This window comes from Bacillus sp. GW823-FHT06A10 (assembly GCF_058795375.1).
Window position 1 is genome coordinate 733,646 of sequence record NZ_JBXAHT010000002.1, and the last position, 420,866, is coordinate 1,154,511.

The 420,866-nt window shown below is 35.5% G+C and carries 425 protein-coding genes, 3 pseudogenes, 4 riboswitches and 1 other annotated feature (1 of these 433 cut by a window edge); of the genes and pseudogenes, 344 read left to right on the forward strand and 84 right to left on the reverse strand.

Annotated features, from left to right (window positions below):
- The 4 genes in view from AC1Q8M_RS18680 to AC1Q8M_RS18695 are tightly spaced (at most 12 nt apart) and all read right to left on the reverse strand, a layout consistent with a single transcriptional unit that may run on beyond the window.
- Positions 1-265 carry the 5' end (the start) of an ABC-2 transporter permease gene (locus AC1Q8M_RS18680; RefSeq protein ID WP_000486538.1) on the reverse strand. 800 nt of this gene lie to the left of the window's left edge, so 265 of the gene's 1,065 nt are visible here — the first part of the coding sequence; it begins with the start codon at positions 263-265; its stop codon lies beyond the left edge, outside the window.
- A 12-nt stretch (positions 266-277) separates the two neighbouring features.
- Positions 278-1,342: an ABC transporter permease gene (locus AC1Q8M_RS18685; protein ID WP_088065674.1), complete on the reverse strand. Its 1,065-nt coding sequence runs from the start codon at positions 1,340-1,342 to the stop codon at positions 278-280.
- Entirely contained in the window at positions 1,332-2,213 is an 882-nt protein-coding gene (locus AC1Q8M_RS18690; RefSeq protein WP_098365734.1) for an ABC transporter ATP-binding protein, read from the reverse strand. The genes AC1Q8M_RS18685 and AC1Q8M_RS18690 overlap by 11 nt, the downstream gene beginning before the upstream one ends.
- Positions 2,179-2,598, reverse strand: a complete 420-nt coding sequence (locus tag AC1Q8M_RS18695; RefSeq protein WP_000548028.1) for a GntR family transcriptional regulator — start codon at positions 2,596-2,598, stop codon at positions 2,179-2,181. Before AC1Q8M_RS18695 ends, AC1Q8M_RS18690 begins: the two co-directional genes overlap by 35 nt.
- 166 nt (positions 2,599-2,764) lie before the next feature.
- Here AC1Q8M_RS18695 and dacF point away from each other — a divergent pair, with 166 nt between their 5' ends.
- The 14 genes from dacF (at position 2,765) to AC1Q8M_RS18765 (ending at position 13,384) form a co-directional block, all read left to right on the forward strand.
- On the forward strand, positions 2,765-3,955 hold the full coding sequence (gene dacF, locus AC1Q8M_RS18700; protein WP_000831976.1) for a serine-type D-Ala-D-Ala carboxypeptidase DacF: 1,191 nt from the start codon (positions 2,765-2,767) through the stop codon (positions 3,953-3,955).
- A gap of 169 nt (positions 3,956-4,124) precedes the next feature.
- Positions 4,125-4,475 carry an anti-sigma F factor antagonist gene (spoIIAA, locus tag AC1Q8M_RS18705; protein ID WP_000059135.1) on the forward strand — a complete coding sequence of 117 codons (351 nt, stop codon included), beginning with the start codon at positions 4,125-4,127 and terminating at the stop codon, positions 4,473-4,475.
- Positions 4,476-4,916 (forward strand): anti-sigma F factor, encoded by a 441-nt coding sequence (gene spoIIAB, locus AC1Q8M_RS18710; protein ID WP_001243398.1) that lies wholly within the window; start codon positions 4,476-4,478, stop codon positions 4,914-4,916.
- Between the two features lie 12 nt (positions 4,917-4,928).
- Positions 4,929-5,687, forward strand: coding sequence for an RNA polymerase sporulation sigma factor SigF (gene sigF / locus AC1Q8M_RS18715; RefSeq protein ID WP_000350729.1), 759 nt, complete (start codon positions 4,929-4,931; stop codon positions 5,685-5,687).
- Positions 5,688-5,822: 135 nt separating this feature from the next.
- Positions 5,823-7,349, forward strand: a complete 1,527-nt coding sequence (locus tag AC1Q8M_RS18720; RefSeq protein ID WP_000450088.1) for a sodium-dependent transporter — start codon at positions 5,823-5,825, stop codon at positions 7,347-7,349.
- The gene (locus tag AC1Q8M_RS18725) at positions 7,349-7,447 is read left to right on the forward strand and encodes a methionine/alanine import family NSS transporter small subunit (protein WP_000016826.1); all 99 of its coding nucleotides are present in this window, start codon (positions 7,349-7,351) and stop codon (positions 7,445-7,447) included. The genes AC1Q8M_RS18720 and AC1Q8M_RS18725 overlap by 1 nt, the downstream gene beginning before the upstream one ends.
- A 115-nt stretch (positions 7,448-7,562) precedes the next feature.
- Positions 7,563-8,183 (forward strand): stage V sporulation protein AA, encoded by a 621-nt coding sequence (locus AC1Q8M_RS18730; RefSeq protein ID WP_000438367.1) that lies wholly within the window; start codon positions 7,563-7,565, stop codon positions 8,181-8,183.
- Positions 8,176-8,592 (forward strand): stage V sporulation protein SpoVAB, encoded by a 417-nt coding sequence (spoVAB, locus tag AC1Q8M_RS18735; protein ID WP_043352414.1) that lies wholly within the window; start codon positions 8,176-8,178, stop codon positions 8,590-8,592. Before AC1Q8M_RS18730 ends, spoVAB begins: the two co-directional genes overlap by 8 nt.
- Before the next feature lie 14 nt (positions 8,593-8,606).
- On the forward strand, positions 8,607-9,065 hold the full coding sequence (gene spoVAC / locus AC1Q8M_RS18740; protein WP_098365733.1) for a stage V sporulation protein AC: 459 nt from the start codon (positions 8,607-8,609) through the stop codon (positions 9,063-9,065).
- 13 nt (positions 9,066-9,078) lie between these two features.
- Positions 9,079-10,095, forward strand: coding sequence for a stage V sporulation protein AD (spoVAD, locus tag AC1Q8M_RS18745; protein WP_001241138.1), 1,017 nt, complete (start codon positions 9,079-9,081; stop codon positions 10,093-10,095).
- Between the two features lie 3 nt (positions 10,096-10,098).
- On the forward strand, positions 10,099-10,449 hold the full coding sequence (gene spoVAE / locus AC1Q8M_RS18750) for a stage V sporulation protein AE (protein ID WP_000345907.1): 351 nt from the start codon (positions 10,099-10,101) through the stop codon (positions 10,447-10,449).
- A gap of 5 nt (positions 10,450-10,454) precedes the next feature.
- On the forward strand, positions 10,455-11,024 hold the full coding sequence (spoVAEA, locus tag AC1Q8M_RS18755; protein WP_001254416.1) for a stage V sporulation protein SpoVABEA: 570 nt from the start codon (positions 10,455-10,457) through the stop codon (positions 11,022-11,024).
- On the forward strand, positions 11,011-12,483 hold the full coding sequence (gene spoVAF, locus AC1Q8M_RS18760; RefSeq protein ID WP_000165595.1) for a spore germination protein SpoVAF: 1,473 nt from the start codon (positions 11,011-11,013) through the stop codon (positions 12,481-12,483). Before spoVAEA ends, spoVAF begins: the two co-directional genes overlap by 14 nt.
- A gap of 97 nt (positions 12,484-12,580) precedes the next feature.
- Positions 12,581-13,384: a Cof-type HAD-IIB family hydrolase gene (locus AC1Q8M_RS18765; protein ID WP_141505587.1), complete on the forward strand. Its 804-nt coding sequence runs from the start codon at positions 12,581-12,583 to the stop codon at positions 13,382-13,384.
- Between the two features lie 31 nt (positions 13,385-13,415).
- Here AC1Q8M_RS18765 and AC1Q8M_RS18770 read toward each other — a convergent pair whose 3' ends face one another.
- Positions 13,416-14,282 carry a DUF1002 domain-containing protein gene (locus tag AC1Q8M_RS18770; protein WP_000850506.1) on the reverse strand — a complete coding sequence of 289 codons (867 nt, stop codon included), beginning with the start codon at positions 14,280-14,282 and terminating at the stop codon, positions 13,416-13,418.
- 187 nt (positions 14,283-14,469) lie between these two features.
- Between AC1Q8M_RS18770 and AC1Q8M_RS18775 the strand changes: the two genes are divergently transcribed.
- Complete coding sequence (locus AC1Q8M_RS18775) at positions 14,470-14,907, forward strand: peptidylprolyl isomerase (RefSeq protein WP_016080395.1); 438 nt, start codon at positions 14,470-14,472, stop codon at positions 14,905-14,907.
- Positions 14,908-15,365: 458 nt separating this feature from the next.
- Positions 15,366-15,734: a GNAT family N-acetyltransferase RibT gene (ribT, locus tag AC1Q8M_RS18780; RefSeq protein WP_025118450.1), complete on the forward strand. Its 369-nt coding sequence runs from the start codon at positions 15,366-15,368 to the stop codon at positions 15,732-15,734.
- A 20-nt stretch (positions 15,735-15,754) separates the two neighbouring features.
- Here the strand turns inward: ribT and AC1Q8M_RS18785 are convergent, their stop codons facing one another.
- Together AC1Q8M_RS18785 and AC1Q8M_RS18790 are read right to left on the reverse strand one after the other, a co-directional pair.
- Complete coding sequence (locus tag AC1Q8M_RS18785) at positions 15,755-16,273, reverse strand: DUF309 domain-containing protein (RefSeq protein WP_000283610.1); 519 nt, start codon at positions 16,271-16,273, stop codon at positions 15,755-15,757.
- Between the two features lie 99 nt (positions 16,274-16,372).
- Entirely contained in the window at positions 16,373-16,468 is a 96-nt protein-coding gene (locus AC1Q8M_RS18790; RefSeq protein WP_000510194.1) for a YjcZ family sporulation protein, read from the reverse strand.
- 169 nt (positions 16,469-16,637) lie between these two features.
- On the opposite strand from AC1Q8M_RS18790, the gene AC1Q8M_RS18795 reads away from it, so the two are divergent.
- The 6 genes from AC1Q8M_RS18795 to AC1Q8M_RS18820 all read left to right on the forward strand — a co-directional run bounded on the left by AC1Q8M_RS18795 (position 16,638) and on the right by AC1Q8M_RS18820 (position 21,901).
- Positions 16,638-17,381 carry a segregation/condensation protein A gene (locus AC1Q8M_RS18795; RefSeq protein WP_001199751.1) on the forward strand — a complete coding sequence of 248 codons (744 nt, stop codon included), beginning with the start codon at positions 16,638-16,640 and terminating at the stop codon, positions 17,379-17,381.
- A gap of 158 nt (positions 17,382-17,539) precedes the next feature.
- Positions 17,540-18,112, forward strand: coding sequence for a segregation/condensation protein ScpB (gene scpB / locus AC1Q8M_RS18800; RefSeq protein WP_025118451.1), 573 nt, complete (start codon positions 17,540-17,542; stop codon positions 18,110-18,112).
- A 78-nt stretch (positions 18,113-18,190) separates the two neighbouring features.
- The gene (locus AC1Q8M_RS18805; RefSeq protein ID WP_001214828.1) at positions 18,191-19,093 is read left to right on the forward strand and encodes a ComEC/Rec2 family competence protein; all 903 of its coding nucleotides are present in this window, start codon (positions 18,191-18,193) and stop codon (positions 19,091-19,093) included.
- Between the two features lie 211 nt (positions 19,094-19,304).
- Positions 19,305-20,447, forward strand: a complete 1,143-nt coding sequence (gene nagA, locus AC1Q8M_RS18810; protein ID WP_001987227.1) for an N-acetylglucosamine-6-phosphate deacetylase — start codon at positions 19,305-19,307, stop codon at positions 20,445-20,447.
- Positions 20,448-20,451: 4 nt separating this feature from the next.
- Complete coding sequence (nagB, locus tag AC1Q8M_RS18815; RefSeq protein ID WP_001024208.1) at positions 20,452-21,240, forward strand: glucosamine-6-phosphate deaminase; 789 nt, start codon at positions 20,452-20,454, stop codon at positions 21,238-21,240.
- Entirely contained in the window at positions 21,170-21,901 is a 732-nt protein-coding gene (locus tag AC1Q8M_RS18820) for a GntR family transcriptional regulator (protein ID WP_014894892.1), read from the forward strand. Before nagB ends, AC1Q8M_RS18820 begins: the two co-directional genes overlap by 71 nt.
- 73 nt (positions 21,902-21,974) lie before the next feature.
- Here the strand turns inward: AC1Q8M_RS18820 and AC1Q8M_RS18825 are convergent, their stop codons facing one another.
- Positions 21,975-22,781: a Cof-type HAD-IIB family hydrolase gene (locus AC1Q8M_RS18825; protein WP_000594250.1), complete on the reverse strand. Its 807-nt coding sequence runs from the start codon at positions 22,779-22,781 to the stop codon at positions 21,975-21,977.
- A gap of 165 nt (positions 22,782-22,946) precedes the next feature.
- On the opposite strand from AC1Q8M_RS18825, the gene glcT reads away from it, so the two are divergent.
- The 4 genes from glcT (at position 22,947) to ptsP (ending at position 28,309) form a co-directional block, all read left to right on the forward strand.
- Complete coding sequence (glcT, locus tag AC1Q8M_RS18830; RefSeq protein WP_001067322.1) at positions 22,947-23,795, forward strand: glucose PTS transporter transcription antiterminator GlcT; 849 nt, start codon at positions 22,947-22,949, stop codon at positions 23,793-23,795.
- A gap of 339 nt (positions 23,796-24,134) precedes the next feature.
- Positions 24,135-26,198, forward strand: a complete 2,064-nt coding sequence (gene ptsG, locus AC1Q8M_RS18835) for a PTS glucose transporter subunit IIABC (RefSeq protein WP_061659903.1) — start codon at positions 24,135-24,137, stop codon at positions 26,196-26,198.
- Between the two features lie 135 nt (positions 26,199-26,333).
- A complete protein-coding gene (gene ptsH / locus AC1Q8M_RS18840) occupies positions 26,334-26,597 on the forward strand; it encodes a phosphocarrier protein HPr (protein ID WP_000411080.1) in 264 nt (87 codons plus the stop codon).
- Positions 26,597-28,309, forward strand: a complete 1,713-nt coding sequence (gene ptsP, locus AC1Q8M_RS18845; RefSeq protein WP_000174216.1) for a phosphoenolpyruvate--protein phosphotransferase — start codon at positions 26,597-26,599, stop codon at positions 28,307-28,309. Before ptsH ends, ptsP begins: the two co-directional genes overlap by 1 nt.
- A 97-nt stretch (positions 28,310-28,406) precedes the next feature.
- Here the strand turns inward: ptsP and AC1Q8M_RS18850 are convergent, their stop codons facing one another.
- From AC1Q8M_RS18850 to AC1Q8M_RS18860, 3 genes are all read right to left on the reverse strand, one after another.
- Positions 28,407-28,772: a DUF3915 domain-containing protein gene (locus AC1Q8M_RS18850; protein ID WP_000468017.1), complete on the reverse strand. Its 366-nt coding sequence runs from the start codon at positions 28,770-28,772 to the stop codon at positions 28,407-28,409.
- 195 nt (positions 28,773-28,967) lie between these two features.
- Positions 28,968-29,186, reverse strand: a complete 219-nt coding sequence (locus tag AC1Q8M_RS18855) for a hypothetical protein (protein ID WP_000100485.1) — start codon at positions 29,184-29,186, stop codon at positions 28,968-28,970.
- A gap of 234 nt (positions 29,187-29,420) precedes the next feature.
- Complete coding sequence (locus tag AC1Q8M_RS18860) at positions 29,421-30,038, reverse strand: nitroreductase family protein (RefSeq protein ID WP_000180387.1); 618 nt, start codon at positions 30,036-30,038, stop codon at positions 29,421-29,423.
- Positions 30,039-30,365: 327 nt separating this feature from the next.
- Here AC1Q8M_RS18860 and AC1Q8M_RS18865 point away from each other — a divergent pair, with 327 nt between their 5' ends.
- The 4 genes from AC1Q8M_RS18865 to AC1Q8M_RS18880 all read left to right on the forward strand — a co-directional run bounded on the left by AC1Q8M_RS18865 (position 30,366) and on the right by AC1Q8M_RS18880 (position 34,106).
- Positions 30,366-31,658, forward strand: coding sequence for a GGDEF domain-containing protein (locus AC1Q8M_RS18865; protein WP_001023187.1), 1,293 nt, complete (start codon positions 30,366-30,368; stop codon positions 31,656-31,658).
- Positions 31,659-31,748: 90 nt separating this feature from the next.
- On the forward strand, positions 31,749-32,885 hold the full coding sequence (locus AC1Q8M_RS18870) for a serine hydrolase (RefSeq protein WP_000592902.1): 1,137 nt from the start codon (positions 31,749-31,751) through the stop codon (positions 32,883-32,885).
- A 4-nt stretch (positions 32,886-32,889) separates the two neighbouring features.
- A complete protein-coding gene (locus AC1Q8M_RS18875; RefSeq protein WP_000400437.1) occupies positions 32,890-33,768 on the forward strand; it encodes an NAD(P)-dependent oxidoreductase in 879 nt (292 codons plus the stop codon).
- Positions 33,769-33,773: 5 nt separating this feature from the next.
- Positions 33,774-34,106, forward strand: coding sequence for a DUF3909 family protein (locus AC1Q8M_RS18880; protein WP_000365617.1), 333 nt, complete (start codon positions 33,774-33,776; stop codon positions 34,104-34,106).
- 35 nt (positions 34,107-34,141) lie between these two features.
- Here AC1Q8M_RS18880 and AC1Q8M_RS18885 read toward each other — a convergent pair whose 3' ends face one another.
- From AC1Q8M_RS18885 to AC1Q8M_RS18910, 6 genes are all read right to left on the reverse strand, one after another.
- Positions 34,142-34,417: a hypothetical protein gene (locus tag AC1Q8M_RS18885; RefSeq protein ID WP_000054659.1), complete on the reverse strand. Its 276-nt coding sequence runs from the start codon at positions 34,415-34,417 to the stop codon at positions 34,142-34,144.
- Positions 34,418-34,705: 288 nt separating this feature from the next.
- Positions 34,706-35,218 carry a 1,2-dihydroxy-3-keto-5-methylthiopentene dioxygenase gene (locus AC1Q8M_RS18890; protein WP_000057317.1) on the reverse strand — a complete coding sequence of 171 codons (513 nt, stop codon included), beginning with the start codon at positions 35,216-35,218 and terminating at the stop codon, positions 34,706-34,708.
- Complete coding sequence (locus AC1Q8M_RS18895; RefSeq protein WP_000811341.1) at positions 35,196-35,834, reverse strand: methylthioribulose 1-phosphate dehydratase; 639 nt, start codon at positions 35,832-35,834, stop codon at positions 35,196-35,198. Before AC1Q8M_RS18895 ends, AC1Q8M_RS18890 begins: the two co-directional genes overlap by 23 nt.
- Complete coding sequence (gene mtnX / locus AC1Q8M_RS18900) at positions 35,831-36,490, reverse strand: 2-hydroxy-3-keto-5-methylthiopentenyl-1-phosphate phosphatase (RefSeq protein WP_000027487.1); 660 nt, start codon at positions 36,488-36,490, stop codon at positions 35,831-35,833. The genes AC1Q8M_RS18895 and mtnX overlap by 4 nt, the downstream gene beginning before the upstream one ends.
- A complete protein-coding gene (gene mtnW, locus AC1Q8M_RS18905; protein WP_061659899.1) occupies positions 36,487-37,731 on the reverse strand; it encodes a 2,3-diketo-5-methylthiopentyl-1-phosphate enolase in 1,245 nt (414 codons plus the stop codon). Before mtnW ends, mtnX begins: the two co-directional genes overlap by 4 nt.
- Positions 37,732-37,795: 64 nt before the next feature.
- A riboswitch (SAM riboswitch) is annotated at positions 37,796-37,901 on the reverse strand.
- Between the two features lie 64 nt (positions 37,902-37,965).
- A complete protein-coding gene (locus tag AC1Q8M_RS18910) occupies positions 37,966-39,144 on the reverse strand; it encodes a pyridoxal phosphate-dependent aminotransferase (RefSeq protein ID WP_072940328.1) in 1,179 nt (392 codons plus the stop codon).
- A 14-nt stretch (positions 39,145-39,158) separates the two neighbouring features.
- Here AC1Q8M_RS18910 and AC1Q8M_RS18915 point away from each other — a divergent pair, with 14 nt between their 5' ends.
- The 4 genes from AC1Q8M_RS18915 (at position 39,159) to AC1Q8M_RS18930 (ending at position 42,794) form a co-directional block, all read left to right on the forward strand.
- Positions 39,159-40,022 carry a carbon-nitrogen family hydrolase gene (locus AC1Q8M_RS18915; RefSeq protein ID WP_016512349.1) on the forward strand — a complete coding sequence of 288 codons (864 nt, stop codon included), beginning with the start codon at positions 39,159-39,161 and terminating at the stop codon, positions 40,020-40,022.
- Positions 40,023-40,093: 71 nt separating this feature from the next.
- Positions 40,094-40,235, forward strand: a riboswitch (SAM riboswitch).
- A gap of 90 nt (positions 40,236-40,325) precedes the next feature.
- Positions 40,326-41,507, forward strand: coding sequence for an S-methyl-5-thioribose kinase (mtnK, locus tag AC1Q8M_RS18920; protein ID WP_000542679.1), 1,182 nt, complete (start codon positions 40,326-40,328; stop codon positions 41,505-41,507).
- The gene (mtnA, locus tag AC1Q8M_RS18925) at positions 41,504-42,565 is read left to right on the forward strand and encodes an S-methyl-5-thioribose-1-phosphate isomerase (protein WP_000104616.1); all 1,062 of its coding nucleotides are present in this window, start codon (positions 41,504-41,506) and stop codon (positions 42,563-42,565) included. The genes mtnK and mtnA overlap by 4 nt, the downstream gene beginning before the upstream one ends.
- Before the next feature lie 67 nt (positions 42,566-42,632).
- A complete protein-coding gene (locus tag AC1Q8M_RS18930) occupies positions 42,633-42,794 on the forward strand; it encodes a YvrJ family protein (protein WP_000393338.1) in 162 nt (53 codons plus the stop codon).
- Between the two features lie 30 nt (positions 42,795-42,824).
- Here the strand turns inward: AC1Q8M_RS18930 and AC1Q8M_RS18935 are convergent, their stop codons facing one another.
- Positions 42,825-43,601, reverse strand: coding sequence for a 3-hydroxybutyrate dehydrogenase (locus tag AC1Q8M_RS18935; RefSeq protein WP_000258450.1), 777 nt, complete (start codon positions 43,599-43,601; stop codon positions 42,825-42,827).
- A 196-nt stretch (positions 43,602-43,797) separates the two neighbouring features.
- On the opposite strand from AC1Q8M_RS18935, the gene AC1Q8M_RS18940 reads away from it, so the two are divergent.
- The 4 genes and pseudogenes from AC1Q8M_RS18940 to AC1Q8M_RS18955 all read left to right on the forward strand — a co-directional run.
- The gene (locus AC1Q8M_RS18940; RefSeq protein WP_000107977.1) at positions 43,798-44,130 is read left to right on the forward strand and encodes a PadR family transcriptional regulator; all 333 of its coding nucleotides are present in this window, start codon (positions 43,798-43,800) and stop codon (positions 44,128-44,130) included.
- Complete coding sequence (locus AC1Q8M_RS18945) at positions 44,130-44,897, forward strand: DUF1129 domain-containing protein (RefSeq protein ID WP_000952892.1); 768 nt, start codon at positions 44,130-44,132, stop codon at positions 44,895-44,897. The genes AC1Q8M_RS18940 and AC1Q8M_RS18945 overlap by 1 nt, the downstream gene beginning before the upstream one ends.
- A gap of 13 nt (positions 44,898-44,910) precedes the next feature.
- On the forward strand, positions 44,911-45,672 hold the full coding sequence (locus tag AC1Q8M_RS18950) for a DUF1129 domain-containing protein (protein WP_001103075.1): 762 nt from the start codon (positions 44,911-44,913) through the stop codon (positions 45,670-45,672).
- Between the two features lie 12 nt (positions 45,673-45,684).
- Positions 45,685-45,828, forward strand: a pseudogene (locus AC1Q8M_RS18955) (DNA-binding protein); the annotation flags it as partial.
- Between the two features lie 15 nt (positions 45,829-45,843).
- On the opposite strand, the gene AC1Q8M_RS18960 reads toward AC1Q8M_RS18955, so the two are convergent.
- Positions 45,844-46,461, reverse strand: a complete 618-nt coding sequence (locus AC1Q8M_RS18960) for an ImmA/IrrE family metallo-endopeptidase (RefSeq protein WP_000371606.1) — start codon at positions 46,459-46,461, stop codon at positions 45,844-45,846.
- A gap of 174 nt (positions 46,462-46,635) precedes the next feature.
- Here AC1Q8M_RS18960 and AC1Q8M_RS18965 point away from each other — a divergent pair, with 174 nt between their 5' ends.
- The 3 genes from AC1Q8M_RS18965 to AC1Q8M_RS18975 all read left to right on the forward strand — a co-directional run bounded on the left by AC1Q8M_RS18965 (position 46,636) and on the right by AC1Q8M_RS18975 (position 48,802).
- Complete coding sequence (locus AC1Q8M_RS18965; RefSeq protein WP_098855707.1) at positions 46,636-46,929, forward strand: DUF3928 family protein; 294 nt, start codon at positions 46,636-46,638, stop codon at positions 46,927-46,929.
- Positions 46,930-47,037: 108 nt separating this feature from the next.
- Positions 47,038-47,487 carry an NUDIX hydrolase gene (locus tag AC1Q8M_RS18970; RefSeq protein WP_002005651.1) on the forward strand — a complete coding sequence of 150 codons (450 nt, stop codon included), beginning with the start codon at positions 47,038-47,040 and terminating at the stop codon, positions 47,485-47,487.
- 139 nt (positions 47,488-47,626) lie between these two features.
- Complete coding sequence (locus AC1Q8M_RS18975) at positions 47,627-48,802, forward strand: acetyl-CoA C-acetyltransferase (protein ID WP_000552075.1); 1,176 nt, start codon at positions 47,627-47,629, stop codon at positions 48,800-48,802.
- 29 nt (positions 48,803-48,831) lie between these two features.
- Here AC1Q8M_RS18975 and AC1Q8M_RS18980 read toward each other — a convergent pair whose 3' ends face one another.
- Positions 48,832-49,557 carry an AAA family ATPase gene (locus AC1Q8M_RS18980; RefSeq protein WP_000568009.1) on the reverse strand — a complete coding sequence of 242 codons (726 nt, stop codon included), beginning with the start codon at positions 49,555-49,557 and terminating at the stop codon, positions 48,832-48,834.
- A 216-nt stretch (positions 49,558-49,773) separates the two neighbouring features.
- Here AC1Q8M_RS18980 and AC1Q8M_RS18985 point away from each other — a divergent pair, with 216 nt between their 5' ends.
- Together AC1Q8M_RS18985 and AC1Q8M_RS18990 are read left to right on the forward strand one after the other, a co-directional pair.
- Entirely contained in the window at positions 49,774-50,502 is a 729-nt protein-coding gene (locus AC1Q8M_RS18985; RefSeq protein WP_061659896.1) for a DUF4184 family protein, read from the forward strand.
- A 37-nt stretch (positions 50,503-50,539) separates the two neighbouring features.
- On the forward strand, positions 50,540-51,304 hold the full coding sequence (locus AC1Q8M_RS18990) for a hypothetical protein (RefSeq protein ID WP_000973896.1): 765 nt from the start codon (positions 50,540-50,542) through the stop codon (positions 51,302-51,304).
- A 46-nt stretch (positions 51,305-51,350) separates the two neighbouring features.
- Here the strand turns inward: AC1Q8M_RS18990 and AC1Q8M_RS18995 are convergent, their stop codons facing one another.
- Complete coding sequence (locus AC1Q8M_RS18995; protein ID WP_000758786.1) at positions 51,351-51,782, reverse strand: DUF3997 domain-containing protein; 432 nt, start codon at positions 51,780-51,782, stop codon at positions 51,351-51,353.
- 131 nt (positions 51,783-51,913) lie between these two features.
- Between AC1Q8M_RS18995 and AC1Q8M_RS19000 the strand changes: the two genes are divergently transcribed.
- The 3 genes from AC1Q8M_RS19000 to AC1Q8M_RS19010 all read left to right on the forward strand — a co-directional run bounded on the left by AC1Q8M_RS19000 (position 51,914) and on the right by AC1Q8M_RS19010 (position 53,258).
- Positions 51,914-52,369: an RDD family protein gene (locus AC1Q8M_RS19000; protein ID WP_000769096.1), complete on the forward strand. Its 456-nt coding sequence runs from the start codon at positions 51,914-51,916 to the stop codon at positions 52,367-52,369.
- A gap of 218 nt (positions 52,370-52,587) precedes the next feature.
- Positions 52,588-52,677: a hypothetical protein gene (locus tag AC1Q8M_RS19005; RefSeq protein WP_000145638.1), complete on the forward strand. Its 90-nt coding sequence runs from the start codon at positions 52,588-52,590 to the stop codon at positions 52,675-52,677.
- Positions 52,678-52,748: 71 nt separating this feature from the next.
- Positions 52,749-53,258, forward strand: coding sequence for an SDR family NAD(P)-dependent oxidoreductase (locus AC1Q8M_RS19010; RefSeq protein WP_000218406.1), 510 nt, complete (start codon positions 52,749-52,751; stop codon positions 53,256-53,258).
- Between the two features lie 64 nt (positions 53,259-53,322).
- On the opposite strand, the gene AC1Q8M_RS19015 is transcribed toward AC1Q8M_RS19010, so the two are convergent.
- The gene (locus AC1Q8M_RS19015) at positions 53,323-54,423 is read right to left on the reverse strand and encodes an ABC transporter ATP-binding protein (protein WP_098311698.1); all 1,101 of its coding nucleotides are present in this window, start codon (positions 54,421-54,423) and stop codon (positions 53,323-53,325) included.
- Between the two features lie 262 nt (positions 54,424-54,685).
- Between AC1Q8M_RS19015 and malL the strand changes: the two genes are divergently transcribed.
- Entirely contained in the window at positions 54,686-56,362 is a 1,677-nt protein-coding gene (gene malL, locus AC1Q8M_RS19020) for an oligo-1,6-glucosidase (RefSeq protein WP_000415172.1), read from the forward strand.
- Between the two features lie 39 nt (positions 56,363-56,401).
- Here malL and AC1Q8M_RS19025 read toward each other — a convergent pair whose 3' ends face one another.
- On the reverse strand, positions 56,402-58,162 hold the full coding sequence (locus AC1Q8M_RS19025; RefSeq protein ID WP_061659894.1) for an alpha-glycosidase: 1,761 nt from the start codon (positions 58,160-58,162) through the stop codon (positions 56,402-56,404).
- Between the two features lie 324 nt (positions 58,163-58,486).
- Between AC1Q8M_RS19025 and AC1Q8M_RS19030 the strand changes: the two genes are divergently transcribed.
- The 4 genes from AC1Q8M_RS19030 to malR all read left to right on the forward strand — a co-directional run bounded on the left by AC1Q8M_RS19030 (position 58,487) and on the right by malR (position 63,268).
- Entirely contained in the window at positions 58,487-59,746 is a 1,260-nt protein-coding gene (locus tag AC1Q8M_RS19030) for an extracellular solute-binding protein (RefSeq protein ID WP_000709931.1), read from the forward strand.
- A 76-nt stretch (positions 59,747-59,822) separates the two neighbouring features.
- Positions 59,823-61,124, forward strand: coding sequence for a maltosaccharide ABC transporter permease MalC (gene malC / locus AC1Q8M_RS19035; protein WP_001194982.1), 1,302 nt, complete (start codon positions 59,823-59,825; stop codon positions 61,122-61,124).
- A complete protein-coding gene (gene malD, locus AC1Q8M_RS19040; RefSeq protein WP_001022603.1) occupies positions 61,125-61,967 on the forward strand; it encodes a maltosaccharide ABC transporter permease MalD in 843 nt (280 codons plus the stop codon).
- Positions 61,968-62,236: 269 nt separating this feature from the next.
- A complete protein-coding gene (gene malR / locus AC1Q8M_RS19045) occupies positions 62,237-63,268 on the forward strand; it encodes a maltose operon transcriptional repressor MalR (RefSeq protein WP_000219057.1) in 1,032 nt (343 codons plus the stop codon).
- Positions 63,269-63,272: 4 nt separating this feature from the next.
- Here the strand turns inward: malR and AC1Q8M_RS19050 are convergent, their stop codons facing one another.
- Together AC1Q8M_RS19050 and AC1Q8M_RS19055 are read right to left on the reverse strand one after the other, a co-directional pair.
- A complete protein-coding gene (locus tag AC1Q8M_RS19050) occupies positions 63,273-64,436 on the reverse strand; it encodes an aminotransferase A (RefSeq protein WP_000434552.1) in 1,164 nt (387 codons plus the stop codon).
- A gap of 157 nt (positions 64,437-64,593) precedes the next feature.
- Positions 64,594-64,794, reverse strand: a complete 201-nt coding sequence (locus AC1Q8M_RS19055) for a hypothetical protein (RefSeq protein WP_000929276.1) — start codon at positions 64,792-64,794, stop codon at positions 64,594-64,596.
- A gap of 310 nt (positions 64,795-65,104) precedes the next feature.
- On the opposite strand from AC1Q8M_RS19055, the gene kinB reads away from it, so the two are divergent.
- Positions 65,105-66,379 carry a sporulation sensor histidine kinase KinB gene (kinB, locus tag AC1Q8M_RS19060; protein WP_000420372.1) on the forward strand — a complete coding sequence of 425 codons (1,275 nt, stop codon included), beginning with the start codon at positions 65,105-65,107 and terminating at the stop codon, positions 66,377-66,379.
- A gap of 38 nt (positions 66,380-66,417) precedes the next feature.
- Here kinB and AC1Q8M_RS19065 read toward each other — a convergent pair whose 3' ends face one another.
- Positions 66,418-67,167: a DUF3967 domain-containing protein gene (locus AC1Q8M_RS19065; protein ID WP_000388467.1), complete on the reverse strand. Its 750-nt coding sequence runs from the start codon at positions 67,165-67,167 to the stop codon at positions 66,418-66,420.
- 226 nt (positions 67,168-67,393) lie between these two features.
- Between AC1Q8M_RS19065 and nucA the strand changes: the two genes are divergently transcribed.
- Both nucA and AC1Q8M_RS19075 read left to right on the forward strand, forming a co-directional pair.
- Positions 67,394-67,828, forward strand: a complete 435-nt coding sequence (gene nucA / locus AC1Q8M_RS19070) for a DNA-entry nuclease (RefSeq protein WP_000811494.1) — start codon at positions 67,394-67,396, stop codon at positions 67,826-67,828.
- Between the two features lie 36 nt (positions 67,829-67,864).
- Complete coding sequence (locus tag AC1Q8M_RS19075; RefSeq protein WP_000424024.1) at positions 67,865-68,254, forward strand: competence protein ComJ; 390 nt, start codon at positions 67,865-67,867, stop codon at positions 68,252-68,254.
- Between the two features lie 38 nt (positions 68,255-68,292).
- Here AC1Q8M_RS19075 and metE read toward each other — a convergent pair whose 3' ends face one another.
- The 3 genes from metE to AC1Q8M_RS19090 all read right to left on the reverse strand — a co-directional run bounded on the left by metE (position 68,293) and on the right by AC1Q8M_RS19090 (position 73,281).
- Positions 68,293-70,581, reverse strand: coding sequence for a 5-methyltetrahydropteroyltriglutamate--homocysteine S-methyltransferase (gene metE / locus AC1Q8M_RS19080; RefSeq protein ID WP_061659893.1), 2,289 nt, complete (start codon positions 70,579-70,581; stop codon positions 68,293-68,295).
- Between the two features lie 128 nt (positions 70,582-70,709).
- Positions 70,710-70,897, reverse strand: a riboswitch (cobalamin riboswitch).
- A gap of 195 nt (positions 70,898-71,092) precedes the next feature.
- Positions 71,093-71,650: a PadR family transcriptional regulator gene (locus AC1Q8M_RS19085; RefSeq protein WP_000062063.1), complete on the reverse strand. Its 558-nt coding sequence runs from the start codon at positions 71,648-71,650 to the stop codon at positions 71,093-71,095.
- A gap of 89 nt (positions 71,651-71,739) precedes the next feature.
- A complete protein-coding gene (locus AC1Q8M_RS19090; protein WP_061659892.1) occupies positions 71,740-73,281 on the reverse strand; it encodes an MDR family MFS transporter in 1,542 nt (513 codons plus the stop codon).
- Positions 73,282-73,692: 411 nt separating this feature from the next.
- On the opposite strand from AC1Q8M_RS19090, the gene AC1Q8M_RS19095 reads away from it, so the two are divergent.
- A complete protein-coding gene (locus AC1Q8M_RS19095) occupies positions 73,693-74,193 on the forward strand; it encodes a hypothetical protein (protein WP_000708119.1) in 501 nt (166 codons plus the stop codon).
- A gap of 31 nt (positions 74,194-74,224) precedes the next feature.
- Here the strand turns inward: AC1Q8M_RS19095 and AC1Q8M_RS19100 are convergent, their stop codons facing one another.
- The gene (locus AC1Q8M_RS19100; RefSeq protein ID WP_000939446.1) at positions 74,225-74,458 is read right to left on the reverse strand and encodes an SPP1 phage holin family protein; all 234 of its coding nucleotides are present in this window, start codon (positions 74,456-74,458) and stop codon (positions 74,225-74,227) included.
- Between the two features lie 163 nt (positions 74,459-74,621).
- On the opposite strand from AC1Q8M_RS19100, the gene AC1Q8M_RS19105 reads away from it, so the two are divergent.
- Complete coding sequence (locus AC1Q8M_RS19105; protein WP_000680816.1) at positions 74,622-75,275, forward strand: diguanylate cyclase domain-containing protein; 654 nt, start codon at positions 74,622-74,624, stop codon at positions 75,273-75,275.
- A 612-nt stretch (positions 75,276-75,887) separates the two neighbouring features.
- Complete coding sequence (locus tag AC1Q8M_RS19110; protein ID WP_025118093.1) at positions 75,888-76,550, forward strand: YkyA family protein; 663 nt, start codon at positions 75,888-75,890, stop codon at positions 76,548-76,550.
- A gap of 31 nt (positions 76,551-76,581) precedes the next feature.
- Here the strand turns inward: AC1Q8M_RS19110 and AC1Q8M_RS19115 are convergent, their stop codons facing one another.
- On the reverse strand, positions 76,582-77,040 hold the full coding sequence (locus AC1Q8M_RS19115) for a YkyB family protein (protein WP_000804864.1): 459 nt from the start codon (positions 77,038-77,040) through the stop codon (positions 76,582-76,584).
- A gap of 141 nt (positions 77,041-77,181) precedes the next feature.
- Here AC1Q8M_RS19115 and AC1Q8M_RS19120 point away from each other — a divergent pair, with 141 nt between their 5' ends.
- Both AC1Q8M_RS19120 and AC1Q8M_RS19125 read left to right on the forward strand, forming a co-directional pair.
- A complete protein-coding gene (locus AC1Q8M_RS19120; protein WP_029948876.1) occupies positions 77,182-78,756 on the forward strand; it encodes a Ppx/GppA family phosphatase in 1,575 nt (524 codons plus the stop codon).
- Between the two features lie 108 nt (positions 78,757-78,864).
- A complete protein-coding gene (locus AC1Q8M_RS19125; RefSeq protein ID WP_025118759.1) occupies positions 78,865-80,973 on the forward strand; it encodes a polyphosphate kinase in 2,109 nt (702 codons plus the stop codon).
- Between the two features lie 160 nt (positions 80,974-81,133).
- On the opposite strand, the gene AC1Q8M_RS19130 is transcribed toward AC1Q8M_RS19125, so the two are convergent.
- Both AC1Q8M_RS19130 and AC1Q8M_RS19135 read right to left on the reverse strand, forming a co-directional pair.
- Positions 81,134-81,370, reverse strand: a complete 237-nt coding sequence (locus AC1Q8M_RS19130; protein ID WP_000283738.1) for a hypothetical protein — start codon at positions 81,368-81,370, stop codon at positions 81,134-81,136.
- Between the two features lie 97 nt (positions 81,371-81,467).
- The gene (locus tag AC1Q8M_RS19135; RefSeq protein ID WP_025118419.1) at positions 81,468-82,325 is read right to left on the reverse strand and encodes a metallophosphoesterase; all 858 of its coding nucleotides are present in this window, start codon (positions 82,323-82,325) and stop codon (positions 81,468-81,470) included.
- A gap of 231 nt (positions 82,326-82,556) precedes the next feature.
- On the opposite strand from AC1Q8M_RS19135, the gene fadH reads away from it, so the two are divergent.
- From fadH to AC1Q8M_RS19150, 3 genes are all read left to right on the forward strand, one after another.
- Entirely contained in the window at positions 82,557-83,321 is a 765-nt protein-coding gene (gene fadH / locus AC1Q8M_RS19140; RefSeq protein WP_000660913.1) for a 2,4-dienoyl-CoA reductase, read from the forward strand.
- A gap of 254 nt (positions 83,322-83,575) precedes the next feature.
- Entirely contained in the window at positions 83,576-84,793 is a 1,218-nt protein-coding gene (locus AC1Q8M_RS19145) for an EAL domain-containing protein (RefSeq protein WP_000564307.1), read from the forward strand.
- A gap of 182 nt (positions 84,794-84,975) precedes the next feature.
- Positions 84,976-85,464: a DUF3993 domain-containing protein gene (locus AC1Q8M_RS19150; RefSeq protein ID WP_001233805.1), complete on the forward strand. Its 489-nt coding sequence runs from the start codon at positions 84,976-84,978 to the stop codon at positions 85,462-85,464.
- 77 nt (positions 85,465-85,541) lie between these two features.
- On the opposite strand, the gene AC1Q8M_RS19155 is transcribed toward AC1Q8M_RS19150, so the two are convergent.
- Entirely contained in the window at positions 85,542-85,778 is a 237-nt protein-coding gene (locus tag AC1Q8M_RS19155; RefSeq protein WP_000717873.1) for a glutaredoxin family protein, read from the reverse strand.
- 232 nt (positions 85,779-86,010) lie between these two features.
- Here AC1Q8M_RS19155 and AC1Q8M_RS19160 point away from each other — a divergent pair, with 232 nt between their 5' ends.
- From AC1Q8M_RS19160 to AC1Q8M_RS19205, 10 genes are all read left to right on the forward strand, one after another.
- Positions 86,011-86,247 (forward strand): YkuJ family protein, encoded by a 237-nt coding sequence (locus AC1Q8M_RS19160; protein WP_000055151.1) that lies wholly within the window; start codon positions 86,011-86,013, stop codon positions 86,245-86,247.
- A gap of 241 nt (positions 86,248-86,488) precedes the next feature.
- A complete protein-coding gene (locus tag AC1Q8M_RS19165; RefSeq protein ID WP_000440540.1) occupies positions 86,489-86,638 on the forward strand; it encodes a hypothetical protein in 150 nt (49 codons plus the stop codon).
- Between the two features lie 74 nt (positions 86,639-86,712).
- Positions 86,713-87,231, forward strand: a complete 519-nt coding sequence (locus AC1Q8M_RS19170; protein WP_000348490.1) for a ribonuclease H-like YkuK family protein — start codon at positions 86,713-86,715, stop codon at positions 87,229-87,231.
- Between the two features lie 123 nt (positions 87,232-87,354).
- Positions 87,355-87,546, forward strand: a complete 192-nt coding sequence (gene abbA / locus AC1Q8M_RS19175; RefSeq protein WP_001188692.1) for an antirepressor AbbA — start codon at positions 87,355-87,357, stop codon at positions 87,544-87,546.
- 168 nt (positions 87,547-87,714) lie between these two features.
- Positions 87,715-88,158 carry a cyclic-di-AMP-binding protein CbpB gene (cbpB, locus tag AC1Q8M_RS19180; protein WP_000623573.1) on the forward strand — a complete coding sequence of 148 codons (444 nt, stop codon included), beginning with the start codon at positions 87,715-87,717 and terminating at the stop codon, positions 88,156-88,158.
- A 153-nt stretch (positions 88,159-88,311) separates the two neighbouring features.
- Positions 88,312-89,196: a transcriptional regulator CcpC gene (gene ccpC, locus AC1Q8M_RS19185; RefSeq protein ID WP_098400363.1), complete on the forward strand. Its 885-nt coding sequence runs from the start codon at positions 88,312-88,314 to the stop codon at positions 89,194-89,196.
- A 71-nt stretch (positions 89,197-89,267) separates the two neighbouring features.
- Complete coding sequence (dapD, locus tag AC1Q8M_RS19190; RefSeq protein WP_000783241.1) at positions 89,268-89,990, forward strand: 2,3,4,5-tetrahydropyridine-2,6-dicarboxylate N-acetyltransferase; 723 nt, start codon at positions 89,268-89,270, stop codon at positions 89,988-89,990.
- A 63-nt stretch (positions 89,991-90,053) separates the two neighbouring features.
- Positions 90,054-91,184: an N-acetyldiaminopimelate deacetylase gene (locus tag AC1Q8M_RS19195; RefSeq protein ID WP_000218677.1), complete on the forward strand. Its 1,131-nt coding sequence runs from the start codon at positions 90,054-90,056 to the stop codon at positions 91,182-91,184.
- Between the two features lie 247 nt (positions 91,185-91,431).
- Positions 91,432-92,298, forward strand: a complete 867-nt coding sequence (locus tag AC1Q8M_RS19200; RefSeq protein WP_001167322.1) for a hypothetical protein — start codon at positions 91,432-91,434, stop codon at positions 92,296-92,298.
- 82 nt (positions 92,299-92,380) lie between these two features.
- Positions 92,381-93,046, forward strand: a complete 666-nt coding sequence (locus tag AC1Q8M_RS19205) for a potassium channel family protein (RefSeq protein WP_000504032.1) — start codon at positions 92,381-92,383, stop codon at positions 93,044-93,046.
- A gap of 38 nt (positions 93,047-93,084) precedes the next feature.
- Here the strand turns inward: AC1Q8M_RS19205 and rnjA are convergent, their stop codons facing one another.
- Positions 93,085-94,752, reverse strand: coding sequence for a ribonuclease J1 (rnjA, locus tag AC1Q8M_RS19210; RefSeq protein ID WP_000670375.1), 1,668 nt, complete (start codon positions 94,750-94,752; stop codon positions 93,085-93,087).
- Between the two features lie 4 nt (positions 94,753-94,756).
- Positions 94,757-94,969 (reverse strand): DNA-dependent RNA polymerase subunit epsilon, encoded by a 213-nt coding sequence (locus AC1Q8M_RS19215; protein WP_000576435.1) that lies wholly within the window; start codon positions 94,967-94,969, stop codon positions 94,757-94,759.
- Between the two features lie 547 nt (positions 94,970-95,516).
- On the opposite strand from AC1Q8M_RS19215, the gene AC1Q8M_RS19220 reads away from it, so the two are divergent.
- Positions 95,517-96,290: a Cof-type HAD-IIB family hydrolase gene (locus AC1Q8M_RS19220; protein ID WP_061659891.1), complete on the forward strand. Its 774-nt coding sequence runs from the start codon at positions 95,517-95,519 to the stop codon at positions 96,288-96,290.
- 60 nt (positions 96,291-96,350) lie between these two features.
- Here AC1Q8M_RS19220 and def (AC1Q8M_RS19225) read toward each other — a convergent pair whose 3' ends face one another.
- Both def (AC1Q8M_RS19225) and AC1Q8M_RS19230 read right to left on the reverse strand, forming a co-directional pair.
- On the reverse strand, positions 96,351-96,905 hold the full coding sequence (gene def, locus AC1Q8M_RS19225) for a peptide deformylase (protein WP_000957039.1): 555 nt from the start codon (positions 96,903-96,905) through the stop codon (positions 96,351-96,353).
- Between the two features lie 168 nt (positions 96,906-97,073).
- Complete coding sequence (locus AC1Q8M_RS19230; protein ID WP_000274562.1) at positions 97,074-97,220, reverse strand: YjcZ family sporulation protein; 147 nt, start codon at positions 97,218-97,220, stop codon at positions 97,074-97,076.
- Between the two features lie 514 nt (positions 97,221-97,734).
- On the opposite strand from AC1Q8M_RS19230, the gene pdhA reads away from it, so the two are divergent.
- From pdhA to AC1Q8M_RS19255, 5 genes are all read left to right on the forward strand, one after another.
- A complete protein-coding gene (gene pdhA, locus AC1Q8M_RS19235; RefSeq protein WP_000536895.1) occupies positions 97,735-98,850 on the forward strand; it encodes a pyruvate dehydrogenase E1 component subunit alpha in 1,116 nt (371 codons plus the stop codon).
- Between the two features lie 3 nt (positions 98,851-98,853).
- Positions 98,854-99,831 carry a pyruvate dehydrogenase complex E1 component subunit beta gene (pdhB, locus tag AC1Q8M_RS19240; RefSeq protein ID WP_000068163.1) on the forward strand — a complete coding sequence of 326 codons (978 nt, stop codon included), beginning with the start codon at positions 98,854-98,856 and terminating at the stop codon, positions 99,829-99,831.
- Between the two features lie 93 nt (positions 99,832-99,924).
- Complete coding sequence (gene pdhC / locus AC1Q8M_RS19245; RefSeq protein ID WP_000863420.1) at positions 99,925-101,214, forward strand: pyruvate dehydrogenase complex dihydrolipoyllysine-residue acetyltransferase; 1,290 nt, start codon at positions 99,925-99,927, stop codon at positions 101,212-101,214.
- 5 nt (positions 101,215-101,219) lie between these two features.
- Positions 101,220-102,632 (forward strand): dihydrolipoyl dehydrogenase, encoded by a 1,413-nt coding sequence (gene lpdA / locus AC1Q8M_RS19250; RefSeq protein ID WP_000260104.1) that lies wholly within the window; start codon positions 101,220-101,222, stop codon positions 102,630-102,632.
- Between the two features lie 232 nt (positions 102,633-102,864).
- A complete protein-coding gene (locus AC1Q8M_RS19255; protein ID WP_000697470.1) occupies positions 102,865-103,092 on the forward strand; it encodes a hypothetical protein in 228 nt (75 codons plus the stop codon).
- Between the two features lies 1 nt (position 103,093).
- Here AC1Q8M_RS19255 and AC1Q8M_RS19260 read toward each other — a convergent pair whose 3' ends face one another.
- On the reverse strand, positions 103,094-103,486 hold the full coding sequence (locus AC1Q8M_RS19260) for a DUF1885 family protein (RefSeq protein WP_001163297.1): 393 nt from the start codon (positions 103,484-103,486) through the stop codon (positions 103,094-103,096).
- 130 nt (positions 103,487-103,616) lie between these two features.
- Here AC1Q8M_RS19260 and AC1Q8M_RS19265 point away from each other — a divergent pair, with 130 nt between their 5' ends.
- From AC1Q8M_RS19265 to AC1Q8M_RS19280, 4 genes are all read left to right on the forward strand, one after another.
- Positions 103,617-103,913: a DUF3055 domain-containing protein gene (locus tag AC1Q8M_RS19265; protein WP_000462038.1), complete on the forward strand. Its 297-nt coding sequence runs from the start codon at positions 103,617-103,619 to the stop codon at positions 103,911-103,913.
- A 195-nt stretch (positions 103,914-104,108) separates the two neighbouring features.
- Positions 104,109-104,237, forward strand: a complete 129-nt coding sequence (locus AC1Q8M_RS19270) for a GapA-binding peptide SR1P (protein WP_000536778.1) — start codon at positions 104,109-104,111, stop codon at positions 104,235-104,237.
- 59 nt (positions 104,238-104,296) lie between these two features.
- Positions 104,297-104,425, forward strand: coding sequence for a GapA-binding peptide SR1P (locus AC1Q8M_RS19275; RefSeq protein WP_000536803.1), 129 nt, complete (start codon positions 104,297-104,299; stop codon positions 104,423-104,425).
- Between the two features lie 44 nt (positions 104,426-104,469).
- Positions 104,470-104,598 (forward strand): GapA-binding peptide SR1P, encoded by a 129-nt coding sequence (locus AC1Q8M_RS19280; protein ID WP_098855705.1) that lies wholly within the window; start codon positions 104,470-104,472, stop codon positions 104,596-104,598.
- Between the two features lie 36 nt (positions 104,599-104,634).
- On the opposite strand, the gene AC1Q8M_RS19285 is transcribed toward AC1Q8M_RS19280, so the two are convergent.
- Together AC1Q8M_RS19285 and speA are read right to left on the reverse strand one after the other, a co-directional pair.
- A complete protein-coding gene (locus tag AC1Q8M_RS19285; RefSeq protein WP_000635337.1) occupies positions 104,635-105,465 on the reverse strand; it encodes a protein-glutamine gamma-glutamyltransferase in 831 nt (276 codons plus the stop codon).
- A 75-nt stretch (positions 105,466-105,540) separates the two neighbouring features.
- Entirely contained in the window at positions 105,541-107,013 is a 1,473-nt protein-coding gene (speA, locus tag AC1Q8M_RS19290; RefSeq protein WP_000084899.1) for an arginine decarboxylase, read from the reverse strand.
- A gap of 369 nt (positions 107,014-107,382) precedes the next feature.
- On the opposite strand from speA, the gene AC1Q8M_RS19295 reads away from it, so the two are divergent.
- Positions 107,383-107,652 carry a UPF0223 family protein gene (locus AC1Q8M_RS19295; protein WP_000456546.1) on the forward strand — a complete coding sequence of 90 codons (270 nt, stop codon included), beginning with the start codon at positions 107,383-107,385 and terminating at the stop codon, positions 107,650-107,652.
- Positions 107,653-107,733: 81 nt separating this feature from the next.
- Here the strand turns inward: AC1Q8M_RS19295 and AC1Q8M_RS19300 are convergent, their stop codons facing one another.
- Positions 107,734-108,360 (reverse strand): YktB family protein, encoded by a 627-nt coding sequence (locus AC1Q8M_RS19300; RefSeq protein WP_000155318.1) that lies wholly within the window; start codon positions 108,358-108,360, stop codon positions 107,734-107,736.
- A gap of 206 nt (positions 108,361-108,566) precedes the next feature.
- Between AC1Q8M_RS19300 and AC1Q8M_RS19305 the strand changes: the two genes are divergently transcribed.
- Both AC1Q8M_RS19305 and AC1Q8M_RS19310 read left to right on the forward strand, forming a co-directional pair.
- Positions 108,567-108,755 carry a YkzI domain-containing protein gene (locus AC1Q8M_RS19305; RefSeq protein WP_001250164.1) on the forward strand — a complete coding sequence of 63 codons (189 nt, stop codon included), beginning with the start codon at positions 108,567-108,569 and terminating at the stop codon, positions 108,753-108,755.
- Between the two features lie 88 nt (positions 108,756-108,843).
- On the forward strand, positions 108,844-109,647 hold the full coding sequence (locus tag AC1Q8M_RS19310; protein WP_001158700.1) for an inositol monophosphatase family protein: 804 nt from the start codon (positions 108,844-108,846) through the stop codon (positions 109,645-109,647).
- A 32-nt stretch (positions 109,648-109,679) separates the two neighbouring features.
- On the opposite strand, the gene AC1Q8M_RS19315 is transcribed toward AC1Q8M_RS19310, so the two are convergent.
- Positions 109,680-109,859, reverse strand: coding sequence for a DUF5325 family protein (locus AC1Q8M_RS19315; RefSeq protein WP_000400123.1), 180 nt, complete (start codon positions 109,857-109,859; stop codon positions 109,680-109,682).
- Positions 109,860-109,999: 140 nt separating this feature from the next.
- On the opposite strand from AC1Q8M_RS19315, the gene typA reads away from it, so the two are divergent.
- The 3 genes from typA (at position 110,000) to AC1Q8M_RS19330 (ending at position 112,589) form a co-directional block, all read left to right on the forward strand.
- Positions 110,000-111,844, forward strand: coding sequence for a translational GTPase TypA (gene typA / locus AC1Q8M_RS19320; RefSeq protein WP_000914752.1), 1,845 nt, complete (start codon positions 110,000-110,002; stop codon positions 111,842-111,844).
- A gap of 152 nt (positions 111,845-111,996) precedes the next feature.
- Entirely contained in the window at positions 111,997-112,299 is a 303-nt protein-coding gene (locus AC1Q8M_RS19325; protein WP_000893662.1) for a YlaH-like family protein, read from the forward strand.
- A 14-nt stretch (positions 112,300-112,313) separates the two neighbouring features.
- The gene (locus AC1Q8M_RS19330; RefSeq protein ID WP_001258136.1) at positions 112,314-112,589 is read left to right on the forward strand and encodes a hypothetical protein; all 276 of its coding nucleotides are present in this window, start codon (positions 112,314-112,316) and stop codon (positions 112,587-112,589) included.
- 35 nt (positions 112,590-112,624) lie between these two features.
- On the opposite strand, the gene AC1Q8M_RS19335 is transcribed toward AC1Q8M_RS19330, so the two are convergent.
- Complete coding sequence (locus AC1Q8M_RS19335; RefSeq protein ID WP_002093346.1) at positions 112,625-112,825, reverse strand: YlaI family protein; 201 nt, start codon at positions 112,823-112,825, stop codon at positions 112,625-112,627.
- A gap of 145 nt (positions 112,826-112,970) precedes the next feature.
- Here AC1Q8M_RS19335 and AC1Q8M_RS19340 point away from each other — a divergent pair, with 145 nt between their 5' ends.
- Positions 112,971-113,426 carry a pyridoxamine 5'-phosphate oxidase family protein gene (locus tag AC1Q8M_RS19340; RefSeq protein ID WP_000024600.1) on the forward strand — a complete coding sequence of 152 codons (456 nt, stop codon included), beginning with the start codon at positions 112,971-112,973 and terminating at the stop codon, positions 113,424-113,426.
- 246 nt (positions 113,427-113,672) lie between these two features.
- Complete coding sequence (locus AC1Q8M_RS19345) at positions 113,673-115,001, forward strand: PhoH family protein (RefSeq protein WP_000358083.1); 1,329 nt, start codon at positions 113,673-113,675, stop codon at positions 114,999-115,001.
- Between the two features lie 31 nt (positions 115,002-115,032).
- Here AC1Q8M_RS19345 and AC1Q8M_RS19350 read toward each other — a convergent pair whose 3' ends face one another.
- Positions 115,033-115,530 (reverse strand): molybdopterin-binding protein, encoded by a 498-nt coding sequence (locus AC1Q8M_RS19350; protein ID WP_001289810.1) that lies wholly within the window; start codon positions 115,528-115,530, stop codon positions 115,033-115,035.
- Between the two features lie 155 nt (positions 115,531-115,685).
- Between AC1Q8M_RS19350 and AC1Q8M_RS19355 the strand changes: the two genes are divergently transcribed.
- From AC1Q8M_RS19355 to AC1Q8M_RS19395, 9 genes are all read left to right on the forward strand, one after another.
- Positions 115,686-115,973: an Fpa/YlaN family protein gene (locus AC1Q8M_RS19355; RefSeq protein ID WP_000135694.1), complete on the forward strand. Its 288-nt coding sequence runs from the start codon at positions 115,686-115,688 to the stop codon at positions 115,971-115,973.
- A 125-nt stretch (positions 115,974-116,098) separates the two neighbouring features.
- Positions 116,099-117,277 carry an FtsW/RodA/SpoVE family cell cycle protein gene (locus AC1Q8M_RS19360; protein ID WP_098662033.1) on the forward strand — a complete coding sequence of 393 codons (1,179 nt, stop codon included), beginning with the start codon at positions 116,099-116,101 and terminating at the stop codon, positions 117,275-117,277.
- 333 nt (positions 117,278-117,610) lie between these two features.
- Complete coding sequence (gene pyc / locus AC1Q8M_RS19365; protein WP_000164055.1) at positions 117,611-121,057, forward strand: pyruvate carboxylase; 3,447 nt, start codon at positions 117,611-117,613, stop codon at positions 121,055-121,057.
- 998 nt (positions 121,058-122,055) lie between these two features.
- On the forward strand, positions 122,056-122,460 hold the full coding sequence (locus tag AC1Q8M_RS19370) for a hypothetical protein (RefSeq protein ID WP_016512363.1): 405 nt from the start codon (positions 122,056-122,058) through the stop codon (positions 122,458-122,460).
- Positions 122,461-122,541: 81 nt separating this feature from the next.
- Positions 122,542-123,351, forward strand: a complete 810-nt coding sequence (locus AC1Q8M_RS19375) for a hypothetical protein (protein ID WP_016512364.1) — start codon at positions 122,542-122,544, stop codon at positions 123,349-123,351.
- Complete coding sequence (locus AC1Q8M_RS19380) at positions 123,344-124,039, forward strand: hypothetical protein (RefSeq protein WP_016512365.1); 696 nt, start codon at positions 123,344-123,346, stop codon at positions 124,037-124,039. The genes AC1Q8M_RS19375 and AC1Q8M_RS19380 overlap by 8 nt, the downstream gene beginning before the upstream one ends.
- A complete protein-coding gene (locus tag AC1Q8M_RS19385) occupies positions 124,039-124,707 on the forward strand; it encodes a hypothetical protein (RefSeq protein WP_016512366.1) in 669 nt (222 codons plus the stop codon). The genes AC1Q8M_RS19380 and AC1Q8M_RS19385 overlap by 1 nt, the downstream gene beginning before the upstream one ends.
- Entirely contained in the window at positions 124,704-125,351 is a 648-nt protein-coding gene (locus AC1Q8M_RS19390; RefSeq protein WP_016512367.1) for an ATP-binding cassette domain-containing protein, read from the forward strand. Before AC1Q8M_RS19385 ends, AC1Q8M_RS19390 begins: the two co-directional genes overlap by 4 nt.
- On the forward strand, positions 125,348-125,878 hold the full coding sequence (locus tag AC1Q8M_RS19395; RefSeq protein WP_016512368.1) for a hypothetical protein: 531 nt from the start codon (positions 125,348-125,350) through the stop codon (positions 125,876-125,878). The genes AC1Q8M_RS19390 and AC1Q8M_RS19395 overlap by 4 nt, the downstream gene beginning before the upstream one ends.
- Before the next feature lie 1,208 nt (positions 125,879-127,086).
- On the opposite strand, the gene ctaA is transcribed toward AC1Q8M_RS19395, so the two are convergent.
- Positions 127,087-128,022 carry a heme A synthase gene (gene ctaA, locus AC1Q8M_RS19400; protein ID WP_001188744.1) on the reverse strand — a complete coding sequence of 312 codons (936 nt, stop codon included), beginning with the start codon at positions 128,020-128,022 and terminating at the stop codon, positions 127,087-127,089.
- Positions 128,023-128,519: 497 nt separating this feature from the next.
- On the opposite strand from ctaA, the gene ctaB reads away from it, so the two are divergent.
- The 7 genes from ctaB to AC1Q8M_RS19435 all read left to right on the forward strand — a co-directional run bounded on the left by ctaB (position 128,520) and on the right by AC1Q8M_RS19435 (position 135,659).
- On the forward strand, positions 128,520-129,443 hold the full coding sequence (ctaB, locus tag AC1Q8M_RS19405; protein WP_001015053.1) for a protoheme IX farnesyltransferase: 924 nt from the start codon (positions 128,520-128,522) through the stop codon (positions 129,441-129,443).
- A 93-nt stretch (positions 129,444-129,536) separates the two neighbouring features.
- The gene (gene coxB, locus AC1Q8M_RS19410) at positions 129,537-130,586 is read left to right on the forward strand and encodes a cytochrome c oxidase subunit II (protein ID WP_000745273.1); all 1,050 of its coding nucleotides are present in this window, start codon (positions 129,537-129,539) and stop codon (positions 130,584-130,586) included.
- A gap of 60 nt (positions 130,587-130,646) precedes the next feature.
- The gene (gene ctaD / locus AC1Q8M_RS19415; RefSeq protein WP_153587159.1) at positions 130,647-132,482 is read left to right on the forward strand and encodes a cytochrome c oxidase subunit I; all 1,836 of its coding nucleotides are present in this window, start codon (positions 130,647-130,649) and stop codon (positions 132,480-132,482) included.
- Positions 132,482-133,105, forward strand: coding sequence for a cytochrome c oxidase subunit III (gene ctaE / locus AC1Q8M_RS19420; RefSeq protein WP_000557861.1), 624 nt, complete (start codon positions 132,482-132,484; stop codon positions 133,103-133,105). Before ctaD ends, ctaE begins: the two co-directional genes overlap by 1 nt.
- Positions 133,106-133,108: 3 nt before the next feature.
- Positions 133,109-133,441 (forward strand): cytochrome c oxidase subunit IVB, encoded by a 333-nt coding sequence (gene ctaF / locus AC1Q8M_RS19425; protein WP_000985703.1) that lies wholly within the window; start codon positions 133,109-133,111, stop codon positions 133,439-133,441.
- A gap of 80 nt (positions 133,442-133,521) precedes the next feature.
- Positions 133,522-134,427 (forward strand): cytochrome c oxidase assembly factor CtaG, encoded by a 906-nt coding sequence (gene ctaG / locus AC1Q8M_RS19430; protein WP_000069031.1) that lies wholly within the window; start codon positions 133,522-133,524, stop codon positions 134,425-134,427.
- Positions 134,428-134,660: 233 nt separating this feature from the next.
- On the forward strand, positions 134,661-135,659 hold the full coding sequence (locus AC1Q8M_RS19435) for a formamidase (protein ID WP_000535802.1): 999 nt from the start codon (positions 134,661-134,663) through the stop codon (positions 135,657-135,659).
- 44 nt (positions 135,660-135,703) lie between these two features.
- Here the strand turns inward: AC1Q8M_RS19435 and AC1Q8M_RS19440 are convergent, their stop codons facing one another.
- Complete coding sequence (locus AC1Q8M_RS19440; protein WP_001160948.1) at positions 135,704-136,069, reverse strand: YugN family protein; 366 nt, start codon at positions 136,067-136,069, stop codon at positions 135,704-135,706.
- Positions 136,070-136,273: 204 nt separating this feature from the next.
- Here AC1Q8M_RS19440 and AC1Q8M_RS19445 point away from each other — a divergent pair, with 204 nt between their 5' ends.
- The 6 genes from AC1Q8M_RS19445 to AC1Q8M_RS19470 all read left to right on the forward strand — a co-directional run bounded on the left by AC1Q8M_RS19445 (position 136,274) and on the right by AC1Q8M_RS19470 (position 139,798).
- On the forward strand, positions 136,274-137,308 hold the full coding sequence (locus AC1Q8M_RS19445; RefSeq protein ID WP_000735387.1) for a CAP domain-containing protein: 1,035 nt from the start codon (positions 136,274-136,276) through the stop codon (positions 137,306-137,308).
- A gap of 186 nt (positions 137,309-137,494) precedes the next feature.
- Positions 137,495-137,932, forward strand: coding sequence for a YlbD family protein (locus AC1Q8M_RS19450; protein WP_001143333.1), 438 nt, complete (start codon positions 137,495-137,497; stop codon positions 137,930-137,932).
- Between the two features lie 11 nt (positions 137,933-137,943).
- Entirely contained in the window at positions 137,944-138,189 is a 246-nt protein-coding gene (locus AC1Q8M_RS19455; RefSeq protein ID WP_001200990.1) for a YlbE-like family protein, read from the forward strand.
- A gap of 76 nt (positions 138,190-138,265) precedes the next feature.
- On the forward strand, positions 138,266-138,838 hold the full coding sequence (locus tag AC1Q8M_RS19460) for a histidine phosphatase family protein (RefSeq protein ID WP_000134944.1): 573 nt from the start codon (positions 138,266-138,268) through the stop codon (positions 138,836-138,838).
- 114 nt (positions 138,839-138,952) lie between these two features.
- Positions 138,953-139,405, forward strand: a complete 453-nt coding sequence (locus tag AC1Q8M_RS19465; RefSeq protein WP_000634361.1) for a YlbF/YmcA family competence regulator — start codon at positions 138,953-138,955, stop codon at positions 139,403-139,405.
- Between the two features lie 126 nt (positions 139,406-139,531).
- On the forward strand, positions 139,532-139,798 hold the full coding sequence (locus AC1Q8M_RS19470) for a YlbG family protein (protein WP_002082261.1): 267 nt from the start codon (positions 139,532-139,534) through the stop codon (positions 139,796-139,798).
- Positions 139,799-139,852: 54 nt separating this feature from the next.
- On the opposite strand, the gene AC1Q8M_RS19475 is transcribed toward AC1Q8M_RS19470, so the two are convergent.
- Positions 139,853-140,242 carry a DUF7147 family protein gene (locus AC1Q8M_RS19475; protein WP_000616017.1) on the reverse strand — a complete coding sequence of 130 codons (390 nt, stop codon included), beginning with the start codon at positions 140,240-140,242 and terminating at the stop codon, positions 139,853-139,855.
- Between the two features lie 498 nt (positions 140,243-140,740).
- On the opposite strand from AC1Q8M_RS19475, the gene rsmD reads away from it, so the two are divergent.
- Positions 140,741-141,307, forward strand: coding sequence for a 16S rRNA (guanine(966)-N(2))-methyltransferase RsmD (gene rsmD, locus AC1Q8M_RS19480; RefSeq protein ID WP_001266976.1), 567 nt, complete (start codon positions 140,741-140,743; stop codon positions 141,305-141,307).
- A complete protein-coding gene (gene coaD, locus AC1Q8M_RS19485; RefSeq protein WP_000200601.1) occupies positions 141,304-141,795 on the forward strand; it encodes a pantetheine-phosphate adenylyltransferase in 492 nt (163 codons plus the stop codon). The genes rsmD and coaD overlap by 4 nt, the downstream gene beginning before the upstream one ends.
- Here coaD and ylbJ read toward each other — a convergent pair.
- A complete protein-coding gene (ylbJ, locus tag AC1Q8M_RS19490) occupies positions 141,787-143,016 on the reverse strand; it encodes a sporulation integral membrane protein YlbJ (protein ID WP_000273089.1) in 1,230 nt (409 codons plus the stop codon). The two genes, coaD and ylbJ, sit on opposite strands and share 9 nt — an antisense overlap.
- A 113-nt stretch (positions 143,017-143,129) precedes the next feature.
- On the opposite strand from ylbJ, the gene AC1Q8M_RS19495 reads away from it, so the two are divergent.
- Positions 143,130-143,921, forward strand: coding sequence for a patatin-like phospholipase family protein (locus AC1Q8M_RS19495; protein ID WP_000662590.1), 792 nt, complete (start codon positions 143,130-143,132; stop codon positions 143,919-143,921).
- On the forward strand, positions 143,914-144,951 hold the full coding sequence (locus AC1Q8M_RS19500) for a SepM family pheromone-processing serine protease (protein ID WP_000476299.1): 1,038 nt from the start codon (positions 143,914-143,916) through the stop codon (positions 144,949-144,951). The genes AC1Q8M_RS19495 and AC1Q8M_RS19500 overlap by 8 nt, the downstream gene beginning before the upstream one ends.
- Positions 144,952-144,961: 10 nt before the next feature.
- On the opposite strand, the gene AC1Q8M_RS19505 is transcribed toward AC1Q8M_RS19500, so the two are convergent.
- Positions 144,962-146,143 carry a nucleotidyltransferase gene (locus AC1Q8M_RS19505; RefSeq protein ID WP_255262970.1) on the reverse strand — a complete coding sequence of 394 codons (1,182 nt, stop codon included), beginning with the start codon at positions 146,141-146,143 and terminating at the stop codon, positions 144,962-144,964.
- A gap of 213 nt (positions 146,144-146,356) precedes the next feature.
- On the opposite strand from AC1Q8M_RS19505, the gene AC1Q8M_RS19510 reads away from it, so the two are divergent.
- From AC1Q8M_RS19510 to AC1Q8M_RS19520, 3 genes are all read left to right on the forward strand, one after another.
- A complete protein-coding gene (locus AC1Q8M_RS19510) occupies positions 146,357-146,857 on the forward strand; it encodes a YceD family protein (RefSeq protein WP_000872146.1) in 501 nt (166 codons plus the stop codon).
- A gap of 61 nt (positions 146,858-146,918) precedes the next feature.
- Positions 146,919-147,092: a 50S ribosomal protein L32 gene (gene rpmF, locus AC1Q8M_RS19515; protein WP_001984764.1), complete on the forward strand. Its 174-nt coding sequence runs from the start codon at positions 146,919-146,921 to the stop codon at positions 147,090-147,092.
- Between the two features lie 129 nt (positions 147,093-147,221).
- Entirely contained in the window at positions 147,222-147,728 is a 507-nt protein-coding gene (locus AC1Q8M_RS19520; protein WP_000246469.1) for an RsfA family transcriptional regulator, read from the forward strand.
- A 35-nt stretch (positions 147,729-147,763) separates the two neighbouring features.
- Here AC1Q8M_RS19520 and AC1Q8M_RS19525 read toward each other — a convergent pair whose 3' ends face one another.
- The gene (locus tag AC1Q8M_RS19525) at positions 147,764-148,237 is read right to left on the reverse strand and encodes an N-acetyltransferase (RefSeq protein WP_000506690.1); all 474 of its coding nucleotides are present in this window, start codon (positions 148,235-148,237) and stop codon (positions 147,764-147,766) included.
- 296 nt (positions 148,238-148,533) lie between these two features.
- On the opposite strand from AC1Q8M_RS19525, the gene panE reads away from it, so the two are divergent.
- The 39 genes from panE (at position 148,534) to pyrE (ending at position 192,237) form a co-directional block, all read left to right on the forward strand.
- Positions 148,534-149,418 (forward strand): 2-dehydropantoate 2-reductase, encoded by an 885-nt coding sequence (gene panE / locus AC1Q8M_RS19530; protein WP_002094123.1) that lies wholly within the window; start codon positions 148,534-148,536, stop codon positions 149,416-149,418.
- Positions 149,419-149,497: 79 nt separating this feature from the next.
- The gene (bshC, locus tag AC1Q8M_RS19535; protein ID WP_000403041.1) at positions 149,498-151,114 is read left to right on the forward strand and encodes a bacillithiol biosynthesis cysteine-adding enzyme BshC; all 1,617 of its coding nucleotides are present in this window, start codon (positions 149,498-149,500) and stop codon (positions 151,112-151,114) included.
- A 369-nt stretch (positions 151,115-151,483) separates the two neighbouring features.
- The gene (gene rsmH, locus AC1Q8M_RS19540; protein ID WP_000472508.1) at positions 151,484-152,416 is read left to right on the forward strand and encodes a 16S rRNA (cytosine(1402)-N(4))-methyltransferase RsmH; all 933 of its coding nucleotides are present in this window, start codon (positions 151,484-151,486) and stop codon (positions 152,414-152,416) included.
- Positions 152,417-152,431: 15 nt separating this feature from the next.
- Positions 152,432-152,794 carry a cell division protein FtsL gene (gene ftsL / locus AC1Q8M_RS19545; protein WP_000182804.1) on the forward strand — a complete coding sequence of 121 codons (363 nt, stop codon included), beginning with the start codon at positions 152,432-152,434 and terminating at the stop codon, positions 152,792-152,794.
- A gap of 21 nt (positions 152,795-152,815) precedes the next feature.
- Positions 152,816-154,966: a penicillin-binding protein gene (locus tag AC1Q8M_RS19550; protein WP_000739955.1), complete on the forward strand. Its 2,151-nt coding sequence runs from the start codon at positions 152,816-152,818 to the stop codon at positions 154,964-154,966.
- A gap of 81 nt (positions 154,967-155,047) precedes the next feature.
- Entirely contained in the window at positions 155,048-156,964 is a 1,917-nt protein-coding gene (locus tag AC1Q8M_RS19555) for a stage V sporulation protein D (protein ID WP_001266235.1), read from the forward strand.
- 185 nt (positions 156,965-157,149) lie between these two features.
- A complete protein-coding gene (gene murE / locus AC1Q8M_RS19560; RefSeq protein WP_000766289.1) occupies positions 157,150-158,625 on the forward strand; it encodes a UDP-N-acetylmuramoyl-L-alanyl-D-glutamate--2,6-diaminopimelate ligase in 1,476 nt (491 codons plus the stop codon).
- Positions 158,626-158,647: 22 nt separating this feature from the next.
- Positions 158,648-159,622, forward strand: coding sequence for a phospho-N-acetylmuramoyl-pentapeptide-transferase (gene mraY, locus AC1Q8M_RS19565; protein ID WP_000893060.1), 975 nt, complete (start codon positions 158,648-158,650; stop codon positions 159,620-159,622).
- A complete protein-coding gene (murD, locus tag AC1Q8M_RS19570) occupies positions 159,623-160,975 on the forward strand; it encodes a UDP-N-acetylmuramoyl-L-alanine--D-glutamate ligase (protein ID WP_000860103.1) in 1,353 nt (450 codons plus the stop codon).
- A gap of 90 nt (positions 160,976-161,065) precedes the next feature.
- Positions 161,066-162,157: a stage V sporulation protein E gene (gene spoVE / locus AC1Q8M_RS19575; protein ID WP_000753524.1), complete on the forward strand. Its 1,092-nt coding sequence runs from the start codon at positions 161,066-161,068 to the stop codon at positions 162,155-162,157.
- Between the two features lie 103 nt (positions 162,158-162,260).
- On the forward strand, positions 162,261-163,355 hold the full coding sequence (gene murG, locus AC1Q8M_RS19580) for an undecaprenyldiphospho-muramoylpentapeptide beta-N-acetylglucosaminyltransferase (protein WP_024927913.1): 1,095 nt from the start codon (positions 162,261-162,263) through the stop codon (positions 163,353-163,355).
- A 213-nt stretch (positions 163,356-163,568) separates the two neighbouring features.
- The gene (gene murB / locus AC1Q8M_RS19585) at positions 163,569-164,474 is read left to right on the forward strand and encodes a UDP-N-acetylmuramate dehydrogenase (RefSeq protein ID WP_000437027.1); all 906 of its coding nucleotides are present in this window, start codon (positions 163,569-163,571) and stop codon (positions 164,472-164,474) included.
- A gap of 98 nt (positions 164,475-164,572) precedes the next feature.
- Positions 164,573-165,343, forward strand: a complete 771-nt coding sequence (gene divIB / locus AC1Q8M_RS19590) for a cell division protein DivIB (RefSeq protein ID WP_001065789.1) — start codon at positions 164,573-164,575, stop codon at positions 165,341-165,343.
- A 399-nt stretch (positions 165,344-165,742) separates the two neighbouring features.
- A complete protein-coding gene (gene ftsA, locus AC1Q8M_RS19595) occupies positions 165,743-167,050 on the forward strand; it encodes a cell division protein FtsA (RefSeq protein WP_098361292.1) in 1,308 nt (435 codons plus the stop codon).
- Between the two features lie 39 nt (positions 167,051-167,089).
- Positions 167,090-168,244 carry a cell division protein FtsZ gene (ftsZ, locus tag AC1Q8M_RS19600; RefSeq protein ID WP_000888984.1) on the forward strand — a complete coding sequence of 385 codons (1,155 nt, stop codon included), beginning with the start codon at positions 167,090-167,092 and terminating at the stop codon, positions 168,242-168,244.
- 260 nt (positions 168,245-168,504) lie between these two features.
- Positions 168,505-169,422, forward strand: a complete 918-nt coding sequence (spoIIGA, locus tag AC1Q8M_RS19605) for a sigma-E processing peptidase SpoIIGA (RefSeq protein WP_025117948.1) — start codon at positions 168,505-168,507, stop codon at positions 169,420-169,422.
- Positions 169,423-169,441: 19 nt separating this feature from the next.
- Positions 169,442-170,161, forward strand: coding sequence for an RNA polymerase sporulation sigma factor SigE (gene sigE, locus AC1Q8M_RS19610; RefSeq protein WP_000976948.1), 720 nt, complete (start codon positions 169,442-169,444; stop codon positions 170,159-170,161).
- Between the two features lie 157 nt (positions 170,162-170,318).
- The gene (gene sigG / locus AC1Q8M_RS19615) at positions 170,319-171,098 is read left to right on the forward strand and encodes an RNA polymerase sporulation sigma factor SigG (RefSeq protein ID WP_000197755.1); all 780 of its coding nucleotides are present in this window, start codon (positions 170,319-170,321) and stop codon (positions 171,096-171,098) included.
- A 165-nt stretch (positions 171,099-171,263) separates the two neighbouring features.
- Positions 171,264-171,545, forward strand: coding sequence for a YlmC/YmxH family sporulation protein (locus tag AC1Q8M_RS19620; RefSeq protein WP_000236749.1), 282 nt, complete (start codon positions 171,264-171,266; stop codon positions 171,543-171,545).
- A 120-nt stretch (positions 171,546-171,665) separates the two neighbouring features.
- A complete protein-coding gene (pgeF, locus tag AC1Q8M_RS19625; RefSeq protein ID WP_001209012.1) occupies positions 171,666-172,484 on the forward strand; it encodes a peptidoglycan editing factor PgeF in 819 nt (272 codons plus the stop codon).
- Positions 172,481-173,155, forward strand: a complete 675-nt coding sequence (locus AC1Q8M_RS19630) for a YggS family pyridoxal phosphate-dependent enzyme (protein ID WP_097924691.1) — start codon at positions 172,481-172,483, stop codon at positions 173,153-173,155. The genes pgeF and AC1Q8M_RS19630 overlap by 4 nt, the downstream gene beginning before the upstream one ends.
- A gap of 19 nt (positions 173,156-173,174) precedes the next feature.
- Positions 173,175-173,645: a cell division protein SepF gene (locus AC1Q8M_RS19635; RefSeq protein WP_000119129.1), complete on the forward strand. Its 471-nt coding sequence runs from the start codon at positions 173,175-173,177 to the stop codon at positions 173,643-173,645.
- Between the two features lie 6 nt (positions 173,646-173,651).
- The gene (locus AC1Q8M_RS19640; RefSeq protein WP_000214324.1) at positions 173,652-173,915 is read left to right on the forward strand and encodes a YggT family protein; all 264 of its coding nucleotides are present in this window, start codon (positions 173,652-173,654) and stop codon (positions 173,913-173,915) included.
- 15 nt (positions 173,916-173,930) lie between these two features.
- Complete coding sequence (locus tag AC1Q8M_RS19645; RefSeq protein WP_098365729.1) at positions 173,931-174,698, forward strand: YlmH family RNA-binding protein; 768 nt, start codon at positions 173,931-173,933, stop codon at positions 174,696-174,698.
- An 89-nt stretch (positions 174,699-174,787) separates the two neighbouring features.
- A complete protein-coding gene (gene divIVA, locus AC1Q8M_RS19650; protein ID WP_001131611.1) occupies positions 174,788-175,294 on the forward strand; it encodes a septum site-determining protein DivIVA in 507 nt (168 codons plus the stop codon).
- A 51-nt stretch (positions 175,295-175,345) separates the two neighbouring features.
- Positions 175,346-175,569: a binding site (T-box leader), on the forward strand.
- Between the two features lie 71 nt (positions 175,570-175,640).
- Positions 175,641-178,406 carry an isoleucine--tRNA ligase gene (ileS2, locus tag AC1Q8M_RS19655; RefSeq protein ID WP_000455947.1) on the forward strand — a complete coding sequence of 922 codons (2,766 nt, stop codon included), beginning with the start codon at positions 175,641-175,643 and terminating at the stop codon, positions 178,404-178,406.
- A gap of 157 nt (positions 178,407-178,563) precedes the next feature.
- Positions 178,564-178,893 (forward strand): TraR/DksA C4-type zinc finger protein, encoded by a 330-nt coding sequence (locus tag AC1Q8M_RS19660; protein ID WP_001002956.1) that lies wholly within the window; start codon positions 178,564-178,566, stop codon positions 178,891-178,893.
- A gap of 124 nt (positions 178,894-179,017) precedes the next feature.
- A complete protein-coding gene (lspA, locus tag AC1Q8M_RS19665) occupies positions 179,018-179,476 on the forward strand; it encodes a lipoprotein signal peptidase LspA (RefSeq protein ID WP_000642180.1) in 459 nt (152 codons plus the stop codon).
- A 4-nt stretch (positions 179,477-179,480) separates the two neighbouring features.
- On the forward strand, positions 179,481-180,389 hold the full coding sequence (locus tag AC1Q8M_RS19670) for an RluA family pseudouridine synthase (RefSeq protein WP_000005832.1): 909 nt from the start codon (positions 179,481-179,483) through the stop codon (positions 180,387-180,389).
- A 204-nt stretch (positions 180,390-180,593) separates the two neighbouring features.
- The gene (gene pyrR / locus AC1Q8M_RS19675) at positions 180,594-181,136 is read left to right on the forward strand and encodes a bifunctional pyrimidine operon transcriptional regulator/uracil phosphoribosyltransferase (protein ID WP_001156491.1); all 543 of its coding nucleotides are present in this window, start codon (positions 180,594-180,596) and stop codon (positions 181,134-181,136) included.
- A 146-nt stretch (positions 181,137-181,282) separates the two neighbouring features.
- Positions 181,283-182,575: a uracil permease gene (uraA, locus tag AC1Q8M_RS19680; RefSeq protein WP_000435927.1), complete on the forward strand. Its 1,293-nt coding sequence runs from the start codon at positions 181,283-181,285 to the stop codon at positions 182,573-182,575.
- A 148-nt stretch (positions 182,576-182,723) separates the two neighbouring features.
- Positions 182,724-183,638: an aspartate carbamoyltransferase gene (gene pyrB / locus AC1Q8M_RS19685; RefSeq protein ID WP_000018860.1), complete on the forward strand. Its 915-nt coding sequence runs from the start codon at positions 182,724-182,726 to the stop codon at positions 183,636-183,638.
- A complete protein-coding gene (gene pyrC, locus AC1Q8M_RS19690; RefSeq protein WP_001108371.1) occupies positions 183,622-184,908 on the forward strand; it encodes a dihydroorotase in 1,287 nt (428 codons plus the stop codon). The genes pyrB and pyrC overlap by 17 nt, the downstream gene beginning before the upstream one ends.
- Positions 184,905-186,002: a carbamoyl phosphate synthase small subunit gene (locus AC1Q8M_RS19695; protein WP_000828670.1), complete on the forward strand. Its 1,098-nt coding sequence runs from the start codon at positions 184,905-184,907 to the stop codon at positions 186,000-186,002. Before pyrC ends, AC1Q8M_RS19695 begins: the two co-directional genes overlap by 4 nt.
- Complete coding sequence (carB, locus tag AC1Q8M_RS19700) at positions 185,987-189,205, forward strand: carbamoyl-phosphate synthase large subunit (protein WP_001126128.1); 3,219 nt, start codon at positions 185,987-185,989, stop codon at positions 189,203-189,205. Before AC1Q8M_RS19695 ends, carB begins: the two co-directional genes overlap by 16 nt.
- Positions 189,202-189,981, forward strand: a complete 780-nt coding sequence (gene pyrK / locus AC1Q8M_RS19705) for a dihydroorotate oxidase B electron transfer subunit (RefSeq protein ID WP_071713510.1) — start codon at positions 189,202-189,204, stop codon at positions 189,979-189,981. The genes carB and pyrK overlap by 4 nt, the downstream gene beginning before the upstream one ends.
- Complete coding sequence (pyrD, locus tag AC1Q8M_RS19710; RefSeq protein ID WP_001081057.1) at positions 189,978-190,907, forward strand: dihydroorotate oxidase B catalytic subunit; 930 nt, start codon at positions 189,978-189,980, stop codon at positions 190,905-190,907. The genes pyrK and pyrD overlap by 4 nt, the downstream gene beginning before the upstream one ends.
- On the forward strand, positions 190,892-191,608 hold the full coding sequence (pyrF, locus tag AC1Q8M_RS19715; protein ID WP_000083496.1) for an orotidine-5'-phosphate decarboxylase: 717 nt from the start codon (positions 190,892-190,894) through the stop codon (positions 191,606-191,608). Before pyrD ends, pyrF begins: the two co-directional genes overlap by 16 nt.
- Entirely contained in the window at positions 191,605-192,237 is a 633-nt protein-coding gene (gene pyrE, locus AC1Q8M_RS19720) for an orotate phosphoribosyltransferase (RefSeq protein WP_000711449.1), read from the forward strand. Before pyrF ends, pyrE begins: the two co-directional genes overlap by 4 nt.
- Positions 192,238-192,275: 38 nt before the next feature.
- On the opposite strand, the gene AC1Q8M_RS19725 is transcribed toward pyrE, so the two are convergent.
- From AC1Q8M_RS19725 to AC1Q8M_RS19735, 3 genes are all read right to left on the reverse strand, one after another.
- Positions 192,276-192,953: an HAD family hydrolase gene (locus tag AC1Q8M_RS19725; protein WP_098361296.1), complete on the reverse strand. Its 678-nt coding sequence runs from the start codon at positions 192,951-192,953 to the stop codon at positions 192,276-192,278.
- Positions 192,954-192,975: 22 nt separating this feature from the next.
- Positions 192,976-193,230, reverse strand: a complete 255-nt coding sequence (locus AC1Q8M_RS19730; RefSeq protein WP_001003915.1) for a YbeF family protein — start codon at positions 193,228-193,230, stop codon at positions 192,976-192,978.
- 167 nt (positions 193,231-193,397) lie between these two features.
- Positions 193,398-194,783, reverse strand: coding sequence for a hypothetical protein (locus tag AC1Q8M_RS19735; protein WP_098361297.1), 1,386 nt, complete (start codon positions 194,781-194,783; stop codon positions 193,398-193,400).
- 101 nt (positions 194,784-194,884) lie between these two features.
- Here AC1Q8M_RS19735 and AC1Q8M_RS19740 point away from each other — a divergent pair, with 101 nt between their 5' ends.
- The gene (locus tag AC1Q8M_RS19740) at positions 194,885-195,316 is read left to right on the forward strand and encodes a YoqO family protein (RefSeq protein ID WP_141532454.1); all 432 of its coding nucleotides are present in this window, start codon (positions 194,885-194,887) and stop codon (positions 195,314-195,316) included.
- 15 nt (positions 195,317-195,331) lie between these two features.
- Positions 195,332-195,700 (forward strand): YoqO family protein, encoded by a 369-nt coding sequence (locus AC1Q8M_RS19745; RefSeq protein WP_002181188.1) that lies wholly within the window; start codon positions 195,332-195,334, stop codon positions 195,698-195,700.
- A 32-nt stretch (positions 195,701-195,732) separates the two neighbouring features.
- On the opposite strand, the gene AC1Q8M_RS19750 is transcribed toward AC1Q8M_RS19745, so the two are convergent.
- Both AC1Q8M_RS19750 and AC1Q8M_RS19755 read right to left on the reverse strand, forming a co-directional pair.
- Positions 195,733-196,257 (reverse strand): DinB family protein, encoded by a 525-nt coding sequence (locus tag AC1Q8M_RS19750; protein WP_065229275.1) that lies wholly within the window; start codon positions 196,255-196,257, stop codon positions 195,733-195,735.
- A gap of 81 nt (positions 196,258-196,338) precedes the next feature.
- On the reverse strand, positions 196,339-197,409 hold the full coding sequence (locus tag AC1Q8M_RS19755) for a M24 family metallopeptidase (protein ID WP_001102865.1): 1,071 nt from the start codon (positions 197,407-197,409) through the stop codon (positions 196,339-196,341).
- A gap of 306 nt (positions 197,410-197,715) precedes the next feature.
- Here AC1Q8M_RS19755 and AC1Q8M_RS19760 point away from each other — a divergent pair, with 306 nt between their 5' ends.
- Positions 197,716-198,897, forward strand: a complete 1,182-nt coding sequence (locus AC1Q8M_RS19760; RefSeq protein ID WP_098361298.1) for a lysozyme inhibitor LprI family protein — start codon at positions 197,716-197,718, stop codon at positions 198,895-198,897.
- A gap of 50 nt (positions 198,898-198,947) precedes the next feature.
- On the opposite strand, the gene AC1Q8M_RS19765 is transcribed toward AC1Q8M_RS19760, so the two are convergent.
- Positions 198,948-200,657, reverse strand: coding sequence for an Rqc2 family fibronectin-binding protein (locus AC1Q8M_RS19765; RefSeq protein ID WP_000863271.1), 1,710 nt, complete (start codon positions 200,655-200,657; stop codon positions 198,948-198,950).
- 105 nt (positions 200,658-200,762) lie between these two features.
- Here AC1Q8M_RS19765 and AC1Q8M_RS19770 point away from each other — a divergent pair, with 105 nt between their 5' ends.
- The 17 genes from AC1Q8M_RS19770 to spoVM all read left to right on the forward strand — a co-directional run bounded on the left by AC1Q8M_RS19770 (position 200,763) and on the right by spoVM (position 218,704).
- Positions 200,763-203,486, forward strand: coding sequence for a calcium-translocating P-type ATPase, SERCA-type (locus tag AC1Q8M_RS19770; protein ID WP_001104774.1), 2,724 nt, complete (start codon positions 200,763-200,765; stop codon positions 203,484-203,486).
- A 99-nt stretch (positions 203,487-203,585) separates the two neighbouring features.
- Positions 203,586-204,461 (forward strand): YicC/YloC family endoribonuclease, encoded by an 876-nt coding sequence (locus tag AC1Q8M_RS19775; RefSeq protein WP_000625865.1) that lies wholly within the window; start codon positions 203,586-203,588, stop codon positions 204,459-204,461.
- Positions 204,462-204,528: 67 nt separating this feature from the next.
- The gene (remA, locus tag AC1Q8M_RS19780; RefSeq protein ID WP_001251456.1) at positions 204,529-204,792 is read left to right on the forward strand and encodes an extracellular matrix/biofilm regulator RemA; all 264 of its coding nucleotides are present in this window, start codon (positions 204,529-204,531) and stop codon (positions 204,790-204,792) included.
- A gap of 13 nt (positions 204,793-204,805) precedes the next feature.
- Positions 204,806-205,423 (forward strand): guanylate kinase, encoded by a 618-nt coding sequence (gene gmk, locus AC1Q8M_RS19785; protein WP_001257742.1) that lies wholly within the window; start codon positions 204,806-204,808, stop codon positions 205,421-205,423.
- Positions 205,424-205,425: 2 nt separating this feature from the next.
- A complete protein-coding gene (gene rpoZ / locus AC1Q8M_RS19790; protein ID WP_000933961.1) occupies positions 205,426-205,638 on the forward strand; it encodes a DNA-directed RNA polymerase subunit omega in 213 nt (70 codons plus the stop codon).
- 172 nt (positions 205,639-205,810) lie between these two features.
- Positions 205,811-207,016, forward strand: coding sequence for a bifunctional phosphopantothenoylcysteine decarboxylase/phosphopantothenate--cysteine ligase CoaBC (coaBC, locus tag AC1Q8M_RS19795; protein ID WP_000911748.1), 1,206 nt, complete (start codon positions 205,811-205,813; stop codon positions 207,014-207,016).
- Positions 207,013-209,418: a primosomal protein N' gene (priA, locus tag AC1Q8M_RS19800; protein ID WP_000666697.1), complete on the forward strand. Its 2,406-nt coding sequence runs from the start codon at positions 207,013-207,015 to the stop codon at positions 209,416-209,418. Before coaBC ends, priA begins: the two co-directional genes overlap by 4 nt.
- 11 nt (positions 209,419-209,429) lie before the next feature.
- Positions 209,430-209,900 (forward strand): peptide deformylase, encoded by a 471-nt coding sequence (def, locus tag AC1Q8M_RS19805; protein WP_000279455.1) that lies wholly within the window; start codon positions 209,430-209,432, stop codon positions 209,898-209,900.
- Positions 209,901-209,923: 23 nt separating this feature from the next.
- Positions 209,924-210,868: a methionyl-tRNA formyltransferase gene (gene fmt, locus AC1Q8M_RS19810; RefSeq protein WP_098361299.1), complete on the forward strand. Its 945-nt coding sequence runs from the start codon at positions 209,924-209,926 to the stop codon at positions 210,866-210,868.
- On the forward strand, positions 210,865-212,199 hold the full coding sequence (gene rsmB, locus AC1Q8M_RS19815; RefSeq protein ID WP_001249664.1) for a 16S rRNA (cytosine(967)-C(5))-methyltransferase RsmB: 1,335 nt from the start codon (positions 210,865-210,867) through the stop codon (positions 212,197-212,199). The genes fmt and rsmB overlap by 4 nt, the downstream gene beginning before the upstream one ends.
- A gap of 4 nt (positions 212,200-212,203) precedes the next feature.
- Positions 212,204-213,292 (forward strand): dual-specificity RNA methyltransferase RlmN, encoded by a 1,089-nt coding sequence (gene rlmN, locus AC1Q8M_RS19820; protein WP_000450550.1) that lies wholly within the window; start codon positions 212,204-212,206, stop codon positions 213,290-213,292.
- A gap of 4 nt (positions 213,293-213,296) precedes the next feature.
- Complete coding sequence (locus AC1Q8M_RS19825; RefSeq protein ID WP_000648708.1) at positions 213,297-214,049, forward strand: Stp1/IreP family PP2C-type Ser/Thr phosphatase; 753 nt, start codon at positions 213,297-213,299, stop codon at positions 214,047-214,049.
- A gap of 8 nt (positions 214,050-214,057) precedes the next feature.
- Positions 214,058-216,031 (forward strand): Stk1 family PASTA domain-containing Ser/Thr kinase, encoded by a 1,974-nt coding sequence (gene pknB / locus AC1Q8M_RS19830; RefSeq protein WP_000904744.1) that lies wholly within the window; start codon positions 214,058-214,060, stop codon positions 216,029-216,031.
- A gap of 247 nt (positions 216,032-216,278) precedes the next feature.
- The gene (gene rsgA / locus AC1Q8M_RS19835) at positions 216,279-217,160 is read left to right on the forward strand and encodes a ribosome small subunit-dependent GTPase A (RefSeq protein WP_001113932.1); all 882 of its coding nucleotides are present in this window, start codon (positions 216,279-216,281) and stop codon (positions 217,158-217,160) included.
- A 2-nt stretch (positions 217,161-217,162) separates the two neighbouring features.
- Complete coding sequence (gene rpe / locus AC1Q8M_RS19840; RefSeq protein WP_000589974.1) at positions 217,163-217,807, forward strand: ribulose-phosphate 3-epimerase; 645 nt, start codon at positions 217,163-217,165, stop codon at positions 217,805-217,807.
- 69 nt (positions 217,808-217,876) lie between these two features.
- Positions 217,877-218,557, forward strand: coding sequence for a thiamine diphosphokinase (locus AC1Q8M_RS19845; protein ID WP_000752665.1), 681 nt, complete (start codon positions 217,877-217,879; stop codon positions 218,555-218,557).
- Between the two features lie 66 nt (positions 218,558-218,623).
- A complete protein-coding gene (spoVM, locus tag AC1Q8M_RS19850) occupies positions 218,624-218,704 on the forward strand; it encodes a stage V sporulation protein SpoVM (RefSeq protein WP_001213599.1) in 81 nt (26 codons plus the stop codon).
- Between the two features lie 73 nt (positions 218,705-218,777).
- Here spoVM and rpmB read toward each other — a convergent pair whose 3' ends face one another.
- The gene (gene rpmB / locus AC1Q8M_RS19855) at positions 218,778-218,966 is read right to left on the reverse strand and encodes a 50S ribosomal protein L28 (RefSeq protein ID WP_000124776.1); all 189 of its coding nucleotides are present in this window, start codon (positions 218,964-218,966) and stop codon (positions 218,778-218,780) included.
- Between the two features lie 376 nt (positions 218,967-219,342).
- Between rpmB and AC1Q8M_RS19860 the strand changes: the two genes are divergently transcribed.
- From AC1Q8M_RS19860 to dpaB, 56 genes and pseudogenes are all read left to right on the forward strand, one after another.
- Positions 219,343-219,705 (forward strand): Asp23/Gls24 family envelope stress response protein, encoded by a 363-nt coding sequence (locus AC1Q8M_RS19860; RefSeq protein WP_000021109.1) that lies wholly within the window; start codon positions 219,343-219,345, stop codon positions 219,703-219,705.
- Positions 219,706-219,727: 22 nt separating this feature from the next.
- Positions 219,728-221,404 carry a DAK2 domain-containing protein gene (locus tag AC1Q8M_RS19865; protein ID WP_000027131.1) on the forward strand — a complete coding sequence of 559 codons (1,677 nt, stop codon included), beginning with the start codon at positions 219,728-219,730 and terminating at the stop codon, positions 221,402-221,404.
- Between the two features lie 290 nt (positions 221,405-221,694).
- Complete coding sequence (recG, locus tag AC1Q8M_RS19870; protein WP_001000823.1) at positions 221,695-223,743, forward strand: ATP-dependent DNA helicase RecG; 2,049 nt, start codon at positions 221,695-221,697, stop codon at positions 223,741-223,743.
- 88 nt (positions 223,744-223,831) lie between these two features.
- Positions 223,832-224,425 carry a transcription factor FapR gene (fapR, locus tag AC1Q8M_RS19875; RefSeq protein WP_000747349.1) on the forward strand — a complete coding sequence of 198 codons (594 nt, stop codon included), beginning with the start codon at positions 223,832-223,834 and terminating at the stop codon, positions 224,423-224,425.
- On the forward strand, positions 224,422-225,414 hold the full coding sequence (plsX, locus tag AC1Q8M_RS19880; RefSeq protein WP_000684099.1) for a phosphate acyltransferase PlsX: 993 nt from the start codon (positions 224,422-224,424) through the stop codon (positions 225,412-225,414). Before fapR ends, plsX begins: the two co-directional genes overlap by 4 nt.
- A 14-nt stretch (positions 225,415-225,428) precedes the next feature.
- Positions 225,429-226,373, forward strand: a complete 945-nt coding sequence (gene fabD, locus AC1Q8M_RS19885; RefSeq protein ID WP_000515902.1) for an ACP S-malonyltransferase — start codon at positions 225,429-225,431, stop codon at positions 226,371-226,373.
- The gene (gene fabG, locus AC1Q8M_RS19890; RefSeq protein ID WP_000911769.1) at positions 226,373-227,113 is read left to right on the forward strand and encodes a 3-oxoacyl-[acyl-carrier-protein] reductase; all 741 of its coding nucleotides are present in this window, start codon (positions 226,373-226,375) and stop codon (positions 227,111-227,113) included. The genes fabD and fabG overlap by 1 nt, the downstream gene beginning before the upstream one ends.
- A 69-nt stretch (positions 227,114-227,182) precedes the next feature.
- Positions 227,183-227,416, forward strand: coding sequence for an acyl carrier protein (gene acpP, locus AC1Q8M_RS19895; RefSeq protein WP_000786062.1), 234 nt, complete (start codon positions 227,183-227,185; stop codon positions 227,414-227,416).
- Positions 227,417-227,474: 58 nt separating this feature from the next.
- Positions 227,475-228,212: a ribonuclease III gene (gene rncS / locus AC1Q8M_RS19900; protein ID WP_001146875.1), complete on the forward strand. Its 738-nt coding sequence runs from the start codon at positions 227,475-227,477 to the stop codon at positions 228,210-228,212.
- A gap of 147 nt (positions 228,213-228,359) precedes the next feature.
- A complete protein-coding gene (gene smc / locus AC1Q8M_RS19905; protein ID WP_098855702.1) occupies positions 228,360-231,929 on the forward strand; it encodes a chromosome segregation protein SMC in 3,570 nt (1,189 codons plus the stop codon).
- Between the two features lie 15 nt (positions 231,930-231,944).
- Complete coding sequence (gene ftsY / locus AC1Q8M_RS19910) at positions 231,945-232,934, forward strand: signal recognition particle-docking protein FtsY (RefSeq protein WP_000007642.1); 990 nt, start codon at positions 231,945-231,947, stop codon at positions 232,932-232,934.
- 132 nt (positions 232,935-233,066) lie between these two features.
- Positions 233,067-233,399 (forward strand): putative DNA-binding protein, encoded by a 333-nt coding sequence (locus tag AC1Q8M_RS19915; protein WP_000891062.1) that lies wholly within the window; start codon positions 233,067-233,069, stop codon positions 233,397-233,399.
- Between the two features lie 12 nt (positions 233,400-233,411).
- On the forward strand, positions 233,412-234,761 hold the full coding sequence (ffh, locus tag AC1Q8M_RS19920; RefSeq protein WP_000863460.1) for a signal recognition particle protein: 1,350 nt from the start codon (positions 233,412-233,414) through the stop codon (positions 234,759-234,761).
- Positions 234,762-234,862: 101 nt separating this feature from the next.
- Positions 234,863-235,135 carry a 30S ribosomal protein S16 gene (rpsP, locus tag AC1Q8M_RS19925; RefSeq protein WP_000268750.1) on the forward strand — a complete coding sequence of 91 codons (273 nt, stop codon included), beginning with the start codon at positions 234,863-234,865 and terminating at the stop codon, positions 235,133-235,135.
- Positions 235,136-235,149: 14 nt separating this feature from the next.
- On the forward strand, positions 235,150-235,377 hold the full coding sequence (locus AC1Q8M_RS19930; protein WP_000737399.1) for a KH domain-containing protein: 228 nt from the start codon (positions 235,150-235,152) through the stop codon (positions 235,375-235,377).
- 120 nt (positions 235,378-235,497) lie between these two features.
- Positions 235,498-236,013: a ribosome maturation factor RimM gene (rimM, locus tag AC1Q8M_RS19935; RefSeq protein ID WP_000170272.1), complete on the forward strand. Its 516-nt coding sequence runs from the start codon at positions 235,498-235,500 to the stop codon at positions 236,011-236,013.
- Complete coding sequence (gene trmD, locus AC1Q8M_RS19940; protein ID WP_000686899.1) at positions 236,013-236,747, forward strand: tRNA (guanosine(37)-N1)-methyltransferase TrmD; 735 nt, start codon at positions 236,013-236,015, stop codon at positions 236,745-236,747. Before rimM ends, trmD begins: the two co-directional genes overlap by 1 nt.
- A 146-nt stretch (positions 236,748-236,893) precedes the next feature.
- Positions 236,894-237,238, forward strand: coding sequence for a 50S ribosomal protein L19 (gene rplS, locus AC1Q8M_RS19945; protein WP_001186516.1), 345 nt, complete (start codon positions 236,894-236,896; stop codon positions 237,236-237,238).
- Between the two features lie 101 nt (positions 237,239-237,339).
- Positions 237,340-237,891 (forward strand): signal peptidase I, encoded by a 552-nt coding sequence (lepB, locus tag AC1Q8M_RS19950; protein WP_000711852.1) that lies wholly within the window; start codon positions 237,340-237,342, stop codon positions 237,889-237,891.
- 20 nt (positions 237,892-237,911) lie between these two features.
- Positions 237,912-238,802 carry a ribosome biogenesis GTPase YlqF gene (ylqF, locus tag AC1Q8M_RS19955; RefSeq protein WP_098361300.1) on the forward strand — a complete coding sequence of 297 codons (891 nt, stop codon included), beginning with the start codon at positions 237,912-237,914 and terminating at the stop codon, positions 238,800-238,802.
- A gap of 56 nt (positions 238,803-238,858) precedes the next feature.
- Positions 238,859-239,632, forward strand: coding sequence for a ribonuclease HII (rnhB, locus tag AC1Q8M_RS19960; RefSeq protein WP_001194259.1), 774 nt, complete (start codon positions 238,859-238,861; stop codon positions 239,630-239,632).
- Between the two features lie 193 nt (positions 239,633-239,825).
- Positions 239,826-240,986 (forward strand): ADP-forming succinate--CoA ligase subunit beta, encoded by a 1,161-nt coding sequence (sucC, locus tag AC1Q8M_RS19965; protein WP_001020790.1) that lies wholly within the window; start codon positions 239,826-239,828, stop codon positions 240,984-240,986.
- A 19-nt stretch (positions 240,987-241,005) separates the two neighbouring features.
- Positions 241,006-241,908, forward strand: a complete 903-nt coding sequence (gene sucD, locus AC1Q8M_RS19970; RefSeq protein ID WP_000115178.1) for a succinate--CoA ligase subunit alpha — start codon at positions 241,006-241,008, stop codon at positions 241,906-241,908.
- An 88-nt stretch (positions 241,909-241,996) separates the two neighbouring features.
- Complete coding sequence (gene dprA / locus AC1Q8M_RS19975) at positions 241,997-242,866, forward strand: DNA-processing protein DprA (RefSeq protein WP_098855701.1); 870 nt, start codon at positions 241,997-241,999, stop codon at positions 242,864-242,866.
- Between the two features lie 144 nt (positions 242,867-243,010).
- On the forward strand, positions 243,011-245,089 hold the full coding sequence (gene topA / locus AC1Q8M_RS19980; protein ID WP_001286955.1) for a type I DNA topoisomerase: 2,079 nt from the start codon (positions 243,011-243,013) through the stop codon (positions 245,087-245,089).
- 48 nt (positions 245,090-245,137) lie between these two features.
- Positions 245,138-246,442, forward strand: a complete 1,305-nt coding sequence (gene trmFO / locus AC1Q8M_RS19985) for an FADH(2)-oxidizing methylenetetrahydrofolate--tRNA-(uracil(54)-C(5))-methyltransferase TrmFO (protein ID WP_000213006.1) — start codon at positions 245,138-245,140, stop codon at positions 246,440-246,442.
- 65 nt (positions 246,443-246,507) lie between these two features.
- A complete protein-coding gene (gene xerC, locus AC1Q8M_RS19990) occupies positions 246,508-247,407 on the forward strand; it encodes a tyrosine recombinase XerC (RefSeq protein WP_001101245.1) in 900 nt (299 codons plus the stop codon).
- A gap of 42 nt (positions 247,408-247,449) precedes the next feature.
- Complete coding sequence (gene hslV / locus AC1Q8M_RS19995) at positions 247,450-247,992, forward strand: ATP-dependent protease proteolytic subunit HslV (RefSeq protein ID WP_000526274.1); 543 nt, start codon at positions 247,450-247,452, stop codon at positions 247,990-247,992.
- Positions 247,993-248,014: 22 nt separating this feature from the next.
- The gene (gene hslU, locus AC1Q8M_RS20000; RefSeq protein ID WP_000550085.1) at positions 248,015-249,406 is read left to right on the forward strand and encodes an ATP-dependent protease ATPase subunit HslU; all 1,392 of its coding nucleotides are present in this window, start codon (positions 248,015-248,017) and stop codon (positions 249,404-249,406) included.
- Positions 249,407-249,483: 77 nt separating this feature from the next.
- Positions 249,484-250,263 (forward strand): GTP-sensing pleiotropic transcriptional regulator CodY, encoded by a 780-nt coding sequence (gene codY / locus AC1Q8M_RS20005; RefSeq protein WP_000421290.1) that lies wholly within the window; start codon positions 249,484-249,486, stop codon positions 250,261-250,263.
- Between the two features lie 349 nt (positions 250,264-250,612).
- A complete protein-coding gene (rpsB, locus tag AC1Q8M_RS20010; protein WP_000111485.1) occupies positions 250,613-251,314 on the forward strand; it encodes a 30S ribosomal protein S2 in 702 nt (233 codons plus the stop codon).
- Positions 251,315-251,417: 103 nt separating this feature from the next.
- A complete protein-coding gene (tsf, locus tag AC1Q8M_RS20015) occupies positions 251,418-252,305 on the forward strand; it encodes a translation elongation factor Ts (RefSeq protein ID WP_001018577.1) in 888 nt (295 codons plus the stop codon).
- Positions 252,306-252,371: 66 nt separating this feature from the next.
- Complete coding sequence (gene pyrH, locus AC1Q8M_RS20020) at positions 252,372-253,094, forward strand: UMP kinase (protein ID WP_000042669.1); 723 nt, start codon at positions 252,372-252,374, stop codon at positions 253,092-253,094.
- Between the two features lie 2 nt (positions 253,095-253,096).
- A complete protein-coding gene (frr, locus tag AC1Q8M_RS20025; RefSeq protein ID WP_098511875.1) occupies positions 253,097-253,654 on the forward strand; it encodes a ribosome recycling factor in 558 nt (185 codons plus the stop codon).
- 85 nt (positions 253,655-253,739) lie between these two features.
- The gene (gene uppS / locus AC1Q8M_RS20030; protein WP_000971296.1) at positions 253,740-254,516 is read left to right on the forward strand and encodes an undecaprenyl pyrophosphate synthase; all 777 of its coding nucleotides are present in this window, start codon (positions 253,740-253,742) and stop codon (positions 254,514-254,516) included.
- A gap of 17 nt (positions 254,517-254,533) precedes the next feature.
- On the forward strand, positions 254,534-255,325 hold the full coding sequence (gene cdsA, locus AC1Q8M_RS20035) for a phosphatidate cytidylyltransferase (RefSeq protein WP_000813592.1): 792 nt from the start codon (positions 254,534-254,536) through the stop codon (positions 255,323-255,325).
- A 23-nt stretch (positions 255,326-255,348) separates the two neighbouring features.
- Positions 255,349-256,491: a 1-deoxy-D-xylulose-5-phosphate reductoisomerase gene (gene dxr / locus AC1Q8M_RS20040; protein ID WP_000790380.1), complete on the forward strand. Its 1,143-nt coding sequence runs from the start codon at positions 255,349-255,351 to the stop codon at positions 256,489-256,491.
- Between the two features lie 17 nt (positions 256,492-256,508).
- Positions 256,509-257,765 carry an RIP metalloprotease RseP gene (gene rseP, locus AC1Q8M_RS20045; protein ID WP_141532449.1) on the forward strand — a complete coding sequence of 419 codons (1,257 nt, stop codon included), beginning with the start codon at positions 256,509-256,511 and terminating at the stop codon, positions 257,763-257,765.
- A gap of 109 nt (positions 257,766-257,874) precedes the next feature.
- Positions 257,875-259,575 (forward strand): proline--tRNA ligase, encoded by a 1,701-nt coding sequence (locus tag AC1Q8M_RS20050; RefSeq protein ID WP_016080534.1) that lies wholly within the window; start codon positions 257,875-257,877, stop codon positions 259,573-259,575.
- 124 nt (positions 259,576-259,699) lie between these two features.
- Positions 259,700-264,001: a PolC-type DNA polymerase III gene (locus tag AC1Q8M_RS20055; protein WP_053563760.1), complete on the forward strand. Its 4,302-nt coding sequence runs from the start codon at positions 259,700-259,702 to the stop codon at positions 263,999-264,001.
- Between the two features lie 333 nt (positions 264,002-264,334).
- Positions 264,335-264,805 (forward strand): ribosome maturation factor RimP, encoded by a 471-nt coding sequence (gene rimP / locus AC1Q8M_RS20060; RefSeq protein WP_000359095.1) that lies wholly within the window; start codon positions 264,335-264,337, stop codon positions 264,803-264,805.
- A 17-nt stretch (positions 264,806-264,822) separates the two neighbouring features.
- The gene (gene nusA, locus AC1Q8M_RS20065) at positions 264,823-265,929 is read left to right on the forward strand and encodes a transcription termination factor NusA (protein WP_000102598.1); all 1,107 of its coding nucleotides are present in this window, start codon (positions 264,823-264,825) and stop codon (positions 265,927-265,929) included.
- A gap of 11 nt (positions 265,930-265,940) precedes the next feature.
- A complete protein-coding gene (gene rnpM, locus AC1Q8M_RS20070) occupies positions 265,941-266,213 on the forward strand; it encodes an RNase P modulator RnpM (RefSeq protein ID WP_000071125.1) in 273 nt (90 codons plus the stop codon).
- Positions 266,214-266,525, forward strand: coding sequence for a YlxQ family RNA-binding protein (locus tag AC1Q8M_RS20075; protein ID WP_098855700.1), 312 nt, complete (start codon positions 266,214-266,216; stop codon positions 266,523-266,525).
- Between the two features lie 4 nt (positions 266,526-266,529).
- On the forward strand, positions 266,530-268,596 hold the full coding sequence (gene infB / locus AC1Q8M_RS20080) for a translation initiation factor IF-2 (RefSeq protein WP_000036347.1): 2,067 nt from the start codon (positions 266,530-266,532) through the stop codon (positions 268,594-268,596).
- On the forward strand, positions 268,593-268,874 hold the full coding sequence (locus tag AC1Q8M_RS20085; RefSeq protein WP_000634350.1) for a DUF503 domain-containing protein: 282 nt from the start codon (positions 268,593-268,595) through the stop codon (positions 268,872-268,874). Before infB ends, AC1Q8M_RS20085 begins: the two co-directional genes overlap by 4 nt.
- 15 nt (positions 268,875-268,889) lie before the next feature.
- Positions 268,890-269,246, forward strand: a complete 357-nt coding sequence (gene rbfA, locus AC1Q8M_RS20090; RefSeq protein WP_000776437.1) for a 30S ribosome-binding factor RbfA — start codon at positions 268,890-268,892, stop codon at positions 269,244-269,246.
- An 86-nt stretch (positions 269,247-269,332) separates the two neighbouring features.
- Positions 269,333-270,256: a tRNA pseudouridine(55) synthase TruB gene (gene truB / locus AC1Q8M_RS20095; RefSeq protein WP_000399362.1), complete on the forward strand. Its 924-nt coding sequence runs from the start codon at positions 269,333-269,335 to the stop codon at positions 270,254-270,256.
- 43 nt (positions 270,257-270,299) lie between these two features.
- Entirely contained in the window at positions 270,300-271,271 is a 972-nt protein-coding gene (gene ribF / locus AC1Q8M_RS20100; protein WP_000766705.1) for a bifunctional riboflavin kinase/FAD synthetase, read from the forward strand.
- A gap of 100 nt (positions 271,272-271,371) precedes the next feature.
- Positions 271,372-271,641 carry a 30S ribosomal protein S15 gene (gene rpsO, locus AC1Q8M_RS20105; RefSeq protein ID WP_001229392.1) on the forward strand — a complete coding sequence of 90 codons (270 nt, stop codon included), beginning with the start codon at positions 271,372-271,374 and terminating at the stop codon, positions 271,639-271,641.
- A gap of 160 nt (positions 271,642-271,801) precedes the next feature.
- Complete coding sequence (pnp, locus tag AC1Q8M_RS20110) at positions 271,802-273,940, forward strand: polyribonucleotide nucleotidyltransferase (RefSeq protein WP_000076745.1); 2,139 nt, start codon at positions 271,802-271,804, stop codon at positions 273,938-273,940.
- A gap of 152 nt (positions 273,941-274,092) precedes the next feature.
- Positions 274,093-274,992 carry a polysaccharide deacetylase family protein gene (locus tag AC1Q8M_RS20115; RefSeq protein WP_000868221.1) on the forward strand — a complete coding sequence of 300 codons (900 nt, stop codon included), beginning with the start codon at positions 274,093-274,095 and terminating at the stop codon, positions 274,990-274,992.
- An 87-nt stretch (positions 274,993-275,079) separates the two neighbouring features.
- Entirely contained in the window at positions 275,080-276,321 is a 1,242-nt protein-coding gene (locus AC1Q8M_RS20120) for a M16 family metallopeptidase (RefSeq protein ID WP_000593001.1), read from the forward strand.
- 134 nt (positions 276,322-276,455) lie between these two features.
- The gene (locus AC1Q8M_RS20125; protein WP_098361302.1) at positions 276,456-276,707 is read left to right on the forward strand and encodes a YlmC/YmxH family sporulation protein; all 252 of its coding nucleotides are present in this window, start codon (positions 276,456-276,458) and stop codon (positions 276,705-276,707) included.
- Positions 276,708-276,877: 170 nt separating this feature from the next.
- The gene (dpaA, locus tag AC1Q8M_RS20130) at positions 276,878-277,780 is read left to right on the forward strand and encodes a dipicolinic acid synthetase subunit A (protein ID WP_000954735.1); all 903 of its coding nucleotides are present in this window, start codon (positions 276,878-276,880) and stop codon (positions 277,778-277,780) included.
- Positions 277,777-278,202 (forward strand): annotated as a pseudogene (gene dpaB, locus AC1Q8M_RS20135) (dipicolinate synthase subunit B); the annotation flags it as partial. The gene dpaA and the pseudogene dpaB, both read left to right, overlap by 4 nt.
- A 32-nt stretch (positions 278,203-278,234) precedes the next feature.
- On the opposite strand, the gene AC1Q8M_RS20140 reads toward dpaB, so the two are convergent.
- The 5 genes from AC1Q8M_RS20140 to AC1Q8M_RS20160 form a co-directional block, all read right to left on the reverse strand.
- On the reverse strand, positions 278,235-279,782 hold the full coding sequence (locus AC1Q8M_RS20140) for a recombinase family protein (protein WP_242294614.1): 1,548 nt from the start codon (positions 279,780-279,782) through the stop codon (positions 278,235-278,237).
- An 89-nt stretch (positions 279,783-279,871) separates the two neighbouring features.
- Complete coding sequence (locus tag AC1Q8M_RS20145; protein ID WP_098058438.1) at positions 279,872-280,717, reverse strand: hypothetical protein; 846 nt, start codon at positions 280,715-280,717, stop codon at positions 279,872-279,874.
- Between the two features lie 73 nt (positions 280,718-280,790).
- Positions 280,791-281,786 carry a hypothetical protein gene (locus AC1Q8M_RS20150; protein WP_492334171.1) on the reverse strand — a complete coding sequence of 332 codons (996 nt, stop codon included), beginning with the start codon at positions 281,784-281,786 and terminating at the stop codon, positions 280,791-280,793.
- Between the two features lie 42 nt (positions 281,787-281,828).
- Positions 281,829-282,257 (reverse strand): ImmA/IrrE family metallo-endopeptidase, encoded by a 429-nt coding sequence (locus AC1Q8M_RS20155; protein WP_492334172.1) that lies wholly within the window; start codon positions 282,255-282,257, stop codon positions 281,829-281,831.
- 12 nt (positions 282,258-282,269) lie between these two features.
- Positions 282,270-282,680: a helix-turn-helix domain-containing protein gene (locus AC1Q8M_RS20160; protein WP_000172329.1), complete on the reverse strand. Its 411-nt coding sequence runs from the start codon at positions 282,678-282,680 to the stop codon at positions 282,270-282,272.
- Positions 282,681-282,848: 168 nt separating this feature from the next.
- Here AC1Q8M_RS20160 and AC1Q8M_RS20165 point away from each other — a divergent pair, with 168 nt between their 5' ends.
- From AC1Q8M_RS20165 to AC1Q8M_RS20210, 10 genes are all read left to right on the forward strand, one after another.
- Complete coding sequence (locus tag AC1Q8M_RS20165) at positions 282,849-283,040, forward strand: helix-turn-helix domain-containing protein (RefSeq protein ID WP_097826050.1); 192 nt, start codon at positions 282,849-282,851, stop codon at positions 283,038-283,040.
- Positions 283,041-283,095: 55 nt separating this feature from the next.
- The gene (locus tag AC1Q8M_RS20170; RefSeq protein ID WP_097879685.1) at positions 283,096-283,344 is read left to right on the forward strand and encodes a hypothetical protein; all 249 of its coding nucleotides are present in this window, start codon (positions 283,096-283,098) and stop codon (positions 283,342-283,344) included.
- Positions 283,345-283,434: 90 nt separating this feature from the next.
- The gene (locus AC1Q8M_RS20175; RefSeq protein WP_000537277.1) at positions 283,435-284,022 is read left to right on the forward strand and encodes a hypothetical protein; all 588 of its coding nucleotides are present in this window, start codon (positions 283,435-283,437) and stop codon (positions 284,020-284,022) included.
- 13 nt (positions 284,023-284,035) lie between these two features.
- Entirely contained in the window at positions 284,036-284,257 is a 222-nt protein-coding gene (locus AC1Q8M_RS20180) for a hypothetical protein (RefSeq protein ID WP_000215311.1), read from the forward strand.
- A 180-nt stretch (positions 284,258-284,437) separates the two neighbouring features.
- Entirely contained in the window at positions 284,438-284,722 is a 285-nt protein-coding gene (locus AC1Q8M_RS20185; protein WP_088311735.1) for a hypothetical protein, read from the forward strand.
- 278 nt (positions 284,723-285,000) lie between these two features.
- A complete protein-coding gene (locus tag AC1Q8M_RS20190; protein ID WP_277472508.1) occupies positions 285,001-285,951 on the forward strand; it encodes a DnaD domain-containing protein in 951 nt (316 codons plus the stop codon).
- Complete coding sequence (gene dnaB, locus AC1Q8M_RS20195) at positions 285,948-287,270, forward strand: replicative DNA helicase (protein WP_277472509.1); 1,323 nt, start codon at positions 285,948-285,950, stop codon at positions 287,268-287,270. Before AC1Q8M_RS20190 ends, dnaB begins: the two co-directional genes overlap by 4 nt.
- A 2-nt stretch (positions 287,271-287,272) precedes the next feature.
- On the forward strand, positions 287,273-287,461 hold the full coding sequence (locus AC1Q8M_RS20200) for a hypothetical protein (RefSeq protein WP_277472511.1): 189 nt from the start codon (positions 287,273-287,275) through the stop codon (positions 287,459-287,461).
- Entirely contained in the window at positions 287,436-287,798 is a 363-nt protein-coding gene (locus AC1Q8M_RS20205; protein ID WP_492334173.1) for a cell division protein SepF, read from the forward strand. Before AC1Q8M_RS20200 ends, AC1Q8M_RS20205 begins: the two co-directional genes overlap by 26 nt.
- A gap of 75 nt (positions 287,799-287,873) precedes the next feature.
- Positions 287,874-288,065 (forward strand): DUF3954 domain-containing protein, encoded by a 192-nt coding sequence (locus tag AC1Q8M_RS20210; protein WP_277472514.1) that lies wholly within the window; start codon positions 287,874-287,876, stop codon positions 288,063-288,065.
- Positions 288,066-288,209: 144 nt separating this feature from the next.
- Here AC1Q8M_RS20210 and AC1Q8M_RS20215 read toward each other — a convergent pair whose 3' ends face one another.
- Positions 288,210-289,565: an AlbA family DNA-binding domain-containing protein gene (locus AC1Q8M_RS20215; protein ID WP_277472515.1), complete on the reverse strand. Its 1,356-nt coding sequence runs from the start codon at positions 289,563-289,565 to the stop codon at positions 288,210-288,212.
- A gap of 233 nt (positions 289,566-289,798) precedes the next feature.
- On the opposite strand from AC1Q8M_RS20215, the gene AC1Q8M_RS20220 reads away from it, so the two are divergent.
- The 4 genes from AC1Q8M_RS20220 to AC1Q8M_RS20235 all read left to right on the forward strand — a co-directional run bounded on the left by AC1Q8M_RS20220 (position 289,799) and on the right by AC1Q8M_RS20235 (position 293,467).
- Positions 289,799-290,263, forward strand: a complete 465-nt coding sequence (locus AC1Q8M_RS20220) for an ArpU family phage packaging/lysis transcriptional regulator (protein ID WP_277472517.1) — start codon at positions 289,799-289,801, stop codon at positions 290,261-290,263.
- On the forward strand, positions 290,263-290,805 hold the full coding sequence (locus tag AC1Q8M_RS20225) for a site-specific integrase (protein WP_098534077.1): 543 nt from the start codon (positions 290,263-290,265) through the stop codon (positions 290,803-290,805). The genes AC1Q8M_RS20220 and AC1Q8M_RS20225 overlap by 1 nt, the downstream gene beginning before the upstream one ends.
- Before the next feature lie 237 nt (positions 290,806-291,042).
- On the forward strand, positions 291,043-292,260 hold the full coding sequence (locus tag AC1Q8M_RS20230) for a M23 family metallopeptidase (RefSeq protein WP_492334174.1): 1,218 nt from the start codon (positions 291,043-291,045) through the stop codon (positions 292,258-292,260).
- Positions 292,261-292,333: 73 nt separating this feature from the next.
- Positions 292,334-293,467 carry a 3D domain-containing protein gene (locus tag AC1Q8M_RS20235; protein ID WP_277472525.1) on the forward strand — a complete coding sequence of 378 codons (1,134 nt, stop codon included), beginning with the start codon at positions 292,334-292,336 and terminating at the stop codon, positions 293,465-293,467.
- A 202-nt stretch (positions 293,468-293,669) separates the two neighbouring features.
- Here the strand turns inward: AC1Q8M_RS20235 and AC1Q8M_RS20240 are convergent, their stop codons facing one another.
- Positions 293,670-294,866 carry a C40 family peptidase gene (locus AC1Q8M_RS20240; protein ID WP_492334175.1) on the reverse strand — a complete coding sequence of 399 codons (1,197 nt, stop codon included), beginning with the start codon at positions 294,864-294,866 and terminating at the stop codon, positions 293,670-293,672.
- Between the two features lie 390 nt (positions 294,867-295,256).
- Between AC1Q8M_RS20240 and AC1Q8M_RS20245 the strand changes: the two genes are divergently transcribed.
- The 23 genes from AC1Q8M_RS20245 to AC1Q8M_RS20355 all read left to right on the forward strand — a co-directional run bounded on the left by AC1Q8M_RS20245 (position 295,257) and on the right by AC1Q8M_RS20355 (position 318,287).
- Positions 295,257-296,033, forward strand: coding sequence for a hypothetical protein (locus AC1Q8M_RS20245; RefSeq protein ID WP_335390680.1), 777 nt, complete (start codon positions 295,257-295,259; stop codon positions 296,031-296,033).
- A 558-nt stretch (positions 296,034-296,591) separates the two neighbouring features.
- Positions 296,592-297,323 carry a hypothetical protein gene (locus tag AC1Q8M_RS20250; protein WP_335390679.1) on the forward strand — a complete coding sequence of 244 codons (732 nt, stop codon included), beginning with the start codon at positions 296,592-296,594 and terminating at the stop codon, positions 297,321-297,323.
- 75 nt (positions 297,324-297,398) lie between these two features.
- Positions 297,399-297,602 (forward strand): hypothetical protein, encoded by a 204-nt coding sequence (locus AC1Q8M_RS20255; RefSeq protein ID WP_335390678.1) that lies wholly within the window; start codon positions 297,399-297,401, stop codon positions 297,600-297,602.
- Positions 297,589-297,810 carry a hypothetical protein gene (locus AC1Q8M_RS20260; RefSeq protein ID WP_335390676.1) on the forward strand — a complete coding sequence of 74 codons (222 nt, stop codon included), beginning with the start codon at positions 297,589-297,591 and terminating at the stop codon, positions 297,808-297,810. Before AC1Q8M_RS20255 ends, AC1Q8M_RS20260 begins: the two co-directional genes overlap by 14 nt.
- Before the next feature lie 6 nt (positions 297,811-297,816).
- A complete protein-coding gene (locus AC1Q8M_RS20265; RefSeq protein WP_335390675.1) occupies positions 297,817-298,035 on the forward strand; it encodes a hypothetical protein in 219 nt (72 codons plus the stop codon).
- Between the two features lie 6 nt (positions 298,036-298,041).
- On the forward strand, positions 298,042-298,257 hold the full coding sequence (locus AC1Q8M_RS20270; RefSeq protein ID WP_335390674.1) for a hypothetical protein: 216 nt from the start codon (positions 298,042-298,044) through the stop codon (positions 298,255-298,257).
- Positions 298,254-298,589: an HNH endonuclease gene (locus tag AC1Q8M_RS20275; RefSeq protein ID WP_335390672.1), complete on the forward strand. Its 336-nt coding sequence runs from the start codon at positions 298,254-298,256 to the stop codon at positions 298,587-298,589. Before AC1Q8M_RS20270 ends, AC1Q8M_RS20275 begins: the two co-directional genes overlap by 4 nt.
- A gap of 122 nt (positions 298,590-298,711) precedes the next feature.
- The gene (locus AC1Q8M_RS20280) at positions 298,712-299,023 is read left to right on the forward strand and encodes a P27 family phage terminase small subunit (RefSeq protein ID WP_069355644.1); all 312 of its coding nucleotides are present in this window, start codon (positions 298,712-298,714) and stop codon (positions 299,021-299,023) included.
- The gene (locus tag AC1Q8M_RS20285; RefSeq protein ID WP_492334176.1) at positions 299,020-300,687 is read left to right on the forward strand and encodes a terminase TerL endonuclease subunit; all 1,668 of its coding nucleotides are present in this window, start codon (positions 299,020-299,022) and stop codon (positions 300,685-300,687) included. The genes AC1Q8M_RS20280 and AC1Q8M_RS20285 overlap by 4 nt, the downstream gene beginning before the upstream one ends.
- An 8-nt stretch (positions 300,688-300,695) precedes the next feature.
- On the forward strand, positions 300,696-301,859 hold the full coding sequence (locus AC1Q8M_RS20290; protein WP_492334177.1) for a phage portal protein: 1,164 nt from the start codon (positions 300,696-300,698) through the stop codon (positions 301,857-301,859).
- Positions 301,843-302,625: a head maturation protease, ClpP-related gene (locus AC1Q8M_RS20295; RefSeq protein ID WP_492334178.1), complete on the forward strand. Its 783-nt coding sequence runs from the start codon at positions 301,843-301,845 to the stop codon at positions 302,623-302,625. The genes AC1Q8M_RS20290 and AC1Q8M_RS20295 overlap by 17 nt, the downstream gene beginning before the upstream one ends.
- Before the next feature lie 3 nt (positions 302,626-302,628).
- Positions 302,629-303,783 (forward strand): phage major capsid protein, encoded by a 1,155-nt coding sequence (locus AC1Q8M_RS20300; protein WP_492334179.1) that lies wholly within the window; start codon positions 302,629-302,631, stop codon positions 303,781-303,783.
- A 5-nt stretch (positions 303,784-303,788) separates the two neighbouring features.
- On the forward strand, positions 303,789-304,082 hold the full coding sequence (locus AC1Q8M_RS20305; RefSeq protein ID WP_001098850.1) for a hypothetical protein: 294 nt from the start codon (positions 303,789-303,791) through the stop codon (positions 304,080-304,082).
- 1 nt (position 304,083) lies between these two features.
- On the forward strand, positions 304,084-304,437 hold the full coding sequence (locus AC1Q8M_RS20310; RefSeq protein ID WP_492334180.1) for a phage head closure protein: 354 nt from the start codon (positions 304,084-304,086) through the stop codon (positions 304,435-304,437).
- Position 304,438: 1 nt separating this feature from the next.
- The gene (locus tag AC1Q8M_RS20315) at positions 304,439-304,780 is read left to right on the forward strand and encodes an HK97 gp10 family phage protein (protein WP_341065994.1); all 342 of its coding nucleotides are present in this window, start codon (positions 304,439-304,441) and stop codon (positions 304,778-304,780) included.
- On the forward strand, positions 304,780-305,109 hold the full coding sequence (locus AC1Q8M_RS20320; RefSeq protein WP_492334181.1) for a hypothetical protein: 330 nt from the start codon (positions 304,780-304,782) through the stop codon (positions 305,107-305,109). Before AC1Q8M_RS20315 ends, AC1Q8M_RS20320 begins: the two co-directional genes overlap by 1 nt.
- Positions 305,110-305,697, forward strand: coding sequence for a major tail protein (locus tag AC1Q8M_RS20325; protein ID WP_098570344.1), 588 nt, complete (start codon positions 305,110-305,112; stop codon positions 305,695-305,697).
- Positions 305,698-305,703: 6 nt separating this feature from the next.
- A complete protein-coding gene (locus AC1Q8M_RS20330) occupies positions 305,704-306,066 on the forward strand; it encodes a hypothetical protein (protein ID WP_492334182.1) in 363 nt (120 codons plus the stop codon).
- A gap of 227 nt (positions 306,067-306,293) precedes the next feature.
- Positions 306,294-309,932 (forward strand): phage tail protein, encoded by a 3,639-nt coding sequence (locus AC1Q8M_RS20335; protein WP_492334183.1) that lies wholly within the window; start codon positions 306,294-306,296, stop codon positions 309,930-309,932.
- Between the two features lie 41 nt (positions 309,933-309,973).
- The gene (locus AC1Q8M_RS20340; protein ID WP_492334184.1) at positions 309,974-311,449 is read left to right on the forward strand and encodes a distal tail protein Dit; all 1,476 of its coding nucleotides are present in this window, start codon (positions 309,974-309,976) and stop codon (positions 311,447-311,449) included.
- Positions 311,446-316,887 (forward strand): phage tail spike protein, encoded by a 5,442-nt coding sequence (locus AC1Q8M_RS20345; protein ID WP_492334185.1) that lies wholly within the window; start codon positions 311,446-311,448, stop codon positions 316,885-316,887. The genes AC1Q8M_RS20340 and AC1Q8M_RS20345 overlap by 4 nt, the downstream gene beginning before the upstream one ends.
- 39 nt (positions 316,888-316,926) lie before the next feature.
- The gene (locus tag AC1Q8M_RS20350) at positions 316,927-317,352 is read left to right on the forward strand and encodes a phage holin family protein (RefSeq protein ID WP_098292245.1); all 426 of its coding nucleotides are present in this window, start codon (positions 316,927-316,929) and stop codon (positions 317,350-317,352) included.
- Complete coding sequence (locus AC1Q8M_RS20355) at positions 317,352-318,287, forward strand: N-acetylmuramoyl-L-alanine amidase (protein ID WP_492334186.1); 936 nt, start codon at positions 317,352-317,354, stop codon at positions 318,285-318,287. The genes AC1Q8M_RS20350 and AC1Q8M_RS20355 overlap by 1 nt, the downstream gene beginning before the upstream one ends.
- A gap of 344 nt (positions 318,288-318,631) precedes the next feature.
- Here the strand turns inward: AC1Q8M_RS20355 and AC1Q8M_RS20360 are convergent, their stop codons facing one another.
- From AC1Q8M_RS20360 to AC1Q8M_RS20370, 3 genes are all read right to left on the reverse strand, one after another.
- On the reverse strand, positions 318,632-319,309 hold the full coding sequence (locus AC1Q8M_RS20360; RefSeq protein WP_098289973.1) for a DUF7018 domain-containing (lipo)protein: 678 nt from the start codon (positions 319,307-319,309) through the stop codon (positions 318,632-318,634).
- A gap of 81 nt (positions 319,310-319,390) precedes the next feature.
- Positions 319,391-320,575, reverse strand: a complete 1,185-nt coding sequence (locus tag AC1Q8M_RS20365) for a DUF3994 domain-containing protein (protein ID WP_492334187.1) — start codon at positions 320,573-320,575, stop codon at positions 319,391-319,393.
- 30 nt (positions 320,576-320,605) lie between these two features.
- Positions 320,606-321,133 (reverse strand): hypothetical protein, encoded by a 528-nt coding sequence (locus AC1Q8M_RS20370; protein WP_000612422.1) that lies wholly within the window; start codon positions 321,131-321,133, stop codon positions 320,606-320,608.
- 396 nt (positions 321,134-321,529) lie between these two features.
- Here AC1Q8M_RS20370 and spoVFB point away from each other — a divergent pair.
- The 33 genes and pseudogenes from spoVFB to mutL all read left to right on the forward strand — a co-directional run.
- Positions 321,530-321,718: pseudogene (spoVFB, locus tag AC1Q8M_RS20375) on the forward strand (dipicolinate synthase subunit B); the annotation flags it as partial.
- 150 nt (positions 321,719-321,868) lie between these two features.
- On the forward strand, positions 321,869-322,915 hold the full coding sequence (locus tag AC1Q8M_RS20380) for an aspartate-semialdehyde dehydrogenase (RefSeq protein ID WP_098855699.1): 1,047 nt from the start codon (positions 321,869-321,871) through the stop codon (positions 322,913-322,915).
- Positions 322,916-322,938: 23 nt separating this feature from the next.
- A complete protein-coding gene (dapG, locus tag AC1Q8M_RS20385; RefSeq protein WP_000692450.1) occupies positions 322,939-324,171 on the forward strand; it encodes an aspartate kinase in 1,233 nt (410 codons plus the stop codon).
- Positions 324,172-324,182: 11 nt separating this feature from the next.
- On the forward strand, positions 324,183-325,061 hold the full coding sequence (dapA, locus tag AC1Q8M_RS20390; protein ID WP_000564763.1) for a 4-hydroxy-tetrahydrodipicolinate synthase: 879 nt from the start codon (positions 324,183-324,185) through the stop codon (positions 325,059-325,061).
- Between the two features lie 926 nt (positions 325,062-325,987).
- Positions 325,988-327,658 (forward strand): ribonuclease J, encoded by a 1,671-nt coding sequence (locus AC1Q8M_RS20395; RefSeq protein WP_000823089.1) that lies wholly within the window; start codon positions 325,988-325,990, stop codon positions 327,656-327,658.
- Between the two features lie 103 nt (positions 327,659-327,761).
- Positions 327,762-328,511: a translocation-enhancing protein TepA gene (gene tepA / locus AC1Q8M_RS20400; RefSeq protein ID WP_000139807.1), complete on the forward strand. Its 750-nt coding sequence runs from the start codon at positions 327,762-327,764 to the stop codon at positions 328,509-328,511.
- Positions 328,508-328,711: a YlzJ-like family protein gene (locus AC1Q8M_RS20405; RefSeq protein WP_000605020.1), complete on the forward strand. Its 204-nt coding sequence runs from the start codon at positions 328,508-328,510 to the stop codon at positions 328,709-328,711. Before tepA ends, AC1Q8M_RS20405 begins: the two co-directional genes overlap by 4 nt.
- Before the next feature lie 212 nt (positions 328,712-328,923).
- Entirely contained in the window at positions 328,924-331,305 is a 2,382-nt protein-coding gene (locus AC1Q8M_RS20410) for a DNA translocase FtsK (RefSeq protein ID WP_090977222.1), read from the forward strand.
- A gap of 203 nt (positions 331,306-331,508) precedes the next feature.
- Positions 331,509-331,610, forward strand: a riboswitch (purine riboswitch).
- A gap of 233 nt (positions 331,611-331,843) precedes the next feature.
- Complete coding sequence (locus AC1Q8M_RS20415) at positions 331,844-332,569, forward strand: GntR family transcriptional regulator (protein ID WP_000114182.1); 726 nt, start codon at positions 331,844-331,846, stop codon at positions 332,567-332,569.
- 92 nt (positions 332,570-332,661) lie between these two features.
- Complete coding sequence (locus tag AC1Q8M_RS20420) at positions 332,662-333,738, forward strand: BMP family lipoprotein (protein ID WP_000725773.1); 1,077 nt, start codon at positions 332,662-332,664, stop codon at positions 333,736-333,738.
- 117 nt (positions 333,739-333,855) lie between these two features.
- Positions 333,856-335,388: an ABC transporter ATP-binding protein gene (locus AC1Q8M_RS20425; RefSeq protein WP_000456925.1), complete on the forward strand. Its 1,533-nt coding sequence runs from the start codon at positions 333,856-333,858 to the stop codon at positions 335,386-335,388.
- A complete protein-coding gene (locus tag AC1Q8M_RS20430; RefSeq protein ID WP_001085255.1) occupies positions 335,381-336,439 on the forward strand; it encodes an ABC transporter permease in 1,059 nt (352 codons plus the stop codon). Before AC1Q8M_RS20425 ends, AC1Q8M_RS20430 begins: the two co-directional genes overlap by 8 nt.
- Positions 336,440-337,399 carry an ABC transporter permease gene (locus tag AC1Q8M_RS20435; protein ID WP_000008857.1) on the forward strand — a complete coding sequence of 320 codons (960 nt, stop codon included), beginning with the start codon at positions 336,440-336,442 and terminating at the stop codon, positions 337,397-337,399.
- A 209-nt stretch (positions 337,400-337,608) separates the two neighbouring features.
- Positions 337,609-338,883: an EF-P 5-aminopentanol modification-associated protein YfmF gene (gene yfmF / locus AC1Q8M_RS20440; RefSeq protein ID WP_000772413.1), complete on the forward strand. Its 1,275-nt coding sequence runs from the start codon at positions 337,609-337,611 to the stop codon at positions 338,881-338,883.
- A complete protein-coding gene (gene yfmH, locus AC1Q8M_RS20445) occupies positions 338,884-340,170 on the forward strand; it encodes an EF-P 5-aminopentanol modification-associated protein YfmH (protein ID WP_098361305.1) in 1,287 nt (428 codons plus the stop codon).
- 103 nt (positions 340,171-340,273) lie between these two features.
- Positions 340,274-340,987, forward strand: a complete 714-nt coding sequence (ymfI, locus tag AC1Q8M_RS20450; RefSeq protein ID WP_098361306.1) for an elongation factor P 5-aminopentanone reductase — start codon at positions 340,274-340,276, stop codon at positions 340,985-340,987.
- A gap of 75 nt (positions 340,988-341,062) precedes the next feature.
- On the forward strand, positions 341,063-341,311 hold the full coding sequence (locus AC1Q8M_RS20455) for a DUF3243 domain-containing protein (RefSeq protein WP_000114455.1): 249 nt from the start codon (positions 341,063-341,065) through the stop codon (positions 341,309-341,311).
- 138 nt (positions 341,312-341,449) lie between these two features.
- Complete coding sequence (locus AC1Q8M_RS20460) at positions 341,450-342,235, forward strand: DUF3388 domain-containing protein (protein ID WP_000574107.1); 786 nt, start codon at positions 341,450-341,452, stop codon at positions 342,233-342,235.
- Positions 342,236-342,256: 21 nt separating this feature from the next.
- Positions 342,257-343,168, forward strand: a complete 912-nt coding sequence (locus AC1Q8M_RS20465) for a helix-turn-helix domain-containing protein (RefSeq protein WP_000137474.1) — start codon at positions 342,257-342,259, stop codon at positions 343,166-343,168.
- A 63-nt stretch (positions 343,169-343,231) separates the two neighbouring features.
- A complete protein-coding gene (gene pgsA / locus AC1Q8M_RS20470) occupies positions 343,232-343,810 on the forward strand; it encodes a CDP-diacylglycerol--glycerol-3-phosphate 3-phosphatidyltransferase (RefSeq protein ID WP_001052977.1) in 579 nt (192 codons plus the stop codon).
- Positions 343,811-343,830: 20 nt separating this feature from the next.
- A complete protein-coding gene (locus tag AC1Q8M_RS20475) occupies positions 343,831-345,069 on the forward strand; it encodes a competence/damage-inducible protein A (RefSeq protein WP_065229238.1) in 1,239 nt (412 codons plus the stop codon).
- Between the two features lie 144 nt (positions 345,070-345,213).
- Positions 345,214-346,245, forward strand: coding sequence for a recombinase RecA (recA, locus tag AC1Q8M_RS20480; RefSeq protein ID WP_001283854.1), 1,032 nt, complete (start codon positions 345,214-345,216; stop codon positions 346,243-346,245).
- A gap of 482 nt (positions 346,246-346,727) precedes the next feature.
- The gene (gene rny, locus AC1Q8M_RS20485) at positions 346,728-348,293 is read left to right on the forward strand and encodes a ribonuclease Y (protein WP_000099769.1); all 1,566 of its coding nucleotides are present in this window, start codon (positions 346,728-346,730) and stop codon (positions 348,291-348,293) included.
- A gap of 162 nt (positions 348,294-348,455) precedes the next feature.
- Positions 348,456-349,250 (forward strand): TIGR00282 family metallophosphoesterase, encoded by a 795-nt coding sequence (locus AC1Q8M_RS20490; protein WP_001221097.1) that lies wholly within the window; start codon positions 348,456-348,458, stop codon positions 349,248-349,250.
- Positions 349,251-349,399: 149 nt separating this feature from the next.
- Positions 349,400-349,660, forward strand: coding sequence for a stage V sporulation protein SpoVS (spoVS, locus tag AC1Q8M_RS20495; protein WP_000404341.1), 261 nt, complete (start codon positions 349,400-349,402; stop codon positions 349,658-349,660).
- A gap of 59 nt (positions 349,661-349,719) precedes the next feature.
- A complete protein-coding gene (locus AC1Q8M_RS20500; RefSeq protein WP_000688047.1) occupies positions 349,720-350,643 on the forward strand; it encodes a dipeptidase in 924 nt (307 codons plus the stop codon).
- 225 nt (positions 350,644-350,868) lie between these two features.
- Positions 350,869-352,626, forward strand: coding sequence for a 2-oxoacid:acceptor oxidoreductase subunit alpha (locus AC1Q8M_RS20505; RefSeq protein WP_000625417.1), 1,758 nt, complete (start codon positions 350,869-350,871; stop codon positions 352,624-352,626).
- Positions 352,613-353,479 (forward strand): 2-oxoacid:ferredoxin oxidoreductase subunit beta, encoded by an 867-nt coding sequence (locus AC1Q8M_RS20510; protein ID WP_000190155.1) that lies wholly within the window; start codon positions 352,613-352,615, stop codon positions 353,477-353,479. Before AC1Q8M_RS20505 ends, AC1Q8M_RS20510 begins: the two co-directional genes overlap by 14 nt.
- A gap of 430 nt (positions 353,480-353,909) precedes the next feature.
- Entirely contained in the window at positions 353,910-355,439 is a 1,530-nt protein-coding gene (gene miaB, locus AC1Q8M_RS20515; protein ID WP_001005391.1) for a tRNA (N6-isopentenyl adenosine(37)-C2)-methylthiotransferase MiaB, read from the forward strand.
- Between the two features lie 3 nt (positions 355,440-355,442).
- Complete coding sequence (locus AC1Q8M_RS20520) at positions 355,443-355,874, forward strand: YlbF/YmcA family competence regulator (RefSeq protein ID WP_000870460.1); 432 nt, start codon at positions 355,443-355,445, stop codon at positions 355,872-355,874.
- Positions 355,875-356,000: 126 nt separating this feature from the next.
- Positions 356,001-356,543 carry an outer spore coat protein CotE gene (cotE, locus tag AC1Q8M_RS20525; protein ID WP_001288799.1) on the forward strand — a complete coding sequence of 181 codons (543 nt, stop codon included), beginning with the start codon at positions 356,001-356,003 and terminating at the stop codon, positions 356,541-356,543.
- 180 nt (positions 356,544-356,723) lie between these two features.
- Positions 356,724-359,396, forward strand: coding sequence for a DNA mismatch repair protein MutS (mutS, locus tag AC1Q8M_RS20530; RefSeq protein WP_098361308.1), 2,673 nt, complete (start codon positions 356,724-356,726; stop codon positions 359,394-359,396).
- 8 nt (positions 359,397-359,404) lie between these two features.
- A complete protein-coding gene (mutL, locus tag AC1Q8M_RS20535; protein ID WP_098361309.1) occupies positions 359,405-361,348 on the forward strand; it encodes a DNA mismatch repair endonuclease MutL in 1,944 nt (647 codons plus the stop codon).
- A 278-nt stretch (positions 361,349-361,626) separates the two neighbouring features.
- Here mutL and AC1Q8M_RS20540 read toward each other — a convergent pair whose 3' ends face one another.
- Positions 361,627-361,812, reverse strand: a complete 186-nt coding sequence (locus AC1Q8M_RS20540; protein ID WP_000461138.1) for a hypothetical protein — start codon at positions 361,810-361,812, stop codon at positions 361,627-361,629.
- A 504-nt stretch (positions 361,813-362,316) separates the two neighbouring features.
- On the opposite strand from AC1Q8M_RS20540, the gene AC1Q8M_RS20545 reads away from it, so the two are divergent.
- On the forward strand, positions 362,317-365,100 hold the full coding sequence (locus AC1Q8M_RS20545) for a dynamin family protein (RefSeq protein ID WP_098361310.1): 2,784 nt from the start codon (positions 362,317-362,319) through the stop codon (positions 365,098-365,100).
- Between the two features lie 48 nt (positions 365,101-365,148).
- Here the strand turns inward: AC1Q8M_RS20545 and AC1Q8M_RS20550 are convergent, their stop codons facing one another.
- From AC1Q8M_RS20550 to AC1Q8M_RS20560, 3 genes are all read right to left on the reverse strand, one after another.
- Entirely contained in the window at positions 365,149-367,068 is a 1,920-nt protein-coding gene (locus AC1Q8M_RS20550; RefSeq protein WP_098361311.1) for an LTA synthase family protein, read from the reverse strand.
- Between the two features lie 501 nt (positions 367,069-367,569).
- Positions 367,570-368,907: an NAD(P)/FAD-dependent oxidoreductase gene (locus tag AC1Q8M_RS20555; RefSeq protein ID WP_000272120.1), complete on the reverse strand. Its 1,338-nt coding sequence runs from the start codon at positions 368,905-368,907 to the stop codon at positions 367,570-367,572.
- 265 nt (positions 368,908-369,172) lie between these two features.
- Positions 369,173-369,970 carry a cell wall hydrolase gene (locus AC1Q8M_RS20560; protein WP_098400357.1) on the reverse strand — a complete coding sequence of 266 codons (798 nt, stop codon included), beginning with the start codon at positions 369,968-369,970 and terminating at the stop codon, positions 369,173-369,175.
- A 292-nt stretch (positions 369,971-370,262) separates the two neighbouring features.
- On the opposite strand from AC1Q8M_RS20560, the gene AC1Q8M_RS20565 reads away from it, so the two are divergent.
- The 9 genes from AC1Q8M_RS20565 to AC1Q8M_RS20605 all read left to right on the forward strand — a co-directional run bounded on the left by AC1Q8M_RS20565 (position 370,263) and on the right by AC1Q8M_RS20605 (position 379,175).
- Positions 370,263-372,104: a S8 family peptidase gene (locus AC1Q8M_RS20565; RefSeq protein ID WP_098855698.1), complete on the forward strand. Its 1,842-nt coding sequence runs from the start codon at positions 370,263-370,265 to the stop codon at positions 372,102-372,104.
- A gap of 179 nt (positions 372,105-372,283) precedes the next feature.
- Complete coding sequence (gene plcA, locus AC1Q8M_RS20570; protein ID WP_016512421.1) at positions 372,284-373,273, forward strand: phosphatidylinositol diacylglycerol-lyase; 990 nt, start codon at positions 372,284-372,286, stop codon at positions 373,271-373,273.
- Between the two features lie 192 nt (positions 373,274-373,465).
- On the forward strand, positions 373,466-374,875 hold the full coding sequence (locus AC1Q8M_RS20575) for a glycoside hydrolase family 1 protein (RefSeq protein WP_000671628.1): 1,410 nt from the start codon (positions 373,466-373,468) through the stop codon (positions 374,873-374,875).
- A 30-nt stretch (positions 374,876-374,905) separates the two neighbouring features.
- On the forward strand, positions 374,906-375,613 hold the full coding sequence (locus AC1Q8M_RS20580; RefSeq protein ID WP_001274912.1) for a GntR family transcriptional regulator: 708 nt from the start codon (positions 374,906-374,908) through the stop codon (positions 375,611-375,613).
- A gap of 219 nt (positions 375,614-375,832) precedes the next feature.
- Positions 375,833-376,024: a hypothetical protein gene (locus AC1Q8M_RS20585; protein WP_000006458.1), complete on the forward strand. Its 192-nt coding sequence runs from the start codon at positions 375,833-375,835 to the stop codon at positions 376,022-376,024.
- Between the two features lie 186 nt (positions 376,025-376,210).
- Complete coding sequence (gene pdxR, locus AC1Q8M_RS20590) at positions 376,211-377,644, forward strand: MocR-like pyridoxine biosynthesis transcription factor PdxR (RefSeq protein WP_000454956.1); 1,434 nt, start codon at positions 376,211-376,213, stop codon at positions 377,642-377,644.
- Positions 377,645-377,677: 33 nt separating this feature from the next.
- The gene (locus AC1Q8M_RS20595; RefSeq protein ID WP_000878380.1) at positions 377,678-378,034 is read left to right on the forward strand and encodes a CidA/LrgA family holin-like protein; all 357 of its coding nucleotides are present in this window, start codon (positions 377,678-377,680) and stop codon (positions 378,032-378,034) included.
- Between the two features lie 23 nt (positions 378,035-378,057).
- On the forward strand, positions 378,058-378,729 hold the full coding sequence (locus AC1Q8M_RS20600) for an LrgB family protein (RefSeq protein WP_098210981.1): 672 nt from the start codon (positions 378,058-378,060) through the stop codon (positions 378,727-378,729).
- A gap of 20 nt (positions 378,730-378,749) precedes the next feature.
- The gene (locus AC1Q8M_RS20605; RefSeq protein ID WP_000214633.1) at positions 378,750-379,175 is read left to right on the forward strand and encodes a YfmQ family protein; all 426 of its coding nucleotides are present in this window, start codon (positions 378,750-378,752) and stop codon (positions 379,173-379,175) included.
- Positions 379,176-379,197: 22 nt separating this feature from the next.
- Here AC1Q8M_RS20605 and AC1Q8M_RS20610 read toward each other — a convergent pair whose 3' ends face one another.
- Complete coding sequence (locus AC1Q8M_RS20610; protein ID WP_141549520.1) at positions 379,198-379,599, reverse strand: CBO0543 family protein; 402 nt, start codon at positions 379,597-379,599, stop codon at positions 379,198-379,200.
- Positions 379,574-380,752 (reverse strand): DUF2515 domain-containing protein, encoded by a 1,179-nt coding sequence (locus AC1Q8M_RS20615; protein WP_098361314.1) that lies wholly within the window; start codon positions 380,750-380,752, stop codon positions 379,574-379,576. The genes AC1Q8M_RS20610 and AC1Q8M_RS20615 overlap by 26 nt, the downstream gene beginning before the upstream one ends.
- A 301-nt stretch (positions 380,753-381,053) precedes the next feature.
- On the opposite strand from AC1Q8M_RS20615, the gene AC1Q8M_RS20620 reads away from it, so the two are divergent.
- From AC1Q8M_RS20620 to murG (AC1Q8M_RS20635), 4 genes are read left to right on the forward strand one after another with little or no spacing between them, the layout of a single operon-like run.
- A complete protein-coding gene (locus AC1Q8M_RS20620; protein WP_098361315.1) occupies positions 381,054-382,040 on the forward strand; it encodes a UDP-N-acetylglucosamine 4,6-dehydratase family protein in 987 nt (328 codons plus the stop codon).
- The gene (locus AC1Q8M_RS20625) at positions 382,037-382,948 is read left to right on the forward strand and encodes an SDR family oxidoreductase (protein ID WP_000739091.1); all 912 of its coding nucleotides are present in this window, start codon (positions 382,037-382,039) and stop codon (positions 382,946-382,948) included. Before AC1Q8M_RS20620 ends, AC1Q8M_RS20625 begins: the two co-directional genes overlap by 4 nt.
- Positions 382,945-383,295: a DUF6572 domain-containing protein gene (locus AC1Q8M_RS20630; RefSeq protein ID WP_002094117.1), complete on the forward strand. Its 351-nt coding sequence runs from the start codon at positions 382,945-382,947 to the stop codon at positions 383,293-383,295. Before AC1Q8M_RS20625 ends, AC1Q8M_RS20630 begins: the two co-directional genes overlap by 4 nt.
- A 48-nt stretch (positions 383,296-383,343) precedes the next feature.
- Positions 383,344-384,408, forward strand: a complete 1,065-nt coding sequence (gene murG / locus AC1Q8M_RS20635; protein ID WP_098398735.1) for an undecaprenyldiphospho-muramoylpentapeptide beta-N-acetylglucosaminyltransferase — start codon at positions 383,344-383,346, stop codon at positions 384,406-384,408.
- A gap of 99 nt (positions 384,409-384,507) precedes the next feature.
- Here murG (AC1Q8M_RS20635) and AC1Q8M_RS20640 read toward each other — a convergent pair whose 3' ends face one another.
- The gene (locus AC1Q8M_RS20640; RefSeq protein WP_140155485.1) at positions 384,508-387,228 is read right to left on the reverse strand and encodes a sensor domain-containing protein; all 2,721 of its coding nucleotides are present in this window, start codon (positions 387,226-387,228) and stop codon (positions 384,508-384,510) included.
- A gap of 390 nt (positions 387,229-387,618) precedes the next feature.
- Between AC1Q8M_RS20640 and AC1Q8M_RS20645 the strand changes: the two genes are divergently transcribed.
- The 3 genes from AC1Q8M_RS20645 (at position 387,619) to AC1Q8M_RS20655 (ending at position 389,787) form a co-directional block, all read left to right on the forward strand.
- Positions 387,619-388,422 (forward strand): alpha/beta fold hydrolase, encoded by an 804-nt coding sequence (locus AC1Q8M_RS20645; protein WP_098855697.1) that lies wholly within the window; start codon positions 387,619-387,621, stop codon positions 388,420-388,422.
- A 150-nt stretch (positions 388,423-388,572) separates the two neighbouring features.
- The gene (locus AC1Q8M_RS20650) at positions 388,573-389,148 is read left to right on the forward strand and encodes a histidine phosphatase family protein (protein WP_098855696.1); all 576 of its coding nucleotides are present in this window, start codon (positions 388,573-388,575) and stop codon (positions 389,146-389,148) included.
- Between the two features lie 321 nt (positions 389,149-389,469).
- The gene (locus AC1Q8M_RS20655) at positions 389,470-389,787 is read left to right on the forward strand and encodes a hypothetical protein (protein ID WP_053563781.1); all 318 of its coding nucleotides are present in this window, start codon (positions 389,470-389,472) and stop codon (positions 389,785-389,787) included.
- A 92-nt stretch (positions 389,788-389,879) separates the two neighbouring features.
- On the opposite strand, the gene AC1Q8M_RS20660 is transcribed toward AC1Q8M_RS20655, so the two are convergent.
- Entirely contained in the window at positions 389,880-390,518 is a 639-nt protein-coding gene (locus AC1Q8M_RS20660; protein WP_098400354.1) for a YczE/YyaS/YitT family protein, read from the reverse strand.
- A gap of 196 nt (positions 390,519-390,714) precedes the next feature.
- On the opposite strand from AC1Q8M_RS20660, the gene pepT reads away from it, so the two are divergent.
- Positions 390,715-391,947 (forward strand): peptidase T, encoded by a 1,233-nt coding sequence (gene pepT / locus AC1Q8M_RS20665; RefSeq protein ID WP_098361317.1) that lies wholly within the window; start codon positions 390,715-390,717, stop codon positions 391,945-391,947.
- 38 nt (positions 391,948-391,985) lie between these two features.
- Here the strand turns inward: pepT and AC1Q8M_RS20670 are convergent, their stop codons facing one another.
- Genes AC1Q8M_RS20670 through AC1Q8M_RS20680 form a run of 3 tightly spaced genes read right to left on the reverse strand, consistent with a single transcriptional unit; the run spans position 391,986 to position 394,001 of the window.
- The gene (locus AC1Q8M_RS20670) at positions 391,986-392,897 is read right to left on the reverse strand and encodes a DNA-3-methyladenine glycosylase 2 (protein ID WP_098361318.1); all 912 of its coding nucleotides are present in this window, start codon (positions 392,895-392,897) and stop codon (positions 391,986-391,988) included.
- A complete protein-coding gene (locus tag AC1Q8M_RS20675; RefSeq protein ID WP_098361319.1) occupies positions 392,894-393,424 on the reverse strand; it encodes a methylated-DNA--[protein]-cysteine S-methyltransferase in 531 nt (176 codons plus the stop codon). Before AC1Q8M_RS20675 ends, AC1Q8M_RS20670 begins: the two co-directional genes overlap by 4 nt.
- Positions 393,405-394,001 (reverse strand): bifunctional transcriptional activator/DNA repair enzyme AdaA, encoded by a 597-nt coding sequence (locus AC1Q8M_RS20680; protein ID WP_065222997.1) that lies wholly within the window; start codon positions 393,999-394,001, stop codon positions 393,405-393,407. Before AC1Q8M_RS20680 ends, AC1Q8M_RS20675 begins: the two co-directional genes overlap by 20 nt.
- A gap of 153 nt (positions 394,002-394,154) precedes the next feature.
- On the opposite strand from AC1Q8M_RS20680, the gene AC1Q8M_RS20685 reads away from it, so the two are divergent.
- From AC1Q8M_RS20685 to AC1Q8M_RS20735, 11 genes are all read left to right on the forward strand, one after another.
- Entirely contained in the window at positions 394,155-394,913 is a 759-nt protein-coding gene (locus AC1Q8M_RS20685) for an exodeoxyribonuclease III (RefSeq protein ID WP_098361320.1), read from the forward strand.
- Positions 394,914-395,213: 300 nt separating this feature from the next.
- On the forward strand, positions 395,214-396,179 hold the full coding sequence (locus tag AC1Q8M_RS20690) for an iron-hydroxamate ABC transporter substrate-binding protein (RefSeq protein WP_001035498.1): 966 nt from the start codon (positions 395,214-395,216) through the stop codon (positions 396,177-396,179).
- 27 nt (positions 396,180-396,206) lie between these two features.
- Complete coding sequence (locus AC1Q8M_RS20695) at positions 396,207-397,214, forward strand: FecCD family ABC transporter permease (protein WP_001173064.1); 1,008 nt, start codon at positions 396,207-396,209, stop codon at positions 397,212-397,214.
- Positions 397,207-398,229, forward strand: a complete 1,023-nt coding sequence (locus tag AC1Q8M_RS20700) for a FecCD family ABC transporter permease (RefSeq protein WP_023522806.1) — start codon at positions 397,207-397,209, stop codon at positions 398,227-398,229. Before AC1Q8M_RS20695 ends, AC1Q8M_RS20700 begins: the two co-directional genes overlap by 8 nt.
- A 14-nt stretch (positions 398,230-398,243) precedes the next feature.
- A complete protein-coding gene (locus AC1Q8M_RS20705; RefSeq protein ID WP_000025764.1) occupies positions 398,244-399,065 on the forward strand; it encodes an ABC transporter ATP-binding protein in 822 nt (273 codons plus the stop codon).
- 15 nt (positions 399,066-399,080) lie between these two features.
- A complete protein-coding gene (locus AC1Q8M_RS20710; protein WP_001098701.1) occupies positions 399,081-399,899 on the forward strand; it encodes an alpha/beta hydrolase in 819 nt (272 codons plus the stop codon).
- Positions 399,900-400,147: 248 nt separating this feature from the next.
- Positions 400,148-400,375, forward strand: coding sequence for a hypothetical protein (locus tag AC1Q8M_RS20715; RefSeq protein ID WP_000849103.1), 228 nt, complete (start codon positions 400,148-400,150; stop codon positions 400,373-400,375).
- A 328-nt stretch (positions 400,376-400,703) separates the two neighbouring features.
- Positions 400,704-401,006 (forward strand): metal-sensing transcriptional repressor, encoded by a 303-nt coding sequence (locus AC1Q8M_RS20720; protein WP_000349637.1) that lies wholly within the window; start codon positions 400,704-400,706, stop codon positions 401,004-401,006.
- A gap of 203 nt (positions 401,007-401,209) precedes the next feature.
- The gene (gene copZ, locus AC1Q8M_RS20725) at positions 401,210-401,416 is read left to right on the forward strand and encodes a copper chaperone CopZ (protein ID WP_000436973.1); all 207 of its coding nucleotides are present in this window, start codon (positions 401,210-401,212) and stop codon (positions 401,414-401,416) included.
- Between the two features lie 95 nt (positions 401,417-401,511).
- On the forward strand, positions 401,512-403,932 hold the full coding sequence (locus AC1Q8M_RS20730) for a heavy metal translocating P-type ATPase (RefSeq protein WP_097822614.1): 2,421 nt from the start codon (positions 401,512-401,514) through the stop codon (positions 403,930-403,932).
- A 157-nt stretch (positions 403,933-404,089) separates the two neighbouring features.
- Positions 404,090-404,569, forward strand: a complete 480-nt coding sequence (locus AC1Q8M_RS20735) for a GNAT family N-acetyltransferase (RefSeq protein ID WP_097822613.1) — start codon at positions 404,090-404,092, stop codon at positions 404,567-404,569.
- A gap of 19 nt (positions 404,570-404,588) precedes the next feature.
- Here AC1Q8M_RS20735 and AC1Q8M_RS20740 read toward each other — a convergent pair whose 3' ends face one another.
- Both AC1Q8M_RS20740 and AC1Q8M_RS20745 read right to left on the reverse strand, forming a co-directional pair.
- The gene (locus tag AC1Q8M_RS20740; protein WP_001043904.1) at positions 404,589-404,861 is read right to left on the reverse strand and encodes an HU family DNA-binding protein; all 273 of its coding nucleotides are present in this window, start codon (positions 404,859-404,861) and stop codon (positions 404,589-404,591) included.
- A 140-nt stretch (positions 404,862-405,001) separates the two neighbouring features.
- Positions 405,002-405,817, reverse strand: a complete 816-nt coding sequence (locus AC1Q8M_RS20745; protein ID WP_000110542.1) for a formate/nitrite transporter family protein — start codon at positions 405,815-405,817, stop codon at positions 405,002-405,004.
- Between the two features lie 193 nt (positions 405,818-406,010).
- On the opposite strand from AC1Q8M_RS20745, the gene AC1Q8M_RS20750 reads away from it, so the two are divergent.
- Entirely contained in the window at positions 406,011-406,904 is an 894-nt protein-coding gene (locus AC1Q8M_RS20750) for a metallophosphoesterase (RefSeq protein WP_075718845.1), read from the forward strand.
- A 111-nt stretch (positions 406,905-407,015) separates the two neighbouring features.
- On the opposite strand, the gene AC1Q8M_RS20755 is transcribed toward AC1Q8M_RS20750, so the two are convergent.
- Positions 407,016-408,098, reverse strand: a complete 1,083-nt coding sequence (locus AC1Q8M_RS20755; protein WP_002094116.1) for a chitinase — start codon at positions 408,096-408,098, stop codon at positions 407,016-407,018.
- Between the two features lie 270 nt (positions 408,099-408,368).
- On the opposite strand from AC1Q8M_RS20755, the gene gabP reads away from it, so the two are divergent.
- The 8 genes from gabP (at position 408,369) to entD (ending at position 417,348) form a co-directional block, all read left to right on the forward strand.
- Entirely contained in the window at positions 408,369-409,763 is a 1,395-nt protein-coding gene (gene gabP / locus AC1Q8M_RS20760; RefSeq protein ID WP_065229220.1) for a GABA permease, read from the forward strand.
- 134 nt (positions 409,764-409,897) lie between these two features.
- A complete protein-coding gene (locus tag AC1Q8M_RS20765; RefSeq protein WP_003271231.1) occupies positions 409,898-410,236 on the forward strand; it encodes a hypothetical protein in 339 nt (112 codons plus the stop codon).
- 318 nt (positions 410,237-410,554) lie between these two features.
- Positions 410,555-411,097 carry a DUF420 domain-containing protein gene (locus AC1Q8M_RS20770; RefSeq protein ID WP_000228315.1) on the forward strand — a complete coding sequence of 181 codons (543 nt, stop codon included), beginning with the start codon at positions 410,555-410,557 and terminating at the stop codon, positions 411,095-411,097.
- 115 nt (positions 411,098-411,212) lie between these two features.
- Positions 411,213-412,376 carry an iron-containing alcohol dehydrogenase gene (locus AC1Q8M_RS20775; protein ID WP_098361322.1) on the forward strand — a complete coding sequence of 388 codons (1,164 nt, stop codon included), beginning with the start codon at positions 411,213-411,215 and terminating at the stop codon, positions 412,374-412,376.
- Positions 412,377-412,535: 159 nt separating this feature from the next.
- Positions 412,536-413,288 carry a DeoR/GlpR family DNA-binding transcription regulator gene (locus AC1Q8M_RS20780; RefSeq protein ID WP_000957288.1) on the forward strand — a complete coding sequence of 251 codons (753 nt, stop codon included), beginning with the start codon at positions 412,536-412,538 and terminating at the stop codon, positions 413,286-413,288.
- Positions 413,285-414,196 (forward strand): 1-phosphofructokinase, encoded by a 912-nt coding sequence (gene pfkB, locus AC1Q8M_RS20785; protein WP_016512431.1) that lies wholly within the window; start codon positions 413,285-413,287, stop codon positions 414,194-414,196. Before AC1Q8M_RS20780 ends, pfkB begins: the two co-directional genes overlap by 4 nt.
- 13 nt (positions 414,197-414,209) lie before the next feature.
- Positions 414,210-416,066, forward strand: a complete 1,857-nt coding sequence (locus AC1Q8M_RS20790) for a PTS fructose transporter subunit IIABC (RefSeq protein WP_098366154.1) — start codon at positions 414,210-414,212, stop codon at positions 416,064-416,066.
- A 349-nt stretch (positions 416,067-416,415) separates the two neighbouring features.
- Positions 416,416-417,348, forward strand: a complete 933-nt coding sequence (gene entD / locus AC1Q8M_RS20795) for a cell wall-binding protein EntD (protein WP_016512433.1) — start codon at positions 416,416-416,418, stop codon at positions 417,346-417,348.
- Positions 417,349-417,410: 62 nt separating this feature from the next.
- Here the strand turns inward: entD and AC1Q8M_RS20800 are convergent, their stop codons facing one another.
- Positions 417,411-417,656: a hypothetical protein gene (locus AC1Q8M_RS20800; protein WP_000814431.1), complete on the reverse strand. Its 246-nt coding sequence runs from the start codon at positions 417,654-417,656 to the stop codon at positions 417,411-417,413.
- 180 nt (positions 417,657-417,836) lie between these two features.
- Between AC1Q8M_RS20800 and miaA the strand changes: the two genes are divergently transcribed.
- Positions 417,837-418,790, forward strand: coding sequence for a tRNA (adenosine(37)-N6)-dimethylallyltransferase MiaA (gene miaA, locus AC1Q8M_RS20805; RefSeq protein WP_000504953.1), 954 nt, complete (start codon positions 417,837-417,839; stop codon positions 418,788-418,790).
- Between the two features lie 21 nt (positions 418,791-418,811).
- Positions 418,812-419,036 (forward strand): RNA chaperone Hfq, encoded by a 225-nt coding sequence (gene hfq, locus AC1Q8M_RS20810; protein WP_000813896.1) that lies wholly within the window; start codon positions 418,812-418,814, stop codon positions 419,034-419,036.
- 81 nt (positions 419,037-419,117) lie between these two features.
- Here hfq and AC1Q8M_RS20815 read toward each other — a convergent pair.
- Positions 419,118-420,866, reverse strand: a 1,749-nt coding sequence (locus AC1Q8M_RS20815) for a Gly-Xaa-Xaa repeat protein (protein WP_492334188.1), incomplete at its 5' end; no start/stop codon positions are given.

The following is a 420,866-nucleotide window of genomic DNA, read 5'->3' on the forward strand; positions in this document are numbered from 1 at the left end:
CGTTATTTTGTCTTTCCCATCCAATTAACGTACAAGCTAGAATGGTCAGTATGCTACCTAACAGCATGATAGGATCTAAAAGTGTTAAATCAAAGTGATAATGATATACATAGTTCCATTTTTTATTGTCATTTAGAAAGTGTTGCTGTTGAATAGAAGTCATATAGTATTTATATGACAAACTATAGAAGCTGACGAGCCAAAATAACCATACAACATATTTACTTTGTTGATACGTTCTTAGCCATAGTGCTTTTTGAAACATAGGATCTCTCCTTTAAAAAACTTTATAATTTGTTAGGCGTGATAATACAACATAAGTAATGATTCCAGCGAGAAACAAACTGATATAGTAGTTAGGTAAGAAATAAAATTGATTGATTTTATAGCCACCTAGTAATGAAAAGTAAATGGTTGTCCCCCATATACATATTTTTAAATGTTTTTGGAAAATAAATATCCTTTGACTATTTTCATTTGGTGAACGCACATATAAATATGTCCCAAGTAGTAAATAAAATATTGTATAGAAAATAGGGACTAACATTGATTTGGCTGAATAATATACGTGAGATGCTGGATTTCTTAAAGTAGTTGGATCGTTGTCCCTCTTCCGAGAATCTGGCTGATAGTTATAATCAATAGAAAAGCGATATATTGGTACAACTATATTTGTTTTTTGATTGATTTCATATAGTTGTTGATCTAATTTATTATTTTTAGTATCGGTAGCCTCTAAATGGTTTAGTGTAAAAGTGTACACTAGTGGAATAAATGTAAGGCCCATTAGTAGCCATGGAATGCAAAAAATGATCTGTGAAACAATACTTCCAGTAAAAGTACCGATACATAGAGCAGCTGTATAGACTGCAACATAAGAAACTATCGCATAAAGAAAGTATCGGTGAAGTGGACTAAATGATTGATAATCAAAATGGATAGTTGTTCTATAAATAACATACATAATAATCCAATTTATAAGTAACGAGCTCACAATACAGAAGGAACCGAAAGCCCATTTAGATAAGAAAACATGTTTTCTTTTAAATGGCATCGTCATAAGTAGTGTATTAGATTGGTTGCTACGTTCCCATCCTATCAATAAGCAGGCTAAAGCAATGATAAGAACAGTTAACCAAAAACTATTACCATCTCGTGCAGAAAAGGTATAAAAATAATAATACTGTTCCCCTTTTTCTTGTAATTCGTAATATTTATCGAGTTCCATCTGAGCACTTCTATAGTATCCGAGAGATAGAAGATAAAGCGAACTAAAGAAGAAGAGTAACACAGCATATTTCCCGCGCTTCCAATTCCACATCCACAACGCTTTATGAAACATACCCATCCTCCTCCAGTGTCGTGACGAAGACATCTTCAAGTGACATTGTTAATTCTTCAATGAGTATAGGTTGCTCTTTATAAAACTTCTCAAGCGTTACAGCTACATTTCCTTCAATTAAAATCGTATATACTTTTCCTGTTTGATTTAATATTTTAATATTGCTTAAGTTTTCTAGTTTTTGAGGTAATGATCGTTCATAAGCAACTTGAATTTTAGCAAATTGTGATTTTGCATCGTCTAGTGATGTAATAGAAGATACGGTATGTCCTTTTAATATGATGATTGTATCTGCAATTTGTTCAACTTCATCTAAATGATGGGTAGATATGAAAATGGTAATCTCTTTTTCTGCAACTTCTCCAACGAGAAACTGTAAAATCTGTCTTTTAACGATAGGATCAAGTCCGTTTGTTGGTTCATCTAAAATAATATATTCTGCCTGTGCAGCAACAGCTAAAATGATGGCAAGCAGTGCCTTCATTCCTTTTGAATAACTACGAATTCGTTTGTTTGGTAAGTTGAAACGTTCTAGTAGTTCGTAGAAATATGGTTTATCAAATGCGGTATAAACTGCTTTATAAAACTTCACGATTTCTTTTACTGTATAACCGTTCAGTATGTTAGTAGAATCCGGGACATATACGATTTTTTGTTTCGTTTCAGGATTCTTATGAATGTCGATATCCTCATATGTAACAGTTCCCTCATCGGGGTCTAAAATGCCGACTATCGTTCGTAATAAAGTTGTTTTCCCCGCACCATTTCTTCCAAGTAATCCGACGATACTACCTTTTTGTAATGTGAAAGAAACATCGTCTAAAATTGTTTGATTATCAATTGTTTTCTTCAAGCTTGTCACTTTCAACATTCGTATTCCCTCCAATCTCTTTATAGTATGAATCTATCCAATCATGAATTTTATCTTTCGTAATACCAAGATAAGAGGCTTCTAATAGTAATTGATGAAATTGCTTTTCAACCATAGCGATTTTCCTTTCGTCTAATGTTGGGGTAATCGATTGGGATACAAATGTTCCTTTTCCTCGTAACGTTTCAATAATTCCTTGTCGCTCTAACTCTTGATACGCTTTACTCACTGTATTTGGATTTATAACGAGTAAAGAAGCGAGTTCGCGTACAGAAGGAAGTTTATCACTTGGAGCCAACATGTTTTTCAATACGAGTTCTTTTATATTTTGAACAATTTGTTCCCATATCGGAGTGTTGCTTCTTGGGTCAAGTTGAATATGCAAGAGCAATGTCTCCTTCCTCATATGTATTAAGTGTACTACTATGTGTAATACACTTAATACAATATAGGGGACGAATGTATTTGTCAACTGAAAATAATAGAAAAAATTGGTATTAAAAAAAGGAGAATTGGAAAAAATAGGTCTGATATAGAATGGAGGGTTAGTCATGAAGCGAGTTTTTGGAATACTTGTTTGTTTCATATTATTGCTTTCTGGAACTTCAGTGAGTTTTGCGCAATCTGAAAAAACGAAGCAGGAGAAAACAGAAGAAACAACGCCGAAGTTAGCGGAACAAGCGTCGTCAGCAATCGTAATTGAGCAAGATACAGGTAAAGTTTTATTTGATAAAAACCCAAATGAAAAATTACCACCTGCTAGTATGACAAAGATTATGACAATGCTTTTAATTATGGAACAAGTTGAAAAAGGAAAACTAAAACTGACCGATAAAGTTAGAGCAAGCGAACATGCAGCTTCAATGGGTGGATCGCAAATCTTTTTAGAACCTGGGGAAGAGATGACTGTAAATGAGATGTTAAAGGGTATTGCAATTGCATCTGGAAATGACGCATCTGTTGCAGTAGCCGAGCACATCGCAGGTTCAGAAGAAGGATTTGTAAATATGATGAACAAAAAGGCGAAAGATTTAGGGCTGAAAAATACACATTTTCAAAATCCAACAGGTCTTCCGGCCAAAGACCATTATTCGACAGCAAATGATATGGCTATAATGGCGAGAGAATTGATGAAGTATCCACTTATTCGTAAATACACAGGTAAGTACGAAGATTATTTACGTGAAGATACGGATAAAAAGTTTTGGCTCGTTAATACGAATAAACTAGTACGTTTTTATCCTGGCGTAGATGGAGTAAAAACAGGTTTTACGACAGAAGCGAAATATTGTTTAACAGCATCGGCTGAAAAAAATGGTATGCGTGTCATTTCAGTTGTCATGGGAGCACCAACATCAAAAGAACGGAACAACCAAGTGACAAAGCTTCTTGACTATGCATTTGGACAATATATGACAAAGAAATTGTATACGCGCGGCGAAAAAATTAAGACAGTTCAAGTAGGAAAAGGGAAAAAAGAAAAAGTAGATTTAGTTGCGTCAGATAATGTTTCTCTTCTTATGAAGAAGGGCGAGAATATGGACAAGGTAAAACAAGAAGTAATTGCTGAAAAGAAAGTAAAAGCACCGATTAAAAAAGGTGACGCGCTTGGCACCCTTGTTATAAAAAAAGATAAAGATGTTTTATTAAAACAAACAATTATAGCAAAAGAAGATGTTGCTGCAGCGAGCTGGTGGGAGTTATTTAAAAGAAGTTTTGGGATGTTTTCAACATCAAAATAGCGGCAAATATTTTGCCGCTTTTCTATTCGTATGTAAGTGAATAATGCTGAAAGGTTTCACTTTATGACGAAATAGTTCTTCTTTTGTCAGCAGGAAGGATTCTTATTTTATATCACGAAAATCTTTATGTATGTGAATAAGTAAAGTTTGAGCATAAGGAGGAAATCGTGTGAGTCTTTCCATGCAATTAGAAGTAAAACGTGACGTCCTATGTGTGAGACTAGAGGGTGAATTAGATCATCATACGGCTGAAGAGTTGCGAACGAAAGTAACAGATATGATTGAGACACATGGTGTTCATCATATTGTTTTGAGCCTAGAGAACTTATCGTTTATGGATAGTTCTGGTCTAGGTGTTATATTAGGCCGATATAAACACGTAAAGGGATTAGGTGGAGAAATGGTTGTTTGTGCAATTTCACCGCCTGTTAAGCGTTTATTTGAAATGTCTGGCTTATTCAAAATCGTTCGCTTAGAAGAAAGTGAAGCGCACGCGCTCGCGACGTTGGGGGTGGCATAGATGAGAAATGAAATGAACCTTCAATTTTCAGCATTAAGTCAAAATGAATCATTCGCTCGCGTTACAGTGGCGGCTTTCATTGCACAACTAGATCCAACGATGGAAGAATTAACGGAGATTAAAACAGTTGTGTCAGAAGCGGTTACAAATGCAATTATTCATGGATACGAAGGAAATGCAGAAGGTATTGTTTATATTTCTGTAATTTTGGAAGAAGCAATGGTGAAACTCACGATTCGAGATGAAGGGATTGGAATCTTTAACTTAGATGAAGCGAGACAACCCCTTTTTACAACTAAACCTGAATTAGAGCGTTCCGGAATGGGATTTACTATCATGGAAAATTTTATGGATGAAGTAGAAGTTATTTCAAACGAATCTTTCGGGACAACAATCCATTTGACAAAATACTTATCAAATAGTAACGCTCTATGCAATTAAGGAGAATAGCCTATGGACATAGAGGTCAAAAATGAGAAGAAGAAACCTCAGTTAAAGGACCACGAGCTAAAAGCGTTAATTCAAAAAAGTCAAGATGGAGATCAACAAGCGAGAGATACAATCGTTCAAAGTAATATGCGCCTCGTTTGGTCGGTTGTACAGCGGTTTCTTAATCGAGGATACGAACCAGACGACCTATTTCAAATTGGATGTATTGGGCTCTTGAAATCGGTAGATAAATTTGATTTATCTTTCGACGTGAAATTTTCAACATATGCAGTTCCAATGATTATTGGTGAAATACAACGTTTCTTACGCGATGATGGATCAGTGAAAGTTAGTAGGTCTTTAAAAGAAACAGGAAACAAAATTCGAAAGATGAGAGATGAGCTTTCGAAAGAATTCGGAAGGGCTCCAACGATTAATGAAGTGGCAGAGGCACTAGAACTAACGCCAGAGGAAGTTGTTCTAGCACAAGAAGCGAGCCGGGCCCCTTCATCTATACATGAAACTGTATATGAAAACGATGGAGATCCAATCACTATTTTAGATCAAATTGCAGATCAATCTGAAACGAAATGGTTCGATAAAATTGCTTTAAAAGAAGCGATCAGAGAACTAGATGAACGAGAGCGCTTAATTGTATACTTGCGTTACTATAAAGATCAAACACAGTCAGAAGTAGCCGAGCGCATAGGCATTTCGCAAGTACAAGTTTCAAGACTTGAAAAGAAAATATTAAAACAGATGAAAGATCGAATAGACGAATAATTGTCTATTCGATCTTTTTATGCCGTTAATAGGAGAGAGATGTTAATTTTTGCAAAAATTAACAGAATTTATTGATAATTTAGTCAATTTAAAATATAATCCAAGTATGAACTTGTCATAAAGGGGGAAGGAAACATGGAAACGAGGCAACAATGGGGAACGAGGGCTGGATTTATTTTCGCAGCGGTCGGATCTGCCGTTGGATTAGGAAACATATGGCGTTTTCCTTATACAGCGTATGAAAATGGAGGAGGAGCATTCTTTTTACCGTATTTATTTGCATTATTAACGACTGGTATTTCATTGTTAGCGTTTGAGTTTGCCCTTGGTCATCGTCATCGTGGCTCAGCACCACTTACATTTTTCCGTATTAGCCCGCGTGCAGAATTTATTGGATGGTGGCAAATGTGCGTAACATTTATCGTTTCAACATATTATGCAGTGATTATTGCTTGGTCTATATCGTATACATACTTTGCAATTACTGGAGCATGGGGAAAAGACACGCAATCATTTTTATTTAAAGAGTACTTACATGTTGCAGATAAGCCAGGACAATTTGGAGGACTTGTACCAGAAGTATTAATTCCGTTAGCTCTCGTTTGGATTATTGTGCTTGGCGTTGCATTTAAAGGAGTTAAAAAAGGAATCGAAGTTGTTAACCGTATATTTATTCCTTTATTAGTTGTTATGTTCCTTATTATCGTTGTTCGTGCAGTGACGATGGAAGGTGCTATGCAAGGACTAGATGCATTCTTTAAACCAGATTGGAGTCGTATTTTTGATGGGAAAGTATGGCTTGCTGCTTACGGTCAAATATTCTTTAGTTTATCTTTAGCATTTGGAATTATGATTACGTATTCTAGTTATTTACCGAAAAACTCGGATACAACAAATAATGCCTTTATTACTGGATTTGCAAACTCAGGATTTGAATTATTAGCAGGTATTGGGGTCTTTGCAGCTCTTGGATTTATGGCAAATAATATGGGAGTACCGGTTGATAAAGTAGCAAGTGCTGGCGTTGGGCTTGCGTTCGTAGTATTTCCCCAAATTATTAATGAATTGCCGATGTCACCGTTGTTTGGTGTTTTATTTTTCTTATCGTTAACGGTTGCTGGAATTACATCACTTATTTCACTCGCGGAAGTATGCTTTGCCGCTGTATCTGAAAAATTCAGTTTAAGTCGGGAAAAAACTATTGGAATTATGGGAACCCTTCTCGTGTTAGTTTCTCTTGTTTTTGCAACACGTGGTGGACTTATGTTCTTAGATGTTGTCGACTATTTCGCTAATAATTTCGGATTAATTACAATTGCACTTGCGGAAGTAGTTACGATAGGGCTCATTTTACGCCGTTTACCAGTTTATCAAAATCATGCAAACTTTGTATCTGATATTAAATTAGGAACGTTTTGGAGAGTGAGTTTACTCGTTATTACTCCGCTTATGTTAGGCTATATGCTAATTGATGGTACAATCCAAAATATTAAAAAGAACTACGGAGATTATCCGACTGAGTTTGTTGTAACGTATGGTTGGTCGATAGCAGCAGCATTCCTCATAGTTGCAATAATCATTGGCCTGAAAAAATGGGATGCACAAATTCATTCGGATTCTGCCAAGCTTGAAAAAGAATGGAAAGATCGAGGTGTTTCATAATGAGTGGATCAGCGATTATGATGATGGTTATTGGAATAGTAGTCATTTGGGGAGGGCTTGCATTAAGTATTGCAAACTTATTTAAGAAAAAGGCATAAGTAAAAAACATCTGTACCAAAATGGTGCAGATGTTTTTTTATGAAAAAATTGTATTAGAAAAAAATTCAATAACCATACTACAACTACGAGGAAGAGTGAAGGGGTGAATGAAAGTTGGAACAAACGATTTATATTAAAATGCGCAATCGTTTAAAAGTTTCTCCTACTTATGAAGTAAAGCTGGGCGATGTTGCTCAACTTGCCGGAGATTCTTCCGTAGTTGAGTTGTTACAAAATGAGATAGTTTACAAAATAACAGCGCATGATAAGACGCATGTTGTAATTGATGTTATGAAAGTAATTGAGATTATTCAACAGAAAGCATCTCACGTACAAATTAATTTACTCGGTTCCGGACAAACTCTTGTTGAAATTATATACGAAAAAAAGAAGGCACACCCAATTTTTTTCGGGCTTGTATGGCTTTTACTTTTCATTGGAGCAGCTCTTGCAATCATTTATTTCCATGAGGATGTAAGTATGCAACAAGTACATCAACGGTTATATTACATGATTACTGGAGAATTCAATGCACAACCACTTTTATTTCAAATTCCTTATTCTTTAGGTCTTGGTTTAGGGATGGTTCTATTCTTTAATCATGTATTTCAAAAACGAATTAATGAAGAGCCGAGTCCGTTAGAAGTTGAGATGTTTCAATACCAACAGTCGCTTGATCAATATGTAATCGTTAATGAAAACAAGGATAATATGAAACAACTTGCCGATGATTGAGTCTGGATTTGTTATTTTAATTGGTTTAGCTGGAGGGATAGCGGTAGGTAGCGGATATGTCGCATTTTTAGCTGTACTTGGTATAATCCCCCGTTTAGCTCAATTAACGAGAAGTGGAAAGCATATTCAATATTTTGAGTGGGCAGTCATTGCAGGTACTTTAACAGGGGCTTGGTGCAGTTTGAAAAACATTACATTTCAAACGTCGCAATATTGGCTCGTTATATTAGGGCTATTTTGTGGTACGTTCATTGGAATGCTCGCTGCGGCATTAACAGAGGTGTTAAATGTTCTACCTATTTTAGCGAAACGAGTAGGGATAGAGGGGAAGATTATTGTTTTACTCGTTGCTCTTGTACTTGGGAAAGTAATAGGCTCGTTGTTTCACTGGATTTATTTCGTAAAGTAGGAGGCAGTATATAAATGACAAGTCAGAAATTGAAGGATGATTACATAAATAAAGTGAAGGAGTATCATCCAAAGCCAAACTATTTACTAAATTGTATCAAAGCATTTCTTGTAGGTGGACTCATTTGTACAGTTGGAGAAGTATTGATGAAATTTTATATACATTATTTTCACTTCAGTGAACAAGAGGCAGGAAACCCAACTGTTGCAACGCTTGTTTTATTATCCGCGATTTTAACAGGATGTGGTATATATGATAAAATCGGTCAATTTGCTGGAGCAGGATCAGCGGTACCGGTAACAGGATTTGCAAATTCTATGGCGAGCGCTGCCTTAGAACATAAGAGTGAAGGGATTGTTCTAGGGATTGCGACAAATATGTTTAAACTGGCAGGAAGTGTGATTGTATTTGGGGTTGTTGGTGCATATATCATTGGGTTAATAAGGTATACCTTTAAAATTTTTATGTCTTAAAGGAGGGGCTAGTATGAGGTTGACCGGAAAACAAACGTGGGTATTTCAAAACGATATATATGTGAATGCAACGGGTACTGCTGTCGGTCCGAAAGAAGCTGAGGGCCCTCTTGGAAAAGATTTTGATATTTCATATGATGACTTGCATTGTGGAGAGGAAAATTGGGAGCTCGCCGAACGAAGATTAATGTCAGACTCAATTCAACAAGCAGTGCAAAAAGGGAATATAAAAACATCGCAAATTGATTTCTTTTTAGCGGGAGATTTATTAAATCAAACAGTGACAGCAAATTATGTTGCGCGTAAGTGGGGCATTCCTTTTTTAGGAATGTTTAGCGCCTGTGCGACGTCTATGGAGACTTTAGCAGTTGGATCAGCTTTTATAGACGGTGGATTTGCAAATCGTGTCTTAGCTACAGTAAGTAGTCATAATGCAACGGCTGAAAGACAATTTCGCTATCCAACAGAGTACGGTGGGCAAAAACCAGGGACAGCAAATTCAACTGTGACTGGTGCAGGATCTATATTAATTAGTAATGAAAAAAGTGCAATTAAAATTACGGCGGCTACAATCGGAAAAGTGCAAGATTTAGGAATCACAAATCCTTTGGATATGGGGGCAGCGATGGCTCCAGCAGCAGCTCATACAATTCAACAGCATTTTGAAGATTTAAGAAGAAGTGCCGATGACTATGATTTGATTGTTACGGGTGATTTATCAGCTGTTGGGACACCGATTGCAAAACAACTTTTACTTGAGGAAGGTTACGATCTTGGACATATATACAATGATTGCGGATTAATGATTTATGAATCAAGTCAAGAAGAAGTGTTTGCAGGTGGTAGTGGTTGCGCTTGTTCAGCAGTTGTCACATATGGCCATTTATTACACGAGATGCAAAAAGGGAATTTACAACGAATTTTTGTCGTTGCCACTGGCGCATTATTAAGCCCGATAATGATGCAACAGAAAGAAACGATCCCAACAATTGCACATGGTGTCGTATTTGAGAGAGTTAAAGGAGAGTGAATTGTGGATTTTATATATGCATTTCTTGTAGGTGGAGCTATTTGTGTAATTGGGCAACTATTGTTAGATTTCGCAAAGTTAACACCAGCTCATTTAATGGCAACTTTTGTAGTCATCGGAGCAATTTTAGATGGATTTGGATTGTACGATAAACTAATAAAGTTTGCAGGTGCTGGAGCAACAGTCCCTATTACAAGTTTTGGACATTCACTATTGCACGGAGCAATGCATGCAGCAGAAAAACATGGATATTTAGGAATTGGTATTGGCATGTTTAGTTTAACGTCTGCGGGCATTTCCGCAGCGATATTGTTTTCGTTTTTTATAGCACTTATATGTAAACCGAAAGGATAAATCAAATGAGACGAAGGGTTGTTTTGGTCACAGATGGAGATGAATATGCAAAGCGGACAATTGAGCTTTTAACAAAGGAATTTGGGGGAAGGTGTATTTCAGCATCACAAAGTAATCCAACCAAATTGACAGGGAAAAAAGTTGTTGAGCTTATTATGCAAACGCCATATGACCCTGTATTTGTCATGTTTGATGACAGTGGATTTATTGGAGAAGGATCTGGTGAAAAGGCTTTAAAATATGTAGCTACCCATAAACAAATTGATGTGCTCGGTATTTTAGCGGTAGCGTCTAATACGCATCATTGGGAATGGGCACGTGTAGATGTAAGTGTAGATCGGAACGGAAATTTAACCGAGTACGGTGTTGATAAATTTGGACTTCCAGATGGTGAAATTGGCAGAATTAGCGGAGATACAATTTATTGTTTAGATGACTTGAATGTTCCTGTCATCGTTGGAGTCGGTGACATTGGTAAGATGTGCGGGAATGATGAATGGGAGAGGGGATCACCTATTACTAGAAAAGCGATTCAATTAATTTTGGAAAGGAGTGGTTTTTATGACGAAGCCTAAAAAAGTGGATATCCCTATATCAACTTTCATAAGTGATAATGAAAATTATTTAAAGCAGACAGTTGGACTAGGCGTTACATACGATGTTGGCATTCGTAAATTTCAAATTTTGAATAAAGAAATCGGTGTGTTATTTGTAAACGGACTTTGTGATACAAATTATATTATCCCTATTTTAGAAGAAGCGGTGGATACAAATGAGATAAGGGATGTAGAAGAAGATACAGTGAAGCTTTTAGAGAATCGCTTAATCCATCAACAAGTAAGCAAAGTGAAAACGATGGATGAGGTAATGCTCCAAGTATTATCAGGGCTCATTGTGATATTTGTGGAAGGGGAAACGGAAGCGTTCGCGATCGATGTTCGTAGTTATCCAGGGCGAACACCGACAGAACCAGATACCGAAAAGGTAGTACGCGGTGCGAGGGATGGATTTGTTGAAAATATCGTTGTAAATACAGCGTTAATTCGTAGGAGAATTCGAGATCCACGACTTCGAAATGAAATGGTTCGAGTAGGAGATAGATCACAAACGGATATTTGTATTACATACGTTCAAGATGTTGCAAATCCAGATTTAGTAAAGATTATAAAACAAGAATTAAATAACATCGATGTAGATGGAATTACGATGGCGGATAAAACAGTAGAAGAATTTGTTGTAAAGCAAAGTTATAACCCATTCCCGCTTATTCGATATACAGAAAGGCCAGATGTAGCAGCAAATCATCTACTAGAAGGACATGTGTTAGTACTCGTTGACACATCACCAAGTGCTATGATTACACCGACAACATATTTTCATCATTTACAGCACGCAGAAGAGTTTAGACAAAATCCAGCTGTCGGTACATTTTTACGCTGGGTGCGCTTTTTAGGTGTTATATTCTCGTTATTTTTATTACCATTTTGGTTAGTGTTTGTATTTGATCCAACTCTTTTACCAGCAAATCTTGCTTTTATTGGACCGACTAAGATGACGCATTTACCAATCCTATTACAGGTGTTAATGGCAGAGGTCGGACTTGAGTTTTTAAGGATGGCTGCTATTCATACTCCAACCCCATTATCGTCTGCGGCAGGGTTGATTTCCGCCATATTAATTGGTCAAATTGCAATTGATGTAGGTTTGTTTGTGCCAGAAGTAATTTTGTATGTAGCGGTTTCGATGATTGGTGCATATGCAACACCGAGTTATGAATTAGGATTAGGGAATAAGGTTGGGAAATTGTTTGTTATTATTTTAACAGGTCTCTTCCATGAGATGGGATTTGTAATTGGTATGACGATATTAATTTTATTTTTAACGTCTATAAAAAGTTTACAAACACCTTATTTATGGCCGTTTTTACCATTTGATTGGGGCGCGTTAACAAAAATTTTACTCCGTCCAACGATGTCTAGTTTAAAAGTACGACCAAGTATTGTAAGACCTCAAAATGTAAAAAGACAAAAATAAACGGGATTATACACCCGTTTATTTTTTTTAGTAAAAATTTATTGTTTTTTAACAAAAATCAAACATTTTTTGTGTACACTTAGAGTAGATATTGTGTATGGAAGGGGAAGAGTACATGATTAAATTATTTGTAAGTGATTTAGATGACACGCTCGTTTACGATGTGAATCATATGCAAAAAGAAGATGAACGTGCGCTGTGTTGGTTAGCTGAGAAAGGGACAAATATTTGTTTTGCCTCTGGCCGCTTTACACACAGAATTGATGAAGTTGTAAAAAGGTTTTCATTCCCATATTACATAACTGGCTTAAATGGAGCGACAATGTTACTTCCAGATGGGAATTTATTTCATGAATCGAGTTTTGAAAATACGGTTGCCCAGGAAATATATCGATATATACATAAAAAAGGACTAGCGGATATTGTTTGTGCAAATGAGCAACGATATACAAAAAGGAAAAATGAACATCACCATAATTTTGAAGCGTATATGGGCGTGCATATCGCCGAAATTGAAGCGTTAGAAGAAGAGTTTGGTAAGACTGTACACCCTGCAAAATTGTTTGTTTTTGGAGAAGAAGAGAAAATTGTGACATTAGATCAAGAGCTACGAGATACGTTTCAAGGCGAAGCGGAAGTTTTTATATCAGGTAAACGCTATGTTGATATTATGCCAAGAGGCGTGAGTAAGGGGAGTGCTCTAAAACGACTAATGGACCATTTGCAAATTGAAGCAAATGAAGTTGCTTGTATTGGAGATTCTTTCAATGATATTTCTATGTTTGAAGTAACCCCGCATTCATTTACTCTTCATCATGCCCATCCATATGTAAAGGAGAAAGCAAATCATATAGTGCGTTCGGTTGAAGAGGCTGTTATGAAATTACCGTTACTTGTATAAAAAAGAAGCCCATCACTGGCGGGCTTCTTTTTTACTTGAATAAAGATTTAACAAAATCAATGATACTTGAGAAGAAATCTTTCACTTTATCTAGAAAACTTTGTCCTTCTTCAGATCCTAAAAAGGCAGAAACGTGTTCTTTTGCTTTGTTTAATTGACTACCAACTTGATTCCAATCGATATTAAGATTCTTCATTTTATCAAATAACGCTACTAGGTTATCTAATTGTTCATCTGTTAATGTAATGCCGAGTTGATCAGCAATTTTTTTAATTAATGAACGTAAATCTTCTGTTGTTTTTGGCTGTTCTTTTGCAATTTCTTCTTTAATTTTTGCAACAAGTTGAACTGCTTTTTCTTCACCAATTTTATCACCAAGCTGGGCTGTTTGTACCATTTCTTCATTCGCTACTTTTTTAACTTCTTCCGGAATTGGTTTATTGGACGCAGTTTCATATGCTTTCATTAATCCAGTTAAAGCTGCAGTTCCTGAAACTTTAAAAGGTGCAGTAATTTGAATTTCTGCATCTTTTACACCTGCTGTAATCAAAGCGTTAGTGTACATTGCATCTGTTACCCAGTTAATGTTCTTTGATCGTACAATAAGACCAGATCCTGGTTTTGTGTATGTAATCATAGAAGAAGAAATTGCTCTCGTACCAATTTGTGCTTTTGGAACAATGCCTTCTAGAAATTTATGTTCTTCCGCATTAGATACAGTGATAATTGTAGCATCTTTCGGTGCTTTCATTTCTTTTAACAGATCTTGTTTTTGTTGTTCGGATAAGTTCTCTCCTAGTGTAACAATTGATTCTCCCTCGATGATGTCTGCAAATGAAGCTGTTGGCATTATAAATACCGTTACAGCTAATAGCAGAGCTAATAATTTCGTTTTCACGAAAAACCGCTCCCTTTCTCTTTCTAAAATTTTCGGGCAACAAAGTTATTATAGTATATATTTCTTATTTGTCACCTAGCTTTTTCCACATTTCAAAAAAGAAGTATCTAGATTGTCGGATTCTTTTTGTTTCTAGTCATGAATGTGGTAATATAGTGCTGAGATAGTTGAAAGGAGACATATACATATGAAAACTTTAGGATACATATTAATGGAAAACGGTGAAAAAATCGAATTGGAATTTTTCCCAGAAGAAGCGCCAAAAACAGTAGAAAATTTTAAAAAATTAGCAGAGCAAGGATTTTATGACGGTGTTACATTCCACCGTGTTATTCCTGGCTTCGTAAGCCAAGGTGGAGACCCAACAGGTACAGGTGCTGGTGGTCCAGGTTACTCTATTCCATGTGAAACTGATGGAAACCCTCATAGACACCTTGTAGGATCACTTTCTATGGCTCACGCTGGCCGTAACACAGGAGGTAGCCAATTCTTTGTTGTTCATGAGCCACAGCCACATTTAGATGGCGTTCATACTGTATTTGGTAAAGCAACAAGCGGTATTGAAACAGTATTAAAAATGCGTCAAGGCGATGTAATGAAAGAAGTTAAAGTTTGGGAAGAATAAGATAAGGGAAAAGAGAGCTTTTGCTCTCTTTTTTATTTTTAATGAGATTGAGTACTTCTTCTACAGCATCATACAAGTAGTATTGTTGCTAAAATATATTGCTTGTGAGAACAAACCTTTAACAAATTACATAGAATACATTACATTATATGTTTCAACAAATATTTTTTGTTATATTAATTTTGCTAGAATTGTGCTGCTTTAGGGTAACTATGAATGAAGTGATGTTGAATGATATGTTTCTTTTCATTCTATATAAAATTTTCTTTTTTTCACTCTATTTATTAAAGGAATAGTGCTGAAACATAGATTTGACTTTCTTCTTTTCGCTTTGTATGATTATCAAGTTGTTTTAGACTCTTCTCACTCTGTTGAAAATATTGTAAAATGAATGTGATATGAAAAGAGTGATTGAGGGGATTACTAGTTTGTAACTTTTGTGAGAAGGGATAAGGGTTATGTTAATTCGTTTTAAAAAAAGTTATGAAAAAATCGCAATGGGGCTTCTTTCGTTTATGCCAACTGAAAAAGATTTGAAAACATTACAATTGACAATGAAAGAATATGAAGCAAAAGATGATTGGCAATTGTACTTGTGGAAAGAAAATGAAGATTTTGTTGGAATAATGGGGATTGTAAAAAAAGAGAATCAAGTATTAGAAATTCAGCATTTAAGTGTAAATCCGTCTCACCGTCATGTGGGGATTGGAACGAAGATGGTTCAAGAGTTAAAGAGTAAATTTCTTGAGTTTACAATTTGCGGAAATGAGCAAACAGCAAGTTTTTGCGAAAAATGTAAAGGGCTAGAACAAAATATACATTCGTGAAAGCAGGGATAAGTAGTTTATTATCTCTGCTTTCTTTTTTGTAATTGTTCGTTTCGTTCAGTAATGACCTCTGTGCGATCACGCAAAGTGTGCTTGTGTATAATATATTCACTTGGAATAGCATTCAAGTCTTTCCAAGAGAGGTTTTGTTTTTTGCATAACTCTATGCACTGCTTCTCTAACAATGGATCTGATAAGGGTAAAAATAAAGGTACAAAACGTTCTTTTTTATGGATAGATTGCAATCTTTCATTGAGCAAGGAAAGAAGTTGTACTTGATTAATTCCTAAACGTTGTAAAGACACACCGCTTTTTTCTAAAATTGTGATTGCGCTTTTCATCATTTTTGTGGAACCATTCCAGTTAGCACGTCTTTGGTGGTATAAAGAAACTGCAATTTGAATGAGACCAACTAAGTAATGATCACGATTTCCTCTTGGTTTTGTCTTCCAGTACTCTTCTAGTATTTCGTGGCATTCAAAATAGTCGTAATCTCCTTGGAAATGAATTAAAAATTGTATGTATTCGGTAGGATACATGTTTTCTCGCCCCTATCTAACGGTTATACATATAAGTGTATCATAGAAATATGAACAATAAACGACTAGGAGATTTCCCCCTAGCCGTTATTGTTCATATTAGCAGAAGCAAGCTGCTCCTACAATAATTAGCAAAATAAACAGTACAACAAGTAATGCGAACCCACCGCTAAAACCACAATCAACGTGACCCATAGTTTTTTGACCTCCTACATTGTTCTTACTACACTGTTATCATATGAAGTGGTGGGCATGATGACATAGGCATCGGTCTATTTTTAATTAAATTTCTTAAAAAGGTTGGATAGAACATGAGTATGCTCTATACTTATGTTGTTATAGAAAAAATGTGGTGGGATGCTTTGTGCAATATAATTTTAAAGTAGAGGCTTTTGAAGGGCCTTTAGATCTATTGTTACATTTAATACATCGTTATGAAATTGATATATATAATATTCCTGTAGCAGATATTACAGAGCAATATTTATCTTATGTGCATACGATGAAAGAACTGCAATTAGATGTTGCAAGTGAGTATTTAGTAATGGCCGCAACGTTATTACAAATTAAAAGTAAAATGTTGTTGCCGAAACATGAAGAAGATGTACTTGATAACGGTGATGATTTTATAGATGATCCTCGTCAAGAATTGATGGAGAGGTTAATTGAATATAAGAAATATAAGCAAGTTGCTACTGAGTTAAAAGAAAGAGAACAAGAAAGAGCACAGCTATATACACGTCCACCAATTGACTTTACATCGTTGCAACAAGAAGAAGAGACAAGCTTGCCTCTTGATGTTACGTTATATGATATGCTAGCGGCATTTCAAAAATTAATGCGCCGTAAAAAGGCAAAAAAACCTGTAACAACACGTATTACTCGTCAAGAAATACCAATTGAACAGCGAATGACTGATATTTTAAAGCAGTTAAAAATAAAGGGTGGTCGCCAAAGTTTTCATGATTTGTTTGTTGATGATGAACGTGAAATAATGGTTGTAACATTTTTAGCAGTTCTGGAACTTATGAAAAATCAACAAATCATAATTGAGCAAGAACATAATTTTGATGAAATTTTCGTATCAAGCTCTAATAAATCTGCATAGAGCAAGTATATGAAATTGGGATAGAAACACTTTATCTCATGTTATGTTTTAATGTATCGTTTGGAACAAGAGAAGAAATATTGAACCGAACGCATTGATTGTGATTCGGTTTTTTGATGTGTATTTTTATGGGAAAATAGAAGGAAGGAGCTCGTGAAATGGATAGGAAAGAACAAAAGTCAATTATTGAAGGCCTTTTATTTGTTTCTGGTGATGAAGGGATTTATCCAGAACAAATAGCGAAAGTTCTTGAAATTGAAATGAATGAAGTAATTAATATTTTAGAAGAAATGCAACAAGAATGTGAAGGTACAAACCGTGGTTTGCAAATTGTACAGTATGCAAAAGTATATCGTTTTGCTACAAAGAAAGAACATGCTTCATATTATCAAAAATTAATAGATACACCAACAGCTGCTTCACTCTCACAAGCTGCCCTTGAAACGTTAGCGATTGTTGCATATCGTCAACCAATCACAAGGACTGAAATGGAAGAGATTAGAGGAGTTAAAACCGATAAGGCGTTACAAACGTTGGTTTCACATTTACTTATAAAAGAAATGGGAAGAGCAGAAGGACCAGGGCGTCCTATTTTATACGGAACAACAAAAGAATTTTTGGACACATTTGGATTGAAAACATTAGATGATTTACCGCCGCTTTCTGAAGAGAATGAACAAATGAATGAAGCGGATTTATTCTTCGGTTCCTTACAAGAGATATCGAAATAAAAGCTTAGCATTTTGCTAAGCTTTTTTTGTATATCAATTATTTACAGTGCCATACTAAATGAAAAAAGGAGACGAGTTATGAGAGGTATGCGGATTATTCTATTATTAGTTTCTGTTTTATTATGTTTTTCTTTAAATAGCGCATCAGCTAAAAGGTATATGATGTCTATTCATACTACGTCTCCTTTACATATGCATCGGCAACATCTTAGTAAAATGAAAGTGAGCTTTTTAAAAGTGGGGCAAGGTGATGCAACACTTATCATAATGCCAAACGGACAAACAATGTTAATTGATGGAGGACCTTATGAAGCAGGAGAGGTTATTATTCAGAAATTAATTGAGAAAGGGATTAATCATTTAGATGTCATTGTCAGTACCCATCCTGATATGGATCATATAGGGGGGCTAATTCCAATTGTAGAGCAAATGCCGGTATCGCTTATATTAGATAGCGGAAAAACATATAGTTCTCTTACTTATCATACATATCGGAATAATATTAAAAAAAGAGGGATACCTTTCGTTTCAGTAAAGGAAGGGCAATATATACCGCTGGATCCACATGTTTCTATACAAGTATTAAACAATGGGAAATCAAAAGATGAAAATAATGAATCCTCAATTGTTTTAAAGGTGCGATATGGAAAAGCGGATTTTTTATTAATGGGTGACGCGGATGTACGGACAGAACATGAAATATTAAAACAATTTGATGTACATGCAGATGTTTTAAAAGTGGGGCATCACGGCTCGTATACTTCAACAAGTGAAACGTTTATAAAAAAAGTGGAACCGCAGTTTGCTATTCTGTCTTACGGGAGTAGTAATCCGTATGGACATCCTCATCAAAGTGTAGTAAAACGCTTAAAAAGGCACGGTATAATGGTATATAGAACGAATAAACGTACAGTAGAAATAGAAACAGATGGTGAACATGTTATGTTAGAGTCTAGCGGGTTAATGCCATTGTTGAAGTGATTTCTATATTAGGGGTGGATACTGTCCCTTTTTGGAAAAATGAATAATATATATTATAATTATAAGGGACGTAAGAAATTTCCTTTTTTGTTGAATAAAAAGGAAATTTCATTAGAATGTATAGACAACTACTCGTGCATATATTAAGATGGAACTAGGCGAATAAGGTAATAATAACAAGTAGGTATTTCATGGGAAAGGATCGATGAAAATGAAAACGCAAATTGTCATCAATGCCAAAATTTACACAGGTCAAGAAATAGTGGAAAACGGATTTATCCGTTACGCAGAAACCATTAAAGAAATTGGTTTGATGGCTCAATATGTACCACAAGAAAATGAAACTGTTTTTGATGCTACAGGGAAGATTGTAATTCCAGGTATGATCGATGTTCATATTCATGGTGGATACGATATTGATGCGATGGATGCAAATAGCGATGGGTTAGTAACTCTAGGTAAAGAAATGTTAAAAGAAGGGGTTACAACTTACTTCCCGACAACAATGACACAAGCTCCAGAGGCAATTGAAGCAGCGCTAACTGCTGCGAAAGAAGCAAAAGAAAAAGGAGCGCATTTCGAATATATTCACTTAGAAGGACCTTATGTTTCAAAGAAACGTGCAGGTGCACAACCACTTGAACATATCGTTCCTGCAAATATTGAGCAATTTAAACAATGGCAAGAAGCAAGTGGGAATTTAATTAAATTAGTAACATATGCACCAGAAGAAGAGGGAGCATTAGAGTTTGAACAATATCTTGCTGAAACTGGTGTAGTGGGCACAATGGGGCATACAGATGCAATTGATGCGCAACTAAAAAATAGAAAGATTACACATGCGACACATTTATACAATCAAATGCGTGGATTACATCACCGTGAACCAGGAGTTGTTGGTCATGTGTTATTAAATCCAGATGTAATGGTTGAAGTAATTACAGATGGTATTCATATTCACCCTGATATGGTGAAATTAGCATATAAGTTAAAAGGACCGAAAAAAGTAAGTGTTATTACTGACGCAATGCGCGCAAAAGGTCTTGAAGATGGATTATATGAGCTTGGCGGACAGCCAGTACATGTAAAAGATGGTAGTGCTCGATTAGAAGATGGAACGTTAGCTGGTAGTATTCTAAAAATGGATCAAGCTTTCCGAAATGTAATTGAATTTACGGGTTGTTCAATCGAAGATGCAGTACTGATGACATCAGTTAACCAAGCAGAAGAGTTTGGATTAAATAATAAAGGTGCATTAGCAGTAGGAAAAGATGCAGACTTTGTTGTGATGAATGAAGATTTACATGTATATGATACGGTTCGTTTAGGAATTCATATGAAGGAAGGGAAGTAATTAAATGAATATTCTTGTTGTAAAAACTCCAGAAGAACTAGCCGAAGCAGGTTATAAATTAATTGAAGAAGTTGTAAAAACAAAAGAAAATCCAACATTAGGAATGGCTACAGGAAGCTCTCCATTAGGTATTTATGCAGAAATGCGAAAAAATAAACTTGATACAAGCCGTGTAACCACTGTAAACTTAGATGAGTACGTAAATTTACCACATGAAGATAAAAACAGCTATCACTATTTCATGCAAGAACAGTTGTTTGATCATCTTCCATTTAAACAAACTTATGTACCAAACGGGATGGCAAGTGATTTAGAGGAAGAGTGCAAACGTTACGAGGGCATTCTAACTGCTAACCCAGTTGACCTACAGATTCTTGGAATCGGTGAAAACGGTCACATCGGATTTAATGAGCCAGGAACACCGTTTAATTCTCCAACGAACATTGTTGAATTAACAGAATCTACACGCCAAGCAAACCTTCGCTTCTTCGAAAAAGAAGAAGATGTGCCAACTCATGCGATTACAATGGGAATTGGAAGCATTATGAAAGCGAAACAAGTTCTACTTGTTGCTATGGGTTCTAAAAAGGCAGAAGCTGTTAAAGAATTATTGCAAGGTGAATATAGTGAAGAGTGTCCGGCTACAGTTTTACAACGTCATCCGAATGTAACCGTAATCGCAGATCAAGAAGCTCTATCTTTATGCAGTGAGGCGATTGCTGATGAACATCGACAAGTATTCACCATTTCCGATCTATTATCAGATTCAAGAGTGGGTGAAACAGCTAATTGAGGACGGCGAATGGAAGCCGGGAGATAAAATCCCATCTGAGAATGAACTTTGTGATAAGTTCGAAGTGAGTCGTATGACAATCAGACAGGCGATTAATAATTTAGTGGAACAAGGCTATTTATATCGGAAGCGTGGAATTGGAACATTTGTCCAACTTCCGAAAGTGGAACAAAAATTGCAAGGAATGACGGGATTCACAGAAGATATGATTTCTCGTGGAATGAACCCAAGTAGTCAATTACTTAGTTTCCGCCTAGTTCCAGCTACTGCTAAAATAGCAGACCGGTTGAGAATACAGGAGGGGGAATCGGTTTATGAAGTGAGGCGTATTCGCTTAGCTGATGATGAACCGATTGCTTTTGAGACGACATATTTGTCGCCAGCTCTTGTAAAAGATATTAACGAAGAGATATTGCAACAATCTTTATATGAACATTTAGAGAAAAAACTGGGCTTTAAACTTGTTAGCGCTACTCAGTCAATTGAAGCTTCTGTTGCGACGGAAAATGAAGCTGAACATCTGCATATTCCTAAAAAGGCGCCTGTACTTGTAATGCGTCAATGGTCATATTCAGAAGGTGAGATACCGCTAGAGTACGTGAAATGTATTTATCGTGGAGATCGTTATAAATTTATTACGAATATCGCACGTAACAAATAGTATATTTCAGTTTGTGAAGTACAGTCGAAATGAAAATGGATAACATGTAAAGAAATAAAAATACGACTCATCCTTATAAGGAATGAGTCGTATTTTTATTATGAGCAATTACGTGGTTAACAGCATCTTTGACGTGATTTACTACATAGTGAGCGTGTTTTTTTACTGCATCATCTGCTTGCGACATAGCAAAACTGTGAGGAGTTAAAGAAAACATAGGAATATCATTGTAAGAATCCCCTATACAAGCAATTTCCTCAGGTTTTATTTGAAACTCATTTAATAAAACAGAAATGGCAGAGCCTTTACTAACATTCGGTGGCATTACATCTAAACATTGTTCTGCTGAGATGAAAGTACTAACTTTCCCGTGGAATTTTTCATCAATTTTTTTTTGAAGGAGTTGTAAGCTCTCCTTTGTTCCACCGACAGAAATTTTATTTGGGAAAATTGTATCATCAATCTTCTGTAGTAAGTTTGGTTCTTCAACAGAAGTCATTGTTACTTGTTGTTCAAGTTCTTGAATAAAAGGTGTTTTCTCTTCAATGTAATAATTATGCTCATCACTTACATAACGGAAATAAGGATTTTCATTCGTCATAGCTAACAAATCGGGAAGTATGCTGGAATCAAAAGTTGCAGATAATAGTTGTTTATTTTCATGTGTATATACAAAAACACCATTTACACTAATACGATGAAAATTTGTATTTACAGCTTTCATTAAGTCTGCAATTTCATTATCAAGTCTTCCGGAAGCGAAGCAAAGAATAACATTTTGCTCGGCGAGGCTGCGTAGTGCCGCAACATCTTGTTCATCAATAAGACCTCCGTGTTGCATCATTGTACCATCGATATCACTTACAAACATTTTAATCATGCTGTTATCTCCTTTCTATGTACAGTTGCTCTTACATTATACGCATCATATATAAACATGTCTAAAAAATGAATTTTTATTAAATGGCAGATGTTTTACATTGACGACAAAGAAGAATATTCTGTAACATAAAAGTAGGCTATTTAAGTACGAGGGTGGTGTTATATGAATAATTATCTAGAAATTAAAAAAGTTTTAAATAATAATGTCATCATTGCTAGCCATCCTGAACACGAGGAAGTAGTAGTGATTGGTAAAGGAATTGGATTTGGGAAAAAAGCGAAAGATGTATTGGAGCAAGAACAAATCGAAAAAATGTTTGTCTTAAAAAATGAACGTGATCGTGAACAATATAAATTATTAGTGCCGCATGTTAGTGAAAAATTAATTGAATTGATGAACGATATTATGCTGTACATTCAAGAAAAAGCGAAATCTCCACTAAATGAACATATTCATATTGCGTTAACAGATCATATTTCATTTGCAATTAAAAGGTTAAAACAAGGACTTACAATTGATAATCCTTTTTTAGTTGAAACAAAAATGCTCTATCCAGAGGAATATGAAATTGCGGAAGGTGTTGTAGAACTTTTAAATTCTCGTTTGCAAATTACATTGCCAGAAGGAGAAATTGGTTTTATTGCACTTCACATTTACAGTTCGCTTACAAATTCTGATTTATCTTCAGTTAATCAAAACTCCCGTCTCATTGCACAACTTGTATCTTTAATTGAGACAAACTTAGAAATTACATTAGATCAAGAGAGCATTCATTATTTACGCCTTATTCGTCATCTTCAATATGCTATTGAGAGGGTGAAAAAAGGAGAAAAAGTAGAAGAATCGCAAAGTTTTGCTGATTTATTAAAGGCGGAGTATCCAGTTTGCTATAACGTAGCTTGGAAGCTAGTTAAAGTCATGCAAAAAGAGTTGCAACTACCTGTATATGAAGCTGAAAGTATTTATTTAACGATGCACTTGCAACGCTTAGTCAAGGCAGAGCATGTGTAATAAGTCATATATTTTTGTCTAAAATGAAAACGTTAAAAAAAATGATTGAATCGCTTACAATAGTTATGTATAATAACTATTGCAAAGTTATACAAATTTCGACAAACACATTAAGGTGAGTAACGAAAACGTTTGCCTTAATTATAGTGAACTTATACGTAAACCTATTTTTGACACGTGTTACTGATTCGATCAGGCATGAGTGGAGAAAAGTAAGGAATGTAAGCTAGAGAAAGGGATATACTACCCTTTGTATAGCTATCGTTCTATCTTTTTTTCCTCATGTCTTTTTGGCGTTTGTCGGAAGGTATCAATATAGATAAGAGAGGAAGGGTTTCCATGTTTAAGAAGATCTTTGGTGTTCTTCAAAAAGTCGGAAAGGCGTTAATGCTTCCAGTAGCGATTTTACCGGCAGCAGGTATTTTACTTGGATTTGGTAATGCATTTCAAAATCCACAGTTAACAAATGTTATTCCTGCTTTAAAAGCAGATTGGTTCGTAATGGTTGCAAAAATTATGGAACAATCTGGTGATATTATTTTCGCTAACCTTGCATTATTATTCGCAGTTGGGGTAGCAATTGGTTTAGCTGGTGGAGATGGAGTAGCTGGTTTAGCAGCATTCGTCGGCTACTTAATTATGAACAAAACGATGAGTGTGTTCTTAGAAGTAGATAAGCTAGTGAAAGTAACAAGTTCTGGAGCAGACCCAGTAAAAATTGGATTTGCAGATCCAGCGTATGCAAACGTATTAGGTATTCCAACGCTACAAACAGGGGTATTTGGTGGTATTATCGTCGGTATAGTAGCGGCATATTGCTATAATAAATACTTCAACATTGAATTACCATCATACTTAGGTTTCTTTGCAGGTAAGCGTTTCGTACCGATCGCAACTGCAACATTCTCTTTAATCGTAGGTATTATCATGTGCTTCGTTTGGCCATACATTCAAGGTGGCTTAAACACGTTCTCACATCAAATGATTGATGCAAATAGAACAATCGCAGCATTTATATTCGGTTTAATTGAACGTTCATTAATTCCATTTGGACTACATCACATTTTCTATTCACCGTTCTGGTTCGAATTCGGTCAGTATACAAATGCAGCTGGCGAATTAATCCGTGGTGACCAAAAAATCTTTATGGCACAGTTAAAAGACGGTGTAGAATTAACAGCAGGTACATTTACAACTGGTAAGTATCCGTTCATGATGTTCGGTCTTCCAGCAGCAGCTTTAGCAATGTACCATGAAGCACGTCCAGAAAATAAAAAATTAGCAGCAGGTATTTTAGGTTCTGCAGCATTAACATCTTTCTTAACAGGTATTACAGAGCCACTTGAATTTTCATTCTTATTCGTAGCGCCAGTATTATTCGGAATTCACGCTGTATTTGCTGGTCTATCATTTATGACAATGCAAATTTTAGGTGTTAAAATTGGTATGACATTCTCTGGTGGTTTAATTGACTTCCTATTATTCGGTGTATTACCAGGCCGTACAGCATGGTGGTGGGTAATTATTGTTGGTCTTGTACTAGCAGTTATTTACTACTTCGGATTCCGCTTTGCAATCCGTAAATGGAATCTAAAAACACCTGGTCGTGAAGAGGCAAATGCGAATGACGGTGCAGGAAAAACAGAAGCAGGCGAACTTCCTCGTGAAGTATTAGTAGCACTTGGTGGTAAAGAAAACATTGCTTCTTTAGATGCTTGTATTACTCGTTTACGTGTTCAAGTTAACGAACAAAAGAATGTAAACAAAGACCGCTTAAAAGAACTTGGAGCAGCTGGTGTACTGGAAGTTGGAAATAACATTCAAGCTATTTTCGGACCGAAATCTGACACGTTAAAATCACAAATTCATGATATAATGTCAGGTCGTACACCTCATGTTGAAAAAGAAGAACCTGTAAAAGTGGAAGAAACTCCTCAAAAAGTTGATGAAAATGAAACAATTGTATCACCAATCGAAGGGAAAATCTTACCAATTACAGAAGTACCTGACCAAGTATTCTCAGGAAAAATGATGGGAGACGGATTTGCAATTGAGCCAACTGAAGGAACAGTAGTTTCTCCAGTTAACGGTGAAATTGTCAATGTATTCCCTACAAAACATGCGATTGGTATTCAATCTGAAGGCGGAAAAGAAATTTTAATCCACTTTGGTATTGATACTGTAAAATTAAATGGTGAAGGATTCGAGGCACTTGTAGCACAAGGTGATAAAGTGAAGCAAGGCCAACCATTATTAAAAGTAGATCTTGCATTTGTAAAAGAAAATGCACCATCTATCATTACACCAATTGTATTTACAAACTTACAACAAGGGCAACAAGTCGAATTGAAAAAAGATGGAAATGTTAAGAAGGGCGAAACCGCTATTATTGACATTCAGTAGGAATTTGACGCAAAATGTTTATAATTATAATAGGCGATGTGGTTGACCGAACATCGCCTATTATATACAATAGATGATGTAGTACTCACGTCTATACAACTAAAAAAAACTGTAATTTAAAGGAGATAAATAATCATGGAAAAAATCTTTAAAGTAACTAGCGACTCAGGAATTCATGCTCGTCCAGCAACTCTACTTGTAAACACTGCAAGCAAATTCGGTTCTGACATTAACTTAGAGTATAACGGAAAGAACGTTAACTTAAAATCAATCATGGGCGTTATGTCTTTAGGCATTCAACAAAACGCAGAAATTAAAATCACTGCAAATGGTGATGATGCAGCTCAAGCACTAGCAGCTATCGAAGAAACTATGAAAAACGAAGGATTAGGAGAATAATGACTCTTAACATTCAAGGGATCGCTGCATCAAGTGGGATTGCTATTGCAAAGGCTTTCAGACTTGAAAATCCTGAATTTAACATCGAAAAGAAATCAATTACAAACGAAGCTGCAGAAATTGCACGCTTAGACGCTGCGCTTGAGAAAGCAAAAACTGAATTAGAAGCTATTAAGGACCACGCATTTGCTGAGCTAGGTGCTGACAAAGCTGCGATCTTTGAAGCACATTTATTAGTGTTAAATGATCCAGAACTAGTAAACCCAGTAAAAGATAAAGTAAATAGCGAAAAAGTAAATGCTGAATTTGCAATGGATGAAGTTGCATCAATGTTTATTTCTATGTTTGAAAACATGGATAATGAATATATGAAAGAACGTGCTGCGGACATTCGTGACGTAACAAAACGCGTTCTTGCACATTTACTAGGAATTAACTTCTCAAATCCTGGTACAATTTCTGAAGAGGTAATCATTATTGCTGAAGATTTAACACCATCTGATACAGCTCAGTTAAACCGTAAGTATGCAAAAGGTTTCACTACTGATATCGGTGGACGTACATCTCACTCTGCAATTATGGCTCGTTCTATGGAAATTCCAGCTGTTGTTGGTACGAAAGTTGTTATGGAGAAAATCCAAAACGGCGATATCGTTATCATTGACGGTTTAGATGGAGAAGTAATTGTAAACCCATCAGAAGAAACTCTTCGTTCGTTTGAAGAAAAGAAAGCGAAATTTGAAGAGCAAAAAACTGAATGGGCAAAATTAAAAGACCAAGCTACTGTAACAAGTGATGGACATCACGTTGAGCTTGTTGCAAATATCGGAACACCAAATGATGTACAAGGTATTATCGATAATGGCGGAGAAGGCGTTGGCTTATACCGTACAGAATTCTTATATATGGGTCGTGACAATCTTCCAACAGAAGAAGAGCAGTTCGAAGCGTATAAAGCAGTTCTTGAAGGTGTAAAAGAAGGTCAACCAGTCGTTGTTCGTACACTTGACATCGGTGGAGATAAAGAGCTTCCATACTTACATTTACCAAAAGAAATGAACCCATTCTTAGGATACCGTGCAATTCGCTTATGTCTTGATGAGCAAGATGTGTTCCGTACACAACTTCGTGCATTACTTCGTGCTAGCGTATACGGTAACTTAAAAATTATGTTCCCAATGATTGCAACTCTTGATGAGTTCCGTCAAGCAAAAGCAATTTTATTAGAAGAGAAAGCGAAACTTGTAGAAGCGGGTACAACTGTTTCTGATTCTATTGAAGTTGGTATGATGGTTGAAATCCCAGCTTCAGCTGTATTAGCAGATCAATTCGCGAAAGAAGTTGACTTCTTCTCTATCGGAACAAATGATTTAATCCAATACACAATGGCTGCAGACCGTATGAACGAACAAGTATCATACTTATACCAACCATATAACCCATCTATTTTACGTCTTGTAAAAATGGTTATCGATGCTGCTCATAAAGAAGGCAAATGGGCTGGTATGTGTGGTGAGATGGCAGGCGATTCACTTGCTATCCCATTATTATTAGGATTAGGTTTAGATGAGTTCAGTATGAGTGCAACATCTATTCTTCCTGCAAGAACACAACTAAGCAAGTTGTCAAAAGCAGAAATGGAAACATTAGCAGAAAAAGCATTAATGATGTCAACTGCTGAAGAAGTTGTTGAACTAGTTAAAAGCATATAACCAATAAAAAAACCTGAGTCGATTTGAAATCGGTCTCAGGTTTTTTCTATGAGAAAAATAAATCTTATTTTCTTACTATAGAGGATAAGGAACGGAATTAGATAGCGATAGCAACGATATCAGTTGGGCATACACGTAAAATACCAGTAAAAGTATTTCGATTTTGATTGTTCTTATCGTCTTTATTGTTATCTTTGTCGTCTTTGTTATTACGAGCTAAAGCAGAGAAAAGAGCAACACCGTTAGCGAAACCTTCAAAAATTACATTGTTGAAAGTGCCATTACCTCTAATGCTTAAAAGAGAAAGTTCTGTTCCAACTGAAATGCTAGCAAGTACGTTACATACAGCTGGTTGTTGTGGTCTAACTACTTCTCTCTCTTTCTCTTTCTCATGATGTCTGCACTCTCTTTCATGATGATGACAGTCTCTAAAGTTATCACAGCATCCAAATGATCCAAACATAATCCTCATCACCCCCTTCACACTTATAATCTATGTAAGTTCGGTAGTGAGTGACTGGACAGAGAGTGGAATTTTTTCTAGGGGATTTTCTCATTTTAAATGACTAGCTGGGTGTTTAGTATGGAATGATGTTTAAAATAGGGGAAATATAACAAAAAATGTAAAAACCGCCGAAATAAATGAAATAGGTAGCCTTTACACTTTTTTACTTTTATATAAAACGATGATATATACAGGAAGAGCTAGGAGTAGTGGTACAATGGATCGTGCAGTATGTTTTTCTGATTCTAATTGGAATGCTTCTTCTTTTGGGAATTGTAAAATGGAGATGTTTGCGGCATCACCAATAAAATATAGAAGCAGTACAGTTACTATGTAACATAAAAGTGCGATAAAGCTTCCGTATGAACTCAATGAAAATCCCTCTCTTGTTATCTATTTGTTATCATTGTATCATAATTGTAACAAAAATACACGGGTATATTTCAACACCTAAACAAAATTCGACACAAAACGTCAAGTTTATTTATGATAAGGGAATAGAATATACTTTTCCATAAGTATAAATGTCGAATGATTTGTAGTAATATTACAAAAGTATGACAGGAAATAAAAAAACGAAGGCAATGTAGTTACCTTCGTTTTTTATTATTTTGCCCACTCACTCACTTGCTCTACGCTCATACGAGGTGCAGGGTGGCCTTTTAAAGTTGATTCACCAATTGTAATAAGCATAATTGGAACGTAACGAGATGAAACGTTAAATTCGTCTGTCAGTGCTTGTGGATTGAAGCCACCAATAGCACAAGTATCCCAACCAGTTGCTTTAGCTGCAAGCATAAGTTGCATTGCTGCTAAAGATGCATTTGAAAAGGCAGCATCTCTTGGGAATTGTTCACGAGCATATGCAGATTCAATATTTTTAGCTAAGCGTTCTTTTGCTTCTTCTTTCATAAATCCTTGTTCTACAATTGGACCATATACTGGCTCAACATTTTTATAAGCTTCTAAATCACCTAAAATAGCGACTACTGCAGAAGCATCAAGAATTTGTTGTTGGTTATAAGCTATTGGGTGTAATCGTTTTTGTACATCTTCACCTTGAAAAACGAGGAATTTCCAGTGTTGCAAGTTCCAAGCGGAAGGTGCTTGTGCTGCGGCTTTTAAAATCTCATGTAATTCTGTAGATGAGATTTCTTTATTTGGGTTGAATGCACGTGTAGATGTGCGTTCATATAGAACGTTAAAAAAGTTGTCGTTTGTCATTGTATATCCTCCAAATTGTATATCGAATTATTTTCAAAAAAATAATATACACTACTTACATTTTGTAAGTTATCGAATTTAAGAATATAATATCTTTATTTTAATTGTCAAGTTTTAAAAATAAGCTAGGGCATTCATACAAACGATACAATTCCTACAATCATACACTAAAAAAGGAATTTATAGAGTGAAAAGCGAAGATAACATTCTCAATTAGCTTGTTAATATGTATCTCTCACAAATTAAAGTTTATTGGAGAACAGTCTTTTAAAAAAGTTTGTGAGGAATTCAGTAGAACAAGATATATGAAGTGAGTGAAGACTAGTGATGAACATACTACATTTTTTATTAGAGAATACGGTTTTCCAAAATGTGTTACAAGATCTGCAGTTAAATGTCCTTTATATAGAAAATGGATGTAAGCATCAACAAACGGTAGAAAATATCCATCCAAAATGTATGTTTATAGCAAATAGTTTTGAAGAGGGCGAACTATTATTTCAAAGAACGAAACCACACATTATCATTACGTATGTAACAGATTATTCTCAAATAAAATATATAAAGAATATGTATACTCCGCACAGTACATTCATTGTCATTTGGGATCAACAAATAACAAAAGAATTCACAGATGTACTTGCATTAGGAATACGTAATATTGTAATAGCTCCTGTAACTCCGCAAGCAGTGTTAGAGGAAGTGAATAAGAGTTTGTATCAACTTTCTTTAGTAAGGCAAGTCGGTTTGCAGCAGGAATTGCTTCAAACGATGTTTGATTTTCAAAATGATCTATTATTTATAGTAGAAGATGATGAGATTGTTGATTGTAATACAAATTTTTTAGCTTTTTTTGGATATGAAAATCTGTTTGCCTATCGTGAGCAACATTTAGTATTTGCTGAACATTTTATTAGAGAAAGTGGATACTATTCGACGACGCATGATATAACATGGTTAGACGATACTTTATCAAGTGGTAGAAGAATTAAGATGCTAAATTATGAAGGGGTAGTATCCACTTTTTTATTACGTGCGACACCATTGCCAGAAGATTTATCAAGATTTATTGTAAAGTGCACGGAAATTACAGAATTAGATGAAATCTATCAAGAGCAAGAAAGACTTGCTATGGTAGATTCATTGACAGAGATTTATAATCGTTTAAAGTTTCAACAAATACTAGAGGTAGAGTGGGAAAAGGTAATACGTAGTGATGAGAAAATAGCTATCATTTTATTTGATATAGATAATTTTAAAACGGTTAATGACACATATGGTCATGATTTTGGTGATTTGGCATTAATACAACTTGCAGAGCTTATGAAATCTAAAGTGGAGCAACAACATGTATTTGCAAGATGGGGAGGAGAAGAATTCATTATATTAGTGACAAATACAGTAGAAAAGGAAGCATTTCAAGTTGCGGAGTCATTACGATTCTTCATTGAAACAAAGCAATTCACTGGAATTTCGAAGCTAACAGCTAGCTTTGGAGTTGCGTTATATGAACAAGGAACTACAAGAGAAGAATTAATGCAACGAGCGGACATTGCATTATATGAAGCGAAAAAAAATGGGAAGAATCAAGTATGTGTGTATAGAAAAGAAAAAATGTAATTTTTCGCAACAAATTGTTGCGATTTTTTTTTATTGTTTGATAATAGAATAGGGGGACAATTTTTAGCGAAGGAATTATGGAGGATCAATATGATAAAAAAAGTAATGGTGATGGCTTCACTGTCTGCTATAGTTGGCGGCGGAGTATACTATTTTCTTGTTAGCCCCAATATAAAGGAAAACACTGTATTAACAACTAAAGTGAATCCTACTATTGAATCAGAAGTACAAGGGAATATAGAAGAAAAAGAAGAGCAACAAATTGATTATGCTAGCATATCTCAAAAATTAGATCAATATTTAGTCGGAAAGCAATTTAATGGAACAGTTTTGGTAACAGATAAAGAGCGTGTTATATTGAATAAAGGATATGGGTATGCTGATGTTCAAAATAAAATAGAAAATACGCCTCAAACAAAATATCGTATTGGTTCTATTACGAAAACAGTTGTTGCCACATCTATTTTACAGTTGCAAGAACAAGGTAAATTGAATATTCAAGATAATGTAAATAAATATATTCCTTCATTTCCGGAGAATAAAAATATTACGCTATATCATTTATTAACCCATACCTCTGGTTTACCTGAACATGCGAAAGGAAATGTGAATGCTGCTTCCCGTTTACAGTTAATTAATTGGATTGGACGTCAAAATTTAGAATTTCCTGCAGGAACAGGTTGGAGATATACAGATTATAATTATATGGTTCTTGCTTATATAATAGAACATATCTCGAAAAAACCTTTAGGAGATTACATAAAAGAAAACATATTTGTAAAAGCAGATATGCATGAATCCGGTATGGGAAATATGGTACCTGGAGATAAAAATTTTACAAAGGGTTATGTGAAAAAAAATCAAGAGCTTGTACCAGCGCAGAAGTTAGGCATGGATTGGCTATATGGTTGTGGTGAGATGTATACGACAGTTGGAGATATGAAGAAGTTAGACGAAGCAATTATAAATGGAAAACTTCTTTCTGAACAAAGTATACAAGCAATGTTTTCGCCTTCAGCAGAACGGAAATATGCATTTAGTTTTTATATATATCCAGATTATTTTCATAATCATGGTGTATTATCTGGTTGGAACACTTTCAATAATTTTAATAAAGAAAAAGGAATTTTTGTTATGTTATTTTCAAATGTAAAAAATAGTATGGATGATGACTTTAATAAAGAGTTCCGAAAGATGGTAAATGATTTATTAGAACAAAGGGGATGAGAAAATGGAACATAAAACTTTATCAATAGGTTTCATTGGTATTGGCGTAATGGGAAAAAGTATGGTTTATCACTTAATGCAAGATGGTCATAAAGTATATGTATATAATAGAACGAAAGCAAAAACAGATTCTTTAGTGCAAGATGGTGCACAATGGTGTGATACGCCAAAAGAGTTAGTGAAGCAAGTTGATATTGTAATGACAATGGTTGGATATCCACATGATGTAGAAGAAGTGTATTTTGGTATAGAAGGAATTATAGAACATGCAAAAGAAGGTACGATAGCAATTGACTTTACGACATCTACACCTACTTTAGCAAAACGTATTAATGAAGTTGCAAAAAGCAAAAATATATATACGTTAGATGCACCTGTCTCAGGAGGAGATGTTGGCGCGAAAGAAGCAAAACTCGCAATTATGGTAGGTGGAGAGAAAGAAATATATGATAGATGCTTACCTTTACTTGAAAAGTTAGGAACAAACATTCAATTACAAGGACCAGCTGGGAGTGGACAACATACAAAAATGTGCAATCAAATTGCGATTGCTTCCAATATGATTGGAGTATGTGAGGCTGTTGCTTACGCGAAGAAGGCTGGATTGAATCCAGATAAAGTGTTAGAGAGTATTTCAACAGGGGCAGCAGGTAGTTGGTCATTAAGTAATTTAGCTCCTCGAATGTTAAAAGGAGACTTTGAGCCAGGATTTTATGTAAAGCATTTTATGAAAGATATGAAAATTGCTTTAGAGGAAGCAGAGAAATTACAATTACCAGTCCCAGGCTTAAGTTTGGCGAAAGAATTGTATGAAGAGTTAATTAAGGATGGCGAAGAAAATAGTGGAACACAAGTATTATATAAAAAATATATAAGGGGGTAAACGAGGTGGACCTTCAAAAGTTTGATGAGATGATTGATACTGTACAGCGAGCTACTTGTATGCAAATTAATGAAAAACAAAAAGAAGCTTTTAAACAAAAATATGATTTTGAACCAGACTTTGAATATGGAAGAGATGAGAAGGGGCATTATGTAATTCGAACCTCTAAAAAGATGTTAGAAGAAATGGAGTTTTATTTGGCATTGAAATATGATCGTGATGGAGTGGATCTTTATATGCAAGCTGAGATTGACGGTATATTTCATGTATCTGTTAGCTATGGTGAAGATGCCCTACATCTACAAGAATTGTTTCAATTTCTAGAAGAAAATAAATAAAAGTCCTCATTTGAGGACTTTTATTTATTTAGTCATTATAAGTTAGAAGCGCGGCGACATCGTTCAACCGGGAATGGGATAATTTGTGCGATGTGATTAGGACCAAATTGTTTTGTACGAGCATGGCGTATTATATAAAAAGCACACAGAATTGAAACAGGAATAGCGCCGAATAAACCAAATAATAAAGCGCTTACACAAGATGCGACAAATCCTAAAACACCAATTTCTAACTCTTCCATAATAGCTCCTAAAATAACAGGAAATGCTCCACATGTAACTCCAAGTATAAGTGCGATAAGTAAGCTCATGATTATCCCCCTCTGTTTGCGATATTATTTTCCTTCTTAGTTAATTGTAGTATATCACATTTAAAACAGAATTTTCAGAAAGATTTCAATAAATGTTCAATAAATGTTCAAAAAATACACTTGAAAAATCAAGGCGTTAAATTTGTGATGAAATGGTACTTTTGAGTAAATAAAAAATCAGGCTTATTTCAAAAGTGAAATAAGCCTGTTCCATAGGAGGATGTATATATGTAGAGTGAATAAAAGTTTGGAAAAGGGGATCCAAGTCCTTTTATTCAACTAACTACCTTAATAGATTGGAACCCAGCCTTCAGTTGTTACAAAAATACGAATAGCTACAACTTGACGATCATCTTGCAAGGTAAAATAATGTCTTGCATTTTCTGGAACAGATATTAGATCGCCTGGCTCAAGTTCAACATCAAAGAATTTCCCATCTTTGCCTTCAATAGCGAAAATGCCATGACCACTGACGATAAAGCGGACTTCGTCGTCTGTATGATGATGTTCTTTTTGGAAATTAATTAATAATTCGTCAAGGTTAGGTGTGCTATTTGAAAGTGAAATTACATCATGTGCTTTATAACCTCGACGTGCTGAAACATCAGCGATTTCTTTTGAAAAAACAGCTAATATTTCAGCTTTGTTTTCATCTGTTAAAGAATAATTTTCATTTAAATGAGTAGGAAGTTTAGAAATATTCCATTTCTCATATAAAACGCCTTCCTCTTGTAGAAATTTAGATACTTCCACTTCATTTTCAATACGAGTATTTACTTCATGAATACGAATTTGCGCCATTAGAAACGCCTCCTTGAATTGATAATAGTTTTATATGAAATTGGAATAAAAACTCATAAGCTTCTAATCTCTTCTTTGCATCAAAGCTATCTCGGCCCCATACGGTAATACCGTGGTTACGGATTAATACCGCTCCCGAATCACCTTGTATATGCTTTCGGAAGTTTTCTCCAAGCGTTGGGATATGGGCATGGTTTTCGATAATAGGAATGTGAATTGTTGCCCCTTCTTCCCAAATATCGAGAGCTTTAATAATTTCTTGATTTTGAAGGGTAACTGCATCACTATATAAATTTGTGATGACATTATTATCAGTTGTATGAACATGAAGTACGCACCCGGCATTCGTATTGTTATAAATATGTGTATGCAATATTGTTTCTGCTGAAGGGCGTAATTCAGTCTCTAAAACGGGAACTCCTACATGATCTACTAATAGAAAATCATCTGGAGTGGTTTTTGTTTTATCTTTACCGCTTGCTGTAATGAGAAAAGTAAGTGGCTCATGACTAACTTTTATAGAAATATTACCACTTGTTGCTGGGAACCAATTTCGAGTTGTTAATTCTTTTTTTATCTCGCTTAAGTCATACCATTGACGAAAAAGTTGTTTCATGATTTCACCTCCAACAAATGTTTTAATTCATTTTGAATATCATGGAATGTTTCAAACGGTGTATAAGCAATATAATTCTCTTCACACTTTGTAATAAGGAAGTCACGAGCAAATACTTTATCTGCTTGTTTCGCAGCTTGTAAATCAGTAATTGAATCTCCAATCACAATATGGAAGTCATTCGTATCACTCAATTTACGGATGAGTGATGATTTACATAATCCGCAATGATTTTGACAATGATGATCACAAGGATGAGGCCAATTCACCGTAATGTATTCATTTGAAAAATCTGTTTCATTACAGTAAATTTGCTCTTTTGGAATGAGTCCTTGTAAGAGTGGATAGACGAAGAAATCCATTCCACCTGATATAACGTAAAAAGAAATGTTATTTTCATTTACAAATTGTATAAATTCATGAAAACCATTACGAATTTCAGCAGTTTCTATTAAAAATTGAATAATTTCATCGTGCAGATGAGTAGGTATTAATCGAAATAATTGAGAAACACCTTCTTGAATAGATAGCTCTTGTGATAAAATTCTATTCTTTACTTCTTCAGCTTCTGGTGGTGCGAATTTTTCCATAATGGACATAATGTTATCATTATTTGTAATCGTGCCATCGAAATCACAAAATACTTGAATACTCATAATTTCACCTCATGAGAGGGATTTCCCCATATTTGTAGTGCACTATGCAAATTTATGTCATCTACTTCATGGAGTGGTTTATTTTGCAAAGTAGCATCAATTGCAGTACGGAAAGCTTTACCACCGCCTTGCGCTCCATTTGGATGTCCATGTATCCCGCCGCCAGCATTAATAACAACATCTTTACCGAAATCTCGTACAATAAAGGGAACGAAACCAGGGTGAATACCAGCAGATGGAACAGAAAAGCTCTTCTTGAAAAATGCATCGTCTTCAGTTAAATATTTTGAGATAGCAAGAGCTTCCTCTTTTTCTAGCGCAACACTTCCGTATGGAGATGGGAATAATGAAAAGTCAGCCCCAGCATAGCGTAGTAGCTTTCCGAGTAATAATGGAGATGAAATTCCATATAACTTAGATGCTGAATAAGCACCACTTACAGCAGGGTGTGCCATAATAGGAACTGGGATTTCATCATCTTCTGCAAGTGATTGCAGTACATCTAGTCCGTAAGCAAATACGTTAAATAATAGAATATCAGCTCCAGCTTGCACTGCACGTTTCGCATTTTCTTTTAAATCAAAAGTTCGTCCTGTTAAATTTACGGCATATAACGTTTTATGTCCGTATGTTTCATATACGGATTGTAAAACTTCTTTTCCAGATACAATGCGTTTCGTAAGTGGTGTTAATGCATTTTCAAATAATATTTCATCATCTTTTACTATATCTACACCACCACTTGCTTGATCACGTAATTGCGTTTTTAAATACCCAATATTTCGTCCAATCATTCCTTTAAAAATACTCATTAAAAGGGGACGATCATGCACTTGTAAAAGGTTTCGAATCCCATCTATCCCGAATTTTGGACCAGGAAAATGTTCTTTCAATTCTTCTGAAAAAGTTAAGTCAATTAATTTTACTTCGCCATCAAGGGATAGCTTTCCAAATGTAGTAGTTAAAATTGCTGGTAAATCTGGACTGAAGTTTAATAACGGATATTCGATTTTAATAATTCCGCGTTCTACTTTTTTACGTAAATACGAATTCGTATGTTCATGTTCAGCTAATTCCTCAATATGAATGACGTTGCCTTTATGTTGCTTTAATTGTTCTTGCAATAATTGTGGCAAATGAGTCCAAGAGCCAATTGTTAAACCAAGAGCAATTTGCTCAGCTTTTTTTTCTAAGTTATGTGAATCATCATGGATTAAATACGTCGCTATAATTCCGCTCATTGTTATAACCTCCTAGTTAAATAAAAAAACCTCTCAGCTAAGGAGAGGTTTTTTTACAACCAGCTCCTTATCTGTCAGCATAATGCTGCGAGAATTAGCACCGTGTCTACGATTGTAGATCGGTTGCCGGGTTTCGTCGGGCTCGTCCCTCCACCTGCTCTTGATAAGAAGTATTTAGAAATGTTTAAATTTTTAAGATAACTGAATTTTGTCAGATATTTTTCATGTTGTCAATTACTTTTTGAAAAAATTTAATTTATCAATTCGATTAATGGCTTCTCGTAATCTATCTTCTGTATGCAAGAGACCAACACGGACATACCCTTCGCCATGTTCACCAAATCCAACACCAGGAGCAACTGCAACGTGTGCTTTTTCTAGTAAAATATCAGAAAATTGCTCGGATGTATAACCTTCTGGTACAGGAAGCCATGCAAAGAATGATCCGGTTGGAATGTCTACATTCCAACCAATTGAGTGACAAGCTGAAATAAGAGCGTTTCTCCGAGATTCGTAACTATTTACAAGATCTACTACACAAGACTGTGAACTTAATAGTGCTTCGCGAGCAGCATCTTGAATTGCACCAAAAATACTAACATACATATGATCTTGCAATAGGTTAATGGTTTCGATGACACTTTCATTTCCAACTGCAAAAGCAATACGCCAGCCAGCCATATTGAAAGTTTTTGATAACGTGTAAATTTCAATTCCTATATCTTTCGAACCATCTGCTTGCAAGAAACTAACAGGTTTTTGACCATCAAATCCGATAGCACCGTAAGCGAAATCGTGAACAACTAATATATTATGTTTATTAGCAAAATGAATGGTTGTATCAAAAAAATCTTTTGATGCAGTAGCACCTGTAGGGTTATTTGGATAGTTTAAAAACATTAACTTTGCCCGTTCAGCGATAGAGTCGTCAATTTTTTTATAATCCGGTAAAAAATGATTTTCTGCAATAAGCGGCATGGTTTCAAAGTGTGCCTTTGCTAAGGCAACCCCAGATAAATAATCTGGATAGCCTGGATCCGGAACGAGAATTGTATCACCAGGATTTGTAAAACAAATTGGTAATTCTACTAGTCCAGCCTTCCCACCAAACAAAATAGCAACTTCAGTTTTTGGGTTTAATTCGACGCCGTATTCACGTTTATAGAATGTAGTCACGGCTTCCTTTAAGCTTTCATGTCCGCGAAATGGCGGATATTTATGATGAATGGTCTTTTCGGCAGCATCTTGTAAAGCTTTTACGATATGCTGCGGTGTTGGTTGATCTGGATTACCTTGACCTAGATTAATAACATCGTGACCAGCTGCAACGACTTTGTTAACTTTTGCAACAAGTGAAGCGAAAAATTGTGTTGGCAATGATGTTACTATCTCAGAAGGTTGAAATAATTTCATACTTTCCACCTCTTTTGAAAGTTGTTACAATTCTAGTGACAAATGATATAATCTTTCCAGTATTTTGTAAAGAAAAAAATAAGAATGGGGCTGAAAAAATGAAAGTCGCATGTATTCAAATGGATATTGTTTTTGGAGATGTAGAAAAAAATATTGAGAATGCTAAAAATAAAATAAGCGAAGCTATGAAGGAAAGGCCAGATGTTATCGTCTTACCAGAACTATGGACAACAGGATATGATTTAACGAGACTTTCTGAAATTGCAGATAGGGATGGAGTGGAAACGAAAGAAAAGTTAATAGAATGGGCGAAGCAATATGATGTACATATTGTTGGTGGTTCTATAGCAAAGCAAACAGAGCAAGGCGTTACAAATACGATGTATGTTGTAAATAATGAAGGACAGCTAGTCAACGAATATAGTAAAGTACATTTATTTCAGCTTATGGATGAACATAAATATTTAATAGCCGGTAATGGTACGGGCGAATTTAAGCTGGATGATGTTGAATGCGCTGGAACAATTTGTTATGATATTCGTTTTCCAGAGTGGATGCGTGTCCATACTGCTAAAGGGGCAAAAGTATTATTTGTTGTAGCTGAATGGCCATTAGTTCGTTTAGCACATTGGCGTTTGCTATTGCAAGCAAGAGCAGTTGAAAATCAGTGTTATGTTGTTGCATGTAATAGAGCGGGAAAGGATCCAAATAATGTATTTGCGGGTCATTCTTTAATTGTGGACCCTTGGGGTGAAGTTGTAGTAGAGGCGAATGAAGAGGAATCAATTTTATTTGGAGAGCTTGAATTCGAGAAAATTAAAGAAGTACGTAAAGGAATTCCAGTTTTTGCGGATCGCCGTCCAGAATTATACAAATAAAATGTTGACAAGTGATTTTTATTCTTGGTATAGTCTTCAACATAAAGTTAAAAATTCAAAAAATTATACAACTCTTATCAAGAGCAGGTGGAGGGATTTGGCCCGATGAAGCCCAGCAACCGACCGTAATACCATTGTGAAATGGGGCGTTTATTACGCCAAAAGGCACGGTGCTAATTCCAGCAGAAAGTAAAACTTTCTGGCAGATAAGAGGGGAGAAGATAAACTTCAAACCTCTTTCTTAGTGGAAAGAGGTTTTTCTATGTTAGAAAAACCTCTGAATTTAAAAAGGGGGAGAAGACGATGGGATATTATTCATTAACAGAAATAACAGCTGTACAATATGCGAAAGATCATGGCTATTTTGAAGCAAAGGCAAATGTCGTTTGTCATGAAATTGGAGACGGAAACTTAAATTACGTGTTCAAATTAGATGATGGAGAGAAATCAATTATAATAAAACAAGCACTGCCTTATGCGAAAGTAGTTGGTGAAAGCTGGCCATTGTCTATAAAAAGAGCAACGATTGAAAGCAAGGCATTACAAATTTTTGCACAGTATGTACCGGATTATGTTCCAGTAGTGTACAGTCATGATGAAGAGTTAGCGATAACGGTAATAGAAGACTTATCAAGACTAACAATTACAAGAAAAGGATTAATAGACGGAGAAGAATATCCGCTTTTATCCCAGCATATCGGCCGTTTTCTAGCACATGTTTTATTTTACACTTCAGATTTTGGTTTACAGTCAGAAGAGAAGAGGGTACTAGAAGGTACCTTTGTAAATCCGGACCTTTGTAAAATTACAGAGGAATTAGTGTTTACAGATCCGTTTGGACATTATGATACAAATGATTATGAGCCAGATTTACAGCTAGTGGTTGATGAACTTTGGAGTGATAAAACTTTAAAACTAAAAGTAGCACAATATAAATATAAGTTCTTAACAAGAAAAGAAACTCTTATTCATGGTGATTTACATACTGGTAGTATTTTTTCGTCACCTTCTGAAACGAAAGTGATTGATCCAGAATTTGCGACATATGGCCCATTTGGATTTGACATAGGTCAATTTATTGCAAATCTATTACTAAATGCTTTATCTAGAGAAGAAGAAAAAAGAAGTGTACTATTTTTCCATATAGAAAAGACGTGGAGTTATTTTGTAGAAAATTTTACAAAATTATGGATTGGAGAAGGTGTAGAAGCATATACGAAAGAAAAACAATGGTTACCAATTATTTTGCAAAATATCTTTACTGATGCAGTTGGATTTGCCGGATGTGAACTGATTCGTAGAACAATTGGTTTAGCTCATGTAGCAGATTTAGATGAAATAGAAAATAAAGAAACAAGAATTCAAGCTAAGAAACAAGCGCTATCCTTAGGTAAAGAACTAATAAAATATGAATCTAAAAGTGCTGATATTCAACTGTTTCGAACATTATTTCAACAGACAGTTTCAGGGGGCGTAAAAGCGTGAGTACAATTGTTACTGTTCCGAGATCTGTAAGCTGGAAAGGTGATGCAATTGCGGTATTAAATCAAACGAAATTGCCGCATAGCACAGAATACAAAACATTGACGACTATTGAAGAGGTTTGGAAAAGTATCGTAATGTTAGAAGTACGAGGAGCGCCTGCAATTGGAATTGTAGCTGCATTTGGCTTGGCGCTTGCATCAAAAAAATATAACACTGTACATATTGAAGAATTTCAAAAGAAGTTTAATAGAGATTGTAATTATTTAGGAACGTCACGCCCGACAGCAGTAAATTTATTTTGGGCAATTGATCGTATGAGAGAATCTATTCGAGAGATTACTACAATAAAAGAAGCACAAAAAACATTAGAAGAAGAAGCGCTTCGCATTCAGCAGGAAGATGAAGAGGTGTGCCGAAATATTGGGGAATATGCGTTAACATGTTTTAAAGATGGCGATAATATTTTAACAATCTGTAACGCTGGAAGTATCGCAACTGCCAGATATGGAACTGCATTAGCTCCCTTTTATATTGGAAAAGAGAAAGGTGTGCGTCTACATGTATATGCGTGTGAAACGAGACCAGTTTTACAAGGTGGTCGCTTAACGACCTGGGAATTGAAGCAAGCAAATATTGATGTGACCCTTATTACAGATAATACTGCAGCTCATGCTATTCAAACGAAAGAAATAAATGCAATTATTGTAGGGGCGGATCGAATTGTCGCAAATGGAGATACGGCAAATAAAATAGGGACAATGAATTTAGCTATTTTAGCAAAGCACTTTGATATCCCATTTTATGTTGCTGCGCCACTGTCAACATTTGATGTTACGAAAGAAACTGGAGCCGAAATAATTATTGAAGAAAGAGATGAAACAGAAGTTACGAAAATCTTTGGAAAACAAGTAGCACCAATTGGAACGAATGTTTATAACCCTGCATTTGACGTAACACCGAACGAATTAATTACAGGAATTATTACTGAGAAAGGTATTATAAGCGGGGATTATAAACGAGAAATTGCATCATTATTTGAAAAACAGGCTAATACATAATAGCTTGTTTTTTTATGCCTAAATGCATTGTTTTCTCTTACTTATATAATGAAAGGAGGAGAAGAGGATGGAAGAGTGGATCAAGATGATAGGTAATGTAGGGTTTCCAATTGTTGTAACATTATATTTACTCCACCGTATTGAAAGTAAATTAGAGGGGGTAATTGTTGCAATTGAGAAGCTCCCGCGGCAATTACTAAAGTACGAAGATCCTCGCAATAAAAAATAAAGTTTGCTCTTCTTGAGCAAACTTTATTTTTTATTGAGCAGTATAGCCACCATCGATAACGACAGCTTGACCAGTAATACCTTTAGCTTTTTCACTCGCTAAAAACATAGCATAATCAGCGATTTCTTGTACTTGTAATAAGCGCTTTTGTGGGACGAGTGGATAAATAACATCTTCTAAAACATTTTCAAGTGGTACATTTCGTGTAGTAGCTAAGTCTTGTAGTTGATTACGTACAAGAGGGGTATCGACATAACCAGGGCAAAGGGCATTAACAGTAATACCATGCGTAGCACCTTCTAAAGCGGCAACTTTTGTTAATCCAATTACGCCATGTTTTGCACTATTGTAGGCAGCTTTTCCAGCAAACCCGACAAGGCCGTTAATAGAAGCGACATTAATAATACGACCATATTTTTGTTGTTTCATAATCGGAAAGGCATGCTTAATTGCGATAAACGGAGCAATTTGCATAATTTGAATTAGTAGCTCAAACTTTTCCGTTGGAAAGTCTTCAATGGGTGAAACGTGTTGCATTCCTGCGTTGTTAATTAATATATCTAATGAACCGAAATGACTAACTGTTTGAGAAATTGATGCTGTAATTTCCTCTTCAGATGTAACGTCACATTTTAAACCGATAGCTTGAAAACCTTCACTTTGTAATTGCTCAGCAGCTTCTTTCGCACGTTCTTCAAGACGATCAGTAATCACAACTTTTGCACCTTCTTTTGCAAAAGCACTTCCCATTTCATATCCAATACCACTCGCAGCACCTGTTAAAAAGACAACTCGATTTGTAACCATGATGAAAAACATCCCTTCATAATAAAGTTTTCATAGTGCTCTATTTAGAGAGGTTATAATGAAAATCCTGCAAACATTTGGAAAAAATATCGTTAGCTATCTTGTTTTGCAAAATAGTCTTTGCTATACTATTTTGTAAAGCAAGATACTTACGTTTATCTATCTTGTAAAACAAGATAGTAGGAGGATTTGAATTATGTCGACAAGTCAAATGCTGAAAGGGATCTTAGAAGGATGCTTACTTGCTATTATTTCTGAAGGCGAAATATACGGTTATGAAATGAGTGAGAAGCTAGCAAAGTATGGTTTTACAATGGCGAGTGAGGGAAGTATTTATCCGTTATTAATACGAATGCAAAAAGAAGGACTAATAACAAGCGTAATGAAGGAATCTCCATCTGGTCCAAAGAGAAAATATTACACATTAACAGAAAAAGGCGAGGAAGCACTTGATGAATTTATGGATCGCTGGGAAGCGATGCAAAGTAGTGTAGAACGTCTACTTGAAGGGAAGGGAAGGAGAAAATAATGTTATCAAGTGAAGCACGAAAGTTTTTGTTAGATATGAGATTATTTTTGACGGCAAAGAGTGTGAAAGAAAGTGATATTGAAAACTTTTTAGAAGACGCAGAACTTCATTTAATAGAAGGTGAGAGTGAGGGGAAGAGTGTAGAAGATATTTTCGGAAGCTCACCGAAAGAATATGCAAATGAACTTGTAAAAGTGATGGAAAGAGATAGACAGGAAACGTGGAAGCAAATTGGTTTTACAGTAATGAATATCGTATCTTTTTGGATTATTGCTTCTATCTTAATAGTGAATAATGGAATGTTACAGATTTCACTTATTCAGTGTATCGGTTACAGTTTTTCATTGATTTTAGTTGTTATAGGTCCTAATTTTCTACTTCGCAAAATGACCTTCGTCACAAGCTTTACAAAAACATGGTTTTCCATGTGGTCTTTAGTTATGATTGCTCCATTGTTTTTATTAGGAGCTGTTACGATATTAGATGTGATATATCCTACAAAAATGCTCACATTCACCGAAGTCCAAAGTTATATAGTAGCTGGTGGGATTTTTATGATAACAGTAGCTATAAATATATATTTTGAAGGATGGTTTAAAAACTTATATTTAATCATTCCGCTTTCTATTATGTTAATGTTTAAAACATTTACATCTGAAGATCTCATGCCAATGTTATTTCAAATTATATGTTTATATGGAAGTTTGTTTATTTTAATTTTCCTTGAAATTATGATGAAGACGAATAGAAGAGAAATGGTTAAATAAGGGAGGGGTTATAATGAATGTTTCTAAAGAAGGAGAAAAGTTTTTAATTGATACGAAAGTATATTTAATAACAAAAGGGATTAAAGAAGAAGAGGTGGACGCCTTTCTAGAAGATGCAGAGCTTCATTTAATAGAAGGTGAAAAAAAGGGGAAGACGGTAAGGGACATATTTGGTGACTCACCAAAAGAGTATGCGGAAGAATTAGCGAAAGAGATGGAGAAGGATAAAAGCGGGAGTATAAAGACTATTTTAGGAATGATAATTGGAATAGGAGGATATTGGTTACTTACAAATATTTTATTTGGAAATCCGAATCAACAATTTACGTTAACGAATGTACAGTTAATCGGTTATCCTATCGTTTTAATCATTACGATTATTGGAACGATTGTTGCGTTTAGAATGTCTTCTTTTAAAAGTAAATTAGTAGAGTTTGGAATTATTTATGTAGTAGTGATGATACCTATTTTATTATTAGTGTTATTAATATTTATGAATAAATGGTATGGGACACCAATTTTACAATTGTCGACAATACAGACATATATATTAGCAGTAACTATATTTTTATTACTTCTTATTGGTGAAGTATATGTTCTTGGTTGGATGGGTGTTGTGGTACTAATTGTTCCTCTTGCGATTATGTTCTTATTTAAAGACTTAGAAGAAAGAAATGTATTTTGGGGAATTGCAAAGATCTTACTTATGTATGGAAGTATATATGGATTAATGAGATGGTCTTTAAAAATTGAAGAAAGAAAAATTGGGAACTAGAAATTCAATAAAAAGCGGCTGCTCTGGATATGCAAAAAATTATTTCCAAAGAAATATTATATAGGGATTTTTAGAGGGATTACATTTACATTTAGTTGTCTATTTTTATTTCTAGCAGCCGGAATTTGGTTTGTTGATTGGAACAAGTTGTTTTAAACAGTAACATGAGGGTTACTGTTTTTTTCTTTGTAGTAAAGAGCTTTGTAAAGAGAGCGCTTTTTGTTCTGTTGTTAATAAGGAATGAATATGAACGTTTTCTGGACGAGGGACTATCGGATACATAAGATTTGTTGGAGAAGGGTGGTGCTCCGAGCCGGTTGGAGAATGAGGATCTGCATGAGTAAGTTTTCCATGAATACGTCTTGTAAATAAAATATGACCGATTTCGTGAGCGAGCGTATATATATTTTTCATAGGGGCAGCCGAATTTGTTAAAACGATATAGCCAGTAAGTTGCTGTTGTTTTGCTAAAGAATAAGCGCAGGCAATTACTGCTGTTTCTTTGAAATAATCACTGCCAATATAACAAATATAAAGGTCGCATTCAGGAGCTTCATTTACACATGTTTGGAAAAAGGATGCCAACTTTTCTTGACTTTGAATGGAATTTTTATAACTGATTTCACGGTCAAAAAAACGGAAAAGTTCATTTAATACAATTACTTCTTGAATTTGAAATGTAATGGGGTGCCAAATTGATTCTGCAACAGCTAAATCTTTTGCGATGCGGTCATCAGAAATATCGGCACCGGGAGTAATACAAATACATATATTGACGTATGGATCCATAAGGAACACCTCAAATGAAAAAAGTTCTTCCTATAATATATGTGGGAAAAAGATGTCATGTATGGATAAACGCCTTCTTTATTGAATATATAGATGACAAGTCGAAAAAATTTCATAGTTCTATAACATTGTGTGGTCGTCTTTTTGATATAGTAAAGGAAAGGGGGAGAATATATGTATACATTAAAAATCATTTCAGACAGAGAAGCACTTTATCAATTTGCGAGTTATGTAAGAGTTGTACAAGGGGTTGAAGATGTATATGTAGAGGTGGGAGAACCTTTATATGAACATCCTTTAATGAAGTTTTATGTACATATTAAGCTGAAAGAAACATATGAGCAGCATAAAGCGTTACAGGAAATAGCAAGATTAGTAGAATTGGGTCGTTTTACATATGTCCATTATCGTAATGATGAAATTGAGGAAGCTTTTGAAGCTGTAAAATATGAAAGTTTTAAGAAATAAAGATGAAAAAACGGAGGCGAAAGCTTCCTTTTTTTCTTTAAAATTACATGAACAAAAAGAGAGAAATTTTGTTATGATAAGGGAGGTTAGGGAAAGGGGAATTTACATATGGGGTATATTGAAGAGTTACGAAAAGTCGTTGGTACAAGACCGCTTATTCTCGTAGGATCAGCAATCATTATATTAAATGATAAACAAGAAGTATTGCTTCAATATCGTTCAGATACATATGATTGGGGTGTACCTGGCGGGGCGATGGAACTGGGTGAAACGACAGAAGAAACGGCACGTAGAGAGTTATTTGAGGAAACGGGGTTAACTGCAAAAATAATGCAATTTCTTGGTGTTCTATCAGGAAAAGAAGTATATTTCCGTTATCCGAATGGCGATGAAATTTTCAATGTCATTCATCTGTATCAGGCACATCATGTGAGCGGGGAATTAAAGCTCGATCATGAAGGGTTGAAACTTCAATATTTTCCAGTAGATAAGTTGCCAAAATTGAATGAAACGACAGAGAAAATTTTGCAAAAGTTTTTATATGCACTGACAGAATAGAAGGTTAATTCCTTCTATTTTTATTATATTAAATATTTTGATTTTTTAGTATGTTTATAGTATGATAGTTATAGATATACATCTTATGGAATTTCACCTAAAAACTTACTAGGGTACATAAGAGAGGGGCAAGTACAAAATGCATAATGTTGTTATTACAGCTGCAGTTCGTTCGCCAATTGGAACTTTTGGAGGAGCGCTAAAAAATGTAACGCCAGTAGAATTAGCTGTTCCTGTACTTCAGGAAGCTGTAAAACGAGGCGGGGTAGAACCACATGAAGTTGATGAAGTAATTTTAGGTCATTGTATTCAAAGAACTGATGAAGCAAATACAGCGAGAACAGCTGCATTAGCGGCAGGATTTCCTGACACAGTTACGGGATATACAATCCAACGTCAATGTTCTTCAGGTATGCAAGCAATTATGTCAGCTGCAATGCAAATCCAATTAGGTGTAAGTGATGTTGTTGTTGCAGGTGGAGTAGAAGCGATGAGTTCGAGCCCTTATGCATTGAAACAGCACCGCTGGGGACAACGTCTACAGCACGGAGAAATTCGTGATACGGTGTGGGAAGTGTTAGAAGATCCGATTCACCATATTATGATGGGTGAAACAGCGGAAAATTTAGTTGAACAATATGAAATTACAAGAGAGGAACAAGATGAAGTTGCTCTTCGCAGTCATACATTGGCACTGAAGGCAATCGAGTCTGGACACTTTGACGATCAAATTGTTCCTATTACAATAAAAGAACGTAGAAAAGAAGTAGTATTTTCGAAGGATGAGCATCCACGTGCAGATATTACAGCGGAAAAATTAGCAGGGTTAAAACCAGCATTCCGTAAAGATGGGTCTGTAACTGCAGGTAATGCATCTGGCCTGAATGACGGAAGTGCAGTTCTAGTATTAATGAGCGAAGAAAAAGCGAAAGAAAAAGGCTTACAACCGTTAGCTAGAATTGTTGGATATTCAGTAGCTGGAGTAGACCCGAAAATTATGGGTATTGGACCAGCACCAGCAATTCGTAAAGGTTTAGAAAAAGTGGATTGGTCATTAGAAGATGCAGATTTACTTGAAATTAATGAAGCTTTCGCGGCTCAATATTTAGCTGTAGAGAAAGAGTTAGGTTTAGACCGTGAAAAAGTGAACGTAAACGGTAGTGGCGTAGGACTTGGGCATCCAATTGGTTGTACAGGGGCTCGTATTACGGTAAGTTTAATTCACGAATTAAAAAGACGTGGGTTAGAAAAAGGAATTGCCTCTTTATGCGTCGGTGGCGGTATCGGGGTTGCCTTATTTATAGAAGCACTATAAAAAAGAAGCAGCTATTGCTGCTTCTTTTTTTATGACTCAAATAGATGATGGAATAATCGATCGCGATTTTCAAAGAAAAGTTTCGTCGTTTGATAATGCTCAGTTTCTTCTAATGTGGATTCGTGAATCCCTTCTTGTGTTAAAGAATATATAGTGGATTCAGGGTAGGCCATTAAAATAGGAGAATGCGTCGCAATAACAAATTGTGAACCTTGTTCCGCTAGCTCATGCATTCGAATAAGCATGGAAAGTTGTCTCATTGGTGATAAAGCTGCCTCAGGCTCATCTAAAATGTATAAACCTTGTCCTGAAAAACGGTTCATAAATAAGGAAAAGAATGATTCGCCGTGAGATTGTTCGTGTAGTGAAACGCCGCCGTAAGATTTTATAGCATCTATTTCATCAATATAAGAAGCAACGTTATAAAATGATTCAGCGCGAAGAAAGAAACCGTCGTTTGGTGTATTGAAACTTTTGGAAATTCGAAGGTATTCATGTAAAGATGAATGTGAATCGTTAGTGCTAAAGCGGAAATTCTTCGTTCCACCTTCTGCATTAAAGCCTAACGCAATTGCAATTCCTTCAAGTAATGTTGATTTACCCGTTCCATTTTCTCCAATAATGAATGTTACATTTGGATGAAAAACTAGTGATTGTAATGTTCGGATAGCAGGTAAGCAGTAAGGATATGCGGAAAAACTAGGGATATTTTCTTTTTTTAATGTGACATTTTGTAAAAAGGGTACGTCAATCAATATATAAACCTCAATTCATAACGGATTTTGATTCTAAAAAGGCGGCAAATACAAGTGTTAATGACACCTGAATCCCTTCCTTATTTTCTGAATATTTTATGTGGATTATATCATTTAAACTATCATATTCCAATGTGAAAATAAATATTGCATGAAGATCCATTCTCTCGTTATGATATATGGTATTCTATTGAAAATGTGAGAAGGAGTTAAAGTATGCCGTTTACATTTGCACATCCAGCAGCAGTTCTTCCTTTTGCGAAAAAGCATTCTAAACATATTTCAGTAACGGCTCTTATATTAGGTAGTATGGCGCCTGACTTTGAATATTTTTTACACTTTAGACCGTATGGTGTAATTGGGCATACGTGGCTTGGATTCTTATATTTGAATTTACCACTGGTCTTCTTGTTAGCATACATATATCATTACATTTTAAAAAAGCCTTTTATAACGCATTTACCTAAACCGTTTGCTGGGTATTATACATATGTAGTAGACAAGCGGTGGGAGCTTCATAGATGGAAGAATCTTTTTGTATTTTGTTATTCAGCATTATTCGGTATGTTAACGCATGTTGTTTGGGATGCATTCACTCATAAGACAGGCTATTTTGTTATGAAAATACCATTATTACAAAGAGAATGGTACGGTATCTCTGTTTATAAATATATGCAACATGGAAGTACATGTATTGGTTTTCTATTATTAGTATACGTTTTATGGAAGTATAGAAATGAAATGGGTAAAGATCTTATTTTAGCTTCGGAAAAAAGAAAGTATTGGGTTTCAGTAATTGTTGTAGCAACTATTATATTTATCGTGCACGCGTTCCTAGATCCCTATTTTCATATTTTCCAAATTGGAGGTATAATAGTATCTGGACTGACAAGTTCATTTTGTGGACTTGTCATTGTTTCTATAGTTTACAAAGCCAGGGACTAATTTTATATTCATGAATGATAGCGTTAGGAGAAATGAAATGATGAAAGCATGGAAAAGTATTTTTGTTTTATGTAGTTTTCTTCTTATGTTAAGTGGTTGCTTCCATCAAGAAGAAAAGAAAGCTGAACCGAAGAAGAAAGAATCTATTCCTGAAACAAAAGAATATGGTGGGCGTGAGCTGAAAAAAGTAGGACAAAAAGTGAAAGAAACAGGATGGGGTACTTTCAAGTTAGAGCAGATGCATTCTGTGAATCAAACATTTGAAGTAGCACCAATGAAAATTCACGTACAAGATGTGAAAGTAATTTCTTTATCACAGATGAGTGAAAAGGCAAAAAAAACATTGAAAGTATACACGGCACTAACTCCTGAAGAAGTAAAACGGAGATTAGGGGATAAAGTAAGCCAAGAAGATGCAGAATTATATGCATCGCTAAGTGGAACAGAGATTAGTAATACAATTCGTTACGTTGAGATTACATATAAAGTGGAGAATACCGGAAATAAAAATATGCAATTTTTCTCTATGAATGATGTTATGATTAATGGTAAGCAACATTTTAAAGTAGCCACTCAAAACTTTTTATATGACGAAGATACGTTAGTTGGTACAAAAAATGTATCAAGAGAAGACTATAAGCCTGGTGAAACAAGAGATGGTATTATTGGTTTAATACTTGACGATGGAAAAGACAAGGTAAAGGATATTCAGTTTACAACTGATGATTTACTTGCAGGAGATTCAGAAACACAAGATGTTGTAAAAGAGCCACAAACGTTTAACATCTCACTTTCGGAGTAATGTGTTTTTAAAATAATGTAAGAAAAAACAGTCAGCACTCAAAAGATTATGTTGACTGTTTTTTTATTTCTTTTATGTATGAATCTACATTTTGAAAAGGCACCTTAATTTTAAACGCATCTTTTTGTTCATTAAATTGCTTTTCATTGTAGGGACCGAAACGTTTATTGTGCTTTACGTCAATAATCCAATAATGTTCACTTTTTTTATTTGCAATTGCTGCGTCAGGGTTATTCGGATCTGATTTTTCCTCGGTTTGTTTTGCAATAATGTATTTATCATCCCAAGCAATGTCTGTAATTTTTGCAGGGATGTATTGTGTGGCATATACAGCATCTTGCGAGGGGAAAAGTTCAAATGCATTTCCAGAAGTACGTATGAGTTCGTATTCATCGTTAACCGTATAAGTTAAGTGACCTGTGTTTCCTGCACAACCAGTTAATAGGAAGGCGACGAATAGGATTATCCATTTTTTCAATATGGGAACCTCCTTTATAATGCTATTGTAACAAATTGTACAAGAAAAGTAAGAGAAACGCTAGTTTACAATGTTTTTTAGAAGTGGTACGATGAGACGGGTAAAGAAGGATATGAAGGAGTCGACATAAAATGAAGTTAAAGATGCATCGTCCAGCGCTTGTAATGAATCGCATAGGTGCTTCCCTAATTGACATGTTTTTAATCTCGGTTATGTATGGTGCAGTAGTAGCTGTTATGACCGGAAACTATAGTGCTATGTTTAAGCGCTTTAATATAAGTTTAGGTGATTTTAGATATGATTTCGCAGTAGTTTTTATATTAATGGCGATATATTTTATTGTGTTACCCTTTATCTGGAACGGTGTTACACTTGGAAAAAAGGTAACGAGAATAAAATTAATTTCATTGAAGAGTGAAAAGCTAACGTTGCAAACATTAATTATAAGATTTTTTGTAGTGTTATTACCGAACGTATTGCTATTAGGAATTCCATTAATATGTAACGTATATATGATGTTGTTCCGCAAAGACAATTGCGGTTTTCAGGACTTAATTACAAAGACGAAAATAATAAGTCTTGTATAATAAAATAAAAAAAGACCCTTTTTATATATAAAAAGGGTCTTTTTTTTATTTTATAAGTATATTGTGAATATTTACAGTAAGGAAAAGCTAAAATGTGTCATTTCTATTTATAATAGATTGAAAATTAAGATAATGGCATAATAATTAAAAATAATATCTTTATCTCACCATTCGGGGCTGATTAAAGTTTTACTTTATATAATAAGGGGGAAGTTGAGATGACAGGAGGTAGCATAATTTTTTGGGGCATTCTCATTTTTATCGGTCTAGTTCTTGATCAGCGTAAGAGTAAGAAAAAAGAAGGATAAAAAGTAAACGTTTACAAATCGAATAGCAATTTTTCTTGCTTGCAGAATAATCTCATAAAGGAGTATACTGAATGACGGTAAGACTTATAGAAGGGGTAATGAAAATGAAGCTTGCAGGAAAAGTTGCTATCGTAACTGGCGGTGGCATCGGTATTGCACGTAATACAGCTCTTTTGTTGGCTAAACAAGGCGCAAAAGTAATTGTGACGGACATTGATCAAGAAAGTGGACAAGCAACAGTGGAGGAAATTACGAATCTAGGCGGAGAAGCCCTTTTTGTATTCTATGATATGGAAAAGCAAGGAGATTGGCAACGCGTTATTAGCATTACTTTGAATGCATTCAGTCGCATTGACATGCTTTTTCAAAATGCTGGTTTATATAAAATAGATTCGATTTTTTCTCGCCAACAAGAGAACGATTCCAATGTACTTTGTATTAATGACGTTTGGATAGAGATAAAACAATTAACGTCATCTTTTATGAAACAGCAAGAAGAAGTGGTGCTTAGTGATTTACCGATTTTCGGTATTATTGGCACGAAAGGACAATCATTTCATACAGTAGAAGCCCTAGTATAATAATGAAAACCGCCCTCGATATATGTGGACGGTTTTTTTGTATGTTATATAGAAGGAAATTTTTTTAGCGAATACGTTGTTCTGTTTGGCTGTCAAAGAAATGCGCTTTATTTAAATCAAATGCCAATTTAATTTGGTCTCCAGGTGAGAATATATGTCTTGCATCAACACGTGCTGCAAAATCTTGATTTCCAAGTTTCATATATAAAATAGATTCAGCACCTAACAATTCAGCAACTTCAATTTTTGTTGTGAAAGTAGTAGATTCTGAAGCTTCTAAAAATAGTAGTTCATCATGAATGTCCTCCGGGCGAATACCTAAAACAATTTCCTTATTTACATAGCCTTGTTCACGTAGCATCTTCATTTTTCCTTCAGATACTTTGATTTTTATAGTATTATCTATAACGAAATCGGTTTCAGTCAATTTACCACGGAAGAAGTTCATCGCTGGTGACCCGATAAATCCACCCACGAAAATGTTTTCTGGTGTTTCATATACTTCTTTTGGTGTTCCAATTTGTTGAATCTTTCCATCCTTCATAACGACAAGACGCGAAGCCATAGTCATTGCTTCTGTTTGGTCGTGTGTTACATAAATTGTTGTTGTTCCAAGGCGATGATGTAGCTTAGAAATTTCTGAGCGCATTGCAACACGGAGTTTAGCATCTAAGTTTGATAATGGCTCGTCCATTAAGAAAACTTTTGCATCTCGAACGATTGCTCTACCTAACGCAACACGTTGGCGCTGTCCACCTGATAATGCTTTCGGTTTTCTATCTAAATATTGTTCAAGTCCTAAAATTTTTGCTGCATCTTTTACACGACGATCGATTTCATCTTTTGGTATTTTTCGAAGTTTTAATCCAAATGCCATATTATCATATACACTCATATGTGGATAAAGAGCGTAGTTTTGGAAGACCATTGCGATATCTCGATCTTTTGGAGGAACATCATTCATTAGTTTACCATCAATTGAAAACTCGCCTTTTGAAATATCTTCGAGTCCAGCTACCATTCGTAATGTTGTAGATTTTCCGCATCCAGAAGGACCGACAAATACGATAAATTCTTTATCTTGAATGTGTAAATTAAAATCAGTTACAGCTGTTACGTTATTATCATATATCTTATAAATGTTTTCTAATTTAAGTTCTGCCATGGTATTTCCCCCTAGAAATAATTATGCAAACGTTTTCTTTGAGTTCATTATAAACGAATAGATTCAAAAAATAAATAAAAAAATAAAACGTTTTCATATATTGGAGAATTATTAGTGATTTTCGCATGTTTTCTTAGAAAAAGAACAATAAAAATTGTAAGCGCTATTTTAAATTGAGATAGAATCTGTTATCATTCATTAATGAAAACGTTTGCGCCTTAAAAAAGAGAAAAATGAATTATGAATGAAATGGGGTAGCATAATGGAAAAACAATGGTGGAAAGAAAGCGTAGTATATCAAATTTATCCTCGTAGCTTTATGGATAGTAATGGTGATGGTATAGGAGATCTTCAAGGGATTATTTCAAAGCTAGATTACTTAAAAGAGTTAGGGATTGATGTGATTTGGTTATCACCAGTCTATGAATCTCCAAATGATGATAATGGTTACGATATAAGTGATTATTGTAAAATTATGAACGAGTTCGGAACAATGGAAGATTGGGATGAACTATTACATGAAATGCATGAACGTAATATGAAATTGATGATGGATTTAGTTGTTAATCATACATCTGATGAACATAATTGGTTTATTGAATCACGTAAATCAAAAGATAATAAATATAGAGATTACTATATATGGCGTCCTGGAAAAGAAGGGAAAGAACCAAACAACTGGGGAGCTGCTTTTAGTGGATCTGCATGGAAGTATGATGAAATGACGGATGAATATTATTTACATCTGTTTTCTAAAAAACAACCGGATTTAAACTGGGATAATGAAAAGGTAAGACAAGATGTTTATGAGATGATGAAGTTTTGGTTAGAAAAAGGAATTGATGGATTCCGCATGGATGTTATCAATTTTATTTCTAAAGAAGAAGGGTTACCAACAGTTGAAACAGATGAAGATGGTTATGTTTCAGGTCATAAACATTTTATGAACGGTCCAAACATTCATAAATATTTGCATGAAATGAATGAGGAAGTATTATCGAATTATGATATTATGACGGTTGGTGAAATGCCAGGTGTAACGACAGAAGAAGCCAAATTGTATACTGGAGAAGAACGAAAAGAGTTGCAAATGGTATTCCAATTTGAACATATGGATTTAGATTCAGGAGAAGGTGGAAAGTGGGATGTAAAACCATGCTCACTTCTTACTTTAAAAGAGAATTTAACAAAGTGGCAAAAAGCATTAGAGCATACCGGATGGAATAGCCTTTATTGGAATAACCATGATCAGCCTCGCGTTGTATCTCGTTTTGGTAACGATGGAATGTATCGCATTGAATCTGCAAAAATGTTAGCGACAGTTCTTCATATGATGAAGGGGACGCCATATATTTATCAAGGTGAAGAAATCGGAATGACGAACGTTCGATTCCAATCAATTGATGAATATAGAGATATTGAAACGTTAAATATGTATAAAGAAAAAGTGATAGACCATGGTGAAAATATAGAAAAAGTAATGGAATCTATTTATATAAAGGGTCGTGATAATGCTAGAACTCCAATGCAGTGGGATGATCAGAATCACGCTGGATTTACAACGGGTGAGCCTTGGATTACTGTAAATCCTAACTATAAAGAGATTAATGTGAAACAAGCAATCCAAGATGAAGGTTCAATTTTTTATTACTATAAGAAATTAATTGAGCTACGCAAAAATAATGAAATAGTTGTATATGGATCATATGATTTAATATTAGAGAATAATCCTTCTATTTTTGCTTATGTAAGAACATATGGAGACGAAAAACTACTTGTTATTGCAAACTTTACTGCGGATGAAAGTGTATTTGAAATGCCTGAGGATATTAGTTATAGTGAATCAGAATTATTCATACACAATTACGATGTAGAAATCGGATCGATAGATAACATTACATTACGTCCGTATGAAGCGATGGTATTCAAATTGAAATAAGAAAAAGCCTTATGCCACCTTGGCATAAGGCTTTTTTGATTACCATTTTAATATGGAGAATCCATATGGAGGAAGTGTAACTTGTAATACACTTGCTTCTGCTGAAAATTCTTCATTTGTATAAATGTTAATTATTTTCTTACCAGTAACATGAAGAGGGAGTGAAACTGTAACTTCACTATTAGTAGGGTTTAAAACGAAAAAGATAGTTTCATCCTCATATGTTTTCGTATAAGAAATATAATTATGTTCATCATTTGCTTCGATGAATTGAAAAGTACCATGTCCTCCAAAAGCTGCATGTTGTTTTCGTAATGAAATCAATGTTTGTATATGTGTAAATAATGCATGATCTTGTTCTTTAGTATCCCAAATCATACATTTACGGCAATTGGGGTCCATACCACCATCCATGCCGATTTCATCTCCGTAATAAATACATGGAGAGCCGATGAAAGAAAGATGGAATACATAGAGCAATTTCAACTTATTTTTATCTCCATTGCATGTTGTTAAAATTCTTGGAGTATCATGGCTATCTAATAAATGAAAGGCTGCTTCATTTACATTCATAGAGTAGGAATGTAGAGATTCTGTAATTTGCTTCATGAATTCACTTGCTTTAATGGAATCGTTAGCAAAGTAAGAAAGTAGAGCGTTTGTAACAGGATAGCTCATGACAGCATCAAATTGATCACCTTGTAGCCACGGAAGGGCATCGTGCCAAATTTCTCCCAAAATATATACTTCAGGATTTAATGTTTTTATTTCAGTTCGGAATTCTCTCCAAAAGTTGTGATCGACTTCATTTGCGACATCAAGGCGCCAGCCATCTATATTGAATTCTCGTACCCAATAACGTCCTACTTCAAGTAAGTACTCTTTTACATCTGGATGAGCTGTATTTAATTTAGGCATATACGGTGTAAAGGCGAAAGTATCATAATTTGGAAGTGGTTCGGTTATAATCGGGAAATCATGAATGTGGAACCACTCTTTATATGCGGACTTCTCACCATTCTCTAGTACGTCTTGAAATTTCTCGAAAAAGTATCCACTATGATTAAACACAGCATCGAGCATGACTTTTATACCGTGCTTATGACATTCTTCAACGAGCTCTTTAAAAGTTTCTTTCGTCCCAAATTGTGGATCAATTTCCATATAGTCAATTGTGTCATATTTATGGTTTGAATGAGCTTTGAAAATAGGTGTGAAATATATTCCGGAAATGCCAAGCTTAACAAGGTAATCAAGGTTTTGAATAACACCAGCAAAATCCCCACCGAAAAAATTAGTTGGAGTAGGATTCGCACTTCCCCAAGGAAGGGTGTTTTCTGGATTCAGCGTACTATCGCCATTAGCGAATCGTTCAGGGAAAATCTGATACCAAATGGTGTCTTTAATCCAAGATGGTGCTTTGAATACATCATCTGCATGAATAAATGGAAAACAAAAAAAGTTACCAACATCATTATTTGGAATGTTAGAAAAGAATCCTCGCTCTGTATAAATAAGAGTGTCTGTTTCAGATTTTAATTCAAACCCATAACGTAAGCGCTTAAATTTTGGTTCGATTGCAATGGACCAATAATCAAATAATGCAGTAGAACCCGTTTTTTTCATTGGTGTACTTGCTGATATCCATTTCCCATCTTTCCATTCGTAAGGATCACCGTAAATAAGATCGGCGCTTTGAACATCATCTCTCTTAGTACGTATTCGGATGTGAATTGTTTGTTCATCGTAAGCGTATGCATAATTATCTTTCGGCCTATGATAAATGGCTTCTTTAAACATATAGAAAATCCCCCTTCAATATCTCTATACATAGTATTCCCTTAAGTGTAATAATAAAGCCTATATTGCAAACGATTGCCTTTCTTATAGCTTTAATATTGCTTATAAGAGTAGTATTCATTTAATATAAAGTCAATGTATAAAGAGTATAATGACATAATTTTTAAATTAATATTTGCAAAATGAATAAAAGAATGTATAATGATAGACAAATAGCGCAAACGTTTTCATAGACTTGAGATATTGTTTGCGCTTCAATTAAACTATTAAATGCAAACGTTTTCAGTTACTAAGGTACATAGACAATTTAGGGAGGTTTTTGGGATGAAGAAAGCATTATCATTATTAACGGTTTCAGCATTATCTATTGGTATGTTATCTGCATGTGGACCGAAAGATTCAGGGAAAAAAGAGGAAAGTAAAGCGAAAAAAGATTATGATCTTCTTGTTTGGGAAGATGAGAAAAAAGGTGTGGGTCTAGAGCCAGCGGTGAAAAGTTTTGAAAAGAAATATAATGTGAAAGTAAAAGTTGAAGAGGTTCAGATGACGAAACAAATAGAAAAACTTCGTCTCGACGGTCCAGCTGGCACAGGGCCAGATGTTGTAACATTGCCACATGATCATATTGGTAATGCGGTAACAGAAGGGCTACTTTCAGAAGTGAAAGTAGATGATACAGTAAAAAGTAAATTTACAGATTTATCAATAGAAGCACAAACATATAACGGAAAAATATATGGTTTACCAAAAGCGATTGAAACACCAATCTTTATTTATAATAAAAAAATGATGCAAAAAGCGCCGGAAACGATGGATGAACTGTTTAACTTCTCAAAAGACTTTACGAAAGATGGAAAATACGGATTTTTAGCACTAGGAGATAACTTCTACTTTGCTAATGCATTTATGGCAGGTATGGGTGGTTATGTATTTGGTGAAAAAGATGGAAAGCCGAATGCAAATGATATTGGATTAAATAATAGCGGTGCGGTACAAGGTGCTGAATATATTCAAAAATGGTATAAAGAAAAGTTATTCCCGAAAGGTATTATCGGTGAATCTGGTGGTTCAGCTGCAGATGGATTATTTAATGAAGGAAAAGCAGCATCTATTATGAATGGTCCATGGGCATTCCAAGCGATGGAAAAGGCTGGAATAGACTATGGTGTTGCTCCAATGCCGAAATTACCAAATGGTCAACCGATGAAAACGTTCGTTGGCGTAAAAGGATGGCATGTAACAAGCTTCTCTAAACAAAATGATTTAGCTACAAAATTTACTGAGTGGGTTACAAATGAAGAAAATGCTAAAATTCGCTTTGAGAAAACGAAAGAAATTCCACCAGTAAAATCAGTAATGGAAGATCCAATCATTAAAGAAAATGAGGCTGCAAAAGCGGTTGCGACACAATCTGAAAATGGAATTCCAATGCCAAACATTCCAGAAATGCAAGAAGTTTGGAAACCAGCTGGAGATGCGCTTCAATTAGTTGTATCAGATAAAGAAGCACCAAAATCCGCACTTGATAGTGCAGTGAAACAAATTAAAGGTAATATTGAGGCAAATCATAGTAAGAAAAAATAAGGTGAAATTCGTGCCTCTAATATGAGGGGCACGAATTCTCTCCCTTCCATGTAGGAAGAAAAAAGGGGGAAGGAACATGCAAACATCTATGGAACCTGCAAAGGGGTTAAATGATTCAAAGCATAGGAAAGTGGCAACCATGTTATCAATCATTCCAGGCGTGGGCCAAATGTATAATAAACAATTTGTAAAAGGTCTTATTTTTCTAGTATTAACAGGTTCATTTATTGTAGCCTTTGCTGATTTATTAAATATGGGATTATGGGGCATTGTAACGCTCGGTACAGAAGTTCCACGTGACCATTCCGTCTTTCTATTAGTAGAAGGGATCTTGGCACTTATCGTTATCGCTTTTGGGCTTGGCATATATGCATTTAACTTATATGATGCATATCAAAATGGGAAGAAACGTGATATTGGAACACCGTTAAATTCTGTAAAAGAGCAATACCGTAATTTGTTAGATCAAGGCTTTCCTTATTTAATGGTTTCACCAGGTTTTCTACTACTTATCTTTGTTGTCGTATTTCCAATCATCTTCGTAATTTTAATTGGATTTACAAACTATGATTTATATCATTCTCCTCCAGCTAAATTAGTAGATTGGGTGGGCTTTAAAAACTTTATTGATATTTTCACATTACCGATGTGGAGAGATACATTTTTAAGTGTATTTTCTTGGACTGTCATTTGGACATTCGTTGCAACAACATTACAAGTTGCACTTGGTATTTTTTTAGCGATTATCGTAAATCAGCCTGGTATTAAAGGTAAGGCAATTATTCGAACAATCTTTATTTTACCGTGGGCTGTTCCAGCATTCGTATCTATTCTTGTATTTGCTGGTATGTTTAATGAAACATTTGGAGCAATTAATAACCAAGTATTAGCTTTATTCGGGATTGAAAAGATTGCTTGGATGACAGACCCGTTTTGGTCAAAGATTGCTTTAATTATGATTCAAACGTGGCTTGGTTTCCCGTTCGTCTTTGCGATGACAACAGGTATACTGCAATCGATTCCAGGAGAATTATATGAAGCGGCTACAGTAGACGGAGCAACTGCTTGGCAACAGTTCCGCAAAATTACATTGCCACTTGTGTTATATGCAACAGCGCCAATATTAATTACGCAATATACGTTTAACTTTAATAATTTTAGTATTATTTATCTATTTAATAACGGGGGACCTGCTGTGTCTGGACAAAATGCAGGTGGAACGGATATTTTAATTTCATGGATCTATAAGTTAACGATGACTTCGGCTCAATACGGCAAAGCAGCAGCTCTTACAATGATTTTATCGTTAATCGTTATTACAGTTGCGTTATGGCAATTTAAGAGAACAAAATCATTCCAAGAAGAGGATATGATGTAAATGAATATTAAACGACAAAAGATGCTACGTCTTTCATTAAGTTATTTAGTTATCTTCATAATGTGTGCGATTGTTTTCTATCCATTACTATGGATAATTGGCTCATCGTTTAATCCAGGTGATAGTTTATCTGGGTCAAGTATTATTCCGAAAAATGCCACATTAGATCATTATCGCAAGCTACTTGATCTCGATTCAAGTAATTACTTACTTTGGTATAAAAATACTTTGAAAGTTAGCGTAATGACGATGATTTTCTCTGTACTAGCCATTAGTTTTACTGCTTATGCATTTTCGAGATATCGTTTTGTTGGAAGAAAGAATGGTTTATTAACATTTTTAATTCTGCAAATGATCCCGAATTTTGCAGCGTTAATCGCACTATATATATTAGCTCAGTTAACAGGATTACTTGATACACACCTTGCATTAATTTTAATTTATGTGGGCGGAGCAATTCCGATGAATACATGGCTTATGAAAGGGTATTTTGATACGATTCCGAAAGAGTTGGATGAATCAGCTCGAATGGATGGAGCAGGGCATTTCCGTATTTTCTGGCAAATCATTATGCCACTTGCAAAGCCAATCGTAGCGGTTGTAGCATTATTTACTTTCATTGGTCCATTTACAGATTTCATTTTAGCGAGTATTATTTTGCGAACACCAGAAAATTATACTTTAGCAGTTGGATTATATGAAATGGTTGCGAAAAAATTCGGTAATGAATTTACAACGTTTGCAGCGGGTTCAGTGTTAATTGCGATCCCGATTTCAATTTTATTCCTATCACTACAAAAATATTTTGTTTCCGGTTTAACAGCTGGAGGTACAAAAGGATGAAAAATGGGACATTATGTCCCATTTTTCTTTTCATCTCCCTATAAATAACTTTATAGGGAGATGAAAAGAGATTTGACATCACATGTGAAAAGAAGTGAAATAAATAGTATATTATAGTATAGGAAAAAATAGCTATATCCCTTACAATACATGAAGAGGGAGAATAGGATTAGTTTTGCAAGATATAAGAAATGAAAGTTTATGACTTGCAATGAATGCGAGATAAAATATATGAAAAATGACAGAGAAATGAGAGGAGGGGGATTTTTATGACAGTTACAATTAAAGATGTGGCGAAGCAAGCGAATGTTGCACCATCAACAGTTTCTCGTGTAATTGCTGATAATCCAAGTATAAGTGAAAAGACAAAGCGCCGTGTTAGGAAAGTGATGAGTGAATTAGGGTATCATCCCAATTTAAATGCGAGAAATCTTGCGAACCAAACGACGAAAACACTTGGTCTTGTTATGCCAAGTTCTGCAAGTAAAGCTTTTCAAAATCCATTTTTCCCAGAAGTTATAAGAGGGATTAGTTCATTTGCACACGTAGAAGGTTATGCGCTTTACATGTCGACAGGTGAAACGGAAGAAGAAATTTTTAATGGTGTCGTAAAGATGGTACAGGGACGCCAAATTGGTGGCATTGTTCTTTTATATTCAAGGGAGAATGATCGGATTATTCAATATTTACATGAACAGAATTTCCCGTTTGTTTTAATAGGAAAACCATATGATCGAAAAGATGAAATTACATATGTAGATAATGACAATTATACAGCTGCAAGAGAAGTGGCAGAATATTTAATTTCATTAGGGCATAAGCAAATCGCGTTCATTGGTGGTGGATCAGATTTACTTGTAACGAGAGATCGTTTAGCTGGTATGAGTGATGCCTTGAAATTAGCAGACATTGTATTACCAAAAGAATATATTTTACATTTTGATTTTTCGAGGGAAAGTGGTCAACAAGCCGTTGAGGAATTAATGGGACTGCAGCAACCGCCGACGGCAATTATGGCAACGGATGACTTAATTGGACTTGGTGTGTTAAGTGCTCTTTCTAAAAAAGGATTCGTTGTACCGAAGGATGTTTCTATTGTAAGCTTTAATAATGCTTTATTATCAGAAATTGCGAGCCCTCCACTTTCGACAGTTGATGTGAATATTTATCAGCTAGGATATGAGGCAGCGAAAGCTTTAGTTGATAAAGTAGAGAATGCAGAATCCACTGCAAAGTGTATCATTATTCCTCATAAATTACTAAAACGTCAAACTTGTGATCATTATGCAGAAAAAAGCTAAGAGTTTAACTCTTAGCTTTTTTCTTTAGAAAGGCTTCTAATCGGTCGCAGCCTTCTTTTAAAGTTTCGATACTATACGCATAGGACAAGCGAAGGTAGCCTTCACCGTATTCAGAGAATGCTGTTCCAGGAACTACAGCTAGTCCAGCTTCTTTGACAAGATCAAGTGCAAAATCAAATGATGAAGATGTCAAATGACCAACATATGGGAATAAGTAAAATGCACCTGTTGGCTTTTCAACTGCTAATCCCATTTGAGTGAGTCTATTATATACGTAATCACGGCGTTTTTTATATTGGTGGCGCATCATTTTGGGTGCGTCTTTAGCAGCTGTTAATGCTTCAATCGCAGCGTATTGAGCGATTGAAGTAGCACACGTTACATTGTATTGATGAACTTTTAATATGTGTCCTGCTAAATAGCTTGGTGCGAATAAAAGTCCAACACGCCAGCCAGTCATAGAATGTGATTTAGATAAACCGTTAATGACAATTGTCTTTTCACGCATTTCTGGGAAATGAGCGATAGATGTATGCTTTTGTTCATACACAAGCTCGCTATAAATTTCATCTGAAAGGACGAAAATATTTTTATCTTTTAAAACATCTACAATATCTTTTAATTCTTCTGTGGATAAAGTTACACCAGTTGGGTTAGAAGGATATGGTAGTACGATACATCTTGTTTTTTCTGTAATAGCATTTTTTAGCGCGTCAGCTGTTAAACGGAATCCAGTTTCACGAACATCTACAAAAATGGGCGTTGCACCGCATAATCGAATAATAGGTTCGTAACCTGGATAAATAGGAGCAGGTAAAATTACTTCTGTTCCTGGCTCTAAAATCGTTCGGAATGCAACATCAATTGCTTCGCTAGCACCAATTGTAACGATGGTTTCGTTTTCAGGTGAGTAATGTAAATCGTAGTTATCTTTTACGAAGTTACAAGCTGCCTTACGTAATTCTAGTAAACCAGCGTTATGTGTATAGCTTGTATAGTTTTCTGTAATAGCCCGTTTTGCCGCTTCTTTTACGAGAGAAGGTGTAGGGAAATCGGGTTGTCCGATTGTTAAAGAAATCAAATTATCATAGTGTTGAATCATGTTAGAGAATTGACGGATTCCAGAAATTTGGATATCCTTCACTCTAGGGTTAATGAATTGTTCCATTGTATCTCCCTTTCTTCCGTTTGAAAATTAAGTTCATTTTATCATATTTTCTATGATTGCGCTTTGTATATGTAATTTAGAAAGAGAGAGAAAAGAGAAAAGAGAAAAGAGAAAAGAGAAAAGAGAAAAGAGAAAAAAAGCCGCTATAAGCGACTTTTTAATATCCGTATTCCCAATCTATTTCATCTTCATTCCAGAGTACAGAGGATACCTTGCCAAGGTGAACAACTGATTCGTTCACAGCACATGTGCAATCTTCATCTCCTGCTTTATGCTGTAACTCTTCATATACTGATTTTTCAACATTTTCTAGAACAACCAAATTTTCTTCTTTTAAAACAAGCGTAGTACCCGCCATATTTATCTTCCTCCTACTAAAGTAATGATCACTTATTTGTAAACATAGATAGTATGGATTATATGCTGTATTTTGCTATAGTTGTCCGTCTAAAAAAGTATTTTTACATTTTCTTTGTAATCCGTATTCATTGTATACTGCACGAAGGAAATTTGGTACAGGGTTTACAATCATTTCGAAAATCTGTAACAATTATTATGAGTTGTTAACAAAGAATTAACAAATATGTTAAGAAAAATCAAAATTTTAAAACAAATAAACCTATAAAATGATATAATCATATCAAAATACATATAGGGGATGAGAGGTTATGGAGCTTATCCGTGATTTGTTGATTCAAATTGCCATCATAATTTTACCACTATTTTTATATGAAGCGATTCGTTTAAATCGCTATCAAGAAATGCCTCCGAAGCCAAATCGTTACTTTATTATGTTTTTATCTAGCGTTACGCTCGTTCTCTCCATGACATACTCTATTTGTTTTGGCAATGTGTGTGGGTATAACTTTCACCCAATTCCAATTGTCAGTGGTTTTTTATATGGTGGGATTGTTGGTTTAATCCCAGCGGTTATTTTTGTTGCATATGAATGGTTACTAAAGGGAATGAGCTTTCTTCCAGTTTTAGAAGTAACATTTCTATTGATAGTTCCGCTATTTTTATCAAAGAAATGGTCTCTTTTTTCAAGAGATAAGAAATTAATTTTAGCATTTATGATTTCATCATTTTATGTGCTTGTTTCTTTAGTATTAGGCATGATTAATGTTCTTTTGGAAACAGGATTTACACCGTATATTTCGCAAATATATAGCGGATTTATATTTGCCTCGCTTATCATGGTCATGACAATGGTATTTCAGGTGTATTTAACTGAATATTTAAACGAAAATGCATTGCTACGTACAGAGATGCAAAAATCAGAAAAGCTTAATATTGTAAGTGAGTTAGCAGCAAGTGTGGCACATGAAGTTCGAAATCCACTTACTGTTGTTCGTGGATTTATCCAATTGCTAGAAAGTACGGAAGATGTGAAGAATAAGGATTATATGCGTCTCGTATTAGCTGAATTGGATCGGGCGGAACAAATTATTTCAGATTACTTGAATTTAGCAAGGCCGCAAATTGAGAAAAAAGAACACATTTGTTTATCAGCCCAATTAATAGAAATGACCACTCTTATGTCGTCATTTGCAGCGATGCAAGGTGTATATTTACAAGTTGAAATTTCAGAAAGTCTTTATACGATTGGTGATAAGACAAAATTGAAGCAAGCTATTATGAATGTTGTTAAAAATGGTATTGAAGCAATTCAAGGAAATAAAGGATATTTAAAAGTAACAGCTATTCAAAAAGACGAAACAATCATAATAAGAGTTAAAGATAGTGGTGTTGGTATGACGAAAGAACAGTTAGCAAGGCTGGGGCAACCATATTATTCTTTAAAAGAAAAAGGGACAGGATTAGGGCTTATGGTAACATTTAGTATTTTACAAGCGCATAATGGTACATTGGAATATAAGAGTGAAAGTGGAAAAGGCACTGAAGCAATTATTATATTACCAGCTGTACAAAATAAGGAATAAAAGTTACCGATGGAAGGTAACTTTTTATTTTATATTGTTTATTCATTTGTTTTTTCTTGTTTTGCTCGGCTAAATAAACTTTTAAATGATTGAAAGAAGCTTTGCTCTTTTGAGGCAGCGACCATTCTTTTTGTTTCTTGAATTTCTCGAATAACTTGCATAAGCTGTGCATCACGATTACTGTCCTTGTTATAAATTTGACTAACAAGTTTATTCATTTTTTCTTCTTGTTTGGATTCTCGTTTATACATATGATTCATTAATAAGTCCATTTTTTCTTTTTGCAATGCATCTGTTTGAGCGGCGTGCTCGACTAATTCTTGAAGCATTTTTTCTTGAGAGCCTTCTTTTACATACACTTGTTGCATCAATTCATCTAGTTTTTCATCCTTTAAACGATTTTGTGTAATTAGAGTAGAATTTTGATGAATAATTGCTTCATTTAATTGAGCTAGCATTTCAAGTTTCAACATGAACTCCTCAAAGTTACGCCCATCTTCTTTTTCTTTCGGTTGTATCTCTTGCTTATCTTGTATAACTGGTACAGGTGGGGCCTCTTTTTCTTTTAAAATAATCGGTATCGTTTCTGAAATATCTTCTTGTAATGTGGCAGCTCTTTCATGTATAGATTTCAATAGTTTTAAATCATCAAGTTTATAAATACGAGCATCAGCTGTTTTAGAAATCATATAACCATGTTCCTCTAACAGTTGACTATATTTGCGGACTATATGTTTTGGGATGCCTGTTTTATTCGTGACATCTTTCGTTTTATAGGTAGCTTCCATGATATTTCCTCCCCAAAAAGTATCGTATATATCATTTCAATCTTTTATGAGGACTTCCTTTGAAAAAGAATGTCGGAAGGCTATTAGTTTTCTACAGCATTAGTGAAAAAATGAAATTTTTTGGCGGAATGGCAAGGAATAACTAAAATAATGTCTGAAAACATATACAGGAGAAGTTTGTTATAATAACTGAGGAAAAGAAACTGGTAGAAACATGGAGGTATACATGAAGCAATTAAAAGGTATTATCATTTCAATTATTGCAATTCTGTCTATTTTAGTAGCAGTTTATGAAGTACTTGTGCCAGAGGAAACAAGTGTAAAGAAAACGAATACGTATGATCAAGTGTTAGAATTTCCGAAAGAACGTTATCCAGAGACAGGAAAACATATTACGGATGCTATAAAAGAAGGGCATTCAGAAGTTTGTACAATCGATCGTGGTGGTGCTGCAGATAGAAGGAAATTGTCGTTAGCACCGTATCCATCAAAAAAAGGGTATGATCGTGATGAATGGCCAATGGCGATGTGCAAGGAAGGCGGAAAAGGAGCACATATTGAATATATAAGTCCGGCGGATAACCGGGGAGCAGGCTCTTGGGTAGGGAATAAGTTAGATAAATATCCAGATGGTACGCGTGTGAAATTTGAAGTGAAGTAGTATTTGTACATTTCATAATGAAGGAGAAGAGGAACTATGGAGTTAACAATTTCTTATTCGCAATTAATGTTGATGAACTATGACGGTGAGCAGCCTTATGTAGACTGGACGGATGAAGATTTTGAAAGAGGTTATGCTGAGGCAGAGGGAACTGTTATTTTTGAAGCACTTTCTGATTATACTTGTGAAGTGAAAGTGACCCCAGGGAAACATATTGAAAAAGAAGAAGTGGTTAGAACGATTACGGTTCCTTTTACGGTTGAAAATGAAAGTATCGTTATAACGAGTATTCTTTCAAACAAATTTCAAATATCTATTCCAAATGGTGAGTATACAGTTGTCTTACAAGCAATTCCTCTTGAAGAGCCAACGGATGATGAATTATATAAAATACAATACGAATTCTTCTTTGAAAGTAAAGAATAAAAAATGGGTTATCCTGAGAAAAGGATAACCCATTTTTGTTATGCGTTTGTTTTTAAAAGGGAACGAGCATCTTTCGCTGCTTGAACCATATGTTCTAAAGCTGGAATAACTTCTTCTGTTCTTCTCGTTTTTAAACCACAATCAGGATTAATCCAGAAATATTTAGGATCGCATACTTCTAAAGATTGTTCTACGATTTTATACATTTCATCTTTACTCGGTACACGTGGGCTATGAATATCATATACACCTAGACCGATGCCTTTTTCATATGTTGTATGTTTTAATGTATCAATAAATTCTCCGTGACTTCTTGATGTTTCGATAGAAATTACATCTGCATCTAATGCGCGAATCGCGTCAACAATATCTTCGAAGTTACTGTAACACATATGAGTATGAATTTGTGTTTCATTTGCTACAGAAGAAGTTGCTAAAAGGAAGGATTGTACTGCCCATGTAATATAAGCATCCCAATCTTTTTCTTTTAGTGGCATTCCTTCACGAAGTGCTGGTTCATCGACTTGGATTACTCTAATTCCGGAAGATTCAAGTAGTTCAATTTCGTGACGAAGAGCTAGTGCAATTTGATACGAAACTTCTTTTCTTGGAATGTCATTTCGAACGAAGGACCAATTTAAAATCGTAACAGGTCCAGTTAACATTCCTTTTACAACTTTCTCCGTTAAGCTTTGTGCATAAATTGTTTCCTTAATAGTCATTCCGTTAATAAAGGCTACATCACCATAAATAACAGGCGGTTTTACGCAGCGGGAACCGTATGATTGTACCCAACCGTTTTTAGTGAATGAGAAACCAGCAAGGCGCTCACCAAAATATTCGACCATGTCAGTTCTTTCAAATTCACCATGTACAAGGACATCAAGCCCAATTTCTTCTTGGTAACGAATCCATTTTTCTGTCTCTTTTTCAATAAATTGTTCATATTGTTCATTTGAAATAACACCGTTACGCCATTCTTTTCGCGTTTGACGAACTTCAGTTGTTTGCGGGAAGCTACCAATAGTCGTTGTTGGTAATAGTGGTAACTCCAGGGCAACTTGTTGCAATTCGTATCGTTTTTCAAATGGAAGAGGACGTGAAAAATCTTCTTCTTTTAGTGCTGTTCGTGCTGCTTTGACATCTTCTCGGTTACGTGCAGCAGATGAGCGAATTGTATGATGTACGTTTCGATATGTTTCCAGCTCAGTACTAATGCTTTCTGTACCTTGAGTGAGAGCGGAATGAATAAGAACTAACTCTTCTAATTTTTGATTTGCAAATGCTAATGCATCAAATAGCTCAGTCGATAAGTGAGTTTCTTCTGTTTTATCGATCGGTGTATGCAATAAGCTACAAGAAGGCTGAACGATGAAATCTTTCGTTTGGACTTGTTTTTGTAACGTTGTAAATAACTCAAGAACTTCATCAAGGTCAGCTCTCCAAATGTTACGGCCATCTATACAACCGACAGCTAAAGTTTTATCAGCTGGGAATCCATATTTTGAAATAGCATTTAAATTACCTTCTTTACCATGAATGAAATCTAATCCAATACCGGATACCGGGAATGTAATAATTTCTTCATAGTTTTCTTCCACGCTATCAAAATATGTTTGTAAAAGAAGAGTCGCATTTGGAACTTCTTTACGAATAGCTTCATAAATTTCTTTTGCTTGTTGAACTTCTTCTTTCGTTAAAGAAGCGAAAATTGGTTCATCAACTTGAATGGCTTGTGCACCAGCTGCATGTAGTTCTGAAAGCAGTTGTACGTAAGGTGCAACTAACTGTTTTAAAATGGAAGGAAATTGTTCTTGTGTATAGCCTTTAGCTAATTTTAAGAAAGTATATGGACCTAAAATAACAGGCTTTCCATCTACTCCTAATTCTTGTTTTGCCTCTTCGTATAAGCGAAGTGGACGATTATCTTTTAAAGAGATTTGTAATCCCTCTTCATATTCAGGAACGATATAGTGATAGTTTGTGTTAAACCATTTTGTCATTTCGGAAGCTACGTGATTTTTAGAGCCACGCGCCATTGCGAAATATACATCAAGGTAAGATGTAAACTCAGAAAAACGTGATGGGATAAATCCTAGCATATAGGCAGTATCCAAAACGTGATCATAATATGTAAAGTCGCCAATTGGAATGAGTTCAATCCCTTTTTCTTGCTGTACTTTTACGTGTTGAAGGCGAATTTCTTTCATTGTTGTTAAAAATTGTTCTTCATCAATTTTATTGGACCAAAAAGCTTCCAATGTTTTTTTCCACTCTCGTTGTAGTCCGATACGTGGATAACCTAAGTTACTTGTTTGAATTGCCATTTTAAATTCCTCCCTAATTGAAAGTAAGCATTTCCGTTTACTAGGAAATACTTATAACAAAAAGTGCAAAGACATAGAAAATAAGCCTTCCTTTTTGTTTTAACACCTCATCATCATCCGTGAATCTATCAGTGTTGTTAAAACAGGCAGGTCTCCTGACTTATGCTTCATATAATTTCTTTCACCTTCCCGTTTTCACAGTGGCACCAAAAAGAAATCTCAGCATTTACAGTGGCGGGACCGTGTTGGAGTTTCACCAAGCTTCCCTTTTAAACACGAAACGAAATGTTCGTGTACCTATTTTCCTTTTGAAAGGAATTTAACAAGCGATATGATATTGAAACAAATTCTAACACAATTTTTGGAATTTTGTCTACTGTTTTAAAATAAGAAAATTCCAAAGTTTTTATTTCTTATTATTCTGACTTTTTATTCTGAAGTAACTAATAATATTACAGTATAAAAAGAGAAATTGAGCTATGAAAGAAGTAGGGATGTCTTCTTTCATAGCTCAATTTTCATCTATAGCAACTTCTGAAAGTCGGCCTGCTATAGCATCTTTAAGGAGGGTGTTTAGCCATTGTAATTCAACTGTAATATGCTCAATTACACTTTGCAAGATATATAGTTGTGCACGTGGAACCTTTCCTTTATTACAATCATATATCGTTTGCATAGTATGTAAATATTGAAGAGTATCATTTTTCTTTTTTTCTAAAATAGGAACTAATTCATGATCATTGCTAAAGTGAGCGAAAGATAGGGCTGAATAAATAGGTTTATATATTTGGTTTTTTGCTTCGAATTGTTTTAATAGTAAAGTGTGGAATAGTTTTTTGCCTTCTTCTGTTATATGAAAAATCGTTTTGTCAGGTCGGTTTGTATCTCTAATTACATTTGTAATGTGAATTGCGCCTTGCTTTTCTAATTGCTCGAAAGCGTAATAAAGTGATCCTTTAGCATATTTAATATAACAATCCATTTGTCGTTCTTTCATAATATGCTGCACTTCATATGGATGTTTATCTCCTTCGAGTAGCAAGCCGAGAATGACTAATTTCATGCTCATGCTGTCTCAACTCCTGTATATAAAAACTTTATACATATTATAAACGGCATATCCTTTTTCATAAAGGGATATGCCGCTTCTTTTTTATATTAACTGACTTGCTTTTGTTTTTCTTTCTTTTTAGGGCCTGTAAAGAGGCGTTCATTTCCCATTAGTAAAATACAAATAACACTTAGTACAGCCGGGATGAGTGCCCAGAAGAATGTGTTCGCAATAGATGTAGCGAGAGCTTCTTTAATACCCGCTAATATTTCAACAGGAATTTTTGCGGTAGCGCCTGGTGATAATAAGAAACTTGTGTCTCCGCCTTTTGGAGCTAATTTTGCTAGTTCAGGGGAGAACACAGAGTTTAGTTTATCTGTAAAAATATGATTTTGAATTGTACCGAAAATCGTTACACCAAGAGTCATACCGAGTGATCGGAAGAATGAGTTTGTTGATGTCGCCGAACCGCGGTCTCGCATTTCTAACTTGTGAATAGAAGACATACTTAATACTGAGAATGAGAAGCCAACACCAAGCCCAGCGAGAATCATAAATAGTGTTACGAGTAAACGAGGTGTGTCCATTGTTAAAGTACTTAATGAATAAATACCAAGAACGAAGAAGACACCAGATACCATCATAATGTTACGATAGCTTGTTCGAGAAGCTAATTGTCCTCCTGTTTGACTTCCAATTACAGAACCAACCATCATTGGTGTTAAAATTAATCCAGCATTAGAGGCCGAACCTCCAAGAACGCCTTGAATGAAGATTGGAATATAAACTGTACAGATAATAAAAGCAGCACCATAGAAAAAGGCAACTCCTTGACTAGCTGCGAATAAAGGTTTTTTAAATAGATGGAACGAAATAATAGGCTCGGTTGCTTTTCTTTCTACAAAGAAGAAAATAATAAGCGCAATAACTACTGTTGTAAATAAGCCAATAATTACAGTGGAATTCCAGGCATATTCCTTACCACCAAGTTCTAATGCGAACATTAAGCAAACGATACTTATGACAAGTGTAATAGCACCAGCCCAATCAATTTTTTGTTTTCTAAATTCTAGAGACTCACTGTAGTATTTAGTAATGAAGAAAAAGGAGATAAGTCCTAATGGAATATTGATATAGAAGACCCAATGCCAACTTATATAGTCTGTAATATAAGCACCTAATAAAGGACCGAATACACTAGATGTCCCGAAAACAGCACCGAATAGCCCTGTCATCTTCCCGCGTTTTTCTGGTGGGAAGATATCATACATAATTGTAAAGGCGATAGGCATAAGGGCACCACCACCGATACCTTGAATAGCTCTATAAATACTTAATTGCTCAATACTTGAAGCTGTTCCGCAAAGCGCAGAACCGAATAAGAAAAGAATGAGGCCCCCAATATAAAAACGTTTCCGCCCGTACATATCAGAAAGTTTCCCAAAGATAGGCATCCCTGCCATTGTTGCTACCATATAAGCTGATGTGACCCAAACAAACTTATCAAAGCCTCCTAGGTCTCCAACGATTGTTGCCATTGCGGTTGCAACGATTGTATTATCCATTGCGGCCATTAATATACCAAGCAGCAAACCAGCAACAACAAATTTTGTCTTGTTGGTGTCTTTTTTTAATGGTTGAATTTCCAAATATAACCCTCCTTTAGAAATAAGTAAACTATATTAAGTTTTGAGTGCAGTGGATAAAAAATTTAAATGTATAGTTGATTTTAATTTCTTTTCCATAAGTGCACTAATATGCCATAAAGAATATTATAGTCAAATTTGACTATAAGGCAAATTTTTTCTTCCGTCAAAATATTCTTTCATATGAGTAGAGAACGAGTGAGCGATACGAATATTGCTATAAAGGAAATGAAGTAAATTGTAAAAAAATTTCATAAAGAACACCTTCTGTTAATAGATGAAAAATGGTTTTTTCTTCATATTGTCGAATAGGATAAAAGGAAGAGAAATATTAAACATTACTTGTAGCAAGCTTTAGTAAGTTGGGGAATTCATTGTGTGTATGGTACATCTGAAATGAGGTGAATATATATTATGAAAATATGGGGACGAATTTCGGATACAGGAAAGTATTCAATACCGCTACAACCAGTATTGTGGATTGACGGATCGAAAAAGGAAAATGAATTTCCTCAAGTAGCCGTTACATTGCAAATTGGTAGTATGTATACAGAACAATTTTCGTATGAATTGACCTACGATGTAAACGACATACTTATTATGCGAATTGAAGTGGAAAATAAAGGGGTAGAAATGATTTCGAGAGTTGTTGTAAGTCATATGATTCGAGATTACTTTGCTTATATTCCTAATTCTTTAAAAGTTGATAAGGGGATAAGTGAGTTTTTATTCCAGCTTGTAAGGTGGCGAATTGATGATTTGTTACCGAATGAAAAGGTGGAACTACGTTGCAAAATAAAAGCTAATAAAGATAAAGCTCTTAAACAAGCATTCTTTCAGGCTACATATACATTTCAAGATAAAGAGATATCATATGGTCCACTGCAAACAAATGAAGTTGTTGTGCGGCAATGATAAAAAGGAACCTGTACAAAAGGTTCCTTTTTTAGTGAAGGTTGTGTTTTTTGAGTATTTTCTTTTGCTCTATTCCTTTTTTTCCTACATAGTTATTTTTGTAGCCAAAGTATAGAATAAATAAAAATGAAACAACATTAACAATAGCGTCGATTTGATCGTTTGTAATAAAGTGTATGCCGAAAGAGGTAAATAATAATTTTAATGATAATAGAAAACCAGCTAGTAAACGCATAGCATCTGATAGATTCTCTTTTTGTAGCATATAGATTACTCCTTTCTATAAAAGTTATATATTATATATATGAAATAGAGTAGGAAAGGTATACAAGCTTAAGCAGAAATGTACATTGCATATGTACATTTTTTATTTTGTAGAAAAACATTATTGATATAGAAACATATATTGGTATAAAAGGGGGAGAAGTATGAAACATAAAGGGAAAATTAGTGGATTATTACTTGGAAATACAGTGGCAGTTACAGAATGGATTGCACTTCAGGATGTAATTGCAAAACTGGATTCACGATCATTTTATACCGTCTTTATTATTTATATATTGCAAATGATACTAAGTTATTATTTTGGACATTGGTATGATAAAAGAGCGAACAAGCGTATGAATGTGGAAGGAGGAGGAATGGCAAGCAACGATTTTGTTGTTGATTTTTTTGGGAAAGTAGCCGCTTTATCTGAAAGAGATTCCCGTAATATTACGGTTTACATTCTTTCTGTAAAAGAATGGGAAGGATTAAAAGACACGTTACAAGAAAAAAAATTGGGAGTGCTAGTACAAAAATTAGAGAGTACCATTGTAAAGACAATTCGGAAGGGAGATGTTGTTACAAAGTGGGATGAAAATAAGTATGTTATTGTAGCAATTGATAATGGTCATGAAACATCAACAATAACAAACAGATTAATGAAAAATATTGAAAGTGAAATAGAAGGTGATTTACTCAGTGTCACTCTTTTATTTGGAGCAGCTAGCTATCCAGTAGAAGGAAAAACGTTTGAAGAACTGTTGAGAAAGTCGCAAAATCAATTGTATCAGTATAGAAATTTGCAAGAAAATGAGTGAAGCTTTGATTTGAAGATATATGATAGGAAGAAGTTTTATTTGTAACATTTTTTTGACTTTTATTACAAAAAACGTTGCGTTTGTAATAAAAGTCTTTAAAAATATATGAAATAAGCATATAATTATGATGGTAGTGCCAATACAATTTGCACAATGTGTTTTATTTTAAAAGTGTAGAGGAAAGCAAGCTCTACACTTTTCCTTTTTAGGAAATGAAAAGAATATTTGTAAGTTGTTGCAAGATATCGATTGTACTGTGTAAAATGAACAAAGAGATTATTTGATAGAAAGCTGGAAAGGGAATGATAGACGTGAGAGCGGAACGATCACCTTTTATCAGGTGAACTATTATAGTCTTATTAAGACTGAGGTGAAATTCTGTGGCCATTAAGGTAATACATAGTGTGAACAGGTTTTAAAAAACACGAAGAACTATACTTAAAGATGGATATGGAACTGCTAAATACTTCAAAAAGAATAATGTAATATTAAGTAATAATTCGTACAAACAATATTAATGATCTTCGTAAAAAAGATGCGAGTGTATAGAACAATTACATATTTTATAACTTTTTTTATTACACGATGGTCGTTTATAAATAGGAGGAAGAGATGTTGAAATATAGTAAATTAGCAATTATAACTGCATTATCAATGACTTTATTAGCCGGTTGTTTTGGACCGAAACCAGAAGAAGAATTATATGTAGCGTTTGAAAACGCTGCTAAACAAGAAAAAACAATGTTTGAAGATGCAAAAAAACTTGAGGCTTTAGAGAAAGAAGGACAAGAATTATATAACCAGATTGTGCAAGAAGGAAAAGATAATAATCAAACTGTTAAAGAAAAATTGAATCAAGCAGCAAAGAATACAACTGAACGAGAAAAAGTACTTACAAAAGAAAAAGAGGCTTTAAATAAAGCGCAAGAAGAAGTGAAGTCAGCTGATAAGTATGTGAAGAAAATTGAAGATAATAAGTTGAAAGATCAAGCTGATAAAGTGAAAAGAACCTATGAGAAACGACACGATTCATTTAATAAAATGTATGACAGCTATAATAAATCTTTAAAACAAGAAAAAGAGTTATACACAATGTTACAAGATAAAGGTACTAAATTAAAAGATATTAGTGAAAAAGTAAAAGTAGTAAATCAATCTTATAAGGATATTGAGTCAGAAAAAGATAAATTTAATGAATTCACAAAGTCTTATAATACAGAAAAAGTAGCTTTTTATAAACAAGCAAATATTAAAATTAAGGAAGAGAAAAAATAAAACAGTTTGGCCTACACTTGGCCAAACTGTTTTATTTTTTTGTATAAGTACGACTATACCATGGAACAGGTTCACTTAATTTTTTTTCTTGTTTCAATGCTTCAGGACCAATATAATCTTGAAGTGTTTTTTTTGCTACTGTTAAAGATAAGGTTGTTTTCGGATTTCGATAGGAGGATTCAAGATGACCAAGATGCGGTAGAATTCGAAAATCTTCTTTCGTAGGAGGGATGTGGAAAAAATAATCGCCTAAACGTATAAGGACATCAGATTGTTGTTGGCTAAAACGTGGGTTTCTAGAAAAATGTAATCCTTCTTTAATTGCTTTTTTTTCAGCAATCAAACGTTCTAAAGCTGTCTTTTTTAACCAGTATAAATATTTAGGATTAGTAGCTGCTTTAGCATGACGATTCACAACGAAAATAGATTGAGCTAGTCGATTAATAGAATGTTGGTTTTGTAATTGAGATTGTGGTTGTGAAGGTTTCATATTGAATCTCCTTTCAATTTTTCATTATTATACCATAAATAAAAGAGGTTTTTATTATATGCAAAAAGTGATTGTATATATTTTCAATATTAAAGCAATATTGTTACAAAAAACAACTATTTTGTATAATAGTAATAGAATATGTTTTTGAAATTTGATAATGAAAGAGTGAGAAGTTTGAAAGAAATATTAAAACAACAGTATGCCATTATAGATATTGGATCTAATACAATGCGTTTAGTTATTTATGAAAAGAAAAATGGAGGTTTTTATAAAGAGATTGAAAATACGAAAGTGGTTGCTAGGTTAAGGAATTACTTAATTGATGGTGTGTTGAATGAAGAGGGACTAGAAGTATTATTACAGACATTATTTCAATTTCAAGAAAGTACAAGGTTCCATCAGTTGCATCATGTACTTTGTGTTGCAACAGCAACAATTAGACAGTCTGAGAATCAAGAGGAAATTAAAAAGCTTATTGAAGGACAAACGGACTTTACTCTTAGGGTATTATCAGAGTATGAGGAAGCGCGTTACGGATACTTGGCGGTTATGAATTCTACATCGTTTTCAGAAGGAATAACGGTAGATATTGGTGGGGGAAGTACGGAAGTTACATACTTTAGAAATAGAGAGATTTTAGAGTACCATAGTTTTCCTTTTGGGGCACTTTCTTTAAAGCAACAATTTATTAAAGGTGATATTCCTACTAAAGATGAGTTAGAAGGAATGCAACGGTATTTAGAGTTTCAATTTCGAACGTTACCATGGTTAAGCAATAAGAAATTGCCTCTTATTGCAATTGGTGGTAGTGCGAGGAACTTAGTAAAAATCCATCAAAATTTAATATGTTATCCTATAGCAGGATTACATTTATACAAGATGAAAGAAGAAGATATTGAAAATGTAAAAGATGAATTAGAAAAATTGTCGTTCATAGAACTTCAGAAATTGGAAGGATTGGCAAAAGATCGAGCGGATACGATTATTCCAGCGGTTGAAGTATTTCATACACTTGTTCATGTTATAGAGGCACCGGCATTTGTATTAAGTAGAAAAGGGTTAAGAGAAGGTGTTTTCTATGAAGAGTTGACAAAAGATTTGGGGGTTTCATATTATCCGAACGTAGTTGAAGAAAGTTTGCATTTACTATCACATGAATACGAAATGGATATGGAATTTGTAATTCAACTTATTAAACATGGAAGACTAATTTGCAAACAACTTGAGGAAATAGGGCTTATTTCTATGTCAATAAAAGACTGGGAAGTGTTCCATCAAGCAGCGAAAGTATTTAATATAGGCAAATATATAGACGAAGAAGCGAGCCGTTTACATACGTTTTATTTATTAGCGAATAAGACAATTGATGGCATGATGCATAAAGATCGAGTAAGGCTAGCACTTATTGCATCGTATAAATCAAAAATGTTATTTAAACAACATTTATCACCATTTGAAGGTTGGTTTGATAAAAGCGAACAAAAAAAAATCCGCCTGTTAGGAGCTGTTTTACAATTTTCAGCTACTTTAAATGTAAGGCAACGATCGCTTGTTGATACCATATCTATAACAGAAAACGAAGAAGGGTTAACGTTTAAAGTTTTATGCGAACAATCAGCATTAGCGGAAAAAGTGCAAGCTGAAAAACAAAAAAAACAGTTAGAAAGAGTATTAAAAACGAATATTAACTTGTTATTTGAACTAAAACATTAGGTTGTACGGATGTCTTTACAAAAAATTTACACTTTATAATATTGTAATTTGCTAAAATAAAAGTAACTAAATTATAGTAAAAAAGTTTCAAGGGGAAGTGTGAAGAGAATGGAATTATTGAAGGGGAATGCAGTAAATTTAAATGATACAGCTTATTACAATAATCGAGAGTTAAGTTGGTTAGCATTTAATGAACGTGTCTTACAAGAAGCGCAAGATGCAAATAATCCACTTTTGGAAAGATTGAAATTTATTAGTATTTTTAGTTCGAATTTAGATGAATTTTTTATGGTACGTGTAGCGGGATTAAAGGATCAAGTGAGTGCTGGATTTAACCAGCCAGAAAATAAAGCTGGCTTAACACCAAAAAAGCAATTAAATAAAATTGCGATAAAAGCACATGCACTAATGACAGTACAATATGATACATTTAAAAATTATGTATTACCAGCGCTTGAGTTAGAGGGAATTGAACGTTTAACATTCAATGATTTGACGAAAGAGCAGCGAGAATTTATAGAAGAGTATTTTGATGAGCAAATTTTTCCGGTGTTAACTCCTGTAGCTATTGATGCATATCGCCCATTTCCAATGTTATTAAATAAAAGTTTGAATTTGGCTACTCTTTTATATGATGAGAAGCAAGCGGAAGAAGAAAACAGGACGAAGTTAGGAATTGTGCAAGTTCCTTCATTACTTGAGCGCTTCATAATTTTACCGAGCGAAGGGCAAAAGCATAAATTTATTTTATTAGAAGACGTAATTAGTAGCTTTACTCATAAATTATTTACGGGATATACAGTATCATCTGTTACTCGTTTCCGTATTACACGCAATGCAGATTTAACGATTCATGAAGAAGGTGCGAGAGATTTATTAAAGGTAATTGAAAAAGAATTAAAAAAGCGTAAGTGGGGGGCTGCTGTTCGTTTAGAAGTTGGGAAAGAACACATTGATGAAAGAGTATTAGCGTTATTATATGAGGTTCTGGAAGTAAAAGATGAAGATGTATACATAATGGATGGTCCATTAGATTTAACATGTTTGTTTTCTTTATATAAAAAACTAGCTCCTTTATATGAACATCTTGTATATCCGGCTCTTATTCCGCAACCACCTCAAGATTTAGGTGATGAAGAAGATGTATTTGAAAAAGCAATTGAGCATGATATTTTATTACATCATCCTTTTGAATCATTTCAGCCGGTAGTTGATTTTGTTCGTGATGCGGCAGACGATCCGAATGTACTTGCGATTAAACAAACGTTATATCGTGTAAGTGGTGATTCACCAATTATTCAGGCGTTAAAGATAGCGGCTGAAAAGGGAAAACAAGTGACGGTATTAGTTGAATTAAAGGCAAGGTTTGATGAAGAAAACAACGTTCATTGGGCTAAAGAATTGGAACAGGCAGGCTGTCATGTTATTTACGGTGTAAGTCACTTGAAAACACATAGTAAAATTACGTTAGTTGTAAGAAGAAAAAACGGAAAAATTGAAAGGTTCGTACATCTTGGAACTGGAAACTATAATGATGCAACAGCGAAGTTATATACTGATTTTGGATATATTACATCAAGAAAAGACTTTGGGGTTGATGCAACCAATTTCTTTAATTATTTAAGTGGTTATACAACAAAGCCACAGTTTCATCATTTATCGGTTGCACCATTTGATATAAGAGAGCAATTTATAGATTTAATAGATGAAGAAATCCGTTATCATAGGCAATATGGCAATGGATATATTATCGCTAAGATGAATTCATTAACAGATAAACCATTAATAAAAAAAATGTACGAAGCATCACAAGCTGGAGTAAAGGTAGAGCTCATTGTTCGAGGGACATGTTGCCTACGACCTGGTATTCCAAATGTAAGTGAAAATATTCGTGTAGTTAGTGTTGTTGGAAGATATTTAGAACATAGCCGTATTTATTATTTCCATCATAATGGGGAGGAGAAAATATATTTATCTTCAGCTGATTTGATGACGCGAAATATGGAGAAGCGAGTGGAAATATCTTTCCCGATATTAGATATTGAAATGAAGGCACGAATTAAGGCGATTTTACAGCTTACATTAGCTGATAATGTGAAAACACGTGAACAAAATAAAGATGGTGATTACTATTATGTTATTAATGGTAGTACAGAAGAAATTGATAGCCAAGTGAAGTTGTTTAAGATGGCGTATCAAAATACAGACGCTGAATAATAAAAAAAGTAAAAACCTCTTATGTCAATAAGAGGTTTTTACTTTTTTCTACTCATATGCTCCAAAAATGGAAGGATGAGTAGAAACAATAGTTTTATTATAAGCGTGTAATGAGATGGCTCGTTGAGAGAATAATATTTGAAAGAATCTTTATTTTAACTTAGTAATAGTATGGTTGCTGACATGGTCCACCGTAACAAGGATAAGGTGCTGGCGGCGGAAAAGGTGGTGGATAAGGTGGATAAAATGGTCGAGGGCCGAAAGCTAATGCTCCGCCGAGCAATCCACCAGCAATTCCAGCTAGAAAGGGAACGCCAAAAAACGGGAAGAAGCGTGAGTCGCCTACTGGACCAATAGGTGCTGAACGGACTGGAATTGGTTGATAATATGGATACATGAACATACCTCCTTTATTGGACTCATTTTTATCATATGGTAAACGAAACATGGATGAGCGCGTACAAGAAAGGATATGTAAGAAAATAGGCGAATTATTACGAATGTTGGAGTGTAAAAATTGTGATTTCAGGTTTTGACATAAAACGAAATGGGACACGTGTTCTTCCCAGGCCTCGATTGACATAGAGAGTTAAATCCTGAATTGTATAGAAGCCTTCAATATAGTCTTTGGCGAGTGAAGGTGTAATAATAGCTCCTAAAAAAGGAATTTGTACTTGTCCGCCGTGACTATGGCCAGAAAGTTGCAAGTTGATTGGATATCTAGAAACTTGGGGCGCGATATCTGGTTCGTGAACAAGAACAATGTTATAAGTACTTTGCCGTGCATGCGCTAATGTTTTCTCTATTTTTGGTTTGCCTAGTAGTATATCATCGAGACCGAAAATAGAAATTTCACTATTATCCATTAGACGAATTCTTTTTTCACTATTTAGCAATAGCTCAAATCCTGATTCACGCATGATGTGCTCATAGTATTCAGTTCCATATCCACCGTGATCATGGTTACCATAAATAGCGAATTTACCGAAGGGGGCTTGTATATTTTTTAAAATGGATGCAACGAAAGGAGTGTCAGTATACGTTTGATAATTATCAATGAGATCTCCGGTAAAAAGGACAATATCTGGATTTACAGCATTAATTTTAGAAACAACTTTAGATAAATGTTGAAGCGAGAAATAGTATCCGAGATGTAAATCGCTGAATTGAAGAATTTTCATACCATGAAAACTTTTTGGGATGAGTTGTGATTTTAATGTGTGCTGTGTAAAAGAAATGAAATGGGGCTCTATATATTTAGCATAGTAGTATCCGATGTTGCTGGTTATAAATGAATAGAGACAAGTACGCATACCAATTTTTAAAAAATTTCTTCTTGTAATGTGCTTCATAAAAATATGAGTATACCTCAATGTTTTTATTCCATTTATAGGCTACTCAAATCTCCTTTCAGTTTATTTAAAATATACTTTACATAATAAAAAAGTAGTATAGATTACGAAAAAAAATGAATAAAAAGAAAGTTCTTTACGTTAAAATATCAGAAAAGTTTAAAAATATAAAGATTTCTATTAAATAAAGTGATAAAATGAATATGTATTCATTTTTTGGAGGGGATGTATGTGAAAGAAAAGGTAGTTATTATAACAGGTGGATCGAGTGGAATGGGAAAAGGAATGGCGACTCGTTTTGCAAAAGAAGGGGCACGAGTTGTTATTACAGGACGTACAAAGGAAAAACTAGAGGAAACAAAGTTGGAAATTGAACAATTTCCAGGGCAAGTGTTACCTGTACAAATGGATGTAAGAAATACGGATGACATTCAGAAAATGATTGAACAGATTGATGAGAAGTTTGGTAGAATTGATGTTTTAATAAATAATGCAGCTGGAAACTTTATTTGTCCAGCAGAAGATTTATCTGTGAATGGCTGGAATTCAGTCATTAATATTGTGTTAAACGGTACGTTTTACTGTAGTCATGCTGTCGGAAAATATTGGATTGAAAAAGGTATAAAAGGGAATATCATTAACATGGTAGCAACATATGCATGGGATGCTGGTCCAGGAGTTATTCATTCGGCTGCAGCGAAGGCAGGAGTATTAGCGATGACGAAGACGCTCGCTGTTGAGTGGGGACGTAAATATGGAATACGAGTTAACGCTATCGCGCCAGGACCAATTGAACGTACGGGCGGTGCTGATAAATTATGGATTTCAGAAGAAATGGCTAAACGTACGATACAAAGTGTTCCGCTTGGAAGGCTGGGTACGCCAGAAGAAATCGCTGGTCTAGCTTATTATTTATGTTCAGATGAAGCTGCGTACATAAATGGAACTTGCATGACAATGGATGGAGGCCAACATTTACATCAATATCCATTTTAAAAGGGATAAAAAAATGAATGTTTGATTCATTTTTTATGGTTAAATGTGACGGAATTGTGACGTATGAAAGAAAAGTGTTTACAAGAGGTCATATATACGTTATATTTAAGACCTCTTTTTTCTTCATAGTAGAATTGCTAATTCCCCTTAGCATTTTACCCCTCTAATCCCTTCAGGAAAACTGAAGGGATTTTTTATTATTTTTCCGTAAATATCATGTTATAATTTTTGAAAAGTAAAGGGAGGGAAGCACGTTGATAGATGCATTAGATGTAATGAGTAACTTGGATAAAGTCCTTCCTTATTATCAAGCTATTTTTAGTGCTGATGAGCATACTGTAATTGGATACGAAGTAGTAGGACGTATTCAAACAGAAGAGGGCATACAAAGTTTAGCTTCTTTCTTTCACGATGATTCGATTCCAAGTGAATTTCAACTGGAAGCGGATAATATTATAGTAGAAAAAGCTTTAAATCGTTATTTAGAAAGCGATCAAAAATTATTATTATTTATACATCGGAATGCTAATGTATTAATGAATGATGATGATGAAAGCTTGCTTCAACTTTTATTGAGGTATGAAGAACAAGGTTTAAATTTAAAACAAATTGTTTTAGAGATTACAGAGCATGAATGTAAAGAAGATATAGAGCAATTTAATCATTTGCTTATGTATTATCGTACATATGGTATTCAAATTTCGATTAATAAAGTCGGAACGGGCACAAGTAATTTAGAGCGTATTAGCGTGTTAGCACCTGATATTTTAAAAGTAGATTTAACGAACTTAAGGCAAACAGCACTTTTACAATCTTATCAAGATATTTTATATTCTTTATCATTACTTGCTAGAAGAATTGGTGCAACTTTGTTATATGAAGAAATAGATGCTTTTTATCAACTGCAATATGCTTGGAAGAACGGCGGAAGATATTATCAAGGTAATTATTTGAAAGAATGTTTACCTGATTTTATTGAAACGAATGTTTTGAAAGAGCGACTTGGTAATGAATGTCATCAGTTTATTCAACATGAAAAGAAGAAGTTACAAAAAATTTATAATTTAACAGAGATGTTACGCGATCGCATTGGCGATGTTTTATCAAAACAAAAAAAGAATGAAGATATCAATGATTGGTTATTACAATTTAGTCAAAGTGTATCACAGTATAGTTTTCGCATATTTATTTGTAATGAAGATGGTTTCCAACAATCAGGAAATGTTATGAAAAAAGATGGAGAATGGATTGTGATGCCGGATTATTATATGAAGAACTGGAGTTGGCGCCCGTATTTTCTCGAGAATATCATGAAAATGCGTTTTGAGAATAAGGCAAGGCTTTCAGATTTATATGCAGATATCGAAACGGGCGAAATGGTACGAACATTTTCTTTCCCAATAGATGATGACAACTTTTTATTTATAGATTTATCATATGAATATTTATATGAAGAAGATGTTTTATTTTAATGCACGAAGAGATTCGTGCATTTTTTGTTTGTTTTTATCATAAATTGGTAATAGTGAAAATGGTGATGAAAATGCTGTCTATCGTTGTAAAGATTTTACGAACGAAATCTGTCCTTTCTTTGCATAATCATTGTTACAATGAATACTACAAAGACAAGTTCTTTTAAAAGGAAGGTGAAAAAATGAGGAAATATGGAATATGGCTTGTTCTATTTGTATGTGTTGCCTTTCTAGTTGGTTATAGTGTTACGACTGTTTTAGGGAAAGAGGAAGTGGAAGTGGATCGGAAAGAAGTATTTACAACGATACAAAAAGGCTATGAAACCCAGTTTTCAATTCGTGGGAAGCATTTGCCGATGAATAAGATGATAGAGACGTTATCACCGTATTTTACAGATAATTTCCTTCAAGTATTTACAGATGAAAATAGCAGAAGTGATAAACAAAGTGGTGAATATTTACTTCCGGCAAAAGAAGCACCGTTTTCTTTTAATTCAGAAACGAAAATGTCGTATGATCAAGAGCATAAAAATTTATATGTATATGAGCGGACAAAAAGTGGACAATATCAAATTGTAACATTGAAAAGGGATCAAGATAAATGGAAGTTAGCAGGATATCATGAAAGTCAGGAACTTTTAACTGAAATAAAAAGGTTGCAACAATTATAAAGTGAAACTTTTAATTAGTGGGAGTTTTACTACCTACAAACAGCGGGATAAGAATAGGAATAGGTATTTACCTATTCCTATTCTATATTGAGTAGTTGTTGTAACTTTTCAATTTGAAAACCTGCAACTACTTCGCCATCAATTACGACTGTTGGAGTTGAATAGGAATCATAGTCGTTTAAAAGACGGTTGCGAGCAGCAGCGTCTTTTTTTACGTCAAATTCTTCATATGCAACGTTATTATGCTTCAAAAATTCTTTCACAATAACACATGGCGGACAATCAGGTTGTGTATAAACCTCAATTTTTTTCATTGTAATTCCTCCCTTTTTCTGTTTTTTATTATATTCTTCCAGTATGAAAACCGCAATAAAGAAGAGGAAATATGTTCTTTCTGTTTTTTCCTTCGCATTTCGACAAATTTTAGTTGAGTTTCTGGCTAATAACCTTTATCCTAGAGTGTGGAACATTTTTTCTGTTATGACGGATAGAATGAGTATAGCTGTAAAACCTATTGGTAGGAAGATCAGAGAAAGGAGAGATTTCATGTCTCTACTCCAAGGAATTTTAACTCGACTTGTTAGTCTACAAGAACAAGCTGAAAGCGGTGAAGTAGCACAACGCTATTTTGAAGTGAACGGTGAGCGCAAATGTAGCGTGAAATTTTTCGATAAAAGTGAAATGTATGAGTTAGAAGTGTATCAACAAGGTGAAAAACCTCAAGTGTACCAATTCGATAATATCGACATGGTTGCAATTGAGATTTACGATATCATTTCTTGATACATATAAAAAAGGTACTGCCATATGGCAGTACCTTTTTTAGTTCTATTACTTTCCAGCGTAATGTATAGAAGTTTTTGATTTTTCCTACAATGGTATTAAAATGAAAATTTAATCCGTGCAAGTTTGCTTATCCATGTGGATAAGTAGTCCCGTCAACCGGGTGAATATGTGAAGCTAAACTTCTCACAATTGCTGGGTTCTGCAAATAGCGGGAGAAATATAACTAGGAGGTTATCGTATGGAACGTTTACCAGTTGTGATTTGTCCTAATTGTCAAAGTTCTGCTGAGATTATTCATGTATTAACGGCTCAATCTAATCAAAATGTAATTTATACGTGTCAAGTTTGTCACTTTGTAATTCGAAATATTGAAACGAATAAAGGATAGGAAGTTATAATTTTAGTTTTTGTCCCATACAATGAGAATACGAAAAGTCTGTCTAATTGAAAGGACGTGACTCTGTGGACGGTGCACATAAATTTTACAATGTTTCAGAGAGACATTTAAATTTTGATATGGTCTTTAACCGTATTTGTAGTTTCATTGAAAAGGATCCGCGAAATTTGTATCGATTATCCATTGGGACAGACTCGCAAGCGCATCAAAAGGATACGAGGTTTATTACAGCAATCCATATTCATCGTGTTGGAAAAGGTGCCTGGGGTTGTTTACACCATAGATCAGTAAAAGATAAGCCAGCGACCTTACGTGAGAAAATATATTTAGAAACGCAGTTTAGTCAAGAAATCGCATGTCTATTTACGCCTACTCATATACAAACAATATGGGAGTTATTGCATCCTTATGCTCAAGATGGGGCTGGATTCATAATGGAAATTCATTTAGACATTGGGAATGATGGTTTAACAAGAGAATTTATTTTAGATATGACAGAAAAAATTCGAGCGATGGGATTAACTGCAAAAATTAAGCCGGATGCTTATGCGGCGTTTAGTTATGCAAATCGATATACGAAATGATTTTTTGTATGTTTATAATTGCTACATATCTTTTGGTAAAAACTGAATATTACATCTATTAAATAGGTTAAATTTTTTATATAATAAGAGTGAGTAACGATGCGAGTGTAAGGAGAGGGGTATATGCAAAGGGAAGTTGTTTTAACGAAGGAAGAAGAAAGTTTACTACTAGATATTTTATTTCAGCAAAATTATGCAAGTGAAATTTTAGCTGTGGAACTTACGGACATTGAGAATGGTTTGAAACAGACAGATGTGATGCAATATAAAAAAATCACAAGGTTATTTTACAGATTAAAAAATAAAGGGTATTAAGCGCTACCGGAATGGTAGTCTTTTTTTTGTGCTGTATGCTAAAATAGCTGTGTGATTGTATTTTTATTGAAATAAATTTAGGACAAAATAATAATATGAAAACGCTGTCATAAAATGTGAATAGAGTTATGAACATAAGCAGGAAAAAGGGAAAATGGGGGATGTAATATGATTAGTATTCCGAAAGACGAATTTCAACAAATTCTTGTGAAGGATTTAATGATTTCATCGGAAAAAGTAGCTCATGTCCAAATTGGAAATGGTTTAGAACATGCTTTACTCGTTCTTGTGAAATCTGGATATTCGGCGATACCTGTCTTAGATCCAATGTATAAATTACATGGTTTGATTAGTACGGCCATGATATTAGATGGTATGTTAGGATTAGAGCGTATTGAGTTTGAAAGACTTGATGATATGAAAGTAGAGCAGGTGATGAAGGAAGATATACCTTTTCTTAAATTAGAAGATTCATTTGCAAAAGCTTTAGAAATGACAATTGATCATCCTTTTATTTGCGCTGTTAATGAAGAAGGCTATTTTGAGGGGATTTTAACACGTCGGGCTATTTTAAAATTGTTGAATAAGAAAGTAAGGCAACATAATCGATAACGTGAGAAAAGTGACTTCATAGAAACGAAGAAGTCACTTTTTTTTCGTGCATATCACTTGTGTATGTATTATATTAAAAAAGACATAAAACATAAGGGAAGTTTGCGCTGAAAAATTGTATTTTCTGAATGAAAGCTTAATGAAATAAGGTGTATGGAAGCTAAGGAAAGAGGGAGAAAGTTGCAAATTGATGATTTTCAAATGATGGTTGTGTTAGCTCAGGAATCAAATATGAGAAAAGCGGCGGAACGTTTATTTGTTTCACAACCTGCGCTGAGTCAACGATTACAATCTATGGAGAAACAATGGGGAATGAAGTTTTTTATTCGCTCACAAAAAGGATTGACAATTACACCTGAAGGGGAAAAAGTTGCAAATTATGCCAAAGAAATGTTGCAAAAGGAAGAGGATATAAAAAGTGAGCTAGCTGTTTTTAGAACGGAAACTCATGGAACTTTAAAAATAGCTGTTGCATCAGTTATTGGTCAATATTGGCTCCCTCCTGTTTTGAAAAAGTTTGTGCATAAATATCCTTCTGTAAAGATATCGCTGTTTACTGGATGGAGTAGTGAAGTGCAAAAGCAGTTTTATGAAGGAGACGTTCATGTTGCTATACTAAGGGGAACACAAGAATATAAAGGTCAAAAGCAACAATTATTTGAAGATGAACTGTATTTAGTTGATAAAGAAATAAAAGATATTTCGATGCTAAAAGAAACAAATAGACCGTTCATTCAATTTAAAAGTGACTCAACTTATTATGGACAAATACAAAATTGGTGGTATGGTTTATTTTCTAATCCGCCTAAGCGAACGATTGTAGTTGACCAAATTGAAACATGCAAACAACTTGTTTTAAATGGTATAGGTTACGCCCTTTTACCTTCTACTGTTTTAAAGGAAGTACAGGGAAATATGTATAAAACACCTGTTCAACTGACGAGAGAAACATGGTTGTTAACAAGTGACTCGGCAAGGCAGTTGAAGCAAGTACAAGCATTTTTAGAAATTATAGAAGAAATTCAAAGGGAAAAATAAGATTATTATCTTGCTACTCGCTCTTTCGTTTGGTAGAGTAACATTATAAATGGATTTAGGAGGCAACAAGAATGAAAATGATGGACGCTAACGAAATTATTTCGTTTATTCAAAAAAGTGAAAAGAAAACTCCTGTAAAGGTATACATAAAAGGGGATTTAAAAGAAGTAACATTCCCTGAAACAGTACAAGCATTTGTGAATAAAAAATCAGGTGTATTATTCGGAGAATGGTCTGAAATTAAGACAATTCTTGATGAGAATAATAAGCACATCGTTGACTACGTTGTAGAAAACGATCGTCGTAATTCTGCAATTCCAATGCTTGATTTAAAAGGTATTAAAGCTCGCATCGAGCCAGGTGCTATTATTCGTGACCATGTTGAAATTGGTGACAACGCTGTAATTATGATGAATGCAACAATTAACATTGGTGCTGTAATTGGTGAAGGTTCTATGATCGACATGAACGCAGTACTTGGTGGACGTGCAACAGTCGGTAAAAACTGTCACGTAGGTGCAGGTGCTGTACTTGCAGGTGTTATTGAGCCACCTTCTGCAAAACCAGTTATCGTTGAAGATGATGTAGTAATCGGTGCAAACGTAGTTGTTTTAGAGGGTGTTACAGTAGGTAAAGGTGCAGTTGTAGCAGCAGGAGCTGTTGTAACAGAAGATGTGCCTCCATACACAGTTGTTGCAGGTACTCCAGCACGTGTAATTAAAGAAATTGATGAGAAGACAAAAGCAAAAACAGAAATTAAACAAGAGCTTCGTCAATTAAACCCAGAGAAATAAAAAGTAAAAAAAGCGTAAGAGCGTAAATGGGCTCTTACGCTTTTTATAGATAGAGGTGCAAAAATGACAGTAAGCAAATTTGTCCAAATTCGTAGAGATCTACATAGAATTCCGGAAATTGGATTTAAGGAATGGAAAACACAACAGTATATTTTAGATTATATAGGAACACTTTCTCTTGAATTTGTGGAAGTGAAGACATGGAAAACGGGTGTAATCGTTAAAGTAAATGGAAAAAATCCAGAAAAAATAATAGGTTATCGTGCAGATATAGATGGTCTGCCAATTACAGAGGAAACTGGATATGAGTTTGCTTCTATTCATGAAGGAATGATGCATGCATGTGGCCACGATGTACATACAACAATCGGTTTAGGCCTTCTAACGAAAGCTGTGAGCGAAAGAATAGATGATGACCTTGTATTTCTATTCCAGCCAGCAGAAGAAGGACCAGGCGGTGCTCTTCCTATGTTAGAAAGTGAAGAGTTAAAAGAATGGAAACCAAATATAATTCTTGGTCTTCATATTGCACCAGAATACGCTGTAGGGACAATTGCAACGAAAGAAGGACTGTTATTTGCTAATACTTCAGAATTATATATTGATTTAAAAGGGAAAGGTGGCCATGCTGCCTATCCGCATACTGCAAATGATATGATTGTTGCAGCGAGTCATCTTGTTACACAGCTTCAATCCGTTATTAGTCGCAATGTAAATCCTCTTGATAGTGCAGTAATTACAATCGGGAAAATTACAGGTGGTACGGTTCAAAATATTATTGCAGAAAAATCTCGTTTAGAAGGAACGATTCGAACATTATCAGTGGAATCAATGAAGCGTGTGAAAAGCAGAATTGAGGCAATTGTTGCAGGTATCGAAGCTTCTTTCCAGTGTGAGGCGATTATAGATTACGGAGCAATGTATCATCAAGTATATAACCATGAAGAGTTAACAAGAGAGTTTATGCAATTTGTACATAAACAAACAGATATGAATGTTATTACATGTACTGAGGCAATGACAGGTGAAGATTTTGGTTATATGCTTCGAGAAATCCCTGGATTTATGTTTTGGCTTGGAGTAAATTCAGAATATGGTTTACATCATGCAAAATTAAAACCAGACGAAGAAGTGATTGAAAAGGCAATTACATTTTTAAGCCAATATGTAAAGTGGAAAGGGAATAGAAAATAAAACTTCCGCTTTATTGAAGGTTCCAAAAAACTTTTTGTTATGAGGTGTAAGTAACGCTCGTATAGAGTGATTTTAGACATTTACATACAAATGAAAGAATAAAGTTAATTGGACTGTTTTAATAATGAGCAGGGGGTTTTTAGCCACTGCTCATTATTAATTATTTGACTAACTTATATATGTTTACTTTTAGTATGAAAAGTGTGTAAAATCAATGTGAAACATAGAAAAAAGGGTGGGGAATTACGTGCAAATTAGCAGTGCGATTTTATGTTTCGTCTTATATGCGTATGTTATTATTGCGGCGGTTTATTTTGGGATAAGTTTTTATGCCTATCGTTTAGTCGATAATAATGAATATGACGAAACATACAAATGGGTGAAGAGATATTTATCACCTGTACTAGAAATTATGAATGGGTTTGTGCTCTTTTTATTTATTGGATTAATTGCTTTCTCAACGAGTTTAGTAGGGAATAAAACTACGTTATTTGTATTAGGTATCATTATTTTTATGTTGTTAGGAATAAGGATTGGTAATACGGTCTTTTGGAATGAAAGAAAAGTAGATGGTTGGACGGGAATGTTAATTCCATGCATGTTAGCTGCAATCGTGACAAATATAGAACATGAATATTATCAATTACATTTTTGGCTTATTATCGTTTTAACAATTCTTTCTGTTTTGTATATAAGCACAGTAGTACTAACATATATTGCACATGAAAAAGGTGATGTTAAAGGCACTCGTTTCTTTAGAGGACGGGCATTATTTTGGAGTGTGCCGACGATGGCAGTTATCGCGCTTATTGCGATATTAGTAAATGGATATCAATTTTCTAGTTGGCAACTATTTTTAGAAAATTGGTGGATCTTTATCTTTTCGTTTATTGCTTTTTTAGGTGCAACGCATTATTTATTCCATCAACATCATTACATATGGGCGTTGTTATTTGCATTCATACAGCTTCTATTTGCCTTTTTTGGTCAAGAAACATTATTATTCGTTTTTGAAACATTTAGTTCGTTTGGAAATATATTTGTATTTGCTATGTTACTTGTTGGTATCGCTTTTTACTTGCAACAATATTTTTATATACAAAAACAAAAATAAGAGCTAATTACAGTTTTTGTGACGCATATAAAGTGTGTTACACTGAAAATAAATAGTACTTGAAGTTATTGGAGGAATTCCTGTGGGTGAGAAAGAAAAAGAATTTGCTGTCATTGGACTTGGTCGCTTTGGTGGAAGTATTTGCCGAGAACTAGCTCAATTAGGTATGGAAGTAATGGCAATCGACTCAGATGAGGATAAAATTAATGAATTTGCAAATATAGCTTCGCATGCTGTAATTGCAGATTCAACAGATGAGATGGTATTAAAAAGCCTTGGTATTCGAAATTTTGATCACGTAGTCGTTGCTATTGGAGATAATTTAAATTCAAGTATTCTAACTACTTTGATTTTGAAAGAATTGGGTGTAAAAAATATTACTGTAAAAGCTCAAAATGATTATCATGAAAAAGTGTTAAGTAAAATAGGTGCAGATCATATTGTGCATCCAGAACGTGATATGGGAAAAAGGATTGCTAATAATATTGCATCAAGCAATGTGTTAGACTACCTTGAGCTTTCAGATGAGCATAGTATTGTAGAGATTATTGCGAATAAAAAAATTGATGGGCACTCTTTAATTGAATTAGATATTCGTGCGAAGTTTGGATTGAATATTGTAGCAATTAAACGAGGTAAAGAAGTTATCGTATCCCCTCGGGCTACGGAGAATATTCAAGCAGGAGATATATTAATTGTCATTGGTCATGACGATGAAGTGGATCGATTTAAACACTTTTTAAGATAAGAGAAAAGGACAATGCCTTCATAGCATTGTCCTTTTTCTTATATTTCCATAATGATTGGTAAAATCATTGGACGGCGTTTCGTTTTCTCATATAGGAATGGAGCTAATGTGTCTGTAATTTCATTTTTAATTTCAGACCATTGTGTTGTTTTACGCTCCATTACTTTTTCTAAATGAGTTGTAATTAATGTTTGTGCATCATTGATTAAATCGCTGCTTTCACGCATGTAAACGAAACCGCGTGAGATGATATCAGGTCCTGCTGCAACTTTAAATTCTTTCATATCAATGCTTACAACTACAATTACAAGTCCTTCTTCAGAAAGGATACGACGATCTCGTAATACGATATTGCCGATATCCCCAATACCGTTTCCATCAATGTAGACCGAACCAGATGGGATTTTTCCAGCTACGCTAGCTTCATCAGAACGTAAAGCAAGAACATCGCCATTATCCATAATGAAGCAATTTTCTTCAGGGATACCACAATCATTTGCTATGTTCATGTGCATACGCTGCATACGATATTCACCATGAATTGGCATGAAGTACTTCGGTTTAATTAGACGTAACATTAACTTTTGTTCTTCTTGTCCACCGTGTCCACTTGTATGGATATTTGAAAGTTTCCCGTGAATTACATCAGCGCCAGCGCGGTACAACATGTTAATTGTACGACTTACGCTAATTGTATTTCCTGGAATTGGTGAAGAAGAGAAAACAACTGTATCTCCAGGAATAATTTGAATTTGGCGGTGTGTACCGTTTGCAATACGTGAAAGTGCTGCCATCGGTTCACCTTGACTACCTGTACATAAAATAACAACTTTATTAGCTGGTAAGCGGTTTAGTTGAGATGCATCTATGAATGTATCTTTCGGGCAACGAATATAACCAAGGTTTTGTCCGATTTCAATCGCTGCTTCCATACTTCGACCAAACACAGCTACTTTACGGTTGTTTTCAACAGCAGCTTCAATAACTTGTTGTAAGCGGTGAATATTTGATGCAAAGGTTGCGAATATAATCCGTCCGTCTACTTTACGGAAAATGTCTTGAATGCTATCACCAACGCGACGCTCAGACATAGTAAAGTTTGGAACTTCACTGTTCGTACTATCAGATAATAGACATAGCACGCCATCTTTACCGATTTCAGCCATTTTTGTTAAATCAGCTGGTTCACCAACTGGTGTGAAATCAAATTTGAAATCACCTGTATGAACAACTTGACCTTGAGGTGTTTTCACAACAACGCCGTACGAATCTGGAATACTGTGAGTTGTACGGAAGAAGGATACAGACGTTTTTTTGAATTTAATAACGTCATCTTCTTGAATTTCGTAAAGTTTTGCTTTACGAAGTAAGCCGTGTTCTTCCAATTTGTTTTTGATGAGTGCAATTGCTAATTTTCCGCCGTAAATCGGGATGTTCACTTGACGTAATAGGTAAGGGATTCCGCCGATATGATCTTCGTGACCATGTGTAATGAATAACCCTTTAATTTTATCTTCGTTTCGCACAAAATAAGTGTAGTCTGGTATTACATAATCGATTCCGAGAAGTTCGTCCTCTGGAAATTTAATTCCAGCATCAATTATAATAATTTCATCTTGAAATTGAACAGCGTATGTATTTTTACCGATTTCACCAAGCCCACCGAGAGCAAATACAGCAACTTGGTCGTTTTTTAGAAATTTCATATCGCTATACGATTTCCGCTAATGTTAAATCAGCGTTTTCTTTTTCATATTCAAGATGAGCGCCAGTAACAGACTGAACAAACTCGATATTATATGCGAACTTATTTAATTTTGTACGAACATCCTTTTCAGACGTAGCCTCTAAATATAAAACTTTTGTATTTTCACGTACTGGAACCTCAGTTAATTTTTCTTGATAAAATACTTTAAAAATCATTTGGAAAACCTCTCCTTGTCTATGTTTTGCATTATCTGTTACTTATTATAAAGCAAACAGTCACGATTTTCATGTTTTTTCGAATGAGAATGAAGAAAAAGCCCGAAATGGGCACAATTTAAGCGATTGTCTTTTTACGGACTAGACCGTTTAAATAACGCTTGAGCTTTTTCTTCAGCTTCTTCAGCATGATTACTCCTTCCTTTCCTTATTTTAAACATGCATATTACTAGTGAGAATTCTATCTCTGATATAAGAGATAGGACAAAAGTGAATGGTGAGTCTTGTCCTTTCCCATACAGTGAAAGTTATTCTATAGTAACGATTAGTAGCCGTTAGTTATAGGTATAGTATGAGGAAGAATGGAAAAGAAAATTCATCCGAACAAGTATCCACATGTTTTACTAATATATATATGCAAAGTTTACAAATAAGGTCAGAAAGGGAACGCTTTCTTCACAGATGTTTAATATGTTATACTTTTTTTTAGAATTTGAAAAGTGATATTCAAAATAGGAATATAGAGTGCCAGAAAGGATTTTGACAAATGAATGATAAAATTGTCTTTTTTGATATTGATGGAACATTATTAGATCATGATAAAAAAATTCCACAATCTACACGAGATGCAGTAAAACAGTTACAAGAAAAAGGTGTACATGTAGCAATTGCGACAGGGCGCGCGCCATTTATGTTCGAAGATATTCGTAAGGAACTTGATATACATAATTATGTTAGTTTTAATGGACAATACGTTGTCTTTGAAGATGAGGTAATATTTAATAATCCGTTACATCCAGATGCTTTACATAAGTTTACTCAGTTTGCAAAACAAGAAGGATATCCACTTGTATATCTTGACCATCAAGATATGAGAGCATCAGTGGAATATCATAATTATGTGAAAGAAGGCTTTGGAAGCTTAAACTTTGAGCATCCAGCATATGAGCCTAATTTTTATGAGGAACGTAATATTTATCAAACACTACTTTTTTGTGAAGTAAATGAAGAGGAAAAGTTTATTAATCATTATCCAGATTTTCATTTTATTCGTTGGCATGCATATTCAATGGATATCATTCCGAATGGTGGTTCTAAGGCAAAAGGAATTGAGAAATACATTGAAAAGTTAGGTTTTAATCGTGATCAAGTGTATGCATTTGGAGATGGTTTAAATGATTTAGAAATGATTGAAGCCGTTGGCACAGGTATTGTGATGGGAAATGGCCATGAAGACTTGAAAAAACTTGCAAATCATGTGACAAAGGATGTTAGTGAAGACGGTATATATCATGGACTAAAGTGGGCTGGATTGCTATAAGTGAATATGGAACCCATTTCATAATAAAGAGGCGGAAGTTAATCTTCCGCCTCTTTATTATTATCGCTCTAGAGGTTTGGAATCATCAGGAGCGGCAAAAGGATTTTCTTTATTGATATGGTCATAGAACATAACGCCATTTAAATGGTCAATCTCGTGTTGGAATACGATTGCTGGTAAACCTTTTAAACGCAATTTTACTTCTTCGCCGTTAATAGAAGTTGCTTTTACTGTAATTCTTGTATAACGAGGAACATAACCAGGTACTTCGCGGTCTACAGATAGACAGCCTTCACCACCCTGTAAATATGTACGTTCAACAGAATGGCTAATGATTTTTGGATTGAATAATGCATGGCTATATAATGTACCATCCGCATCGGTTACATGAACTGCAATCATTTTTTTGGAAACACCGATTTGCGGAGCCGCTAATCCGATTCCAGGGCGTAAACTATATTTTTCAGCCATTTCAGGATCTTGGCTATTTATTACGAATTCAATCATTTCTTTTAAGGTAGTTGTATCTTCTTCGCTTGCCGGTAATGACACCTCTTCTGCAACGTCGCGCAAAATAGGATCTCCTTCGCGAATAACATCTTTCATTGTAAGCATATGTAATCTCTCCTTTCCTCTTTAGTCTACCAAAGGAGAGGGAAAAAGTCATCGGCAAGAAAGGGTAGGCATTTTGGAAATCGTTCTATTATAGAGTAGTTATGTATGTGATAAACAGAAAAAGACGGCAAAGCCGTCTTTTTCTTTCCATAGTTGTTTCGTTTTACATTAGCGAATGCAAGCAGCACCAACGATAATTAAAAGAATAAACAACACAACGATTAAGGCGAAGCCGCGTCCAGACCCGCCACAAGAACCGCCATAACCGTAGGAAGGATATGAACAAGTTGGATAGCAATATGAGTATCCGTACATGAGATGACCTCCTTTATCATTTCCCGCTAATACTGCGGTTACTATAATGTATGGAAGAGGGGGTGGAAATGTATAGGTATTTACCTAAAAAAGGAAGAGTAGTTTGTATATTTTTGTTACGAAGAGAGAAAAACTAAAGAGAATTAAATCGTTTACATATTATTCTAAGAGAAAAAATAAGTGAAAAAGGGAATAATATAACAGTAGGTCAATGCTTACTAATACAGATGTAAAAAATAAAAACACGTTTGTGTAGTAGAAACCTGCATATTATTTATAAAAAAACGTATTCAAAGTAATTGACATCGTAATTAGAATAGTTGTAAACTAAAAAACGTGATCAAGATTGTATTAATATGTTTCTGAAAAAACATTAGTACAGATTGTTAGGTACACAAAATTATTCTCAACCGACAGACAAACATGTTGGTTTACATCGTTGCGCTTTTTAAACTGGAAAATAGCCAGTGAAAGCGTTTCAGAATATGGTTCAAGAGAGGAAGAGGTGAACGGAATGGGTACTAAAACAAAAAAGACCCTATTTAATGTTGATGAGCAAATGAAAGCTATCGCAGCTCAATTTGAAACATTACAAATTTTAAATGAAAACGGTGAAGTTGTGAATGAAGCAGCTATGCCTGAATTATCTGATGATCAATTAAAAGAATTAATGCGTCGTATGGTGTATACACGCGTATTAGATCAACGTTCTATTTCTTTAAACCGTCAAGGACGTTTAGGTTTCTACGCACCTACAGCTGGACAAGAAGCTTCTCAATTAGCGAGTCATTTCGCACTTGAAGCAGAAGACTTCATCTTACCAGGGTACCGTGATGTACCACAATTAGTATGGCACGGATTACCATTATACCAAGCATTCTTATTCTCTCGTGGACACTTTATGGGTAACCAAATGCCTGAGAATGTAAATGCATTAGCTCCACAAATCATTATCGGTGCGCAAATCATCCAAACTGCTGGTGTTGCGTTAGGTATGAAACTACGTGGTAAAAAATCTGTTGCAATTACTTACACTGGTGACGGTGGTGCTTCACAAGGTGACTTCTACGAAGGTATGAACTTTGCAGGTGCATTCAAAGCTCCAGCAATCTTCGTTGTTCAAAACAACCGTTATGCAATTTCTACTCCAGTAGAAAAGCAATCTGCAGCTAAAACTGTAGCACAAAAAGCAGTAGCAGCGGGTATTTACGGAATTCAAGTAGACGGTATGGATCCATTAGCTGTATACGCAGCAACTGCTTTCGCTCGTGAGCGCGCAGTAAATGGCGAAGGCCCTACTTTAATCGAGACTTTAACATTCCGTTACGGTCCACATACAATGGCTGGTGATGACCCAACTCGTTACCGTACAAAAGATATCGAAAACGAATGGGAACAAAAAGACCCAATCGTACGCTTCCGTAAGTTCTTAGAAGCTAAAGGCCTATGGTCTCAAGAAGTTGAAGAGACAGTAATCGAAGAAGCAAAAGAAGATATCAAACAAGCAATTGCTAAGGCTGACCAAGCTCCAAAACAAAAAGTAACTGATTTAATGGAAATCATGTACGAAAAAATGCCTTACAACTTAGCTGAACAATATGAAATTTACAAAGAAAAGGAGTCGAAGTAAGCCATGGCTCAAATGACAATGATTCAAGCAATCACTGATGCTTTACGCGTTGAAATGAAAAATGATCCTAACGTACTTGTATTTGGTGAAGACGTTGGTGTAAACGGTGGTGTATTCCGTGCTACTGAAGGTTTACAAGCTGAATTTGGTGAAGATCGTGTAATGGATACTCCACTTGCAGAGTCTGGTATTGGTGGACTTGCAGTTGGTCTTGCACTTGAAGGATTCCGTCCAGTTCCAGAAATCCAATTCTTCGGTTTCGTTTTTGAAGTAATGGATTCAATTTCTGGTCAATTGGCTCGTATGCGTTACCGTTCTGGTGGACGTTGGACTGCTCCAGTAACAGTTCGTTCTCCATTCGGTGGTGGTGTTCATACTCCTGAACTACATGCTGATAGCTTAGAAGGATTAGTGGCTCAACAACCTGGTCTAAAAGTTGTTATTCCATCTACTCCATACGATGCTAAAGGTCTTTTAATCTCTGCGATTCGTGACAACGATCCAGTTATCTACTTAGAGCATATGAAATTGTACCGTTCATTCCGTCAAGATGTACCAGAAGGCGAATACACAATTGATTTAGGTAAAGCTGATATCAAACGTGAAGGTACAGATGTATCTGTTATCGCTTACGGTGCTATGGTTCACGCTGCATTAAAAGCTGCTGAAGAACTTGAAAAAGAAGGTATCTCTTTAGAGGTTGTTGACTTACGTACAGTTCAACCATTAGATATCGAAACAATCATCGCTTCTGTTGAAAAAACAGGTCGCGTAGTTGTAGTTCAAGAAGCTCAAAAACAAGCTGGTATTGCAGCTAACGTTGTAGCGGAAATTAACGACCGTGCAATCTTAAACTTAGAAGCTCCAGTTGTACGTGTTGCAGCTGCTGATACAGTATTCCCATTCTCTCAAGCAGAGAGCGTATGGTTACCAAACCACAAGGATATTGTTGAAGCTGTAAACAAAGTAATGAACTTCTAATTTTTAGTTTTTCATGTGCAAAAGAAATCAGCACATGCTGGTTTCTTTTGTACATATTCCATAATAATGAAATGAATCAGGGGGCTGAATTCCGTGGCATTTGAATTTAAACTACCAGATATCGGTGAAGGTATCCACGAAGGTGAAATCGTAAAATGGTTTATTAAACCAGGCGATGAAGTAAATGAAGACGATGTACTTCTTGAAGTACAAAATGATAAAGCAGTAGTAGAAATCCCTTCTCCTGTTAAAGGTAAAGTACTTGAAGTACTTGTAGAAGAAGGAACAGTTGCAATCGTAGGAGATACATTAATTAAATTTGATGCTCCTGGATACGAAAACCTTAAATTTAAAGGTGACGATCATGATGAAGCTCCAAAAGCTGAAGAAGCAGCAGTAGAAGCTCCAGCAGCGGAAGCTACTCCAGCAGCAACTGCAGAAGTAGTAAATGAGCGCGTAATCGCTATGCCATCTGTTCGTAAATACGCTCGTGAAAAAGGTGTAGACATTCATAAAGTAGCTGGTACTGGTAAGAACGGCCGTATCGTAAAAGCTGACATCGATGCATTTGCAAATGGTGGACAAACTGTAGCAGCAACTGAGGCTCCAGCAGCAGTAGAAGCTACTCCAGCAGCAGCGAAAGAAGAAGCACCAAAAGCACAACCAATTCCAGCTGGTGAATATCCAGAAACTCGTGAGAAAATGAGTGGTATCCGTAAAGCGATTGCGAAAGCAATGGTTAACTCTAAGCATACAGCTCCTCACGTAACATTAATGGATGAAGTTGATGTAACTGAGCTTGTTGCTCACCGTAAGAAGTTCAAAGCAGTAGCAGCTGACAAAGGTATTAAATTAACTTACCTTCCATACGTTGTTAAAGCTTTAACATCTGCATTACGTGAATACCCAATGTTAAACACTTCTTTAGACGATGCATCTCAAGAAGTAGTTCATAAACATTACTTCAACATCGGTATCGCAGCTGATACAGACAAAGGTCTATTAGTACCAGTTGTTAAAGATACAGATCGTAAGTCTATCTTCACTATTTCTAACGAGATCAATGATCTTGCTGGTAAAGCACGTGAAGGTCGTCTAGCTCCAACTGAAATGAAAGGTGCTTCTTGCACAATTACAAACATTGGTTCTGCAGGTGGACAATGGTTCACTCCAGTTATCAATCACCCAGAAGTAGCAATCCTTGGTATCGGCCGTATCGCTGAAAAACCAGTTGTGAAAAATGGTGAGATCGTTGCAGCTCCAGTATTAGCATTATCTCTAAGCTTTGACCATCGTTTAATTGACGGCGCAACTGCTCAAAAAGCGTTAAACCAAATTAAACGTCTATTGAATGACCCACAATTATTAGTAATGGAGGCGTAATAACAATGGTAGTAGGAGATTTCCCAATTGAATTAGATACAGTCGTTGTTGGTGCAGGTCCTGGTGGATACGTTGCGGCAATTCGTGCAGCACAATTAGGTCAAAAGGTAGCAATCATTGAAAAAGCTAACCTTGGTGGCGTATGCTTAAACGTTGGATGTATTCCTTCAAAAGCGTTAATCAATGCAGGTCATCGTTATGAGAATGCAATGCATTCTGATGACATGGGTATCACTGCAGAGAACGTAAAAGTTGACTTTACAAAAGTTCAAGAATGGAAAAACGGCGTAGTTAAGAAATTAACTGGCGGTGTTGAAGGCCTTCTTAAAGGTAACAAAGTTGAAATCATTCGCGGTGAAGCTTACTTCGTAGATGCTAATACATTACGCGTTATGACTGAAGATGCAGCTCAAACTTATACGTTTAAAAATGCTGTTCTTGCAACTGGTTCTACACCAATCGAAATTCCAGGATTCAAATACTCTAAACGTGTTATCAACTCTACAGGTGCTTTAAGCTTACCTGAAATTCCTAAAAAACTTGTTGTAATCGGCGGCGGTTACATCGGTATGGAATTAGGTACTGCATATGCTAACTTCGGTACAGAAGTTACTGTAGTAGAAGCTGGCGACGAAATCTTAGCTGGTTTCGAAAAAGCTATGAGCTCTGTTGTTAAACGTGCTCTACAGAAAAAAGGTAACGTAAATATCCATACAAAAGCTATGGCTAAAGGCGTTGAAGAAACAGAAACTGGCGTAAAAGTTAGCTTTGAAGTTAAAGGTGAAATCCAAACTGTAGAAGCAGATTACGTATTAGTAACTGTAGGTCGTCGTCCAAACACTCAAGAAATCGGTCTTGAGCAAGTTGGAGTTAAAATGACTGACCGCGGCATCATCGAAATCGATGAGCAATGTCGTACAAATGTACCAAACATCTATGCAATCGGTGATATCGTTCCTGGACCACCATTAGCTCACAAAGCTTCTTACGAAGGTAAAGTAGCTGTAGAAGCAATTAGTGGCCATGCATCAGCTATCGATTACATCGGAATTCCTGCAGTATGCTTCACTGATCCAGAATTAGCATCTGTTGGTTACACTAAAAAACAAGCTGAAGAAGCTGGAATGACTGTAACTGTATCTAAGTTCCCATTCGCTGCTAACGGTCGTGCATTATCATTAAACAGCACTGACGGTTTCCTACAACTTGTAACACGTAAAGAAGATGGTCTTCTTGTAGGTGCTCAAGTTGCAGGTGCAGGTGCTTCTGATATTATCTCTGAGATTGGTTTAGCTATCGAAGCTGGAATGACAGCTGAAGATATCGCTCAAACAATCCATGCTCACCCAACATTAGGTGAAATCACAATGGAAGCAGCTGAAGTTGCTCTTGGAATGCCAATTCACATTGTAAAATAATTTAAGTAATGTAAATAGCCCCTCTCTTATTGTAAGAGAGGGGCTATTTTTATTTTCATCAAATGACTTGCAAGGTCTTTAAACGTACTTGTCGAATGAATATATAATACTTTAACAAATGATTTAGGCGTAACTTACTTCAAAGGTAATATATATCATCCTATAATATGTAATTGATTCAAACTTAACCCCATATATTAATAAAATAGAGCATGTCAAAGGAGAAGGTTCCATGAAAATATTACATGTTATATTTTATCATTTACTACTATGGAGTGGCTTTTCCACTGTATTAACATTATCGAATGGTGATAAGTTTCATTATAAAGTTATTCTTTTTTTCGTATTCCTGTATTTAGCCTATGTAATAGCGTATTTTGTATTACACGTAAGAAAGCAAGCGTTATTTCTTACATGTTCGAATTGTATACTATTTTTAATCGTATTATTTATTTTTTAAATTAACGTTTATAAAAATACATTGTTCTTCCATTAAATAATTGTAACTCTCCTTCTAATTTCTTCGCTAAAAAACGGCAAAATTCATTTGCTTTCCCTTTGTCACCATATGTTGCATTAGGTGGTAAAGAAACTTGGATGAAAAATTGTTCATTTTCTATACCAACACCAATATAAATTGAGTCATACCGGTCGTGATTAGATTGAAGTTTTAATGTTGTTGTAGATGTATCTAAAATTTCATAAGGAAAAGCGGTATTTGTATACGTGTAATTAATTTGGGCACCAGTTTTAGAAGTAACTGTTTTATAATAATGAAAAAGTTGTTTTATATCATCTATTGAAACAGATTGTTGGTTGGATTTTGGTACAAGCGTAATAAAGGCGTGTTGCATATAAGTTCCCCCTAACTTAGTAGAATACTATCATTCTACATCCTACTGAATTTTTTGACAATTAAAAGGAGTATTACATGTTTTGTTTAATATACTATTAATGAAACGTGATGTAGAAAGGTGGAAACCAATGTTTGAAAAATTGTATGATGAGCATGAAAGTGTGAAGGTACGATTTTTAGGGTTTATGACACATGATACACGTTATGATTTTGGTGTTATTTATACAAATATGTTTTTTGGAAAACCGCTCATTGTTTGTATGCAAACAGGAAGGTCTACTTTACTCGGAAGAGATGATGTAGAGAATGTTCAATATATACAGGAGATTTTTAAATTAGGATCAGAAGAGGAAGCGAAGGAGTTAGCTCAGTTTTTCAAATTTCTAGTTCCGTCAACTTCTTTACATGCGGAATATGAAGAATAATTAATGTGAAACAGTCGTACTTATAAATATGGCTGTTTTTTATTTGAATATCGCATACTAATTAAAATTTAAAATATTTAATGTGTTATACTAAAAACCTATTGACGTAAAAAGTATAACATATTAAAATAAAGACAGAAAGTTAAGCGGTTACAAAAAAGTTTTTGGGATTATAAACTTAGGGGGAAATGAAAAATGGGAACAATCGTATGTCAAGATTGTGAAGGTACAATTGCACACTTCGAAGATGAGAAAGTAACGGTACTTTACGGGAAATGTGGATCTTGCGGATGTGATCACACAGAGCATACAAAAGCCCAATAATTGATAGGAAATGGACAGCTAAAAGTTTTTAGGACCATAAACTTAGGGGGAAATGAAAAATGGGAACAATCGTATGCCAAGTATGTGAAGGAACAATCGGACATTTTGAAGATGAGAAAACGACAGTACTTTACGGAAAATGTGGAACAAATTGTGACTGTGCTAGAAAAGATAATGCGAAAGCTTAATGATAGATAAATAGATTACTATTAAAACTCAGGGGGAAATGAAAATGGGAATAATCGTATGCCAAGTATGTGAAGGAACAATTGGACATTTTGAAGATGAAAAATCAACAGTACTATACGGGAAATGTGGATCTCATTGCGAATGTGACCATAAAGAACATACAAAAGCTTAATACTAAGAAAAAGCGCCTACATGTGTAGGCGCTTTTTTAATAAATTGTAGTTGTATGGCCAACTGTTGCAACGATTGCATCATCTCTAATTGGAATAAAGCTTATGGATGTCTGTGGTGTACTAGAAGAAGCGTATTGGCTCATTATACGGCTATCTATACGGGTAATAGTATCGGTCAAGAAAGCTGAAATAAAAGCGTAAGGGACTCGTCGTTCATTTAATGAATAAATAATTTCTTCTTTTGTTTTTACACCTACGCCATGTCCGTAAAAAAAGAAATTTCCTAAATAGATTGTGTTTTCTCCTTGCCACTCAATCGTAGCTGGATTCACTTGTGGGTTTTTAAAGTAAACGAGGTCACCTGGAACAAGATCGCCACCGTTTTTTGTTATGAGTCTTAGATCTTGATCGTAGTCCCATGTATAAAGTAAAAGGTTTGCAAATAGACGATTGAAAGTTTCTTCCTCATACAATGATAATAAAGCTTTATAAAAAATAATGATCATAGCGGTTGCGCATTCAGTTCCATATAGTTTTCCGTTTTTGAAAATATCTTGTATGGCAATAGAAGGTGGTATGTTTGGAAGAAGCTCGAATCCTCCAAGGGATGTTCTTTTCCAATACTGGGGGTTGCAAAAGGATTGTTGAAATGTACGAAACTGAAATCCACTTTGAAAAAGTTCTAGTGCAGAGATAATAATATTAACTCGTAAATTGAGATCAAAGCTGAGTTCATCAGCTGTTCGGAAGGAATAAACTTCTTGATTTCCTGCCATTATTGATAAAATTTGTTGTTTCTCTGCTGCAAATGGCTCATATTCATTTGTAATATAAGGATGTACAATAGAACGGCCTATTACAATCATAATAGTATCCCCACCTATACGTTACATTCTTTAGTATCGTATGAAGAAAAGGAAAAAATGTGAAAAAAAAGCCTATCAACTGATAGGCTTGTACTCTTTAATAACACGTAATGTTTGTAATGTCATATCTTCAGGACCTTGTACAGGTAAACCTGCTTCTAAGTTTTTACGAATATACTCTAAGTTTTCTTGTGTAATAATTTCCCCCGGAGTAAAGATTGGAATCCCTGGCGGATAAACCATAACAAAATCAGCTATAATACGACCCGCTGCATTTTCAAATGGAATGACTTCTGTTTCCGAATAAAAAGCATCTCGAGGAGAAAGTGCTAGCACTGGAATTTCTGGAATCTCTACTTGTACTTGAACACCTTTATCTGCCCTATTTCTAAATGTTGCTGCTAAATCTTGTAATGCTGCAATAAGTGTATTTGTATCACTTTCTGTGTCTCCTAAAGTGATAAGACATAGTATGTTGTATAGATCTGAGAGTTCTACTTCAATGTTATATTGCTCTCTAAGCCATACTTCAGCTTGGTGGCCGGTAATACCTAAATCTTTTACAGATACAATTATCTTTGTAGGATCATAGTTAAAGGTAGCATCTGTACCTAACATTTCTTTTCCAGGACAGTAAAGATGCTCAATAGAATTTATAGCATCACGAACATGTTCAGCTAATTGTATTGTTTGTTCTATGAGTGCTGTTCCTTCTGTAGCAAGACGTTTTCTCGCAACATCAAGTGATGCTAACAAGATGTAAGAAGTTGATGTAGTTGTAAGCATGCTAATAATAGATTGGACATGTTTTACATTCACCAAGCCTTCTTTCACATTAAGAATAGAACTTTGAGTTAAAGAGCCTCCTAATTTGTGAACACTTGTTGCTGCCATGTCTGCACCAGCTTGCATCGCTGACATCGGCAATTCATCGTGAAAATGAATATGAACACCATGAGCCTCGTCGACTAGTACAGGGATGTCATAAGAATGTGCTAATTGTACAATCTGTTCTAAGTCTGCAGCAAATCCAAAGTACGTTGGGTTAATAACAAGTAAGCCCTTTGCATCTGAGTGCTCTTCAAGTGCTTTTTTGACAGATTGAATTGTGATTCCATGAGAAATACCGAGTTTCGGATCGATTTCAGGATGCATGAAAATCGGTTTTGCACCTGAGAAAATAATAGCTGACATTACTGATTTATGCACGTTTCGTGGTACTAGGATTTTGTCACCAGGACCGCAAACGCTCATCACCATTGTCATAATAGCGCCACTTGTACCTTGAATAGAAAAGAAAGTATGATCTGCACCGAATGCAGCGGCTGCTAAATCCTGTGCTTCTTTAATCATACCTTTTGGATGATGTAAATCATCGAGTGGCGCAATATTAATTAAATCAATTGCTAATGCATTATGCCCAATAAATTCGCGAAATGTAGGATCCATGCCCTGTCCTTTTTTATGACCAGGAATATGGAATTGAATTGGATTTCGCTTACTGTGCTCAACTAAAGCGGTAAACAATGGTGTTTCGTATTGGGACAATCTATACACCCCTTCTTCTTCATAATATTTAGTATAATTTGTTTTATATAATCCTGCTCTAAAAAAGGTAAGTTCTTTTTTTAGAATGAGGCTTGTTTTTCTGCCATTCAAAAAATCGGTTTTGAGATGGTAGCTTCACTTTATTTTCTATAAAACAAAAGCATTATATCACCAATAATTATAGATGTATAGAAAAAAATATTTTTAAGGTGAGTATGTTTAATAGTTAGCCTCAACTAATGAATAGAGGAAGACAATTCCATTAAAATGAATAAATAGTGTATAATGCAGAGTGGCTATAATGAAGAATAAAATATTCTCTTTAAGATAGCATAATGAAACAAGAAGAAATGATAAATGAGGTGCGAAATGGAATATCAATATCCGTTAGATTATGATTGGTCAAATGAGGAAATGGTTATTATTGTGAAGTTTTATGAAGCAATTGAGAAAGCTTATGAAAAAGGAATTATAAGAGAAGAATTAATGGGTTTATATCGTCGTTTTAAAGAGATTGTTCCATCGAAAGCAGAAGAAAAGAAAATTGATAAAGAGTTTCAAGAAGTAAGTGGATACTCTATATATCGTGCTATTCAAAGAGCAAAGGAAGTCGAAGAACAAAAGCTTGTAAAAATGTAAAAAATATTTTGAAAAATAAAAACTGAAGTGATATAATGTGATAACAACTAAAAACGGACAATATAAATTGTCCGTTTTCTACTATCGATTACAAAGTGCATATAAAGGAAGGAGTGATTGCATCGTAGATTCAATCTTAGCAAGGAATTGTTCGTTGGTCATTGCTGAAAACTCCTCTGGTGATATATGAATACCAACTAATAATTCTGCTTTTTTTACAGTAGCTAGTCGTTCAATCATCTTTTGTAAGTCTTCGGTTTCAAGTGTTTTATGTAATTTCACACTTGGTTTAGTATGGTCAATGGACCAAACGAAGTCATTTGGAATATTTGTTTTTAAATCATTTAAATGTTCTAAGAAGGCATGAGCCGTCTCAACTTTTTGTGGACACTCATAGATTAAACCAAAGTATATGAAGGCATGAGTACCCCATAAGCCGATTTGGAAATGCGGTAGCATTTTATATCCTCGTTTATTTGTTGAAAAAGCAACCCAAGTATCGTTTGGTGGATTGACTTTGCGACGTGCGTGTTTTGCAACATGATAAAAAAAGTTCTCATCAGTGTGTTGGGATAAGTATTCTGCAAATTGTTCCCCTAAAGCTTCTAGCTTAGGATGAATGTTCGTTTTAATTGCACTCATTCGTTCTTCGAGACCATCAACTGTAAAGACATCAAAATCAGTTGACTTGAATGTTTGTATTGTCATGATTGTTCCTCCAACTCCTATTTTGCTTTTATTTTAGCATAGCTTGTACTATTCATAAAAAAAACAGCACAAAAAAATTTAAATAAAAAAATATAATTTTGTTGCATAGATGATTTATCCAACATAGTATAGTATAAAACAAAAAATCAGAAAATTTAATTAATTCTAGTCCGAGGGCAGACGAATATTGGGAGGAGGCAAATAATATGAGACAGGTGATTAATGCGTTAAAGAGAACAGATGCCGAAAAGAGAATACCGGTGCTACGTTTGGAGCTAGATTATGAATTAGCAACTTTATATGATGCGATGATGGAAGATGATAAACAGAAAAAAGAAGAGTGTGTACAAAAGTTAGAAGTGTTAAGACTTGAAATGATTCGTTTAGAAGCGTAATAATAGTATATGTATAAAAAATTAGTTGGTGCGAACCTTATAAAGGGTTCGTTTTTTCTGTGAACAGTAAAGATCGGAGTGTTTAAACATGCAAGAAGTATGGAAAGACATCGATGCACACGCCAAACGGTGGATTCGGGATGCAGGAGAGCATTTAATAGCATCCATGAAAAAAGCACTTATTATAGAAACAAAATCCAATGCAGCTGACTTAGTTACAAATATGGACCGAGAGATAGAACAGTTTTTAATTGGGAAAATTAAAGAAACATTCCCGAATCATAATATTTTAGGAGAAGAAGGTTATGGAGACGAGATAACGTCTTCTGACGGGGTTGTTTGGTTAATTGATCCAATTGACGGCACGATGAACTTTGTTCATCAAAAAAGAAATTTTGCAATTTCAATTGGGATTTATGAGAACGGTATCGGAAAGATTGGACTTATTTATGATCCAGTACATGATGAACTATATCATGCAGTCAAGGGATCTGGAGCTTTTTGTAATGATATATCAATTCCTCCATTGGAAAAAGGAACTGTAGAGCAAGGTATTGTAGCTTTAAATGCGATATGGCTTACAGATAATCCATTGCTTAATATGGAAAGTATGATGGCACTTGTTAAGAAAGCAAGGGGCACGAGATCGTATGGTTGTGCAGCGTTAGAGATGGTGTACGTTGCAACAGGAAGAATAGATGCATATGTAACGCCGAGATTATCACCATGGGATTTTGGCGGAGGACAGATAATTGTAGAAGAAGTTGGAGGGAAGGTAACGACATTCTCTGGAGCGTCACTTTCTATCATAGAGAAGAGCAGTGTGCTAGTTGCAAAACCAGGAGTGTATGAAGAAGTGTTATCTTTTATATCAGAGCCACAAAAAAAGTAAGAGGCTATGTATAAGCTTCTTACTTTTTAGCGTTATTGTGATTTGCGCATTTTTCTTTTTGTTACAAAACCGTATCCAACTGCAACAAATGTACCGATAATGCAAATAATAATACCGATTGGACTATTTTCAGCAATCATAATGCCGATACCGATTAAGAAAATAACACCGATAATTGCGGTTAATAAAAAGCGATATTGAATGTGTTCCATTTCTTCACCCTCCAATCTCATTTTACTTTCACAAAAGTAAGAATACAACTATATTTTCATTCTTGCTTTTATTTTAATTGCTATTGTATCCCCTTCGCTCTTATAATAGAGAAGGATTAAAAAGACATTAGGAGTTGGACATGTTGAAAAAACGACAAGATTTACGTAATATAGCAATTATTGCCCACGTTGACCATGGTAAAACAACACTTGTTGACCAGTTATTACGTCAAGCGGGGACATTCCGTGCGAATGAACATATTGAAGAACGCGCAATGGATTCAAATGATCTAGAAAGAGAACGCGGTATTACAATTTTAGCGAAGAATACAGCGATTCACTATGAAGATAAAAGAATTAACATTTTAGATACACCAGGTCACGCTGACTTCGGTGGAGAAGTAGAACGTATCATGAAAATGGTTGATGGTGTTCTACTTGTTGTTGATGCATATGAAGGTTGTATGCCACAAACACGATTTGTTTTAAAGAAAGCTCTTGAGCAAAACTTAACTCCAATCGTTGTTGTAAACAAAATTGACCGTGACTTCGCTCGTCCTGATGAAGTAGTTGATGAAGTAGTTGACTTATTCATCGAACTTGGTGCAAACGAAGATCAATTAGAGTTCCCAGTTGTATTTGCATCAGCAATGAACGGAACAGCAAGCTTGGATTCAAATCCGGCAAATCAAGAAGAGAATATGAAATCATTATTCGATACAATTATCGAACATATTCCAGCACCAGTTGATAACAGCGAAGAGCCACTTCAATTCCAAGTAGCACTTCTTGATTACAACGACTACGTTGGACGTATTGGAGTTGGACGCGTATTCCGCGGCACAATGAAGGTTGGACAACAAGTTGCTTTAATGAAAGTTGACGGAAGTGTAAAACAATTCCGCGTAACGAAATTATTCGGTTACATTGGATTAAAACGTCAAGAAATTGAAGAAGCAAAAGCTGGAGATTTAGTAGCTGTTTCAGGTATGGAAGACATCAACGTAGGTGAAACGGTATGTCCGGTTGAGCATGAAGAGGCTTTACCATTATTACGTATTGATGAGCCAACGCTACAAATGACATTCCTTGTAAATAACAGCCCATTTGCAGGTCGTGAAGGTAAATTTATTACATCTCGTAAAATTGAAGAGCGTCTTCGTTCACAATTAGAAACAGATGTAAGTTTACGTGTAGATAATACAGATTCTCCTGATGCATGGATCGTATCTGGACGCGGGGAATTGCATTTATCTATCTTAATTGAAAACATGCGTCGTGAAGGTTATGAACTACAAGTATCTAAGCCTGAAGTAATTATTAAAGATATCGATGGCGTAAGATGTGAACCTGTAGAGCGCGTACAAATCGATGTTCCTGAAGAATACACTGGTTCTATTATGGAATCAATGGGTGCACGTAAAGGTGAAATGTTAGATATGGTGAATAACGGAAACGGTCAAGTTCGCCTTACTTTCATGGTTCCGGCACGTGGTTTAATTGGTTACACAACAGAATTCCTAACATTAACTCGTGGTTACGGTATTTTAAACCATACATTCGATTGCTACCAACCAGTACATGCTGGACAAGTGGGTGGACGTCGCCAAGGTGTTCTAGTTTCACTTGAAACAGGAAAAGCATCACAATACGGCATTATGCAAGTTGAAGACCGTGGTGTAATCTTCGTTGAACCAGGTACAGAAGTATATGCTGGTATGATCGTAGGAGAACATACTCGTGAGAACGACTTAACAGTTAACGTTGTGAAAATGAAACAACAAACTAACATTCGTTCTGCAACGAAAGATCAAACTTCAACAATGAAAAAACCACGCTTAATGACTCTAGAAGAGTCATTAGAGTACTTAAACGATGACGAGTTCTGTGAAGTAACTCCAGAATCAATTCGTTTACGTAAAAAGATTCTTGATAAGAGCGAACGTGAAAGAGCTGCTAAGAAAAAGAAATCTGTAGAAGCATAAAAAATAAAACAGCTACCTTTAAGGTAGCTGTTTTTTTATGTTTATTTTTTTAGAATATTTACTCTTTTTAGTGGACAGTATTTTTTTCGCAGGTTACTCTTGTATTAAGTACATAAAGAAATTTTGTTTTTTATGAGAAGGGGGGATAAATAGTGTTAGAAAGAATGTCTTTTTTTGCGAAATTATGTAAAGTTGATGAAAATCCAGAGTTAGGAATGTGGTTACTTTATGGGACGATTATTATATTAAGTGCTCTCGTCTATAATTTAGGATTTGCTAGAAAGTTGTCTGTACTAAAAAATATAGTAATATACATATCATTAGCAATTGGATGTACAGTATTAACCTTTTTTGCTGTATTTTTACCTGTTGGAGAAGGGCTTGTTGTAGCGGCAATTGTACTTGGAATTTATAGATTGCGTTTGCGTCAAGCGAAACAACAAAAAGCAGGGTGAGGGGGCGAAGTTTTATGCGTTCAGTACAAGATGCACTATATAATTGGTTAACAATTAAAACAGTTGCGGAAGCACGTCCGGATGATAGTGCTGCAAAAGAAACGTATTTGTTATTTCAAAATATGATATATGAAGAACATAAATTAAAAGATGTGGAAGTTAAAAAGAACGAGGAAATGTATTTAATTACATATGAAATGAATGGGGAAAGGAAATCTGCAAGGTTTCCGCTAGAAGCCATTGATTGTTTCTTGGATCAGATGAACCGCGAGCCAGAAAAATATAAATAAGTCCTTATCTATATGAGTAAGGACTTATTTACATTTTACCAATCGTCTTCGACTTTTTTATCACGATATAATCGGAAATTACCACTTGCATGACGTTCCATTGTACGCTCTGCAATTCGTTCCGAACATTCCATGCACATATATGTATGAATAGGGCGATTACGCAGTTTTTTTGCCGTAGGATTTTCATCATCTAACATATCTTTTTTATCACAAATCATACATTTGACTCTCATTTCGTCACCTCAATACGAATTCTATCAGTATAAGTATATCATGGAAGTATAATGTTTTTGAATAATAGTGGGAAAAAATAATATTTTCGCAATTCGAAAAATAAGTTATGATAAGGATATACCAAGTATGTTTGGAGGTGAAAATATGGCGAATGTAGTAGAGCCTACTTTAACAGAGGGTTTAGTACAAACGTTGCGTAAAGAGTGTATTGTGATGATAGCAACGACAGATTTCGAAAAACAAGTTCCTAACGTAAGTGCTATTTCTTGGGTGTATGCAGTGAGCAAAACTAGTATTCGATTTGCAGTAGATCAACGTTCACGTATTGTGGAAAATATAAGGCATAATACAGGTGTAGTATTGACTATAATGGCGAATGAATCCGTATTTTCCATAAGTGGTGCAGGTGAAATTTTGACAGATAGAATGGAAGGTATTTCTTTGAAATTAACTGTAATAGAAGTTAATGTGCAAGAAGTACGTGATGTTATGTTTTATGGAGCGAAACTTGCAATTGAACCAACATATGAAAAAACATACGATCTTCGGGCGGCCAAAAAGCTGGATAACGAAGTACTAGTAGGAATAAGAGAATTATAAATGTGCTAAATAAGAAATTCGTTTATTCACTTTTGTAATCGGTTATTGTGATTTAACGTTAATAATTATAATAAAAAGTAATATATTGAATAGAAATGAATAAAGAATAAATAAAAGGTTTAATGACTATGATTTTCGATTCTACCTCGTTTACACGGTACATATAATTATAACAATGGTTCGTCCATATTTTATGGATGAAACCCTTGTTCTACAAATTTAAAAGTGGAGTCAGGGGGTAACAGGTTGGATAAAATTTATGTGTTAGATACGAATGTACTTTTGCAGGATCCTTTATCTATTTTTTCATTTGAAACCAATGAAGTAGTGATTCCAGCAGTTGTATTAGAAGAGGTTGATTCGAAAAAACGTTATATGGATGAAGTAGGACGAAATGCTCGTTATGTATCTAAGTTAATAGATAAATTTCGTGAAATAGGAAAGCTGCATGAAAGTATCCCGCTAGAAAATGGCGGAACATTTCGTATTGAATTAAACCATCGTTCATTTGTGCAACTACAAGATATTTTTGTAGAAAAAACAAATGATAATCGAATTTTAGCTGTAGCAAAAAATCTATCTTTAGAAGAACAGGAAAAAGAGGACGGGAAGTCTGTTATTTTAGTAAGTAAAGATGTACTCGTAAGGGTAAAAGCTGATGCAATTGGTTTGAAGGCTGAAGATTATTTAAGTGATCGCGTAATTGAAGTAGAAAATATATATTCTGGCTTTTTAGAAGGATATATATCAAAAGAACAATTGGATTATTTTTATGAGAAAGGTGAATTGCCTCTATCTGAAATTGCGAATCATCCTTTTTACCCAAATCAATTTGTAGTAATGAAAGATGCATTAGGGGGCTCTAGTTCGGCGCTTGGCATTGTGGATCACTTAGGTAAGAAGGTAAAGAAACTTATTTTTCACAATGAACAAGTATGGGGGATACGACCACGAAACGTGCAGCAAATTATGGGATTAGAATTGTTACTTCGTGAAGATATTCCGCTTGTAACATTAACGGGGAAAGCCGGCACAGGAAAAACGTTACTTGCGTTAGCTTCGGGACTTATGCAAACAGAAGATTTAGGGTTATATAAAAAATTACTCGTTGCAAGACCAATTGTCCCAGTCGGAAAAGATATCGGTTATTTACCAGGAGAAAAAGAAGAAAAGTTAAGACCATGGATGCAACCAATTTTTGATAACCTAGAGTATTTATTTAATACGAAAAAGCCAGGAGAGTTAGATGCTATTTTAGCTGGAATGGGTTCGATTGAAGTAGAAGCCCTTACTTATATACGCGGGAGAAGTATTCCAGATCAGTTCATTATCATTGACGAAGCACAAAATTTAACAAAGCATGAAGTGAAAACGATACTAACTAGGGTAGGGGAAAAGAGTAAGATTGTATTGATGGGAGATCCTCAGCAAATTGATCACCCATATTTAGATGAATATAATAATGGCCTAACGTATGTTGTAGAGAAGTTTAAAGAACAGCGCATTAGTGGTCATGTGAAGTTTGTTAAAGGGGAGCGATCTAATTTAGCTCAACTAGCAGCAGATTTATTGTAAAAAGGAGTGAGCTTAAGCTCACTCCTTTTCTTTAAATAATTGTAAATTTACGGATGTTCCGGATTGGATTTTGTCGATTAGATCCATCATTGAAATAGAGATGAACAGGTCCGTCTTCTTTTAATGGCTTTCCTTCTTTTGAAAAGCCTAGTATAGCATTTTTGACAGTTTCTAATGGAAGTGTCATTGTATGATCTACCGTTTCAATTTCAACTTGCGTAGCGTCCTCTAAAATTTCAGCGTTAGCAAGGAATGGATGGAATGGTATACCAAATGTTCCAGTAATTAGTTGTTCTTTTTTATATTTCTTTACACTTTGTTGTATCGGCGGGAAGGCAGCACCATCACGAATTTCACGATCCCAATGTTCTGAAGTGTTTTTTAAATAAGTTTCTAGTTCAGACGTGTTTTCTCTAGTTTCATCAAAGTAAGTTGTCAAATCTACTTTTCGATCATCAAAGATCCAAACAGTTGGATCAATAGTGATTGGAAAACGTACTTTTCCGTTAATAAATAAAATTTCGCTCATTGTTGTTCCCCCATTTGTGTTATACTCCCACTTTTCAGTATAATAGCATTAGACACTGTTGTCACAAAAAATGTTTCTATTGCAATTTATTAAAACTATCGCTAATATTAATAGATAGGATAGAGGAGAGTAGGACGGAAACGGAGGGAATCAATTTGGCGTCTGAGACAGTAGCAAATCATCAGGAAAAGGCACTAGCCCTTCTACAAGCGGATGCAGAGAAGATTTTAAGACTTATTAAGGTGCAAATGGACCATCTTACAATGCCGCAATGTCCATTATATGAAGAAGTGTTAGACACACAAATGTTTGGACTATCCCGCGAGGTCGATTTTGCAGTTCGCCTTGGTCTTATTGCAGAAGAACAAGGGAAAGCAATGTTAGGTGAGCTCGAACGTGAGTTATCTGCACTTCATGAAGCGTTTACAAACAAACAACAATAACGGGTTCAAATAAGGGGGCTCAAACTAAATTAGTTTGAGCTTTTTATTTGTATAATAAAGCAGGAAGAATCAATGTACATATGGAATACAACAATAATTAAATTGAAACAGAAAGAGGAAATGAAATGAAAAAAGTATGGAAATCAATGGATTATTCATTGTTACTTCCTCTTGTTATCTTATGTGTGCTGGGGGTAATAATGGTATATAGTTCTAGTTCCATTGTTGCGATTTCGCGATTTGATAAACCAGCAAATTTCTTTTTTAAAAGACAATTAATTACTTTAGTTGTTGGGACAATAGTATTAATAATTATTGCTACTATCCCATATAAAGTTTGGAGAAAACGAATTTTTTTGTTGGGGAGTTACGGTGCTAGTGTTGCTTTATTAGCTGCAGCTGCCTTTTTCACTAAGTCAGTAAACGGTGCAAACGGATGGATATTTGGAATACAGCCTGCGGAATTTGTAAAGATAACGGTTATCCTCATATTAGCTCATTTTTTTGCGAAAAGACAAGAAACGAATACACCTGTTTTCAAAGGGTCAGGTCCAGTACTCATTGGTGTTGGTATAATCATGTTTTTAATATTAAAGCAAAATGATTTAGGTACTGATTTGTTAATTGCAGGAACAGTAGGGATTATGTTTCTTTGTTCAGGAGTAAGGATTAATTTATGGATTAAACGAATTGTTTTAACTTCTATAGTATGGATTCCGGCACTATATCTTCTTGGCAATTATGCATTAAATCCATATCAAAAGGCACGTTTTTCTGTTTTCCTTGATCCGTTTAATGATCCTCAAAAGGATGGATTCCAATTGGTAAATTCATTTATTGGAATTGCTTCTGGAGGGCTTAATGGTAGGGGATTAGGAAATAGTGTGCAAAAGTATGGTTATTTACCAGAACCACAAACGGATTTTATTATGGCAATTATATCGGAAGAACTTGGTTTTATAGGCGTAGCAATCATTTTGATTTGTTTATTGCTTATAATTATTCGATCATTTAGAGTCGCACAAAAGTGTACAGATCCATTTGGAAGTTTAATAGCTATCGGAATTGCAAGCTTGTTTGGAGTTCAAACGTTTATTAATGTTGGTGGTATGTCTGGAGTAATACCACTTACCGGAGTACCATTACCGTTTGTCAGTTACGGTGGTAGTTCTTTATTAGCTAATCTACTTGCGATGGGGATACTACTCAATATTGCTAGTCACGTGAAACGACAAGAGAAACAACAGAATGGATTAATGAAAGAAAAAGAACAAAATGGACCACATCTTGTAGTTGTAAAATAAAAAACACATCGTGCTTTAGAGCAGGATGTGTTTTTTATTTTCAAGTAGTTTTAAATATGATGCATTAATTTCTCTTTCAGTTAAAAGATATATCACATTTGTTTAAATGTGATATACAATTGAGTTGTTAGAAAAGGAAGAGGTATGCTATACTATTTTTGTGAAACAAATTGCACAGAAAACTTATCATTTGTTAAAAAATAAGGTATGATGGATAAAAATAAAGTGAAGCTTTCTAAGTATAATATAATGTGGAAAGTGAAGAACTTCACGCTTTTTAAGGTGTGTATATATTTTATCTCTAGAGTGGTAGGAAAGTAGAGGGGGAAAATCATGACAAAGCTGCAACGTATTCAAAAAGTATTGGTAGCTAACCGTGGAGAGATTGCAATTCGTGTGTTTCGAGCTTGTTCGGAACTTGGATTAAAAACAGTTGCAATCTATTCGAAAGAGGATAGTGGTTCTTATCATCGCTATAAAGCCGATGAGTCCTATTTAGTTGGGGAAGGAAAAAAACCAATTGATGCTTATCTAGATATTGAAGGCATTATTGAGATTGCAAAAAGTAATCATGTAGATGCAATCCACCCTGGATATGGTTTCTTGTCAGAAAATATTCAATTCGCGAAACGTTGCGAAGAAGAAGGAATTATCTTTATCGGTCCGAAAAGTAAGCATTTAGATATGTTTGGAGATAAAGTGAAAGCAAGAACACAAGCGCAGCTAGCACAAATTCCAGTTATACCTGGTAGTGATGGTCCAGTAGATTCATTAGAAGAAGTCGAAAAATTTGCTGAAAAGTATGATTACCCGATTATTATTAAAGCGTCCCTTGGTGGTGGCGGTCGTGGTATGCGTATTGTGCGTACTAGTGAGGAATTAGGAGAATCATATAATCGAGCAAAATCAGAAGCGAAAGCAGCCTTTGGTAATGATGAAGTTTACGTCGAAAAATTCGTTGAAAAACCTAAACATATAGAAGTACAAATTTTAGCAGATGAAGAAGGCAATGTTGTTCATTTATACGAGCGTGACTGTTCTGTACAACGTCGTCATCAAAAAGTTGTAGAAATAGCACCGAGTGTATCACTTTCAGATGATCTGCGTCAGCGTATTTGTGATGCTGCTGTGAAGTTAACGAAAAATGTAAACTATTTAAATGCAGGAACAGTAGAATTCCTTGTAAAAGATGATGAGTTTTACTTTATTGAAGTAAATCCACGTGTTCAAGTAGAACATACGATTACAGAGATGATCACAGGAGTCGATATCGTTCAATCGCAAATTTTAATAGCTGATGGACATGCATTACATAGTAAAATAGTAGGTGTTCCGAAGCAAGAGGAAGTGGTTGTACACGGATTTGCAATCCAATCTCGTGTAACAACTGAAGACCCACTAAATAATTTTATGCCGGATACAGGAAAAATTATGGCGTATCGATCAGGCGGTGGCTTTGGTGTGCGTCTTGATACAGGAAATAGCTTCCAAGGTGCAGTTATTACACCATACTACGATTCTTTACTTGTAAAAGTTACAACTTGGGCACTTACTTTTGAGCAAGCTGCTGCAAAAATGGAACGTAACTTAAAAGAATTCCGTATTCGTGGTATTAAAACAAATATTCCATTCCTAGAGAATGTAGTAAAACATAAAAACTTCTTATCAGGAGAATATGATACTTCGTTTATTGATGTGTCACCTGAACTATTCTTATTCCCGAAACGTAAAGACCGCGGAACGAAAATGTTAAATTATATTGGTTCAGTAACAGTAAATGGCTTCCCAGGAGTAGGGAAAAAAGAAAAGCCAATATTCCCAGATGCTCGTATTCCATGTTTAAAACATTCAGAGCCAATCCAAAATGGAACGAAACAAATTTTGGACGAGCGTGGAGCAGATGGATTAGTAAAATGGGTACAGGATCAAAACCGTGTACTTTTAACGGATACAACATTCCGTGATGCACATCAGTCATTACTTGCAACTCGTATTCGTACAAAAGATTTACATCAAATTGCAGAGCCAACAGCGAGAATGTTACCAAACCTATTCTCAGCTGAAATGTGGGGCGGTGCAACGTTTGATGTCGCGTATCGTTTCTTAAAAGAAGATCCATGGGAACGATTACTAGATCTTCGTGAAAAAATGCCGAACGTTTTATTTCAAATGTTACTACGTTCGTCAAACGCAGTTGGCTACAAAAACTATCCAGATAATTTAATTCAAAAATTTGTGGAGTGTTCTGCTCAAGCAGGCATTGATGTGTTCCGTATTTTTGATAGTTTAAACTGGGTAGAAGGTATGAGAGTTGCAATTGATGCTGTACGAGATACTGGTAAAATTGCAGAAGCAACAATGTGCTACACAGGAGATATTCATGATCCATTACGTAGTAAATATGATTTGAATTATTATAAAAACTTAGCAAAAGAGTTGGAAGCATCGGGAGCTCACATTTTAGGTATTAAAGATATGGCTGGCTTACTAAAACCAAACGCAGCATATGATTTAGTTTCAGCATTAAAAGAGACGGTATCGATTCCGATTCACCTGCATACGCACGATACGAGTGGAAATGGTATATTAACGTATACGAAGGCAATTGAAGCAGGTGTTGATATTGTCGATGTAGCAGTGAGTTCTATGGCTGGTCAAACGTCACAACCGAGTGCGAACACATTATTCTATGCACTAGGTGGAAATGAAAGACAACCAGATGTTAATATCGATTCTTTAGAAAAGCTATCTCATTATTGGGAAGATGTACGCAAATACTATGCACCGTTTGAAAGTGGTATGAATGCACCTCACACAGAGGTATATATGCATGAAATGCCAGGTGGACAGTATAGTAATCTTCAGCAACAAGCGAAGGCGGTTGGTTTAGGAGATCGCTTTGATGAAGTGAAAGTAATGTACCGTCGTGTGAATGACATGTTTGGAGATATTGTAAAAGTAACACCATCATCAAAAGTTGTTGGCGATATGGCGTTATTTATGGTTCAAAACCACCTGACAGAACAAGATGTTTTAGAGCGTGGACATGCTTTGGACTTCCCTGGATCTGTTGTTGAAATGTTCTCTGGTGATTTAGGTCAACCGTACGGTGGTTTCCCGAAAGAATTGCAAAAGATTATTTTAAAAGGGAAAGAGCCGTTAACAGTAAGACCAGGTGAACTACTAGAGCCAGTAGATTTCGACGCGTTAAAAGAAGAATTATTCCATAAACTTGGACGCGAAGTAACAATTTTTGATGTAGTTGCATATGCATTATATCCAAAAGTATTTATGGACTATGAAAAAGTTGCTGAGCTTTATGGAAATGTATCTGTACTTGATACACCGACATTCTTCTATGGTATGAGACTAGGTGAAGAAATTGATGTGGAAATTGAACAAGGTAAGACATTGATGGTTAAACTTGTATCAATTGGAGAACCACAGCCGGATGGAAATCGTGTCCTTTACTTGGAATTTAATGGTCAACCACGTGAAATTGTCGTGAAAGACGAGAGTGTGAAAGCAACAGTTGCACAACGTGTGAAAGGAAACCGTGAAAATCCAAATCACATTAGTGCAACAATGCCAGGAACGGTAATTAAAGTAGTTGTAAAAGAAGGCGATGAAGTGAAAAAAGGCGATTCTATGGCAATTACAGAAGCGATGAAAATGGAAACGACAGTTCAAGCGCCGTTCAATGGTAAAGTGAAGAAAGTATATGTTAACGATGGTGATGCAATTCAAACGGGTGATTTACTTATTGAATTAGATCACTAAAATAAAGAGAAGTAACTGTGTGAATTAATATGATCCCCTTATTGTGGATAGAAAAAAATACGTAGTAATCATTTTATTTATAGAGAGGGGATTATGAAAGTAGGCGAGTATTGCTGAAAGTCACATATAACCTTCGTTTGATTTGCAAGGCCATATACAAAAAATAGGGATTAAAACCGTAATTAAGAAAAAACGACCTTATTGTGAAAAAGAGACACATGTGATTTTAGATAATCATGTAAATAAGGGATCTTCAACTTTAAAACCGAAAGATAAATGTGTTACATACACTTAACTTTTACGTTAAGTGTATGTAACACTCTTTCTGTGATGATAAAGCTGTATAATAACTTAAATAAAGGTTATCAAGTAGTTGGAAATAATAATTTTAAATTAGGCACAGATATTGGATTTGAGGCAATAATTTGGATGTGAAAAAATTAAATCTAAGCGGTTTTTTGCAGATTTTCTATTGAGAGATTTTATAACCGATGCTACTATGGATTCGCTTGCGATTATAAAATCTCTCAATAGATTGAAATAGTGCTAAACTTGCTACTTCAAAAGAGACATATTTTGTATGATATAATTCTTTTTTCTTTAAACTAGCAGGAAGTGACTCGATACATACGTTATCATAAAGAAAGCCTTTTTCACTGGAAGAAGGCTTTGTTCTATTATTTGTTAGTGAATTTTAGAACCCCTGACTTATAGAGGGGTTCCAAGTTATTATACAAAATGGATCCTTTTGTGGTTGTTATATATAGTAAAAGTTTTTTGTTTTTATCACAAGATTCAATGTTATGTTTCGTGAGTTCCTAAAATATGTTGCATCCTAGAAATAATTAATTTGATTCAAAATAAATTATTTCTAGGATGATATGGATGGAAAACATATTTTTTGAAATTATTTAAATTTAAAAAAACTAAAAAAATAACATTTCACCCTTTACATATTATTTTATTATGATATTATGAATAGGAAGGAGGTGGATAAAATGAGAAAAATTACATTATGCGCGAGCTTATTACTTGTTTTATTTTCTATAGGTGCTATAAAATCAGAGGCATACCAAGTTAACTTCAGCAATGTTTATTATTATAGTAGTCCAATCGATTTTACACCAAAGGCTAAAAAGTATACGGACTCTTCTTATGGAATATATACAGAGACATTAAATGTAACTGGAGAGGTTATAATGACCCCAAGAGCCAATGGGGCGTTAGTTGGTACAAAAGCGGTATACAGTTTAGCACAAAAAAAGGGTAAACAAACGCTTCCTAACTGGGCTATCGAAAGTTATGGACCTGGTGTTACAACAGATATTCGATTTAAATTGGATTCTTGGCCTTGGCAGACAGGTAGATCTACATCAACAGGAACATGGCAACCGGATATTTAATAAAATGTTAAATTGCTAGCATAACCATCCCGCTTGAAATGGGGTGGTTATGCTAGTATTTAATTATAAAGGTGGGAAACTATGAAAAACTATATGATGTCATTTGTTAAGAGTCCATATTTATATATATCTTTATTATTAATATATATATTTCCTATTATAAATATAATTCATAATATACAAACGACTTTACAAATGCCATTTAAGATAAACACATTTGATTTTTATATTGGCCCTTATACAATGTGGATAGGGATAGATAATGGTGGGGGACATACTTCCTTTATGTATATGTTACTTCCCATTTTAGTAGCAATTCCGTGTGTTTTTATATATTTCGATAATAAACAATCAGGATATCATTACTTTGCACGCTATAAATTGCAAAGTAATAAGTATAAAAATTTATTTTTTTTATCTGCACTAGTAATTGGTTTTTTACTAACATTTGTGACCTTACTTACTAATTTTCTTACTATGTTTTTAATATGGCCTAATTTCCATATTGATTACACAGCTTTGGATAATGCTGGTAGAGGTGTTTCAACATTTATGTTTCCTTCATTATTTTTTGAGCACCCTTTTTTATTCACTATTATCAATATTATTTTGGTTAGTATGTATGGAAGTATGTTCGCAGTTATATCAATAACATGCTGTGTCTATATTTCTAAAAAATTCATCTGTTTAATTATCCCATTTATATTACAGATATTAATTGGTTTTCTGTCCACCGTTTATAAATCAAAAATTTCATGGACGCCTGCACAGTTTTTAGATATGTCTATTACAACTTCACGTCTCCCTTCTTTTTGGATATTTATTATCCCAATTACGGTCATAATGGCAGCGTATATTATTTATAGAATAAAGGATGTTAACTATGAATAACTTTAAACCTTTTATTGTAACTTATTTTAAGTTAAAGAAGAAATGGCTTATGGCAGTAGGATTTATCCTTTTTCTATTAGCTTTTTCTAATAGTTTTATTGTGTATGACAAAAGTATAGATAAAGGATTTGAACTTTTTTTTAGCAAAAGATATATTGTATTTTTTTTCTTTCCTTTTATCTATTTAAGTTGGTGTGGTATCAATGTTAATAATTTTCTTTTTTTGCAGATCCGATTTAAGTCGAGTAATTATTTGACTGCAATTAATTTAATTATCTACTTTGTAGTGAGTTTATACATAGTGGTAATTGAATCAATTGTTTGTAGCGTGATTACTTTACAAAATGGAACAATTAATATTGATATACTGTTTTTTAGTTTGAATACATTTTTCTATACACTTTTTCTATTCATTTTATTAGATTTTTTTTGTAAGCTTTTCCGTAATTCATTTTTTTCTTTCATGTTAATTTTCGCGTACTTATTTTTTGAGAATAATCTTATTAGTAGCTATAATTGGACGCCTTTATTTGAAGAGGGGTGGATTTTCTTTGAACGACCGTATACACAACAAATCTTTCCACCGCCTAATATTTTCTTATTTATAGGAGCTTTTGGAATTCTAATAGTTTTATATAGTTATCAAAACTCTTTTAGAAAAGTTTTTGTTAAAAAAGGAGATCGGTAATGCTAGTTTTGATAAAAAGAAACTTTTCGTTATTAAGAAACAAAAACTATCTTGCAGTGTGTGTGTTATTAATATCATTTCTTCTTCTTTTAAAAATCAATGGTTATGGATACGTTGATATTTTTAAAGGAATGCCAGTGTTAGATAATATTTCTTTTTTTGATATGCCTTTTTCTTGGTTATTGTTTCAATGGATTCCTTATCTTTTATTTTTGGAACTATTTGCAGGTATTATTTTTACTTTAGACAAATATTTATTGGGGCGTGTGAAAGCAAATAGAATTCTTTTTATAGCTAATTATTTAAGTTTTTTCTTATTATTTTTGCTGTATCACTTACTTGTTTTTTTCTGTACTAGCACATTTACAAAACTGGAATTTTATTTAATACTATTTAATTTAATAACCACAAGTTTATTATCCCTTTTTTCATTTTGCTTACTCTTTTTTTTACGAAGTATATATGTTTTTGTTTGTATTAGTTGTATTTATTTTTTTGCAGTTATACAATATAGGTTTTTCCCTGTTATTAATCATACTATGTTCGAAAGAATGGGGTTTTTATGGAAAATGGAAGATACACTTATTGTGACTGCGTTTGTTGTTTTTCTTATTCTATTATCTGTACGTATTAGCAAATTTTATTTTAGGGAGAGGCGCTTTTTATGACAAGAAGAATTTGTGTTAACAATATTAGTAAAACTTTGAAGAAAAGGAGGATTATATCTGACTTTTCGTGTGAAATGATTAGTGGAAGAATTTATGGATTTCAGGGAGCTAATGGATCTGGAAAAACGGTCTTATTTAAAATGTTATTAGGTTTCTTAAGACCAGATAGTGGAACTATTGAAATTGATAATAAACTATTATATGAAGAGGTTGAGTTTCCAAGTGATACTGGTTTTATTATTGAATATCCTGGATTCGTTAAATATTATACGGGTAAGGAAAATTTAAGGCTATTATCATCAGTTCAAAATTTAATACATGATAAGGAAATTAATATAGCCATGAATCGAGTAGGATTAGATCCAGAAAATAAGATGAAGGTAAAAAATTATTCCTTGGGAATGAAACAAAGATTGGGTATTGCGCAAGCATTTATGGAAAATCCCTCTTTAATTATTCTTGATGAGCCCACAAATGCTTTAGACAAAGAGGGAATTAAATTATTAATTAGTCTTATTAAGGAATGGAAAGAAGGTGGGAAATGTGTTCTTCTTACTAGTCATAATGAATCTTTTCTAACAGAGGTTTGTACTGATTTGTTTATATTTGAAGAAAACAAAATTAGAAAAGAGGTTATTTCGTGACTATGAAAAAGAAGAGAATTATTTTTCTATGCATTTGTTTACTTGCTATATGTTTGATTATATTCAGGTATAATCAAGTGAACAAACCAGCTAAAGTAGTTTCTTTTCAGACGATTAAAATTGATAAAGAACAAGAAATTAAAGCGAAAAATGGTATAAATCTACATGTTGAAAAAGTAAGTAGATTTAAAAATAAAGAGGATGGATTGAATTACTACAAAATATTAATTTCTGTTTTAAATGAATCGAATAATGAAGTGGAGATAAATACTAATCATTTTTATTTGTCAAATGATTATTTTTCTACCAGTCTGATTACTGGAGTCAATCCTTTACAAGAGAACGAAGAAATAAAATTTGGCACACGTATATATGTAGAACCTCAAAAAACGGGGAAATATGAAATCGTTGTTCCAATATTTTCGGAATTTTATAGTGGTAAAGAAAAATCAAAAGATATTTACTTTAACTATAAGGTTATAGATATAAAAAGTAATACTATATCGGAGTATAAAATTAAACTTTAAAAGAAGAGAGCTAATTGAGCTTTCTGCAAAAAAAGTAAATTCTTCATCACTCCTTATGTAGATTTAATGATTGACTAGGATTGAGATTTTTAGACATATTTCTTTCCTGTATATTACTATATAGTTAAATATTTTAGGAGTGCAATAACTAAGGTGATTTTTGTAGTTATTTAGATAAGAAAGCTCCTTCTTTTAATCCTGTATATTATTATGTATCTTTTGAAAAGGAAAATTGGAAAATGTTGAGTAACATTAAGGGAATCATTTCTACTTCTGCATCCTGGTATTATCTATCCCTCTATAGTAGACAGTTGAAGGGAAGTTACGATACTGTTTATTATGAGGTTTTTTTTGAGGGAATTAGGAGAAGTTTGTTAATTGAATTTAAAAATGAAAGTTATTGAACTGTACTGACAGTTTGTTAATCTAAGTGCGATATCTCCTTTTGAAACACTTCGTGGGCAGTCTTTTAAACTAAACATTTTCTCGGTTTTTGATTAATAAATGCAATATATGATTTAATAACATTTGTGAAACAGGTCTTAAATCTGTTCTTTTTGGGAAATTCTCGTGGTAACCCATTTTCGTTACTGCCTCATTTTCATAAAGAGTAAGGATTGGAAAATAACACTGCTATTTCTAAGTCTTTTCCACCCTCTGATAACACGAAAATTCTTTTTCTATCAATAGTGGCTGCTTGAAACACAGTTGATGGATACATGGCAGATCTCTGTTTTATAACTTTCGTGAAACAGCCTTTACTTTTCCTGTGATTTAAAATAATCGTATCTAATCCCCAACGTCCAAATACTTCTCTTTTTTACTTAAGATGGTTGCTTTTGAATAGAAATTCCTATATTGAAACGTGCATGTGTTTCAATATAGGAATTTCTGTGTTTTCTTTTCGATCTCAATAAAGGGATAATTAGCTGTAGACGTACATGTTAAATTGGAGTGTTGAATTTTTGTAGTTTGTGAAGAAGTATCGTTGTAAATTGCAACAGTTAATCATCCTGGGGAAAATAGGTTTTTGCAGGTTGCTATGGTTAAAATTGTAGACAAAATCTTGCTTACTATGAAGGAATATCCTATAGAATGGCTTTTTTTGTATCCCCTTCAACGGATACATTTTAGAAATTATTTTTTTACAAATAATAACTGGTTCTCGGAAAATAAATAAGAACCAGTTATTGAAGTTTTAAGTTACTTTATTTTGTTTGTTTAGAAGTTGATTCGGCTTCTTTTGCATTCACTTTACTTCTTGTTCCTAACATAACTAAATAGCATAGTACGGCAAACAAGCAAGAAATAAATAGAGAATGTAACAATGCCATTGCTAAACTAGCGTTTGTAAATACAACTAAAACTCCTACTACAGCTTGAAGTGTAACAAGGATAAATGAAATGATCCATCCCCAATATACGACAGGTTGCTGTTTGTAATGGCGAATAGCGAGAATCATCGCGTATAGTATCCAAGCGAAAATTAACATCGCTGCAACTCTATGGCCCATTTGAACCCATTCATGTAGTTGAGTTGGCATAGGTCTGTTTTTGCTACATAAAGGAAAGTCTGGACAGGCTAAGCTAGCTCGTTCGTGACGTACTAAAGCACCTGTGTAGACAACGATATAACTGTAAATTGTTACACCATAAATATGAAATTTCATTTTTTTGTCCATAATAAGAGAACGTGCATCAAATTTTTGGTCAATTTCAAAGATAAGACACGTTAATAAAATGACAGAAGCAAATGAAATTAAGGAAATACCGAAATGGATAGCAAGTACAGCTGGCATTTGTCCCCAAACAACTGCTGCTGCTCCCATTAATGCTTGTGCAACTAAAAATACGAAGGATAAAATTGCTAACGTTTTTGTTTCACGCACATGTTTATAATATTTCCAGGACAAAATACAAAGGAGAGTGACAAGAATTCCAGCTGATCCTGATGTTAATCGGTGGCTAAGTTCAATAATAGTTTCCATTGATAAATTAGATGGAACAAATTCACCGTTACAAAGTGGCCATGATTTACCACAACCTTGACCAGAACCTGTTTTTGTAACTAAAGCGCCTCCTAATAAAACTATTAATAAATCAAGGCTTGTAATGACTGCTAACCATTTAATAAAGCGTTGCAATCTCTTTCACCATCTTTCTGCTATGAAGTTATTGCGAAATATTTTCATTCCATTATGTATAGAATAAAACGCGCTAGTTCCTATGATATATAAAAAATAATAAAATAGCAAAGAAATGGAGGGGAAAGGAAAGGGGGAGAAAATAGGTGTAAAAACAGGGTTCCTAAGGAAAAATTTAGGTGAAAAATAGGCTATTTTGAAAAGAAATGGGGAGAATACGTGTTAAATAGGATAAAATAGTTTATTATAGAAGGTAACATCATGTTATGATAAGGACAAGTCAGAATGAAGTTTTTTATATTCGACACAAAAAGTTCATGTTTTCTTCACAAAATGTTCGGGAAATATGATTTAATATATTGGAGTATGGGCGTAGATTAGTAGTAGAATGGGTTAACAATGTTTCTACTGTAATAATATTGCTATATAGAAGCGAATTATTTCATTTGAAATAGGCGCAAAAAGAAAGATGAAAGTTTTAAGAGGGGGTTAGAGTGATGAACCATGCAACAAGTGAGCTGCATGATGAGTCCGCTGTTACAAGTGTACCGGAAACAACTCGGATACAAGATTTAAAAGCACTCGTTAAAATGGGGATTGTAAACTCAAATACACTTACTGTATTTACAGGATTTTGGTTGGCATTACACTTTAATGGATTAAGTGTAATGGACAATCTGGATAAGTTATTCTTTACAATCGTTGGTTCTGGATTAGTTATGGCAGGGGTATGTTGTTTAAACAACTACATTGATCGAGACATCGATCCATTAATGGAAAGAACAAAGACCCGTCCAACGGTTACTGGAAAGTATAAACCAGGATTTGCACTTACATTTGGACTAGTCATATTACTTCTTGGTTTTGTATTTTTATTATTAACAACACCAATGGCAGTCTTAATGGGATTTATTGGTGCTTTCACATATGTTGTTCTATATAGTTTATGGACAAAGAGAAAGTATACACTAAATACTGTTGTAGGTAGTATATCTGGTGCAGTTCCACCTTTAATTGGATGGGCAGCAATCGATCCATCTTTAGGTCATCCAATTGCTTGGATGTTATTTTTAATTATGTTTATTTGGCAAATCCCACATTTCCTTGCATTAGCGATGAAACGTGTTGATGAATATCGAAATGCAGGAATTCCAATGCTTCCTGTAGTTCATGGATTTGAAATTACGAAACGCCAAATTATGATTTGGACAGTATGTTTATTACCACTACCATTTTATATGAGTGGACTAGGGATAACATTTATGGTAATTGCAACACTGCTTAACATCGGATGGATCGCTTTAGGATTTTATGGATTCCGTAAGAAAGATGACATAAAATGGTCCGTGCAAATGTTTGTTTATTCCCTAAATTATTTAACAATCTTATTTGTATCAATGATTGTAGTTACATTCTTCTAAGACAACGACATAATTGGATTTCTTTACGTTGAGATTTACTTTACTTAACTATAAAGTACAATCTAATTCACAAGGAAAGTGGGGGTTGTTTGTATGAAGAAACAGTGGCGACTGCTTTCGTTCGTTTCACTGCTGGCTTTACTGTTAGGGGGATGCGGTAAAGCCTTTCAATCTACTTTAATTCCGCAAGGAGAAGTAGCAAAAATGCAATATGATTTACTTCTACTGGCGAGTGCAATCATGGTAGGAGTAGTACTAGTAGTTACTATTATTTTCTTGTATGTAATTGTGCGTTTCCGACAAAAGAAAGGTCAGGAAGATTATATTCCAGAGCAAGTTGAAGGAAATCACAAGCTAGAAATTATATGGACAGTTATTCCGATTATTCTTTTACTAATCTTAGCTGTTCCAACGGTTACATATACATTCAAACTTGCTGATGTAAGTGCGATGGAGAAAAAGAATATTGATAAAGATACTATCGTTGTTGATGTAACAGCGAATCTTTATTGGTGGGAATTTTCTTATAAATCAGAAAAGATAGTAACTTCGCAAGATTTAGTCATCCCCACAGGTAAGAAAGTGTATTTAAATTTGAAGGGTGCCGATATTAAACACTCATTTTGGGTTCCATCTTTAGCTGGGAAAATGGATACAAATACAGACAATGTGAACAAAATGTGGTTAAAGGCAGATAAATCGGGCACTTATAATGGTTTTTGTACAGAATTTTGCGGCCCATCACATTCTTTAATGCAATTTAAAGTGAAAGCTTTAGATGAAAGCGAGTACAAAAATTGGCTTGCTGATATGAAGAAGATTGATGGGAAGAAAGAAGTAGCTTCAACAAAGGCGCAAGAGGGCCAAGAAATATTTAATAAAAGCTGTATTGGTTGTCACGCAGTTGGATCTAATGATAGTAGACCACCTTCCGCTCGTATCGCACCAAACTTAGCAAACTTTGCGGATCGCGATATGGTTGCCGGTATTGCCGAAAACAATGAAGAAAACTTAAAAAAATGGCTGAAAGATCCTGAAAATATGAAGCCAGGAAACAAAATGACTGGCAAATATGGCAACTTAACGGATGATCAAATTGATGCATTAAATGCATACTTACAAACGTTAAAAGTTGAAAAGTAAAGAGGGATTATTCGCGAAGGGGAGGTTGAAAACGTGAGTTCTGTAGCAAAAAAACAGGGGATGGGTGCTGTCATATGGGATTATTTAACGACAGTAGACCATAAAAAGATTGCCATTCTCTATTTAATTGCAGGTGGATTGTTTTTTGTAATAGGCGGAATAGAAGCTCTATTTATTCGCCTTCAATTAGCGATTCCTAACAACGCTTTTCTTGTTGGGGATGCTTATAATCAAGTATTGACGATGCACGGTACAACAATGATTTTCCTCGCAGCTATGCCACTCGTGTTTGCATTTATGAACGCCGCTGTACCACTTCAAATTGGTGCACGTGATGTAGCGTTCCCGTTTTTGAATTCACTCGGATTTTGGTTATTTTTCTTTGGTGGAGTATTTTTAAATTTAAGTTGGTTTTTAGGTGGAGCACCTGATGCAGGATGGACATCTTATGCATCTTTAGCTTTAGCTTCTAAAGGTCATGGTGTTGATTTCTATGTACTCGGTTTGCAAATCTCAGGTATTGGTACATTAATTGGAGGGATTAACTTCCTTGTCACCATTATTAATATGCGTGCGCCAGGAATGACGTATATGCGTATGCCGATGTTTACATGGACGACATTTGTAACATCTTCGCTTATATTATTCGCTTTTCCACCGTTAACGGTAGGATTAGGACTTTTAATGTTAGATCGTTTATTTGGAACAAGTTTCTTTAATCCAGCATTGGGTGGGAATACAATTATATGGGAGCATTTATTCTGGATTTTCGGTCATCCAGAAGTATACATTCTTATACTCCCAGCTTTCGGAATATTCTCAGAAATCTTCGCGACATTTTCGAAAAAACGATTGTTTGGTTATTCATCGATGGTGTTTGCGACTGTATTAATTGGATTTTTAGGATTTATGGTATGGGCGCATCATATGTTTACTGTTGGACTTGGTCCAGTTGCTAATGCTATTTTCTCAGTTGCAACAATGGCGATTGCGGTTCCGACTGGTATCAAAATATTCAACTGGCTCTTTACAATGTGGGGCGGAAGTATTCGTTTTACGACACCAATGATGTGGGCAGTAGCTTTCATTCCATCATTCGTAATGGGTGGAGTTACAGGGGTTATGCTAGCATCTGCACCAGCTGATTATCAATTTCATGATAATTATTTCGTAGTAGCACATTTTCATTATGTAATCGTTGGCGGTGTTGTATTTGGTTTACTTGCAGGAGCTCATTATTATTGGCCACTGATGTTTAATAAAGTATTAAATGAAACATTAGGAAAGATAACGTTTTGGCTATTCTTTATCGGTTTCCATTTAACGTTCTTTATTCAGCATTTCCTTGGCTTGATTGGTATGCCACGCCGTTACTACACATATCTTGAAGGGCAAGGGTTGGAAATGGGGAATATGATTAGTTCTATCGGAGCGGTGTTTATGGCTCTTGGGACGATTGTTCTTCTATTCAATGTAATTAAAACGACAGTATCAAAAGAAAAAGCTGGTCGTGATCCGTGGGATGCACGTACATTAGAATGGACGATGCCAGCACCGACACCAGAATATAACTTTAAACAACTACCATTTGTTCGCGGATTAGATCCGTTTTGGATTGAAAAACGTGAAGGTAATAAAGAGATGACAGCAGCGGAACCAATTGGTGATATTCATATGCCAAATCCTTCGTTTTCACCATTTGTCATTTCTTTCGGATTGTTTATAGCGGCATTTGGTGCAATGTATATGCAGGGCGGAAAAGATAAGTTCTGGTTATTAGTAGCAATTATTGGTTTAATCATTACATTTGGCGCAATGTTCCTACGTTCAGTAATCGATGATCATGGATACCATATTCATAAGGAAGATTTAGATGATAAGGGGGGCAAGGCATAATGCATGTAGATGAAAAATTAACGAATGAAACATTTCCAGCAGAGCCTGAAAAAGCAACCCTTGAAGGGAAAAATAAGTTTGTCGGTTTTTGGTTATTTCTTGGAGGCGAAACAGTGTTGTTCGCTTCCTTATTCGGAACATATTTAGCATTAAAGAATTCTACAAATGGTGGACCAACATCTCAAGAAATGTTCCAAATGCCACTCGTTTTCATTATGACGATGCTTTTATTAACGAGTAGCTTAACAAGTGTATATGCGATGTATCACATGAAAAACTTTAACTTTAAGAAAATGCAACTTTGGTTACTAGTAACTGTATTGCTAGGTTTAGGATTTTTAGGGTTTGAGATATATGAGTTTTATCATTATACACATGAATTTAAGCATACTATGAGAAGTAGTGCGTTTGGCTCTGCATTTTATGCTCTTGTTGGTACACATGGACTCCACGTATTGTTTGGGTTGTGTTGGATTTTAACATTAATCTTTAGAAATGCGAAGAGAGGTCTAAATTTATACAATGCACCGAAGTTTTATGTTGCATCAATTTATTGGCACTTTATTGACGTAGTTTGGGTGTTTATTTTCACTGTAGTATATTTAATGGGAATGGTGGGATAAACAATGGCGATAAAGCAAACAAATAATCCTAAAGTTGATCTTGTTTATCGGAAGAGAAAAAGTGCGGAGGAAATGAAGCATCAAGTTATTACGTTTGCATTAATGATTTTTTTAACATTAGTTGCATTTGTAGCAGTGGCGTATCCAAAAACTTTTAGTCCGACTTTCTCTGTGCCATTTATTTTACTATTAGCAGTGGTACAAGTAATTTTTCAATTGTATTATTTTATGCATATGAGCCATAAAGGACATGAAGCAGCAAGTTTCTTTCTTTACTCTGGCCTGCTAATAGGGTTAATTACAATTTTAGCTTTTATGACAATTGTGTGGATTTGAAAAGTGAAATATAAGGGAGCTTGTGTTGTCACAGCTCCCTCTTCATATTATGGGATAACCTTACGAAGGTAGGTGTGAAAATGAGTAACTTGTGGATATTTGGTTTTCAGGCTTTATGGAGTCCAATTTTTTTATTATTTATGCTTTCGATTCTTATTGGGTACTTCTTAATTATTGGACCTTATAGAATGCGATTTGAAAATGCGACGAAGGTAAGTAAGAAGCAAATTTTTTATTTTACGACTGGTATTGTTCTTTTGTATTTTGTAAAGGGAGGGCCTATTGATTTAATTGGCCATATTATATTTAGTGCTCATATGTTTGAAATGGCAGTCATGTATATTGCAGTTCCACCGTTACTGTTGCTTGGTATACCAACTTGGTTATATCGTTACATTACTTCTTTTAAGTTCGTTCAAATTATATTAAAGGTATTTGCTAAACCACTTATTGCGTTGTTTGTATTTAACGGCCTGTTTTCTTTTTATCATTTACCAGTTGTTTTTGATACGGTAAAACAAAGTCAAATTGCTCATCCTATTTGTCTCGCTATATTGTTTTTTACAGCAATCATGATGTGGTGGCCGATGTTAAATCCATTACCAGAATATCAAACGTTAAGTGATATAAAGAAACTTGGTTACATGTTTGCTAATGGTATATTATTAACGCCAGCTTGTGCGTTAATAATTTTTGCGACAGCCCCGTTATTTGCAACGTATACGGATCCGGCTGCTTGGATGAAAGCGATGGAACTATGTGTACCAGCGGGCACTTTATCAGATTTAAATATAACGGGACCGGAATTTTTGCACTGGATGCCAGTAGTACAAGACCAGCAAACTGGTGGTATCATAATGAAAATTGTCCAGGAAATAGTGTACGGTACAATTATAGGCTATGTATTCTTTAGATGGGCACGTAGAGAACGTGAAAAGGATAAGGAGCAGTTGCAACAATTGCCGCCGTATTTACAAACTAAGTAAAAAAAGTGTATGGGATTCCATACGCTTTTTTTACTTAGTTTTAGTTTTTTATGAAAGATTGAATTTTCTAATTATTTATGTTAAGTTAGTGTAGGCGTGTACTAAAAGTGGATATAAAATTTACTACTAGCTTTCATGCGTAATAATTCCATATGTGGTGCAAGTTTTTTAGAGAGTTACAAAAATATATTGTTATCTTTAATAAACACGAACTATTTTAAGGGGGAATTTAAATGGGTAGTAGTGGAAGTATGGTAAAGCCGATTAGTGGTTTTTTGACAGCGCTAATTCAATATCCAGTACCAGTAGTAGAGTCACGTGCAGACATTGATAAACAAATTCAACAAATCATAAAAACAATTCATTCGACCAAATCAGGTTACCCTGGATTAGAATTGATAGTATTTCCTGAGTATAGTACACAAGGGCTCAATACAAAAAAATGGACTACAGAAGAATTTTTATGTACAGTGCCTGGGCCAGAAACAGACTTATTTGCTGAGGCATGTAAGGAATCTAAAGTATATGGTGTTTTTTCAATAATGGAAAAAAACCCTGATGGTGGAGAGCCATATAATACAGCAGTTATTATTGATCCACAAGGTGAAATGATTTTGAAGTATCGTAAGCTAAATCCTTGGGTGCCAGTCGAGCCTTGGAAAGCTGGAGATTTAGGCTTACCTGTTTGTGATGGACCTGGAGGAAGTAAATTAGCTGTTTGTATTTGTCATGATGGCATGTTCCCTGAAGTAGCTCGTGAAGCAGCCTATAAAGGTGCAAATGTCTTGATTCGTATTTCTGGGTATAGCACACAAGTTAGTGAACAATGGATGCTAACCAATCGTTCAAATGCATGGCAGAATTTAATGTATACATTGTCGGTAAACTTAGCGGGTTATGATGGTGTATTTTATTACTTTGGTGAAGGACAAGTATGTAATTTTGATGGGACTACTTTAGTACAGGGGCATCGAAATCCTTGGGAGATTGTTACTGCTGAAGTATATCCAGAACTAGCAGATCAGGCTAGATTAGGATGGGGATTAGAAAATAATATATATAATCTAGGTTCAAGAGGATATGTAGCAACTCCTGGTGGGGTGAAAGAAAATCCATATACGTTTGTAAAAGATTTAGCTGAAGGTAAATATAAGGTTCCTTGGGAAGATGAGATTAAAGTAAAAGATGGATCTATTTATGGATATCCAGTAAAAAAAACGATTCATTCTTAGGGGAGGGAAAAAACAAGCGCATCATATTGATGCGCTTGTTTTTGTTAATCAATAATTTGAAGTTCCTTTAACTCTTTTTCGACATTTTGTAGGAGTTGTTCACTTTTTTGAAGTACATTCGTTGGAAAAGTCTCATCATCGCCATATTCAACGCCGTGAGGATAATAATGTTTTCCTAATAAGGGAGGGAGTAGTTTTACTTCAGCGTGTCTACTGCCAATGTCACCTTCAACAGCAACGCCTTGCACTCGCAAATAATAAACATCCTTTAATATTTCAAATTTATAATCGTATGTAACCCGTTCATAATCCCACTGTCCAGCAAGTACGAAGTGGTTGTTTTCCATGATTTCAGTTAAAAGAGTTAATTCAACGACGGCTCCATTAAATTTCGTATTTGTAAATTGCATATAATACCTCCTTTTTTAATGTTACACCATTATTTTTATAATAGTATGAATAATAAGAAAGTGCAATTCATATTGAGAGAAAAGGGATAATCCAGACTTTTTTCACAAAAATATGATATAGTGAAAAGAGTACGGTACACACAAAAAGAAAGAAAAGGATTTGTGTATATCTCAATTTTATGTTTTGTTCAGGAGGTATATCGTTTGAAGAAATTATTGCGTATCGTAATGATTACAATTTTAATTTTAGCTGTTGATTTATACGGGAAATTACTCGTTTCACAATATATATTAACCCCATCTCAATCAAAGCAAGAAAATAAAATTGTGAAAAAGAAAAAGCAAATTAAGGAAGACTCCTCAGACACTGTTTTAAATATGATTGGTGAAGACTCTGAAAATTTATTAGCGAAGTGGGGAGAACCCTCTCGAATAGAGCCATCTGCATACGGATATGAATGGTGGGTATACAATCAGGATTTAACTCAGTATGTTCAATTCGGAGTTTCTGAACGTAAAGTTATAACGGCGTACGCTGCTGGTGAACAAGTTAAGGTTCCACCTTATTATATAAATGAAAAATATGAAGAAGTATATAAAAAAAGTCCGCTTTCGCATGAAATTTCATTAAAAAGAGGGAAAAATAGTTATCAATTTGAACTATCTGATACCGAAGTCATGGAACAACCGTTAATACCTGTAGAAGATGGATGGGCGCAATTGTATTTTGATCAATTTACACATGAGCTTGTGGGTGTTCGTTATATGGATGATGAAACTTTATTACGCCAAAGACCATATCAGCTCGTTTATTCAGGTGAATTAATAGCAGAACAACCATTGACTCCAGAAAAGATAAAACAAGTAGAAAATGGGAATATGCAACAAATTTTTGATTTAACAAATATCATTCGAAGTCGTCATAAATTACCATTATTAACATGGGATCAGGAAACGGCAGATGTTGCTGTTGGTCACAGTAAAGATATGAAAGACAATAATTATTTTTCTCATGACTCACCTACATTAGGTACGCTAGGAGATCGTTTGCAGCGCGGGAAAGTAGGATTTCAACTTGCTGGTGAGAACATAGCGGCGCAACATAGTGATGGAATTGCGGCAGTGCAAGGTTGGTTAAATAGTGAGGGGCATAGAAAGAATTTATTAAATGAACAATTTACAGGATTAGGTGTTGGTGTATACGATAAATTTTATACACAAAACTTTATTCGAAAATAAAGCGAAACTGTAAGCGGTGGGGTGTTACATCACCTAATTAGTTACTTCGTATTCACTGAATTGTAGGTGGGAATCTGACCGTATGCAAATAGCAGAAAAAAAGGTGCATGAATCGTCTAAAAATAGGCGAACCATGCGCCTTTTTTTTCTTACTATATAGTAGATATACATGGAGAGGTGAGGATTATGCCAACAACAAAAGGGCCGTTACATCCATCGGTTCAACAGTTTAAAGAATTTGTAAACCATCACCCTAAAATGGTTCATGAGGTTAGAAATGGTCACAAAACTTGGCAACAATTTTATGAAGAATGGTACTTACTTGGTGAAGAAGATCCAATATGGGCAACTTATAGACCGGATGGAGCGCCTGCGTTTTCTTCGGTAAAAGAAAATAAAAAAGAAAAAGATAATCGAACTGAAGAGGAAAAAACTGCTGATGTGATGGGGCAAATGCTTTCTTTTTTTAAAAAGTTGGACGTGGAACAAATGCAGAACCATTTAGCTAATGTGACGAGTGCTATTGGGAGCGTGCAACAAGTTATTCAGCAATTTCAAGGTAACCGTACGCAGCAAGAACAAAGTACTTCAGAAAATAACCCGTTTTTCTTTCAAAAGGATTAGGGGGAAAGATGATGAGAGCAGAAATTATGGAGTTTATAAAGGCTGATGAGGATTTATCTCGCTATATTAGAGAGCAACCGTACTGGTATAGAAAATTAACACGAAATCCTGAAGAAAAAGAGGCTTTTGAGTTAGCGGCGATGCAACATTTCAAAAAAACAATACCAGATAAAGTGGAAAAATTTCAAAATCAATTGGCTGTTGCTTCGATCATGATTGATATGTTTCAGTATATGAAGCAACAAAATGCAACCTAATTACAAGTGAAAAATATGTCCGTCATGCAGAACTTTTGTTACAATAGAGATTGATTATTTAAAAAGGAGTTGCAGCATGACGGAAATTTGTTTAGTACGACATGGACAAACTGATTGGAATTTTCAAGAAATTATTCAGGGGCGAGAAGATATTCCGCTTAATGAAGTTGGTAAGAAGCAAGCGAGTCAAAGTGCAGCTGCTTTACAAGAAGAAACGTGGGATATCATTATAAGTAGCCCGTTAATTAGAGCGCAAGAAACGGCTAATGAAATCGCAAAGGCGGCTGGATTACAATCGATTTTATTAGATGATCGATTTGTTGAACGGAATTTTGGAGAAGCTTCAGGGAAGCCAGTTGCGACTGTTAGAGAGTTGATTGCTGAGGGTAAAGTAGAAGGTATGGAGCAAGATGAAGAGATTGTAGCTCGTTGCTTTGCTGCTTTAGAAGATGTTGCAACAACTCATTTTGGCAAACGTATTATTATTGTTGCTCACTCACACGCGATAAAAGCAATTTTACATGCCATTGAACCAGATGAAATTACATTTAAGACACCATTAAAAAATGCGTGTATTAGTTATGTGAAACAAAATAGTGGGAAATGGGATGTTCTTAAATATAATATAGCGGAACATATTAATGTATAAGTGTGTACGGATATAGTGTGAAAATAGTTTCATTATATCTTTCTTTTGAGTAAGTCACTTCAATTAGTAGTTCTAATCTAAATGTGGTATGATGGATACTCGGAGGTGTCTCTCATGATTGTAGCGACGCTAGAAAGCGTATTAATATTAGATAAGGCAGAGCAGCTTGCAAAAGCGATTATCTGTTCAGATATAGCAGAAGATTATCGTAAGTATTATAGAGAATTACATGAAGATATAGAACTTCAGACGTTAATTCAGCAATTTACAGCGATGAAAGAACGGTATGAGGAAGTACAGCGCTTTGGAAAATACCATCCTGACTACACTACCGTATCGATGAAAATGAGAGAATTAAAGCGTTCTGTGGACTTACATGATAAGGTTGCAGCTTTTAAAAGAGCAGAAACTGCTTTGCAGAAGTTATTAGATGAAGTTAGTGTAGCAATCGGTTCGGAAGTGTCTTCTTCCATTAAAGTACCAACAGGAAATCCATTCTTTGATGCTGGTGGCTGTGGTGGAGGTTGTGGTACTGGCGGAGGTTGTGGTTGTAAAAAAACGGGGTGATGTACCCCGTTTTTTAGAAGTTGGAAGAAAACGTATACAGAGTTTGTCCTGTAATGTTATAAATTTCTGATTGGTTTTCATAGAATATAAAATATATGTTTTTAAAAGGAGAAGATGGAGAAGATTATGTTCGGGCAACGACAAAGTATGATTGTTTATTTACATTCATTGAAACATGCCAAGATTTTAAGGAAATATGGTAATATACATTACATATCAAAACGATTAAAATATGCTGTAGTATATTGTGACATGGAACAAATTGAGCATATGATGCATAAGTTGAACAAACTTCCTTTTGTGAAAAAGATAGAACAGTCGTATCGCCCGTATTTAAAAACGGAATTTGAAAATTCCCGTCCTGATCGAGCAAAAGAATACGATTATAGCTAATAGAAAAAATCCCCTGCTAAATTTAGCGGGGGATTTTTTAATTGAAATAAAGTGTTATTTCATCGGAGGAATGAAATTGTTCATTCGTAAAATACCAATTAAATGATTAAAAAATAGTTCTTTTTCTGGGAAAGTTGTAGATGGCTTTACAGTAAAAGTAGCCACTTTTTTTCCGAGTTGCTCTGCCGTTTCTTCAAATAAAATGACACGTTTACTTTTTTTATTTTCAAATACAGGAATGCCTTCACGACATATGTATAATGGTTGGAAATCACCAGTAGTAGTTGGTTTTAATATTACAACAAGCGAACACACTTTTTTATCGTTTTTTATCGTTTCAAATTGTAACATATGTGCTATACGTTCTTGATTTGTTTTGGCAATTTCAAGTAATTCATATAAATCAGAGTAGCCTTCTCCGAGTTCTATAAAGCGTTGAATCATATTTTTTCCTCCTCTTTCTTTTACTGTACCATTTCACTTTTTAAATGAAAAGCACACAAAGAAAAAAAACCCTGCATAGCAGGGCCCTTCTTATACTAGCATGTACTAGTAAGAAGGCAAAGGGAGAGGAGAAACCGGAGGAAGAACTTATGGGGAAACGTAAGTCTTCTCCGCGGTTGGCAACAACATCGAAGGTGATGTTGTTATAATTATTTATGTCCAATCTAAATGAAGATATACATAATGAAATTAAATTTTATGTCAGGCTTTTTATTTTTCTTTTTTTTATTTTGTGATAGGATAAAAAAGATAAAGTGGAACTAATATACATATTGGATTCATATTAGTGAATGATGAGATGAATACATAAAAATAATGAGTGGTTATTTGATGCTGAGTTTTCTAATATTTTGGTGAATGTAATTTGTTAACGGTTACCAAAGTGGGAATGGCTTTCTATAATCGCTCGATAGATTGAAATAAAGGTAGTGACAACAGATGAGAGTAGTTTCAGGAAAATGTAAAGGACACCCACTTAAAGCGGTTCCTGGTAATACAACACGTCCAACGACAGATAAAGTAAAAGAATCTATTTTTAATATGATAGGTCCTTATTTTGATGGTGGTATCGCCCTTGATTTATTTGGTGGTAGTGGTGGCCTTGGAATTGAGGCTTTGAGCAGAGGGATCGATAAAGCGATTTTTGTTGATAGGGATAGTAAAGCGATAAAAGTAATTCATCAAAATTTAGAAAGTTGTAGAATACAGGAACAAGCTGAAGTATATCGAAATGATGCGGAACGTGCAGTAAAGGCGCTTATAAAACGTGAAATGTCATTCGATCTTATATTAATAGACCCACCATATAAAGAGCAAAAAATTGTATCTTTAATTAGTGTAATGGATCAACATGGATTGCTACATAGTGATGGATTAATTATGGCAGAGCATGGTAATGATGTAGTTTTACCTGATTCAATAGGAAAGCTTGTAAAAGTACGAGCTGAGAATTATGGGATTACTGCAATATCGATTTATAAGTATGAAGGTGAGGGGACAGAATGACAAGTATAGCTATTTCTTCAGGAAGTTTTGATCCAATTACCCTTGGGCATCTGGATATTATTAAAAGGGGAGCAAAAGTATTTGATGAGGTGTACGTAGTCGTTTTAAACAATTCATCTAAAAAACCATTCTTTTCAGTTGAAGAGCGATTAGAACTAATTCGAGAAGCGACAAAGGATATCCCGAATGTAAAAGTAGATTCGCATAGTGGGCTGTTAGTAGAGTATGCAAAAATGCGTAATGCAAATGCAATATTACGTGGTTTACGAGCAGTTTCTGATTTTGAATATGAGATGCAAATTACTTCTATGAATCGAAAATTAGATGAAAATATTGAAACATTTTTTATTATGACAAACAACCAATATTCATTTTTAAGCTCGAGTATTGTGAAAGAAGTTGCGAGGTATGGAGGGAGTGTAGTAGATCTTGTGCCTCCTATTGTAGAGCGTGCTTTAAAAGAAAAGTTTCAAACCCCGTTAAAGTGAACGGGGTTTTTCTTTATACGTGCGAAAAAATAATAAAATAACATATAAATATAGACAAAATAATGTGAAAATTGGTCCGTAATGTATAAAAGATGTCCAAATTTCATGTAGTATAGAAGGATGCTTGGATAAAAATACAGGAATATCTTTTTGCATAGGTGAGAAAGAACTTACTTTCTCATAAAATGGTGTCCAAAATATAAATGTAAAAATAGGGGCAAGAATACTTTGAATAATTCGTGCGAAAAAATAGGGTTTAAATCGGATGTCTGTTTCAGCTAATATGCTAGCAACTTGTGCCTGAATAGAAAGACCGCTAAATGCTAAAATGAAGCTTGTTACCATAGCTTGTTGTAAGAGGGGTGTTTCATTTATTTGACTAATCATTTGGCTTCCGAGTGTCATTTCGAAAACACCTGATAATATAGGTATACTAAAATCTGTACTTAGTTGGAAGAATGATAAAATATGTTGCATAATAAAAGAAAGAGCTGCTGTAATGTGGAATACAGTAATCATTTTATTTAACACAGAGAATAAAATAATAAATCCGCCAATCATAAGTAATGTTTGAATAGAAGAAACGATAGCATCCCCAAGTAATTTACCGATTGGTCTTTTTTCTTGTAAGCGTGTCTCGTGAAGAATTAAAAAAGGGTTTTGAAAGCGGCGTTTTTTTGTAGTGTGTGTATTATTTTTGTAAGCGGTATTATGGCCGTAAAAACGCATAATTAATCCGACAGCAAAGTTACTTAAATAATGGGCAGCCGCTAATATAATCCCTAATTTTGGATTATTAAAAAAACCGATAGACACAGCACCGAAAATAAAAAGTGGATTAGAAGAATTTGTGAAAGAAACGAGGCGCTCCGCTTCAATCTGAGTTAAAAGGTTGCTTTTTCGTAGTCTAGCGCTTAGTTTGGCGCCTGCAGGGAAACCTGAAGCCATTCCCATTGCCCAAACGAATCCACCTATCCCTGGAACGCGAAAAAGTGGGCGCATGAGTGGTTCTAATATAACGCCAATAAATTTTACAACACCGATACTAATTAGAAGTTCCGCAATGATGAAAAACGGTAGTAGTGAAGGGAATACAACTTCCCACCATATATTTAACCCGCGAATAGAAGCTTGTAAAGCGGCTTGGGGGTGGAGTACAAGAGAAAAGGTTAAAAAAAGCGTTGATATGGTAAGGAAAGCGGTTTTCCATTTTTCATACATGTAAGTAAATCCCCCTTTGTCCCAAAAAACGTTCATTTCAGTATACGTGGATACGTAGTGAATTTAGACCATAAGTATGAAAAAGGAATGAAAAAAATTAAAGGGTGAGAAAAATGAAAGAACCAAAGATTGGTTTAGCACTTGGGTCTGGAGGAGCGAAAGGGTTTGCTCATATTGGTGTAATAAAGGTTTTAAGGGAAGCTGGTATCCCTATTCATATGATTGCAGGAAGTAGTATGGGGGCGCTAATAGGTACGTTTTATGCGGCAAGTAGTAACGTTGAAAGATTGTATAAATTGGCATCTGTTTTCAAGCGGAAGTATTATTTAGATTTCACGGTACCGAAAATGGGATTTATTGCTGGAAAACGTGTCAAAGATATGATTAAAATGTTTACATATAATAAAAATTTAGAAGAGTTAGATATCCCGACGGCTGTTGTGGCTACTGACATATTGAAGGGGGAAAAAGTGGTTTTTACAAGTGGACCAGTTGCAGATGCGGTGAGGGCTAGCATATCTGTTCCTGGAGTGTTTGTACCAGAAAAAATAGATGGACGATTATTAGTGGATGGTGGGGTTATTGATCGCATCCCAGTATCGGTTGTGAAAGAATTAGGGGCCGATATTGTTATCGCTGTTGATGTGTCTCCAATTAAGGTGAATGGCGATGTTACGTCCATTTATGACGTAATCATGCAAAGTATAGAAATTATGCAGCATGAGCTTGTAATGAATCGGCAAATTGCATCGGATTTAATGATGCGACCAGCTGTAGAGCAATTTAGTTCACGTGCTTTTACAAACATTGAAGACATTATTCGAGTTGGAGAAGTAGAAGCGGAAAAACATGTTTCAAATATTTATTTATTAATTGAGCAGTGGAAGGAGAAACATAATGTTTAAGCGTTTTCGGTTTATATATGCAATCTTAATAGGGGTTATATTGGCGATGTTACTTGTTTACGTGCGTTTACCGTATTATGTAACAAAACCAGGAATGGCTGCCAAATTAGAGCCTTACGTTCAAGTTGAGGGTGGAACGAAAGAATCTGGTGATTTTATGCTTGTTACGGTTTCAATGGGACCAGCAAATGTGGTGAATTTAATAGCGGCACAGTTTAATAAATATACACATATTTCAAAAGCGGAAGAAATATTGCAAAAAGGTGAGAGTGATGAAGAATATCAATTTCGCCAAAATTATGCGATGAAAGATTCACAAAATGCAGCAATTTATAATGCATATAAACGTGCAAATCGCTCCGTTTCTTTTGAAAATAAAGGTGTATTAGTTGCTGGTGTGGCAAAAGGAATGCCGTCAGAAGGAAAGCTTAAGCTTGGTGATGTTATTATAGCTGTTGATGGAAAAACATTTGAAAAGACGGAGCAATTTATTGAATATATGACTGGGAAAAAAGAAAGCGATGCTGTAAGTATTGAGTACATGAGAAATGGAAAACAATTGAAAGAAAATTTAAATGTAAAGACGATTCCTAATGGGAATGGACGTGTCGGTATAGGTGTTTCTATCGTTACGGAAAGAGAATTAGTGGTCGATCCGAAAGTGAAAATTAATTCTCATGAAATTGGTGGACCATCCGCAGGTTTAATGTTCACATTAGAAATATATAATCAACTTGTGGAAGAAGACTTAACAAAAGGACATGAAATAGCTGGAACAGGTACAATTAATGAAAAAGGAGAAGTTGGCCCGATTGGTGGTATAAATCAAAAAGTGGTGGCTGCTAGCGATGCTGGGGCTGAGGTGTTCTTTGCGCCAAATGAAAAAGGAGCGGAGAAATCGAACTATAAAAATGCACTTGAGACTGCAAAGGACATTAAAACAAAAATGAAAATTGTACCAGTGGATACGCTGGATGATGCGTTAACATATTTAGAAAAGATGGATAAGGAAAAAACCTCTCTGAAATAGAGAGGTTTTTTTATAGGAATTTTGTAGTTGTTTCATCATAGCGAATAGGATGGTGTGTTATATCCTGTTTTAATAGTTGCGTGCGTAACGGTTCGTGCATGATGGAGAAATATACAGAGTTTGCTTTTTTCTCTATATCTAAAGCAGCATGGTCAAATGTTTTTGTATGAGTAAGGATTGGAAGTTCGATTTTTTTCTTGTTTTTTGAAAGATAAGTTTGTCCTTTTTGTGACATGCCTAGCAGGCGGATATATGGTGCATGTTGTTCTATATTTGCGCTACGTATTTCCTCTTTTGTTGTGTTTGTTAAAATGTGTGTACAAGCTCTTTGTAGTCTAGTCCATGTATAACGTTTTGTTTTTAATGCTTCCATGAATGAATAGAAGGAGGAACTGTTTTGTATTTTTGATAAAATACGATGCTCTAAACCTTCTTCTATTTCATATATATGTCGTAAGTCTCCTGAAGACATTGTCATGAGTTTATATTTAAAAAATGAAAAGTATTGTTCCCAATTATGTAATATCCCGTAGTTTTGTTTGTAATTTGCTAAAAGCGAAGTGGTTGCCTGTGGGAGAAAAGGTTCAATTGTTGTAAATGATCCTTCTTCGCTAAAGAGTTGTTTCCGAATGCTTGTCGCGCTTGCAATATGTTGGTCATTAAATGTTTCATCATGATAATGAGAGGCGAATCTTTTTATAGTTTGAGCTTGTATAGAGCTATTTTGTGACAGAATTGCTTTAATGTATTGGAAGCCTAAAATATTATTTGGTTGTGACATATCTATGTTTTTTTCGGATGTTAAAATGTGTGAAAAAGCATCCGATGTTGCTTTTGCATAACTATTTCCAGCGTCCATGAATTGTTTTACAAGGCAGTTAAAAGTCTCTTCTTCGTTTTTTTGTACGGAGATGGTATTATAAAAATTTTCGATTTGTCCATCCTCACTACCGAAACAAATTTCAGAAACATGTAGGGCATTTAAAATGGAAATAGCACCATTTGCGAAGGTTTCAGCCTTTTGTGTTGCAAAGACGTATGGAAGCTCTACAACAAGGTCTACGCCGTTTGCTAAGGCCATTTTAGTGCGATACCATTTGGAAATGAGTGCGGGCTCACCACGCTGTAAAAAAGGACCACTCATAACGGCAATTATTATATCGGATTGTGTTAACTTTTTTGTCTCTTGCACATGATAAAGGTGACCGTTATGAAAAGGGTTATATTCAACAACAATACCACCAGCTTTTATGGTAATCTCTCCTTTCGATGTAGCATCTTTTTGAAAAACGTGATACTCTATATATTATTTACTATGATGACTTCATTATAGTGTAAAGAAAAAACATTGACAAATATAAAATGGCTAGCTATAATTTTGTTTGTTGCCTTGAGGTGATATGATATGAAATGGTCCATCCATCAATTGAATAAATTGAGAAATAAAGGATTGACATTGGATGAGATGGTAGATGTAAGTGAGCTAAAAGAGGTCGAGAAAGATATTCGTGAAATTAATCCTGTTCATGTAACGGGAAGAGTTGATTTTGGCTCCGGTAAGTTTACGTTTCATCTACATATAACTGGAAGCATGGTTTTACCATGTTCTCGCTCTTTAGTAGATGTGACATTACCATTTGACATTAAAACAACTGAGGTGTTCCAAACTTCACAAGAAGAATTTGAAACTGAAGCTGAAATTCATTGTTTAGAAGGAGAAGTACTTGACTTACTGCCCGTAATCAAGGAAAATATACTTTTGGAGATTCCAATGCAAATTTTCAGTGATGATGTTTCTGGTGGAGCACCGACGCAAGGTCAAGACTGGCAAGTGATTTCGGAAGAAGACAAAGAAAAGACTGTCGATCCAAGATTGGCAGGACTTGCAAAGTTTTTTGACAAATAATCGGAAGACTGGTTCAGGCCTTCATATGAAAATAACTATTTCTTTTAAGGAGGTGGGAAGAATGGCTGTACCTTTTAGAAGAACTTCTAAAACAGTAAAAAGAAAGCGTCGTACGCATTTCAAATTATCAGTACCTGGTATGGTAGAGTGCCCAAGCTGTGGTGAAGCGAAATTAGCTCACCGTGTATGTAAAGCATGCGGTACTTACAAAGGTAAAGAAGTAATCAGCAAGTAATTGCGGGAAAATAAACGCAGAAGATATCTTCTGCGTTTATTTTTTTTGTCTTAATCTTTAGTTGTTGTATTCTATCTTTTCTAGTAACTGCATATGCTTAATAAAAAATGCATAGGGAGGACTAGAGAAATGGCGACAACAAGACAAGATGCTTGGACTGATGATGAAGATTTGCTTCTGGCAGAAGTAGTACTCCGGCATATTCGAGAAGGTGGAACACAACTTTCTGCCTTTAAGGAAGTGGGGAAAAATTTATCTCGTACACCAGCAGCATGTGGATTTAGATGGAATTCTTACGTAAGAAAGCAATATAAAGAACGTATTGAGGAAGCGAAGCAACTTCGTAAAGTAGAAAATTATGAAGTGAAAGAGACAAAAGTGTTAGAACCTACGTCAATTACGTTGAATGATGTTATTGATTTCTTGCAAAATTATAAAGATGAAAACTCTTTAACGGTGTTGCAACAACAAGTTGAATCATTACAAACAGAAAGAGAGCGTCTTCTGGAGCGATTATCAGTATATGAGGAAGAGTATAGAACATTGCTTGATTATATCGATCAAAAAAGAAGTGTAATGGTAGCGGAAAGAAACAATGCTCGCTCGACTGAGAAGTTAGAGAAGCTTAAGAAATAAAAAAACAGCTGTTATACAGCTGTTTTTTTTATTTCTTAAGCCGATTCTTCATTTGTAACCGCATTCAAATTTGTTTCTGGATGCCAAATATAAAAATCTCCATCAGTTACTGATACGGGGCTGAAATTTAATTTATCCCAAAAACCAGCTGAATGAATACGCGCTATCGTTTTAATAGGAAATTGGAGTTGTTTCGCATGATTTACAAGCATTTGTCCGAATCCTTGTTTTTGAAAAGTTGGTAATACTTCAAGTTTATAAAGTTCTAGGTAAGGACCTGTAATTTCGAATGGTTCTCCGCCGTTTCTTTTCATATATAGACTCATACGTGCGATTAGTGATCCGCCATAATAAATACCGTAAAATGGAGATTCACTGTCGTTTTCAATAATGTTTGCTTGCAATTCTTCCAGCATAGATAGTTCCTGGGCTCCGCACCCTTTAAATTTTTTGAATTCATCTAACGTTTTATAATTGATGAGCAAGCGCTCAACTTTTGGGAATCCCATTACATCACATCCTTTTCTTATCTCGTTGAATGCAGAAAAGTAAAAATATTTATAATAATAGTATAACTCATTTTTTTATTTTTATGAAGAAGATAGTATATTTCTTTTATTATTTTTTTGAGGATTTGCTAAACTAAGAGTATAAGCGTATTAATAGGCAGTATATACATAGTGAAAAGTGAGAGTGTATTTGTTTGGCAGAGGACAACGAAATTATAGGGTGTGCTTATGTACTTTAAAAAGATATAAAAAAGGGGGGGAGGCAAGGGCGCTTAATGTGAATCCCTTGTGTGAAAATGAAAATTGGAATTGTCGGACCAGGTGCTATTGGTCTATTGTATACATTTTATTTACAAAAAAGTAACCAAGATGTTACGTTGTTTACAAGAACAGCTAAGCAAGCTGAAGAGTTAAATGAAACAGGTGTAACTTGTATTAGAGATGGAAGATGTGAAACAGTATATCCAGCTGTTTTACCGATAGAAAGTATGGTAGCGCAAAATTTAGATTATATATTTATTGCTGTGAAGCAATATCATATAGATGACATACTACCGTTTGTGGAAGGTGCATCATCATTAATCTTTTTGCAAAACGGAATGTCGCATCTTCCAAAGATGCTGCAAATAGGGAGTGAAAATATAGCTGTTGGTATTGTAGAACATGGTGCGAAAAAAGAGGGAGGGCACATCGTTCATCATACTGGAGTAGGTGTAACGAGATTTGGAGTGGTTTGTGGCCAATCTATACATTTTAAAAAAATATTTCATTCTTTTCCGGTTGCTTATTTTCCAGTTCAAATAGAAACAGATTGGGAAGAGATTATGCGCAAAAAATTAGTAGTAAATGTATGTATCAATCCGTTGACAGCGTTATTGGGAGTTAAGAATGGTGAATTAATCACGAATCGTTTTTTTTATCAAATGATGGAGCAAGTGTTTCAGGAGGTCGCATTTCTTATTAGAGGAGAAAAAGAAATGGTATGGCAAATGGTACGAAATGTGTGTGAAGGAACGTCTCGTAATACATCCTCTATGTTAGCGGATGTAAGAGCGAATAGACAGACGGAAATTAATGCGATTGTTGGGTATGTATTAGAAGAGGCTAAGAAACAGCAACGACCAGTTCCGATACTTCAATTTTTGTTCGATGCAATAAAGGGGTTAGAAACAAGAGTATAAGTGTTATTCTTTGCTTTTAAGTGAAACATTGACTACAATGTGGATTGGTGAGAGAACTGGATACGAAAGGAAGAATTATATGGAGATAAAAGAAATCTCTGTTCCGCAACAAGGTGTTGTAGCGGACTATATGAACGGTAAAAAAGAGATACAGTCATGTTTTGATTATATGTTAACAGAAGATGCTTTTAAACAACGTTTACATGATTTGCGTGAAAGGGAGTTTTTCCGCCAAGATTTAGTAGCGCATTTATTAGAATATAATACAAAATTACAAGCGGGAGAATCTACACTTCAAAATGTAAAAGCGCTTGGAGATGAAAATACATATGTTGTTATAGCTGGACAACAAGCGGGGTTATTAACTGGACCGCTTTATACAATTCATAAAGTTATTTCAATTTTACAGCTTGCAAAGGAAAAGGAAGAAAGTTTAGGAGTTAAAGTTGTCCCTGTCTTCTGGATTGCGGGTGAAGATCATGATATGGATGAGATTAACCATACTTTTGTAGCGAAAAATAAAAAGATGAAAAAAACTATTTTTTATGATCGTAATCCGAAAAAGGCGAGTGCTTCTGAGTCTGAACTTTCTGTTGAAGATTGTAGAAGTTGGATTGAAGAGATTTTTAAAACATACCCAGAAACAAATTTTACAAAGGATGTATTAAAATTTGTTGATGATGCTTTGAAAAAATCGAATACGTATGTAGATTTCTTTGCTCATCTTATTACGAAAATCTTTGCTAATTCTGGTTTAATCCTTGTTGATTCACATCATCCTGAATTAAGAAAGTTAGAAATTCCATTTTTTAAGCGAATTATAAGTAAGTATAAAGAGGTGCAAGAGGGGCTTCGTAATCAGCAGGAAGTAATTAAAGAACTAGGATACAAACCGATTATTGAAACGAAGTCTCATGCAGTGCATATATTCATGGAAATAGATAATGAACGAGTATTGCTTGAAGAGCATCAAGGTAAGTTTGTTGGAAAGGATGGGGCGCATTCCTTTTCATATGAAGAGTTGATTGAAGAAATGGAGAGAAATCCGGCACGTTTTAGTAATAATGTTGTAACGCGTCCTCTTATGCAAGAGTATGTATTTCCTACGCTCGCATTTATTGGAGGTCCAGGGGAATTAGCTTATTGGAGTGAATTACAACAAGTATTCCATACTGTCGGTTTTCAAATGCCACCTGTCGTTCCTCGTCTTACAATTACTTATGTGGAGAGAGATATAGCGACAGATTTATTCGATCTGCAATTGAGAGAAAGTGATCCGTTTTTAAATGATGTCGATAAACTGCGTGAAAACTGGTTGTCTAATCGAGTAGAGGAACCGATTGATGATCATTTTGAAAAGGCGAAAAAAGAAATTGCCGATATTCATATATCTTTACAGCAATTTGTAAAGAAAATAGAGCCAGGATTAGGTGCGTTTGCAGGGAAAAACGAATTGAAAATTAATGAACAAATTGAACTGCTGGAAAGAATGTTGAAAAGAAATGTTGAGAAAAAGTATGAGGTTGAGCTAAATAAATTCCGCCGTATACAATTCGCACTTCGTCCATTAGGTGCGCCGCAAGAACGTGTGTGGAATGTATGTTATTATTTAAATCAGTTTGGTTTGGATTTCGTTGATCGTGTAATGGAAAACCCTTTTTCTTGGGACGGAAAACATCATGTTATAAAACTATAAAATCTTGCTCTTTGGAGCAGGATTTTATTTTTATTCCGTTGAATTTACTGTGAAGTGATTTTTTTCTGAATTATCAATCAAAAAAGTGTTGGATATGGTAATTGTGTTGGATACTTAAATATATGACAAAATAGCACAAAATGTAAACGTATTATTCGCTTTTTCGACAGTTTTTTATTTAAATTCCCGCAAAAGATGATAAAATTTAGTATATAATAAAAGAAAATAGCGATTTGTATAGTATGTTGCCTTTGTTGGTAAGTTAAATGAGTCGTTCTTTCGTATTATTTCATTCTCTAAGCGTGAAATATGTGCTTAGAGGAAGGGATACATTCAACATAATTAATTGGAAAAAGAGTAGGTGCAACAATGTTTAAACACGTAACAGTGCTTTTAAAGGAAACAGTAGACGGCTTAGATATAAAGCCAGATGGTACATATGTAGATTGTACACTGGGGGGAGGAGGACATAGTTCTTATTTATTATCCCAATTAACTGAAGGTGGAAAATTAATAGCGTTTGATCAAGATGAGATAGCGATTCAAAACGCGAAAGAAAAGTTCTCTTCATACGGTGAACAGTTTATAACAGTAAAGAGTAACTTCCGTTATTTAGCTGAAAAACTGCAAGAAATAGGTATAACAGAAGTAGACGGTATTTTATTTGATTTAGGTGTTTCATCCCCACAATTAGATACACCAGAGCGAGGCTTTAGTTATCATCATGATGCACCGTTAGATATGCGGATGGATCAAGATGCCCCATTAACGGCATATGATGTTGTAAATAGCTGGTCATATGAACAACTTGTAAGGATTTTCTTCCAATACGGTGAAGAGAAATTTTCAAAACAAATTGCAAGAAAAATTGAAGCTTATCGTGAGAATAAAGCTATTGAAACGACAGGAGAATTAGTAGAGCTAATTAAAGAAGGTATTCCGGCTCCTGCTCGTAGAACTGGTGGGCATCCTGCTAAGCGGGTGTTTCAGGCAATTCGTATAGCTGTAAATGATGAATTAAAAGTATTTGAAGAAGCATTGGAATCTGCTATTGAGATGGTTAAGCCAGGTGGAAGGGTTAGTGTTATAACATTCCATTCATTGGAAGATCGTATTTGTAAAACAACGTTTAAGCGAAATAGTACAACGCCACAATTGCCACCAGGATTACCGATTATTCCTGATGAATTTAAGCCGAAATTAAAGCTTATTACAAGAAAACCGATTTTACCTTCTGATATAGAGCTAGAAGAAAATAATCGTGCGCGTTCTGCGAAGTTGAGAATCGCTGAAAAACGATAAAAGGGAGAGAGAGGTATGACTAATTTAGCTGTAAAGTACAAACAACAAGCGCAAGAAGAGGTGCAAATTCAAACGCCCCCACAGCAGATGGCTAAGCCGAAGGTTAAAGCGAAAATTACAAGAATCGAAAAACTGTTGTATGTAGCGTTTATTGGCTTTTTATTGTATGCCTGTGTCGCGTTTATTGGAAATAAAGCAGGCCTTTATCAAGTTAATGTAGAAGCAGCGACGATAGAAGAAAAAATTGTACAGCAGCAAAAAGAAAATCAAGAATTACAAGCTGAAGTAGAGAAGTTAAGTCGCTATGAACGAATCGCTGAAGTTGCAAAAAAACATGGGCTAGAAATTAATGCGAATAATGTGAAAGGCCTCAAATAAGGCAATAGGTGTGAAGGAACGATGAAGAAGAATATGACTAAATTTCATACCAATAAGGGAGCAGGTTATTTTATGATATTTTTCCTCCTGCTCTTTTTGCTGTTATTAGCCCGATTTTTTTACATACAATCAACAGGAACAGTTCATAATCAGGATTTAGATGCACTTGCTAAACAAAAGCATAGTAAAAAAGGAGTTCTTGAAGCGAACCGAGGAACCATTTATGATCAAAACGGTCATGTGTTAGCACAAGACGCAAACTCTTATAAAATAGTAGCTGCGCTAAAAGGTGCTAACTCTGTTGAGAATAAAGAAGATACTGCAAAGAAAATTGCAGGAGTACTTGGAAAAGGCGAAGAGGATATTTTAGCTTCTTTAAATAAGGAAGGTAGAAGTCAAGTCGAATTTGGAACGTTAGGCAAGGATTTGACGAAAGAAAAGAAGGAACAAATAGAAGCGTTGAAATTGCCGGGAATATCTTTTATTACAGAAAATGCAAGGGTGTATCCAAACGGTGATTTTGCATCTTACGTTATAGGTCATGCAAAACCAAATGAGAATGGAACCTCGGTAGGTCAATTTGGCATAGAAAAAAGCTTGGATAAATACTTAAGTGCTTCTAATGGAGAAGTAGCGTATACAGGTGATCGTAAAGGTGTATCCCTTGATGGTGGAAAAGTTAATGTAAAGGCACCTAAAAATGGAGATAACGCTTATTTAACAATTGATCAACGTGTCCAAAGTTATTTAGAAGACGCGATGAAAGCAGCAAGTAAGCAATATGAGCCAGAAAGTTTAATAGGGATTGTTGCAGATCCGAAAACCGGAAAAATATTAGCGATGTCTACTAAACCTAGTTATGACCCTAATGATCGTCAAATTAAATATTTCTTCAATGACGCAATTGCCAATGCATTTGAACCTGGATCAACAATGAAAATTTTCACGTTAGCGGCAGCTATTAATGAAGGTGTGTACAAAGGGCAAGATTATTATCAGTCCGGGACATATCAAGTCGGAAATAGGAAAATAAAAGATCATAACGGTGGTGCTGGTTGGGGCTCTATCACGTTTGATGAAGGGGTAGAGCGTTCTTCAAACGTAGCGTTTGCAATTTTAGGAGATCAAAAACTTGGTCCAGAACGTTTCCGAAAATATATTCATAGTTTTGGATTAGATGAAAAAACGAACATTGATTTATCAGGTGAAGGATCGAATACAATTTTATTTGATCAGCAAATACAACAAGTGACAACAGCTTTTGGACAAGGTTCCACTGTAACACCAATTCAGCTTGTACAAGCTGCAACGGCCATTGCAAATGATGGGAAAATGATGAAACCTTATGCAATTGATAAAATTGTAGATCCAATAACAGACAAAGTAAAATTAGAACATAAGCCAGAAGAAGTAGGAAAACCTGTTACAAAGGAAACAGCAGCGCAAGTAAGACAGTTATTAGAACGTGTTGTTACATCTCCGAAAGGTACAGGGACAGCTTATAAAATTGATGGATATTCAGTTGGTGGTAAAACAGGGACAGCGCAAATTCCGGATGGAAAAGGCGGCTATATGACAGGAAGACAGAATTATATATTCTCATTCTTAGGTATGGCACCAATGGACGACCCACAACTTGTTGTGTATGTAGCTGTTAAACAGCCGAAATTAAAAGATGATGAGAACGGTGCACAGCCTTTAGCTGATATTTTTAAATATGTAACAAAAAATAGTTTAGAGTATTTAAAGATTAAGCCAAATGAAGTGAAAGATCCGAAAAAACATCTGAAAGAACAACAAACTACTGTTCCAGATGTAACTGGTAAAACGATGGCTGAAGCGGGGAAAGCAATTGATAAAGCAAAACTTCGTCCAATCGTACTAGGTGAAGGGAAAGTACAGCAACAAGTACCAAAAGCAACTGAACAAACATTGAAAGGCGACCGAGTCTTCTTGGTAGGAGATAAGCCTACAATGCCAAATATACAAGGATGGGCACTGCGTGATGTTATGAATTTAGCGAAGACATTACAGCTTAACTTGAAGCCTTCTGGTACAGGATACGTAACAGAGCAAAGTGTGGCGGAAGGAACATTATTACAACCTGGTACAGAATTAGGTGTCACACTCGTACCGCCACTCGAACCACAACAAGAAGCAGAAAAGCCGTAATGGTAAAAGAGAAGAAGTTCTAATTAAATAAGTACAAGCATATATTGGAACAAGCTAGGCGTAAGGGAGGCTTGTTCCGATATGCGTGTATCAAATGTAACAGTTAGAAAACGACTTATTTTTATACTTATATCAGGTATACTTATTTTCACTATTATCGATATTCGTCTTGGATATGTGCAATTTTTTCTTGGGAATATGTTAACGGATCGTGCGAAAGATTCATGGAGTCGTAATATTACTTTTGAACCCGAACGTGGGAAAATTTTAGACCGAAATGGTGTGGAACTTGCCACGAATAAAAGTGCTCCAACTGTCTTTGTTGTACCGAGGCAAATTGAAAAACCAGCAGAGACTGCAGAGAAGTTAGCTGCAGTATTAGGTGTGGAAAAAGATGAGATTTATAAAAGAATTACAAAAAAAGAATCGATTGTAAGGTTAGATAAAGGCGGAAGGAAAATATCACATGACAAAGCGAAAGAAGTACGAGGATTAAGTTTGAAGGGCGTGTATATCGCAGAGGATTCTATCCGGTACTATCCATTTGGAAACTTTTTATCACATGTATTAGGTTTTGCAGGTAGCGATAACCAAGGTCTTATGGGGCTAGAAAAATATTATGATAAAGAGCTAAATGGGGACAAAGGTCATGTTCGTTTTTTTGCAGATGCGAAAGGACAAAGGATGCCTAATGTTGGTGATGATTTCAAAAAGCCAGAAGCCGGTTTGAATTTAGGATTAACAATCGATGCGCGTATTACAAGGATTATGGAAAGAGAAATGAATATTGCGGAGTCAACTTATAATCCAGACGGTATGATTGCAATTGCAATGAATCCTAAAAATGGTGAAATTTTAGGTATGTCTAGTCGGCCGAGTTTTGATCCAGCGGATTTTCAAAGTGTCTCTCCAGAAGTGTATAACAGAAATCTACCTGTGTGGAGTACGTATGAGCCTGGTTCAACATTTAAGATCATTACACTAGCTGCAGCATTGAATGAAAATTTAGTAGACTTAGAGAAGGATACGTTTTATGATGATGGAGCAGCTGAAGTCGGTGGAGCTAGATTGAAATGCTGGAAAGCAGGAGGTCATGGCAGTCAAACGTTTTTAGAAGTCGTTCAAAACTCATGTAACCCGGGATTTATTGAACTTGGTGATCGCCTTGGTAAAGACCGATTATTTAAATACATTCGTAATTTTGGTTTTGGGCAGAAAACTGGGATTGACTTGCAAGGTGAAGGCAGTGGGATTTTATTTAATTTAGATAAAGTTGGTCCAGTAGAGCAAGCGACAACTTCATTCGGCCAAGGGGTTTCTGTTACACCAATTCAACAAGTAGCAGCTGTAGCGGCGGCTGTAAATGGTGGAACATTGTATCAGCCGTATATAGCTAAGGAGTTTATTGATCCGAAAAATAATCAAGTTGTTAGTAAAAAGACACCTGTTGAGAAAAGAAAAGTTATTTCCAAGGAAACTTCAGAAAAAGTTCGTTATGCATTAGAGAATGTTGTAGCGAAAGGTTCTGGTAAAGGTGCTTATATTGATGGATATCGTGTAGGTGGAAAAACGGGTACTGCTCAAAAGGTGAAAGATGGTAAATATTTAGAGAATAATTATATTGTATCTTTTATCGGATTTGCTCCAGCGGATGATCCAGAGATTGTTGTGTATGTTGCTGTTGATAATCCAAAAGGGGTTACACAGTTTGGTGGAGTGGTAGCAGCTCCAATTGTCGGGAATATCCTTCGAGATGCGCTTCCTGTTATGGGAGTGAAACCGAGAAAAGAACAAGTTGAAAAAGAATATAAATGGGGCGATACACCAACTGTGGAAGTTCCGAATTTAATTGGAATGAAAAAGAAAGATTTACAAACACAACTCGTCGATTTGCAGCTTGATATAAGTGGAGATGGAGAGAAAGTAATTAAGCAATCACCAGAAGCGGGAGCTAAAGTAAAAGAAGGCTCAAAAATTAGAATTTACTTCGGGAATTAAAGGTAACATAGTACGTTTTATGGTACAATTGGTGGAAGTGAGTTCTTTATAGAACAGTTACTTAACTTGAGACAATAAGTGTCTCAGTCATAAATAGGCCAGTAGCACTTACCTCCTTATATAGGAGGTAATGTGTTGCTTACTGAAAAAAAGATAAATAAACAATGTAGAGAGGGTTTAGTGAAATGAAGTTGCATACACTTTTATCATGTTTGCATGATTTTCCAGTTGTTCCAAAAGAAAATCCAGAAATCACATCTATAGAAGCTGATTCACGTAAAGTGAAAGAAGGAAGCTTATTTGTATGTATGAAAGGATATACGGTTGATAGCCATGATTTTGCTAAGCAAGCAGCGGCACAAGGAGCGGCTGCTATTGTTGCGGAAAGACCAATTGATGTTGACGTTCCAGTTGTACTTGTGAAAAATACTTTTCGTTCGTTAGCGGTTTTAGCTGATTATTTTTATGGTCAACCGACACACAAGTTACATTTAATTGGAATTACAGGTACAAATGGAAAGACAACAACATCGCATATTATGGATGAGATTATGCGAGCACATGGTCATAAAACAGGGCTAATTGGAACGATTAATATGAAAATCGGTGATGAAACATTTGAGGTGAAAAATACAACACCAGATGCACTAACACTTCAACAGACGTTTTCAAAAATGGTTGAACAAGGTGTGGACAGCACGGTAATGGAAGTTTCGTCACATGCGTTAGATCTTGGTCGTGTACACGGATGTGATTACGATGTAGCGGTGTTTACGAACTTAACACAAGATCATTTAGACTATCATAAAACGATGGAAGAATATAAACATGCAAAAGGGTTACTATTTGCACAGCTTGGCAATAGTTATAATCATAATCGTGAAAAGTACGCTGTGCTGAATAGCGATGATAATGTAACAGAAGAGTATATGAGAAGTACTGCAGCAACTGTTGTAACATATGGTATTGATACAACAAGTGACATTATGGCAAAAAATATCGTTATGACGAGTGGTGGAACTACATTTACCCTTGTCACACCGTATGAAAGTGTAAATGTTACGATGAAATTAATAGGTAAATTTAATGTATATAACGTACTTGCAGCAACAGCAGCAGGGCTTGTTTCGGGTGTGAAATTAGAAACAATCATTGCTGTTATAAAGGAACTAGCTGGGGTTCCAGGGCGTTTTGAAGTTGTTGATGGAGGACAAAATTATACAGTTATTGTTGATTACGCACATACGCCGGATAGTTTAGAAAATGTATTAAAAACTGCAAAACAATTTGCAAAAGGTGATGTGTATTGTATCGTTGGTTGTGGTGGCGATAGGGACCGAACGAAGAGACCGATAATGGCAAGTGTTGCAACAAAATATGCAACTCATGCAATTTACACATCAGATAATCCAAGAAGTGAAGATCCAGCGGCTATTTTAGATGATATGGTACATGGTGCAAGTGGAAATAATTATGAAGTGATTATTGATAGAAAAGAAGCGATACACCATGCAATCACTAAAGTGAAAGCAGATGATATCATTATTATTGCTGGTAAGGGTCATGAAACGTATCAAATTATTGGTAAAGAAGTTCATCATTTTGATGATCGAGAAGTTGCGAAAGAAGCAATTACAGGGCGTTTAAACAACGAAGAGTAACAACGTGAGAGGAGGACTACATGTGCTTGAGCAAGGTTTATTAGTAACGGCTGGGGTAGCATTCTTAATTTCTGTTGCCCTTTCGCCATTGTTTATTCCATTTTTAAGAAAATTAAAGTTCGGACAGAGTATTCGTGATGAGGGACCAAAGTCACATCAAAAAAAATCAGGGACACCGACAATGGGTGGTATCGTCATATACGTATCTATGATGGTAACTTCACTTATTATGGCGATTAAGTTTAATTATTTAGGTGCAGAGGTTTCGTTATTACTATTAGTGACGTTTGGTTACGGATTAATCGGATTTTTAGATGACTACATAAAGGTAGTTAAGAAGAGAAATCTTGGTTTAACATCAAAACAAAAATTAGTAGGGCAGCTTGTTATTGCTATTGCATTCTTTTTAATTGGAAAAGGGCAAGCGTTCCACACATACATCATGATTCCGGGAACGGATGTTAAGTTTGAATTAGGTTGGGCGTATTTTGTACTTGTACTATTTATGCTTATTGGTGGATCAAATGCAGTTAACTTAACTGACGGTTTAGATGGTTTATTATCAGGAACAGCTGCTATTGCATTTGGAGCATTTAGTATTATTGCTGTGGCACAAGAGCAATTTGGAGTAGCGATATTCTGTATGGCAGTGGTAGGAGCTGTACTTGGATTTTTAGTATTCAATGCGAATCCAGCAAAAGTGTTTATGGGAGATACAGGTTCATTAGCTTTAGGTGGAGCCATTGCAGCTGTAGCGATTTTATTAAAACAAGAATTGCTACTTGTAATTATTGGCGGAGTATTCGTCATGGAAACTTTATCGGTTATTATTCAGGTCATTTCATTTAAAACAACAGGAAAACGTGTCTTTAAAATGAGTCCATTACACCATCATTATGAATTATGTGGTTGGTCAGAGTGGCGTGTTGTTGTGACGTTTTGGTCTGCAGGATTTTTATTAGCTGTGTTAGGAATTTATATCGGGGTGTGGATGTAATTGAAAACTGTAACTGAATTTCAAAATAAGAATATTCTTGTATTAGGCATTGCAAAAAGTGGTTATGCAGCAGCTACATTGTTACAAAAGTTAGGGGCGAATGTCATTGTAAATGACGGAAAGCCTTTAGCAGACAATGTACTTGCTGCAGAATTACAAGCAAAAGGAATGGACGTTGTATGCGGTGGCCATCCTTTAGAATTATTAGAGAGAAATATTTCTCTTGTCGTTAAAAATCCAGGAATCCCGTATTCTAATCCAATATTAGTTGCTGCGAAAGAAAAGCAAATTCCAATTGTTACGGAAGTTGAATTAGCATATCGTATTTCAAAAGCGCCATTTGTTGGAATTACAGGATCTAATGGTAAAACGACGACAACAATGCTGACATTTGAAATGTTAAAAGAAGGACAAAAGCATCCTGTTATTGCAGGGAATATAGGAACTGTAGCTTGTGAAGTAGCACAGGATGCAAAAGAAAATGAAGTTGTAGTTACAGAACTTTCATCGTTCCAATTGATGGGAGTAGAATCGTTCCAACCTAAAATTGCAGCGTTCTTAAACTTATTTGAAGCCCACTTAGATTATCATGGGACGAAGAAGGAATATGGTTTAGCAAAAGCAAATGTTTTTAAAAACCAAACAGAAAACGATTATAGTGTAATAAACGCGGATGATGCAGATGTAATGGCTTTATCTGCGGATACTAAAGGTCAAAAAATCTTGTTTTCGACAACGAAAGAAATTGAAGATGGCGCGTGTATAAAAGATAACGCTCTTTATTTCAAAGGTGAAAAAGTTGTTGAAGTAAGCGATATCGTTTTACCTGGTCAACATAATCTAGAAAATATTTTAGCTGCGATGAGTATTGCGAAATTATTAGGTACTTCTAATGAAGCAATTACGGTCGTGTTAAAACGTTTTACGGGTGTAAAACATCGTTTAGAATATGTAACAACGATTAACAACCGTAAGTTTTATAATGACTCAAAAGCAACGAATATGTTAGCGACTGAGAAAGCACTATCTGCGTTTACACAACCGATTGTGTTACTAGCAGGTGGGCTTGACCGCGGAAATGAATTCGATGATTTAATTCCGTATTTCAAAAATGTAAAAGCGATTGTAACATTTGGACAAACAGCTCCCAAACTAGTAAGAGCGGCAGAAAAAGCGGGATTAGATATAATTGAAAGTGTCGATACTTTAGATGAAGCAGTGGTGAAAGCTTATGCTCATTCTAAAGAAGGTGATGTTGTTCTTCTTTCTCCAGCGTGTGCAAGCTGGGATCAATTTAAAACATTTGAAGAAAGAGGAGACATTTTTATACAAGCTGTGCATAAACTTATATAAAGTAAATCAAAACATCAGTAGGCTAACACCTACTGATGTTTTGTTACATAGGGCAAAAGGTTCTGCCTAAAGAGGTGGTGTTTGTGGGTAATGAAGAAAACGCCTGATTTTATGCTCATCATCGTAACACTTTCATTGTTGACAATCGGAATGATTATGGTTTATAGTGCGAGTGCAGTTTGGGCCTCTTATAAAATGGGGGACTCATTCTTTTTTGCAAAAAGACAATTACTGTTTGCGGGTCTTGGTGTAGTAGCTATGTTTTTTATTATGAAAATTGATTATTGGGTGTGGCGTACGTATTCAAAAGTAATTTTGCTAGTTTGCTTCATTCTTCTTATTCTCGTTCTTATTCCTGGAGTAGGTCTTGTTCGAGGAGGAGCACGAAGTTGGATTGGGATCGGAGCATTTTCGATTCAACCGTCAGAATTTATGAAGTTTGCGATGATTATTTTCTTGGCAAAGTTTTTAGCGGAACGGCAAAAATTGATTACATCTTTTAAACGTGGTTTATTACCGGCTCTTAGTTTTGTGTTTCTTGCTTTTGGGATGATTATGTTACAGCCAGACCTTGGGACAGGAACGGTAATGGTTGGGACATGTATCATTATGATATTTATTTCGGGAGCGAGGGTCTTTCACTTTGCAATGTTTGGTTTGATTGGTGTAGCAGGATTTGTAGGGTTAATTGCATCAGCACCGTATCGAATGAAACGCATTACATCATATTTAGATCCGTGGTCAGATCCGCTTGGAAGTGGATTTCAAATTATCCAATCATTACTCGCAATTGGACCTGGTGGATTATTTGGGCTTGGACTTGGACAAAGTAGACAAAAATTTCTTTATTTACCTGAACCACAAACTGACTTTATATTTGCGATCTTATCCGAGGAATTAGGTTTTATTGGTGGTTCATTTGTGTTATTATTATTTAGTCTATTATTATGGCGCGGGATTCGTATCGCATTAGGAGCGCCAGATTTATATGGTACGTTTTTAGCAGTAGGTATTGTGGCGATGATTGCGATTCAAGTAATGATTAATGTTGGTGTTGTAACAGGACTGATGCCTGTTACGGGTATTACCTTGCCGTTTTTAAGTTATGGTGGATCAAGTTTGACATTAATGTTAATGGCAGTAGGTGTATTATTAAATATAAGTCGCCATTCTCGCTACTAAACCCTGTTTATAAGACAGGGTTTTTCGTATGTGTGTAAAAATGCAATATGTATATAGAAATAAATATAATGGAAATAAGAAAAGAGAAGCGGAGGAGTTAGTAGTGCGTGTATTAGTGAGTGGTGGGGGTACTGGTGGTCATATTTATCCAGCTCTTGCTTTAATTAGAGAAATAAAAAAGTTAAATCCAGAAGCAAGATTTTTATATATTGGTACGGAAAATGGACTAGAGAGTACAATCGTTCCAAAAGCAGGTATACCATTTCAATCTATTGTTATAAGTGGATTTAAACGAAAAATATCATTAGATAATGTGAAAACAGTAATGCGTTTTCTAAAAGGTGTACAGGATAGTAAACGATATATTCGTCGTTTTAATCCGGATATCGTAATTGGAACGGGTGGATATGTATGTGGACCAGTTGTATACGCTGCAGCCAAATTAGGTATTCCAACTATTGTACATGAACAAAATAGTGTACCAGGTGTAACGAACAAATTTTTAAGTCGTTATGTTGATAAAGTTGCTGTTTGTTTTGAAGCAGCTACAGAGCATTTTCCAGAGTCAAAAGTGGTAATGACAGGTAATCCGCGAGCATCAGAGGTAATGGATCAAAATGGAATGAAAGGGAAACGTTCAGTTGGGCTTTCTCTTCCTAAAAAGTCTGTACTTATATTTGGTGGAAGTCGTGGAGCTAGACCGATTAACGATGCCTTCGTTGAAGCAATTGAACAGTTTGGGAACAAAAGCTACGAAATACTATATGTAACAGGTGAAGTACATTATGACAAAGTGATGGAAGCCGTGAAGCAAAAAGGGAACCCGAACAATGTTATTATTAAGCCGTTCATTCATAATATGCCAGAGGTACTAACTGGTGTAGACCTTGTTGTTTCAAGGGCTGGGGCAACAACACTTGCAGAATTAACAGCGTTAGGAAAACCAAGTGTGTTAATACCGAGTCCGTACGTAACAAATAATCATCAGGAAAAGAATGCACGTTCAGTTGTTGATAAAGGAGCGGCAAAAATGTTACTTGAAAAAGATTTAACAGCTGAAACGCTTATTCGTGATATTGATGAGATTTTATTGGATGCACAAACATTACAAAATATGAAGCTAGCTGCTAAGCAACTAGGTATTCCAGATGCAGCAAATAAGCTGTATGAAGTAATGAATAAGCTTGTAAAAAAATAAAGTGAGGCTTTAATCAGTGGGGAGTGATTCTTTCTCGTTGATTATTACCTTTCACTAATCGGATGTTTACTGGCATCCCGATTCTCGCCTAACTTCTTTGTTACCGCCGAATTTTGATTTAGGAGCTGTACTGCCCGTAAATAGAGGGATAACGTTAGGTGAACGCCCTGCATATTATTGTCATAAGGAGACTTAATATGGGGGAGATTGTCTATGGAACAATTAGTAAATGAGCTTATAGAAGCAGACGTTGGTCGTGTTTTAGTTAATGAGTCGTTAGCACGTTATACAACTATGAAAATAGGTGGACCAGCGGATATTTTAATTGTGCCAAAGCATGTAGCCGGTATTGAAAAAACATTACAGTTAGTAAAGCAATACAAAACGAAGTGGACTGTAATTGGGCGCGGTTCAAACCTTCTTGTATCTGATCAAGGCATAGAAGGTGTTGTTATTCGTTTAGGAGAAGGATTAGATCACTTAGAGGTCGAAAAACATAAGGTAAGGGTTGGTAGTGGATATCCTCTTATTAAATTGTCAACTTTACTTAGTCGTCAAGGGTTAGCTGGATTGGAGTTTGCAAGCGGTATTCCAGGAAGTGTCGGTGGTGCAGTATATATGAATGCAGGTGCACATAAATCGGATATATCGAGTGTATTATCGAAGGCTCTCATTCTGTTTGAAGACGGTACAATTGACTGGTTAATGAATAAAGAACTGGAGTTTTCTTATCGGGCATCTGTATTGCAAACGAAACGTCCTGGTATTGTTTTAGAGGCGGAGTTTCAATTACAGGCGGGAAAACGTGAAGAAATTGTACGTAGCATGCAAAATAATAAAGATTACCGCCGTGAAACGCAACCATGGAATCACCCGTGTGCAGGAAGTGTATTTCGGAATCCAATCCCACATTTTGCAGGAGATTTAGTAGAAAAAGCAGGGCTTCGTGGTTATAGGATTGGTGGAGCTCAAATTTCTGAAATGCATGGCAATTTTATTGTTAATACAGGGGGAGCTTCAGCGCAAGATGTATTGTCCTTAATTGAATTAATAAAACATACAATTAAGGATAAATTTGATGTAGATATGCATACAGAAGTAGAAATCATTGGAAGATAACGGTTATTCGTTCCGCTCATTATCATTTATGTTATAATAAGAAGATAAGAACGGCATGAGGAACATGCCGTTCTTTATGTTACATAGGGGGATCGTACATGAATAATAGTAAAGTGATTAAACTACAAGATCGTGTACCAAAATTGAAAAATCAAAAGAAAAAAAACAAAAAAAATGTTAATCATCGATTGATTTTATACATATCAATTTTATTTTTATTAGTGCTCTTTTTAATTTATTTTCGGTCTCCGCTTAGTAATATAAAAAAGATTAGTGTGTTTGGAAATCACTATATGACGGATGAGCAAGTAATGAAGGATTCAGGCGTGACATATGATACAAGTTATTTCCGAGTGACAGCACATAAAGCTGAAGAAAACTTAACGAAGAGAAAAGAAATTAAAGCAGTAAATGTAAAAAAACGTTTTCCAAACAAGATTGATATTCATATCGAAGAATATTTAACGATTGGTTATATAAATAAAGAGGGAAAATTACAACCGTTATTAGAAAATGGAAAAACGCTTGATGTACTACCTAATGGAAAACTTCCTGTTGCAGCACCGATTTTCGAACCTTTTAAAGAAGAGAAAATGAAGGAGTTAATCGCTGAACTAGAAAAATTAACACCAGCTATTTTAAAATCTATTTCGGAGATTCGCTATTCACCAACGAATGCGAATGAAGATCATCTTACTTTATATATGAATGAAGGTTATGAAGTGAGCACTACGATTCAAAATTTTGCAAAACGTATGGAAGCCTATCCGCTTATTTTAAAAACAATTGAGCCAGGTAAGAAGGTATTAATTGACTTAGAAGTAGGTGCATATACGAAAGAATTAGGTGCGGAAGAAAAAAAAGAATAGAATGGTAGTTTTCGTTGCTTATAGCAGAAAAAACGAAACGAATGTTCTATTATATGTATACGAATTTAGAAGAATGGTTCATTTGATGAAAAATATGTAAAAATTCTTAGATTCATACTAGTATTGGTACAAGTTTCACTTTTCTATGAGTACATCTTAGTGTAGACTTATACTTGGCGGTAAACTTTACACTCGAAATAGAATTATTTCAAGATAAGCAGTTATTCATAGTTTACTGCGATATTCTTAATTGAATGCTAAATAAAAATAAGAAAAATATAGGGTTAAAAAAGGGAAACGTATAAAGACGTTGAATATTTTTCTTATAAATAGTAAAGTTGCGATTGTTGTTCCATATATTGAGTTGTATGGTATAAATAAAGAAGGAGGTGCCAAAGAATGAACAGCAATGAAATATATGTTAGTCTTGACATCGGTACATCCAATGTTAAAGTCATCATTGGTGAAATGGTTAATGACAGCTTAAACATTATTGGTGTTGGAAATGTAAAATCAAATGGTTTAAAGAAGGGATCGATAGTTGATATAGACGAGACTGTTCGATCAATTAAAAAAGCAATTGAACAAGCTGAGCGCATGGTGGGAATCCACATTGAGCAAGTTGTAGTAGGTGTCAATGCAAACCAGGTACAGCTACTTCCTTGTCACGGAGTAGTCGCTGTTTCAAATGAAGATCGTGAAATCGGGAATGAAGATGTCTTACGCGTTCTAGATGCAGCACAAGTTGTGTCAATTGCTCCAGAACGTGAGTTTATTGATGTGGTACCTCGACAGTTCATCGTAGACGGTCTTGACGAGATTAACGATCCACGCGGGATGATCGGTGTAAGATTAGAAATGGAAGGTACACTTATTACAGGCTCGAGAACTTTACTACATAACCTACTTCGTTGTGTAGAAAAAGCAGGTCTTGAAATTGTTGATATTTGTCTTCAACCTTTAGCGGCTGCAACAGTTGCTATATCTTCAGATGAAAAAAATAGAGGAGTAGCCCTTGTTGATATGGGGGGAGGATCTACAACTTTATCTATTTTTAAAGATGGAGAGTTACAAGCGACGAGCGTATTACCATTAGGTGGAGACCATATAACGAAGGATATTGCGATTGGGTTGAAAACTTCAACAGAAAATGCAGATCAAATTAAGTTGAAATATGGACATGCTTTTTATGATACAGCATCTGAAGAAGAGATGTTTACGGTTTCTATTATGGGAAGTGATCAAACAGAACAATATTCTCAGTTGGAATTATCGGATATAATAGAGGCTCGTGTAGAGGAAATTTTAATGTTTGTTCAAGATGAAGTGCGTAAGTTAGGAGTAAAGCAAGTGGCTTCTGGTTATGTACTAACTGGTGGAATTGCTTCTATGCCAGGTGTTCTTGACCTTGCATATGATATTTTACATGAAAATGTTCGTGTAGCAACTCCTGATTATATTGGTGTGCGTGAGCCCCAATATACAAGTGGAGTTGGATTAATTAAACATTCTTATCAAAAAGCTAAATTACGTGGGAAAAATGTGCAGGAAAAGCAAGAGCATTTTGAACCAGTACCAGCACCAGCACCAACGCCGGTACAACAGCAACCTGCAAAACAAAAAACTCGTAATCAAAACAATAATAATCAAAATGATGACCGCATGATGTCAAAAGTAAAACGTGTATTCCGTTATTTATGGGATTAAAATTGGACACGAAAAATGAGGTTCTAGGGGGATTTCGACATGTTAGAGTTTGATACTACTCAAGATCAATTAGCGAATATAAAAGTTATCGGTGTCGGCGGTGGCGGAAACAATGCTGTAAACCGTATGATTGAACACGGTGTACAAGGTGTAGACTTTATCGCTGTGAACACTGATGCACAAGCATTAAATCTATCAAAAGCTGAAACGAAAATGCAAATTGGTGGAAAATTAACGCGTGGACTTGGTGCAGGCGCAAACCCTGAAGTAGGGAAAAAAGCTGCAGAAGAAAGTAAAGAACAGATCCAAGAAGCACTTCGTGGTGCGGATATGGTCTTCGTAACTGCCGGTATGGGCGGTGGAACTGGAACTGGTGCAGCTCCAGTTGTTGCTCAAGTTGCAAAAGAATTAGGTGCTTTAACAGTTGGTGTTGTAACACGTCCATTTACTTTTGAAGGACGTAAGCGTGCGACGCAAGCAGCATCTGGTATTGCAGCATTTAAAGAAAATGTAGATACTCTTATTGTAATTCCAAATGATCGCTTATTAGAGATTGTTGATAAAAATACGCCAATGTTAGAAGCATTCCGTGAAGCTGATAACGTATTACGTCAAGGTGTTCAAGGTATTTCGGATTTAATTGCAACACCAGGTTTAATTAACTTAGACTTTGCAGACGTAAAGACAATTATGTCTAATAGAGGTTCTGCTTTAATGGGTATTGGTTCTGGTAACGGGGAAAATCGTGCTGCAGAAGCTGCGAAAAAAGCGATTTCTAGTCCATTACTAGAAACATCTATTGATGGAGCTCAAGGTGTTATCATGAACATTACGGGTGGCGCTAACTTAAGCTTATATGAAGTACAAGAAGCGGCAGATATCGTAGCTTCAGCTTCAGATCCAGAAGTAAATATGATCTTCGGTTCTGTTATTAACGAAGGATTAAAAGATGATATCGTTGTAACTGTAATTGCAACTGGTTTTGATGATAGCATTGCAACTCAACCACCAAAACCAATTATTCGTCCGAATGCGAACCACACGCAACAACAGCAACAACCAGTAGCTCAACCTTCAAAACAACGTGAAGTAAAGCGTGAAATGAAGCGTGAAGAGCCAGTTGTACATGAGCGTCATTCAGATTCAGATGATATCGATATTCCAGCATTTTTACGTAACCGTCGTAGACGATAAAAAAAGGAGCTTTCATGCTCCTTTTTTGTTTTTTAAATGGAAAAGACCTGCTAAGCAGGTCTTTTTTTATTTCGTATATTTCAATATATTTTGTTGGTGAAAATAAGAGTATATCATTCTATGAATTTGTACTTTTATTTTTTACCGACAGATTATGTCTAGAAATCACAAAATAACAAAAAAACACCTCCGCAAATTGACACACTTTCCTATTGGATATGCATTATACTAGTCTCAACTTGAAAAAAGAGGTGAATTGTTTGGTTGTTTACGCCGACGTTGTTTGGTTGTTAAACGCCTGCATTGATTTTCTTTTGCTTTTATTAACAGCTACCGTGTTAAAAAAGAAGATCAAAAGATGGAGGCTTGTGTTAGGGGCATTTATAGGTTCAACTATTGTTATTTTTGCCTTTACTCCTTTTGCTTCTATGATGACACATCCAATTATGAAACTACTGTACTCGTTACTTATTGTGTATACAGCATTTGGGTTTACAACATTTAGAAATTATGCACAAACTGTTTTTACTTTTTACTTTGTAACCTTTATGGTTGGCGGAGGATTAATTGGAACTCATTTCTTTTTGCAAACGAATGAAATGGTAAATGGATTGGTTCAATCTCAGTCAATTTCTTACGGCGATCCAATTAGTTGGTTATTTGTTATTTTTGGTTTTCCGGTAATTTATTATTTTTCTAAAAAGCGTATTGAAAGCGTAGAGGTCACGAAAATACACTATGACCAAATTGTAAAAGTAAAAATTCAATTAGCCGAAGAAGAACTAGAACTGGCAGGTCTTATTGACAATGGGAACCAACTTTACGACCCATTAACAAAAACACCCGTTATGATTATGCATGTTTCATCATTAGAACATTGCTTACCATCTTGGTTAACAGAACAAATTTATTCCAAAACAGAAATTCCTCAAATACCAGAAAATGATTCTGGTTGGGCGACAAAATTACGTTTAATTCCTTTCCGTGCAGTAGGAGTAGAAAGTCAATTTTTGTGGGCAATTAAGCCTGACAGTGTGCAAGTTGATCATGAAGGTAGTTCTATTGTTGTAAACAAAGTATTAATTGGATTAAATACACAACAACTGTCTACTAATGGGGAGTATCAATGTATTGTGCATCCAAAAATGTTGATTTCACAAAAAATGGTGATCGCTTAATAATGAGAGGCGGGATAATATGATGAAATTAAAATTTTATTTAGTATACCTTTGGTATAAAGTATTGCTGAAATTAGGAATTAAGACCGATGAAATTTATTATATTGGTGGAAGTGAAGCGTTGCCACCACCGTTAACGAAAGAAGAAGAGGAAGTTCTTTTGAATAAATTGCCAAAAGGAGATCAGGCAGCAAGGTCATTACTTATTGAACGCAACTTAAGGCTCGTTGTATATATAGCAAGAAAGTTTGAAAATACAGGGATAAATATTGAAGATTTAATTAGTATAGGAACAATCGGCCTTATTAAAGCGGTAAATACATTTAATCCAGAAAAGAAAATAAAATTAGCAACATATGCATCGCGTTGTATAGAAAATGAAATTTTAATGCATTTACGTCGGAATAACAAAAATCGTTCGGAAGTTTCTTTTGATGAACCGCTAAACATTGATTGGGATGGGAATGAACTATTGTTGTCTGACGTGTTAGGTACAGATGATGATATTATTACAAAAGATTTAGAAGCTACTGTAGATCGTCACCTTTTAATGAAAGCATTACACCAATTAAATGATCGTGAAAAACAAATTATGGAACTTCGGTTTGGGCTTGCTGGAGGAGAGGAAAAGACGCAAAAAGATGTGGCGGATATGCTTGGGATTTCACAGTCATACATTTCGCGTTTAGAAAAAAGAATTATAAAAAGATTACGAAAAGAATTTAATAAAATGGTGTGAAGAATAAGACCAGCCGTTATGTAGGCTGGTCTTATTCTATTTAGTTGTATTAGGAAAGATAATTTAAATGAAAAATAGTGAAAAAACCATATGCATAAAATCCCCTTCAAAGGAAATACTTTACACTGTACAGCAACTCCCGATAGGAGGGAACACTTTGACGAGAAACAAAGTAGAAATTTGCGGTGTTGATACAGCTAAACTTCCAGTATTAAAAAATGAAGAGATGCGTAAATTATTTCGTGAAATGCAAAGTGGAGAGATAAGCGCAAGAGAAAAATTAGTGAATGGAAACTTACGTCTTGTACTGAGCGTCATCCAAAGATTTAATAACAGAGGAGAATATGTTGACGATTTATTCCAAGTTGGTTGCATCGGACTTATGAAATCAATTGATAATTTTGATTTAGGCCAAAATGTAAAATTTTCAACGTATGCTGTGCCGATGATTATTGGGGAAATACGCAGATATTTGCGTGATAATAATCCGATTCGCGTATCGCGCTCATTGCGAGATATTGCGTATAAAGCTTTGCAAGTAAGAGAGAAGTTAATTGCAGAAAATTCAAAAGAACCAACAGCAATGGATATTGCAAAAGTGCTAGAAGTAACTCATGAAGAGATAGTATTTGCTTTAGATGCGATTCAAGATCCAGTTTCATTATTTGAACCGATTTATAATGATGGAGGAGATCCTATCTTTGTTATGGATCAGTTAAGTGATGAAAAACAAAAGGACGAGCAGTGGGTTGAAGAACTAGCATTGAAAGAAGGAATGAAGCGTTTAAATGATCGAGAGAAAATGATTATTAGAAAACGTTTCTTCCAAGGAAAGACACAGATGGAAGTTGCAGAAGAAATTGGGATTTCCCAAGCGCAAGTATCACGTTTAGAGAAGTCAGCCATTAAACAAATGAATAAAACGATTCAAGGATAAGGTCTCACCAATTATGGTGAGACCTTTTTATATGTAATATGGTTTGTGCTCATAGTAGGGGATTAGTGTTCATATAATGAAACTAGCATGGTGTTTCGTATAGGTGGCTTCCTGTAAATATGAGAAACAGCTTCCAATTCGTCATATAAGGGGGAGAGGGTAAAAATGGTGATACGAATTTCAGAGTTACAGATGAAGGATGTTATAAATATTTCAGATGGAAAAAGGATTGGGAATATTGGAGATATTGAAATTGATATGAACACAGGGCAAGTTTGTTCTGTTATTATTTCCAAACAGACACGTATGCTAGGTATTTTTGGAAAAGATGTTGAGATTGTAATTCCTTGGAAGGAAATTGTGAAAATTGGGGAGGATGTCATACTTGTAAGAGTAGATCCTGTTAATACTGTAACAGAATCAATACAAACACCGACAATTTCATAAAGAATATTACAAATTCCTCTTTTTTTTCTGTTAGGATTATGAAAAAATAAAAGTATGGTAAAATAGACAGGAAGTACCATGCTTTTTTCTGTTATTTTAATTAAAAGGAGCCGCTTTATTATGAGAGAACCATTTAAATATGTGGACGGTATACTGTATTTACAAGCGTGGAAAGAACTTGGAAACATTACTGCTGGATTTACGACAAAAGATGGTGGGATAAGTACGGGCTCCTTTCATGCGATGAATTTAGGATTACATGTGAATGATATCGTGGAGAACGTTCATGAAAACAGACGCATTTTAGCAAATAAGTTACAAAAACCATTAGAAAACTGGATTTGCTCTGAACAAGTTCATGATCATCATGTTGAAAAAGTAGGGCAACAGGAAAAAGGAAGTGGCGTTTATTCATATGAGGACGGCATTTCAAAAACAGATGGCATTTATACGAGTAATGAAGATGTTCTGTTAACGTCTTGTTACGCGGATTGTGTTCCGCTCTATTTTTATGCACCATCACATGGTATGATAGGACTTGCGCATGCTGGATGGAAAGGCACTGTACAAGAGATTGCAAAGGAAATGATTCAAAAGTGGAATGCAGAAGGTATTTCAAGTGATGAAATTCATGTTGCAATTGGACCGTCGATTGGATCTTGTTGTTATGTTGTGGATGATCGTGTATTAACAGCAGCACAGAAAGTAATTAACGGTGCTGTTCCTCATCAAAAAATTTCTGACGGGCAGTACGCAATTAATTTAAAAGAAATTAATCGTATATTATGTGTACAAGCAGGCATAAAAGAAGAGCATATTGTAATGTCATCTCTTTGTACAAGCTGTGAAGAGCAACTATTTTTCTCTCATCGTCGTGATCAAGGTAAGACAGGAAGAATGTTGAGTTTCATAGGTTTTAAGGAGGAAGGAAGCAAGTGACAGTACAAGAAAATTTAGTAATTGTAAACGAAGCTATTAAAGAATCTTGCGTTCGAGCTGGACGTTCGTTGCAAGATATTAAACTTGTTGCAGTGACAAAAACTGTAGGGATTGAAAAAACAAACGAAGTAATTGAAACTGGAATTATCGATTTAGGTGAAAATAGAAATGAAGGTTTCTTACAGAAATATGAGCATTTCGGTTCAAAAGTTAATTGGCACTTTATTGGCTCATTACAAACGAGAAAAGTAAAAGAAATCATTAATGAAATTGATTATTTACATTCGTTAGATCGTCTTTCCCTGGCGAAAGAAATTCAGAAACGTGCTGATAAGAAAGTGAAATGCTTTATTCAAGTGAAAACCTCATCTGAAGAATCGAAGCAAGGATTAGCAATAGAAGAGATTGTTTCTTTTATTCAAAGTTTGCAAGAATTCGATAAAATTGAAGTGGTTGGACTAATGACGATGGCTCCATTTACAGAAGAAGAGGAAGAAATCAGACGCTGTTTTAAGGAATTACGTATGTTGCAAACAAAGGTGCAGGAGCTAGAGTTATTACATGCGCCATGTAAAGAATTATCAATGGGAATGTCCAACGATTACACGATTGCAATTGAAGAAGGGGCTACATATATTCGTTTGGGAACGATTTTAGTAGGAAAAGCGTAAAAGGAAGGAGAATCTTATTATGAGTTGGTCAAAAGTAAAATACTTCTTTTTTGATACACCGGAAGAAAAAGAAGCAGCTCAATATGGTTATGAAAAGGAGCAAACAGACATGAAAAAGCAGCAAGATCCACCAGAACAACAAGATGTTACGTTTCCAAAAGCGCAACCGAAGCAAAATGTTGTGAGTATTGAAACAGCAAAACAATCTTCAAAAGTTGTTTTATTAGAACCACGCACATATTCGGAAGCACAAGGGATTGCGGACCACTTAAAAGGTAGACGAGCTGTTGTAATTAATTTGCAGAGAATGTCTACTGATCAAGCGGTACGTATCGTTGACTTTTTAAGTGGTACTGTATACGCTATAGGCGGGGACATTCAAAAAATAGGACCGAAAACATTTATGTGTACACCTGAAAATGTTGATATTGTTGGTGCAATTTCAGAGTTATTCGGTGAAGAAGAAGAAACAAATATAAAGAGGTGGTAATACGCCATGACAACAGTTTTAATGGTGTTAAGTTCTGCTATCGAGATTTACTCGTGGGCACTGATTATTTACATTCTCCTATCATGGTTTCCTGGTGCAAAGGAATCATCTTTTGGAGAGTTCTTGGCGCGAATTTGTGAACCGTATTTAGAACCATTCCGCAGATTTATTCCGCCGCTTGGTATGATTGATATTTCTCCACTCGTTGCGATTTTTGCGTTAAAACTTGCTAAAAGTGGTTTGTTCAGTTTGTTCAGCTATTTCTTATAGTAAGAGGTTAAATACATGAGCATTTACGAACATTTTAGGCCTGATGAAGAGGTCTTTGTAGATAAAGTGCTGGAGTGGAAGCGAACAGCAGAGTACCATCAAGTGAAATTAACAGATTTCCTTGATCCAAGACAGCAACAAATTGTTTCTATGGTAATTGGACAAGGAGATGTCGCTGTGCAATTTGGTGGTGCAACGCCTAATGCAGAGCGTAAAAGAGCACTCATTTATCCAGACTATCTAGAATTAAATGAAGAAGAATTTCAAGTAGAAGTATTAGAAATTGACTATCCTTCCAAGTTTTATACGCTAGAACATAGGCAAATATTAGGTACATTTATGTCTCTTGGTTTAACGAGAGAAAAATGTGGTGATATTTTGCTGCAAGAAAATCGTGCCCAAATTGTAGTTGCGAAAGAAATCGTATCGTACATTGAGATGAACTTACAAGCAATAGGAAAAGTAAAAGTCTCCTTATCAGCAGTACAAGGAGAACAAATTCTACAAATACATGAAACGTGGGGGGAGAAATCTGGAACGGTTTCTTCACTTCGTTTAGATGTTATATTAGCTGAAATGTTACATTTATCTAGACAGAAAGTACAACCTTTCATAAAAAATGGTTTAGTAAAAGTCAATTGGAAAACAGTGGAGCAAACTTCTTATGAATGTTATCCAGGAGATGTTTTTTCTGTTAGAGGATATGGCCGAAGTAAATTATTTTCTGTAGAAGGTAGAACAAAACGCGACAAATGGAGAATTTTGTATGGTATACTAAAATGATTGGTTTTTTAGAAGGAAATCCTCCTATTTTGTCGAAGAAAAGATATAATTGAAAGAGGAAATTTAGATAACTACTTGGAGGTGGCGTTGTGCCGTTAACACCATTAGATATTCATAACAAAGAATTTGGTCGCGGATTCCGTGGCTATGATGAAGATCAAGTAAATGAGTTTCTTGATCAAATTATCAAAGATTATGAATTGGTCATTCGTGAGAAAAAAGCTTTAGAAGAAAAAGTTGCGCAGTTAGAAGGGAAGTTAGATCATTTCTCTAATATTGAAGATACGTTAAACAAATCTATCGTTGTTGCGCAAGAAGCAGCGGAAGAAGTAAAACGTAATGCGCAAAAAGAAGCGAAATTAATTGTGCGTGAAGCTGAAAAGAATGCTGATCGTATTATTAACGAAGCATTAGTAAAATCAAGAAAAGTTGCTTTTGATATTGAAGAGCTAAAGAAACAAGCGAAAGTATTCCGAACTCGTTTCCGTATGTTATTAGAAACACAGCTTGAAATGTTAAACAACGATGATTGGGATAAACTAATTGAGTTAGAAGACGAAGTAGATGAACTGTTGAAAAAAGAAGAAACAGTGTAAGCTTGACGTTTTTCTCATTATTACATATAATTTTAAACAACATATTTATTAAGAAAAACGAAGATAGGGATAAGTACCTTTTCAAACCTTATATAGCGAACTGAGGATGGTGTAAGCTCAGGATAAGGAGATAGTGGGAATATCACCCTGGAGTTCCGCGCTGAATAAATAGAGTAAGCGTAGGCGTGTATTCGCGTTAAGAATATAAAGAGGATTCTATACATATGTATATGATCTACTAGGGTGGTACCGCGGGAGACTTTCTCGTCCCTTTTTGGGATGAGAAAGTCTCTTTTTTATTCCGTTTTTTAAGTATTTCTTTTATACATGTAAGGAGGAATTGAGCATGGAGTACAAAAATACATTACTGATGCCGAAAACAGAGTTCCCAATGCGTGGGAACTTACCAAAACGTGAGCCTGCAATGCAAGAAAAATGGGCTGAAATGAATATTTACGAAAAAGTACAAGAACATACAAAAGGTCGTCCTTTATTTGTATTGCATGATGGACCTCCATATGCGAATGGTGACATTCATATGGGACATGCATTAAATAAAGTATTAAAAGACTTTATTGTTCGTTATAAATCAATGACTGGTTTTAGTGCGCCATATGTTCCAGGATGGGATACGCACGGTTTACCAATTGAACAAGCTTTAACAAATAAAGGCGTAAAACGTAAAGAAATGACAGTTGCTGAGTTCCGTAAGTTATGTGCAGAGTATGCATATGAACAAGTAGAACGTCAACGTGAACAATTTAAGCGTTTAGGTGTACGTGCAGATTGGGATAATCCATATATTACTTTAGAGCCAGCTTATGAAGCACAACAAATTAAAGTGTTTGGTGACATGGCGAAAAAAGGTTATATCTATAAAGGTCAAAAACCAGTTTACTGGTCTCCAACGAGTGAATCTGCTTTAGCAGAAGCTGAAATTGAATATCAAGATAAAAAATCAGCATCTATTTACGTAGCATTCCCTGTAAAAGATGGAAAGAATGTATTAGAAGGTGATGAAAAGTACATCATTTGGACAACAACACCTTGGACATTACCTGCAAACTTAGGTATTTCTGTTCACCCAGAGCTTGAATATAGTATTGTAAAAGTAAATGATGAGAAATTTATCATTGCTTCTGAGCTGTTTGAGACAGTTGCAAAAACGTTAGAGTGGGAAAATGCTGAAGTTGTGAAAACAGTAAAAGGTAGCGAACTTGAGTACACAGTTGCAAAACATCCATTCTACGATCGTGATTCATTAGTTATGCTAGGAGATCACGTAACAACAGATGCAGGTACAGGTTGTGTTCATACAGCACCAGGACACGGGGAAGATGACTTCGTTGTTGGTAAAAAGTATGGATTAGAAGTACTTTGCCCAGTCGATGATAAAGGTGTATTAACAAATGAAGCACCTGGATTTGAAGGCTTATTCTATGATAAAGCTAACAAGCCAATTACAGAAAAATTAGAAGAAGTAGGCGCGTTACTGAAACTAACATTCATTACACATTCATACCCACATGATTGGAGAACGAAAAAACCAATTATTTTCCGTGCGACAGCACAGTGGTTTGCATCTATTGAAGCATTCCGTAAAGAATTAATAGAAGCTGTAGCGGAAACGAAATGGGTACCAGCATGGGGAGAAACTCGTCTTCATAATATGGTTCGTGACCGTGGTGACTGGTGTATTTCTCGTCAGCGTGCATGGGGTGTGCCAATTCCGGTATTCTATGCTGAGAATGGTGATCCAATTATTACGGATGAAACAATTAACCATGTAGCAGATTTATTCCGTGAACACGGTTCTAACGTATGGTTCGAGCGTGAAGCGAAAGATCTATTACCAGAAGGATTTACACATCCGGGTAGCCCAAATGGCGAATTCCGTAAAGAAACAGACATCATGGATGTATGGTTCGATTCAGGTTCTTCTCACCAAGCGGTATTAGAAGAGCGCGAAGATTTACAGCGTCCAGCTGATTTATATTTAGAAGGATCTGACCAGTATCGTGGTTGGTTTAACTCTTCATTATCAACAGCAGTTGCTGTAACAGGTAAAGCTCCATATAAAGGCGTATTAAGTCACGGTTTCGTATTAGATGGTGAAGGACGTAAAATGAGTAAGTCGATTGGAAACATCGTCGTACCGAAGAAAATTATGGATCAATTAGGCGGAGACATTTTACGCTTATGGGTATCTTCTGTTGACTATCAATCTGACGTACGTATTTCAGATGATATTTTAAAACAAGTAGCAGAAGTGTATCGTAAAATCCGTAACACATTCCGTTTCTTATTAGGAAACTTAGACGACTTTAAGCCAAGTGAAAATGCAGTAGCTGTAGCTGAACTTCGTGAAGTAGATCGTTACATGTTAGTGAAATTAAATGACTTAATTACAAAAGTTAAAGAAGCATATGAGACATACGACTTCGCTGCTGTGTATCATGCAATTCATAACTTCTGTACAATTGATTTAAGTTCATTCTACTTAGACTTTGCAAAAGACATTTTATACATTGAAGGTGCAAATCACGAAGATCGTCGTGCAATTCAAACTGTATTATATGATGTTCTTGTTGCGTTAACAAAACTTGTAACACCAATCTTACCGCATACAGCTGATGAAGTATGGCCATACATTCCAGGCGTAACAGAAGAAAGTGTACAATTAACTGATATGCCAGAAGCTGTACAATTAGATGACGCGGAAGCGTTAAAAACAAAATGGGATGCATTTATGACATTACGTGATGACGTGTTAAAAGCACTAGAAGTAGCTCGTAATGAAAAAGTAATCGGTAAGTCATTAAATGCAAGCATTACGCTATATCCAACTGCAGAAATGAAAGCTATGTTAGAGTCTATTAGCGAAGACTTAAAGCAATTATTCATCGTTTCTGAGTATAAACTTGGTGGTATGATGGATGAAGCGCCAGCAGATGCACCGAAGTATGAACATACAGCGGTTGTTGTTGCGCAAGCAACTGGTGAAACATGTGAACGTTGTTGGGTAGTTTCAGAAACAATTGGTAAAGATGCTGAACATGAAACATTATGTGAGCGTTGTGCAACAGTTGTTAAAGAAAACTATGTAAAATAATAAAAAACTGACTGCTATTCATGCAGTCAGTTTTTTTTGTTGATGGCATATCAAAAAAACTTTTCAGACTCTTTCCTGTGAAGGAAAAATGTGTGTGAGGTAAGCAAATAAATTTCGGACACACTAACTGTACATTACAGCTAGGAGGAATGTACACGTGAATGAAATTTACATGGAAATAAAAGAAGAATTGCAATTGATGAGAAAAGAGTTGCAAGAGAGACTAGCTAAAGAAGTAATGCACAAATATGATGTCGAGTTCAGCCAAGAGCTTGGATATGAAATTAAGGAAGAGATAAAGAAAAAATTGCTATTACATGATATAAAAGAGGATTTAAAGGATGTAGAACGCGCATTATTTAAAATGGAAATAGACATGTACGGTATTTGTGAAGAGACGGGGAGATTAATTTCGACAAAGCAAATGAAGACAATGCCGACTGCTCGTACGATTCATGAATTCTTCTATGAAAAGGTAAATGTATGAATACGCACAACGATATCATATTACCTTTTTTTAATTTATTTTATTCTTCTATAAAGGTTCATTGTGAAAAGGTAGCAGCTATGCTAAAATTTTGAGGTACACTGTCTTTGTGGGGGAAATGAAAATGATATATTATGTAATAGCGTTATTTGTCATTGCTATCGATCAAATATCGAAGTGGTTAATTGTAAAGAACATGGAATTGGGTACGAGTATTCCGATTATCGACAATGTATTATACATAACATCACATCGAAATAGAGGCGCTGCTTGGGGTATTTTAGAAAATAAAATGTGGTTCTTCTACATTATTACAGTTGTTTTTGTAGTGTTTATCGTATTTTATATGAAAAAGTATGCGAAAACAGACAAGCTTCTAGGTATTTCGTTAGGTCTAATTTTGGGCGGGGCAATTGGTAACTTTATTGATCGTGTATTTAGACAAGAAGTAGTGGATTTCATTCACGTGTATATTTTCTCGTACAACTATCCAGTATTCAATATAGCTGATTCAGCATTATGTATTGGTGTTGTATTAATTATTATTCAAACATTATTAGAAGGCAAGAAAGCGAAGGAGTAATTGAATGAGTGAAGTAGTACAAGTAACAGTTGCAGCAGAGCAAAAAAACGAACGAATTGATAAATTCGTTACAGGGATAAATAACGAATGGTCACGTTCACAAGTACAGCAATGGATTAAAGATGATGTTGTGACAGTGAACGGGAAAGCAGTAAAAGTGAATTATAAAGTAAAAGAAGAAGATGAAATTACAGTAACGATTCCTGAGCCAGAAGCGCTAGATATTCAACCAGAGGATTTAAATTTAGAAATTTATTATGAAGATGCAGATGTGCTTGTTGTAAATAAGCCACGTGGCATGGTTGTACATCCAGCACCAGGGCATACAAGTGGTACACTTGTAAACGGCCTTATGCACCATTGTACAGACTTATCAGGCATTAACGGTGTAATGCGTCCAGGTATCGTGCATCGTATTGATAAAGATACATCTGGACTATTAATGGTTGCTAAAAATGATATGGCACATGAATCGCTTGTAAATCAGCTTGTAGCCAAAACAGTAACGAGACGTTACAAAGCGATTGTACACGGTGTGATTCCGCATGATAAGGGAACTATCGATGCACCAATTGGTCGTGATAAGAAAGAGCGTCAAAGTATGACAGTTGATGAAAATGGTAAGAACGCTGTTACGCACTTCCAAGTGTTAGAACGTTTTAAAGACTTTACACTTGTAGAATGTCGCTTAGAAACGGGACGTACGCACCAAATTCGTGTTCATATGAAATATATTGGCTATCCACTTGCAGGAGATCCGAAGTATGGTCCGAAGAAAACATTAGATATGAATGGACAAGCACTTCATGCGGGTATTTTAGGCTTTGATCATCCTCGTACTGGTGAATATATTCAGTTTGAGGCACCGATTCCAGAAGTGTTTGAAGACGCATTAAATATTTTACGAAAATAGTATTGACAAATCATAAGAAAACTGAGATACTGACAACAGTTAAATAATGATCCTTTAACACAGCCCCGTGAGGTTGAGAAGGTAACGGTTTGAAATACTTAGGGTATGTTGTACCCTTTTTTCAAAAGTCCTCTCGCACACGCTGAGAGGACTTTTTTTATACCATTACTCTCACGCAAGAAAAAAAGCTTGGAGGTGTAGAGCATGCAAGAGAAAGCTGTCGTTTTAGATGACCAAATGATTCGCCGCGCTTTAACACGAATTAGTCATGAAATCGTGGAACGAAATAAAGGTGTCGATAATTGTGTTCTTGTCGGAATTAAAACTCGTGGAATTTTTATTGCACAACGTTTGGCAGAACGAATTGGTCAAATTGAAGGAAAAGAAATGGAAGTTGGAGAGTTAGACATTACGTTATATCGTGATGATTTAACACTACAATCCAAAAATAAAGAACCACTTGTAAAAGGTTCTGATATCCCTGTAGATATTACGAAGAAAAAAGTTATCCTCGTTGATGACGTATTATATACAGGAAGAACAGTTCGAGCAGCAATGGATGCTCTTATGGATTTAGGTAGACCATCTCAAATTCAATTGGCGGTTCTTGTTGATAGAGGTCATCGTGAATTACCAATTCGCGCTGATTATGTAGGAAAGAACATTCCAACATCAAGTGAAGAGCGTATCGAAGTTGATTTGCAAGAGACAGATCAACAAGATCGAGTAAGCATATACGATAAGTAAAGCCCTTTTAAATGTAGTCCTGTGAGGCTGCCAAAGGGTCTTGGCTTTCATATGTCAAATTTGGCATACGAAAGTATAGGACTCTTTGTGCACAGGCACAAAGAGTTTTTTTATTGCAAAGATTTAAACTGAAGGAGGATGTAACAATGGAACAAAAGCCAGTGTTAGACGTTAATGAAGTACCGAAACCGGGAAAATGGTTATTTTTAAGTATACAACATTTGTTCGCGATGTTTGGATCAACAGTGCTTGTTCCGTTTTTAACAGGATTGAACCCATCAGTAGCATTAATATCAAGTGGATTAGGAACGCTAGCGTTTCTTCTTATAACGAAAGGTCAAGTACCAGCATATTTAGGATCATCATTCGCCTTTATCGCACCGATTATAACAGCGAAAACGGCAGGTGGGCCGGGAGCAGCAATGCTTGGTGGTTTGCTAGCAGGGCTTGTGTACATCTTAATCTCACTCGGAATTAAGAAATCAGGATCAGAGTGGATTATGAAACTACTACCACCAATCGTAGTTGGTCCAGTAGTAATGGTAATCGGTCTAGCTTTAGCACATACAGCAGTTAACATGGCGATGAACGGTGCGGATGGCAAATACAGCTTTACACATTTTTCAGTAGCATTAGTAACATTAGCAATTACAATCATTTGCTCGATATTCGGAAGAGGATTTTTCAGTATCATACCAGTGTTACTTGGCATTATCGGCGGATATATCTTCGCTTACTTCCAAGGGCTAGTAGACTTAAAGCCGGTAGCTGAGGCAAAATGGTTTGTTGTACCAGATTTCACAGTACCATTTGTAACATATACACCAGAGTTTTCATGGAAGATTGTACTCTTGATGGTACCAGTTGCACTAGTAACAATATCAGAACATATCGGACATCAAATTGTACTTGGAAATGTTATTAAAAGAGATTTAATTGAAAAACCAGGTTTACACCGTTCGATCTTCGGTGACGGAGTAGCAACATTAATTGCATCACTAATCGGTGGGCCACCGAATACAACGTATGGTGAAAACATCGGTGTGCTAGCAATTACGAGAGCATACAGTGTATACTTATTCATCGGTTCAGCAGTATTCGCAATCATGTTCGGATTTATCGGTAAGATTTCTGCACTGATTCATTCGATCCCAACACCAGTTATGGGCGGGGTATCAATCTTACTATTCGGTGTAATCGCATCAAGCGGATTACGCATGATGGTAGATGATAAAACAGATTTAAGTGACAAACGAAACTTAATGATTGCATCAGTAATACTAGTAATCGGTATTGGTGGAGCGGTACTTCACGTAGGGGATTCATTCCAAGTCGAAGGAATGGCGCTTGCAGCAATTGTAGGTGTACTGTTAAATCTACTACTACCAGAATCAAAACAAGAAAAACATACAAAACAATCTAAGCAGATTGCTTCATAAAAATAACCTTTTAATTCAGTCCTGTGAGACGGAAAAGGGTGGCTTCTTCCTTGCACCCTAGTCTTACATGACTAGGGTATTTTTATGCAAAGGTTGTTATAAAAATACAAAAGTGGTAACATAAAAATCAGAAAGATGAGGGATGACGATGAGCCATTTGTTAACGATGAGTGAATTATCGGAAGTAGAAATTTCAGAAATCCTAAAAGACGCAGAAGATTTTGCGAATGGAAAAGAGAGCAAAACGACAGAGCAAACTTTTGTTGCAAACTTGTTCTTTGAGAATAGTACGAGAACGAGATTTAGCTTTGAAGTTGCTGAGAAGAGATTAGGACTAGATGTTTTAAACTTTTCAGCTGATGCATCTAGCGTACAAAAAGGAGAAACTTTATACGATACGATAAGAACACTAGAATCAATCGGAACAAAAGCAGTGGTCATCCGCCATGAGCAAGATCGCTACTTCGATGAACTAAAAGATCAGGTGAATATCCCGATCTTAAACGCTGGAGATGGATGTGGAAACCACCCAACGCAGTGCCTACTCGACCTTCTTACAATTAAACAAGAGTTTGGAAGATTTGAAGGTTTGAAGATTGCAATAGTAGGAGATGTTCGTCATAGCCGAGTAGCACGTTCTAATGCAGAAGCATTAACGAAGCTTGGTGCAACAATTTACTTTGCAAGTCCAGAAGAGTGGAAAGGTGAAGACAACACATTTGGAACATACAAACCATTAGATGAACTTGTTCCAGAAGTGGATGTAATGATGTTACTCCGTGTACAACATGAGCGTCATGATCATTATGAAACAGACATTATGAAAGAATATCATGAGAAACACGGATTAACAGTAGAAAGAGAAAAGCGTATGAAAGAAGGAAGCATTATTATGCATCCAGCTCCCGTAAACCGTGATGTTGAAATTGCAAGTGAACTTGTTGAGTGTGAGCGTTCACGCATATTTAAACAAATGGAAAATGGAGTTTACGTAAGAATGGCTGTACTAAAACGCGCCTTACCAAATGTATTAGGAGGAATGAAACATGAATTACTTGTTTAAAAATGGTCGTTATATGAATGAAGAAGGAAAAATTGTAGCAACAGATCTTCTCGTACAAGACGGTAAAATCGCTAAGGTAGCAGAAAATATTACGGCAGATAATGCTGAAGTAATCGATGTGAACGGAAAGTTAATCGCACCTGGATTAGTAGATGTACACGTACATCTTCGTGAACCAGGTGGTGAACATAAAGAAACAATTGAAACAGGTACACTAGCAGCGGCAAAAGGTGGATTCACTACAATTTGTGCAATGCCAAATACACGTCCGGTACCAGATTGCAGAGAACATATGGAAGACTTGCAAAATCGTATTAAAGAAAAAGCACATGTCAACGTACTACCATACGGAGCAATTACAGTACGTCAAGCTGGTTCTGAAATGACAGATTTCGAAACATTAAAAGAACTTGGAGCATTTGCTTTCACAGATGACGGCGTAGGCGTACAAGATGCGAGCATGATGTTAGCGGCTATGAAACGTGCAGCAAAATTAGATATGGCAGTAGTTGCGCACTGTGAAGAGAATACGCTTATTAATAAAGGTTGTGTACATGAAGGGAAGTTTTCTGAGAAACACGGATTAAACGGTATCCCATCAGTATGTGAATCTGTACATATTGCAAGGGATATATTGCTTGCGGAAGCAGCAGATTGTCACTATCACGTATGTCACGTAAGTACGAAAGGTTCAGTACGTGTAATCCGTGATGCGAAACGCGCTGGAATTAAAGTAACAGCAGAAGTAACACCACATCACCTAGTGTTATGTGAAGATGATATCCCATCAGCTGATCCTAATTTTAAAATGAACCCACCGCTTCGTGGAAAAGAAGACCATGCAGCATTAATTGAAGGTTTATTAGATGGAACGATCGATATGATCGCAACTGACCATGCACCGCATACAGCGGAAGAGAAAGCACAAGGAATTGAAAGAGCACCATTCGGAATTACTGGTTTTGAAACAGCATTCCCGCTTCTATACACAAACCTTGTGAAAAAAGGAGTCATTACGCTAGAACAGTTAATTCAATATTTAACAGAAAAGCCAGCTGATACATTTGGCTTAGAAGCAGGTCGCCTGAAAGAAGGTAGAACAGCTGATATTACAATCATTGATTTAGAACAAGAAGAAGAGATTGATCCAACAACATTCTTATCAAAAGGAAAAAATACACCATTCGCAGGTTGGAAATGCCAAGGATGGCCGGTAATGACAATCGTTGGTGGTAAGATCGCATGGCAAAAGGAGAGTGCATTAGTATGAAAAGACAACTTATCTTAGAAGATGGAACAGTATTAATTGGAAAAGGTTTCGGAGGAGAAATCGAAAAGTCAGGTGAGGTTGTATTTACAACAGGAATGACTGGATATCAAGAAACATTATCTGATCCATCATATTGCGGTCAAATCGTAACATTCACGTACCCATTAATCGGAAACTACGGCATTAACCGTGACGATTTCGAATCGATTCACCCATCTGTAAATGGTTTAATCGTAAACGAAATTTGTGATCATCCATCAAACTTCCGTAATGAAATTTCGTTAAATGATTACTTAAAAGAAAGAAACATCCCGGGATTAGCAGGAATTGATACGAGAAAATTAACGAGAAAAATTCGTCAATACGGTACATTACGCGGACGCCTTTGTAACATGGATGCAGATGTAGAATACATCGTGAGCCAATTAAAAGCGACAGTATTTACAGATCACGTGAAACGCGTATCGACGAAAGATCCATACCCAAGTCCAGGACGCGGACACCGAGTTGTACTTGTAGACTTCGGAATGAAACATGGTATTTTACGAGAATTAAATAAGCGTGACTGTGATGTAATTGTAGTTCCTTACAACACAACAGCAGAAGAAATTTTACGCCTTAGCCCAGATGGAATTATGTTAAGTAACGGACCTGGGGATCCAAAAGATGTACCAGAAGCAATTGAAATGTTAAAAGACATTATCGGTAAAGTTCCTTTATTCGGAATTTGCCTAGGACATCAATTGTTCGCTCTAGCATCTGGTGCAAATACAAGTAAGTTGAAATTCGGTCACCGTGGTTTAAACCATCCAGTAAAAAATCTTGCAACTGGAAAAGTAGCAATTACATCTCAAAACCATGGTTACGCAGTAGAAGAAGAATCAGTTGAAAATACAGAGCTTGAAATTACACATGTTGCTTTAAATGATGGAACAGTAGAAGGTCTTCGTCATAAGAAGTTCCCAGCATTTACAGTACAATACCATCCAGAAGCTTCAGCAGGACCTGAAGATGCAAATGATTTATTCGAAGATTTCTTAGCAATGATTGAAAACTTCAAGAAAGAAGGGGAAGAGTTATGCCAAAACGCCTAGACATTAACACAATTTTAGTAATCGGATCAGGACCAATTGTAATTGGGCAAGCAGCGGAGTTTGACTACTCTGGTACACAAGCTTGTCAATCTCTAAGAGAAGAAGGTTACAAAGTAATCCTTGTTAACTCTAACCCAGCAACAATTATGACAGATACTGCAACAGCAGATAAAGTATATATCGAACCATTAACATTAGAATTCGTAAGCCGTATTATTCGTAAAGAACGTCCAGATGCAATCTTACCAACATTAGGTGGTCAAACAGGGTTAAATATGGCTGTTGAACTTGCGAAATCAGGCATACTTGAAGAATGCGGAGTTGAAATTTTAGGAACGAAATTATCAGCTATCGAGCAAGCGGAGGATCGCGATTTATTCCGTACATTAATGCAGGATTTAAATGAACCAATTCCATCTAGTACGATTATTCATACGCTGGAAGAAGCACATGAATTTGTAAAAGAAATTGGTTATCCAGTTATTGTTCGCCCAGCATTTACAATGGGAGGAACAGGTGGCGGAATTTGTAGTAATGAAGAAGAACTAATTGAAATCGTATCCGGTGGATTAAAACATAGTCCAGTAACACAATGTTTATTAGAAAAGAGCATTGCTGGTTGTAAGGAAATTGAATATGAAGTAATGCGTGATTCGAATGATAACGCGATTGTAGTATGTAACATGGAAAACATCGATCCAGTTGGGGTTCACACAGGTGATTCTATCGTAGTAGCACCAAGCCAAACATTAAGCGACCGTGAATATCAAATGTTACGAAACACTTCATTACGAATTATTCGTGCATTAGGAATTGAAGGTGGATGTAACGTTCAGCTTGCACTAGATCCACATAGCTTCCAATACTATGTAATCGAAGTAAACCCACGTGTAAGTCGTTCATCTGCACTAGCATCTAAAGCGACTGGATATCCAATTGCAAAATTAGCAGCGAAAATTGCAGTCGGCTTAACATTAGATGAAATCATAAACCCAGTAACACAAAAAACTTACGCTTGCTTCGAGCCAGCATTAGACTATGTTGTTTCAAAAATTCCACGCTGGCCATTTGATAAGTTTGAATCAGCAAACAGAACACTTGGTACACAAATGAAGGCAACTGGTGAAGTTATGTCAATCGGACGTAACTTAGAGCAATCATTATTAAAAGCGGTTCGTTCTTTAGAGCTTGGCATTTATCACTTAGAATTAGACCACTTAAAAGAACTTGATAAAGAAACAATGAAAAAACGCATTATTAAAGCAGACGATGAGCGACTGTTTATTGTAGCAGAAGCAATTCGTCAAGGTGTAACGAAAGAAGAAATCAACGAATGGTGTGAAATGGACTTCTTCTTCTTACAAAAAATTGAAAACATCGTAAATATGGAACGCGAAGTAAAAGCGAATGTAGGAAATATGGAAGTACTACAAGCTGCGAAAGAAATGGGCTTCAGTGATCACTACATTGCAGCTGCTTGGAACAAAACGGAGCGTGAAATTTACGATATGCGTAAAGAAAGCAATATAACTCCTGTTTATAAAATGGTAGATACTTGTGCGGCAGAGTTTGAATCTGCAACACCATACTACTACAGCACATATGGTGATGAGAATGAATCGGTGATAACAGATCGTAAGAGTGTTGTTGTACTAGGGTCTGGTCCAATCCGTATCGGTCAAGGGGTTGAGTTTGACTATGCAACAGTTCACTCTGTATGGGCAATTAAAGAAGCTGGATATGAGGCAATCATTGTTAATAACAATCCAGAAACAGTTTCAACAGATTTCAGTATTTCTGACAAATTATACTTTGAACCATTAACAATCGAAGATGTAATGCACATCATTGATTTAGAAAAACCAGAAGGCGTTATTGTTCAGTTCGGTGGACAAACGGCAATTAACTTAGCGGCGAAATTAGAGGCTCACGGTGTGAAAATCTTAGGAACATCACTTGAAGACTTAGACCGTGCAGAAGATCGTGATAAATTTGAAGCTGCTTTAACAAAACTTGGTATCCCGCAACCAGTTGGTAAAACAGCAACGACTGTAGAACAAGCGGTAGCAATCGCAGAAGAAATTGGTTATCCAGTATTAGTAAGACCATCTTACGTACTAGGTGGACGTGCGATGGAAATCGTATATCGTCAAGAAGAACTGTTGCACTACATGAAAAATGCAGTTAAAGTTCATGCAGATCACCCAGTATTAATCGACCGTTACATGGTTGGTAAAGAAATTGAAGTAGATGCAATTTCAGATGGTGAGAATGTATTCATTCCAGGTATTATGGAACATATTGAACGCGCTGGAGTTCACTCTGGTGACTCAATTGGAGTATATCCACCACAAAGTTTATCTGAAAAACTAAAAGAACAAATCATTGAACATACAATTGCACTTGGAAAAGGATTAAACATTGTTGGATTACTAAATATCCAGTTTGTAGTATTCAAAGATCAAGTGTACGTAATTGAAGTAAACCCACGTGCAAGCCGTACAGTACCGTTCTTAAGTAAAATTACAGGCGTACCGATGGCGAATGTTGCAACGAAAGTTATTTTAGGGCAAGACCTAGTAGAGCAAGGATACGGAACGGGCTATCACCCAGAAGAGAAAGAAGTATATGTAAAAGCTCCGGTATTCTCATTCGCGAAACTACGTTCAGTTGATACAACATTAGGACCTGAAATGAAATCAACAGGGGAAGTAATGGGTAAAGACTTAACGCTTGAAAAAGCATTATATAAAGGATTAGTTGCTTCAGGAATTAACATCCCAACGCACGGATCAGTAATCATTACTGTAGCGGATAAAGATAAAGAAGAGGCGATGGAAATTGCAAAACGTTTCCACGAAATCGGCTATAACTTATTAGCAACAGCTGGAACAGCACAATCATTAGAAGAGCAAAATATCCCAGTACAAGTTGTAAACAAAATTGATTCTGAAGACTACAACTTACTAGATATTATCCGTCAAGGAAAAGCACAGTTTGTAATTAACACATTAACAAAAGGTAAACAACCAGCGCGTGATGGTTTCCGCATTCGCCGTGAATCAGTAGAAAATGGTGTGGCTTGCTTAACATCACTTGATACAACAAGAGCAATCTTACGAGTATTAGAATCTATGACATTCTCAGCTCATTCAATGAAAGAAATTACGCAAACAAAGCGTCACGAGGTGGTACATGCATGATGCAAAAGCAAAATATGATCGTCGTTAATCAAAAAGAAATCGCAAAAAACATTTACGAGTTAGTGCTTCAAGGAACTTTAGTACAGCAAATGAACGAACCAGGGCAGTTTGTACACATTAAGGTAGCAGAGGGCATTGCGCCCCTTCTGCGCCGCCCGATTAGTATTTGTAATGTAGATCAAGAGAAGAACGAATTTACAATGCTATATCGTGCGGAAGGACAAGGGACAAAAACATTAGCAACTAGAAAACAAGGTGAAATGGTAGACGTACTAGGACCACTAGGACACGGTTTTCCTGTAGAAGAAGCAGAAGCTGGTCAAACAGCTTTACTAGTAGGCGGGGGGATTGGTGTACCACCACTTTATGAACTATCACAGTGCCTCGTTGCAAAAGGTGTACGTGTAATTCACATCTTAGGTTTTCAAACGAAAGATGTAGTTTTCTATGAAGAAAAATTTGCAGAACTTGGTGATACGTACGTTGCGACAGTAGATGGTACACACGGTACAAAAGGATTTGTCACAGATGTAATTGATAATTACGGAATTGACTTTGATATTCTTTACTCATGTGGTCCGTTAGCGATGCTTCGTGCATTAGAAGGACGTTACAAAGAGAAAAAAGCCTATATTTCATTAGAAGAACGTATGGGCTGCGGTATTGGAGCTTGTTTCGCATGTGTATGCCACTTACAAGAAGATCCAAGTGGACATTCTTACAAGAAGGTGTGTAGCGACGGACCAGTATTTCCAATCGGGGAGGTTGTACTATGAACAGATTGCAAGTTGAATTACCAGGATTATCATTAAAAAATCCAATTATACCGGCATCTGGATGCTTTGGATTTGGTCGTGAATATGCACAGTTTTACGATTTAAGTGTACTAGGATCAATCATGATTAAAGCGACGACAGAACAACCACGCTATGGAAATCCAACACCTCGTGTTGCTGAAACACCGGGCGGCATGTTAAATGCGATCGGACTTCAAAACCCAGGGTTAGAAAAAGTAATGAATTCTGAATTACCATGGTTAGAACAATTTGACCTTCCAATCATTGCTAACGTTGCAGGCTCACAAGCTGAGGATTATGTAGCGGTTGCAAAGGAAATTTCTAAAGCGCCTAATGTCCATGCACTAGAATTAAATATTTCTTGTCCGAACGTAAAAACAGGTGGTATCGCCTTTGGTACAAATCCTGAAATTGCTGCTGATTTAACGAAGCGAGTAAAAGAGGTTTCTGAAGTACCTGTATACGTGAAGTTGTCACCAAACGTGGCAAACATAGTGGAAATTGCAAAAGCGATTGAAAATGCAGGTGCAGATGGTTTAACGATGATTAATACATTGCTTGGTATGCGTTTAGATTTAAAAACAGCTAAACCAATTTTAGCAAACCGTACAGGCGGATTATCAGGTCCTGCGATTAAGCCAGTAGCAATTCGTATGGTACATGAAGTAAGCCAAGCGGTTAACATTCCAATTATCGGAATGGGTGGTATTGAAACAGCGGAAGATGTAATTGAATTCTTCTACGCTGGCGCAAGCGCAGTTGCAGTAGGTACAGCGAACTTTATCGATCCGTTCGTATGTCCGACAATTATTGAAGAGTTACCAGCATTACTAGATGAATTAGGATTTGATCACATTTCGGAATGTCAAGGAAGGAGCTGGAAGCAAACATGTCACAGTCGTTAATCGTTGCACTAGATTTTCCAGGGAAACAAGATGTAGAACAATTCTTGCGCCACTTTGAAGGGGAAGAGTTATTTGTCAAAGTTGGTATGGAGTTATTTTACAAAGAAGGCCCTGCAATTATTACGTACTTAAAAGAAAAAGGACATAAGATTTTTCTAGATTTAAAACTTCATGATATTCCGAATACAGTAAAAAGCGCTATGCGTAGCCTAGCTAGTCTAGATGTTGATATGGTAAATGTTCATGCTGCTGGGGGAAGCAGCATGATGAAAGCTGCGATTGAGGGATTAGAGGAAGGTAAGCAAGAAGGAAAAGAGAGACCGATTTGTATTGCAGTTACACAACTAACAAGCACTTCGGAAGCTATGATGAAAAAAGAGATTGGCATTGAGAAGACGTTAGAAGAAGCGGTTGCTCATTATGCAAAACTAACGAAAGAAAGTGGACTTGATGGCGTTGTTTGCTCAACGCTTGAAGTTCCAAAATTACGTGAAGTATGCGGGAATGAATTTGTAACAGTAACACCGGGGATTCGTCTTGCAAGCGATGATGTAAATGACCAGGTGCGCGTAGCAACACCGAAACGTGCGAGGGAACTTGGCTCAAGCTACATCGTAGTTGGACGTAGTATTACAAAAGCAGAAAATCCGCTTGAAGCGTATAAAACAGTAAAACAACAGTGGGAAGGTGTAACAGTATGAAAAAAGAAATCGCATCGCATTTATTAGAAATTGGAGCAGTATTTTTACAACCGAATGATCCATTCACATGGTCTTCAGGTATGAAATCACCAATTTATTGTGATAACCGTTTAACTTTATCTTATCCAAAAGTACGTCAAGCGATTGCAGCTGGATTAGAAGAGTTAATTAAAGAGCATTTCCCAACTGTAGAAGTTATTGCAGGAACAGCAACTGCTGGTATTGCGCACGCTGCATGGGTAAGCGATCGTATGGATTTACCAATGTGCTACGTACGTAGTAAAGCAAAAGGCCACGGTAAAGGGAATCAAATTGAAGGAAAAGCTGAAAAAGGTCAAAAAGTTGTAGTAGTAGAAGACTTAATTTCAACTGGCGGAAGTGCAATTACATGTGTAGAAGCACTTCGCGAAGCTGGCTGTGAAGTATTAGGAATCGTATCAATCTTCACATACGAGCTAGAAGCAGGAAAAGAAAAGCTAGAAGCAGCTAACGTAGCATCATATTCTTTAAGTGATTACAGTGCATTAACTGAAGTTGCAGCAGAAAAAGGTATGATCGGACAAGCTGAAACGAAAAAATTACAAGAGTGGCGTAAAAATCCAGCTAACGAAGCTTGGATCACAGCGTAACATGAAAAAAATGACCGCGGGGGAACGCGGTCGTTTTTTTATATTATTGTTAAAACTTCATGTAAAGAACAGATAGTAGGAATATCGTACTTGAGTTGTGAGTTATCTCGATTTAACCATATCCCTTGCATCCTAGCTGCTGTACTACTAATCGCATCAGTCTCTAATCGATCGCCAATATAATAGCAATCTTTCATTTCAAGGTTCGATTGTAATACGGTTCTGTGAAAAATTTCAGGATCTGGTTTCGATATACCAAGTTCACTAGAAGTAAATATATATTTAAAATGTTTTAAAATGTTTAGGGCAGTTAATTTTTCGACTTGTTGTTCATAGTTACCATTACTAATGATACCTAATGAGTGACCGCCTTGCTGCAAGTTCTGTAATGTATAGTGTACATCTTCAAACGCGGTCCAGTTGTTCTTATGTAGTTCTATATATTGATTGAATCTATGCTGAGATTCTTTGGGTGATAGGTTTACTCCATATGTTTTAAATAAATGATACATTCGCATTACTTGTTGTTCTTGAAAAGATAATTTCCTGGATAAAAATTTGTTGAAATATTCTTCTGATAATTCATGCCAGACTTTCGTTGCCTCTAATTCATTGCCTGAAAAAATAGTATTATATATTTGAAAAAAATCTATAATACCATTTCTTTCAGCAGCCTCATAATCAAGTAAAGTTCCATCAATATCAAAGAAAATCATATTGCTGTCTCCTTGCTAACAACTATTTAGCGTTTTCAGCAACCTCATATCCTTTCACAAACAATAGCGTCATATAAGAAACGATAAACGAGAAGATGCTGTACATGCCAACCCAAAAGAAAAATTTTGGAGTAAAGGCGATAACACCTATTATTAAAAAACTAGCAAACGTTACAATCGGCATTACGTAATACGTTTTCGTTTTGCGTGTTCCAATAACAGATACGATAAAGATAAATAATGGACAAATTAATAAGACGAAAATCAATTCATTCATAGGTATGTCCCCTTTTCTAATTGCAGTAATCTGTTTCTCGTAAACGTTTTGAAATAATTACTCTCCTAATATAATTTCGCTAAGTAATAACGAATCCCTCTTGAAAACTGATAATTCATGATGAATTTTACAAGCAAAAAACGTAAGCAAGAGAACACTTGCTTACGTTATAGGATAAATATCGCAACGATCGTGGTGACAATTAAACCGATAACAACCGGTAAAAAGTTTCGACGTGCAAGTTCAAATGGATCGACTTTACAAATCGCAGCAGCAGGAATAAGTGCCCAAGGAATTAACGTCCCGCCCCCGGTCCATATAGCTGCAATTTGCCCGAGTGCTGTTAATGTAGCTGTTCCATGGCCAAGTGCTGTTCCAAAAAGATTGGCAATGGAACCAGCAAGTGATATACCTGAAAAACCTGATCCATCTAAGCCGGTAATGACACCAACGATGGTTAATGTCCCTGCCGATACATATTGATTTAAAGGAACAGTTTGAGATAAAGCGATGCCTAAGTCGTTAATGATTCCATGTGAATCTTTCGGTAAATAGGCCCCGATAATTTTCACAAAGCCACTATCTCCTAAATAAAAGAGTGCAGCGATAGGAATAACTGGTCCAAAAATTTTAAAGCCAAATTGGAGCCCTTCTATGAAATAATCGGTCGTTTTATTCAGTCCATTACCTTTGTAGGCGATGAGAGAAATGATGATAATCATAATAACAGTTGTTCCGCCGATAAGTGCAGTTGCGTCGCTTCCCTGTAGTTGAAATTGAATCATGCAAAGGATATCAATGATATATACGATAGGGATACAAATAGCGAGCCATTTCTTTGTGCGAGGAGATAATGAAGTGAGCGTTTTAGAAGACTCAGTTGATAGAATAGATTCTTGTATAGCTAAGCCTGTATGAAACTCTTTTCGTAAGAAGAAAAAAGCGACGGAAGTTGTCACAACGCCCATAACGATAACGAGTGGAACACTTGCAGATACGACGCTGGAAACAGGGAGGCCAGCAGCGTCTGCGGTTAATTTTGGTGCGCCTTGTATAACGAAGTCGCCGGATAAAGCAATCCCATGACCGAATAAGTTCATAGCAATTGCTACTCCAATTGGAGGAAGACCGACACGTACAGCAACCGGTAATAAAATAGCTCCCATTAAGGCGACAGCGGGAGAAGGCCAAAAGAAGAAAGAAATTGTCATCATCAAAAGGCCAATAATCCAGTAGGCGAGGGTAGGGGTACGGATCATCTTTGTAAATGGTGAAATCATCGTATCATTTATGCCGGTATGAACGAGTAGGTTACTCATCGATACGATAATAGAAATGATTAATATAGTTGGTAATAGCTCAGTAATGGCGTAAATAAAACTTTGAAAAATGCCGCTAACGGCAAGAGGGATAGAACTTGTAGCAGTTAATGCTAATAAAAAGATAAAAACGATACAAATAATTGTAGTATCTTTCCGGAGAATAAAAAAGGTAATAATAGTGAGTAAACAAATAACATAGAGAGCGTGTAATAGCGTTAATTCAACTCCCATAACATTCACATCCTTAGGCAATCGTGTAGTTTATTGTATGAAAGTAGGGAAAGTATGTGAGTATAAGAAACAGAAAAAAAGGTAAAATTTCATGTACTGCAATGGTAAGGATAAAAAATGGATGTTACAATACAATTAATCCTAAAAATGGAATTCAAGGAGGGCTTATGCACAAAAAAATTGGATTTTGGGGATTTATCATATCTTGTAGTCTATTAATCATTTTAAAGCTATTTACAAACAATGAATGGATAAGTATTATACCTGTTTTCGGGTTTGTATTTATACTTTTATATAACTGGGATGGTATGAAACAATATAGTAAGAAAAGTATTGGAATTATGATAGGTATCATTGTTGTTTGCTCATTGTTCGCAGGGGTTATTTTAATAGAGGGTCAGAAACAAATGGAGAAAATGTCTATTTTTCAAGAATGGATGTCTTCTGCAAACGGTCTTTATCTTGTAATTATAGTTGTTATTTTTCTAAGAATTGTTATAAGTATAGCAAGTTACATATTAAAGGAGAAGTAGAATGGGGGAGTACGAATGAGAGAAAAAATAGGATATTATGGTGTGCTAGTTTGTTTACTATTATCAGTTATTTCAGGACAATTTCTTAACAGTGAATGGGTACCAGTTATATTATGTATAGGAGTATTGATTTTTGCTCCTATGTATCGCTGGAATGAATGGAAAGCATATAGTCGAAAAAAGAAAATGGTTTTCAGCATCGAATTTGTCATTATAATCAGTACAATTCCGTTTTTGTTATGGAAAGGAAATGAGATAATAGATGGAATTGTAATGTTTCAAGGGTGGTTGTTTATTGCGAAAATGCTATATTTAATATGCATTTTAATGTTGGTAGTGGTAGTCACTAAAATAGTAAACGAAAAGCTATTCGTTAATGAATAAAAGAAAATGCCACCTTATTCGGTGGCATTTCCTCATTTTACTGCATGAGCTTTTTGCATCTTTTTAATTAAACGAATTTGTCCACGATGATTGATTTCATCTTCAAAAACGTGAAACCACTTAAAATAGTTATTTGCTGGTTTGTCATACCAAAAGTCTGTCGTTTTAAATAACCATTCATCAGGTAACGATTGAAAAGTCTCGATTGTTTTGGAACGTACTTCTTGTAATGTATTTATGTAAAATTCTATAGCGTTTCCTTTTATTTTCTCACGTCCAAGATCGCCTAATTCAATGCCAGGTAACCAGCGTTCTAATTCAGCCTCCGTTGGTTCACGGTCTTCAAAAGTATGAATCTGGTAGTAAAATTCAATAGCAGCCATATGATACAATAACATGCCAATTGAATTTGCTTCCTTATCATATAAATAATCAAGTTCTTCAATTGTTAAACTTTCCACTGCTTGCATTGTTGTATAGCGAGCGTAATTCATCATGGAAACAAGCTTTGAAAATTCTACATGTAAACCCTTCAATTTATCAATTACAAAATTCAATTAAAATTCCCCCTCTTTAAATGAATACTCCAGAGAAGGAATTCTATGTGCAAAAAAAGTTTTGTTTAAACCTTCATAATATTAACAAGGGATTATAATTAGTTCTCTATTTGATTTTGTAATAACGTCATAACCATCTTTGGTGATGACAATATCATCTTCGATTCTACAACCGCCCCAGTTCGGTATGTAAATGCCCGGCTCAACTGTAACAACCATACCTTCTTGTAAAGTTGCCTTGCTTTCTTGGGATAAGCGAAGTGGTTCATGTATTTCTAACCCAAGACCGTGCCCGGTAGAGTGGCCAAAGTATTGACCGTATCCATGTTCTGTAATGTAATTCCTCGTTATATCATCGATACTTTTCGCAGTTTCTCCAGGCTTAATTGCTTCAGTCCCACGCTTTAACGCTTCTCGTACAACATTGTATATTTTTTGGAATTCTTCCGATGGTTCCCCGATTGCTACGGTACGTGTTATATCGGAACAATATCCGTCGTAAAGTGCACCGAAGTCTAATGTAACGATATCGCCGCGTTCGATTATTTTATTTGATGCAACTCCATGGGGAAGTGAAGAACGAACGCCTGAGGCTACAATGATTTGGAATGAAGAAGATGTAGCCCCTTTTTTTCGCATGAAAAATTCTAACTCATCTCGAACGTCAGTCTCGCTTATTCCAGGCTTTAGAAATGTAACAATATGGTGAAATGCTTCGTCAGCGATTGTAGCTGCGATTTTCATTGTTTCTATTTCAGATGTGTCTTTAATAAGTCGAATATCTTCAATAATCTCACACACTGGAACCATTTCTGTATGTATATATTTTTGTAGTTTCTTAAATTGTTGCAAAGTCATATTATTGTCTTCTATACCAAGTTTTTGAATGTTTAATTTTGATACTTGATTTGCAACTTCTTCTTCTAAATTTCCTTTATGCATAATAATTTCTGCTGCTTTTATTTCCGTTTTTGCTTGATCTACGTAACGGAAATCAGTAATGAAAATAGCTTTATGCGCAGCGATTAAGACAACGCCTGCGCTACCTGTAAAGTTTGTTGCGTATTGACGGTTTTCTTTTTTTGTAATAAGTAACCCGTCGATTCCGTAATTATGTAGTTGTTTTTGGATATTAGTTATTCTTACATTCATTTTAATTCCTCCTTTTTACATTAATAAAGCAAGAATTGTGCCAGTATATTTATTTAGAATAAAAGAGAAGAGGGTAGCTGTGTGTCAAAAAAACTAGACGAATGTAAAATAAATATATATATAATTTTTACAGTAAGTTTTTATGTGACTGAACAATAATATAAACTCGCAAACGAAAATCTTTTTAATTTAAATATTATATTTTTTGTATAAATGGATTAAGTTAATTGGTATAATAAGGGATTGTTACGTTTTTTATAGGTAAAGAGATGTAACGAAAAAAACTGGGTTAAGGAATGTGAGTGTATGAAGAAATTAAGTAAAGTAATGTCATTTTGTTTGGCCGCTAGTATGCTTGTTATAACGGGGTGTGAAACAAGTGAACACAAAGTTCAAGTAAATGAAACGATTGAACAGCTTGATGAAGCGCCAGAAGTGACAGAAAAAGAAGCGAAAAAGATTGTAAGAAAGAGTGTAGATGGAATAGCAAATGCGTTTAGTGAGATGGAAAAAGAAAATGGATGGAGCCGAAATAATCCTGGGGATTTAGAGACAGCTAAAAAAGGAGTTAAAGGATTGGTTTCAGAAAAGTTTGTAGAGAATCAGCTTCCTGAATTGCTTGCTAACTTTAATAGATCGAGAGAGACTGATATGTTACCATTCCCAAATTATTTTCAAACTGAAATAAGATTTTCTTCTTCACAAGATAAAGAAAATTTAACGGTACATACATTAAGTTTAGAAGATGAAATAGGTAATGCGGCCCAAGATTGGGAATTTCATTTGGTGTATAAAGAAGGAGAATGGTTAATGGATAAATGGTCATTCGTTTTTCCTGAAGATTTAAAACTTACAAAAGAAGAAGCAAATAGAATTTTAAAAATGCCAGACGATAAGAATGTGTCATTTGTAAGTGAAGAAAATAGTGGCGATAAGAAATACATATTCAAAGATAGTAACGGATTAATTACTGTAAATGCGAAAACATCTCTTATTTCATACAATGTAGATAAAAATAGGTATGAAAAGGTAACGAAAGAAAGAAATATTCAAGAAACAGAACAAGTACAGAGAAAGGATTCGAGTGCGTATACAGGCTCAAAAGAAGAGAAACAATCGCAAAAAGAATCTTCTTCAAAGATAGATAGAGCAAATGTTTTAAGTGAATTAGCTGCTATAGATAAACAAGAAAAACATACGAATGCTATGTCAACCAATGATATAGTAAATGAAATAGAAGGAAATTATGAACTGTGGGATAATAAACTAAATGAAATTTACAGTACATTAAAAAGTACGATGTCACCTGATGCGTTTCAGTCGTTAAAAACGAAACAAATTGCGTGGGTTAAAGAAAAAGAAAGTAAAGTTAAAGCAATTGGTACTGATACAAATAACGGAACGATGAGGCGTATAGAAGCTTCAGAAGAGAAATATAAGATGACAAAAGCAAGATGTTATGAATTAGTAAATGGGTATATGAACTAGTGTGAACGAATATAAAAAATGCGTTGCTTATAAGCAACGCATTTTTGTATTTACGCTTTTAATTTCATTACAATATCAGCATCTGGTGTTACATATACGGTTTGCTGATTGTCGTACGTAACAAAACCAAGTTTTGCACCACTCGGTTTTTTCACATGGCGTATTTTAGTGAAATCAACAGGTACAGAGCTAGACTCTTTCGCTTTACTGTAATAAGCGGCAATTTTGGCAGCTTCTAGTAAAGTTTCTTCAGCAGGCTCTAAAGAACGAATGACAACGTGAGAGCCAGGTATGTCTTTCGTATGTAACCAAATTTCATCACGGCGGGCAAACTTCGTTGTTAAATAATCATTTTGTTTATTGTTTTTACCAACGAAAATCTCTGTGCCATCACTTGCTAAATATTTATCTAATACTGGCTTAGTAGGCTTTTTCTTTGCGTTTTTCGTTTTGCGATTGCGCACATAACCTTCTTCAGCTAATTCCTCACGAATTTCTTCAATATCTTTTGAAGAAGCAGCTTCCATTTGTTGAAGTAAGCTATCAAAATAAAGAATTTCTTCATTGGTTTTTTCGATTTGTTCTTCTACAACAACAACTGAATTTTTTGCTTTTTGATACTTTTGGAAATAGCGTTGTGCATTTTCAGATGGTGTTTTTAAAGGATCTAATGTGATTTTTACAGTTCCGCCATTTTCATCGTAATAATTAACGACCTCAATATCTTTATCGCCTTTTTTCAAAGCGTACATATTAGCTGTAAGTAGCTCTCCAAATAGTTGATATTTATCTGCTTTTCCAGCATCTTGCAGTGTTTTTTCGAGTTTAATGAGTTTTTTCTCGTTTTTATTTTTTTCATTTTGCATAAAGCGTTCTAAATCATGAGCTTGTTGTTTTACACGATCGCGCTCTGCTTTTCCGAAAAAGAAACGATCAAGCAATTCACTAACAGATGAGAACGTCTTATCTTCTCCTTGCAAGTGTGCAAGAGGGAAAAGATAAAAGAATTCTTTCCCATTTGAAGTAGTCATCGCTGGTGAATATGTATGAGTTAATAATGGTTTTTGTATGGAGAAAAATGCATCCGCTAATGCTTTTTCATTTACCATACCAGCTTTTTTCACTACTTCTTTTGCGAATAACGGGGATATTCCCGTAAAGGTGCCGACAAGCTGTTTATCCATGTTTCCAGATAGAAAGTCTAGTGGTCTAATAAATTCATCATTTGTTTCAATCTGAAGTGGGTTAATTTTATGTTGTGCTGGTGGTGCAATATATTCAGCTCCAGCGTATACAGTACGATGGCGGTTTACCGCTAAAGATATGTGTTTTAAGCTATCTAAAATAACGTTTGTTTTCGTATCTACTAAGATAATGTTACTATGTCGGCCCATTATTTCGATTACTAATGTTTTTAATGATTCGTCTCCAATTTCATTCCGACTGCGAACTGTAATTTGAATAATACGTTCTAAGTCAATTTGTTCAATTTTTTCAATAAACCCACCTTCTAAATGTTTACGAAGAAGCATACAAAACATTGGCGGTATTGCTGGTGAATCGTAGTTTTGATTCGTTAAGTGCAGACGCGCATATGTAGGGTGAGACGAAAGAATTAGTTTTTGGTTCTTTCCGTTTGCTCGAATATGTAATAAAATCTCATACTTTGAAGGTTGATATATTTTGGAAATTCTTCCTGTGTAAAGAGAATTTGCAATTTCATGTGTAATTGCTCTTGTAAATAATCCATCGAATGCCATAAATGAACACTCCTTTCTAACTAAAAGTTAATTATAGCATTTTTTTGGACGAGGCTGAATAAGCTTTCAATAGAGTATGTCTGGAATCAGGAGGTCGATGGCAGGATGAACTGGTATGGAATGCGGGCACATGAAGTGGAAGAAAGAACGAATACGAATGTAAAGGTTGGACTTACAGAGAAAGAAGCAGAAGGGCGCGTAAAGAAATTTGGTACTAATGAATTAGAAGAAGCAAAAAGGCCTTCTGCACTAATGGTATTTTTAGCACAGTTTAAAGATTTCATGGTACTCGTTTTGTTTGGAGCAACAATTGTTTCTGCGTTTTTAGGTGAATACATTGATTCTATTGCTATTGTTGCCATTGTTATTATCAATGGTATTCTCGGATTTTTTCAAGAAAGAAAAGCTGAAAAATCATTGGAAGCTTTAAAGGAACTAGCCGCTCCACAAGTTACTGTAATGCGGAATGGAAAGTGGGTAAAAGCACCATCTAAAGCACTTGTTTTAGGTGATATTATTAAGTTTTCCAGTGGTGATCGTATTGGGGCTGATGTGCGTCTTGTTGAAGCATCAAGTTTATATATTGAAGAGTCTGCTTTGACAGGGGAGTCCGTACCTGTACAAAAGAAGGTAGAAGCATTGCAAGGGCAAGATGTTGCAATTGGTGATCAAAAAAATATGGCTTTTATGGGGACAATGATTACGCGAGGATCTGGTACAGGAGTCGTTGTAGCAACTGGTATGAATACAGCGATGGGGCAAATTGCAAATATGTTACAAAATGCAGAGCAAATGGAAACACCACTGCAAAGAAGGTTAGAACAGCTCGGAAAAATATTAATTATTGTGGCTCTTATTTTGACAGCACTCGTTGTATTAGCTGGTGTGTATCAAGGGAATGAAGTATATCATATGTTTTTAGCTGGTGTGTCTCTGGCTGTTGCGGCTATTCCAGAAGGGTTGCCAGCAATTGTTACAGTAGCTTTATCACTTGGTGTACAGCGTATGATAAAAAAGAGAGCAATTGTACGAAAGTTACCAGCCGTAGAAACGTTAGGTTGTGCTTCCGTTATATGTTCTGATAAAACGGGAACAATGACGCAAAACAAAATGATGGTAACACATATGTGGTCAGGCGGAGAATTGTGGAAAGTGACAGGGCAAGGATATGAACCTAATGGCTCTTTTATGAAAGGTGAAAAAGAAGTGAATCCAGCTAAGACAAAAGCACTTTATCAGCTACTTACATTTGGTTCACTATGTAACAATGCAAATATTATTCAAAAGAAAAAGGCGTACGTATTAGATGGAGATCCAACAGAGGGAGCGCTTGTAGCTGCAGCAATGAAAGCTGGGATAACACGTGAGGCATTGAAAGGGAAATTTGAAGTTATTCGTGAATTTCCATTTGATTCAACTCGAAAAATGATGAGTGTTATTGTACGAGATCGAGAGGGGAAAAAGTTTATTGTTACGAAGGGAGCACCGGATGTTCTTTTACAAATGAGTCAAACGATTTTATGGGGGGATAAGCAGCAGCCGTTAAGTGAGCTATATAGAAAAGAAGTACAGGCGGCTATTCATAGCTTAGGTAGTCAAGCGCTTCGAACAATTGCAGTTGCGTTTAAACCTTTAAAAATAACGGATTCTATTGAACATGAAAGAGACGTTGAAAAAGATTTTATGTTGGTTGGGATACAAGGTATGATTGACCCACCAAGACCAGAAGTGGCGCAGGCGGTAAAAGAGTGTAAAGAAGCTGGTATTCGAACAGTAATGATTACAGGTGATCATAAAGTGACAGCAATGGCGATTGCTGAACAATTAGGAGTTTTGCCACCAGATGGACGCGTTGTTGAAGGAGTAGAACTCGCGAATATGGATGTGGAGGAATTAGAAAATGTTGTAGAAGATACGTATGTATTCGCTCGTGTATCACCTGAACATAAATTAAAAATTGTTAAGGCACTGCAAAATCAAGGGCATATAGTAGCGATGACAGGTGATGGAGTGAACGATGCTCCAGCTATAAAAACAGCGGATATTGGGATAGCGATGGGGATTACAGGAACAGATGTTGCAAAAGAAGCCTCTTCACTTGTTTTACTAGACGATAATTTTGCTACAATTAAGTCAGCGATTAAAGAAGGAAGAAATATATACGAGAACATACGTAAGTTCATCCGATATTTATTAGCATCAAATGTTGGAGAAATTTTAGTTATGTTATTTGCGATGTTACTTGCATTACCCCTGCCGATGGTTCCTATTCAAATTTTATGGGTGAACTTAGTTACTGATGGTTTACCAGCGATGGCATTAGGTTTGGATAAGGCTGAAGGAGATGTGATGAAGAGAACGCCGCGCCACCCGAAAGAAGGGGTATTCGCTAGAGGGCTTGCGTGGAAAATAATAAGTCGAGGTTTTTTAATTGGGGCAGTGACGTTAGTAGCGTTTATTATTGCGTATAACCAACATCCAAATGAACTCAAATATGCACAAACTGTAGCGTTCGCGACGTTGGTACTTGCTCAGCTTATTCATGTATTTGATTGTCGTAGTGAGCATTCTGTTTTTCATCGTAATCCATTTGGGAACGTGTATTTAGTAGGGGCGGTTATCATTTCATTACTACTCATGCTAGTAGTGATATATTATCCACCGTTACAACCGATTTTTAGCACAATGCCGATACAAGCAAGAGATTGGTTATTAATTGGAGGTTTGTCATCAATTCCGACTTTCTTACTAGTAGGTTCTTTATTAACAGGGAAAAAGGCGAAAAAGAAAAAGCCAATGTTATATAAGAAGGGATTAAACTTGAAATAGTCAATGTTATGAAAATGTGATATAATTTACAGAAGGTAGTAGAGCCTTGTCTCTATTACCTTTTTCATTGAGTTATTTTATGGCTTGGATGTGATAAAAATGATTTCTAGTATGACAGGGTTTGGAAGATCGAAAGTAGAAAGTGATACTTTTCAAATTACAGTAGAAATGAAATCGGTGAACCACCGTTTTTTAGAGATGAGTATTCGACTTCCTAAGCAAATGATGGTATTTGAGGACAAAATTCGTAAAATAATTGCACAGCAAGTTCGACGTGGACGCATTGAAGTGTCTATTAGTATAGCAGGTGAAGGACTTGTTGAAAGAAAATTAAGTGTGAATTGGTCACTTCTTGAGCAGTACCAATCGATGATGGAAGATATAAAAGGAAAGTTTCAATTACAAGATTCTATTACACTCGAGCAATTAATGGCAATGCCAGAAGTAACAGCAATTGAAGAAATAGAAAATGTAAATGAACATTTTGAGAACAGTTTATATGAGGCTGTTCGTCAAGCTGCTCATATGTTGAAAACGATGAGAGATGACGAAGGAGAACGATTACATAAAGATATAGCGTATCGTTTACAAGAGATTAGCAATTGTGTAAATGCAATTATTCCACATGCACCAATTGTTACACAAAAATATCGTGAACGATTAGAAAATCGCTTAAAAGAATTACATAATCAAGAGTTAGATGAACAAAGATTGCTAACAGAAGTCGCAATCTTTGCAGAGCGTTGTGATATTCATGAAGAGTTAGTTCGTTTGCAAAGTCATTTAGAGCAATTTCGTGAAACATTGCAGATTGAAGAGCCTGTTGGAAGGAAAATGGATTTCATCGTGCAAGAGATGCATAGAGAAATTAATACGATTGGTTCTAAGGCAAATGACTTAACAATTTCAAAATATGTTGTAGAAATGAAAAATAACCTTGAAAAAATTCGTGAACAAGTACAAAATATTGAGTAGCTTTCAAAAAATATATAAAGTTATACGTGGTGGAGAAATCGGATAGACTTACTAGGAGGCGCAAACTATGGCCATGCGGTTTTTAAATATTGGATACGGAAATATTGTATCTGCTCATCGAATTATTGCTATTGTAAGTCCGGAGTCAGCTCCTATTAAACGAACAGTACAAGAAGCACGCGAACATAATGCTTTGCTTGATGCTACGTATGGGAGAAAAACAAGGGCGGTTATTGTTATGGATGATGGGCATGTTGTATTAAGTCCAATTCAACCAGAGACGATTGCACATCGTTTGAATAATAAAGAAGATTTAAGTGAGGAAGGGTAGGTTTTACATATTTATGAGAAGTAGAAGAGGATTGCTCATCGTTCTTTCAGGGCCTTCTGGGGTTGGAAAAGGAACGGTTCGTAAAGAGCTGTTTAGCCATGAGGATACACGTTTTCAGTACTCTATTTCAGTAACGACACGTAAGCCGCGTGAAGGTGAAGTAGATGGTGTGGATTATTTTTTTAAAGAAAGAGAAGAATTTGAGGAAATGATTCGTAATGAAAGATTACTTGAGTGGGCTGAGTTCGTAGGTAATTATTACGGAACACCAATTGACTATGTTGAAAAAACATTACAAGAAGGAAAAGATGTATTCTTAGAAATTGAAGTGCAAGGAGCGATTCAAGTTAAGAAAGCTTTCCCAGAAGGTGTATTTATTTTCTTAGCACCTCCAAGTTTATCTGAACTAAAGAGCCGTATTGTCGGACGTGGTACAGAGACTGAAGATGTTATTGAAAATCGTTTAACTGTAGCGAAAGAAGAAATCGAGATGATGGACGCTTACGACTATGTAGTAGAAAACGATCAAGTTGAATTAGCTTGTGATAGAATTAAAGCAATTGTGGTTGGCGAACATTGCCGCCGCGAAAGGGTAGCAAAATATTATAAAGAAATGACGGAGGGTCTATAATTATGTTAAATCCATCAATTGACTCATTACTACAAAAAATCGATTCTAAGTACACATTAGTAACAGTGGCTGCAAAACGCGCACGTGAAATGCAACTTGCTAATAACTGTGTTGTAGAGCAACCTGTTTCTCATAAATGTGTAGGTAAAGCATTAGAAGAAATCGATGCAGAAGCATTAAGCTACGTACCAAGTGAAGATAAAGTAGCTGAATAAGCCTTTGCCTTCGACAAAATAAAACATAGACTTTATAATTTTCTATGTAACGGTAACAACCTATTTACAAGTAGGTTGTTATTTTTTTACGAAAGGAATGAAATATTGGTACTGACGAGCTGGGAATTCTATTTCAGTATTATAAGTTTGAAAAAGAAAGAGGACGAGTCATATGCTAAAAGGGAAAAAGATACTTCTATGTGTAACAGGAGGCATTGCGGTTTTTAAAGCAGCTGCGTTAACGAGTAAATTGACACAATCTGGCGCGATTGTAAAAGTAATGATGAGTGAGTCGGCAATGAAGTTTGTTACGCCTCTTACATTCCAAGCGCTTTCTCGCCATGATGTATATACGGATACGTTTGATGAGAAAGACTCGGCTGTTATTGCTCATATTGATTTAGCAGATTGGGCGGATGTTGTACTTGTCGCACCTGCTACTGCCAATTGTATTGGAAAGTTAGCTGGTGGTATTGCAGATGATATGATTACAACTACTCTGTTAGCTACTACAGCCCCGGTATGGATTGCGCCTGCTATGAATGTGCATATGTATGAAAATAAAATTGTTCAAAAAAATATGATGACATTGAAAACGCTAGGATATACATTTATTGAGCCTGGGGAAGGCTTTTTAGCATGTGGATATGTAGCGAAGGGACGACTAGAAGAACCTGAAGCGATTATTGCACGGTTAGAGGAAGCTTTCTCAGAACACAAACCATTGCAGGGAAAAAGAATATTAATAACTGCTGGCCCAACACGTGAAAAAGTTGATCCAGTTCGTTTTATGACGAATTTTTCTTCTGGAAAAATGGGGTATGCGATTGCAGAAGTGGCGGCGAATTTAGGCGCTGATGTTATACTCGTTTCAGGACCGACAGCATTAAATCCACCGTTACATGTAACGACAGTGCAAGTGGAATCTGCACAAGATATGTTAGAAGCAGTTCTTCAACATTATCAAAACGTAGACGTTGTCATTAAAACAGCAGCAGTTGCAGATTATCGTCCGAAATATGTTCATGATAATAAAATGAAAAAGCAAAATGGTGATGCTGTCATTGAACTCGAAAGAACGGTGGATATTTTAAAAACGTTAGGTCAGAAAAAGGATAAACAGTTACTTATCGGTTTTGCTGCTGAAACGACAAATGTAGAGGAATATGCAACGAAAAAACTACGTGAGAAAAATGCAGATATGATTGTCGCGAATGATGTAAAAGCGCAAGGAGCTGGATTTGGCACGGATACGAATATTGTAACAATGTATAGAAAAGATGGAAAAGTTATTGAGTTACCACTTTTACTGAAAAAAGAGGTAGCTCGTGAAATATTAAAGCAAATTGAAATGATGTTAGAAGATGATCGTTTATGAAATTTGCAAGTGTAATTGTTGATGTACCTGCCCGTCAGACAGATCGACCATTTGATTACATTATCCCTGAAAAATGGGAAGATATTGTACAGACAGGAATGCGTGTAGTAGTTCCGTTTGGGCCAAGGAAATTACAAGGTTTTATTATTGGGATTAAAGATTCGGTGGATGTAGAAAGTAAGAAGTTAAAGACAATCCATGAAATATTAGATGTAACACCGGTTTTAAATGATGAATTATTAAAGCTTGGATATTGGCTTACAAGTGAAACGTTATGCTACATGATTTCAGCTTTTCAAGTGATGCTTCCAACTGCGATAAAAGCAACGTATAAAAAACGTCTACAAATTTGTAAGCAGGAAGAAATAGCATCTGAAATACTATATTTATTTCAGGATAAAGAAGCAATTGATTTTGAAGTAATCGAGCAGCAGCCACATTTATACCGGACTATTCAACAAGAAATTAAAAATGGTACGGTTGAAGTCGTTTATCAAGTGAAAGATAAAGTACAAAAGAAGAAGCAAAGAGTTGTTCAGCCGGAGTTGCCAGAAGATAAATTGGAATTAGCGGCATTTGAACTGAAAAGTAAAAAACAACAAGATGTACTTTATTATTTTGTGGAAAATTATAAAAGTGTACCGTTGAAAATAATTACAGAAGAGTTACAAATAACAGATGCTCCAATAAAAGCACTTGTTAAAAAGGGCTTCATTTCAGAAAATTATGTGGAAGTATACCGAAATCCGTATGACGATGATGATTTTGAACAAACGAAACCATTTCCACTTACGGAGGAACAAAAACAAGTTATTACACCGATTTTATCATCAATTACAAATGAAACTTATAATCCATTTTTACTATATGGTGTTACAGGAAGTGGAAAGACAGAAGTATATTTACAATCTATAGCAGCAGTGCTCGAGAAAGGAAAAGAAGCTATCGTTCTTGTTCCTGAAATTGCACTAACGCCCCAAATGGTGGATCGTTTTAAAGGTAGGTTTGGCTCGCAAGTTGCAGTTCTTCATAGTGCGTTGTCTGTTGGAGAAAAGTATGACGAGTGGCGTAAGATTTTAAGAAAAGAAGTGAAAGTTGTAGTTGGTGCGCGTTCAGCCGTTTTTGCGCCTTTTGAGAATTTAGGGATTATTATTATTGATGAAGAGCATGAATCAAGTTACAAACAAGAAGATAATCCGAGGTATCATGCAAGAGATGTAGCTATCTGGAGAGGGCAATATCATAAATGTCCTATCGTTCTTGGTAGTGCGACACCAACACTTGAATCGTTTGCAAGGGCGAAAAAAGGTGTTTATGAACTACTAACAATGGAAAAACGTATGAATGAACAAGCTTTACCAACGGTAGAGATTGTTGACATGCGAGAAGAACTTCGTGACGGGAATAGATCAATGTTTTCTAAGGCGCTGCATGAAAAAATAGCAGATCGATTAGAAAAGAAAGAACAGATGGTACTATTTTTAAATAGAAGAGGTCATTCTACATTTGTTATGTGCCGTGATTGTGGGTATGTTGTACAATGTCCGCATTGTGATATTTCATTGACATATCATAAAATGAATCATCGTTTAAAATGTCATTATTGTAGTTATGAAGAAAATATGCCAACTGAGTGTCCTGCTTGTCAAAGTACATACATTCGTTTCTTTGGTACAGGTACACAAAAGGTAGAAGAAGAAATTACAAAACTATTTCCAGAGGCGCGAGTCATTCGAATGGATGTAGATACGACAAGTCGAAAAGGAATGCATGAAAAATTATTAAAGGCATTTGGGGAAGAAAAAGCAGATATATTACTTGGAACACAAATGATTGCTAAAGGATTAGATTTTCCGAAAGTAACTCTTGTTGGGGTTTTAACTGCAGATACGATGCTTCACTTACCTGATTTTCGGGCAAGTGAAAAGACATATCAGTTATTGACGCAAGTAAGTGGACGAGCGGGTAGACATGAATTGCCAGGGGAAGTTGTGATTCAAACGTATACGCCAGAACATTACAGTATAGAGTTAGCAAAGAACCAACAATATGATGTGTTTTTTGACCAAGAAATGCAAATGAGGCGAACAAGACAATATCCCCCATATTACTATGTTGTACTCATAACCGTATCTCATCCAGAATTATTAAAAGCGGTGCAAGTGACGGAAAAAATTGCCTCGTATTTACGAACGCATTGCTCACAGCAAACAATGGTGTTAGGACCAGTTGCTTCAGCAATTCCAAGGATAAAAGATAGATATCGTTATCAATGCATGATAAAATACAAACGGGAACCAAACTTAAAGAACGTGCTCAAAATGGTAAATGAACATTATCAAGCAGAAATGCAAAAAGAGCTACAAATCTCAATTGATTTTAATCCAACAATGTTAATGTAGCGGAGGGAAATATGGCAGTTTTAGAAATAATAAAGCATCCAAATGAAGTGTTAGAAACACCATGTGAAAGAGTAATTAACTTTGATAAAAAGTTAGTGAAATTGTTGAAAGATATGCATGAAACAATGTTAATTGCGGACGGAGTCGGTTTAGCTGCGCCTCAAGTAGGTGTAAGCTTGCAAGTAGCGGTTGTTGATGTCGATGATGATACTGGGAAAATCGAGTTAATCAATCCATCAATATTAGAAAAACGTGGTGAACAAGTAGGTCCCGAAGGCTGTTTAAGCTTCCCGGGACTTTATGGTGAAGTAGAACGTGCCGATTATATTAAAGTAAGAGCGCAAAATCGCCGTGGGAAAGTATTTTTATTAGAAGCGGAAGGATTTTTAGCGCGTGCAATTCAACATGAAATCGATCATTTACACGGTGTTTTATTTACATCGAAAGTGACAAGATATTATGAAGAAAACGAACTAGAATAGGTGTTAAAAGGAGCGGTTTTTAAATGATAAAAGTAGTGTTTATGGGAACACCGGACTTTTCAGTGCCGGTGCTTCGTCGTCTTATTGAAGATGGCTATGAGGTAGTAGGTGTTGTGACGCAACCTGATCGTCCAGTAGGTAGAAAAAAAGTATTAACACCTACACCTGTTAAAGTTGAAGCGGAAAAACATGGTATCCCTGTGTTACAGCCGTTAAAAATTCGTGAAAAAGATGAATATGAAAAAGTATTGGCATTAGAGCCAGATTTAATTGTAACAGCTGCATTTGGTCAGATTGTACCAAATGAAATTTTAGAAGCACCGAACTATGGATGTATTAATGTCCACGCTTCTTTACTTCCTGAACTTCGTGGTGGTGCACCAATTCATTATGCAATTATGGAAGGTAAAGAAAAAACTGGTATTACAATTATGTATATGGTAGAAAAATTGGATGCTGGTGATATCTTAACGCAAGTGGAAGTGGAAATTGAAGAGCGTGAAACGACAGGCTCATTATTTGATAAATTAAGTGAAGCTGGAGCACACCTTCTATCTAAAACAGTACCTTTATTAATTCAAGGTAAGTTAGAACCGATTAAACAAAATGAAGAAGAAGTAACGTTTGCTTACAATATAAAACGTGAACAAGAGAAAATTGATTGGACAAAAACAGGTGAAGAAGTATACAATCACATTCGCGGATTGAATCCATGGCCAGTTGCTTATACAACTTTAGCAGGACAAGTTGTTAAAGTATGGTGGGGAGAAAAAGTGCCTGTAACTGAACCGGCTGAAGCAGGTACGATTGTTGCAATCGAAGAAGATGGTTTTGTTGTAGCAACTAGTAATGAAACAGGTGTTAAAATTACTGAATTGCAACCTTCTGGTAAAAAGCGTATGAGTTGTTTACAATTTTTACGTGGAACAAAACCTGAAATTGGAACGAAGTTAGGAGAAAATGCATGAGACAAAATGTTCGTGAATTAGCTCTTGATGGTTTAATTCAAGTGGAAAAAAGTGGTGCATATAGCAACTTACTTTTAAATAATCTAATTGAAAAAAGTGCAATTGATAGAAAAGATATTGGTTTATTAACTGAAATTGTATATGGAACGATTCAACGTCGTGACACATTAGATTATTATTTACAGCCTTTTTTAAAAAAGAAGGTTGAGGCGTGGGTAAGAGTATTGCTTCGCTTATCTTTATATCAAATGATTTATTTAGACCGAGTGCCAGAAAGAGCGGCTATTCATGAAGCGGTTGAGATTGCAAAGCGTCGCGGGCATAAAGGAATTGCTGGTATGGTGAACGGTGTATTACGTTCGATTCAGAGAGAAGGTGTACCTTCTGTAGATGAAATCAAGGATCCAGTAGAACGTCTTGCAATTGCGACGAGTCATCCAGTTTGGCTTGTACAAGAGTGGACTTCTGCATATGGCTTAGAAACTGCAGAGAAAATGTGCGAAGTAAACATGTTACCACCTGTACCAACAGCACGTGTGAATGTTGATAAGGTAACGGTAGAAGAAGCGATTGAGTTGTTGGCAAGTGAAGGTATAGAAGCAAAACGTGGTGACTTGTCAGATGATGCAATTCAGATTGAAAGAGGAAATGTAGCGCATACAGAAGCGTTTAAAAAAGGATTTCTTTCTATTCAAGATGAAAGTTCTATGCTTGTAGCACGCGCTTTAGAACCGAATACGGGAGATGCAGTTCTTGATAGTTGTGCTGCTCCAGGCGGAAAAACAACGCATATCGCGGAACGATTAAAGGGAACTGGTAAGGTCATGTCCCTTGATTTACATGCACACAAAGTACGTTTAATTAAACAGCAAGCAGAGCGACTTGGTCTAGAAAATGTCGAAACAAAAGCGCTAGATGCTAGAAAAGTGCAAGAGCACTTTGCAAATGAAACGTTTGATAAAATATTGGTAGATGCACCGTGTTCTGGATTTGGTGTAATTAGACGTAAGCCTGATATTAAGTTAGGAAAAGATAAAGGCGATAGTGAAAGATTATCGACGATTCAACTTGCGATACTAGAAAAAATAGCACCATTATTAAAACAAGGCGGTCGTCTTGTTTATAGTACGTGCACAATTGAGAAAATAGAAAATGAACAAGTAATAGATAAATTTTTAAAAGAACATCCTGAATTTGAATGGGATACTACGATAAAAGAACGTATGCCAGAAAAATTAAGTCCGTATATTAATGAAGGTCAAGTACAAATTTTACCGCATTATTTTGCAACGGATGGCTTTTATATTGCTTGTTTAAGGAAGAAGGTGTAGCATCATGGAAACAACTGTAAGAAAACAAAAGAAAAATGTAGAAACGAAGAAACCATCAATTTACTCTTTACAACTTCATGAAATGCAAGATTGGTTAAAGGAACAAGGAGAACCGAAGTTCCGCGCTGGACAAATTTTTGACTGGCTATATAAAAAACGTGTAAAAAATTATGAGGATATGTCAAACCTTTCTAAAGGATTGCGTGATAAATTGTCGAATTCCTTTGATATTACTACTTTAAACACGTTAGTAAAACAAACGTCTTCAGATGGAACGATTAAATTCTTATTCCAATTATATGACGGATATTCTATTGAAACGGTATTAATGCGACATGAATATGGAAATTCCATTTGTGTAACAACGCAAGTTGGTTGTCGTATTGGATGTACGTTCTGTGCTTCGACACTTGGTGGACTAAAACGAAACCTAGAAGCTGGAGAAATCGTAGCGCAAGTAGTAGAAGTTCAGCGTGCGCTTGATGAAACAGAAGAACGTGTAAGTTCTCTTGTTGTTATGGGAATTGGAGAACCATTTGATAACTACGATAATTTAATGGGATTCTTACGCATCACTAACCATGAAAAAGGACTTCATATTGGTGCTAGACATATGACTGTTTCGACGAGTGGAATTATCCCGAAAATTTATAAGTTTGCTGAAGAAGAACTACAAATTAATTTTGCGATTTCATTGCATGCTCCAAACTCAGAATTACGTTCAAAGTTAATGCCGATTAACCGTGCTTATAAATTACCGGATTTAATGGAAGCTATTAAATACTATGTAAATAGAACAGGGCGCCGTATTACTTTTGAATATGGATTATTTGGAGGAGAAAATGACCAAGTTGAGCACGCTGAAGAGCTTGCTGCGCTCTTAAAAGGTGTAAAATGTCATGTAAACTTAATCCCGGTAAACTACGTACCTGAACGTGATTATGTACGTACACCACGTGAGCAAATTTTCTTGTTCGAGAAAACGTTAAAAGATCGTGGAGTGAATGTAACGATTCGCCGTGAACAAGGTCATGATATTGACGCAGCCTGCGGTCAGTTGCGTGCGAAGGAGCGCAAAGAAGAGACGAGGTGACGAGATGAAAGCCGTATTTCTATCGGATAAAGGAAAAGTTCGTCAACATAATGAAGATAGTGCAGGAGTTTTTCACAATTTAGATGGAAATGTTTTAGCGGTAGTAGCAGATGGAATGGGAGGTCATCGAGCTGGTGATGTAGCTAGCTCGATGGCCATTCAATTATTCCATGATTATTGGAAGCAAACGCATAATATGAATGAACCGAAAAAAGTAGAACAATGGTTACATACTAGTGTTGGGATTATTAATGAGCGCATATATGAATACGCTCAGCAAAATGTAGAATGTAATGGTATGGGAACAACGCTTATAATAGCTGTTTGTACACCAAGTTTTGTGACGATAGGGCATATAGGAGATAGTCGTTGCTATATGGTATCAGAAGGAGAAATGACGCTTGTAACGGAAGATCATTCGCTTGTAAATGAGCTTGTGAGACATGGTGAAATTTCAAAGGAAGATGCAGAGTATCATCCGAAAAAGAATGTGTTATTAAGAGCGCTAGGAACAGAAGAAAAAGTTGGATTAGATGTTAAAACGTTGGTGCTTGAGGAAGATGATCAATTACTTCTTTGCTCTGATGGGTTATCAAACAAAGTTTCTATTGATGATATGCAACAAATTTTACAGTTAAATGAACAGCTTGAAGGTAAAGGGCAGCGTCTCATTCAATTGGCGAATGATCGCGGTGGAGAAGATAATATCACACTTGTTCTTATTGATTATGCGGGTTCGACAAACGAAAGTAGGTGAAGTGCAACGTGCTGATTGGAAAACGCTTAAATGACCGTTATAAGCTGCTGAAAATGATTGGTGGTGGCGGAATGGCCAATGTATATTTAGCTCATGATGATATACTTGGCCGAGATGTAGCGGTAAAAATATTAAGACTCGACTACTCAAATAACGAAGAGTTTATTAAACGTTTCCATCGAGAAGCGCAGTCTGTTACAACGTTGTCGCATCCAAATATTGTGAATATGTATGATGTCGGAGAAGAAGATGGTATATATTATCTTGTCATGGAATATGTACCCGGGCAAACATTGAAGCAATACATAATTGAGCGAGGTATGTTACCTATAGGAGAAGCTCTTGATATTATGGAGCAGTTAACATCCGCCATGGCACACGCCCATCATTTTGAAATTGTGCATCGTGATATAAAGCCGCACAATATTTTAATTCGAGCTGATGGAATAATAAAAGTAACAGATTTTGGAATTGCGACAGCTACAAGTGCAACAACAATTACACATACAAATTCAGTACTGGGCTCAGTCCATTATTTATCACCAGAACAGGCACGTGGCGGGATAGCAAATAAACAATCGGATATTTATTCTCTTGGAATAGTTATGTTTGAATTGTTAACAGGAAGACAACCGTTTTCTGGCGAATCTGCTGTTGCTATAGCTTTAAAACATTTACAAAGTGAAATCCCATCACCAAAAAGATGGAATGAAAATATTCCGCAAAGTGTTGAAAATATTATATTAAAGGCAACTGCAAAAGATCCTTTCCATCGATATCAATCTGCCAATGCGATGAAGCGAGATATTGAAACTGCGCTATATCCAGAGAGGATAAATGAGCAACCATTTTACATACCAGAAGATATGGAAGCGACGAAAGCGATTCCGATTATTCAACAAGAACAATTATTTGAAAATGTAAGTGATGAAACGATTGTTTTAAAAGGGAGTAAGGTGGAAGAACCGATAAGAGCAGAAGCAGCTGAGTTAGATAAGAAGAAAAAACGGAGTAACAAGTGGCTTAAAGTTTTAATTTCAACATTTTTATTTTTAGCAATAGGAATAACATTAGCGCTTACGGTTATTCCAGGATTATTTATTCCGAAAGATGTGAAAGTTCCTGATGTGGCTGGTATGAAATACACGACAGCTGTAAATACGTTAGTAGAAAAGGGCTTTGAGGTGACGGAGCCTAATATTGTATATACAGATGATATTGAAGTTGGGGATGTAATAAAAACGGAACCTGTAGCAGGAAGAGTCGTAAAAGAAAACGCTAAAATTACTATCTATCAATCAGGTGGAAAAAAGAAAAGTAAGATGGCGAATTTCACAGGGAAAAACTTTGAGAGTGTAAAAGCTGAGTTAGAAGAAAAATATAAACAAGTTACAGTAAATTATATTGAAAATGATAAGCCGAAAGGTGAAATTGTAGAGCAAATTCCGACGCCTGATCAAATGGTTATAGAAGCGGAGCAAGAACTGAAAATCTGGGTAAGTAAAGGTCCTTATCAAATTAGACCAGGTGACTTTTCGGGGTGGACTGAAAATAGTGTAACTGGTTATTTGAATGAGAGAAAACTAACGTCAGATATAAAACGAGAGTATTCAGATTCAGTCGAAAAAGGACTTGTAATTTCGCAATTTCCAAAACCAGGTACACCATTAAAAGAGGGAGATAAAGTAACTATTATTATCTCTGATGGTCAAAAGCCTAAGGTGACTAAAACGGTAAAAGTGGACAATATCTCTATCCCATATGAGCCTGCTGTAACAGGTGAAAAAAAGCCGCAAACAATAGAAATTTATAAAGAAGACATGCAGCAAAAAATGGATAGACCGGTTGAAACGAGAACAATTACTGAATCAGCGACTATTTCTTTAGAATTTGTAATTCAAGAAGGTTCAAAGGGACACTATAAAATTGTACGAGATGGAGTAACGATTATTGATAAAGAAGTACCATATCCAACTCAATAATAGTGAAAGTCTACTTATTATTATTGCCTGTTATGCTGTCTACAAAGTGGACGGTATAGCAGGCAAAAATATATGATTCAAAAAGCTAGTAAAGTGATGCAGCTGTAATTATTTTTTTGCATTTAATGGGAAATTTAATGTATATTAGCGAAAGTATATATGGTAGGTTTTGAAATCGTTATTTGGAAAATTTAAATCCATTCATTTTTAAATTCAGCATCACCTTATACAAAAAAAGGAGAATTCTATGCCAGAAGGAAAAATTATAAAAGCTTTAAGTGGGTTTTATTACGTGCAGCATGAAGAAGGGGTTACGCAATGTCGTGGGCGAGGTGTATTTAGAAAAAATAAAATTACACCACTTGTAGGAGACCAAGTTGTTTTTCAGGCAGATAATCCAACTGAAGGTTATGTGCTTGAAGTGTTTGATCGAAAAAATGAACTTGTTAGACCTCCTATTGCTAATGTCGATCAAGCGATCCTTGTGTTCTCTGCAGTAGAACCAGATTTTAATCCTGGACTGTTAGATCGATTTTTAGTGCTGATTGAATATCATAACATTAAGCCAATTATTTGTATTAGCAAGATGGATTTAGTAGATGAAAAGATGAAAGCAACTGTTGAAGCATATGCGAATGATTATCGTGAGATGGGTTATGATGTTTTATTTACTTCTATTAATACGTCAGAAAGTATTGATATATTAAAACCATACTTAGAAAATTGTGTTTCTGTCGTTGCGGGTCAATCTGGTGTTGGGAAATCTTCAATGCTTAATGTGCTACGTCCAGAATTAGAGCTGAAAACAAATGATATATCCTCCCATTTAGGACGCGGGAAGCATACGACAAGACACGTAGAATTAATTGCAATTGGGAGTGGACTAGTAGCAGATACACCGGGTTTTAGTTCACTAGATTTCATTGATATAGAAGTAGAAGATCTTACATATTGTTTTCCAGAGTTGAAAGAAGCGAGCCAATACTGTAAATTTAGAGGGTGTACACATCTTTCTGAACCGAAATGTGCTGTGAAAGCTGCGGTTGAAGAAGGGAAGATTACAGAATATCGCTATAAGAACTATAAACAATTCGTAGAAGAAATTAGAGAGAGAAAGCCGAGGTATTAGTTATGATTAAAATTGCACCATCGATTTTATCAGCAGATTTTTCAAAATTAGGGGAAGAGATTAAAGATGTAGAAAAGGGCGGAGCGGATTACATTCACGTTGACGTAATGGATGGACACTTCGTACCAAATATTACGATTGGACCATTAATTGTAGAAGCTATCCGTCCAATTACATCATTACCATTAGATGTACATTTAATGATTGAAAATCCTGATAACTATATCCCGACTTTCGCACAAGCGGGAGCGGATATTATTACTGTTCACGTAGAGGCGTGTCCACATCTGCATCGTACAATTCAGTTAATTAAATCTCACGGTATTAAAGCGGGCGTTGTATTAAATCCACATACGCCAGTTTCAGTGATTGAGCATGTATTAGAAGATATAGATATGGTACTACTTATGACAGTAAACCCTGGATTTGGTGGACAGAAGTTTATCCATTCTGTATTACCGAAAATTAAACAAGTTGCAGACATGGTGAAAGAGCGCAATCTAGAAGTAGAAATTGAAGTTGATGGTGGTGTAAATGCTGAAACAGCAAGACTTTGTGTGGAAGCAGGAGCAAATGTACTTGTAGCTGGATCAGCAGTATACAATCAAAAAGACCGCGGTGAAGCAATTCGCGTAATTCGTGGGTAGTGATGAACTTTTATCCTAGTAAGGTATTCATAGGATAGGGTAAAAATATGTAAAAAGGCAATCTACCGAATGGCAGATTGCCTTTTTACAATGGAAGGGGAAGAAAAAATGATTATTCATATTTTGGCAGGAGGACCTTCGGAATATTGCGCAGATTTTGCTCGATATGAGAATGAGGAAGTAGTGTGGGCTGCGGTTGATAGGGGAGTATACCGTCTATTAAAGAAAGGGATTACCCCGGCTGTTGCGTTTGGAGATTACGATTCAGTTACTGAAGAAGAATTAGTATGGATGGGACAGCAAACGAACGAATTACATATTGTTCCGCGGGAAAAAGATCAAACGGATTTAGAAATTGCAATCAACTGGGCATTAGGACAGAAGCCGGCACTAATTCGTATTTTTGGTGCTACCGGTGGAAGACTTGATCACGGTTTGGCAAATATACAAATGCTTTTAAAAGGGTTAGAAGTAGAGATAGAAATGTGTATTGTGGACAATAAAAATGAAATAACAGTTAAAAAAGTGGGTACACATATAATTGAAGAAAATAAAAATTTTCCTTATGTATCTTTTGTACCAGTTACTGAAATAGTGGAAGGGATTACATTGTTTGGTTTTAAGTACCCTCTTACTAATAAAACAATAGAGTGGGGATCAACACTTTGTATTAGTAACGAACTCGTTGAGGAAAAAGGTACTTTTTCATTTACTTCTGGCATATTAATGTTGATAAGAAGCACTGATTGAAGAAACAATTTTGCTCCTTACATCATATAGTGACCAAGTGGAGTAATGGGGATTAGGAGGGAAACCATGAGATTTTATACAATTAAGTTACCTAAATTTCTTGGTGGAATTGTTCGTGCAATGTTAAATACCTTCAAAAAAGATTAAAAAAAGCACCTATCACCGGTGCTTTTTCCATTGTTATAGTAAAAAAAGAGCCTATCGGCTCTTTTTTTTATTATTAAACACGTTCGATTTTGCCAGATTTTAATGCTCTAGCAGAAACGTAAACACGTTGAACTTTTCCGTCGATGCGTACGCGAACTTTTTGAAGGTTAGCGCCCCACTTACGTTTTGTAGCGTTCATTGCGTGAGAACGAGAGTTACCAGAACGAGCTTTTCTTCCAGTAATAGCACAAACACGAGCCATTTATATTTCCCTCCCTTGATACCTTACCATACGTAATTTTTCAATGTTAGTCTTTTATGCGATGCTAAAAACACTACTATAATTTAACACAACTAAAAAGAGAATGCAACACCGTAGAAAAAAGAAATCAAGAAAATTTACTTGACACTATATGTCAATGAAGAAAAGTTAAAATCCATAAAAATTGCTTGACATATTATAGTGGTACATGTTGTATAATAACAATGGACTATTTTGCTCATCATAAAAAAGTGTAATTTAAAACATAAAATATGAGAGTGAAAAGAAAGAACGATGGAATTTTCTTTAAAAAGATTATATGATAGTAACTAAAGTAGTCTAGCTCACTTTCACCATTTATGAAGGGGGAAACGAGATGTCAATTGAAATTAAAACGAAGTACGGTCAAATTGATATTAGTACAGATGTAATTGCAACAATTGCTGGAGGTGCCGCGGTAGATTGCTACGGTATCGTAGGTATGGCATCAAAAAATCAGTTAAAAGATGGATTAACAGATATTTTACGAAAAGAAAACTTCACTAGAGGTGTTATTGTTCGTAAAGATGAAGATGAAGTACATATTGATATGTATATTATTGTGAGCTATGGTACGAAAATTTCAGAAGTGGCACATAATGTGCAGACGAAAGTGAAATATACATTAGATCAAACTGTAGGACTAGCAGTAGATTCTGTAAACATCTACGTACAAGGAGTTAAAGTAATAAACTTGTAATGTGCATTAAGGAGGAAAATCTGTGTCAATTCAAAAAATTGATGGAAAACGTTTATCACAAATGATCATGCAAGGAGCGAATAATTTAACAAATAATGTTCAGCTTGTTGATGCATTAAACGTATTTCCAGTTCCAGATGGCGATACCGGTACAAACATGAACTTATCTATGACTTCAGGTGCGCGTGAAGTGAAAGCAAATCCTTCACAGCATGCTGGTAAAGTCGGCGTAAGTTTAGCCAAAGGATTATTAATGGGAGCTCGTGGTAACTCTGGAGTTATTCTATCTCAGTTGTTCCGTGGTTTCTCTAAATCCATTGAACAAAAAGAAGAATTAACAACAGTTGATTTTGCTGCAGCACTAGAAGCTGGAGTAGAGGCGGCTTATAAAGCGGTTATGAAACCGATTGAAGGAACGATTTTAACGGTTGCAAGAGAAACGGGTAAATATGCAGTAACAGTTGCGAAAAAACAGCGCGACTTTGTTTTGTTTATGGAAGACGTTGTGAAAGAAGCAAACGCATCGTTAAATCGTACGCCAGATTTATTACCTGTATTAAAACAAGTTGGCGTTGTAGATAGCGGTGGTAAAGGTCTTGTAGTAGTATACGAAGGATTTTTAGCTGACTTAAAAGGAGAAACGATTTCTTCTGATGCACCGACGCAAACATCTATGAATGAGATGGTACGCGCAGAACATCACCGTAGTGTACAAAGCCAATTGAGTACAGAAGATATTAAGTATGGATATTGTACGGAGTTCATGGTGAAATTAGAGGCTGAAAAGGTGAAAGAGCATAATTTCTCTGAACAAAAATTCCGTGAAGATATTAGTGTATATGGTGATTCTCTACTAGTTGTGTCTGATGATGAAATTGTAAAAGTTCATATCCACGCAGAACATCCTGGAGACGCTATGAACTACGGGCAAAAATACGGTAGTTTAATTAAGATTAAAGTAGAAAATATGCGTGAACAGCATACTGCTTTATTAGATGAACCTGCTATGGTTCCTGAACAACCAGCTCAATCGAAAGAAAAACAACCATATGGTATCGTAACTGTGGCAATGGGCTCTGGTATTAAAACTTTATTTGAGAGCATCGGCGCAACGAAAGTTATCGAAGGTGGTCAAACGATGAATCCAAGTACGGAGGATATCGTGAAGGCAATTGAAGAAGCGAATGCTGAAAAAATCATTATTTTACCGAATAACGGAAATATTGTAATGGCAGCAGAACAAGCGGCATCAGTTGTAGATCAAGAAGTTATTGTTGTTCGTTCGAAAACAGTTCCTCAAGGTATGGCAGCAATGTTAGCATTTAACCCAGTTGGAACGTTAGAAGAGAATGAAGAAAACATGCAAGAAGCTTTATCTCATGTGAAAACAGGTCAAATTACGTATGCTGTACGTGATACGGAAATTGATGGTGTAGCAATTCAAAAAGATGACTTCATGTGTATTGCAGATGGAAAAATTGTATCTACAAATGCTGAAAAAGTAGGAGCTGCGAAGCAATTACTAGAAGCGCTTATTGATGAAGATTCTGAAATCGTAACGATTCTACAAGGTGAAGATGCAACTGACGAAGAAGTAGCGGAGTTAGTTGAATTTGTAGAAGAGAAATTTGAAGATGCAGAAGTAGAAGTGCATGCTGGAAACCAACCAGTGTATTCTTTCATCTTCTCTGTAGAATAAGATAAGATTCGTTTTGAAAATAAATGGATTACTTACTTGCTAATGGATAAGAAGTAGTAATATGAAGTTTATTACTAGTTTTTATTCAAAAGGCTAGCATATTGAAGAGAGAAAAGAGCCTTGCTGCTAATAGTGAGGCTCTTTTTTACTTGTTTTATATAAGGGATTTGAGTAGTTTCTCTTAGAATGCCTATGATAGAATATATAAGGTGAAAGAGAGCGATTACAGATGCTAATTGGTACTCAAATAAAATGCAATAAAGAAAATAATGTGACGGGGTGTGAGAATCTTGAATGATGTTGTACAAGTTCCTGTTACGGATGTAAAGGGGATCGGAGGAGAAACATCTGAGTTACTACATGAGATGGGGATTTATACAGTTTCTCATCTATTAGAACATTTTCCGTACCGTTATGAAGATTATGCGATGAAAGATCTTGCTGAAGTAAAGCATGATGAACGTGTAACGGTTGAAGGGAAGGTCCATAGTGCTCCTTTGCTGCAATATTATGGTAAGAAGAAATCGCGTCTAACAGTTCGTGTTCTCGTCGGTCGTTATTTAATTACGGCGGTATGTTTTAATAGGCCTTACTATAAGCAAAAATTAACGTTAGATGAAACGGTAACGATTACTGGTAAATGGGATCAACATCGTCAAACAATTGCTGTATCAGAACTTCATTTTGGGCCAGTTGTACGTCAACAAGAAGTGGAGCCTGTTTACTCAGTAAAGGGGAAACTTACAGTAAAACAGATGCGTCGTTTTATTGCTCAAGCGTTAAAGGAATATGGAGATTCTATAGTCGAAGTGTTACCGGATGGTTTGTTAGGCCGGTATAAATTATTACCAAGATATGAAGCACTTAAGGCTTTGCATTTTCCGGTAGGACAGGAGGATTTAAAGCAAGCGCGTCGCCGTTTTGTATATGAGGAATTTTTCTTATTTCAGCTGAAAATGCAAACACTGAGGAAAATGGAGAGGGAAAATTCAAAAGGGACGAAGAAAGAGATTCCGTCAGTAGAATTACAAGAATTTATCGATGCATTGCCGTTCCCGTTAACTGGTGCGCAGCGCCGAGTTGTAGATGAAATTTTAAAAGATATGACATCTCCTTATCGGATGAACCGACTATTACAAGGTGACGTTGGTTCTGGGAAAACAGTTGTTGCTGCGATTGGCCTTTATGCATCGAAATTAGCTCATTATCAAGGTGCTTTAATGGTTCCTACAGAAATTTTAGCTGAGCAACATTATCAGTCGCTTGCTGAAACGTTTTCGCATTTTGGTATGAAGGTGGAACTGCTAACAAGTTCTGTTAAAGGTGCAAGACGCCGAGAAATTTTAGCGAAGTTAGAACAAGGAGAAATAGATATTCTTGTTGGAACGCACGCTTTAATTCAAGATGAAGTTATATTTCATAGGTTGGGTCTCGTTATTACAGATGAACAGCATCGATTTGGTGTAGCGCAGCGCCGAGTTTTACGGGAGAAAGGTGAAAGTCCAGATGTATTATTTATGACAGCGACACCAATTCCGCGTACGCTTGCAATTACTGCATTTGGAGAGATGGATGTTTCGATAATCGATGAGATGCCAGCAGGTAGAAAGGTGATTGAAACATACTGGGCAAAACATGATATGTTAGATCGCGTCCTCGGTTTTGTTGAGAAGGAAATAAAAAAAGGAAGACAGGCATACGTTATTTGTCCTCTAATTGAAGAATCTGAGAAACTTGATGTGCAAAATGCTATCGACTTACATAGTATGCTGACGCATCATTACCAAGGGAAATGCCAAGTTGGATTGATGCATGGGAGATTATCGTCTCAGGAAAAAGAAGAGATAATGGGTCAGTTTAGTGAAAATAAAGTGCAAATTCTTGTATCGACAACAGTTGTTGAGGTGGGTGTGAACGTACCAAATGCGACTGTGATGGTTATTTATGATGCAGAACGTTTCGGTTTATCGCAGCTTCATCAGCTTAGAGGGCGTGTCGGGCGTGGTAGTGAACAATCATATTGTTTATTAATAGCAGACCCTAAATCAGAAACAGGAAAAGAAAGAATGCGCATAATGACTGAAACAAATGATGGATTTGTATTGTCAGAAAAAGATTTAGAATTACGAGGTCCTGGAGATTTCTTTGGGAGTAAGCAAAGTGGCTTACCAGAATTTAAGGTTGCTGACATGGTACACGATTATCGAGCGTTAGAAACAGCAAGGCAAGATGCGGCGATACTAGTAGATTCAGAAGCATTTTGGCACAATGATCAGTACGCTGCCTTGCGTACGTATCTTGATGGGACAGGTGTGTTCCAAGGAGAGAAGCTTGATTAAAGGGAGTCAACAAAAATTTTTGTTGCATTCTACTTTTAATGATTATATACTACTGTTAGTACCTAGTCATAAAAATGGATGGTGCGGTATGAAGAAAAGAAGAAGTAAAAAAGAAAGACAAGAATTATTACAACAAACAATCGAATCAAATCCTTTTATTACGGATGAAGATTTAGCGGAAAAATTTCAAGTGAGTATACAAACAGTACGACTGGATCGTATGGAATTGTCTATTCCTGAATTAAGAGAGAGAATTAAACATGTAGCGACAAAGCAACATGAAGAAGATGTGAAATCTTTACCGTTAGAAGAGGTTGTCGGAGAAATTATTGATATTGAATTAGATAGACATGCAATCTCTATCTTTGAAGTAAAGGTAGAACATGTATTTAAAAGAAATCAAATTGCCCGTGGGCATCATCTGTTTGCGCAAGCAAACTCACTAGCTGTTGCGGTTATTGATGAAGAATTAGCTTTAACTGCAAAGTCTACCATTCGATACATTCGCCCTGTAAAATTAGGAGAGCGTGTTGTTGCAAAAGCGCGTGTTGAAGACGTAGAGAATGATAAGGGACGGACGGTTGTCAAAGTGCGTAGCTTCGTTGGAGAAGAACTTGTTTTTACAGGCACTTTTGAAATGTATCGATCTAGTAATTATAGTGAGGAAGGTAACAACTTATGAAAATCGCAATAGATGCAATGGGCGGAGATCACGCTCCAAAGGCTGTAGTATTAGGGGCAATGAAAGCTATTAAGGAATATTCTGATCTACATATTACGTTAGTAGGGAAAGAAGAGGAAATTCGTCAATATTTAACGAGTGATGAACGAATTACTATTCTTCATACAGACGAAAAAATAGAATCGACGGAGGAACCAGTAAGAGCGGTTCGTCGAAAAAAACAAGCTTCAATGGTACTTGCGGCACAGCAAGTAAAGGATGGAGAAGCAGACGCTTGTATATCCGCAGGTAGTACAGGAGCTTTAATGGCAGCTGGATTATTTGTTGTCGGTCGTATGGAAGGAATTGAGCGACCAGCTTTATCGCCTACAATGCCAACTGTAGATGGAAAAGGTTTTGTTATGTTAGATGTTGGAGCAAATGTTGATGCAAAACCAATTCATTTATATCAATATGCAGTAATGGGATCTGTTTATGCTGAGAAGGTAAGAGGAATTGAAAATCCTCGTGTTGGACTATTAAACGTTGGAACAGAGGATGGAAAAGGAAACGAGCTTTCAAAGCAAGTATTTGCAATGCTTAAGGATGCGCCAATTAATTTCGTTGGGAACGTTGAATCGAGAGATTTATTGCAAGGTGTAGCAGATGTTGTTGTATGTGATGGTTTTACAGGGAATGTAGCGTTGAAATCATTAGAAGGAACAGCACTTGCGCTATTCTCTATGTTGAAAGAACAACTAATGAGTTCGTTTACGAGCAAATTAGCAGCGGCGGTATTAAAGCCAAAACTTATGGTATTAAAAGATAAAATGGATTATTCGGAGTATGGGGGAGCTGCATTATTTGGATTGAAAGCACCTGTCATTAAGGCTCACGGTTCTTCTAATGACCAGTCGATATTTAGTGCGATTCGTCAAACGAGAGAAATGGTAGCGAAAGAAGTAATTCCTACAATTTCAAGCGTAATGGAGGAAGAGTCACTCCAATAAGAGGAGGATTTGAAATGGGAAAAATAGCATTTCTTTTTCCGGGCCAAGGTTCACAGGCAGTTGGAATGGGTAAACAATTAGCAGAGAATAATAAAGAGGTTGCAAAAGTGTTTGCAAAAGCAGATGAGGTGTTACAAGATTCACTTTCAGAAGTGATTTTTGAAGGACCGCAGGAAAAGCTTACATTAACAACAAATGCTCAGCCTGCATTATTAACAACGAGTTTTGCTATTTTGACAGCTTTGAAAGAGTATGACATTACACCTGACTTTGTCGCTGGTCATAGTTTAGGTGAATATAGCGCTCTTGTAGCAGCTGGTGCATTAACTTTTGAAGATGCGGTATATGCTGTAAGGAAACGCGGGGAATATATGGAAGAAGCTGTTCCGGGCGGGGAAGGTGCAATGGCAGCTATATTAGGTGCTGACCCACATATGCTGAAACAAGTTACAGAAGAAGTAACAAGTGAAGGATATGCAGTGCAAATCGCTAATATGAATAGTACGAAGCAAATTGTAATTTCTGGAACGAAGCAAGGCGTAGAGCTTGCTTCTCAAAGAGCGAAAGAAAATGGTGCAAAGAGAGCAATTCCACTAAAAGTAAGTGGGCCATTCCATTCTTCACTTATGAAGCCGGCAGCTGAGAAGTTCCAAAGTGTTTTGAATGAAATTACAATTCATGATACGAATATTCCTGTTATTGCAAATGTTACGGCGGATGTTATTACACGTGGTGCCGACATTCAAGAAAAGTTAATCGAACAGCTTTATTCGCCTGTATTATGGTACCCGTCTATTGAATGTATGGTGAAGCAGGGAGTAGATACATTTATTGAAATTGGGCCTGGAAAAGTACTTGCTGGACTTATGAAGTCAATTGATTCATCAGTGAAAGCATATGCGATATATGATGAAGAGACATTAAAAGATACCATTTCAAATTTGAGAGGAGAAAATTGATGTTAAAAGGGAAGGTAGCATTAGTAACTGGCGCTTCACGTGGAATTGGTCGCGCGATTGCGATCGATTTAGCGAAACAAGGGGCAAATGTAGTAGTAAATTATGCAGGTAATGAACAAAAAGCAAATGAAGTAGTAGATGAAATTAAGAAATTAGGTTCTGATGCAATTGCGGTAAAAGCAGATGTTGCAAATGCTGATGATGTTACAAATATGGTGAAACAAACAGTAGACACATTTGGACAAGTTGATATTCTTGTAAATAATGCTGGTGTAACAAAAGATAATTTATTAATGCGTATGAAAGAAGAAGAATGGGATACAGTTATTAATACAAACTTAAAAGGTGTATTCTTATGTACAAAAGCAGTATCTCGTTATATGATGCGTCAACGTCACGGTAGAATTATAAATATCGCTTCTGTTGTGGGTGTTATAGGAAACCCAGGGCAAGCTAATTATGTTGCTGCTAAAGCGGGTGTTATTGGATTAACAAAAACATCTGCAAAAGAGTTAGCAAGTCGAAATATTACTGTGAATGCAATTGCGCCAGGCTTTATTGCGACTGATATGACTGATGTACTAGATGAGAATATTAAAGCCGAAATGTTAAAAGTTATTCCAGCTGCTCAATTTGGTGAAGCGCAAGATATCGCGAATGCTGTAACGTTTTTTGCTTCTGATCAAAGCAAATATGTTACAGGTCAAACGTTAAATGTTGATGGCGGTATGGTAATGTAATAAAAGAATCGATTTCACCTAGTTTTTTTGGTCAATATTTAATATAATATTTGAGGGGAGGTGAATGGAATGGCAGATGTTTTAGAACGCGTAACAAAAATCATCGTTGATCGTTTAGGAGTAGAAGAGACTGAGGTAGTACCAGCTGCAAGCTTCAAGGAAGATTTAGGAGCAGACTCCCTAGATGTAGTAGAACTTGTAATGCAATTAGAAGATGAATTCGAAATGGAAATTTCTGATGAAGATGCTGAAAAGATTGCTACTGTTGGCGATGCTGTGACTTACATAGAGAGTCATCTATAATGCTTAAGTGAAGTCCCGTTTTTTAGCGGGGCTTTCTGGCTTATATCTGGAGGGACCTATGCCGTACCGAAAATATAGAGAAAAAAAATACGAAACAAAATATCGTGAAGCATTTAAAGTGTTTCAAGAAAAGATAGGTATTACGTTTACAGATGAAAAATTATTGATTCAAGCATTTACGCATTCATCGTATGTGAATGAGCATCGAAAAAAACCGCATGAAGATAATGAGCGTCTTGAATTTCTTGGAGATGCAGTATTGGAACTTACTGTATCGCAGTATCTGTTTCAAAAATATCCGACAATGAGCGAAGGAGAGTTAACAAAACTACGTGCAGCTATTGTATGTGAGCCATCTCTTGTTCGTTTTGCGAACGAATTGTCATTTGGTAGCCTTGTTTTATTAGGAAAAGGTGAAGAAATGACAGGTGGACGTGAACGACCAGCTTTATTAGCGGATGTCTTTGAAGCGTTTATTGGTGCCCTTTATCTTGATCAAGGGTTAGAAACAGTTTGGGAATTCTTAAAAGAAATTGTATATCCGAAAATTAATGAGGGTGCTTTTTCTCATGTGATGGATTATAAGAGTCAGTTACAAGAATTGATTCAGCGTGATGGTAGTGGCAATGTTGAGTATCAAATTTTGCAAGAAAAAGGACCAGCTCACAATCGAGAATTTGTGTCACGTGTTACGTTAAATAACGTAGCTTTAGGTCTTGGTAGTGGTAAGTCGAAAAAAGAAGCAGAGCAACAAGCTGCTGCAGAAGCATTGAAAAAATTAAAAGAACAACTATAAGGAATCCCCCTTTGAATGAGGGGGATTCCTTGTGCATAGAATGAAACTTTCTTTTTGTTTGTAAATAAAAAGAAGGTAAATCCGTATAATAGCTTGTTTTTGTATAGAGAACATTTATAACGACGGAGAATAGGAGGAAGGCCTTTCGTGTTTTTAAAAAGATTAGAAATAGCAGGGTTTAAGTCTTTTGCTGAGCGTGTATCTGTTGATTTTGTCCCGGGTGTAACTTCTGTAGTAGGACCTAATGGAAGCGGGAAAAGTAATATTACTGATGCAATTCGCTGGGTACTTGGTGAACAATCTGCAAAATCATTACGTGGTGCAAAGATGGAGGATATTATTTTTGCAGGCAGTGATACGAGGAGAGCGGTTAATGTTGCTGAAGTAACAATAACTTTAAATAATGAAGATCAACGTTTACCAATTGAATACAATGAGGTGTGTGTAACACGTCGTGTATCTCGTTCAGGTGAAAGTGATTTTTATATTAATAAACAATCATGTAGATTGAAAGATATTATTGATTTATTTATGGACTCTGGTATGGGAAGAGAAGCTTTTTCAATTATTAGCCAGGGGAAAGTGGAAGAGATTTTAAGTAGTAAGTCAGAAGAGCGTCGAGGTGTATTTGAAGAAGCGGCAGGCGTACTAAAATACAAACTTCGCAAAAAGAAAGCTGAAGGAAAATTAGAAGAAACACAAGAAAACTTAAATCGTGTACAAGATATAATTCATGAATTAAGTAGTCAAGTAGAACCTTTAGAAAGACAAGCTTCTATTGCGAAAGATTATCTTGAGAATAAAGAAGAATTAGAGAAAGTAGAAGCTGCGCTTATTGTCCATGAAATTGAAGAATTGCATGAGAAATGGGAAGCACTTCGAAATCAGTTTGGGCATAATAAAAACGAAGAAGCTAAAATGTCAACGAATTTACAAAAAAGTGAAGAAGAACTTGAGGAATTACGAGGACAATTACAAGCGGTAGATGAGTCTGTAGACTCGTTGCAAGAGGTACTTCTTCTTTCTAGTAAAGAGCTAGAAAAACTAGAAGGGCAGCGCGAGTTGTTAAAAGAGAGAAAGCAAAATGCTACGACGCATTGTGCGCAACTTGAGCAGTTAATTGTTGAATTAACAGAGAAAGCTAAAATTTACGATGGTGAGATTGAGTCAAGTACAGAAGCTTTAATGCAATTTGTGAATGAAGTAAAAGAGTTGGAGCAAAAATTGCATGATAATGAGCAATTGCTTGCTACTTTTGCTGACAATTTAGAGGAACAGATTGAGAATTTAAAAGGTGACTATATTGAACTTTTAAATCAACAAGCTAGTCATCGCAATGAATTATCTATGATTGAAGAACAATCTAAACAGCAAACGTCTAAAAACGAGCGTCTAGATGAAGAGAATGCGAAATATGTAGAAATGCGTATGGGAATTACAGCGAAAAAGACGAAACTTGTAGAAAGTTACGAACAAGCGAAAGAAAAAGTAGCGGGCATTCTCTCAAACATACAGAAGACAGAGGCGGCACTTGGGAAATGTAAGACGCAGTATAGTGAAAATGAAACAAAACTATACCAAGCATACCAATTTGTGCAACAGGCACGTTCTCGAAAAGAAATGCTTGAAGAGATGCAAGAAGATTATTCTGGCTTCTATCAAGGTGTACGTGAAGTATTGAAAGCTAGAGAAAATAGGTTGCAAGGTATCGAGGGTGCTGTTGCGGAACTGTTAACGGTTCCGAAAGAATACGAAGTTGCAATGGAAATCGCTCTAGGTGCAGCGATGCAGCATATTGTTGTACAAACAGAGGAGCATGCTCGTAATGCGATTGCATTTTTAAAGCAAAATAAACATGGACGTGCAACGTTTTTACCGCAAGCTGTTATTAAAAGCAGATCGTTATCATTTGAGCAATTACGCATTGCAAATCAACACCCATCGTTTGTAGGTGTGGCGGCAGAACTTGTGCAGTACAACAATAAATATGAAAATGTAGTTTCAAATTTATTAGGTACTGTTATTGTTGCGAAAGATTTACGCGGAGCAAATGAGTTGGCGAAACAACTGCAATACCGTTATCGCATTGTAACAATTGAAGGTGACGTAGTGAATCCTGGCGGTTCTATGACTGGTGGGGCGGTAAAACAAGCGAAATCTTCTTTATTAGGACGCCAACGTGAACTGGAAGAGTGGACTCGCAAGTTAACTGATATGGAAGAAAAAACAACGAAGTTAGAAAACTTTGTTAAAGCAGTAAAACAAGAGATTCAAGAAAAAGAAGTGAAAATACGCGAACTAAGGCAAACTGTAGAAGTGGATCGTGTAGAAGAGCAGAAATTAAGAGAAGAGATTAATCGTTTAGAATTAGAAGAACATCGTATTAATGACCGCTTGTCTATTTATGATTTAGAGATTGAAGGGTTTTTACAAGATCGAGTAAAAATGCAAGGGCGTAAAGAGGAGTTAGAAGGGATTTTAGCGAATCTTCAAGCTGATATCACTGAGTTAGATAGTAAAATTGTAGCTTTAACAAAACAAAAAAGTGAGCAACATTCTTCGAAAGAAAAAGTTCAAAAAGAAATGACTGAATTAAAAGTGCTGGCAGCTGAAAAGCAACAACGCTTATCTAATCAAAAAGAAAAAGTTGAACGATTGACGAAGGAAAAAGAAGAAACGGATGCGACACTTGTAAAAACGAAAGAGGATTTAGCATTCTTAAAACAAGAAATGACATCTAATTCAAGTGGTGAAGAGCAAATTACGAATATGATTGAGAAGAAAGCGTATGATCGTAATCAAACTTCAGAATTAATTCGCTCTCGTCGTGAACAACGTGTATCGTTGCAAGAGAGAGTAGAACATTTAGAACGCAATTTGAAAGAAACGACAGGTAAACATAAATATATTCTTGAAATGTTGAAAGATCAAGAAGTGAGAATAAACCGACTTGATGTAGAGTTGGAAAATAGATTACAACATTTACGTGAAACATATACGATTTCATTTGAAGCGGCGAAACTAAAATATACAATGACAATGCCTGCAGAAGATGCGCGTAAGAAAGTAAAATTAATCAAATTATCCATAGAAGAGTTAGGTACAGTGAACCTAGGGGCAATTGATGAATATGAACGTGTAGCGGAGCGTCATACATTCTTACTAGAGCAGAGAGACGATCTAGAAGAAGCGAAAACGACATTGCACCAGCTTATTACCGAAATGGATGAAGAAATGAAAAAACGCTTTTCTACTACGTTTGAAGGCATTAGAATGGAGTTTCAATCGGTATTCTCTGAATTATTTGGAGGCGGTAGAGCGGATTTAGTAATGACTAATCCAGAGGATTTACTAAATACGGGTATTGATATTGTAGCACAACCGCCAGGGAAGAAATTGCAGAACTTAGGTTTACTTTCAGGTGGAGAGCGTGCTTTAACGGCAATTGCGCTTTTATTTGGTATTTTAAAAGTGCGCCCAGTACCGTTCTGTGTACTAGATGAGGTAGAGGCCGCCCTTGATGAAGCGAATGTAGCTCGTTTTGCACAGTATTTAAAGAAATTTAGTGATGAGACGCAGTTTATTGTAATTACACATAGAAAAGGTACAATGGAAGAGTCTGATGTGTTGTACGGTGTAACAATGCAAGAATCAGGGGTATCTAAACTTGTATCGGTTCGTTTAGATGCCGGAGAAGAACTTATTGCAAGTGAATAGGAAGGATGGGAAAGTATGAGTTTTTTTAAAAAACTAAAAGAAAAAATTTCAAAACAAACGGATACAGTTACAGAGAAATTTAAACACGGATTAGAAAAAACTAGAAATTCATTTGCGGATAAAGTGAATGATTTAGTGTATCGTTACCGTAAAGTGGACGAAGATTTCTTCGAAGAGTTAGAAGAAATCTTAATTGGTGCAGACGTTGGCGTTGCGACGGTAATGGAATTAATTGATCAATTGAAAGAAGAAGTACAACGTCGTAACATTCAAGATCCAAAAGAAGTACAAGCTGTTATTTCAGAAAAACTAGTGGGAATTTACAAAGGTGACAGCGATTTCAGTAACGAAATTAATATGCAAGAGGACCAATTAACGGTTGTTTTATTTGTTGGTGTTAACGGTGTAGGAAAAACGACAACAATTGGTAAACTGGCGCATAAGTTTAAATCAGAAGGTAAGTCAGTCCTATTGGCAGCAGGAGACACATTCCGTGCTGGGGCGATTGAACAATTAGAAGTATGGGGCGATCGCGTTGGTGTAGAAGTGATTAAACAAGGATCCGGATCTGATCCAGCGGCGGTTATGTATGACGCTGTACAAGCTGCGAAAGCACGTAAGGTAGATGTATTACTATGTGACACAGCAGGACGCTTACAAAATAAAGTAAACTTAATGAAAGAGTTAGAGAAGGTGAAGCGTGTAATTGAGCGTGAAGTACCAGGTGCTCCTCATGAAGTATTGCTTGTTATTGATGCAACAACAGGACAAAACGGTTTAAGCCAAGCGAAAACATTCCGGGAGGCAACGAATGTAACTGGTATTGTTTTAACGAAGTTAGATGGAACTGCTAAAGGTGGTATTGTATTAGCGATTCGTAACGAAATGGATGTACCGGTGAAGTTTGTTGGATTAGGAGAGCAAATGGATGACTTGCAGCAGTTTGATCCAGAACAATATGTGTATGGTTTATTTGCGAACTTAGTAGAAACAGAAGAAGTATAAGCGAAAGAAGCGGTATTTCCGCTTCTTTTTCTATAAAAATATATGATGTTAAGAAAAAAACTTGACACTCTTTTGGACTCCATGTAAACTAATTCATGTAAAGGGAAATCACTTAACAAAGGATGATCCAACATGCTCGAAAAAACAACGAGAATGAACTATTTATTTGATTTTTATCAATCGTTGTTAACGCAAAAACAAAGAAGTTATATGTCGCTTTATTATCTAGATGATTTATCTCTTGGTGAAATTGCGGAAGAATTTGATGTAAGTCGCCAAGCCGTGTATGATAACATTAAACGGACTGAAGCGATGCTTGAAGAATATGAAGAAAAATTAGTATTACTTCAAAAGTTTCAAGAGCGACAGCGACTTGTTGCAAAGCTAAAACAGCTAATCAGCGAAGAAGAGCATGTGAATGAAGAAATGAAACAAGTTGTTGAAGCTATCGAAAAATTAGATTAGGAGGGCGGCAATATGGCATTTGAAGGATTAGCCGACCGACTTCAACAGACAATGCAAAAAATCCGTGGCAAAGGAAAAGTTTCTGAAGCCGATGTGAAAGAAATGATGAGAGAAGTTCGTCTAGCTCTTTTAGAAGCAGATGTTAACTTTAAAGTAGTAAAAGATTTTGTGAAGCGTGTGTCTGAACGTGCTGTCGGACAAGATGTAATGAAAAGTTTGACACCTGGACAACAAGTAATTAAAGTTGTACAGGAAGAACTTACAGAACTTATGGGCGGAGAGCAAAGCAAAATTGCTGTTGCTAATAAGCCACCGACTGTTATTATGATGGTTGGTCTGCAAGGTGCGGGTAAAACAACGACGACAGGTAAGCTTGCGAATTTACTTCGTAAAAAGCATAATCGTAAACCGATGCTTGTTGCAGCTGATATTTACCGTCCAGCAGCAATTAAACAGCTTGAAACATTAGGGAAGCAATTGGACATGCCTGTATTTTCTTTAGGAGATCAAGTAAGTCCTGTTGAAATTGCGAAACAAGCGATTGCAAAAGCAAAAGAAGATCATCATGATTATGTTTTAATCGATACAGCGGGTCGCCTGCATATTGATGAAGAACTAATGGATGAATTAGCGAAAGTTAAAGAAGTTGCGAAACCGGATGAAATTTTCCTTGTTGTCGATGCGATGACGGGACAAGACGCGGTAAATGTTGCACAAAGTTTCCATGAACAGTTAGGTTTAACAGGTGTTGTATTAACGAAATTAGATGGTGATACGCGCGGTGGTGCTGCATTATCTATTAAGGCTGTAACAAACACACCGATTAAATTTGCAGGTATGGGTGAAAAACTAGATGCAATTGAAGCGTTCCATCCAGAGCGTATGGCATCCCGTATTTTAGGGATGGGCGATGTCTTAACATTGATTGAAAAAGCGCAAGCTACAGTTGATGAAGAGAAAGCAAAAGAACTTGAGCAAAAAATGCGTACGCTTTCGTTTACGCTTGACGATTTCCTAGAACAACTTGGACAAGTGCGTCAACTTGGGCCGCTTGATGAATTGTTAGGAATGCTTCCTGGTGCAAATAAAATTAAAGGGCTGAAAAATGCGCAAGTTGATGAAAAACAAATTGGGCATATTGAGGCAATTATTCGTTCTATGACTAAATTAGAACGAGAACAACCGGAAATAATCAATGCTAGTCGCAAAAAGCGCATTGCCAAAGGTAGCGGTACAACTGTACAAGAAATCAATCGTCTAATCAAACAATTCGATGACATGAAAAAAATGATGAAGACGATGACTGGAATGCAAAAAGGCAAGAAAAAAGGACTAGGTGGATTGAAGTTTCCATTCATGTAAGGAAAAAAAGATGGCTCTGTTAAGAAAAAATACTTTACAAAGCAATAGTCTTTTTGCTAATATAATTATCTGTGTGAAATAAATTCGGAGGTGCTTTATAAATGGCAGTTAAAATTCGTTTAAAACGTATGGGAGCTAAAAAAACTCCTTTCTATCGTGTAGTTGTTGCAGATTCTCGTTCTCCTCGTGACGGACGTTTCATTGAGGAAATCGGAACTTACAATCCAGTTGCTCAACCAGCTGAAGTTAAGATCAACGAAGAAGCAGCATTAAAATGGTTAGGAAATGGTGCTAAACCATCTGATACAGTTCGTAACTTATTCTCTAACCAAGGTATCATGGAGAAATTCCACTTATCTAAACAAGGTAAGTAATTGAGGCAATGACTATGAAGAAGTTAGTCGAGACGATTGTCAAGCCTCTTGTCGATCATCCTGAAGATGTAAAAGTTACACAGGAACTTTACAACGGAGAGATAAAGTATCGATTAACTGTACATCCTGAGGATGTTGGAAAAGTCATTGGAAAGCAAGGGAGAGTTGCGAAAGCGATTCGAATGCTCTTGTATTCAGTGGGACATCATAATGATGAGAAAGTAACACTGGAAATTCAATAAACGTAAAAAGGGCGAGGAGTTATTCCTCTCCCTTTTTTAACATTTAAATAGAGATTGCATGTTCCATCTATGAAATGGAGATGCTTAATTTATATAGAAACCAGGGGTGACATACTATTTATGACAAAGTGGTTTAACGTAGGGAAAATTGTAAATACTCATGGCGTAAGAGGAGAAATCCGTGTTATTTCTCGTACTGATTTTCCAGAAGAGCGATATAAAGTAGGAAACACACTATACATATCGAATGAGAAAGACACAGACTACCTTCCGGTGAAGGTAACTTCTCATCGCCAACATAAGACATTCGATTTATTAACATTTGAAGGATATAACAATGTAGATGAAGTAGAGAAGTTTAAAGGTTCTTTAATAAAAGTACCAGAAGAGCAGTTAGGCGAACTTGCTGAAGGTGAATACTACTATCACGAAATTATTGGTTGCAGCGTTGTAACGGAAGAAGGAGAAGCGCTAGGGACAATCAAAGAAATTCTCTCTCCTGGTGCAAATGATGTTTGGGTGATTAAACGTCCGAAGGGTCAAGATCTTTTAATTCCTTATATTGATGACGTTGTACTTCAAGTTAATATTGAAAATAAATTAGTAACCATTCATGTAATGGAAGGGTTGCTATAATGAAAATTGATATTTTAACGTTGTTCCCAGACATGTTTACCGGTGTATTTGGATCTTCTATATTAAAGAAGGCGCAAGAAAAAGAAGCGGTAAACCTTCGTGTTGTTAACTTTCGTGATTATACAACAAGTAAGCATAATAGCGTAGACGATTATCCTTACGGCGGAGGAGCTGGTATGGTGCTTACTCCTCAGCCTATTTTTGATGCTGTAGAAGATTTGACGAAAGAGACAGAGCGTAAGCCGAGAGTTGTCTTAATGTGTCCGCAGGGCGAAAGATTTACGCAGAAGAAAGCGGAAGAGCTTGCAGAGGAAGAACATTTGATCTTTGTATGTGGGCATTATGAAGGGTATGACGAACGAATTCGTGAGCATCTCGTAACGGATGAGATTTCTATTGGTGACTATGTATTAACGGGCGGAGAATTAGCTTCTATGGTTATTACTGATAGTGTTGTACGTCTCTTGCCAGGCGTGCTAGGAAATCATGCTTCACAAGTGGAGGATTCGTTTAGTACAGGTTTATTAGAGCATCCTCATTATACACGTCCGGCTGATTTTCGTGGTATGAAGGTACCGGATGTATTAATGTCAGGGAATCATAAAAATATTGACGAATGGCGACATAAGGAATCTTTGCGCCGTACGTATACGCGTAGACCTGATTTGTTAGATGATAGAGATCTATCTAAACAAGAGAAAAAATGGCTTGAGGAAATAAAGCGAGAGCAGTAATAACTTCATATATTTGCTATTGCAACAGGCCTAGTAATATGCTATTATAACATTTGTGCTACTGAAATCAGTAGCCGTATTAACGATGTTCCGCTGTAATTTATTAAGACTTTATAAGAGCATCTGTTTAAAGGAGAGAATTTAATATGCAACAATTAATCGCAGAAATTACAAAAGGCCAATTAAAAACTGACCTTCCTTCATTCCGTCCTGGTGACACTTTACGTGTACACGTAAAAGTTGTTGAGGGAACTCGTGAAAGAATTCAGCTTTTCGAAGGTGTTGTAATTAAACGTCGTGGTGGCGGAATTAGTGAAACATTCACAGTTCGTAAGATTTCTTACGGTGTAGGTGTTGAGCGTACATTCCCAGTTCACACGCCAAGAATCGCGAAAATCGAAGTACTTCGCCGTGGTAAAGTACGTCGTGCTAAGTTATACTACTTACGTAACCTTCGCGGTAAAAAAGCACGTATTAAAGAAATTCGATAAGACATGTATGGGAGCTTGTAAATGCACAAGCTCCCTTTTTCCAATCTATATGAAATTTTGGTATAATACGAACAGCTTACATAACCGTGGAGGGGAAATGCATGAAAAAAGAGAAGAGTTCACTTTGGGAATGGATTAAAGCAATTTTGATTGCTGTTGTATTAGCTGGTGTTATTAGACAGTTTTTCTTTGCTCCAATTCTCGTAGACGGGGTATCGATGGCACCTACTTTACATGATCGTGATCGAATGATTGTGAATAAAATTGGTTATCACATTGGAGATCCAAAACGCTTTGATATTATCGTATTTCGAGCAACAGAAGATAAAGATTACATTAAGCGCATTATAGGCCTGCCAGGCGATGAAATAGAGTATCGTAATGATAAACTGTATGTTAACGGAAAGGCTTATGAGGAGCCGTATTTAGACAAGCAGAAAAAGCAAATTGCTGACGGACCGCTTACATATGATTTTAATCTTGAAGAAATGACAGGCAAGAAAACTGTTCCAAAAGATCAATTATTTGTTTTAGGTGATAATCGTCGTTTTAGTAAAGATAGCCGTTCAATCGGTACGATTTCAAAGGATCAAGTAATTGGTAAAGCCAATATGTTATATTGGCCGTTAGAAGACGCACGTATTGTGAAATAAATGAAAAAGAAGGTGGCAACATGGTAATTCAATGGTTTCCAGGGCATATGGCGAAGGCTAGACGCCAAGTAACGGAGAAATTAAAATTAATTGATGTTGTAATTGAGCTTGTAGATGCTCGATTACCATTATCATCTCGAAACCCAATGATTGATGAAATCATTACACATAAGCCGAGGCTTGTTGTTTTAAATAAAGCGGATATGGCAGATGATCGTTTAACAAAACAATGGATCGCATATTTTAAAGAAAAAGGCCATATGGCAATTTCGATTAATGCGCAAGCTGGACAAGGTATGAAAGAAATTGCAGCAGCTTGTAAAGTGCTTGTTAAAGAAAAATTTGATAAAATGGTTGCAAAAGGTATTAGACCGAGAGCGATTCGCGCATTAATTGTAGGTATACCAAATGTTGGTAAATCTACATTAATTAATAAATTGGCAAAGAAAAATATTGCTAAAACAGGAGATCGTCCAGGTGTGACAACAGCTCAACAATGGATTAAAGTTGGGAAGGAAATGGAATTGTTAGATACGCCAGGTATTCTGTGGCCTAAATTTGAAGATCAATTAGTGGGTCTTCGCTTAGCGACGACGGGTGCAATTAAAGATTCAATTTTAAATTTACAAGATGTAGCTGTTTACGCATTACGTTTTATGGAGAAACATTATTCAGAACGCTTGAAAGAACGCTACAATTTAAATGAGATTCCAGAAGATATTGTGGAATTATTCGATGCAATTGGAAAAAATAGAGGCTGCTTAATGGGCGGCGGAATGATTGATTATGATAAGACATCTGAGCTTGTACTTCGTGAGCTTCGTGGTGGCAAACTTGGAAAAATGACGTTTGAAACACCGGAAGAGTTTGCAGAGCAAGTAGAAGATGTGGAAAAAATAGAAGAAGTATAAGACGTGCGTTTGTGCGTCTTTTCTTTTTGGATACGTTTAAAAAGGAGCTTGTATAAATGCAAACAATGACGATAAAAGAAGCGGAAAATGTATTGGAAGAAATTATGAATGAAGAAGATGATCGCTTTCAACTGTTAATGAAAGATGAGCGAAAAGGCGTTCAAAAGCTCGTTTTGAAGTGGTATAAACAAAAAGAGTTAGAACAGAAAGAAAAAGAGAAGTTTTTTGAAATGTCCAAGTATGAAAATGCTTTGCGTGAAAAAGGGGTCACGTATATCGCGGGTATTGATGAAGTAGGGCGCGGGCCATTGGCTGGGCCTGTTGTGACGGCAGCTGTCGTTCTTCCTGAGGATTTTTATATTCCAGGGTTAAATGACTCAAAAAAGCTGAGTGAAGCGAAACGTGAGCGTTTTTATGATGAAATAAAAGTACAAGCGATTGCAATTGGAGTTGGAATTGTATCACCGCAAGTTATTGATGAAATTAATATTTACCAAGCAACGAAACAAGCGATGTTAGATGCTGTTGCAAATTTATCTTATACACCCCAACATTTATTAATTGATGCGATGAAGCTTCCCACACCAATTCCGCAAACTTCAATTATTAAAGGTGATGCGAAAAGTGTTTCGATTTCAGCTGCATCCATTATCGCAAAAGTAACGAGAGATCGTATGATGAAAGAACTGGGAGAGAAGTATCCTGAATACGGATTTGAGCAACATATGGGATATGGCACAAAGCAACATTTAGAGGCAATTGAAGTGCATGGAGTATTAGAGGAACACCGAAAGTCATTCGCGCCAATTAAAGATATGATTCAAAAATAAGCTGTAAATATACAGCTTATTTTTTATTTTGGCATATAAACATTACTATTTCCGAAAAAGAATAAAGCGATTTCAGTTTTCTGACACTTTATTGTAGACAGCGTGCCAATCATCTTATACAATGGCAATGTAATGTTTTTTAAACATTAAAAAACTTTTCGAGTAAAACAGGAAAACAGGGGAGGATGGGACCATGAATATCCATGAGTATCAAGGTAAGGCAGTCCTTAGAAGCTATGGGGTTAGCGTTCCGAACGGGAAGGTTGCATTTACAGTAGAAGAAGCTGTAGAAGCAGCGAAAGAATTAGGAACAGATGTATGTGTAGTGAAAGCACAAATTCACGCTGGTGGACGCGGCAAAGCTGGCGGAGTAAAAGTTGCAAAAAATTTAGATGAAGTTCGTACATATGCAGAAAGCATTTTAGGAACTACACTTGTGACACATCAAACAGGTCCTGAAGGTAAGGAAGTAAAACGCTTACTTATCGAAGAAGGTTGCGATATTAAAAAAGAATATTATGTAGGTCTAGTTTTAGATCGTGCAACTTCTCAAGTTGTTTTAATGGCTTCTGAAGAAGGCGGAACAGAAATTGAAGAAGTAGCAGAAAAAACACCTGAAAAAATCTTTAAAGAATATATTGATCCGGCAGTAGGCTTACAAGGTTTCCAAGCGCGCCGAATTGCATTTAACATCAATATTCCAAAAGAGCTTGTAGGACAAGCTGTGAAGTTTATGATGGGCTTATACCGTGCGTTTATTGAAAAAGATTGCTCTATCGCTGAGATTAACCCACTTGTTACAACAGGTGAAGGTAAAGTTATGGCACTAGATGCAAAATTAAACTTTGATTCCAATGCGTTATATCGCCATAAAGACATTTTAGAGCTTCGTGATCTTGACGAAGAAGATGCAAAAGAAATTGAAGCTTCAAAATACGACTTAAACTACATTCCTTTAGATGGAAATATCGGTTGTATGGTTAATGGTGCAGGTTTAGCGATGGCTACAATGGATATCATTAAACATTACCACGGTGACCCAGCTAACTTCTTAGATGTTGGTGGCGGTGCAACTGCTGAAAAAGTTACAGAAGCATTCAAAATTATCCTTTCTGACAAAAATGTAAAAGGTATCTTCGTTAACATTTTTGGTGGCATTATGAAGTGTGATGTTATTGCAGAAGGTGTTATTGAAGCAACGAAACAGGTAGGTCTTGAGTTACCTTTAGTTGTACGTCTTGAAGGTACAAACGTAGAACTAGGTAAGAAAATTTTAAATGAGTCTGGCTTAAATATTGTTGCAGCAGAATCTATGGCAGACGGTGCACAAAAAATTGTTTCACTAGTGGGCTAATAGAAAGCGGGGGAGAAAAATGAGCGTATTAGTTAATAAAGATACAAAAGTTATTGTTCAAGGTATTACAGGTTCTCAAGGTTTATTCCATACAAAACAAATGATTGAATACGGTACGAAAATTGTCGGTGGTGTAACGCCAGGTAAAGGTGGCACTGATATTGAAGGTGTACCAGTATTTGATACTGTAGAAGATGCAGTGAAAGCAACAGGCGCAAACGCTTCAGTTGTATACGTTCCACCCGCTTTTGCGGCTGATGCAATTATGGAAGCAGTTGATGCAGAAATTGATTTAGTAGTATGTATTACTGAAGGAATTCCTGTATTAGATATGGTAAACGTAAAGAGATATATGGCTGGTAAACATACACGTTTACTTGGACCAAACTGCCCAGGTGTTATCACGCCTGATGAATGTAAAATCGGTATTATGCCAGGATACATTCATAAAAAAGGTCATGTAGGTATCGTATCGCGCTCTGGTACTTTAACGTATGAAGCTGTACATCAGTTAACACAAGAAGGTATTGGACAATCTACTGCTGTAGGTATCGGCGGGGACCCTGTTAACGGTACAGACTTTATTGATGCGTTAAAAGCATTTAATGAAGATGAAGAAACACATGCTGTAATTATGATTGGTGAAATCGGCGGTACAGCAGAAGAAGAGGCAGCTGAATGGGTAAAAGCTAATATGACAAAACCTGTTGTAGGCTTCATTGGTGGTCAAACAGCGCCTGCTGGCAAACGTATGGGCCATGCTGGTGCAATCATTTCTGGCGGTAAAGGAACTGCTGCTGAAAAGATTAAAACAATGGAAGCTTGTGGTATTAAAGTAGCTGAAACTCCAGCAGTTATGGGAGAAACGCTAATCTCTGTTTTAAAAGAAAAAGGTTTATTTGAGACTTGCAAAAACTATTAATCTGTTGAAAAGACACCCTCTTACTTGAGGGTGTCTTTTTACACTTTTTCTGTTTACATAATAAAAATTATGGGTAAGGAGAATTGAGATGAAAAGAGAGCGATTATTACATCTTCATTACTTGCTAGCAGATTATTGGAAAGCGATGGAGAGGCTACTATATGTCGATCCAGAATTAAAGAACATATATACTTTTAACGAAAAACAAATGGAATACTACACTGGAATATCCTCGAAAAAATCTTCAGAACTAGTGAAATTTCTTCAAAGTTCAAATCTTCCGCAATATATATCTTATTTAGAGAAAAATCGTATTTTTTATATAACGATATGGGATGAAAATTATCCGCAATTATTACGTGAAATACAAGATCCTCCCTTCGTTTTATATGGAAAAGGAGAGAAAGATTTTCTCAATAAAGTAAATAAATTAGCAGTTGTTGGAACGAGAGAACCATCATTATATGGTCATGAGAGTTTGAAGTTTATTTTACACCCTTTATTAGAAAGAGAGTGGCTTATTGTCAGTGGGTTTGCAAAAGGGATAGATACAATGTCTCATGAGATTACAGTAAGGCATCATTGCCCGACTATTGCGATATTAGGGCACGGATTGTCGTTTATGTATCCGAAAGAAAATAGACATTTATATGAAATGTGGAAGGAATATATATTGTTATTGACAGAGTATCCTCCGCACTATGCACCGAAAAAATGGTATTTTCCAAAAAGGAACCGGATTGTTAGTGGTATAAGTAAAGGTGTTTTAGTTGTAGAAGCCAAATCGAGAAGTGGAACACTTATTACTGCAGACCTTGCGTTAGAGCAAAATAGAGAGGTGTTTGCGCTTCCTGGACCTATATTTATAGAGGGGGCATCGGGAACGAATCATCTTATTCAAAAAGGAGCAAAATTAGTAAGAAATGCAGAAGATATCTTGGAGGAGATTTTAAATTAACCTTATATTTTTAAATTTTTATTAAACAATTATTGACAAATGGTAGATTGGCACTGTATGGTATATTCATTCTTGATTGACAAAAACAAGAGAAATCAATAAGATTAATGAAGACTTGAATCCACCTCTTAAGGAGGCACTAGCATGTCAGATTACCTCGTAATCGTGGAGTCGCCTTCTAAGGCGAAGACCATTGAGAAATATTTAGGGAAAAAATACAAAGTTGTCGCGTCTATGGGACATGTTCGCGATTTGCCAAAAAGTCAAATGGGGATAGAAGTAAAGAACAACTTCACCCCGAAGTATATTACCATTCGTGGTAAAGGTCCCGTCTTAAAGGATTTAAAATCAGCGGCGAAAAAAGCAAAGAAAGTTTATCTCGCGGCCGATCCAGACCGCGAAGGGGAAGCGATTGCTTGGCATTTAGCGAATACGTTAAATGTGGACGTTGAATCAGATTGTCGGGTTGTGTTTAATGAGATTACGAAAGATGCAATCAAAGAATCATTTAAACATCCTCGCGCAATTAATATGGATTTAGTAGATGCACAACAAGCAAGACGCATACTTGATCGTCTTGTTGGTTACAATATTAGTCCTTTATTATGGAAGAAAGTAAAAAAAGGATTAAGTGCAGGGCGTGTACAATCTGTAGCAGTTCGTTTAATCATCGAACGTGAAAAGGAAATTCAAAGCTTTGAACCTGAAGAATTCTGGACAATTAAAACAGAATTTGTAAAAGGAAAAGACACATTTGAAGCAAGTTTTTACGGTGTAGATGGTGAAAAAGTTCAATTAACGAATGAAACGCAAGTGAATGAAATAATTGAACAGATGAAAGACAATGCGTTTTCAGTTGAAAATGTAACGCGCAAAGAGCGAAAACGTAATCCTGCATTACCGTTTACAACATCTTCCTTGCAACAAGAAGCAGCACGTAAGTTAAATATGCGAGCAAAGAAAACGATGATGCTTGCACAGCAATTGTATGAAGGGATAGATCTTGGAAAACAAGGAACTGTAGGTCTTATTACGTATATGAGAACTGATTCAACACGTATCTCAGAAACAGCTCAAACAGAGGCACGTACTTACATCACTGAAGCGTATGGTACGGAATACATAGGAACAGAAAAGAAGAAAGAATCGAAAAAGTCAAATGCACAAGATGCACATGAGGCAATTCGTCCTACTTCGGTAATGAGAAAGCCAGAGGAACTGAAAAGTTTCTTAAGTCGTGATCAACTTCGATTATATAAATTGATTTGGGAGCGATTTGTTGCAAGTCAAATGGCGTCTGCTATAATGGATACTGTGACAGCGAGACTCATTAATAACAATGTTCAGTTCCGTGCAAGTGGATCGGTTGTAAAGTTCCCAGGATTTATGAAAGTGTATGTAGAGTCGAAAGATGATGGTGCGGAAGAAAAGGATAAGATGTTGCCGCCTTTAGAAGTAGGGGAAACTGTATTTTCAAAGGATTTAGAACCGAAGCAACATTTTACACAACCTCCTCCGCGCTATACAGAGGCCCGTCTAGTAAGAACACTTGAAGAACTTGGAATTGGAAGACCGTCGACTTATGTACCTACACTTGAAACGATTCAAAAACGTGGATATGTAGGTTTGGATAATAAACGCTTCGTTCCGACTGAACTTGGTGAAATAGTAATTGAACTTATTTTAGAGTTTTTCCCAGAAATTATTAACATTGAATTTACTGCCAATATGGAGCAAAGCCTTGATGAAGTAGAAGAAGGAAATGCCAATTGGGTGAAAATTGTTGATGATTTCTACGTAGGATTTGAACCGCGCTTAGAAAAAGCGGAAAAAGAAATGCGTGAAGTGGAAATTAAAGATGAGCCAGCTGGGGAAGACTGTGAATTATGCGGACATCCAATGGTCTTTAAAATGGGTAAATACGGGAAGTTTATGGCTTGTTCGAATTTCCCTGATTGTCGTAATACAAAAGCGATTGTGAAAGAAATCGGTGTAACTTGTCCGAAATGTGAAGAAGGACAAATTATTGAGCGTCGCAGTAACAAAAAGAAACGTCTTTTCTATGGATGCGGTACGTATCCAGAGTGTGACTTTGTATCTTGGGATAAGCCAATTGGTCGTAAATGTCCGAAGTGTGAAGGCATGCTTGTAGAGAAAAAGTTAAAAAAAGGCGTGCAAGTACAATGTATTTCGTGCGATTATGAAGAAGAACAACAAATGTGAGCGTAACTGCTCACATTTTTTTCGGGAAGAAAAGGAAAGGTGATATAAATGACAACACAAGTAGTAAACGTCATTGGCGCAGGTCTTGCAGGAAGTGAAGCAGCTTACCAAATTGCAAAACGTGGTGTCCAAGTTAGATTATATGAAATGAGGCCGGTAAGGCAAACACCAGCTCATCACACAGATAAATTTGCTGAATTAGTATGTAGTAACTCACTTCGTGCAAACACTTTAACAAATGCAGTTGGAGTTATTAAAGAGGAAATGCGTTTAATGGATTCTGTAATTATTCGTGCGGCAGACGAGTGCTCTGTACCAGCTGGAGGTGCTTTAGCTGTAGACCGTCATGAGTTCGCAGCTAAAGTAACAGAATACGTAAAAAACCATCCGAATGTAACTGTAGTGAACGAAGAGCTTACTGAAATTCCAGAAGGACCAACAATTATTGCAACAGGTCCACTTACATCTCCTGATCTTGCTGCACAATTAAAAGAACTAACAGGTGAAGATTATTTCTATTTCTACGATGCGGCAGCACCAATCGTAGAAAAAGACAGCATTGACATGAATAAAGTATATTTAAAATCGCGTTATGACAAAGGTGAAGCTGCATATTTAAATTGCCCAATGACAGAAGAAGAGTTTGACCGTTTTTATGAGGCTTTAATTGCTGCTGAGACAGTGCCTTTAAAAGAGTTTGAAAAAGAAATTTTCTTTGAAGGTTGTATGCCAGTAGAAGTTATGGCAAGTAGAGGGAGACAGACGCTAGTATTTGGACCTATGAAACCTGTTGGATTGGAAGATCCAAAAACAGGAAAAACGCCATATGCTGTTGTTCAGTTGCGTCAAGATGATGCAGCGGGAACTTTATACAATATCGTAGGTTTCCAAACGCATTTAAAATGGGGACCACAAAAAGAAGTGCTACAGTTAATTCCGGGACTGGAAAATGCAGAGATTGTACGTTATGGTGTAATGCATCGTAATACGTTTATTAATTCACCTAATTTGCTTCGTCCAACATATCAATATAAACAACGTGATGATTTATTCTTCGCTGGTCAAATGACTGGAGTAGAGGGATATGTTGAATCAGCAGCATCAGGATTATTAGCGGGAATTAATGCTGCACGTCTTGTGCAAGGTGAAGAGCCAGTTGTATTACCGTCAGTAACTGCAATGGGTAGCATGGCAAATTACATTACGGCAACGAATGCTAAAAACTTCCAACCGATGAATGCGAACTTCGGTCTATTTGCACCGTTAGAGAAAAAGATCAAAAAGAAAGCGGAACGAAATGAAGCATACGCAACACGCGCTTTAGAAACAATTCAAAATTTTGTAAATATTTAGTTAAATTTCTTGCAAAGGCTACTAAGTTGTGATACGATTTAGTAGCCTTTATTGAGGTGAGTTGTGTGAATGTGAAGAAATTGTTACAATTATTCGTTGGATATTTACAAATTGAAAGAAATTATTCAAAATATACAATTGCAAGTTATCAAAATGATTTAGAACATTTTGTGCAATTTATGGAGCGAGAAGGCATATCCTCTTTTTTAGACGTTACATACGCGGATGTTCGTTTGTACTTAACGACGTTGCACGATGAAAAGTTAGCCCGTAAATCTGTCGCAAGAAAAGTATCAAGCTTACGAAGTTTATATCGTTTTTTGATGCGTGAAGGTTATCGAAAAGATAATCCGTTTGCACTTGCGTCACTCCCCAAAAAAGAATTGTCAATCCCAAAGTTTTTATATGCTGAAGAGTTAGAGGAATTATTTGAAGTTTCTGACACGGGAACACCATTAGGTCAAAGGAATCAAGCTTTATTAGAGTTGATGTATGCGACTGGAATCCGTGTGAGTGAATGTGTCAATTTACAACTTACCGATATTGACTTTGCGGTGGGAACAATTTTAGTAATGGGAAAAGGAAAAAAACAAAGGTATATTCCGTTCGGAAGCTATGCGCAAGATTCTTTAATTACTTATATAGAGAATGGGAGAAAACAGTTAGTTAATAAGACTGACGAAGACTCTCGTATGGTATTTTTAAATGCGAAAGGTACACCGCTAACAAGTCGTGGAGTACGTTATGTTTTAAATGAACTCATTAAAAAGGCGTCACTGACAATGCGGATAAGTCCCCATATGTTAAGGCATACATTTGCTACACACATGTTAGATGAAGGGGCGGATTTACGTACTGTACAGGAGCTATTAGGTCATGAGAATTTGTCGACTACACAAATTTATACGCATGTCTCTAAAGAAAGATTGCGTTCTGTTTACATGAAGCATCACCCGCGGGCATAAATTGCTTTAAAAGCTATAAAAACAAATAAAGGAGTTTTTTCTATGGGGAATTTCCACGCTACAACGATATTTGCAGTTCATCATAATGGAGAATGTGCAATGGCTGGAGATGGTCAGGTGACAATGGGAAATGCTGTTGTAATGAAACATACAGCTCGTAAAGTTCGCAGACTTTTCCAAGGTAAAGTTTTAGCTGGTTTTGCAGGTTCAGTTGCTGATGCATTTACTCTTTTTGAAATGTTTGAAGGAAAATTAGAAGAGTATAATGGCAACTTGCAGCGTGCTGCTGTTGAAATGGCAAAACAATGGCGTGGCGATAAAATGTTACGTCAACTAGAAGCGATGCTCATTGTCATGGATAAAACAACTATGCTTCTTGTTTCAGGTACAGGAGAAGTGATTGAACCGGATGATGGTATTTTAGCAATTGGATCTGGTGGAAATTATGCGCTTTCTGCAGGTCGTGCTTTAAAGCAATATGCAAGTGAACACTTAACAGCGAAACAAATTGCGAAAGCGAGTTTAGAGATTGCTGGTGATATTTGTGTTTATACGAATCACAACATAATTGTTGAAGAATTGTAGAATCGTAAGGGAGGCATTTTATATGCATTTACATTTTACTCCGCGCCAAATTGTGGAAAAATTAGATCAATATATCATCGGTCAAAAAGACGCAAAGAAAGCGGTTGCTGTAGCGTTGAGAAATCGATACCGTCGCAGTAAATTAGCTGAAAATTTACGTGATGAAATAGCACCTAAAAACATTTTGATGATTGGACCGACAGGTGTTGGGAAAACAGAGGTAGCACGACGAATGGCGAAACTCGTTGGAGCACCTTTTATTAAGGTTGAGGCTACAAAATTCACAGAAGTTGGATATGTGGGTAGAGATGTAGAGTCGATGGTACGTGACCTTGTGGAAACATCGGTTCGTATCGTAAAAGAAGAAATGGTAGTGAAAGTTCAAGATAAAGCAGAAGAGCAAGCGAATCAACGTCTTGTTGAAATTTTAGTACCGAGTCCGGAGAAGCAATCTGGATTTAAAAATCCATTAGAGATGCTTTTTGGGGGCGCTCAAAATTCGAGTCAAACGTCTGATACACAAGAAGATGGTGAAATCGAAAAGAAACGTCAAGATGTGGAGAGAAAGCTTGCTGCAGGGCTTCTTGAAGAAGAGATTGTATCGATTGAAGTGACTGAGCAACAGTCGTCAATGTTTGATATGTTACAAGGAACTGGCATGGAGCAAATGGGAATGAATTTCCAAGATGCGTTAGGGAGTTTTATGCCGAAAAAAACAAAAAAACGTAAACTTTCTGTAAAAGAAGCAAGAAAACTCTTGACAAATGAAGAGGCACAGCGCTTAATTGATATGGATGAAGTTACACAAGAGGCTGTTTATCGTGCTGAACAGCTCGGGATTATTTTTATTGATGAAATTGACAAAATTGCTGGTAAGCAGTCGAATAGCGTAGATGTATCACGTGAAGGTGTGCAACGTGACATTTTGCCTATTGTAGAAGGGTCGAATGTTGCGACAAAATACGGATCAGTAAAAACGGATTATATTTTATTCGTTGCAGCTGGAGCGTTCCATATGTCTAAACCGTCGGATTTAATTCCGGAATTGCAAGGGAGATTTCCGATTCGAGTAGAATTAACAAAATTATCGACAGACGATTTTGTTAAAATATTAATCGAGCCTGACAATGCGTTAATTAAACAATATATGGCATTATTAGCGACCGAAGGTATAGAAATTGAATTTTCAGACGAAGCTATTCGTAAGATTGCTGAGATTGCTTATCAAGTTAATCAGGATACAGATAATATTGGAGCAAGAAGACTTCATACGATTATGGAGAAGCTCCTTGAAGATTTATCGTTTGAAGCATCTGAAATTACGTTAGAGAAAATAACGATAACCCCTCAATACGTTGAGGAGAAATTAGCAACAATTGCTAAAAATAAAGATGTGAGCCAGTTTATTTTGTAATAGTGTCATCAGGTGACTCGCCCTAGTTTCCAAGTGATGAAAAAATATGTGAGTAACATGTAGGAGGAACTTTTGAAATGGAATTATTAGCAAAAACAAGAAAATTAAATGCGTTATTACAGAGCGCAGCAGGGAAGCCTGTAAACTTTAGAGAAATGTCTGACACAATGTGTGAAGTAATCGAAGCAAACGTATTCGTAGTTAGTCGTCGTGGTAAATTACTAGGTTATGCAATTCACCAACAAATCGAAAACGAACGCATGAAGCAAATGCTTGCAGAACGTCAATTCCCAGAAGAATATACACAAAGCTTATTCAACATTACAGAAACATCTTCAAACTTAGATGTGAACAGTGCTTACACAGCATTCCCGGTAGAAAACAGAGAATTATTTGGTCAAGGTTTAACTACAATCGTACCAATCGTTGGTGGTGGTGAGCGTCTAGGTACATTAGTATTAGCTCGTCTTGGTCAAGAGTTCTTAGATGACGATTTAATCCTTGCTGAGTACAGCTCAACTGTTGTAGGCATGGAAATCTTACGTGAAAAAGCAGAAGAAATCGAAGAGGAAGCACGTAGTAAAGCTGTTGTTCAAATGGCGATCAGCTCATTATCTTACAGTGAGTTAGAAGCAATTGAGCATATCTTCGAAGAATTAAATGGAACAGAAGGTTTACTTGTTGCAAGTAAAATTGCTGATCGTGTAGGAATTACTCGTTCTGTAATCGTAAATGCACTACGTAAATTAGAAAGTGCTGGTGTAATTGAGTCTCGCTCTTTAGGTATGAAAGGAACATACATTAAAGTGCTAAACGACAAGTTTCTACAGGAACTTGCTAAATTAAAAACAAACTAATTTATAAAAAACTCTCCTCGATCGAGGAGAGTTTTTTTTGTGCAATGGATTGATGGCGCTTGTGAAAAGTGCCATAAGCGTGTTTTCTGGGAAAACTATTAATTGTGTTTTACTTTTTTGCTTAAAAGAAATGAAGGTTGGTAATACTAGAATTCGAGTATGAACAAAGAAAGTTTTACATTGTTCGCATTTTCGACTTGATTGTAATATTTCAGTATGATATAGTAAGCAGTGGTGTCAGTACAAAGTACACACGTTTACTGATTTAAGTGTTGGTGCTACGTTTGTAGTTTCGCTTAGAGATGAAGTAAACGGAGGATATCAAAAACCATTTAGGAGGAACTATATTATGTCAGTAATTTCTATGAAGCAATTGCTTGAAGCTGGTGTTCATTTCGGACATCAAACTCGTCGTTGGAACCCAAAAATGAAGCGTTACATTTTCACAGAGCGTAACGGTATCTACATCATCGACTTACAAAAAACTGTGAAAAAAGTTGAGGAAGCTTACAGAACGATGCGCGACATCGCTGCTGAAGGTGGAGACATCTTATTCGTAGGTACTAAAAAACAAGCACAAGAAGCTATTAAAGAAGAAGCAACTCGTGCTGGTATGTACTTCGTTAACCAACGTTGGTTAGGCGGAACTTTAACAAACTTCCAAACAATCCAAAAGCGTATCAAGCGTCTTAAAGATATCGAAAGAATGCAAGAAGATGGTACTTTCGAAGTACTTCCTAAGAAAGAAGTTGTTCAACTTAAAAAAGAGTTAGAGCGTCTTGAGAAATTCTTAGGCGGTATTAAAGATATGAAAGGTCTTCCAAGTGCATTATTCGTAGTAGACCCTCGTAAAGAGCGTATTGCAGTTGCTGAAGCACGCAAATTACACATTCCAATCATCGGTATCGTTGATACAAACTGTGATCCAGACGAAATCGATCACGTTATCCCAGCAAACGATGATGCAATTCGTGCTGTAAAACTTCTTACATCTAAAATGGCAGACGCGATCCTTGAAGCAAAACAAGGTGAAGAAACTGTTACTGCGTAACAAAGTTGGAAAGGTGATAAGGGGTTCGGCCTTTTATCACCTTTTTTAAGGTATAAACACCTTTATAAAAGGTATAAATACATATTTTAGGAGGATGAAAAATATGGCAATCACTGCTCAAATGGTAAAAGAATTACGTGAAAAAACTGGCGCAGGTATGATGGACTGCAAAAAAGCTTTAACAGAAACTAACGGCGACATGGAGAAGGCAATTGACTTCTTACGCGAAAAAGGTATTGCGAAAGCTGCTAAAAAAGCAGACCGCATTGCTGCTGAAGGTTTAACTTTCATCGAAACAAACGGTAACGACGCTTTAATCTTAGAATTAAACTCTGAAACTGATTTCGTTGCGAAAAACGAAGGTTTCCAAGCACTAATTAAAGAATTAGCTGCTCACTTATTAACTAACAAACCAGCTAACGTTGAAGAAGCTATGGCTCAAACAATGGAAAACGGTAAAAACGTTGAAGAGCACATCAACGAAGCAATCGCTAAAATTGGTGAAAAACTTACACTTCGTCGTTTCGAAATCGTATCAAAAACTGATGCAGATGCATTCGGCGCTTACCTACACATGGGTGGACGCATTGGTGTATTAACAGTTCTTGAAGGTTCTACTGATGAAGCTGCTGCTAAAGATGTTGCAATGCACATCGCTGCAGTTAACCCTAAATACATCGACCGCGATGCTGTAACAGCTGAAGAAGTTGAGCATGAGCGTCAAGTATTAACACAACAAGCATTAAACGAAGGCAAGCCTGAAAAAATCGTTGCAAAAATGGTTGAAGGCCGTCTAGGCAAATTCTTCGAAGAGATTTGCTTACTTGACCAAGCATTCGTTAAAAACCCTGATATGAAAGTTCGTCAGTTCGTTGAGTCTAAAGGCGGAACATTAAAAGGATTCGTTCGCTACGCTGTTGGTGAAGGTATCGAAAAACGCGAAGACAACTTTGCTGAAGAAGTAATGAACCAAGTAAAAGGTAGTAACTAATACAGATTAGGGAACACATTGTGTTCCCTTTTTTAAAATAAAGATGTAAGCAATTGGAGGTTCATTATGAGTAAACCGAAATATAATCGTGTCGTTTTAAAGCTAAGTGGAGAAGCTTTAGCTGGAGAGCAAGGATTTGGAATTAATCCAACTGTTATTAAGTCAGTTGCAGAACAAGTAAAAGAAATTGCAGAACTTGATGTAGAGGTTGCTGTTGTTGTTGGTGGCGGTAACATTTGGCGTGGGAAAATTGGAAGTGAAATGGGCATGGATCGTGCAGGAGCAGATTACATGGGCATGTTAGCTACAGTTATGAATTCATTAGCTCTTCAAGATAGCTTGGAGAATATTGGAATCCAAACTCGTGTACAAACTTCAATTGAGATGCGTCAAGTGGCAGAGCCTTACATTCGCCGTAAAGCAGTTCGTCACTTAGAGAAAAAACGTGTTGTTATCTTTGCAGCAGGTACAGGTAATCCATACTTCTCTACAGATACAACAGCAGCATTACGTGCAGCGGAAATCGAAGCAGACGTTATTTTAATGGCAAAAAATAATGTGGATGGCGTATATAGCGCAGATCCATCTATTGACCCAACAGCTACGAAATACGAAACGCTTACTTACTTAGATGTATTAAAAGAAGGTTTAGGTGTAATGGATTCTACAGCTTCTTCTCTATGTATGGATAATGATATTCCATTAATTGTATTCTCAGTTATGGAAAAAGGTAATATTAAACGTGCCGTTTTAGGCGAAAATATTGGAACAGTTGTAAGGGGGAAATAAATATGGGACAACAAGTATTGAAGTCTTCAAATGAAAAAATGGAAAAAGCAGTTGCTGCTTATTCTCGTGAATTAGCAACAGTTCGCGCTGGTCGTGCAAGCTCGTCTGTATTAGATAAGGTACAAGTTGATTACTATGGTGCACCAACACCAGTTGTGCAATTAGCGAACATTACAGTTCCAGAAGCACGTTTACTTGTAATTCAACCTTATGATAAAACTTCTATCGGTGATATCGAAAAAGCAATTTTAAAAGCAGATTTAGGCTTAAACCCTTCTAATGATGGAACTGTAATTCGTATTGCATTCCCTGCATTAACAGAAGAGCGTCGTCGTGATCTTGTTAAAGTTGTGAAAAAATATGCTGAAGAAGCAAAAGTAGCTGTTCGTAACGTACGTCGTGACGGAAATGATGATCTTAAGAAGCTTGAAAAATCTGGCGAGATTACAGAAGATGATTTAAGAGGATATACTGAAGATATCCAAAAAGAAACAGATAAATATATTGCAAAAGTTGACGAAATCGCAAAAAACAAAGAAAAAGAAATCATGGAAGTGTAATAGCGATAACTTCGCAAATATGACCCTCTTCTTAAGGGGGTCTTTTTACACTTTTAGGCATACGTCTGCTTGTTGGAGGGTATGAATGATGTTTAAAAACTTTCCTTTTTTTAAAGGTAAAAAGGACACATCGTTTGATCATCTCGTTGAAGAAGTGAAAAAAGGATATATCCCAGAACATATTGCCATCATTATGGATGGGAATGGAAGATGGGCAAAGAGGAGAGCAATGCCTCGTATTGCGGGACATCATGAAGGTATGCAAGTTGTAAAGAAAATTACAAAATTTGCAAGTAAACTTAATGTGAAAGTGTTAACTCTTTATGCTTTTTCAACTGAGAACTGGAAAAGACCGAAAAAGGAAGTTGATTATTTAATGAAGCTTCCAGAAGAATTTCTAGGTACATTTTTACCAGAATTGATTGAAGAAAACGTACAAGTCCGAGTAATAGGGCAAAAAGATCGTCTTCCTACGCATACACGCAGAGCGATGGAGAAAGCCATGGAAGATACGAAAGAGAATACGGGATTAATTCTTAATTTCGCGTTAAACTATGGAAGTCGAGATGAAATCGTTTCTGCTGTGCAACATATGATGAAAGATAATGAGGAAGGAAAAATTCGTTCTGAAGAGGTAAGTGAAGAAATGCTTTCCTCCTACTTAATGACGAGTTCTTTACCTGATCCAGAGTTGTTAATCCGAACAAGCGGAGAGCTACGTATTAGTAATTTCATGTTATGGCAAATTGCATATTCGGAGTTTTGGTTTACAGATGTGTATTGGCCAGACTTCAAAGAAGAACATTTGCTAAATGCGATTACTGACTTTCAACATAGAGGGCGCAGATTCGGAGGCGTGTAGAAAGAGAGGGTTTGGTAGTGAAACAGAGAATTATTACTGGAGTGGTTGCTGCCGCGCTATTCATTCCCATCGTAATATACGGTGGCGTGCCTTTTACGGTTTTAGTGTATGCACTTGCTTCTATAGGTTTATATGAATTAATTCGTATGAATAAGCTTACGCTTATTTCAGTACCGACAGTTTTAGCTGCAGTATTATTGTGGATTCTTTTAATTCCAAGTAGTGCATCAGAACTGTTTACATGGATTGGATTAGGTAAATTGGAAATCACATTTGTGATTGTTTTATTACTTTTATCATATACAGTCCTTTCTAAGAATACATTTACTTTTGATAATGCTTCATTTTTACTAATGGCAACGACATATGTGGCAATGGGATTCTTATATTTAAATGAAACGAGAATATTAGGAATTAAATATGTGTTTTGTGCATTATTTGTTATATGGGCTACTGATTCAGGCGCATATTTCGTAGGAAAAGCATTAGGCAAGAGAAAATTGTGGCCAGAAATTAGTCCAAATAAAACGATTGAAGGTTCATTAGGCGGCATCGTTTGTGGAATTATTGTGGCACTTGTTTACAACGTGTTCTTCCCAGTCGAATCGAATGTAGTAATTTTAATTGTGCTGACAATTATCATTTCTATTTTTGGACAAATTGGTGATTTAGTACAATCTGCTTTTAAACGTCATTATGGCGTAAAGGATTCAGGTACAATTTTACCTGGGCATGGTGGTATATTAGATCGAACAGATAGTTGGTTATTTGTTTTACCAATTCTCTACTTCTTATTACAATACAATTAATAAATGAACGAGGGGTTGGAGTCATGAAAAACATTAGTTTATTAGGTGCAAGCGGATCAATTGGTACACAAACTTTAGATGTATTACGCTCGCACCCAGACCAATTCCGTCTCGTTGCTTTTTCTGTAGGGAAAAATATTGACTACGCAGTAAAGGTAATTCAAGAATTTTCTCCGCAAATCGTCTCTGTGCAAAGAGAGGAAGATGTTTTAAAATTACAAACTGTTTCTGGTAATACAAAAATTGTATATGGTAGTGAAGGACTTTTAGAAGTAGCATTACATCCAGATGCGGAGATTGTAGTAAATGCTGTTGTAGGTAGCGTAGGGTTGTTACCGACACTTCGTGCGATTGAGGCGAAAAAAACAATTGGAATTGCAAATAAAGAAACGTTAGTAACTGCAGGACATCTTGTAATGGAAGCAGCGCGAAAACATAATGTTTCGTTACTTCCAGTAGATAGTGAACATTCGGCTATTTTTCAATGCTTGAATGGTGAAAATGAAAAAAGAATTTCTCGTCTTATTATAACGGCTTCTGGTGGAAGTTTCCGTGATAAAACGAGAGATGAATTGCATCATGTGACCGTAGAAGATGCGCTTCGACATCCAAACTGGTCAATGGGTTCGAAAATTACAATTGATTCTGCTACAATGATGAATAAGGGACTAGAAGTAATTGAAGCACATTGGCTTTTTGGTATCCCTTATGAGCAAATCGATGTTGTTTTACATAAAGAAAGTATTATCCATTCTATGGTTGAATTTGAAGATCGTAGTGTAATGGCGCAGCTTGGTTCACCTGATATGCGAGTACCAATTCAATACGCACTTACATATCCTGATAGATTGCCTCTTTCAGAAACAAAACAGTTAAACTTATGGGAAATAGGGACGTTGCATTTTGAGAAAATGGACCAAGAACGATTCCGTTGTTTACGTTTTGCGTATGAAGCTGGAAAAGCTGGTGGAAGTATGCCAGCTGTAATGAACGCAGCGAATGAAGTAGCTGTTGAAGCTTTTTTACAAAAGAGAATTGGTTTCTTAACAGTGGAAGACCTCATTGAAAAAGCAATGAACCATCACAATGTCATTGCACGTCCGAGCTTAGAGGAAATTCTGGAAATTGATGCAGCCACAAGACGGTTTGTGATGGAACAAATTTAGCAAAGGTGGTTATGGAATTGAATACAGCGATTGCCTTTATATTAATTTTCGGTGCACTCGTATTTTTCCATGAGCTAGGGCATCTATACTTCGCGAAAAGAGCAGGCATTTTATGCCGCGAGTTTGCGATTGGTTTTGGTCCGAAAATATTCTCATTTGAAAAGAATGAAACGGTGTATACGATTCGATTACTGCCTCTGGGTGGCTATGTAAGAATGGCTGGCGAGGATGCAGACACAGTTGAGTTAAAGCCAGGGAAAAAGGTTGGCCTTGTGCTAAATGAAAAAGACGAAGCTGTGAAATTAGTTTTTGATGGATATGAAAAATATCCAAATGTTCGTGTTATTGAAGTCGAACAAGCTGATTTAGAGCATAATCTAACGATTTCAGGCTATGAAGAGTATGAGGAAGAGCTTCAAACATTCCGAGTGAATGAAAAGGCTCGCATCATTACTGCTGGAGAAGAAATTCAAATTGCTCCATATAACAGGCAATTTGGCTCTAAAAAATTGGGTCAACGCGCTTTAACAATCTTTGCGGGTCCTGCAATGAACTTCATTTTAGCATTTGTTATTTTTGTGATTCTTGGATTTGTACAAGGGGTTCCTATTGACAAACCAATGGTCGGAAAAGTGATGGATAATAGTGCAGCACAGCAAGCTGGCCTGAAAGAGAATGATACAATTAAAGCGATTGATGGGAAAAACACAAGTACATGGAAAGATGTTGTTACTATTGTACGTGAAAACCCGAATAAAGAAATTACGTTACAAGTAAAGCGTGATAATGAACAGTTTAATGTGAAAGTAACGCCAACACTTGATAAAGAAGGAAAAGACGAAGTTGGTAGAATTGGTGTTTATTCTCCTGTAGAGAAAACAGTAATGGGTTCTATTAAATCAGGATTTGAACAAACGTACCAATGGACGAAACTAATTTTTGAATCTCTTGTGAAATTAGTAACTGGTCAATTTTCTATTAATGAGTTGTCAGGTCCAGTAGGAATTTATAATCTAACAGATCAAGTTGTAGATTATGGATTTACGCGTGTACTAAGTTTAGCGGCAGTTCTAAGCATTAATCTTGGTTTATTTAATTTATTACCAGTTCCTGCTTTAGATGGTGGCCGTTTATTCTTCTTCTTAATTGAAGCGTTACGAGGGAAACCAATTGACCGTCAAAAAGAAGGAATGGTTCATTTTATTGGTTTTGCATTATTAATGTTATTAATGTTAGTTGTAACATGGAATGACATTCGTAAGTTTTTCTTGTAAAATAGAATGAAACTAATAATGAAATAGAGCTCGTAGAATAAAATCCCTCACCTAATTCGAGGTGAGGGGTTTTACTGCGTGTAAGAGTAAAATGAAGAGGTGCAAATAAATGAAACAAAGTATGGTATTCAGTCCTACATTACGTGAAGTTCCAGCTGATGCTGAAATTAAGAGTCATCAATTATTACTTCGCGCAGGTTTTATGCGTCAAAATGCTTCTGGTATTTATAGTTTTCTACCATTTGGATTAAAAGTATTACACAAAGTAGAACGTATCGTTCGAGAAGAAATGGAGCGTGCAGGAGCTGTAGAATTATTAATGCCAGCTATGCAAGCTGCAGAATTATGGCAAGAATCAGGTCGTTGGTATTCATACGGATCTGAATTAATGCGTATGAAAGATCGTAACGCTCGTGAATTCGCATTAGGAGCGACACATGAGGAAGTAATTACGGATCTTGTGCGTGATGAAGTGAAATCATATAAAAAATTACCGTTAACATTATACCAAATTCAAACAAAATTCCGTGATGAGCAAAGACCTCGTTTCGGTTTATTACGTGGAAGAGAGTTTCTAATGAAAGATGCATACTCTTTCCATGCTACACAAGAGAGCTTAGATGAAGTATACGATCGCTTATATAAAGCATACTCTAACATTTTTGCTCGTTGTGGCTTGAATTTCCGTGCAGTTATTGCTGATTCTGGAGCAATGGGCGGAAAAGATACACATGAATTTATGGTATTATCTGATGTTGGTGAAGATACAATTGCATACTCTGACACATCTGATTATGCAGCAAACATCGAAATGGCTCCTGTTGTAGATACGTATACGAAGAGTGACGAAGCAGAAAAAGCTCTTGAAAAAGTAGCAACACCAGACCAAAAAGCAATTGAAGAAGTATCTGCATTCTTAAACATTGCAGCTGACAAGTGCATTAAGTCTATGGTATTTAAAGTAGATGAGAAATTAGTAGTTGTACTTGTTCGTGGTGATCACGAAGTAAACGATGTGAAAGTGAAAAATGTATACGGCGCTTCAGTTGTTGAGCTTGCTTCTCATGAAGAAGTAAAAGAATTATTAAATTGTGAAATTGGTTCATTAGGGCCGATTGGTGTAACAGGTGATATTGAAATTATTGCTGATCACGCTGTAGCATCAATTGTTAACGGATGTTCAGGAGCGAATGAAGAAGGATTCCATTATGTAAATGTAAATCCAGAACGTGACTTTAAAGTAAGTCAATATACAGATTTACGCTTCATTCAAGAAGGAGACCAATCTCCAGATGGAAACGGAACAATTCTTTTCGCACGCGGAATTGAAGTTGGTCATGTATTCAAATTAGGAACTCGTTATAGTGAAGCAATGAACGCGACATTCCTAGATGAAAACGGAAAAACACAACCACTTATTATGGGTTGTTACGGTATCGGTGTATCTCGTACAGTGGCAGCAATTGCAGAGCAGTTTAACGATGAGAACGGCTTAGTTTGGCCAAAAGCTGTAGCACCATTCCATGTGCATGTAATTCCAGTAAATATGAAATCTGATGCACAACGTGAAATGGGTGAAAATATCTACAACTCATTACAAGAACAAGGCTATGAAGTGTTATTAGACGATCGTGCAGAACGTGCAGGTGTTAAGTTTGCAGATGCAGATTTATTCGGTCTTCCAGTTCGCGTTACAGTTGGTAAAAAAGCAGACGAAGGTATTGTAGAAGTGAAAGTACGTGCTACAGGTGAGTCTGAAGAAGTAAAAGTAGAAGAACTTCAAACATATATTGCAAATATTTTAAAATAAGAAGAGGTACCTCGTAATGGGGTACCTTCTCTTTCTTTGTAAACGTATTTTGTAAAAGAAGAAGTAAGAAATCTTTCTTTGTAGTACGTTTCAATTTATAATAGCAAATGGAAGGAGAGTGCTTATGTCTTTAACAAATGAACAACAAGAGCGATTTCAAATTTTGCTCCAGCAGTTGCAAATACCAGACGACCTTATAAATCAATATTTACAAGGCGGTGGTATTGAAAGGCTCGTTATTGATAAAGCGAATAAAAGTTGGCATTTTGATTTACAAGTGCCACGTATTTTGCCTACAGAATTATATGAATTGCTAGAAACAAAGCTTAAGCAATCATTTTCTCATATTGCAAGAACAACATTTGCATTAGAAACAGAGAATAAACAATTTACAGAAGAAGAAGTAAGGGCGTATTGGCCACTTTGTACGGAACGAATTACATTTTCACCCATGTTCGCGTACTTAAAGAAGCAACTTCCGCAGGTGAATGGAGTGAAGTTGTTAATAAATGTAAATAATGAGCTGGAGTCTACTGCTTTAAAGAAAAACGTTGCGAAACCAGTGGGGGATCAATACGAAGCTTTTGGATTCCCGCGTTTCCAGTTAGACACACATATACAGCAAAATGCAGAAGAAATGCAAAAGTTTCGTGAGCAAACGCAGCAAGAAGACCGCGAGCGTGTTATACAAGCTATGGAAGAAATGGCGAAGAAGCAAGCTGAAGAAAGCAGCGTTGTGCATGAAGGACCGATTACACTCGGGTATCTTATTAAGCCGGATGAAGAGATTACACCGATGCGAGAAATTCAAGATGAAGAAAGAAGAAAAACGGTTCAAGGATATGTCTTCCATGTAGAAACAAAAGAGCTTCGTAGTGGGCGTACGTTATTAACTTTAAAAATAACGGATTATACGGATTCTATTATGATCAAAATGTTCTCGCGTGACAAAGAAGATATTCCAATGCTGCAATCCTTGAAAAAAGGAATGTGGGTGAAAGCGCGTGGTTCTGTTCAAAACGATACATTCGTTCGAGATTTAGTAATGATTGCAAATGATATTAATGAAATAACAGGGCCGTCTCGTAAAGATAAAGCGCCAGAAGGCGAAAAGCGTGTAGAACTTCATCTTCACACTCCGATGAGCCAAATGGATGCTGTTACTCCTGTTTCTAGGCTTGTTGCCCAAGCTGGTAAATGGGGACATGAAGCTATTGCGGTTACAGACCATGCTGTGGCTCAGTCGTTCCCGGAGGCATATTCTGCGGGGAAAAAAGCTGGAGTTAAAGTTATATACGGTGTAGAAGCGAATTTAGTTAATGATGGTGTACCGATAGCGTATAACGAGGCGCATCGTTTACTTGCAGAGGAAACGTATGTTGTTTTCGACGTTGAGACGACAGGTTTATCAGCTGTATACGACACAGTCATTGAGTTGGCTGCCGTAAAAGTAAAGGGTGGCGAAATCATTGATCGCTTTGAATCTTTCGCAAATCCACATCAACCATTATCAGCGACGATTATTGAATTAACAGGTATTACAGATGATATGTTAACTGATGCACCAGAAGTGGACGAAGTGTTTAAAAAGTTTGAGGAATGGATGGGGGACCATACACTTGTTGCCCATAATGCAAGCTTTGATATGGGCTTTATTAACGTAGGTTTTAAAAAGGCTGGGTTAGAAAAAACGAATAACCCCGTTATTGATACGTTAGAACTTGCACGATTCTTATTCCCAGAAATGAAAAATCATCGATTAAATACGATGTGTAAAAAACTTGATATTGAATTAACGCAACATCACCGTGCGATTTATGATACAGAAGCGACGGGATATTTACTTGTGAAAATGTTGAAAGATGTAATTGAAAAGGGATTTGAATATCACGATCAATTAAATGATAGCATGGGACAAGGGGATGCGTATAAGCGTGGCCGTCCAAGTCATATGACGTTACTTGCCACATCAGATGTTGGGTTGAAAAATTTATATAAACTTGTTTCATATTCTCACCTTAATTACTTTTACCGTGTACCACGAGTACCGAGGTCACTATTAAAAAAATACCGTGAAGGAATTTTAGTAGGAACGGCTTGTGATAAAGGTGAAGTATTTGAGGCAATGATGCAAAAAGCTCCTGAAGAGGTAGAAGAAATTGCACAGTTCTATGATTACATTGAAGTAATGCCTCCAGAGGTGTTGCGTCATTTAGTAGAGCGTGAACTCGTTCGAGATGAAGGACAATTAAAAACAATTATCTCTAACTTAGTAAAACTAGGTGAGACGTTAGATAAACCAGTTGTCGCTACAGGGAACGTGCATTACTTAGATCCAGAAGATGCAATGTATCGTAAAATTTTAGTTAGTTCACAGGGCGGGGCAAATCCGTTAAATCGACATTCATTACCGCCAGTACATTTCCGTACAACTGATGAAATGCTAGAGTGTTTTTCATTTTTAGGTGAGGACAAAGCGAAAGAAGTTGTTGTAACGAATACACAAAAAGTTGCGTCATTAATTGGTGATGTTCGTCCGGTAAAAGATGATCTATATACACCGAAAATTGAGGGTGCCGATGATGAAACACGTGATATGAGTTATAAAATGGCACGCAGTATATATGGTGAAGAACTACCAGAAATTGTAGAGGCTCGCTTAGAAAAAGAATTGAAAAGTATTATTGGACATGGATTTGCCGTTATTTATTTAATCTCACATAAGCTTGTGAAAAAATCGTTAGTCGACGGATATCTAGTAGGTTCGCGTGGTTCAGTAGGTTCATCGTTCGTTGCAACGATGATGGAAATTACAGAAGTAAACCCATTACCACCACACTATGTCTGTCCAAAATGCAAGCAATCTGAATTCTTTAATGATGGTTCGGTAGGCTCTGGTTTCGACTTACCAGATAAAGATTGTCCGACATGTAATGTGGCATATGTAAAAGATGGACATGATATCCCATTCGAAACGTTCCTTGGATTCAAAGGAGATAAGGTACCCGATATCGATTTGAACTTCTCCGGGGAATACCAACCACGTGCCCATAACTATACGAAAGTACTGTTCGGTGAAGATTATGTATACCGTGCTGGAACGATTGGTACAGTTGCGGAAAAAACAGCTTATGGATATGTAAAAGGTTATGCAAATGATCACAATTTAACAATTCGGAATGCAGAGATTGACCGCTTAGTAGCGGGATGTACAGGGGTAAAACGTACAACTGGACAGCATCCAGGTGGTATTATCGTTGTGCCAGATTACATGGATATCTTTGATTTCTCCCCAATACAGTTTCCTGCTGATTCAATTGGTGCTGAGTGGAGAACAACGCATTTTGACTTCCACTCGATTCATGATAATTTATTGAAACTTGATATACTAGGACACGATGATCCGACCGTTATTCGTATGTTACAAGATTTAAGTGGTATTGATCCGAAAACAATCCCGACGGATGATCCAGAGGTAATGAAAATTTTCTCTGGTCCAGAAACGTTAGGGGTAACGGAAGAACAAATTAACTGTAAAACAGGTACACTTGGTATCCCAGAATTCGGTACGAAATTCGTAAGACAAATGTTAGAAGAGACAAAACCAACGACATTCTCAGAATTGGTCCAAATTTCTGGGCTGTCACATGGTACTGACGTATGGCTGGGTAATGCAAATGAGTTAATTTATAACGGTACATGTACGCTGAGTGAAGTTATCGGTTGTCGTGATGACATCATGGTATATTTAATCTATCAAGGTTTAGATCCATCATTAGCCTTCAAAATCATGGAGTCGGTTCGTAAAGGTAAAGGTGTACCGGAAGAATGGGAAGATGACATGAAAGGTAATAATGTACCAGGTTGGTATATTGATTCATGTAAGAAGATTAAATATATGTTCCCTAAAGCCCATGCGGCTGCTTACGTACTTATGGCTGTGCGTATCGCATACTTTAAAGTACATTTTGCACTTTTATTCTATGCGGCATATTTTACAGTCCGTGCAGATGATTTTGATGTAGAGGCGATGGCGAAAGGTTCAGCATCCATACGTGTGAAAATTGATGAAATAGCTCAAAAAGGATTGGATGCAGCGCCGAAAGAGAAAAGTTTATTAACGGTACTAGAAATGACGCTTGAAATGTGCGAGCGTGGATACTCATTCCAAAAGGTTGATTTATACCGTTCGCATGCAACGGAATTTATTATTGATGGAGACTCATTAATCCCTCCGTTTAATGCAGTGCCTGGTCTTGGTACGAACGCAGCCTTAAGTATTGTGGAAGCGCGCAAAAATGGAGACTTCTTATCAAAAGAAGACTTACAGCAACGAAGTAAGGTTTCGAAAACAATTATTGAGTATTTAGATAGCCAAGGTTGTTTAGGAGATTTGCCGGATCAAAACCAATTATCACTGTTCTAATAGGAAGGAAAAGTCTTTGCAAATCAATATTTGCTATGGTATACTATAAACCGAGATAACCATGTCATGTATATTTTGTGAAAAAGAGAGTGGGGAAACCCACTCTTTCGTGTTACTATCTACATTTTATTCATGTAGATAGTAAAGACATTTCTGTCGTATATACATATTTTGTTACAAGTTTTACTTCTTAAATTTGGTAATACTAAGACAGATATTCCCTGCTTAACGGCAGGGGCTTTTGTTAGCTAACGAGAAAGAATAAGATAGACCGTCTTTATGAACGGGATCTTTTCTTGTAAATGGTACATGGCGGCAGGAAGGAGGCTGTTTATGGATAAGAAAGTCACAGAAGTTGTAGAAGCATTTGCGCAGCCAATCGTTGAAGAGTTAAATCTTGAACTTGTAGATGTAGAGTATGTGAAAGAAGGACAAGACTGGTTCTTACGCGTATTCATCGATTCTGAAAAGGGAGTCGACATTGAAGAATGCGGTGCGGTAAGTGAACGTTTAAGCGAAGCTTTAGATAAAGAGGATCCAATTCCTCACCTTTACTTTTTGGATGTATCATCTCCTGGAGCAGAACGCCCATTAAAGAAAGAGAAAGACTTCCAGCAAGCGGTAGGAAAACAAGTGGCAATTAAAACATATGAGCCGATTGATGGCGAAAAGATGTTTGAAGGAAAGTTACTTTCCTACGACGGTACTACAATTACACTACTATTAACAATTAAAACACGTAAAAAAGAAATCCAAATTCCAATGGATAAAGTTGCAAATGCGCGACTTGCTGTTACGTTTTAGTAAGAAGGGGGATCTTCATGAGCACTGAGTTGTTAGATGCTTTGCTCGTATTAGAGTCAGAAAAAGGTATTAGTAAAGATATTATTATTGATGCGATTGAAGCAGCGTTAATCTCTGCTTATAAACGCAATTTTAACCAAGCACAAAACGTTCGTGTGAGCTTTAACCCAGAAGTGGGAACAATTCAAGTTTTAGCACGTAAGGACGTTGTTGATAATGTGTTTGATCCACGTCTTGAAATCTCTGTAGAAGAGGCAAGACAAATTAATCCAAACTACCAAGATGGCGACGTACTAGAAATTGAAGTAACGCCAAAAGATTTTGGTCGTATTGCAGCGCAAACTGCAAAACAAGTTGTAACACAACGAGTTCGTGAAGCAGAACGTGGTGTTATTTACTCAGAATTTAGTGATCGTGAAGAAGACATTATGGTTGGTATTGTACAACGCCAAGATGCTCGTTTCATCTACGTAAGCTTAGGTAAAGTAGAAGCTTTATTACCTGTAAGTGAGCAAATGCCAAATGAGCAATATAAGCCACATGATCGTATTCGCGTATTTATTACAAAAGTAGAAAAGACAACAAAAGGACCACAAATTTACGTATCACGTACACATCCTGGTCTTTTAAAACGTTTATTCGAAATGGAAGTTCCAGAAATTTATGATGGAACTGTAGAAATTCGCTCTGTAGCGCGCGAAGCAGGAGATCGTTCTAAAATCTCTGTGCATGCAGAAAACATTGATGTTGATCCAGTTGGTTCTTGCGTAGGACCGAAAGGACAACGTGTACAACGTGTTGTAGATGAACTAAAAGGTGAAAAGATTGACATCGTTCGCTGGTCAAATGATCCAGTTGAATATGTTGCAAATGCTTTAAGCCCATCACAAGTTGTTAAAGTACTTGTAGATGAAGATGAAAAAGCAACAACTGTTGTTGTTCCAGACCACCAGCTATCATTAGCTATCGGTAAGCGTGGACAAAATGCGCGTCTTGCAGCTAAATTAACAGGCTGGAAAATTGATATTAAAAGTGAGTCTGATGCGAAACAACTTGGAATTGTAACAGAAGAAGATAGCGTAATCGCATTCGGATTCGATTCAGTTGAAGACGAAATCGAATAGAGGTGATGAGTATGAGCAATCGAAAAGTTCCGTTACGAAAATGTATCGCGACGCAAGAGATGAAATCAAAACGAGAGCTCGTTCGCATTGTTCGTTCCAAAGAGGGCGAAGTGTCTATTGATTTATCTGGAAAAAAATCAGGACGAGGTGCATATTTGTCAAAAGATAAAGAATGCATTATGCAAGCCCAAAAGAAAAACATTTTGGAACATCATCTAAAAGCGAAAATCGACAGTTCTCTGTACGAAGAGCTTCTTGAGCTTGTTGAGAAGGAGTCGAAATAAGTGTCCGATTGGAAATCGTTTTTAGGACTAGCAAATCGCGCTCGAAAAATCATTTCGGGTGAAGAACTCGTTTTAAAAGAAGTACGATGTGGTAAAGCAAAGCTCGTATTGCTTTCTGAAGATGCGTCAGCGAACACTACTAAACGTATCACTGATAAAACGACGTACTACAACGTACCAATGAAAAAAGTCGAAAATCGACAACAATTAGGGCATGCGATTGGGAGAGACGAGCGAGTCGTTGTAGCTGTGTTAGATGAAGGCTTTGCGAAAAAGCTACGTAGCATGCTCGATACAAATTACCGGGGGTGAAGGTATGAGTAAAATTCGAGTACATGAATATGCAAAAAAAAATAATATCTCAAGTAAAGATCTTATGACAAAACTTAAAGAGATGAATATCGAGGTTTCGAATCATATGACAATGTTAGAAGATGAAGTAGTAAATAAATTAGATAATGAATATAACACTGGAGCGGAAAAACCTTCTGTTGCAGATGAGTTTGAAGTAGAAGAGAAAGTTGTTCGCAGTAAAAAGAACAGCAATAAGAAAAAGAAAAAAGGCAAAGGAAATGAAGACAAACGTCAAGATAACTTTGCTGGAAGACAACAAACGCAAATAGTAGAAACACCAGATAAAATTACTTTCTCTGGAAGCCTTACAGTAGGTGAACTTGCTAAAAAGTTAAGTAAAGAGCCATCTGAAATTATTAAAAAGCTCTTCATGCTTGGAATTATGGCAACAATTAACCAAGACTTGGATAAAGATACAATTGAGTTAATTGCTACTGATTACGGTATTGAAGTAGAAGAAGAAGTAGTTGTAAGTGAAACTGAGTTTGAAACATTCATTGATGAGCAAGATGATGAAGAAAACTTAAAAGAGCGTCCAGCTGTTGTTACGATTATGGGGCACGTTGACCATGGTAAAACAACATTACTTGACTCAATTCGTAATTCAAAAGTAACTGCTGGCGAAGCGGGTGGAATTACTCAGCATATTGGTGCATACCAAGTTGAAGTAAATGATAAGAAAATTACATTCTTAGATACGCCTGGTCACGCGGCATTTACAACGATGCGTGCTCGTGGTGCGCAAGTAACTGATATTACAATCCTTGTTGTTGCAGCTGATGACGGTGTTATGCCTCAAACAGTTGAAGCGATTAGCCATGCAAAAGCAGCTGGAGTACCAATTATTGTTGCTGTGAATAAAATGGATAAACCAGCGGCGAATCCTGATCGTGTAATGCAAGAATTAACAGAATATGAATTAGTTCCAGAAGCTTGGGGCGGAGATACAATTTTCGTACCAATTTCTGCAATCCAAGGCGAGGGAATTGACAACTTGCTAGAGATGATTCTTCTTGTAAGTGAAGTAGAAGAATATAAAGCAAACCCAAATCGTTATGCAACGGGTACTGTAATTGAAGCACAGCTTGATAAAGGTAAAGGAACTATCGCGACATTATTAGTTCAAAACGGTACACTTCGAGTTGGAGATCCAATCGTTGTTGGAACTTCATTCGGGCGTGTTCGTGCAATGGTAAGTGATATTGGTCGTCGTGTAAAAGTTGCTGGTCCATCAACTCCTGTTGAAATTACAGGTTTAAATGAAGTACCACAAGCTGGAGATCGTTTCATGGCATTCGCTGATGAGAAGAAAGCTCGTCAAATCGGTGAATCACGTGCACAAGAAGCGTTAGTTGCACAACGTGGTGAGAAATCTAAATTAAGCCTTGAAGATTTATTCCAACAAATCCAAGAGAGCGATGTAAAAGAAATCAACTTAATCGTAAAAGCAGACGTACAAGGTTCTGTTGAAGCGATGGCAGCGTCACTTCGTAAAATTGATGTTGAAGGCGTAAAAGTTAAAATCATTCACACTGGTGTAGGTGCGATTACAGAATCTGATATCATTTTAGCTTCTGCATCTAATGCAATTGTAATTGGATTTAACGTACGTCCGGATGTGAACGCGAAGCGTACAGCTGAATTAGAGAACGTTGATGTTCGCTTACACCGCATTATCTACAAAGTAATCGAAGAAATTGAATTAGCAATGCAAGGTATGCTGGATCCAGAATTCGAAGAAAAAGTAATCGGTCAAGCGGAAGTTCGTCAAACATTCAAGGTAACAAAAGTTGGAACAATCGCAGGTTGTTACGTAATTGACGGTAAAATTACACGCGATAGTGGCGTTCGTATTATCCGCGATGGTATCGTAATTTTCGAAGGACAACTTGATACGTTAAAACGTTTCAAAGACGACGTAAAAGAAGTTGCACAAAACTATGAGTGTGGTATTACAATTGAAAGATATAATGACCTTAAAGAAGGGGACATCATTGAAGCATACGTTATGGAAGAAGTGAAGCGATGATTGTCGCTTCACTCTCATTCGAGTGTATGATTTACGATGTGCATTCTTTAAAAGAGAAACGGGCAATTTTGCAACGAGTGCTAACTCGTGTGAAACAGCGCTATAATGTAGCTGTTTCTGAAGTTGGGCATCAAGATGTATGGCAACGTACAGAAATTGCGGTTGTTTCCGTATCCTCAAATCGTGTTATCTGTGAAAAAGAAATGAATCGTGTACTGGAGTACATCGATTCATTTCCTGAAATTGAACGTACGATAACACAATTGGAATGGTATTGAATGAGGTGAAGAGTTATGAAATTACGTGCAAACCGTGTAGGCGAGCAAATGAAAAAAGAATTAGGCGACATCATTAGTCGTAAAATTAAAGACCCACGTATCGGATTTGTTACAGTAACAGATGTACAAGTGAGTGGTGATTTGCAAATTGCCAAAGTATATATTTCTGTTTTAGGTGACGAAGAACAGAAAGAAAATACGTTAAAAGGTTTAGCGAAGGCAAAAGGCTTTATTCGTTCAGAAATTGGCCAACGTATTCGTCTTCGTAAAACACCGGAAATTACCTTTGAGTTTGATGAGTCTATCGGATATGGTCATCGAATTGATACACTTTTACATGAAATTAATAAAGACGGTAAACGTGAAGAATAATGGATAGACATTTGTCTATCCATTTTTTCAATGCAAAATAAGTTTTGGATATTTACTACGAAAGAATTATGATGAGGTGAACATATATGGAAGGTGTAGTATTATTACATAAGCCAAAAGGCATGACATCACATGATTGTGTATTTAAATTAAGAAAGATATTGCGAGAAAAGAGAATTGGTCATACGGGAACATTAGACCCAGATGTAACGGGAGTATTGCCACTTTGTGTGGGGAGAGCAACGAAGATTGCACAATTTTTAACAAGTGAAACGAAAACATATGAAGGTGAAGTAACATTAGGGTTTTCAACAACAACAGAAGATGCTTCTGGTGAAGTTGTGGAGAAACAAGATGTAAACCGTGTTATTACACGTAAAGAAGTAGAAGAGGTACTAGCGGAATTAACAGGCACGATTGAACAAATGCCACCAATGTTCTCAGCTGTAAAAGTAAACGGGAAAAAATTATATGAATATGCAAGAGCAGGACAAGAGGTGGAACGTCCAGTTCGTACAATTACGATTCATGAATTCGTATTACTTGATGACCGTGAAGTTTTTGAAGGAGAAAATATTTCATTCCGTTTCCGTGTAACGTGTAGTAAAGGAACATATGTAAGAACGTTAGCGGTAATGATCGGGGAGAAACTTGGTTTCCCATCACATATGTCTCACCTTGTAAGAACGGCATCTGGTGAATTTTTATTAGAAGATTGCATATCATTTGAAGAAATTGAAGAAAACGTGCAAAATGGAACAGTAGAGTCTATCTTCATTTCAATTGATGAAGCATTAAGTAAGTTTCCAAAAATGGTTGTAGATGAAAAGCAAGCAGAGAAAATCAAGAATGGTATGTTCTTAAAGAATGAATTAGAAATAACAGCACCATTTATTACAGTGTTTGATAAAAATGATCGTTGCTTAGCAATTTATGAACATCATCCGAAACATCCTGGCATGTTAAAGCCGATGAAAGTACTTGTGAATAATCAAGAACTAAAGCTATAATGAATTATTGGAAGGATTATTACAGAAAAAGGTGAATTCAAGCGTGAAACTTATTCATTTAACTCATCCACATGAACAAAATAAATTAGAATTACCACCTACTGTAATGGCATTAGGATTTTTTGATGGCATTCATTTAGGACATCAATGTGTAATTCGAACTGCGAAAAAAATAGCGGACGACCGAGGATATAAAAGTGCAGTTATGACATTTCATCCTCATCCATCTGTTGTTTTAGGGAAAAAGGATGCGCATGTGGAGTATATTACACCAATGCGTGATAAAGAAAAAATAGTCGAAAGCTTAGGAATCGATATATTATATGTGATTAAATTTGATGAATCATTTGCAGGGTTATTACCACAACAATTTGTAGATGATTATATTATTGGTTTAAATGTAAAGCATGTAGTAGCAGGGTTTGATTATTCATATGGACGTTTAGGAAAAGGAAAGATGGAGACTTTACCATTTCATGCAAGAGGGGAGTTTACACAGACTGTGATTGAAAAAGTTGAATTTCAAGAAGAGAAAGTAAGTTCTACAGCATTACGAAAGTTAATTCGAAATGGCGAAATGGAACAAATTCCATCTATTTTAGGTAGAGCCTATACTGTAACGGGAACAGTTATACACGGCGACAAACGTGGGCGTCAAATTGGTTTTCCAACAGCTAATGTAGGTTTAAGTGATGAGTATTTATTGCCACCTGTAGGTGTTTATGCAGTGAGATTAAAAGTTCACGATGAATGGTACGATGGTGTATGTAATATTGGATATAAACCGACTTTTAAAGAAGATGGGCGCCAATTATCAATTGAAGTGCACTTATTTGAATTTAACAAAGATATATACGATCAAAATGTTACAGTAGAGTGGCATATGCGTATAAGAGAAGAGAAGAAATTCAATGGCATTGATGAGTTAGTTGAACAAATCGCAAAAGATAAGAAAACAGCACAAGAATATTTTGCGAGCGAAAAGAATATACTTGCTTTTTCAAATGAAAAGTAGTATTCTATGTTATGTACTTTATGACAACCATTGCTTGGCATTGCGACTCACCGACGCTTGCTAGGTAATTGGGGGTTTAATTAATAGGAGGTGAAATAGGATGGCTTTAACACAAGAGCGTAAAAATGAAATCATTGCACAATTTAGAACTCATGAGACTGATACTGGTTCTCCAGAGGTTCAAATTGCTGTCCTAACGGAGCAAATTAACACTCTAAACGAGCACTTACGTACTCACAAGAAAGATCATCATTCACGTCGTGGTCTATTAAAGATGGTTGGTAAACGTCGTAATTTACTAACTTACCTTCGTAATAGCGATATCACACGTTACCGTGAATTAATCACAAAGCTTGGCTTACGTCGATAGTCAAAGAAGCGGGAATATTCCCGCTTTTTTGTTAGGTAAAAATATATCTTCTACGCTTTATAGCTTACTTAATTTTAGGCAATACTAGAGGTAGAATATTGTGATATACTATCCATTTACATAGAAGAATTGAATACTTTAAATTGAGAGGGGTACTTAAATGAGTCAAGAAAAGCAAGTCTTCTCGATAGATTTAGCTGGTCGCCAGCTAACAGTTGAAACTGGTCAGCTTGCCAAACAAGCGAACGGAGCAGTATTAGTAAGATATGGCGATACAGCGGTTCTATCTACAGCAACTGCATCAAAAGAAGCTAAAAATGTAGATTTTTTCCCACTTACAGTAAACTATGAAGAGCGTTTATATGCAGTCGGAAAAATTCCTGGCGGTTTTATTAAGCGTGAAGGTCGTCCAAGTGAAAAAGCAATTTTGGCAAGTCGTTTAATCGACCGTCCAATTCGTCCACTATTCGCAGATGGTTTCCGTAACGAAGTACAAGTTGTCAGCATTGTAATGAGTGTTGATCAAGATTGTTCTTCTGAAATGGCAGCTATGCTTGGTTCTTCATTAGCGTTATCGATTTCAGATATTCCATTTGAAGGTCCAATCGCTGGTGCGACAGTTGGTCGTATTAATGGCGAATTCGTTATTAATCCAACAGTAGAACAGCAAGAACAAAGTGATATCCACTTAGTTGTAGCTGGTACGAAAGATGCGATTAACATGGTTGAAGCAGGAGCAGATCAAGTACCTGAAGAAACAATGTTAGAAGCAATTATGTTTGGTCATGACGAAATTAAACGTTTAATTGCATTCCAAGAAGAGATTGTACAAGCTGTAGGTAAAGAGAAATCAGAAGTGAAACTTTATGAAGTTGACGCTGATCTTAATCAAGCTGTACGTGAAATGGCTGAGAAGGATATGCATTCTGCAATTCAAGTACATGAGAAACATGCACGTGAAGATGCAATTAACGAAGTGAAAAAGCGTGTAATTGAGCATTACGAAGCTGAGGAAGCTGACGCTGATACATTAGGACAAGTAAATGAGATTTTATATAAAATTGTAAAAGAAGAAGTACGTCGTCTTATTACAGTTGAAAAAATTCGCCCAGATGGCCGTAAAGGTGACGAAATCCGTCCTTTAGCATCAGAGGTTGGTATTTTATCTCGTACACACGGTTCTGGTTTATTCACACGTGGACAAACACAAGCATTAAGTATTTGTACATTAGGTGCATTAGGCGATGTGCAAATTTTAGATGGTCTTGGTGTAGAAGAATCAAAACGCTTTATGCACCATTACAATTTCCCATCATTTAGTGTTGGTGAAACAAGACCGATGCGTGGACCAGGTCGTCGTGAAATTGGTCACGGTGCACTAGGAGAGCGCGCACTTGAGCCTGTAATTCCATCTGAAAAAGATTTCCCATACACAGTACGCCTTGTATCTGAAGTATTAGAATCAAATGGTTCTACTTCACAAGCAAGTATTTGTGGTAGTACTTTAGCAATGATGGATGCGGGTGTTCCACTTAAAGCTCCAGTTGCAGGTATTGCAATGGGTCTGGTTAAATCTGGTGAGCATTACACAATTTTATCTGATATTCAAGGTATGGAAGATCATTTAGGTGATATGGACTTTAAAGTAGCAGGTACAGCACAAGGTGTAACTGCGCTGCAAATGGACATTAAAATCGATGGTTTATCACGTGAGATTTTAGAAGAGGCATTACAACAAGCGAAAATTGGTCGTGTGCACATTCTAAATCATATGTTATCTGTTATTGCAGAGCCACGTACTGAATTATCAGCTTACGCTCCAAAGATTATTACAATGACAATTAACCCAGATAAAATCCGTGACGTTATTGGACCAAGCGGTAAACAAATCAATAAAATTATTGAAGAAACTGGCGTTAAAATTGACATCGAGCAAGATGGTACAGTATTCATTTCATCAATAAATCAAGAAATGAACGACAAAGCTAAGAAGATTATCGAAGATATCGTTCGCGAAGTACAAGTAGGTGAGATCTACGAAGGAAAAGTGAAACGTGTTGAGAAATTTGGTGCTTTCGTTGAATTATTCAGCGGTAAAGATGGATTAGTTCATATTTCTGAACTTGCACTTGAGCGTGTAGGTAAAGTAGAAGACGTTGTGAAAATCGGTGATGTAATTACAGTTAAAGTTATCGAGATTGACAAGCAAGGTCGCGTAAATCTATCTAGAAAAGTATTGCTAAAAGAAGAGCAAGAAAAAGAAGCTGCTAAAGAAGAAAACAAACAAGAGCAGCAATAAGTAAAAGCCAGTTAAACTGGCTTTTTTTGTTATGTAAAAAACATGATGTTCATATATTTTTATGTCGGTATAGGTATAGTTTTCATTATAACGCTCAAATTAACAAAGATAAGAAGAAAATGTTTTTATATAGTTAATTTGGGAGGGTTTATATGAAAGTTCGTATATTGGCATACATATGTATATTTTCTTTATATGTCAGTTTAGGCTCTTATTCTGTTTTTGCACAAGATAACTTGCATGAAGAAATTCAAAAGCATGCAAAACAGTATGAGATTGCACCTCAAAATGCGATGATTGATAAAATATGGAAGGCAACACCTGGATATAATGGAAGACAAGTGGATATTGAAGCATCGTATAATAATATGAAGAAGCTAAAGGAATTTGATCAAAAATATCTTGAATTCAAAGAAGTCTCACCGAGTGTTCATTTGGAAGATTTATCACCAGCTCCAATTTATAGAGGGCATCCAAATAAAAAGATGGTAGGATTAACAATAAATGTGGCATGGGGAAATGAGTATTTGCCTCGCATATTAGAAATCTTGAAAAAGCATGATGTGAAGGCCACTTTCTTTTTAGAAGGACGTTGGGTGAAAGAAAATTTGCGGTTTGCAAAAATGATTGTCGATGCAAAACAAGAAGTTGGAAATCACTCATACACACACCCTAATATGAAAACGTTATCGTCAGATGAAATACGAGATCAGTTACAAAAAACAAATCGAATGATAGAAGTAGCAACGAATCAAAAAGTAAGATGGTTTGCTCCGCCGAGTGGAAGCTTTCGAGATGAAGTCGTAAAGATTGCAGATGATTTTCAAATGGGAACGATTATGTGGACTGTAGATACGATCGATTGGAAGCGACCTGAGCCGGATGTACTATTGCAGAGAGTAATGAGAAAAATACATCCAGGTGCTATCATATTAATGCATCCTACTTCGTCTACAGCAGAGGCTTTAGAAACAATGATTATAAAATTGAAGGAACAAAGATATAAAGTGGGGAATATAACTGAATTACTGGATGAAAAACGTGTGGATTAAATACATTTGCATGACATTCATCCTTAAACTTGTTATCATTAAATAATAGCGTTTTATTTAGAGAAACTGGCAGTAGGAGGAAAGTTTTTGATTAAAAAATATACTTGTAAAAATGGTGTAAGAATAGTTATGGAGAATATACCAACTGTAAGATCGGTTGCAATTGGTATTTGGATCCATGCGGGATCAAGAAATGAAAATGAAAAAAATAATGGGATTTCTCACTTTTTAGAGCATATGTTCTTTAAAGGGACAGAAACACGTAGTGCACGAGAGATTGCAGAATCATTTGATAGCATTGGTGGTCAAGTGAATGCATTTACTTCAAAAGAATATACTTGTTACTATGCAAAAGTATTAGATGAGCATGCTAAATATGCTTTAGATGTTTTAGCAGATATGTTCTTTAATTCAACATTTGATGAGGAAGAACTGAAAAAAGAGAAGAATGTCGTATGTGAAGAAATTAAAATGTACGAAGATGCGCCAGATGATATTGTGCATGATATGTTAACGAAAGCAACATATGAAACGCATCCACTTGGATATCCTATTTTAGGAACAGAAGAAACGCTTAATACGTTTACAGGTGATACGTTACGTCAATATATAAAAGATCATTACACACCTGAAAATGTAGTTGTATCAGTTGCAGGAAATATTGATGAAGCATTTTTACAAACAGTGGAGCAATATTTCGGTAGTTATGAAGGAACAACAAACCGTGAACAAGTACATAGCCCAATTTTCCATTTCAATAAGGTAGCCCGTAAAAAGGAAACGGAACAAGCTCATTTATGTCTAGGATATAAAGGCTTACAAATGGGACACGAAGATATTTATAACTTAATTGTATTAAATAATGTTTTAGGCGGTAGCATGAGTAGCCGTTTATTCCAAGAAGTACGTGAGCAACGTGGATTAGCTTACTCGGTATTTTCTTACCACTCTTCTTATGAAGATACAGGTATGTTAACACTTTACGGTGGAACAGGTAGCCAACAATTAGATACACTGTATGAAACAATGCAAGAAACATTAGAGACATTGAAAAATACAGGTATTACAGAAAAAGAGCTTATGAATAGTAAAGAGCAATTAAAAGGAAACTTAATGTTAAGTTTAGAAAGTACAAATAGCCGTATGAGTCGTAACGGTAAAAATGAATTGCTGCTTCGTAAACATCGTTCACTTGATGAGATTATTGAAAGTGTAAACACTGTAACAAAAGAAAATGTGGACGGATTAATTCGCAACATGTTTACTGATGAATTCTCTGCGGCACTTATTAGTCCAGACGGAAAACTTCCAAAAGGAATAAAACTATAATCGATTTTTATGATGTATCTGATAATAACCTTCTCTCTTTTTAAATGAGAGAAGGTTATTTTTTTTATACATATAGAATAGGTACTAATTATAGACAATGCAAATGAAAAATTCAGTAGGGGAGTGGAGTATGTATGCGATTAAGTGAATTAAGTGGTAAAGAGGTTGTAGATATAGAAAAAGCGGAAAAAATGGGAGTCTTAGGTTATATGGATTTAGAGATTAATGAGAAAGACGGACAAATACAAACACTTATAATACCTGTAGGGAAGTGGGGAGGTTTTAAAAAGGAACCACAAGAAGTAAGGGTGGCATGGAATCAAATAAAGAAAGTCGGACATGATATGCTTCTTTGTGATAGTATAGATCGTTCAAGTTCGGAGTGAAGGATGGCCATTTTGGTCATCTTTTTTTGTATCTACATAGAAACCTGATAAATCATATGTGCATTTGGATTTTCAATCACCATAAACTCGTACATTACATATGATGTGGAGGAAAAAGAAAAAGTAGGCACTTTTCTTATAAATGACAGAAAAAGAAGGTGAATTAGGGAATGTTGACTGAGATGCATATTGCTGTCATAGGAGGAGATGCAAGGCAGCTAGAAGTAATTCGTAAGCTAGTTGAATTGGACGCGAAACTTTCTTTGATAGGGTTTGATCAGTTAGATCATGGTTTCACAGGGGCAGCAAAAGAAAGTATACAAAATTTAGATTTCACTTCTGTAGACGCAATCATTTTGCCGGTTGCAGGTACAAATGCTAAAGGAGAAGTAGATACTATTTTTTCAAATGAAAAAGTTTCAATAACGAAAGAACAAATTGAAAATACACCAGAACACTTTACTATATATTCGGGTATTGGTACACCTTACTTGGAAAATCTCGTATCTACTACGAACCGAAAACTTGTTAAATTATTTGATCGTGATGATGTGGCAATATACAATTCTATTCCAACTGTAGAAGGTACATTAATGATGGTAATTCAACATACCGACTATACAATTCATGGGTCCAATGTAATGGTTCTAGGATTTGGTAGAACAGGAATGAGTGTTGCGAGAGCATTTCAATCATTAGGAGCCCATGTCAAAGTTGGAGCAAGACGATCTGAACATATTGCACGTATTACAGAAATGATGTTTTCTCCTTTTCATATGCAAGACATAGAGAAAGAAGTAGGGAATATCGATATTGTAATCAATACAATTCCGCACCTCGTTGTAACAGCGAATGTTATTGCAAAAATGCCAGCTCATACGTTAGTGATTGATTTAGCTTCTAAACCAGGTGGTACTGACTTTAGATATGCGGAAAAAAGAGGAGTCAAAGCGTTGCTAGCACCTGGATTACCAGGTATTGTTGCTCCCAAAACGGCTGGGCAAATTTTAGCAAATGTTCTTTCTCAGTTATTAGCAGCAGATGCAATTGCAAAGGAGGAGGAAAAGAAATGAGTTTGAAGGGGAAACGAATTGGTTTCGGATTTACGGGTTCACATTGTACGTATGAGGAAGTTATGCCGCACTTAGAAAAATTAATTGCTGAAGGGGCAGAAGTACGTCCCGTTGTTTCATACACTGTTCAATCAACAAATACTAGATTTGGAGAAGGAGCAGAGTGGATTAAGAAGATTGAAGAAATAACAGGTTTTAAAGCAATTAATTCAATTGTTGGAGCAGAGCCACTTGGACCTAAAATTCCATTAGACTGCATGGTAATCGCTCCTTTAACAGGAAATTCTATGAGTAAATTTGCAAATGCAATGACAGATTCTCCAGTACTAATGGCAGCAAAAGCGACGCTAAGAAATGGGAAGCCTGTCGTATTGGCAGTTTCGACGAATGATGCTTTAGGATTAAATGGGGTAAATCTAATTACACCAACAAGGTGACGACAAAGCATAAACGCTTATATGTCGCCATCTTGAGGGAGCTTAGGGTAAAGCACAAGTTCGAAATCATCGAGCCTTTGCCACTTTTCCTTTTTATAAACAGCCTTTTCTAAAACCGACTTTAGGAGGCTGTTTTTCTTTTTGGGATCATCTGTTTTAAAGTACAGATCAAGAACATGCTCCACTTGAGGTATTGTATCTTTCTTGACTTTTTCCTTCTTAATTTCGGTTTTAATTTCTTTCTTTAAGTTTTCCATAGTGGAAGTAATTTCGGTTATACGGTCAGAAACTACATTCGAGCGTTCTAAAAACATATCGACGGTGTAAACACCACGTTCTAATAAATCATGTAAATTACTTTTTTGTTTTTGGACATCCACTAATTCTTTCTCAAGCTTTCGTAATGCAGCTTCATTCATTTGAATAACTTGTGTTTCTTTTAACTTGTCATCTTGCTTATGTTTTTCAAAATCAGCTTTATAATTGATGTACCATTCTTTTAATGCCTCGAGTAAACGCTTCTCAATTAATTCAGTATAGCTTGATTTGTTTTCACAACCACGGTGCTTACAATCCATCGTTTCTTTTCGGTTCTTCGGATAACGTTGGACCATGCTATAACCACATTTACTACATTTAATAATGCCAGCTAGAGGATTTTTAATTCCGTTCGTATTGTAAGGAACGTGATATCTTGAGTTTAATTTTTCTTGTACTTGTTCAAATAAACTTTCCGGTATGATTGGCTCATGTTTGCCATCAGCAATAATCCAATCTGATTTATCTTGACGAGCACAACTTCTTTTTACGGCATCAGGCTGTTTTACTTCTTTTCGTTTTTGCCACGTTACTTTTCCGATGTACACATTATTTTTTAATATATCCAAGATGCTGTAGGGGTTCCATTCATTACCTAGCTTACTTTTGTAGCCAAGATCATTTAATTTGCTTCGGATTGCGTTAGCGCCCATATCCTCGTTTGCATACCAATCGAATATCATTCTTACAACAGAAGCTTCTTCTGAATTAATTGTTAAAGTACGTTCTCGCTTATTTAAACGGTGGATATCATAACCATAAGGTGCATGGGTACCGAGGTAATTACCAGCCTCCACGCTTGCTATACGGCCGCGTTGCATACGACGCGTAATAATCTTTAACTCCTTACGAGCCATAAACGCTTCAAATTCGCTGTATTCTTCATCCCACTCATCATTAAGGTCATAAGTCTTCCTAGGTGTCATAATCTTCGTATTCGAGCGTTTAAACGTCTCTAAAATGATTCCTTGTTCTTTCATACCACCACGACCTAAACGGTCCATATCCATACAAAGAACAACATCATATTTGTTATCTTCAATTTCTTCAAGCAATGCTAACATCTCCGGTCGTTTCACTAAACTCTCACCAGAAACAATTTCCTCACGGACAGCTAAAACATTTAAGTTCATTTCCTTGGCAATTTTCAGCAGGGTAGAGCGGTGCTTTGCTAAAGTTTCGCCTTCACCGCGTGCTTCGGCTTCGAGATCAGCGCGGGACTTACGTAGGTAGATTGCGGTTTTCATCGTTAGACCTCCCTGTTAATATCTAATATACGAAAAATGGGCAGATGAAGAAGTAAAAAGAAAGCTCCTGAAAAGGAGCTATAATAAATTTATTTTGAATTTATATTTACATTGATATCTATGCGTGCATTTGTTTCGGTGTTGGTACTTTCATTACTTTGTTGATTTGAATTTACATTTAGACTTATATTTTTTTCGATAATTTGATCGGTTGGTATATCAATTTTTTTATACTTTAAATAAACTTCAGAAGAAAAATCGCATACATAGAATGTTTCTTCTGAAGTTGCAGAAGTTTCATAAAGAACAGTTCGATCTTCATCAATAATATATGCATGGATAAGCTCGAGTTTGCTGAATTCCTCTGCATCTATAGTAGTTACGATATACTTACTCTGAGGTGTGTTTCTAGTCTTATAAAGGGATTTCATTAGAATTAGACTATATAATAAAACCAGTGGAATTATAATGAATAATGCCGACCAAGATTTATATGTTGTTACAATTAGTAATGAAGGTATGTACCAAAGTAGGCTAAGTATTATATTTACTAGGCCTATTCTCTTAACCAGAGTGTATTTTTCTGTAGGAATTGTTTTTCTACTGGCATAATAAACAGTGAACATAAACATTATGGTTGAAAGGATTACAAGGATACTTACCCAACCAGTCATAGCATTAACAGTAGATTTAGATAAGGAAATAAATTGCGAAATGGTAATCAATGGATAAAGATAAAAAGCAAAAAATATCAATAAGGCCTCCATTATAAATTTAAAATCATTTTGTTTTTCTCGTTCAGCTTTACTTATAAAAAGTTTATCAAATTCATTTGTAGTCCTATATTTAAGGACAAATTGATATATAACCACAAGAAAAGTAAGGGTAGCGGCTAATCCTCCTAACCCTTTGAGTACATTGGATATATCACTCATAAAAATCATAACTCCTTTTAATAATTTAATATAACGTTTACTGCTGTAAAGAATCAGTAATAAACGTTATATATTATTGGACAGTAACAAATTTCGTAAAGAACGCTTTACGTTTTGCTTTATTATATACGTATGGATCATTAAATTTCTTGACCCAAGATTTATCTTCAACTTTTAAATCCTCAATTTTAAATTCTAAGTGTGAATTTAATGATTTTCTATCTAAGTTGATATTGTATGTTTTTCCTTCAAATGGAAGAGTCATTTTTACAGCATTCAAATCTGGAAATTGTCTTAGTAATCTCGCAGGTTCGCTTACAAACATTTTTTCAATAGCATCCCCTGTTGAAAAATATTGTTTATATTGTTCTTCAGTAACGTTGCTATCTGGTTTTGCTGATTTATAAGATGCAAATGAATCATGGAATGTAATTTCAGCATCTTTATTATTAAGTTTCATATCCTTAATAAAATTTCCACCTCTAATGTTTTGGGCATAGGAAGTAAATTCTTTTTGCTTTTCTTCAGCTTTTTTTTGTTCCTCAGCTAATTTCTTCTCTTCAGCTTTTTGTTTCTCCTCAGCCTCTTTTTGTTCTTTAGCTTTTTGTTTCTCTTCGGTTTTTAGCTTTTCTTCAGCTTCTTTTTGCTCTTTAGCTTTTTGTTTCTCTTCGGCTTTTAGCTTTTCTTCAGCTTCTTTTTGCTCTTTAGCTTTTTGTTCCTCTTCGGCTTTTAACTTTTCTTCAGCTTCTTTTTGTTCTTTAGTTTTTTGTTTCTCTTCAGCTTTTAGCTTTTCTTCAGCCTCTTTTTGCTCTTTATCCTTTTGCTTTTCTTCGGCTTTTAACTTTTCTTCAGCTTTTTGTTTAGCGAGAATTTCTTGTTTTTCCTGTGGTGTCATGTTCATGTTAACTACAATTAATGAAATAATAGATAAAATAAAAGCTATTCCTGTAAACTTAAAATATTTCTTAGTGTTTGGTTTCTTTTTTAAACGAAATACCAAAGATGTGATTAATAAAATAAACGTGGCCAGCATTGCTATTGCAAATAGAAATGAGAAAAATATTTTCATTTATGTAGCTCCTAACTTATAAAGTTGTATTTAAAATTCATATTAATAGCTTTTTAAACGAGCAAAACTTTCTGGAATTCCATAGATTTCAGCTATTTCTTGAATTGATAGATTTGTATCTTGATATTCAGAAATCATTTCATCAGGTAATAAGAGTTCGACTGCAAATGTATTTGCTTCGATCTCTAATCGATCTACAGAAAAAAAGGTTTTATTTCGTAAAAATGGAGTATTAGCTTTTGGGTGTAATAGGGCATGTCCTAGTTCGTGGGCACACACAAAGCGTTGTATAGTTTCATCAATCCTATTATTAATATGAATGAATTTAAAGCGTTTATAAGTGTTGTAAAAACCAAGAGTATTCCCTAGGTCTTCAAACAACACTATAATATCTTTTCGTTTAGCGATTTCAAAGGGGTTTGTTGTGCCGTGTTTTTTTACGATTTTCATTACGTAGTCTTTAATTTTCATTTCTCGCTCCGTTCAATCTTTTTTGTACTTGTTTGGAGTGAATTTTTGTTTTGCTAATTGTTTTGCCATGCGCATAGAGTTTTCTAGAGAAATACGAATCATTTCTTTTGTGTGTTCGTCTATTGGTTCGCCGTCAAACATTAAAGCATCTTCGCTATTTTCTAATTCTTCTAATGTTTTTTCTAAATCACGTGCAATGTCGCGTTCTTCCTTTTTAGAAAGTTTGTTAGATCTACCCAATAATTCGTCTGTAGATATTTCATATAAATCAGCTAATTTTCCTAATGTTGTTGTATCGGGATCACGATAGTCGCGCTCATAATTTGAAAGGACAGTATTTGTAATACCGATTTTTTCGGCGACAAACTTTTGAGACCATTTGCGTCTTTCTCTTTCTTTTTTTAATCTATAGCCTAAAGTCATAGTTTATCCTTCCATTCTTCCATTTGTCTTTTCGTTAATTATTTTAACAATATTTCACGTTATGTGAAACTTTATTCACTAAAAGTTAAAAAACTCATTGACTTTCACGTTACGTGGAATTATTATTGATACATAAGGTTCACGTTACGTGGAATGAGGTGGTGTTAAATGGAGATTAATCAAAAGATACGGGAATTAAGAATTTCTAAGGGTATTTCACAAGTATTTATGGCAAAAGAACTTAGTATTTCTGTATCAGCTTATAACATGAAAGAAGCAGGGAAACGTTCGTTTAAAGCACAAGAATTAAAGTGTGTTGCAAAGGCACTAAATGAACATCCATCAATTTTTTTTGAATAGATATTACACGTAAAGTGGAATTTGTTATGAAACTTGTGTAAAAGTAGGTGAGAAAATGCCAACAACTAACATGGCAGTACCAACAGAACGGTCGCATAAACATATAAAAAGCACTTCAAGAGGTGACACCATGAGCCAACAAGAAGAATATGCGGCGACTTATGAATTTGGAAAAACGAAAGTCCATGTTGTGGCTCCTGAGCCAAAATCGCAAAAGGATATTGATAAAATCCGTCAAGCATATTACAAGGCTGGTTGGGCCATCATCAAAGAAATACAAGTAAAAGAAAATGTTGAGGAATAGTTCCTCTCTTTTTATACGAAAAGTAGACAAGTTACATATGTACTAAGTTCATTGTAACCATTTGAAAACTAAATATGGAGGCGAACAGATATGGGAACAAGCATATACTGCAATTCAGCAATAGGAGAATTATTACAGAATGCTAGAGAATGTTGTGACAATGTTCAGCTGAAAACGAAGAAAGGGCTATCTAAGTACCTTGGTATTACACATGAAAGATTAACCCGTATTGAATCTGGACTTTCTAAACCAGAATTTGAGCTTGCGATGGATTGGTGCCATGCAACAGGAGCAAAATTGAATCAACAAGCGATCAAACATATTTATGGTGTTGGATTGCCGCCTACAGATCCACGATTAACTCAGGATGTAAATCTACAATTGATGAACTACATTAAGCAAGCTGAAGAGGGAATTGCGGCAGCGAAAGAAATTATGAATCTACAAGTTACAACTAGATCATGGAAGCATGATGAAAAAAAGAAACATGAATACGCAGTTCATGCAAAAGAAATTTTCGATACAATCCAAGCTACTCAATGTGTAGTACAAGCTCTTGAACAAGTTCATTTTGGCATTATGGAACAAATACAAAGAAGTTGGTTGCAAAAGGCGATGGCGGAGAACGTTATTATTCAATCGGTCGATAGCTTAATGAATTTAACAAAGGTGCTGTAAAGGAGGAAGAAAAATGACGGTAGATTATAAGAAACCTAGTTTAAAAGAATATAAGGAACTAATTCGATATGATGCAAAACTAACTGGTGAAATAAAAATAGCAGAATTACTTAATGAGGATTCAAAAACAGTTGAGTTAAAGCAAGAGAAGAAATTGTTGGGGATTCGAATCAAAATTATAGAAGCGTCATTCATTTTGAAACATAAATGGGCAAATAAAAAAGCTACCGCCTAGACAACAGTAGCTCTGAAAAATATCGTAAAGCAATTATAACATTATATAAATCATTTGGACAAGCCACTGTGCTTGTCGTTATGACCAGAAAGGGATTTTTCCTCCCATACCTCTACAATGTTCCTTTCTGGTTGTAACGATGCGTACAGCATTAATTTAATTAGAAAGGGGATGTAATTTATGAATGATAAAAACAATCGTCTTCATGATCTAGTTCTTCCAGGAGATTTCTCATTCGCTAATAAACTTCGTAACTGTATGAGTGAATGTATTCATAACATGTTTAATGCAGAATCAACTGAAGAATCAAATCACTGGGAAGAAGAGCTGGAGCGATGTATAAGGGAATTTAAAATGCTGCGTGATACAAAAGAGGAACATGAGGTATCGATGAGTTATCGTGTAGTGATTAAAGATTTAAGAGCAAGAGGAGTTAACGCTTCGTTAGTAACACGTAGAAAATAAAAAGATCTATCACTTGGTAGAGTGATAGACAAACGGTCTTGCAAAGATCTTAGGATTAATTATATCAAATTAGCATTCGTATAACAACGGAGTGTGCTACATGCTTTTAGACAAATCATTACATAGAGTGTTGCTGAACCCTAAAGTGTTTCAACAAGCCACATCAGAGCAACACCTAATTTACTTAGCAAAACAATATCTCAAAATAGGATACAAGAATTATCGCTTATTACGTGTAGAGGACGGATTCGCGATATGTAAACGGGAGGATGAATAATATGGCAGTTTATAGACCAGTACATGTTTCATTTTGGCAGGATTCATTTGTTTTAGATCTTACACCGGAGGAGAAGTATTTCTACTTATATTTGATGACAAACAGTAAGACGTCTCAATCAGGAATCTATGAGCTTCCACTTCGTATCATTGAAACTGATACAGGATATAACCGTGAAACTGTTATGAAGTTATTAGAACGTTTTGCTGAATACGGAAAAATTAATTACAACCATAAAACAAAAGAGTTGTTCTTAATCAACTGGTTGAAATTCAATCCAATTAAAAATGTAAACATTGAAAAATGCGTTTTAAAAGAGATTCAATCTGTGAAAGACCAGGATTTTTTAGTTGATTTCTATGAAACTTGTTTGCAATTAGAACGAGAACAAGATTTTAAAATCCCTCGTATTAAGGAGTATTTATCAGTCCGTTTGGAGGGGCTTATAAGAGGCTTCCAAGACCCTAGCAAGGAAGAAGAAAAAGAAAAAGAAGAAGAAAAAGAACAACAACAAGAAGAACGCGCAGGCGCGGAAGAAGTTGTTGAGGTTAATCCAATTTCTTTTTACGAACAAAACTTCGGACTGATTACACCTTTTATTGCAGATGGTATTCATGCATGGATAGATGATTTAAATGCAGAGCTAGTTATTAAGGCTATGGAGATTGCTTTAGAGAAGAATACGAGAAACATGTCTTACGTAAATACGATTTTAAGAGATTGGCATCTTAAAGGATTTAAAACAGTAACTGATGTTGAGGCAGCTGATAAAGCATTTCGTGCTCAGCGATTAACAAAAGCTCAGCAACAGACACAAGCACCTTATCAACAAAAAGGCTTATCGGAATCTACTAAAAACGTAATACAGCAGCAACAAGCATGGGAGCAGAACATTCCAACAGAAGAAGAACTTGCAGTACTTAACCAACAGAATGCGTGGTTGGCCAAATGAGTAACGATATGATTCGCAATGTAGAAGCTGAACAAAGTGTTTTAGGTAGCATTATCCAAGAAGGCGATTTAATTAAAGATTGTCAGCTAAAGGTAAAACAGTTTTCTTTACCAACACACCAAGTAATTTTCAAGGCAATGAGAGAATTAGAGGATGCTGAGATTCCGATAGATCTTGTTGCTCTCATTGGAAAATTCGATGAAAGCTTTATGCATCAAATTGGCGGAATTGAATTCTTTGTAAACTTAACAGAAGTTGTTACGACTACTAAAAATTTCTCGTATCACGAAGGCTTAGTTATCGAAGCATGGAAAATGAGACATGCTCAAGAGGTTGCTGGTAATTTATATAACCGCCTTCAGCAAGATAGGGATATGAGTGCTATTAGTACATCAATTGATGAATTAACCGCCATTGAAGAAACGGGTTACTCAGATGAATTTAACTTGAAAGATACGCTTGTTGATTTGTATAAGAACATGCAAATTGATGTAGGGGATTTAACCGGTATACCAACTGGTTATGATGACCTGAACAGAATGACAGCAGGGTTACAAGAAGGTGATTTAATTATTGTTGGGGCTCGACCTTCAATGGGGAAAACAGCATTCGTATTAAACGTTGCTTTTCATGCAGCAAGCGCTCATACAGCAACAGGAATCTTCTCGCTCGAGATGGGAGAAGAGCAGCTACTAAAGAGAATGATCTCAAGTACTGGAAATATAGATGCTACGAAGTTAAAGAATCCTAAGAAGCTATGTAATTTAAAGGATTGGGAAAAGATTAGTCAAGCGATGGGATTAATTAATGATTTGCCATTAGAAATTTATGATAAAGCAAATATCACGATGCAAGAGATTTATGCAAAGGCTAGGAAATTAAATCGTAAGTACCCTGATAAAAAGGTTTTAATTGCAATTGATTATTTGCAGCTTATTGTAGGGGATCCAAAGCATAGAGGGAACCGTATGCAAGAAATCGGTGAGATTAGTCGTAAGTTAAAACTGATGGCAAGAGAACTAAACGTATGTGTGGTTGCATTATCCCAATTAAGCCGTGCTGTAGAAAGTCGGCAAGATAAGAGACCATTGCTATCAGATTTACGTGAAAATGGTCAAATTGAGCAAGATGCCGATTTAATCGCATTCTTATACCGCGAAGATTACTATGATCGTGAAACGGAAAATAAAAACATAACGGAAATTATTTTAGCGAAACAGAGAAACGGTCCAGTTGGTGTTGTTGAACTAGCATTTATTAAAGAATTTAGTAAGTTTGTAAATTTAGAGAGAAAGTTTAATCATCAGCAGGAGGCTTAATCATGTTGTTACGTCAGGAAGTAGAACGTAGAAAACTAATAATCATTCGTAAATTATTGGGTTTAGGATTAGCTGAAATTAACGGACAAACATTAGATCAACTAACGTTAGCGCAGCTTGAAGGAATTTTAATTGCAAGCTTGCAGGTATTGGAGGGGAAAAACAGTGCCAAAGCAATTAACAATTTTTGACGTGGAACCAGTTGTATCATTTGATCCTAAGGAAGCTCATATTCACCGTTTGAATTCAAAATTACGGTATGCAGATGTGGTTGTGCAAATACCACGCCAAGCCAAAGCGATTGATGAATTAAAACCAACGACAGCACCTGATGAGCGGTATGAGTTGTTTGAAGATTACGTAATAGGGATTTGGCGTTACAAACGAGCGGAGGATAAGCAATTTGTATGGGAAAAAGCAGAAGAAATGTGTAAGCGAGCACGGGATGAGAAAAAGCCGATTCCAATTCGGCTCCATCTATCACTGGAACAATCATTTGTTCCGGAGAATGTTGTGCGATATTTGTAGGCAAACAAAAAGTCGAGATTGCTCCCGACATAATTATTCGACAAAGTAATTATAACATAATTGGGAGTGGTCGTGGTGGCATTAATTAATGAAAATATTGCTAAGATGAAAGCTGAAATTTCTTTAGAAGAAAATATGATATACGTTGTAAAAGATGGGCAGGTTTATCCAATTGAACCACCAACATCTGGTCATGGTGAACAATCATTCTTATATAAAAGCGGAAAAGTAACTCGTGTGGATGAGCGGAAAACACAATTAATATAATAGAATTTAATTTTTGGGTAAAGACCGAAATAAAAATTACTAATCCTATCCAAAACGAATGAATATTGGATAGGATTAGGGTTATAGAGTATTTTATTTATGGATGCAGTTGGAAGTGTCGAGATGAATTAGCTAGCTAAAATTTTATTCTTTATTACCCTGAGCACTTCCAAAGAATAATTGAAGAGCCTCCAGTGTAGACCATCCAAATACGTTACATAGTCCAGTGATAAAATAAAAATATTCAGTGATATTTGAAAGGCTAACAGTTGTAGAGTTAAAATCTTTATTAAAGAAGTAGTTGTCCCTATCAGAGAAAACTAATCCATTTTGCACAAGCTTTTCATAAAAATAGGGGGTATCAAAAAAAAGTACATCCTTTTGAACATTATTTAATTCAAAGGCAATAATTAGTTCATTATTTGTAGGGTTTAAGCTTCGTATTGTTCTAGAATAGACGCTCAAGCATCCTATTAATGCTCCTATGAATGTTAGGCCATTGATAAAGCGAAAATCATCAAACACTTCATTATCTTTATAATCCATGGGATGGGTCAATATGTTAGCAATACATTCTTTGGATTCTACATAAGGAATAGGGAGATGAAACCTAGCTGAGCCATCAAAAAATTGTTCCCAAGCGACGGTATTGTGATAATGATCGAGTGTTTTGGAATTCCTAAATATTATTGAATTATGAGAGAAAGAAGCTTTTTCAAAGGGCATTGATAATGATACAGAACCAGAATCTGCATCTTGTGTTAATGGATAATTTTGTGAAGTCTTAGAGATATCTATTGCTAGATTAATAAATTGTTCTGCTTCAGTCAAAGGAGCATCTGATTCAAAGTTATCTAAAAGATCAAAACTAAATCGAGGAATTAAATAAATACTACACATTCCTCCATTGTTATCCAAGCCTATATTGCTAAAGGATGTGTTTGAAATTGATATTTCATTTTTGCAAAAATCTTTAATTGTTTTCTTATTAATTTCAGATTTACCATACAGTCTATCTAAATAATAACGATCATCTATTTCCGTGATAGGTGAAGAACCGCTTCCAACTCTTCGATAAATTTTTCCTTTAGAAATATAAGGAGGATTGTCTCCTTCTGGTATGAAAATAACGAATACACCTATATTTGGATCCTCAGCAGGTGATAAGAATCTTGTGATAATATGTGGTACAGGGCTAGTGTTTGATTTTAATACATTATTAATAGTTAATTCATATTCTTGTCGTTCTATACAACTTATTTCCATATTATCTTCATCAATTCCGATGAAAAACCATCCTCCCCGTTCATTTGCAAAGGAAGTAATGAAGTTAGGGAGTTTGTTTTTAATTGAATTACTAAATTCTCTTTTAAATTCAATGTATGGCCCTTCTTCAATACCCTTATCTTGGAGTTGTTTCAAGTCGGAAAATTCAATTTCGAATATTGTCTTTGGATTCCCATGTTCATCAGTAAAAGGTGAGTATGTATTTGTAATCATAAGTTCTAAATCCTCCCATATTGAATTTGAATGTTATAAAAAGTATAGATATATTGTATCATTTGAAGATAGTATTGGAAAATCGGTATAATATTAGTCGGAAGTAATGTATTAGTGTCCTACTGGAAGAACCAGCGGACATCGAACTATAAGAGCATTAGTGATATTGCTCTGTAGTTTGGTGTCCGCTTTCTTGTTTTTATTAATAAAATATATAAGGGGTGTTTTTATATATGACGCAATTAACTTTCTTACCTAAAATTGATCGCAAAGCAACGCAGATTCGTGTAGAAGAGATTCTTGAAAACGTTCGTATTTATAGACAATTTGGGATGATTAGACATGAGATGAAGGTTACAACATCTAGCGAGGTAAGATATCACGGTCCGACAAATATAGTAGGGAAGCCAGCTGAAGATATTGCTTTAGCAAATGTTGCTATGAGTGAAAGAGAAGTGAAACTACAACGTTTGTCTTTTCAAATTGATAAGGCATTAAGTCGTTTTAGTAAAACTCAAAGGGATATTATTGTAAAACGATATTTAGAAGGTGAAGAAGTATTTGATTACATGGTTTATAACGAAATTGGCATGAGTGAGCGTACGTATAGAAGAAATAAATCTAATGCTTTTTATAAATTAGCTTTTGCTCTTAGATTAGAAGTATACGAGGCAGAAGAAACTGGAGGTAATGAATAATGAATTTTGTTCAACCTATTCGCAATCCAGAGCAGATACAACAAATTAAGGAATACCTGAAAGAAAAGAATGAACGAAATTACATCTTGTTTGTAATGGGAATTAATACAGGCCTACGTATAAGTGACATTCTAAAATTGAGGGTTGGAGATTTAAAGGGAAGTCACATTTCCATGCGTGAAATGAAAACAGGTAAACAGAAACGTATCCAAATTACTGCAGCTTTGAGAAGAGAGTTGAAATGGTACATTGAAGATATGGAAGAGAATGAATATCTAATTAAGAGCAGACAAGGGAAGAATCGACCGATAGGAAGAAGTATGGCATATAAAATACTTAGTACCACAGCAGCTGAGTTTGGATTAGACGAGATTGGAACGCATACATTACGTAAGACATTTGGCTATCATATGTACATGCAGACAAAGAATATAGCCTTGCTAATGGAGATATTCAATCATTCAAGCGAGCGGGTAACATTACGATATATAGGAGTAAACCAGGATGCAATGGATAAAGCAATGACTAGATTTAAAATCTAATTATTGCTTTATCCTTTTTTATTTGATGTTTATTGAGTTAAGCATTTGGAATATTATTAAGCATAAAAAAAGCATTCCTTAGTTATTTTTTAAAATACAGCTTTTTTGAAGTGGATAGAATCACCTATAATTCTTAATATAGTTATTTGTTGGGAAAAATATAAAATTAACATTGAAAAAACTATATATACAGTTGTATAATAAACTGTTGTAAAAAATTGAAGGGAATTACAAAAAATGAAAAAACAAATTGCGGCAATTACTCTAGCAACTACTCTTGGATTGAGTCTTCAACCAATTATAGGTGCAGCAGAAACAAATCAAAATGTACAAGCAACACAACAAAATGGTTGGATTGAAGATGGAAACGGCACATGGTTTTTCTATGATCATGGTGTAAAGAAAACAGGCTGGGTATTAAGTAATGATAAATGGTATTACTTAGACGGTAATGCAGGCGGCGCCATGAAAACTGGTTGGTACCAAGAAGGCGAGAAGTGGTTCTATTTAGATCCATCTGCAGAGGGTCCAAAGGGTGCAAAAAAAGTTGGATGGGTTCAAGTATATGGAAAATGGTATTATCTAGATCCAACAACAGATGGCTCTATGAAAACCGGTTGGGTTCAAGTACATGAAAGATGGTTCTACTTAGATGGTAATGACGGTGGAGCTATGAAAACAGGTTGGACTCAAGTAAATGGAAGATGGTTCTACTTAGATGCAGAGGGAGCTATGAAAACAGGCTGGGTATTAAGTAATGATAAATGGTATTACTTAGATGCAGAAGGAGTTATGAAGACTGGTTGGTACCAAGAAGGAGAGAAATGGTTCTATTTGGATCCATCTGCAGAAGGTGCAAAAAAAGTTGGATGGGCTGAAGTGAATGGAAAATGGTATTATCTAGATCCAACAACAGATGGCTCTATGAAAACCGGTTGGGTTCAAGTAAATGGAAAATGGTATTACTTAGATGGTAATAAAGGCGGCATGATGGTAACCGGACAAGTAGTTATTGATGGGAAGACCTATGATTTTGCTAATGATGGACAATGGATTGAAAGTAACTATCAGATGCCTATAAAAAATCCAAATGTAAGCTCAGGGTACGGACCTCGTGGGAACAAGCAACATAAAGGTATTGATTTTGCAGCGCCAGCAGGTACACCGATTCTGGCCGCTAAATCTGGAACTGTAGAATTTTCAGCCTTTGGTACACAAGGTTCATTTGGTGGATATGGAAATGTTGTAGTACTTAAACATGCAGATGGACATTACACTTTATATGCCCATATGAGTCAAAGAATAGCTCAAAAAGGAGAATATGTTCAACAAGGTCAAGAAATAGGTAAGGTAGGACAGACAGGAGACGCTACGGGGAACCATCTGCATTTTGAATTAAAAACTGCATATCAATTTGGTCAAATCAATCCAGCACCATACTTGCCATTTAAATAGAATTTGAGAGTTAATATTTAAGAGTCTTATATATAAGTTAATGCTATTTGTATTTAAGGATGGAGAGGGAAAAATGAAAAAACAAATTACAGCAATTACTCTAGCAACTACTCTTGGATTGAGTCTTCAACCAATTATAGGTGCAGCAGAAACAAATCAAAATGTACAAGCAACACAACAAAGTGGTTGGATTGAAGATGGAAATGGCACATGGTTTTTCTATGATCATGGTGTGAAGAAAACAGGCTGGGTATTAAGTAATGATAAATGGTATTACTTAGATGGTAATGCAGGCGGCGCCTTGAAAACTGGTTGGTACCAAGAAGGCGAGAAATGGTTCTATTTAGATCCATCTGCAGAGGGTCCAAAGGGTGCAAAAAAAGTTGGATGGGTTCAAGTATATGGAAAATGGTATTATTTAGATCCAACAACAGATGGCTCTATGAAAACTGGTTGGGTTCAAGTACATGGGCGATGGTTCTACTTAGATGGTAATGACGGTGGAGCTATGAAAACAGGTTGGATTCAAGTAAATGGAAGATGGTTCTACTTGGATGCAGAAGGAGCTATGAAAACAGGTTGGGTATTAAGTAATGATAAATGGTATTACTTAGATGCAGAAGGAGCTATGAAGACTGGTTGGTACCAAGACGGAGAGAAATGGTTCTATTTGGATCCAGCTGCGCAGGGTGCAAAAAAAGTTGGCTGGGCTGAAGTGAATGGGAAATGGTATTATCTAGATCCAACAACAGATGGCTCTATGAAAACAGGTTGGGTTCAAGTAGATGGAAAATGGTACTACTTAGATGGTAATGCAGGTGGAGCTATGAAAACCGGCTGGAATAAAATTGATGGGAAGATGAGCTATTTCAAAGAAGATGGACAATGGATTGAAGGTACTGAGCGAACAGTCAGAGCAACAGCATATACAAATGATCCAGCAGAAAATGGTACACCTGCAGGGCAACATGTGTATACAAGAATGGGAGATGATTTGACTGCTAATCCTAATTTGAAAATTATTGCTGTAGATCCTTCTGTCATACCTCTTGGATCGAAAGTTTATGTTGAAGGCTATGGACCTGCAGAAGCTAGGGATACAGGTGGAGCTATTAAAGGGAATAAAATAGATGTATTTGTTCCTTCTAAAGAAGTTTCTTATAATTGGGGTGTAAAAAACGTTAAAATATATGTATTACCTAAATAAAAGTCATGTTTTTTAGGTTGATAGTTATTTGCGTTTGTAATTTAAAAATTTTGAGTAGAAATAGAGCAGCATTTAAATTATAGGTAGAAGAAAATAAATAAAAAGTTCAGTCCTTATATTATAAAGGTACTGAACTTTTTTGTTTATTTAATAGATTTTTTACAATTCTATTGAATTCGGTAATATGATACTGATTTATAATTTAGATTCTACCATATCCAGCAAAGTGTTTAAGATTATAAGGTGAATTTAAACTTTGAATCTCTACACCTTTATCACCGGCCTGAATCATTTTACCATCACCAATGTGAATTCCTACGTGAGTGATATAAGGACCACCAGGATATGTACTATGTAAGAATACTAAATCACCAGGTTGAGGGTTAGTGATTTTTTGAGATTTATCATATAATCCTTGTGCTGTTGTTCTTGACATTGGATATCCAGCGTGATTAAACGCATAGTAAACGAATCCGGAACAGTCAAAACTATTAGGTCCGGTTGCTCCCCATACGTAGGGTTTACCGATATGTTTTTTAGCTTCAGTAATAATTTTATCCGCTTTACTAGCGACTTCACTTTTGAGTTGTCCATCATCGGCAAAAACATAGGTCTTTCCATCAATAACTACTTGTCCGGTTACCATCATACCGCCTTTATTACCGTCTAAATAATACCATTGTCCATTTACTTGAACCCAACCGGTTTTCATAGAGCCATCTGTTGTTGGATCTAGATAATACCATTTCCCATTCACTTCAGCCCATCCAACTTTTTTTGCACCCTGCGCAGCTGGATCCAAATAGAACCATTTCTCTCCGTCTTGGTACCAACCAGTCTTCATAGCTCCTTCTGCATCTAAGTAATACCATTTATCATTACTTAATACCCAACCTGTTTTCATAGCTCCTTCTGCATCCAAGTAGAACCATCTTCCATTTACTTGAATCCAACCTGTTTTCATAGCTCCACCGTCATTACCATCTAAGTAGAACCATCTCCCATGTACTTGAACCCAACCGGTTTTCATAGAGCCATCTGTTGTTGGATCTAGATAATACCATTTTCCATATACTTGAACCCATCCAACTTTTTTTGCACCCTTTGGACCCTCTGCAGATGGATCTAAATAGAACCACTTCTCGCCTTCTTGGTACCAACCAGTTTTCATGGCGCCGCCTGCATTACCGTCTAAGTAATACCATTTATCATTACTTAATACCCAGCCTGTTTTCTTTACACCATGATCATAGAAAAACCATGTGCCGTTTCCATCTTCAATCCAACCATTTTGTTGTGTTGCTTGTACATTTTGATTTGTTTCTGCTGCACCTATAATTGGTTGAAGACTCAATCCAAGAGTAGTTGCTAGAGTAATTGCCGCAATTTGTTTTTTCATTTTTTGTAATTCCCTTCAATTTTTTACAACAGTTTATTATACATTTTAATTTGTTAAATCTCAATATATAATTTAACGGATTTTAAAATTTTTGATTTTTAATTATCTATTTATTTTATGAATGAAATTAGATAAGCAATTTCTTGAAATAAAGTAGCATATTACTAAAAATAATCTATCTCTTCAATTTTTTGTGGAACAAAATTATATTTAGGATGTGAAGTTATTCATAAATTTTCTATTGTGTAACTCAAAAGAAAAAGTCCTATAAAGTTATAAATATCAAGGGCTGTAGCGTTTGGCTTAGTTACACAAAATATAAGATATGGATAATTTAAAAAGTATTATATAATGAAATTGTTATACATAGGATTAATAGGAGGTTTATTTATGCGATTATCATCTATGAAAGAATACGATAATATATTGTTTGGCTTTTTTAAGTTTAGTCAAAAACAATATCTTGAACCATTACAAGCAGGAAACTTGTATATGAACAACTTTAAATACTTTGTTGATCTCCAAAAAAGAACTGGTGAAAAAGGAATGGGAGATATTGATGAAGTAGCAGCTATTATTAAGAATGCGAATGTAACGATTAAAAGACACGGAACAGATGAAATAGTTGCTAGTGGAACAGCAGGGAGATTGCGTTTTAGATACCAGGCCTTTTTAAATTATCCAGTATTCTGCTTGTTTACCATTGAATCGGATATGTTAGAGATTATTGATATAACGGATGATTATATTGAAACCGAAGTTAAATTTACAGAAGAGCAAAAAGAACAAATGGCTGGTCATTTTGGTGAATGCGCATTAGTAATACCACCCAATGCATTCAGAGAGAGAATTAAAGAAGTATTTGATCAGAAGGGAATAGAATATATTCATAATAAAGTGCAGTACTCAGATTTTGATATTAATCATCAAGAAAGAATACAGGCGTATTTAAGTGGAGATACATCATTGTTTTTCAAAAAGGATATATTCTTTGAACCTCAACGTGAGTATAGATTTGTAATATTAAATAATGAAGTAGAGCAAAATTTTGAAATTAATATTGGAGATCTAACTGAACAAACTGGAATAATAAGTACTTCAGATTTATTAAACGGAAAGTATGGTATGAGAATTCCAAGAATTAAACCTGCTAGTGGAACAGTCTAAGGTAAATAAGGTGATTTAGTGGCAGATTCGTGACCGCTTTTTGGCAGTAAGTGTGCCGGTTGTTTTGGAATCAACGTGATATATTTGTATTGTGAGAAGTGGCGGAAAACACAACTCGCTATGTTGTTCTTATATTTCTAAACGGTTCGTAATGACGGCACATAAAATCCGAAACCAACAGATGGTAATGATTGAATGATACCGTTATTAAGGAGAGCTTTTGCTCTTCTTTCAATCGTTGACTCCGAGAAAAGTAGAAGTAACTACGAGAGAGTGACGTAGTGTCGGCGATTGAAAGAGGTGTACAACCTCATAACTACACAAATTAAAAAATATGTAGTACACAAACAAGACTTGTCTATTTATAACACCGCTACCTTTTATGGTAGCGGTGTTTTCCATTATCAATCGTAAAACTTCATTTACTGTATTTAGAGTAATAACATAAGAAATTGATGAAAGGGCAACTGATACATGGTTGCTCTTTTATAATTTATTCCTGTATAGAAATGATGTAATATTATATTGGAAGTAATTTCTAATATGGGAGTGGATAAGATGAGTATTAAAGATAGACTAGAGTTAATAAACACACCAGATGATGTATTTGAAACTGCTGGAGATCTATTGGAAAAGGGACATGAAGTGGTTGGTACACTATCTGAATGTAGTCCATATCTTAATGTAGCTAATAAATGGATGAATAAAAGAAGAGAGAACAAGTGCAAAGAGTTCCTTCAAGGATTAGGAATGAAGGTGCTTTCACAAGAAGAGCTTACTACTGATGATTTAAAAAAATTAGATAAGTTATTGAAGAAAAACGTAAATAGACTGCTAGTTTTAGATATTTTAGAAGAGGCCACAAAAACAGTATCTGATACTGCTTCAAGATTATTAGGAATTATAGCTGGTCAAGTAATGAACGAAGAAAAAAAGTTTGAATATAACGAATGGGTTCTTGTTAATGGTCTAAAAAATATGAATGAATGGGATCTTGAAAACCTAAAAAAAATATACTTATATTTTGATTCAAATCCAGATAGGAAATCCACAAATTCTACAAGTGTGTATCTGTATTTTTCTCCGCAACATTCTGAGAATACAGTAGACTCTATAAGGAAGGAGCTTGAAGGTGATGAAGAATATCAAATGCTTAGGTCATCTTTAATGCGGATGAATAGTCTTCAAGTTTTAGGTACAGGTGAAATGACTTTTGATGACGATGGCACAACAGTTACAAGTAATAAGGTGGGTTATGAAATCTACAAACTACTTAACCTACTTGGCTAGATATAGATAAAGAAAAGATAAAAAGCATTCCATATGGGGTGCTTTTTTATTTTGGATCGAGAGGTGGTGGTTCATGTGTTTTGGTTATTTAAGATGTTTGCACATGATGTTAAGATTCTTGGTTACGATGTAATTCAAGTGTTAAAAGGATGGAATCACGAAAATGAAAAAGTAACTATAACTTCAATACAATTCAATGATTCGATAGATAAGATGGTTGAAAAAGAAATGGAACAATTGAAAGCGATAAAGGTGGGAGAATTTAATGAAACTAACTAAACAAGAACAAACAGCTATTTTTGGTAGTTTGATTAATAACGTTCTTGGACTGGAATTAGCCAAGGAACACATTGATCCACAGAAATTAGAAAAGGCTGTAGTTTTACATAACGAAATAAATGATATTACGACACCAAAGCAAACGCGTGAAGCTCTTATTAATGTATTAGATAAAGTGATAGATGAATTCCTTGAGATTAAGGAGTGAGTATAGATGCAATTAACGAAACTTGAGAAGGCAATTGTTCTTGGTACAATCCTTAACGCTATTGAGGAAGACAAGCTTGAAGAATATGTGGAATTAGAAACATTGAGACCAGTAGTTAAAGTGCTAAATAGATTGCATAAGAGAACAAAGTCGGAAGAAAAGGAAGAAGCTATTACAAACTTAATCAGTAAGTTGATGGATGATCTATTAAACGATAAGGAGTGAAGGCAAATGGAACTAACTAAACTAGAGGTAGCAATTGCTCTTAGTGCATTCATTCAAGGATTAGGTGAGGAAGAACTTGATAAAGGTAATGATTTATTAAAACAAATAGCGAATGAATTAGATAATATAGTCAGTAACTCAACACTAAATCAAATGAAGGAAGCTGGTGAAAGTGTTGTAAGTAAATTCATTCAAAAGATATTAGAAGATGAAGAACAATGAAGCAATACAAAACCAAACAACAGAAGCGCAAATTCTATGACAGTGGTGAGTGGAAGAGCATACGGGAACAAGTAAAGAAGCGAGATAACTATGAATGCCAAGAGTGTAAGCGCAATGGTAGTGTTCGTGTGGACACCAATGAGTACAGTGAAAGTGCAAAGCGTAAGAAGATTCAACTCGTTGTCCATCATATAAAAGAACTTGAACATCATCCAGAACTTGCATTAGAAATAGATAACTTGGAAACAGTCTGTGTGGATTGCCATAATAAAGAACACGGTAGAACATTTAAAAAGAAACCGAATAAATGGGAGAACGATGAAAAGTGGTAAAAATGATTCAATAATAATACCCCCCTTAAAATATTTCATCAAAAATTGCTCTAAGGGGCACCGGAGGAGGGGGTTAACTGTCAGGTTTTTTTCGAAATTACGCACGTAAGGGGGGTGGGTAGATGGCAGTCAGTATTACAAAGTTAAAGGAACAGCTAATGAACAGTATTGATGTTGAAGATTTAGTCGAGGTTGAAAAAGTAGAACGATACATTGATCTAGTTAAAGCATTTAGAAAAATAAACAGGACTATCAATAAGGAAGGTGAGTCTGTTACAGTCAAAAACGGATCTCAAGTTTTTGTTAAGGCCCATCCTCTTATAAGTGAGAGAAATAAAATTAACAGTTCTTTAATTGCTTTAGGAAGAGATATAAAGTTTGTTTGTAAACCAAATATTCCTAAGGCTGGTTATAATAAAAGTGATTTAACATGATTAGGCAAAAGTATGTAGAAGAATACATTGGACTTTATCGAAGTGGAAAAATAAAGTTCAACAAAGAGAGAGAACTGTTAATTAATTATCTAGAAAAATACGTTTTAAACAGAGACGATTTGTATTTTGATGATGAAATGATTCAGGATTGTATCAACTTCGGTGAGAAGTGGTATTTTCCATTGCAGCCATTTCAAAAATTCTTAATAGCATTCGTTTTTTTGTTTTATAAGAAAAATGGACGCGTATTTTATCGGAAATTCCTATGGATGTTAGGACGTGGTGGCGGTAAAAATGGTCTGATATCTGTAATTATTCACTTTTTAATTAGTGAATTGCACGGTATTCCAGAGTATAACATCTCTGTTGTTGCGAATAGTGAGGAACAAGCGAAAACAAGTCCTGACGAAGTGCATAAATGCGTAAAGAAAAATGAGGTTTTACAGAGAGCGTTTAAAACCACATTAACTCAAACTGTTTCAAAGGCTACTGAAAGTATACTAAAGTTTAGAACTTCCAACGGGGATACAAAAGACGGTTTGCGTGATGGTGCAGTTGTATTTGATGAAATACATCAATATGAAAGTAATAAAGACGTTCGCGTCCATATCAGCGGCTTAGGGAAAAAGAAAAACCCTCGTGAATTTTATATTGGTACAGATGGTTATGTACGAGATGGCTTTTTAGATAAACAAAAAGAAAAAGCTATGAAGGTTTTAAATGGTGAAGCTCGTCCTAATGCCGTATTTCCTTTTATCTGTAAGCTTAATGATGAAAAGGAAGTTGATGATATTGATAATTGGGAATTAGCTAATCCTATGTTATCGCAGCCACTAAGCGAGTATGCTGAGGGATTACTTGAAACGATAAAGGAAGAATATGAAGATTTAGAGGATGATCCAAGTAACCGAGAAGAATTTATGACAAAGCGTATGAACTTACCAGTTACAAATCTAGAACGATCTGTTGCAAAATGGTCAGAGATTCTTGCTACAAACCGTCCATTCCCTGATTTATATGCTCAAGAATGCATAGGAGCGTTAGACTTTGCGAGTATTCGAGATTTCGCAGCATGTGGTCTTTTATTTAGACAAAATGGTGAGTACATTTTTAAAACCCATTCCTTTGTGCGTAAAGAATTTGTTGATATTTATTATGGTTATTCTAAAAAAGCTGGCGAGTATAAAAAACAAAAATTTGCTCCTATAAAAGATTGGGAAGAGCAAGGTTTGTTAACAGTTGTGGACGAGCCTACTATTAATCCTCAACATATTGTTGATTGGTTTGTAGCAATGCGCGAGCAATATGGAATCAAAAAGATTATAGCTGATAACTTCCGTATGGAAGCAATAAGACCACTATTAGTAGCAGAAGGGTTTGAAATAGAAGTAATACGAAATCCAAAAGCAATTCATAGTTTGTTAGCTCCACGTATTGAAATGGCGTTTGCAAATAAACAAATTGTTTTTGAGGATAATCCACTAATGCGTTGGTATACACAAAATGTGTTGGTTGTTATCAAAGCTGATGGAAATAAAATATACGAAAAGAAAGAGCCTGTTCGTCGAAAAACAGATGGGTTTCAGTGTTTTGTTCATGCTCTTTATCGGGCGGATGAGATACAAGAAGCTACTGATTTTGTTATAGGCAATATTAAATTCTAATAAAGGGGGTGATAACCATTGGATGGTTAGGTTCAGTATTTAAAAGAAATAAAGAACTAGAATTCATGTTGGATCTGGACATAATAACAGATACAGCAAACAGGCTTCATATGAAACGATTGGCGATTGATACATGCGTTTCATTTTTAGGAAGGACGATTAGTCAATCTGAATTTAGAGTAAGAAATGGTAAATCATTTAAGAAGGATGAGCTTTATTATCGATTAAACGTAAGACCAAACAAGAATATGACTGCAAGTACCTTTTGGGAAAGGTTTGTTCGCAAACTTATTTATGATAATGAGTGTTTAGTTATACAAGCAGATGATGGTGATTTACTTATTGTAGATGGATTTCAACATAATGAGTACGCTGTGTTTGAAGATACTTTTACGGATGTAAGGGTAAAAGAATATACGTTTAAGAGAAGTTTTAAGCAAAGCGAAGTTATTCATTTGAAGTATCGGAATGATAAATTAACCCCACTTATTGATGGATTATTTGCAGATTATGGGGATTTGTTCGGCAGAATATTAAACTCTCAAAAACGTAAAAATCAAGTTCGTGGAACAGTTGATATGGATATGATTGGTGCTAAAACTGAGGAACAAATAGCAAAGTTACAAGAGTTTATAGACAACATGTATAAGTCAATTGGTTCGAAAGATATAGCTATTGTTCCACAGCAAAAAGGTATTAATTATAACGAGATATACAATGGTGTTGCAAATGGCCCAAGTGTGGAAGAAATCAATAAAGTAACAAATGGTTTTTTAAATCAAGTAGCTATGGCAATCGGTATTCCTATAGCTTTGATATATGGAGAAATGGCTGATGTAGAAAAGCAAACGAAAAATTATATGCTTTTCACAGTACGACCATTATTAAAAAAACTATCTGATGAAGCGAATGTTAAATTCTTTGAAATGAGTGAATATCTTTTGGGACAAAAAATTGAGGTTAAAGCTGTTTCCTATCAAAGTATATTTGATCTTGCGACAAGTATTGATAAGCTCATTTCTTCAAGTGCATTTACAGGAAATGAAATTCGTTCAGAAGTAGATTATGAAGAGTCAGATGATCCAAACCTAAATGTCCATCATATTACGAAGAACTATACAAAATTAAATGAATCTGAAGGGGGTGAGAAAGAAAATGACGGTGAAAATTGACGTGAAAGGACCAATTATTTCGAATGATGAAGCTTGGATTTATGATTGGTTTGAAATGGATGCTGCAAGCCCAGGTAAAATTTCAAAAGAACTAAATAATGCCAATGGTGATGATTTGATTGTATCGATTAATAGTCCTGGTGGTTATGTACACGAAGGGTCAGAAATTTATACAGCATTAAAAAATTATCCTGGTCATGTAGAAGTTCAAATTGTCGGTTTGGCTGCAAGTGCGGCTTCTGTTATTGCGATGGCTGGTGATAAAGTCCGAATTTCACCTACAGCACAAATTATGATTCACAATGCTTCTATGTGGAATGGTGGAGATCATCGTGATATGGAAAAAGCTGCTGAAATGTTGAAAACAACTGATCGAGCAATTGTAAACGCCTATGTCATTAAAAGTGGTAAATCAGAAGAGGAACTACTTCATATGATGGCTGAAGAAACTTGGATGGGTCCACAACAAGCATTAGAAAATAATTTTGTGGATGAAATCATGTTTATGGATAATCAGGTTAAAATGACAGCGTCAGCTTCTACTGCTGCCATGCTTCCGCAGAAGGTAATCGATGGCTTTAGAAATGGAACCATGAACAAAAGCCCAGGGATTACAAAAGAAGATTTAAATGCAGCATTATCAGGTTTGAAAAATGAAATTCTGAATGATTTACAAACGAATACAAATCCAAAAGAGCCTATTCAAAAGCCTGTTCATACAAAACAGAATTTGAGTACGCTCTTTTTAAATTTAGGAGGAAAATAAAATATGGTTATTAAGTTTAATAATTTCGAAGAGAAAAAACTAGCTTTTGCAAAAGCAACACAGGATGGTACAGCAGAAGAACAATCAGTAGCATTAAACTCCATGATTGAAGCACTTGCTACAGATGTACGAGCAGATATTTTAAATCAAGTGAATGAATCAATGGTAGATCGTTCTATTATGCAATCTCGCGGTGCTAATGTACTAACAAGTGAAGAAATGAAATTCTTTAATGCCGTTGTTGAAGATGGTGGTTTTAAATCTACTGAAACTTTGCCTAAAACAACACAAGAGAGAATTTTTGATGATTTAGTTCAAGGTCATCCGTTATTAGAGCATATTGGCTTAGAGAATTTAGGAGCCGTGACAGAATTTATTTATGGAGATCCAGAGGGTGCAGCTGTATGGGGACCGTTATTTGGTGATATTAAAGGGCAATTAAATGCTACATTCCGAAAAGAATCAATTACTCAACTGAAATTAACAGCATTTATTCCATTAGCAAATGATATGTTGAAGCTTGGTCCAGTATGGGTGGAACGATATGTTCGTACAATGATTACAGAAGCAATGTCAGTAGGTTTAGAACGTGGTTTTGTAGCTGGTACGGGTAAAAATGAACCTATTGGATTATTAAAAGACCCTAGCGGAAGTGTTACGAATGGAGTATATCCAGATAAAAAAGTTGCTGGAACTTTAACTTTTGAGCCTGGTCGCAAAACAATTAATGAACTAAAAGGCGTGGTCAAATTATTGGCTAAAAAATTAAATCCTGATGGTAAAACAGATGCAGATCGACCAAAAAATATTGCTGGTAAAGTAGTTATGGTAACAAATCCATTCGATACTTTTGATATTCAAGCAAATGCTACGATTCAAAATGCGGCAGGTGTATATGTAACGAGCTTACCTTTTAATCCAATCCCAACAGAATCTGTATTTGTACCTCAAGGACAAGTGGTTTTCTTTGTTAAAGGAGAATACATTGCAGCGATGGGTGGAACAGAGACAATCAAAAAGTATGAAGAAACATTAGCTTTAGAAGATGCAACTGTTTATATTGCTAAACAATATGCTACAGGTAAACCGAAGGATAAATACACTTCACAAGTTTATACACTAAAGCTTGAAGAAGTAACTCCACCAACACAAGGATGATGTGAATGAATACAGTAATTTCGAATGAAATATTACAGCAATTCAAAGATAGGATGCACTTAGGGGATGAGGAAGACGACAACCTAAAACGCATCCTTTCTACGTCTAACAAGGCATTACTTAGGATTTGTGGGAATTATGATTTAAATAAAGACGAGGAGTTCAAAGAATTAGTCTTTGAACGTTCTCGTTATGTTTATAACGATGCATTAGAGTATTTTGACAAGAATTTTTTAAGTCAAATTAATAGTTTAGGTATTGATAAAGCATTAGAAGAAATTAAATTAGACGGTGATTAATATGCGTCCTTTTCAGTACAAGAAACCACTTAATACAGGTGATTGTAGAAATCGGATTATCATTGAGCAACCTGAAGTAATAAAAGATGATTTGAATCAAGAAGTTGAAACAGATAATTGGCAAGAAGTAAAAAAAGCATGGGCAATGATAAAAACGGTAAAAGGCTCGGAGTACATTGAAGCTTCGGCATCACAATCTACACGAATTTATCGGTTTGTGATGCCTTATACAGCAGGTATTACAGAATTAATGCGAATCAATATGAAAGGTCGTATCTTTGATATTATCGAACCGCCAATGAATGATGATGAAATGTATCAAACGTTGACTATTATCGCAAAGGAGCATACTTAATATGAATGATTTTGCGAGCGAACTTGCTAGAGAATTACAAAGATATGCCCATGTTGTGGAAGAAGAATTGTTGACAGCGCAAGAAGAAGTTGCTGATGTTGCTGTAAGTAAATTAAGACAAAGTGGTCCTAAAAAAACAGGGGCTTATCGTAAAGGGTGGCGTAAGAAAAAAGAAGGTAATGGCGTTGTCGTCCACAATATAAAAGGGCAACTAACGCATCTTTTGGAAAATGGCCATGCGAAGGCTGGTGGTGGACGTGTTCCAGCTCAAGTCCATATTCGTCCTGTTGAAGAGTATGTAATTAATGAAGTACCAAGACGAATTGAAAGGGCGCTTGAATAATGACATTAGGTGAATTAACAAAAATTCTTGAAGCTACAGGTTATCCTGTGGCTTATTCGCATTTTACAGCAACGCCAGGTAAGCCAGTACCAGCGCCACCTTATATTTGTTTCCTTGTGGATGGATCAGCAAATTTAATGGCTGATAACAAGGTTTATCACAAGATAGACGATGCAAATATTGAGCTTTACACAACTAAAAAAGATCTAGTTGCAGAAGCCAAACTTGAAAAAGTCCTAGACGATCATGATATTCCTTATGACTCGTATGGGACTTTTATTGAATCTGAAAAATTGTATCAAAAAATATACGAAACGAGGTTGATGTAAATGAATGAAAACAAAGTAGCCTTTGGTCTGAAAAATGTCCATTATGCACTCTTCGATATTAAAGATGGTGTAGTTACATTCAGTACACCGATTCCATTACCAGGTGCAGTTGAATTAACGTTTGATCCACGAGGGGATTTAATTGAATTCTACGCCGATGACATGCTTTACTATGCAGCAAGTAATAACCAGGGTTATGATGGGACGCTATCTATTGCGACTATTCCAGAACAATTTGCAGTCGATGCACTAGGAGAAGAATTAGACGAAGAAGACGGCGTATTAAATGAATTAGCTGATGCGAAAGGAAAACCATTTGCATTGTTATTCGAATTTGATGGAGATGTACGAGCAACACGCCACGTTATGTTTAACTGTTCGGCAAGTCGTCCAACACTTGCATCTAAAACGAAAACTAATTCAGCGGAGCCAAATACAAATGAACTTAAATTTGTATCAAGCCCTATTGATATTAATGGAAAGCGCATGGTTAAAACGAAAACTACAACTAAATCAAAACAAGAAATTTATAATAATTGGTACAAAAAAGTTTATACAAAAGTACCTGCATTACCAAAAGGAGCGTAATAGTACATGGAAAAGACAATTACAATAGACGGAAAACAAGTCAGATTAAAAAGTACAGCAGCGACTGTTAAACGATATAAAGCGCAATTCAGACGTGATTTATTTGCTGATATGTTTAAGTTAGGGATTTTGTCTCCTTCAAATCCTCAAGAGGGTTCACTAGCCACTATTGATTTAGCAAATGCAGATTTAAGTAAGTTAGATTTTGAAGTTGTTTATGATTTAGTTTGGTTATACGCGAAAACAGCAAATCCAGAAATTGCTGAGCCAATTACATGGTTAGACGGTTTTGATGAATTCCCTATCTCAGAGATTATTCCGGGAATTATGGATATGATTCAAAGTACAATGGGAGCAAAAAAAAAATAAACAAAAGTAATGGAGAGCAAGGGACTTTCAGTGATGAAGAATTAACCACTGATACGTTTCTTGCTCTTTGTTATAAGGCGAAATTAACGCATTGGGATTTAGAAGTTATGACAATTGGTGATTGTTTTGATTACATTGCTGAATTTGCTGAAATGGAGAAACCAGATAAAGACAAAACTCGTAAAGCGAACCAAAAAGACTTCGATACATTCTAAGAAAGGGGTGAGATGATGGCAGGAGGAAGAATTAAAGGGATTACAATTTCTATAGATGGAGAAACTACGGGTCTTCAAAATGCCTTGAAAGATGTAAATAAACAGAGTGATTCTTTGGCTAAAGAGTTAAAAGATGTTGAGCGTTTATTAAAATTTGATCCAGGTAACGTTGAAGCGCTTGCTCAAAAACAACAGTTACTCACACAACAAATAGAAAATACAACGCAGAAATTAGATAAATTAAAGGCAGCGGAACAACAAGTGCAAGCCCAATTTCAAAACGGTAAAATTTCTGAAGAACAATATCGTGCTTTTCGACGTGAAATTGAATTTACAGAAAGATCTCTTAATGGACTGAAAAATAAACTTGGAAATATGAAGGCTGAACAAGATAATGTAGCGAGTTCCACAAGGCAATTAGAAACATTGTTTAGCGCGACTGGGAAAAGTGTTGATGATTTTGCAGGAGCATTAGGGAATCGTCTTGTGAATGCAATTAAAAGCGGCACAGCAACAAGTAGACAATTAGACCAAGCGATTGGTCTAATTGGTCGTGAGGCGTTAGGAGCGGAAGGCGACATTGAAAAATTACAGCGAGCGCTACGGTCTGTGGATGCCGGAAACTCAATACAACAAGTTCGAAATGAGTTAAGAGATTTACAGCAAGAGGCTAGTAGAACTGAGAAAAAGTTTGAAGGTCTAAAAGTTGGATTAGAAAATGTTATCGGTGGAATGGCAGCCGGTGGGGGAATTGCAACGGCTATTGAAAAAGCAATGGATATGTCAAAGCTACAAACAAAAATTGATATTTCTTTCGATGTTCCTGAGTCCTCAAAAAAATCAGTAGAGGAAGCAGTAAGAGGCATTTCAGCATATGGATTAGATGCTGAAGAATCGCTTGAAGGTGTAAGAAGACAATGGGCTTTAAATAAAAATGTTAGTGATGAAGCAAATGCTTCATTTGTAAAAAGCGCAGCTGTTATTTCTAAAGCATATGCAGGTATAGATTTTACTGAATTAATTCAAGAAACAAATGAAATAGGAAATGAATTAGGGATTTCCCAAGAAGGCGCTCTCGGTATGGCTGATGCCTTATTAAAAATGGGTTTTCCAACAGAACAATTAGATATTATTGCCGAATATGGTGGTCAGTTAACGCGGGCAGGATACAACGCTGAAGAAGTACAAGCTATTATGGCAGCTGGGGTTGAAACAGGAACTTGGAATATCGATAATTTGCTAGATGGACTGAAAGAAGGTCGTATAAAAGCGGCTGAATTCGGTCAAGGTGTCGATAAGGCTATGAAAGAAGCACTTGAAGGTACACAAATTTCAGCAGAACAAGTTGAAAAATGGGGGCAAGCTGTAGCCAATGGTGGTAAAGAAGGTTCAGCAGCTATGACTGAGATTGCACAAGCTCTATCACAAGTTGAAGACGAAACAAAGCGTAATGAATTAGGTGTTAAGTTTTTCGGAACAATGTACGAAGATCAAGGGCAAAATATCATTAATACTTTGCTAGGAGCGAAAGATAAAACAGTCGATTTTGGAAAACAACAGGATAAATTGAATGACTCTATTAAAAAAATGGATGCAAACCCAGCAGTTAAATTTCAAAAAGCAATGCAGGATTTACAAGTTGCACTTCAGCCGGTTCTTAGTGTTATAGCTGATGTCGTTGCTAAAATAGCTGATTGGATTTCTAATAATCCTAAATTAGCAGCTACATTAGCAGCTATTGCCGTAGCTATTGGTGTAATTGCTGGAGCATTTATGGCTTTAGCACCAATTGTTGTCGTCATATCGAGTATAGGGGCTGCAATGATGGGATGGGTAGCGTTAATCGCTGTGGTTGTAGCTGCTGTAGTTGCCTTGGGCGTACTAATTTATCAAAATTGGGATTCTATAAAACAATGGACCATTGATGCTTGGAATGCAATTGGAGAGTTCTTAGTAGGAATATGGGACGGTATTGTGCAATGGGCAAGTGATACCTGGAATAGTATTAGTGAATCTACATCGGAAGTTTGGAACTCAATTAAGGAGTTCTTAATAGGCTTATGGAATGGAATAGTTGAGTTTGTTGTAACCTGGGGAACCGCTATTTTAGAAGCATATGTTGGTATTTGGACTTCTATTTTTAATTTCTGCATGGAAATTTGGAATGGAATTGTAGAATATCTTACTTCTGTATTGCAAGGAATAGCAACTTTCTTCACCGAGGTATGGACTTCAATATCGACGTTCTTTCAAGATACCTGGAATGGATTAGTTGCCTTTCTAACTCCTATTTTGCAAGGGATTGCTGATTTCTTCTCTATGATTTGGAATGGTATTTCTACAGTGGTTCAAACTGTATGGAATTTCATTTCTCAATACTTACAAGCGATTTGGACAGCTATTTTGTACTTTGCAACGCCAATATTTGAATCGATAAAGAACTTTATTGGTTCTGTATGGAACGCTATTAGTTCAGTAGCAAAAACGGTGTGGAATGCTATAGTTTCTTTTCTTCAGAGTTGTTGGAATGGTATTGTTTCGGTTGCAACTTCTGTCTTTGAAACACTTAAAAATTGGATTGTGAATGTATGGAATGTTATTAGTTCCACCACAATGACGGTGTGGAATGCAGTAAAAGGATTTTTACAATCTTGCTGGAACGCACTAGTTTCTATAGTCACACCGATTTTTCAATCAATCAAAGATTGGATCGTAAATACCTGGAATACAATTAGTGCCACTACAAGCGCAGTATGGAATACAATTAAAAGTTATCTTTCTAGCTTATGGAATTCAATTGTTTCCACAGCTAGTTCAATTTTTAATAGCATTAAATCAGCCATTTCAACTGTTTGGAATATGATTAGTAGTACAAGTAGCAGCGTGTGGAATGGTATTAAATCAACTCTTTCAAACATTTGGGAAGGTATCAAATCAACCGCATCATCAGTTTGGAATGGGCTAAAAGATGCTATTATGACTCCTGTTCGTTGGGTAACAAGCGCTGTTAGTGGTGCATTTAATGGAATGAAGTCAGCAGTATTAGGCGTGTGGGATGGAATTAAGAGTGGTATTCGTACAGCTATCAACGGAATCATTCGTATTATTAATAAATTCATAGATGGCTTTAATACACCAGCAGAATTGTTGAATGAGATCCCAGGAGTTAGCGCTCCAACTATTCCACATGTACCAATGCTCGCTAAAGGCGGAAAGCCAGTAGGTGATGGTTCATTTATCACAGGAGAAGCCGGACCAGAGTTATTTACGAAGAAGGGTAATTCAATCACAGTTACACCTTTATCATCGAAAGAAAAATCGCTTGGTATTACAGGGACTATGAATCAATTAATGGGTGACATGAGCCGTATGATGGCTAGTTCTATGAATCAGCTATCCGGATTAAAGTCTGTCATGAGTGGTGTGTATGGAAGTATGTCGAATAGTAGACAAGCTATGACAAACAGTGTATCGAATCAAGTATTTAATCAATCCTCTGGATCATCTGGTGGCGGAGTAATCCCGATGCTTGGTGGCGATTTAGTTGTGGAAGTTCCTGTTGTTTTAGAAGGACGAGATGTGGCGCGTGGTACTTATCGATATACAACCGAGTATCAAGAAAGAGAAGAAAAAAGAAACTCAGACTTTTAAGTTTGGGTTTCTTTTATTTTATAAAGAAATGAGGTGTCAAAATGAGCTCTTTCAAATTTAACAATGAACGTAAAAATTATATCCAAATTGCAAAAAGTTGGAAAAGACCAACTTGGGCACCATTGAAACGGAATTTTCTAAGTACCCCAGGATATCCAGGAGCAAGATTATTAAATACACAAACAGAGATGCGTGTTTTATCAATTCCTGTAGGAGTCATAGTTCCTGATGATACTGATTTAGAAATGTTAAAAGAAGAAATTGCAAGTTGGTTAATAACGGATCAACCAGTAGAGCTTATTTTTGATGTAGAACCAAATAGAACATATTTAGCGGTTGTGGATGATAGTTTTGATCTAGATGAATTTGTAACACTTGGAATAGGAACTCTTACGTTCATTTGCCCAATGCCATATAAGTTAGGTCCTGTACAAAGCAAAACCCTTGCTATTGAGAACAGTGACTTAAAGTCTAACTTTATTAATAAAGGATCTGTAGAGTCTAATCCAATTATTGATATAACTGTAGGGGCAAAGAGTCCTTTTCTTGATGTATGGAATGGTCTAGAATACTTCAGACTTGGTTATCCAGTCTCGGTACAGACGGTTGTAGTGTCTAGAGAGGAACGTATTTTATGGGACGAAATGACTGACTTAACTAAATGGACACCTTACACTCAAAAAATCGGTTATATTCAGCCAGCAGGTAGTTTTAAAGTATGGCAAGGTTACGCATTCTATGCTGAAGATTATGGTAATGGTACCGCATGGCATGGACCTGTAATGACTAGAGCAATTCCTCAAGATGCTACTGATTTTATTTTAGATTGTCAATTTACAATACGTTCTAATAGAGTTGGTCAGATGGGTTCTGTAGCTGTATTCCTTCTAGGAGACAATGACGAAGTTATGACCATGCTAGATTTAACAGATTACTACAATACCATGCAGAACATTAACACTAGAGTTGGTGTAGGTTGGATGGAATCTGAAGTCAATAAAGATAACTATAGAATTATCGAATCTACAGGTGGTATTCGTGAAGGATCGTTCAATGACTTTAGAGGTCATTTGTCAATGAAACGCGAGGGAAACAAGTGGTTTGCTAAAGCATCTAAATACAGAACGAATACAGAGATTGATAACGATACTGAATTAGATTATTGGATAGACGTAAGTAATACATCAAAATATACAAGTATGAAGCCAAAGAAAATAGCTGTAGCAGTTACTAAATACGGAAATAATGATGCGATGGAAGTCGCGTTTGTTGAAGACGTTAAGTTTTACAAGATTAATCATTTCGATAAAGATGTAACACCTTATATTTTTGATATAGGAGATAAAATTCAAATAGATACAGAAAGATCATTAGTAACAATCAATGGAACAAATGCAATTGCACTAAAAGATATATTTAGTTCATTCCCTGTTATAAAAAGGGGGAAAAATGAAGTTATAATACGTCCAGCAAATGTAGGAATAGCAAAATTGACGTATAGGGAGCGATTTAGATGAGTGCACCAAGTGGAGACTTACATGTTGTTGATTTTAAAACAAATCAAATCGTTTCAGCTATACAAACTAAAGACTATTGGGATGACAAACGACATTGGGAAATCAAAAATAATATCGATACTCTAGAGTTTAGGGTATTTGAGAATACAGATCATGCAGCAACACTTGTACAACAAAATTTAGTACTAAAAGAAGTACGCGGTGGTAGAATCGTTCCTTATGTCATTACAGAAACGGAAAAGGATTCTAAAGATAGATCATTAATGGTTTATGCATCTGGTGAATGGATTCAGCTTGCTAAGGCAGGAATTATTGAGCCGCAAAAAATAGAAAGTAAAACATTGAAACAATGTATGGAAATAGCTCTTAAAGGAACGAAGTGGAAAATAGGTAAAACCGAACATGATGGAGCGCATTCAATGGTAATTGAAGAATTTACTGATCCATTGGATTTGCTTAAGAAAATTGCCGCTTCATTTGAATTAGAAATTCAATATCGTGCTGAAGTTGTGGGTTCTAAAATTGTTGGACGCTATGTGGATATGGTTCAGAAACGAGGGCGAGATACAAGAAAAGAAGTAACCTTTGGTAAAGATTTAATAGGAATTAAACGAATTGAGAACTCTCAAAACATTTGTACAGCCTTATTGGGTTTTGTAAAAAAAGAAAATGGAGAATTTATTACAATCTCATCCATAAATAAGGGCGTTCCTTATCTTGTGGATGATGCAGCTTACCAACGCTGGAATGAGAACGGAAAACATAAATTCGCTTTCTATACTCCGCAAACAGACGATCAAAATATGTCTCCAGAAAGACTTTTAACTTTAATGAAAACAGAAATGAGTAAGCTTGTGAATGCTTCCGTTTCTTATGGAGTCGATGCACAAAATATAGCAAGAGTACCTGGTTTATCACATGAAGAAATCAATGAAGGAGATACAATCCGAATTATAGACGAAGGGTTTACACCTAAGTTGTATCTTGAAGCTCGTGCTATTGCTGGTGATGAATCTTTTAAAGATCCTACACAAGATAACTATGTATTTGGTGATTATCGTGAAATCGTTGATCAAAATGACGAGTTGCGCAGATTATACCAAAAGATACTAAGTTCATTGTATGACAAGGTTCCGCAAGAGTTATTTGACCAATTAAATAATAAAGTAAAAGAACAAAACAAAGACATCATTGATGCTAAAGATAAAGCTGATCAGGCTCAAAAAGAAAGCCAAACAGCAAAAGATTTGGCAGAAGCAACACAAAAATACATGGATCAAAATCTTGTAGATATTGTTGAAGGAGTTAATCCACCCACCGCTAATCTTAAATCAAATAAAACGCTATGGCGTGATATTAGTAATGGAAAGCCTGGTATTTTAAAAATATGGACAGGTGTAGTGTGGGAACCTGTTATTCCTGATACAGCACCATTGCAGCAAAGTATTAAAGATGTTAAGAAAGATATTGAAACAGCTAAAACGGAATTAAATCAAAAGGTTCAAAGTGTGGAAGGTAAAGCGCAAGAGATAGCTGGACAAATAGTGGATGTTCAAAAGCAAGTTAATGGAAAAGTGGATCAAACATGGATTAATACACAGTTAAAAGATAAAGCCGATAAATCTGGAGTGTTTACAAAAGAGGAAATTAACAATGGATTTATTGGTAAACAAATCTATGAAACTGATAAGAATGGTAACGTTAAAAAGTTCCAAGATATTAATATATCTATGGATCAAACGAATGAAGCTCTTAGACAGAAAGCGGAGAAGTCAGAGCTAACGAAAACAAACGACGATTTAACTAAACTACAAAACAAAACAAATGAAATTGAAACAACAGCAAGTGGCACAAAACAAAAGTTAAGCGAACTAGAAACCACTGTTGAAAATACAGAAATCAGTGTACGTAACCTAGTTCCAAACAGCGCAATCAAACAAACATCAAGTGATTACGGTTTCGGATTCAGAATCACAACTATTGATCTAGTTGCAGGTGAAACATATATCTTAATGGGAAATGGTCGAGTAGACCAACAAGCACTAGATGATGGGAAATACCTAGTTATTTACATCTATGAACCTACTTGGAAGTATGTTAGTAAAAACTTTACGATAAAAACATTAACTGATTCCACAGGATACACATTGTTCACCCCTACGTGGACTGGGAAATATATGGTTGCAAGTTATTTATCCCCTACTGGTGGAAACCGTTTAGGTAAAGTTACAACAAATTGGGTCGCTTTATACAAAGGTAATGTTCCGATGGGGTGGTCGCCTGCTCCCGAAGACCAAGTTACGACAACTGATTTTACTAAAAAGACAGTAGAAATTGAGACGACTATTAAAGGGATTAATACCTCTGTTTCTAGCATACAAAGCGAACAAGGAAAGCTTACAGAACGTTTGACGAAATCAGAGCAAACCGCAGATGGATTTAAAACTTCTATTGAATCGTTAACTAAAAAAGATACTGAAATTAGTAATAAATTAAATACGGTTGAATTGACTGTGGAAGGTACGAAAAAGACGATTTCTGATGTACAACAAACAACAAGTGAGCTTAAGAAAACAACAACTGAAATTAAAGAAGAAGCAGGAAAAGTCACCGAGAAGTTGAGTAGTGTTGAGAAAAAGTTTGATGATATGAAGTTTAGCGGACGTAATCTTCTGTTAAATACAGGTGGTACACTTAAATCTGACACTGGAACTAACATTTCAAATACTGATTTAAAATCTTTTAAATTTGTTCCTGATACTTTCGAAATGATTAGAGGTCAAGAAGTTGCTCTTTCTATTACGGCTAGAACACAAGCTTTTTCGAAGGGAACACCTAGCCCTTGGATTGGTATGGAATTATCAGTGACATATGAAGATAATGAGCAAGTTTGGCTACCTATTCGTATAGAAGACAAAGTTGCTACCTCTCAAGGTTGGGTTCGTTATTCTGCTGTTGTTACCATAAAAAATAAAGCGATTAAAACTGGTTTTCTAAATAGTTTAATTCGAAATGTAAAAGGTATGGTTGTACTTAAAGAATGGCAAATTGAAATTGGAAATAAAGCAACTGAATATAGACCAGCGGCAGAAGATCAAGTAACAACCGATGAATTCACCAAGAAAACAACCGAAATTGAAAAAAGTGTGGATGGTGTAAAAACTACTGTATCAACTGTTCAAAAAGATCAAGGTACAATGCAAACTACCTTGAATCAAGTTAAACAAACAACAGATTCTAATGCACAAACCATTACAACTCTATCGCAAACACAGGGCAAACAAGGGGAGATTATTCAACAAAACACAACCGATATCACACAGTTGAATAATCAGATTAAATCTAAAGTTTCTGAGACTCAAATGCAAAATTATGTAGGTGGATTAGGTTCTACTAATATGTTACTTAATACTGCGTTTGAAAAGAGAGACATAGATAAGAACTCCGGTGCAATTACCAGTCGTACTCCTAGCTTCGATAAATGGATAGTTCCTGCTGGAGTAACTGTAGATGTTGCGAGACATCATGACGGCTACAACTCTGCAAAGATTGAGAAGACAGGACAAACCGATCCTGTATATGCGGGGATTAATCAAATAATACCTGTGACAAGCAGGAGTGGTGTCTATGTTTACTCAGCATGGTTTTACACAGATAATAAATCATTGTTTGAAGGACAAGGTGGAGTCATTAAAATGCAACTGTGGAATGGTAACACAGCACTAGACCACGTACAAACAGAGCTTGAGCCACTATTAGTAAACGGCTCTTGGGTATTCGCAAGCGTTAAATTAGGAATGCCAAACAAAGACGTAACTCATATTAGAGCAGAGATATGGGTACGTAAAAACGGTAGAATGTGGGTTTCTCAACCAATGCTACAACAAGGATCAACTCCTTCTACATTCATGGAAAACCCTAAAGATATAGGAAACTATGATGCTCTAGTTGGTGAGATTGCTAAAAAAGTAGCTACTAGTGATTTCAACAATAAAGTCAATCAAATGGAGACGACAATTAATCAGCAATCTAACCGAATTGACTTAAAGGCAGAAGCTACAAATGTTTACACGAAAACAGAAGCGGACGGTACATTTGGAAGCAAAGCTATTGTAGAATCTCATAGTTCTCAGTTATCTGTAATGAGTAATGAAATTAGCACAAGAATTAAAGCTGGTGAAATAGCTTCCGCAATTAACCAAACAGCTCAAGCTGTATTGATTCAGGCTAGGAAGATTTATCTTGACGGATACATTGAAGCAAAACACTTAAGAGCTCAAGAATTAGTAGGGATTACTATCAAAACAGCACCACAGGGTTCTAATAATAACCACATCCGCTTAAATGCACAGGACATGACTTTGTATGGAAGTGGCGCTAATCGTGCTTATTTGGGATTTATGGAGACGCCAGATGGAAGTATTCAACCTTCACTCGTCCTTGGTTCTGACAATATTAAATACAGGGGTACGGGATCGTTTTATATTTATCAAGTCATGCCGCGAATTAATGGAGTTGATCAACCTTCTAAAGCGTATGCAAAATTTGGGGTTTCTAAAGGAGAAAATGCAGAAGGAACTAACATTTGGTCAAATTATATTCAAATGCAGAATGACGGTGGACATCTGAGCGTATATTCAGATGGACAATTTCGTTTTAAAAACTTGAATGATATTATTTTTGAATCTGAAGGATGGGCTCCTGGGTACGGCAAGTTTATAGTGACGACAACAGAGCCGCATTATTTTAAAAATAACTATGGTGAGTTTCATTTTGATAGAAAAGGTACTGGGAACAGTATATACTTTGCCAATGGCGTTAATGATCATGATTTAAACATGGGAAGATTAATGCTAAGAGCAAGTCTTGTATCAGGCTATGATATGAATTTACAAATTAAAGATGTGTATGGTAATGGATGGCGAGATATAGAATTAAGAACGCTGCGAGCGCAAGAAAATGTAAATGCCAATGGTCAAATGTGGGCGAAAGCATTTAATCCTACATCAGCTAGGAATATGAAAGAAAATATAAAAGATATTCCTTTCTCAGCTCTTGATAAAATCATGAGTTTAGCTATCAAACAGTACAACTTCAAGGACGATATGTATGATCTGTATCAAATGCGTGTGAACAAACCGGAAGAAAAAACAGAACCATATACAACAAAAGAAATTGAAACGTATTTCGGTATGATTGCAGATGATACGGACGATATATTTACAGATAAAGAGAAACGAGCCATTAATTTATATAATACTGTTTCTATCTTTATTGCAGCTTTCCAACAGCAGTATCATGAATTTAACGAAGGGTTAACTACTGTTAAAGGTGAGAATAAACAACTAAAAGAGCAGGTTGCGACACTAACAAACAATGTGTCTACATTAACAGAATTAGTACAAAAATTAATAAACGGGAAACCAGAGCAGCCATAAGCTGGTCTTTTTTTATTATCTAAAAAAGGAGAGGAAAAGATGGATCGTATTGATGTATTATTAAAAACCTTTATTGCCACTTTTGGTGGCTTCTGTGGGTATTTCTTGGGAGGATGGGATGCAACATTGAAAGTTCTAGTAATCATGGCAGCTATCGACTATATCACAGGAGTAGTCGCAGCAGGATACAACGGAGAGCTAAAAAGTAAAGTTGGTTTCAAAGGCATCGCCAAAAAGGTGGTGCTTTTTCTTTTGGTTGGAGTGGCGACCCAGCTAGATGTGGCACTTGGAAGCAATAGTGCTATTCGTGAAGCGACTATTTTTTTCTTCATGGGCAATGAGTTACTTTCGCTTTTAGAAAACGCTGGTCGTATGGGAATTCCCTTACCTTCAGCGTTAACAAATGCAGTTGAAATTTTAGGTGGTAAACAAAAACAAGAAGAGAAAAAGGGAGATGTTCAATAATGGAAATCAGAAAAAATTTAGTTGATGCAAGCAAATATGGTACTAAGTGTCCTTATACAATGAATCCAGAATTCATTACTGTCCACAATACTTATAACGATGCTACAGCGAATAACGAAGTGGCTTATATGATTCGTAATGACAACCAAGTATCGTTTCATATTGCAGTAGATGATAAAGAAGCTGTACAAGGAATTCCTTTAGAGCGCAACGCTTGGCATTGCGGTGATGGTGGCGGTAACGGAAATCGTAAATCTATTGGAGTTGAAATTTGTTACTCTTTAAACGGTGGAGATCGATATTATAAAGCAGAAGATAATGCAGCTATCGTTGTAGCTCAACTCATGAAACAGTACAATATTCCAATTGGTAAAGTTCGCACACACCAATCATGGAGTGGAAAGTACTGTCCTCATCGTATGTTAGCAGAAGGACGTTGGAATAGCTTTATTGAAAGAGTCAAAAATGCATATAACGGTGGAGGTATTCCAGTAATGCCAACTCCTATTCCACCTTCAAACGATGGTGTAAAAGTTGCTTATATTAACGGTGATAACGTGAATTTACGAAAAGGTCCAGGTACTGGATACGGAGTTATTCGTCAATTGGGTAAAGGTGAGTCCTACCAAGTATGGGGTGAGTCAAACGGATGGTTAAATCTTGGGGGCAATCAGTGGATTTATAATAATCCATCATACATTCGTTATACAGGAGAAAGTGCACCAGCGCCTTCTAAACCTTCAAATGATGGCATTGGTGTAGTAACTATTACAGCTGATGTATTACGTGTTCGTACTGGTCCAGGAACTAACTATAGCGTCGTAAAAAATGTGTACCAAGGTGAAAAATATCAAACATGGGGATATAGAGATGGTTGGTATAATGTTGGCGGCGACCAATGGGTTTCTGGTGAATATGTGAAGTTTGAAAAATAAAACATATTACTATACAAAAGAATAGTTTTATGAATAAAAATTATTATCTGGTTCTATATGTAGATAATTATATATTGATTTTCATCTTTATAAATGTTAGGGTAAATATACACCGTTTCTTATTTATCTATGAGTACTGTCTGTAGAACGAATAGAATAAATTGAAAAAGATCCCCTGATGCATTCATATGCAGAAGGGGATCTTAATTTTTATGAGATTTAAAATTTACTTTTAGATAATGCTTTAAGTACTGGCTTTACAATTAAACCTATTAAACGAAAGCCTTTAAATATAGAGCGTACAACTTTCATGAAGATGCTCCCCTTAAATTAAAGGACATATCTTATTCCTTTATTTCTTTTATTGCGTTTAGTGAATCCTTAAAGTATGCCAAACCATCCATTACAGATTGTTCATACCCTTTAACCTTTTCTTTATCCCTTTCGTCTAAGCCTGAAAACATGCCGGCTACTGCCTTTTGATATATTGTTAAGGAATCTATCAGTCCGATTTGTAAATCTGTGTACTCCTTAGGTGGGTGAAGAGATTTTATCTTGTCAGCTTGTACTTGTACTTTATCATACTGCGCTTTTAATTCGTCTTTATTTGTCAATAGTGTTTTATCTTTTTCAATTATTGGTTTCGTTGCGCGTAATTCAGATTCAAACTTATTAGCAAGTTTATACACTGTCTCTTGATACTCTTTTATAGTACTGAATCTCGTATTGTCTTCTATCTTGTCTTCCTTTTTAATTACATCTTTCTCTTTGCTTACTTCTTTTTTACTAGCTTCTTCATCTTGTATTTTCTTCTCTAACTCGTCCTTTTCTTTATGTAGTTTATCTACTTCTTCATTTAACGATTTTATAACATCCTTATCAGATCTTGTTTCAGTTTTCTTTTCTGACTCTGCTACTTGTAAGTTATCAGTTTTCTTTTCTTTTTCTATGTCATTATTTGAACAACCTATCGCTGATAACATGATTGGAAGTGCTAAACATATTAGTTTCTTGTTTTTCATTTCTCCTACCCCTTTACTTCCTACTTTGTAGATTCCCTTTATACTCTATTGTTTACGTTTTTATACAGCTTACTTGCTTCTTTAGCGTTTCCTTGCTTTCATTACTACTTCACTTTCTAATTCCATCATTTCAAATGTATCACCGTTAAAGGATAATACCTTGAATTCCGCATATGGTGGTAAGTCTATACCTTCTTTCTCTGAGCCATGCTCTATAAACTTCTTATACTTGAAGGTAATTTCTTTCTTAATCCCGTCATACTTCCATTCACCTATCATATGAGTTTGATTACGCTCTTCCTTGTTTTCACTCTCATACATGAGGAAAGAACCATCTTTCTTTAAGTCAAAACCTAGATTAAATTCACCATTTCGATATGTACCCCAATCAGCTACTAACTCCTTACCGTTTGCAGAGATATTAACAGTCCCTTCATCAGAGTCTTTCTTTTCTTTTTGTTTCTTATCCATTGCTTTCTGTTTTGCCCCAGGATAATCTGCTTCAAAATCTTCGAATAAGGTTTCCAACAAACGAGGTCCGTAGTTTACATCATTCATACCTTTTTCTAGTACTTCTTTTAGTCTTACAGTACCAATTCTACCGTCGCCGAACTTTCTAATATCTTCTTCTACTCTATTTAATCCTTCTCTACTCTTTGTTACAGCTTCTTTAATTAGGTACTCCTGCTGCTCTTCATACTTTTTCGGTGGATTCATGCTTTCTAAATCATCCAATACAAGTCTCGTATCCGTAATGGCATCTATTGTAGGCTTTGTAATTGATTCACCATCTTCCATCATAGATTTAGCTTTTGCTTTTATACTATCTATTTCTTGTTGTAAGTCTAAACGTAACTCAAATGCACGATTGACATATTCTTTTTCGGATAGTTTATTTGTACTCTTTTCTTTCTTATCTATATCATCTGTAGGAAAACCTTCTGTATCGTCTTTACCAGAGGATTGTTTGCCTGTATCTGTTTTCGTTTCTTTACTGTATGAGTCTAATTGTATGTCTTTTTTCGGTTTAGACTTTTTTTCCGCTTCTTCCTGCTTAGCCTTAATAGTTGCTAATGCACCTCTTAGTTGTTTTTCAATCTCTTCATCACTATAATGCATTTTTTTCATATCTTCTATCATTTTATCTGCTTTAAACTCTTTGTCTACCTGTTTAAACTCTGATTGAGTAAGTCCGTATGTTTCTGTTGTACAAGCAGATAATAAAATGATAGGTAAAGCTAATGTTATAAGTATTTTTGCTTTCATTATGAATCCCCCTTGATAACTAAAGCTTTCTTATTTCAATGTTTTTATTGCTTCTATAAACTTGTTTGAAGCCTCGTTCGTTAGGTTTAATCCTCTCATAAACTCTTCGCTTGCTATGTTGTCTATGCTAGTATATTGAATACTAATTGCATCTTGCATAGTCTTCATTGAGTCTAAAATAAGTTTATGAGTTTCTTCTTGTTTATAGGCTGGATCATGACTTGGTTTCAAGTTATCATACTTCTTTGTTACGTTTCTTAAGTATAATAGTGCGTTTTTATAACTATCTTTTGAAACACTTAAAGTGCTATCTTTAGTAACTATCGTAGATAGTTCATTCATGGCGCTTTCTAGTTCTTTGTTTAAGTCAAGTACAGAAGTTTTATAATCTACTGCTACTTGCATTTGGTTCTCCTTAACTGGAGTTTCCTTCGTTGAATCCTCTTTAATTGTAGTTTCTTTCGCTGTACTATCTTTAGGGTGGTCTTTAGACATATCACAACCTACCCCTAATAACATAAGTGGAAGTGCTAAACATATTAGTTTCTTTGGTATCATTATGTATACTCCTTTTTGAAATTATTGTAATTAATTAACATATGGAACCATACCATAAATTACATAAATAAGATATATAAATTTTTGTCTTTAAGAAAAATTTTTGAGTGTTTTACCGATATGAAAACGTGTATTATGCTTTAGAGAATTTCATATCATATGCTTTTTAAAAATTTCTCCCTTATCCCATCCTCAGTGTTTGGGATTTTTTATGCTTATAAAGGTTGAGGAACAAAATAGAAATTGACTACACAATTAATGTAATACCGTGAAATTTGTTTATTGTATTAATGAAGATTTCGATATACATGCTTGGAAATGAAAATAAATTTACAGACTGTGAAATGAATATATAATAGAAGAAAAAAGAAATATTTCTATTGTCATTACCCTGTTGGCGTCAACCTCATGCGCCTAATGGCCACAAAAAATATCTATTTCGTCCCATTCGGTCAAGATGCGCCAGAGAAAAAACCGAACTCAATGGTAGCTCGTATGGAGTTACTGGAAGATACAGTATTAGAAGCGCTGCAAGGAAAGCAATTGCAACCGGTGGTCGTAGAAAAATTCAGATATATGAATTAAAAAACGAAAAAAAACGGACAATTTTTGATGAAACCATCATTCTTACTGTAGAATATGATAAAATTAACGTTATTAAGATTAGAAGGGGTATTGTATACTCCTTCTGATTCTAAGTTATAGAAGGATTGGTATCTAGAAAGGGGCATAGTGATGGAAAAGCAAAAAACTTTTCATGTCGCTGTAGTTGGAGCAACCGGCGCAGTTGGTGAACAAATGTTAAATACTTTAGAGAAACGAGAATTTCCAATCGGGAAATTAACGTTACTTTCATCTAAACGATCTGCAGGTAAGAAACTTGTATTTAAAGGCGAAGAATTTACAGTTCAAGAGGCAACTCCTGAAAGCTTTGAAGGAGTAGATATCGCACTATTTAGTGCTGGTGGATCTGTATCGAAACAATTAGCGCCAGAAGCAGCAAAACGCGGTGCGATTGTTGTTGATAATACAAGTGCATTCCGTATGACAGAAAACGTGCCACTTGTTGTACCTGAAGTAAATGAAAACGACTTAAAAGAACATAATGGTATTATTGCAAATCCAAACTGTTCTACAATTCAAATGGTAGTAGCTCTTGAGCCAGTTCGTCAGCAATATGGTTTAAAACGAGTAATCGTTTCCACATATCAAGCTGTATCAGGTGCTGGTGCGGCAGCTATTGAAGAACTTCATGAACAATCACAAGCAATCTTAAATGGCGAAGAAGTTAAGGCAAATGTTCTTCCTGTATCAAGTGATAAGAAGCATTTCCCAATTGCTTTTAATGCGATTCCACAGATTGATAAGTTCCAAGATAATGGATTTACATTTGAAGAAATGAAAATGATTAACGAAACAAAAAAAATTATGCATATGCCTGAATTAGAAGTAGCGGCAACATGTGTACGTTTACCAGTTGTATCAGGACACTCTGAGTCTGTTTACATCGAAGTAGAAAAAGAAGGCGTAACAGTAGCAGAATTAAAGAGCTTACTTGCAAATGCGGAAGGTATTGTTCTGCAAGATAATCCAGAAGAGCAGTTATATCCAATGCCAGCTACTGCAGTAGGTAAAAACGAAGTATTCGTTGGAAGAATCCGTAAAGATTTAAATAACGATAAAGGATTCCATCTTTGGGTCGTATCTGATAACTTATTAAAAGGCGCTGCATGGAATTCTGTTCAAATTGCAGAGCGCTTAGTAAAATTACAATTAGTGTAAACGGCTAAGAGAAGGTGCAAAATATGAAAATAATTGTTCAAAAATTTGGTGGCACATCAGTACGTGATGACAATGGACGTAAGCATGCGCTTCATCATATAAAGAAATCGTTAGCTGCTGGTTATAAAGTAGTTACTGTCGTATCTGCTATGGGTCGTAAAGGTGAACCATATGCAACGGATACGTTATTAAGTCTTGTAAATCAAGAGGAATCTACTATTTCTAAACGTGAGCAAGATTTATTATTATCGTGCGGAGAGTTAATCTCTGCAATTGTTTTCTCTAATATGTTGAATGAGAACGGTATAAAAGCAGCAGCATTAAATGGTGCACAAGCTGGTTTTGTAACGAATGATGACTTTACGAATGCAAAGATTATTGAAATGAATTGCGATCGTATACATGAAGAGTTAGAAAATGTAGATGTAATCGTCGTTACAGGATTCCAAGGGCAAACGAAAAAAGGTGATACGACAACACTTGGACGCGGAGGTAGTGATACTTCAGCTTCAGCATTAGGTGTTGCACTTCATGCTGAATACATCGATATATTCACTGATGTAGAAGGTGTTATGACTGCGGATCCTCGTATTGTAAAAGATGCACGTCATCTTCAAACTGTAACGTATAACGAAATTTGTAACATGGCTTATCAAGGTGCGAAAGTCGTTCATCCACGTGCAGTTGAAATTGCGATGCATGCAAAAGTGCCACTTCGTGTACGTTCTACGTATTCTGATAGTGAAGGTACGCTTATTTCAGCATATGACGGTGCTACAAGAGGTCGTGATGTAGAAGAACGTCCTGTTACAGGTATCGCCCACGTATCAAACGTAACGCAAATTAAAGTGCTTGCAAAAGAAACGGCATATGATTTGCAACAACATGTGTTTAAAGAGATGGCGAACGAAGGAATAAGTGTCGATTTAATTAATATTTCACCTACTGGTGTAGCATATACGGTGAGTGATAATGTATCAAGTCATGCAGTTAAATTATTAAAGAACCTTGGATATGAGCCAATTGTGACAGAGCATTGTGCGAAAGTATCTATCGTTGGAGCTGGAATGGCAGGATACCCAGGGGTTACTGCGAAAATCGTTACAGCTTTAGCGGAAAAAGGTATTCAAATCCTGCAATCGGCAGATAGTCATACAACAATTTGGGTTCTTGTAAAAGAAACTGATTTAGTGGAGGCTGTAAATGCATTACATAGTGCGTTTGAGCTTTCAAAAGAAAAGCAACTGGAACAATAAGGAGTGAGACCATGATAGATTTTGGGACAATTGCAACCGCGATGGTAACACCGTTTGATATAAACGGGAATATCGATTTTGCAAAGACAACGAAATTGGTAAATTATTTAATTGATAACGGTACAACAGCAATCGTGGTAGGAGGAACGACAGGAGAATCTCCTACATTAACTTCAGAAGAGAAGGTAGCGTTATATCGCCATGTCGTATCTGTTGTCGATAAAAGAGTGCCCGTAATCGCTGGAACAGGTAGCAATAATACGCATGCTTCTATTGACTTAACTAAAAAGGCAACAGAAGTTGGTGTGGATGCAGTAATGCTAGTAGCACCGTATTATAATAAGCCGAGTCAAGAAGGAATGTATCAGCATTTTAAAGCAATTGCTGAAAGTACGCCGCTTCCGGTTATGCTATATAACGTTCCAGGACGATCTATTGTACAAATCTCCGTTGATACAGTTGTTCGTTTATCAGAAATAGAAAACATTGTTGCTATTAAAGATGCCGGCGGCGATGTGTTGACAATGACAGAAATCATTGAAAAAACAGCGGACGACTTTGCGGTATACAGCGGTGATGACGGTTTAACGTTACCGGCTATGGCAGTTGGGGCTAAAGGTATCGTTTCGGTAGCATCTCATGTTATCGGAAATGAAATGCAAGAAATGATTACAGCATTTCAAGCAGGAGAGTTTAAAAAGGCACAAAAATTACATCAATTACTTGTAAGAGTAACTGATTCGTTATTTATGGCGCCAAGTCCAACTCCAGTAAAAACAGCGTTACAAATGGTTGGATTAGATGTAGGTTCTGTACGTTTACCACTTCTTCCATTAACAGAAGAAGAAAGAGTAACGTTACAATCTGTAATGCAATCTATTCCTCGTTAATAAAAATGACCTAGTGTGAAACTAGGTCATTTTTTTATTGATATGAAAATGTTTGAATCTGTTTTAAAGTGAATCTTTTGTAAAATGATTTTAGGATCGCCTTTCTCGTCTGTATATGACCCTATAATATAGAAAACATTTTATGTTGAAAACGAGTATATTACGCTACGCGTTCTCTACTTGTTAAAGTATGATATTGTTCTTTCATTAATTTGGTTCCAACATCTTTTTCTCGATAATGGCTGTCAAATCCTGCTAAAAATTTAACCTTATTAAATTTCTATTAGATTTTGTAATTCATAGCCTTTTGTCATGTAATGCAATGTTTATAAGAAAAGGATCTTACATCTTTAATTTTGTTGAAAAGTAGTTGCTAGTACAGAAAATACTTTCGATTATGTTTTTATAGGAATTGCCTCAAATATGACGTAATCTATAAAAAAGCTTCATTTTATAAGTGTTTTTGTGCAATTCAAGAAAAAAATCTAGGAAATCCATCAAATGAAAGTAATTTAAAGTGTTTAAGTTATTTTTTCAAATAACATGGAGTATAAAAGCAGCGGAAATAAGCCATATACTTTTAGTGCTGTTCCTTTCTTTTACTTTTTCTTTCGCACGATTTAACTTGTGTTCTATTTCTTGTATCAGGTATAATATGGCTAAGTAGCTTAGTACGGGTATGCTTAGCAAAATTGGGAAAAATTATAATTTAATTAAATTTTCATATCATATCGAATAAGATATTTGATTTATATAATGAAAGAGAGGTGAAACCTGGTTTAAAAAATAAACAAGGACATGATATCGCATAACGGTAAGGACATTCGTCTTGGACGGTGAAAATATGGTGGTTGTAGAGTTTCCCCTGGTGTCTCTGCAATTTTAGTGAAATCAGTGTTTGCAAGATTTTTAAACCAGGCAACAACATGAAGAGAAAAGAGAATGAGTCTGTTAAAGTATTTGCTCTTGGTGGAGTAGGTGAAATCGGGAAAAACATGTACTGTGTTGAAATTGATTCTGAAATCTTTATCGTAGATGCGGGGTTAATGTTCCCGGGAGATGAAATGTTTGGAATTGATATCGTTATTCCTGATATTACATATTTAGTGGAAAATCAAGAGCGAGTAAAAGGTTTATTTATTACTCACGGTCATGAAGATCATATTGGTGGAATTGTGTATGTGCTTCGTAAATTATCTATTCCAGTCTATGCAACGAAATTAACAGTAGGACTTATACAAGAAAAACTTGGTGAAGCGGGCATGTTAGGCCGTGTAGACCTAAAAACAATCGATTCAAATTCAACAGTAGAGTTTAACACTACAACAGTGTCATTCTTCGGAACGACACATAGTATTCCGGATTCTGTTGGCGTTTGTTTCCATACATCAAAAGGTGCAATCGTATATACGGGAGACTTTAAATTCGATCAAACTCCAATTGGAAATAGTGGAGCAGATCTTGGGAAAATGGCGCAAATCGGAAATGAAGGTGTACTTTGCCTATTATCTGATAGTACAAATGCAGAGCGTCCAGGGTATACAGGTTCAGAAAAAGAAGTTGGTGTAGAAATTTCTAAAGTGTTCTACGGTGCAGAAGGTCGTATTATCGTTGCTTCATTTGCATCGAATGTACATCGTATTCAACAAGTATTTGATGCAGCTGCCGAAACAGGGCGAAAAGTAGCGGTAGTAGGACGTAGTATGGTGAAAGTAGTAGACATTGCAAGACGTCTTGGTTATTTAGATGTTCCAGAAGGTATGGTTATTTCATTACAAGAAGTAGACAACTTCCCAGAGAAAAAGGTAGCTATTTTAACGACAGGTAGTCAAGGTGAACCGATGGCTGCTCTATCTAGAATGGCAAAACAAGCACATAAACAAATTTCAATTCGTAAAGGTGATACTGTTATCATTGCTGCTTCGCCAATTCCGGGTAATGAAATATCTGTATCAAAAATTATTGATTTGTTATTTAGAGCTGGAGCTGAAGTTGTTTATTACGGCGAAAGAAAAGTTCACGTTTCAGGTCACGGTAGCCAAGAAGAATTAAAATTAATGTTAAATTTAATGAAACCGAAGTACTTTGTACCCGTACATGGTGAGTTTCGTATGCAAAAAGCACATGCGTATTTAGCTGAAGATGTAGGTATTACAAGAGAAAATATCTTTATCGTAGAAAAAGGTGATGTAATTGCTTTTGGTGACGATGAAGCGAACTTAGTCGGTAAAGTACAAGCTGGTAATGTTTTAATTGATGGATTAGGTGTAGGTGACGTTGGTAATATCGTTCTTCGAGATAGAAAGATGTTATCTCAAGATGGAATATTAGTAGTTGTTGTAACACTTGGTAAAGATGAAAAGAAAATTATCTCTGGTCCAGAAATCATTTCACGTGGTTTCGTATATGTTCGTGAATCAGAAGCGTTAATTGAACGATCTACAGAGATTGTACGTATGATTGTTGAGCAGTCAATTAAAGAATATTCGATTGAATGGTCAATGTTAAAACAAAATATTCGTGAATTATTAGGACAGTTCTTGTACGAAGAGACAAAGAGAAAACCTATGATTTTACCGATTATTATGGAAGTATAAAAAAGATCACCCTTATGGGTGATCTTTTTTTCTTTTTAACCCTATCGAATGAAATTTATAACTTAAGAAATAATAGTTATATACGAGTGAAAGGGGATGCGAAATGACAGAACGTGATCGATATACAAATGAAGAAAAAGAAGCTGAGCCAAAAGAAGCTGGAAAAGAGGCTTCAATAGTAGAAAAAATTCAACAGCTTGGACAGACAAATGTACCACAGATGAATGAATCACGTATTCATTGTTTAACAATTATCGGACAAGTGGAAGGTCATGTTCAATTACCGCCGCAAAATAAAACAACAAAATACGAGCATATCATTCCGCAAATTGTTGCGATTGAACAAAATCCAAAAATTGAAGGTTTGCTGTTAATATTAAATACGGTTGGAGGTGACGTTGAAGCTGGACTAGCAATTTCTGAAATGGTAGCTTCACTTTCAAAGCCAACAGTATCTTTAGTTTTAGGTGGGGGACATTCCATTGGTGTACCGATTGCTGTTTCTACTGACTATTCGTTTATTGCGGAAACTGCGACGATGACAATTCATCCGATTCGTTTAACAGGTCTTGTCATAGGTGTGCCACAAACATTTGAGTATTTGGATAAGATGCAAGAAAGAGTCATTCGTTTTGTGACGAAGCACTCGAAAGTAACAGAAGATCGTTTTAAAGAGCTTATGTTTGCGAAAGGAAATTTAACGCGAGATATTGGGACGAATGTAATTGGTGGGGATGCAGTAAAGTACGGTCTTATAGATGATGTTGGTGGTATTGGAAATGCAATTCGAAAATTAAACGAATTAATCGATGTTCGCGCGGAAGGTAGTGCAGAAGGGACAATGTTACAATGATTTTATATACAATTATGCCAGAGCAACTTGTGTATCCGGCCGATTATTCACAATGTGAAAGTCAAAAAGTTGTAAATATAAATGGTGTGGAATTAATGGTTTCTGAAGAGGAACATGGGTGTTATTCTATTGTACGTGTGCTAAGTACGGACCCACTTCACTATTTAGAGTTTGAGCCAGGTCAGAAAATAACCTTTTAGTAAAAAGAAGGATTTTGTTTAGAAGCTATGGTATAATATAAAAAACAAGACGGTTGAGCAGCCATGAGTAGGCTGCTTTCTTCTGTTTATTTAGCATTTTACAAGAAGTGTAAAAATAGAAGATATAAAGACCTGAAAAATAGAGAAAACAGACATATAAATAGAGCGTTTTTAGGAGAGCTTTACTTATATGTAGAACACGAGGTGAAGAAATGGCAAAACAAAAGCAAAGAGGGACGAAGGCAAAGGCAAGACGTACGATAAAGCCAACTTTGTATTATGAAATCGTCGGTTTAACTCTTTTTGCACTTTCGATCATTACGATTTTACAGCTAGGCGTTGTAGGGAAATCGTTTGTGTTATTTTTTCGCTTCTTCTTTGGTGAGTGGTACATAATTGGTGTGTTAGGTGTAATAGCTTTATCGGTTTCCTTTGTTATAAAACGCGGATGGCCGAACCTTTTAAATAAACGGTTAATTGGATTTTATTTAATTGTATTGGCAATATTAATGTTTAGTCATATTACATTATTTAACCTTCTTACAAAAGATGGAGCAGTGCAAAATACTTCTGTTATTGTGAGTACGAAAGATAACTTCTTTCTTGAAATGAAAAAAGGGCCAGATAGCGTTCATTTAGGTGGTGGTATGTTTGGTGCGCTTATGTTCGCGACATGTTACTTCCTATTCGACGAAGTAGGAGCCTATATCATTGGAATTATTTTAGTTATTCTCGGGGTACTCTGTATAACAAATAAACATATTGGAGAAGTGTTAGCTCCAGTTGGTAGAATTCTTAGAAGTCAATTTCAAGTGATACAAGGGGATTATAAAGATTGGAGATCCAAAAGAACGGCTGAACAAACAGAAAAGAAAAAAACAACAAGAAGTACAAGAAGCAAACGTGCTGCAGAACAAGAAGAAGTTATTGAGCCGATGGAAGAAATCCAAATTGATCCGCCAATTATTTCAAATTTCACTGAGAATTATCCTGTAAATGAAGAAGAGGGTAAACGAATTGAAGTAGAGCAAGAAGATTTGATCACTTCACCGTTTATTGAAGAGACTCCACCAATTGAAGAATCAAAGAAAAAGCGTGGAGAAAAAATTGTTGAATCGTTAGAGAGTGAAGCGCAAGCACCTCCTATGCAATTTTCAAATGTAGAAAATAAAGATTACAAGCTTCCTTCACTTGATATATTAAAATTTCCAAAGAATAAGCAAGTTACAAATGAAAACGCGGAAATTTATGAGAATGCTCGTAAATTAGAACGTACATTCCAAAGTTTCGGAGTGAAAGCGAAAGTAACCAAAGTGCATAGAGGTCCTGCAGTTACAAAATATGAAGTGTATCCTGATATGGGGGTAAAGGTAAGCAAAATTGTCAGTTTAAGTGATGATTTAGCCCTTGCTTTAGCTGCAAAGGACATTCGTATTGAGGCGCCAATTCCCGGGAAATCAGCTGTAGGGATCGAAGTTCCGAACTCAGAAGTTTCGATGGTAACGCTGAGGGAAGTTCTTGATTCTAAGGCTAATAATCATCCGGAAGAGAAGTTGTTAATTGGTCTTGGCCGAGATATTACAGGTGAAGCTGTATTAGCCCGTTTAAATAAAATGCCCCATTTACTCGTAGCTGGTGCGACAGGTAGCGGGAAAAGTGTATGTATTAATGGTATTATTGTTAGTATTTTAATGCGTGCAAAACCGCATGAAGTAAAATTAATGATGATTGACCCGAAAATGGTAGAGTTAAATGTATATAACGGTGTGCCTCATTTGTTAACGCCAGTTGTAACTGATCCGAAAAAAGCATCGCAAGCATTGAAAAAAGTTGTGAGTGAGATGGAACGTCGTTATGAATTATTTGCTCATAGTGGTACACGTAACATTGAAGGATACAATGATTATATAAAAGAACATAATAGTCAATCAGAAGCGAAACAACCCGAATTACCGTATATTGTAGTAATTGTGGACGAGTTAGCAGATTTAATGATGGTTGCTTCGTCTGATGTAGAGGATGCGATTATGCGTCTAGCGCAAATGGCTCGTGCTGCTGGTATTCATTTAATTATTGCAACGCAACGTCCGTCAGTTGACGTTATTACGGGTGTTATTAAAGCAAATATTCCATCACGTATTGCATTCGCTGTATCTTCTCAAACAGATTCTCGTACAATTCTTGACGGTGGTGGTGCAGAAAAGCTACTAGGTCGTGGCGACATGCTGTTTATACCAATTGGTGCATCGAAACCTGTACGTGTACAAGGTGCATTTTTATCAGATGATGAAGTTGAGAGAGTTGTAGAATATGTTATTGGACAGCAAAAAGCACAATATCAAGAAGATATGATTCCGCAAGATGTTCCTGATACGAAGCAGGAAGTAGAAGATGAATTATATGATGAAGCGGTTCAACTTGTAGTGGAAATGCAAACAGCATCTGTTTCTATGCTACAACGTAGGTTTAGAGTAGGTTATACGCGAGCTGCTCGTCTAATTGATGCAATGGAAATGAATGGTGTAGTAGGTCCATATGAAGGTAGTAAACCGAGAGAAGTACTCATTAATGATGTACAAGAAAAAAGTTCTTAAAAAAAGCCTAATTGTTTTTACAATTAGGCTTTTTTATATAGTGTTTTTGTTATATACTATACTCAGCAATAAAGAAAGGGCTTACATTTATAAGGTCCCTATAGAATACGAATACTTTGAGTGTGTTTTATGTAAATGTTCGATATTTAATACAGAAAAATGTTGGATTTTGTTGACACGTATGAGAGCAAGTGGTAAGATTACTTCGAAAAGAATCACTGCCTCATATAATCTTGGAGATAAGGTCCATAAGTTTCTACCTGGCAACCATGAATTGCTAGACTATGAGGGGAAAAGTGTGTAACAAAGGATGTAAAGGATCTTTGTGCCGAACTTTTTCTCGAAATGAGGAATGTTTATGGTGCAAAGTTTTTTTTATACAGTAAAGAGTGAAAATTTCATTTTAAAAAATTATTATTATTTATTCGACAATTGTGCTTATTTTTAGTGGTTAGTCATTTGTACTATGTTGTAAGTTGAAAAAAGAGAAAAGAAGTCTTACATCAGAGGTCGAATAATTGAAATGCGGGGGAGTCTTATGTCAGTAAAATCCGATAGTCGTCACCTATATTTACGGGTGATTGATCACATCAAAGAAAAAATTAAAGATGGGGCTTATAAAGAACGACAAAAGTTACCATCAGAGTTTGATTTAGCGAAAGAACTTGGCGTAAGTAGAGCGACTTTAAGGGAAGCGTTACGTATTTTAGAAGAAGAAAATGTTGTCATTCGTAGACATGGTGTAGGGACATTTGTAAATGCAAAGCCATTATTTTCTTCTGGAATAGAACAACTTTCTAGTATTACAGATATGATTTCTAGTGTGGGGAAAACACCAGGAACGATTTTTTTATCATCATCTACTACAACTTTAACAGAAGAGGAAAAAGAGAAGTTTAATAGTGAAGATGGTTTTAATGCAGTGATGATTGAACGCGTGCGTACAGCAGATGGGGAACCTGTTGTATATTGTATCGATAAACTTGCAAAAGAAATATTGCCAGATTTATCGGGTTACAATGAGGAATCATTATTAACGGTGATACATAATAACACGCATAAGCGCATAACATATGCGGTTGCTCACATTGAGCCAATTGGCTATCACCCTAAAATCTCACCAATTTTAGAATGTGAGCCTGAAACAGCACTGCTTGTATTAAAACAAATGCACTATGATCAAAATGATGAGCCAATCTTATATTCTATCAATTACTTTAGAGCTGATAAGTTTAGCTTCCACGTATTAAGAAAGCGTATGTAGGTAAGTTCCTTTTTAGGGAGGTGACAGCAAGAAGTAAGGGACAGCAGCGAAAGAATAAATAAATATATATCATTTTTGGAGGGGTTTCTAGTATGAAGAAAAAAGCAGGTCTTTTATTATCATTAACATTAGTAGCAAGTACAGTTTTAGGTGCATGTGGTAACTCGGATAAGGCAAGCAGTGACAAGAAAGACACGAAAGACTTCAAGGTTGGTATGGTAACGGATGTTGGGGGCGTTGATGACAAATCGTTCAACCAATCTTCTTGGGAAGGACTAAAAAAGTTTGGTAAAGATAATGGATTAAAGGAAAAGACAAATTATCGTTACCTACAGTCTGAAAAAGAAGCGGATTATATTCCAAACTTAAAGAAATTTTCAAAAGATAAGTATGATTTATCTTTCGGAATTGGTTATAAATTAGAAGGTGCAATTAAAGAAGTAGCAAAAGAATCTCCAAAACAACAATTTGCAATCGTTGATACTGTAGTAGATGCACCAAACGTAACGAGCATTACATTTAAAGATCATGAAGGATCATTCCTTGTAGGTGCGGTAGCAGCTATGTCAACAAAATCAAATAAAGTAGGATTTGTTGGTGGGATGAAGAGTGATTTAATTAGTAAATTCGAAAATGGATTTAAAGCGGGTGCAAAAGCAGTAAATCCAAACATTGAAATCGTATCTGAATATGCAGAAGCATTCGATAAACCTGAAAAAGGTACAGTTCTTGCATCAGCAATGTACGGTCAAGGCGTAGACGTAATTTACCATGCTGCTGGTGGTACAGGTAACGGTGTATTCACTGAAGCGAAAAACCGTAAGAAAAAAGGTGAAAATGTTTGGGTAATCGGTGTTGACCGTGACCAAAACCAAGAAGGTATGCCTGAAAACGTAACATTAACTTCAATGGTAAAACGTGTAGATATCGCTGTTGAAAAAGTAGCACAAGAAGCGAAAGACGGTAAGTTAAAAGGCGGTAAAGTAGAAGCGTTTGGTTTAAAAGATGACGGTGTTGGTATTGCAAAAACAACTGACAACGTGAAAAAAGTTAACCCTGAAATTTTAACAAAAGTAGAAGAGCTTGAAAAGAAAATTACAGACGGTGAAATTAAAGTACCAGCTACAGATAAAGAGTATAAAGAATATGAAGCTTCTCTAAAAAAATAAATAGAGAAATAGCAAAGGTTAGTTCATAGAACTAACCTTTGTATGTATAAAACTTCCGAATTGCTTAATAAGTTAATAGTGTAATAGGGAATGTTCCCTGTTAAAAGGAGGAACACAATGGAATACGTAATTGAGATGAATAACATTACGAAAGTATTCCCAGGCATTGTAGCGAATGATGATATTACGCTGCAAGTAAAGCAGGGTGAGATACATGCTTTACTTGGAGAAAATGGTGCAGGGAAATCCACATTGATGAATGTACTATTTGGTTTGTACCAACCAGAACAAGGTGAAATTAAAATTAAAGGAAAGTCTGTAAACATTACCAATCCGAATGTGGCAAATGACCTTGGTATTGGAATGGTTCATCAGCACTTTATGCTTGTTCATAATTTTACAGTTACAGAAAATATTATTCTCGGAAATGAACCGAAGAAAAAAGGGAAAATTGCTGTTGAGGAAGCTGCTAAAGAAATTCAAAAACTGTCTGAACAATACGGTTTAGCTGTAGATCCATATGCGAAAATACAGGATATTTCAGTTGGTATGCAACAGCGTGTTGAGATATTAAAAACTCTTTACCGCGGTGCAGAAATTTTAATATTTGATGAACCGACAGCTGTGTTAACACCGCAAGAAATTCATGAGCTAATTCAAATTATGAAAAAGCTTGTGCAAGAAGGAAAATCTATTGTTCTTATTACACATAAGTTGAAAGAAATTATGGAAGTTTGCGATCGTTGTACGATTATTCGTAAAGGAAAAGGAATTGGAACGGTTGACGTTGCAAATACGGATGAAAATAAACTTGCAGAATTAATGGTCGGACGTCAAGTGAATTTTAAAACAGAAAAAATAGACGCGAAACCAAAAGAAGAGGTACTTTCAATTGCAAACCTTGTTGTTCACGATGCACGTCAACTACCTGCTGTAAAAGGCCTTGACTTAACTGTTCGTGCGGGGGAAATTGTTGGGATTGCAGGGATTGATGGAAACGGACAAAGTGAATTAATAGAAGCAATTACTGGTTTACGAAAAGTTGAGTCAGGTTCTATTGCAATTAAAGGGAAAGAAATAACAAATTGGCCTGTTAGAAGAATAACAGAAGAAGGAATTGGTCATATTCCAGAAGATCGTCATAAACACGGACTCGTCCTTGATTTTTCTGTTAGAGATAATATAGTTCTGCAAACGTACTATAAGAATCCGTTTTCAAAGAAAGGGATTTTAAATTTCAGCAAAATTACGGAAAAAGCAAAGGCTCTTATTGAACAGTTTGATGTACGTACACCTAGTGAGCAAACGTTAGCACGCGCTCTATCTGGGGGAAATCAACAAAAAGCAATTATTGCACGTGAAGTAGACCGTGATCCGGATTTATTAATCGCAGCACAGCCAACACGTGGTTTAGATGTAGGAGCAATTGAATTTATTCATAAGAGATTAATAGAGCAAAGGGATAAAGGGAAAGGTGTATTACTTTTATCACTAGAGTTAGATGAAATCTTAAATGTTAGCGATCGAATTGCTGTTATTTATGAAGGGAAAATTGTAGCAATAGTTGATGCGAAAGAAACGAATGAACAACAGCTTGGATTGTTAATGGCTGGAGGAACAAAGAAGGAGCAGGTGGGTACAAATGGCTAAAAAACTTTTAACAGAACGAACGATAAATATTTTAGTCCCAGTACTATCCGTTATTTTTGGCTTACTTGTCGGAGCGATTGTAATGCTAGTTAGTGGTTATGATCCAATTGTGGGTTATAGTGCACTTTGGACAGGGATGTTCGGCAGCGCAAGTGCGATTGGTGAAACGCTTCGTACAATGATACCGCTTATTCTTGCTGGTTTATCAGTGGCGTTTGCATTTCGTACAGGTTTATTTAATATCGGGGTAGAGGGTCAATTGCTAGTTGGTTGGCTTGCAGCGGTTTGGTTCGGTTATGCAGTTTCACTACCAGCTTTCCTTCATATTCCATTATCTATTTTATTCGCAGCATTGGTAGGAGGAATTTGGGGCTTCATTCCTGGATATTTAAAAGGAAAGTTTCAAGTTAACGAGGTTATTGTAACAATTATGATGAACTATATCGCATTATATGTAACATATGACATCATTAAGCGCTTTTTACATGAAGGTAATGATAAAACGTATGACATTAAAGAGAGTGCATCACTATCTTCAGACTGGCTTGCTTCTATTACTGATGGTTCGCGTCTTCACTGGGGAATTATTGTAGCAATATTAATTGCTATTTTAATGTGGTTCTTATTAGATCGAACAACTTTAGGCTACGAATTAAAGTCGGTAGGATTTAATCAGCATGCTTCTCAATATGCAGGTATGAAAGTTTCTCGTAATGTAGTATTCTCCATGACAATTGCTGGTGCATTTGCGGGGATTGGTGGAGCGATGGAAGGATTAGGAACATTCCAGAGTATGACAGCGATGTCTTCGTTTACAGGAGTAGGATTTGATGGGATTGCTGTAGCATTACTTGGAGGGAATAATCCGTTTGGGATAATCCTTTCAGCTTTATTATTTGGTGGTTTGAAAAGTGCTTCCCCTCAAATGAACTTTGAGGCAGATGTACCATCAGAGCTTATTAATGTAATTATTGCATGTATCATCTTCTTTGTTGCATGTAGTTATGTGTTAAGATGGGCGCTTACACGCATGAGCAAGGAGGGGAAATAAATGAGCTTTTTAGATATATTAGCCATTCTTGTGACGGGTACGTTATATACATCGGCACCTATCATTTTCACAGCACTAGGTGGTGTATTTAGTGAACGATCGGGTGTTGTAAATATCGGATTAGAAGGACTAATGCTATTTGGTGCATTTATTGGAGTTGTTACAAACTTATTAATGGGTGATACTTGGGGAACGATGACTCCGTGGATTGCGTTATTATTTGCGGCAATTGGTAGTGGATTATTTGCATTACTTCATGCGGTAGCTTCTATTACATTCCGAGCAGATCAAGTTGTAAGTGGTGTAGCAATTAACTTCTTATCTCTTGGTTTAACGGTATTTGCAATTAAGAAGATTTTTGATAAAGGGCAGACTGACTTTATTCAGTATCGTATTGAAAAGATTGATATTCCAGGCCTTTCGGATATTCCGGTTTTAGGGAAAATATTTTTCTCGAACGTACCAATAACGTCGTATATTGCCATTATTTTAGCATTCGTTGTTTGGTATGTTATTTATAAAACACCGTTCGGTCTTCGTCTACGTGCTGTTGGTGAACACCCAATGGCAGCGGATACGATGGGGATTAACGTATATAAAATGCGCTATATTGGAGTCTGTATTTCAGGAGTGTTTGCTGGAATTGGTGGAGCGATTTTTGCAATGTCAATTTCTAATAACTTCTCAGGGGCAACTATTACAGGACAAGGTTTCTTAGCTTTAGCTGCTATGATTTTTGGAAAGTGGAATCCACTAGGCGCACTAGGTGCAGCTCTATTCTTTGGTTTTGCACAATCTCTTAGTGTAACGGGCGGAACAATTCCTGTATTAGATCAAATTCCAAGTGTTTTATTAACGATATTACCATATGTATTCACAATATTAGCGCTTGTTGGTTTTGTAGGTCGTTCTGAAGCTCCGAAAGCATTAGGAACTCCTTATGAAAAAGGAAAACGATAAGTATTTTATAAGTATAAAAAAGCTCGCACATTAGTGTGGGCTTTTTTACATAGAATATATTTAATACGGAATTTTACTATGTTCCTTACATATTAAAGTTTTTAGAAAGAATCATATGTAAGCATAATAAGGGAGAAAAGTTGATTTTTTATTTCTAAAAACTGTATATTGAAGAGGAATATTCCTATATACGTAAAGGAGGGCTATAAATGAAACTAATGGAACAACAACTACATGAGTTAGGTGGTTTGCGCGTACATATTATTCCGACTGATAAATATAAAACGAATACCTTTGTATTTCGTTTTAAAGCGCCTTTAAATGAGGAGACGGTGACAGAGCGTGCCCTATTGCCATACGTATTGCAAAGTGCGACAGAAAAATTACCTTCTGTAATTCGTCTTCGTCAATATTTAGAAGAATTATACGGGTCTTCTTTAGCAGTAGATGTAAGTAAAAAAGGGGAAGACCATATTATCTCCATTTATGTAGACATTGCAAATGAAGTATATTTACATGATGCACCACCGTTATTTGAAAAAGCGCTTTCTATGTTGTCGGATATTGTGTTACATCCAGCGACGGAGGGGAACGGTTTCCTACCTTCTATCGTAGAAAGTGAAAAAAGAGCACTGTTACAGAGAATTGAAGCTACTTATGACGATAAAATGCGTTATGCAAACGAGCGTTTAATTGAAGAAATGTGCAAAGTAGAACCGTATCGTTTAAGTGCAAATGGAAAAAAAGAGAGTGTTGCTTCTATTACAAATGAAAGTCTGTATCAATATTATCAAAAGGTGTTAGCGGAAGATGAGATGGATCTATATATTATTGGTGATATTTCAGAAAACGCCGTTGATCTTGTAAGTAAGTATTTTTCTATTTCAGCTCGTCCAGTGAGAGAAAGAAATGTACTCCTTCATAGACGAAATAATGAAGAAAAAGAAGTTGTTGAAAAACAAGAATTAAAACAAAGTAAATTACACATCGGTTATCGTACATTTGTCACATATAAAGATGAAGATTATTTTGCATTGCAATTGTTCAATGGATTGTTTGGTGGTTTTTCTCATTCGAAGTTATTCGTAAATGTGCGTGAAAAAAATAGTTTAGCGTACTATGCAGCATCGCGCTTTGAAAGTCATAAAGGTTTATTATTTGTTATGTCAGGAATTGAAGCGAAAAATTATGAAAAAGCAGTTGAGATTATTAAAGAACAAATGCTTGCGATGCAAAACGGAGAGTTTTCTGAAGAAGAAATACATCAAACAAAAAGTGTCATCCAAAATCAAATATTAGAGGCGATTGATACACCGCGTGGATTTGTAGAAATGCTATATCATGGTATTATTTCAGATCGTACACGTCCAGTTGAAGAATGGCTTACAGGTATAGAAAGTGTGACAAAAGAAGAAATTGTAAAAGTTGCTAAAAATATTGAACTAGATACAATTTACTTTTTACAAGGAACGGAGGGAGAGTAAATGGAGAAAATTATTTATGAGCAATTAAAAGAAACACTCTATTATGAAAAACTTCCTAATGGATTAGATGTATATGTTTTACCGAAACAAGGATTTAATAAAACATTTGCGACGTTTACGACGAAATATGGTTCAGTAGATAATACATTTGTACCATTAGGGAAAGAAGAAATGATTCGTGTACCTGATGGGATTGCACATTTTCTTGAGCATAAATTATTTGAAAAAGAAGATCACGATGCTTTCCAATTGTTTAGTAAACAAGGAGCATCGGCAAATGCTTTTACATCCTTCACACGAACAGCTTACCTTTTTTCATGTACTTCAAACGTAGAACAAAATTTAAATACATTACTAAACTTTGTGCAAGAGCCTTATTTCTCTGAAAAAACAGTTGAAAAAGAGAAGGGGATTATTGGGCAAGAAATTCAAATGTATCAAGATAACCCAGATTGGCGTTTGTACTTTGGGTTAATTGATAGCTTGTTTGTAAAACACCCAATTAAAATTGATATTGCAGGGACAATCGAATCTATTAGTAAAATTACGAAAGATTTATTATATGAATGTTATGAAACATTTTATCATCCGAGCAATATGTTATTATTTGTTGTGGGTGCAATTGATCCAGAGAAAACAATGGATTTAGTACGTGAAAATCAAGCAAAAAAAGATTATAAAAACCAGCCAGAAATTGTGCGTTCATTTGAAGAGGAACCAAATGAGGTAAATGAAAAGAAAAAAATTATTTCAATGCCTGTGCAAACACCGAAATGTTTAGTTGGTATTAAAGCAACTAATTTAAAAGAAAAAGGGCAAGCGCTTTTAAAACAAGAAATTGCGCTTACGTTACTTTTAGATTATTTATTTGGAAAAAGTTCTGTTCATTACGAAGCTTTATATAATGAAGGGCTTATTGATGATTCATTCTCGTATGACTATACAGAAGAAAATAACTTCGGTTTTGCAATGGTTGGCGGTGATACGAAACAACCTGATGAATTGGCAGATCGTTTAAAAGATATTTTATTAAAAACAGATTATGATCAATTAGATGCGGCGGCATTAGAACGAGTGAAGAAAAAGAAAATTGGTGGTTTTTTACGCTCGTTGAATTCACCAGAATATATTGCAAATCAATTTACACGATATGCGTTTAATGAATCTAGTCTATTTGATGCATTGACTGTATTGGAAGGGCTAACCGTTCAAGACTTACAAGAAGTAGCAAAAATATTGTTATCAGAAGAAAAAATGAGTGTTTGTCAGGTGTTACCGAAGAAATAAAAGGTTTCATAATAATACCCTCATCTTATCATTGATAAATTGTAAGATGAGGGTATTATTTATTTGTAGGATAAAGATTTTGCTGAGATAAGAGAGGAATTATATGAAAAAGTATGCATTAGTAACTGGAGGAAGCGGAGGGATTGGCTCTGCTATTTCAAAACAATTAATTCAAGATGGATATACAGTATATGTTCATTATAATAACAGTGAAGAGAAAGTGAATGAGTTGCAGAAAGAATGGGGTGAAGTAATTCCTGTTCAAGCGAATTTAGCTTCTGCTGATGGAGCAGAGCAATTGTGGGAACAAATTGAACAACCTCTTGATGTTATCGTATATGCAGCTGGGAAGAGTATCTTTGGACTCGTAACAGATGTAACGAACGATGAATTGAATTATATGGTAGAACTTCAGGTGAAGAGTATCTATAAACTATTATCAATGGCATTGCCATCTATGATTCAGCGGAGAAGCGGTAATATTGTACTTATTTCGTCTATATGGGGCCAAATTGGTGCATCATGTGAAGTGCTTTACTCGATGGTAAAAGGTGCACAAAATTCATATGTGAAAGCTTTAGCAAAAGAAGTTTCATTAAGTGGATTAAGGGTTAACGCGGTGGCACCAGGTGCGATTGAAACGGAAATGTTACATGTATTTTCAGAAGAGGATAAGAATGAAATTGCTGAAGAGATTCCGTTAGGCAGGTTGGGATTACCAGAAGAAGTAGCGAAAACAGTGTCATTCCTCGTATCGCCAGGTGCATCTTACATAACGGGACAAATTATCGGAGTGAACGGCGGTTGGCATTGCTAAAAATTTCTTACATAAAAAATAAAAAACTGTACAAATTAAGCATGATTCTATTACTAAGTAGTGAGGTGCTTACACATGTCAGTTTTAGATAATTTTGATCAATGGAAGAGCTTTTTAGGAGAACGATTAGAACAGGCATCAGGAAAAGGTCTTGATGGCGGTGCTGTATCAGATATGGCATTTCGTGTTGGAGATTATTTAGCAAATGAAGTAGAAGCGCGCAACGATCAAGAGAAATTATTGTCTGAGCTTTGGAAAGTTGCTGATGAACAGGAGCAACATACCATTGCAAACTTAATGGTTAAGTTTGTACAACATAAGTAAAAGTAGAGAGGAGATTCTCCTCTCTACTTTTTTTGTATAATAATTACACAGGATAGATTATACATTTAGCTTCCCTATTAAGGTGAAATCATATAATATAGTACGTAGGTGTAAAGTAAGCAAGGGGAGTGATCTTGGATGATTGAATGGTATTTTGAATATGAAATACATAAAAACCGACCTGGCTTGCTTGGTGACGTTTCTTCGTTAATCGGTATGCTCGGCATTAATATTGTCACAATTAATGGTGTAGATAATGCACGACGTGGGTTACTTCTTATGTGTGATAATCAAGAGCAAATCTCTAGACTTGAATCAATTTTAAATACGATGGATAACATAACGGTAACGAAATATCGTCCGCCCAAGCTAAGAGATAAGCTAGCGGTTAGGCATGGTAGGTACATACAACGAGATGCAGATGATAAGAAAACATTTCGATTTGTGCGTGATGAATTAGGCTTACTTGTAGACTTTATGGCAGAAATTATGAAAAAAGAAGGCCATAAACTAATTGGGATACGCGGAATGCCTCGTGTCGGAAAAACAGAGTCCATTGTTGCTGCAAGTGTTTGTGCAAATAAAAGGTGGTTATTTGTATCATCTACTCTTATTAAGCAAACTGTTCGTAGTCAATTAATTGAAGATGAGTATAGCGATGACAATATTTTCATCCTAGATGGAATTGTGTCAACGAAGCGTGCTAACGAAAGACATTGGCAGCTCGTTCGTGAAATTATGAGATTGCCTGCAACAAAAGTTGTAGAACATCCTGATGTATTTGTGAGTCAGTCAGAATACACATTGGATGATTTTGATTATATTATCGAGTTGCGCAACGATTATGATGAAGAAATTCAATATAATTTAGTAGATGAAATTGAGCAAGGTACGCAAAATAATTTCTCTATGTTTGACTTTTAAAGAAATATTGAGGTGTTAGTAGTGACGGAATTGGGACAAAAGCTGAAAGAAGCAAGAGAAGCGAAAGGCTTGACTATTGATCAGCTGCATGAGATTACAAAAATTCAAAAACGCCATTTAGTGGCAATTGAAGAAGGCAATTATGATGTATTGCCAGGAGCTTTTTATGCGCGTGCATTCATTAAACAATACGCAGATGCGGTTGGATTAAATGGAGAGGAACTGCTTGTAGAACATCAGAGTACGATACCACAATCTGAGAAGCGTGAAGTTCCACAAGTATCAACGGGACAAAAAACACAAGAAACAATGCAAAAATCTTCATCATGGCCAATTGCAGATCACATGCCGAAAATCTTAGTTGCGTTGTTAGTAATCGCAGTTGGAGTGGTAATCTGGTTTGTGTTTCAAGCGTTAACTGGAAAAGATGATGAAAAAGTTCCGAGTGCTCAAAGTGAGAAAATTGAAGTTCAAAAAGCAAAAGATTCTCCGTTAGATACGAAGAAAGATGAAGCGAAAGCGGAAGAACCAAAAAAAGAGGAACCAAAGAAAGAAGAACCAAAGAAAGAAGAGCAACCAGCACCACCAACGGGACAGCAAGAAGTGAAAGTAGTTGGAACAACTGGTAAGGTATCTACTTTGGAAATTCATAATAATAAAACGTTAGAATTGGAAATCATAGCGAAGGGTACAAGCTATGTAGATGTTAAAGATGATGCGGGTAACGAAATTTTAAACACTACAGTACAAGGTGGTCAAACAGAAAAACGTGATGTATCAACATTAAAAGAAGTACGACTTAATATTGGAAATGCAACGAATGTTGAAGTTAAACTGAATGGCCAAGTGGTTGCTTTCCCATTGGACCCAGAAAAAGAACTTCACCAAAGATTGGTGATAAAAAACCAAGGGATAGGGCAACCTGCACAATAACAGTCATCGCTTCGATGACTTTTTTCAATGAACAAATGTTTTTGATATGATGGAGGAATAGCTGTGAATTTACCAAATAAAATTACAATATCTAGAATCTTCTTAATTCCAATTTTCATGGTAATTATGTTAGCGCCCTTTAATTGGGGTTCATACACAATTGGTGATGTTGATTTACCAATTCAACATTTAGTGGGGGCACTTATCTTTATCGTTGCTTCAGCTACAGATTGGATTGATGGACATTACGCAAGGAAGTATAATCTTGTAACGAACTTAGGAAAGTTTCTTGATCCGTTAGCTGATAAATTACTGGTTTCAGCAGCACTTATTACATTGGTAGAGATGCGATATGTACCGGCTTGGATTGTTATTGTAATTATCAGTCGTGAGTTTGCTGTAACAGGTTTACGTCTTGTACTTGCTGGAACAGGGGAAGTAGTTGCGGCAAATCAGCTAGGGAAAATTAAGACATGGACACAAATTATTGCGATTGCAGCATATTTATTACACGATGTACCTTTAAATTTAATCCATATTCCAGTTGCGGATATCTTTATATGGATTGCATTAATCTTTACTGTTATTTCAGGATGGGATTATTTCTGGAAAAATAGAGCTGCTTTTGTAAACTCAAAATAGAAGTTTATGGGGGAATTGGGATGAATGCTGAGATTATTGCGGTTGGAACTGAATTATTACTTGGACAAATTGCAAATACAAATGCCCAGTTTTTATCTGAAAAGTTGGCTTCAATTGGAATTAACGTGTACTATCATACTGTTGTTGGTGATAATAATAAGCGACTGCAAAAGGCGATTGAAGCTGCGGAAGAACGTGCTGATATCCTTATTTTTACAGGTGGATTAGGACCGACAAAAGATGATTTAACGAAAGAAACGATAGCGACTAGTTTAGATGAAAAGCTTGTGTATGATGAAAAGGCATTAGACTTAATAAGTAATTACTTTAAGCGTACAGGCCGTGAATTTACGGAGAATAATAAAAAGCAAGCGCTCGTTTTAAATGGAGCAACAGTATTTGCAAATGACCACGGTATGGCGCCGGGTATGGGGGTAAATAAGAACGGAAAAGTTTATATTTTATTACCAGGGCCGCCAAAAGAAATGAAACCAATGTATGTAAGTTACGTAGAGCCTTTTTTACGTAATTTTACAACAGGAGAAAACATTTATTCACGTGTGCTTCGTTTCTTCGGTATTGGGGAGTCCCAATTAGAGGTGAAAGTTCAAGATTTAATTGATGGACAAACAAACCCAACAATTGCCCCGCTAGCAAATGATGGAGAAGTGACATTACGTTTAACCGCTAAGCATCAAAATGTTAGCGAAGCGGAGAAACTAATTCAACATGTGGAAGATTTGATTTTAGAAAGAGTAGGAGAATTTTTCTACGGATATGACCAAGAATTTTTGCATTATAAGGCAATCGAGTTATTGAAGAGAAAAGGGTTAACTTTAGCATGTGCAGAAAGTTTAACAGGTGGTCTTTTTGGAAATCAAGTAACTGAAAATGCTGGTGTTTCTTCTGTATTTAAGGGCGGTGTCATTTGTTATCATAATGATGTGAAGCAACATGTTTTACGTGTGCCTGAAGAAGTGTTGCATACTGATGGTGCAGTTAGTAAGGAATGTGCTCGTTATCTTGCTGAAAATGTTAAGGATTTATTAAAAGCGGATATCGGAATTAGTTTCACTGGGGTAGCAGGGCCAGATGCTTCAGAACAGAAAGAGCCAGGAACAGTATTTGTTGGATTAGCGATTAAAGGTGAACAAACTGCAGTCTTTCCTCTTAATTTAAGTGGAAGTCGTCAACAAATTAGAGAACGATCAGCAAAATATGGATTTTATCATTTATATAAAAAGCTAGAAGAGATATAAGTTTCTTCTAGCTTTTTTTATAGTTAAATTCCGTATTTGTGTGATGGAAAATAAAAAAATCGAATAAATGTTCGATTTTTGTTGGCAAATTGAATTGAAAATAGGTATAATAAGATTAGCAATTCAGTTAAGGAGGAATTTTGAATGAGTGATCGTCAAGCGGCATTAGATATGGCGTTAAAACAAATAGAGAAGCAATTCGGTAAAGGTTCAATTATGAAATTAGGAGAACAAGCGGAACGTAGAATTTCTACAATTTCAAGTGGTTCTTTAGCACTTGATGTGGCACTAGGGGTAGGCGGATACCCACGTGGCCGTATTATCGAAATTTACGGACCTGAAAGTTCAGGTAAAACGACAGTTTCATTACATGCAATTGCAGAAGTACAACGTCAAGGTGGACAAGCAGCATTCATCGATGCGGAGCACGCAATGGATCCTGTATATGCACAAAAATTAGGCGTTAACATAGATGAATTACTATTATCACAGCCTGATACAGGTGAGCAAGGATTAGAAATTGCAGAAGCACTTGTACGAAGTGGTGCGGTTGATATTATCGTAATTGACTCTGTAGCAGCTCTTGTACCGAAAGCAGAGATTGAAGGCGACATGGGTGACTCACACGTAGGTTTACAAGCACGTTTAATGTCACAAGCACTTCGTAAGCTTTCAGGGGCAATCAACAAATCAAAAACAATTGCAATCTTTATTAACCAAATTCGTGAAAAAGTTGGGGTTATGTTCGGAAACCCAGAAACAACTCCAGGTGGTCGTGCGTTGAAATTCTATTCAACTGTCCGTCTTGAAGTGCGTCGTGCGGAGCAATTAAAGCAAGGTAACGACATCGTTGGTAATAAAACAAAAGTAAAAGTAGTGAAAAATAAAGTAGCGCCACCATTCCGTGTTGCTGAAGTTGATATTATGTACGGAGAAGGTATTTCAAGAGAAGGTGAAATCTTGGATATGGCTTCTGAGCTTGATATCGTTCAAAAGAGCGGTGCTTGGTATTCTTACAATGAAGAACGTTTAGGACAAGGTCGTGAAAATTCGAAGCAATTCTTAAAAGAGAATACGGACTTAAGAGAGGAAATTGCCTTCTTTGTTCGTGATCATCACGGAATTGGTGAAGATTCTGGTGTGGAAGACACGGAAGATTCAACTCTTCAAGATTAAAAAATAAAAGACACGGGTCCCGTGTCTTTTATTTTTTACCTTCTATTAAAGCGGTACCTATCGTAGTGGTTAAAATATTTTTTTGACTCAAATGGGATGTGTAAAGAGGAATATTCATGCGTTTTAAGGGAATAAAATGGTATTTACTAAGGTTTTCCAGGATAATATGCTATCAATTTTTCAAATTCAGATAACATTCAGGACTGAAGGTAAAGAAAGTAAAAGTAGACAACGCTTGACAATGAAAATTACGATAGATACAATGAGAATGTATATTTTTTCTTATATACGATATACTCTTCTCAAGAAGAGAAGTAATATTCGGAGTAAGGTTTAAAACTTACCGAAATAATAATATGACATTTTAATTGTGAAATGAAGAAAGTCCCTTAAAAAAGCGGGACGACGGTCTTTGCTGTATGTTGTAATTTAATGTACATGCCGACAGTCTTTTTTCATTCATAGCAAGGGGAGGTGAAATCATGAGTAGTACAGTTTGGATACTCATCTCCATTTTGCTTGCAACAACAGTCGGTGCAGTTGTTGGCTTTTTTGTTCGAAAGTCTATTGCTGAAGCGAAGATTAATGGTGCGGCTAATGAAGCGAAACGTATTCTAGACGAAGCGAATCGTGAGGCTGAAGCACTTAAGAAAGAAGCGCTTTTAGAAGCAAAGGATGAAATTCATACACTTCGTACAGAAGCTGAATTAGAAATTCGTGACCGTAGAAGCGAATTACAAAAACAAGAAAATCGTTTAATGCAAAAAGAAGAGAACCTTGATCGTAAAGACGAAACGCTCGATAAACGCGAGCAACAGTTAGAGAAGAAAGAGGATTCTCTTGTAGCGAGACAACAACAGATTGAAGAGTTGGAAAGCAAAGTGGGAGAGTTAGTTCAAAAGCAACAAACAGAATTAGAGCGCATTTCCAATCTGACACGCGAACAAGCGAAAGCAATTATTCTTGGTAAAGTAGAAAATGAAGTTTCTCATGAAATCGCTGTTATGGTAAAAGAAAGTGAAGTTCGCGCGAAAGAAGAAGCGGATAAGAAAGCAAAAGAGATTTTATCTCTTGCAATGCAAAGATGTGCAGCTGATCATGTTGCTGAAACAACCGTTTCGGTTGTAAATCTTCCAAATGACGAAATGAAGGGACGTATTATCGGGCGTGAAGGTCGTAATATTCGTACGTTAGAAACGTTAACGGGTATTGACTTAATTATCGATGATACACCAGAGGCGGTAATCCTTTCTGGATTCGATCCAATTCGTCGTGAAACAGCTCGTATCGCTCTTGATAAACTAGTACAGGACGGACGTATTCACCCAGCGCGTATTGAAGAGATGGTCGAAAAATCAAGACGTGAAGTGGACGAGTATATTCGCGAAGTCGGAGAGCAAACAACGTTTGAAGTGGGTGTTCATGGATTACACCCAGATTTAATTAAAATTTTAGGTCGTTTAAAATACCGTACAAGTTATGGACAAAACGTCTTAAAACACTCTATGGAAGTTGCATATTTAACTGGACTTATGGCAGCAGAGCTTGGCGAGGATGAAAAACTAGCAAGACGTGCTGGTCTATTACATGATATCGGAAAAGCGATTGACCATGAAGTAGAAGGTAGCCACGTTGAAATTGGTGTTGAACTCGCAACGAAATATAAAGAGCATCCTGTAGTTATAAACAGTATCGCATCTCACCATGGTGACACAGAACCAACTTCTATCATTGCAGTTTTAGTTGCAGCAGCAGATGCTTTATCAGCTGCAAGACCGGGAGCTCGTAGTGAAACGCTTGAAAACTACATTCGTCGTCTTGAAAAGTTAGAAGAGATTTCAGAGTCTTATGAAGGCGTTGAAAAATCATTTGCAATTCAAGCAGGACGTGAAGTTCGTATTTTGGTAAAACCAGATACAATCGATGATTTAGAAGCTCATCGTTTAGCTCGTGATATCCGAAAACGTATTGAAAATGAACTGGATTACCCAGGACATATTAAAGTAACTGTTATTCGTGAAACACGTGCAGTGGAATACGCAAAATAAAGTGGTGAAACACCACTTTATTTTTTTGTGTTGGAATTGGATAAAATAAAGACAGTTAGTTATATAGTGTAAAAGTGAAACAAACTTATAATAAACATATTATAAGGAATTTCCTTAATGCTATAGCAATAAAAAATGCAGTACATAGAAAGGGTAAGACATATGAGAATATTATTTGTTGGGGATGTAGTAGGATCTCCTGGTAGAGGTATGATTCAACAATACGTACCGGCATTAAAGAAAAAATATACACCTACAGTAACAATCATTAATGGAGAAAACGCAGCAGGTGGCCGTGGGATTACAGAAAAAATATATCGAAACTTTTTAGAGTGTGGGGCGCAAGCAGTTACACTTGGAAACCATGCTTGGGATAATCGTGAAGTATTTGAATTCATAGATGATGCAAAATATCTTGCAAGACCAGCTAACTTCCCAGAAGGAACTCCAGGAAAAGGACTTATCTTTGTGAACTGTAATGGAACAGAAGTTGCAGTTATTAACTTACAAGGACGTACTTTCCTTCCTCCGATTGATTGTCCATTCCGTAAAGTGGATGAATTAATTAATATTGCGAAAAAACGTACGAATATTATCTTTGTTGATTTCCATGCGGAGACTACAAGTGAAAAACAAGCGCTAGGTTGGTATGTAGATGGACGTGCTACAGCAGTAGTAGGTACGCATACGCATGTCCCTACAGCGGATAACCGTATTTTACCAAGCGGAACGGCATATATTACAGATGTTGGGATGACAGGGCCATATGATGGAATATTAGGTATGGACCGAGAAGCGGTATTGAAGAAGTTTTTAACGAACTTACCGGTACGATTTGAAGTAACAAGTGGTAGAACGCAATTAAGTGCAGTGTTAATTGATGTGGATCCAAATACAGGAAAAGCAAAGAAAATTGAGCGCATTTTAATTAATGACGATCAACCATTTTTTGAGTAAATTTCCGTTAAATTTTAGATAAGTTATTATATTTTAATTTTTTAGAAAAATTACGGAAATTTAGCAGGAATACGCGCCATTCCTCGTGAATATAAGTTAAAGTGAAATAATTGCTAATACTTTTTAAAGAAACGAGGAGGAAACGCGGAATGGAAATATTAAAAGTTAAAGCAACGTCGGTCCCTAATTCTGTAGCTGGTGCACTTGCAGGTGTTATTCGCGAACGCGGAACAGCAGAAATTCAAGCTATTGGTGCAGGTGCATTGAACCAAGCGGTAAAGGCAGTAGCAATCGCAAGAGGATTTGTAGCGCCTAGTGGTTTGGACCTGATTTGTATCCCAGCGTTTACAGATATTATGATTGATGGCGAAGAGCGTACAGCAATAAAATTAATTGTAGAACCTCGTTAAGTTTTAAACAACCTGTTTGCAGTATGCAAACAGGTTGTTTTTATAATGGAGGACTGAAAATGAAAATTTTTGATGCTCATTGTGACGTGCTTCTTCAGTTATGGAGTGCACAAGGGAAAAGGAATTTTAACGATGATTCACAATTACATATTACATTTGAACAGTTAAAGAGAAGAAAAGGAAGTATACAATGTTTTGCTATATATGTACCAGAAACAGTGGCATATGAAAACCGATTTGAAGCAGCATTACAAATGGTAGATATTTTTTATAATGAAATTTTATCCCTACCAGGTGTAAAGTTTATTCAGACAAAAGATGATATTAACATGTTAAAACAGGACGAGGTTGGAGCGATATTAACACTAGAAGGATGCGAAGCAATTGGAAAAGAAGCAATGAAATTACGGTTGTTGTATCGCCTAGGAGTACGTTCTTTTGGACTAACATGGAATTATGCCAATCTCTTAGCTGATGGTGCGCTAGAGACACGTGGGGCGGGTTTAACGAATTTTGGTAAACAGGTTGTACAAGAACTGAATGCGCTACATGTATGGACTGATGTGTCTCATCTAAATGAAAGAAGTTTTTGGGATGTTATAGAGATTGCAAAAAATCCTATTGCTTCCCACTCAAATTGTATGAAACTTTGCGAGCACCCACGTAATTTAAACGATGAACAACTTAAAGCTCTTATAAAGAAAAATGGCATGATCGGTGTCACTTTTGTACCGCAGTTTCTAACAAGTGAAAGGCAAGCAAATATAACTGATATCATAAAACATATCGAATATATTTGCTCGCTAGGTGGAGAAAACAATATAGGGTTTGGTTCAGATTTTGATGGGATTGTAGATACGGTTGTCAATGTATCTGCCTATGGAGATTATGAAAATGTCATGAATGAGCTTTATAAATACTATGCTGCATCTACTGTAGAAAGATTTTTATATGATAATTTTGTTGAACATATGAGTTTTTAAGTTTGTGGTTTAAAATTCAGAAAAATTAAAATTAATTCATTTGATTTTATTGCTTTTTTTAAGACCTAATACTAGAATGAAAAACAAAATAGCTTTATACTAAAGATTCAGGGAAATCAGAAGAGGCATAATTTGCGTCCGTTGTAGTTTATTTGCATAAAAAATGCTAAACTATTACTGTAAAAAAATACACTACAATGAATGCAGCCAAAAGGGGTGTAGGAGATGATTAGTCAACTTTCATGGAAAGTTGGAGGCCAACAAGGTGAAGGAATTGAAAGTACAGGAGAAATCTTCTGTATTGCATTAAACCGATTAGGATATTACCTATACGGTTACCGCCACTTCTCATCACGTATAAAAGGCGGCCATACAAATAATAAAATTCGTGTAAGTACAACAGAAGTACGCGCGATCTCAGATGATTTAGATATTTTAATTGCTTTTGACCAAGAAACAATTGATTTTAACTTCCACGAACTACGTCCAGGTGGAATTGTAGTTGCGGATGCGAAATTTAATCCAACAATACCCGACAATACAGATGTAAATCTATATGTGATACCGTTTACAGATATTGCTTCAGAATTAGGCACATCATTAATGAAAAACATGGTTGCTGTTGGAGCATCAAGTGCAGTATTAGGATTAGACGAAACAGCTTATTTAGATGTTGTTGAAGAAATCTTTGGTCGTAAAGGAGAGCAAGTCGTTCAAAAGAATATGGACGCAATTAAACGCGGCTCTCAATATATGAAAGAATTACTAGGTGAGAAAGTAAACATGATGCAGCTTGAAAAAGCTGATGGTAAAAAACGCATGTTTATGATTGGAAACGATGCAATCGCATTTGGTGCGGTAGCTGGTGGTGCTCGTTTTATGTCAGCATACCCAATCACACCTGCATCAGAAATTATGGAATACTTAATTAAAAAATTACCGAAAGTCGGCGGAACAGTAATCCAAACTGAGGATGAAATTGCAGCTTGTACAATGGCAATCGGCGCAAACTATGCTGGTGTTCGTACATTAACTGCATCTGCTGGTCCTGGTCTGTCATTAATGATGGAAGCAATCGGTTTAGCAGGTATTACAGAAACCCCATTAGTAATTGTTGATACACAACGTGGTGGTCCAAGTACGGGATTACCAACGAAACAAGAACAGTCTGACTTAATGGCGATGATTTACGGTACGCATGGTGAAATTCCAAAAATCGTAATGGCGCCAAGTACAGTTGAAGAAGCTTTCTATGACATTGTAGAAGCATTTAACTTATCTGAAGAATATCAAGTTCCTGTTATTTTCTTAACAGATTTACAGCTTTCGTTAGGAAAACAAACAGTAGAACCACTTAAATTAGATAAAGTGGAAATCCGTCGTGGTAAGCTTGATTTAGAAGCAGAATTACCAGAACGTGAAAATAAAGCATACTTCAAGCGTTATGAAGTAACTGAAGACGGCGTTTCGCCGCGTGTTTTACCTGGTATGAAAAATGGTGTTCACCATGTTACAGGTGTAGAACATGATGAAACTGGAAAGCCATCGGAATCAGCAATAAACCGTAAAGATCAAATGGACAAACGTTTCCGTAAAATGGAGAACTTGAAGTTTAATACCCCTGTTTATAAAAATGTTAAGCATGAAGAAGCAGATGTATTGCTTGTTGGATTTAACTCAACTCGTGGTGCGATCGAAGAGGCAATGACGCGTTTAGAACAAGAGGGTATGAAAGTAAACCATGCTCATGTGCGTTTAATTCACCCGTTCCCAACAGCTGAAATCGATCCACTTGTGAAAAAGGCGAAGCGTGTTGTAGTAGTAGAAAACAATGCAACAGGTCAACTTGCTAACATTATGAAAATGAATCTTGGTAATGGTGAGAAAATTTCTAGTCTTTTAAAATATGATGGAAACCCATTCTTGCCGAAAGAGATTTACAACGAATGCAAAAAAGGGGTTGTATTAAATGGCAACATTTAAGGACTTTCGTAACAGTGTAAAGCCAAACTGGTGCCCAGGTTGCGGAGACTTCTCAGTGCAAGCTGCAATTCAACGTGCAGCAGCTAACGTTGGCTTAAATCCAGATGAACTTGCTGTTATTTCTGGTATCGGCTGTTCAGGCCGTATTTCAGGTTATATTAATTCATATGGTGTGCATAGTATTCATGGTCGTGCCCTTCCAATTGCACAAGGTGTGAAAATGGCAAATCGTGATTTAACAGTTATCGCTTCAGGTGGTGACGGTGATGGATTTGCGATTGGTATGGGACATACAATCCATTCTATTCGTCGTAATATCGACATTACGTACATCGTAATGGATAACCAAATTTACGGGTTAACAAAAGGGCAAACTTCACCACGTAGTGAAGCGGGATTTAAAACGAAAAGCACACCACAAGGTTCAATTGAACCATCACTAAATGTAATGGAAATGGCTTTAACAGCTGGTGCGACATTTGTGGCGCAAAGCTTTTCGAGTGATTTAAAAGAATTAACACAAATTATTGAAGCTGGTATTAACCATAAAGGATTTTCATTAATTAACGTATTTAGCCCATGTGTTACTTACAATAAAGTAAATACTTACGATTGGTTTAAAGAGAACTTAACGAAACTAAGCACAGTAGAGGGATATGATCCATCTAATCGCATGATGGCTATGCAAACGTTAATGGAAAATAACGGTTTAGTAACAGGTTTGATTTATCAAAATACTAAGCAACCATCATATCAAGAACTTGTTAAAGGCTATAGTGAAGAGCCTTTAGTGAAATCTGATTTAAATATGGATCAGAAAATGTTTGATGAGCTTGTTGCTGAATTTATGTAATGTAAGAAGAGGAGGTTGCCGATTTGGCAACCTTTTTTATGTGCAAAAAAATATAGGGTAGTTTTATTTACTTAGAAAATTCAGAATGGTAAAATAATATGTAAATCGTTGTATGAAAATGGCAAGTTCATTGCTTATGAAATGTAAGATAATAAAGGGCCTCTGAATTGTTAAAATTGGCGAAACACGTCATACTATGGTAATGTTTATAGGGATAAAGCAATATGCTTTTGGGTAGGACAACAAGAAATGATAAAAAGGGAATGTCTATTTGCGTGGGGAAGACTTCATTCTTATGAATGATTAGATTGATTACTCAAGTTTCAAAGGACAAGTTATCTCCAAGCTATCTAACCATTTTTGAGGTGAGTCTAAGCGCATTAAAATGGACTATAGAGTGTGTATAGTTAAGGGTGAAAGGAGATTACCGATGAACGAGCAACAACGATTAGCAAGTCAACAAGCAAATTCCTCTACGAAAAAAGAAGAGAAAGATTATAGTAAATACTTTGAAAGTGTATATCAACCACCTTCCTTAAAGGATGCGAAAAAGCGCGGGAAAGAAGAAGTTAAAATTGAACGGGATTTTGGCTTACCTGAAGAGTTTCGTAATTTTGGTACAGGCCGAAAGTTCTATATTCGTACATATGGTTGTCAAATGAATGAGCATGATACGGAAGTAATGGCAGGTATTTTCACAACACTTGGATATGAACCAACTTTTTCAACTGAGGATGCAGATGTAGTTTTATTAAACACTTGTGCCATTCGTGAAAATGCTGAAAATAAAGTGTTTGGTGAACTAGGCCATTTAAAGTCACTAAAACGAAGAAATCCGGACCTTTTAATTGGTGTATGTGGTTGTATGTCTCAAGAAGAATCTGTTGTAAATAAAATTATGCAAAAAAATCAGCATGTAGATATGGTGTTTGGAACGCATAATATTCATAGATTACCGTACATTCTAAAAGATGCGATGTTCTCGAAGGAAACGGTAGTTGAAGTTTGGTCAAAGGAAGGCGACGTAATTGAAAACCTTCCAAAAGTACGCCGTGGTGATATTAAAGCTTGGGTAAATATTATGTATGGCTGTGATAAATTCTGTACGTATTGTATTGTACCGTATACACGCGGAAAAGAGCGAAGTAGACGTCCAGAAGATATTATCCAAGAGATTCGTCACTTAGCTGCGAATGGTTATAAAGAAATTACGTTACTTGGTCAAAACGTAAATGCATATGGTAAAGATTTTGAAGATATAGAATACGGTCTTGGCGATTTAATGGACGAACTTCGTAAAGTTGATATTGCCCGTATTCGTTTTACAACGAGCCATCCACGTGATTTCGATGATCACTTAATTGAAGTGCTTGGCAAAGGTGGCAACCTAGTAGAACATATCCATTTACCAGTTCAATCTGGAAGTACGGATATGCTGAAAATTATGGCACGTAAATATTCGCGTGAGCATTATTTAGAACTTGTAAGAAAAATTAAAGAAGCAATTCCAGATGCAGTATTAACAACAGATATTATCGTTGGTTTCCCAAATGAAACAGATGAGCAATTTGAAGAAACGATGTCGTTATATCGTGAAGTAGGGTTTGATACTGCCTTTACATTCATTTATTCTCCGCGCGAAGGTACACCAGCTGCAAAAATGAAAGATAATGTACCGATGGAAGTAAAGAAAGAACGTCTTCAACGCTTAAATACACTAGTAAATACGTTGGCAATTGAAAAGAATAGTCGTTACAAAGGTCAAATTGTAGAAGTGTTAGTTGATGGGGAAAGTAAAAATAATCCAGAAGTACTTGCAGGTTATACTCGTACGAATAAACTTGTAAACTTCGTTGCTTCAAAATCTTTAATTGGTCAGCTTGTGAAAGTAAAAGTAACGGAAGCAAAAACTTGGTCTCTTAACGGGGAATTAGTTGAAGAGCCGATTGAGGTGAAATAATAGATGAAAGTATATTCGAAAGATGACATTGTTGAACAAGCGAAAGAATTAGCAAAAATGATTTCTGAAACAGAAGAGGTTGATTTTTTTAAGAAAGCAGAGGCGCAAATTCATAAAAATGAAAATGTAAAGCGCGCAATCGATGAAATTAAAGCACTGCAAAAACAAGCAGTAAACTTGCAACATTACGGGAAATGGGAAGCTTTAAAAAAGGTAGAAGCTGAAATTGATGCATTGCAAGATAAGTTAGACAGTATTCCAGTTGTACAAGAATTTAAATCTTCACAAACATATGTAAATGACTTATTACAGTTAGTTGCTAGTACAATTTCTAACAACGTAACAGATGAAATATTAATTTCAACTGGTGGCGATGTACTAAAGGGTGAAACTGGCGCAGCGGTAGAAAGTAAAAAAGGAAATTGTGGTTGTTAAAGAGATGTCATATTGACATCTCTTTTTTTTAGTTGATTAAACGTAAGTTCTTCTCAAAAAAAGAATGACACATTCCGCTATTGTCACGCATATGATTAAGTGAATAGTGATTGAGGAGGGTTACGAATGTCCGAATTTAGAGAGATTATTACAAAAGCAGTGGTTGGAAAAGGACGTAAGTATACAAAGTCAACGCATACATGTGAATCGAATAATGAACCAACAAGTATTTTAGGGTGCTGGGTAATTAACCACTCGTACGAAGCAAGAAAGAATGGGAAGCATGTGGAAATTGAAGGTTTCTATGATGTGAACACTTGGTATTCATTTGATGGAAATACAAAGACTGAAGTTGTAACAGAACGCGTGAACTACACGGACGAAGTCAGCATTGGTTATCGTGATAAAAACTTTTCTGGTGACGATTTAGAAATTATTGCTCGTGTTATTCAGCCACCAAATTGTTTAGAAGCGCTTGTATCACCAAACGGTAATAAAATTGTTGTAACTGTAGAACGTGAATTTGTAACAGAAGTAGTTGGAGAAACGAAAATTTGTGTAAGTGTAAATCCTGAAGGCTGCGTAGAATCAGATGATGATTTCCAAATTGCTGATGATGAATTTGAAGAATTAGATCCGAACTTTATCGTTGATGCAGAAGAAGAGTAATAGAAAGCTAGGGAGAAGTTCTTCCTAGCTTTTTACTTTACATAAGTGGCGCTGAATGAACATGATTCTTTATGAAATATGTTATAATGAAGATAGACTCCTGAAATAGGAGATATGGATGTCCGTGAAATGTGACATATATGAAAATTGATTACTATGTAAGAATTATGGAGGAAAAGTATGACGCAATATACCCCTATGATACAGCAATATTTAAAGGTTAAGGCAGACTATCAAGATGCCTTTTTATTTTTCCGATTAGGCGATTTTTATGAAATGTTCTTTGAAGATGCCGTTAAAGCAGCTCATGAGCTTGAGATTACATTAACGAGCCGAGATGGTGGCAGTAGTGATCGTATACCGATGTGCGGTGTACCCCATCATGCAGCTAAAAATTATATTGAACAACTTGTTGAAAAAGGATATAAAGTTGCTGTTTGTGAGCAAGTGGAAGATCCAAAAACAGCTAAAGGTGTAGTGCGCCGTGAAGTAGTACAACTAATTACGCCAGGAACGATGATGGAAGGGCGTACAATTGATGAGAAAGAAAACAACTTCTTAGCCGCATTAACACATTTTGAAGATGGATCATATGCTTTAGCTTGTAATGATTTAACGACTGGACAAAATACAGTAACGTTATTGACTGGTTCAGTAGAAGATATTTTATTGGAAGTGTATGCAACTGGTTCGAAAGAAATTGTTGTAGATTCTTCATTTTCTAAAGATGAATTAAATAAATTAACTGAAACGTTAAAAATGACAATTTCATATGAAGATGCAACGGCAATTCCTGAAGGATTAGAACATCTTGTGAAAAATGTTTCGCAAGCAAAGTTAATTAAAGCAATTGGACGCTTATTTAACTATGTGATAAGAACGCAAAAACGTTCATTAGATCATTTACAACCTGTAGAAATTTATTATACGAATCAATTTATGAAAATTGATGTGCATTCAAAGCGAAATTTAGAGCTGACGGAAACACTTCGAACGAAAGAAAAAACAGGATCATTATTATGGCTATTGGATAAAACAAAAACAGCTATGGGTGGTCGTATGTTAAAACAGTGGATGGAACGTCCACTTATTCAGAAAGAAAAAGTTGAAGAGCGTTTAGAAATGGTTGAAACATTTGTAAATGATTACTTCTTACGTGAAGATTTAAAAGAAAAATTAAAAGAAGTATATGATTTAGAACGTTTAGCAGGAAAAGTTGCATTTGGTAATGTCAATGCAAGGGACTTATTACAGTTAAGACGATCTTTACTTCAAGTGCCAGCTATTTTAGAAGCGATTAGTTTGTTAGATAATGCTTATGCAGCAAGGTTAATTCAAGGAGCGGATCCATGTGAGAGCTTAACTGAATTACTAGGAAGAAGTATTCAAGAAAACCCACCGCTTTCTATTAAAGATGGAGATATTATTAAAGACGGTTATAATGACAAGCTTGATCAATATCGTTACGTTAGTAAAAACGGAAAAACGTGGATCGCTGAGCTTGAAAAACGAGAGCGTGATATTACAGGAGTTAAATCGTTAAAAATCGGGTACAACCGTATTTTCGGCTACTACATTGAAGTGACGAAGGCGAATCTTGCAGCACTTCCAGAAGGCCGCTACGAACGAAAACAAACGCTTGCTAATGCTGAACGTTTCATTACAGATGAACTGAAAGAAAAAGAAACGTTAATTTTAGAAGCAGAAGAAAAAATTGTACAACTAGAATACGATTTATTTACAGCGCTTCGTGAAGAAGTAAAAGTATTTATTCCGAAATTACAACATTTAGCAAAAGTAATTAGTGAATTAGACGTACTGCAAAGTTTTGCGACAGTTAGTGAAGAAGAACAGTTTGTAAAACCTGTACTAACAACGAAGCGTGAAATCTTTATTAAAGATGGTCGTCATCCTGTCGTTGAAAAAGTATTGAACGGGAAATTGTATGTACCGAATGATTGTATTATGCCAGAGAAGATGGATGTCTTTTTAATTACAGGACCGAACATGTCTGGTAAAAGTACGTATATGAGACAATTAGCACTTGTAACTGTTATGTCGCAAATCGGTTGTTTCGTACCAGCAACAGAAGCAGTATTACCTGTATTTGATCAAATCTTTACGAGAATTGGTGCAGCGGATGATTTAATATCAGGTCAAAGTACATTTATGGTCGAAATGTTAGAAGCGAAAAATGCAATTGCAAACGCATCAGAAAGAAGTTTAATTTTATTCGATGAAATTGGACGAGGTACATCTACGTATGATGGTATGGCACTTGCACAAGCAATCATTGAACATATTCATGACCAAATTGGTGCAAAAACGTTATTCTCTACGCATTATCATGAATTGACTGTGTTAGAAGAGAGTTTAGAGCAACTGAAAAATGTACACGTTTCAGCAATTGAAGAGAATGGAAAAGTAGTATTCCTTCATAAAATTCAAGATGGAGCAGCTGATAAAAGTTACGGAATTCACGTTGCGCAACTTGCAGAGCTTCCAGATAGCTTAATCGCCCGCGCGAAAGAAGTGTTAGCACAACTAGAAGGACAGGAAGAAATTATTATTCCAAAGCGTGTAGAAGTAAAGGTACAAGAAGTTGTTCCAGAACCTGTAGTTGTAAAAGAAGAACCGGCAGAAATACAAGAAAAGAAAGAAGAGACTGAAGAAGAGTCACAACTATCTTTCTTTGGAGGAGACCAATCTTCAAAAAAACAAGACAAGCCTGTGCTTGATCAAAAAGAAAGCGCAGTACTTGCGCAAATTAAAAAAATTGATTTACTTGATATGACACCTTTAGAAGCGATGAACGAATTGTATCGCTTACAGAAGAAGTTAAAGAAAGGATGAGTAAGTAGATGGGGAAAATTCGCAAACTCGATGACCAACTCTCTAACTTAATTGCGGCAGGGGAAGTAGTAGAGCGCCCTGCTTCAGTCGTAAAAGAACTTGTGGAAAATTCTATCGATGCGAATAGTACATCTATTGAAATCCACTTAGAAGAAGCTGGGTTATCGAAAATTCGTATCATTGATAATGGTGATGGTATTGCAGAAGAAGACTGTATCGTCGCTTTTGAACGCCATGCGACGAGTAAAATTAAAGATGAAAACGATCTGTTTCGCATAAGAACACTCGGTTTCCGCGGTGAGGCATTGCCGAGTATTGCCTCTGTTAGTGAATTAGAATTAATTACTAGCACAGGTGATGCGCCTGGTACACACCTCATAATTAAAGGTGGAGACATTATAAAACAAGAGAAAACTGCGAGCCGAAAAGGAACAGATATTACAGTACAAAACTTATTCTTTAATACACCAGCGCGTCTTAAATATATGAAAACCATTCATACGGAGCTCGGGAATATTACAGATATCGTGTATCGTATTGCAATGTCACATCCAGAAGTATCGTTAAAACTGTTTCATAATGAAAAGAAATTGCTTCATACATCAGGTAACGGTGATGTAAGGCAAGTACTTGCATCGATTTACAGTATTCAAGTTGCGAAGAAGCTTGTTCCAATTGAAGCTGAATCTTTAGACTTTACAATTAAAGGCTATGTAACATTACCAGAAGTAACAAGAGCATCTCGTAATTATATGTCAACGATCGTAAATGGTCGTTACGTTCGAAACTTTGTACTAATGAAAGCAATTCAGCAAGGATACCATACATTACTGCCAGTCGGCCGGTATCCAATTGGCTTCTTATCGATTGAAATGGATCCAATGCTAGTTGACGTTAACGTACATCCAGCGAAGTTAGAGGTTCGTTTTAGTAAAGAACAAGAATTGCTAAAGCTGATCGAAGAAACATTGCAAGCTGCATTTAAAAAAATACAGCTCATTCCAGATGCAGGCGTAACAACGAAGAAAAAAGAAAAAGACGAAAGTGTGCAAGAACAGTTCCAGTTTGAGCATGCAAAGCCGAAAGAACCATCTATGCCGGACATTGTTTTACCAACTGGAATGGATGCAAAACAAGAAGAACCGCAGGCTGTGAAACAGCCACCACAACTGTGGCAACCGCCGAAACAAGAATGGCAACCACCACAGTCGCTCATAAGAGAAGAACAAAGTTGGCAACCATCTACTAAACCGATAATCGAAGAACCAATTCAAGAAGAGAGATCGTGGGACAGTAATGAAGAGGACTTTGAACTAGAGGAATTAGAAGAAGAAGTTCGGGAAATAAAAGAGATTGAAATGAACGGGAATGACTTACCACCACTTTATCCAATTGGACAAATGCATGGAACATATATTTTCGCTCAAAATGATAAAGGCTTATATATGATTGACCAGCATGCCGCGCAGGAACGTATTAATTATGAATACTTCCGTGATAAAGTAGGAAGGGTAGCGCAAGAAGTACAAGAGTTACTTGTACCGTACCGTATTGATCTATCTCTTACTGAATTTTTACGTGTCGAAGAACAGTTAGAAGAACTAAAAAAAGTCGGGCTATTTTTAGAACAATTCGGCCATCAATCCTTTATCGTCCGCTCGCATCCAACATGGTTCCCGAAAGGACAAGAAACAGAAATTATCGATGAAATGATGGAGCAAGTTGTTAAACTAAAAAAAGTTGATATTAAAAAGTTACGTGAAGAAGCAGCCATCATGATGAGCTGTAAAGCATCCATTAAAGCGAATCAATATTTAACGAACGATCAAATATTTGCCTTACTGGAAGAATTACGTACAACAACAAATCCATACACATGCCCACACGGAAGACCGATTCTTGTGCATCATTCTACTTATGAGTTGGAAAAGATGTTTAAGAGGGTTATGTAGAGTGAATAAAATTACTTTTCAAAAGGGAGCAACATTTACTGTTGCTCCCTTTTAATATGTAGATTTAATTGTTAAACGAAAATAAGGTGGAGTAATTTTGCAGTTTATTTCTTGGTTGCGTTAGCTTAAATTTATCTATGTATAAAAAAGCGCTGTATACAGCACTTTTTAAAAGGTGCATGAATTGTATAATAAAGGTTTCTACATTACTAACCAAATAACTATGCATGGCCAAATGTTGCTTCTTATTTGGCTAATTGTTATAAGGATCTATACAATTATTTATTTTTATTATTATTGATTTTTTCAGTGTATAGAACTTGCTCTTTATAGTGCTTCTTAATTGGAAAGTTATGTGTACCTGTCCCGTTCTTGAATTTTTTGTCAATGGGGTTCTTTAGAGGAACTGTTGTAGTTTCAGTAAATTCATATGGGTAATTTATTTTAGATTTATCTTCAAACATGAAAATGCCTCCTTTTAGGATTTCCTAAATTCTTTACTATAACATGATATGCATATAGATATTTTTTGGACTAGTTATTTATATAGGTTAATGGAATTTAATTACATAACTACTGAAACATTTTAAAGGAAAACAATTTGAGAAAGAAATGGTATGAATAGCTGTTGGCTCTTATTGTTGTTTTTTTGTTTGACAGCACAGTGAATTATGTATATAAATTCAATATAGATTGTTTTTATAATATGGTTTATATGGGATTTTCCTGATAATATAATGTGGAATATTATAGTGTTATTAGGTTATTAGGAACATTTAATGCTGTTTCATAACTGAAAGGGAATTGAAAAAAAACTGAAACTTTTCTCATAAAAATTCAATCTAACTTGAAAAATGAAAGGAAAATGAAATTTTCCAAAAGATATTCTTTGTTAAGATAAAAAGCATACATACAAAAAGTATTGACATATCTTAAAAATGTATTTTCAAGATATAGTGGGGGAAAAGATGAGATTAGAAAAACAATTAATAAAAAAGATGTATTATGAAACATTCCTAATGGAGAATGAAACAAAACCAACTCTTGACGTACTTGGACAAGCTTATGTAAACGAAGAAAAAAATGAGATTTCTGATGGGTCTTATATTCGTTTTGCACAAGGTGAATTTTATTATCGTCATCAAGATTTTGAAGCAGCTATTTTTAAATGGGAGAAGGTTAGTAATGAATTAGCACCATGGGCACAAAAAAATATTGCGGATGCTTATTTCGAACTTAATCAGTTATCATTTGCTGAAAATATTTATACTTCTATTACTACTGATAATAAAATATTGATGACCGAAATTAGACTACAATTACTTTCTCTTTACATTGAGCAAAATAATTTTGACTCAGCTTTCGGTGTTATTAAAGAAGCAGTTTCTTTAAATCCTGATTATCCGAATGTCACAAAAATTGCCCGTTCCTTTTATGAGGAACAGCAAGATTTTGATAGTGCAGTAGAGCTTGCTGTGAATGAGTTAATTCGCATAGAATCGTACCCTTGGTTTGAGGTGTTAAAAGGATATATCGATAAAGGGTTTACTAAACATATTTCACCAGACTATTTTTATGATGCATTAGCTACATTAAATAATGTAGATCAAGTACAATTTACGCAAATGGTTTCATCACTCTGGAACAGTTATAAAAATGAAAAAAATTACTTATTGTGGCTTAACACAATAAATGAATTTTTCTTACATATTGAAATACATTCGTCCGATATATGGAACAAAGTTTCTGCTCTTTACGAAGAAACGTACTTTGCATTAATTCAAGGTCAATATACGCTTAGACAATTAAACGATATCATACCAAATCTGTTAGCAAATTGGTTAAAGGTAGTCAATCCATCTTATGCTGTATTTCCATCTGCAGCTGTATTGGCATGGGATGAGATTTTCCCTTCCAAAATAGATTCAGCAAATATAGAACATGCGGAAAACTTACTGTCACATTCTATTAATCATGTAAATGGCTTAGAGTACAGCTTACACCTTTTTGAATCTATTACACAATGGGCACAAAAGCACAATATAGAAATAGGTCACCGATTTAAATGGCTAGTTGACGAGCTCGCAGATTTAAGAACAAATCGTATTTTAGTAACGGGAACTTCAGGAAACGGAAAAACTACATTTATTAACTCTATATTAGGAGAAAATATATTAGAAAAATCAATTTCAAATGTAGTAGTTTTAAAAAATGATGCTCATATAGAAATAAACGCTATAACAGACTCAGCAATTACAACAACGGAAGATGTCTCTGATTACCATAATATGATGTCTCAGCACCATCAAACATATAGAGATAGAGCGTGTGTTGAATTTAAATTACCATGCAGATTTTTAAATGAAAATAAACTTACATTTGTAGTGACACCTGGCTTTAATAGGAATAACGACACTAGAGATGAAATATTCGAATATTTAAATTCTGTAGACGAATTACTATTCGTATTGAATGCGGATTCACCTTTTACTGATAAAGAACGTGACATTCTATTAAGTATTCAAGAACATACGCCAAATTTACAAATTCATTTCTTATTAAATAAAATCGATAACATTTACAGTGAAGCAGAAGTGAAAAGGGTATTACATGATACGGCAACGAGAATAAACACATATTTCCCGCATGCGAGAATTTTCCCTTATTCTTCGTTATATACAAGTAGTCAACAATTAAATGATTTAACTGAGTTTATTCATTTTAACTTTAATCATAAACATATAGATGCAGAACGTACTGAAAAGTTATTATATTTCATTCGAAAAACAATTACATATCTTTTGGATAAACGTGTTGAGAAAGAAAACAATCTAGTGGATGCTATTAATTGGAATGAAGATATGCTAGTGAAACTAAACGGTAGCATTAATAACCTTACTGCATTTGAGCGGGAAAAAATTCATCTCATTACACAATCATATCGTTCAATGAAAACTGAAATTACAAATGATCTTACTGAAAATATTCCGAAGATATTAAAGAGCTGTTCTAATTTAATTAGTGAAGAAAGTGATTTCGGGCACATGGATACGGAACTAAATAAAGCAATGAATGAAAGAGTGCATAAATATTTAGAACAAACTGTATTACCTAATCTTGCTCTTTCTATGCAAAATTGGATTGCAACTTCTAATAATGAGCTTCTTCAAAGTCAAACGTATTTAGAAGAACTTAGTGAAGGGCTTAATTCACTATTTGGAGAAAATAGAATACAGTTAGAATGTGACTTTAAAGTGCTTGATGACTGGCGCAGAGATACTGACAGGATGACGACTAGAATACAAATGGATGAAGTAAATATTTTACGTCGATTTACGCCAGCACAATTTTTACTGAAAAGTGCCGGTAAATTATTTGGAGTTCTTCCTAAAAATAAATCTATGCTATATAACAAATACAAACAGTATGTAGAAAATGAAGATTATACTGAAGTAACGGCTTCTATTATGAAGAAATTTTTCTTGCAATTTGAGCTGTTTGAAAACACACAAGAGCGAGATATTAATATATTCTTTAGGAATCCATTTAACTTCTTAAAGCAAGCTGTAGAAAACACGCATTTAGAAATACAAGAAAAACAAGAGATATTACATAAGATGAAATCAAATCCTGAAATCTATCATGATTCTATCATGCTCTTTGAATTGAGATTGCGTCAATGTGAAGTAATTTTAAATATGGGTAATGATAATACCTATACGGATGTAGCTTTAGAAACAAGCGTAGAATAAAAGTAAAAGGGAGCAACTGTAATAAGTTGCTCCTTTTTCATATATAGATTATTTTTCTGTTTCTTTAATTTTAGTTTGTACTTCGCCAGTTTTAATTTTATTGTTTTCTGAGAAGCGTAATAAATCGCCTTCAATAATTTTGTCAGACATTCGTAATTCATTTTGTGCACGTTTAATGAGGGCTTGAGCTTCTTTTTTTGGTAAATCTACAATTTCACCTGTTATACGGTCGTAGAAAGTGTTGTTTTTGTATGCATACTTATCTGTAATGAAGCTACCATCACGTAAAACAACAAAGCCAGTATATTCATCTGAAAACATATCATGGCCAAAACGAATATCATTCGTAGAATCAACACCTAATAAATTTAGAATAGTAGGTTTCATATCGATTTGTCCAGTAGGCTTTGAAATAGTTTGACCTTCTGTTTGTCCAGGAATATGAATATATAAAGGTGTACGTTGTAAATTTAAAGTATCAAATTCTGTTATTTGATCTTTTTCTAAAAACTGTGCCATTGCACGATTATGTTTTTCGGAAATACCATAATGATCACCGTATAACACAATAATAGAATCATCGTAAAGCCCCTCGGCCTTTAGACGTTCAATAAATTTTTTAATTGATTCGTCTAAGTAACGTGCTGTTACGATGTAACGATCAAATACGCCATTACCAGAGTTGTATGGTTCAATGAATTTTGTATCTTCATCATACGTAAATGGATAATGGTTTGTTAAAGTAAGGAAACGAGCATAGAATGGTTGATTAACAGTTTTTAATATATCTACTGATTGATCAAAGTATTCGATATCTTTTAATCCCCAATTTAAATTTGTTTCTGGTGTAATTTTGTAATCAAGCTCATTATAGTAACGATCATAACCAAGAGCAGAGTACATAATATTACGATTCCAAAATGTTGCGTTATTCGCATGGAATACAGAAGTGAAATAACCTTGCTGACGTAAAATTTCTGGAGTTGCAGTATAATCATTGTTACCGTGTGTGAAGAATACAGCCCCTCGATTTAATGGATACAACGACGTATCGATTAGAAATTCAGAATCGGATGTTTTCCCTTGACCAGTTTGATGGAAAAAGTTATCAAAGTAATAACTTTCATTTATGAATTCATTTAGGAATGGTGTAACTTCTTGCCCATTGACTGATGCGCCTATTAAGAAGGTTTGCAAGGATTCAAGAGTGACGACAATTACATTTTTTCCTTTCGCTGCACCAAACATATTAGGGTTTGGCTCGCTTTGGTTTGCTTTTACGTAGTTTTCAGTTTCTTGTAATTTACTACTATCAGCAAGCGCTTTTTGTGAACCGGCTTTTACTTGCAGTGTTAAGTCATATACTTGGTGAGTATATAGGCCTAAATTTTTGACAAGCATTACTCGGTCGAATGATCTCGTTAATAATTCAGGGCGCTCTTTTTCTGCAAGATGTAGATTCGCAAAGAATACACCAATTGTTAAAAGAAAGTATAACAAGCGTGTAGAATGAGTTACACGTTCGGTTTTAAAGACCAATGATTTCTTTTTTAATAAAATAAAGAAGAAAACAATGTCTACGAATGCGAGTATAATTTTGTAGTTTAATATTTCTATAATACTGCCGCCTAATTGTCCAAAGTTTGAGGTTTGTCCAAGTACTGGTAATGTAACGAAATCACTATAAAAATCATAGAACATTACATTTCCAACGAGTACGATTGTTAATAAGAAATTAATACATAGCGCTATATAATTTCGCTTTTCACCAGTTGAAAATAATGCTAATCCAACAAATGCTAATGATGCGGCTAGAGGACTAATAAACAAAATAAGCTCTTGCGTTGAAGACTCGATTTTTAAATCAAAACTGAATCGCGTAATAAGATATGTTTTTAACCATACTGCTAAAGCCATTATTATAATAAAGCTTATATTTTGCATTTGTAAATTTATTTTATTCTTCATTTTTACACCTTCTTTATACAATTTATTTAACTGAAGTTATATATTATGTTTTTATAACTATTAGAGTGTAATGAACCATTTAGACTCTGTTTTCTAAAGGGAATAATTTGAAGTATTCATATACATACAATGGGGATTTTTAAAGCGTAGTAGCATAAATATAACTCTTTTTGAGAAACGGACAGAACAAGTCATAGTTGTAGTGAAATTGACTTATAGACATCCTACCATATTAAACACTATGATGATGTTACAAAATATCGAACAAATGAAAGTGAAAATGGATAGAGACTTTTAAAACTGTTGACATTCAATTTATTAGAATTGAATACCAACAGTTTTAAATATGTAGTTATATTACATATGTATCTTGTAAAATTCCGATTTTTTGTCGGTTAATCATTAGCCGGGAAGGATAGGAGGGCTTATTAATATATTTTTACTATATAAGTAAAGTGTTTTGAAATTAGGAATATTTGACTAGAATCTTAATGATAGAAATTAAATGTCAGATAAGTACTTTCCAACATACAGACCACTTGCAGCTGCTTGAGATAATGAGTGCGTAACGCCTGAACAATCTCCAATTAAAAATAGCCCATGTATACTAGTTTCAAAATGATTATTAATTTTTATCGTAGGAGCATAGAACTTTCCATCAATTCCATATAGTAAAGTATGTTGATCGATAGGCTCTTGTATAAATTGTTCTAAACGTAATAAAAATTCTTTGAGCCCTTCAATATATAATTGAGGAATTTCTTGATTCAAATCTCCATAATCCCCCTGTAGTGTAGGCTGTATACGGCTATGTTCCATGCTGTTTTCCGCTGTAGGTTGTTTCTTTAGTAAGTCCTCTAAGCGCTGTATAACAACCCGATCTCGTCCTTGGTTAATGCCTTTAATAATTGAACTTGCGTATACATTTGCTTCTTTGAGAGTTGGAAAATAGCGAGGAATAAATAAAGTGAAATTTAAATTAGAAGTGCCAGTTCCTTGCTCTCGAAAATTTTGACCGTCAGGCATAACTAAACCTTCTTCGTACTTTCGAATGATGCGTCCTTTTGGATTCATACAGTAAGTAGTTGCTGTGAAATGCTCACCTTGATAAGAAAGTTTTGTTTCAAAAGTATCTTTTAATATAGAACGTAATTGATGTTCTTTCATTTCTACTCTAATTCCTAAATCTACACGTGTTTGCTCCTGAGAAATATTTAGGGAACTGCACATTTCTTTTAACCAATCGGCCCCAGAGCGCCCAGTTGCAAATACTAGTTGCTTAGTTTGAACTGTTCCTTGATTTGTATCTATTGTAAAATGATCTTCCTGTTTCAGAATATGTTGTACATCTATATGAAATTGGATCTTTATTTTCGTCAGTAAAAATTCATAGAGCTGCTGAAAAATGTTACTGGAAAGTGTAGTACCAAGATGTCTTACTTCTGTTGTTAGCATTTGTAAACCACACGCTTCAGCTCTCTTAGTGAGACTTGAATTTTCAGTAGAATATTTTGAAACCGAACTTCCACCAAACTGACATAGAATTTCATCTACTTCAGCCATGAGTTGTATAAAACCCTCTTTACCGACTTTTTTCTCAAGTTCTCCGCCAAATCCGTTTGTATAATTAAATTTCCCTTCAGATTTGCCTAAACCACCAAACCCGAAATATTTATCACATGTAGTACAATTACACACTTTTCCTTCGTCTAAAGGACAATGGCGATCTTCTAGCGCTTTACCTTTATCAAGAATTAAAACTTTTTTGTTACTTTTAGCTAGTGAATAAGCCATAAAAATGCTACTTACTCCAGCGCCGATAATCGTAATATCATACATATTCTTCCACCTGCTAACGAATAGTTTGTTTTTTATTTTTCTAGTGTATAACAATTTTATGAAGTTAAGAAATAGCTTTTATTAATAAAGTGGGAGTTTTTGAACTTGATGCTTTATTAATTTCTACGAGTGGTGGAGTAAATACAAAAATTTTTATTTGAAAGAAGAAACAGTTTAAAAAATAACTATGTCATATGATTAATAACATCTTACATAGAAAAAAACAGACCTTTTAAGTGAAGAGGTCTGTTAATGATTTTAAATCTTATTTAGCAAACACATGATTACCAATTACTGCTACTGTTTGACGTGTCGTAATCCACCTGTCCGTTGATGTTTTTGGATTGTAGAAATAAATCCAGTCTGAATCTACTCCATTTGTGGAGATAGCCTCTTCTACAGCCATTTTTGCTTCTGCACTTGCAGGTTGATTAATTCTTCCATCTGTAACAGGAGTAAATGCATATCCGTATTTAATAGGTTCATAAATAACGCCTGTTATTGTATTTGGAAAACCTTTTGCATTTACACGATTTAGTATAACTTTGGCTACTGCTACTTTTCCTTTATAGGATTCGCCACCTGCTTCAGCGGTAACTAAGCGTGCCATTAAGTCTTTTTCTTTTTGTGAAATACTTGAGTTGATTTTTAAATGTTGTCCTGTATAAAGCTTGTTTCCGACTGTATTGTTAATTTGTTTTATAGATTGGACAGTGACATTGTAACGCTTTGCTATCGTTTCTAATGAATCTCCCGGTTGTACTTGATAAATAATTTGTTCAGAAATGTTCGCAGGCTTGGCGTTTTGAGGAACAGTGATTTCATTTGATTTCACGGCCCCCGGAATATGTAACTGTTCGCCAATAAAGGTTTTATCGTTTCCTTTATTATTAGCCTGTTTAATGGATTGTATTGAAACTCCGTATTGTTTACTAATGCCCCAAAGTGTATCGTTCTTTTTTACTGTATGAATGGTAGAAGCTTCAGCTGTACTTTGACTACATACGAATGTAATTGCGGCCGCAGATAAAGGAATTATATGTTTTATTTTTAGTAATTTCATTGTAAATCCTCCTAAGAAAAAATTAAGGTGAAACGATTAAGTAATGTAGTTTGAAATGTGTATATGCGTAATATATTAATGTAAGTATATTAGCACATATAAAATAAATAATCACTATAAGTTTCATATTCGTTTAGTGTAGAGTCAGAATATGAAATATTGCATATGAAAATACATTGAAGTTCATATTTCTGATTACTATAATCTATTTAGTAGAAAGGGAATACGTTATAGAATTAATCATTATAGATTAATATAATGATTAATAATTATTAATAGGAGGATTGATGTAATGAAAATATTTCAAAAAATGTGTGCGTCAACTGTAATCATTACAACACTTTTAGGAACAGGAGGCACTATCAATAGTGTATATGCTGATTCTATAGAACAGCAGAGTAAATTAGGGATAGAACAAGAAACAGATAAGCAAATCATTGTAAAATTTAAAGCGGATTTGGATTTGCCATATGAAGATGGTATTGAAAAACAAATACAATCTCAAACGAATGATAAAGTAATAAAAGATCTTTTGACAGAATATCCAGATGTAACATTTACTCGTTTATTCACATCTGTAAGCCCGGAACAAATACAAAACCTTGAAGTGAAAGCACCTAATCATGTATCTACAAGTCTATTAAACTATTATATTCTTCAAAATCAAAATAGTGGGTATGAAGAAGAAATAGTAGATAAGTTAAAGGCATCTTCTTTAATAGAAGATGCGTATATGAAGAAACAAGAGAAAATAATGCCACCTGAAGTGCAATCATCAAGTGTAGCTCTTAATCCTAATAACAATCCTAGATTTAAAAAACAAGGTTATCTTGAAGCAGCCCCATACGGTATTAATGCGCCTTTCGCCTGGGGAATTCAAGGCGGTAATGGAAATGGTATTACTTTTGTTGATATGGAATACGGATGGCTATTAAATCATGAGGATTTATTACATCAAAATATTGAATTAATGTCTGGAAGAAATATAAATCAGCATGTCGGTCATGGGACGTCTGTACTAGGAATTGTATCTTCTGAGGACAATGAAGTCGGGAATATTGGGATTGCGCCAAAAGCGAAAGCAAAGGTTATCTCTCAAATAAGAGATAATGGACAGTATAATACGGCTGATGCAATATTAAGCGCTGTAAATCAGTTAGAAGCTGGGGGTGTTTTATTATTAGAGGCGCAAGCATCCTTTGATGGATATGGTGATAAATATTTACCTGTTGAAGTACAACCAGATATTTTTGATGCAATTCGTGCTGGTACAGATAAGGGAATTGTAATTATAGAGGCTGGAGCAAATGGGTGGAATGATTTAGATCAGTTCAAAGATAGAAAGGGTAAGCAAGTCTTAAATCGTAATAGTAAAGATTTTAAAGATTCGGGTGCAATTATGGTAGGAGCTGGCTCTTCATCTTTCCCTCATGAACGTATGTGGTTTTCGAATTATGGAAGCCGTATTGATGTGTACGGATGGGGAGAAAATGTAGATACAACTACAGCCGAGCAAAGTAGAAGTGCTGTAAATCTTTATACTTCAAGCTTTAGCGGAACATCTAGTGCTTCGCCAATTATTGCTGGGGCAGCGACTTTAGTACAAAGCATTGCTAAAGAACATTTAGGACAACCATATAGACCAAGTGAACTAAGAGCAATATTAAGCAACCAGAGCACAGGAACAAAATCTAAAGATCCATATGCAGATAAAATTGGTGTTTTACCAGATTTGAAGTCTATACTAGTAAACTTAGGTTATGAACAAAGAAAATCAAACGGTGGAAATGAGTTACAAGTAACAGAAAATGAACCAAACAATGAGCCTAGACAGGCAAATAAAGTTAACTTTCATACACCGGTGAAAGGAACGCTACATACTAGTGATAGAGTAGATGTATTTACTTTCCAAATTGACTCGCCGGAAAATATTAATATTTCTCTACTAAATGAACAAAATATCGGAATGACATGGGTACTTCATCATGAATCAGATTTAAATAACTATGTAGCATATGGTGAAAATGAAGGAAATGTAGTTAAAGGAACTTATAATGCAAAGCCAGGAAAATATTATTTATACGTCTATAAATATGAGAATAAAGATGGTTCATATGTATTGAACATAAAATAAGCAAAAGGAACTTCAGATGAAGTTCCTTTAAATTTTTCTAATTTAGTATATGTGAATGATTTTTTAACTTTACTTCTATGCAATATTTCATATTGATGAAATATTATTTATTTTTTATGAACTAGCTTATATTATATTCAATAAGTTTGATGTAAAAACAGAAAAAGAGAGGGATAATAATGAGCAATAAGAAGTTAATTTTGAAATTATTCATATGTAGTACAATATTTATCACATTTGTATTTGCTTTACATGATAAGAGAGTAGTTGCAGCTAGCTCTGTTAATGAGCTTGAAAATTGGTCAAAATGGATGCAACCTATACCTGATAATATCCCGTTAGCACGAATTTCAATACCAGGAACACACGATAGTGGGACGTTCAAGTTGCAAAATCCGATTAAGCAAGTGTGGGGAATGACGCAAGAATATGATTTTCGCTATCAAATGGACCATGGAGCTCGCATTTTTGATATAAGAGGACGTTTAACAGATGATAATACGATAGTTCTTCATCATGGGCCATTATATCTTTACGTAACACTGCATGAATTCATAAATGAAGCGAAACAATTTTTAAAAGATAACCCGAGTGAAACAATTATTATGTCTTTAAAAAAAGAGTATGAGGATATGAAAGGGGCAGAAGATTCATTTAGTAGCACGTTTGAAAAAAAATATTTTGTTGATCCTATCTTTTTAAAAACAGAAGGAAATATAAAGCTTGGAGATGCTCGTGGGAAAATTGTACTACTAAAAAGATATAGTGGTAGTAATGAATCTGGAGGATATAATAATTTTTATTGGCCAGATAATGAGACGTTTACCACAACTGTAAACCAAAATGTAAATGTAACAGTACAAGATAAATATAAAGTGAGCTATGATGAGAAAGTAAAATCTATTAAAGATACGATGGATGAAACGATGAACAATAGCGAGGATTTACATCATCTATATATTAATTTTACAAGCTTGTCTTCTGGTGGTACAGCATGGAATAGTCCGTATTACTATGCCTCTTATATAAATCCTGAAATTGCAAACTATATAAAACAAAAGAATCCTTTGAGAGTGGGCTGGGTAATTCAAGACTACATAAATGAAAAGTGGTCACCATTATTGTATCAAGAAGTTATAAGAGCGAATAAGTCATTAATAAAAGAATAAAGATGATGAGAGTAAGAAGCGATAAAATATATCGCTTCTTATTTCTTTTCCAATAACCAACAATATAAATTGTACTTTTATAATAGAAAAAAATAAAAACATAAGATATAATCATACATATAAAATTTGTACCTATAAATTTTATATGTATGATTGAATTTGATTTGTTGTAATGAAATGGAGGTATATACTATGAAGTTTCCACATGATTTTTTATTCGGAGCTGCTTCAGCTTCTTATCAAGTAGAAGGTGCATGGAATGAAGATGGAAAAGGTGTTACGAATTGGGACGAGTTTTCAAAAATTCCTGGCAAAACATACAATGGAACAAATGGTGATGTAGCTGTTGATCATTATCATCGATATAAGGAAGATGTTCGCTTAATGGCTGAGATGGGATTAGAATCGTATCGTTTTTCTATTTCTTGGGCGAGAATATTGCCGACTGGAGATGGAAAGGTAAATGAAAAAGGGATTGAATTTTATAACAACTTAATTGATGAATGTTTAAAATACGGGATTGTGCCGTTTGTCACTTTATATCATTGGGATTTACCATTACCGTTAGAAAAAGATGGTGGATGGACGAATAAAAGAACAGCAGAGGCTTTCGTAAAATATGCAGAAACTTGTTTTAAAGCATTTGGTGACAGAGTTAAGCATTGGATTACTTTTAATGAGACCGTAATGTTTTGTGGATTAGGTTATTTAAAAGGTGCACATCCACCAGGAATACAAAATGATGTTCCAAAGTATTTTCAAGCGACTCATTATGTATTTTATGCACACGCGAAAACAGTTGCGGTGTACAAGCAGCTGAAACAATATGGTGAGATTGGGATTACACATGTTTTCTTACCAGCTTATAGTGTGGATGATCAAAAAGAAAATATACAAGCAGCAAATCATGCGAATGAATATGAAACGTATTGGTATTATGATCCAATTTTAAAAGGCGAGTATCCGTCTTATGTTGTACAACAATTAAAGGAAAAAGGATGGACTCCTAATTGGACGGTTGAAGAATTAGAAATCATTAAACAAAATGCAGAAGAAAATGATTTTATTGGCTTGAATTATTATCAACCAATACGAGTAGAAAGATACGATATGGATATAAAGAGTGAGGAACATTCTCGAGAAAACTCAACGCTTGCTCCAGGTAACCCTTCTTTTGATGGTTTTTATCGAACAGTTAAAATGGATGATAAAACATATACAAAATGGGGATGGGAAATATCTCCCGAAGGTTTCTTAGAGGGATTGCATATGTTGAAAGCGCGTTACGGTGACATAAAGATGTATGTAACGGAAAATGGACTTGGTGATGAAGATCCAATCATTGACGGAGAAATTGTAGATGTTCCGAGAATTAAATTTATTGAAGCGCATTTAAAAGTAATGAAGCGTGCAATTGAAGAGGGAATTAACTTAAAAGGTTATTATGCATGGTCAGTGATTGATCTTTTAAGTTGGTTAAATGGATATAAAAAGCAATATGGCTTTATTTTTGTCGATCATAATGATAACTTAAAACGTAAGAAGAAACTTTCGTTTCATTGGTATAAACGTGTGATCGAAACGAGAGGGGAAGAGTTATAACAGATAAAAGCGTATTTTAGGAGAAAGTGTATGAGTGCAAAGTATAAACAAATTGCAGATGTGTTAGAGCAAAACATTCGAGATGGGCTTTTTAATGAAACGAAAAAACTACCTACAGAAGAAGCGTTGATGAATCGATTTGAAGTAAGCCGTAATACGATACGTAAAGTAATTAGTCAGCTTGTGAATAGAGGTTATATTTTTCAAGTGCAAGGTAGTGGCATGTTTTTACGCGAAACTTCTGTAACAGATTACATTAATTTAGGAAGTTTACGTGGATTAACGAAAAATCTTGTTTCACAAAATATTGAAACGAAAGTGTTAGAGCTTGAAGTAATAGATGCGGACGAAGAGATAGCAAAGCGGATGCAATGCGAAGCTGGAACTAGGTTGTATTTTTTGAAGCGCTTAAGAATTGTAGATGCTAAACCATTCTCTATTGAAGTAAGTTATTTCAAAAAGGATATTATTCCATATTTGAACGAAGAAATAGCATTAAGCTCTGTATACAGTTATTTCATTGAAGATTTACGATTAAATATTGGTTTTGCTGATAAAGTTATTAGTTGTGAAAAAGTAAATAAAGAAAATGCACAGCTTTTAGAATTAAATGAAGGTGATCCGGCGCTTCTTATTGAAAATACAGTGTATCTTGTAAATGGAACAATTTTTGAGTTATCTCAGTCGATGTTTCATTATGAAAAGGCGAAACTTTTAAATCGAATTAATTTTAAATGAAAAATTATCGTGTGAAAAAAGCAACTGGCCCTAAGTGATCAGTTGCTTTTTATTTTTTAAGTGGATGAGCAAAAAAACACGAAAGTGGTTGGTCCGCTTTTTGCAAACATCTATTATGATAAGAGAAGAAAGGTAGTATGTTATCAACGTTTTAAAGAGGAAGGTTTTTATGTAAGTTCTTTAATTAAAATAGATGGGTCTTAGAGAGGTGAAAAGACAATGAGTTTTGCAATTTCACTAGTCGTTATTATTGTAATTGTATCGCTATTTGGGACTGTACTAGTTGCAAGAAACGTGGAGGAGAATTACGGTAAGTCTACAAAAAGAAATGTGAAAAACTTATCTGCAATCTATATTCTTCTTCTTTTTGTTCTACTGGCCGGGGTAACATGGTACGCGGTAATGATTTAATAGTTTGTAAAAGAACTGAAATGAGAGTATGAAGTTGGAATTTCAGAAGCTATTGAGTAATCAGAAAGAGAACCATTTTGGATATATCCATTTACGGATAAGAAAATGTGACTAATTAATACTATTTTTACGGTGAATACTGTTAGTAAAAAATGAGGATAGTTCGTTTTGAAAGGAGGAAACTAGATGGAATGGAAACCAAATCGTGCAGATAAGACACCTGTATATAAACAAATTGCTGATTATATTGAAAGAGGCATTTCTTCAGGTGAATTTCCTTCTGATAGTAAGTTACCTTCTGAGCGTATATTGGCAAAGGAATTACAGGTGAACCGGAGTACAATAGTAGCTGCGTATGAAGAATTAAAATCACTTGGAGTAGTAGAACGGCAAAAGGGAAGCGGAACACGGGTTAATACAGACATATGGGGTGTCTCACATAAACGAATACCGAACTGGGGTAGGTACGTGGAGGATGGATCGTTCTTACCTAACGTACCACTCGTTCAACAAATTCGAACGGAAACACAAAAAGATGATTTAATTAATTTAGCGAGTGGTGAACTGTCACCAGAATTAATTCCGAGTGATAGATTTCGAACAATTTTGGCGGAGAAAACATTTATGGAAAATCTCGGCTATGACCATCCACTTGGAAATGAGATGTTGAGAAAAACAATTGCAGCACATGTTCAGCAATATAAACAAATTGAAGCAGATTCAAGCTCTATTCTTATTACGTCTGGAGCACAACAGGCGCTTAATCTTATCGTTCAATGTTTATTAAAACCTGGCGATGCGATTGCGATTGAAGATCCGTCATATTGTTTTTCGCTTCCAATGTTTAAATCGGCCGGTTTAAACATATTTCATTTACCTGTTGATGAGCATGGAATGAATCCAGATGACTTAATCGATTTGCACAAAAAGCATCGCATTCGTATGGTATTTTTGAATCCAGATTATCAAAATCCAACAGGTACTGTGCTTTCATTAGCGAGACGTAAAAAAATTTTAGAACTGTCTTCTGAGTTCGGTATACCAATTGTAGAAGATGATCCGTATAGTTTAATTTCTTTTAATGGAGAAGTGAACCCGACATTAAAATCAATGGACCAAAATGGAAATGTTCTTTATATAAGTTCATTATCAAAAATTGTTGCATCAGGATTACGTATTGGATGGATAATTGGTCCTACACGTGTAATTGAGCGTTTAGCAGATGCAAAGCAACAAGTTGATTTTGGCCATAGTGTATTTACGCAGTGGGTAGCAAATCAATTTTTAGAATCAAAGGATTTTCATACACATATTACGATACTTCGTGGACAATTGAAGCAAAGAAGAGATGAATTAATTGCAGAGCTTGAAGGAACATTGGGAGACCGAGTTGAATGTTTCGTGCCAGAGGGTGGAATACATGTATGGTGTAAAGTGAAAGGAAAGTTTGATGAATATCACTTATTAGGTGAATCTATACGGAATGGTGTCGCATTTGTTCCGGGCAGTGTTTTAGGTTCGAAAAATGAATATATACGATTTACGTTTGGTAGAGCGAATATAGAACAAATTCAACTTGGAATTAAACGGTTTGCCGACACGCTAAATGAAATTTCATAATATGGATGTGTGATAGTGAAATGAGGGAAAGAAATGAAGTACGTGATGCTTTTACTTCAAGTAGGCGTGCTATATATATTTAGCTTAGTGGGTACGTGGATTCAGGAAATATTCCATCTATCAATACCGGGAAGTTTAATAGGGATGTTAATGCTGTTTCTGCTCCTTTCCACTCGCATTTTACCGTTAAAATGGTTTGAGTTAGGTGCGGAAAAGTTAATCGTATTTTTACCGTTATTTTTAATCCCTTCGACAACAGGGCTGATGGAATACGGGTCTTTTCTTTTAAGTAAGGGGAGTATTATATTCCTTTTAGTAGTTGCAAGTACTGTAGTAACTTTGATTGTTTCAGGGTATATAAGTCAATTATTAATAACAACAAAAAAATAAAATCGACAAGGTGCACGATTCAAATGGTCTTAATTATTATTACTGTAGCCATTTATTTCTTGGCGACAAAGCTATATAAAAAATTTACGTTTGCATTTACGTTACCGGTGTTAACAGTTACGGCAATTATGATTTGTTTATTTTTCATTTTTGGTATTTCTCATCGTGAGTATAGGGAAAATGGAGGAGACATTCTTTCAAGCTTATTGAGCCCTGCAATTGTAGCATTAGCCATACCTCTATTTAAAGAGCGAAAGATACTTATGAAAAATTTTTTATCGATACTTATTGGAGTAGTGATAGGTATAGTGGCTGTAACGAGTATGAATGTAGTGATTGGCGGAATTTTAAATATAGATAAGGAACTTATATTAACTACTTTACCACAGTTAGCAACGATGCCTATTGCCCTATCATTAGCGGATCAAATTGGTGGTATTCCATCTATGACTTCTAGTTTTGTAGTTGTTGCAGGAATAACAGGCGCTATTATCGGACCAACAGTACTTAAGTTTTTCAGTATAACAAGTACGATTGGAAAAGGAGTTGGAATGGGCTGTGCATCACATATTATCGGTGTGAGCCGTCTCGTGAAGGAAGGCGAGAAAGAGGCGACAATCGGTTCGGTAACGATGATTGTAACTGGAATACTCATTAGTATACTAATACCGTATGGAACGAAATTTATTTTTTAAATGTAATGGAGATGATAACAATGACAACATGGTTTATAGTTACATTATTTGTTTTTGGAGCTATTAAAGTACTAGTTTCTAGCATGCCCACTTCTGTTGTAGAATCAATTATTAGTAAATTTGAATTGCATCAAAAGCTTGAGGCGGAAAATACTTCTATATCGATAGATGGAAAAAATATAGAGGGAGAAATGAAACTACAAGTTATTCATGAATTTAATGAGGCTTTGTTTTTAGATAAACATTATTTCCCGCCGCATGGAGAAGGGACACCAATAGTCATTGATACGAAGAAAGGGAATAAAGAGATTAGGTTTTCTCTATATAGCTATGAGGAACATGTTGATGTCATTAAGCAATATAAGAAGAAAGTCGTTGCCTATCGTTTACGCTCTAAAAGCCTTCAAACACTGGCACCATTAGCAATAATGGAAGAGTATGCTTAAGAAGGGACCTATAATGGTCTCTTTATTTTTTTATCCAATTATATACGTTCCAAATAAAAGAATAAAAAATCATATAACCAAATAAAGAATATGTATGGTTCCAATTCGCACTATGTACAAATAAACCTAAACTTTCAGCAATCTGTTCAAAAAGGCTAGCGCAAATACCGATCGAAATAATAAATAGAATTCTAGAAACTTTAGATAATTTTTTTGAAATGTGTATAAAGATAACTGTTAAAATCGGCAGTACGAACAATGTAAAAGCTATATTAACTGAAAATGTGGATGAGAAGGGTCTAGCTGGAAAGGAATATATTTGTTTATGAACAAAAAAAGCATCTAAACAAGTTCCAATAATAGAAGAGAGAAAGATTGTAACTACTAATGCTAGAAACTCATTCTTCTTCTCGGAGAAGGACATTTTTCTTTGCGAGAATTGCGAGTTCAATTTTTTCGAGTGTTTTGCAGTAGTCTTCTGTAATTTGTCCATTTATATTTTCCTCCTTATCAACTAAGTAATTTACAACTTGCCAATCGGTAAACCAATCTTCACTGTCAACTTCTTCATGCTTCATATCTCGCCATGCATAGATGAGTGAAGGACTGTATATACGATAAGCGCCACTTCGCAACTGGCATTTCTTTATTCGGCGCTTATAAAACTCACGGGAAAAAGATTCATTTACACTTGAAAATAAATGGGGCCAGTAATCTTTCCTTGAGCCTGTATGCGGATGATGTTGGGCCCAGCTTATTATTTGAGATAAAACATGTATATCTCGAAATAATAATGAATACAATCTTTTTCCAATTAATATTCGTTCATGTAAGGAAGTGAAATGTTTCATTGTATCACCAAATAGTAATACTTTTTGTTTTTTATCATTTTCGTAGAATGGGAAAAGGATATGATTAAACTGAAAGAAATCAAAGAGTTTAAATCCAATACTATTTAGTACAGTCTTTTTAAATTGTACATTTTGAATCACTCTTTTTTCTAAGTAGTTTTGTTCATTAACAATAGTTGCAATCGCTAATGTTTTTTTGTTGCCTGTTTTCCAAAAATCGTTCCACATCGTTTCCATAAATGTAGAAACATTTAGGTGAGGGAGAAGGTGAAATAACTTTTGTGATCTCTTTACACTTTGTTCGTAAAGTAAAAATTGAGGGTATACATCTTGGAAAATAAGCCAATTCCCTCTTTCTAAAAAAGAAAAAAATATGAATTGATCTTTCTCTGATAAAATTCTCGTATATAAATCGCCCTTTAAATCAGTCATATTCCAACCGCCGTTACGTGATACCATATGCCCAAGCAGTGCCCAATGTATTTCTGGATATTGAATGTAAAATTGGTAGTATGCGCGTGTTCTTGTAACATTATTTTTATTTAGCTGTTCTGTTTGTATTTTTATTTTGTTGATGATGAGTTGCTCTTCTTTCGTTAATTTATACATGGTATCAGAAGGAATAAGTTTGCTTTTTTGTTTCAATTCATTTTTTACATCGAATAGGGAGAGAGGCAGTGCTTTGGAAGGTCCGTTATATGTATGATATGAATTGTTTCGGTCCATTCCGTTACCTCCCTTTTTCATAAATTTAAACATGATTATTGGCTATGAATCATTCTATTTATTTTATTACGAGTATAAGAAATAAATGAGCGGTGTTTTTTACAAGGAATTTATTTATCATGCAAACAGTATAAAAAATCTTACTGTTGTGAGGTGAAATGAAAAACAGAAACTAAGTTTAATAGTTTCTGTTTTTTTATTTTGTCAATTAAATGTAACAAACGACGATTATGATTTGAATCAATTGAAAATAATTCAATAAATATTATTTAAATTGAGATGTTTCGTAGGAGGAAAAGGAATGTTAAATAAAATAATTTTAATTACTGGTGGTACAGGTTCGTGGGGGCATGAACTTATAAAACAACTATTAGAAAAATCACCGAAAGAAATTAGAGTTTTTTCAAGAAATGAAACGGTCCAGTTTGAAATGCAGCAACAGTTTATAAATGATGATAGGCTAAAATTTATTATTGGAGATATTCGTGATAAAGATCAACTAGTCTATGCATGCCAAGGTGTCCATTATGTATTCCATCTTGCAGCTTTAAAACACGTTCCAGTATGTGAGTATTATCCTTATGAAGCTATAAAAACTAACATACATGGTACGCAAAATGTAATTGAAGCCTCTACACAGATGCAAGTTGAAAAAGTTATATATGTTTCAACGGATAAAGCAGCTGATCCATCAAATACGTATGGGATGACAAAAGCAATTGGTGAAAAATTAATGGTTCATGCGAATATACAAACGAAGAAAACAAAATTCATTTGTGTTCGTGGTGGAAATGTTTTAGGAACGAGTGGAAGTGTAGTACCGCTTTTTAAACAACAAATTAAAAGATCTTCACAAGTAGGGATTACCGATGCGAATATGACTAGATTTTTCTTAACAGTTGAAGATGCTGTTGGATTGTTATTTAAAGCAGTATATCAAGGTAGAGGCGGGGAAATCTTTGTTATGAAAATGCCGGCATGTAAAATAACAGATTTAGCAGAAATATTAATTGAAGATTCAAAAAAAGAAAACATTAAGGTGAAAGAGGTAGGGATAAGACCGGGTGAAAAATTAAGTGAAATGCTTCTATCTGAGGTAGAGAGTAAAACAAGTATAAGCTTTGATCAAAATTATTTTGTGGTACTACCGACGATTCCTATCGAAGGACTTCAAGAATATTATTCTAGCTATCCGCTAGTGGATGTGAAGAGTTTTAGTTCTCAACAAGACTTGCTTGCAAAACATGAGGTGAAACAAATGCTATTAAAAGGAGGGTTTTTGCGATGAAAAAAAATGCGAGCCTTTTAATAACTGGTGCAAATGGTTTCACAGGACGCCATGCTTGCCAATATTTTTTAGAGCAGGGCTTTCATGTAATTCCTATGTTTCAAAATCGTGCACATAGAGAAAAAATTAGAAATGGTATTACTTGTAATTTAACTAATAAGAGCGAAGTAATGAAGGTAATGAAACAAATAAAGCCAGACTACGTATTGCATTTAGCAGGAAGGAATTCGGTTATAGAATCTTGGACAGCTGCTCTTGAGTATATAGAGATTAATGTAATAGGAACGTTATATTTATTAGAAGCAATTAAGCAAGAAGCCTCGCATTGTAGAACATTAGTTATAGGATCTGCTTTGCAAGCAGATAGTATGAACGAAATAAAAATTTCAAATCCATATAGTTTAAGTAAAACAATGCAAGTCATTATTGCAGAGGCTTGGGGAGGATTAATGGATTCAAATATTATCATTGCAAAGCCCTCAAACTTAATTGGTCCAGGGGAATCGAATGGCATTTGTTCGATTCTCGCAAAGAAAATGATAGATATAGAATCAGGTAGAAGTAAAGCCATTATTGAAGTAAACAGTTTGAAAGATAGTAGAGATTTTCTAGATGTACGTGATGCGATTAAAGCGTATCATGTGTTATTACGAGATGGAATAAATGGAAAACAATATAATATCGGATCAGGAGTAAAACGATCTTTATTAAATGTACTAGAACAATATAAAGAATTAACACAGCTAAATTTTTTTATAGAGGAAACAGAGAAAAATGGGAGCGACTCAAATGAGAGTTTAGCAATAGAGGAGATAAAAAGGTTAGGTTGGATCCCAGAAATTGAATTTCATCAATCATTAAAAGATGTACTTGAGTATGCGAAGTGTAGTGACATCTGCATGCAATGAAAAACAAAAAAGGGTGTAAGAAATATATGAATGATTATGAAATAATAGATAATCAAAATACGCTATTTCTTTCAATTGTTGATACGTTGGATTGGAGAGATGAAGAAGCGCATGTATTGCGTCTTTATGAGGCAATACATAAATATCAAGCGTATGTAGAAGAAAAAAGGGTTAATCAAATAAAGTCAGCATTAGAGACGGAAACTAGATATGTGATTCAAATCTTTGCTCAATACGAGTGTAGTGAGTATGGAAATGATTTTTATGAACTCATTAAAGATCTTTTACAAGATATAGAGGTGGAGTTAAAGATTTATATAAAAAATAATAAGTTTATTTACATTTAAAAGGTAAAGAGATAGCTAGATTTTTAATAATAAAGGTGGGTATAAGTTATGAGCAAAACGATTCTTTTTACTGGGGGCGGTACAGCCGGACACGTTATGATTAATATTGTATTAATTCCTAAATTTATAGAGAAAGGCTGGAGAGTCGAGTATATTGGATCAAAAAATGGAATTGAAAAATCATTAGTGCAAAATGTTAAATACAATAGTGTTTCAACGGGCAAGCTTAGGAGATATTGGGATTGGGAAAATTTTAAAGATCCTTTTAAAATTATACGAGGTTGTTTACAAAGTTATAAATTAATTAAGAAAACAAAGCCTGACGTTATCTTTTCAGCAGGAGGATTTGTTTCAGTTCCTGTAGCTATAGGAGCATGGTTAAATCGTGTGCCTATAATTATACGTGAACCAGATAGCACATTAGGACTTGCCAATAAAATAGCATTACCTTTTGCTACAAAGCTATGCACAACATTTCCTCAGACAGGAGAAAATGTAAGTAATGAGAAGAAGGTTTATGTAGGACCAATTGTAAGGGAAGAAATTGAGAAGGGTAACGTATTACGAGGAAGAAGATATTGTGAATTTCAGCAAGATAAACCAGTATTATTAATTATGGGTGGGAGTCAAGGTGCTAAGTGGATAAATGATATGGTAAGGGAATGTTTAGATACAATACTATTAAATTTTAATATTATTCATATATGTGGTAAAGGAAAGGTAGACCCATCTATTGGCATGGAGGGGTATATGCAATTTGAATATATAGGCGACGAGTTGCCGCATGTACTAAATATGGCAAGTGTTGTAGTTTCCAGAGCGGGTTCTACTGCTATTTCTGAATTGTTATTTTTGAAGAAACCGATGTTGCTTATCCCGTTAACTAACAGTTCCAGTAGGGGAGATCAAGTTTTAAATGCTGAATATTTTTCACGGCAAGGATATGCTGAAGTTATACTCCAAGACAGAGTAAGTACGAATACATTTATACATGCAGTAAATAAGTTGTATACAAATAAGGAGAAATATATTCAAAACATGAATGGATATAAGAAAACAAATGATGAGGGAATTCATCAAATAATAGATATAATAAATGAAGTGGTGAAGTAATAGAAATGTAAATAGAAAAACAAAAGGAAAGAAGGTATCTTCTTTCCTTTTTACTATATTTGTTCAAATTCATTATTATTTATTCTAATTAGTTATGTACTATCGGTGAATGCCGTTTTCTAATAGCTCAGTAAATGCATGAATATGAATAGGTTTACTGTAATAATAACCTTGAATAAACTGACATTTATTTTTTTGAAGGAAATTTACGTGCTCTTTTGTTTCTACACCTTCAGCAATGACAGACATTCCTAATGTATTTGCTAATGTGATGATCGTTTTAATAATTTCCATTCCATCATCACATGTTTCAGACATTGTAATAAATTCTCTCGGGATTTTTAACGTATCAATTGGATATAAAGGTAAGTAGGCTAGCGAAGAATAACCTGTACCAAAGTCGTCGATTGAGATGTGAATCCCTAAACTTTTTAGTGTACGCAGTTTTATCAATGTTTCTCGCTCATCCATCATTGCAATTCGCTCTGTTAATTCAAGATCAAGAGAGCTTGCTGGTAAACCTGTATTTGTTAAAGTAGAAGAAATAGATTTTACAAAATCCTCTTGTTCAAATTCTTTAGCAGATAAATTTACACCTATTTTTAAATGTGAATATCCGAGTGCGTGCCAACGTTTCATTTGCTTGCAAGCCTGCTCTAATGTCCATTTACCTATTGAAATAATTTGTAGTGTTTCTTCTGCAATCGGAATAAACTCGTATGGAGAAATAATACCTAATTCAGGATGATTCCACCTAATTAAAGCTTCTGCACCGATAATTTTATTAGATTCACTATCAACTTGAGGTTGATACAAAAGGAACAATTCTTCATTTTGTAGTGCGTTTGGTAAATCTTTTTCTAATCGCAATCGTCTTTCAATTTTTTTAGCGATTACATCGTCATAAATAGATACAGAGTTAAGTTCTTTTGCTTTTGCATCATACATTGCAACATTAGCGTTTTTAAGAAGTGTAGCGGTATCGATTCCGGAATGTGGATAAATAGCGATGCCGATACTCAGTGATAAAGTTAATTTATGCTCATGTATGATAAATGACTTTTTCATGCATTCAAATAATTGGTTACATAATTGGAATAAGTAATCTTCGTCAGTATAGTTTTCAATTATGATTGTAAATTCATCGCCACCGATTCTTGAAAGATGAGTATGTGATGGAAGACATGATTGGAATCGCTTTGCTACTTCTTCTAATATGTAATCTCCTGACGAATGTCCAAGTGTATCGTTAATTGCTTTAAAGCGATCTAAATCTAAATATAATAATGCAAACTCGCTTTCTGTTATTTTAGCATTTTTTATAACTCTCTTTAATTTCTTATGGAAAAAGGCACGGTTCCCAATTTTCGTTACAGTGTCATGGAATGCTAAATATTTTATTTCTTCTTGCTGTTTTTTTAGTGCAGTAATATCTTTCACCATAATATAGCTTCCTGAAATTTGTCCGTCTATTATAATAGGAATGATTGTAACGTATAAAAAATAAGTAAAGCCATCTTTATATTGAGAACTAAGTTGTAAGAATGCCGATTCTTGTTGTTTCACTTTTTCTAATGCCAATGCTAGCTTATGCTTATCTTCATCTAAAATGATCGAAAAACAAGTTTCGCCTAGTAACTCATCCGTTGGTGCCCCAAGTAGTACACTCCCAGCCTTATTTACATTTAAGAATGTTCCATTTAAATCAATGGTGAAAATAGGGTCAGGATGATATTCATATAATGATTTAAACTTTTGTTGTTTTTGAGAAAGAGCCTCTGATTTATGAACTAAATCAGACGTCCGTACAGTAACTTTTTCTTCTAGTTGGGCATTAAATGCCTGTAAACGTTTTGTTAAGGAATTGTTTTGCATACGTACGATAGAATGACGAATGAGTACGAAAATAAAAGTAATACAATTCCCTGTAATGAGAGTTGAAGATGATGTTTGTTCTTTTAATGTAAACCCGATTAGTATTGCAACAGCAAGATAGGGAAATACAACTAAAGCTTTTTTTCCTATTATAGGGTTTACAATGAAATAATTTTTATGGCTATTATGATCTTCTGAAATAGAGCCAGCTATTGCAATAAGTAATATAGGTATTCTATATAAAAGACGTAATAATGTTATCGTTTCAGTTGATAAATGGTTATTTAAGTAAAAATAAATATAGTTAAAAGTTGCAGAACTTATTAATACAAAAATAAAGATATAAATTTTCCGTTTGGAATTAAAAATTGTTGGACGGAAAAAGAGACTAACACCTAGCAGTAGAAATAATAAATCTGCAATTGGGTATAAAAATGAAAGGAAAACATCCCCTAGTGAAAGAGCGAATATATTTAAATTTGGCTGATTAAATAAATACCATTCTAATGTAAATATGGAAGTAAGCACTATGCATATATCACAAATAAAGAACGCTTTTTCCCATTTATTGCATTCCTTTAAGATTTTATAGGAGAAAGCGATAAGACAGAAAAGTAGAAAAACCATGTAAAATACATCAGAAATAGTAAAACGATGTATTGGAATTTCGAAGAAGCTATCTTGATATGTATATACTATTTTCCCTAATAAAAAACTACCAATTGCTATTGTAATACATATCCAAAACGGATTTGAACTGACTTTTTTAGAATATATAGAGTAAATCAGTGATACAAATGTAATGGCTTCAACGACAAGTGAAGCGAAGCGTACATCTGAATTTGAAAAATGAGTAGGGAACAGATAGAAAAACATAAAATAGATTGAATAGCATATTAATGTTCCGATTAATATACATAATTGTAAATTTTTATTTAATTTCAATGAAATCACCTTCTTTAATTATGCACTATGTTCGTTATATCTATACATAATAATATTATTTAAGAATTGTATCAGATTTCCTTATAAAAATCATGTTTATAAGGAAAGTGTTAAAGAGTATAAGTATTCTCAAAGTTGAAAAAATATTGCGGTGGATAGTATAGACGGTATCAAGACTTTAAATAGAAATTGTATATTTAGTCATCCTTTGAATTGTAAAGTTTTTTTAGTGATTTGTAAGTGGAGATGCAAAATTGCATATAAAATGATGGGGATTTTTATTTTTAGTCTGAAAATTAATATTTGTAGAAATGTTAGGAAAAGATATAAAATAAGAACGTGCATTCTTACAGAGTGGAATAGTATTGCCACTAAATAGGGAGTTTTTTTATGATATATCGAATTAAAGATGCAGAAATATACTATGAAATTGTGGGGGAGGGTAAACCGGTCATTATCATACATGGCTGCGCTTCTGACCATAGGTTAATGATGAAATGTATGGAATCATTATTTCAGAAATATGAAGGTTATAAGCGAATATATATTGATTTACCTGGAATGGGAAAATCGAATGCTCCAAATTGGATAAATAGTTCAGATCGTATAGTAGATGTGCTTATCACGTTTATCGAGGAAATCATTTGTACTGAAAAATTTTTATTGGTAGGAGAATCATATGGAGGCTATTTAGCCAAAGGTATACTTGCAAAGATGTTTGAGAGAGTTAGCGGATTACTATTAGTATGTCCTGTTGTTGTAGCGGAGCCAGAAAAAAGGATTCTTCCAGATAAACAGGTAATTGTACAAGATCAGGAATTTTTAAATACGCTCACTTCCGCAGACAGAGAGGAGTTTTGTGAGTTAGCTGTAATAGCAAATGAATATACATATAAGCGATTTAAAGAAGAAATTAAGCCTGGGTTAGATGTTGCTAATTATGAATTTATTGAAAGGTTGCAAAAGAATTACTCTCTTACTATGGATTTTCAGCATGAAAAATATGAAAATCCCGTTCTTTTACTGACTGGAAGACAAGATATATCAGTAGGTTATCAAAATATTATAGAAATTATTGAAGAATATCCAAGGGCAACATTAGCAGTGTTAGATATGGCAGGGCATAATTTACAAATTGAGCAGCCTGAATTATTTGAGAGTTTAGTAGGAGAATGGATTAGACGAACAAATTAGCACAGTTTATAAAGTATTTTAGTATTACCCCTAAGTGTTGAAATGGGATAAATGAACGTGATTTATTAACTTATCTCGCTATTTGCCGGGCAGCCCGATTAGTGAGGGCTGATTAAAGTTTCACTTTATAAAAAATTTTAAGGAGAAATTATGAGCACATATATTTATATGGTTAGACATGGTGAATCACCAAAACTAGAAGGAAATGAAAGAATGCGTGGATTAACTGAGAGGGGACATATGGATGCCCGTGGAGTAACTGACATATTAAAATCGGAGAGGATTGATACTTTTATTTCCAGTCCTTATAATCGGGCTATGCTAACGATAGAGGAGTCAGCTAATTTCCATGAAAAAGAAATAGTAGTATATGAAAATCTTAAAGAGTGTATGTTTTCAAGTGAGGATCAGGTTATATCAGACAAAGAGGTGTATCCACTTGTACAGAAGATGTTCTCTAATCCGGACTTTGCACGAACGGAAGGAGAGTCATATGCAGATTGCCAGAGAAGAGTAGTGAAAGTATTAAAAGAAATCTTAATGGATTTTCGAGGATGCAAAATTGTAATTGGTACACATGGGCTTGTCATGACATTAATGATGAACTATTTTGATAAACAATATGGTTTTGAATTTTTAATGAATACGTCAAAACCGGATATATATAATATGGAGTTTAAAGAAGAACAATTAATGAATGTAAAGAGATTATGGAAAGCGGAATAAAATTAGTTGCATGGATTTTGTTGTAAAAGTTACTTTTATAGCAAAGTCTTTTTTTGAATAGAAAGCATCTTTATCAACTATTTTTAGAATGTTAAATCAATAAGTAATTATTCAGTATTTGAATAAATTATTAGGGAATTGGTTTAGGGAAACAATTTTAAATGTGTCAAAACTCCAAACGTTGGATTTATATTCAATAGGAGAAAAAGATGTAGAATTTTGTCTTACAGTCCCCGTTTACTTTTCATTTCATTACATATAGGCTTTGTGGTGTAAGGGAGGACATTACCTTTACGCAAAATCTATAAGGAGGTCATTGTAATGAAACAGATTAAAAAGTTTGCGGGAGTTGCTTTAGCGGGGACGATTGGATTAAGTGGACTACTGTTTTTAGAACCAAGTGTAAGCGTTGCGGAAGCACAGCAAGTGAAAGTGGAAAATTTCAATACAATTGATGTATCGATGAATCTAAATGAATTGTATGTATTAAGTGGCAGAAGCATTGATATTCTTTCTGGAGATAAAGAAGCAATTCAGTTAAATAAATACACAATTAGTTTTAATAAACCTGGGAAGTATGTGATTAAAGTAAATGGCTGTATTCATGATGATGTATATACTTTTATTGTGAATGAGTAGTATATATTCTTAAATTGCGAGATAAAAACAGAAACACCCTATTTGCGATGAGAGTCGTAAATAGGGTGAATTTATTTGTATTAAGCTGTACTTTAAATATGCTCACTAATTTTCTTTTTGCCATGTAAAGTATGTAAAAGTGTTTGAAACATCTTAAATGATTGCTGAAAGATTGGACTTTGAATAAAGGTGTACAGAAAAGTTACGATGAAAACAGGACCTCCTAGCATAAATCCAATAACTAGTACAATACATTCTACTATGATTCTAGCACGGCTAATAGAAAGTCCTGTTTTGTCTGAAATAGTAAGCATGAATCCATCACGGGGTCCAGCGCCAATCCCAGCCGCAACGTACATACCTCCCCCGATACCTGTAATAGCAATACCAGAAAATAAAATGAGTAAGTTTATCCATAAATAATTACTAGCGTCTGGAAGCATGTTTGATTGTAAGAAAAAGTCCATAATGGGACCGATAAGTAGTGCATTCAAAAATGTCCCCACATTTATATATTTTCGATCTACTAGTAAAGATATTAGAACGAGACATAACCCACATATGACACTCCACGTACCGATGGTCCATCCAAACTTTTGGTAGAGAGCCATATTTAAAACTTCCCAAGGGTGCAAGCCGAGAAATTTAACTTTGACTGCAAGAGTGTTTCCAAGGCCAAAGAAAATTAATCCTAAGAAAAAAAGAAAATAGCGAAAGAGAGTTAGCCTCATCTTTACAACCTCCCATATTTTATAATTATGTATGTTACCTGTTACAGTTTTAATGTACAAATATTATGTCTTTTTATCATTCGTTTAAAAGTGTTAACAATGTAAATGAAATATACATCTTCACAGTCAAAAAAGTTAAAATATTTCGTTTTAAGGATTATAATGGAGGGAGAAACATAAAAGGGAGTGAATGAACTTGAAACAAGAACTTATTGAAAGATTTACGAGATATGTAAAAATTGATACGCAATCAAATGAAGAAAGTCATACAGTACCAACAACACGAGGACAAATTGAGTTTGGTAAGTTATTAGTGGAAGAGCTAAAAGAAATTGGGTTAACAGAAGTAACGATGGATGATAATGGCTATGTAATGGCAACACTTCCAGCTAATACGGACAAGGATGTTCCTGTAATCGGATTTTTAGCTCATTTAGATACGGCAACAGACTTTACGGGGAAAAACGTCAAACCACAAATTCATGAAAATTTTGATGGTAATGCAATTACATTAAATGAAGAGCTAAATGTTGTGTTAACACCAGAGCAGTTCCCAGAATTACCATCATATAAAGGACATACGATTATTACAACTGATGGTACAACACTTCTAGGAGCAGATGATAAAGCTGGTCTTACAGAAATTATGGTTGCAATGAACCATTTAATACATAATCCGCAAATTAAGCACGGGAAAATAAGAGTAGCATTTACACCGGATGAAGAAATTGGTCGTGGGCCAGCGCATTTTGATGTAGAAGCGTTTGGTGCATCATTCGCTTATACGATGGATGGAGGTCCATTAGGTGGTTTAGAGTATGAAAGTTTTAATGCTGCAGGTGCTAAGTTAACGTTTAACGGAACGAATACACATCCTGGAACAGCGAAAAATAAAATGCGCAATGCAACTAAACTGGCTATGGAGTTTAACGGGTATTTACCAGTAGAAGAGGCACCAGAGTATACTGAAGGATACGAAGGGTTTTACCATTTACTCTCTTTAAATGGTGATGTTGAGCAAAGTAAAGCATATTATATTATTCGAGATTTTGATCGTGAAAATTTTGAAACACGTAAAAATACCATTGAAAATATTGTGAAACAAATGCAAGAGAAGTATGGGAAAGATGCAGTCGTTTTAGAAATGAATGATCAATACTATAACATGCTTGAAAAAATTGAACCAGTAAGAGAAATTGTTGATATTGCATATGAAGCAATGAAAAGTTTAGACATTGAACCAAATATTCATCCGATTCGCGGAGGAACAGATGGATCACAATTATCATATATGGGATTACCGACGCCGAATATTTTCACTGGTGGTGAAAACTATCACGGTAAATTTGAGTATGTTTCGGTAGATACTATGGAAAAAGCTGTTCAAGTTATTGTAGAAATTGCAAGACGTTTTGAGGAGCAAGCTTAAAAAAGAACCAAGTAGTACGAATGTGCTACTTGGTTCTTTTAATATAGTACTCGCCACAAATAAAAAGTCGCATAAGACTCCCAATTAGCCCAGTTTGCTGCAAAATCTTTTATTTCATCTTTAGTCGGTTTATTTTCGGAGCCTATTATAAATTTAATTGCATTATGGAGACCAACATCATCAATTGGAAAAGCTGAAGGGAATCTTAAACAACGCATTAAAACATAGTTGGCAGTCCAGGGGCCTATACCATGGATGGCGGTTAATTGTTTCTCAGCAACCTTTACATCTTGTGTTTGCAGTAAATCCTCTTTTGATAGTTTTCTCTCTGTAATAAGCTTCGCAATACCGATTAAATATTTACATTTTCTAGTCGTCATTTTTAATTGTTGGAGATCTTCTACATGTAGATTTGCAATTGTTTCAGGTGATGGGAATATCCAATGTTTTCTACCGTCCCATTCTACATAACTTCCAAATTGCTCAACTAATCTCCTTTTTAGCGTATAAGCATATGTTAGGTTAATTTGTTGACCGATAATTCCCCAGGAAAGTGCCTCAAATAAGTCTGGAATACCTAAATTACGAAGGCCATAATATTGTTCAATTGGTCCTTGAAGGAGTAAATCATGTTTCGCTAATGTATAAAAAGGGGCTAAATCAGTACTTAAATCAAACCATTCTTTTATATAGTTAGCTACAGCATCGCTTACCCATCTTTCATGAGTATATAACTCTTCTAAAAAACGTATTTGAATATTGCCATCAGTATTCAAACTAATTTCAACTAAAGGATTTACATCTTGAACAGGGATAACTTTATAAATTTTATTGTCTTCAATATGGAACATACATTCATTGTTAGAACGTGATAGATAGCGTAAATTTTCTTGAAAACAAAATTCTTTCGGAACTGCTACAGATAATGCGCTATTATATTCTGCTGTCATATGAATTCCACCTGCACCTTTTCTAATGTAAGCAATTTTTTCTTCATTTCTAATCCACCCCTAAATCCGGTTAGTTTCCCATTCCTCCCAATAACGCGGTGACAAGGAATTGTAATAAGAAGAGGGTTAGCAGCAATAGCAGAAGCAACGGCGCGCACAGCTTTAGGTTTTTGAATTCTTTCAGCAATTTCTGTATAAGAATATGTCTTTCCATAAGGAATTTCACGTACCGCATTCCAAACAGATAATTGAAAATTAGTTCCATAAGCATCGATAGGAAATGTGAAAGTTTCTCGCTTGTTTTCTAAATACTCGATAACTTCTTGCGTATATATTTGCAAGTAATCTGGACTATGGGTCAATATATGTTGGGGCAGTTTTTTTCTAGCCCATATATCTAATTCTTCAAAGTTTTCGTCTTGTGATCCAATGAAACATAGTCCATTTTCAGTTGCAGCAATATGAAATCGCCAATTTTTATGTGTAAGTAGCGTCCAATATATATAATTATTTTTGTAGGAATTCATTATCGTATCCCTCTTTCATTTCGTTCTTTTTTCGATATTCAGTAGGAGTAAATCCGGTTTTCTTTTTAAATAAAGTTGCGAAATACTCTGGGTTTTCTATCCCGACAGCAGTACTAATTTCTTTAATAGATTGATTTGTGTGTAAAAGGTATTCGGTTGCTTTAAGAACCCTGAATTGTTGTATATATTCTATAGGAGTTAGCCCTATTATTCTTTTGAAAGTACGCTGTAAATGAAAAGGGCTACCGTGACACATTTCCGCAAGCATGTCGAGAGTTAAGGATTCGTCATAATGCTTTTCGATATAGTCTTTAATTTGTTCTACCCACTCTTCATTAGGTAAAGTGATCCCGTTTGGCTTACAACGTTTGCACGGGCGAAAGTTTTCACTTAATGCTTGCTCTGCATGATGAAAAATTCGTACATTGTTTCTATTCGGTATTCTTGATTTGCATGATGGTCTGCAAAAGATTCCAGTTGATTTCACAGCATAAAAGAATTTGCTATCATAGGAAGAATCATTATGAATAATTGCTTGCCAATACTCATTTGTTAATGTAACTCCTTCCTTGTGCATAGAACATCACCTCTGAAATTAGTATAACCTGAATAAAGTGCGTATGTATGTATTCATAAATGTAAGAGCAAGATTACAAAGGTGAAAATATGATTGTTTTCTATTTTGTGATAGCATGAAATTTGGAAATAAACATCAAGAGGAGGACTATAAATGAAGTTAATTTCATGGAATGTAAATGGTTTGCGAGCTGTTATCGCAAAAGGTGGATTTTTGGAATATCTTGAGGAATCAAGTGCTGACATATTTTGTCTACAAGAGATTAAATTACAAGAAGGACAAATTGATTTAAATCTAAAGGGATATTATACATACTGGAATTATGCTGTGAAAAAAGGATATTCAGGAACGGCTATTTTTTCAAAAAAAGAACCGCTTTCAGTTACATATGGTTTAGGCATTGAAGAGCATGATCATGAAGGACGACTTATTACTTTAGAATTCGAAGATTTTTACATGATAACGTTATATACACCAAATTCAAAACGTGGATTAGAACGATTAGATTACAGAATGAAATGGGAAGATGATTTCAGGTCCTATATCAAACGATTAGATGAGAAAAAACCAGTTATTTTTTGTGGAGATTTAAATGTTGCTCATAAAGAAATCGATTTGAAAAATCCGAAAAGTAATCGTAAAAACCCTGGATTCTCTGATGAGGAACGAGAGAAATTTTCATGTATTTTAGAAGAAGGGTTTGTTGATACATATCGTTACCTTTATCCTGATCAAGAAGGTGCATACTCGTGGTGGTCGTATCGTATGGGCGCGAGAGCGAAAAATATCGGATGGCGTTTAGATTATTTTGTTGTTTCGGAAAGAATGAAAGACCAAATAACAGAAGCGAAAATTAATAGTGAAGTAATGGGATCTGACCATTGTCCAGTTGAATTACATATAAATTTCTAAAAAAAGAAGTATCCATCTAACATTAGGCGGATACTTCTTTTTTAATTCAGTTTGTTAAAATTTTTCAAATCTTTCTTGAAATAATTGCATATTAAATATATACTTAGTAACGATAATCATTATCAATGAAAAATATTATCAATGGATGAGGTATAAAAGAATTATAGCTTAGGGGAAGTGAACGAGAATGAGTTCTGGATAGAATTATTAATCTAATGAAATATATATGTAAGACAAGTTTCATATAGTTAAATTTTATTGAGAATATAGTTTGGAAAATTCGAGAGGAGATATATAAAGATGAATAAAAAGTTATTTACATTAGGGATGGTTACAGTTTTAAGTGTAGGTTTAGCGGCATGTAATAGTGCGGATAAAACTTCAGGCGAGCAAAAACAACAGACAAAAGCTACGGAAACGAAAAAAGATGAAAAACGAAAAATTACATATTTAGGTAAAGAATATACAGTGCCAGCAAAAGTAGATAAAATTGCGACAGCTAGTTTAGAGTCAATGGAAGATGCGGCAGTACTTGGAATTAAACCAGTTGGTGCCATTACTGTTGGTGGTAAATTACCGAAGTATCTTGAGAAAGATTTAGAAGGTGCGAAATCTGTTGGTGAGAAAATGGAACCAAATTTCGAAACATTACTTCAATTAAAACCAGACGTTATTACATCAAGTACGAAATTCCCAGCAGAAACAGCTGAAAAGTTTACGAAAGTAGCTCCTACATTCCCGGTATCACACGTTTCAACAAATTGGGAAGATAACTTAAAGTTAATGGGAGAATTAACTGGTAAAAAAGATAAAGCAGAAAAAATTATTAAAGACTACAATTCGGACGCTGAAAAAGCAAAAGCAAAACTAGGAGATAAGTTAAAAGATAAAAAAGTACTTGTCATTAGACTAAGAGCAAATGACTTATTCCTATACCCAGAAGGAGTATACTTTAACCCTGTAATTTATAAAGATCTTGGACTAACTGCTCCAGAACAACTTAAAACGGTAAAAGCACAAGAAAAAATTTCTTTAGAAAAATTAGCTGAAGTTAATCCTGATTATATCTTCTTGCAATACGAAGCAAGTGAAAATAATAAACCGAAAGTGCTAGAAGATATTGAAAATAATCCAATTTGGCAAAGTATGAACGCTGCGAAAGAAAAGAAAGTATTTGTAAATGTTGTAGACCCAATGGCACAAGGTGGTACAGCTTGGAGTAAAACAGCATTCTTAAAAGAAGCAGTGAAAAATTTATCTAAATAATACAATAAGTAAGGTGCGTTGAATGATATGCAGAAAACAAATGCAGTACCAGTAACTATATTATGTATAGCACCCATACTCATCTTATTTACAGTTATACTTTCGATTTTGTATGGGGCAAAAAGTATTGACGCTGAAACAGTGTGGAACGCATTATTTCATTTTGATTCAAGCGATGTAAATCATAATATTATTATTACTTCACGTTTACCAAGGGTAGTTGCAGCTCTTTTAGTCGGAGCATTTCTAGCCATATCAGGAGCACTTATGCAGGGGATGACAAGAAACTATCTTGCATCCCCTTCTATTATGGGTGTGACGGATGGCGCTGCCTTTGTTATTACACTTAGCATGATTTTTCTTCCGGGAATGTCATCAATTGGTATGGTTTTATGTTCAATGATTGGTTCTGCACTAGGAGCCGGTATCGTGTTTGGTTTTGGTTCGCTCCTTCAAAATGGCTTATCACCAGTTAGGTTAGCGATTATAGGAACAGTTATTGGAACATTTTTAAGTAGTGTATCGGCTGCAATGGCTTCGTATTTCCAAATTTCTCAAAATGTTAGTTTTTGGTTTAATGCAAAGTTAGATCAAGTAGATCCTAATATCATTAAAATCACGATACCGTTTGGGATAATTGGAATAATTTTAGCACTGTTAATATCAAAATCTATTACCATTCTTTCATTAGGCGAAGAGGTTTCTATTAATTTAGGGCAACGTACAAAACTAGTTAAAGCGATGGCAATTTTATCGGTAATTTTCTTAACAGGAACAGCAGTTGCTTTAGTGGGGAAAGTTGGTTTTGTAGGTTTAATTATTCCGCACATTACCCGCTTTATAATTGGGGTAGATTATAAGTGGATTTTGCCATGTGCAGGTGTTATTGGTGGCGTTTTCTTAGCGTTATGTGACGTTTTGAGTAGATTTGTAAACTATCCATTTGAAACACCTATTGGAGTCGTTACCTCTTTAATTGGAATTCCTTTCTTTCTTTATTTAATCCGTACTAGAGGAGGAGAGCGACATGCCTAAAAGTTCAAGTCAACGTTTCGGAATGACGATGGGAATTATTATATTTTTAATACTATGTGCTATTTATATTAGTTTAACAAATGGTACGTTCGATATTACGATTACAGATGTATTTAAAACACTGTTTAGAATTGATCCAGTACCAGAACATGATTTAGTTATTTTTGAGTTTCGCCTTCCGCGCATCGTAATTGCTGGATTAGTAGGATTAGGCCTTGGTGTTGCGGGTGCCGTTATTCAAGGGATTACGAGAAATGGGTTGGCGGACCCAGGTATTTTAGGCGTAAATGCCGGAGCAGGAACAGCGATTGTCATTTTTATGTTTTTCTTTCAAGGGCAATTAAAAAGCACAGACTGGGTTTCTATTATGATGATGCCAATGTTTGGTTTAGTAGGCGGATTAGGTGCAGCTATCATCATTTATCTGTTTTCTTGGAAAAACGGTAAATTAGATTCGCAGCGACTTTTATTAACAGGGATTGCAATTGGATCAGGATTTGGAGCCTTTTCTATGTACTTATCACTCAAAATGAAGTCAACTGATTTTGAAATGGCCGCAGTGTGGGTGTCTGGAAGCATATATAGTGCGAACTGGAAGTATATTGTGGCTATGTTACCATGGCTTATTATCTTAATTCCGCTTATACAAAAGAAAGCTTATTTATTAGATTTATTTCAATTGGAAGAAACGAGTATTACAAGTTTAGGTGTTTCAGTAGAAAGAGAGAAATCGATTTTACTATTAAGTAGTATCGGGCTTGTGAGCGCATGTGTTGCTGTTTCAGGGAGTATCGGTTTTATTGGCTTAATGGCACCGCATATAGCGAAAAGGCTTGTCGGTATTCAACATAAGTATATAATTCCTACGTGCGGCGTAATCGGAATGTTTCTTGTAATTGCTTCAGACTTTATTGCGAAAACAGTTTTTACACCTGTAGAGCTACCAGTTGGAATCGTTATTTCTATTGTCGGTGTACCGTATTTCTTATATTTACTTTATAAGGCGAAAGCGTAAGAGGAGGAATAAAAGTGAGTATTTTAAGTGCAAAAAATTTAGAAACAAGTTATGAAAAGCTTACAGTGTTTCGCGATTTAAATGTGGAAATACAAGAAGGAAAAGTAACGACAATTATAGGTCCAAACGGTTGCGGTAAATCGACATTGTTAAAAACAATGGGAAGAATTTTAAAACAAAAAAGCGGTAAAGTATATTTGCAAGGACAGGATTTACATACAATTCCAACGAAAGAAATTGCGAAGCAGTTAGCTTTACTCCCGCAAACTCCAATTGCACCAGGTGAACTTAAAGTGGAAGAATTAATTTCTTATGGACGCTATCCACATCGAAATAACGTAAATAAGTTAACGACAAAAGATAAAGAAATGATTGATTGGGCATTAGATATAACGAAAACTTCTGAATTTCGAACGAGACAAATTGCAAATTTATCAGGTGGCCAAAGACAGAAGGTATGGCTAGCGATGGCATTAGCACAAGAGACAGAAGTGTTGCTATTAGATGAGCCAACTACATACCTTGATATGTCTCATCAATTAGATGTATTACAAATTGTGGAGAAGTTAAATAAAGAACATAATTGTACGGTTGTTATGGTATTACATGATATTAACCATGCAGCAAGGTTTTCAGATGAAATTATTGCAATGAAGGAAGGAGAAATTGTTACAACTGGTAGCCCAGAAGAAATCATTACAAATGAAGTGTTAAAAGAAGTATTTCATATTGATGCACGTGTCATGATTGATCCGTATAACGGGGCTCCTGTTTGTTTCGGTTATGATAGCGTTGTATCTCAAGAAGAAAAAATCGAAATATATGTAACAAGTTAAAAAGGGGGGGATAGGGTGAATACTACAGTTGAAAAACAGCAGATTATAACATCTAATACAGAGCAGTGGAAAATGTATTCAAAATTAGAAGGTAAGGAATATCAAATTCATATTTCAAAGCCGAGGCAACCAGCACCGGATTCAGGATATCCTGTCATTTACGTATTAGATGGCAATGCCTTTTTTCAAACATTTCATGAAGCAGTTAAAATACAATCAGTAAGAGCGGAAAAAACCGGTGTTTCACCAGCTATTATAGTAGGAGTGGGTTATCCAATTGAAGGCGCATTTTCAGGGGAAGAAAGGTGCTATGATTTTACGCCTAGCGTAATTTCAAAAGATGCCCCTTTAAAACCAGACGGTAAACCGTGGCCTAAAACAGGAGGAGCACATAATTTCTTTACTTTTATTGAAGAAGAACTGAAACCACAAATTGAAAAGAATTTTGAGATTGATAAAGGTAAGCAAACTTTATTTGGGCATTCTTTAGGTGGCCTATTCGCTTTGCATATACTATTTACAAACTTGAATGCTTTTCAAAATTATTTTATTAGTAGTCCATCTATATGGTGGAATAATAAATCCGTTCTTGAAAAAGAAGAGAACCTTATAATTGAATTAAACAATGCTAAGTTTGAAACAGGAGTGTTCCTTACAGTTGGATCACTTGAACGAGAGCATATGGTTGTAGGTGCAAATGAATTATCAGAGCGCCTTCTCCAAGTAAACCACGATAAACTTAAATTTAAGTTTTATGAAGCTGAAGGGGAGAATCATGCATCTGTTGTGCCGACGTCTTTAAGTAAAGGATTGAGGTTTATTAGTTACGTATAGGAAAAAAGGTTATGGATAAAACATTCCATAACCTTTTTTAATATGTAGAATTGTCCTTTTCGAAAGTTTTGTTTCAACTTTTCGTCTAAAGAGACAAAAAGTTGTCACAAATCGGTCACAATTAGCATAAACATAAAATAGACGAAATGAACTTATTTCCAAAAAGGCTTGGTTTATTTCAATCATGATTTGTAGAGCTGAAAAAGTATGGATTAAAAGTTCACTATATTCCCAAGGAGGTAGATCGTATGAAAACTATTCTTGCTATCGCTGGACTTATTTGGGTTCTATCACATGGCATTCCAATTTATGAAGGAGAACAAATTCGCAGTGCTCTAAATAAAAATTTTAATGAATATCATATCATTGATCGGCAAGATAATGTTGTGACAGTTCGAGTAAATGACTGTTTTCATACGGTAACCGTTGAAGGAACTTCAGTAGTGAATGATACAAAAGTATGCGATCAGCAATAATTATATATGGAAAGAAAAAATTCTCGGGTTAAATATCTGAAAATTAAAATTAAAACATTATAGACGAAGAATAAGCGGGGGCGGGTAATCCCCGCTTATTCTTGTTTCACTTTATTGAATTTTGATGAGAGATATAATGATTTTTTGACAAAAAGGAAAGGGTATACTGAAAATTGAGATTAAGAAGCTAATGAGTTGTTAAGAATAATCATAAAGTGTAAATATACTCTTATGGGGTATCATGCGTAGATATTTAATGCTATAATTGGTATACTCATAAAAAACAATTGTTTTATTGGATGAAGAGAAACTTTAAGAAGGTGATAATATGGATCATAAAGAGCATGAAGCAGTAACACATAGATCAGAAAAAGAAAAAGAACAGATTATAAATAGATTAAAGAGAATTGAAGGACAGGTCCGCGGTATTCAAAACATGATTGAAAATGATCGTTATTGCGTAGATATTTTAGTGCAAATTTCAGCGATTAATGCAGCGATGAAAAAAGTAGGAATGGGTGTTCTCAAAAATCATACGAGTCATTGTGTTTCAGGAGCTATTAAAAATGGAAATGGTGACGAAGCAATTGAAGAATTAATGACAGTATTTGAACGTTTTTCAAAAGCGTAAAAACAAGCTAGTATTTAACTGGCTTGTTTTTTTGTTTACCCTCATATTGGATTTTGGTGTATTGTAGTGAAAAAGTGTGTGTAAAATAAACTTTTAGAAAATAATTGAAAAATCATGATACAAAACCATTGATTACCTTAGGGGGGTATGGTAAGATGTAATTGTGATTAACAAACAATGAATAAACAAGAGGAGGATTTTAAATGGAACAGTTAACATTACAAGTTGAAGGTATGTCTTGTGGACATTGTGTAAATGCTATCGAAAGCAGTGTGAAAGAGCTAAACGGTGTTGAACAAGTGAAGGTTCAATTAGCAGAAGGAACTGTTGAAGTTACTATCGACTCGTCTGCTGTAACATTAAAAGATATCGTTGCTGTAATCGAAGATCAAGGATACGATGTTCAATAATTATTTTTAGATATGGAAATAAATCGTACTTTAAATGAAGTACGATTTATTTTGCTAATAATTATACCTCATAAGGGTATATAGAGGTGAGAGACATGAATGAAAAAAAAGAGGCCAATCTTCAAATATCAGGAATGACATGTGCGTCATGTGCAAATAGAATTGAAAAAGGTCTAAAAAAAGTAGAAGGTGTTCATGAGGCAAATGTAAATTTTGCGCTTGAAAAAACAAAAATAATGTACGATCCAACTAAAACAAATCCGCAACAATTTAAAGAAAAAGTTGAATCATTAGGATATGGAATTGTAAGTGATAAAGCTGAATTTACTGTTTCAGGAATGACATGTGCAGCATGTGCAAATAGAGTTGAAAAGCGTTTAAATAAGTTAGATGGTGTGAACAAGGCGACAGTAAATTTTGCTTTAGAATCAGCCACAGTAGACTTTAACCCTGATGAAGTTAATGTAAATGAAATGAAGAGCGCGATTACGAAGCTAGGATATAAATTAGAAGTGAAACCAGATGATCAAGATGCATCAACTGATCATCGATTACAAGAAATTGAAAGACAAAAGAAGAAGTTTATTATTTCGTTTATTTTATCTTTCCCATTATTATGGGCAATGGTTAGTCATTTCTCATTTACGTCATTTATTTATTTACCAGATATGTTAATGAACCCTTGGGTGCAACTAGCACTTGCAACTCCTGTTCAATTTATCATTGGTGGACAGTTTTATGTTGGGGCTTATAAAGCGTTACGCAATAAAAGTGCTAATATGGATGTTCTCGTGGCACTTGGAACGTCGGCCGCGTATTTTTATAGTGTATATTTAAGTATTCAATCTATTGGTTCTTCGGAACATATGACAGATTTATATTTTGAAACGAGTGCGGTACTTATTACATTAATTATTTTAGGTAAATTATTTGAAGCGAAAGCAAAAGGGCGCTCATCAGAAGCAATTAAAAAATTGATGGGTTTACAAGCGAAGACAGCTACAGTTGTGCGAGATGGAACAGAAATAAAAATTTTGATTGAAGAAGTAGTAGCTGGTGATATCGTCTATGTAAAGCCTGGTGAAAAAATACCAGTAGATGGTGAGATTGTAGAAGGAAAATCAGCGATTGATGAATCGATGTTAACGGGTGAAAGTATTCCTGTTGATAAGTCAATTGGGGATGTAGTAATAGGTTCGACAATAAATAAAAATGGTTTTTTAAAAGTGAAAGCAACTAAAGTAGGCAGAGATACTGCATTAGCTCAAATCATTAAAGTAGTAGAAGAGGCACAAGGTTCAAAAGCTCCTATTCAAAGGGTAGCGGATCAAATTTCAGGTATTTTTGTACCGGTTGTAGTTGTGATTGCCATTATCACATTTGCAGTATGGATGATATTTGTTACACCTGGTGATTTTGGCGGAGCACTTGAGAAAATGATAGCAGTACTTGTTATCGCTTGTCCATGTGCATTAGGTCTTGCAACGCCTACATCTATTATGGCAGGATCAGGAAGATCGGCTGAGTATGGTATTTTATTTAAAGGTGGAGAGCATTTAGAAGCAACGCACCGATTAGATACAGTTATTCTAGATAAAACAGGTACTGTGACAAACGGAAAGCCTGTGTTAACAGATATAATTGTAGCAGATGGATTCCATGAAGAAGAAATACTACGTTTAGTAGGTGCGGCAGAAAAAAATTCTGAACACCCACTTGCAGAAGCGATTGTGGAAGGAATTAGAGAAAAGAAAATTGATATTCCAAGTTCAGAAACGTTTGAAGCGATTCCTGGATTTGGTATCGAATCAGTCGTAGAAGGAAAACAATTATTAATTGGCACACGTCGATTAATGAAGAAATTCAATATTGATATTGAAGAAGTTTCAAAATCAATGGAAGAGCTAGAACGAGAAGGAAAAACAGCAATGCTTATTGCAATCGATAAAGAATATGCTGGTATAGTTGCCGTTGCAGATACTGTGAAAGATACTTCAAAAGCAGCTATCGCAAGACTGAAAAAAATGGGTCTAGACGTTGTGATGATTACAGGAGATAATACACAAACTGCTCAGGCGATTGCAAAGCAAGTTGGTATTGATCACGTAATTGCAGAAGTATTGCCAGAAGGAAAAGCAGAAGAAGTGAAAAAACTGCAAGCAAATGGTAAGAAAGTAGCGATGGTTGGAGATGGGATAAATGATGCTCCTGCTCTTGCTACAGCGAACATTGGTATGGCAATTGGAACGGGAACGGATGTAGCGATGGAAGCAGCGGATATAACGTTAATCCGCGGTGATTTAAATAGTATTGCTGATGCGATCTTTATGAGTAAAATGACGATAAGAAATATTAAACAAAATTTATTCTGGGCATTAGCTTATAACGCGTTAGGAATTCCAATTGCGGCATTAGGTTTCTTAGCCCCTTGGGTTGCTGGAGCAGCGATGGCATTTAGTTCTGTATCCGTTGTATTAAATGCATTACGATTACAAAGAGTTAAATTAAAATCTTAAAAAGCTACATTAAGTAATTGAATAGAATTAAAAAACAATACTTTGAATAAGTATTGTTTTTTTGTTCGTATAGAAATTAAAACGATATAATAAAGAAGAATTATGGAATCGTATATAGTAGAAAAGTTAAGAGGTAGTTTGGTAAGGAGACTTATATATGTTAAAAGATATTATAATTAGACCATTTCAGAAAGAAGATTTAAATCAAGTATTACAATTGTTCTATGAAACAGTTCATACGGTTAATGCAAAAGATTATAATGAGTTACAGCTACAAGCATGGGCACCAGATCGACTAGATAGAGAAAGCTGGTTAAAGTCTTTAGAAAAGAATATTAGTTATGTAGCGGATCATAACGGTGTGATAGTCGGATTTGGAGATTATAATGAGGATCATTACGTAGATCGTTTATTTACACATAAATATTATCAGGGGAAAAGGATAGCCTCATCCATATTACAGAAGTTAGAAAAAGAAGCAGTGAACCTAGGGCATAGGGAAATCTATACAGAAGCGAGTATTACAGCAAAACCTTTCTTTGAAAGTAAAGGTTTTATTTGCATAAAGGAACAAAAGAAACAGCATAATGGTCAGATTTTTATTAATTATGTTATGAAAAAAATATCCTTCTCATAAATGAGAAGGATATTTTTCATTATTTTACAGCTTCTTTTAGTTCTTTACCAGCTTTGAAAGCAGGTACTTTAGAAGCTGCGATTTGCATTTCTTCACCAGTTTGTGGGTTACGGCCTGTACGAGCAGCTCTTTCACGAACTTCGAATGTACCGAATCCGATAAGTTGTACTTTTTCACCAGCAGCTAAAGTGTTAGTGATTGATTCTACTACAGTTTGTACAACTACAGTAGCTTCTTTTTGAGAAATCTCAGCATTTTGTGCTACGTTTTTAATTAATTCTGTTTTGTTCATGTTTTTCACCTCATATGTAAATAATGCTATTTAAGTTGTTATTATAACGTATAAAACATTCGAGAACAAGTGTACGTACATATATTCGCAAAAAAAATGAAATTTGTAATATTTTTTAGGACATTTTATAGACATTCCATTTAAGCGGACAGAGATTTGTTCTTCATTTCAGTCTTCTCTTGATGAGAAGGTAGTTTCTTATTATAAGATATGAAGTAAGGTAGTGCTACAAATAACATACCTCCTACTAAATTTCCAAAGAAAACAAAAATAAAGTTTGGAAAATATTCAGCCCAAGTGAAATGACCGGCAAAAATTGCGGCTGGGATGACAAACATATTTGCTACAACGTGTTGAAATCCAATCGCAACAAAAGTCATAACTGGGAACCAAATACCGATAATCTTTCCGATAAATTCTTTACTTCCCATACTGAGCCAAACAGCTAAACAAACGAGCCAATTACATCCGATTGCAGAAATAAATGCTTGCAATGGTGTATCTTGTAGTTTCGCTTGAGCGATAGAAATAGTTTTCGCTAAAAAAGCTCCTTCAGTTAAGCCGACGATATGACCGAAAAAATAGGCTACGAATACAGCTCCTATGAAATTGCTAAATGTAACAATAACTAAATTTCGTATGAAATAAAATAAAGTAATTTTCTTTTGGAGCCAGGCCATAGAAACTGTCATCATGTTACCAGTTACTAGTTCACCGCCTGCAAGAATAACGAGAATGAGACCAACAGGGAATACAGCAGCGCCTAGAAAACTAGAAAATGATCCCCAATATTTTGGCATTGTCCCAATAACATGAATATCGAGTAAATACCCTAATGCGATAAAAGCGCCACCAAAAAAACCAAGAATTAGCATAGGGAGCAATGATAAATGAGCTTTTTTTCTTCCTGAATTCGCAGCAAGTTCCGTAATTTCTTCTGGTGTAAATACAGACATGAATAATCCCTCCGTAATAAAATGATGGAATGAATAGAAAAAATTTCAAAAATCTATGTATTATAAAAATATGTTATGACTTCTGTATAAAATTGTCAAAGTGAATAGAGAGGAAATTACATATTGATAACATTGTTCATATTGTCACATGAATGTAACAATAAGGATTTAAAGTGTTTCTAGAGGTGAAAACATGAATACGAATCATGTAAAAAAAGAACGAAAAAAATCAATCGTAAAGATATTTATTATTAGTTTTATAAGTATATTAATGATACCAGTAAGTTTGTATTATTATGCGACAGAAATAGAACGAAAACTAGTAACCGTTACGTGGAATGAAATAGAAGCTTCTACAATTCCTAAAGAGTTTAATAATAAAAAAATATTGCAGTTTTCAGATGTACATTTAGGACCAGAGTTTACACTGAAACAACTTGAACATTTAGTGGAGAAGATGAATGAATTACATCCAGATATAGTAGTTTTTACCGGAGATTTAATAGATAAATTTGGGTCTTATAGTGCGGAAAGAGAAGCAGCGAAGGCTATTTTGCAGAAAATTTACGCTCCCTTAGGGAAATATGCTGTGTTTGGGAATCATGATAGGGGCGGGGGCGGTAGTTTATTTTACAAAAAATATATGGAGGAAGCTGGTTTTTCTGTATTAGTAAATGAAGTGCAGAAAATTAAAGTGGAAAACGGCAAATATATTACAATATCAGGTTTGGATGATTTTCTATTAGGGAAGCCGCAAATAGATTCAACTTTAAAAAACTTGAAACAAGATGATTTCAACATGTTATTAGTACATGAGCCGGATGTTGTAACCAAAATAAATCGTTACCCAGTGGATCTTCAACTGTCAGGACATAGTCACGGAGGACAAGTCCAAATTCCTTTCGTAGGTCCATTAATTACTACCAAACTAGCTGAGAGCTATGTTGAAGGTATGTATGAAGTAGAGGGGAAGAGTAAGCTGTTATATTTATATGTAAATCGAGGTATTGGGACAACCCGAATGCCTGTTAGATTTTGGAGTGTACCAGAACTTTCAGTATTTGTATTGAAGCAAAATAGTAACTAATGTATTCAATTCCACATCATCATTCTCAATTTGATTTTGATGAACGAGATATGGTAATTGATGGTAAATAAAAAAACAACAATAGGTCCTATAACCTATTGTTGTTTTTTATTATTTTTGCAAGGGAAGAGTATCAAAATATGTTCTGTAATTATTAGAGAATTCAAAGTTGTTTTTTGCATCCCAATTAATAGACCAAGACATTAAGCCGCGGAATGCAGGATAGCCACTTTGGTTAGAAAGTTTATACTTTCCTCCGAACGGAACTCCTTTAATGATATAATTTAAAGCTTTTTTCATTTCAGTTGGCGAAATGTATCCACCACTTGGAGCTGCCGCTGGTGCTGCTGGAAGCCCAATCATAACTTGATCTGAGCGAAGAGCTGGGAAAATGTTATTTGGGTTACCACCTACAGGAAAACCATGTAAGAGCATATCTGCCATAGCGACTTCGTAGTCTGCAGTACCTTGATTGTAGTTATTACCGTCCATTCCAACCCCGCTGCCAGCGTTGTAGTGTTGAACGTGAATGTATGTTAGTTTATCTTTCACTCCGTAAATAATTGGTAAATATGCACCCCAGATACTTCCGTATGCGCTATAACCGCCTTGAACATAAGCTGTTTCAGGAGCCATGCTTAATAGAAAATCTGGACCATAATGATCTGAGATTGTTCGAATAGCTGATATAAGATTTACGATTTGGGGAGTAGTTGGATTTTTGAAATTAATGTCATTTCCGTTTAAGTAAATACCTGATTCAAGGTCAATATCTATTCCATCAAAACCGTATTTATCGATTAGAGATTGTATGGAATTAATAAAACGTTGCTTAGCGGCATTGTCAGGAAGTAAAACGACTCCATTTTGTCCTCCTATTGAAAGAACTACTTTCTTTCCTTTACTTTTTAAATAAGAAATATCTGATTTGAAGTCTGCATCTGTACCATACACAGGAGAAAATTCAACAGTGGAACGATCACCACCAGTTTCACCAAAAGATACATTGATTACATCCCATTTTGGTGAAACGTCTTTTAATTTAATAATGCCAGTACCGTTATCAAAGTTATGCCAGTATCCAACGAGTAATTTTGAACCTAAATTGTTTGCTGCTTGTGTTTGGAAAGGGGATAGCGGTAGTAGTAAGAACAGTACGAAAATACAACAAAAAAATTTGAACTTGTTTAACATATCAACACTCCTATACAAAAAGTTGTCTAGATGTATAATCTTGTTTATTTAATAATATCTGAAAATTCTTTCTTTTGTAAGAGGACTATAATTTTCTCAACAATTGTGTGTGGGAAAGTATTAAACCTAATGAAATAATTTTTGAAGGAGATTGAATTGCAATTGTTAAATTCAGAATATTTTGATATATTTTAACGTATAGAACAAAATCTTTCGCACAGTACTCTTACATAAATTTCAAAATTTAGTTTGGAAGGGGATGTACAAGAGTTGGATAAAAATCTAAAGAAAGATCTCAAAATACGCCACATTACAATGATCTCAATTGGCGGCGTAATAGGGGCTGGTTTGTTTGTTGGAAGTGGTGCCGTTGTACATTCGGCAGGACCTGGTTCTATCGTTTCATATACATTAGCAGGACTTCTAGTCATTTTCGTCATGAGAATGCTAGGAGAAATGGCAGCTGTAAATCCGACAAGTGGTTCATTTGCAACGTATGCAAGAGAAGCAATTGGTCCATGGGCGGGTTATACAATAGGCTGGTTATACTGGTTTTTCTGGGTAATTGTTATTGCAATAGAAGCCACAGCAGGTGCTGGTATTATCCAATATTGGATTCCACAAATACCGCTATGGTTATTAAGTTTAATATTAACAATTTTATTAACGCTGACGAACGTTTTTTCGGTGAAATCATTTGGAGAGTTTGAATATTGGTTTTCTTTTATTAAAGTAATAAGTATTGTTTTGTTCCTTTGTCTAGGTCTTGCTGTTATTTTAGGATTTGTTCCAGGAACAGAAGCACCCGGCACTTCGAATTTAATTGGACAAGGTGGGTTTATGCCAAACGGTATAAGTTCGGTCTTGCTTGGAATTACTGTTGTTATATTTTCATTTATGGGATCAGAGATTGTAGCAGTAGCGGCTGGTGAATCTGCAGAACCTGTAAAAGCAGTAAAAACAGCAACAAACAGTGTGATTTGGCGTATTCTTGTATTTTTTATTGGGTCTATAGCGGTAGTTGTTACGCTACTGCCATGGAATTCAGCTAACATATTAAAAAGTCCATTTGTAGCTGTACTTGAACATATAGGAATACCAGCGGCAGCACAAATTATGAATTTTATCGTTTTAACAGCTGTACTTTCTTGCTTAAATTCAGGCTTATATACAAATTCAAGAATGCTTTTTTCAATGGCAGAAAGAGGAGATGCGCCAAAGTCATTTTTAAAATTGAACAGTAGTGGTGTTCCTGTTCGAGCGGTTTTATTTGGAACGGTCTTCGCTTATATTGGAGTTGTTTTTAGTTACATTTCTCCAGATAAAGTCTTTTTGTTTTTAGTGAATGCATCTGGCGGGATTGCGTTACTGGTTTATCTCGTTATTGCAGTTTCGCATTTAAAGATGCGTAAAAAAATGGGGAAAGTAGAACAAAAAAATTTGAAAGTGAAAATGTGGCTTTTTCCGTATGTAACGTATGTTACAATTGCTGCTATTATAGCAGTTTTAGTTGCGATGTTCGCAATTGATACTTTACGTTCACAAGCACTTTTAACAATGTTTGTTACAGTTCTTATCATACTTTCTTATTTTATTTTTAATAGAAATAAAAATAGCACAGTTTTGAATCCTAAAAGTAAGAATGAGGAATCTGTTCGATTCTAATTTTCTTATTTTCGAAGAGAGTTACACCCAGTCATTGCTATAAAAGAATCATATATAATCATAGAAACAAGTAATTACTATTGTCATAGTGGATATAAACTTTTTTCTTGACTTTTTATACGAAGGCGAGCAAAATGGTAAAAAAGGAAGGGGGGATGATGATGGAAGAGTACGTATTAGAGCTGTATAACCTGTTATATACGACAGAATGGCAAGATATTGTTTCGTTTCTAGGAATAGTATTTTGCATGAAAATTGTAATTGTATATATGGAAGAGCAAGGTATGTTCTATTCCTTCTCATCTCCGTTCGATGTGCAGCGCGAGCCGTTGCTAAACTATGCCAATGTGAATTACGAACAATTTCCTTTTGTAGTTTTCTTTATGATTCGATTTATTACAGCAATTGTAAAGAAGAAGGAAAGTGATGATGAAGAGTGCCACGCAACTTGTAAGGTAGCTAACGTTTTTTAAGCTAAATACAAGGAGGAGATTTATATGTGGTTTCGATTTCTTATGATTGGTTTCTTTTCATTAACAGCAATTTCATTAATGGGATATCAAGTGTCTGAAATTTTTCAAGCATATAGCGATACATTTTTTAACAAAAATTAATCGCGTTGCTATTTGAATAATAAAGCGATAAAATCCTTCTTAAGAAGTTTTATTAAGAAGGATTTTTTTCTTTGTTTTGTCTTGCTGTGTCAAACTATTGTCACATTTACACTGTGAATAATATGTTAAAATAGTGAGGTTACGTATACATACTTGAAGGAAGAGGGAGTGACCATTTTGGTGGATCAATCAACAAATCAGAAAAGCTATGCTCCTATTGTGATAACGCTTTCTGTAATTGTAAATGCGATTATTTTATTTTTGTTCTTTGGACCTGTTGGCTATGAAGGAGAAGTACATTTTGATGTAACGATTTTACCAATGTTAAACGCGATTTTTAATAGCTTTACGTTCGTATTTTTATTAGCAGCGTTATTCTCTATTATTAAAAAGAATGTGAAAATGCATCGTGGTTTCATCCTTGCAGCATTTACGACAACTTTACTATTTTGTGTGTCGTATTTATCGTATCATTACTTAGCACCGGCAACACATTTTGGCGGAGAAGGATTCATTAAATATGTGTATTTCATCATTTTAATTACACATATTATCCTAGCAGCAATTATCGTACCACTTGCATTGTTTGCACTTGTATTTGGTTTTACAAATCAATTAACACGTCACCGTAAAATTGTACGTTGGACAATGCCAATTTGGTTATATGTAAGTTTATCTGGTGTTATTGTGTACTTAATGATCTCACCTTATTATCAATAAAAGTCTCAGCCTTTAGGCTGGGGCTTTTTTGTTAAGCAAATCTTTTTGTGAAATGAAAAAAATATGGTATACAAAAGTATAGTTGCTTTTCAAATAGAAGGGATGGTAAAGAAATATGCAAAATTTTGTATTTCGTAATCCAACGAAACTTATTTTCGGTAAAGATCAATTAGAACAGTTAAAAACTGAAATTCCACAGTTTGGTAAGAAGGTTCTTCTCGTATATGGAGGAGGCAGTATTAAAAGAAACGGTATTTATGATAATGTGATTTCTATTTTAAAGGATATTAATGCAGAAGTATTTGAATTGACGGGTGTTGAACCGAATCCTCGTGTATCAACTGTAAAGAAAGGGATTCAAATTTGTAAAGATAATGGAGTCGAATTTATTTTAGCAGTTGGTGGAGGAAGTGTAATCGACTGTACGAAAGCGATTGCTGCTGGTAGTAAATATGATGGAGATGTATGGGATATTGTAACGAAAAAAGCATTTGCTAGTGAGGCATTACCATTTGGTACTGTACTTACTCTTGCTGCGACAGGTTCTGAAATGAATGCAGGCTCGGTAATTACAAATTGGGAAACGAATGAAAAGTATGGATGGGGAAGCCCAGTTACATTCCCACAGTTTTCAATTTTAGATCCAGTTCATACTGCATCTGTGCCGAGAGATCAAACGATTTATGGTATGGTAGATATTATGTCACATGTATTAGAACAATATTTCCATCATGGAACGAATACAGAACTACAAGATCGTTATTGTGAATCTGTTTTAAAAACAGTAATTGAGACAGCTCCCAAGCTTTTAAGTGATTTAGAAAATTATGAGCATAGGGAAACAATTTTATATTGCGGAACGATGGCGTTAAATGGTATTTTAGCGATGGGAGTAAGAGGTGACTGGGCAACTCATAATATTGAACATGCAGTTTCTGCTGTTCATGATATACCGCATGGAGGCGGCTTAGCAATTCTATTCCCTAACTGGATGAAGCATGTCGTAGATGAAAATGTAAGTCGTTTTAAACAGTTCGCTATTCGTGTATTTGAAATAGAAACAGATGGAAAAACAGATAAAGAAGTGGCGTTAGAAGGAATTGAGGCACTGCGTCAATTTTGGACTTCAATTGAAGCGCCAGCAACATTAGCTGATTACGGTATTGGAGAAAATGAAATTGATATAATGGCTAATAAAGCGATGGCGTATGGTGAATTTGGTAACTTTAAAAAATTAAATAAAAATGATGTTCTAAGTATATATAAAGCTTCTTTATAAGTGAATTTAGAAAAGAAACCTATTTGATTGTTTGATCGAATAGGTTTCTTTTTTTGCTTTTTATAAACGTTTATGAATGTTTGTGATTATTTTTGATTGTTTATGGTTGATTTTTGTGACCGTTTTCATTATACTGTAATCAAAGAAGAGGTGAATAAAATGTTAACTCCTGAACGTCATCAAATGATATTGCAACTTGTAAAAGAACAGAAAGTTGTAAAATTACAGCAATTAGTTGAAAGAACAGAAAGCTCTGAGTCGACAATTCGCCGTGATTTAGCACAATTGGAAAAGCAAAGGTTATTAAAAAGAGTTCATGGTGGTGCCGCTGTTTTAACAGGAAAAGGGCAAGAACCAACGATGGTTGAAAAATCATCCAAAAACATTCAAATAAAACAACAAATTGCTAATTATGCGGCTAGCGTTGTTGAACAAGGTGATTGTATTTATTTAGATGCAGGGAGTACAACATTTGAAATGATTCCATTTTTAATCAATAAAGATGTTACTGTCGTTACGAATGGACTTATGCATATTGAAGCTTTAGTTGAAAATAATATTCGTGCGTATTTACTAGGCGGAATGATGAAGAGTAGGACGAAAGCTTTAATCGGTGCTATGGCACAGGAAAGTATGCAGAAGTATCGCTTTGATAAATGTTTTTTAGGTGCAAATGGTGTACATGAACAGCTTGGCTTTACAACGCCAGATCCAGAAGAAGCGCTCCTAAAACAAATGGCACTAACATTAGCAAACGAAGGATATTTCTTAATTGATGAAAGTAAGTTTTCAGAAGTTGCGTTTGCGAAAATTGCAAATGTTGAAGATGCAAATATTATTACAAACCATTTAGAAATTGATTTAGAAAAATATAAAAAACAAACCAATGTAATTGAGGCTGATAAACAATGATCTATACAGTTACTTTAAACCCATCTATTGATTATGTAGTGCAAGTTCCTTCTTTTGATTTAGGAACAATAAATCGAGCGGAGAAAGATATGAAGTTTCCTGGAGGAAAAGGAATTAATGTTTCTCGTGTTCTTCAGCGTTTAGGTGTTAAAAATATAGCACTTGGATTTATTGGTGGATTTACTGGTCAATTTATTAAAGAGGTATTACGTGACGAAGGTGTAACAACAAACTTCGTCCAAGTAGATGAAGATACTCGCATTAATGTGAAAATAAAAGGGAAAGAAGAAACAGAATTAAATGGCCAAGGTCCTATTGTAACAAAGGAGCAGTTCGAACAGTTAATGAAAAAAATTGAGAGTATGCAACCTGGAGATTGTGTTGTACTCGCTGGGAGTGTACCGATCTCTATTCCAAGTACTTTTTACGAATCAATTGCTGCGTTTGGAGCTGAAAAAGGTATTCGTGTAGTAGTAGATGCAAGTGGAAGTGCACTGCAACATGTAATTAAAAATAAGCCATTTTTAATTAAGCCAAACCATCATGAACTTGGTGAGTTGTTTGGAGTGGAGCTTTCAACAGTAGAGGACGTTTTACCTTATGGAAGAAAATTAATTGAACAAGGTGTAAAACACGTTATCGTATCGATGGCTGGAGAGGGAGCTTTATTATTTACGGCAGAAGGTATATATGAAGCGACTGTTCCAAAAGGTGTTGTAATTAATTCAGTTGGGGCCGGAGATTCTCTTGTTGCAGGGTTTGTAGGCAAATATGAACAGACAAAAGATATTGAAAAGGCATTTCAATACGGCGTTGCAACAGGGAGTGCAACAGCATTTTCAGCTGATTTATGTAAGAAGGAAAAAGTAGAAGAATTATTGTCGCAAGTAATTGTAGCTAAGCGATAGGGGGAAGCAACATATGAAAATTACAGAACTATTAAAAAGGGATACAGTCATTATGGATTTGACAGCTTCAAATAAAGAAGCTGTCATAGATGAATTAGTTGAGAAATTAAACGGGGCAAATCGTTTAAATAGTAAAACGGAATTTAAAGAAGCTATTTTAAAGCGGGAGTCCCAAAGTACGACTGGAATAGGGGAAGGTATTGCAATACCTCATGCGAAGACAAAGGCTGTTAAACAACCATCGATTTGTTTTGGTAGAAGTGTAAGCGGTATCAATTATGAGTCGCTTGATGGACAACCGGCATACTTATTCTTTATGATTGCTGCAAGTGAAGGAGCGAATAATACTCATTTAGAAACGTTGTCTCGTTTATCGACATTATTAATGGATGAAGGATTTCGCAAGCAACTATTAGAAGCGAAGGATGAAAGTGAGCTTCTTCAACTATTTGATGAAAAAGAGAATGAAAAAGAAGAAGAGATTGAAGTTGCACAACCAGAAGGAAATGAACCGTACGTACTTGCTGTTACAGCTTGCCCAACTGGAATCGCTCACACATATATGGCGGCGGATAGCTTAAAAGCAAAAGCGGCAGAGTTAGGGGTAGCGATTAAAGTTGAAACAAACGGATCAACAGGTATTAAAAACGGTTTAACGAAAGAGGATATTGAACGTGCAACAGCTATTATTGTTGCGGCAGATAAACAAGTAGAAATGAATCGTTTTGCTGGTAAACATGTCATTCAAGTGCCAGTTGCTGATGGGATTCGAAAAACGGAAAAATTGCTAAATCGAGCTGTCAAACAAGATGCACCAATCTTTAAAGGTGTAAAAGAGGACGGGAAATCAGAAAGTATTGAGAGAGAAAAAGGATTAGGAATTTATAAGCATTTAATGAGCGGTGTAAGTAATATGCTTCCATTCGTTGTTGGTGGCGGGATTTTAATAGCGCTAGCATTTTCGTTTGGTGGTATAAAGGCGGAAGGTCCTTTAGCTGAATTGTTCATGTCAATTGGTGGAGGAAAAACAGGTGCGTTTTTATTCCTTGTACCAATTTTAGCTGGATTTATTGCAAGCTCTATTGCTGATCGTCCTGGTTTTATGCCTGGTGTTGTAGGTGGGTTTTTAGCGGCGAATGCGAATGCTGGATTTTTAGGTGGATTAATTGCTGGTTTCTTAGCTGGATATGTTGTTTTAGGGTTGAAAAGATTATTTTCAGGACTACCAGTACAATTAGAAGGAATTAAACCTGTATTGTTATATCCAGTCTTTGGATTATTGATTACAGGAGTTGTAATGCAAAAAGTAGTAATTCCGCCTGTAGTAGCATTAAATGAAATGTTGACAGGGTGGTTAAATGGTTTAAATGGTACGAATGCTATATTACTAGGTCTTATTTTAGGTGGTATGATGGCGATTGATATGGGTGGTCCAATTAATAAAGCGGCATTTACGTTTGGTATTGCTGCAATAGAAGCACAAAATTTTGGAGTGCACTCAGCAGTTATGGCTGGTGGTATGGTACCGCCACTTGCGATTGCATTCGCAACTACATTCTTTAAATCAAAGTTTACAGAAGCGGAACGTAAATCTGGTTTAACAAATTATATTATGGGAGCATCGTTCATTACAGAAGGTGCGATTCCGTTTGCAGCTGCAGATCCGGTTCGAGTAATCGTAAGTTGTGTTGTTGGTTCAAGTATTGCAGGTGCGTTATCTATGTTATTCCAAATTACATTACCGGCACCGCATGGTGGATTATTTGTAATAGCGTTAGTAAATAAACCGTTACTATATATTTTCTCTATATTAATTGGAACGATTGTCTCGGCTATTATGCTAGGTGTTTGGAAAAAGAAAGTTCAATAACAAATAAAAAGAGAGTAGCTTTTAGTAGCTGCTCTCTTTTTATTACAAAAAAATAAGTTAACAATGGAATATTGATGTTTTTTGGTAAAAGATGTAACGAATTGTGAATTTTTTGTAACAAAAAAGTAACACTGTAATTTTTTCTGGAAAAAAGTTCTTGTGCTCGTATATGAAAAATATATGAAAACCACTGGAGATTGTATGAGAAATACATTTTATTAATATGGAAATTTATGTTACAACTCGTTAATTGTATATTACGAATGCTTTGTAATTGTGTGATTCCTAAAAATTCTAAAAATCTGTTGCTATAATGAAAATACGAAAACAAAGCAAATGGAGGCTATTCATGAAAAAATTATTAAGTATAGCAACAGCAGCAGTTTTTGGTCTTGGGATTTTTGCGGGTTCTGCTAAAGCGGAAACAATTGTAACAACAGACGTATTAAATGTTAGAGAAAACCCAAATGTAGAGTCAAAGCTTGTAGGTAAAGTGTTAAGTGGGAATACACTAGATGTTATAAATACAGAGAATGGATGGACAAAAATTAAGTTAAACGGTAAGGAAGCGTTTGTAAGTGCTGATTTTACAAAGAGCACATATTATGTAACGGCGGGCGTATTAAATGTTCGTGCTGGAGCGAATACTGATTCTGAAATTTTAGGTAAACTTAATAAAAATGATGTGATTGAAACGACGAATCAAGTTCAAAATGAATGGTTACAATTCGACTACAATGGAAAAGTCGGATATGTTCACGTGCCATTTTTAACAGGAACGGCACCTGTAATTGAAAAGAAAGAGGTTGTAGTTCAAGAAGAAGCGCCGGTTAAAAATAATACAGCAGTTAAGAATAAAGAGTATGTTAAGAGTAACGATTCTATTAAGAATGTAGAATCAAGTAAACCTGTGGTAAAAGAAAAGCCGGCTGCAAAACCAGTTGCGAAATCTACTGAAACAAGTGCGCCTACTGGTGGTCGTGAAATTACAGTAGAAGCGACGGCATATACAGCAGATCCGAGTGAGAATGGTTCGTATGGTGGTCGTGTATTAACTGCAATGGGGCATGATTTAACAGCAAATCCAAATATGAAAGTAATTGCTGTTGATCCGAAAGTAATTCCGCTTGGATCAAAAGTATGGGTAGAAGGATATGGAGAAGCGATTGCTGGAGACACTGGTGGTGCGATTAAAGGAAATCGTATTGATGTATTAGTCGGTTCAGATGGTAGTGCTAATAGCTGGGGGCGCAAATCTGTAAAAGTGAAAGTTATACAATAGGTTATCGATATTAATATAAGAAGCGGTTGCTTGAAATTATGTAAGCAGCCGCTTTTTATGGATTATTGAAAGGGATAAATAGTTTTACCTGTAATAATTTTATATGCACTGCAAAATTGTGTTTGTATATATTCTGTATTTTTATTTTCTGGATGTGATGTTGTTTCATGGAGAGTAGAATGAAAAGCCCGTAGTAAACAATTTAGGGCGAAGTATAATTCCTCTTGTGAACAATTTTGTTCTTTTGTAGAAGTAGCTAAAATGAGGTCTTTTGTCAAAGATGAAAAATTGATGGTGGATTGTTTCATAGTTAACTCATCCTCTCGAAACTATTTTTATCATGTATATGCAGAATTGGACAAACTATGTTCTTTTTTATATGTAATTTCATGTACCGAAATGAAAGAACTTGCAATCATGCCGTTAAAATTGGTAAGATTGGGTATAATCAATAGATGGAGTATATTACATAAAGAGAGTTGAATGCTATGGGAGAAGTGCAACGTGAAAAAGTTGCTGTCATCATTGGACCGACAGCTGTTGGAAAGACGAAGTTAAGTATCGATCTTGCCAAAGCGTTGAACGGTGAAATTATTAGTGGTGATTCCATGCAAATCTATCGAACGATGGATATTGGAACTGCAAAGGTAACACAAGCAGAGATGGACGGAATTCCACATTATATGGTCGATATAAAAAATCCGGAAGATTCATTTTCTGTCGCGGAATTTCAAGAACGTGTTCGCAAACATATTCGAGAAATTACAGAACGTGGTAAATTACCAATTATAGTTGGTGGGACCGGTCTTTATATACAATCTGTTTTATTCGATTATCAGTTTACAGATGATGCTGGTGATGTGATATACCGAGAGCAAATGGAAAAGTTAGCTTTAGAACGCGGTGTGGAATATGTACATAAAAAATTGCAAGAAGTAGATCCGGAAAGTGCGGAGCGTATTCATGCAAATAATGTACGACGTGTCATTCGGGCGTTAGAAATTTTCCACACGACGGGTGAAAAAATGAGTGACCAAATTGAGAAACAAGAAAAAGAGTTACTCTATGATGTTTCATTAATTGGCTTGACAATGGATCGAGAAATGCTATACGATCGCATTAACTTACGAGTGGATTTGATGATGGAACAAGGCCTATTAGAGGAAGTAGAAGGTCTGTATAATAGAGGGATACGAGATTGTCAATCTATTCAAGCGATTGGATATAAAGAAATCTATGATTATTTTGAGAATCGAGCCCCTTTAGAAGATGCGGTATCACAATTAAAGACGAATTCGCGTCGTTATGCAAAGCGTCAATTAACGTGGTTCCGTAATAAAATGGATGTCACGTGGTTTGATGTTACAGACGGTGAAAAAACGTCAGAAATTTTACGATACATAGAAGGAAAGTTACAAGTAAAGTCGAATAATAGTAAGTAGAGAAAAAGAGGAGGATTCGACATGAAGCAATCAATCAATATTCAAGATCAGTTTTTAAATCAACTCCGTAAAGAAAATACGTTTGTTACGCTGTACTTATTAAATGGTTTCCAGCTTCGTGGACTAATTAAAGGATTTGATAATTTTACAGTCCTGCTGGAAACAGAAGGTAAGCAACAGCTTATTTATAAACATGCAATTTCTACATTTGTACCACAAAAAAATGTTTCAATTGAATTAGAATAGTAATGAATTATTGTACATAACAAAAAAAGAGCGAGTTTCCTCGCTCTTTTTTTATTTGTCATAAACAATCTATGATGAAATTTAAGCGATTCTAAATACAGTAAGGCGGATGTTAGTATTTCCTGTCGCAGGGATCGTAATCTCATTAAGAGTAGATTGAACAGAAATTCTTGCACCAGCTGCTAATGTTTCGATTGTAGTAAATGAAAGTGAGTCGCCTATTAAATTTGAAGAGAAATTATCAGTTGCGACTGCTCCATTAATTGAAATTCCTACTCCGAGTGGAGCGCATCCTGGCGCAGTTGTAGAAATGGATACGCTAATTACATAAATACCACCGTTAATAACAGTAACTGTATCTGTGCCGTTGAAGATAATATTGTTTACGTTAATTGCAGTACTAAAAATAAAGTTATTAAATTGCAGTACTGTTTGCTGAATATTGTTTGTTACAACAATTGTTGCTATAGGGAAGCTAGGTCCAGTTGGCCCAGTAGGTCCGGTAGGTCCACCAGAAGGTCCAGTAGGTCCAGTAACTCCTATACCAGTAGCGCCGGTAGCACCCGTTGGTCCTTGAATGCCTTGAGGTCCGGTAGCACCCGTGTTACCTTGAACGCCTTGAGGTCCAGTAGCACCCGTGTTACCTTGAACGCCTTGAGGTCCAGTAGCACCTGTGTTACCTTGAACACCCTGAGGTCCAGTAGCGCCGGTAGCACCTGTGTTACCTTGAACGCCTTGAGGTCCAGTAGCACCTGTGTTACCTTGAACACCTTGAGGTCCAGTAGCCCCAGTAGCACCTGTGTTACCTTGAACACCTTGAGGTCCAGTAGCCCCAGTAGCACCTGTGTTACCTTGAACACCCTGAGGTCCAGTAGCGCCGGTAGCACCTGTGTTACCTTGAGCACCTTGAGGTCCAGTAGCACCTGTGTTACCTTGAGGTCCCTGAGGTCCAGTAGGTCCAGGAGGCCCGCCAGAAGGTCCGGTAGGTCCGGTAACTCCTATACCAGTAGCGCCAGTGGCACCGGTAGCACCTGTGTTACCTTGAACACCTTGAGGTCCAGTAGCACCAGTAGCGCCAGTGGCACCGGTAGCACCTGTGTTACCTTGAACACCTTGAGGTCCAGTAGCACCAGTAGCGCCAGTGGCACCGGTAGCACCTGTGTTACCTTGAACACCTTGAGGTCCAGTAGCACCGGTAGCGCCAGTAGCCCCAGTAGCACCTGTGTTACCTTGAGCACCTGTGTTACCTTGAGCACCTTGAGGTCCGGTAGCGCCAGTAGCCCCAGTAGCACCTGTGTTACCTTGAACGCCTTGAGGTCCAGTAGCGCCGGTAGCCCCAGTAGCCCCAGTAGCACCTGTGTTACCTTGAGCACCTTGAGGTCCAGTAGCGCCGGTAGCCCCAGTAGCCCCAGTAGCACCTGTGTTACCTTGAACACCCTGAGGTCCAGTAGCGCCGGTAGCACCTGTGTTACCTTGAACACCTTGAGGTCCAGTAGCGCCGGTAGCACCTGTGTTACCTTGAACGCCTTGAGGTCCAGTGGCACCAGTAGCACCTGTGTTACCTTGAGCACCTTGAGGTCCGGTAGCGCCGGTAGCCCCAGTAGCACCTGTGTTACCTTGAACGCCTTGAGGTCCAGTGGCACCAGTAGCGCCGGTAGCACCTGTGTTACCTTGAACGCCTTGAGGTCCAGTGGCCCCAGTAGCACCTGTGTTACCTTGAACGCCTTGAGGTCCAGTAGCACCAGTAGCGCCAGTGGCACCAGTAGCACCTGTGTTACCTTGAGCACCTTGAGGTCCAGTAGCGCCGGTAGCACCTGTGTTACCTTGAAC

What these genes read in the sequence shown, in the direction of transcription:
- AC1Q8M_RS18685 (WP_088065674.1), bottom strand. Translation starts at nt 1,342, where the DNA reads ATGTTTCATAAAGCGTTGTGGATGTGGAATTGGAAGCGCGGGAAATAT.
- AC1Q8M_RS18690 (WP_098365734.1), bottom strand. Translation starts at nt 2,213, where the DNA reads ATGTTGAAAGTGACAAGCTTGAAGAAAACAATTGATAATCAAACAATT.
- dacF (WP_000831976.1), top strand. Translation starts at nt 2,765, where the DNA reads ATGAAGCGAGTTTTTGGAATACTTGTTTGTTTCATATTATTGCTTTCT.
- spoIIAB (WP_001243398.1), top strand. Translation starts at nt 4,476, where the DNA reads ATGAGAAATGAAATGAACCTTCAATTTTCAGCATTAAGTCAAAATGAA.
- sigF (WP_000350729.1), top strand. Translation starts at nt 4,929, where the DNA reads ATGGACATAGAGGTCAAAAATGAGAAGAAGAAACCTCAGTTAAAGGAC.
- AC1Q8M_RS18720 (WP_000450088.1), top strand. Translation starts at nt 5,823, where the DNA reads ATGGAAACGAGGCAACAATGGGGAACGAGGGCTGGATTTATTTTCGCA.
- AC1Q8M_RS18725 (WP_000016826.1), top strand. Translation starts at nt 7,349, where the DNA reads ATGAGTGGATCAGCGATTATGATGATGGTTATTGGAATAGTAGTCATT.
- spoVAB (WP_043352414.1), top strand. Translation starts at nt 8,176, where the DNA reads ATGATTGAGTCTGGATTTGTTATTTTAATTGGTTTAGCTGGAGGGATA.
- spoVAC (WP_098365733.1), top strand. Translation starts at nt 8,607, where the DNA reads ATGACAAGTCAGAAATTGAAGGATGATTACATAAATAAAGTGAAGGAG.
- spoVAD (WP_001241138.1), top strand. Translation starts at nt 9,079, where the DNA reads ATGAGGTTGACCGGAAAACAAACGTGGGTATTTCAAAACGATATATAT.
- spoVAEA (WP_001254416.1), top strand. Translation starts at nt 10,455, where the DNA reads ATGAGACGAAGGGTTGTTTTGGTCACAGATGGAGATGAATATGCAAAG.
- spoVAF (WP_000165595.1), top strand. Translation starts at nt 11,011, where the DNA reads ATGACGAAGCCTAAAAAAGTGGATATCCCTATATCAACTTTCATAAGT.
- AC1Q8M_RS18765 (WP_141505587.1), top strand. Translation starts at nt 12,581, where the DNA reads ATGGAAGGGGAAGAGTACATGATTAAATTATTTGTAAGTGATTTAGAT.
- AC1Q8M_RS18775 (WP_016080395.1), top strand. Translation starts at nt 14,470, where the DNA reads ATGAAAACTTTAGGATACATATTAATGGAAAACGGTGAAAAAATCGAA.
- ribT (WP_025118450.1), top strand. Translation starts at nt 15,366, where the DNA reads ATGTTAATTCGTTTTAAAAAAAGTTATGAAAAAATCGCAATGGGGCTT.
- AC1Q8M_RS18785 (WP_000283610.1), bottom strand. Translation starts at nt 16,273, where the DNA reads ATGTATCCTACCGAATACATACAATTTTTAATTCATTTCCAAGGAGAT.
- AC1Q8M_RS18790 (WP_000510194.1), bottom strand. Translation starts at nt 16,468, where the DNA reads ATGGGTCACGTTGATTGTGGTTTTAGCGGTGGGTTCGCATTACTTGTT.
- scpB (WP_025118451.1), top strand. Translation starts at nt 17,540, where the DNA reads ATGGATAGGAAAGAACAAAAGTCAATTATTGAAGGCCTTTTATTTGTT.
- AC1Q8M_RS18805 (WP_001214828.1), top strand. Translation starts at nt 18,191, where the DNA reads ATGAGAGGTATGCGGATTATTCTATTATTAGTTTCTGTTTTATTATGT.
- nagA (WP_001987227.1), top strand. Translation starts at nt 19,305, where the DNA reads ATGAAAACGCAAATTGTCATCAATGCCAAAATTTACACAGGTCAAGAA.
- nagB (WP_001024208.1), top strand. Translation starts at nt 20,452, where the DNA reads ATGAATATTCTTGTTGTAAAAACTCCAGAAGAACTAGCCGAAGCAGGT.
- AC1Q8M_RS18820 (WP_014894892.1), top strand. Translation starts at nt 21,170, where the DNA reads ATGAACATCGACAAGTATTCACCATTTCCGATCTATTATCAGATTCAA.
- AC1Q8M_RS18825 (WP_000594250.1), bottom strand. Translation starts at nt 22,781, where the DNA reads ATGATTAAAATGTTTGTAAGTGATATCGATGGTACAATGATGCAACAC.
- glcT (WP_001067322.1), top strand. Translation starts at nt 22,947, where the DNA reads ATGAATAATTATCTAGAAATTAAAAAAGTTTTAAATAATAATGTCATC.
- ptsG (WP_061659903.1), top strand. Translation starts at nt 24,135, where the DNA reads ATGTTTAAGAAGATCTTTGGTGTTCTTCAAAAAGTCGGAAAGGCGTTA.
- ptsH (WP_000411080.1), top strand. Translation starts at nt 26,334, where the DNA reads ATGGAAAAAATCTTTAAAGTAACTAGCGACTCAGGAATTCATGCTCGT.
- ptsP (WP_000174216.1), top strand. Translation starts at nt 26,597, where the DNA reads ATGACTCTTAACATTCAAGGGATCGCTGCATCAAGTGGGATTGCTATT.
- AC1Q8M_RS18850 (WP_000468017.1), bottom strand. Translation starts at nt 28,772, where the DNA reads ATGTTTGGATCATTTGGATGCTGTGATAACTTTAGAGACTGTCATCAT.
- AC1Q8M_RS18860 (WP_000180387.1), bottom strand. Translation starts at nt 30,038, where the DNA reads ATGACAAACGACAACTTTTTTAACGTTCTATATGAACGCACATCTACA.
- AC1Q8M_RS18865 (WP_001023187.1), top strand. Translation starts at nt 30,366, where the DNA reads ATGAACATACTACATTTTTTATTAGAGAATACGGTTTTCCAAAATGTG.
- AC1Q8M_RS18870 (WP_000592902.1), top strand. Translation starts at nt 31,749, where the DNA reads ATGATAAAAAAAGTAATGGTGATGGCTTCACTGTCTGCTATAGTTGGC.
- AC1Q8M_RS18875 (WP_000400437.1), top strand. Translation starts at nt 32,890, where the DNA reads ATGGAACATAAAACTTTATCAATAGGTTTCATTGGTATTGGCGTAATG.
- AC1Q8M_RS18885 (WP_000054659.1), bottom strand. Translation starts at nt 34,417, where the DNA reads ATGAGCTTACTTATCGCACTTATACTTGGAGTTACATGTGGAGCATTT.
- AC1Q8M_RS18890 (WP_000057317.1), bottom strand. Translation starts at nt 35,218, where the DNA reads ATGGCGCAAATTCGTATTCATGAAGTAAATACTCGTATTGAAAATGAA.
- AC1Q8M_RS18895 (WP_000811341.1), bottom strand. Translation starts at nt 35,834, where the DNA reads ATGAAACAACTTTTTCGTCAATGGTATGACTTAAGCGAGATAAAAAAA.
- mtnX (WP_000027487.1), bottom strand. Translation starts at nt 36,490, where the DNA reads ATGAGTATTCAAGTATTTTGTGATTTCGATGGCACGATTACAAATAAT.
- mtnW (WP_061659899.1), bottom strand. Translation starts at nt 37,731, where the DNA reads ATGAGCGGAATTATAGCGACGTATTTAATCCATGATGATTCACATAAC.
- AC1Q8M_RS18910 (WP_072940328.1), bottom strand. Translation starts at nt 39,144, where the DNA reads ATGAAATTATTTCAACCTTCTGAGATAGTAACATCATTGCCAACACAA.
- mtnK (WP_000542679.1), top strand. Translation starts at nt 40,326, where the DNA reads ATGGGATATTATTCATTAACAGAAATAACAGCTGTACAATATGCGAAA.
- AC1Q8M_RS18930 (WP_000393338.1), top strand. Translation starts at nt 42,633, where the DNA reads ATGGAAGAGTGGATCAAGATGATAGGTAATGTAGGGTTTCCAATTGTT.
- AC1Q8M_RS18935 (WP_000258450.1), bottom strand. Translation starts at nt 43,601, where the DNA reads ATGGTTACAAATCGAGTTGTCTTTTTAACAGGTGCTGCGAGTGGTATT.
- AC1Q8M_RS18940 (WP_000107977.1), top strand. Translation starts at nt 43,798, where the DNA reads ATGTCGACAAGTCAAATGCTGAAAGGGATCTTAGAAGGATGCTTACTT.
- AC1Q8M_RS18945 (WP_000952892.1), top strand. Translation starts at nt 44,130, where the DNA reads ATGTTATCAAGTGAAGCACGAAAGTTTTTGTTAGATATGAGATTATTT.
- AC1Q8M_RS18950 (WP_001103075.1), top strand. Translation starts at nt 44,911, where the DNA reads ATGAATGTTTCTAAAGAAGGAGAAAAGTTTTTAATTGATACGAAAGTA.
- AC1Q8M_RS18960 (WP_000371606.1), bottom strand. Translation starts at nt 46,461, where the DNA reads ATGGATCCATACGTCAATATATGTATTTGTATTACTCCCGGTGCCGAT.
- AC1Q8M_RS18965 (WP_098855707.1), top strand. Translation starts at nt 46,636, where the DNA reads ATGTATACATTAAAAATCATTTCAGACAGAGAAGCACTTTATCAATTT.
- AC1Q8M_RS18970 (WP_002005651.1), top strand. Translation starts at nt 47,038, where the DNA reads ATGGGGTATATTGAAGAGTTACGAAAAGTCGTTGGTACAAGACCGCTT.
- AC1Q8M_RS18975 (WP_000552075.1), top strand. Translation starts at nt 47,627, where the DNA reads ATGCATAATGTTGTTATTACAGCTGCAGTTCGTTCGCCAATTGGAACT.
- AC1Q8M_RS18985 (WP_061659896.1), top strand. Translation starts at nt 49,774, where the DNA reads ATGCCGTTTACATTTGCACATCCAGCAGCAGTTCTTCCTTTTGCGAAA.
- AC1Q8M_RS18990 (WP_000973896.1), top strand. Translation starts at nt 50,540, where the DNA reads ATGATGAAAGCATGGAAAAGTATTTTTGTTTTATGTAGTTTTCTTCTT.
- AC1Q8M_RS19000 (WP_000769096.1), top strand. Translation starts at nt 51,914, where the DNA reads ATGAAGTTAAAGATGCATCGTCCAGCGCTTGTAATGAATCGCATAGGT.
- AC1Q8M_RS19005 (WP_000145638.1), top strand. Translation starts at nt 52,588, where the DNA reads ATGACAGGAGGTAGCATAATTTTTTGGGGCATTCTCATTTTTATCGGT.
- AC1Q8M_RS19010 (WP_000218406.1), top strand. Translation starts at nt 52,749, where the DNA reads ATGACGGTAAGACTTATAGAAGGGGTAATGAAAATGAAGCTTGCAGGA.
- AC1Q8M_RS19015 (WP_098311698.1), bottom strand. Translation starts at nt 54,423, where the DNA reads ATGGCAGAACTTAAATTAGAAAACATTTATAAGATATATGATAATAAC.
- malL (WP_000415172.1), top strand. Translation starts at nt 54,686, where the DNA reads ATGGAAAAACAATGGTGGAAAGAAAGCGTAGTATATCAAATTTATCCT.
- AC1Q8M_RS19025 (WP_061659894.1), bottom strand. Translation starts at nt 58,162, where the DNA reads ATGTTTAAAGAAGCCATTTATCATAGGCCGAAAGATAATTATGCATAC.
- AC1Q8M_RS19030 (WP_000709931.1), top strand. Translation starts at nt 58,487, where the DNA reads ATGAAGAAAGCATTATCATTATTAACGGTTTCAGCATTATCTATTGGT.
- malC (WP_001194982.1), top strand. Translation starts at nt 59,823, where the DNA reads ATGCAAACATCTATGGAACCTGCAAAGGGGTTAAATGATTCAAAGCAT.
- malD (WP_001022603.1), top strand. Translation starts at nt 61,125, where the DNA reads ATGAATATTAAACGACAAAAGATGCTACGTCTTTCATTAAGTTATTTA.
- malR (WP_000219057.1), top strand. Translation starts at nt 62,237, where the DNA reads ATGACAGTTACAATTAAAGATGTGGCGAAGCAAGCGAATGTTGCACCA.
- AC1Q8M_RS19050 (WP_000434552.1), bottom strand. Translation starts at nt 64,436, where the DNA reads ATGGAACAATTCATTAACCCTAGAGTGAAGGATATCCAAATTTCTGGA.
- AC1Q8M_RS19055 (WP_000929276.1), bottom strand. Translation starts at nt 64,794, where the DNA reads ATGGCGGGTACTACGCTTGTTTTAAAAGAAGAAAATTTGGTTGTTCTA.
- kinB (WP_000420372.1), top strand. Translation starts at nt 65,105, where the DNA reads ATGGAGCTTATCCGTGATTTGTTGATTCAAATTGCCATCATAATTTTA.
- AC1Q8M_RS19065 (WP_000388467.1), bottom strand. Translation starts at nt 67,167, where the DNA reads ATGGAAGCTACCTATAAAACGAAAGATGTCACGAATAAAACAGGCATC.
- nucA (WP_000811494.1), top strand. Translation starts at nt 67,394, where the DNA reads ATGAAGCAATTAAAAGGTATTATCATTTCAATTATTGCAATTCTGTCT.
- AC1Q8M_RS19075 (WP_000424024.1), top strand. Translation starts at nt 67,865, where the DNA reads ATGGAGTTAACAATTTCTTATTCGCAATTAATGTTGATGAACTATGAC.
- metE (WP_061659893.1), bottom strand. Translation starts at nt 70,581, where the DNA reads ATGGCAATTCAAACAAGTAACTTAGGTTATCCACGTATCGGACTACAA.
- AC1Q8M_RS19085 (WP_000062063.1), bottom strand. Translation starts at nt 71,650, where the DNA reads ATGAGCATGAAATTAGTCATTCTCGGCTTGCTACTCGAAGGAGATAAA.
- AC1Q8M_RS19095 (WP_000708119.1), top strand. Translation starts at nt 73,693, where the DNA reads ATGAAAATATGGGGACGAATTTCGGATACAGGAAAGTATTCAATACCG.
- AC1Q8M_RS19100 (WP_000939446.1), bottom strand. Translation starts at nt 74,458, where the DNA reads ATGCTACAAAAAGAGAATCTATCAGATGCTATGCGTTTACTAGCTGGT.
- AC1Q8M_RS19105 (WP_000680816.1), top strand. Translation starts at nt 74,622, where the DNA reads ATGAAACATAAAGGGAAAATTAGTGGATTATTACTTGGAAATACAGTG.
- AC1Q8M_RS19110 (WP_025118093.1), top strand. Translation starts at nt 75,888, where the DNA reads ATGTTGAAATATAGTAAATTAGCAATTATAACTGCATTATCAATGACT.
- AC1Q8M_RS19115 (WP_000804864.1), bottom strand. Translation starts at nt 77,040, where the DNA reads ATGAAACCTTCACAACCACAATCTCAATTACAAAACCAACATTCTATT.
- AC1Q8M_RS19120 (WP_029948876.1), top strand. Translation starts at nt 77,182, where the DNA reads ATGTTTTTGAAATTTGATAATGAAAGAGTGAGAAGTTTGAAAGAAATA.
- AC1Q8M_RS19125 (WP_025118759.1), top strand. Translation starts at nt 78,865, where the DNA reads ATGGAATTATTGAAGGGGAATGCAGTAAATTTAAATGATACAGCTTAT.
- AC1Q8M_RS19130 (WP_000283738.1), bottom strand. Translation starts at nt 81,370, where the DNA reads ATGTATCCATATTATCAACCAATTCCAGTCCGTTCAGCACCTATTGGT.
- AC1Q8M_RS19135 (WP_025118419.1), bottom strand. Translation starts at nt 82,325, where the DNA reads ATGAAGCACATTACAAGAAGAAATTTTTTAAAAATTGGTATGCGTACT.
- AC1Q8M_RS19150 (WP_001233805.1), top strand. Translation starts at nt 84,976, where the DNA reads ATGAGGAAATATGGAATATGGCTTGTTCTATTTGTATGTGTTGCCTTT.
- AC1Q8M_RS19155 (WP_000717873.1), bottom strand. Translation starts at nt 85,778, where the DNA reads ATGAAAAAAATTGAGGTTTATACACAACCTGATTGTCCGCCATGTGTT.
- AC1Q8M_RS19160 (WP_000055151.1), top strand. Translation starts at nt 86,011, where the DNA reads ATGTCTCTACTCCAAGGAATTTTAACTCGACTTGTTAGTCTACAAGAA.
- AC1Q8M_RS19165 (WP_000440540.1), top strand. Translation starts at nt 86,489, where the DNA reads ATGGAACGTTTACCAGTTGTGATTTGTCCTAATTGTCAAAGTTCTGCT.
- abbA (WP_001188692.1), top strand. Translation starts at nt 87,355, where the DNA reads ATGCAAAGGGAAGTTGTTTTAACGAAGGAAGAAGAAAGTTTACTACTA.
- cbpB (WP_000623573.1), top strand. Translation starts at nt 87,715, where the DNA reads ATGATTAGTATTCCGAAAGACGAATTTCAACAAATTCTTGTGAAGGAT.
- ccpC (WP_098400363.1), top strand. Translation starts at nt 88,312, where the DNA reads ATGGAAGCTAAGGAAAGAGGGAGAAAGTTGCAAATTGATGATTTTCAA.
- dapD (WP_000783241.1), top strand. Translation starts at nt 89,268, where the DNA reads ATGAAAATGATGGACGCTAACGAAATTATTTCGTTTATTCAAAAAAGT.
- AC1Q8M_RS19195 (WP_000218677.1), top strand. Translation starts at nt 90,054, where the DNA reads ATGACAGTAAGCAAATTTGTCCAAATTCGTAGAGATCTACATAGAATT.
- rnjA (WP_000670375.1), bottom strand. Translation starts at nt 94,752, where the DNA reads ATGAAATTTCTAAAAAACGACCAAGTTGCTGTATTTGCTCTCGGTGGG.
- AC1Q8M_RS19215 (WP_000576435.1), bottom strand. Translation starts at nt 94,969, where the DNA reads ATGATTTTTAAAGTATTTTATCAAGAAAAATTAACTGAGGTTCCAGTA.
- AC1Q8M_RS19220 (WP_061659891.1), top strand. Translation starts at nt 95,517, where the DNA reads ATGAATGATAAAATTGTCTTTTTTGATATTGATGGAACATTATTAGAT.
- def (WP_000957039.1), bottom strand. Translation starts at nt 96,905, where the DNA reads ATGCTTACAATGAAAGATGTTATTCGCGAAGGAGATCCTATTTTGCGC.
- AC1Q8M_RS19230 (WP_000274562.1), bottom strand. Translation starts at nt 97,220, where the DNA reads ATGTACGGATACTCATATTGCTATCCAACTTGTTCATATCCTTCCTAC.
- pdhA (WP_000536895.1), top strand. Translation starts at nt 97,735, where the DNA reads ATGGGTACTAAAACAAAAAAGACCCTATTTAATGTTGATGAGCAAATG.
- pdhB (WP_000068163.1), top strand. Translation starts at nt 98,854, where the DNA reads ATGGCTCAAATGACAATGATTCAAGCAATCACTGATGCTTTACGCGTT.
- lpdA (WP_000260104.1), top strand. Translation starts at nt 101,220, where the DNA reads ATGGTAGTAGGAGATTTCCCAATTGAATTAGATACAGTCGTTGTTGGT.
- AC1Q8M_RS19255 (WP_000697470.1), top strand. Translation starts at nt 102,865, where the DNA reads ATGAAAATATTACATGTTATATTTTATCATTTACTACTATGGAGTGGC.
- AC1Q8M_RS19260 (WP_001163297.1), bottom strand. Translation starts at nt 103,486, where the DNA reads ATGCAACACGCCTTTATTACGCTTGTACCAAAATCCAACCAACAATCT.
- AC1Q8M_RS19265 (WP_000462038.1), top strand. Translation starts at nt 103,617, where the DNA reads ATGTTTGAAAAATTGTATGATGAGCATGAAAGTGTGAAGGTACGATTT.
- AC1Q8M_RS19270 (WP_000536778.1), top strand. Translation starts at nt 104,109, where the DNA reads ATGGGAACAATCGTATGTCAAGATTGTGAAGGTACAATTGCACACTTC.
- AC1Q8M_RS19275 (WP_000536803.1), top strand. Translation starts at nt 104,297, where the DNA reads ATGGGAACAATCGTATGCCAAGTATGTGAAGGAACAATCGGACATTTT.
- AC1Q8M_RS19280 (WP_098855705.1), top strand. Translation starts at nt 104,470, where the DNA reads ATGGGAATAATCGTATGCCAAGTATGTGAAGGAACAATTGGACATTTT.
- AC1Q8M_RS19285 (WP_000635337.1), bottom strand. Translation starts at nt 105,465, where the DNA reads ATGATTGTAATAGGCCGTTCTATTGTACATCCTTATATTACAAATGAA.
- AC1Q8M_RS19295 (WP_000456546.1), top strand. Translation starts at nt 107,383, where the DNA reads ATGGAATATCAATATCCGTTAGATTATGATTGGTCAAATGAGGAAATG.
- AC1Q8M_RS19300 (WP_000155318.1), bottom strand. Translation starts at nt 108,360, where the DNA reads ATGACAATACAAACATTCAAGTCAACTGATTTTGATGTCTTTACAGTT.
- AC1Q8M_RS19305 (WP_001250164.1), top strand. Translation starts at nt 108,567, where the DNA reads ATGAGACAGGTGATTAATGCGTTAAAGAGAACAGATGCCGAAAAGAGA.
- AC1Q8M_RS19310 (WP_001158700.1), top strand. Translation starts at nt 108,844, where the DNA reads ATGCAAGAAGTATGGAAAGACATCGATGCACACGCCAAACGGTGGATT.
- AC1Q8M_RS19315 (WP_000400123.1), bottom strand. Translation starts at nt 109,859, where the DNA reads ATGGAACACATTCAATATCGCTTTTTATTAACCGCAATTATCGGTGTT.
- typA (WP_000914752.1), top strand. Translation starts at nt 110,000, where the DNA reads ATGTTGAAAAAACGACAAGATTTACGTAATATAGCAATTATTGCCCAC.
- AC1Q8M_RS19330 (WP_001258136.1), top strand. Translation starts at nt 112,314, where the DNA reads ATGCGTTCAGTACAAGATGCACTATATAATTGGTTAACAATTAAAACA.
- AC1Q8M_RS19335 (WP_002093346.1), bottom strand. Translation starts at nt 112,825, where the DNA reads ATGAGAGTCAAATGTATGATTTGTGATAAAAAAGATATGTTAGATGAT.
- AC1Q8M_RS19340 (WP_000024600.1), top strand. Translation starts at nt 112,971, where the DNA reads ATGGCGAATGTAGTAGAGCCTACTTTAACAGAGGGTTTAGTACAAACG.
- AC1Q8M_RS19350 (WP_001289810.1), bottom strand. Translation starts at nt 115,530, where the DNA reads ATGAGCGAAATTTTATTTATTAACGGAAAAGTACGTTTTCCAATCACT.
- AC1Q8M_RS19360 (WP_098662033.1), top strand. Translation starts at nt 116,099, where the DNA reads ATGAAAAAAGTATGGAAATCAATGGATTATTCATTGTTACTTCCTCTT.
- pyc (WP_000164055.1), top strand. Translation starts at nt 117,611, where the DNA reads ATGACAAAGCTGCAACGTATTCAAAAAGTATTGGTAGCTAACCGTGGA.
- AC1Q8M_RS19370 (WP_016512363.1), top strand. Translation starts at nt 122,056, where the DNA reads ATGAGAAAAATTACATTATGCGCGAGCTTATTACTTGTTTTATTTTCT.
- AC1Q8M_RS19375 (WP_016512364.1), top strand. Translation starts at nt 122,542, where the DNA reads ATGAAAAACTATATGATGTCATTTGTTAAGAGTCCATATTTATATATA.
- AC1Q8M_RS19380 (WP_016512365.1), top strand. Translation starts at nt 123,344, where the DNA reads ATGAATAACTTTAAACCTTTTATTGTAACTTATTTTAAGTTAAAGAAG.
- AC1Q8M_RS19385 (WP_016512366.1), top strand. Translation starts at nt 124,039, where the DNA reads ATGCTAGTTTTGATAAAAAGAAACTTTTCGTTATTAAGAAACAAAAAC.
- AC1Q8M_RS19390 (WP_016512367.1), top strand. Translation starts at nt 124,704, where the DNA reads ATGACAAGAAGAATTTGTGTTAACAATATTAGTAAAACTTTGAAGAAA.
- ctaB (WP_001015053.1), top strand. Translation starts at nt 128,520, where the DNA reads ATGAACCATGCAACAAGTGAGCTGCATGATGAGTCCGCTGTTACAAGT.
- coxB (WP_000745273.1), top strand. Translation starts at nt 129,537, where the DNA reads ATGAAGAAACAGTGGCGACTGCTTTCGTTCGTTTCACTGCTGGCTTTA.
- ctaD (WP_153587159.1), top strand. Translation starts at nt 130,647, where the DNA reads ATGGGTGCTGTCATATGGGATTATTTAACGACAGTAGACCATAAAAAG.
- ctaE (WP_000557861.1), top strand. Translation starts at nt 132,482, where the DNA reads ATGCATGTAGATGAAAAATTAACGAATGAAACATTTCCAGCAGAGCCT.
- ctaF (WP_000985703.1), top strand. Translation starts at nt 133,109, where the DNA reads ATGGCGATAAAGCAAACAAATAATCCTAAAGTTGATCTTGTTTATCGG.
- ctaG (WP_000069031.1), top strand. Translation starts at nt 133,522, where the DNA reads ATGAGTAACTTGTGGATATTTGGTTTTCAGGCTTTATGGAGTCCAATT.
- AC1Q8M_RS19435 (WP_000535802.1), top strand. Translation starts at nt 134,661, where the DNA reads ATGGGTAGTAGTGGAAGTATGGTAAAGCCGATTAGTGGTTTTTTGACA.
- AC1Q8M_RS19440 (WP_001160948.1), bottom strand. Translation starts at nt 136,069, where the DNA reads ATGCAATTTACAAATACGAAATTTAATGGAGCCGTCGTTGAATTAACT.
- AC1Q8M_RS19450 (WP_001143333.1), top strand. Translation starts at nt 137,495, where the DNA reads ATGCCAACAACAAAAGGGCCGTTACATCCATCGGTTCAACAGTTTAAA.
- AC1Q8M_RS19455 (WP_001200990.1), top strand. Translation starts at nt 137,944, where the DNA reads ATGAGAGCAGAAATTATGGAGTTTATAAAGGCTGATGAGGATTTATCT.
- AC1Q8M_RS19460 (WP_000134944.1), top strand. Translation starts at nt 138,266, where the DNA reads ATGACGGAAATTTGTTTAGTACGACATGGACAAACTGATTGGAATTTT.
- AC1Q8M_RS19465 (WP_000634361.1), top strand. Translation starts at nt 138,953, where the DNA reads ATGATTGTAGCGACGCTAGAAAGCGTATTAATATTAGATAAGGCAGAG.
- AC1Q8M_RS19470 (WP_002082261.1), top strand. Translation starts at nt 139,532, where the DNA reads ATGTTCGGGCAACGACAAAGTATGATTGTTTATTTACATTCATTGAAA.
- AC1Q8M_RS19475 (WP_000616017.1), bottom strand. Translation starts at nt 140,242, where the DNA reads ATGATTCAACGCTTTATAGAACTCGGAGAAGGCTACTCTGATTTATAT.
- rsmD (WP_001266976.1), top strand. Translation starts at nt 140,741, where the DNA reads ATGAGAGTAGTTTCAGGAAAATGTAAAGGACACCCACTTAAAGCGGTT.
- coaD (WP_000200601.1), top strand. Translation starts at nt 141,304, where the DNA reads ATGACAAGTATAGCTATTTCTTCAGGAAGTTTTGATCCAATTACCCTT.
- ylbJ (WP_000273089.1), bottom strand. Translation starts at nt 143,016, where the DNA reads ATGTATGAAAAATGGAAAACCGCTTTCCTTACCATATCAACGCTTTTT.
- AC1Q8M_RS19495 (WP_000662590.1), top strand. Translation starts at nt 143,130, where the DNA reads ATGAAAGAACCAAAGATTGGTTTAGCACTTGGGTCTGGAGGAGCGAAA.
- AC1Q8M_RS19500 (WP_000476299.1), top strand. Translation starts at nt 143,914, where the DNA reads ATGTTTAAGCGTTTTCGGTTTATATATGCAATCTTAATAGGGGTTATA.
- AC1Q8M_RS19510 (WP_000872146.1), top strand. Translation starts at nt 146,357, where the DNA reads ATGAAATGGTCCATCCATCAATTGAATAAATTGAGAAATAAAGGATTG.
- rpmF (WP_001984764.1), top strand. Translation starts at nt 146,919, where the DNA reads ATGGCTGTACCTTTTAGAAGAACTTCTAAAACAGTAAAAAGAAAGCGT.
- AC1Q8M_RS19520 (WP_000246469.1), top strand. Translation starts at nt 147,222, where the DNA reads ATGGCGACAACAAGACAAGATGCTTGGACTGATGATGAAGATTTGCTT.
- AC1Q8M_RS19525 (WP_000506690.1), bottom strand. Translation starts at nt 148,237, where the DNA reads ATGGGATTCCCAAAAGTTGAGCGCTTGCTCATCAATTATAAAACGTTA.
- panE (WP_002094123.1), top strand. Translation starts at nt 148,534, where the DNA reads ATGAAAATTGGAATTGTCGGACCAGGTGCTATTGGTCTATTGTATACA.
- bshC (WP_000403041.1), top strand. Translation starts at nt 149,498, where the DNA reads ATGGAGATAAAAGAAATCTCTGTTCCGCAACAAGGTGTTGTAGCGGAC.
- rsmH (WP_000472508.1), top strand. Translation starts at nt 151,484, where the DNA reads ATGTTTAAACACGTAACAGTGCTTTTAAAGGAAACAGTAGACGGCTTA.
- ftsL (WP_000182804.1), top strand. Translation starts at nt 152,432, where the DNA reads ATGACTAATTTAGCTGTAAAGTACAAACAACAAGCGCAAGAAGAGGTG.
- AC1Q8M_RS19550 (WP_000739955.1), top strand. Translation starts at nt 152,816, where the DNA reads ATGAAGAAGAATATGACTAAATTTCATACCAATAAGGGAGCAGGTTAT.
- AC1Q8M_RS19555 (WP_001266235.1), top strand. Translation starts at nt 155,048, where the DNA reads ATGCGTGTATCAAATGTAACAGTTAGAAAACGACTTATTTTTATACTT.
- murE (WP_000766289.1), top strand. Translation starts at nt 157,150, where the DNA reads ATGAAGTTGCATACACTTTTATCATGTTTGCATGATTTTCCAGTTGTT.
- spoVE (WP_000753524.1), top strand. Translation starts at nt 161,066, where the DNA reads ATGAAGAAAACGCCTGATTTTATGCTCATCATCGTAACACTTTCATTG.
- murB (WP_000437027.1), top strand. Translation starts at nt 163,569, where the DNA reads ATGGAACAATTAGTAAATGAGCTTATAGAAGCAGACGTTGGTCGTGTT.
- divIB (WP_001065789.1), top strand. Translation starts at nt 164,573, where the DNA reads ATGAATAATAGTAAAGTGATTAAACTACAAGATCGTGTACCAAAATTG.
- ftsA (WP_098361292.1), top strand. Translation starts at nt 165,743, where the DNA reads ATGAACAGCAATGAAATATATGTTAGTCTTGACATCGGTACATCCAAT.
- ftsZ (WP_000888984.1), top strand. Translation starts at nt 167,090, where the DNA reads ATGTTAGAGTTTGATACTACTCAAGATCAATTAGCGAATATAAAAGTT.
- sigE (WP_000976948.1), top strand. Translation starts at nt 169,442, where the DNA reads ATGATGAAATTAAAATTTTATTTAGTATACCTTTGGTATAAAGTATTG.
- AC1Q8M_RS19620 (WP_000236749.1), top strand. Translation starts at nt 171,264, where the DNA reads ATGGTGATACGAATTTCAGAGTTACAGATGAAGGATGTTATAAATATT.
- pgeF (WP_001209012.1), top strand. Translation starts at nt 171,666, where the DNA reads ATGAGAGAACCATTTAAATATGTGGACGGTATACTGTATTTACAAGCG.
- AC1Q8M_RS19635 (WP_000119129.1), top strand. Translation starts at nt 173,175, where the DNA reads ATGAGTTGGTCAAAAGTAAAATACTTCTTTTTTGATACACCGGAAGAA.
- AC1Q8M_RS19640 (WP_000214324.1), top strand. Translation starts at nt 173,652, where the DNA reads ATGACAACAGTTTTAATGGTGTTAAGTTCTGCTATCGAGATTTACTCG.
- AC1Q8M_RS19645 (WP_098365729.1), top strand. Translation starts at nt 173,931, where the DNA reads ATGAGCATTTACGAACATTTTAGGCCTGATGAAGAGGTCTTTGTAGAT.
- ileS2 (WP_000455947.1), top strand. Translation starts at nt 175,641, where the DNA reads ATGGAGTACAAAAATACATTACTGATGCCGAAAACAGAGTTCCCAATG.
- lspA (WP_000642180.1), top strand. Translation starts at nt 179,018, where the DNA reads ATGATATATTATGTAATAGCGTTATTTGTCATTGCTATCGATCAAATA.
- AC1Q8M_RS19670 (WP_000005832.1), top strand. Translation starts at nt 179,481, where the DNA reads ATGAGTGAAGTAGTACAAGTAACAGTTGCAGCAGAGCAAAAAAACGAA.
- pyrR (WP_001156491.1), top strand. Translation starts at nt 180,594, where the DNA reads ATGCAAGAGAAAGCTGTCGTTTTAGATGACCAAATGATTCGCCGCGCT.
- uraA (WP_000435927.1), top strand. Translation starts at nt 181,283, where the DNA reads ATGGAACAAAAGCCAGTGTTAGACGTTAATGAAGTACCGAAACCGGGA.
- pyrB (WP_000018860.1), top strand. Translation starts at nt 182,724, where the DNA reads ATGAGCCATTTGTTAACGATGAGTGAATTATCGGAAGTAGAAATTTCA.
- pyrC (WP_001108371.1), top strand. Translation starts at nt 183,622, where the DNA reads ATGAATTACTTGTTTAAAAATGGTCGTTATATGAATGAAGAAGGAAAA.
- AC1Q8M_RS19695 (WP_000828670.1), top strand. Translation starts at nt 184,905, where the DNA reads ATGAAAAGACAACTTATCTTAGAAGATGGAACAGTATTAATTGGAAAA.
- carB (WP_001126128.1), top strand. Translation starts at nt 185,987, where the DNA reads ATGCCAAAACGCCTAGACATTAACACAATTTTAGTAATCGGATCAGGA.
- pyrK (WP_071713510.1), top strand. Translation starts at nt 189,202, where the DNA reads ATGATGCAAAAGCAAAATATGATCGTCGTTAATCAAAAAGAAATCGCA.
- pyrD (WP_001081057.1), top strand. Translation starts at nt 189,978, where the DNA reads ATGAACAGATTGCAAGTTGAATTACCAGGATTATCATTAAAAAATCCA.
- pyrF (WP_000083496.1), top strand. Translation starts at nt 190,892, where the DNA reads ATGTCACAGTCGTTAATCGTTGCACTAGATTTTCCAGGGAAACAAGAT.
- pyrE (WP_000711449.1), top strand. Translation starts at nt 191,605, where the DNA reads ATGAAAAAAGAAATCGCATCGCATTTATTAGAAATTGGAGCAGTATTT.
- AC1Q8M_RS19725 (WP_098361296.1), bottom strand. Translation starts at nt 192,953, where the DNA reads ATGATTTTCTTTGATATTGATGGAACTTTACTTGATTATGAGGCTGCT.
- AC1Q8M_RS19730 (WP_001003915.1), bottom strand. Translation starts at nt 193,230, where the DNA reads ATGAATGAATTGATTTTCGTCTTATTAATTTGTCCATTATTTATCTTT.
- AC1Q8M_RS19735 (WP_098361297.1), bottom strand. Translation starts at nt 194,783, where the DNA reads ATGGGAGTTGAATTAACGCTATTACACGCTCTCTATGTTATTTGTTTA.
- AC1Q8M_RS19740 (WP_141532454.1), top strand. Translation starts at nt 194,885, where the DNA reads ATGGTAAGGATAAAAAATGGATGTTACAATACAATTAATCCTAAAAAT.
- AC1Q8M_RS19745 (WP_002181188.1), top strand. Translation starts at nt 195,332, where the DNA reads ATGAGAGAAAAAATAGGATATTATGGTGTGCTAGTTTGTTTACTATTA.
- AC1Q8M_RS19755 (WP_001102865.1), bottom strand. Translation starts at nt 197,409, where the DNA reads ATGAATGTAAGAATAACTAATATCCAAAAACAACTACATAATTACGGA.
- AC1Q8M_RS19760 (WP_098361298.1), top strand. Translation starts at nt 197,716, where the DNA reads ATGAAGAAATTAAGTAAAGTAATGTCATTTTGTTTGGCCGCTAGTATG.
- AC1Q8M_RS19765 (WP_000863271.1), bottom strand. Translation starts at nt 200,657, where the DNA reads ATGGCATTCGATGGATTATTTACAAGAGCAATTACACATGAAATTGCA.
- AC1Q8M_RS19770 (WP_001104774.1), top strand. Translation starts at nt 200,763, where the DNA reads ATGAACTGGTATGGAATGCGGGCACATGAAGTGGAAGAAAGAACGAAT.
- AC1Q8M_RS19775 (WP_000625865.1), top strand. Translation starts at nt 203,586, where the DNA reads ATGATTTCTAGTATGACAGGGTTTGGAAGATCGAAAGTAGAAAGTGAT.
- remA (WP_001251456.1), top strand. Translation starts at nt 204,529, where the DNA reads ATGGCCATGCGGTTTTTAAATATTGGATACGGAAATATTGTATCTGCT.
- gmk (WP_001257742.1), top strand. Translation starts at nt 204,806, where the DNA reads ATGAGAAGTAGAAGAGGATTGCTCATCGTTCTTTCAGGGCCTTCTGGG.
- rpoZ (WP_000933961.1), top strand. Translation starts at nt 205,426, where the DNA reads ATGTTAAATCCATCAATTGACTCATTACTACAAAAAATCGATTCTAAG.
- coaBC (WP_000911748.1), top strand. Translation starts at nt 205,811, where the DNA reads ATGCTAAAAGGGAAAAAGATACTTCTATGTGTAACAGGAGGCATTGCG.
- priA (WP_000666697.1), top strand. Translation starts at nt 207,013, where the DNA reads ATGAAATTTGCAAGTGTAATTGTTGATGTACCTGCCCGTCAGACAGAT.
- def (WP_000279455.1), top strand. Translation starts at nt 209,430, where the DNA reads ATGGCAGTTTTAGAAATAATAAAGCATCCAAATGAAGTGTTAGAAACA.
- fmt (WP_098361299.1), top strand. Translation starts at nt 209,924, where the DNA reads ATGATAAAAGTAGTGTTTATGGGAACACCGGACTTTTCAGTGCCGGTG.
- rsmB (WP_001249664.1), top strand. Translation starts at nt 210,865, where the DNA reads ATGAGACAAAATGTTCGTGAATTAGCTCTTGATGGTTTAATTCAAGTG.
- rlmN (WP_000450550.1), top strand. Translation starts at nt 212,204, where the DNA reads ATGGAAACAACTGTAAGAAAACAAAAGAAAAATGTAGAAACGAAGAAA.
- AC1Q8M_RS19825 (WP_000648708.1), top strand. Translation starts at nt 213,297, where the DNA reads ATGAAAGCCGTATTTCTATCGGATAAAGGAAAAGTTCGTCAACATAAT.
- rsgA (WP_001113932.1), top strand. Translation starts at nt 216,279, where the DNA reads ATGCCAGAAGGAAAAATTATAAAAGCTTTAAGTGGGTTTTATTACGTG.
- rpe (WP_000589974.1), top strand. Translation starts at nt 217,163, where the DNA reads ATGATTAAAATTGCACCATCGATTTTATCAGCAGATTTTTCAAAATTA.
- AC1Q8M_RS19845 (WP_000752665.1), top strand. Translation starts at nt 217,877, where the DNA reads ATGGCAGATTGCCTTTTTACAATGGAAGGGGAAGAAAAAATGATTATT.
- spoVM (WP_001213599.1), top strand. Translation starts at nt 218,624, where the DNA reads ATGAGATTTTATACAATTAAGTTACCTAAATTTCTTGGTGGAATTGTT.
- rpmB (WP_000124776.1), bottom strand. Translation starts at nt 218,966, where the DNA reads ATGGCTCGTGTTTGTGCTATTACTGGAAGAAAAGCTCGTTCTGGTAAC.
- AC1Q8M_RS19860 (WP_000021109.1), top strand. Translation starts at nt 219,343, where the DNA reads ATGTCAATTGAAATTAAAACGAAGTACGGTCAAATTGATATTAGTACA.
- fapR (WP_000747349.1), top strand. Translation starts at nt 223,832, where the DNA reads ATGAAGAAAAGAAGAAGTAAAAAAGAAAGACAAGAATTATTACAACAA.
- plsX (WP_000684099.1), top strand. Translation starts at nt 224,422, where the DNA reads ATGAAAATCGCAATAGATGCAATGGGCGGAGATCACGCTCCAAAGGCT.
- fabD (WP_000515902.1), top strand. Translation starts at nt 225,429, where the DNA reads ATGGGAAAAATAGCATTTCTTTTTCCGGGCCAAGGTTCACAGGCAGTT.
- fabG (WP_000911769.1), top strand. Translation starts at nt 226,373, where the DNA reads ATGTTAAAAGGGAAGGTAGCATTAGTAACTGGCGCTTCACGTGGAATT.
- acpP (WP_000786062.1), top strand. Translation starts at nt 227,183, where the DNA reads ATGGCAGATGTTTTAGAACGCGTAACAAAAATCATCGTTGATCGTTTA.
- rncS (WP_001146875.1), top strand. Translation starts at nt 227,475, where the DNA reads ATGCCGTACCGAAAATATAGAGAAAAAAAATACGAAACAAAATATCGT.
- ftsY (WP_000007642.1), top strand. Translation starts at nt 231,945, where the DNA reads ATGAGTTTTTTTAAAAAACTAAAAGAAAAAATTTCAAAACAAACGGAT.
- AC1Q8M_RS19915 (WP_000891062.1), top strand. Translation starts at nt 233,067, where the DNA reads ATGCTCGAAAAAACAACGAGAATGAACTATTTATTTGATTTTTATCAA.
- ffh (WP_000863460.1), top strand. Translation starts at nt 233,412, where the DNA reads ATGGCATTTGAAGGATTAGCCGACCGACTTCAACAGACAATGCAAAAA.
- rpsP (WP_000268750.1), top strand. Translation starts at nt 234,863, where the DNA reads ATGGCAGTTAAAATTCGTTTAAAACGTATGGGAGCTAAAAAAACTCCT.
- AC1Q8M_RS19930 (WP_000737399.1), top strand. Translation starts at nt 235,150, where the DNA reads ATGAAGAAGTTAGTCGAGACGATTGTCAAGCCTCTTGTCGATCATCCT.
- rimM (WP_000170272.1), top strand. Translation starts at nt 235,498, where the DNA reads ATGACAAAGTGGTTTAACGTAGGGAAAATTGTAAATACTCATGGCGTA.
- trmD (WP_000686899.1), top strand. Translation starts at nt 236,013, where the DNA reads ATGAAAATTGATATTTTAACGTTGTTCCCAGACATGTTTACCGGTGTA.
- rplS (WP_001186516.1), top strand. Translation starts at nt 236,894, where the DNA reads ATGCAACAATTAATCGCAGAAATTACAAAAGGCCAATTAAAAACTGAC.
- lepB (WP_000711852.1), top strand. Translation starts at nt 237,340, where the DNA reads ATGAAAAAAGAGAAGAGTTCACTTTGGGAATGGATTAAAGCAATTTTG.
- ylqF (WP_098361300.1), top strand. Translation starts at nt 237,912, where the DNA reads ATGGTAATTCAATGGTTTCCAGGGCATATGGCGAAGGCTAGACGCCAA.
- rnhB (WP_001194259.1), top strand. Translation starts at nt 238,859, where the DNA reads ATGCAAACAATGACGATAAAAGAAGCGGAAAATGTATTGGAAGAAATT.
- sucC (WP_001020790.1), top strand. Translation starts at nt 239,826, where the DNA reads ATGAATATCCATGAGTATCAAGGTAAGGCAGTCCTTAGAAGCTATGGG.
- sucD (WP_000115178.1), top strand. Translation starts at nt 241,006, where the DNA reads ATGAGCGTATTAGTTAATAAAGATACAAAAGTTATTGTTCAAGGTATT.
- dprA (WP_098855701.1), top strand. Translation starts at nt 241,997, where the DNA reads ATGAAAAGAGAGCGATTATTACATCTTCATTACTTGCTAGCAGATTAT.
- topA (WP_001286955.1), top strand. Translation starts at nt 243,011, where the DNA reads ATGTCAGATTACCTCGTAATCGTGGAGTCGCCTTCTAAGGCGAAGACC.
- trmFO (WP_000213006.1), top strand. Translation starts at nt 245,138, where the DNA reads ATGACAACACAAGTAGTAAACGTCATTGGCGCAGGTCTTGCAGGAAGT.
- hslV (WP_000526274.1), top strand. Translation starts at nt 247,450, where the DNA reads ATGGGGAATTTCCACGCTACAACGATATTTGCAGTTCATCATAATGGA.
- hslU (WP_000550085.1), top strand. Translation starts at nt 248,015, where the DNA reads ATGCATTTACATTTTACTCCGCGCCAAATTGTGGAAAAATTAGATCAA.
- codY (WP_000421290.1), top strand. Translation starts at nt 249,484, where the DNA reads ATGGAATTATTAGCAAAAACAAGAAAATTAAATGCGTTATTACAGAGC.
- rpsB (WP_000111485.1), top strand. Translation starts at nt 250,613, where the DNA reads ATGTCAGTAATTTCTATGAAGCAATTGCTTGAAGCTGGTGTTCATTTC.
- tsf (WP_001018577.1), top strand. Translation starts at nt 251,418, where the DNA reads ATGGCAATCACTGCTCAAATGGTAAAAGAATTACGTGAAAAAACTGGC.
- pyrH (WP_000042669.1), top strand. Translation starts at nt 252,372, where the DNA reads ATGAGTAAACCGAAATATAATCGTGTCGTTTTAAAGCTAAGTGGAGAA.
- frr (WP_098511875.1), top strand. Translation starts at nt 253,097, where the DNA reads ATGGGACAACAAGTATTGAAGTCTTCAAATGAAAAAATGGAAAAAGCA.
- uppS (WP_000971296.1), top strand. Translation starts at nt 253,740, where the DNA reads ATGATGTTTAAAAACTTTCCTTTTTTTAAAGGTAAAAAGGACACATCG.
- dxr (WP_000790380.1), top strand. Translation starts at nt 255,349, where the DNA reads ATGAAAAACATTAGTTTATTAGGTGCAAGCGGATCAATTGGTACACAA.
- AC1Q8M_RS20050 (WP_016080534.1), top strand. Translation starts at nt 257,875, where the DNA reads ATGAAACAAAGTATGGTATTCAGTCCTACATTACGTGAAGTTCCAGCT.
- AC1Q8M_RS20055 (WP_053563760.1), top strand. Translation starts at nt 259,700, where the DNA reads ATGTCTTTAACAAATGAACAACAAGAGCGATTTCAAATTTTGCTCCAG.
- rimP (WP_000359095.1), top strand. Translation starts at nt 264,335, where the DNA reads ATGGATAAGAAAGTCACAGAAGTTGTAGAAGCATTTGCGCAGCCAATC.
- nusA (WP_000102598.1), top strand. Translation starts at nt 264,823, where the DNA reads ATGAGCACTGAGTTGTTAGATGCTTTGCTCGTATTAGAGTCAGAAAAA.
- rnpM (WP_000071125.1), top strand. Translation starts at nt 265,941, where the DNA reads ATGAGCAATCGAAAAGTTCCGTTACGAAAATGTATCGCGACGCAAGAG.
- infB (WP_000036347.1), top strand. Translation starts at nt 266,530, where the DNA reads ATGAGTAAAATTCGAGTACATGAATATGCAAAAAAAAATAATATCTCA.
- AC1Q8M_RS20085 (WP_000634350.1), top strand. Translation starts at nt 268,593, where the DNA reads ATGATTGTCGCTTCACTCTCATTCGAGTGTATGATTTACGATGTGCAT.
- rbfA (WP_000776437.1), top strand. Translation starts at nt 268,890, where the DNA reads ATGAAATTACGTGCAAACCGTGTAGGCGAGCAAATGAAAAAAGAATTA.
- truB (WP_000399362.1), top strand. Translation starts at nt 269,333, where the DNA reads ATGGAAGGTGTAGTATTATTACATAAGCCAAAAGGCATGACATCACAT.
- rpsO (WP_001229392.1), top strand. Translation starts at nt 271,372, where the DNA reads ATGGCTTTAACACAAGAGCGTAAAAATGAAATCATTGCACAATTTAGA.
- pnp (WP_000076745.1), top strand. Translation starts at nt 271,802, where the DNA reads ATGAGTCAAGAAAAGCAAGTCTTCTCGATAGATTTAGCTGGTCGCCAG.
- AC1Q8M_RS20115 (WP_000868221.1), top strand. Translation starts at nt 274,093, where the DNA reads ATGAAAGTTCGTATATTGGCATACATATGTATATTTTCTTTATATGTC.
- AC1Q8M_RS20125 (WP_098361302.1), top strand. Translation starts at nt 276,456, where the DNA reads ATGCGATTAAGTGAATTAAGTGGTAAAGAGGTTGTAGATATAGAAAAA.
- dpaA (WP_000954735.1), top strand. Translation starts at nt 276,878, where the DNA reads ATGTTGACTGAGATGCATATTGCTGTCATAGGAGGAGATGCAAGGCAG.
- AC1Q8M_RS20140 (WP_242294614.1), bottom strand. Translation starts at nt 279,782, where the DNA reads ATGAAAACCGCAATCTACCTACGTAAGTCCCGCGCTGATCTCGAAGCC.
- AC1Q8M_RS20145 (WP_098058438.1), bottom strand. Translation starts at nt 280,717, where the DNA reads ATGAGTGATATATCCAATGTACTCAAAGGGTTAGGAGGATTAGCCGCT.
- AC1Q8M_RS20150 (WP_492334171.1), bottom strand. Translation starts at nt 281,786, where the DNA reads ATGAAAATATTTTTCTCATTTCTATTTGCAATAGCAATGCTGGCCACG.
- AC1Q8M_RS20155 (WP_492334172.1), bottom strand. Translation starts at nt 282,257, where the DNA reads ATGAAAATTAAAGACTACGTAATGAAAATCGTAAAAAAACACGGCACA.
- AC1Q8M_RS20160 (WP_000172329.1), bottom strand. Translation starts at nt 282,680, where the DNA reads ATGACTTTAGGCTATAGATTAAAAAAAGAAAGAGAAAGACGCAAATGG.
- AC1Q8M_RS20165 (WP_097826050.1), top strand. Translation starts at nt 282,849, where the DNA reads ATGGAGATTAATCAAAAGATACGGGAATTAAGAATTTCTAAGGGTATT.
- AC1Q8M_RS20170 (WP_097879685.1), top strand. Translation starts at nt 283,096, where the DNA reads ATGCCAACAACTAACATGGCAGTACCAACAGAACGGTCGCATAAACAT.
- AC1Q8M_RS20175 (WP_000537277.1), top strand. Translation starts at nt 283,435, where the DNA reads ATGGGAACAAGCATATACTGCAATTCAGCAATAGGAGAATTATTACAG.
- AC1Q8M_RS20180 (WP_000215311.1), top strand. Translation starts at nt 284,036, where the DNA reads ATGACGGTAGATTATAAGAAACCTAGTTTAAAAGAATATAAGGAACTA.
- AC1Q8M_RS20185 (WP_088311735.1), top strand. Translation starts at nt 284,438, where the DNA reads ATGAATGATAAAAACAATCGTCTTCATGATCTAGTTCTTCCAGGAGAT.
- AC1Q8M_RS20190 (WP_277472508.1), top strand. Translation starts at nt 285,001, where the DNA reads ATGGCAGTTTATAGACCAGTACATGTTTCATTTTGGCAGGATTCATTT.
- dnaB (WP_277472509.1), top strand. Translation starts at nt 285,948, where the DNA reads ATGAGTAACGATATGATTCGCAATGTAGAAGCTGAACAAAGTGTTTTA.
- AC1Q8M_RS20200 (WP_277472511.1), top strand. Translation starts at nt 287,273, where the DNA reads ATGTTGTTACGTCAGGAAGTAGAACGTAGAAAACTAATAATCATTCGT.
- AC1Q8M_RS20215 (WP_277472515.1), bottom strand. Translation starts at nt 289,565, where the DNA reads ATGATTACAAATACATACTCACCTTTTACTGATGAACATGGGAATCCA.
- AC1Q8M_RS20220 (WP_277472517.1), top strand. Translation starts at nt 289,799, where the DNA reads ATGACGCAATTAACTTTCTTACCTAAAATTGATCGCAAAGCAACGCAG.
- AC1Q8M_RS20225 (WP_098534077.1), top strand. Translation starts at nt 290,263, where the DNA reads ATGAATTTTGTTCAACCTATTCGCAATCCAGAGCAGATACAACAAATT.
- AC1Q8M_RS20230 (WP_492334174.1), top strand. Translation starts at nt 291,043, where the DNA reads ATGAAAAAACAAATTGCGGCAATTACTCTAGCAACTACTCTTGGATTG.
- AC1Q8M_RS20235 (WP_277472525.1), top strand. Translation starts at nt 292,334, where the DNA reads ATGAAAAAACAAATTACAGCAATTACTCTAGCAACTACTCTTGGATTG.
- AC1Q8M_RS20240 (WP_492334175.1), bottom strand. Translation starts at nt 294,866, where the DNA reads ATGAAAAAACAAATTGCGGCAATTACTCTAGCAACTACTCTTGGATTG.
- AC1Q8M_RS20245 (WP_335390680.1), top strand. Translation starts at nt 295,257, where the DNA reads ATGCGATTATCATCTATGAAAGAATACGATAATATATTGTTTGGCTTT.
- AC1Q8M_RS20250 (WP_335390679.1), top strand. Translation starts at nt 296,592, where the DNA reads ATGAGTATTAAAGATAGACTAGAGTTAATAAACACACCAGATGATGTA.
- AC1Q8M_RS20260 (WP_335390676.1), top strand. Translation starts at nt 297,589, where the DNA reads ATGAAACTAACTAAACAAGAACAAACAGCTATTTTTGGTAGTTTGATT.
- AC1Q8M_RS20265 (WP_335390675.1), top strand. Translation starts at nt 297,817, where the DNA reads ATGCAATTAACGAAACTTGAGAAGGCAATTGTTCTTGGTACAATCCTT.
- AC1Q8M_RS20270 (WP_335390674.1), top strand. Translation starts at nt 298,042, where the DNA reads ATGGAACTAACTAAACTAGAGGTAGCAATTGCTCTTAGTGCATTCATT.
- AC1Q8M_RS20275 (WP_335390672.1), top strand. Translation starts at nt 298,254, where the DNA reads ATGAAGCAATACAAAACCAAACAACAGAAGCGCAAATTCTATGACAGT.
- AC1Q8M_RS20280 (WP_069355644.1), top strand. Translation starts at nt 298,712, where the DNA reads ATGGCAGTCAGTATTACAAAGTTAAAGGAACAGCTAATGAACAGTATT.
- AC1Q8M_RS20285 (WP_492334176.1), top strand. Translation starts at nt 299,020, where the DNA reads ATGATTAGGCAAAAGTATGTAGAAGAATACATTGGACTTTATCGAAGT.
- AC1Q8M_RS20295 (WP_492334178.1), top strand. Translation starts at nt 301,843, where the DNA reads ATGACGGTGAAAATTGACGTGAAAGGACCAATTATTTCGAATGATGAA.
- AC1Q8M_RS20300 (WP_492334179.1), top strand. Translation starts at nt 302,629, where the DNA reads ATGGTTATTAAGTTTAATAATTTCGAAGAGAAAAAACTAGCTTTTGCA.
- AC1Q8M_RS20305 (WP_001098850.1), top strand. Translation starts at nt 303,789, where the DNA reads ATGAATACAGTAATTTCGAATGAAATATTACAGCAATTCAAAGATAGG.
- AC1Q8M_RS20310 (WP_492334180.1), top strand. Translation starts at nt 304,084, where the DNA reads ATGCGTCCTTTTCAGTACAAGAAACCACTTAATACAGGTGATTGTAGA.
- AC1Q8M_RS20315 (WP_341065994.1), top strand. Translation starts at nt 304,439, where the DNA reads ATGAATGATTTTGCGAGCGAACTTGCTAGAGAATTACAAAGATATGCC.
- AC1Q8M_RS20320 (WP_492334181.1), top strand. Translation starts at nt 304,780, where the DNA reads ATGACATTAGGTGAATTAACAAAAATTCTTGAAGCTACAGGTTATCCT.
- AC1Q8M_RS20325 (WP_098570344.1), top strand. Translation starts at nt 305,110, where the DNA reads ATGAATGAAAACAAAGTAGCCTTTGGTCTGAAAAATGTCCATTATGCA.
- AC1Q8M_RS20330 (WP_492334182.1), top strand. Translation starts at nt 305,704, where the DNA reads ATGGAAAAGACAATTACAATAGACGGAAAACAAGTCAGATTAAAAAGT.
- AC1Q8M_RS20335 (WP_492334183.1), top strand. Translation starts at nt 306,294, where the DNA reads ATGATGGCAGGAGGAAGAATTAAAGGGATTACAATTTCTATAGATGGA.
- AC1Q8M_RS20340 (WP_492334184.1), top strand. Translation starts at nt 309,974, where the DNA reads ATGAGCTCTTTCAAATTTAACAATGAACGTAAAAATTATATCCAAATT.
- AC1Q8M_RS20345 (WP_492334185.1), top strand. Translation starts at nt 311,446, where the DNA reads ATGAGTGCACCAAGTGGAGACTTACATGTTGTTGATTTTAAAACAAAT.
- AC1Q8M_RS20350 (WP_098292245.1), top strand. Translation starts at nt 316,927, where the DNA reads ATGGATCGTATTGATGTATTATTAAAAACCTTTATTGCCACTTTTGGT.
- AC1Q8M_RS20355 (WP_492334186.1), top strand. Translation starts at nt 317,352, where the DNA reads ATGGAAATCAGAAAAAATTTAGTTGATGCAAGCAAATATGGTACTAAG.
- AC1Q8M_RS20360 (WP_098289973.1), bottom strand. Translation starts at nt 319,309, where the DNA reads ATGAAAAACAAGAAACTAATATGTTTAGCACTTCCAATCATGTTATCA.
- AC1Q8M_RS20365 (WP_492334187.1), bottom strand. Translation starts at nt 320,575, where the DNA reads ATGAAAGCAAAAATACTTATAACATTAGCTTTACCTATCATTTTATTA.
- AC1Q8M_RS20370 (WP_000612422.1), bottom strand. Translation starts at nt 321,133, where the DNA reads ATGATACCAAAGAAACTAATATGTTTAGCACTTCCACTTATGTTATTA.
- AC1Q8M_RS20380 (WP_098855699.1), top strand. Translation starts at nt 321,869, where the DNA reads ATGGAAAAGCAAAAAACTTTTCATGTCGCTGTAGTTGGAGCAACCGGC.
- dapG (WP_000692450.1), top strand. Translation starts at nt 322,939, where the DNA reads ATGAAAATAATTGTTCAAAAATTTGGTGGCACATCAGTACGTGATGAC.
- dapA (WP_000564763.1), top strand. Translation starts at nt 324,183, where the DNA reads ATGATAGATTTTGGGACAATTGCAACCGCGATGGTAACACCGTTTGAT.
- AC1Q8M_RS20395 (WP_000823089.1), top strand. Translation starts at nt 325,988, where the DNA reads ATGAAGAGAAAAGAGAATGAGTCTGTTAAAGTATTTGCTCTTGGTGGA.
- tepA (WP_000139807.1), top strand. Translation starts at nt 327,762, where the DNA reads ATGACAGAACGTGATCGATATACAAATGAAGAAAAAGAAGCTGAGCCA.
- AC1Q8M_RS20405 (WP_000605020.1), top strand. Translation starts at nt 328,508, where the DNA reads ATGATTTTATATACAATTATGCCAGAGCAACTTGTGTATCCGGCCGAT.
- AC1Q8M_RS20410 (WP_090977222.1), top strand. Translation starts at nt 328,924, where the DNA reads ATGGCAAAACAAAAGCAAAGAGGGACGAAGGCAAAGGCAAGACGTACG.
- AC1Q8M_RS20415 (WP_000114182.1), top strand. Translation starts at nt 331,844, where the DNA reads ATGTCAGTAAAATCCGATAGTCGTCACCTATATTTACGGGTGATTGAT.
- AC1Q8M_RS20420 (WP_000725773.1), top strand. Translation starts at nt 332,662, where the DNA reads ATGAAGAAAAAAGCAGGTCTTTTATTATCATTAACATTAGTAGCAAGT.
- AC1Q8M_RS20425 (WP_000456925.1), top strand. Translation starts at nt 333,856, where the DNA reads ATGGAATACGTAATTGAGATGAATAACATTACGAAAGTATTCCCAGGC.
- AC1Q8M_RS20430 (WP_001085255.1), top strand. Translation starts at nt 335,381, where the DNA reads ATGGCTAAAAAACTTTTAACAGAACGAACGATAAATATTTTAGTCCCA.
- AC1Q8M_RS20435 (WP_000008857.1), top strand. Translation starts at nt 336,440, where the DNA reads ATGAGCTTTTTAGATATATTAGCCATTCTTGTGACGGGTACGTTATAT.
- yfmF (WP_000772413.1), top strand. Translation starts at nt 337,609, where the DNA reads ATGAAACTAATGGAACAACAACTACATGAGTTAGGTGGTTTGCGCGTA.
- yfmH (WP_098361305.1), top strand. Translation starts at nt 338,884, where the DNA reads ATGGAGAAAATTATTTATGAGCAATTAAAAGAAACACTCTATTATGAA.
- ymfI (WP_098361306.1), top strand. Translation starts at nt 340,274, where the DNA reads ATGAAAAAGTATGCATTAGTAACTGGAGGAAGCGGAGGGATTGGCTCT.
- AC1Q8M_RS20455 (WP_000114455.1), top strand. Translation starts at nt 341,063, where the DNA reads ATGTCAGTTTTAGATAATTTTGATCAATGGAAGAGCTTTTTAGGAGAA.
- AC1Q8M_RS20460 (WP_000574107.1), top strand. Translation starts at nt 341,450, where the DNA reads ATGATTGAATGGTATTTTGAATATGAAATACATAAAAACCGACCTGGC.
- AC1Q8M_RS20475 (WP_065229238.1), top strand. Translation starts at nt 343,831, where the DNA reads ATGAATGCTGAGATTATTGCGGTTGGAACTGAATTATTACTTGGACAA.
- recA (WP_001283854.1), top strand. Translation starts at nt 345,214, where the DNA reads ATGAGTGATCGTCAAGCGGCATTAGATATGGCGTTAAAACAAATAGAG.
- rny (WP_000099769.1), top strand. Translation starts at nt 346,728, where the DNA reads ATGAGTAGTACAGTTTGGATACTCATCTCCATTTTGCTTGCAACAACA.
- AC1Q8M_RS20490 (WP_001221097.1), top strand. Translation starts at nt 348,456, where the DNA reads ATGAGAATATTATTTGTTGGGGATGTAGTAGGATCTCCTGGTAGAGGT.
- spoVS (WP_000404341.1), top strand. Translation starts at nt 349,400, where the DNA reads ATGGAAATATTAAAAGTTAAAGCAACGTCGGTCCCTAATTCTGTAGCT.
- AC1Q8M_RS20500 (WP_000688047.1), top strand. Translation starts at nt 349,720, where the DNA reads ATGAAAATTTTTGATGCTCATTGTGACGTGCTTCTTCAGTTATGGAGT.
- AC1Q8M_RS20505 (WP_000625417.1), top strand. Translation starts at nt 350,869, where the DNA reads ATGATTAGTCAACTTTCATGGAAAGTTGGAGGCCAACAAGGTGAAGGA.
- AC1Q8M_RS20510 (WP_000190155.1), top strand. Translation starts at nt 352,613, where the DNA reads ATGGCAACATTTAAGGACTTTCGTAACAGTGTAAAGCCAAACTGGTGC.
- miaB (WP_001005391.1), top strand. Translation starts at nt 353,910, where the DNA reads ATGAACGAGCAACAACGATTAGCAAGTCAACAAGCAAATTCCTCTACG.
- AC1Q8M_RS20520 (WP_000870460.1), top strand. Translation starts at nt 355,443, where the DNA reads ATGAAAGTATATTCGAAAGATGACATTGTTGAACAAGCGAAAGAATTA.
- cotE (WP_001288799.1), top strand. Translation starts at nt 356,001, where the DNA reads ATGTCCGAATTTAGAGAGATTATTACAAAAGCAGTGGTTGGAAAAGGA.
- mutS (WP_098361308.1), top strand. Translation starts at nt 356,724, where the DNA reads ATGACGCAATATACCCCTATGATACAGCAATATTTAAAGGTTAAGGCA.
- mutL (WP_098361309.1), top strand. Translation starts at nt 359,405, where the DNA reads ATGGGGAAAATTCGCAAACTCGATGACCAACTCTCTAACTTAATTGCG.
- AC1Q8M_RS20540 (WP_000461138.1), bottom strand. Translation starts at nt 361,812, where the DNA reads ATGTTTGAAGATAAATCTAAAATAAATTACCCATATGAATTTACTGAA.
- AC1Q8M_RS20545 (WP_098361310.1), top strand. Translation starts at nt 362,317, where the DNA reads ATGAGATTAGAAAAACAATTAATAAAAAAGATGTATTATGAAACATTC.
- AC1Q8M_RS20550 (WP_098361311.1), bottom strand. Translation starts at nt 367,068, where the DNA reads ATGAAGAATAAAATAAATTTACAAATGCAAAATATAAGCTTTATTATA.
- AC1Q8M_RS20555 (WP_000272120.1), bottom strand. Translation starts at nt 368,907, where the DNA reads ATGTATGATATTACGATTATCGGCGCTGGAGTAAGTAGCATTTTTATG.
- AC1Q8M_RS20560 (WP_098400357.1), bottom strand. Translation starts at nt 369,970, where the DNA reads ATGAAATTACTAAAAATAAAACATATAATTCCTTTATCTGCGGCCGCA.
- AC1Q8M_RS20565 (WP_098855698.1), top strand. Translation starts at nt 370,263, where the DNA reads ATGAAAATATTTCAAAAAATGTGTGCGTCAACTGTAATCATTACAACA.
- plcA (WP_016512421.1), top strand. Translation starts at nt 372,284, where the DNA reads ATGAGCAATAAGAAGTTAATTTTGAAATTATTCATATGTAGTACAATA.
- AC1Q8M_RS20575 (WP_000671628.1), top strand. Translation starts at nt 373,466, where the DNA reads ATGAAGTTTCCACATGATTTTTTATTCGGAGCTGCTTCAGCTTCTTAT.
- AC1Q8M_RS20580 (WP_001274912.1), top strand. Translation starts at nt 374,906, where the DNA reads ATGAGTGCAAAGTATAAACAAATTGCAGATGTGTTAGAGCAAAACATT.
- AC1Q8M_RS20585 (WP_000006458.1), top strand. Translation starts at nt 375,833, where the DNA reads ATGAGTTTTGCAATTTCACTAGTCGTTATTATTGTAATTGTATCGCTA.
- pdxR (WP_000454956.1), top strand. Translation starts at nt 376,211, where the DNA reads ATGGAATGGAAACCAAATCGTGCAGATAAGACACCTGTATATAAACAA.
- AC1Q8M_RS20595 (WP_000878380.1), top strand. Translation starts at nt 377,678, where the DNA reads ATGAAGTACGTGATGCTTTTACTTCAAGTAGGCGTGCTATATATATTT.
- AC1Q8M_RS20600 (WP_098210981.1), top strand. Translation starts at nt 378,058, where the DNA reads ATGGTCTTAATTATTATTACTGTAGCCATTTATTTCTTGGCGACAAAG.
- AC1Q8M_RS20605 (WP_000214633.1), top strand. Translation starts at nt 378,750, where the DNA reads ATGACAACATGGTTTATAGTTACATTATTTGTTTTTGGAGCTATTAAA.
- AC1Q8M_RS20610 (WP_141549520.1), bottom strand. Translation starts at nt 379,599, where the DNA reads ATGTCCTTCTCCGAGAAGAAGAATGAGTTTCTAGCATTAGTAGTTACA.
- AC1Q8M_RS20615 (WP_098361314.1), bottom strand. Translation starts at nt 380,752, where the DNA reads ATGGACCGAAACAATTCATATCATACATATAACGGACCTTCCAAAGCA.
- AC1Q8M_RS20620 (WP_098361315.1), top strand. Translation starts at nt 381,054, where the DNA reads ATGTTAAATAAAATAATTTTAATTACTGGTGGTACAGGTTCGTGGGGG.
- AC1Q8M_RS20625 (WP_000739091.1), top strand. Translation starts at nt 382,037, where the DNA reads ATGAAAAAAAATGCGAGCCTTTTAATAACTGGTGCAAATGGTTTCACA.
- AC1Q8M_RS20630 (WP_002094117.1), top strand. Translation starts at nt 382,945, where the DNA reads ATGAAAAACAAAAAAGGGTGTAAGAAATATATGAATGATTATGAAATA.
- murG (WP_098398735.1), top strand. Translation starts at nt 383,344, where the DNA reads ATGAGCAAAACGATTCTTTTTACTGGGGGCGGTACAGCCGGACACGTT.
- AC1Q8M_RS20645 (WP_098855697.1), top strand. Translation starts at nt 387,619, where the DNA reads ATGATATATCGAATTAAAGATGCAGAAATATACTATGAAATTGTGGGG.
- AC1Q8M_RS20650 (WP_098855696.1), top strand. Translation starts at nt 388,573, where the DNA reads ATGAGCACATATATTTATATGGTTAGACATGGTGAATCACCAAAACTA.
- AC1Q8M_RS20655 (WP_053563781.1), top strand. Translation starts at nt 389,470, where the DNA reads ATGAAACAGATTAAAAAGTTTGCGGGAGTTGCTTTAGCGGGGACGATT.
- AC1Q8M_RS20660 (WP_098400354.1), bottom strand. Translation starts at nt 390,518, where the DNA reads ATGAGGCTAACTCTCTTTCGCTATTTTCTTTTTTTCTTAGGATTAATT.
- AC1Q8M_RS20670 (WP_098361318.1), bottom strand. Translation starts at nt 392,897, where the DNA reads ATGACAGCAGAATATAATAGCGCATTATCTGTAGCAGTTCCGAAAGAA.
- AC1Q8M_RS20675 (WP_098361319.1), bottom strand. Translation starts at nt 393,424, where the DNA reads ATGAATTCCTACAAAAATAATTATATATATTGGACGCTACTTACACAT.
- AC1Q8M_RS20680 (WP_065222997.1), bottom strand. Translation starts at nt 394,001, where the DNA reads ATGCACAAGGAAGGAGTTACATTAACAAATGAGTATTGGCAAGCAATT.
- AC1Q8M_RS20685 (WP_098361320.1), top strand. Translation starts at nt 394,155, where the DNA reads ATGAAGTTAATTTCATGGAATGTAAATGGTTTGCGAGCTGTTATCGCA.
- AC1Q8M_RS20690 (WP_001035498.1), top strand. Translation starts at nt 395,214, where the DNA reads ATGAATAAAAAGTTATTTACATTAGGGATGGTTACAGTTTTAAGTGTA.
- AC1Q8M_RS20695 (WP_001173064.1), top strand. Translation starts at nt 396,207, where the DNA reads ATGCAGAAAACAAATGCAGTACCAGTAACTATATTATGTATAGCACCC.
- AC1Q8M_RS20700 (WP_023522806.1), top strand. Translation starts at nt 397,207, where the DNA reads ATGCCTAAAAGTTCAAGTCAACGTTTCGGAATGACGATGGGAATTATT.
- AC1Q8M_RS20715 (WP_000849103.1), top strand. Translation starts at nt 400,148, where the DNA reads ATGAAAACTATTCTTGCTATCGCTGGACTTATTTGGGTTCTATCACAT.
- AC1Q8M_RS20720 (WP_000349637.1), top strand. Translation starts at nt 400,704, where the DNA reads ATGGATCATAAAGAGCATGAAGCAGTAACACATAGATCAGAAAAAGAA.
- copZ (WP_000436973.1), top strand. Translation starts at nt 401,210, where the DNA reads ATGGAACAGTTAACATTACAAGTTGAAGGTATGTCTTGTGGACATTGT.
- AC1Q8M_RS20730 (WP_097822614.1), top strand. Translation starts at nt 401,512, where the DNA reads ATGAATGAAAAAAAAGAGGCCAATCTTCAAATATCAGGAATGACATGT.
- AC1Q8M_RS20735 (WP_097822613.1), top strand. Translation starts at nt 404,090, where the DNA reads ATGTTAAAAGATATTATAATTAGACCATTTCAGAAAGAAGATTTAAAT.
- AC1Q8M_RS20740 (WP_001043904.1), bottom strand. Translation starts at nt 404,861, where the DNA reads ATGAACAAAACAGAATTAATTAAAAACGTAGCACAAAATGCTGAGATT.
- AC1Q8M_RS20745 (WP_000110542.1), bottom strand. Translation starts at nt 405,817, where the DNA reads ATGTCTGTATTTACACCAGAAGAAATTACGGAACTTGCTGCGAATTCA.
- AC1Q8M_RS20750 (WP_075718845.1), top strand. Translation starts at nt 406,011, where the DNA reads ATGAATACGAATCATGTAAAAAAAGAACGAAAAAAATCAATCGTAAAG.
- AC1Q8M_RS20755 (WP_002094116.1), bottom strand. Translation starts at nt 408,098, where the DNA reads ATGTTAAACAAGTTCAAATTTTTTTGTTGTATTTTCGTACTGTTCTTA.
- AC1Q8M_RS20765 (WP_003271231.1), top strand. Translation starts at nt 409,898, where the DNA reads ATGGTAAAAAAGGAAGGGGGGATGATGATGGAAGAGTACGTATTAGAG.
- AC1Q8M_RS20775 (WP_098361322.1), top strand. Translation starts at nt 411,213, where the DNA reads ATGCAAAATTTTGTATTTCGTAATCCAACGAAACTTATTTTCGGTAAA.
- AC1Q8M_RS20780 (WP_000957288.1), top strand. Translation starts at nt 412,536, where the DNA reads ATGTTAACTCCTGAACGTCATCAAATGATATTGCAACTTGTAAAAGAA.
- pfkB (WP_016512431.1), top strand. Translation starts at nt 413,285, where the DNA reads ATGATCTATACAGTTACTTTAAACCCATCTATTGATTATGTAGTGCAA.
- AC1Q8M_RS20790 (WP_098366154.1), top strand. Translation starts at nt 414,210, where the DNA reads ATGAAAATTACAGAACTATTAAAAAGGGATACAGTCATTATGGATTTG.
- entD (WP_016512433.1), top strand. Translation starts at nt 416,416, where the DNA reads ATGAAAAAATTATTAAGTATAGCAACAGCAGCAGTTTTTGGTCTTGGG.
- AC1Q8M_RS20800 (WP_000814431.1), bottom strand. Translation starts at nt 417,656, where the DNA reads ATGAAACAATCCACCATCAATTTTTCATCTTTGACAAAAGACCTCATT.
- miaA (WP_000504953.1), top strand. Translation starts at nt 417,837, where the DNA reads ATGGGAGAAGTGCAACGTGAAAAAGTTGCTGTCATCATTGGACCGACA.
- hfq (WP_000813896.1), top strand. Translation starts at nt 418,812, where the DNA reads ATGAAGCAATCAATCAATATTCAAGATCAGTTTTTAAATCAACTCCGT.